The organism is Streptoverticillium olivoreticuli subsp. olivoreticuli (assembly GCF_003391135.1).
In the GTDB taxonomy this organism is placed as follows: Bacteria; Actinomycetota; Actinomycetes; order Streptomycetales; family Streptomycetaceae; genus Streptomyces; species Streptomyces blastmyceticus.
In genome coordinates this window covers 6,847,501-7,308,873 of the sequence record NZ_CP031455.1, presented here as the reverse complement: position 1 = coordinate 7,308,873, position 461,373 = coordinate 6,847,501, and the positions used below count along the sequence as shown (strand labels likewise).

At 72.2% G+C, this 461,373-nt stretch carries 251 protein-coding genes, 1 tRNA gene, 2 rRNA genes, 6 pseudogenes and 1 riboswitch (2 of these 261 cut by a window edge); of the genes and pseudogenes, 99 read left to right on the top strand and 161 right to left on the bottom strand.

Going from position 1 to position 461,373, the window contains the following annotated elements; genetic code table 11:
- The 4 genes from DXZ73_RS31730 to DXZ73_RS31715 form a co-directional block, all read left to right on the top strand.
- On the top strand, positions 1-2,740 hold the 3' portion of the coding sequence (locus tag DXZ73_RS31730; RefSeq protein WP_116214410.1) for a GH92 family glycosyl hydrolase. 1,226 nt of this gene lie to the left of the window's left edge; 2,740 of the gene's 3,966 nt are visible here — the last part of the coding sequence; its start codon lies off the left edge, out of view; its stop codon occupies positions 2,738-2,740.
- An 89-nt stretch (positions 2,741-2,829) separates the two neighbouring features.
- Entirely contained in the window at positions 2,830-3,870 is a 1,041-nt protein-coding gene (locus tag DXZ73_RS31725) for an FG-GAP repeat domain-containing protein (protein ID WP_116214409.1), read from the top strand.
- 60 nt (positions 3,871-3,930) lie between these two features.
- Positions 3,931-4,776, top strand: coding sequence for a helix-turn-helix domain-containing protein (locus DXZ73_RS31720; protein ID WP_116214408.1), 846 nt, complete (start codon positions 3,931-3,933; stop codon positions 4,774-4,776).
- Complete coding sequence (locus DXZ73_RS31715; RefSeq protein WP_116214407.1) at positions 4,760-4,954, top strand: DUF397 domain-containing protein; 195 nt, start codon at positions 4,760-4,762, stop codon at positions 4,952-4,954. Before DXZ73_RS31720 ends, DXZ73_RS31715 begins: the two co-directional genes overlap by 17 nt.
- Before the next feature lie 10 nt (positions 4,955-4,964).
- Here DXZ73_RS31715 and DXZ73_RS31710 read toward each other — a convergent pair whose 3' ends face one another.
- On the bottom strand, positions 4,965-6,494 hold the full coding sequence (locus DXZ73_RS31710; RefSeq protein WP_116214406.1) for a helix-turn-helix domain-containing protein: 1,530 nt from the start codon (positions 6,492-6,494) through the stop codon (positions 4,965-4,967).
- A gap of 325 nt (positions 6,495-6,819) precedes the next feature.
- Here DXZ73_RS31710 and DXZ73_RS38475 point away from each other — a divergent pair, with 325 nt between their 5' ends.
- The 6 genes from DXZ73_RS38475 (at position 6,820) to DXZ73_RS38470 (ending at position 12,384) form a co-directional block, all read left to right on the top strand.
- A complete protein-coding gene (locus DXZ73_RS38475; protein WP_162890398.1) occupies positions 6,820-6,993 on the top strand; it encodes a hypothetical protein in 174 nt (57 codons plus the stop codon).
- Positions 6,994-7,203: 210 nt separating this feature from the next.
- The gene (acnA, locus tag DXZ73_RS31705) at positions 7,204-9,918 is read left to right on the top strand and encodes an aconitate hydratase AcnA (RefSeq protein ID WP_116215995.1); all 2,715 of its coding nucleotides are present in this window, start codon (positions 7,204-7,206) and stop codon (positions 9,916-9,918) included.
- A 198-nt stretch (positions 9,919-10,116) separates the two neighbouring features.
- On the top strand, positions 10,117-10,386 hold the full coding sequence (locus tag DXZ73_RS31700) for a hypothetical protein (RefSeq protein ID WP_116214405.1): 270 nt from the start codon (positions 10,117-10,119) through the stop codon (positions 10,384-10,386).
- Positions 10,387-10,417: 31 nt separating this feature from the next.
- Positions 10,418-10,753, top strand: a complete 336-nt coding sequence (locus tag DXZ73_RS31695) for a hypothetical protein (RefSeq protein ID WP_116214404.1) — start codon at positions 10,418-10,420, stop codon at positions 10,751-10,753.
- 107 nt (positions 10,754-10,860) lie between these two features.
- Complete coding sequence (locus DXZ73_RS31690) at positions 10,861-12,120, top strand: hypothetical protein (RefSeq protein WP_240351580.1); 1,260 nt, start codon at positions 10,861-10,863, stop codon at positions 12,118-12,120.
- Positions 12,121-12,210: 90 nt separating this feature from the next.
- On the top strand, positions 12,211-12,384 hold the full coding sequence (locus DXZ73_RS38470; protein WP_162890397.1) for a ribosome modulation factor: 174 nt from the start codon (positions 12,211-12,213) through the stop codon (positions 12,382-12,384).
- A 17-nt stretch (positions 12,385-12,401) separates the two neighbouring features.
- Here the strand turns inward: DXZ73_RS38470 and DXZ73_RS31685 are convergent, their stop codons facing one another.
- Both DXZ73_RS31685 and DXZ73_RS31680 read right to left on the bottom strand, forming a co-directional pair.
- Positions 12,402-12,824: a RidA family protein gene (locus DXZ73_RS31685; RefSeq protein ID WP_116214402.1), complete on the bottom strand. Its 423-nt coding sequence runs from the start codon at positions 12,822-12,824 to the stop codon at positions 12,402-12,404.
- On the bottom strand, positions 12,821-13,945 hold the full coding sequence (locus DXZ73_RS31680) for an acyl-CoA dehydrogenase family protein (protein WP_116214401.1): 1,125 nt from the start codon (positions 13,943-13,945) through the stop codon (positions 12,821-12,823). The genes DXZ73_RS31685 and DXZ73_RS31680 overlap by 4 nt, the downstream gene beginning before the upstream one ends.
- A gap of 134 nt (positions 13,946-14,079) precedes the next feature.
- Between DXZ73_RS31680 and DXZ73_RS31675 the strand changes: the two genes are divergently transcribed.
- Together DXZ73_RS31675 and DXZ73_RS31670 are read left to right on the top strand one after the other, a co-directional pair.
- Positions 14,080-15,720 (top strand): AMP-binding protein, encoded by a 1,641-nt coding sequence (locus DXZ73_RS31675; protein ID WP_116214400.1) that lies wholly within the window; start codon positions 14,080-14,082, stop codon positions 15,718-15,720.
- On the top strand, positions 15,713-16,552 hold the full coding sequence (locus tag DXZ73_RS31670; protein ID WP_116214399.1) for a PaaX family transcriptional regulator: 840 nt from the start codon (positions 15,713-15,715) through the stop codon (positions 16,550-16,552). Before DXZ73_RS31675 ends, DXZ73_RS31670 begins: the two co-directional genes overlap by 8 nt.
- 21 nt (positions 16,553-16,573) lie before the next feature.
- On the opposite strand, the gene DXZ73_RS31665 is transcribed toward DXZ73_RS31670, so the two are convergent.
- From DXZ73_RS31665 to DXZ73_RS31645, 5 genes are all read right to left on the bottom strand, one after another.
- The gene (locus DXZ73_RS31665) at positions 16,574-18,844 is read right to left on the bottom strand and encodes a bifunctional salicylyl-CoA 5-hydroxylase/oxidoreductase (protein ID WP_116214398.1); all 2,271 of its coding nucleotides are present in this window, start codon (positions 18,842-18,844) and stop codon (positions 16,574-16,576) included.
- 2 nt (positions 18,845-18,846) lie between these two features.
- Complete coding sequence (locus DXZ73_RS31660) at positions 18,847-19,674, bottom strand: enoyl-CoA hydratase family protein (RefSeq protein ID WP_116214397.1); 828 nt, start codon at positions 19,672-19,674, stop codon at positions 18,847-18,849.
- 103 nt (positions 19,675-19,777) lie between these two features.
- On the bottom strand, positions 19,778-20,779 hold the full coding sequence (argF, locus tag DXZ73_RS31655) for an ornithine carbamoyltransferase (RefSeq protein WP_116214396.1): 1,002 nt from the start codon (positions 20,777-20,779) through the stop codon (positions 19,778-19,780).
- Between the two features lie 79 nt (positions 20,780-20,858).
- A complete protein-coding gene (locus tag DXZ73_RS31650; protein ID WP_162890396.1) occupies positions 20,859-22,115 on the bottom strand; it encodes an arginine deiminase in 1,257 nt (418 codons plus the stop codon).
- Between the two features lie 19 nt (positions 22,116-22,134).
- On the bottom strand, positions 22,135-23,562 hold the full coding sequence (locus tag DXZ73_RS31645; RefSeq protein WP_116214395.1) for an MFS transporter: 1,428 nt from the start codon (positions 23,560-23,562) through the stop codon (positions 22,135-22,137).
- A 72-nt stretch (positions 23,563-23,634) separates the two neighbouring features.
- Here DXZ73_RS31645 and DXZ73_RS31640 point away from each other — a divergent pair, with 72 nt between their 5' ends.
- On the top strand, positions 23,635-24,588 hold the full coding sequence (locus DXZ73_RS31640) for a helix-turn-helix domain-containing protein (protein ID WP_116214394.1): 954 nt from the start codon (positions 23,635-23,637) through the stop codon (positions 24,586-24,588).
- Positions 24,589-24,606: 18 nt separating this feature from the next.
- Here DXZ73_RS31640 and DXZ73_RS31635 read toward each other — a convergent pair.
- A pseudogene (locus DXZ73_RS31635) lies at positions 24,607-24,798 on the bottom strand (hypothetical protein); the annotation flags it as partial.
- A 259-nt stretch (positions 24,799-25,057) separates the two neighbouring features.
- Between DXZ73_RS31635 and DXZ73_RS38465 the strand changes: the two are divergent.
- Both DXZ73_RS38465 and DXZ73_RS31630 read left to right on the top strand, forming a co-directional pair.
- Positions 25,058-25,510 carry a hypothetical protein gene (locus DXZ73_RS38465; RefSeq protein WP_162890395.1) on the top strand — a complete coding sequence of 151 codons (453 nt, stop codon included), beginning with the start codon at positions 25,058-25,060 and terminating at the stop codon, positions 25,508-25,510.
- A 118-nt stretch (positions 25,511-25,628) separates the two neighbouring features.
- Positions 25,629-27,203, top strand: a complete 1,575-nt coding sequence (locus DXZ73_RS31630; protein ID WP_240351579.1) for a hypothetical protein — start codon at positions 25,629-25,631, stop codon at positions 27,201-27,203.
- 11 nt (positions 27,204-27,214) lie between these two features.
- On the opposite strand, the pseudogene DXZ73_RS31625 reads toward DXZ73_RS31630, so the two are convergent.
- The 6 genes and pseudogenes from DXZ73_RS31625 to DXZ73_RS31600 all read right to left on the bottom strand — a co-directional run.
- A pseudogene (locus tag DXZ73_RS31625) lies at positions 27,215-27,808 on the bottom strand (polynucleotide kinase-phosphatase); the annotation flags it as partial.
- Between the two features lie 4 nt (positions 27,809-27,812).
- Positions 27,813-28,514 (bottom strand): annotated as a pseudogene (locus tag DXZ73_RS31620) (3' terminal RNA ribose 2'-O-methyltransferase Hen1); the annotation flags it as partial.
- Between the two features lie 77 nt (positions 28,515-28,591).
- A complete protein-coding gene (locus DXZ73_RS31615) occupies positions 28,592-29,272 on the bottom strand; it encodes an NUDIX hydrolase (RefSeq protein WP_116214393.1) in 681 nt (226 codons plus the stop codon).
- Between the two features lie 5 nt (positions 29,273-29,277).
- Positions 29,278-30,792 (bottom strand): hypothetical protein, encoded by a 1,515-nt coding sequence (locus tag DXZ73_RS31610; protein WP_116215993.1) that lies wholly within the window; start codon positions 30,790-30,792, stop codon positions 29,278-29,280.
- A gap of 144 nt (positions 30,793-30,936) precedes the next feature.
- On the bottom strand, positions 30,937-31,899 hold the full coding sequence (gene mmuM, locus DXZ73_RS31605; protein ID WP_116214392.1) for a homocysteine S-methyltransferase: 963 nt from the start codon (positions 31,897-31,899) through the stop codon (positions 30,937-30,939).
- A gap of 35 nt (positions 31,900-31,934) precedes the next feature.
- Positions 31,935-32,858, bottom strand: coding sequence for an LLM class F420-dependent oxidoreductase (locus DXZ73_RS31600; RefSeq protein ID WP_116214391.1), 924 nt, complete (start codon positions 32,856-32,858; stop codon positions 31,935-31,937).
- A gap of 236 nt (positions 32,859-33,094) precedes the next feature.
- Here DXZ73_RS31600 and DXZ73_RS31595 point away from each other — a divergent pair, with 236 nt between their 5' ends.
- Positions 33,095-33,298, top strand: a complete 204-nt coding sequence (locus DXZ73_RS31595; protein ID WP_116214390.1) for a hypothetical protein — start codon at positions 33,095-33,097, stop codon at positions 33,296-33,298.
- A gap of 11 nt (positions 33,299-33,309) precedes the next feature.
- On the opposite strand, the gene DXZ73_RS38460 is transcribed toward DXZ73_RS31595, so the two are convergent.
- The 6 genes from DXZ73_RS38460 to DXZ73_RS31560 form a co-directional block, all read right to left on the bottom strand.
- Positions 33,310-33,768: a DUF6099 family protein gene (locus DXZ73_RS38460; protein WP_162890394.1), complete on the bottom strand. Its 459-nt coding sequence runs from the start codon at positions 33,766-33,768 to the stop codon at positions 33,310-33,312.
- Positions 33,769-33,910: 142 nt separating this feature from the next.
- Positions 33,911-34,312 (bottom strand): nucleotide pyrophosphohydrolase, encoded by a 402-nt coding sequence (locus DXZ73_RS31580; protein ID WP_116215992.1) that lies wholly within the window; start codon positions 34,310-34,312, stop codon positions 33,911-33,913.
- Positions 34,313-34,353: 41 nt separating this feature from the next.
- The gene (locus tag DXZ73_RS31575; protein ID WP_116214387.1) at positions 34,354-35,535 is read right to left on the bottom strand and encodes an AAA family ATPase; all 1,182 of its coding nucleotides are present in this window, start codon (positions 35,533-35,535) and stop codon (positions 34,354-34,356) included.
- Positions 35,536-35,559: 24 nt separating this feature from the next.
- Entirely contained in the window at positions 35,560-35,967 is a 408-nt protein-coding gene (locus DXZ73_RS31570; protein WP_116214386.1) for a cell division protein SepF, read from the bottom strand.
- Positions 35,968-36,219: 252 nt separating this feature from the next.
- The gene (locus tag DXZ73_RS31565; protein WP_116214385.1) at positions 36,220-36,747 is read right to left on the bottom strand and encodes an RNA polymerase sigma factor; all 528 of its coding nucleotides are present in this window, start codon (positions 36,745-36,747) and stop codon (positions 36,220-36,222) included.
- A 62-nt stretch (positions 36,748-36,809) separates the two neighbouring features.
- Entirely contained in the window at positions 36,810-38,090 is a 1,281-nt protein-coding gene (locus DXZ73_RS31560) for a phthiocerol/phthiodiolone dimycocerosyl transferase family protein (protein ID WP_116214384.1), read from the bottom strand.
- Positions 38,091-38,779: 689 nt separating this feature from the next.
- Here DXZ73_RS31560 and DXZ73_RS31555 point away from each other — a divergent pair.
- From DXZ73_RS31555 to ccrA, 4 genes are read left to right on the top strand one after another with little or no spacing between them, the layout of a single operon-like run.
- Complete coding sequence (locus DXZ73_RS31555; protein WP_116214383.1) at positions 38,780-47,554, top strand: non-ribosomal peptide synthetase; 8,775 nt, start codon at positions 38,780-38,782, stop codon at positions 47,552-47,554.
- Positions 47,547-51,341, top strand: coding sequence for a type I polyketide synthase (locus DXZ73_RS31550; RefSeq protein WP_116214382.1), 3,795 nt, complete (start codon positions 47,547-47,549; stop codon positions 51,339-51,341). Before DXZ73_RS31555 ends, DXZ73_RS31550 begins: the two co-directional genes overlap by 8 nt.
- Before the next feature lie 50 nt (positions 51,342-51,391).
- A complete protein-coding gene (locus tag DXZ73_RS31545) occupies positions 51,392-51,640 on the top strand; it encodes an MbtH family protein (protein ID WP_116214381.1) in 249 nt (82 codons plus the stop codon).
- Positions 51,641-51,696: 56 nt separating this feature from the next.
- Positions 51,697-52,860 (top strand): crotonyl-CoA carboxylase/reductase, encoded by a 1,164-nt coding sequence (gene ccrA, locus DXZ73_RS31540; RefSeq protein ID WP_116215991.1) that lies wholly within the window; start codon positions 51,697-51,699, stop codon positions 52,858-52,860.
- 124 nt (positions 52,861-52,984) lie between these two features.
- Here the strand turns inward: ccrA and DXZ73_RS31535 are convergent, their stop codons facing one another.
- From DXZ73_RS31535 to DXZ73_RS31525, 3 genes are read right to left on the bottom strand one after another with little or no spacing between them, the layout of a single operon-like run.
- Positions 52,985-53,740 (bottom strand): enterobactin synthetase, encoded by a 756-nt coding sequence (locus tag DXZ73_RS31535; protein WP_116214380.1) that lies wholly within the window; start codon positions 53,738-53,740, stop codon positions 52,985-52,987.
- Entirely contained in the window at positions 53,733-55,208 is a 1,476-nt protein-coding gene (locus tag DXZ73_RS31530; RefSeq protein ID WP_116214379.1) for a class I adenylate-forming enzyme family protein, read from the bottom strand. Before DXZ73_RS31530 ends, DXZ73_RS31535 begins: the two co-directional genes overlap by 8 nt.
- Complete coding sequence (locus DXZ73_RS31525; RefSeq protein ID WP_116214378.1) at positions 55,208-55,459, bottom strand: acyl carrier protein; 252 nt, start codon at positions 55,457-55,459, stop codon at positions 55,208-55,210. Before DXZ73_RS31525 ends, DXZ73_RS31530 begins: the two co-directional genes overlap by 1 nt.
- Before the next feature lie 161 nt (positions 55,460-55,620).
- Between DXZ73_RS31525 and paaA the strand changes: the two genes are divergently transcribed.
- The 9 genes from paaA (at position 55,621) to kynU (ending at position 63,335) form a co-directional block, all read left to right on the top strand.
- Entirely contained in the window at positions 55,621-56,682 is a 1,062-nt protein-coding gene (gene paaA, locus DXZ73_RS31520; protein WP_116214377.1) for a 1,2-phenylacetyl-CoA epoxidase subunit PaaA, read from the top strand.
- Positions 56,679-56,981 (top strand): 1,2-phenylacetyl-CoA epoxidase subunit PaaB, encoded by a 303-nt coding sequence (gene paaB / locus DXZ73_RS31515; RefSeq protein ID WP_116214376.1) that lies wholly within the window; start codon positions 56,679-56,681, stop codon positions 56,979-56,981. Before paaA ends, paaB begins: the two co-directional genes overlap by 4 nt.
- Positions 56,971-57,747 carry a 1,2-phenylacetyl-CoA epoxidase subunit PaaC gene (paaC, locus tag DXZ73_RS31510; RefSeq protein WP_116214375.1) on the top strand — a complete coding sequence of 259 codons (777 nt, stop codon included), beginning with the start codon at positions 56,971-56,973 and terminating at the stop codon, positions 57,745-57,747. The genes paaB and paaC overlap by 11 nt, the downstream gene beginning before the upstream one ends.
- Positions 57,744-58,241 (top strand): 1,2-phenylacetyl-CoA epoxidase subunit PaaD, encoded by a 498-nt coding sequence (gene paaD, locus DXZ73_RS31505; RefSeq protein WP_116214374.1) that lies wholly within the window; start codon positions 57,744-57,746, stop codon positions 58,239-58,241. The genes paaC and paaD overlap by 4 nt, the downstream gene beginning before the upstream one ends.
- Before the next feature lie 8 nt (positions 58,242-58,249).
- Positions 58,250-59,365, top strand: a complete 1,116-nt coding sequence (locus DXZ73_RS31500; RefSeq protein WP_116215990.1) for a 2Fe-2S iron-sulfur cluster-binding protein — start codon at positions 58,250-58,252, stop codon at positions 59,363-59,365.
- Between the two features lie 84 nt (positions 59,366-59,449).
- Positions 59,450-60,217, top strand: coding sequence for an SDR family oxidoreductase (locus tag DXZ73_RS31495; protein ID WP_116214373.1), 768 nt, complete (start codon positions 59,450-59,452; stop codon positions 60,215-60,217).
- A gap of 173 nt (positions 60,218-60,390) precedes the next feature.
- A complete protein-coding gene (locus DXZ73_RS31490; protein WP_116214372.1) occupies positions 60,391-61,233 on the top strand; it encodes a tryptophan 2,3-dioxygenase in 843 nt (280 codons plus the stop codon).
- Entirely contained in the window at positions 61,226-62,032 is an 807-nt protein-coding gene (locus tag DXZ73_RS31485; RefSeq protein WP_116214371.1) for an alpha/beta hydrolase family protein, read from the top strand. The genes DXZ73_RS31490 and DXZ73_RS31485 overlap by 8 nt, the downstream gene beginning before the upstream one ends.
- A 40-nt stretch (positions 62,033-62,072) precedes the next feature.
- Entirely contained in the window at positions 62,073-63,335 is a 1,263-nt protein-coding gene (gene kynU, locus DXZ73_RS31480) for a kynureninase (protein WP_240351577.1), read from the top strand.
- Here the strand turns inward: kynU and DXZ73_RS31475 are convergent.
- The 3 genes from DXZ73_RS31475 to DXZ73_RS31465 form a co-directional block, all read right to left on the bottom strand.
- Positions 63,280-64,140: a polyphosphate polymerase domain-containing protein gene (locus tag DXZ73_RS31475; RefSeq protein WP_116214370.1), complete on the bottom strand. Its 861-nt coding sequence runs from the start codon at positions 64,138-64,140 to the stop codon at positions 63,280-63,282. The two genes, kynU and DXZ73_RS31475, sit on opposite strands and share 56 nt — an antisense overlap.
- Positions 64,137-64,727 carry a DUF4956 domain-containing protein gene (locus tag DXZ73_RS31470; protein WP_116214369.1) on the bottom strand — a complete coding sequence of 197 codons (591 nt, stop codon included), beginning with the start codon at positions 64,725-64,727 and terminating at the stop codon, positions 64,137-64,139. Before DXZ73_RS31470 ends, DXZ73_RS31475 begins: the two co-directional genes overlap by 4 nt.
- 160 nt (positions 64,728-64,887) lie before the next feature.
- Positions 64,888-65,937 carry a sulfotransferase gene (locus DXZ73_RS31465; RefSeq protein WP_240351576.1) on the bottom strand — a complete coding sequence of 350 codons (1,050 nt, stop codon included), beginning with the start codon at positions 65,935-65,937 and terminating at the stop codon, positions 64,888-64,890.
- A gap of 592 nt (positions 65,938-66,529) precedes the next feature.
- Between DXZ73_RS31465 and DXZ73_RS31460 the strand changes: the two genes are divergently transcribed.
- Entirely contained in the window at positions 66,530-69,373 is a 2,844-nt protein-coding gene (locus DXZ73_RS31460; RefSeq protein WP_162890393.1) for a helix-turn-helix transcriptional regulator, read from the top strand.
- A gap of 101 nt (positions 69,374-69,474) precedes the next feature.
- Positions 69,475-71,136 (top strand): flavin monoamine oxidase family protein, encoded by a 1,662-nt coding sequence (locus DXZ73_RS31455; RefSeq protein ID WP_116214366.1) that lies wholly within the window; start codon positions 69,475-69,477, stop codon positions 71,134-71,136.
- Between the two features lie 63 nt (positions 71,137-71,199).
- Here DXZ73_RS31455 and DXZ73_RS31450 read toward each other — a convergent pair whose 3' ends face one another.
- Together DXZ73_RS31450 and DXZ73_RS31445 are read right to left on the bottom strand one after the other, a co-directional pair.
- Positions 71,200-72,606: a class I adenylate-forming enzyme family protein gene (locus tag DXZ73_RS31450; RefSeq protein ID WP_116214365.1), complete on the bottom strand. Its 1,407-nt coding sequence runs from the start codon at positions 72,604-72,606 to the stop codon at positions 71,200-71,202.
- Positions 72,607-72,668: 62 nt separating this feature from the next.
- A complete protein-coding gene (locus DXZ73_RS31445) occupies positions 72,669-73,310 on the bottom strand; it encodes a thioesterase II family protein (RefSeq protein WP_240351575.1) in 642 nt (213 codons plus the stop codon).
- A gap of 495 nt (positions 73,311-73,805) precedes the next feature.
- On the opposite strand from DXZ73_RS31445, the gene DXZ73_RS31440 reads away from it, so the two are divergent.
- The gene (locus DXZ73_RS31440) at positions 73,806-74,750 is read left to right on the top strand and encodes an ACP S-malonyltransferase (RefSeq protein WP_116214363.1); all 945 of its coding nucleotides are present in this window, start codon (positions 73,806-73,808) and stop codon (positions 74,748-74,750) included.
- 157 nt (positions 74,751-74,907) lie between these two features.
- Here the strand turns inward: DXZ73_RS31440 and DXZ73_RS31435 are convergent, their stop codons facing one another.
- From DXZ73_RS31435 to DXZ73_RS31380, 12 genes are all read right to left on the bottom strand, one after another.
- Positions 74,908-86,406, bottom strand: a complete 11,499-nt coding sequence (locus DXZ73_RS31435) for a type I polyketide synthase (protein WP_116214362.1) — start codon at positions 86,404-86,406, stop codon at positions 74,908-74,910.
- 81 nt (positions 86,407-86,487) lie between these two features.
- Entirely contained in the window at positions 86,488-103,584 is a 17,097-nt protein-coding gene (locus tag DXZ73_RS31430; RefSeq protein ID WP_116214361.1) for a type I polyketide synthase, read from the bottom strand.
- 55 nt (positions 103,585-103,639) lie between these two features.
- Positions 103,640-113,236 carry a type I polyketide synthase gene (locus DXZ73_RS31425; protein ID WP_425315931.1) on the bottom strand — a complete coding sequence of 3,199 codons (9,597 nt, stop codon included), beginning with the start codon at positions 113,234-113,236 and terminating at the stop codon, positions 103,640-103,642.
- Between the two features lie 91 nt (positions 113,237-113,327).
- Entirely contained in the window at positions 113,328-134,723 is a 21,396-nt protein-coding gene (locus tag DXZ73_RS31420) for a type I polyketide synthase (protein WP_116214359.1), read from the bottom strand.
- Positions 134,724-134,780: 57 nt separating this feature from the next.
- Positions 134,781-150,224, bottom strand: a complete 15,444-nt coding sequence (locus DXZ73_RS31415; RefSeq protein WP_425315930.1) for a type I polyketide synthase — start codon at positions 150,222-150,224, stop codon at positions 134,781-134,783.
- Positions 150,225-150,483: 259 nt separating this feature from the next.
- Positions 150,484-155,409: a type I polyketide synthase gene (locus DXZ73_RS31410; RefSeq protein WP_425315929.1), complete on the bottom strand. Its 4,926-nt coding sequence runs from the start codon at positions 155,407-155,409 to the stop codon at positions 150,484-150,486.
- A 158-nt stretch (positions 155,410-155,567) separates the two neighbouring features.
- Complete coding sequence (locus DXZ73_RS31405; RefSeq protein WP_116214356.1) at positions 155,568-180,779, bottom strand: type I polyketide synthase; 25,212 nt, start codon at positions 180,777-180,779, stop codon at positions 155,568-155,570.
- A gap of 25 nt (positions 180,780-180,804) precedes the next feature.
- On the bottom strand, positions 180,805-190,941 hold the full coding sequence (locus DXZ73_RS31400) for a type I polyketide synthase (protein WP_116214355.1): 10,137 nt from the start codon (positions 190,939-190,941) through the stop codon (positions 180,805-180,807).
- A 6-nt stretch (positions 190,942-190,947) separates the two neighbouring features.
- On the bottom strand, positions 190,948-215,310 hold the full coding sequence (locus DXZ73_RS31395; protein WP_240351573.1) for a type I polyketide synthase: 24,363 nt from the start codon (positions 215,308-215,310) through the stop codon (positions 190,948-190,950).
- Positions 215,311-215,599: 289 nt separating this feature from the next.
- Positions 215,600-217,156 carry a PH domain-containing protein gene (locus DXZ73_RS31390; protein ID WP_116214354.1) on the bottom strand — a complete coding sequence of 519 codons (1,557 nt, stop codon included), beginning with the start codon at positions 217,154-217,156 and terminating at the stop codon, positions 215,600-215,602.
- The gene (locus tag DXZ73_RS31385; RefSeq protein WP_116215987.1) at positions 217,153-217,647 is read right to left on the bottom strand and encodes a PH domain-containing protein; all 495 of its coding nucleotides are present in this window, start codon (positions 217,645-217,647) and stop codon (positions 217,153-217,155) included. Before DXZ73_RS31385 ends, DXZ73_RS31390 begins: the two co-directional genes overlap by 4 nt.
- Before the next feature lie 74 nt (positions 217,648-217,721).
- Positions 217,722-218,255 carry a hypothetical protein gene (locus tag DXZ73_RS31380; RefSeq protein ID WP_116214353.1) on the bottom strand — a complete coding sequence of 178 codons (534 nt, stop codon included), beginning with the start codon at positions 218,253-218,255 and terminating at the stop codon, positions 217,722-217,724.
- A gap of 162 nt (positions 218,256-218,417) precedes the next feature.
- On the opposite strand from DXZ73_RS31380, the gene DXZ73_RS31375 reads away from it, so the two are divergent.
- Positions 218,418-219,677 carry a sensor histidine kinase gene (locus DXZ73_RS31375; RefSeq protein WP_116214352.1) on the top strand — a complete coding sequence of 420 codons (1,260 nt, stop codon included), beginning with the start codon at positions 218,418-218,420 and terminating at the stop codon, positions 219,675-219,677.
- Positions 219,670-220,299, top strand: coding sequence for a response regulator transcription factor (locus DXZ73_RS31370; RefSeq protein WP_116214351.1), 630 nt, complete (start codon positions 219,670-219,672; stop codon positions 220,297-220,299). Before DXZ73_RS31375 ends, DXZ73_RS31370 begins: the two co-directional genes overlap by 8 nt.
- Positions 220,300-220,369: 70 nt before the next feature.
- On the opposite strand, the gene DXZ73_RS31365 is transcribed toward DXZ73_RS31370, so the two are convergent.
- The gene (locus DXZ73_RS31365) at positions 220,370-223,264 is read right to left on the bottom strand and encodes a helix-turn-helix transcriptional regulator (protein ID WP_240351572.1); all 2,895 of its coding nucleotides are present in this window, start codon (positions 223,262-223,264) and stop codon (positions 220,370-220,372) included.
- Between the two features lie 87 nt (positions 223,265-223,351).
- The gene (locus DXZ73_RS31360; protein WP_116214349.1) at positions 223,352-224,119 is read right to left on the bottom strand and encodes a thioesterase II family protein; all 768 of its coding nucleotides are present in this window, start codon (positions 224,117-224,119) and stop codon (positions 223,352-223,354) included.
- 266 nt (positions 224,120-224,385) lie between these two features.
- On the opposite strand from DXZ73_RS31360, the gene DXZ73_RS31355 reads away from it, so the two are divergent.
- Positions 224,386-225,171: a carbon-nitrogen hydrolase family protein gene (locus DXZ73_RS31355; RefSeq protein WP_240351571.1), complete on the top strand. Its 786-nt coding sequence runs from the start codon at positions 224,386-224,388 to the stop codon at positions 225,169-225,171.
- Between the two features lie 40 nt (positions 225,172-225,211).
- On the opposite strand, the gene DXZ73_RS31350 is transcribed toward DXZ73_RS31355, so the two are convergent.
- Together DXZ73_RS31350 and DXZ73_RS39700 are read right to left on the bottom strand one after the other, a co-directional pair.
- On the bottom strand, positions 225,212-225,691 hold the full coding sequence (locus DXZ73_RS31350) for an RrF2 family transcriptional regulator (protein WP_116214347.1): 480 nt from the start codon (positions 225,689-225,691) through the stop codon (positions 225,212-225,214).
- Between the two features lie 78 nt (positions 225,692-225,769).
- On the bottom strand, positions 225,770-226,048 hold the full coding sequence (locus tag DXZ73_RS39700; protein WP_240351845.1) for a hypothetical protein: 279 nt from the start codon (positions 226,046-226,048) through the stop codon (positions 225,770-225,772).
- Here DXZ73_RS39700 and DXZ73_RS31345 point away from each other — a divergent pair.
- The 3 genes and pseudogenes from DXZ73_RS31345 to DXZ73_RS31330 form a co-directional block, all read left to right on the top strand.
- Positions 225,935-228,583 (top strand): FAD/NAD(P)-binding protein, encoded by a 2,649-nt coding sequence (locus DXZ73_RS31345; protein WP_240351817.1) that lies wholly within the window; start codon positions 225,935-225,937, stop codon positions 228,581-228,583. The two genes, DXZ73_RS39700 and DXZ73_RS31345, sit on opposite strands and share 114 nt — an antisense overlap.
- 223 nt (positions 228,584-228,806) lie before the next feature.
- A complete protein-coding gene (locus DXZ73_RS31340; protein ID WP_116214345.1) occupies positions 228,807-229,847 on the top strand; it encodes an ABC transporter permease in 1,041 nt (346 codons plus the stop codon).
- A 157-nt stretch (positions 229,848-230,004) separates the two neighbouring features.
- Positions 230,005-230,563: pseudogene (locus DXZ73_RS31330) on the top strand (ISL3 family transposase); the annotation flags it as partial.
- Positions 230,564-230,614: 51 nt separating this feature from the next.
- Here DXZ73_RS31330 and DXZ73_RS31325 read toward each other — a convergent pair.
- From DXZ73_RS31325 to DXZ73_RS31310, 4 genes are read right to left on the bottom strand one after another with little or no spacing between them, the layout of a single operon-like run.
- Positions 230,615-233,473 (bottom strand): pPIWI_RE module domain-containing protein, encoded by a 2,859-nt coding sequence (locus tag DXZ73_RS31325; protein ID WP_116214344.1) that lies wholly within the window; start codon positions 233,471-233,473, stop codon positions 230,615-230,617.
- 48 nt (positions 233,474-233,521) lie between these two features.
- Positions 233,522-236,962, bottom strand: coding sequence for a signal recognition particle (locus DXZ73_RS31320; RefSeq protein WP_116214343.1), 3,441 nt, complete (start codon positions 236,960-236,962; stop codon positions 233,522-233,524).
- The gene (locus tag DXZ73_RS31315) at positions 236,955-238,157 is read right to left on the bottom strand and encodes a hypothetical protein (RefSeq protein WP_162890392.1); all 1,203 of its coding nucleotides are present in this window, start codon (positions 238,155-238,157) and stop codon (positions 236,955-236,957) included. The genes DXZ73_RS31320 and DXZ73_RS31315 overlap by 8 nt, the downstream gene beginning before the upstream one ends.
- Complete coding sequence (locus tag DXZ73_RS31310; RefSeq protein WP_116214342.1) at positions 238,154-239,782, bottom strand: PD-(D/E)XK nuclease family protein; 1,629 nt, start codon at positions 239,780-239,782, stop codon at positions 238,154-238,156. The genes DXZ73_RS31315 and DXZ73_RS31310 overlap by 4 nt, the downstream gene beginning before the upstream one ends.
- A gap of 141 nt (positions 239,783-239,923) precedes the next feature.
- Between DXZ73_RS31310 and DXZ73_RS31305 the strand changes: the two genes are divergently transcribed.
- From DXZ73_RS31305 to DXZ73_RS31290, 4 genes are all read left to right on the top strand, one after another.
- A complete protein-coding gene (locus DXZ73_RS31305) occupies positions 239,924-240,814 on the top strand; it encodes a hypothetical protein (protein WP_116214341.1) in 891 nt (296 codons plus the stop codon).
- Between the two features lie 64 nt (positions 240,815-240,878).
- A complete protein-coding gene (locus DXZ73_RS31300; protein ID WP_116214340.1) occupies positions 240,879-242,003 on the top strand; it encodes a hypothetical protein in 1,125 nt (374 codons plus the stop codon).
- On the top strand, positions 242,000-243,511 hold the full coding sequence (locus DXZ73_RS31295) for a hypothetical protein (RefSeq protein WP_116214339.1): 1,512 nt from the start codon (positions 242,000-242,002) through the stop codon (positions 243,509-243,511). The genes DXZ73_RS31300 and DXZ73_RS31295 overlap by 4 nt, the downstream gene beginning before the upstream one ends.
- On the top strand, positions 243,508-244,863 hold the full coding sequence (locus tag DXZ73_RS31290; protein ID WP_116214338.1) for an AAA family ATPase: 1,356 nt from the start codon (positions 243,508-243,510) through the stop codon (positions 244,861-244,863). Before DXZ73_RS31295 ends, DXZ73_RS31290 begins: the two co-directional genes overlap by 4 nt.
- A gap of 115 nt (positions 244,864-244,978) precedes the next feature.
- On the opposite strand, the gene DXZ73_RS31285 is transcribed toward DXZ73_RS31290, so the two are convergent.
- From DXZ73_RS31285 to DXZ73_RS31275, 3 genes are all read right to left on the bottom strand, one after another.
- A complete protein-coding gene (locus DXZ73_RS31285) occupies positions 244,979-250,924 on the bottom strand; it encodes a hypothetical protein (RefSeq protein ID WP_162890391.1) in 5,946 nt (1,981 codons plus the stop codon).
- 134 nt (positions 250,925-251,058) lie between these two features.
- Positions 251,059-253,359: a hypothetical protein gene (locus DXZ73_RS31280; protein ID WP_116215985.1), complete on the bottom strand. Its 2,301-nt coding sequence runs from the start codon at positions 253,357-253,359 to the stop codon at positions 251,059-251,061.
- Between the two features lie 5 nt (positions 253,360-253,364).
- Positions 253,365-259,328: a DEAD/DEAH box helicase gene (locus DXZ73_RS31275; protein ID WP_162890390.1), complete on the bottom strand. Its 5,964-nt coding sequence runs from the start codon at positions 259,326-259,328 to the stop codon at positions 253,365-253,367.
- 942 nt (positions 259,329-260,270) lie between these two features.
- Here DXZ73_RS31275 and DXZ73_RS31270 point away from each other — a divergent pair.
- Both DXZ73_RS31270 and DXZ73_RS31265 read left to right on the top strand, forming a co-directional pair.
- Complete coding sequence (locus DXZ73_RS31270) at positions 260,271-260,939, top strand: NERD domain-containing protein (RefSeq protein ID WP_116214335.1); 669 nt, start codon at positions 260,271-260,273, stop codon at positions 260,937-260,939.
- A gap of 209 nt (positions 260,940-261,148) precedes the next feature.
- Entirely contained in the window at positions 261,149-263,023 is a 1,875-nt protein-coding gene (locus DXZ73_RS31265) for a DUF2075 domain-containing protein (protein ID WP_162890389.1), read from the top strand.
- A 136-nt stretch (positions 263,024-263,159) separates the two neighbouring features.
- On the opposite strand, the gene DXZ73_RS31260 is transcribed toward DXZ73_RS31265, so the two are convergent.
- Complete coding sequence (locus DXZ73_RS31260) at positions 263,160-266,180, bottom strand: AAA domain-containing protein (protein ID WP_162890388.1); 3,021 nt, start codon at positions 266,178-266,180, stop codon at positions 263,160-263,162.
- A 104-nt stretch (positions 266,181-266,284) separates the two neighbouring features.
- Between DXZ73_RS31260 and DXZ73_RS39695 the strand changes: the two genes are divergently transcribed.
- Positions 266,285-266,506 carry a TIGR02679 domain-containing protein gene (locus DXZ73_RS39695; protein ID WP_240351570.1) on the top strand — a complete coding sequence of 74 codons (222 nt, stop codon included), beginning with the start codon at positions 266,285-266,287 and terminating at the stop codon, positions 266,504-266,506.
- 117 nt (positions 266,507-266,623) lie between these two features.
- On the top strand, positions 266,624-267,058 hold the full coding sequence (locus DXZ73_RS39690; RefSeq protein ID WP_338059162.1) for a DUF2399 domain-containing protein: 435 nt from the start codon (positions 266,624-266,626) through the stop codon (positions 267,056-267,058).
- Here the strand turns inward: DXZ73_RS39690 and DXZ73_RS31250 are convergent.
- Positions 266,950-267,225 (bottom strand): helix-turn-helix domain-containing protein, encoded by a 276-nt coding sequence (locus DXZ73_RS31250; protein ID WP_116214333.1) that lies wholly within the window; start codon positions 267,223-267,225, stop codon positions 266,950-266,952. The two genes, DXZ73_RS39690 and DXZ73_RS31250, sit on opposite strands and share 109 nt — an antisense overlap.
- The gene (locus tag DXZ73_RS38455; protein WP_162890387.1) at positions 267,222-267,998 is read right to left on the bottom strand and encodes a hypothetical protein; all 777 of its coding nucleotides are present in this window, start codon (positions 267,996-267,998) and stop codon (positions 267,222-267,224) included. The genes DXZ73_RS31250 and DXZ73_RS38455 overlap by 4 nt, the downstream gene beginning before the upstream one ends.
- Positions 267,999-268,885: 887 nt before the next feature.
- Here DXZ73_RS38455 and DXZ73_RS31245 point away from each other — a divergent pair.
- Entirely contained in the window at positions 268,886-269,116 is a 231-nt protein-coding gene (locus DXZ73_RS31245) for a hypothetical protein (RefSeq protein WP_240351569.1), read from the top strand.
- 270 nt (positions 269,117-269,386) lie between these two features.
- Here DXZ73_RS31245 and DXZ73_RS31240 read toward each other — a convergent pair whose 3' ends face one another.
- Positions 269,387-269,830: a PIN domain-containing protein gene (locus tag DXZ73_RS31240; RefSeq protein ID WP_116214332.1), complete on the bottom strand. Its 444-nt coding sequence runs from the start codon at positions 269,828-269,830 to the stop codon at positions 269,387-269,389.
- Positions 269,827-270,081, bottom strand: coding sequence for a CopG family transcriptional regulator (locus DXZ73_RS31235; RefSeq protein ID WP_116214331.1), 255 nt, complete (start codon positions 270,079-270,081; stop codon positions 269,827-269,829). The genes DXZ73_RS31240 and DXZ73_RS31235 overlap by 4 nt, the downstream gene beginning before the upstream one ends.
- Before the next feature lie 141 nt (positions 270,082-270,222).
- Between DXZ73_RS31235 and DXZ73_RS31230 the strand changes: the two genes are divergently transcribed.
- The 7 genes from DXZ73_RS31230 to DXZ73_RS31200 all read left to right on the top strand — a co-directional run bounded on the left by DXZ73_RS31230 (position 270,223) and on the right by DXZ73_RS31200 (position 282,665).
- The gene (locus DXZ73_RS31230; protein WP_116214330.1) at positions 270,223-271,494 is read left to right on the top strand and encodes a hypothetical protein; all 1,272 of its coding nucleotides are present in this window, start codon (positions 270,223-270,225) and stop codon (positions 271,492-271,494) included.
- A 120-nt stretch (positions 271,495-271,614) separates the two neighbouring features.
- Positions 271,615-272,808 carry a hypothetical protein gene (locus DXZ73_RS31225; RefSeq protein ID WP_240351568.1) on the top strand — a complete coding sequence of 398 codons (1,194 nt, stop codon included), beginning with the start codon at positions 271,615-271,617 and terminating at the stop codon, positions 272,806-272,808.
- Entirely contained in the window at positions 272,805-273,113 is a 309-nt protein-coding gene (locus DXZ73_RS31220; RefSeq protein WP_116214328.1) for a hypothetical protein, read from the top strand. Before DXZ73_RS31225 ends, DXZ73_RS31220 begins: the two co-directional genes overlap by 4 nt.
- A gap of 641 nt (positions 273,114-273,754) precedes the next feature.
- A complete protein-coding gene (locus tag DXZ73_RS31215; RefSeq protein ID WP_116214327.1) occupies positions 273,755-274,981 on the top strand; it encodes a helix-turn-helix domain-containing protein in 1,227 nt (408 codons plus the stop codon).
- A gap of 57 nt (positions 274,982-275,038) precedes the next feature.
- Positions 275,039-276,292 (top strand): hypothetical protein, encoded by a 1,254-nt coding sequence (locus DXZ73_RS31210; RefSeq protein ID WP_240351566.1) that lies wholly within the window; start codon positions 275,039-275,041, stop codon positions 276,290-276,292.
- Positions 276,289-279,588, top strand: coding sequence for a hypothetical protein (locus DXZ73_RS31205; protein WP_116214326.1), 3,300 nt, complete (start codon positions 276,289-276,291; stop codon positions 279,586-279,588). Before DXZ73_RS31210 ends, DXZ73_RS31205 begins: the two co-directional genes overlap by 4 nt.
- A 170-nt stretch (positions 279,589-279,758) precedes the next feature.
- Complete coding sequence (locus DXZ73_RS31200) at positions 279,759-282,665, top strand: RNaseH domain-containing protein (protein ID WP_240351565.1); 2,907 nt, start codon at positions 279,759-279,761, stop codon at positions 282,663-282,665.
- 263 nt (positions 282,666-282,928) lie between these two features.
- Here the strand turns inward: DXZ73_RS31200 and DXZ73_RS31195 are convergent, their stop codons facing one another.
- Complete coding sequence (locus tag DXZ73_RS31195) at positions 282,929-283,483, bottom strand: IS630 family transposase (protein ID WP_116214324.1); 555 nt, start codon at positions 283,481-283,483, stop codon at positions 282,929-282,931.
- Positions 283,480-284,061: a helix-turn-helix domain-containing protein gene (locus tag DXZ73_RS31190; RefSeq protein WP_116214323.1), complete on the bottom strand. Its 582-nt coding sequence runs from the start codon at positions 284,059-284,061 to the stop codon at positions 283,480-283,482. Before DXZ73_RS31190 ends, DXZ73_RS31195 begins: the two co-directional genes overlap by 4 nt.
- Positions 284,062-284,240: 179 nt before the next feature.
- Here DXZ73_RS31190 and DXZ73_RS31185 point away from each other — a divergent pair, with 179 nt between their 5' ends.
- Both DXZ73_RS31185 and DXZ73_RS39685 read left to right on the top strand, forming a co-directional pair.
- Positions 284,241-284,762, top strand: coding sequence for a hypothetical protein (locus tag DXZ73_RS31185; RefSeq protein ID WP_162890386.1), 522 nt, complete (start codon positions 284,241-284,243; stop codon positions 284,760-284,762).
- 554 nt (positions 284,763-285,316) lie between these two features.
- On the top strand, positions 285,317-286,384 hold the full coding sequence (locus DXZ73_RS39685) for a hypothetical protein (protein ID WP_240351564.1): 1,068 nt from the start codon (positions 285,317-285,319) through the stop codon (positions 286,382-286,384).
- 273 nt (positions 286,385-286,657) lie between these two features.
- On the opposite strand, the gene DXZ73_RS31175 is transcribed toward DXZ73_RS39685, so the two are convergent.
- The 9 genes from DXZ73_RS31175 to pabB all read right to left on the bottom strand — a co-directional run bounded on the left by DXZ73_RS31175 (position 286,658) and on the right by pabB (position 298,008).
- On the bottom strand, positions 286,658-287,986 hold the full coding sequence (locus DXZ73_RS31175) for a class I SAM-dependent RNA methyltransferase (RefSeq protein WP_116214321.1): 1,329 nt from the start codon (positions 287,984-287,986) through the stop codon (positions 286,658-286,660).
- Between the two features lie 85 nt (positions 287,987-288,071).
- A complete protein-coding gene (locus DXZ73_RS31170) occupies positions 288,072-290,135 on the bottom strand; it encodes an APC family permease (RefSeq protein WP_116214320.1) in 2,064 nt (687 codons plus the stop codon).
- Between the two features lie 126 nt (positions 290,136-290,261).
- Positions 290,262-291,362 (bottom strand): cytochrome P450 family protein, encoded by a 1,101-nt coding sequence (locus tag DXZ73_RS31165; protein ID WP_240351563.1) that lies wholly within the window; start codon positions 291,360-291,362, stop codon positions 290,262-290,264.
- Complete coding sequence (locus DXZ73_RS31160) at positions 291,359-292,840, bottom strand: cytochrome P450 (RefSeq protein WP_240351562.1); 1,482 nt, start codon at positions 292,838-292,840, stop codon at positions 291,359-291,361. The genes DXZ73_RS31165 and DXZ73_RS31160 overlap by 4 nt, the downstream gene beginning before the upstream one ends.
- Complete coding sequence (locus tag DXZ73_RS31155) at positions 292,837-293,448, bottom strand: GTP-binding protein (protein WP_116214318.1); 612 nt, start codon at positions 293,446-293,448, stop codon at positions 292,837-292,839. The genes DXZ73_RS31160 and DXZ73_RS31155 overlap by 4 nt, the downstream gene beginning before the upstream one ends.
- On the bottom strand, positions 293,426-293,788 hold the full coding sequence (locus tag DXZ73_RS31150; RefSeq protein WP_116214317.1) for a DUF742 domain-containing protein: 363 nt from the start codon (positions 293,786-293,788) through the stop codon (positions 293,426-293,428). The genes DXZ73_RS31155 and DXZ73_RS31150 overlap by 23 nt, the downstream gene beginning before the upstream one ends.
- Positions 293,785-294,183 (bottom strand): roadblock/LC7 domain-containing protein, encoded by a 399-nt coding sequence (locus tag DXZ73_RS31145; RefSeq protein WP_116215980.1) that lies wholly within the window; start codon positions 294,181-294,183, stop codon positions 293,785-293,787. Before DXZ73_RS31145 ends, DXZ73_RS31150 begins: the two co-directional genes overlap by 4 nt.
- A gap of 29 nt (positions 294,184-294,212) precedes the next feature.
- On the bottom strand, positions 294,213-295,664 hold the full coding sequence (locus DXZ73_RS31140) for an ATP-binding protein (protein ID WP_116214316.1): 1,452 nt from the start codon (positions 295,662-295,664) through the stop codon (positions 294,213-294,215).
- Between the two features lie 244 nt (positions 295,665-295,908).
- Positions 295,909-298,008, bottom strand: coding sequence for an aminodeoxychorismate synthase component I (pabB, locus tag DXZ73_RS31135; protein WP_116215979.1), 2,100 nt, complete (start codon positions 298,006-298,008; stop codon positions 295,909-295,911).
- Between the two features lie 444 nt (positions 298,009-298,452).
- On the opposite strand from pabB, the gene DXZ73_RS31130 reads away from it, so the two are divergent.
- Both DXZ73_RS31130 and DXZ73_RS31125 read left to right on the top strand, forming a co-directional pair.
- Positions 298,453-299,121, top strand: a complete 669-nt coding sequence (locus DXZ73_RS31130; protein WP_116214315.1) for a potassium channel family protein — start codon at positions 298,453-298,455, stop codon at positions 299,119-299,121.
- A complete protein-coding gene (locus tag DXZ73_RS31125; protein WP_116214314.1) occupies positions 299,118-299,789 on the top strand; it encodes a potassium channel family protein in 672 nt (223 codons plus the stop codon). Before DXZ73_RS31130 ends, DXZ73_RS31125 begins: the two co-directional genes overlap by 4 nt.
- 101 nt (positions 299,790-299,890) lie before the next feature.
- Here DXZ73_RS31125 and DXZ73_RS31120 read toward each other — a convergent pair whose 3' ends face one another.
- The 4 genes from DXZ73_RS31120 to DXZ73_RS31105 all read right to left on the bottom strand — a co-directional run bounded on the left by DXZ73_RS31120 (position 299,891) and on the right by DXZ73_RS31105 (position 304,572).
- Positions 299,891-300,682 (bottom strand): DUF3159 domain-containing protein, encoded by a 792-nt coding sequence (locus DXZ73_RS31120; protein ID WP_116214313.1) that lies wholly within the window; start codon positions 300,680-300,682, stop codon positions 299,891-299,893.
- 3 nt (positions 300,683-300,685) lie between these two features.
- Positions 300,686-301,084 carry an OB-fold nucleic acid binding domain-containing protein gene (locus DXZ73_RS31115; RefSeq protein WP_116214312.1) on the bottom strand — a complete coding sequence of 133 codons (399 nt, stop codon included), beginning with the start codon at positions 301,082-301,084 and terminating at the stop codon, positions 300,686-300,688.
- Positions 301,085-301,242: 158 nt separating this feature from the next.
- Complete coding sequence (locus DXZ73_RS31110) at positions 301,243-301,932, bottom strand: response regulator (protein WP_116214311.1); 690 nt, start codon at positions 301,930-301,932, stop codon at positions 301,243-301,245.
- Positions 301,933-302,019: 87 nt separating this feature from the next.
- Complete coding sequence (locus DXZ73_RS31105) at positions 302,020-304,572, bottom strand: sensor histidine kinase (RefSeq protein ID WP_116214310.1); 2,553 nt, start codon at positions 304,570-304,572, stop codon at positions 302,020-302,022.
- A 216-nt stretch (positions 304,573-304,788) separates the two neighbouring features.
- Between DXZ73_RS31105 and DXZ73_RS31100 the strand changes: the two genes are divergently transcribed.
- On the top strand, positions 304,789-305,334 hold the full coding sequence (locus DXZ73_RS31100) for a GNAT family N-acetyltransferase (RefSeq protein WP_425315881.1): 546 nt from the start codon (positions 304,789-304,791) through the stop codon (positions 305,332-305,334).
- A 134-nt stretch (positions 305,335-305,468) separates the two neighbouring features.
- On the opposite strand, the gene DXZ73_RS31095 is transcribed toward DXZ73_RS31100, so the two are convergent.
- The 8 genes from DXZ73_RS31095 to DXZ73_RS31060 all read right to left on the bottom strand — a co-directional run bounded on the left by DXZ73_RS31095 (position 305,469) and on the right by DXZ73_RS31060 (position 314,254).
- Positions 305,469-307,346, bottom strand: coding sequence for an NAD-binding protein (locus tag DXZ73_RS31095; RefSeq protein WP_116214308.1), 1,878 nt, complete (start codon positions 307,344-307,346; stop codon positions 305,469-305,471).
- A 193-nt stretch (positions 307,347-307,539) separates the two neighbouring features.
- Complete coding sequence (gene kdpC, locus DXZ73_RS31090) at positions 307,540-308,187, bottom strand: potassium-transporting ATPase subunit KdpC (protein WP_116214307.1); 648 nt, start codon at positions 308,185-308,187, stop codon at positions 307,540-307,542.
- Positions 308,188-308,192: 5 nt separating this feature from the next.
- Entirely contained in the window at positions 308,193-310,301 is a 2,109-nt protein-coding gene (kdpB, locus tag DXZ73_RS31085) for a potassium-transporting ATPase subunit KdpB (RefSeq protein ID WP_116214306.1), read from the bottom strand.
- Entirely contained in the window at positions 310,298-311,989 is a 1,692-nt protein-coding gene (gene kdpA, locus DXZ73_RS31080; RefSeq protein ID WP_116214305.1) for a potassium-transporting ATPase subunit KdpA, read from the bottom strand. Before kdpA ends, kdpB begins: the two co-directional genes overlap by 4 nt.
- A gap of 7 nt (positions 311,990-311,996) precedes the next feature.
- Positions 311,997-312,086 carry a K(+)-transporting ATPase subunit F gene (gene kdpF, locus DXZ73_RS31075; RefSeq protein ID WP_116214304.1) on the bottom strand — a complete coding sequence of 30 codons (90 nt, stop codon included), beginning with the start codon at positions 312,084-312,086 and terminating at the stop codon, positions 311,997-311,999.
- Positions 312,087-312,388: 302 nt separating this feature from the next.
- The gene (locus tag DXZ73_RS31070) at positions 312,389-313,171 is read right to left on the bottom strand and encodes a DUF3710 domain-containing protein (RefSeq protein WP_116214303.1); all 783 of its coding nucleotides are present in this window, start codon (positions 313,169-313,171) and stop codon (positions 312,389-312,391) included.
- A 1-nt stretch (position 313,172) separates the two neighbouring features.
- Positions 313,173-313,673 (bottom strand): dUTP diphosphatase, encoded by a 501-nt coding sequence (gene dut, locus DXZ73_RS31065; RefSeq protein ID WP_116214302.1) that lies wholly within the window; start codon positions 313,671-313,673, stop codon positions 313,173-313,175.
- Complete coding sequence (locus DXZ73_RS31060; RefSeq protein ID WP_240351561.1) at positions 313,670-314,254, bottom strand: PaaI family thioesterase; 585 nt, start codon at positions 314,252-314,254, stop codon at positions 313,670-313,672. Before DXZ73_RS31060 ends, dut begins: the two co-directional genes overlap by 4 nt.
- A 58-nt stretch (positions 314,255-314,312) precedes the next feature.
- Here DXZ73_RS31060 and DXZ73_RS31055 point away from each other — a divergent pair, with 58 nt between their 5' ends.
- Positions 314,313-314,756, top strand: a complete 444-nt coding sequence (locus DXZ73_RS31055; protein ID WP_116214300.1) for a DUF3093 domain-containing protein — start codon at positions 314,313-314,315, stop codon at positions 314,754-314,756.
- Between the two features lie 12 nt (positions 314,757-314,768).
- Here the strand turns inward: DXZ73_RS31055 and DXZ73_RS31050 are convergent, their stop codons facing one another.
- From DXZ73_RS31050 to DXZ73_RS31035, 4 genes are all read right to left on the bottom strand, one after another.
- The gene (locus tag DXZ73_RS31050) at positions 314,769-315,605 is read right to left on the bottom strand and encodes a hypothetical protein (protein ID WP_116214299.1); all 837 of its coding nucleotides are present in this window, start codon (positions 315,603-315,605) and stop codon (positions 314,769-314,771) included.
- Between the two features lie 13 nt (positions 315,606-315,618).
- Positions 315,619-315,915 (bottom strand): DUF4193 domain-containing protein, encoded by a 297-nt coding sequence (locus tag DXZ73_RS31045; protein WP_116214298.1) that lies wholly within the window; start codon positions 315,913-315,915, stop codon positions 315,619-315,621.
- Positions 315,916-316,313: 398 nt separating this feature from the next.
- Complete coding sequence (locus tag DXZ73_RS31040) at positions 316,314-317,570, bottom strand: sensor histidine kinase (protein ID WP_116214297.1); 1,257 nt, start codon at positions 317,568-317,570, stop codon at positions 316,314-316,316.
- Positions 317,571-317,576: 6 nt separating this feature from the next.
- Positions 317,577-318,230: a response regulator transcription factor gene (locus DXZ73_RS31035; RefSeq protein WP_116215978.1), complete on the bottom strand. Its 654-nt coding sequence runs from the start codon at positions 318,228-318,230 to the stop codon at positions 317,577-317,579.
- 366 nt (positions 318,231-318,596) lie between these two features.
- On the opposite strand from DXZ73_RS31035, the gene DXZ73_RS38450 reads away from it, so the two are divergent.
- Positions 318,597-318,764 (top strand): hypothetical protein, encoded by a 168-nt coding sequence (locus tag DXZ73_RS38450; RefSeq protein WP_162890385.1) that lies wholly within the window; start codon positions 318,597-318,599, stop codon positions 318,762-318,764.
- A gap of 101 nt (positions 318,765-318,865) precedes the next feature.
- Here DXZ73_RS38450 and DXZ73_RS31030 read toward each other — a convergent pair whose 3' ends face one another.
- Both DXZ73_RS31030 and DXZ73_RS31025 read right to left on the bottom strand, forming a co-directional pair.
- Positions 318,866-319,666 (bottom strand): inositol monophosphatase family protein, encoded by an 801-nt coding sequence (locus DXZ73_RS31030; RefSeq protein ID WP_116214296.1) that lies wholly within the window; start codon positions 319,664-319,666, stop codon positions 318,866-318,868.
- 8 nt (positions 319,667-319,674) lie between these two features.
- Positions 319,675-320,814 (bottom strand): ferrochelatase, encoded by a 1,140-nt coding sequence (locus tag DXZ73_RS31025; RefSeq protein WP_116214295.1) that lies wholly within the window; start codon positions 320,812-320,814, stop codon positions 319,675-319,677.
- Positions 320,815-320,968: 154 nt separating this feature from the next.
- Between DXZ73_RS31025 and DXZ73_RS31020 the strand changes: the two genes are divergently transcribed.
- Positions 320,969-322,261 (top strand): MFS transporter, encoded by a 1,293-nt coding sequence (locus tag DXZ73_RS31020; RefSeq protein WP_116214294.1) that lies wholly within the window; start codon positions 320,969-320,971, stop codon positions 322,259-322,261.
- Positions 322,200-323,537: a D-arabinono-1,4-lactone oxidase gene (locus tag DXZ73_RS31015; RefSeq protein WP_116214293.1), complete on the top strand. Its 1,338-nt coding sequence runs from the start codon at positions 322,200-322,202 to the stop codon at positions 323,535-323,537. Before DXZ73_RS31020 ends, DXZ73_RS31015 begins: the two co-directional genes overlap by 62 nt.
- Positions 323,538-323,621: 84 nt before the next feature.
- On the opposite strand, the gene DXZ73_RS31010 is transcribed toward DXZ73_RS31015, so the two are convergent.
- Positions 323,622-324,728 (bottom strand): hypothetical protein, encoded by a 1,107-nt coding sequence (locus tag DXZ73_RS31010; protein WP_116214292.1) that lies wholly within the window; start codon positions 324,726-324,728, stop codon positions 323,622-323,624.
- A 347-nt stretch (positions 324,729-325,075) separates the two neighbouring features.
- Between DXZ73_RS31010 and sepH the strand changes: the two genes are divergently transcribed.
- The gene (sepH, locus tag DXZ73_RS31005) at positions 325,076-326,155 is read left to right on the top strand and encodes a septation protein SepH (RefSeq protein ID WP_116214291.1); all 1,080 of its coding nucleotides are present in this window, start codon (positions 325,076-325,078) and stop codon (positions 326,153-326,155) included.
- Between the two features lie 174 nt (positions 326,156-326,329).
- On the opposite strand, the gene DXZ73_RS31000 is transcribed toward sepH, so the two are convergent.
- Positions 326,330-327,160 carry a sulfurtransferase gene (locus tag DXZ73_RS31000; protein ID WP_116214290.1) on the bottom strand — a complete coding sequence of 277 codons (831 nt, stop codon included), beginning with the start codon at positions 327,158-327,160 and terminating at the stop codon, positions 326,330-326,332.
- Between the two features lie 289 nt (positions 327,161-327,449).
- Here DXZ73_RS31000 and DXZ73_RS30995 point away from each other — a divergent pair, with 289 nt between their 5' ends.
- From DXZ73_RS30995 to DXZ73_RS30985, 3 genes are all read left to right on the top strand, one after another.
- Positions 327,450-328,256 carry a VOC family protein gene (locus tag DXZ73_RS30995; protein WP_116214289.1) on the top strand — a complete coding sequence of 269 codons (807 nt, stop codon included), beginning with the start codon at positions 327,450-327,452 and terminating at the stop codon, positions 328,254-328,256.
- A 277-nt stretch (positions 328,257-328,533) separates the two neighbouring features.
- A complete protein-coding gene (locus DXZ73_RS30990) occupies positions 328,534-329,307 on the top strand; it encodes a DUF4142 domain-containing protein (protein ID WP_240351560.1) in 774 nt (257 codons plus the stop codon).
- Between the two features lie 4 nt (positions 329,308-329,311).
- Positions 329,312-330,712: a DUF1996 domain-containing protein gene (locus DXZ73_RS30985; RefSeq protein ID WP_116214288.1), complete on the top strand. Its 1,401-nt coding sequence runs from the start codon at positions 329,312-329,314 to the stop codon at positions 330,710-330,712.
- Between the two features lie 116 nt (positions 330,713-330,828).
- Here the strand turns inward: DXZ73_RS30985 and DXZ73_RS30980 are convergent, their stop codons facing one another.
- Positions 330,829-331,794 carry a helix-turn-helix domain-containing protein gene (locus DXZ73_RS30980; RefSeq protein ID WP_338059146.1) on the bottom strand — a complete coding sequence of 322 codons (966 nt, stop codon included), beginning with the start codon at positions 331,792-331,794 and terminating at the stop codon, positions 330,829-330,831.
- Positions 331,795-332,287: 493 nt separating this feature from the next.
- Between DXZ73_RS30980 and DXZ73_RS30975 the strand changes: the two genes are divergently transcribed.
- The 3 genes from DXZ73_RS30975 to DXZ73_RS30965 all read left to right on the top strand — a co-directional run bounded on the left by DXZ73_RS30975 (position 332,288) and on the right by DXZ73_RS30965 (position 335,547).
- Positions 332,288-332,977 (top strand): hypothetical protein, encoded by a 690-nt coding sequence (locus tag DXZ73_RS30975; RefSeq protein WP_240351559.1) that lies wholly within the window; start codon positions 332,288-332,290, stop codon positions 332,975-332,977.
- Positions 332,974-334,461, top strand: a complete 1,488-nt coding sequence (locus tag DXZ73_RS30970; RefSeq protein ID WP_116214286.1) for an NADH-ubiquinone oxidoreductase-F iron-sulfur binding region domain-containing protein — start codon at positions 332,974-332,976, stop codon at positions 334,459-334,461. The genes DXZ73_RS30975 and DXZ73_RS30970 overlap by 4 nt, the downstream gene beginning before the upstream one ends.
- 153 nt (positions 334,462-334,614) lie before the next feature.
- Positions 334,615-335,547: an SCO0930 family lipoprotein gene (locus tag DXZ73_RS30965; protein WP_116214285.1), complete on the top strand. Its 933-nt coding sequence runs from the start codon at positions 334,615-334,617 to the stop codon at positions 335,545-335,547.
- Positions 335,548-335,620: 73 nt separating this feature from the next.
- On the opposite strand, the gene DXZ73_RS30960 is transcribed toward DXZ73_RS30965, so the two are convergent.
- The 4 genes from DXZ73_RS30960 to DXZ73_RS30945 all read right to left on the bottom strand — a co-directional run bounded on the left by DXZ73_RS30960 (position 335,621) and on the right by DXZ73_RS30945 (position 341,318).
- Positions 335,621-336,274, bottom strand: coding sequence for a thymidine kinase (locus tag DXZ73_RS30960; protein WP_116214284.1), 654 nt, complete (start codon positions 336,272-336,274; stop codon positions 335,621-335,623).
- A gap of 52 nt (positions 336,275-336,326) precedes the next feature.
- Positions 336,327-337,535, bottom strand: a complete 1,209-nt coding sequence (locus tag DXZ73_RS30955) for an alkaline phosphatase family protein (protein WP_116214283.1) — start codon at positions 337,533-337,535, stop codon at positions 336,327-336,329.
- Positions 337,535-338,122, bottom strand: a complete 588-nt coding sequence (locus tag DXZ73_RS30950; protein WP_116214282.1) for a DUF5998 family protein — start codon at positions 338,120-338,122, stop codon at positions 337,535-337,537. Before DXZ73_RS30950 ends, DXZ73_RS30955 begins: the two co-directional genes overlap by 1 nt.
- A gap of 379 nt (positions 338,123-338,501) precedes the next feature.
- A complete protein-coding gene (locus tag DXZ73_RS30945; RefSeq protein WP_116214281.1) occupies positions 338,502-341,318 on the bottom strand; it encodes a bifunctional GNAT family N-acetyltransferase/acetate--CoA ligase family protein in 2,817 nt (938 codons plus the stop codon).
- Between the two features lie 142 nt (positions 341,319-341,460).
- Here DXZ73_RS30945 and DXZ73_RS30940 point away from each other — a divergent pair, with 142 nt between their 5' ends.
- Positions 341,461-341,742 carry an HPr family phosphocarrier protein gene (locus DXZ73_RS30940; protein ID WP_116214280.1) on the top strand — a complete coding sequence of 94 codons (282 nt, stop codon included), beginning with the start codon at positions 341,461-341,463 and terminating at the stop codon, positions 341,740-341,742.
- Positions 341,743-341,946: 204 nt separating this feature from the next.
- Here DXZ73_RS30940 and DXZ73_RS30935 read toward each other — a convergent pair whose 3' ends face one another.
- From DXZ73_RS30935 to DXZ73_RS30920, 4 genes are all read right to left on the bottom strand, one after another.
- A complete protein-coding gene (locus DXZ73_RS30935) occupies positions 341,947-342,612 on the bottom strand; it encodes a GntR family transcriptional regulator (protein ID WP_425315928.1) in 666 nt (221 codons plus the stop codon).
- Positions 342,613-342,882: 270 nt separating this feature from the next.
- Complete coding sequence (locus DXZ73_RS30930) at positions 342,883-343,686, bottom strand: M23 family metallopeptidase (RefSeq protein WP_116214278.1); 804 nt, start codon at positions 343,684-343,686, stop codon at positions 342,883-342,885.
- Positions 343,687-343,699: 13 nt separating this feature from the next.
- A riboswitch (cyclic di-AMP (ydaO/yuaA leader) is annotated at positions 343,700-343,855 on the bottom strand.
- A gap of 238 nt (positions 343,856-344,093) precedes the next feature.
- A complete protein-coding gene (locus tag DXZ73_RS30925; RefSeq protein ID WP_116215975.1) occupies positions 344,094-345,461 on the bottom strand; it encodes a M16 family metallopeptidase in 1,368 nt (455 codons plus the stop codon).
- Between the two features lie 23 nt (positions 345,462-345,484).
- Entirely contained in the window at positions 345,485-346,834 is a 1,350-nt protein-coding gene (locus DXZ73_RS30920; protein ID WP_116214277.1) for a M16 family metallopeptidase, read from the bottom strand.
- Between the two features lie 237 nt (positions 346,835-347,071).
- On the opposite strand from DXZ73_RS30920, the gene DXZ73_RS30915 reads away from it, so the two are divergent.
- Positions 347,072-349,534 (top strand): DNA gyrase/topoisomerase IV subunit A, encoded by a 2,463-nt coding sequence (locus DXZ73_RS30915; protein WP_116214276.1) that lies wholly within the window; start codon positions 347,072-347,074, stop codon positions 349,532-349,534.
- Between the two features lie 52 nt (positions 349,535-349,586).
- On the opposite strand, the gene DXZ73_RS30910 is transcribed toward DXZ73_RS30915, so the two are convergent.
- Positions 349,587-350,678 carry a CobW family GTP-binding protein gene (locus tag DXZ73_RS30910; protein ID WP_116215974.1) on the bottom strand — a complete coding sequence of 364 codons (1,092 nt, stop codon included), beginning with the start codon at positions 350,676-350,678 and terminating at the stop codon, positions 349,587-349,589.
- A 13-nt stretch (positions 350,679-350,691) separates the two neighbouring features.
- A complete protein-coding gene (locus DXZ73_RS30905; protein ID WP_116214275.1) occupies positions 350,692-351,843 on the bottom strand; it encodes a citrate synthase/methylcitrate synthase in 1,152 nt (383 codons plus the stop codon).
- Between the two features lie 107 nt (positions 351,844-351,950).
- Here DXZ73_RS30905 and DXZ73_RS30900 point away from each other — a divergent pair, with 107 nt between their 5' ends.
- Together DXZ73_RS30900 and DXZ73_RS30895 are read left to right on the top strand one after the other, a co-directional pair.
- The gene (locus DXZ73_RS30900) at positions 351,951-353,204 is read left to right on the top strand and encodes a citrate synthase family protein (protein ID WP_116214274.1); all 1,254 of its coding nucleotides are present in this window, start codon (positions 351,951-351,953) and stop codon (positions 353,202-353,204) included.
- A 104-nt stretch (positions 353,205-353,308) separates the two neighbouring features.
- Positions 353,309-354,223, top strand: coding sequence for a sucrase ferredoxin (locus DXZ73_RS30895; protein ID WP_116214273.1), 915 nt, complete (start codon positions 353,309-353,311; stop codon positions 354,221-354,223).
- On the opposite strand, the gene DXZ73_RS30890 is transcribed toward DXZ73_RS30895, so the two are convergent.
- The 3 genes from DXZ73_RS30890 to DXZ73_RS30880 all read right to left on the bottom strand — a co-directional run bounded on the left by DXZ73_RS30890 (position 354,207) and on the right by DXZ73_RS30880 (position 357,077).
- Positions 354,207-355,265, bottom strand: a complete 1,059-nt coding sequence (locus DXZ73_RS30890) for an ABC transporter substrate-binding protein (RefSeq protein ID WP_116214272.1) — start codon at positions 355,263-355,265, stop codon at positions 354,207-354,209. The genes DXZ73_RS30895 and DXZ73_RS30890 overlap by 17 nt on opposite strands.
- A gap of 71 nt (positions 355,266-355,336) precedes the next feature.
- Positions 355,337-356,179 carry an ABC transporter permease gene (locus DXZ73_RS30885; protein WP_116215973.1) on the bottom strand — a complete coding sequence of 281 codons (843 nt, stop codon included), beginning with the start codon at positions 356,177-356,179 and terminating at the stop codon, positions 355,337-355,339.
- Between the two features lie 31 nt (positions 356,180-356,210).
- On the bottom strand, positions 356,211-357,077 hold the full coding sequence (locus tag DXZ73_RS30880) for an ABC transporter ATP-binding protein (protein WP_116214271.1): 867 nt from the start codon (positions 357,075-357,077) through the stop codon (positions 356,211-356,213).
- Positions 357,078-357,317: 240 nt separating this feature from the next.
- On the opposite strand from DXZ73_RS30880, the gene DXZ73_RS30875 reads away from it, so the two are divergent.
- Positions 357,318-358,922 (top strand): sensor histidine kinase, encoded by a 1,605-nt coding sequence (locus tag DXZ73_RS30875; RefSeq protein WP_116214270.1) that lies wholly within the window; start codon positions 357,318-357,320, stop codon positions 358,920-358,922.
- The gene (locus DXZ73_RS30870; RefSeq protein WP_116214269.1) at positions 358,923-359,600 is read left to right on the top strand and encodes a DUF7342 family protein; all 678 of its coding nucleotides are present in this window, start codon (positions 358,923-358,925) and stop codon (positions 359,598-359,600) included.
- Between the two features lie 35 nt (positions 359,601-359,635).
- On the opposite strand, the gene DXZ73_RS30865 is transcribed toward DXZ73_RS30870, so the two are convergent.
- The 4 genes from DXZ73_RS30865 to DXZ73_RS30850 all read right to left on the bottom strand — a co-directional run bounded on the left by DXZ73_RS30865 (position 359,636) and on the right by DXZ73_RS30850 (position 364,548).
- Positions 359,636-360,361 (bottom strand): response regulator transcription factor, encoded by a 726-nt coding sequence (locus DXZ73_RS30865; RefSeq protein WP_240351815.1) that lies wholly within the window; start codon positions 360,359-360,361, stop codon positions 359,636-359,638.
- A gap of 137 nt (positions 360,362-360,498) precedes the next feature.
- Complete coding sequence (locus DXZ73_RS30860) at positions 360,499-361,662, bottom strand: sensor histidine kinase (RefSeq protein ID WP_240351557.1); 1,164 nt, start codon at positions 361,660-361,662, stop codon at positions 360,499-360,501.
- A 28-nt stretch (positions 361,663-361,690) separates the two neighbouring features.
- On the bottom strand, positions 361,691-362,179 hold the full coding sequence (locus tag DXZ73_RS30855; protein WP_116214268.1) for a DUF1453 domain-containing protein: 489 nt from the start codon (positions 362,177-362,179) through the stop codon (positions 361,691-361,693).
- 248 nt (positions 362,180-362,427) lie between these two features.
- Entirely contained in the window at positions 362,428-364,548 is a 2,121-nt protein-coding gene (locus tag DXZ73_RS30850; protein WP_116214267.1) for a DNA gyrase/topoisomerase IV subunit B, read from the bottom strand.
- 433 nt (positions 364,549-364,981) lie between these two features.
- Between DXZ73_RS30850 and DXZ73_RS30845 the strand changes: the two genes are divergently transcribed.
- Positions 364,982-365,212, top strand: a complete 231-nt coding sequence (locus tag DXZ73_RS30845) for a DUF7455 domain-containing protein (RefSeq protein WP_030260793.1) — start codon at positions 364,982-364,984, stop codon at positions 365,210-365,212.
- Positions 365,213-365,588: 376 nt separating this feature from the next.
- Here DXZ73_RS30845 and DXZ73_RS30840 read toward each other — a convergent pair.
- From DXZ73_RS30840 to DXZ73_RS39680, 7 genes and pseudogenes are all read right to left on the bottom strand, one after another.
- Positions 365,589-366,386, bottom strand: a pseudogene (locus DXZ73_RS30840) (serine protease); the annotation flags it as partial.
- 186 nt (positions 366,387-366,572) lie between these two features.
- Positions 366,573-368,120, bottom strand: coding sequence for an RNA polymerase sigma factor (locus DXZ73_RS30835; protein WP_116215970.1), 1,548 nt, complete (start codon positions 368,118-368,120; stop codon positions 366,573-366,575).
- A gap of 427 nt (positions 368,121-368,547) precedes the next feature.
- Positions 368,548-369,486 (bottom strand): FadR/GntR family transcriptional regulator, encoded by a 939-nt coding sequence (locus DXZ73_RS30830; RefSeq protein WP_116214265.1) that lies wholly within the window; start codon positions 369,484-369,486, stop codon positions 368,548-368,550.
- Between the two features lie 162 nt (positions 369,487-369,648).
- Entirely contained in the window at positions 369,649-371,511 is a 1,863-nt protein-coding gene (locus tag DXZ73_RS30825) for an ATP-binding cassette domain-containing protein (RefSeq protein WP_116214264.1), read from the bottom strand.
- Positions 371,512-371,715: 204 nt separating this feature from the next.
- On the bottom strand, positions 371,716-372,477 hold the full coding sequence (locus DXZ73_RS30820) for an NUDIX hydrolase (RefSeq protein WP_116214263.1): 762 nt from the start codon (positions 372,475-372,477) through the stop codon (positions 371,716-371,718).
- Positions 372,478-372,566: 89 nt separating this feature from the next.
- Positions 372,567-374,606, bottom strand: a complete 2,040-nt coding sequence (locus tag DXZ73_RS30815) for a glycogen debranching N-terminal domain-containing protein (RefSeq protein WP_240351556.1) — start codon at positions 374,604-374,606, stop codon at positions 372,567-372,569.
- Positions 374,607-374,731: 125 nt separating this feature from the next.
- On the bottom strand, positions 374,732-376,117 hold the full coding sequence (locus tag DXZ73_RS39680) for a DUF4192 domain-containing protein (protein ID WP_240351555.1): 1,386 nt from the start codon (positions 376,115-376,117) through the stop codon (positions 374,732-374,734).
- 181 nt (positions 376,118-376,298) lie between these two features.
- Here DXZ73_RS39680 and DXZ73_RS30810 point away from each other — a divergent pair, with 181 nt between their 5' ends.
- Both DXZ73_RS30810 and DXZ73_RS30805 read left to right on the top strand, forming a co-directional pair.
- Positions 376,299-378,464: a RecQ family ATP-dependent DNA helicase gene (locus DXZ73_RS30810; RefSeq protein WP_116214261.1), complete on the top strand. Its 2,166-nt coding sequence runs from the start codon at positions 376,299-376,301 to the stop codon at positions 378,462-378,464.
- A 219-nt stretch (positions 378,465-378,683) separates the two neighbouring features.
- On the top strand, positions 378,684-379,268 hold the full coding sequence (locus tag DXZ73_RS30805; protein WP_240351554.1) for a hypothetical protein: 585 nt from the start codon (positions 378,684-378,686) through the stop codon (positions 379,266-379,268).
- An 84-nt stretch (positions 379,269-379,352) separates the two neighbouring features.
- Here the strand turns inward: DXZ73_RS30805 and DXZ73_RS30800 are convergent, their stop codons facing one another.
- From DXZ73_RS30800 to DXZ73_RS30765, 8 genes and pseudogenes are all read right to left on the bottom strand, one after another.
- Positions 379,353-379,976, bottom strand: a complete 624-nt coding sequence (locus tag DXZ73_RS30800) for a hypothetical protein (protein WP_116214260.1) — start codon at positions 379,974-379,976, stop codon at positions 379,353-379,355.
- A 59-nt stretch (positions 379,977-380,035) separates the two neighbouring features.
- Positions 380,036-380,737 carry a ribonuclease HII gene (locus DXZ73_RS30795; RefSeq protein ID WP_116214259.1) on the bottom strand — a complete coding sequence of 234 codons (702 nt, stop codon included), beginning with the start codon at positions 380,735-380,737 and terminating at the stop codon, positions 380,036-380,038.
- 79 nt (positions 380,738-380,816) lie between these two features.
- The gene (locus tag DXZ73_RS30790) at positions 380,817-381,710 is read right to left on the bottom strand and encodes an ADP-ribosylglycohydrolase family protein (RefSeq protein ID WP_116214258.1); all 894 of its coding nucleotides are present in this window, start codon (positions 381,708-381,710) and stop codon (positions 380,817-380,819) included.
- 11 nt (positions 381,711-381,721) lie between these two features.
- The gene (locus DXZ73_RS30785; RefSeq protein ID WP_116214257.1) at positions 381,722-382,381 is read right to left on the bottom strand and encodes a histidine phosphatase family protein; all 660 of its coding nucleotides are present in this window, start codon (positions 382,379-382,381) and stop codon (positions 381,722-381,724) included.
- Positions 382,382-382,390: 9 nt separating this feature from the next.
- A pseudogene (locus DXZ73_RS40670) lies at positions 382,391-382,563 on the bottom strand (ABC transporter ATP-binding protein); the annotation flags it as partial.
- A 280-nt stretch (positions 382,564-382,843) separates the two neighbouring features.
- Positions 382,844-383,449 (bottom strand): YdbC family protein, encoded by a 606-nt coding sequence (locus DXZ73_RS30775; protein ID WP_116214255.1) that lies wholly within the window; start codon positions 383,447-383,449, stop codon positions 382,844-382,846.
- 34 nt (positions 383,450-383,483) lie between these two features.
- Entirely contained in the window at positions 383,484-384,308 is an 825-nt protein-coding gene (locus tag DXZ73_RS30770) for an arylamine N-acetyltransferase family protein (RefSeq protein ID WP_116214254.1), read from the bottom strand.
- A gap of 47 nt (positions 384,309-384,355) precedes the next feature.
- On the bottom strand, positions 384,356-384,916 hold the full coding sequence (locus DXZ73_RS30765; protein ID WP_116214253.1) for a TetR/AcrR family transcriptional regulator: 561 nt from the start codon (positions 384,914-384,916) through the stop codon (positions 384,356-384,358).
- A 90-nt stretch (positions 384,917-385,006) separates the two neighbouring features.
- Between DXZ73_RS30765 and DXZ73_RS30760 the strand changes: the two genes are divergently transcribed.
- Positions 385,007-385,465: a nuclear transport factor 2 family protein gene (locus tag DXZ73_RS30760; RefSeq protein WP_116214252.1), complete on the top strand. Its 459-nt coding sequence runs from the start codon at positions 385,007-385,009 to the stop codon at positions 385,463-385,465.
- A gap of 111 nt (positions 385,466-385,576) precedes the next feature.
- Complete coding sequence (locus DXZ73_RS30755) at positions 385,577-386,101, top strand: TerD family protein (RefSeq protein WP_116214251.1); 525 nt, start codon at positions 385,577-385,579, stop codon at positions 386,099-386,101.
- A gap of 118 nt (positions 386,102-386,219) precedes the next feature.
- Here the strand turns inward: DXZ73_RS30755 and DXZ73_RS30750 are convergent, their stop codons facing one another.
- Together DXZ73_RS30750 and nrdR are read right to left on the bottom strand one after the other, a co-directional pair.
- A complete protein-coding gene (locus DXZ73_RS30750) occupies positions 386,220-389,090 on the bottom strand; it encodes a vitamin B12-dependent ribonucleotide reductase (protein WP_116214250.1) in 2,871 nt (956 codons plus the stop codon).
- A gap of 114 nt (positions 389,091-389,204) precedes the next feature.
- Positions 389,205-389,717 carry a transcriptional regulator NrdR gene (gene nrdR / locus DXZ73_RS30745; protein ID WP_116214249.1) on the bottom strand — a complete coding sequence of 171 codons (513 nt, stop codon included), beginning with the start codon at positions 389,715-389,717 and terminating at the stop codon, positions 389,205-389,207.
- 584 nt (positions 389,718-390,301) lie between these two features.
- Between nrdR and lexA the strand changes: the two genes are divergently transcribed.
- The gene (gene lexA, locus DXZ73_RS30740; protein ID WP_116214248.1) at positions 390,302-391,087 is read left to right on the top strand and encodes a transcriptional repressor LexA; all 786 of its coding nucleotides are present in this window, start codon (positions 390,302-390,304) and stop codon (positions 391,085-391,087) included.
- Positions 391,088-391,179: 92 nt separating this feature from the next.
- On the opposite strand, the gene DXZ73_RS30735 is transcribed toward lexA, so the two are convergent.
- The 4 genes from DXZ73_RS30735 to DXZ73_RS30720 all read right to left on the bottom strand — a co-directional run bounded on the left by DXZ73_RS30735 (position 391,180) and on the right by DXZ73_RS30720 (position 397,359).
- Positions 391,180-393,174, bottom strand: a complete 1,995-nt coding sequence (locus tag DXZ73_RS30735) for an ATP-dependent DNA helicase (protein WP_116214247.1) — start codon at positions 393,172-393,174, stop codon at positions 391,180-391,182.
- 190 nt (positions 393,175-393,364) lie between these two features.
- Positions 393,365-394,078: a GNAT family N-acetyltransferase gene (locus DXZ73_RS30730; RefSeq protein ID WP_240351553.1), complete on the bottom strand. Its 714-nt coding sequence runs from the start codon at positions 394,076-394,078 to the stop codon at positions 393,365-393,367.
- An 86-nt stretch (positions 394,079-394,164) separates the two neighbouring features.
- Positions 394,165-396,087, bottom strand: a complete 1,923-nt coding sequence (locus DXZ73_RS30725; protein WP_116214245.1) for an IucA/IucC family protein — start codon at positions 396,085-396,087, stop codon at positions 394,165-394,167.
- 27 nt (positions 396,088-396,114) lie between these two features.
- Positions 396,115-397,359, bottom strand: coding sequence for an aminotransferase class III-fold pyridoxal phosphate-dependent enzyme (locus DXZ73_RS30720; RefSeq protein WP_425315880.1), 1,245 nt, complete (start codon positions 397,357-397,359; stop codon positions 396,115-396,117).
- 256 nt (positions 397,360-397,615) lie between these two features.
- On the opposite strand from DXZ73_RS30720, the gene DXZ73_RS30715 reads away from it, so the two are divergent.
- Positions 397,616-398,803: a trypsin-like serine peptidase gene (locus DXZ73_RS30715; protein WP_116214244.1), complete on the top strand. Its 1,188-nt coding sequence runs from the start codon at positions 397,616-397,618 to the stop codon at positions 398,801-398,803.
- A 70-nt stretch (positions 398,804-398,873) separates the two neighbouring features.
- Here the strand turns inward: DXZ73_RS30715 and hflX are convergent, their stop codons facing one another.
- From hflX to miaA, 6 genes are all read right to left on the bottom strand, one after another.
- On the bottom strand, positions 398,874-400,367 hold the full coding sequence (gene hflX / locus DXZ73_RS30710; protein WP_116214243.1) for a GTPase HflX: 1,494 nt from the start codon (positions 400,365-400,367) through the stop codon (positions 398,874-398,876).
- 135 nt (positions 400,368-400,502) lie between these two features.
- A complete protein-coding gene (locus DXZ73_RS30705) occupies positions 400,503-401,981 on the bottom strand; it encodes a M1 family metallopeptidase (RefSeq protein WP_116214242.1) in 1,479 nt (492 codons plus the stop codon).
- A gap of 194 nt (positions 401,982-402,175) precedes the next feature.
- Positions 402,176-404,305 (bottom strand): RelA/SpoT family protein, encoded by a 2,130-nt coding sequence (locus tag DXZ73_RS30700; RefSeq protein WP_116214241.1) that lies wholly within the window; start codon positions 404,303-404,305, stop codon positions 402,176-402,178.
- Between the two features lie 183 nt (positions 404,306-404,488).
- On the bottom strand, positions 404,489-405,370 hold the full coding sequence (gene dapF, locus DXZ73_RS30695) for a diaminopimelate epimerase (protein ID WP_116214240.1): 882 nt from the start codon (positions 405,368-405,370) through the stop codon (positions 404,489-404,491).
- 57 nt (positions 405,371-405,427) lie between these two features.
- A complete protein-coding gene (locus DXZ73_RS30690) occupies positions 405,428-405,883 on the bottom strand; it encodes a hypothetical protein (protein WP_116214239.1) in 456 nt (151 codons plus the stop codon).
- Between the two features lie 108 nt (positions 405,884-405,991).
- Complete coding sequence (miaA, locus tag DXZ73_RS30685; protein ID WP_116214238.1) at positions 405,992-406,930, bottom strand: tRNA (adenosine(37)-N6)-dimethylallyltransferase MiaA; 939 nt, start codon at positions 406,928-406,930, stop codon at positions 405,992-405,994.
- Between the two features lie 195 nt (positions 406,931-407,125).
- Here miaA and DXZ73_RS30680 point away from each other — a divergent pair, with 195 nt between their 5' ends.
- Together DXZ73_RS30680 and DXZ73_RS30675 are read left to right on the top strand one after the other, a co-directional pair.
- On the top strand, positions 407,126-407,368 hold the full coding sequence (locus DXZ73_RS30680; protein WP_116214237.1) for a hypothetical protein: 243 nt from the start codon (positions 407,126-407,128) through the stop codon (positions 407,366-407,368).
- A 31-nt stretch (positions 407,369-407,399) separates the two neighbouring features.
- Complete coding sequence (locus DXZ73_RS30675; RefSeq protein ID WP_116214236.1) at positions 407,400-407,645, top strand: antitoxin; 246 nt, start codon at positions 407,400-407,402, stop codon at positions 407,643-407,645.
- Positions 407,646-407,830: 185 nt separating this feature from the next.
- Here DXZ73_RS30675 and DXZ73_RS30670 read toward each other — a convergent pair whose 3' ends face one another.
- From DXZ73_RS30670 to DXZ73_RS30660, 3 genes are all read right to left on the bottom strand, one after another.
- Complete coding sequence (locus DXZ73_RS30670) at positions 407,831-408,541, bottom strand: class III extradiol dioxygenase subunit B-like domain-containing protein (protein ID WP_116214235.1); 711 nt, start codon at positions 408,539-408,541, stop codon at positions 407,831-407,833.
- A gap of 117 nt (positions 408,542-408,658) precedes the next feature.
- Complete coding sequence (gene miaB / locus DXZ73_RS30665; RefSeq protein ID WP_205519263.1) at positions 408,659-410,185, bottom strand: tRNA (N6-isopentenyl adenosine(37)-C2)-methylthiotransferase MiaB; 1,527 nt, start codon at positions 410,183-410,185, stop codon at positions 408,659-408,661.
- A 42-nt stretch (positions 410,186-410,227) separates the two neighbouring features.
- The gene (locus DXZ73_RS30660; protein WP_116215968.1) at positions 410,228-410,623 is read right to left on the bottom strand and encodes a DUF5997 family protein; all 396 of its coding nucleotides are present in this window, start codon (positions 410,621-410,623) and stop codon (positions 410,228-410,230) included.
- Positions 410,624-410,682: 59 nt separating this feature from the next.
- Between DXZ73_RS30660 and DXZ73_RS30655 the strand changes: the two genes are divergently transcribed.
- A complete protein-coding gene (locus DXZ73_RS30655; RefSeq protein WP_116214233.1) occupies positions 410,683-411,492 on the top strand; it encodes a LysR substrate-binding domain-containing protein in 810 nt (269 codons plus the stop codon).
- A gap of 33 nt (positions 411,493-411,525) precedes the next feature.
- Here the strand turns inward: DXZ73_RS30655 and DXZ73_RS30650 are convergent, their stop codons facing one another.
- The 4 genes from DXZ73_RS30650 to DXZ73_RS30635 are packed head-to-tail and all read right to left on the bottom strand — an operon-like array spanning position 411,526 to position 419,628.
- Positions 411,526-412,764, bottom strand: a complete 1,239-nt coding sequence (locus DXZ73_RS30650) for a TIGR02679 family protein (RefSeq protein ID WP_240351552.1) — start codon at positions 412,762-412,764, stop codon at positions 411,526-411,528.
- Positions 412,761-416,840, bottom strand: a complete 4,080-nt coding sequence (locus DXZ73_RS30645) for a TIGR02680 family protein (protein ID WP_116214232.1) — start codon at positions 416,838-416,840, stop codon at positions 412,761-412,763. Before DXZ73_RS30645 ends, DXZ73_RS30650 begins: the two co-directional genes overlap by 4 nt.
- Positions 416,837-418,081, bottom strand: coding sequence for a TIGR02678 family protein (locus DXZ73_RS30640; protein ID WP_116214231.1), 1,245 nt, complete (start codon positions 418,079-418,081; stop codon positions 416,837-416,839). The genes DXZ73_RS30645 and DXZ73_RS30640 overlap by 4 nt, the downstream gene beginning before the upstream one ends.
- Positions 418,078-419,628, bottom strand: coding sequence for a TIGR02677 family protein (locus tag DXZ73_RS30635; RefSeq protein ID WP_116214230.1), 1,551 nt, complete (start codon positions 419,626-419,628; stop codon positions 418,078-418,080). The genes DXZ73_RS30640 and DXZ73_RS30635 overlap by 4 nt, the downstream gene beginning before the upstream one ends.
- Before the next feature lie 195 nt (positions 419,629-419,823).
- Here DXZ73_RS30635 and DXZ73_RS30630 point away from each other — a divergent pair, with 195 nt between their 5' ends.
- The gene (locus DXZ73_RS30630) at positions 419,824-420,822 is read left to right on the top strand and encodes a TAXI family TRAP transporter solute-binding subunit (protein ID WP_116214229.1); all 999 of its coding nucleotides are present in this window, start codon (positions 419,824-419,826) and stop codon (positions 420,820-420,822) included.
- A gap of 42 nt (positions 420,823-420,864) precedes the next feature.
- Here DXZ73_RS30630 and DXZ73_RS30625 read toward each other — a convergent pair whose 3' ends face one another.
- Both DXZ73_RS30625 and DXZ73_RS30620 read right to left on the bottom strand, forming a co-directional pair.
- Complete coding sequence (locus DXZ73_RS30625) at positions 420,865-422,295, bottom strand: sensor histidine kinase (protein WP_116214228.1); 1,431 nt, start codon at positions 422,293-422,295, stop codon at positions 420,865-420,867.
- Between the two features lie 15 nt (positions 422,296-422,310).
- Positions 422,311-423,018, bottom strand: a complete 708-nt coding sequence (locus DXZ73_RS30620; protein WP_116214227.1) for a response regulator transcription factor — start codon at positions 423,016-423,018, stop codon at positions 422,311-422,313.
- A gap of 269 nt (positions 423,019-423,287) precedes the next feature.
- Between DXZ73_RS30620 and DXZ73_RS30615 the strand changes: the two genes are divergently transcribed.
- From DXZ73_RS30615 to DXZ73_RS30585, 8 genes are all read left to right on the top strand, one after another.
- On the top strand, positions 423,288-424,073 hold the full coding sequence (locus tag DXZ73_RS30615) for an amino acid ABC transporter ATP-binding protein (RefSeq protein WP_116214226.1): 786 nt from the start codon (positions 423,288-423,290) through the stop codon (positions 424,071-424,073).
- 131 nt (positions 424,074-424,204) lie between these two features.
- Complete coding sequence (locus tag DXZ73_RS30610; protein WP_116214225.1) at positions 424,205-425,122, top strand: glutamate ABC transporter substrate-binding protein; 918 nt, start codon at positions 424,205-424,207, stop codon at positions 425,120-425,122.
- Positions 425,123-425,163: 41 nt separating this feature from the next.
- On the top strand, positions 425,164-425,814 hold the full coding sequence (locus DXZ73_RS30605) for an amino acid ABC transporter permease (protein ID WP_116214224.1): 651 nt from the start codon (positions 425,164-425,166) through the stop codon (positions 425,812-425,814).
- Positions 425,811-426,728 (top strand): amino acid ABC transporter permease, encoded by a 918-nt coding sequence (locus DXZ73_RS30600; protein ID WP_116214223.1) that lies wholly within the window; start codon positions 425,811-425,813, stop codon positions 426,726-426,728. Before DXZ73_RS30605 ends, DXZ73_RS30600 begins: the two co-directional genes overlap by 4 nt.
- Positions 426,729-426,970: 242 nt before the next feature.
- On the top strand, positions 426,971-428,725 hold the full coding sequence (locus DXZ73_RS30595) for an FAD-dependent monooxygenase (RefSeq protein WP_116214222.1): 1,755 nt from the start codon (positions 426,971-426,973) through the stop codon (positions 428,723-428,725).
- Between the two features lie 33 nt (positions 428,726-428,758).
- Positions 428,759-428,845 carry a putative leader peptide gene (locus DXZ73_RS40665; RefSeq protein WP_361280649.1) on the top strand — a complete coding sequence of 29 codons (87 nt, stop codon included), beginning with the start codon at positions 428,759-428,761 and terminating at the stop codon, positions 428,843-428,845.
- Between the two features lie 96 nt (positions 428,846-428,941).
- On the top strand, positions 428,942-429,487 hold the full coding sequence (locus DXZ73_RS30590) for a cysteine dioxygenase (RefSeq protein ID WP_116214221.1): 546 nt from the start codon (positions 428,942-428,944) through the stop codon (positions 429,485-429,487).
- Entirely contained in the window at positions 429,484-429,858 is a 375-nt protein-coding gene (locus tag DXZ73_RS30585) for a rhodanese-like domain-containing protein (protein ID WP_116214220.1), read from the top strand. The genes DXZ73_RS30590 and DXZ73_RS30585 overlap by 4 nt, the downstream gene beginning before the upstream one ends.
- A 63-nt stretch (positions 429,859-429,921) precedes the next feature.
- Here the strand turns inward: DXZ73_RS30585 and recX are convergent, their stop codons facing one another.
- The 4 genes from recX to DXZ73_RS30565 all read right to left on the bottom strand — a co-directional run bounded on the left by recX (position 429,922) and on the right by DXZ73_RS30565 (position 433,258).
- The gene (recX, locus tag DXZ73_RS30580; protein WP_205519261.1) at positions 429,922-430,545 is read right to left on the bottom strand and encodes a recombination regulator RecX; all 624 of its coding nucleotides are present in this window, start codon (positions 430,543-430,545) and stop codon (positions 429,922-429,924) included.
- A gap of 4 nt (positions 430,546-430,549) precedes the next feature.
- Positions 430,550-431,668, bottom strand: coding sequence for a recombinase RecA (gene recA / locus DXZ73_RS30575; RefSeq protein WP_116214219.1), 1,119 nt, complete (start codon positions 431,666-431,668; stop codon positions 430,550-430,552).
- 177 nt (positions 431,669-431,845) lie between these two features.
- Positions 431,846-432,961, bottom strand: coding sequence for an AI-2E family transporter (locus DXZ73_RS30570; RefSeq protein ID WP_116214218.1), 1,116 nt, complete (start codon positions 432,959-432,961; stop codon positions 431,846-431,848).
- Positions 432,962-433,063: 102 nt separating this feature from the next.
- Positions 433,064-433,258, bottom strand: a complete 195-nt coding sequence (locus DXZ73_RS30565; protein WP_116214217.1) for a DUF3046 domain-containing protein — start codon at positions 433,256-433,258, stop codon at positions 433,064-433,066.
- 79 nt (positions 433,259-433,337) lie between these two features.
- Between DXZ73_RS30565 and DXZ73_RS30560 the strand changes: the two genes are divergently transcribed.
- From DXZ73_RS30560 to DXZ73_RS30550, 3 genes are all read left to right on the top strand, one after another.
- Positions 433,338-434,258, top strand: coding sequence for a hypothetical protein (locus tag DXZ73_RS30560; RefSeq protein ID WP_116214216.1), 921 nt, complete (start codon positions 433,338-433,340; stop codon positions 434,256-434,258).
- 73 nt (positions 434,259-434,331) lie between these two features.
- A complete protein-coding gene (locus DXZ73_RS30555) occupies positions 434,332-439,080 on the top strand; it encodes an ATP-dependent helicase (RefSeq protein ID WP_116214215.1) in 4,749 nt (1,582 codons plus the stop codon).
- 48 nt (positions 439,081-439,128) lie between these two features.
- Positions 439,129-439,935, top strand: coding sequence for a DNA-formamidopyrimidine glycosylase family protein (locus DXZ73_RS30550; RefSeq protein WP_116214214.1), 807 nt, complete (start codon positions 439,129-439,131; stop codon positions 439,933-439,935).
- A 15-nt stretch (positions 439,936-439,950) separates the two neighbouring features.
- On the opposite strand, the gene DXZ73_RS30545 is transcribed toward DXZ73_RS30550, so the two are convergent.
- The 11 genes from DXZ73_RS30545 to DXZ73_RS30495 form a co-directional block, all read right to left on the bottom strand.
- The gene (locus tag DXZ73_RS30545; protein WP_240351550.1) at positions 439,951-440,259 is read right to left on the bottom strand and encodes a hypothetical protein; all 309 of its coding nucleotides are present in this window, start codon (positions 440,257-440,259) and stop codon (positions 439,951-439,953) included.
- Between the two features lie 110 nt (positions 440,260-440,369).
- Positions 440,370-440,582: a hypothetical protein gene (locus tag DXZ73_RS30540; protein WP_116214213.1), complete on the bottom strand. Its 213-nt coding sequence runs from the start codon at positions 440,580-440,582 to the stop codon at positions 440,370-440,372.
- Between the two features lie 89 nt (positions 440,583-440,671).
- Positions 440,672-441,142, bottom strand: a complete 471-nt coding sequence (locus DXZ73_RS30535) for a Dps family protein (protein ID WP_116214212.1) — start codon at positions 441,140-441,142, stop codon at positions 440,672-440,674.
- A gap of 177 nt (positions 441,143-441,319) precedes the next feature.
- The gene (locus DXZ73_RS30530; protein ID WP_086566431.1) at positions 441,320-441,703 is read right to left on the bottom strand and encodes a helix-turn-helix domain-containing protein; all 384 of its coding nucleotides are present in this window, start codon (positions 441,701-441,703) and stop codon (positions 441,320-441,322) included.
- Between the two features lie 109 nt (positions 441,704-441,812).
- Positions 441,813-442,346, bottom strand: a complete 534-nt coding sequence (locus DXZ73_RS30525) for a CinA family protein (RefSeq protein ID WP_116214211.1) — start codon at positions 442,344-442,346, stop codon at positions 441,813-441,815.
- Entirely contained in the window at positions 442,343-442,990 is a 648-nt protein-coding gene (gene pgsA, locus DXZ73_RS30520; protein WP_116214210.1) for a CDP-diacylglycerol--glycerol-3-phosphate 3-phosphatidyltransferase, read from the bottom strand. Before pgsA ends, DXZ73_RS30525 begins: the two co-directional genes overlap by 4 nt.
- On the bottom strand, positions 442,987-444,504 hold the full coding sequence (gene rimO / locus DXZ73_RS30515) for a 30S ribosomal protein S12 methylthiotransferase RimO (protein WP_116214209.1): 1,518 nt from the start codon (positions 444,502-444,504) through the stop codon (positions 442,987-442,989). The genes pgsA and rimO overlap by 4 nt, the downstream gene beginning before the upstream one ends.
- A gap of 173 nt (positions 444,505-444,677) precedes the next feature.
- Positions 444,678-445,502: a helix-turn-helix domain-containing protein gene (locus DXZ73_RS30510; RefSeq protein WP_116214208.1), complete on the bottom strand. Its 825-nt coding sequence runs from the start codon at positions 445,500-445,502 to the stop codon at positions 444,678-444,680.
- A gap of 266 nt (positions 445,503-445,768) precedes the next feature.
- Positions 445,769-448,537 (bottom strand): DNA translocase FtsK, encoded by a 2,769-nt coding sequence (locus DXZ73_RS30505; RefSeq protein WP_116215964.1) that lies wholly within the window; start codon positions 448,535-448,537, stop codon positions 445,769-445,771.
- 104 nt (positions 448,538-448,641) lie between these two features.
- Entirely contained in the window at positions 448,642-449,325 is a 684-nt protein-coding gene (locus DXZ73_RS30500) for a response regulator (protein WP_116214207.1), read from the bottom strand.
- A 274-nt stretch (positions 449,326-449,599) separates the two neighbouring features.
- Positions 449,600-455,110 (bottom strand): HAMP domain-containing protein, encoded by a 5,511-nt coding sequence (locus tag DXZ73_RS30495; protein ID WP_205519260.1) that lies wholly within the window; start codon positions 455,108-455,110, stop codon positions 449,600-449,602.
- A 254-nt stretch (positions 455,111-455,364) separates the two neighbouring features.
- On the opposite strand from DXZ73_RS30495, the gene DXZ73_RS30485 reads away from it, so the two are divergent.
- Positions 455,365-457,983, top strand: a complete 2,619-nt coding sequence (locus tag DXZ73_RS30485; RefSeq protein ID WP_116215962.1) for a SpoIIE family protein phosphatase — start codon at positions 455,365-455,367, stop codon at positions 457,981-457,983.
- Between the two features lie 53 nt (positions 457,984-458,036).
- On the opposite strand, the gene DXZ73_RS30480 is transcribed toward DXZ73_RS30485, so the two are convergent.
- The 4 genes from DXZ73_RS30480 to DXZ73_RS30465 form a co-directional block, all read right to left on the bottom strand.
- Positions 458,037-458,112, bottom strand: a tRNA-Thr gene (locus DXZ73_RS30480).
- 60 nt (positions 458,113-458,172) lie between these two features.
- Positions 458,173-458,856, bottom strand: coding sequence for a DegT/DnrJ/EryC1/StrS family aminotransferase (locus DXZ73_RS30475; RefSeq protein ID WP_116214205.1), 684 nt, complete (start codon positions 458,854-458,856; stop codon positions 458,173-458,175).
- A 117-nt stretch (positions 458,857-458,973) separates the two neighbouring features.
- A 5S ribosomal RNA gene (gene rrf / locus DXZ73_RS30470) occupies positions 458,974-459,090 on the bottom strand.
- A gap of 73 nt (positions 459,091-459,163) precedes the next feature.
- A 23S ribosomal RNA gene (locus tag DXZ73_RS30465) occupies positions 459,164-461,373 on the bottom strand (it continues 914 nt past the right edge of the window).

Genomic DNA, 461,373 nt, shown 5'->3' with positions numbered 1-461,373 from the left:
GCCCGCGGCGCACCCGGCGGACTACGCCGTCACCACGCGCGGCACGCATTCCAGCTCGACCTTCTCCCGCGGCAACACCTTCCCCGCCACGGCCGTGCCCCATGGTTTCAATTTCTGGACCCCCGTCACCAACGCCGGCTCGACGGACTGGCTCTACCAGTACGCCGCCGCCAACAACGCCGACAACCTCCCGACCATCCAGGCGTTCAGCGCCGGCCATGAGCCGAGCCCCTGGATGGGCGACCGGCAGACCTTCCAGGTCATGCCGTCGGCCGCCACCGGCACCCCGGATGCCGGGCGGACGGCCCGCGCCCTCCCCTTCCACCACTCCCGTGAGATCGCGAAGCCGCACTACTACGGCGTCACCTTCGACAACGGGCTGAAGTCGGAGATCGTCCCCAGCGACCATGCCGCGCTGATGCGTTTCACCTTTCCGGGTGAGAACGCCAGCGTCATCCTTGACAACGTCCGGGATCAGGGGGGCCTGACCCTCGACCCCGACCACGGCGTGATCACCGGCTACTCGGATGTGCGCAGCGGGCTGTCCACCGGCGCCGGGCGGCTCTTCGTCTACGGCGTCTTCGACGCGCCCGTCACCGCCGGCGGCAAGCTGGGCGGCCCTCCGGACCTCCCGGGCAGCGCGATCAGCTCGGCCGACCCGGACGGCGTGCAGCGCACGGGCGGCGAGGGCACCCGGGGCGACGGCGTCACCGGCTATCTGCGCTTCAAGCCCGGCCAGGACCGTACGGTCACGCTGCGCATCGCGACCTCCCTCATCGGTGTCGACCAGGCGAAGGCCAACCTCGACCAGGAGATCCCGGCCGGCACCTCCTTCGCGGACGTACACGACCGCGCCCGCGACGCGTGGGACGCCGTCCTCGGCCGGATCGAGGTCGAGGGCGCGAGCCGGGACCAGCTCACCACGCTCTACTCCAACCTCTACCGCCTCTACCTCTATCCCAACTCGGGCTTCGAGAACACCGGCTCGGCCGCACACCCGCGCAGCCGGTACGCCAGCCCCTTCGCCCCGCCCGCCGGCGAGTCCACCCCGACCCGTACCGGCGCGAAGATCGTCGACGGCGAGGTCTACGTCAACAACGGCTTCTGGGACACCTACCGCACCACCTGGCCCGCCTACGCGCTCCTGACCCCGAAGCGGGCGGGGAAGCTCGTGGACGGCTTCGTCCAGCAGTACAAGGACGGCGGCTGGATCTCCCGCTGGTCCTCCCCCGGCTACGCCGACCTGATGACCGGCACCAGTTCGGACGTCGCCTTCGCCGACGCCTACGCCAAGGGCGTCGACTTCGACGCCGAGGCGGCGTACGCGGCGGCGCTCAAGAACGCCACGGTGGCGCCGCCCAACCCCGGCGTGGGCCGCAAGGGCATGGAGACCTCCACCTTCCTCGGCTACACCAGCACCACGACGCGCGAGGGCATGTCCTGGGCGATGGACGGCTACATCAACGACTTCGGCCTCGGGCGGATGGGCCAGGCCCTCTACGAGAAGACCCACAAGGTCCGCTACCGGGAGGAGTCCCACTACTTCCTGAACCGCGCCCGGAACTACGTCAAGCTCTTCGACCCGGCCGTCGGCTTCTTCCAGGGCAAGGACCCCTCCGGCGCTTGGCGGCTGACGCCCAAGCAGTACGACCCGCGCGTCTGGGGCCACGACTACACCGAGACCAACGGCTGGAACTTCGCTTTCACGGTCCCGCAGGACAGCAGGGGTCTGGCCAACCTCTACGGCGGCCGCGACGGCCTGGCGCGCAAGCTCGACACCTTCTTCCGCACGCCCGAGACCGGATCGCCCGAGTTCGCCGGTTCGTACGGCGGCGTCATCCACGAGATGACCGAGGCCCGGGACGTCCGGATGGGCATGTACGGCCACAGCAACCAGCCCTCGCACCACATCGCCTACATGTACGACGCGGCGGGGCAGCCCTGGCAGACGCAGGAGAAGGTCCGCGAGGTGATGTCCCGCCTCTACCTCGGCAGCGAGATCGGCCAGGGGTACCCGGGCGACGAGGACAACGGCGAGATGTCGGCGTGGTACGTCTTCAGCGCCCTCGGGTTCTATCCGCTGGTGATGGGCAGCGGGGAGTACGCGATCGGGTCCCCGCTGTTCACCCGGGCCACCGTCCACCTGGAGAACGGCCGCGACCTGGTCGTGAAGGCGCCGGGCAACAGCGCCCGGAACGTCTATGTGCAGGGGCTGCGGGTCAACGGCAAGAAGTGGGCCTCCACGGCGCTCCCGCACTCCGTGGTGGCGAACGGCGGGACGCTGGAGTTCACCATGGGCCCCCGGCCCTCCGCGTGGGGCAGCGGCCGGGACGCGGGCCCCACCTCCCTGACCCACGACGACGCGGTGCCGGAGCCGGAGGGCGATCTGACGGCACCGGGCACCTCGCCCCTGACGGACAACACCTCGGCCACGGAGGCGTCCTTCACCGTGGCTCCCCTGGAGGTGCCGTCCGGCTCGCGCGTGACCTCGTACACCCTCACGTCGGCCGACCGCGCCAAGGCTCCGGGCGGCTGGGTCCTCAAGGGCTCGGCGGACGGCGAGAGCTGGACGGAGGTCGACCGGCGCACGGGCGAGTCCTTCGCCTGGGACCGGCAGACCCGGGTCTTCACGGTGCACACTCCGGGCTCCTTCCACCACTACCGCCTGGAGACACTGGCCGGTGAGGGCACACTCGCAGAGATCGAGCTGATCGGTCCGAGATCCACACACAGTGATTGACAGGTAAAGAAAATGTGAAAGATCATGGGGTTCGGCGGCGGTCCCGGATTGGGGCCGCCGCTCTCACCTGAGACTTTCTGGAGACCCACGTGGCTCATCTCCCCGGCCGTACGCGCGGCGTCGCCGCACGCCGCATCGCGACCGCGGCCATAGCCGCCGCCCTGCTCGGCACCACCGCCGGCACGGCCATGGCCGACAGCCCCTCCGCCTCTCCCGCCTCGGGCGCGGCCAAGTCCGCGGCCAAGCTCTCCGCCGACACCTCCGCCGCGCACCGCCTCGCGGCGCTGCGCGGCGAGGCGAAGTCCGGCGACTACCCCAAGTCGGGCGCCCAGGCCCCCAAGGCCATTGCCTCGCGCCTGGCGGCCCCGCGCGGCAAGGTCAAGGCCGACGGCCCGTCCGCCGAGGCCCCGTTCTTCCCGCTGAGCGCCGTCAACTCCGACGACCTCTACTTCTACTGGCCCGACGGCAAGGGCGGCATCACGCCCAAGGAGTACGTCACCAACGGCTGGAGCAAGATCAACGCCGCGGCGCGGGTCGACCACGACCGGGACGGCCTGAGCGAGGCGCTCTACGTCCGCGACAACGCCCAGAACATCATCTACGCCACCGCCGACAGCTCGAAGATCGTGGCGGACGACTGGGGCCAGTACGACCAGTTCATCTCCCCCGGCAACCTGGGCGGCGGGGGCGAGTCCGACATCCTGGTCCGCGACCGCGAGGGTGTCCTGTGGCTCTACCTGGCCTACCCCGACGGCACCCTGACGGGCCGCAAGAAGGTCGGTCCGGGCTGGAACCAGTACACCGAGATCCAGGGCCGCGGCGACCTCACCGGTGACGGCAAGACCGACATCGTCGCCCGCGACAAGGACGGCGTGCTGTGGCTCTACAAGGGCACCGGCGACTACACCAAGCCGTTCGAGACCAAGCAGCGCATCGGCGGCGGCTGGAACCAGTTCAACAAGCTGGTGGCCACCGGTGACGTGGACCAGGACGGCAAGGCCGACCTGATCGCCCGTGACAAGGACGGTGCTCTGTGGCTCTACCGCGGCACGGGCAAGGCGTCCCAGCCGTTCGAGTACAGGGTCAAGATCGGCAACTCCGGCTGGAACCAGTACGGGATGCTGTTCTGACGTAACGTCACTGCACGAGATCGCCATTACGGGCCGGAACTTCCGGACTACCGTGGGTAGGTGACCCAGCCCAGGAATACCGACCCGTACAGCGACCCCCGTACGTTCTACGGGTCCGAGCTGCGACGCCTGCGTGAGGCGGCCGGCTTCACGCAGGAGCAGCTCGGACGTCGCGTCTTCTGCTCCGGTGCGTACATCGGCCAATTCGAAGCGGCCGTCCGAAGGCCGCAGTTGGAAATCTCCGAGCTCCTCGACGATGTGCTTGACAGCGGCGAGCATCTGCAGCGGCTCTGCCGCCTGGCCCGGACGTCGAGAGTTCCGGAATACGCGGCCGACGCGGCGGAACTGGAGCAGCAGGCAAAGACAATCAGCCTCTACGCGCCCATGGTTGTACCGGGTGTGCTGCAGACGGAGGCATACGCACGTGCGCTCATCCGGGGCTCGCAGCGCTTCGCCCCACAACAGGTGGTGGAGGAGTACGTCAGCGACCGCATGGAGCGTGCGAAGCTGCTCGATGGGCCTGATGCTCCGATCCTCTGGGGCATCCTCCATGAGGCCGCCCTTCGCGTGCCCGTCGGTGGCCCCAAGGCCATGGGGGAACAGCTAACCCATGTTGTGCAAACGCTTCAAGCCCATCCCAATGTCCTGCTCCAGGTGATGCCGTTCGCCGCCGGACCGCATCCGTTCCTGGACATGTGCGTCTGGCTGATGGATTTCAGTGACGCGCCTCCTGTTGTCTACACCGAGGGTGCATACACAGGCCAACTCATCGAGGAACCGGCCCTGGTCGCGCGATTCCGATCAGCCTACGATCTGGCCAGGGCCACCGCGCTGTCGCCAGAGGCATCACAGGCCCTGATCGATTCAACGGCCAAGGACTGGATGGCACATGGGCACCACCAATGATTTAGCCGACGCGAACTGGCGCAAGTCGTCCTACAGCAACGGAGATGGCGGCCTGTGCGTCGAAGTCGCCGCCAACCTCCCCGGCACCGTCCCCGTCCGCGACAGCAAGTCCCCCGACGGCCCCGTCCTCTTCTTCCCGCCCACGGCGTGGACGACCTTCATCCACGCCGTCCGGTAACGGGCATGGCTCAAATGTCGCGGAAGATCTCGATCTGCGCGCCGATCGAGTTGAGCCGCTCCGCGAGGTCCTCGTAACCGCGGTTGATCACATAGACGTTGCGCAGCACCGACGTGCCCTCCGCCGCCATCATCGCCAGCAGGACGACCACGGCGGGGCGCAGGGCGGGCGGGCACATCATCTCCGCCGAGCGCCAGCGGGTCGGTCCCTCGACGAGGACGCGGTGGGGGTCGAGGAGCTTGACGTCGGCGCCGAGACGGTTGAGGTCGGTGAGGTAGATGGCGCGGTTGTCGTAGACCCAGTCGTGGATGAGGGTCTGGCCCTGCGCGGCCGCGGCGATGGCCGCGAAGAACGGCACGTTGTCGATGTTGAGGCCGGGGAACGGCATCGGGTGGATCTTGTCGATCGGCGCCCGCAGCTTGGAGGGGCGCACGGTCAGGTCGAGCAGGCGCGTACGGCCGTTGTCCGCCGCGTACTCGGGGCTGCGCTCGTGGTCGAGGCCCATCTCCTCCAGGACGGCGAGCTCGATCTCCATGAACTCCACGGGGACGCGGCGGATCGTCAGCTCGGACTCCGTGACGACGGCGGCGGCCAGCAGGCTCATGGCCTCCACCGGGTCCTCGGAGGGCGCGTAGTCGACGTCCCGGTCGATGGTGGCCACGCCGTGCACGGTGAGGGTGGTCGTGCCGATGCCCTCGACCTTGACGCCCAGCTCCTCCAGGAAGAAGCAGAGGTCCTGGACCATGTAGTTGGAGCTGGCGTTGCGGATGACGGTGACGCCGTCGTGGCGGGCGGCCGCCAGGAGCGCGTTCTCGGTGACGGTGTCGCCGCGCTCGGTCAGCACGATCGCCCGGGTGGGTGCGACCGAACGGTCGACCTGTGCGTGGTAGGTGCCGTCGGTGGCGGTGACCTCCAGGCCGAAGTGCCGCAGGGCCGTCATGTGCGGCTGCACGGTCCGGGTGCCGAGGTCGCAGCCGCCGGCGTACGGGATCTTGAAGTGGTCCATCCGGTGCAGCAGCGGGCCGAGGAACATGATCACGCTGCGGGTGCGGCGGGCGGCCTCGGTGTCCATCGCGGCGAGGTCCAGCTCGGCGGGCGGGACGATCTCCAGGTCGTTGCCGTCGTTGATCCAGCGGGCCCGGACGCCGATGCTGCCGAGGACCTCCAGGATCCGGTAGACCTCCTCGATCCGGGCGACCCGGCGCAGCGTCGTGCGGCCCGCGTTCAGGAGGGTCGCGCACAGCAGCGCCACACAGGCGTTCTTGCTGGTCTTGACGTCGATGGCGCCGGAGAGGCGGCGGCCGCCGACGACCCTCAGATGCATCGGGCCCGCGTATCCGAGGGAGACGATCTCGCTGTCCAGCGCCTCGCCGATCCTGGCGATCATATCAAGGCTGATGTTCTGATTTCCCCGCTCGATGCGATTGACGGCGCTCTGGCTGGTGCCGAGCGCCTCTGCGAGCTGGGACTGCGTCCAGCCGCGGTGCTGCCGCGCGTCACGGATGAGCTTGCCGATGCGGGCGAGGTAGGCGTCTGTCATGAGTCAGACGGTATCTCAGATATGAGATTACTTCCTGCGGGGGCCGGTTCCCGTGCCCGGCCGGCCGTGTTGTGTCGTATTCCTGACGGTCTTTGCTTTCCCCGTGTGACCTGCGGCCAGACGCGGCCGTCACCCCTTTCCCGCCCGTCGGGCGCACCGGGCACCTCCGCGAGCGGGGGCCCGCTGCCGTGCGCCGGGGGCGGCCGGCCCGCGAGGCGCGGGATCGCCCGAAATGCGCACCCGAAGGCCCCCGTGCCACGCTGATCCGGGGCGGAGCCCGCCCCACCTGATCCACCCCGCCGAGGAGAGGCCGAGGAGAGCAGGCATGGCCGACAGGGAACGCGACCCGCGCTACGTGGACGACATGACGGAGGAGACGCTCGGCGCCCAGGAGCAGGAGCGTCAGGAACGTCAGCACCGGCAGGAGCGGCAGCGCGGCAGAGAGGCGGGCGACGAGGGCTCGCGCGCCGACCGGGACGACTCCGACGACAGCCGGTGACGGCCCGCCGGGGCCTTTCGGCACCTGCCGGGACATGACCGCCCCTCGGCGATGTACTAGAGTTATCTCGACATCGAGATATCTGCCGAGAGGCGTACCGCTGTCGCGCCAGTAAGGCATGCCTAACTAAGGCACACCTTATCGGATTGGCGCGAACCCGTGACGGCAGGATTGCCGCAGTACGCGAATTCATGCATGAAGGAGACTGTCGTGTCGGCGAACAGCTTCGACGCCCGCAGCACGCTGCACGTGGGCGACGAGTCGTACGAGATCTTCCGGTTGGACAAGGTCGAGGGCGCCGCGCGCCTTCCCTACAGCCTGAAGGTGCTGCTGGAGAACCTGCTCCGCACGGAGGACGGCGCGAACATCACCGCCGACCACATCCGCGCGATCGGCGGCTGGGACTCCCAGGCCCAGCCCAGCCAGGAGATCCAGTTCACGCCGGCCCGCGTGATCATGCAGGACTTCACCGGCGTGCCCTGTGTCGTGGACCTCGCCACCATGCGTGAGGCCGTCAAGGAGCTCGGCGGCGACCCGGCGAAGATCAACCCGCTGGCCCCGGCCGAGCTGGTCATCGACCACTCCGTCATCGCCGACAAGTTCGGCACGAAGGACGCCTTCGGCCAGAACGTCGAGCTGGAGTACGGCCGCAACAAGGAGCGCTACCAGTTCCTGCGCTGGGGCCAGACCGCCTTCGACGAGTTCAAGGTCGTCCCCCCGGGCACCGGCATCGTCCACCAGGTGAACATCGAGCACCTGGCCCGCACGGTCATGGTCCGAAACGGCCAGGCGTACCCCGACACCCTCGTCGGCACCGACTCGCACACCACGATGGTCAACGGTCTCGGCGTGCTGGGCTGGGGCGTCGGCGGCATCGAGGCCGAGGCCGCGATGCTCGGCCAGCCGGTCTCCATGCTGATCCCGCGCGTCGTCGGCTTCAAGCTGACCGGCGAGCTGCCGGCCGGCACCACCGCCACCGACCTGGTGCTGACCATCACCGAGATGCTGCGCAAGCACGGTGTCGTCGGCAAGTTCGTCGAGTTCTACGGCGAGGGCGTCGCCGCCACCTCGCTGGCCAACCGCGCCACCATCGGCAACATGTCGCCGGAGTTCGGCTCCACCGCCGCGATCTTCCCGATCGACGGCGAGACGCTGAAGTACCTGAAGCTCACCGGCCGCTCCGAGCAGCAGGTCGCGCTGGTCGAGGCGTACGCCAAGGAGCAGGGCCTGTGGCTGGACCCGGCCGCCGAGCCGGACTTCTCCGAGAAGCTCGAGCTGGACCTCTCGACGGTCGTCCCGTCGATCGCCGGCCCGAAGCGCCCGCAGGACCGCATCATCCTGGCCAACGCCGCCCAGCAGTTCGCGCTGGACGTCCGCAACTACGTCGAGGACGACGACGAGGCGGGCAAGGAGTCCTTCCCGGCCTCCGACTCCCCGGCCGCCGCCAACGGTGTCCCGTCCCGCCCGACCACGGTCACGGCCCCCGACGGCACCACCTATGAGATCGACCACGGCGCCGTCACCGTCGCCGCGATCACCTCCTGCACCAACACCTCGAACCCCTACGTCATGGTCGCCGCGGCGCTCGTGGCCAAGAAGGCGGTCGAGAAGGGCCTGACCCGCAAGCCGTGGGTCAAGACCACGCTCGCCCCGGGCTCCAAGGTCGTCACCGACTACTTCGACAAGGCGGGCCTGACCCCCTACCTCGACAAGGTCGGCTTCAACCTCGTCGGCTACGGCTGCACCACCTGCATCGGCAACTCCGGCCCGCTGCCGGAGGAGGTCTCCAAGGCCGTCAACGAGCACGACCTCGCGGTCACGTCCGTCCTCTCGGGCAACCGCAACTTCGAGGGTCGCATCAACCCCGACGTCAAGATGAACTACCTGGCCTCCCCGCCGCTGGTCGTCGCGTACGCCCTCGCGGGTTCCATGAAGGTGGACATCACCAAGGACGCCCTGGGCACCGACACCGACGGCAACCCGGTCTTCCTCAAGGACATCTGGCCCTCCGAGGCCGAGGTCAACGACGTCGTGGCCAACGCCATCGGCGAGGACATGTTCAACAAGTCCTACCAGGACGTCTTCGCGGGCGACGCCCAGTGGCAGGCGCTGCCGATCCCGACCGGCAACACCTTCGAGTGGGACACCGAGTCCACCTACGTCCGCAAGCCCCCGTACTTCGAGGGCATGACGATGGAGACCACCCCGGTCACCGACATCGCCGGTGCCCGCGTCCTGGCCAAGCTGGGCGACTCGGTCACCACCGACCACATCTCCCCGGCCGGTGCCATCAAGGCCGACACCCCGGCCGGCAAGTACCTCACCGAGCACGGTGTCGAGCGTCGTGACTTCAACAGCTACGGCTCCCGCCGCGGCAACCACGAGGTCATGATCCGCGGTACGTTCGCCAACATCCGCCTGCGCAACCAGATCGCGCCGGGCACGGAGGGCGGCTTCACCCGCGACTTCACCAAGGATGGCGCGCCGGTCTCGTTCATCTACGACGCCTCGCGCAACTACATCGAGCAGGGCATCCCGCTGGTCGTCCTGGCCGGCAAGGAGTACGGCTCCGGCTCGTCCCGCGACTGGGCCGCCAAGGGCACCGCGCTGCTCGGCGTCAAGGCCGTCATCGCCGAGTCCTACGAGCGCATCCACCGCTCGAACCTCATCGGCATGGGCGTCCTGCCCCTGCAGTTCCCCGAGGGCGCCACGGCGGAGTCCCTGGGCCTGACCGGCGAGGAGACCTTCACCTTCACCGGTGTGACCGAGCTGAACAACGGCATCACCCCGCGCACGGTCAAGGTCACCACCGACACGGGCGTCGAGTTCGACGCGGTCGTCCGCATCGACACCCCCGGCGAGGCGGACTACTACCGCAACGGCGGCATCATGCAGTACGTGCTGCGCTCGCTGATCCGCAAGTAAGCAGTTCCGTATACACGGTTGAGGGCCGCACCCCGTTTCGCACGGGGTGCGGCCCTCGTCGCGTTCGGCAACCTCGCGAGGCGCCCCAACTCGTAAGGGTGATCGGGGCGTTGGGGAAGTGTCGGGCATTCCACTCCTGGTTAGTCTCCGGCAGGGGTCGATGCCGGGAGACATCGCTCCCCAGGGAGGGAAATATTCATGGGAACCGCCGTCACTTTCGGGGAGCTCGCACGCCTTTCGGGCGAGGAGCTTCCCCCGCGGCTCGTGCTGTCGAGGGTGATGTCGGCGGGATCCGACCAGCCGGTGTATCCGGCCATGGTGAAGTCCGACCACGGAACGACGGTCGCCTACGCCTGCCAGTACCGGCAGCACGCGGGAAATCCTCCGCTCCTCGTCTTCCTGGGACTCGCCTCAAGGGACCCCGGCTATACGGCGACGTGCGTTCCCGCGGCCATCTCCAGTCATTGAGCCATTCAGGCACTTACGGAAGGGGAATGGAATGGACAACCCCATCAGCTTCGAGGAACTCGACAATGTGACGGGCGAAGTGCTGCCCGAGCGGACCGTCATGGGCATCATGGCCACCCCGCTCGGCTTCGGCGACGGCGACGGCGGCTCCGGATCGGGCGCCGGCAGCGCCAGCAGCAGCTCCGCGTCGGCCGGGGGCGGAGTCGTGAACGCCCCCGCCCCGAGCGACCACGGCACCACGATCCTCTCGGCCTGCCAGTCCATCGACCGGCAGGGCACCCCGGGTCTGCTGGGCTCGCTCGGCCTGGGCTCCGAGAACCCCGCCTCCGGCGTGACCTGCACCCCGGCGGCCATCTCCAGCCACTGATCGCACAGCGGTCCGTCGTACGCACGTCACCCGCACGTCGTACGCGCGGGGGAGGGCCGGGCGCGTCCGGCCCTCCCCCGCACTCTGTCCCCCTACGGAGAGCACCCATGTCACTGCCCGCGCTGGTGCCCGGCACGGAACTGGTCGGCGAGTTCGAGGACTCCGGTTACCGCGAGCCGCCCCACCTGGTCTGCCGCCCGGACGGGCAGGTCGTGCGTCTGCCGTCCCTGCTCTACCAAGTCGCCCGCGCGCTCGACGGGCAGCCCTTGGAACGCGTCGCCGAGCGGCTCAGCCGGGAGACGGGGCGGGGTTTCACCGCGGAACACATCGTCTTCCTCATCGACGAGAAGCTCGTCCCGCTCGGCCTGACGACCTACAGCGACGGCTCACCGCCCCCGCCCATGCGGAAGAACGACCCCTTCCTGGCCTTCCGCTTCCGGCTGGCGGTACTGCCGCAGCGCGCCACGTGGTTTCTCTCCGGCCTGTTCGCCTGGCTGTTCCACCCGGTGCCGGTGCTCGGCGCTCTCGGTACGTTCGTCGGCGGCGAGGTATGGCTGTGGATGTCCCAGGACACCGGGGCCGCCCTGCGGGCGGTCCTCTCCTCCCCGGCCGACGTGCTGCTCGTCGTCCTCCTGGCCATCGCCTCCTGCGTGTTCCACGAGATGGGCCACGGCGCGGCATGCCGCTACGGAGGCGCGCGGCCGGGTGCGATGGGCTGCGGCATCTATCTGGTGTGGCCCGCCTTCTACACGGACATCACCGATTCGTACCGGCTGGGGCGCGCCGGGCGGATCCGGGCCGACCTGGGCGGCGTCTACTTCAACGCGCTCTTCGTCCTCGGCCTGCTCGCGCTGTACACAACGAGCGGCAGCCCGCTCCTCCTCGTGGCGATCATCTCCGTCCACCTGGAGATGATCCAGCAGCTCCTGCCCACACTGCGGTTCGACGGCTACTACATCGTCGCGGACCTGGTCGGCATTCCCGACCTCTTCAAATACATCGCGCCCATCCTGAAGCGGCTGGTGCTCCGCCGCCCGCAGGACGACCGGCTGCGGGCGCTCAAGCGATGGCCGCAGATCGTCGTCGCGGTGTGGGTCGTCTTCCTGGTGCCGGTGCTCGTCCTCCAGCTGGGCATGATGATCGTCAATCTGCCCCAGCTGCTCCGGGCGGACTGGCGGACCGTCAACCTGCTGGCGGAGAAGGCCGGTACGGCCGGCTACCCCACCCTCGGGCTGGTCTCGGCATGCCTCCAGATCGTGCTGCTCACGCTTCCCGTCGCCGGGCTCGCGCTGGCACTGGGGCGGCCCGCGCGGTCGCTTCTCCGCCTGGCCGTGCGCCTGGTCGCGAGCCGCCGCCCGGGCGTCTGAGATCATGAGGTCATCAAGGTCGGCCGAAGAACTCCGCGGCATCTGACGCGAACAGCGCGAACGCGGCGGATTTGGAAGGGAGTGACCGGTATGGCGACGCGTGCCGAGTTGGTGGTGGCGCCCAAGGAGGGGCGGCTGGCCTTCGAGCTCGGGGAGGGGACGGGCGACTGTCCGTACAGCCCCGGGGATCCGCTGCGGGCCGCGTGGCTGCGCGGGTTCGCCGCGGCACGCGAGGAGCGCGCGGCGGCGGACGGCGAGGGCTGACCCACCCGGGGCCCGGGCTAGGGCAGGACCGCGATCCCGTCCAGTTCGACCAGCGCCGCCTCGTCCCAGAGCCGGGTCACGCCGATGAGCGCCATGGCCGGGTAGTCCCGGCCCGCGGACCGGCGCCAGATGCGGCCGAGTTCGGCGGCGTGGGCGCGGTAGGCCGCGACGTCGGTGGTGTGGACGGTGACGCGGGCGAGGTCGCGCGGGGTGCCGCCGGCGGCGCGGAGCGCGGTGAGGAGGTTGGCCAGCGCCCGCGCGAACTGCTCCGGCAGCCCGCCCGCCACGATCGCGCCGTCACCGTCGAGCGCGGTCTGCCCCGCGAGGAACACCAGCCGCCCGCCGGTGGCCGTCACCGCGTGGGAGAAGCCGGAAGGGGGCGAGAGCTCCCCCGGGTTGACCCGGCACAGGGCCGGTTCCTCCGCGGGCCGTGCGGTCATCGGTACAGCTCCTTCGCGATGATGGTGCGCTGGACCTCCGTGGCGCCCTCGTAGATGCGGGGGGCGCGGACCTCGCGGTAGAGGTGTTCGAGGAGGTGGCCGCGCTCCAGGGCACGGGCGCCGTGGATCTGGACGGCCGCGTCCACCACGTACTGCGCGGTCTCGGTGGCGAACAGCTTGGCCATCGCCGCACGGGCCGCGATGCCGGGCTCCCCCGCGTCGTGGGCCGCGGCCGCCGCGTACACCAGCAGGGCCGCGGCCTCGGTCCGGGTGGCCATCTCGGCGAGCCGGTGGGAGACGGCCTGGAGGTTCCTCAACGGGCCGCCGAACGCGTGGCGTTCGCCCGCGTGGGCCACGGCGGCGGCGAGCGCGGCCCGCGCCATGCCCACCGCGAACGCGCCGACGCTCGGCCGGAACAGGTCGAGCGTGCCCATGGCGACGCGGAAGCCGCCGCCCACTTCGCCGATGACGTCGTCCGGCTCCACGCGGACACCGTCGAAGGTGAGCGTGCCGACCGGGTGCGGGCTCAGCATGTCGAGCGGACGGCCGCCGAGGCCCGGCCGGCTGCCGGAGACGAGGAAGGCGGTGACGCCGTGGGCCCGGGCGCCGGGGCCGGTGCGGGCGAAGACGGTGTACAGGTCGGCCTCGGGGGCGTTGGAGATCCAGCACTTCTCCCCGGTGAGCCGCCAGCCGCGGCCGTCGGGCTCGGCCCGCAGCTCCAGGGCGGCGGCGTCCGATCCGGCGCCCGGCTCGCTCAGCGCGAACGCGGCGACGGCGCGGCCCGCCACGACCTCCGGCAGCCACCGCGCGCGCTGCGCCCCGGTGCCATACCGGGCGACCGGCACCGCGCCCAGGCCCTGGAGGGCGAGGGCCGTCTCGGCCTCCGTGCACTCACGGGCGAGGGATTCGCGCAACAGGCAGAGGTCCATCGCGCGTACGGGCCGCTCCTGGGGGAAAAGGCGTGCCAGGAGCCCGAGTTCGCCGAGGGCGGCGACGAGCGGACGGTTGACGCGGCCGGGCCCGCCCGCGGCGGCGAGGGGCCGCAGCCGTTCCGCGGCGAGGGACCGGAGCTCGGCGCACCAGGCGCGCTGTTCCGCATCGAGGGCGAACGGAGGGGTCACCGGCCGTTCCCCTTCCCGATCGCTTATCGCGATCTGTTGACTGCCGTCACCAACTCGCTACGCTGACAGCGGATCCGTACGGCTGGCAAGACCCCGTTCACCTCCATTCCCCGGCACGAGGGGGCGCATCCGCGATGGAGCTCGAACCGTCGGCCCATGTCGACACCTTCCCGCGCGACCACCTCCCGCCCGCCGACCAGTGGCCCGTGCTCCGCTTCGACCTGGCGGACCGGCCCCCGCTGCGCTACCCCGCCCGGCTCAACTGCGGTGCGGAGCTGCTGGACGCGACGGTGGCCCGGCTGGGCGCGGACCGGCCCGCCGTACGGGACGGGGCGGGCGGCGTCTGGTCGTACGGAGAGCTGAAGGGGCACGTCGACCGGATCGCGCACACGCTCACCGGCGACCTGGGCGTGGTGCCGGGCAACCGGGTGCTGCTGCGCGGCCCCACCACGCCCTGGCTCGCGGCCTGCTGGCTGGCGGTGATGAAGGCGGGGGCCGTGGCGGTGACCGTCCTGGCCGCGCAGCGCCCGCAGGAGCTGGCGACGATCTGCGAACTGGCCCGGATCCGGCACGCGTTGTGCGACACCCGGTCGGTGGACGACCTGGCGCGGGCGTCCGTGACCTCCTTACGGGTCACACCGTACGGCGGGGAGAGCCCGGGCGACCTTCTGCGGCTGGCCGCGGACAAACCCTCATCGTACGCACCGGTTCCGACCTCCGCCGACGACGTCGCGCTGATCGCGTTCACCTCCGGCACCACCGGACGGCCCAAGGGGTGCGTCCACTTCCACCGGGACGTGCTCGCGGTCGCCGACACGTTCTCCGCGCGGGTGCTGCGGCCGCGCCCCGACGACGTCTTCGCGGGCAGCCCGCCGCTCGGCTTCACCTTCGGGCTCGGCGGTCTGGTGATCTTCCCGCTGCGGGCGGGCGCCTCGGCGCTGCTGTCCGACTGGGGCGGCCCCGAACGGCTGCTGGAGGACATCGAACGGCACCGCGTCACCGTGCTGTTCACCGCGCCGACCGCCTACCGCGCGATGCTCGCCCGGCTCGGCGCGTACGACACCTCGTCCCTGCGCTGGTGCGTCTCCGCGGGCGAGCACCTCCCGGCCGCGCTCTGGCACGCCTGGCAGGAGGCCACCGGGCTGCGGCTCATCAACGGCATCGGCGCCACCGAGATGCTGCACATCTTCATCTCCGCCGCCGACGAGGCCGTCCGCCCCGGCACCACCGGCCTGCCGGTGCCCGGTTACGAGGCGCGCGTCGTCGGCGCGGACGGACTGCCCGTGCCGGACGGCGAACCGGGGCTGCTGGCCGTGCGCGGGCCCACCGGCTGCCGCTACCTCGCCGACGCCCGGCAGCGCTCGTATGTGCGGGACGGCTGGAACCTCACCGGGGACACCTATGTCCGCGAGGGCGACGGCTACTTCCGCTACGTCGCCCGCGCCGACGACATGATCATCTCGGCCGGCCACAACATCGCGGGCCCCGAGGTCGAGGAGGCGCTGCTGCGCCATCCCCAGGTGCTGGAGGCGGCCGTCGTGGGGCGGCCGGACGAGTGGCGGGGCGAGGTCGTCGTCGCCCACGTGGTGCTGCGGCCGGGCGTGCCGCGCACCGCGGAGACCGTCGCGGAGCTGCGGGAGTTCACCAAAAAGGAGATCGCCCCGTACAAGTGCCCTCGCGAGATCGAGTTCCACGACGCCCTCCCCCGCACGCCCACGGGCAAACTCCAGCGCTTCCGGCTCCGCAACGGAGCTTTACAGTTTCCCCGTGACTGACCAGCAACCACTGCATACTCCTCGGTCCCTCATCGTCACTTTCTACGGCGCGTACGGTCGCACCCGCGCCGAACAGCCGGCCGGCCGCACGGTGCCGATCGCGGCACTGATCCGGTTGCTGGCCGCCGTGGGCGTGGACTCGCCCTCGGTACGGTCCGCCGTCTCACGGCTCAAACGCCGCGGGCTGCTCGTCTCGGACCGCGCCCCCGGGGGCGCCGCGGGGTACGGGCTGTCGGACGCGGCCCGGCAGCTGCTGGACGACGGCGACCGGCGCATCTACGGCCGGATGTCGACGCGTTCGGCCGACGGGTGGCTGCTGGCCGTCTTCTCGGTGCCCGAGGAGGAGCGGCACAAGCGCCATCTGCTGCGCTCGCGGCTGGCCCGGCTGGGCTTCGGCGCGGCCGCGCCCGGGGTGTGGATCGCGCCGGCGCACGTGCACGAGGAGACCCGGCACACCCTGGAGCGCCTGGAACTGGCCTCCTACGTCGACCTGTTCCGGGGCAGCCACCTCGGGTTCGAGCCGACGGCGGAGGCGGTGGGCCGGTGGTGGGACCTGGACTCGCTGGCGGACCGGCACCGCGTCTTCCTCGCCGCGCACGAGCCCGTGCTGCACCGGTGGGCGCGGCGGCGGACCGTCCCCGCACAGGACGCCTACCGCGACTACCTCCTCGCGCTGGACTCCTGGCGGCACCTGCCCTACGCGGACCCCGGCCTGCCGGTGGCCCTGCTGCCCGCGGACTGGCCGGGGGTGCGCTCGGCGCGCGTCTTCGCGGGGCTGCACGCGCGGCTGCGCGGCGCGGGGGAACGCTTCGTGGACGCGGCGCTGGCGTGACTCCCCCGCGGGCGCGGCCGGTCAGGCCCCCCGGCCCGTCGGCGGTCTGCGGCTGCCCGCGCGGTACGGCGCGGGCCAGGGCGCGGGCGTGCCCTCGTAGCCCTGCTCCGCGGCCGCGTGCAGCGTCCAGTGCGGGTCGTAGAGGTGGGGGCGCGCGAGGGCGCAGAGGTCGGCGCGGCCCGCGAGGATCAGGGAGTTGACGTCGTCCCAGGAGGAGATGGCGCCCACCGCGATCACCGGGACGCCCGCCTCGTGGCGGATCCGGTCGGCGAAGGGCGTCTGGTAGGAGCGGCCGTACGCGGGCTGTTCATGGGGGACGACCTGGCCGGTGGAGACGTCGAGCGCGTCGGCGCCGTGAGCGGCGAAGGCGCGGGCGACGGCGACGGCGTCCTCGGCCGTGGTGCCGCCGTCCGCCCAGTCGGTGGCGGAGATCCGTACGGTCATGGGCCGGTCGGCGGGCCAGACGGCCCGTACCGCGTCGAAGACCTCCAGGGGATAGCGCAACCGGGCGGCGAGGGTGCCGCCGTAGGCGTCGGTGCGCCGGTTGGTGAGGGGGGAGAGGAAGCCGGAGAGCAGATAGCCGTGCGCGCAGTGGAGTTCGAGGAGGTCGAAGCCCGCGCGGGCGGCCGCGGCGGCGGAGAGCGCGAACTGTTCGCGTATGCCGGTCATTTCGGCGGTGGTCAGGGCGTGCGGGACCTGGTTGACGCCGGGCCGGTAGGGCAGCGCGGAGGGGGCGACGACGGGCCAGTTGCCGTGCGGCAGCGGCTGGTCGATGCCTTCCCACTGGCGCCGGGTGGAGCCCTTGCGGCCGGAGTGGCCGAGCTGGACCCCGATGGCCGTGCCGGGTGCCTGGGTGTGGACGAAGTCGGTGACGCGGCGCCAGGCGGTCTCGTGCTCCGGTGCGTACAGCCCGGCGCAGCCGGGGGTGATGCGCCCCCGGGGGCTGACGCAGACCATCTCGGTCATCACCAGGGCGGCGCCGCCGAGGGCGCGGGCGCCGAGGTGGACGAGGTGGAAGTCGCCGGGGGTGCCGTCGACGGCGGAGTACATGTCCATGGGCGAGACGACGACGCGGTTGCGCAGGGTCAGCCCGCGCAGCCGGAAGGGGGTGAACATCGGCGGGGTGCCGGGCGGTATGCCCGCCTCGTCCTCGACGGAGGCGACGAAGTCCGGGTCGCGCAGCCGGAGGTTGTCGTGGGTGACGCGGCGGCTGCGGGTGAGAAGGTCGAACGCGAATCCGTGGGGCGGCCGGCCGGTGTGGACGGCGAGGTTCTCGAACCATTCGAGGCTGGCGCGGGCGGCGCGCTGGGTGGACTCCACGACCGGACGGCGCTCGGCCTCGTACGCCGTGAGGGCCTCGGTGACCGAGGCGCTGTCCTGGAGGCGGGCCGCGAGGGCGACCGCGTCCTCGACGGCGAGTTTGGTGCCGGAGCCGATGGAGAAGTGGGCGGTGTGGGCGGCGTCGCCGAGGAGCACGGTGTTGCCGTGCGACCAGCGGGCGTTGACGACCGTGCGGAACGCGGTCCAGGCGGAGCGGTTGGCGCGCAGGGTGCGGCCCTTGAGGAGGCCGGCGAAGTACGTGCCGCACCGCTCGACGGAGGCGGCCTCGTCGCAGCGGTCGAGCCCGGCACGCCGCCAGACCTCCTCGCGCATCTCGACGATGACGGTGCTCGCGCCCCCGGCCGGGTGCGGCCCGCCCGCCGAGGGGCCGGCGTAGGGGTAGGCGTGGAGCTGCATCAGCCCGTGCTCGGTCTCGGCGATCTCGAAGCGGAAGGCGTCGAGCGCGAAGTCGGCGGAGAGCCAGATGTAGCGGCACCGGTGCGTGGTGAGGGTGGGGCGGAAGTGGTCCCGGTGAGCGGCGCGGGTGGTGCTGTGCACGCCGTCGGCGGCGATGACGAGGTCGTGGGTGCGGGCCAGTTCGGCGGCGGGCGGCGCCTCGGTGCGAAAGCGGAGGTCGACGCCGAGCCCGCGGCAGCGCGCGTGGAGGATCTCCAGGAGCCGGTGGCGGCCGAGGGCGGCGAAGCCGTGGCCGCCGGAGGTCAGGGTGCGGCCGCGGTGCACGATGTCGATGGCGTCCCAGTGGACGGACTCGCGGCCCAGGGCGGCGTGGACGTCCGGGTCGGCGGTCTCGATGCCGCCGAGGGTCTCGTCGGAGAGGACGACGCCGAAGCCGAAGGTGTCGTCGGGGGCGTTGCGCTCCCAGAGGGTGACCGCGCGGTCGGGGGCGAGACGTTTCAGCAGGGCGGCGGCGCAGAGGCCGCCGGGGCCGCCGCCGATGACCGCGACCCGCATGCTCACCGCCCTTGCCAGACCGGCGGCCGCTTCTCGGTGAACGCGGCGTGGAATTCGGCGTAGTCCGCGCTGTTCATCAGCAGTGCCTGAGTGGCGGCGTCGAGCTCGACGGCCGCCGCGAGGGGCATGTCGAGTTCGGCGGTGAGCAGGGCCTTGGTCTGGGCGTGGGCGAGGGCGGGCCCGGCGGCGAGGCGGCGCGCGAGGGACTGCGCCGCCGCGGCCGCACCGCCCTCCTCCGTCAACTGGCTGACGAGTCCGATGCGCTCGGCCTCGTCGGCGCGTACGGGCTCGCCGAGCATCAGCAGCCGGGTGGCGTGGCCGAGGCCGACGACGCGGGGCAGGAGGTAGGCGGCGCCCATGTCGCCGCCGGAGAGGCCGACCCTGGTGAAGAGGAAGGCGAAGCGTGCGGTGGGGTCGGCGACGCGGAAGTCGGCGGCGAGCGCGAGGACGGCGCCGGCGCCCGCCGCGACGCCGTGCACGGCGGCTATCACGGGGAACGGGCACTCGCGCAGGGCGCGGACGACCTGTCCGGTCATCCGGTTGAAGTCGAGGAGGCGCCCGGTGTCCATGGCCAGGGTGGCCCCGATGATCTCGTCGACGTCACCGCCGGAGCAGAACCCGCGGCCCTCGCCGCCGAGGACGAGGGCCCGTACGCAGCCGTCCCGGGCGAGCTCGGGCAGCAGGTCGCGCAGGTCGGCGTAGGCGCCGAAGGTGAGCGCGTTGAGCTTGCCGGGGCGGGAGAGGGTGACGGTGGCGACACCGGAGTCGACCGTCAGACGCAGGTGCTGCCATTTCTCGGTGCGGGGTGCGGAGCCGGTGAACGGGGCCATGGTGCGCACTCCTTCAGCCTGGGGGCTGGTGCATGCTCCGTGAAGTTATCACCGCACTGTGACTGTCGTCACGGGGTCGCGATAGAGATCCGGGGCTCCGGCATCAGTCGGCCAGCGTCGCCACCAGCACCGCCTTGATCGTGTGCATGCGGTTCTCCGCCTGGTCGAAGACCACCGAGTGCGAGGACTCGAAGACCTCGTCGGTCACCTCCAGCGAGGTCAGGCCGTGGCGTTCGTGGATCTCGCGGGCGACCGTCGTGCCGAGGTCGTGGAAGGCGGGCAGGCAGTGCAGGAACTTCACCGCGGGGTTGCCGGTCGCGTGCAGCACGTCCATGGTGACGGCGTACGGCGCCAGCAGCGCGATCCGCGCGTCCCACACCTCCTTGGGCTCGCCCATCGACACCCATACGTCGGTGGCGACGAAGTCCGCGCCGCGCACGCCCTCGGCGACGTCCGCGGTGAGCGTGATGCGCGCGCCGCTCGCCTCGGCCAGGCGCCGGGCCTCGGCGACGATCTCCGGGGCGGGCCAGAGCTCCTCCGGCGCCACGATGCGGACGTCCATGCCGAGGAGCGCGCCGGTGATCAGGTAGGAGTTGCCCATGTTGTAGCGGGCGTCGCCGAGGTAGGCGTAGGCGACATGCTCCAGCTGCTTGGCCGTGTGCTCGGACATGGTGAGCACGTCGGCGAGCATCTGGGTGGGGTGCCACTCGTCGGTGAGCCCGTTGAAGACCGGCACCCCGGCGTTGGCCGCCAGCTCCTCCACCACTTCCTGGCCGTGGCCGCGGTACTCGATCGCGTCGAACATCCGGCCGAGGACCCGGGCGGTGTCCCGGACGGACTCCTTGTGGCCCATCTGCGAGCCCGCGGGGTCGAGGTAGGTCGTGCGGGCGCCCTGGTCGGCGGCGGCGACCTCGAAGGCGCAGCGGGTGCGGGTGGAGGTCTTCTCGAAGATGAGCGCGATGTTGCGGCCCTGGAGGCGCTGCCGCTCGACGGCCGTCCGCTTCGCCGCCTTGAGCTCGGCGGAGAGCTCGACCAGACTGCGGAACTCCTCGGCGGTGAAGTCCGTTTCCTTGAGGAAGTGGCGGCCCTTGAGGTCTGTCGCCATGGGGATGGGCTCCTAGCTCACGACTGCGGGAAAACGGAAGCATATACGATTAACCGCATTGCTATGCGGAGGGGTGGGCTCAGCTTCGGGGGACCGCGTCCCGTTCGATGGGACAGCTCATGCAGCGCGGCCCGCCCCGGCCGCGGCCGAGCTCGCTGCCCGGGATGGTGATGACCTCGATGCCGTGCTTGCGCAGGTAGGTGTTGGTCGTCACGTTGCGCTCGTAGGCGACCACGACGCCCGGCTCGATCGCCAGCACGTTGCAGCCGTCGTCCCACTGCTCCCGCTCGGCCGCGTGCACGTCCTGCGTCGCGGTCAGCACACGGATCGAGTCGAGGCCGAGCGCGGCGGCGATCGCGCGGTGCATGTGCTCCGGCGGGTGGTCGGTGACCTTCAGCTCGCGCTCGCCCGCCCCCGGTTCGATGGTGTACGAGCGGAGGCCGCCCAGCCCGGCGTACTGCGTGAAGGTGTCGCCGTCCACCATCGTCATCACGGTGTCCAGGTGCATGAACGCGCGCCGCTTCGGCATGTCCAGCGCCACGATCGTGCGGGCCGAGCCGGTGGCGAAGAGCCGGTGGGCGAGCATCTCCACGGCCTGCGGCGTGGTCCGCTCGCTCATCCCGATCAGCACGGCGCCCTCGCCGATGACGAGCACGTCGCCGCCCTCGATCGTGGACGGGTAGGCGGCCTGCCCCTCGGACCAGACGTGGAAGCCGCCCTCCTCCGTTCCCCGGTCGAAGCCCGCCGCGAACAGCGGGTGGTGGCGGTAGACCGCCTCGTAGTGCACGGTCTCGTGCCAACGGGCGGGCCAGCGCATCGCGTTGACGCACACCCCGTCGTAGACCCAGGCGGAGGTGTCCCGGGTGAAGAGGTGGTTGGGCAGCGGGTTGAGCAGGAAGTCGTCCAGGTCCATCGCGTGGAAGCGGACCGAGACCGGCTCCGGGTAGCGCTCCAGGAACTCCCGCTTGGTCATCCCGCCGACCAGCCAGGAGCCCAGCTCGGGCGCCCGCATCCCGTCGAACGCAGCCCGCAGCCGGCCCGTGGCGAGCGGCCCGTACTCCTTCTCGTCGAAGATCCGGTCCAGCACGTGCGAGCGCGCGCCCGGCACCGCCAGGCTCTCCTCCAGCAGGTCCTGGAAGAAGTGCACCGCCACCCCGCGCTCGCGCAGCACGTCGGCGAACCCGTCGTGCTCGGCGCGCGCCCGCCGCACCCAGAGCACGTCGTCGAAGAGGAGCGCGTCCTTGTTGGACGGCGTCAGCCGCTTGAGCTCCAGTCCCGGGCGGTGCAGTATGACGCGGCGCAGCCGCCCGGCCTCGGAGTCGACATGGAATCCCATCCTTCCATCCTGGCCTGGATCACCCGAGATCACGCGGTGCACCACGGCGGAACATCACCGCGGCGAGCAGGGCGAGGGCGGCCGCGACCGCGGCGAAGACCCAGCCGGCCCGCAGCGCCCCCGCTCCCGCGTGCGGCTCCCCGCCGCCCAGGGCGACGAGGACCGCCACGCCGAGGGCGGTGCCGCACTGGCGCGAGAGCATCAGGACGCCCGAGCCGAGGGACATCCGGTGCGCGGGCAGGGCACCGGTCGCGGCGAACATCACCGGCTGATAGAGGCCGGTGCCGATGCCGCAGAGCACCAGGCCGGGCAGGAAGCGCGTGACGTAGTGCGGGTCCTGCGCGGCGGTCAGCAGCCACCACAGCGGGGCGGCCACGAAGCACAGGGCACCGAGGGCGGCGCCGCCGCGCTCCCCCAGCAGCCGCACGATCCTGCCGGAGAGGGCCGAGACGACGAGGACGGTGCAGGGCCAGGGCGCGAGGGCCAGGCCCGCGTGCTGCACCGAGTAGCCCCAGACATCGGTGAACAGCACGGAGGTGGCGAGCAGCAGCGTCTGATAGGCGAGGAAGTAGGTGAAGAGCCCGGCCACCGCCGTGGTGAAGCCCCGGGTCCGGAAGAGGGCGGGGTCGATCACGGCGTCGGGGGTCCGGCGCACATGGACGGCGCACAGCGCGGCCGCGGCGACCCCGGCGGCGAACGCGCCGAGGGTGAGCGGTGAGCCGTAGCCCCACTCGCCCGCCTGCGCCAGCGCCGTCGTCGGACCGCCGATGGCGACGAGCACCAGGGCGGTGCCGAGCAGGTCGGGGCGGTGCCGTGCGCCCGGCTCGGAGCGCGGCAGCAGGCGGACGCCCGCGACCACGGCGGCCACGACGACGGGCACGTTGATCAGGAAGATCCAGCGCCAGCTGGAGGCGGCGAGCAGGCCGCCGATCACCGGCCCCGAGCCTGCCGCGAGCGCGCTGACCGCGGTCCAGACGCCGACCGCGGTGGCGCGCTCACCGGCCGGGAAGGCGGGCAGGGCGAGGGAGAGCGAGGTGGGCACCAGGACGGCGGCGCCGACGCCCTGCACGACCCGGGCCGCGATCAGCCAGCCCAGGCCGGGGGCGAGGCCGCAGGCGGTGGAGGCGAGACCGAAGAGGGACAGGCCGAGGAGGAACGACCGCCGGCGGCCCGTCCCGTCGGCCAACCGGCCGGCCGGGATCAGCAGCGCGGCGAGCGTGATCGTGTAGGCGTTGAGCACCCAGGACAGCGCGCCGGGCGAGGCCGCGCGGAAGTCCTCGCCGATCAGGGGGAAGGCGATGTTGACGGCCACCACGTCGAGCACGGCGAGGAATTGGGCGGTGGACGCCACCGCCAGGATCAGCCAGCGGCGCGGGTCGGGCGAGGGTGTGGGGGCGGGTGCCGCGGACACACCGCTCCCCGGGGAGGTCGTGCGAGGGATCGTCATGTCGATCCAGCATCGGGGCAGCGGCGGACGATCACGAGTGGCAGGACCGACAACACCCGCTACATTACTGCCATGCCCACGATCGCGGTGGCGGTGACCGACGGCCTGCCCTTCTTCGAAGTGGCCATCCCCTGCCACATCTTCGGCACGGACCGGCCCGAGACCCCGGAGGGGTGGTACGACCTGCGCGTCTGCGCCATCGGGACGGACGGCGACGCGTCCGCCCGGTCGTGGTTCCACACCCGGACGCCGTACGGCGCGAAGGAGTTGATCGCCGCCGACACCGTGCTGGTGCCCGCCTCGGCGGACGTGGGCGGCGACCCGCCGCCGGAGCTGGTCAACGCCCTGCGCGCGGCGCACCGGCGGGGCGCGCGACTGGTGTCGCTCTGTTCCGGCGCGTTCACGCTGGCGGCCACCGGGCTGCTCGACGGCCGCACGGCCACCACCCACTGGATGTACGCCCCGCTGCTCGCCGAGCGGTTCCCGGCCGTCCGCGTCGATCCGGCGGTGCTCTACGTCGATCACGGGGACATCGTCACCGGGGCGGGATCGACCGCGAGCATCGATGTCTGCCTGCACCTGGTGCGCGAGGACTACGGCAGCGAGGCGGCCAACACCCTGGCCCGGCAGCTCGTCGCCCCCGCGCACCGGCCCGGCGGCCAGGCCCAGTACATCGACGCCCCGCTGCCGGAGCGCCGGGACGACTCCCTCGCCCCGCTGCTGCACTGGGCGGTGGAGCGGCTCGACCGGCCGCTGACGGTGACCGACCTGGCGCGGCAGGCGCACACCAGCCCGCGCACCTTCGCCCGCCGCTTCCTTGCGGCCACGGGAACGACCCCGATGCGGTGGCTGCAGACGCAGCGGATCGGCCGGGCGCGGGAGTTGCTGGAGAGCGGCGACCATTCCGTCGACCACGTGGCGCGGCTGTGCGGGCTGGGCACGGCCGCGAACCTGCGGCGGCATTTCGCCAAGGCGATGGGGGTGCCGCCGCAGGACTACCGCCGGGCCTTCCGCGCCCGGCGGTAGTCCTGCGGCGGGCCGCCCCTACAGCCGCGGGTCCACCGGCTCCGACTCCAGCGCGAGGACGGCGAAGACCGCCTCGTGGACGCGCCACAGGGGCTCGCCGTCGGCCAGCCGGTCCAGTGCCTCCAGGCCGAGGGCGTACTCGCGCAGCGCCAGGGAGCGCTTGTGGCCGAGGTGGCGCACGCGCAGGCGGGCGAGGTTCTCCGGGCGAGTTGACAGCAGTTCCTTGGTTGATGGGTCATGCTTGGCCATTTCGGGATGACTTGCCGGGATGGATCAAAGGGTGGTTTCGGCGACGCGCGCGGATTCTGGGTGTGTCGACGCGGATACTGCGCAGGTATACGGCCTCCGGGGTGCTGGCGGACCGTAGGTCGCCGGGAGGGAAACGCATCTTCTCCGTGGTGGAGCCGGAAGGCTCTGCGGGCCGAGGTTGGGCAGCTGCCAGACGCTAAGGGCGTAGTGCTGTGCAGGCGTGTTCCGTCGCAGCGGCAGCGGGCCGAGAGGGATCTTGACCGGCGGATGGCCCGGTTGCGAAAAGCCGCAGCCGATGCCGGTGGTGGGCGAGTTCTTCGATGTCGTCTCCGGGCCGTCGGACCAACGTCGAGGGCTGCGCAGGGCGCCAAAGGCTGGAGGTGTCGGGCTGCCGGTCGGGCATGAGGAGCGCCTTGCCTGGTTCGGAACTGGGGTTATACGGGATGTGATGCTGCCGCCCTTCAGTCCCGGGCTGGAAATCGCCGGTACGGATGAAGTCCTGGACGTTTCACGGGAGTCGGAGCTGACGTGGGACATTCTGGCGGTGGTCACCTCGTTCTCCAGTCTGCTGTACGGCAGCGGCCAGCGAAGCCAAGACGTTGACGAAGGCGGTCAAGTCCACTGTCCGCCACCGCGACTTATGGGGCATGTTTGGCCGCAACTTATGGACTGATCCTGTCGATCGGGGAGGAGGCCACCCAGTGCCCCGGAAGAGGCGAGGTAAGCGACTTCGCATACTGGCTGCCCCTTTCACCGTCGCCGCACCGTCCGGTGCCCGCATACGGGACCGTGTGCACACCACCGCCCAGGACGATCAGGTATTGACGCTGGTCGGCCGACACCTCGGACACCATCAGCGTGCTGACCTGGCCCGGCGCATCGAGATCGGTAAGGTGCGCGTCAAGGACAACCAGCGCACCGAGCGCAAACACAGCCTGACGAAGCAGTCGTCCTCGCGTCTGGCCGGGGCGATGACCAGGGCGAGCGAGGACCAGTACCAACTCTCTCTCCGCTGCCTGTACGACGAGGCATCGTCTCTGCGGCGTGCGATCCGCACGATCACCCAGCGCCTGGCCGCGCCGTGCGGAGGCAAGAAGGGCAAGGCGAGCGGCTACCGGGACCAGGGCGAGCGGTTCGGCAAGCAGCGCCGCTTGCAGGTCCTCACAGCACGCCTCGCCCGCGTTGAGCAGCGGATCGCCTCTGGAAAGCCGAGCATCGCAATCGGCGGACGCCGCTTGGCGAAGGCCCGGCACAACCTGGAGAAGGCCCAGCTCACCGAGGCCCAGTGGCGTGAGCAGTGGGATGCCGCCCGGCTGTTCCTCACCGCTGACGGGGAGTCCGGCGCGCCGTTCGGGAACTACACGATCTGCGTCAACCCGAACGACGGCTCGGTCACCATCGTCCTCCCGGAGCCGCTACGGCATCTGGCGAACGCGCCTCGGGGCCGGTACCAGCTGAGCTGCACCGTGCAGTTCTCCCACCGCCGTGACGAATGGCTCGACCGCGTGACCGTCAACAGAGCGGTCCGGTACGACTTCGTGTACGACCCGGTACGTGGACGCTGGTACCTCGATGCGTCCTGGTGCGCCGACAAGGCCGTGCTGCCCACCCCGGAGGAGATCCGAGACTTCGATGAACGCACCATCGGCATCGACCTCAACGCCGACCACCTTGCCGCTTACGTGCTCGACCCGCACGGCAACCCGATCGGCCAACCGCACACCATCCCGCTCGACCTGATCGGCCCCGCATTGCAGCGCGACGGCCGCCTGCGGGACGCGATCAGCCAACTCATCAAGCTTGCCCGGCAACACGGCTGCGCGGGGATCGTGGTGGAGAACCTCAACTTCGACGACGCCCGCTCGACGGGCCGGGAGCGGATGGGACGCGGCGGCCGGGGAAAGAAGTTCCGGAAAACAGTGGCTGGCATCCCGACCGCACGGTTCCGGGAACGGCTGCGCGGCATGGCGTTCCATGCCGGGCTTGTCGTCATCGCGGTCGATCCGGCGTACACCAGCAACTGGGGCGAGCGGTACTGGAAGACCCCACTCCAGCAGATCAGCAAGAAGACCACCGTCACACGCCACCACTCGGCGGCTGTGGCTATTGGCAGGCGTGGCCTGGGACACGGAATCCGGCGTCGGCCAGGTGTGACCGCCAGCGACCAGAGGATCGCTGCGCGGAGAGCTACCGGCCAGACCGCATTCGTCCCCAGGCCACGCGGGACCGCGAGCCCACCCAGGACAGCGAGCACGCCCGTACGAGGCGGTAAGACCCGACTGGACCAAGGTGACCAGCTCGCGCTGTTCCCCGACCCCCGAAGACCGTTCGCGGGGTCACCGGATCACAAATCCGGTTTGCCGTGATCAGGCCAACGTCGGCCAATTACGATAGGAACGGTGTACTCCGGGCCGTAGATGACGCGCAGGTACTACCCCGCCGCAGCACTTCATGCCCGGCTGAACGAGGCGGCCGTCGCCGACCTTGACGTACGCCTGGAGGGGCTTGACGACTATGCCCTCGCCGTCGGCGGCGGTGAGGTACAGCCACCACTGGACGCCCGCGGCGACCAACGCCTCGTCTCCAGTGTCGACGACCAGTCGGCGGATGGGGGACGAGCAAGCAGTTCATGTACTACAGGAAAAAGCGCGCGGACGCCGTTGTGGTGGCCGCTCGTGAACCCCTCCTCCGCGATCAGCCAGTCGATCAGGGCCAGTTGCCCATCGTGCGGGAGCGCGGCCAGACTTCGGACCTCCACGGCGAGGAGCTGGAACGGCGCCAGGCGGATGCCATCCAGGCCGTCGGTGTCCGTCACGCCGTCCGGGCTCGGCGTGTCGCCCGGCCAGCCCCGCGCAGGGTCGCCGACCGGCCAGCAGAAACGGCGGTACGACTTGGCCAAGGCTTCCGCGTCACCGGCCCGCTCGCGCTGCCTGCCGAGCAGAAGCGCCACGTCCACACCGCGCTCGGCGGCGGCTGCGGGCGAGATAGCGGCTGGTGATCAGCCGCTGCTCGGGGTGGTCCGCCAGCCAGCCGGCACCGGACCGCAGCAGCTTCTCCACCTCGTCGGGCGCCACCCAGTAGTGCTTGGAGTCGTCGAGCACGGGGAGGAGGACGTACAGGTGCCGCAGGGCGTCGGAGAGCGTCTGCTCGCCTTCCAGGACGAGCCGTACGTACCGCGAGTCGCCCCACTCCGGGAACCGCTCGTCCAGCGCCACCGGCTCCGCCGTGACCGTCCAGCCCAGGGGCGCGAAGAGGCGTTCCACCAGGGCCGGACCGCCCCGCGCGGGCAGGGCGGGCACCTCGACGCGCAGGGGCCTCGGCCGTCCGGGCAGTTCGGGGCGGGCCTCGCACCGGCCCTTGAGCGCGGTGGAGAAGACGGCGGCGAGCGCGACGGCCAGCAGTGAGGACGCCGCGTACGGGCGGTCGTTGACGTACTGCGCGAGCGCCGAATCGGGCGCGCCGCCGCGCCCCTTGGCCCGGCGCACCAGCGCCACGGGATCGACCTCGAGCAGCAGCGCGGCCGTGCAGCGCTCGGCGGTCGCCTCGGGGTAGAGGACGTGCGCGACGCCGTGCGAGGTCGAGAACCGCTGTGCCTTGTCGGGGTGCTTGTGGAGCAGGAACCCCAGGTCGGTGGCGGGCTCGTCCGCGGTGCCGGTGGTGCTTATCGTCAGGAACACGCGGTCGAGTATCGTCCCATTCGTACGGTGTCCCCTAATTGTTTTCCCCACCGGTATCCGCTTCCCCACCGGGCGGGTCAGACGGTGGCGTCGCCCAACAGCCCCCGCAGCCGCGCGCGGGTCAGTGCCGCGATCGTGAACGCGCACGTGATGGCCCCGTCGGCGATCATCTGCGCCACCTCCGGCCACGGCAGCGTGACCGTCCGCCGGATGCCCTCGGCGGCATCGAGCGCCCCGATCCGCTCGATGCGGGCCGCGTACAACTCGACGTGATCACCGAGGAGTCCGCTGTCCGGATGCACCCGCCCCAGCGGGATCAGCTCCGTGGGCCGCGTGCCGAGCTCCTCGGCGAGCTCGCGCGCGGCGGTCTGCGCGCCACTGGCCCCGGCCAGGCCCATGCCGCGCGGCACCTCCCAGTGCCAGGCGCGGGTGGCGTGCCGGTAGTGCTCCACGAGGACGACGCCGTCGGCGCCCACCAGGGGGAGGATCACGGCCCCGGGCCCGGTCGCGGTGGCCAGCATCCGTACATACAGCCCCAGCGCGCCGCCGGGGAAGCGGACCGCGTCGCGCACGAGGGTGACGAACCGGTCGGCGTAGACGACGCCGACCCGCTCGTCCTCGCCGCAGCCGGTGCTGCGCCGCGCCTCCTCGACGGCGTCCGGGTCGAGGAGGATGTCGATCCCGCCCGGGTCGTTGCCGAACAGCTCGGGGCGGGCGGCGCGCAGACGGTCGTACGCGGACGCGGCTTCTTCTCGCACTGCGATCAGTACTCCGGGATGTCGTCCTGGACGGTGGCGGAGCTGGTGGCCGCACGGGAACCGCTCTGCTCCCGGTATCCGGGCAGCCGACGCACCATGCTGTGGAACTGTTCCCACTCCCGCGCGCTGTCGAACCGGACCGCCGCGATCTCCCGGGCGAACTTCTGCTCGCGCCGCCCCTCCCGCCTGTTGCGCAGCACCAGTTGCACGGAGCCGCCCGCCTTGGCCGACACCGCCCCGACGTCCCCGACGACACCCCAGGTGTCGTCCCCGGTGATCGCGCTGAACACGGCGCCGCCGACGATGACGACCACTTCGATGACGGGGGCCCACTTGCCGGCCTTCGCCCGGCTCGCGCGGCGGCCCGCGGCGACGCGGACGATCTCGGAGTTGAGGCGGACGTACCGTTCGAAGACGCGCCCCACCCGGTCGTGGAAGGCGGCCGGGTCGGCGGTCAGCGCGTCGAACGCCCGCATGTACTCGTGCCAGGGCTCGCTCTGGCGCAGGGTCCAGATGTCCTCCAGGGTCAGGGCGTCGACCGCGGACGGCGTCAGCCGGTCCTGGACGGTGGAGAACGCCTGCCGGCGCAGGAACAGCAGCAGTTGTTCGGGGTCGGTGACCACGCCGCTGGGGGCCGTCCGTACATCCCGCCACTCCTGGAGCGCGACTCTCCGGAGGCCGCCGGACGGTGTCAGCGGGTACATGCCGAGCGCGTCGGCGAGGTTGACGTTGTAGATGAGGTCGAGCAGCTGCTTGACCTCCCCGGCGAACGGCTTGTTCCTGTCGTAGCGCACGTCGGAGACGGGCAGACCGGGCACGGACACGAACTCGTCGTAGAGCACCCTGCGGGAGACGAGCTCGCCGCGGGTGCGCCGGTCGCTGCTGAACCCGACGAGCTCGTGGAGCCGCGCGCCGAACTGCGCGGTCCGCTCCGGCGGGACGCCGACCTGGGCGGCGAGCAGGGGGATGTCCGTCGCGGTCAGTCGCTGCACCTGGCCGGCGAAGGGATTGAAGAGTCCGTTCCTGGTGGCGTCGCGGTTCTCCTGGTCCTCCCAGGACATCCGGACGCAGGTGATGCGCGAGCTCGCCGGCATCCCCTCCACGGTCTCCTGCCAGGCAGTGAACGCCCGCTCGTCGACGGTCAAGTTCGCCGGGCGCTCGGCCGGTTCGTGCTCATTGACGAGATACGGCACCAGCGAGCCGTCCGCCAGCAGCTTCTGGTGGGCGCGCCGGGCGGTGCCACCCTCCACGAGGTCGCAGCTCACGGCCCGGTTGTTGTAGAAGAACACCCGGTTGATCACCACCTGCCGGGTGTTGAGGAGACTGCGGAAGTATTCGGCGCGCGCCTCCTTGCTCCGGATCTCCTCGACGTCCCGGAGCGACGTTCCCTTCTCGATCATTTCCTTGGTCAATTGCGCATTGACCCACTCGTTGTCCAAGGACTGCGCGACCACCGCCCCCGGTGACAGCTCCGTCGGACGCTTCCTGGCTATCGCGTCCTCGGTGTCCTGAGTAGTCATGTTCACCACCCGATCGTCCGGACTCCTGGGTCGAAGGGGACCCAGACCCCCCGTTCCGCACACGGTTTCCCGCGCCTTCCACGCTATCGGTGAACCCGTGGCCCCGGGCTGTGGTTGACGTAACCCGTAGACGCATGAGGCGAGTTACGAGGTGCGATCCGGCGGGGCCGGTTCCGTCGGTGACGGCTCCAGGACGCGGGCCAGCCTCGCGATGTCCGCGGGGCCCACGCGGCAACAGCCGCCGATGAGGCGGGCGCCCGCCGCCCGCCATGCCGCGACCCGGCCGGGGTCGAAGGTGGGGCGGCCCCGCCAGGCCCGCGCCTGCGCATCCCACAGCTCACCGCTGTTCGGATAGACCACGACAGGCTTTCGAGTGACCTCCGCGGCGAGCCGGACGGCCGGGTAGGCGTCATCGGGCTCACAGCAGTTGACGCCGACCGCGATGACCTGGTCGTTGCCGTCGGCCAGCGCGAACGCTTCGCGCAGGGGCTGCCCCGCCCGCGTACGCTCTCCGGCCACGCTGTACGAGAGCCACACGGGCACCCCGCACCCCTCGGCCGCCCGCAGCAGCGCTTCGGCCTCGTCCACGTCCGGCACGGTCTCCAGGGCGAGGACATCCGGCCCGGCCCCGGCCAACACCTCGATACGCGGCCGGTGGAAACGCTCCAACTGCGCCACGCTCAGCCCGTACCGGCCGCGGTACTCGCTGCCGTCGGCGAGCATCGCGCCATAGGGCCCGACGGAGGCGGCGACCCATGGGGGCCCTCCCCCCTCCCCTCCCTCCCCCTCCCCCTCCCCCGCCCTTCTCGCCAGTGCCACGCTGCCGCGCAGCAGTTCCGCCGCCTTCGCCCGGCCGATGCCACGGGCGGCGAATCCCTCGAACGTCGCTTGATAGCTGGCCGTGATGAGCACCCGCGCGCCTGCCCGCACATAGGCCACGTGTGCCCGCTCGATCTGTTCCGGCCCGTCGGCGAGCAGCCGGGCCGACCACAGGGCGTCGGACAGGTCGCAGCCCTGCGCCGCCAGTTGGTTGGACAGGCCTCCGTCCAGGACGAGCGTTCCACTCGCGAGGGCGTCGGCGAGCGGGACAGCGGGGGCAGGCGTCACGGGTCCTCCTCCGTCTCCGGTGACGTGTCGGGGCGTCAGCTCAGCTGGGACTGGACCTGTGAGGAGATCAGTTCCAGGTGGTCGAGGTCGTCGAGGTCCAGGATCTGGAAGTAGATCCGGGACGAGCCGATCGCCGCATACCGGCCGATCTTGTCGACGACCTCGGCGGGCGAACCCGCCAGCCCGTTGGCCTTCAGCTCGGCCACGTCACGGCCGATGACCGCCGCCCGTCGCGCCACCTCGGCGTCGTCCTTGCCCACACAGGCGACCAGGGCGTTGGAGTACACCAGGTCGCCGCCCTTGCGGCCGGCCTCATCGGCGGCCGCGCGGACCCGGCCGAACTGCCGCTCGCTGTCCTCGATGGAGGCGAAGGGGATGTTGAACTCGTCCGCGAACTTCGCGGCGAGCCTGGGGGTCCGCTTGGCACCGTGGCCGCCGATGAGCACCGGCAGCTTGTCCTGGGCGGGCTTGGGCAGGGCCGGGGAGTCGGTGAGCTGATAGTGCGTGCCGTGGAAGCTGAAGGTCTTGCCGACCTCGGTCCCCCACAGTCCCGTGACGATCTCCAGCTGTTCTTCCAGGCGTCCGAATTTCTCCTTGGGGAAGGGGATGCCGTAGGCCCGGTGCTCCTCCTCGAACCAGCCCGCCCCCAGCCCCAGCTCGATCCGCCCACCCGACATCTGGTCGACCTGCGCCACCTGGATGGCGAGGACGCCGGGCAGCCGGAACGTGCCGGCGGTCATCAGGGTGCCGAGGCGGATGCGGCGGGTCTCCCGGGCGAGCCCGGCCAGGGTGATCCAGGCGTCGGTCGGGCCCGGCAGACCGTCGGCGGAGCCCATGGCCAGATAGTGGTCGGACCGGAAGAAGGCGTCGAAGCCGAGGTCCTCGGTGGCCTTGGCGACGGTGAGCAAGGTGTCATAGCCCGCCCCTTGCTGGGGCTCGGTGAAGATACGCAGATCCATGCCCCCATCCTGCACTGCCGCACGTGCGTCAACCGTCCGTACCCTCCTTCGCACCACCCACCCCGGTCGGGTGAAATTCGGTCGTCGGCGCCGGGTGGGAAGTGTCCGCCGGGCCCGGTGGTCGTTGGCTCGGGCGGAGCCGGACCGCCCGGCCCGCGCACCGGTGTCCGCTGCCGGAGGCGACGACCGCAACGCCGCCCGCCCGCACCGGGAGGGCCAGGGCCGAGGAGGCCGCGATGACCCAGGAAGCCGTGCCCGACGGATCGGTGCCCGCACAGTCCGCTCCCCCGCAGCAGGGCGCGCCCAAGGGGCTGCTTCAGCAGATGGAGGAGCTGATGGCCGCGCTGAACGCCGATCTGTCGCAGCTCGACGCCGATTTGCAGTCGCCCGCGCAGTCGCCCGGCGAGCGGCCCTCGTCCGGCGGAGGCGGTACCGGCTGATCGTCGGCGCTTCACGCGGCGCCTCCTTCACGCTCGCGGAGCGCGAGCCGTCTTTGTAACCAGCGCACCCGGTCGCTCGTCTCGTCGGCGGCGTCGATCGCTTCGATGCACTGCCAGTAGAGGGCGTCCTCGTCGGAGGAGCAGGCGACGCCCACCAGGGCTATGCCAACCTCTCCGAGGAGGACGCAGAGCCCGGTCAATGTGCTCCAGTGGTCGCGCACTTCGGTCAGCTGCGCGGCCCTGGTCGGGCCGGTGCGCAGGGTCTGCCGCAGCGCGCCGGAGGCGCGGGCGCCCGCTTCGCTGAGGCCGTCCGCCGCGGCCCGGGCCTCGAAGGGCCCGTGGACGGCGAGGTGGCTGCCGATCGCGCCCGCCAGCGCCTGGCTCTGCCAGGCCTCGGTGACGATGTCCTGAACGGCCCTGGCCTGCGCCAGGGCCGTTCGCGTGGCCCCGATGAGCCGCATTGCGTCCATGTCCGGTCCCCCACTTTTCCGACTGCTGCTTTGCCGTCTGTGCGTCCGCCACTTCGTCACTACCCAGAGTGATGACTAACCGCCGGAAAAGCCAGGGGAATTCAGAAATCTGTGGATACCAGATGCGGTGTGGATAACTCAATCACTCCGGAGAGTGACGGACGGGCGAATCCGGAGTGGATTCTTCCGGTACCGGGAAGCGGTGTTCGTTGCGGTCGATCTTCGCCGCGAGCGCCGCGGCGGCGTCGATCCCCAGGACCTGGCAGAACTGGAGCAGGTACGCCAGGACGTCCGCGACCTCGTCCTCCACCCGCCCCGCCGTGCCGGGGCTGTCCATCACCCGCGCCGACTCCTCCGGCGTCAGCCACTGGAAGATCTCCACCAGTTCGGACGCCTCGACGCTCAGGGCCACGGCGAGGTTCTTGGGCGTGTGGAAGGGCTGCCACCGGCGGGCGGCGGCGAAGTCCGCCAGCCGCCGCTGGAGCGCGTCGAGCTCGCCGCCCGGCCGCGCCGCGCGCGGGGACTCCTCGCGTCGCTCTCGCAGCGGCTCGTCGGTCCGTCCTGGTTCCTGATGATGTTCTCCGGTCACGCGCCCAGGTCTACCATCGACGCCGCCACCGTCTCCTCTTCCGCCCCCTGCGGCTCTTGACCCACGTCGCCCCGCACGGTGCCCACCAGGCGGACGTGCCCGCGCTCGCACATCCTCGCCGCCAGGGCCAGCAGGGCGCGGGCCTGCCGTGGGTCCAGGCAGCGGTCGAAGCCGTCGGCCAGCACGGTGAGGGCCTGCCGGGCGGGCAGCACCTCGGCGACCGGGTCCATGTCCAGCACCCCGGGGCCGGTCAGCAGCACCAGGCTCAGGGCCAGATAGCGCAGTTCGCCGTCGCCCAGCCGCTCCAGCGGCGTGGCCGCGCCCGTGTCCCGGGCCAGCACGCCCCGTACGAAGCCACCGGTCAGACCCTCGACGGACAGGCCCTCCACCGGGCCCCGGCAGCCCGCGCCCGCGGCGGCGACCAGGGCCGCGTGGCGGGTGACGCATTCGTTGCGGGTGCGGCCGAGCACGGCGGCCACGTTGTCGCAGGCGCCCCGCAGGAGGCCGTCGCGCGCGGCCACCGGGGTGCGCATCAGCTCGGGCCGGGGGTCGCAGGCGAAGACGGAGCGCAGGGCGACCACGACCTGTTCCGCGGCGTCGAGGACCAGGCGCTGGCCCGCGGTCTTGCCCGCGACGCGGAGCGGCAGCAGGGCGGTGCCCAGTCTGTCGTCCGGCAGGGGTGCCCGGGTGACCGGCACGGTGCCGGCGGTGTGCCAGGCGGCCTCGACCGTGCGGAGCCCGGGGTCGCGCAGGGCGGTGGACAGCAGGGTCCGGCCGGAGCCGGTCAGCCGTTCGCCGACGACGCGGAGTTCGGGCTCGGCCTGCACGGCCACGTCGAGCCGGACGGTGCCCGCGGGCCCGTCGACGGTGCAGCCGATCCGGAATCCGCGCCGCCCTTGGGCGTCGGGTCTCGCCCGGTGGGGTACGCAGGCGGGGGCGCCGCCGGCGACGGGGGTCAGGGCCTCGTCGAGGCTGTCGCCGCCCGCGAGCCGGGCCAGCGCCTCGTACGCCTGGAGGGCGCTGGACTTGCCGCTGCCGCTCGCGCCGCGGAAGAGGGTCAGCGGGCCGAGGGGGAAGACGGCGTTGCGGTGGGACTTGAAGGCGGAGAGCCGGAGTTCGGTCACCGCGGGGCGCTGGGAGTGGGGGGCGGCGGCCGGTCGGGCACGGTGTGTGTCCATGCCCGGACCGTATGCGGCGGCCGCTCAGCCAAACCGTTTCAGCTGATCACTCTTCCTACGATCGGGGTACCCCGAGGCCACCTCGGTGCCTTCGGGTGCGAGGAGGAAGACATTGGTGTCGACCCGGTGCATGCCGCTGCCCAGGCCGAAGACGACGCCGCTGGAGAAGTCGAGGATCCGCTTCGCGACGTCGGTGTCGGCGCTGGTGAGGTCGAGCAGCACCGGGATGCGGGCCATCAGGTGCTCCGCGACCTCGCGGGCGTCCGCGAAGATCTGGACGCGCAGGACGACGAGCTGACGACGGTTCGGCTCCGGCTCCTCCTCGGGCAGCGCCCGGTGGTTGGGCCAGGACGGCCAGGAATGGTGACCGCGCAAGGGGACGACCTCCGCAAGGCCCTCCCATTGCTCGTCGGTGGCCTCGGACCTGTTCACCGGATCACCCCTCCGGGGAACGTGCTGGCTATGTACATCCCGCAATCCTAGGGACAAGGACTCGGCGTTACTCCGAATGACACGCGTGGGGGCCTCGGTCATGCCGGCACGGGCCCGTGGGTCGCCGCGCCTGCGCGCGTTGCGCAGCCGGGAAGGGGTCGGATGTACATCCCTTCAGAATACCAGCAGGTCAGATGCGGTGACGGTGGATTCGCAACAGTCGCCGCCCGGCCGGGCGCCCCCGACGGCCGGTCAGGCGGCGCGCTGGTGCCAGGCGTCCTGGAAGTTCCGCCGGGCACGGTGCAGCCGCGACCGTACGGTGCCGACCGGCAGGGAGAGGGTCGCCGCCATCTCCTGCTCGTTCATGCCGTAGACGGCGCGGAGGGTGAGGATCTGGCGGTGCTGGTCGGGCAGCCGGTCCATGACGTCGGAGATGTGGACGGTGTCCAGCGGGTCGGCGTCCTGGGCGAGGTCGGGCAGGCCGTCGGCCGAGCCCTGGCTGAGCCGCTTGGAGGTGCGTATCGCCTCCCGCACGGTCACGGCCCGGACCCAGCCGTAGAAGGCCGCGGGTTCGCGCAGGCCCCGGATGCCGCGGTAGATCGCGAGCATCGCCTCCTGCGCGGCGTCGGAGCTGTGCCCCTGGGCGATCGGCAGGCAGAGCCGCCCCACATAGGGGGCGATGTGCAGGAGGAGGTCGTTCATGGCCTGGCGGTCACCGGCCTGCGCGCGGCGCAGCAGGGGTGTGACGGGATGGGCACACGGGTCGTTCAGTGTTCTCACTTCAGGCGCGCTCCTGGACTCAGCCTGATGATGGGGGTGTTGTGCGTGCGGACGGCGTCGCGTCAGCCCGCGACGGCCGCTTCGCCGTGCGCGGCGAAGGCGAGCAGGGCGGTGTGCACGCCGTCGCGGATCTCGCGGATCTGGTCGTGGCCGAAGCACTCGGTGCTGTAGGGCAGTTCGATGGCGAGGCGGCCGTCGAAGGAGACGACGCATCCCATCACGGGCCCTCGGCCCGCCTGGGGGTAGTAGTTGTCGCGGACCGGGATGAGGCGTACGTCGGTGAGTTCCAGGCCGCGCGGGGCGGGCGGGGCGGGGACGCGGCCCATGTTGGTCACGATGACGCTGGTGGCCAGCAGGGCGGGGTTGCGGATCACCTGCGCGAGGATGCGCGTCTCGTGGATGAACTCGCGTCGTTCGATGGCTCCGTGCAGGTTGGCGGTGACCTGGCGGCCGAGCTCCAGCGGGTCGGTGTCGTCGGCCACGTCCACGACGTCCAGGCAGGAGGTGACGGCGGGCACCATGACCTCCCGCCGCAGGGGCGGGGTCACGCGGGAGCGGAGGTCGACGGGTGACATGCAGCCGAGCGCCTTGGCGCCGTCGCCGCCGATTCCGTGGCGGACGGCCTTGAGCAGGGCCGCGCTGACGAGTCCGTGCACGGAGACGCCGGTGGCCTTGGAGTGGCAGAGGAGGGCGGTGGTCTCCTCCGGCCGGAGCAGGACGCGCTGGACGGCGACCTTGTGCTCCCCTTGCGGGCGTCGCGTGCCCGCGGCCGCGTAGGGCAGGGCGGTGATGGGGAGGCGCTGGGTCCGCTCGATCCTGCGGGCGAGGTAGCGCTCGGTCTCCTCGGGGTCGGCGGGGGGCAGCAGGTCGGTGGCGGGTGCCGGCCAGTCGTACGTCCCGGTCGCGGGGGCGGCGGCTTCGCCGTCGGCGAGTGCCGCGTAGGTGCGCCACAGCGCGTCGTAGAGGGCTATCGCGCTGTGGCCGTCGGTGATGGTGTGGTCGACGCTCAGGACGACGGTGTGCTCGCTGTCGCCGCGGAGCAGGGCGGCCCGTACGAGTGGGCCGCCGTCCGGCAGCGGGGTGTTGTGCTCGTCCATGAGGGCGGTGGGGCCGCCGGGCCGCACGACGAGGCGGGGCAGGTCGGCCTCGTCCAGCGGCTGGAGGGCGTACGCGTCGCCCTCCCGGCCGATCCGGGAGCGCAGGGAGGGGTGTTCGGCGATCTTGGCGGCGAAGGCGGCGGCGAGGAGTCTCTCGTCGAGGTCGCCGCGAACGGTGCACGAGAGCACGGCGCGGCTCCGCTGGGCGACGTAGAGCGTCTCCGCCGGGCACAACTTGCGGTGCATACCACTTGCCTTTCATGTTTCAGTCTTCAACGGGCCGGAAACACCGGTCCGACGAGGGGATCCGGCCAGATGCTGGCCGAAAATCGATGCTGCGGTGGGGCTTGCACCCGGATCGCCTCGCCCGCTGAAGCGGAATCGCGGTTTCAGTGAAGCGGGATTCCCGCTGTCTTTCAAGAGGCGTCGTACGGGCCCGCGGCGTGGCTTACCTCTCATGACGGTCCGACAGGGTTTCGCTATTCTTTCCCGGACGGAGCCGCTAGGTTGAGGCATTCATCTGATGCCGCGTCAACCAGCTCTTGATGCCTTCCGTACGCGTTCCGAACACCGGAAGTTCGCTCTTTATGCATGCGCCCACGGCAGACCGGAAGCCCTGGTTCAAGGTGATATCAAAGCGGGTTGACCCCTCGTCGGAAAGTCAAACGGAACTTGGAACGATCTTCCCTTGACTGCCCGAGTTCCCCTCATGCAGGGTTAATGACGGTGGAAGGGCCGCCTCGTCGTGGCGCTCTCAAGGCCTACCCAATGCGCCGCGTCCTGCCGTGTTTTTGCGATTCCTTGAGCGCCCGCACACATACCGTTTCCCGGTCGTGGAGCCGATCGCGAGCGCCCGTCCGACGTCGCCCCGCGCGGTGGTCCCGCGGGGCCTTTCTCCGGCAGAAAATTCCATACACCTACTGAGGGTTGGTGCCATGTCTGTTCACGAGGACGCCGGTCGCCCGCTGTCGGGCGCCCAAGAGGGCATCTGGTTCGCCCAGCGACTCGACCCCGCGAACGCGGCCTACAACACCGGTGAGTACGTGGAGATCCACGGACCGGTCGACGCGGAGCTCTTCGAGGCCGCGCTGCGCCGCACGGTCGCCGAGGCGGAGATCTTCGGCCTGCGGATCACCGAGACCGCCGACGGCCCCCGTGGCACCCTGGCCCCCTCCGACGACTGGCCCCTGCACCTCCTGGACGTCAGCACCGAGCCCGACCCGCGCGCGGCGGCCGAGGCGTGGATCGCGGCGGACCTCGCGAAGGCCGTCGAGCTCACCGAGGGCCCGCTGTTCACCCAGGCCCTCTTCAAGGCGGCACCCGACCGCTGGCTGTGGTTCCTGCGGGCGCACCACATCCTCCTGGACGGATACGGCTTCAAGCTCGTCGCCCGGCGGCTGGCCGAGACCTACAGCGCGCTCGTGGCCGGGGAAGAGGTGTCCGCCGCCCCGTTCGCGCCCGCGGGCGCGCTCCTCGACGACGACGTCTCGTACCGCGCCTCGGAGCGCTTCGCGCGCGACCGCGCCCACTGGACCGGGCGCTTCGCCGACGCCCCCGTGGCCGTCGGGCTCACCGAGGCCACCGCGGCGCCGTCCGCGCCCTTCCTGCGCCGCACCACGCTCCTGTCCGCCGCCGAGGCCGACCGGCTTTCGCAGGCCGCGGCGCGGCTCGGCGGCGCCCGGGGCGACCTGCTCCTCGCCGCCACCGCCGCCTACCTCCACCGGGTCACCGGCAGCCCCGACGTGATCCTGGGGCTGGCCACCTGGAGCCGGCTCGGCTCCACCGCCATGCGGATACCCGGCACGGTGTCGAACATCCTGCCGCTGCGCCTGTCCGTGCGGCCCGGCACCACCGTCTCCGAGCTCGTCCGCGCGGTGGCCGAGGAGCAGCGCGCCGTCCGCAGGCACCAGCAGTACCGCGGTGAGGACCTGCGCCGTGACCTGAAGCTGCTGGGCGGCGGGCGGCGGCTGTACGGGCCGGTCGTCAACCTCATTCCGTTCACCAACGAGCTCGCCTTCGGCACTCACCCGACCACCTCGCACCACCTGACGGGCGGTCCGGTCGAGGATCTGCAGATCAATGTGCGGCCGGGTGCCGACGACACCGGCCTGTGGCTCTCCTTCGACGCCAACCCGGCGCTCTACACCGAGGCCGAACTGGCCGACCACCAGGAGCGGTTCCTGCTCCTGCTGGACCGGCTCGCCGACGCCGGCCCGGAGCTGCCGCTCGCGCGCACGACGCTGCTGCGCGACGGTGAGCACCCGGCGTACGTATCCGCCGGTGCCGCCGCCACGGCCGTGACCGCCCCGGCCGACGCGACCCTGCCGGCGCGGTTCGAGGCCCAGGCGGCCCGTACGCCCGGGGCGACGGCCGTCACCCATGAGGGCACCGCACTGAGTTATGCGGAGCTGAACGCGCGCGCCAACCGGCTGGCCCGGTTCCTCGTCGAGCGGGGTGCCGGTCCGGGCCGGATCGTGGCCCTGGCGCTGCCCCGTTCCGTGGAGCTGACGGTCGGCCTGCTGGCGGTGCTGAAGTCCGGTGCCGCGTATCTGCCGCTGGACCCCGACTATCCGGCCGAGCGCATCCGCGCCGTGGCCGAGGACGCCGCTCCGGCGCTGCTGGTGACGGACGCGCGGGTGGCGGCGGGGCTGCCGGGGACCGGGGCCGTCGCCGTGGTCCTCGGTGACGAGGCCACCGACCGTGAGCTGGCCGCGCGTTCGGCCGCCGACCTCACGGACGCCGACCGGTCGGCGCCGCTCACCCCGGCGGACGCCGCGTACATCATCCACACCTCCGGTTCGACCGGGCGTCCCAAGGGTGTGGTGATCCCGCACTCCAATGTCATCCGGCTGTTCGAGACGTCCGCCGCGCACTTCGCGTTCGGACCGGACGACGTGTGGACGCTGTTCCACAGTTACGCCTTCGACTTCTCCGTCTGGGAGATCTGGGGCCCGTTGCTGCACGGCGGCCGGCTCGTCGTCGTGCCGCACACGACGTCCCGTTCGCCCGGGGAGTTCCTGGAGCTGCTGCGCCGCGAGGGTGTCACCGTCCTCAGCCAGACGCCGTCCGCGTTCCAGCAGTTGATCCAGGCGGACCGGGCGGCCGGCGACGGTGGCGGTCCGCTCGCGCTGCGCTATGTGGTCTTCGGCGGCGAGGTGCTGGAGCCCGCGCACCTGCGCCCGTGGCTGGAGCGGCACGGCGACGAGTCGCCGCGGCTGATCAACATGTACGGGATCACCGAGACGACCGTGCACGTCACGTACCAGCGGGTGACGCGCGCGCTCATCGAGGACGGCCGGGCGCGGAGCGTCATCGGCAGCGCGCTGCCGGACCTGCGGGTGTACGTCCTGGACCACTGCCTCCAGCCGGTGCCGCCGGGCTGGGTGGGTGAGATGTACGTCGCGGGTCCCGGTCTGGCGCGCGGCTATCTCGGCCGTCCCGCGCTGACCGCGGAGCGGTTCGTCGCGGACCCCTTCGGGCAAGCGGGCGAGCGGATGTACCGCACGGGCGACCTGGCCCGCCGGTCCGTGGACGGCACTTTGGAGTACGCGGGGCGCGCCGACCAGCAGGTGAAGATCCGCGGGTTCCGGATCGAGCCCGGGGAGATCGAGGCGGCGCTCGTCGCGCACCCCTCGGTCGCGCTGGCCGCGGTCGTCGCCCGGGAGACGGCCGGCGCGGCCGGCCGGATGCTCGTGGGCTACGCCGTGCCCGCGCCGGGGCACGCCCCGGACCCGGCGCAGCTGCGGGCCCATCTGGCCCGGCTGCTGCCCGAGCACATGGTGCCCGGCGCGTGCGTCGTCCTGGACGCGCTGCCGCTGACCGCCAACGGCAAGCTGGACGCGAAGGCGCTGCCCGCGCCGGACTTCGCGGCTGCGGCCGGTGGCCGCGCCCCGGCGACCGCGGCGCAGGCGCTGGTGTGCCGGCTGTACGAGGAGCTGCTGCACCTGCCGCAGGGCACGGTCGGCGCGGACGCCAACTTCTTCGACCTGGGCGGCCAGTCGCTGCTGGCGACCCGGCTGCTGACGCGGCTGCGCGCGGCGACGGGTGCCGAGGTGCCGATGGCCGCGGTGTTCACCACGCCCACCCCGGCGGGGATCGCCGCGCACGTCCCCGAGGACGCCGCGGCGGCCCCGGCCCGGCCGGGGCTGGTGGCCGCCGAGCGGCCCGCGGTGATCCCGCTGTCCTCGGCGCAGCAGAGCATGTGGTTCCTGAACCAGCTGGACACGTCGGCGGCGACGTACAACATCCCGCTGGTCGTGCGGCTGGAGCAGGAGGTCGACCACGAGGCGCTGCGGGCGGCCCTGGCGGACGTCACCGACCGGCACGAGAGCCTGCGCACGCTGCTGCCGCAGACCGACGGGGCACCGCGTCAGGAGGTGTGCGCGGCGGGAAGCGTGCGGCCGGTGCTCCAGGTCGTCGACTGTCCCGAGGAGGAGGTCGGGGCTCATGTGGCGGGTGCCTTGCGGCACGCGTTCGACCTGACGCGGGACATTCCGCTGTGGGCGGGCCTGTACGGCGCGGGGGCGTCCCGGACGCTGGTGCTCGTGCTGCACCACAGTGCTGCGGACGGCTGGTCGCTGCGGCCGCTGGCGGAGGACCTGTCCGCCGCGTACGCGGCCCGCCTCGGGGGCACGGCGCCGCAGTGGGAGGCGTTGCCGGTCCAGTACGTCGACTACGCGCTGTGGCAGCGTGATCTGCTCGCGGCGGCGCCGGATCCGCAGAGCCCGGTGGGGCGTCAGGCGGCGTTCTGGAAGGAGGCCCTCGCGGGGCTGCCGGAGGAGCTGGCGCTGCCGGTCGACCGGGAGCGTCCGCAGGTGCCCAGCCGGCGCGGCGGCGGTCTGGCGGTCGAGGTGGACGCCGGGCTGCACCGGGATCTGCTGCGGCTCGCCGACGACAGCGGCGCGAGCCTGTTCATGGTGCTCCAGAGCGCCCTGGCGGCGCTGCTGACGCGGTGCGGTGCCGGGACGGACATCGCTGTCGGCACGCCGGTGGCCGGGCGCGTGGACGAGGCACTCAACGATGTGGTGGGGCTGCTCGCCAACACGCTGGTGCTGCGCGCGGACACCTCCGGGGACCCGGAGTTCCGTGAGCTGCTGGCGCGGGTGCGGGCGTTCGACCTGGCCGCGTACGACCATCAGGACCTGCCGTTCGACCGGCTGGTGGACGAGCTGAACCCGGCCCGTACCCCGGCCCGGCACCCGCTGTTCCAGGTGATGCTGGCGCTTCAGAACAACACGGAGGCGGTGCTGCGGCTGGGCGGCAACCGGGCGCCGCTGGAGCCGCGTTCGACGGGGACGGCCAAGTTCGACCTGTTCTTCGACGTGGTGGAGCGGCGTGACGCCGAGGGCGCGCCGGAGGGTCTGGCGTGTCATGTCGAGTACAGCGAGGACCTGTTCGACCGGGACACGGCACAGCGGCTGGGCGGTGCGCTGCGCGCGCTGCTGGCGGCCGTGGCCGCGGACCCGGGGCTGCGGATCGGTGCGCTGCCGTCCGTCGAGGCGCGGCCCGCGCCGGGCGGCGCGGTGGTGGCCGGCGGGCCGTTCGACCCGGCGGCGCTGCTGACGGGCGGCGGGATCCGGGACGCGGTGACGCTGCCGTCGGACGGCGGTCGTCCGGTGGTCCTCGCCGTGCCCACCCGCGCGGGGGCGGCCGAGCAGGCGGCGAAGGAGCTGCTGCGCACGGCCGCGGACCCGGCGCGGGCGCCGCGGGTGGCCGCCGTGTCGGACCTGCCCAGGAACGCGGACGGCACGCTGGACACCGCCGCCCTGAACGGGCTGCCGGTGATCGACGCGGAGGCGGCCGGCGTCTGGGAGCGCGCTCTGGCCGCGCTGCCCGGTGTGCGCTCGGCGGCGGTGGAGCTGGAGGACGTGCCGCAGGAGACCGGCCGGCTGTACGTCGGCAGGGGTTCCGCGCGGCAGGCAGCCGCGTCGGACGCCCCGGCCGCGAACGGGGCCGTGGAGGCCGTGCCCGCGCTCAGCGAGGGCCCGCCGCTGCCCGAACTCGCCGTGCACACCTGGGCGGAGGCGCTGCGGCGGGCCGCCGGGGGCGGGGAGCACGCCGAGGTGGTCCATGTGCGCGCCGACGGCACCGAGGCCCGGCGCAGTTACGCCTCGCTGATCGAGGAGGCGTCACGGGTGCTGGGGGGCCTGCGCGCGCTGGGGCTGCGGCCGGGCGACCAGGTGATCCTGCAGTGCGAGGACACCGAGGACTTCCTGGCCGCCCTGTGGGGCTGCGTCCTCGGTGGTTTCGTGACGGTGCCGCTGACCGTGCCGCCGTCGTACGTGGCCGAGTCCGCGCCGCTGGCGAAGCTGGAGGGCGTGTGGCAGATGCTGCACCGCCCGTGGATCGTGACGTCCGCCTCGGGCGAGGCGGGGCTGCGCGACCTGGCGGAGCGGCGGGACTGGCCGGGGCTGCGGCTGACGACGGTGGACACGCTGCGCGAGGGCCCCTCGGACGCCGACTGGCATCCGGCCCGGCCGGAGGACGTGATCCTGATGCTGCTGACGTCCGGCAGCACGGGTCTGCCGAAGGCGGTGCGGCTCACCCACCGCAATGTACTGACGCGGGCGGCGGCCACGGCGGCGATGAACTCGCTGTCGGAGCGGGACGTGTCGTTCAACTGGATTCCGCTGGACCATGTCACCGGTGTGGTGATGTTCCACCTGCGGGACGTCTATCTGGGTTGCCGTCAGGTCCACGCGCCGACCTCGTGGGTCCTTGAGGACCCGCTGCGCTGGATGGACGTCGCCGACCGGCACCGGGCCAGCGTCATCTGGGCGCCCAACTTCGCGTTCGGCCTCGTGACCGAGCAGGCGCACCGGATGGGTGACCGCCGGTGGGACCTCTCGCCGGTGCGGCTGGTGATGAACGCGGGCGAGGTGGTCGTCGCGGCGACGGCGCGGGGCTTCTTGAAGACCCTCAAGCCGTTCGGGATGCCGCAGGACGTCATGCACCCGTGCTGGGGCATGTCGGAGACCTCGTCGGTGGTGACGGACACCGTGCTGCCCGCCGAGGCGCCGGACGGGGAGGAGCTGTTCGTCAGCTGCGGGCTGCCCTACCCGGGCTTCTCGATGCGGATCGTGGACGACGGGGACCAGGTCGTGGCGGAGGGCACCGTGGGGCGCCTCCAGGTGCGCGGCACGACGGTGACCGGCGGCTACCACGACAACGACAAGGCGAACGCCGAGTCCTTCACCCCGGAGGGCTGGTTCGAGACCGGTGACCTTGCGTTCCTGCGCGCCGGGGAGATGTACATCACCGGCCGCGCCAAGGACGTCATCATCGTCAACGGCGTCAACCACTACAGCCATGAGATAGAGACCTGTGTCGAGGAACTGCCCTACGTCGTGCGGAGCTTCACCGCCGCCGTGGCGGTGCGCAGCGACCCGACGGCGAGCACGGACGAGCTCGCACTGTTCTTCCACCTGGAGCCCGGTCAGGACGTGGCGCGGGCGCTGCGGGCGATCCGCGGCAAGGTGACCCGGGAGATCGGGGTCAGCCCGGCCCATCTGGTGCCGGTCGAGGCGGTGACGATCCCCAAGACGGAGATCGGCAAGATCCAGCGGACGCAGCTGCGGAAGCGGTTCGAGGCGGGCGAGTTCGACCGGCCGGCGCAGGCGTCGGAGATCCTGCTGGGCACCTCGGCGACCGTGCCGGACTGGTTCCTGCGCCCGGTGTGGCAGCGGGCTGGGCATCTGCACCGGCCGTCCGGTGCGGCGGGGCACACGCTGGTGCTCGCGGGGCGGCACGCCGCGGCCGCCGGGGTGGCGGAGGCGGTGGCCGCGGGGCTGCGCGCGGCGGGTTCGCTGTGCACGGTCGTCACCGGGGGCGGGGAGTTCGCCCGGGTGGACGCCGCGCGGTACCGGGTCCGCATCGACTCCGCGGAGGACCACGGGCTGCTGCTCGACGCCCTGGCGGCGGACGGGCGGCCGGTGGACACGGTCGTCCACCTGGGTGTCTTCGGTGCCCCGCCGGGCGAGCCCGGCAGCGTCGAGGAGCTCCTCGACGCGCAGCGGGACGGCGCCGACAGCCTGCTGTGCCTGGCGCAGGCGCTGACGGCCCGGCACACCGGCGACCGGCAGGTCGCCCTGTACCTCGTCGGCGCGGGCGGCCACCGGGTGGTGGACGGCGACGGCGTCCCGTACGCGCACGCCGCGGCCGGCGGTCTGCTCAAGAGCCTGCGCGAGGAGCTGCCCTGGTTGCGGACGGCTCGGCTGGACCTGCCCGCCGGGGACGCGCGGGAGACGGCCGCTCTGCTGCTCGCCGAGATCGCGGTGCCGCCGGCCGATGCCGAGGTGGCCTACCGTGACGGCGACCGCTGGGTGCGCCGGCTGGCTCCGCTGCCCGACCCGCTGCCGCGTGCCGCACGGCCGGTCGCCGAAGGGTTCCAGCTGATCAGCGGTGGGCTCGGCGGGGTGGCGGTGCGCCTCGCGGAGCACCTGCTGAAGACGACGCCCGGCACCCGGCTGCTGCTCCTCGGGCGCACCGGGCTGCCCGACGAGCACACCTGGGACGCGCGGGTCGCCGAGGGCGGTGGCCTCGCCCGCCGCATCGCGGCGTTCCGGAGCCTGCGGGAGCTGGGTGAGGTCCGCTACGAGGCGGCCGACATCACCGATCCGGGCCAGGTGCGCGCGGCGGTGGACAAGGCGTCCGGCGAGTGGTCGGTGCCGCTGGCCGGGGTGCTGCACCTCGCGGGCGACTTCGACCAGCGGGCCGTGACCGATTACGGCACCGCGCAGTGGCGGGCCGCGCTGGCCGCGAAGGTCACCGGCGGCTGGGTCCTGCACCGGCTGGCTCTGGAGCTCGGGGCGACGTCGTTCGATTCGTTCTCCTCGGTCAACGGGTTCTTCGGCGGGTCCATGAGCGGTGCCTACTCCGCGGCGAACGCCTTCCTCGACGCCCTGGCCGCGCATCAGCGGCACGCCGGTCTCGACGCGCACAGCCTGGCCTGGAGCATGTGGGACGAGCTGGGCATGAGCGAGGGCTACGGTCTCAAGGCCCTGACGGAGGCGCGGGGTTACCGCGTGCTGGACGCGGCCGGGGCCCTGCGCTCCTTCGACCTGGTGCGGACGCTCGACGAGCCGCACGTGCTGATCGGCGCCGACCGGGGCGCGCCCTGGGTGCGCGGCCACGTGGTGGCCCCGGCGCGTGGTGTGCACCGGCTCGCGGGCCGGGTGGCGCTGGAGGACAGTGCCGATCTCGGTGCCCTGTACCGGGCCGCGGAGGCCGCGGCGCGTGCCTGCGGCGCGGACGGCGCGTGGGTGCTGCGGGCGGCCGGTGCGTCGGCCGTGTCCGCCGGGGGCCCTGCGGACACGGGCTCCGACGGGGTGCGCCGCCTGGAGGAGTCGCTGGCCGCGATCTGGTGCCGGGTCCTGGGCCGTGACCACGTGGGGGTGGAGGAGAACTTCTTCGACCTCGGTGGCCATTCGCTGCTGCTGGTGCGGGCCCAGACGACGGTCAACCAGGAGCTGGGCTGCGACCTGACGGTCGTGGACCTCTTCGGCCACCCCACCGTCAGGGCGCTGGCGAAGCACCTCGCCCGGGCGGGTGTCGGGGCGACGGCGGCCGGCCCGGCCGAGGACGCACCGGCGGCGGCCGCGCCCGCGACCGGTCTGGACCGGGCCCGTCAGCAGGCGGAGCGGCAGCGGGCCGCGCGGGCCCGCCGTACCACCAAGAACACCAAGAACAAGGGGCCCCGCAACGATGGATGAGACAGCAGAGACCGAGTACGGGGCCGATCCGGCCATCGCGGTCATCGGCATGGCGGGGCGCTTCCCCGGAGCCGACTCGGTCGAGGAGTTCTGGGAGAACCTGGCCGCCGGGCGGGAGTCGGTCCGGCCCGTCGGTGACGAGGAGTTCCTGGCGGCGGGCGGCGACCCGGCGGACCTGGACGACCCGGACCTGGTGCGGATGGCGTCCGTCATCGAGGGCATCGACCGCTTCGACTCCGCGTTCTTCGGCTACAGCCCCGCCGAGGCCGAACTCGTCGACCCCCAGCAGCGGCTGCTGCTGGAGAGCGCCTACCACGCGATGGAGGACGCGGGTTACGCGGGCGGCCACGGCGAGCAGCAGGTCGGGGTGTACGCGGGTGCCGGTGACAGCCGGTACTACCCGGGACACGTCCATCCGCGGTTCGCGGGGCAGAGCGCGTCGGTGGCCCTGGTGCACGCGGCGACGAGCAACTCGCTGGGCGCGCTGGCCACCCGGATCTCCTACGAGCTGGGGCTGACGGGGCCGAGCCTGTCGTTGCAGACGGCGTGTTCCACGGCCCTGGTCGCCATCCACACGGCCTGCCAGGACCTCATCGACTACAAGTGCGACGTGGCGCTGGCGGGGGCCGTGTCGCTCAATCCGTCGGCGATGCTCGGCTACCGGCACGTGCCGGGCGGGCCGTTCTCGCCGGACGGGCGCTGCCGCGCCTTCGCGGCGGACGCCGCGGGCACGTCGTCGGGTGACGGTGTGGGCGCGGTGGTGCTCAAGCGGCTGGAGGACGCGCTGGCCGACGGTGACCGGATCCGGGCCGTCGTCAAGGGTTCGGCGATCAACAACGACGGCCGCCGGAAGGTGGGTTTCACCGCGCCGAGCCCCGAGGGGCAGGCCGAGGCGATCCTGGCCGCGCAGGCGGCGGCCGGGGTCGGCGCGGACTCGATCGGGTTCGTGGAGGCGCACGGCACGGCCACCCGGATCGGCGACCCGATCGAGGTGACCGCGCTGACCCGGGCGTTCCGGGAGAGCACGGACGAGCGGCAGTTCTGCGCGCTGGGGTCGGTGAAGACGAACATCGGTCACCTCGGCGCGGCCGCCGGGATCGCCGGGTTCATCAAGTCCGTGCTGGCCCTGGAGCACCGGCAGATCCCGCCGAGCCTGCACTTCGACGCGCCGAACCCGCTGATCGACTTCGCTTCGGGCCCCTTCCGGGTGCCGACGGAGCTGGAGGACTGGGAGGCCGGCGCACAGCCGCGCCGGGCCGCGGTCAGCGCCTTCGGCGTCGGCGGCACCAACGCCCACGTCATCCTGGAGGAGGCGCCGCCCACGGACTCAGGGACGCCCCGCGAGGACGAGGAGCCGCGCTGGCGGGTGCTGCCGCTGTCGGCCCGTACACCGGCCGCCCTCCAGGGGCAGGCGGGCAATCTCGGGCGGCACCTGGCGGCCCGCCCGGACCTCGCTCTGGCCGAAGTCGCCCACTCGCTGCGGACGTTCCTGCCCGCGATGCCCCACCGGGCCGCGGTGGTCGCCCGGACCACCGCGGACGCGGTACGGGTCCTGGGTCACCCGGTGCCCGTGCGACCGGAGGTGCGGGACGGCAGCGCCCCGGCCGTCGCGTTCCTGCTGCCGGGCGGCGGCACACAGTACGTGGGGATGGGCGCGGAGCTCTACCGCGACCACCCGGTCTACCGGGACGCCGTCGACCGCTGTGCCGCGATCCTGCGGCCCGTCCTGGGCCGCGATCTGCGGACGGCGCTGTACGAGCACGCCGACCCCGGCAGCGTCGACGCGTTCCTGGCACTGGTCGTCACCGAGTACGCCCTCGCCGTGACCCTCATGGAGCAGGGGGTGCGCCCGGACGCGCTGATCGGGCACTCGCTGGGCGAGTACACGGCGGCCACGCTGGCGGGGGTGATGTCCCTGGAGGAGATGCTGCCGCTGGTCGCCGAGCGGATCCGGCTGATCGCCTCGGCGGGCGGTGCCACCGTCGGGGTGGCGCTGGGCGAGGAGGAGCTGCGCGGCTATCTGACCGCCGACCTGTCGCTGGCCGCCGTCAACGGTCCGGCGGCGTGCACGGTCGCCGGGCGGGAGGAGGCGGTGGCGGAGCTGGAACGGCGGCTGCTGGCCGACGAGGTGACGTTCCGCCGGCTGCGGATGCCGGCCGCCGCGCACTCCCATGTGCTCGACCCCGTGCTGGGCGCTTTCGAGGACGCGCTGGCCACGGTCACGCTCCGGCCGCCGCGGATCCCGTTCGTCACCAATGTGACGGGCACGTGGATCACCGACGAGCAGGCGACGAGCCGTGGGCACTGGGTCGACCACACCCGGCGGACCGTGCGGTTCGCCGACGGGATCGCGTCGGTGTGGGAGCGCGGCAACCCGCTGCTCGTGGAGATCGGTCCGGGCGACGTGCTGGCCAAGCTGGCCGCGGCCCGGCTCGGCGACGAGCCGCCGGTGACGGTGGCGACGATGCGGCACGCCAAGGCGGAGCGCCCGGACGGCCAGGTGCTGGCGGAGGCGCTCGGCCTGCTGTGGACGGCCGGTGCCGAGGTGGATCTCACCGCGGCCGGTGACCCGGTGGAGGCGCGGCGTGTGCCGCTGCCGGGCTATGCCTTCGACCGGCGGCGGCACTGGATCGACGCGCCCACGGCCCGGCCCCGTACGCGCACGGAGGACGACGCGGCCCCGGCTCCGGGCGCTGCGCGGGTTTCCGGGCGTGCGCCGCGGCCGCCGCACCTGGCGGCCGAGTACGTCGCCCCCCGCACCCCGCTGGAGCGGACCGTGGCCGGGCACTGGGAGGAGGCCCTGGGCATCGACGGGATCGGCGTCCACGACAACTTCTTCGACCTCGGCGGCGATTCCATGCGGGCCGTGATGCTGGCGGGCCGCATGCGCACCGCCTCCCGGCTGGACATCGCGGCCGCCGCCCTGCTGTCGTCCCCCACCATCGCGGGGGTTCTCGACGGGGTGGGGCGCGCGGGGGCCGGGAAGGACGCGTTCGCCCCGCTGCTGCCGCTGCGCGCCGACGGCGATCAGCGCCCGCTGTTCTGCGTGCACCCCGGCGGCGGCATCGGCTGGCGCTACTCCGGGCTGCTGACGCACCTGGGCGGGCGGCAGCCGGTGTACGGCATCCAGGCGCACGGCCTGGACGGTGCCGGTGCCCCGGCGGCCGACGCGAAGGAGATGGTCGACTCCTATGTCGGGCATCTGCGCGAGGTGCAGCCCGAGGGCCCGTACCGGCTGCTGGGCTGGTCCTACGGCGGCGCCGTGGCCCATGCGATGGCCACCGCGCTCCGGCGGGAGGGCGAGCGGGTGGAGCTGCTGGCGATGATGGACGCCCCGCTGATGCACGTCGAGCCCCTCACCGAGGAGCAGGCGGAGCACCAGGTGGCGGCCCTGCTGCTGCGCGTCGCGGGGCTCCGGCCGCCGGAGGGCGGAACCCTGGACGTCTCCCGGGCGCTCGCCCTGCTCGGCGAGGCCGGCACGGCCGCCGTCTCCCTGGAGGAGGCCACCCTGCTCGCCGGGGTCATGCGCAACAACCTGCGGATCGCGCCCGGTTTCGAGCCGGAGGTCTTCGACGGCGACGTGCTGTTCTTCACGGCCGCCGGTGACCCCGAGGCCCCGGCCGGGGCCTCGGACGCCATGGCGAAGGCCGAGGAGTGGCGCGCGTACGTCAGCGGCACGGTCGAGGACCACCCGGTGGCGTGCGGCCACTACGAGATGACCGAGCCGGAGCCGCTCGCGCGGATCGGCGCGGTCCTCGCGGACGCGCTCCGGCCGTCCGCGGGCTGACGCCCCTCCACGCACCACAGCACCGACGCACAGCGAGGAAAGGTAGAACCGTGCGCAGTCCGTTCGAGGACCCCGGCCAGGGTGAGGAGTCGCACCTGGTGCTCACGAACGCGGCCGGGGAGCACTCCCTGTGGCCCGCTTTCGCCGACGTACCGGAAGGCTGGACGGTCGCCCTGCCGGCGACCGGTCACCGTGCCTGTCTCGACCACCTGGAGCGGGCCGCCGCCTGCTCGCCCTCCACCAGCACGACCGAGCACACCGCCGGTCTCCGTCCCGAACCGTCAGGAGCCCCCCAGTGACCGAGGACCTCTACGAGCTCGGCGACGCGCCCCCGTTGGGGCAGGCGCCCAAGCGGATGTACGCGTCGCTCATCCGGCCCGAGCGTTACGGCATGCCCATCGACGCCTTCCGCACGGAGGTCGTCGACGTGCCGGAGGTCGGGCGCGGCCAGGTGCTCATCAAGGTGATGGCCGCCGGTGTGAACTACAACAACGTCTGGGCCGCGCTCGGTGACCCGGTCGACGTCGTCGCCACCCGTCAGCGGCGCGGTGCGACGGAGGACTTCCACATCGGTGGTTCGGACGCGTCGGGCATCGTGTGGGCCGTCGGCGAGGACGTGCGCCACGTCTCCCTCGGCGACGAGGTGGTGATCCTGGCCAATCAGTGGGACGAGAGCGCCGAGGACATCCGGCTGGGTGCCGACCCCTCCACCTCCTCCTCGCAGAGCGTGTACGGCTACGAGGAGAACTACGGCTCCTTCGCCCAGTTCACGGTCGTGGACGAGTACATGTGCCACCCGAAGCCGAAGCGGCTGTCCTGGGCGGAGGCCGCGTGCTACATGGCGACCGCCGCGACCGCGTACCGCCAGCTGTTCGGCTGGGACCCGCACACCGTGCGGCCCGGTGACCCGGTGCTGATCTGGGGCGGTGCGGGCGGCCTGGGCTGCATGGCCATCCAGCTGGTCCGGCGGGCGGGCGGCATACCCGTCGCGGTCGTCTCCAGCGACGAGCGCGGTGAGTACTGCGTCGAGCTGGGCGCCAAGGGCTATATCAACCGGCGGGACTTCGACCACTGGGGCCGGTTGCCGGACACGTCCGACGACGCGGCCATGGAGGTGTGGCTCAAGGGGGCGCGCGCGTTCGGCCGCCGCTTCTGGGAGGTGCTCGGCGAGCGCAGGGCGCCCCGGATCGTCCTGGAGCACTCCGGTGCGGACACCATCCCCACGTCCATGTACCTGTGCGACAACGCGGGCATGGTCGTCATCTGCGGTGGCACCACGGGCTACAACGGCGATGTGGACCTGCGGTTCCTGTGGATGCGGCAGAAGCGGCTCCAGGGGTCGCACGTCTCCAACGCCCGTGAGGCGCGCGAGGTCACCGAACTCATCGGTCAGGGCCTCATCGACCCCTGCCTGTCGCTGACGCTCGGCTTCGACGAGATCGGCAAGGCGCATCAGTTGATCCACGACAATGAGCACCCTGCGGGCAACATGGCGGTGTTGGTGAACGCGACCGCCTGACCCCTCCGGGGCTCCGCCCCGGACCCGTGCCCGGGTGCGGGGCGGTGGGCGATTGTTCCCCACCCCGCCCCTTCCCGAACTGGGGCTTCGCCCCAGACCCCGAAGCACGCTTCGCGCGCTGTCCTCAAACGCCGGACGGGCTGAAATCAGCCCGTCCGGCGTTTGAGGACAAGCGGCGCAGCCGCTTCAGGGGGGCCGGGGTCTCCCCGGTTTCGGGAAGGGGCGGGGCTGGGGAACAAGCCCACGTGAACGCGGCGCCTGCCACATCGTGGGCCCGTACCTCCACCACCCGCTCCGGGACGTCGCGCGGCCACGCGCGGAAGCCGTCGCGCCCCGGCCGCAGGCCGATGTCCAGCAAACGGGACGGCGCGTCGCCCCCGAGCGCCTTGAACGCCGTCTCCTTCGCGGAGAACGCGAACAGCAACTGCCGCACCGACCCCGCCATCCACACACGCTCGTCCTCCGACAGGACCAAGCGCGCCGCCTCCACGGGCAGTCCGCGCAGTTCCAGGTCGCACCCCAGGGCACGGAAGCGGGAGGCCGGAGCGGCCAGGGCCACGGCCAGGCCGCCGGAGTGGCTGATCGAGCCGACGCAGCCTTCCGGGAAGACCGGGCGACGCCCGTCGTGGAGGATCTCCCCCACCGGAAGGCCGGCGGCGCGCAGCGCGCGCCGTGCGGCGCGGCGTCCGGCGAGGAAGTCCCGCCGCCGGAGCGGCGGCATCGCGGACGCCGACTGTGTCTCCCCCGGCCCGAAGGGCCGCCCCGGGCCGTCGGCGACGCCGAGCGCGACGCCGGAAGCGGCGAGGACCGGCCGCAGGGAGAGCAACGCGCGCTCCACCCCGGACCGGTCCCCGGGCCCCGGCGCCGCCGCGTCACCCACGCAGCAGCTTCTTGACGATCTTTCCGGCCGGGTTCCTGGGGACCTGGTCGATGAATTCGATGCGCCGGGGCCGCTTGTACGGGGCGAGCTGCTCCGCGACGTGGCGCAGCAGCTCGGCGGTGCCGGTGCCCTCGTCGGCGACGACGTAGGCGAGGGGGACCTCGCCGTAGTCGGGGTCCGGTGTGCCGATGACGGCGGCGTCGTGGACGGCCGGGTGAGTGCGCAGGGCTCGTTCGATCTCGGTCGGGTAGACGTTCTGCCCGGCGCGGATGATGAGGTCCTTGCTGCGGTCGACGAGGTGGATCAGGCCGCCGCGGTCGATGTAGCCGAGGTCCCCGGTGCGGATCCAGCCGTCGACGGTGATCTCGGCGGTGGCCTCGTCGTCGTCCCAGTAGCCGCGCATGACGCCGGGGCCGCGGACGACGATCTCGCCGATGGTGCCGGGCGCCGCCTCCTCGCCCTTGTCGTCGAGGGCGCGGGCGGACATGCCGGGGACGACCCGGCCGGCGGGGATCAGGTCGGGCACGGCGTCCGGTGCGGGGTGCTCCTCGGGGCCGAGGGTGACGAACGGGCCGCCGACCTCGGTCATTCCGTAGACCTGGCGGAAGCCGCAGCCGAGACGTGCGGCGGCCTCGGTGTAGATGTCGACGGGCATGGGCGAGGCGCCGTAGAGCACTTCGCGCAGGGTCGACAGGTCGGTGCTCTCCATGGCCTTCGCCTGGAGCAGGAAGCGGAGCATCTGCGGGACGAGCCAGATGTGGGTGGCGCGATGCTTCTCGATCGCGGCGAGCGCGGTCTGCGGCTTGAAGCCCGGCATGAGGACGACGGTGGCGCCCGCGGCCATGTAGGTCAGGGAGACGACCATGCTGCCGTGGTAGAGCGGGCAGCAGTTGACGAGGACCATGTCGTCGGCGGGCCGGGCCACGGCGAGCCAGCCGAGCGCGATGGCCCGGAAGGACGCGTGGTCGACGGTGACGCCCTTGGCCTGGCCGGTGGTGGCCGAGGTGTGCAGGATCGCGACGGGGGTGTCGTCGGGGAGGTCGGGCAGCTCCGGGAGGGCGATGCCGTCGGCGCCCAGGGCGGCGAACTCCTCGCTCTCCATGGCGATCCGCAGCCGGACCGGCAGGTCGGGGTGGCGGTCGAGCAGCGCGGCCTCGCCGATGACGGCGACGGCTCCGGTGCGCTGGGCGATGCCGGTCACCTCGGCGGGGGTCAGGCTGTGGTTGAGGGGGACGAAGAGCGCGCCGAGGCGGGCGAGCGCGAAGTACGTCTCCATGACCTCGACGCGGTCCAGGGAGAGCACCGCGACGCGGTCACCTCGCCGGATGCCGAGACCGGCCAGCCCGCGGGCGAGCCGGCCGGTCCGGTCGTCGAACTCGGCCCAGGTGACGGAGCGGTGCTCGTCCACCAGGGCCGTCCGGTCGGGGAAGCACTGGCGGTTGCGCTCCGCCAGCTGGGTCAGCCACATCACGAGCCGTTCGGCTGCGCGGCGGCCCCGCCGCGGGTGGCGACGAAGCGCTCGTAGTCCGCGATGGTGGTGAGCTGGTCCATGTCCTCGGCGGTGACCTCGGCGCCGGTGCGCTGCTCGATGAGGAGGACCAGGCGCACCAGGTCGCCGGAGTCGATGCCGCTGGCGCTGAGGTCGGCGTCGTCGCTGATGCCGTCGGCGAACTCCGGCGTGCCGGTCAGCTCGACGAGCATCTCCCGTACGGTGCTCATGCGTTTCCCTTTCGTCGCGGTGCCGCCGCTGTTCGGTGAGCGGTGTGCCCGCTGATAGAAGAGTCGGCCTCGCCGCTCCGCTCTCCCTGCCGCTTTCGTGATCTTCGTCACGGCTCCGGGTCGGGCCCGCGGGGATGGAACTCCCCTGTCCCGTACTCCTTATGTCTGGAGGCACCGTCGCCTCCGGCAGTCGAGGACGAAGGAGTGAGCGAGGTGCTCTCAGGGTGACGACCACCGACGCGAGCGGCGAAGAGGGCTTCACCGAGCACTTCGAGGCGCTGCTGGCCGCCGACGAGCGGATCGAGCCTCGGGACTGGATGCCGGACGGCTACCGGCGGATGGTGCTGCGGCAGGTCGCCCAGCACGCGCACTCCGAGATCATCGGCATGCAGCCGGAGGGCGCCTGGCTGACCCGCGCGCCGTCGCTGCACCGCAAGGCGAGCCTGCTGGCCAAGGTGCAGGACGAGGCGGGTCACGGGCTCTATCTGTACTCGGCGGCGGAGACCCTGGGGGTGTCGCGCGCCGAGCTGCTGGACGCCCTGCACGGCGGGACCCAGCGCTATGCGGCGACGTTCAACCACCCGGCGCTGACGTGGGCGGACACCGGGGCGATCGCCTGGCTGACGGACGGTGCGGCCGTGGTCAACCAGGTGCCGTTGTGCCACACGTCGTACGGGCCGTACGCGCGGGCCATGCGGCGGGTGTGCCAGGAGGAGGCGTTCCACGTCCGGCAGGGCTACGACGTGCTGTGGTCGCTGTGCCGGGGGACGCCGGAGCAGCAGGAGATGGCGCAGGACGCGGTGAACCGCTGGTGGCTGCCCGCGGTGGCGCTGATGTTCGGCCCGCCGGACACGACGGCGGGCGGCGCGGACGACCGTACGGCGGCGATGGGTGCCGCGGTCAGCAGGCGTTCGATGGCGTGGGGCATCAAGCGGCACACCAATGACGAGCTGCGGCAGCGGTTCGTCGACAACTGCGTGCCGCAGGCCGAGCGGCTGGGTGTGACCCTGCCGGACCCGGCGATCCGGTGGAACGAGGAGCGCGGGCACTACGACTTCGGCCCGATCGACTGGCGGCTGTTCCGGGAGGCGCTCGCGGACAACTCGCAGTGCGCCCGGCAGCGGCTGGCGCACCGGGTGGCGGCGCACGAGGACGGTGCCTGGGTGCGGGAGGCCGTCGACGCCTACGCGGCGGGCCGGTACGAGGAAGGGCAGAGCGCATGAGTGAGCGGACCGCGCGGGTGCAGACTCCGTGGGAGGTGTTCATCCGGCCGCGCCGCGGCCTGTCCCACCAGCATGTGGGGTCGGTGCACGGTGCCGATGCCGACATGGCGCTGGCCAACGCCCGGGACCTGTACACCCGGCGGGGCGAGTCGGTGTCGATCTGGGTGGTGCGGTCCGACGCGGTGCGTGCGTCCTCGCCGAGCGAGAAGGACCCGCTGTTCAGCAACGCCGCCGACAAGCCGTACCGGTACCCGGAGCACTACGTGGCCCTGAACGAGGGGGGCAGCCATGACGGTTAGCCGTACGGGGGAGCGGACGCGGGACGTCGCCGCGTACGCGCTGCGGCTCGGTGACGACGCGCTGGTCCTCAGCCAGCGGCTGTGCGCGTGGGTGACGAACGCGCCCACCATCGAGGAGGACCTGGCGATCTCGAACATCGCCCTGGACCTGCTCGGGCACGCCCGGACCCTGCTCGCGTACAGCGGTGAGCTGGACGGGACCGGGCGCAGTGACGACGACCTGGCCTACGGCAGGACCGAGCGCCAGTTCCGCAACGCGCTGCTGGTGGAGCTGGACAACGGCGACTTCGCGGTGACCATCGCCCGGCAGCTGGTGTACGCGCAGTACGGGCTGCTGCTGTGCACGGCGCTGGCGGGGGCGGGGGACGCGGGTCTGGCGGGCTTCGGCGCGCGGGCGGCCAAGGAGCTGGAGTACCACCGGATGCACGCCGCGCAGTGGACCGTGCGGCTGGGCCGGGGCACGGCCGAGAGCCACCGCCGGATGCAGGCGGGGCTGGACCGTGTCTGGCCTTACGCGGGTGAGCTGTTCGAGGCCGACGAGCTGGTGGAGCGGCTGGACGCCGACGGCACGGCGGTGGCTCCGGCACGGCTGCGGGCCGACTGGGAGCGGGAGGTGGCCGGTGTCCTGGCGGACGCGGGGCTGACCGTGCCCGCGCCTTCGTGGCATGCGACGGGCGGGCGCTCCGGGCTGCACACGGAGGCGTTCGGCCCGCTGCTGGCCGAGTTCCAGTCGGTGCGCCGGCAGTATCCGGGGGGCAACTGGTGAGCGCCGCGATTCGGTTGGCGGCCGACGAGGTACGGGCGCGGGTGAACACCGTGCCGGACCCGGAGCTCCCCATGATCACCCTGGCCGACCTGGGGGTGATCCGCGCGGTGGAGGCGGCGGGGGACGGCACGCTGGAGGTCGTCATCACGCCGACCTACATGGGCTGCCCCGCGATGCCCGAGATCGAGGCCGGGATCCGCCGGGTGCTGGCGGACTGCGGGCATCCCGACGGGCGCGTGCGGCAGGTGCTCTCGCCCGCGTGGACGACCGACTGGATCAGCGCCGAGGGCCGCCGCAAGCTCTCCGAGAGCGGGATCGTGCCGCCGGGTGCCGCCGGGGCGCCGCTGCCGGTCCGGCTCGGTCTTGGGCTGCCGTGCCCCAACTGCGGCTCCGTGGCGACCCGTCCGCAGAGCGTGTTCGGGGCGACCCGCTGCCAAGCCGTCCTGGTGTGCACCGCGTGCCAGGAGACCTTCGCGCATCTGAAGGCGATGTGACGACCGTCATGACGACATCGGTGACGACCGCGACGACCGCGACGGCGCCGCACGCGGCCGGGTGGTACCGGCTGCGGGTGACGGAGGTGGAGCGGCTGTCCGGCGAGGCGGTGGCGATCCGCCTGGGCGTACCGGACCAGCTGGCCGATGTCTTCGCCCACCGTGCCGGGCAGCACGTGGCCGTCCGGCACCTCCCGGACGGCGACGGCGGGCCGGAGCTGCGCCGCAGCTACTCCGTCTGTCTGCCGCACGGGGAGCGCTCCGGGCTGCGCCTGGTCGTCAAGCGCCTGGGGCCCGGTGGCTTCGCGGAGTACGCCACGACCCGGCTGGCGGTCGGCGACAGTCTCGAAATCGCGCCTCCGACGGGGGGTTTCGGGCTGGTGGACCACCCGGGCGCGCACCATGTGCTGGTCGCGGGCGGCAGCGGCATCACGCCGCTGCTGAGCATGGCGGCGGCCGCGCTGCGGGACGACCCCCGGTGCCGGGTCTCGCTGGTCCACGCGAACCGGACGGCGGCGTCGGTGCTGCTGGCGGACGAGCTCGCCGACCTCAAGGACGCCTACGTCGACCGGTTCTTCGTGCTGCACGTGCTCTCCCAGGAGACCCGGGAGGCGGAGCTGCTCTCCGGCCGGATCGACAGGGTGCGGCTGACCAAGCTGCTGGCCCTGCTCGGCGCCGAACCGGACGACGACGGGTTCTTCTATCTGTGCGGCCCCTGGGGGCTGGTCGAGTCGGTGCGCGAGGCGCTCACCTGCTGGGGGGCCGACCCCGCGCGGGTGCGCTTCGAGCTGTTCTCGGCCGGCGACGGGCCCGCGGAGGCCGCCGGCGGTGACGTCGAGGGGCGGCAGGGGCGGATCACCGCGCGGCTCGCCGGGCGGACCACCGTGGCCACCATGGGCCCGGACGACCGGGTGGTGCTGGACGCCGTGCTCCGGGCCCGGCCGGAGACCCCGTACTCCTGCCGCGACGGGCTGTGCGGCACCTGCCGGGCCAAGGTGGTCTCCGGCTCGGTGCGGATGGACCGGCAGTACGCCCTCGGCGAGGCCGAGCTGGCGGGCGGCTACACCCTCGCCTGCCGGGCCCGGCCGGAGTCGGACGAGGTCGGGCTCGACTTCGACGCCTGAACGGCCGCGCGGGCATCTCCGCACCACCACGCATCGACGACTACACCGACATCGACACTCAGAGACACGTGAGGACAGCGAACCATGGGCAGGCTTTCGGACAGGACCGCACTGGTGACCGGCGGCAGCCGGGGCATCGGCAGGAGCATCTCGCTGCGGCTGGCCCGGGACGGCGCCCTGGTGGCCGTCCACTACGGGCACGACGCGGCGGCCGCCGCGGAGACCGTCGCGCGGATCGAGACGGCGGGCGGCAAGGCGTTCGCGTTCCAGGCCCGGCTGGGTGTGAGCGGGGACGCCGTCGCGCTCTGGGAGGCGTTCGACGCGGGCCTGGCGCGGTACGGCGCCGCGCCCGGCCTGGACATCCTGGTCAACAACGCCGGCATCACCCTCCCCAAGCCGATAGCCGCCGTGAGTGAGGAGGAGTACGACCGGGTCTTCGCCGTCAACGTCAAGGCCCCGTTCTTCGTGATCCAGCAGGGGCTGGGCCGGCTGCGCGACGGCGGCCGGATCATCAACATCTCCTCCGGCGTCACGCGGATCGCCGTCCCGCACATCGCCGCCTATTCGATGACCAAGGGCGCGATCAACACCCTCACCCTCACCCTGGCCCAGGAGCTGGGCGCGCGCGGGATCACGGTGAACGCGGTGGCGCCCGGCTTCGTCGACACGGACATCAATCCGACGCTCAAGGACCCCGAGGTGCGGGCGCGGTACGCGGCCGTCTCCGCCTTCGACCGGGTCGGTGAGCCCTCCGACATCGCCGACGTGGTGGCCTTCGTCGCGAGCGACGACGCCCGCTGGGTCACCGGGCAGTACCTGGACGCGACCGGCGGTGGCCACCTGGGCGTGTGACCCACCGGTCACCGAAGCACGGGCCGGGGCGCGGCGCCGGGACGCGACCGCCGCCGCCTGCCCGGGAGACCCCGCGGCGAGCGGACCGCACCGCCCGCCGCGGCCCGAGCACCTTCCCTCAGCCCTCCGCCCTCCGCCACCGGCCGGCGGGGCCCCTGTTCGAGGAGACCCCCATGACTGACAGCACGCTCACGCCCTCCGCCGAGGACGAGGACTCCCTTCTGGAGTTCGACGGGACGACCCCGTACGAGGACTACGTCCACGCGTCGGTGCTGACCTCTCTCCAGCAGCCGCTCTCCGACGACCCCGGGGAGATGGCCTTCCTGGTCACGACCCAGGTGATGGAGCTGTGGTTCACGCTGATAGTCCACGAGTGGCGCACCGCCCGTGACTCCCTGATGAAGGACGACCTGGAGCGGGCCATGGAGGCCCTGCGCCGGAGCCTCGGCTCGCTCCAGGCGCTCAACGACGCGTGGCGGCCGATCGCGTCGCTGACCCCGGCCCAGTTCAACGGCTTCCGGTCGGCGTTCGGCGAGGCGTCCGGGTTCCAGTCGGCGATGTACCGGCACATGGAGTTCCTGCTGGGCGACAAGTCCCGCTCGATGGTGCAGCCGCACCGCGGTCACCCCCGGGTGCACGCGGAGCTGGAGGACGCCCTGACGCAGCCGTCGCTCTACGACGAGGCGCTGGGCTATCTGCACCGGCGGGGGCTGCCCGTACCGGAGCAGGTGCTGGAACGGGACCGCACCGTGGCCTACCAGGCGGACGCCGGGGTCGAGGAGGCCTGGCGGCAGGTCTACGCGGGCCCGCAGAGCGACCCGCTGGTGGCGCTGGGCGAGGCGCTCACCGACATCGCCGAGCTGGTGCTGCGCTGGCGCAGCGACCATCTGCTGGCCACCCGCCGGGCGATGGGCGCGAAGACGGGCAGTGGCGGCTCCCCGGGCGTGGCGTTCCTGGAGAAGCGCGCCGCCCGTTCCGTTTTCCCCGAGGTTTGGACGGCTCGCAGCTATGTCTAGGACGATTTCCGATTTCGCGGCCGAGGAGGAGCGCCGGGTGCTTGGCCTGCGGCCGGTCCTCGCGCCTTCGCACCACAAGTACGGTGAGCACCCCAACCAGGTGTACGACCTGTGGCCCGCGGAGGATCCGGACGCGCCGCTGGTGATCCTGCTGCACGGTGGCTACTGGCGGTACGACCGGATGCATCTGACGCCGTTCGCCGCGCACTTGGCGAGGAACGGCTTCACGACGGTGCTGCCGGGGTTCCGCCGGATGGGCGGCGCGGGCGGCTATCCGGCCACGTTCGACGACATCGCGCTGCTGGTGGACACGATCCCGGCGGGGCGGCCGTACGTGCTGGCCGGGCACTGCTCGGGCGGTCACCTGGCGCTGTGGGCCGCCGCGCGCGGGCTGCTGCCCGAGGACTCGCCGTGGTTCACCGAGGAGCTGCCGACGGCGGTGCTGGCGCTCGCACCGATCACCGATCTGGCCGCGACGATCCGCGAGGGCCTGAGCAACGACGCGGGCCTCGAACTGATCGGCCCCGCGGAGCGGGTGGAGTCGCTGCTGCCGCTGGTGGACCCGCTGACGATGCTCCGCGGGCCGGGCACGACCGGTGTGCCGACGGTGGTGCTGCACGGCGAGGTGGACGAGGAGCTGCCGCACGAGCAGTTCACCGGCTATGTGGCCGTGCACTCGGACGCGGAGCTCGTGACCCTGCCGGGGACCGGGCACTACACGCTCATCGAGCCGGGTTCGCAGGCGAGCCGGTCGGTGGTCGACACACTGCACCGCATGTCGCGTCCCTGGCGCTCGTAACCGCACCGTCCCACAACTCCCGGAGAACAAGGATCACTTGGTGAGCACCACCTCCCCCGCCCCCGATGCCCTGGCGGCCCGCGCGGCCTCGCTCGACGCCGCCGACCCGCTGGCCGCCGTGCGGGAGCGGTTCCTGCTGCCGGAGGGGGTCGTCTATCTGGACGGCAACTCCCTCGGCGCGCTGCCCGCCGCGGTGCCTCCCGCCATGGCGGACGCCGTGCACCGGCAGTGGGGCACGGACCTGATCCGGTCGTGGAACGACAACTCCTGGTGGGACGCGCCCCTGCGGGTCGGGGACGCGGTCGGGCGGCTGGTGGGCGCGGCGCCGGGGCAGACGCTGGCCGGTGACTCCACGAGCGTCCAGCTGTTCAACGCCCTTTCCGCGGCGGTCCGGTTGCGGCCCGGCCGTCCGCTGCTGCTGACGGACCCGGGGCACTTCCCCACCGACCAGTACATCGCCGACTCGGTGGCCCGCCTGTTCGGCCTGGAGGTACGCCGGGTGCCGCCGGCCGGACTGCCGCGCTTCCTCGCGGAGGAGGGCGAGCGGGTCGCGGTCGCCGGCTATTCGCCGGTGGACTACCGCACGGGCGAGCTGTACGACATGGCCGCGACGACCCGGGCCGTGCAGCGGGCCGGTGGGCTGATGCTGTGGGACCTGTGTCACGCGGCGGGCGCGCTCCCGGTCGGGCTGGACGAGCTGGGCGTCGACCTGGCCGTGGGCTGCGGCTACAAGTACCTGTCCGGCGGCCCGGGCGCCCCGGCGTTCCTCTATGTCGCCGAGCGCCACCAGGCGGCGTTCGACCAGCCGATCACGGGCTGGAACGGGCACGTCGAACCGTTCGGGCTGAGCGGCGACTACGCCCCGGCCGAGGGCGTCGGCCGGGGCCGCATCGGCACCCCGCCGATCCTTTCCATGCTGGCCCTGGAGGCGGCGCTCACGGCCTTCGACGGCGTGTCCATGGAGCAGGTCCGCGCCAAGAGCCTGTCCCTGACGGGCTTCTTCCTGGACTGCGCGGACGCCCTCCTGGACGGCCTCGGCTTCACCGCGGTCACCCCGCGCGCGCCGGAGCGCCGCGGCAGTCAGGTCACCCTGCGCCACCCCGACGCGTACGCGCTGGTGCGGGCCCTCGCCGCCCGTGGCGTCATCGGCGACATGCGCGCTCCGGACATGTTGCGCTTCGGCGTCAACGCGCTCTACATCACCCATGAGGACGTCCTTTCCGCGACACGGAAGTTGGCCGAGGTCATCACGTCCGCAGAGCACCGTGACGAACGGTTCCAGCGCCGGACGACGGTGACCTGACGTCATTTCCCTTGCCGGGACCGAACGCGTGGTGTGCGTTTCGGCGCCAGCGGTTGCCGGGCAGGCCGGGGCGCAACCATGCGAATGAGCTGCAGTATTTGGTGAAGACGGCCGGTCGGATGCCGTACGCGTGCAGCAGTCGGTCGGCTTCGGTGAGGTGTCCTGTCGTCTTGGTTTCGACCAGGACAAGTTCTGTGTCGCAGTGGGCTGTTCGGTGCGTGTGGAGGTCGTTGCAGGTCAGGCCTGCGTCGCAGGTGATGCGTTCGCCGTCGGCGACGAGGGTGGCGCGGAGGTAGTCGGTGCTGAGGGAGGGGTGCAGTGCGGTGGGTGGGTCGATGCCGTAGGCGTGGTGGAGGGTCTGGGTGAGGAAGGTGTGGCAGGGGGTGTCGAGTGGGGTGGTGGTGCCGGTGAGGGGGCGGCGGTGTTTGACGGTGTCGCCGCGGGCGCCTTTGAGTTTGATCTCGAACTGTCGCTCTCCGGTGTCCTGGTAGACGCGTTCGCGGATCTTGAAGCGGAGCCGTCGGCCCTGGCGGTGGTCGTGGAAGGAGCGCAGCCGGGGGGTGTCGTAGTAGACGGAGTGGTAGCGGAAGGCGCGTCTGCCGTCGATGGTCAGTGCCCGGAAGGGGCCGCCGGGCCGGTGCGGGTCGGTCAGCCGTCCGGCCATCCGCAGGAACACCGCAGCGGGGACGAGATAGCTGCGGTCGAAGCGCGCGAGCAGCTCGGCCCGCGCGTTGACCTCGGCGAGCGAGACGGGTTGCGCTGCGTGGGCGGCCTCGGTGACGGCCCGTACGGCCCCCGGGCTCACACCGACTCCCAGACGGGTGCCGCCAGACGCGCGGGCTCGCGGTAGCGGACGTCGACGACCGTCAGGTCACGGACGTAGTCGACCTCCATGACGGTCCAGTGCAGCGGCTCGCCCAGGCGCCGGGCGAGGTCGGCCCGCAGGGCCGCGGGGTCGCTGTGCACGGCGTCGAGCGTGACGACGGAACGCCGTGAACCGGCCAGGAGCCGCGGGCTGTCGGCGGCCCAGACGACGAGGAGCAACACGGCACTCAGCCCCGCCTTCAAGGAGAACGCCAGATGCGGCAGCCCGCAGACGAGACCGAGCACGAGCGTCGTGAAGTAGTACGCGACCTCTTCCTGCTGCACCGCGTCGGACCGGAGCCTGACGATCGACAGCACCCCGAACATCCCGAACCCGAGCGCGGCCCCGCCCTTGCCGCTCACCGCGGCCAAGGCCGCGACGACGGTGAACAACCCGGCGTTCAGGGCGAGATAGGCCGGTACGAGGTCGCGGCGCCGGTGGCGCGGATAGTAGATCGCGAAGGTCAGCAGGCACATGGCGACGAGGTCGAGGACGAGTTGGGCGGCGATGCGCGATGAGGTGTCCATGGGATCCGCTCTCTGTGCGTAACGGAGGGAGCACAGACGATAAGCGCATCGCGATCGAACATGCGTATGCCTGTGGAGAAACGGTCCACCTCCCCGCCGCCGGACTGCCGAACTGCTGCAGGGCCTGCATGCCGCCGTGCGCGGGCCCTGCGGCCGATCGCTACATCCCCTGGCCCGCCAGGGCCTCGGTGCCGGCGGTACAGGACTCGCGCAGCGCGTCGAGCTCCGCAGGAGGCAGCGTGAGCGCGGAGCCGCGGCGGCCGTCGCCGTTCAGCAGGGCGGTCGCGGCGTCCAGCCAGTCCGGGCGGGCCTCGACGCCGATGAACTCCGCCAGCCGGGTCAGCTCCTTCCGCGGCTCCTCCAGGAGCCGCTCGTACGACAGCGCGGTGCGGATGCCGGCCGGGAGTTCCTCCAGCTGCCGCACCCCGTCGACGATCCACTGCGACCACATCGCGCCGAACGCGGCGAGCGGGATGGGCCGGTCCAGGACGAGGGCCGGGTCGTAGTGCTCGGTCAGCAGCGGAGCCAGGTCCGGCGGCAGTTGGGCGGCATGCTCCGGGGTCAGCTCGTACGGGGACTCCAGGCCGCAGCGCTGGGCCATCTCCCACAGCATCGGGAGCATCCGGAAGGCGATGTGGCGGCTCATGGAGAGCGCGCAGTCGGGGCCGTTGCGGAACAGGTGCACGAAGCGCGCCTGCGGGAAGAGGGCACGCAGCTGAGGCACACGGCCGAGGGACAGCCCGGAGCGCTCGACGACGGCGCCCGGCCCGCCGAAGCGCGCGGCCAGGGTGGCGAACAGCGCCTGCCACTGGAGCGGCGCGGGACGCGAAGGCCAGGAGTTGACCTCGGGCTCCAGCTCGTCGAGCAGCCCGTCGGGGTCGTCGGTCAGGTGCGGGAGAACCATCATGCTGATGGCGGGTATGCCGGTGGTCCCGGCGGAGTAGCGCCACTCCGGGTGGCGGTTGTAGAGGAACTCCGACGGCGGGGCACCGTTGCGGATCATGTTGTCGCTGACCCGGTTCGGCCGGGTCAGGAAGCCCCAGAACTCCGGCCCGCTCAGCGACTCTTCGGTAAGCACCGCGGGGTCGGAGACACTGGCGAACAACTCATTGAGGCTGAGCACGTCCGGGTGCAGATTCACCACCGCGGACAGCGCCGTCGACCCGCAGCGCCCGGTGCCGACGACAAAGGTCAACTTATCGGTGTGCACGCTGACTTCCTTCCTTTTGTATGCGAGGCCAAAGGTCCGCGGCGACGGTGCTGCCGCGGCCCATTCGGCATTGACACCACGGTAATAGAAGACGTGAAGCCCCGGGTAAGGTTTGATCAAACTCATGCATGGCGCAGCCAATGACGTGGCCGACATCTCCCGGCCGGAGTGCAACCTTTTCGCTCGCGGCCGATGCGGGAAAGATTTGAGGTCATCAAGGAATAGCCGCCGTCCGGCCCGGGTGACCCGGCACACGTTCCGGCGACCGCCTTCGCCGTTACTTCAGACCTCGGCGTTACGTCAAGATCCCCGGACACTGCTACAGTTGCACTCACTCCTCGGGACAACGGGCCCAATGACACGGAGCGCCCCATGTCCTGCTGGAGGCCGACACTCTGACCCAGAGTGTCCTTACTGTCGCACACAGCTCAAGAATGGGCAGGAGCCGGGGGGCTCCCGCGCGGGGGAATTTTTCTGTACGGGGAGCACCGCATTCTTCGGCCCCGGTTTCCGTGGACGTATGGATTGCGTAAAGCGTGCGAGGTGCTTTCACCACCCCGGAAAGTCCTATCGGGGTAAGGAGTTCATACAGGTGTTGGTGGAGCGCGACGAGGAGATAACCAGGCTCACGCAGCTCTTCGCCGGAGGAGTCGGCGAAAGCGGCGGGGTCGGCGTCATCAGCGGCGTCGTGGCCTCGGGAAAGACCGAGCTGCTCAACAAGGTGTCGGACATCGCCGTCGCGAAGGGCATCCGGCTGCTGAGCGCCGTGGCGAGCTCCTCGGAGCAGGAGTTCCCGTACGCGGTGCTCGAGCAGCTGCTGCGCGGAGTGCCCCCGCGGCTGCTCGGGCCGGAGCTCGACCCGCGGGCCGGGCTCGGAGGGCCGGGGCAGGTGGGGCCCGATGTGCTCCAGGGCTTCCAGCGCGCTCTCGCCGAGCTGACCGCCGCCGGCCCGTTGCTGATCGTCGTCGACGACGCGCAGTACGCCGACCCGCAGTCGCTGCAGTGCCTGGAGTACGCCGTCCGCCACTGCCGCGACACCGCGCTGTCCACGATCGTCACGTGCTGCCCGCGGACCGGCTCCGCCGACTCCACCACCTCTTCCGCGCTGCTCGAGCTGCTCCAGCGGCCGGACACCTGCCAGGTGCGGGTGGGCCCGCTCAGCGTCGCGGGTGTCGCCCGGCTGCTGACCGAGGAGTTGGGCGCGCGCGACGCGCAGCGGCACGCCGCCGCCTTCCACGCCGCCACCGGCGGCAACCCGCTCCTGCTGCGCGGCCTGCTGGAGGACCGCCTCGCCCTGCCCGCTCGCGGGCAGGATGCGGGCGAGCAGCAGGACGCCGCCGACACCCCGGTGGTCGGGGAGTTCTTCCACCAAGCGGTGCTGTCCTGGGTGCACCGCTACGGCGACACGGACCACCTGCGGACCGCCCGTGGCATCGCGCTCCTGGGCGACGCCGACTCCCTCCCCTTGCTGAGCGGTCTGGTCGGGATCGAGGAGGGCGTCGTGGCGCAGTCCGTCGCCGCGCTCGGCGAGGTGGGCCTCCTCCAGGACACCCGGTTCCGGCGTGACGAGGTCCGGGCGATGCTGCTGGACGACCTGCCCCACGAGGAGCTCGGCCTGCTGCGCCGCCGGGCGGCCCGGCTGTTGCACGAGCAGGACGCCGGGCCCACCGAGGTGGCGCGGCAGCTGCTCAGCCACGAGGCGGCGGCGCCGGACGAGGACTGGGTGCCGCGGGTGCTGCGGGACGCGGCCCTGTTGGCGCTCGCCGAGGACCGTGCCGAGTTCGCCGTGCGCTGTCTGCAACTGGCCAGGAGTCACTGCGCCGACGAGCGGGAGTCGCTCATCATCCAGGCGACGCTGGCCGACGCGCTGTGGCGGGTCAAGCCACTGACCCAGGTCCAGCGGCTGCAGCCGCTGGCGGCGCCGGCCCGCGAGGGGCTGCTGCCGCCCCGGCACGCCCTGCGGGTGGCCCTCGGGCTCATGCGGATCGGCTCGCTGGACGACGCGGCCGCCGCCATCGGGCGGGTCAGCAGCACGCTGGCGGAGACCCCGGGCTCCGAGCTCGACGGGGAACTGCGCGCCATCGGCCTCGCGTTGTCCTGCGCCTACCCCGACTCCCCCGAGCTGCGGAGGTTCCAGGAGGCGTGGGGCGCCGCCCGCCGCCCGGACCGGGCCGCCGGGACACCGGACGGCACCACCGCCGAAGGCCCCGGCATCGCCGCGCTCACCGCCCTGCGGGGCGTGCTGAAGGACAGCGCCGACGACGAGGCCGTACAGGACTCCGTACGGGACGCCGAGCAGGTGCTGGGCAGCACTCGGCTGAGTGAGGGGACCGCGTACGCGCTGCGCGCCGCGCTGCGGACGCTGATCTACGCGGACCGTCTCGGCACGGCCGCCACGTGGTGCGACCGGGTGCTGGTGGAGGCGGCGCGCTGCTCCACCCAGGCGTGGTCGGCCGGCTTCAGTGCCATCCGTGGTCAGATCGCGCTGCGCGGCGGCCGGTTGACCGACGCGGTGCGGCACGGGGAGTGCGCCCTGGAGCAGCTGCCGATGCGCGGCTGGGGCGTGGTCGTCGGCATGCCCGTGGCGGTGCTGGTCAACGCGCACACCGCGATGGGCGACCACGACGCGGCCGGCGAGCTGCTGGCCCGCCCGGTGCCGGAGGCACTGTTCCGGACCCGGTTCGGGCTGCACTACCTCTACGCCCGTGGCATGCACCAGCTGGCCACCGGCCGCCACCAGGCCGCCCTCGCCGACCTGCGCGGCTGCGGGGAGAAGATGGCCGCCTGGGACCTGGACTCCCCCTCCGTGCTGCCCTGGCGGCTGGGCATGGCCGAGACCTGGCTGGCGCTCGGCAACCGTGAGGAGGCCGCGCGCCTGGCACAGGAGCAGCTCGACCTGGCGCCCTCCTCGCTGCCCCGCACGCGCGGCTCGGCGCTGCGCGTGCTGGCCGCGACCCGGCCGGTCGCCGAGCAGCCCGCGCTGCTGCAGCAGTCCCTGGACCTGCTGCGGCGCAGCGACAGCTGGTACGGGATGGCGCGGGCGATGGCCCAGTTGGCCCGGGCGCACAAGCAGCTCGGCGACCCGGACAAGAGCTGGCTGATGACCCGCCGGGCCTGGCGACTGGCGGACGGCTGCGGTGCGAAGGAGCTCTCCCGCTCGTTGCAGCGCCCTCCGGGCCGTGCGACGACGGCGGGCGCGGCGGCCGGGCCCGCGGACGGCGAGGCCGCGGCCGCGTTCGCGGCACTCTCCGACGCCGAGCGGCGGGTGGCGGCGCTGGCCGCCTCCGGATACACCAACCGCGAGATCGCGGCCAAGCTGTTCATCACGGTCAGCACCGTGGAACAGCACCTCACCCGCGTCTACCGGAAGATCAATATCAGTCACCGGCAGGATCTCCCGACCAGTCTCGGCTGGGATGTGGCACATACCGCGTGACCCCGCAACGGGGCGTCAACAAGGGTGAATAGGGGTTGTCGCACCAACCACCGCGTGAATAGCGTCGGGTTGCCGTCGGCACGCCCTTGAGAGGTTTCCCTATGACGTCAGCCACTACGGCTCCGACGACAATGCTCGTGCCGGACTTTCCGTTCTCCTACGACAATTGGCTGCGCCATCCCGCCGGTCTCGGTGAACTTCCGTCCGGTACTGCGGGCACCGAAGTCGCCGTGGTCGGCGGCGGCATGGCCGGATTGACCGCCGCATATGAACTCATGCGGCTGGGACTGCGCCCGGTTCTCTACGAGGCCGAGCAATTGGGCGGGCGGATGCGTTCGGTTCCGTTTCCCGGTCACCCGGAATACGTGGCGGAGATGGGCGCCATGCGGTTTCCCGCCTCCGCGCGGTCGCTGTTCCACTACATCGACCTGCTGGGGCTGCGCACCCGCCCCTTTCCCAACCCGTTGGCGCCGTCGACCCCGAGCACGCTGATCGACCTGAACGGTGTCCGGCACCGGGCAGGCACCCCGGCCGAGCTGCCGGCCGTCTACCAGGAGGTCGCCGATGCCTGGGAGAAGGCGCTGCAGGAGCGCGCCGAGCTCTCCACGGTGCGCGACGCCATCCGGCTGCGGGACGTGGTGACGCTGAAAGCGGTGTGGAACAGGCTGGTCCGGGAGTTCGACGACCAGTCCTTCTACGGCTTTCTCGCCACCTCCGGCGCTTTCCAGTCCTTCCGCCATCGGGAGATATTCGGGCAGGTCGGCTTCGGCACCGGGGGCTGGGACACCGACTTCCCCAACTCGGTGCTGGAGATCCTGCGCGTCGTCTTCACCGGGGCGGACGACGACCAGCTCATCATCGAAGGCGGCTCCCAGCAGGTGCCGGGCGGGCTGTGGACGCACCGGCCGCGCGAGCTCGCGCACTGGCCGCGCGGGACCTCGCTGGCCTCGCTGCACGCCCAGGGCCGCGCGCGGCCCGCGGTCACCCGGCTGCGCCGCATCCCGGAGGGCATACGCGTCGAGGACGAGAGCGGTACGGTCCGCGACTTCCCCGCGGTCGTCTTCAGTCCGCATGTGTGGGCGCTGCTCAACCGTGTCGACTGCGATCCCGCGTTGCTGTCCACCGGCCGCTGGACCGCGGTGGAGCGCACCCATTACATGGGGGCGTCCAAGCTGTTCGTGCTCGTCGACCGGCCGTTCTGGCGGGACCGGGCACCGGGCACCGGCGCGGACGTGATGAGCATGACGCTCACCGACCGGATGCCGCGCGGGGTCTACCTCTTCGACCACGGCCCGGACCGGCCGGGCGTGATGTGCCTGTCGTACACCTGGAACGACGACTCGCTGAAGATCGCGACCCTCTCCGCCCGGGAGCGGCTCGAGGTGCTGCTGGCCCGGCTGGCCGAGATCTACCCGGACGTCTGCATCCGCTCGCACATCATCGCCGAGCCGCTGACCGTCACCTGGGAGACCGAGCCGCGCTTCATGGGCGCGTTCAAGTCCAACCTGCCGGGTCAGTATCGTTATCAGCAGCGGCTGTTCACCCAGTTCATACAGGAGGGCATGGACGAGGCGCAGCGCGGTTTCTTCCTGTGCGGCGACGATGTCTCCTGGACCGCGGGCTTCGCGGAGGGCGCGGTGACCACGGCCCTCAACGCGGTGTGGGGCGTGCTGAACCATCTGGGCGGTGCGACGCATCCGGACAACCCGGGGCCCGGTGACCTGTTCCATGAGCTGGCGCCGGTGGAGCTGCCGTACGGCTGAGGCGCCGGGGCGCAAAAAGGGGAGCCTCGACGGTGCGATCCGCCGTCGGCTCCCCTTTGATCGCTACTCCTGGGCGAGCTTCTCCAGTTGCTTCTTGTCCGGCTTGCCGTTCCGGTTGAGCGGGAACGACTCCAGGACGACGACCCGGTTGGGCTGTTCGTAGGCCGGCAGCACCTCGCACAGCCGCTCGCGCCAGTGCTGCGCCTCCCGCATCTGCTCGTCCTCGACGAAGAACACCAGCTGCGTGCCGCGGCGTTCGTCGGGCAGCGGCACGATGCGGGTGGAGATGTGCGAGTCGGCGGCCTTGCGCTCGATGAGCTCCGGGTAGAGCGTGTAGCCCATGCGGTGCACGGCGAACTTCCGGCCCAGGACGTAGAGGTTGTCCTCGGCGTCGAGGTAGCCGAGGTCGCCGGTGGGCTGCCAGCCGGTCGGGAAGGGGGCGATGCCGCCGTCCTCGGCCAGGTGGCCCTCCAGCGCGTCCGGGGTGTCGACCTCGATCTCACCGGCCTCGCCGGCGGCCATCGGCACGCCGTCCTCGTCCACGATCCGCAGCTTGATGCCGTCCATGGCGCGCCCGCAGGAGACCGGGTTGTCCAGAGTGGCGAAGGCGATGTTGCCGAGCTCGGTGGAGCCGTAGCTGTCCAGCAGCGGCAGTTCGAACTCGGCGACGTAGCGGTCGGAGAGCGCGCCGTCCAGCGGCGCCGCGCCGGAGCAGAACATCCGCACCGGCTCCAGGTGGGCGCGGAGCGTGGGCTTGCGAGTGATCAGGTTGAGGATGGAGCGGTAGCTGGAGGGGGTGGCGTCGATGACGGTGGCGCCGGTGCGCCCGGCCATCTGCACGGCGCGGTCGAGCCGCTTGTAGGGGGCGATGACCAGCGAGCACTGCCGTATCCAGGCGATCAGCACCATGGACAGCCCGTACTGATGGGCGAAGGGCAGCAGCGGCAGCAGCACGTCGTCCGCGCGGTGCCCCACCTGGTCCGCGTTGCGCTCCAGGTTCTTCAGGAACTTGCGGCCCGACTTCACCGCGCCCTTGGGCTGGCCGGTGGAGCCGGAGGTCCACATGATCAGGCCGTCGGGCCGGTCGGCCCAGGCGTCGAAGTCCAGCCGCTGCCCGGCGGGGAGCGGACGGCCGGCGGCGGGGGCGATCAGTTCGTAGAGGTTGACGGCGCGGGTGTCGTCGTCGATCGGGGCGTCGTCGTCGACGAACGCCAGCCCGGCGCCGGTGCGCAGCGCGATGCGCCGGGTCTCGTCGGCCTGCTCCTGCTGGTCGACCAGCACGACGGAGGTGCCCACGTGCATCAGGGCGAACAGCACACTGACATAGGCGGCGGAGTTGCCGGCCTTGAGGATGACGCGGTCGCCTTCGGCGACCCCGTGCTCACGGATCACATCGGCGACACGCAGCGCGTCCTGCTCGAAATCTGCGAGGGTCTGCACCGAGTCGACTGCAAAGATCTTCGCGGTCATCGATCGTACTCTTTCTCTTCTTCTGTGCGGAGTACGGGCGGCCGCGGGACCTTGCCGGCCCCCTAGACGCCCTTGTCCTCGGCGCCGATTTCGCATTCGACGTCGAGGGTGGACAGTGAGAGCAGCTGGTCATGGACCAGGTTGACGACTTCTCTTCTGCTCGAATCGAGATAGCCGCGCGATCCGGGGAAGACCTCCAGATCGAACCGCCCGCTCGTACGCCGCCGCCAGGCGCGTACGCCACGCAGCGGGGTCTTGGGGTCCTGTTCGCCGGCGAGGGCGACGATGCGGCAGCCGAGGGCCGGCGGGCCCAGCGACAGGCCCCCGCGCGCGGTCCGGCCGGAGACGAACAGGGTCAGCAGCCGGGTCGCGGTCTCCCGTTCCAGGCGTTCGGCGACGCGGTAGGCGAGGTCGGCGCCGGCGCGGTGGCCGAACAGCGCGACCGGGCGGTCGATCCACTCCCGCAGCGCCTCGAAGATCCGGTCCGCCAGATCCGGGGAATCGGCGAGCTTCTCCTCGTCGTCGGCATCGAGCGGGTACTGGATCGCGAGCACCTCGACGGTGGGCAACAGCAGTTCCGACAGGGAGAGGTAGTACGCGCTGGAGAGCGCGGACTCCGGAAAGCAGATCAGCCGGAAGCTGCTGGGTGTCTCCGGCTGCACTATCCGGATGAGATGGACTTCATCGGACTCGATCTGGCTCAAGGAGTGCAAGCCCCCTGCGCGCGGCGACCCGCGGTGGATCCCACCGCGTCCGGGCGGCGTACGGCACCGGGTCTCGGCGCCACTTCCGCAAGGCGATTGCCGGCGGGGCCGGTTGCCCGACCGGCAATGCCGGTGCCGATGCCATTGGCGTCGGCCGCCCCGGTGGTCGATGTCATGAAATGCCTCGATGCGCTTGCGCCGTGCCCAAGTCCCCTACGGACGCCCCACTGTTATTCGTGGGCTCACGTCGCGAGGCTACGAGTACATCACGCGGGGTCACAACCCCTATCAACCGCTATCCATGATGCGATGCATACCGGCCCCTAACTCCCCCTAACCGCACACCCGGCCCCCTAACGTCGAGGTGTGCCACGGACGCCGGTTGGCGGTACGTGTTAGACATGGCGGGCAGGGTCCACGCTCTCCGTAATCCTCATTAAAACAGGACTGAATTCCGAGCGGACCGCGCAGGACTGAAAGGCTTACACAGACACCATGACGGCATCCGAGCAGCCGACCACCGCCATCGTCTTCCCCGGGATGGGGCCGTCCAGCTTCTCCGAGGTGGGCAAGTTCCTGGTGCTCGACCCCTTCGCCCGCAAGCGGCTGGCGGAGGCCGACGAGGCGCTGGGCTACTCCGTCTTCGACCGCTTCCGCGAGTCCGAGGACAGCTATTCCGAGGCCACCCAGATCGCCTTCCTGGTCAACTCGATGGCCTCGGCCGACCGGGCCGTGGAGGAGCTGGGCATCGCCCCGGACATCTGCGTGGGCCCCAGCTTCGGCCAGAAGGCGGCCACCGCGTTCGTCGGCTCGCTGCCCTTCCCCGAACTGGTCCGGCTCACCGCCGAGATGGCCCGTTACGAGATCGCGTACTTCACCGAGGAATACCAGGACGCGGTCACCCACACCTTCTTCCGCACCCCGCAGGACAAACTCGCGGAGATCCTGGCCGAGTTCGACGAGCGCGGCGAGTGGTACGACTACTCCGGCTATCTCGACGAGGGTTTCTGCATGATCTCCCTGCGCGAGAAGGAGCTGGAGGGCCTCAAACAGCGGGTCAGCCGGATCGGCGGCTACTCGATGTACACCATGGTCCCGGCCGTGCACGCGCCCGCCTTCAAGGAGCTGCGACGCCGTGTGGAGGAGGACGTCCTCCCGAAGTACGAGCTCGCCGACCCGCGGCTGCCCGTCGTCACCGACCAGGACGGCACGGTCGTCCGCACCGCCGACGAGCTGCGCACCATGCTGCTCGACACCTTCGACCGGCCGATCCACTGGCCCAAGGTGGTCGCCACGCTGAAGGAGGCCGGGGTGGCCAAGGTCTGCATCAGCGGCCCCGACAACCTCTTCCACCGGCTCGAATGCACCAAGTCCAACTTCGAGGTGGTCACGGTGGGACCGGGCAAGCGCCCCCGCGACCGCGCCCCGCGCAAGCGCTGAGGCGCGACCGCGCCTCGCCGAAGGGCCGGCCCCCGCACTCCTCGGAGAGTGCGGGGGCCGGCCCTTCGGCGTTGCGCCGCGCCACGGACGAGGCCGCCGGCCCCGTACCGGATTCGGTACGGGGCCGGCGGCCTGTGCGCGGAGGTGTCCCGGGCCGTCAGGCCGACAGCCAGTCGGCCACCGCCCTCGCCGTCGTCCCCGCGTGCTGCTCCATCATCGTGAAGTGGTTGCCGGGCACATCGAGCGCGGTGTGCTCCAGATCCCAGTAGGAGCGCCAGTCGCCGCCCTCGCCGCGGGTCCAGTCGAACAGCCGCTCCTCGGCCCGTACCAGCAGCGTCGGGGTCTTGATCTCGCGCGGGCGCCACTCGCCGAAGAGGCGGAAGTAGGCGCCCATGGCCAGCAGCCGCGCGTCGTCGACCGGCACATGGCTCTCGCTCCGCTCGCCCACGCTCGCGCTCAGACCGGGCTGGATGCCGGTGGCCGCGTCCGTGTCGTGGGAGTAGATGTCGAGGAGGACGACCGCCTGCGGGAAGACGCCCGTGGCCTCCAGCCGCGCCGCGACCTCGTGCGCGAGCATGCCGCCCGAGGAATGGCCCAGCAGGACGAAGGGTGAGCCGTCCGTCCGCCGCAGCACCGCCTCGGCCTGCGCCTCGATCACCGCCTCCGGGGTCGCCGGGAGCTGCTCCCCCGCCACGAAGCCGGGGTTGGCCATCGCCCATACGTCCCGGTGGCCGCGGAAGTCGGCGGCGAACCGGGCGTACTGGTGCGGGCCCGAGATGGGCAGGATGGAGGAGAAGCAGACCAGCGCGGGGGGCGTCGTGTCGTCCCCGGCGCCCGAGAGCCTCACCAGGGCGGGTGCCTTGGCCAGGTCCGCGGTGCCGCTGAAGGACGGGCGGAACCGTGAGACGTCCATCAGCATGCGGGTGAACTCCTCCTGCCTGCCCGTCTCCCCGGCCTCCCGCATCATCGCGCCGAAGACGGCCGTCGGCTGCGCGCCGCCGGCCGGCTCGTCCCGTACGGCGGAACCGGCCACCGCGTCCACCAGCTGCGTCAGCATGTGACCCGCGACGAGCGCGGGCGTGCCGTGGTCGAACAGCAGCGTCGGGGACAGCCGCAGGCCGCTGGCCGCGTTGAGCCGGTTGCGCAGCTCGACGGCGGTGAGCGAGTCGAAGCCCATCTCCAGGAAGCCGCGGCCGACCCCGATGGCGTCGGCGTCCGCGAAGCCGAGGACGACCGCCGCCTGGGTGCGGACCAGTTCCAGGAGTACGGCCTCCCGCTCGGCCTCGGTCGCGAGCCCGGCGAGCCGCTGCGCCAGCGAGGGTCCGGCGAGGTCCACCGGGGCGGCCTCGACGGTGCGCCGCCGGGAGCCGCGCACCAGGCCGCGGAAGACGGCGGGCAGCGCGCCCGCGTCGGCCTGGGCGCGCAGCGGGGCGGTGTCCAGGTGCAGGGGGATCAGGAGCGACTCGCCGGGGACCGTCCAGGCCACGTCGAAGAGCTCCAGGCCGTCCCGCGAGGTCAGCGGGGCCATGCCGGAGCGCGCCATCCGCTGCACGTCCACGTCGGCCATGCCGCCGGTCATCGCCGAGCGCTGCTCCCACAGGCCCCAGGCCAGCGAGAGCCCGGGCAGGCCCGAGGCCCGCCGGTGCTGCGCGAGCGCGTCCAGGAAGACGTTGGCGGCCGCGTAGTTGCCCTGGCCCGGCGCGCCGAGGGTGCCGGCCGCGGACGAGAACAGCACGAACGCGGTCAGGCCGAGGCCCCGCGTCAGCTCGTGCAGATTCCGCGCCGCGTCCACCTTCGGGCGGAAGACGGTGTCGATGCGGGCGGGGGTGAGGGCCGGGACCGGTCCGTCGTCCAGCACACCCGCGGTGTGGACGACCGCCCGCAGCGGGCGCTCCTCCGGCACCTCGGCGAGCAGCCGCGCCAGCGCCTCGCGGTCGGCGGCGTCGCAGGCCGCGACGGTCACCTCGGCGCCCAGCGCGGTGAGTTCGGCGACCAGCTCGGGCACGCCCTCCGCCCGCCCGCCGCGGCGGCTGGTGAGCAGCAGGTGCCGCACCCCCCGCTCGGCGACCAGGTGGCGGGCCAGCAGCCCGCCGAGCACCCCGGTGGCGCCCGTGATCAGGACCGTGCCCTCCGGGTCGAACTCGGGCACCTGCTCCGGCTCCGTGTCCTCCACCCCGGCGAGCCTGGGGGCGAGGAAGCCTCCCGTACGGACGGCCAGTTGCGGCTCGGCCGAGGCCACCGCCGCCGGGAGCGCCCGTACGGACGCCTCGTCGCCGTCCACGTCCAGCAGCAGGAACCGGTCCGGGTTCTCCGTCTGGGCGGAGCGCACCAGACCCCATACCGGGGCGTGGGCCAGGCCGGGCACCTCCGCGTCCGGCCCGGTCGCCACCGATCCCCGGGTGACGAAGGCCAGCCGCGCCCCGGCGAATGCCTCTTCCGCGAGCCACGACTGGATGTCCGCCAGCGCGGCATGCGTGGCCCGCCTGGCGTCCTCGGCCACGTCCCCGGTGGTGCCGGAGCCGTACGGGAGGAGGACGAGCTCCGGCGCGGGCCTGCCGGAGGCCGCCACGGCGGCGAGCTCCACCAGGTCCGCGTACGTCTCGCAGCCGATCCCCGCCGCCGCCAGCGCCGCGCCCAGGCCGAGGGCGTCGGGGCCGACCAGCGCCCAGGTTCCGGCGGGGGTCGCCGCCGGAACGGGAAGCGCGGTCCAGCGCAGCCGGAACAGCGAGTCGTGGTAGGCGACACGGGCCGCGCGCAGCTGCTCGGGCGCGACGCGACGCAGGACCAGGGAGTCCACTGTCGCGACCGGGCCGCCGGCCTCGTCGGCCACCGTCAGGGCGATCGCGTCCGGCCCGGCCGGGGCGATGCGCACCCGCAGCGCCGGAGCGCCCGCAGCGTGCAGGGTGACGCCGCTCCAGGAGAACGGGAGCCGGATGCCGTCTTCCGTACCGAGGAAGTCGCCGAGCGCCACGCCGTGCAGAGCGGCGTCCAGCAGCGCCGGATGCAGCCCGAACAGGGCGGCGTCCGAGCGCTGCTTCTCGGGCAGCCGCAGCTCGGCGAAGACCTCGTCGCCGCGCCGCCAGGCGGCCCGCAGCCCCTGGAACGCCGGGCCGTAGCCGAACCCGCCGGCCGTGAACCGCTCGTACAGATCCGATACGTCGACCGGCACGGCGTCCGCCGGGGGCCAGACCGACAGCTCCTCGGCCGCCGCCCGGCCTGCCGCGAGCACGCCGGAGGCGTTGCGGCTCCACGGCTGGTCCGGCCGGTCCTCGCCCGCCGGCCGCTCCGGCCGGGAGTGGATCTCCAGCGTCCGGCGGCCGTTGCTGTCGGCCTCGCCGACGGTCAGCCGCAGCTGCACCCCGCCCCGCTCGGGCAGGATCAGCGGCTCCTCCAGGGTCAGCTCCTCCAGCAGGTCGCAGCCGACCTGGTCGCCGGAGCGCACCGCCAGCTCGACGAAGGCCGTGCCCGGCACCAGCACGGTGCCCGCGACGGCGTGGTCGGCCAGCCAGGGGTGGGTCTGGAGGGAGAGCCGCCCGGTGAGCAGGACGCCGTCCGAGTCCGGCAGTTCGATCGCCGCGCCCAGCAGCGGGTGCCCGGCGGCGCCGAGTCCCGCGGAGGCGACGTCGCCCACCGAGGCCGGGACCTCGATCCAGAAGCGCTCGTGCTGGAAGGCGTAGGTCGGCAGCTCGACGCGCCGGGCACCGGTCCCGGCGTACACCGCGTCCCAGTCGACGCTCACGCCGCGCGTCCACGCATCGCCCAGCGAGGTGAAGAAGCGGTCAAGGCCGCCCTCGTCACGGCGCAGCGATCCGATGGCGATGGCCTCACGGCCGACGTTCTCGGCGGTCTCCTGCACGCCCATGGCGAGCACAGGGTGCGCGCTGGACTCGATGAAGGCCGCGAAGCCCTCGTCGAGGAGGCGGCGGACAGCGCCTTCGAGTTCGACGGTCTGGCGGAGGTTGGTGAACCAGTACTCCGCGTCCAGCTCCGGACCCTTGACCCATTCACCGGTCACGGTGGACAGGAACGGCACCTCGGCCGCCTTCGGCTGTACGGGGGCCAGCAGCTCCAGGAGTTCGTCGCGGAGCAGCTCGACCTGGGCGGAGTGCGAGGCGTAGTCCACCGGGACCTTACGCGCCCGCACCTCATCCGCCTCACAGGAGGCGATCAGCTCATCGAGCGCCTCGGGCTCACCGGAAACCACGACGGAGGAGGGGCCGTTGACGGCCGCCACCGAAATGCGGGACTCGCCCCACGCGGCGATCCGCTCACGGACATCACTGACCGGCAGCGCCACGGACACCATGCCGCCCTTGCCCGCCAGCACCCGGCCAATCGCCTGACTCCGCAACGCGACCACACGGGCAGCGTCCTGAAGGGAGAGAATCCCCGCCACACACGCGGCCGCGATCTCACCCTGCGAATGACCGACCACAGCCGACGGCTCAACACCCATCGAACGCCACAACTCCGCAAGCGACACCATCACCGCGAACAACACCGGCTGGACGACATCCACCCGCTCCAGCGAAGGGGCGCCTTCCACACCACGCAGGACATCCACCAACGACCAGTCGGCGAACTCCGCCAGCGCGGCGGCGCACTCGGCGATGCGGGCGGCGAACACCGGGGAGGCGTCCAGCAGTCCGACCGCCATGCCCACCCACTGCGAGCCCTGGCCGGGGAAGACGAAGGCGGTCTTGCCCGCCGTGCCGGTCCCCTGGACGAGGTTCGGCAGGGCCTGGCCGGCGGCCAGGGCGGACAGGGCGCGTACGAAGCCGTCCCGGTCCTCCCCCACCAGCAGCGCGCGCTCGTCGTGCACCGCGCGGGTGGTGGCCAGGGAGTAGCCGACGTCCACCGGGCGCAGCTCCGGGTCGGTCTCCAGCGCCGCGAGCAGCTTCTGTGCCGTCGCCCGCAGCGCGGCCTCGGTCCTGCCCGAGAGCACCCAGGGCAGCACGCCCGGCTTCGCCGCCCGTTCCTCGGCGACGGCCGGCTTCTCGGCCGGGGCCTGCTCCAGGATGGTGTGGGCGTTGGTGCCGCTGATGCCGAAGGAGGACACCGCGGCGCGGCGCGGCCGGCCGCTCTCCGGCCAGGCCGTCTCCTCGGTCAGCAGCGAGACCGCGCCGGCCGACCAGTCGACGTGCGGCGAGGGCTCGTCGACGTGGAGGGTCCTGGGCAGCACGCCGTGCTCAAGGGCCTTGACCATCTTGATGATGCCCGCGACACCGGCGGCGGCCTGGGTGTGGCCGAAGTTGGACTTCACCGAACCCAGCCAGAGCGGGGTTTCCTCGGGGCGGTCCTGGCCGTAGGTGGCCAGCAGGGCCTGCGCCTCGATCGGGTCGCCCAGCGTCGTACCGGTGCCGTGCGCCTCGACGACGTCGACATCGGCCGTGGTCAGCCGGGCATTGGCCAGGGCCTGCCGGATGACGCGCTGCTGGGACGGGCCGTTCGGCGCCGTCAGACCGTTGCTCGCGCCGTCCTGGTTGATCGCGCTGCCCCGGACGATGGCGAGGACCGGGTGGCCGTTCCTACGCGCGTCGGAGAGCCGCTCCACGAGCAGCATGCCGACGCCCTCGCCCCAGGCGGTGCCGTCGGCGGCCGCCGCGAAGGGCTTGCAGCGGCCGTCGGTGGCCAGGCCGCGCTGCTTGCTGAAGGCCACGAAGGTGCCGGGGGTGGCCATCACGGTCACACCGCCGGCCAGGGCGAGGGAGCACTCGCCGCTTCGCAGTGCCTGCACGGCCATGTGCAGGGTCACCAGCGAGGACGAGCAGGCCGTGTCGACGGTGACCGCCGGGCCCTCCAGACCGAAGGTGTACGAGACGCGGCCGGAGGCGACGGAGCCGGAGCTGGCGGTGCCCATGTAGCCCTCGAGGCCGTCGGGCGCACGGTGCAGCAGCGTGCCGTAGTCGTTGTACATGACGCCGGTGTAGACGCCGGTCCGGCTGCCGCGCACCGTGGCCGGGTCGATCCCGGCCCGCTCGAACGCCTCCCAGGAGGTCTCCAGCAGCAGTCGCTGCTGGGGGTCCATGGCGAGGGCCTCGCGCGGCGAGATGCCGAAGAACGCCGGGTCGAAGTGGTGGGCGTCGTGCAGGAAGCCGCCGTTGCGGGCGTAGCTCGCGCCGGGCTGGTCGGGGTCGTCGGCGTACAGCCCCTCGATGTCCCAGCCGCGGTCGGCGGGCATGTCGGAGATGGCGTCACGGCCCTCGGTGACCAGCGTCCACAGGTCCTCGGGGGTCCGCACGTCGCCGGGGTAGCGGCAGCTCATCGCGACGATGGCGATGGGCTCGTCGTCGGCCGCCGTGGAGGCGGCGGGTGCGGCGGACGCGGCGGCCCGGCCGCCCTGGGCCTCGCCGCGCAGGAACTCCGCGAGCGCGACGGGCGTCGGGTAGTCGAAGATCAGCGTCGCGGGGAGCCGTACGCCGGTGGCCGCACCGAGCTGGTTGCGCAGCTCGACCGCGGTGAGCGAGTCGAAGCCGACCTCGCTGAACGAGCGTGCCGGGTCGACCGACTCGGGCCCGGAGTGGCCGAGCACGGCCGCTATATGGGTGCGGACCAGCTCCAGCACGACGCGTTCCGCCTCGGCCTCGGCGAGGCCGGCCAGCCGCTGCCCCAGCGTGCCGGAGGCGTTGGCCGCCGCGGCCTGGGCCGCGCGTCGCGGGGGCACCCGGACCAGGCCGCGGAAGAGCGGCGGCAGCATGCCGACGCTCGCCTGGGCGCGCAGCGCGGCCAGGTCCAGTGGCATGGGCACCAGCAGCGCCTCGTCCGTGCGGGCGGACGCGTCGAGGAGCTCCAGGCCGTGCGCGGCGGTGATGGCCACGATGCCACCGCGCCGCAGTCGGCCGGCCTCCGCCTCGTCCAGTCCCCCGCCCATGCCGCCGGACTCGGCCCACAGCCCCCACGCGAGGGAGGAGGCGGCCAGGCCCAGTGCCTTGCGGTGCTGGGCGAGGGCGTCCAGGAAGGCGTTGGCGGCGGCGTAGTTGCCCTGCCCGGCGCCGCCGAAGACACCGGCGGCCGACGAGAAGAGCACGAAGTCGGACAGGTCCAGCTCGCGCGTCAGCTCGTGCAGGTTCCAGGCCGCGTCCACCTTCGGGCGCAGCACGCGTGCGAGGCGCTCCGGGGTGAGCGAGCCGAGGACGCCGTCGTCCAGCACACCTGCGGTGTGCACGACGCCGGTCAGCGGACGCTCCGCCGGTACCGCGGAGATCACGGCGGCCAGCGCGTCCCGGTCGGCCACGTCGCACGCCGCCCACGTCACTCCCGCACCCAACTCGCCGAGTTCATCGGCCAGTTCGGCGGCGCCGGGGGCGTCTCCGCCCCTGCGGCTCACCAGCAGCAGGTGGCGTACGCCGTGCTCGGTCACCAGGTGCCGGGCCACCAGCCCGCCCAGCGAGCCGCTCGCACCGGTGACCAGCACCGTACCGGCCGGGTCCCGGACGGCGTCCGCCGCGCCGACGGCGGCCCGGCCGAGGCGCGGTGCCTTCAGGACGCCCTCGCGTACGGCGATCTCCTGCTCGTCGCAGTGCAGCACGGCGGGCAGGGCGCGCAGCGAGTCGGGGTGGCCGTCGACGTCCACGAGCACGAGGCGCCCCGGGTTCTCCGACTGCGCGGAGCGCGCCAGACCCCGGACCGTGGCGCCGACCAGGTCGGACACCGGCTCGCCCGGGGCGGCCGCCACCGCACCCGATGTCAGCACCACCAGCCGGGAGTCGGCGAACCGCTCGTCGCCCAGCCATTCCTGGAGCAGTGCCAGGAATGCGGCCGTGGCCCGGTGTGCCGCGCCGGCGACGTCCTCGACGTCGGTGGCGATCGACGGGACGAGGACGAACTCCGGGGCCTCGCCGGACGCCGGCGACTTCGCCAGCGCCGCCAGGTTCTCGTACGCGGTGGTCTCGGCGACGGTTCCCAGGCCGAGGACGTCCGTCCCGAGCAGCGCCCATCGGCCCGCCTCGGCCGTACCGGCCGGGACGTCCGTCCAGTCCACCCGGAACAGCGCGTCCTTGACCCCGCCGCCCGTACCACCGGCGGTCAGCTGCTCCGGGGCGACCGAGCGGAGCGCCAGGCGCGCCACCGAGGCCACCGGGGCGCCCGTCACATCGGCGAGCTCCAGCGCCACCGTGCCGTTCCCGGCGGCGGAGAGCCGGACGCGCACGGCGTCCGCGCCGACCGAGTGGACGGACACGCCGCTCCAGGAGAAGGGCAGTTGGCCCTGGCCGGTGCTCTCGACCAGGTCGCCGAGCCCGATGCCGTGCAGCACGGCGTCCAGCAGTGCCGGGTGCACGCCGAAGAGACCGGCGCCCGGCTCGACGCCCTCCGGCAGCGCCACCTCGGCGAAGATCTCTCCGGCCCGCCGCCAGGCGGCCCGCAGCCCCTGGAAGGCCGGGCCGTAGCCGAAGCCGGCTCCGGCCAGGCCCTCGTACAGGCCCGCGACCTCGATCGGCTCGGCGCCCGCGGGCGGCCACGCGCTCAGGTCGAACGCCGCCGGGTGGCCGTCGCCCGCCGCCAGGGTGCCGGTGGCGTGCCGCAGCCACGGCTCGTCGTCGGGGGCGCTGTCGGCGCGGGAGTGGAAGGCCACCGGGCGGCGCCCGGTGGTGTCCTCCGCGCCCACGGCGATCTGCAGGGCCACCCCGCCCTGCTCGGGCAGGATCAGCGGGGCCTCGAGGGTGAGTTCCTCGACCAGGTCGCAGCCGGCCCGCTCGCCGGCCCGGACGGCCAGCTCCACGAAGGCGGTGCCGGGCAGCAGCACCGAGCCCATGACGGCGTGGTCGGCCAGCCACGGGTGGGTCTCCAGCGACAGCCGCCCGGTGAACAGGAAGCCGTCGGCGTCGGCCAGCGACACGGCGGCGCCGAGCAGCGGGTGGTCGGCGCCGCCGAGCCCGGCCGAGCTGATGTCCGCGTAGGCCGTGCCGGCGTCCAGCCAGTAGTGCTCGCGCTGGAAGGCGTAGGTGGGCAGCTCCACGAGCTCCGCGCCCGTGCCGGCGTAGTACGCCTCCCAGTCCACCACCACACCGCCGACGTGCAGGGTGGCGAGGGCGGTGGTCACGGCCTCGGCCTCGGGGCGGTCGGCGCGCAGGGCGGAGACGAAGGACAGCCCGTCGCCGGTGACGCAGTCCTGCGCCATCGCGGTGAGCACACCGTCCGGGCCCAGCTCCACGAAGGTGGTGACGCCCTGCGCCTCCAACGTCCGCACGGCGTCCAGGAAACGGACCGACTCCCGGACGTGCCGCACCCAGAAGTCCGGGCTCGTGATCTCGGCCGAGGGCACGACGGCGCCGGTGAGGCCGGAGACGACGGGGATCTTGGGGGTCTCGTACGTCAGCCGCTCCGCGACCTTGCGGAAGGCGTCCAGCATCGCGTCCATGCGGGGCGAGTGGAAGGCGTGGCTGACGGTGAGGCGCTTGGTCTTGCGGCCCTGCGCCTCGAAAGCGGCGGCGATCGTGAGCGCCGCGTCCTCGTCGCCCGCGATCACCACCGACTGCGGGCCGTTGAGGGCGGCGATGCTCACGCCCTCGGTCAGCAGCGGCAGCACCTCGTCCTCGGACGCCTGGACGGCGATCATGGCGCCGCCGGCCGGGAGCCGCTGCATCAGCCGGCCGCGCGCGGCCACGAGCAGGGCCGCGTCGTCGAGCGAGAGCACGCCAGCGGCGTGCGCGGCGGCCAGTTCGCCGATGGAGTGACCGGAGAGGAAGTCGGCCTTCAGGCCCCAGGACTCCACGAGGCGGAAGAGCGCCACCTCGACCGCGAAGAGGGCGGGCTGGGTGAAACCGGTCCGGTCCAGCTCGTCCTTGTCGGCACCGAACAGCACGTCCTTCAACGGCCGTTCCAGGCGCGGGTCCAGCGCGGCGCAGACCTCGTCCAGCGCCGCCGCGAAGACCGGGTACGTCCCGTACAGCTCACGGCCCATGCCCAGCCGCTGGCTGCCCTGGCCGGTGAACAGGAACGCCGTCTTGCCCCGGCCTCCGGTGCCCTGGACCAGTCCGGCGGCGGGCTCGCCGGCGGCCAGTGCGGCCAGCCGGTCCAGGAACTCCCGGCGGTCCGTGGCGATCACCGCCGCCCGGTTCTCCAGCGCGCTGCGGGTGGTGGCCAGGGAGCGGCCGACGGAGGGCGCGTCCAGCTCGGGGCGGTCGGTGACATGGGCGTGCAGCCGGGCGGCCTGGGCGCGCAGCGCGTCCTCGCCCTTGCCCGACAGCACCCAGGGCAGCAGCGGCAGGACCGTGTTCGCCACGGCCTCCGCGGTCTCCGGGACGTCGTCGCCCTCGTCCGTCACCGCCTCCGCCACCGGGGCCTGCTCGATGATCAGGTGGGCGTTGGTGCCGCTGATGCCGAAGGAGGACACGGCGGCGCGGCGCGGCCGGCCGGTCTCCGGCCACGGCCGGGACTCGGTCAGCAGCGAGACGGCGCCCGCGGCCCAGTCGATGTGCGGGCTGGGCTCGTCGATGTGCAGGGACTTGGGCACCGTGCCGTGCTCGATGGCCTTGACCAGCTTGATGATGCCGGCGACGCCGGCGGCGGCCTGGGTGTGGCCGATGTTGGACTTGACGGAGCCCAGCAGCAGCGGCTGCCCCTCCCCGCGCTCCTGGCCGTAGGTGGCCAGCAGCGCCTGCGCCTCGATCGGGTCGCCCAGCTTCGTACCCGTGCCGTGCGCCTCGACGACGTCGATCTGGTCGGACGTCAGCCGCGCGCTGGCCAGCGCCTGGCGGATGACGCGCTGCTGCGACGGGCCGTTGGGGGCCGTCAGGCCGTTGCTCGCGCCGTCCTGGTTGATCGCCGAGCCGCGGACGACGGCCAGCACCTTGTGGCCGTTCCTGCGGGCGTCCGAGAGCTTCTCCACCAGCAGCATGCCGGCGCCCTCGGACCAGCCGGTGCCGTCGGCGGCCGCCGCGAACGACTTGCAGCGGCCGTCGAAGGACAGTCCCCGCTGCTTGCTGAACTCGGTGAAGGTGCCGGGGGTGGACATCACCGTGACACCGCCGGCCAGTGCCAGGGTGCACTCGCCGTTGCGCAGCGCCTGCATGGCCATGTGCAGGGTCACCAGCGAGGACGAGCAGGCCGTGTCGACGGTGACCGCCGGGCCCTCAAGGCCGAAGGTGTACGCCACGCGGCCGGAGGCGATGGAGCTGGATCCGCCGGTCCCGAGGTAGCCCTCGACACCCGGCGGCACCGCGCGCAGCCGCGAGGCGTAGTCGTGGTACATCACGCCGGCGAAGACACCGGTCCGGCTGCCGCGGACCGTCGTCGCGTCGATCCCGGCCCGCTCGAAGACCTCCCAGGTGGTCTCCAGCAGCAGTCGCTGCTGGGGGTCCATGGCGAGGGCCTCACGCGGGTTGATCCCGAAGAAAGCCGGGTCGAAATAGTTGGCGTCGTGGAGGAATCCGCCCTCCCGGACGTAGCTGGTGCCCGCACCGTCCGGGTCGGCGTCGAAGAGCCGCTCGATGTCCCAGCCGCGGTCGGTGGGGAATTCGGAGATCCCGTCCCCGCCCTCGGACACCAGCCGCCACAGGTCCTCGGGCGACTGGATGCCGCCCGGATAGCGGCAGCTCATGCCGACGATCGCGATCGGCTCCTGGTTCTCCGACTCCACCTCCTGCAGGCGGCGGCGGGTCTCGTGCAGGTCGGCCGTCACCCGCTTCAGGAAGTAACGGAGCTTTTCCTCATTCATTTCGTGCGTTCCCCTTCGAGGAATCCAGAAGGTCGGGGCCGGTCAGGCCGTTCGCGGTCGCCGTATCGGTCACGGTCACAGTCAGGAGATCCCGAATTCCTTGCCGATGAACTCGAAGAGGTCGTCGTCCGTCGCCGATTCGATCTCGTCTGTGGCGTCGGCGCCGTCCTCCGGTGCTCTGTCGTCGCTCCACTTGGCCAGCAGGGCCTGGAGCCGGGCGGTGATCCTGGTCCGGCCCTCGTCGTCCGGGGCGGCCCCGCTGAGGGACGCGTCCAGCCGGTCGAGCTCGGCGAGCAGCGGGGTCACCGCGTTCGCGTCGTCCGGCACGAGCTCGCCGCTCAGGAACCGGACCAGGGCTTCGGGTGTCGGGTAGTCGAAGATCAGCGTGGCCGGGAGCCGTACGCCGGTGGCCGAGCCGAGCCGGTTGCGCAGCTCGACCGCGGTGAGCGAGTCGAAGCCGACCTCGCTGAACGAGCGTGCCGGGTCGACCGCCTCGGGGCCCGGGTAGCCGAGCACGGCCGCCACCTGCGCGCAGACCAGCTCGACCAGCGCCTCCTCCCGCTCCGGCACGGTCAGCGCGGCGAGCCGCTGCAGCAGCGCCTCGGCCCCGGAGGCCGTGGCCGCCGCGGACTCGGCGGCGCGCCGCACCGGCGTCCGGACCAGGCCGCGGAAGAGCGGCGGCAGCATTCCGGCGCCCGCCTGGGCGCGCAGCGCGGCCAGGTCCAGCGGCATCGGTACCAGCGACGCCTCGTCCGTACGGACGGACGCGTCGAAGAGCTCCAGGCCCCGTTCGGCGGTGATGGCCACGACGCCACCGCGCCGGATCCGGGCGATCTCCGTCTCGTCCAGCTCGCCGCCCATGCCGCCCTCGGCCCACAGGCCCCAGGCGAGCGAGGTGGCGGGCAGGCCGTTCTCCCTGCGCCACTGTGCCAGCGCGTCCAGGAAGGAGTTGGCCGCGGCGTAGTTGCCCTGGCCCGCGCCGCCGAAGACACCGGCGGCGGAGGAGAAGAGCACGAACGCCGAGAGGTCGAGACCGCGCGTCAGCTCGTGCAGGTTCCACGCCGCGTCCACCTTCGGACGGAAGACGTGCGCCAGGCGCTCCGGCGTCAGCGAACCGATCACGCCGTCGTCGAGCACACCGGCGGTGTGCACGACGCCGGTCAGCGGGCGGTCGGCCGGCACCGTGGCGAGCACGGCGGCCAGTGCCTCCCGGTCGGCCACATCGCAGGCCGCCCAGGTGACGGTCGCGCCCGACCGGGCCAGTTCGTCGCCGAGTTCGAGCGCGCCCGGGGCGTCCTGACCGCGGCGGCCGACCAGCAGCAGGTGCCGTACGCCGTGTTCGGCCACCAGATGCCTGGCCACCAGGCCGCCCAGCATGCCGGTGGCGCCGGTGACGAGCACCGTGCCGTCGGCGTCCCAGGACGCGGCCCCTGTCTCGGATGCCGCAGGCGCCGTACGCGCCAGGCGCGGCGCCAGGACCGCACCGTCGCGGACGGCCACCTGCGGCTCGCCCGCGGCCAGCGCGGCGGCCACGTTCGTCTGCAACTCGCCGCGCCCGTCGATGTCCACGAGGACGATGCGGTCCGGGTTCTCCTGCTGGGCGGTGCGCACCAGGCCCAGGGCCGCGGCGCTCGACACGTGCGTCATCTGATCGCCGTCGGCGGCGATCACCGAGCGGGAGGTCAGGACGACCAGCCGGGCGGCGGCGAACCGCTCGTCGGCCAGCCAGCCCTGCACCACGTCCAGCACATCGGCGGAGACCCGGTGCACCGAGGTGACGACGTCCGTGCCCTGCTCCGAGGGACGTGCGCCCGGCACGAAGAACACGTACTCCGGCGCCTCGTCGCCCGACTCGATCGCGGCCGCCAGCGCGGCCAGGTCCGGATGGGCGGTGAGCCCGAGCGCGTCGGAGCCCACGGCAGCCCACCGGCCGGCGGGGACCGCTCCGGCCGACGCGGCGTGGACGGGCGCCCACTCCACCCGGAACAGCGCGTCCTTGACCGCGCCGCCCGCGCCGTCGGCGCCGAGCTGCTCCGGCGCCACCGTACGCAGCGCCAGGCCCTCCACCGAGGCCACCGGGGCGCCCGTCACATCGGCGAGCTCCAGGGAGACGGAGCCGTTGCCTGCCGGGGAGATCCGCACCCGCAGCGCGGAGGCGCCCACGGCGTGCAGCGAGACGCCGGTCCAGGAGAACGGCACCCTGCCCTGACCGCCGCCGGACTCGGCGGCGGCCAGCCCGAGGGCGTGCAGCGCGGCGTCGAGCAGGGCGGGGTGCAGCCCGAATGCCTTGGCGTCGGCGCCTGCCTCCTCGGGCAGCCGCACCTCCGCGAAGACCTCGTCGCCGCGCTTCCAGGCGGCCGTGAGGCCCTGGAACACCGGGCCGTAGCCGAAGCCGGAGTCCGCCATGCCCTCGTAGAGACCGTCGGTCGCGACCGGCTCCGCGTCGGCCGGCGGCCAGGCGCTCGGCTCGGACGCGGGCGGGTGTTCGCCGCCCGTCGCCAGCGTGCCGGTGGCGTGCCGCAGCCACGGCTCGTCGGAGGCGGCGCTCTCCGCGCGGGAGTGCAGCGTCAGCGCGCGCCGTCCCGCCTCGTCGGGCGCGGCGAGCGACAACCGGAGCTGTACGCCGCCCTGTTCGGGCAGGATCAGCGGGGCCTCGAGGGTGAGCTCGTCGAGCAGGTCGCAGCCGACGTGTTCGCCCGCGCGGAGCGCCAGCTCCACGAAGGCGGTGCCGGGCAGCAGCACCGCGCCCATGACGGCGTGGTCGGCCAGCCAGCCGTGCGTCGCCAGCGACAGTCGCCCGGTGAAGGCGACGCCGTCCGAGTCGGGCAGCTCCAGGGCCGCGCCGAGCAGCGGGTGGCCGGCCGCGTGCAGGCCGATCGAGGAGGCGTCGCCGCCGGCCGAACCGGCCTGCAGCCAGAAGGGCTGCCGCTGGAAGGCGTAGGTCGGCAGCTCGACCCGCCGGCCCGCGCCCGGGTAGACCACGGCCCAGTCCAGGTCCGAGCCCCGGGCGTGGGAGCCGCCCAGTGCGGCGACGAAGGTCTCGGGCTCGGGGCGGCCGGAGCGCAGGACCGGGAGGAAGGACAGCCCGTCGCCGGTGACGCAGTCCTGCGCCATCGCGGTGAGCACACCGTCCGGGCCCAGCTCCACGAAGGTGGTGACGCCCTGCGCCTCCAACGTCCGCACGCCGTCGAGGAAGCGGACCGCCTCGCGGACGTGGCGGACCCAGAAGCCGGGGTCGGTGATCTCCTCTGCGGAGACCACCGCGCCCGTCAGGTTCGACACGACCGGGATGCGCGGGGCCGCGTACGACAGCGACTTCGCCACCTCGCCGAACGCGTCCAGCATGGCGTCCATGTGCGGCGAGTGGAAGGCGTGGCTGACGGTGAGGCGCTTGGTCTTGCGGCCCTGCGCCTCGAAGGCGGCGGCGATCTCCAGTGCCGCGTCCTCGTCGCCCGCGATCACCACCGACGTCGGCCCGTTGACGGCGGCGATGCCGACCCGCTTGCCGGTCAGCGGCGCCACCTCGTCCTCGGACGCCTGGACGGCGATCATGACGCCGCCCGCCGGGAGTTCCTGCATCAGCCGGCCGCGCGCGGCGACCAGCTTCGCCGCGCCCGTCAGGGACAGCACCCCGGCGGCGTGCGCGGCGGCCAGCTCGCCGATGGAGTGACCGGAGAGGAAGTCGGCCTTCAGACCCCAGGACTCCACGAGGCGGAAGAGCGCCACCTCGACCGCGAAGAGGGCGGGCTGGGTGAAGCCGGTCCGGTCCAGCTCGTCCTTGTCCGTACCGAACAGCACGTCCTTCAACGGCCGTTCCAGGCGCGGGTCCAGCGCGGCGCAGACCTCGTCCAGCGCCGCCGCGAAGACCGGGTACGTCCCGTACAGCTCACGGCCCATGCCCAGCCGCTGGCTGCCCTGGCCGGTGAACAGGAACGCCGTCCTGCTGTCGGCGGCCTGACCGAGCGTCACCGAGGCGGCGGTGCGGCCCTCGGCGAGGGCGTCCAGCCCGGCCAGGAAGCCGTCCCGGTCGCCCGCCACGAGCACCGCGCGGTGCTCGAAGGAGGCCCGGCCGGTGGCCAGCGCGTGCCCGATGTCGGCGACGGGGACCGCGGGTTCGACGGTGTCCAGGTGTGCCCGCAGCCGGGCTCCCTGGGCGCGCAGCGCCTCGGGGGTCCTGGCGGACAGCACCCACGGCAGCGCGGCGGGCTTCGCCGCCGGCTCCTCGGCGGGGGCGGGCGCCTCCACCGGTGCCTGCTCGATGATGGCGTGCGCGTTGGTGCCGCTCATGCCGAAGGAGGACACACCGGCCCGGCGGGCCCGCCCGGTCTCCGGCCACGGCCGGGACTCGGCGAGCAGTTCCACCGCGCCCGCCTCCCAGTCGACGTGCGGCGAGGGCTCGTCGATGTGCAGCGACTTCGGCAGCAGACCGTGCCGCATCGCCAGCACCATCTTGATGATGCCCGCGACACCGGCGGCGGCCTGGGTGTGGCCGAAGTTGGACTTGATGGAGCCCAGCCACAGCGGCTGTCCCTCGGGCCGCTCCTGGCCGTAGGTGGCCAGCAGCGCCTGCGCCTCGATCGGGTCGCCCAGCGTCGTGCCGGTGCCGTGCGCCTCGACCGCGTCGACCTCGGCGGCAGACAGACCGGCGTTTGCCAGAGCCTGCCGGATGACGCGCTGCTGCGACGGGCCGTTGGGCGCCGTCAGGCCGTTGCTCGCACCGTCCTGGTTGACGGCGGTGCCGCGGACGACCGCCAGCACCTGGTGGCCGTTCTTCCGGGCGTCGGAGAGCCGCTCCACGAGCAGCATGCCGACGCCCTCGCCCCAGGCGGTGCCGTCCGCGGCCGCCGCGAACGGCTTGCAGCGGCCGTTGGCGGCGAGCCCGCGCTGGCGGCTGAACTCGGTGAACACGGTCGGCGTGGTGATGATCGTGACACCGCCGGCCAGCGCCAGCGAGCACTCGCCGTTGCGCAGCGCCTGCGCCGCAAGGTGCAGGGCGACCAGCGACGACGAGCACGCCGTGTCGATGGTGACCGCCGGGCCCTCCAGGCCGAAGGCGTAGCTGACCCGGCCGGAGGCGATGGAGCTGGAACCGCCGGTGCCCAGGTAGCCCTCGACGCCCTCGGGGAAGGTCTGCAGCCGTGAGACGTAGTCGTTGTGCATCTGGCCGACGAACACGCCGACCTGCTTGCCGCGCAGCCCCACCGGGTCGATGCCGGCCCGCTCGAACGCCTCCCAGCCGGTCTCCAGCAGCAGCCGCTGCTGCGGGTCCATGGCGAGGGCCTCGCGCGGGTTGATCCCGAAGAACGACGGGTCGAAGTGGTGGGCGTCGTAGACGAAGCCGCCTTCGCGGGCGTACGAGGTGCCGGGCCGGTCCGGGTCCGGGTCGTAGAGCCCCTCGATGTCCCAGCCGCGCTCGGCCGGGAGGTGCGCGATGCCGTCCCGGCCCTCGGCCAGCAGCTCCCACAGGTCCTCGGGCGTACGGACGTCGCCGGGGAAGCGGCAGCTCATGGCGACGATCGCGATCGGGTCGTCGTCCGCGGCGGTCCCGGCGGCGGTCTGTGCCGACAGGGCGACGGCCGCCTCGGAGCCGAGCAGCTCGTCGCGCAGATAGCCGACCAGGGCGGTCGGTGACGGGTAGTCGAAGACCAGGGTGGCCGGAAGCCGCAGGCCGGCGGCCGAGCCGAGCCGGTTGCGGAACTCGACCGCGGTCAGCGAGTCGAAGCCGAGGTCCTTGAACGCCCGGCCCGCCTCGACGGCGTCGGGCGAGTCATGGCCGAGGACGACCGCCACCTGGGTGCGCACCAGCTCCAGCAGGGCCGCGTCGCGCTCCGCCGCGTCCAGCCGGACCAGGCGCTCCACCAGCGAGGTGCCGTCGGAGACGGCGCCCGTACCGGCGGTGCGGCGGGCGGTGCTGCCGCGCACCAGGCCGCGCAGCAGCGCGGGCACCATGTCGACGGGCGCGCCCGCCAGCGGTGCCAGGTCGAGCTGCATGGGCACCAGGAACGCCTCGCCCACCTCGTGGGCGGTGTCGAAGAGCGCCAGGCCCTCGGCGGAGGACAGCCCCAGCACCCCGGAGCGGCTCATCCGGGACTTGTCGGTCTCGTCGAGCTCGCCGGTCATGCCGCTGGTCTCGGCCCACAGGCCCCACGCCAGCGAGGTGGCGGCCAGACCCCGGCCGCGCCGGTGCCGGGCCAGGGCGTCCAGGAAGGAGTTGGCGGCCGCGTAGTTGGCCTGGCCGGCGCCGCCGAAAGTGCCGGCGGAGGAGGAGAACAGTACGAAGTCGGCGAGGTCCAGGTCCTGGCTCAGCTCGTGCAGGTTCCACGCCGCGTCCACCTTCGGGCGCAGCACCTTCGTCAGCCGCTCGGGGGTGAGCGAGCCGAGGACGCCGTCGTCCAGCACACCGGCGGTGTGCACCACGGCGGTCAGCGGATGTGCGGCCGGGACGGCGGCCAGCGTCGCGGCCAGCGCCTCGCGGTCGGCGGCGTCGCAGGCCGCGATGGTCACCTCGGCGCCCAGCGCGCGCAGTTCGGCGGCGAGTTCGGCCGCACCCGCGGCCTGCTCGCCGCGGCGGCTGGTGAGCAGCAGGTGCCGGGCGCCGCGCTCGGTCACCGCGTGCCGGGCGACCAGGCCGCCCAGGGTGCCGGTGCCGCCGGTGATCAGCACCGTGCCGTCCGGGTTCCAGGCGGCGGGCACGGTCAGCACGACCTTGCCGATGTGCCGGGCCTGGCTGAGGTGACGGAACGCGTCGGGAGCCTGCCGTACGTCCCACGAGGTGATCGGCAGCGCCCGCAGCGCGCCGCTCTCGAACAGCTCCAGCAGCTCGCGGAGCATCTCCTGGATGCGGTCCAGGCCCGCCTCGGTCAGGTCGAAGGACTGGTAGGAGACGCCCGCGTACTCGGCGGCGACCTCCTCCGGCACCCGGACGTCGGTCTTGCCCATCTCGACGAACCGGCCGCCGCGCGGCAGCAGCCGCAGCGAGGCGTCCACGAACTCGCGTGCCAGCGAGTCCAGTACGACGTCGACGCCGCGTCCCTCGCTGACCTCGCGGAACTTCTCCTCGAAGGCCAGGTCGCGGGAGGAGGCGATGCGGTCGTCGGCGAGCCCGAGCGAGCGCAGCGTGTCCCACTTGCCGGGGCTGGCGGTGGCGAAGACGTCCACGCCCCAGTGCCGGGCCAGCTGCACCGCGGCCATGCCGACGCCGCCGGCCGCCGCGTGCACCAGCAGCGACTCGCCGCGCTGGAGGCCGGCCAGGTCGCGCAGCGCGTAGTAGGCCGTCATGAAGACGATCGGCACGGACGCGGCCTCGGCGAAGCTCCAGCCGGCCGGCATCGGGGCGATCATCCGGCGGTCGGCGACCACCAGCGGGCCGAACCCGCCGGGCAGCATGCCCATCACCCGGTCGCCGGGGGCCAGGTCCGTCACGCCGGGGCCGGTCTCCAGGACCACGCCGGCGCCTTCACTGCCCATCAGTCCGGCGTCGCCGGGGTACATGCCCAGCGCGTTGAGCACGTCGCGGAAGTTCAGGCCGGCGGCCCGGACCGCGACCCGCACCTGTCCGGCCTCCAGCGGCGCGGCGGCCTCCGGGGCGGGCAGCAGGGTCAGGTTCTCCAGCGTGCCCTTGTCCAGGATGTCCAGGCGCCAGGCCGGCTCGTCGACCGGCGGCACCATGGCGCCCGTCGCGGGGACGCGCGCCAGACGCGGCGCGTGCACGGTGCCGTGGCGCAGCGCGAACTGCGGCTCGCCGGAGGCGAGGGCGGCGGCCAGCGTCCCGTACGAGGCGGTGTCGCCGTCGAGGTCGGCCAGCACCAGCCGGTCCGGGTTCTCCGACTGCGCCGAGCGCACCAGGCCCCATACCGGCGCGTGCGCCAGGTCGTGCACCCCGGTGTCGCCCTGGGTGGCGACCGCGCCCTGGGTGACCAGGACCAGTCGGGAGTCGGCGAAACGCTCGTCCTCCAGCCACTCCTGCACCAGGGCGAGCGCGTCGCGCACGGCGGTGTGGGCGGCCGTCGCCGGATCACCGGTGATCTGCGGGGCGCGGTACGCGAGGACGTACGCGGGGGCCTCGGCCCCCGCCTCGACGGCCGCGCCGAGGGCGGCCAGGTCGGCGTGGACGGCCGCGCCGGACGTGAGCCCGGCCGGCGCGTCGCCGAGTACCGCCCACGGCGTGGTGCCGGCGGCGGCGCTCGTCGGCACGGTGGCCCAGTCGAGCCGGAACAGCGCCTCGTGATACGCGGCGGAGCGTCCGCCGCCGAGCGTGCCGGATCCGACCGGGCGCAGCGCCAGGTGCTCGACGGCGGCGACCGGCGCACCGGTGCCGTCGGCCAGCTCCAGGGTCATCCCGTCGTCGCCGACCGGGCTCAGCCGCACCCGCAGCGCGCCGGCGCCGACCGCGTACAGCGACACCCCGCTCCAGGAGAACGGCAGCCTGCCCTGCTCGTCGCCGTCGGGGCGGGCGAAGGTGGAGTGCAGCGCGGCGTCCAGCAGCGCCGGGTGCAGCCCGAACGCCGCGGCCTCCGCGCGCCGTTCCTCCGCCAGCTCGACCTCGGCGAACACCTCCTCACCGCGCAGCCAGGCGGCCTTGAGCCCCTGGAAGACCGGCCCGTAGGCGAACCCGCCCTGCGCCAGGTGCTCGTAGAGGCCCTCGACCGGGACGGCCTCCGCGCCCGGCGGCGGCCACTCGGCCAGGTCGAAGGAAGGCTGCGGGGCACCCGTGGTCAGCACGCCGCTGGCGTGCCGGATCCACGGCTCCTCCAGGGCGGCGTCCTGCGCCCGCGAGTACAGCTCGACCGTGCGGTGGTTCGCGTCGAGCGCGGCGCCGACCACGATCTGCAGCTGGAGCGCGCCCCGCTCGGGGAGGATCAGCGGCGCCTCGATGGTGAGCTCGTCCAGCCGGTCGCAGCCGACCTGGTCACCGGCCCGGATCGCCAGCTCCACGAAGGCGGTGCCGGGCAGCAGCACCGAGCCCATGACGGCGTGGTCGGCCAGCCACGGGTGGGTCTCCAGCGACAGCCGCCCGGTGAACAGGAAGCCGTCGGAGTCGGCCAGTTCCACGGCCGCGCCGAGCAGCGGGTGGTCGGCGCGGCCCAGGCCCGCCGATTCCACGTCGCCCACCGCGCCGGCGGGCGAGCGCAGCCAGAAGCGGCGGCGCTGGAAGGCGTACGTGGGCAGCGTGATCGGCTCGACGCGTGTGGCGCCGGTGCCGGCGAAGTACGCCTCCCAGTCCACCATCAGGCCACGGGCGTACGCCCGGGCCACGGTGTGCGTCAGCGACTCGGCCTCGGGCCGGCCCTTGCGCAGCGTGGCGAAGAGCACCGCGTCCTCGCCGGTGACGCAGTCCTGCGCCATCGCGGTGAGGATGCCGTCCGGGCCCAGCTCGACGAAGGTGGTGACGCCCTGCGCCTCCAGAGCGCGGATGCCGTCGACGAAACGCACGGCCTCACGAACGTGACGGACCCAGAACTCCGGGTTGGTGATCTCCTCGGCGGAGACCACAGCGCCCGTCAGGTTGGAGACGATCGGAATGCGAGGGGCCTCGTACGAGAGCTCCTCGGCGACGGCACGGAAGGCGTCCAGCATGCCGTCCATGCGCGGCGAGTGGAAAGCGTGCGAGACCGTCAGCCGCTTCGTCTTGCGGCCCTGTGCCTCGAAGTGCTCGGCGATGACGACGGCCGCGTCCTCGTCACCGGCGACGACCACCGACGACGGACCGTTCAGGGCGGCGATGCTCACGCGCTCGGTCAGCAGCGGGAGGACCTCGTCCTCCGATGCCTGCACGGCGATCATCGCGCCGCCGGCCGGAAGCTCCTGCATCAGGCGGCCACGTGCGGCCACCAGCTTGGAGGCATCGGCAAGGGACAGCACGCCGGCCACATGGGCGGCGGCCAGCTCGCCGATCGAGTGACCGGACAGGAAGTCCGGCGTGATGCCCCACGCCTCGACGAGGCGGAACAGCGCCACCTCGACCGCGAACAGCGCGGGCTGGGTGAAGCCCGTCCGGTCCAGCGCCGAAGCGTCGTCCCCGAACAGCACGCTCTTCAGCGGCAGTTCGAGATGCGCGTCCAGCTCCGCGCAGACCGCGTCCAGCGCGCCCGCGAACACCGGGAAGGCGTCGTACAGCTCACGCCCCATGCCCAGCCGCTGGCTCCCCTGGCCCGTGAACAGGAACGCCGTCCTGCCACCGGCCACCGAACCCTCGACCACACTCGCCGCGGACTCACCGCGCGCCAGCGCGTCCAGGCCGGCCATCAAGCTCGCGCGGTCCGCGCCCACGACCACCGCGCGGTGGTCCAGCGCCGCCCGCGTCATGGCCAGCGAGTAGCCGAGGTCGGCCGGGCTGGTCCCCGTGGCGTCGTCCAGGTGGGCGCGGAGCCGCGCGGCCTGGTCGCGCAGCGCGGGGGCGCTCTTCGCCGACAGCATCCAGGGCACCGCACCGGCGGCGCGCGGGGGCGCGGCGGGGGTGGGCTCGGGTACGGCCTCCGGTTCCGGGGCCTGTTCGATGATGGTGTGCGCGTTGGTGCCGGACACGCCGAACGAGGAGATACCCGCACGGCGCGGGCGGCCGGTCTCGGGCCACTCCACCGATTCGGTCAGCAGCGAGACCGCGCCCGCCGCCCAGTCGACGTGCGGGGACGGCTCGTCGACGTGCAGGGTCTGCGGCAGCACGCCGTGGCGCATCGCCATGACCATCTTGATGATGCCCGCGACACCGGCCGCCGCCTGCGTGTGGCCGATGTTGGACTTGATGGAGCCCAGCAGCAGCGGCCGGCCCTCCCCGCGCTCCTGGCCGTAGGTGGCCAGCAGCGCCTGCGCCTCGATCGGGTCACCAAGGGTGGTGCCCGTGCCGTGCGCCTCGACGACGTCCACCTCGGCCGCGGACACGCCCGCGCTGGCCAGCGCCGCGCGGATGACGCGCTGCTGCGACGGGCCGTTGGGGGCCGTCAGGCCGTTGCTGGCGCCGTCCTGGTTGACCGCCGTACCGCGTACGACGGCGAGGACCGGGTGGCCGTTGCGCCGGGCGTCGGAGAGCCGCTCGACGAGCAGCATGCCCACGCCCTCGGACCAGCCGGTGCCGTCGGCCGCGGCCGCGAAGGACTTGCAGCGGCCGCTGGTGGACAGACCGCCCTGGCGGCTGAAGTCCACGAAGGTGTCCGGGGTGGCCATGACGGTCACACCACCGGCGAGCGCCATGGTGCATTCGCCGTTGCGCAGCGCCTGCGCCGCGAGATGCAGAGCGACCAGCGACGACGAGCACGCCGTGTCGATGGTGACCGCCGGGCCCTCCAGGCCGAAGGTGTAGGCGATACGGCCGGAGGCGACGCTGCCCGCCGTGCCGGTGCCGAGGTAGCCCTCGAGGCCCTCGGGCAGCGCGGTCAGCCGGGACAGGTAGTCGTGGTACATCACGCCGGCGAAGACACCGGTCCGGCTGCCGCGCACCGTGGCCGGGTCGATGCCCGCGCGCTCGAAGACCTCCCAGGACGTCTCCAGCAGCAGTCGCTGGTGCGGGTCCATGGCGAGGGCCTCGCGCGGGTTGATCCCGAAGAAGTCGGGGTCGAACTCGCCCGCGTCGTAGAGGAAGCCGCCCTCGATGGTGGCGCTGGTGCCGGCCTCGCTCTGGTTGTCGCTCTGCAGTCCGTCCAGCTGCCAGCCTCGGTCGGTGGGGAAGCCGGAGATGGCGTCCCCGGCGCCCAGGACGAGCTGCCACAGCTCCTCGGGGCTGCCGACGCCGCCCGGGTAGCGGCAGCTCATGCCGACGATGGCGATCGGCTCGTCGTCGGCGACGGCGACGGTGGTCGCCTTGGTGGCGGCGCCGTCCGCGTCGGCGCCGAGGATCTCGGTGCGCAGGAAGCGGGCCAGCAGGGTGGGCGTCGGGTAGTCGAAGACCAGGGTGGCCGGGAGCCGGACGGAGGCCACGGCGCCTATGCGGTTGCGCAGCTCGACGGCGGTGAGCGAGTCGAAGCCCAGCTCCTTGAACGCCCGTGTGGCGTCGACGGCCTCCGGTCCCGCGTAGCCGAGCACCGCGGCGACCTGGGTGCGGACCAGCTCCAGGAGCAGCTTGTCGCGCTCGGGCACGGACAGGCCGAGCAGCCGCTCGGCGAGCCCGCCGACGGGGGCGGCGCCGCCCGCCTCCACGACCCGGCGGCCGGGCAGCCGCACCAGGCCGCGCAGCAGCGCGGGCACCTGGCTCGCGTCGGTGGCCCGGCGCAGCGGCGCCAGGTCCAGGTGCATCGGCACGAGGGCGGGGGCGCCGACGGCCAGCGCGGTGTCCAGCAGGTTCAGGCCGTCCTCGGAGGACAGCGCGGCGACGCCGGCGCGGGTGATGCGCTGGATGTCGGTGTCGTCCAGGTCGCCGGTCATGCCGCTGCGCTCGGCCCACAGGCCCCAGGCCAGGGCGGTGGCGGGCAGGCCCTGGGCGCGGCGGCGCTGGGCGAGGGCGTCCAGGAAGGTGTTGGCGGCGGCGTAGTTGGCCTGGCCGGGGCCGCCGAGGGTACCGGCGGCGGCGGAGAACAGGACGAACGCGGCCAGGTCCAGGCCCTGGGTCAGCTCGTGCAGGTGCAGCGCGGCGTCGACCTTGGCGGGCAGCACCCGGTCGACGCGCTCGGGGGTGAGCGAGCCGAGGATGCCGTCGTCGAGCACACCGGCGGTGTGCACCACGGCGGTCAGCGGGTGCGCGGCCGGGACGGCCGCCAGGACGGCGGCCAGCGCGTCCCGGTCGGCCACGTCGCAGGCGGCGAGGGTGACCTCGGCGCCGGCCGCGCGCAGTTCGGCGGCCAGCTCGTCGGCGCCCCGCGCCGCGGCGCCGCGGCGGCTGAGCAGCAGCAGGTTCCGCACGCCGTGCTCGGCGACCAGGTGCCGGGCGACCAGCCCGCCCAGGGTGCCGGTGGCGCCGGTGACCAGGGCGGTGCCCTCGGGGTCGAGGGCGGGGACGGTGTGCCCGGCGTCGGTGGCGACGCGGGCCAGCCGGGGTACGACCACGGTCCCGGCGCGGACGGCCAGTTGCGGTTCGTCCGAGGCGAGCGCGGTCGGCAGCGCGCGGTAGGACTCGTCCCGGCCGTCCACGTCCAGCAGGACGAAGCGGTCCGGGTTCTCCGACTGCGCGGAGCGCAGCAGGCCCCACAGTGGCGCGTGCGCCAGGTCGGCGACGTCCGCGTCGGCGGCCGTGGCGACGGCGCCACGGGTGGTGATCACCAGGCGCGAGTCGGCGAACCGGTCGTCGGCGAGCCAGTCCTGGGCCAGTTCGAGCGTGCGGTGCAGCGCGGACCGGACGTCGGTGGTGAGCCGCTCGGCGTCGGGCTCGGCGGAGCCGAAGACCGGTACCACGACCGCCTGCGGCACGGGGACGCCGGCCGCGACGGCCTCGGCGAGGGCCGCCAGATCGGAGTACGCGGCGGCGGTGGGCAGGGCGGTGGTGAGCTCGGGGGCGGGGGCGTCCGCCAGCAGTGCCCACTGTCCGGCGGCGACGGTGGTGGCGGCCGGGACGGCCGCCGGGGTCCACTCGACGCGGAACAGGGCGTCGTAGAAGGTGGAGCGGGCGGCGTGCACCTGCTCCGGGGCGACGGGGCGCAGCAGCAGCGCGTCGACGGACGCGACCGGCACCCCGCTCTCGTCGGTCACCAGGACGGCCACGGTGTCCTGGCCCTTGGGCGACAGCCGTACCCGCAGCGCGGCGGCGCCGACCGCGTGCAGGGCGACGCCGCTCCAGGAGAACGGCAGTCGGCCGTGCTCGGTCGGCTCCAGCAGGGAGCCCATGCCGACGCCGTGCAGGGCCGCGTCCAGCAACGCCGGGTGCAGGCCGAACAGGCCGGCCTCCTCGACGGCGCTCTCCGGGAGGCGGACCTCGGCGTAGACGTCGTCGCCGTGCTGCCAGGCGGCCTTGAGGCCCTGGAAGACCGGGCCGTAGGCGAAGCCGTTCCCGGTGAGCCACTCGTAGAGGCCGTCGACGGGGACCTCGGTGGCGCCGGCCGGCGGCCAGGCGGCGAGGTCGGCGGTGGGAGTGGTGGCGCCGGTGGCGAGCACACCGGTGGCGTGCCGGGTCCACTCGCCCTCGCCCCAGCCGGTGCCGTCGGCGGACTCCTCCAGGCGCGAGTGGAGGGTCAGCGAGCGGCGGCCGGAGCCGTCCGGCGCGCCGACGGCCACCTGGAGCTGTACCCCGCCCTGCGCGGGCAGCGCCAGCGGCGCCTCCAGGGTGAGCTCTTCGAGCACGTCGCAGCCCGCGTGGTCGCCCGCGCGGATGGCCAGTTCGACGAAGGCGGTGCCGGGCAGCAGCACCGTGTCCATCACGGTGTGGTCGGCGAGCCAGGGGTGGGTCTGCAGGGAGAGGCGGCCGGTGAACAGGAAGCCCGCGGCGTCGGCCAGCGACACCGCGGCGCCCAGCAGCGGGTGTTCGGCCGAGCCGAGGCCGGCGGCGGTGACGTCACCGGTCCAGGGGCCGGCCGGCTCGGGCCAGTACAGCTCGCGCTGGAAGGCGTAGGTGGGCAGTTCGACGCGGTGGCCGCCGGAGCCGGCGAGGACCGCGGTCCAGTCGACGCGGACGCCGTGCACGTGCGCCTGTGCCAGCGCGCCGGTCAGCGCCCTGGCTTCGGGGCGGTCGGCGCGCAGCAGCGGCACGAAGGCGGCGTCGTCGGTGGTGACGCAGTCCTGGGCCATCGCGGTCAGGACGCCGCCCGGGCCGAGCTCCACATAGGTGGAGACGCCGTACGCCTGGAGCCGGCCGATGCCGTCGGTGAAGCGAACCGCTTCCCGGACGTGCCGCACCCAGTAGTCGGGGGTGCAGATCTCGGCGGCGGAGACGGAGGCGCCGGTCAGGTTGGAGACGATCGGGATGACCGGCGGGTGGTAGGTGACACCCTGGGCGACCTCGCGGAAGGCGTCGAGCATGCCGTCCATGTGCGGGGAGTGGAACGCGTGGCTGACGGTGAGGCGCTTGGTCTTGCGGCCCTGCGCCTCGAAGGCGGCGGCGATCTCCAGCGCCGCGTCCTCGTCACCCGCGACGACCACGGACCGCGGGCCGTTGAGGGCGGCGATGCTCACCCGCTCGGTGAGCAGCGGGAGGACCTCGTCCTCGGACGCCTGTACGGCGATCATGGCGCCGCCGGCGGGGAGTTCCTGCATCAGCCGGCCGCGGGCGGCCACCAGCTTCGCCGCGTCGGCCAGTGTCAGGACTCCGGACACATGGGCGGCCGCCAGCTCGCCGATGGAGTGGCCGACGAGGAAGTCGGGCTTGACGCCCCAGCCGTCCAGCAGCCGGAACAGCGCGACCTCGATGGCGAAGAGCGCGGGCTGGGTGCAGCCGGTCCGGTCCAGCTCGGTGCTGTCGGCGTCGAACATGACGTCGCGCAGCGGCCGTTCCAGGTGCTGGTCGAGCTCGGCGCAGACCGCGTCCAGCGCCTCGGCGAAGGCCGGGACGGCCGCGTACAGCTCACGGCCCATGCCGGCCCGCTGGCTGCCCTGGCCGGTGAAGAGGAACGCCGTCTTGCCCTCGGTGGCCTGGCCCTGGACCAGGTCGGCCGACGTGCCGCCGTCGGCCAGCGCGCGCAGCAGTTCCTCCGCGCCGCCGACCGATGCGGCGATCAGCACGGCACGGTGGTCGAGGGCGGCGCGGGTGGTGGCCAGCGAGTGGCCGAGGTCGGTCAGGGACAGGCCCGGGGTGGCCGCGAGGTGGGCCGCGAGCCGCTCCGCCTGGGCGCGCAGCGCCTGCGGGCTCTGCCCGGAGACCAGCAGGGGTATCGCATCGCCGGGCGCGGCCTGGTCCGCCGGGTCCGAGCTCTCCGGGGTGGCCTCGGGCGCGCGGTCCTCGGCGGGTGCCTGCTCGATGACGGTGTGGGCGTTGGTGCCGCTGACGCCGAAGGAGGAGATGCCGACGCGGCGCGGCTGGCCGGTCCCCGGCCACGGCCGGGCCTCGGTCAGCAGCTCGACCGCGCCCGCCGTCCAGTCCACGTCCCGCGAGGGCGCGTCGACGTGCAGGGTCTGCGGCAGCACGCCGTGCTCGATGGCCTTGACCATCTTGATGATGCCCGCGACACCGGCGGCGGCCTGGGTGTGGCCGAAGTTGGACTTGATCGAGCCCAGCCACAGGGGCCGGCCGTCGGGCCGGTTCTGCCCGTAGGTGGCCAGCAGCGCCTGCGCCTCGATCGGGTCGCCGAGGCTGGTGCCGGTGCCGTGCGCCTCGACGGCGTCGACCTGGGCGGGGGTGAGCCGGGCGTCGGTGAGGGCCTGCCGGATGACGCGCTGCTGCGACGGGCCGTTGGGGGCCGTCAGGCCGTTGCTCGCGCCGTCCTGGTTGATGGCCGAGCCCCGGACGATCGCCAGCACCGGGTGGCCGTTCTTACGGGCGTCGGAGAGCCGCTCCACGAGCAGCATGCCGACGCCCTCGCCCCAGCCGGTGCCGTCGGCGCCGTCGGCGAACGCCTTGCAGCGGCCGTCGGGGGCGAGGCCCCGCTGCCGGCTGAAGTTGATGAACGCCCGGGGGCTGTTCATCACGGTGACACCGCCGGTCAGCGCCAGCGAGCACTCGCCGTTGCGCAGCGCCTGGACGGCCAGGTGCAGCGCCACCAGCGACGAGGAGCACGCCGTGTCGACGGTGAGCGCCGGGCCCTCCAGGCCGAAGGTGTAGGAGATGCGGCCGGAGATGACGCTGGCCGCGTTGCCGGTCAGCAGGTACTGCTCGGCGCCCTGCGGCAGCCGGTGCATCAGCTCGGGGTAGTCCTGGCCGTTGGTGCCGATGAACACCCCGGCCTTGGAGCCGCGCAGCGTGGCCGGGTCGACACCGGCCCGCTCGAACACCTCCCACGCGGTCTCCAGCAGCAGCCGCTGCTGCGGGTCCATCGCGATGGCCTCGCGCGGCGAGATCCCGAAGAACGCCGCGTCGAACTCGCCCGCGCCGTCGAGGAACCCGCCCTTGTCGGTGTAGCTGGTGCCCTGTTGGTCGGGGTCGGCGTCGAAGAGCGAATCGACGTCCCAGCCACGGTCCGTGGGGAAGTCCGCGATGGCGTCGTCGCCCGCGGCCACGAGCTGCCACAGCTCCTCCGGAGAAGTGACGCCCCCGGGGAAGCGGCAGCTCATGCCGACGATCGCGATCGGCTCAGGCTCCTGCGCCTCGACCTCCCGAAGACGCTGCCGCGTCTGGTGCAGATCGGCAGTTACCCGCTTGAGGTAGTCGAGGATCTTGTCCTGATCCGACATTGGAGTCTCACCCATGCTTCTCGTCACAAACCTTGCGCCCGCGGACCTTAGATCCTTAGATTCCGAGTTCTTTCTCGATGAAGTCGAAGACCTCATCCGGCGTTGCCTCTTGCAGCTTTTCCGTCACCGTCCCGCCGGTGTTGTCCGCCTCGCTCCCGCGCGGCTCGTCCCACCTGGCGAGGAGGGCCTGCAGCCGGGCGGCGATACCGGCCCGGGTCTCGCCGTCCTCACCGGCGGGGTCGAGCACGGAAAGCGCGGATTCCAGCTTCTCCAGCTCCGCGATTCCCGGTGCGGCCGCCGCCGCGCCGCCGTCCTGCGTGATCTCGGCGTGCAGGAATTCGGCCAGCACGGCCGGGGTCGGGTAGTCGAAGACCAACGTGGCGGGGAGCTTCAGCCCGGTGGCGACACCGAGCCGGTTGCGGAGTTCGAGCGCGATGAGCGAGTCGAAGCCCAGCTCCTTGAACGCCCGGCCCCCGCCGACCTCGTCGGTCGAGGGGTGCCCCAGCGCGGCGGCCGCGTTGCCGCGCACCAGGTCCAGGACGACCAGGGACTGCTCGGCCCGGGGCATCCCGGCCAGCTGCTGCCGCAGTGCGTCCGCCGGGGCGGCGGCCGGACCGGCGTCGCCGCCGGCCGGGCCGGTGTCCGCCAGCCGCCTGACGTCGGGCAGGTCGGCGATGAACGGGCTGCGCCGCACCGCCGTGTAGCCGTAGGCGAAGCGCTCCCACTGGATGTCGGCGACGGCCACGACCGTGTCGGCGTGGTCCAGGGCCTGCTGCAGCGCCCTGATCGCCGAGTCCGGTGCCATGGCGGGCACGCCGCCCCGGTCCAGCCGGTCGCCGATGGCCCCGCCGGCCGCGAGACCGGTGTCGCCCCAGCGGCCCCAGGCCACGGAGACGGCGGGCAGCCCGTCGGCCCGGCGCTGCTCGGCCAGCGCGTCGAGATACGCGTTGGCCGCCGCGTAGTTGCCCTGTCCGGCGTCGCCGAGCGTGCCCGCGATGCCGGAGAAGAGCACGAACGCGGTCAGCTCCAGGTCCCGGGTGAGCTCGTGCAGATGGCGGGCGGCGTCGGCCTTGGGGCCGAGCACCGTCGCGAACCGGGGCGGCGTCAGCGCGTCCAGTACGCCGTCGTCGAGGACGCCCGCCGCGTGCACCACGGCGGTCAGCGGCTGCTCGGCGGGGATGCCGGCGAGCAGCGACTCCACGGCCTCGCGGTCGGCCACGTCGCAGGCGGCGACGGTGACCCGCGCGCCGAGACCGGTGAGCTCGTCCCGCAGCTCGGCCGCACCCGGCGCGTCCGCGCCACGGCGACTGGTGAGCAGCAGGTGCTCGGCACCGTTACGCGCAAGCCAACGAGCCACATGCGCACCCAGCGCACCCGTACCACCGGTCACCAGCGTCGTACCGGACGGCTGCCAGCTCCGCACCGGCACGGTGTCGGCCAGCGGGGCGCGGGAGAGCCGTCGGGCGAAGACGCCGGCAGCGCGGATCGCGAGCTGGTCCTCGTCCTCGGATCCGGCCAGGATCGCCGTCAGCCGGGCCAGCGCCCGCTCGTCGGCGGTCTCCGGCAGGTCCACCAGACCGCCCCAGCGCTCCGGGTACTCCAGCGCCGCCGTACGGCCCAGGCCCCAGGCCAGCGCCTGCGCCGGGTTGTCCGGCCGGTCGGAGCGGCTGACGGAGACGGCGCCACGGGTCGCGCACCACAGCGGCGCGTCGATCCCGCTGTCGCCCAGCGCCTGGATCAGCGCGGCGGAGCCGGTCAGTCCGGCGTCGACACCGTCCGTGCCCGGGGCGGGCTGCGCGTCGAAGGCCAGCAGCGACAGCACACCGGCCACCGGTGCGGCGCCGTCGAGCTCCTCGCGCACCCGGCGGGTGACGGACTCGCGGTCCAGTTCCCCGGCGCCCAGCGTGAGCTGCCGTACGTCGGCGCCGCGTTCGGCCAGCGCGGCCAGGGCGGAGAGTGCCCAGTCATCGGCGATCGCGGACTCGGGCACGACCAGCAGCCAGCTGCCGGAGAGCCGTGCGGACTGCCCCTCGGGCAGCTGCTTCCAGGTCACGCGGTAGCGCCAGTCGTCCAGGGCGGACAGCTCGCGGGCCTGCTTGCGCCAGGCGGACAGGGCCGGCAGCACGGCGCTCAGTGAGCCCAGCGCCTCGGCGTCCTCGAACTCCAGCGTCCCGGCGAGCGATTCCAGGTCGTCGCGCTCGACGGCCTCCCAGAAGCGGGCGTCCGTCGCGTCCTTCGGGAGCACCTCGGTGCCCGCCTCCGGCTCGGCCGCCTCCGGCCAGTAGTGCTGGTGCTGGAAGGCGTAGGTGGGGAGTTCGACGCGTGCGGCGCCGGTCCCCTCGTAGACCGCGTCCCAGTCGACATTCACACCGTGCGTCCACGCATCGCCCAGCGAGGTGAAGAAGCGGTCCAGACCGCCCTCGTCACGGCGCAGCGAGCCGATGACAGCGGCCTCACGGCCCGCGTCCTCGGCGGTCTCCTGCACACCCATCGTCAGCACGGGGTGGGCACTGGACTCGATGAAGGCTCCGAAGCCCTCGTCGAGCAGACGCCGGACAGCACCTTCGAGTTCGACGGTCTGGCGGAGGTTGGTGAACCAGTACTCCGCGTCCAGCTCCGGGCCCTTGACCCACTCGCCGGTCACGGTGGACAGGAACGGCACCTTCGCCGCCTTCGGCTGCACGGGGGCCAGGAGTTCGCGCAGCTCGTCGCGGAGCAGCTCGACCTGGGCGGAGTGCGAGGCGTAGTCCACCGGGACCTTACGCGCCCGCACCTCATCCGCCTCACACGAAGCGATCAGCTCATCAAGGGCCGTGGGCTCACCGGAGACGACCACGGAGGAGGGGCCGTTGACGGCCGCCACCGAGATACGGGACTCGCCCCATACGGCGATCCGCTCACGCACCTCGGCCACCGGCAGCGCCACGGACACCATGCCGCCCTTGCCCGCCAGCACCCGACCGATCGCCTGACTGCGCAGCGCGACGACGCGCGCCGCGTCCTCCAGCGACAGGATTCCGGCCACACACGCAGCGGCGATCTCACCCTGCGAATGACCGACCACCGCATCCGCACGCACACCGAACGAGCGCCACAGCTCGGCGAGCGACACCATCACGGAGAACAGCACCGGCTGGACCACGTCCACCCGCTCCAGCGACGGGGCACCCTCGACACCGCGCAGGACGTCCACCAACGACCAGTCGGCGAACTCCGCCAGCGCGGCAGCGCACTCCTCAATCCGGGCAGCGAACACTGGCGAAGCATCCAACAGCTCGGTGGCCATGCCTACCCATTGCGACCCCTGTCCTGGGAACAGGAATGCGGCCTTACCCCCGATTCCGGCTCCTTGGACCAGCTGGGGCAGGGCCTGGCCACGGGCCAGGGCGTCCAGTGCACGTACGAAGTCGTCACGGTCGGTGCCCACCAGCACGGCTCGCTCGTCGAGAGCGGAGCGGGTGACGGCGAGCGAGTAACCGATGTCCGCCGGGCGCAGATCGGCGTCGGCCGCCAGGTGTGAGAGCAGCTTCTCCGCCTGCGCGGGCAGCGCGGCCCGGCTCCTGCCGGAGAGCACCCACGGCAGCACGCCAGGCTGCCGCGTCGGCTCCTCGGCCGCCGTCGGCTCCTCCGCCGGGGCCTGCTCGACGATGACGTGCGCGTTGGTGCCGCTGAAGCCGAAGGAGGAGATGCCCGCTCGGCGCGGGGCCTCCGTCGCGGGCCACGGAGTGGCCTCGGTCACCAGGGAGACCGCGCCCGCCGACCAGTCCACGTGCGGGGTGGGCTCGTCGATGTGCAGCGACTCCGGTATGACGCCGTGCCGCATGGCCAGCACCATCTTCATGACACCCGCCACACCGGCGGCCGCCTGGGCGTGGCCGATGTTGGACTTCACCGAGCCCAGCAGCAGCGGCTGGTCGGCCGGGCGGTCCTGGCCGTAGGTGGCCAGCAGCGCCTGCGCCTCGATCGGGTCGCCCAGCGTCGTGCCCGTACCGTGCGCCTCGATCACGTCCACGTCGGCCGCGGACAGCCGGGCGTTGGCGAGCGCCTGCCGGATGACGCGCTGCTGGGACGGGCCGTTGGGCGCGGTCAGACCGTTGCTCGCGCCGTCCTGGTTGATCGCGCTGCCCCGGACGACCGCCAGGACCGGGTGGCCGTTCCTACGGGCGTCGGAGAGCCGCTCGACGAGCAGCATGCCGACGCCCTCGGCGGGGCTGAAGCCGTCGGCGTCCGAGGAGAACGCCTTGCTGCGGCCGTCGGAGGACAGACCGCGCTGCCGGCTGAACTCGATGAAGGTGCCGGGGGTGGCCATCACGGTCACACCGCCCGCCAGGGCGAGGGAGCACTCGCCGGTGCGCAGCGCCTGCACGGCCAGGTGCAGCGCCACCAGGGACGCGGAGCAGGCCGTGTCGACGGTGACCGCCGGGCCCTCAAGACCGAACACGTAACTGACCCGGCCGGAGACCACGCTGGCGGCGCTGCCGGTGGCCAGGTGGCCCTCGTAGCCGTCGGTGGTGTTCCGCATGAGGATGGAGTAGTCGGAGCCGTTGGTGCCGGCGAAGACGCCGGTCTGGCTGCCGCGCAGGGCGGCCGGGTCGATACCGGCCCGCTCGAACGCCTCCCAGGACGTCTCGAGCAGCAGCCGCTGCTGCGGGTCCATGGCCATCGCCTCGCGCGGCGATATGCCGAAGAAGGCGGGGTCGAACTCGGCGGCGCCGGTGAGGAATCCGCCCTCGCGGGTGTAGCTGGTGCCCTGCGCGTCCGGGTCCGGGTTGTAGAGGGACTCCACGTCCCAGCCGCGGTCGGCCGGGAACTCCGACAGCGCGTCACCGCCTGTGGCCAGCAGCTGCCACAGCTCCTCGGGGGTCCGTACGCCACCGGGGAAGCGGCAGCTCATGGCGACGATCGCGATCGGCTCGTCGTCGGCGAGCGCGGCCGCGGTGGGCAGCGGGGCCGCGGCGGCGAGCTGCCCGCCGGCGAGCTCGGCGCGCAGGTGCCTGGCGAGCGCGACGGGGGTCGGGTAGTCGAAGATCAGCGTCGGCGGCAGCTTGAGCCCGCTGGCGGCGCCGAGCCGGTTGCGCAGCTCGACCGCGGTGAGCGAGTCGAAGCCCAGCTCCTTGAAGGCGCGCGTGGCCTCGACGGCTTCGGTGTAGCCCAGCACGGCCGCGACGGCGGTCCGTACGAGCTCCAGCAGCAGCCGCTCCTGCTCGGCCTCGGGCAGCCCGTGGAGCTGCTGGGCGAGGGCGGCGGCGCCGGAGTCCTCCGCCTCGGCGCCCGCCATGTCCCTGATGACGTCGCGTGCCTCGGGCAGGTCGTGCAGCAGCGGCCGGGAGCGACCGGAGGTGAAGGCGAGGACGAAGCGCTTCCACTCCATGTCGGCGAGGGTCAGCACCGACTCGTCCCGGTCCAGGGCGTGCTGGAGCGCGGTGACGGCCAGTTCGGGCGACATCTCGATGACGCCGTGCCGGCGCATCCGGTCGCCGACCCCGCCCTCGGCCATGCCGCCCTCGCCCCACGGGCCCCAGGCCAGCGAGGTGGCGGGCAGCCCGGCGGCGCGGCGCCACTCGGCGAAGGCGTCCAGGAAGGCGTTGCCCGGCGCGTAGTTGCCCTGGCCGGGCGCGCCGAAGGTGGCGGCGAAGGAGGAGAACAGCACGAACGCCGAGAGGTCCAGCTCGCGTGTGAGCTCGTGCAGGTGGAGCGTGGCGTCGACCTTGACCTTGAGCACCCGGTCGACCTGCTCGGGCGTCAGGCTCTCGATCACACCGTCGTCCAGCACCGCGGCGGTGTGCACCACGGCGGTCAGCGGCTGCTCGGCGGGGATTCCGGCGAGCAGCGACTCCACGGCCTCGCGGTCGGCCACGTCGCACGCGGCGACAGTGACCTCGGCACCCAGCGCGGCCAGCTCCTCGCGCAGCTCGGCCGCGCCCGGCGCGTCCGCGCCACGACGGCTGGTGAGCAGCAGGTGCTCGGCACCGTTACGCGCCAGCCAACGAGCCACATGCGCACCCAGCGCACCCGTACCACCGGTCACCAGCGTCGTACCGGACGGCTGCCAGCTCCGCACCGGCACGGTGTCGGCCAGCGGGGTACGGACCAGGCGGCGTACGAACAGACCGGTGGGCCGGATCGCGACCTGGTCCTCGTCCTCGGCACCGGCCAGGACGGTCACCAGCCGGGCCAGCGCCCGGTCGTCGGCGGCCTCCGGGAGGTCGACGAGGCCGCCGTAGCGCTCGCCGTGCTCCAGGGCAGCCACCCGGCCGAGGCCCCAAACGAGCGCCTGCGCGGGCGACTCCAGCCGGTCCGCGCTGCCGACCGACACCGCACCGCGGGTGGCGCTCCACAGCGGGGCGGTGATCTCCGCGTCGCCCAGCGCCTGGACCAGTGCCAGCTGCGCGGCCGCGCCGGCGGGGACGGAGGTGTGGACGGGGTGCGGCCGGTCGGTCAGCGCCAGCAGCGAGAGCACACCGGTGAAGGGGGCCTCCGCCTCGGCGGTCGCCTGCCGGAGCAGCGCGGTGAGGGACTCCCGGCCGTCCGTGCCGGTGTCCATGACGAGCTGCCGTACGTCGGCACCGCGCTCGGCGAGGAGACGGGCCGCGCCGGCGGCCCAGTCGTCGGCCGCGGACTCGGGCACGACCAGCAGCCAGGAGCCGGACAGCCGCGCGGCGCCGCCCTCGGTCAGCGGCTTCCAGGTCACGCGGTAGCGCCAGCCGTCCACGGTGGACTGCTTGCGGCTCTGCTTGCGCCAGTTCGACAGGGCGGGCAGCAACGCGCTGGCCCGCTCGTCGCCGTCGACCGCGAGCTCGGCGGCGAGCGCCTGCCAGTCCTCGCGGTCCACGGCCTCCCAGAAACGGGCCTCGACCGGGTCCACGGCCACGGCGGGGGCACCCGCCTCCAGCCAGTAGTGCTGGTGCTGGAAGGCGTAGGTCGGCAGGTCGACGCGCTCGGCGCCCGTACCCCCGTACACCGCGTCCCAGTCGACAATCACGCCGCGCGTCCAGGCCTCACCCACTGAGGTGAAGAAGCGGTCCAGACCGCCCTCGTCACGGCGCAGCGAGCCGATGACAGCGGCCTCACGGCCCGCGTCCTCAGCCGTCTCCTGCACACCCATCGTCAGCACCGGGTGCGCGCTCGACTCGACGAAGGCTCCGAAGCCCTCGTCGAGCAGACGACGGACAGCGCCCTCCAGCTCAACCGTCTGACGCAGGTTGGTGAACCAGTACTCGGCATCCAGCTCCGGGCCCTCGACCCACTCCCCCGTCACAGTGGACAGGAACGGCACCTCGGCCGCCTTCGGCCGCACCGGGGCCAGGAGTTCGCCCAGCTCCTCGCGGAGCAGCTCGACCTGGGCGGAGTGCGAGGCGTAGTCCACCGGGACCTTACGCGCCCGCACCTCATCCGCCTCACACGAAGCGATCAGCTCATCAAGCGCCTCGGGCTCACCGGAAACCACGACGGAGGAGGGACCGTTGACCGCTGCCACCGAGATACGGGACTCGCCCCACGCGGCGATCCGCTCACGGACAGCACTGACCGGCAGCGCCACGGACACCATGCCGCCCTTGCCCGCCAGCACCCGGCCGATCGCCTGGCTCCGCAACGCGACCACACGGGCAGCGTCCTGGAGGGAGAGAATCCCCGCCACACACGCGGCCGCGATCTCACCCTGCGAATGACCGACAACGGCCGACGGCTGGACACCCAGCGAACGCCACAACTCCGCCAGCGACACCATCACCGCGAACAACACCGGCTGGACGACATCCACCCGCTCCAGCGAAGGCGCACCCTCCACACCACGCAGGACATCCACCAACGACCAGTCGGCGAACTCCGCCAGCGCCGCCGCGCACTCCTCGATCCGAGCCGCGAACACCGGCGAAGCATCCAACAGCCCAGTGGCCATACCGACCCACTGCGAACCCTGCCCCGGGAAGACAAAAGCGACCTGCCCACCGACAGCCGAACCCTGCACCACACCCGGCGCCATGCCGCCCTCCGCGAGGGTGGCGAGGCCGGCCAGCAGCTCGTCGCGGTCCTCGCCCCGCACCACAGCGCGGTGGTCCAGGGCGGCCCGCGCGGTGGCCAGCGTCAGGCCCACGTCCAGCGGGCGCGCCGCCGCGTCGGACTCCAGGTGTGCCAGCAGCCGCTCGGCCTGTGCGCGCAGCGCGGCCCGGCTCTTGCCGGAGACCGGCCACGTCAGCACGTCCAGTGCCTTGGGCTCGGCCGGCGGCTGTGCCTGCCCGGCCGTCGCCTCGTCGGACTCCTCCGGAACGGGGGCCTGTTCGAGGATGGTGTGGGCGTTGGTGCCGCTGAAGCCGAAGGAGGAGACGGCGGCGCGGCGCGGCCGGCCGGTCTCGGGCCACGGGGTGGTCTCGGTCAGCAGCGATACGGCACCGGCCGACCAGTCCACGTGCGGGGTCGGCTCGTCGACGTGCAGGGTCTTGGGCAGCACGCCGTGCTCGATGGCCTTGACCATCTTGATGATGCCGGCGACACCGGCGGCGGCCTGGGTGTGGCCGATGTTGGACTTGATGGAGCCCAGCAGCAGCGGCTGGTCGGCCGGGCGGTCCTGGCCGTACGTCGCGAGCAGCGCCTGCGCCTCGATCGGGTCACCCAGCGTCGTGCCCGTACCGTGCGCCTCCACCGCGTCCACCTCGGCCGTGGTCAGCCGGGCGCCGGTGAGTGCCTGGTGGATGACGCGCTGCTGGGACGGGCCGTTGGGCGCGGTCAGGCCGTTGCTCGCGCCGTCCTGGTTGATCGCGCTGCCGCGCACGACCGCCAGCACCTTGTGGCCGTTCTTGTGCGCGTCGGAGAGCCGCTCGACCAGCAGCATGCCGACGCCCTCGCCCCAGCCGGTGCCGTCGGCAGCGGCCGCGAAGGGCTTGCAGCGGCCGTCGGCGGCGAGGCCGCGCTGGCGGCTGAACTCGGTGAACGTCGACGGGGTGGCCATCACGGTCACGCCGCCCGCCAGGGCGAGGGAGCACTCGCCTGCGCGCAGCGCCTGCACGGCCATGTGCAGGGTCACCAGCGAGGACGAGCAGGCCGTGTCGACGGTGACCGCCGGGCCCTCCAGGCCGAAGACGTAGCTGACGCGGCCGGAGGCGATGGAGCCGGAGCTGCCGGTCCCCAGGAAGCCCTCGACGCCCTCGGGCACGGAGTCGAGGCGCGAGGTGTAGTCGTGGTACATCACACCGGCGAAGACTCCGGTGCGGCTGCCGCGCAGGGCGGTCGGGTCGATGCCGGCCCGCTCGAACGCCTCCCAGGACGTCTCCAGCAGCAGCCGCTGCTGCGGGTCCATGGCGAGGGCCTCGCGCGGCGAGATCCCGAACACCGCAGGGTCGAAACCGCCGGCGTCGTAGAGGAATCCGCCCTCGCTGACGTAACTGGAGCCGGCCTGCTCGGGGTCGGCGTCGTAGAGCGTCTCGATGTCCCAGCCACGGTCGGTCGGGAAGCCGGAGATCGCGTCCTCGCCGCCCGCGACGAGCCGCCACAGGTCCTCGGGGGTCCGTACGCCCCCGGGGTAGCGGCAGCTCATCGCGACGATGGCGATGGGCTCCTGGTGCCGGTCCTCGACCTCGCGGAGCCTGCGGCGTGCCTGGCGCAGGTCGGCGGTCGCCCGCTTGAGGTAGTCGCGGAGCTTGTCCTCGTTGTTCACGGCTGTGCCCTTGTTCCCGGCTGCGTCGTTGTTCACCATTGCCGTCGGCTCCTTGCGGGGGGAGGTATTCATCGGTTCAGTACGCTCCCGTTCAGGAGGAGCCGAGTTCGTCGTCGAGCAGGTCGAAGAGCTCGTCGTCGGTTGCCGATTCGAGGTCGTGGTCACCGGAGTCACCGTCGGTCGTCGTGTCCTGGGCGTCGTTCCACTTGGCCATGAGGGCCTGCAGGCGCATCGTGATCCGCGAGCGGGTGACGCTGTCGTCGGTGGCGTCGGCCAGGGCGGCCTCCAGCCGGTCGAGTTCGCCGAACACGGACGGGCCGCCGTCGCCCTGCGGCAGTGCCGCGCGCAGGTGGTCGGCGAGGGCCCCGGGGGTCGGGTAGTCGAAGATCAGCGTGGCGGGCAGCCGCAGGCCGGTGGCCGCGCCGAGCCGGTTGCGGAGCTCCACGGCGGTGAGCGAGTCGAAGCCCAGCTCCTTGAAGGCCGCACCGGGTTCGATCGCGCCCGCACCGCTGTGGCCCAGCACCGTGGCCACCTGGCCGCAGACCAGGTTGAGCAGGAAGCGGTCCCGCTCGGCCGCGGACATGCCCGCGAGCCGGTCGACCGCGCTCGTGGCCGCCTCCGCCGCGCCACCGGCGGCGGCGCGCCGTACCGGGGTGCGGATCAGTCCGCGCAGCAGCGGTGCCACGCCGGACGCGGACTGGGCGCGCAGCGCCGCGATGTCCAGCGCCGCGGGGATGAGCAGGGCGTGCTCGGCGAGGCAGGCCGCGTCGAACAGGGCCAGGCCCTCCGCGTCGCTGAGCGCCCCCATGCTGCCGCGGTTCATCCGCTGCCGGTCGGCCTCGGCGAGGGTGGCGGCCATGCCGCCCTCGTCCTCCCACAGGCCCCAGGCCAGCGAGACGGCCGGGCGGTGCCGGGCACGCCGGTGCTGGGCGAGGGCGTCCAGGAAGGCGTTGGCGGCCGCGTAGTTGCCCTGGCCCGGGTTGCCGAACACGCCGGCGGCCGAGGAGAACAGCACGAAGTCCGACAGGTCCAGGTCCTGGGTCAGCTCGTGCAGGTTCCACGCCGCGTCCACCTTCGGGCGCAGCACCTTCGCCAGCCGCTCCGGGGTGAGCGACTCGATGATGCCGTCGTCCAGCACACCTGCGGCGTGGATCACCGCGGTGAGCGGGTGCTCGGCCGGGACGGCGGCGAGCAGCGCGGCCAGGGCCTCGCGGTCGGCTGCGTCGCACGCCGCCCAGGTGACCCGGGCGCCGGACTCGGCGAGTTCCGCGGCGAGTTCGGCGGCACCCGGCGCCTCGGCACCCCGGCGGCTGGTCAGCAGCAGGTGCCGTACGCCGCGCTCGGCCACCAGGTGCCGGGCCAGCAGCCCGCCCAGGGTGCCGCTGGCACCGGTGACCAGCACGGTGCCCGCCGCGTCGAAGTCCGGAACGGTCTCCTCCACGAGCGAGGCCACCCGTGCCAGACGCGGGGCGTGCCAGCCGTCGGCGCGCAGCGCGAGCTGCGGCTCGTCCGTCGCCAGCAGGGCGGGCAGCTCCTTGAGCAGGCCGTTCGCGGCGTCGCTGTCGGCCTCCACGTCGACCAGGACGAACCGGCCCGGATGCTCGGCCTGTGCCGAGCGGACCAGGCCCCAGGCGGCGGAGTGCGCCAGGTCCTCGACCGGCTCGGCCTCCGTGCCGTCGTCCGCCACCGCGTCGCGTACGGCCACGGCGCCACGGGTCAGCAGCACCAGCCGGGAGTCGGCGAACCGCTCGTCGGCGATCCACTCCCGTACGAGGGCCAGCACCCGGCCGGTGACGGCGTGCGCCGCGGCCGCGGCATCCCCGGCGGTGCCCAGGTCGGGCAGGCAGGGCAGCAGCACCACGTCCGGCGCCGGGCCGTCCGCGTCCACCGCCGCCGCGAGGGCCGCCGTGTTCTCGTACGTCTCGGCACGCACCCCCGCCGCCTCCAGCGCGGCGGTCGCCTTCAGCTCACCGCCGCCGAGGATCGCGTAGGAAGTCGCCTCCCCGGCAGGCAGCGCGGCCGGCGTGGGCAGGAGGGCCCAGTCGACGCGGAACAGCGAATCGTGGTGCGCGCCGCCGACGGACGTGAACTGGTCGGCGTCGAGCGGCCGCAGCGCGAGCGAGTCGACCGAACCGACCGGCGCGCCCGTCTCGTCGGCGATCGCCAGCGCGACCGCGCCGGACCCGGCCGGGGACACCCGGACCCGGAGCGCCGCCGCACCGACGGCGTGCAGCCGGACACCGTCCCAGGCGAACGGCAACCGGGCCCGCCCCGCGTCCTCTTCCGCGTCGAAGAAGTCACCGAGACCCACCGCGTGCAGCGCGGCGTCCAGCAGGGCCGGGTGCAGCCCGTACGCACGGGCCCCGTCCCGCTGCGCCTCGCCCAGCGCGACCTCGGCGAACACCTCGTCGCCGCGGCGCCAGGCGGCGCGCAGCCCCTGGAAGACGGGCCCGTAACCGAGGCCGAGGGCGGCGAAGGCGGCGTAGAAGTCGTCGATCCCGACCGCTTCGGCGTCGGCCGGCGGCCACTCCTCCGACACGGCCACCGGAGCGGCGTCGGCACCGGCGAGCGCGAGCGCACCGGCCGCGTGCCGGGTCCACGGCTCGTCGACCGCGCCCTCAGGACGGGAGTGGACGTGCAGCGCGCGCCGCCCGGCCGCCCCGTCGGGCTCGCCGACGGTGACCCGCAACTGGACCCCGCCGTCCGCCGGAAGCACCAGCGGTGCCTCCAGCGTCAGCTCCTCCAGCAGATCGCAGCCGACCTCGTCGCCCGCGCGCACGGCCAGTTCCACCAGCGCCGCGCCGGGGAGCAGCACCGTGTCCATGACGGTGTGATCGGCGAGCCAGGGGTGGCTGCGCAGCGAGAGCCGGCCGGTGAAGAGGCGGCCGTCGGAGTCGGGCAGGTCCACCGCCGCGCCCAGCAGCGGGTGGTCGGCCGCCCCCAGCCCGGCCGAGGCCACGTCGCCGACGGCGCCGGCCGGGGCCTCCAGCCAGTAGCGGCGGCGCTGGAACGGGTAGGTGGGCAGGTCGTCGATCCGGCGGGCGCCGGTGTTCGCGTAGAACGCCTTCCAGTCCACCGGTACGCCCCGGACCTGGGCCCGGGCCACGGCGGCGGCGAGCGCCTCCGGCTCGGGGCGTCCGGTGCGCAGGGCGGCGGCGAACGCCGCCCCGTCGGGGTCGGTGGCGCAGTCCTGTGCCATGGCGGTGAGTACTCCGTCGGGGCCGAGCTCGATGAAGGTGGTGACGCCCTGGGCCTCCAGGGCGCGGATGCCGTCGAGGAAGCGGACCGCCTCGCGGACGTGCCGGACCCAGAAGTCCGGGCTGGTGATCTCCTCGGCGGAGACCAGGGCGCCGGTGAGGTTGGAGACGACCGGGATGCGCGGGGACTCGTAGGAGAGGGTCTCCGCCACGGCCCGGAAGGCGTCCAGCATGGCGTCCATGTGCGGCGAGTGGAACGCGTGGCTGACGGTGAGGCGCTTGGTCTTACGACCCTGCGCCTCGAAGCCGGCGGCGATCTCCAGCGCCGCGTCCTCGTCACCCGCGACGACCACGGACCGCGGGCCGTTGAGGGCGGCGATGCTCACCCGCTCGGTCAGCAGCGGGAGCACCTCCTCCTCGGACGCCTGGATCGCCACCATGGCGCCGCCGGCCGGGAGTTCCTGCATCAGGCGACCACGCGCCGCCACCAGCTTCGCGGCGTCCGCCAGCGACAGCACACCGGCGACGTGCGCGGCGGCCAGCTCGCCGATGGAGTGCCCGGAGAGGAAGTCGGGGGTGATCCCCCAGCCCTCCACCAGGCGGTACAGCGCCACCTCGATGGCGAACAGCGCGGGCTGTGTGTACCGGGTCTGGTTCAGCAGCTCGGCGTCGTCGCCGAAGACCACGGTCTTCAGCGGCTGTTCCAGGTGCCGGTCCAACTCGTCGCAGACCGCGTCCAGCGCCTCCGCGAAGGCCGGGTAGGCGGCGTACAGCTCGCGGCCCATGCCGAGCCGCTGGCTGCCCTGGCCCGTGAACAGGAACGCGGTCCTGCCGTCGGCCACGGAACCGTCCACCAGACCCGCGGCCGACTCGCCGCGCGCCAGCGCCTCCAGACCCGTCACCAGGGCCTCGCGGTCCGCACCAACGACGACCGCGCGGTGGTCGAGGGTGGCGCGGGTGGTCGCCAGGGAGTAGCCGAGGTCGGCGGGAGCGACATCCGTACGGTCCACGAGGTGGCCGCGGAGCCGGTCGGCCTGGGCGCGCAGCGCCTCGGCCGTCTTCGCCGACAGCGGCAGCGCCACGACGGGCGGCACCGCAGCGGCGCGCGTCACGGTCTGCTCCTCGGTGACCGGGGCCTGCTCGATGATGGTGTGCGCGTTGGTACCGCTGAAGCCGAAGGACGACACCGCGGCCCGGCGCGGACGGCCGGTCTCCGGCCACTCCACCGCATCGGCCAGCAGCTCGACCTCACCCGCCGACCAGTCGATGTGCGGCGACGGCTCATCCACGTGCAGCGTCTTCGGCAGCACACCGTGACGCATCGCCATGACCATCTTGATGATGCCGCCGACACCGGCGGCGGCCTGGGTGTGACCCACGTTCGACTTGAAGGAACCCAGGTAGAGCGGCTGCTCAGGGGCGTGCTCCTGGCCGTAGGTGGCCAGGAGCGCCTGCGCCTCGATCGGGTCGCCCAGCGTGGTGCCGGTGCCGTGCGCCTCGACCGCGTCGACCTCGGCGGCCGACAGACCGGCGTTGGCGAGCGCCTGCCGGATGACGCGCTGCTGCGACGGACCGTTGGGCGCCGTCAGACCGTTGCTCGCACCGTCCTGGTTGATCGCGCTGCCGCGCACCACGGCGAGGACCGGGTGGCCGTGCCGCTGGGCGTCGGAGAGCCGCTCGACGAGCAGCATGCCCGCACCCTCGGACCAGCCGGTGCCGTCCGCATCGGCGGAGAACGCCTTGCACCGGCCGTCGGCCGCCAAGCCGCGCTGGCGGCTGAACTCCACGAACGCCGCCGGAGTCGCCATCACCGTCACACCACCGGCGAGCGCCAGCTCGCACTCGCCGTTGCGCAGCGCCTGAACAGCCAGGTGCAGGGCGACCAGTGACGACGAGCATGCCGTGTCGATGGTGACCGCCGGGCCCTCCAGCCCGAAGGTGTACGCCAGCCGGCCCGAGATCACACTCGCCGCGTTACCAGTGCCGACAAACCCCTCGACGCCCTCCGGCAGGACCGAGACCGAGGAGGCGTAGTCGTGGTACATGACACCGGCGAAGACACCGGTACGGCTGCCGCGCAGCACACCCGGGTCGATGCCCGCGCGCTCGAACGCCTCCCACGACGTCTCCAGCAGCAACCGCTGCTGCGGGTCCATCGCCAGAGCCTCACGCGGCGAAATCCCGAAGAACGCCGGGTCGAAGTAGCCTGCCTCATCGACGAAGCCGCCTTCGCGGGTGTACGAGGTGCCGGGGTGGTCGGGGTCCGCGTGGTAGAGGGCATTCAGGTCCCAGCCACGGTCGGCGGGGAACTCCGAGATCGCGTCCCGGCCCTCCATCACCAGCCGCCACAGATCCTCCGGCGACTCCACACCACCCGGATAACGGCAACCCAGACCCACGATCGCGATCGGCTCGTCATCAACAGCCGCCACAACCACCGGACCGGCGACATCCGCCACCGCACCCACCAGCTCGGCACGCAAGAACTCGGCCAGCACAACCGGCGTCGGATAGTCGAAGACCAACGTCGCCGGCAAACGCAGCTCCGTCACCCCACCCAGCAGATTCCGCAGCTCCACCGCCGTCAGCGAGTCAAAGCCCAACTCACGGAAGGAGTGGTGCGGTTCCACGGCGTCCGTGGAGCTGTGGCCGAGGACGGCGGCCACCTGGGAGCGGACCAGCTCCAGCAGGACGCCCTGCTGCTCGGCCTCGCCCAGACCGGCCAGCCGCTGGGCCAGCGCGCCGGACGCCGCGGCGCCCTCGGCGGCACGGCGGCCCGGGATGCGGACCAGGGAGCGCAGCAGCGGCGCGACCGCACCGGACGAGGATGCCTGGGCACGCAGTGCGGCCAGGTCGAGCCGCATCGGGATCAGTACGGCGTCGGTTTTGCGCCCGGCCGTGTCGAGGAGCTCCAGGCCCTCGGCGGCCGTCAGCGCGTCCACACCGCCACGGCTCATCCGTGACACATCGGCCTCGGCCAGCTCACCCGCCATGCCGGCCTCGTCCGCCCACAGACCCCACGCGAGGGAAGAGGCAGCCAGGCCGAGCGACTTGCGGTGCTGCGCGAGAGCATCAAGGAAAGCGTTGGCAGCGGCGTAATTGCCCTGCCCGGCATTGCCGAACACACCGGCAGCCGAAGAGAACAGCACGAAGGCGGAGAGGTCCAGCTCACGGGTGAGTTCGTGCAGGTTCCAGGCGGCGTCCACCTTGGGCCGGAAGACGTGTGCCAGCCGCTCGGCGGTGAGCGAGCCGATCGTGCCGTCGTCGAGCACGCCGGCCGTGTGCACCACACCGGTCAGCGGGTGCTCCGCCGGGATCGCCGCGAGGACACCGGCGAGGGCATCCTGGTCGGCGACGTCGCACGCCGCCCACGTCACCTCGGCACCCAGGGCGCCCAGTTCGGCCGCGAGCTCCTCGGCACCGGGAGCGGCCCCGCCGCGGCGGCTCACCAGCAGCAGGTGTCGTACGCCGCGCTCGGTGACGAAGTGCCGGGCCACCAGACCGCCCAGCGTCCCGCTCGCACCCGTGACCAGCACCGTGCCGTCAGCCGCGAACTCCCGCACCGCATCGGCGGCTTCGGGAAGCGCCCGCATCAGGCGCGGGGCGCGCTGTGTGCCGTCGCGCAGGGCGAGCTGCGGCTCGTCGGAGGCCAGCGCCGCCGGGAGGGCACGCAGCGAGTCGTCCGTACCGTCGAGGTCGACGAGGACGAAACGCCCGGGGTTCTCGGACTGGGCGGAGCGCACCAGGCCCCAGACCGCCGCGCCCGGGAGGTCCGTCACCGGCTCGTCGGTGCCGGTGGCGACGGCTCCCCGGGTCAGCAGGACCAGCCGGGAGTCGGCGAACCACTCGTCGGCCAGCCACTCCTGCACCAGGGCGAGCGCCTCGGCGGCGGCCCGGTGCACGGCGGCGGCAGCGCTGTCGGCGTCGGCCGTGCAGGCGAACAGCACCTCGCGCGGTACCGCCGCGCCTGTCTCGGTCAGTGCCGTCAGCGCCGGGTGGACCGGAATCGCCGGGTAGGCGGTGGTCAGCCCGTAGACGTCGGTGCCGAGTACCGCCCAGCGGTCGTCCACGGAAGCGGAAGCGGGGGCGGACACCTCGGCCCAGTCGAGCCGGAAGAGCGAGTCCTGTCGTGCGCCGCGCGCCGCGCCGTCGATCTGGTCGGCGGAGACGGGGCGGAGCACCAGCGAGTCCACCGTCAGTACGGCACGACCCGCGCCGTCGGCGACCGCCAGCGACACACCTTCCGCACCTACGGAGGCGAGCCGGACCCGCAGCACCGAGGCACCCACGGCGTGCAGGGACACACCTGACCAGGCGAAGGGCAGCCGCGCCCCGGCCTCACCGTCGATCAGACCACCGAGGCCCACCGCGTGCAGCGCCGAGTCCAACAACGCCGGATGCAGCCCGAACAGACCCGCATCGGCGCGCGCCTCCTCCGGCAGCTCCAGCTCCGCGAACACCTCATCGCCCAGCCGCCAAGCCGACCTCAGCCCCTGGAACACCGGACCGTAGGCCAGACCGGTCGCCGCAAGGCCGTCGTAGAGCCCCTCGGCCTCGACCCGCTCCGCGCCGGCGGGCGGCCATACGCCCAGGTCGAAGGCGGGCGCGGGCGCACCCTCCGCCAGCAGACCGGAGGCGTGCCGCAGCCACGGCACGTCGGCGGCCGCGTCCTCGTCACGGGAGTACACCGCCAGCGAGCGGCGACCGGAGGCATCCGGCGCACCCACGGACAGCTGGAGCTGGACCCCGCCGTCCTCCGGAAGCAGCAGCGGCGCCTCCAGCGTCAACTCCTCCAACAGGTCACAACCGACCTGGTCACCGGCCCGGATCGCCAGCTCCACAAAAGCCGTACCCGGCAGGAGTACCGAGCCCATGACCGCGTGGTCGGTGAGCCACGGGTGGGTGTCCAGACCGATCCGGCCCGTCAGCAGCAGCTCCTCGCCACCGGCCAGCGGTACCACGGCGCCCACCAGCGGGTGGTCGACCGAGCCGAGACCCAGGCCGGCCGTGCCGCCGACACGGGACGTCGGGACCTCCGGCCAGTAGCACTTCCGCTGGAAGGCGTACGTCGGCAGGTCGACCCGCGCGGCACCGGTACCGGCGAAGTACGCCGCCCAGTCCACCGCGAGACCACGGGCGTACGCCCGGGCCACGGCCGCCACCAACGACTCCGCCTCGGCACGACCGGCCCGCAGCACCGCCGCGAAGGCCGCATCGTCACCGTCGACGCACTCCTGCGCCATGGCGGTGAGGACCCCGTCGGGGCCGAGCTCAACGAAGGTGGTGACGCCCTGCGCTTCCAGGGCGCGGACACCATCGAGGAAGCGGACGGCCTCGCGGACGTGGCGCACCCAGAAGTCCGGGCTGGTGATCTCCTCGGCGGAAACCAAGGCGCCGGTCAGGTTGGAGACGATCGGGATACGCGGGGCCTCGTACGACAGGCCCTCGGCCACCGTGCGGAAGTTCTCCAACATGCCGTCCATGCGCGGCGAGTGGAACGCGTGGCTGACAGTGAGGCGCTTGGTCTTACGACCCTGCTCCTCGAACGTCGCGGCTATCGCGAGCGCCGCGTCCTCATCACCCGCGACCACCACGGAGCGCGGGCCGTTGAGGGCGGCGATACTCACCCGCTCGTCCAGCAGCGGAAGAACCTCGTCCTCCGATGCTTCAACGGCGATCATCGCGCCACCGGCGGGCAGTTCCTGCATCAACCGACCACGCGCGGCCACCAGCTTCGCCGCGTCCGCCAGCGACAACACACCCGCCACATGCGCGGCAGCCAGCTCACCGATCGAATGACCGGAGAGGAAGTCCGCCTTCACACCCCACGACTCGACCAGACGGAACAGCGCCACCTCGATGGCGAACAGCGCGGGCTGGGTGTAACGGGTCTGGTTCAGCAGCTCGGCGTCGTCGCCGAAGACCACGGTCCTCAGCGGCTGTTCCAGGTGCCGGTCCAGCTCGTCACAGACCGCGTCGAACGCCTCCGCGAACACCGGGAACGCGGCGTACAACTCACGCCCCATGCCCAGCCGCTGACTGCCCTGACCCGTGAACAGGAACGCCGTCTTTCCACCGTTCGCGGAGCCCGTCACCAGGCCCGGGGCCGCGTTGCGGCCCTCGGCGAGGGCCTCCAGGGCGGTCAGGAATCCGGCGTGGTCCTGGGCCACCAGCACGGCGCGGTGGTCGAGGGTGGCGCGGGTGGTCGCCAAGGAGTAGCCGAGGTCGGCGGGGGCGACGTCCGTACGGTCCGCGAGGTGGTCGCGGAGCCGGTCGGCCTGGGCGCGCAGCGCATCGGCCGTCTTCGCCGAGAGGGTCCAGGGCAGCACGCCCGCGTCGGCCACCGGAGCGGCCTCGGACCCGGCCGGGACCGACTCGTCCACCGGGGCCTGCTCGATGATGGTGTGCGCGTTGGTGCCGCTGAAGCCGAAGGACGACACCGCGGCCCGGCGCGGACGGCCGGTCTCCGGCCACTCCACCGCGTCGGCCAGCAGCTCGACCTCACCCGCCGACCAGTCGATGTGCGGCGACGGCTCATCGACATGCAGCGTCTTCGGCAGCACACCGTGGCGCATCGCCATGACCATCTTGATGACACCACCGACACCCGCGGCGGCCTGGGTGTGACCCACGTTCGACTTGAAGGAACCCAGCCACAACGGCCGGTCCCCGTCCCGCTCCTGGCCGTACGTGGCCAGCAGCGCCTGCGCCTCGATCGGGTCACCCAGCGTGGTGCCGGTGCCGTGCGCCTCGACCGCGTCGACCTCGGCAGCCGAGATGCCCGCGTTGGCCAATGCCTGCCGGATCACCCGCTGCTGCGACGGACCGTTCGGAGCCGTCAGGCCATTGCTCGCACCGTCCTGGTTGATCGCGCTACCACGCACGATCGCCAGCACCTGGTGACCGTTCTTACGGGCGTCGGAGAGCCGCTCGACGAGCAGCATGCCCGCGCCCTCGGACCAGCCGGTGCCGTCCGCGTCGGCGGAGAACGCCTTGCACCGGCCATCGGCCGCCAAGCCGCGCTGGCGGCTGAACTCCACGAACGCCGCCGGAGTCGCCATCACCGTCACACCACCGGCAAGCGCCAGCTCACACTCACCATTGCGCAACGCCTGAACAGCCAGGTGCAGGGCGACCAGTGACGACGAACACGCCGTGTCGACCGTCACCGCCGGGCCTTCCAGCCCGAAGGTGTACGCCAGCCGACCCGAGATCACACTCGCCGCGTTACCAGTACCGAGGAAGCCTTCGACGCCCTCGGGCACCCGCTCCAGCAGAGAGGCGTAGTCGTGGTACATGACGCCGGCGAAGACACCGGTACGGCTGCCGCGCAGCACACCCGGGTCGATGCCCGCACGCTCGAACGCCTCCCACGACGTCTCCAGCAGCAACCGCTGCTGCGGGTCCATGGCGAGGGCCTCACGCGGCGAAATCCCGAAGAAACCAGGATCGAAGTAACCAGCCTCGGTGACGAAACCGCCCTCACGGGCATAGCTCGTACCCGCGTGGTCGGGGTCCGCGTGGTAGAGGGCATTCAGGTCCCAGCCACGGTCGGCCGGGAACTCCGAGATCGCGTCCCGGCCCTCCATCACCAGCCGCCACAGATCCTCCGGCGACTCCACACCACCCGGATAACGACAACCCAGACCCACGATCGCAATCGGCTCATCATCAACAGCCGCCACAACCACCGGACCGGCGACATCCGCCACCGCACCCACCAGCTCGGCACGCAAGAACTCAGCAAGCACAACCGGCGTCGGGTAATCGAAGACCAACGTCGCCGGCAAACGCAGCTCCGTCACCCCACCCAACAGATTCCGCAGCTCCACCGCCGTCAGCGAATCAAAGCCCAACTCACGGAAGGAACGCTCGGCCTCGACCGACACCGCGCCCGCGTATCCGAGCACGGTGGCGACCTGCGTACGCACCAGCTCCAGCAGCATGCCGCGCTGCTCGGCCTCCCCCAGCCCGATCAGTCGCCGTGCGAGGGCGCCGGACGCCATCGCGCCCTCGGCGGCGCGCCGCGCGGGCACCCGGACGAGTCCGCTGAGCAGAACGGGCAGCGCCCCGTTGGCCGCCTGGGCGCGTAGCGCGGCCAGGTCGAGCCGCATCGGGATCAGCAAGGGCTCGGCGTCGCGACCGGGCGCGTCGAAGAGCTCCAGGCCCTCGGCGGCCGTCAGCGCATCCACACCACCACGGCTCATACGGGACACACCGGCCTCGGCCAGCTCACCCGCCATGCCGGCCTCGTCCGCCCACAGACCCCACGCCAGCGAACTACCAGCCAGACCGGCAGCCCTGCGGTGCTGGGCGAGAGCATCAAGGAAGGCGTTCGCGGCGGCGTAGTTGCCCTGCCCGGCATTGCCGAACACACCGGCCGCCGAAGAGAACAGCACAAAAGCAGAGAGATCCAGGTCCTGGGTCAGCTCGTGCAGGTTCCACGCCGCGTCCACCTTCGGACGCAGCACACCCGCCAGCCGCTCCGCGGTCAGCGAACCGATCGTGCCGTCGTCCAGCACGCCGGCCGTGTGCACCACGCCGGTCAGCGGGTGCTCGGCCGGGATCGTCCCGATGACATCGGCCAACGCCTCGCGGTCGGCCACATCACAGGCCGCCCACGTCACCTCGGCACCCAGAGCGCCGAGTTCGACCGCGAGCTCCTCCGCACCCGGAGCGGCCCCACCACGACGGCTCACCAGCAGCAGATGACGCACACCGCGCTCCGCCACCAGATGCCGGGCCACCAGACCACCCAGCGAACCACTCGCACCCGTCACCAACACCGTGCCGTCGGCCACGAACTCCCGCACCGGCTCGGCGGCGGCGACGGACCGGGCCAGCCGGGGCATGCGCACCGCGCCCGCACGGAGTGCGAGCTGCGACTCACCGGAGGTCAGCGCAGTGGGCAGGACACGGACCGAGTCGTCAAGGTCGTCGATGTCGACGAGGACGAAGCGACCGGGGTTCTCCGACTCGGCGGAGCGCACCAGACCCCGGACCGCCGCACCCGGCAGATCCGTCACCGGCTCGCCCGGACCGGCGGCCACCGCACCCGAAGTGAGCACCACCAGGCGGGAGTCGGCGAAGCGCTCGTCGGCCAGCCACTCCTGCACCAGGGCGAGCATGTCGGCCGTCGCGGTGTGCGTGGCGGCCGCGGCCCCCTCGCCGACAGCGGCGGACGGTGCCACGAAGACGAACTCCGGGGCCTCGCCGGGCTCCACGGCCGCCGTCAGCCCGGCCAGATCCGCGTAGGCCGCGACCTGGTCACCGACCACGCGGCGCAGCAGCTCGGCGGAGCCCAGGGCCGCCCAACGGCTCTGCGGTACGGGGGCGGAGGAGACAGTCGCGAGGACCTCCACCCAGTCCAGCCGGAAGAGCGAGTCCTGGCGTGCGCCACGCGCCGCGCCGCTGATCTCCTCGACCGATGCGGGGCGGAGCACCAGCGAGTCCACCGTCAGTACGGCACGACCCGCGCCGTCGGCGACCGCCAGCGACACACCCTCCGCGCCTACGGAGGCCAGCCGCACCCGCAGCACCGAGGCGCCCACAGCATGCAGCGAGACACCCGACCACGCGAACGGCAGCCGTGCCCCGTCCTCACCGTCGATCAGACCACCGAGGCCCACAGCGTGCAGTGCCGAGTCCAACAACGCCGGATGCAGCCCGAACAGACCAGCATCCGCCGCCTCCTCGGGCAGCTCCAGCTCCGCGAACACCTCATCGCCCAGCCGCCAGGCCGACCTCAGACCCTGGAACACCGGACCGTAGACAAGCCCGACCTCGGCCAGACCCTCGTACAGGCCCTCCACCGAAAGCTGAGCCGCGCCCGCCGGGGGCCACGCCGACAGGTCGTACGACGGCGTCGCCGCGTCCGAGGCCAGGACACCGGAAGCGTGCCTCAGCCACGGCTCGCCCGCCTCGGCCTGCTCGTCGCGGGAGTAGACCGCCAGCGAGCGGCGACCGGAAGCGTCCGGCGCACCCACGGACAGCTGAAGCTGCACCCCGCTGCTCTCCGGAAGCACCAGCGGCGCCTCCAGAGTCAACTCCTCCAACAGGTCACAACCGACCTGGTCACCGGCCCGGATCGCCAGCTCCACGAAAGCCGTACCCGGCAGCAGCACCGAACCCGCCACCGCGTGATCGGCCAGCCATGCGTGCGTGTCCAGACCGATCCGGCCGGTCAGCAGCAGCTCTTCACCACCGGCCAGCTGCACCGCGGCACCCACCAGCGGGTGCTCGACCGTCGCCAGACCGAGGCCGGCCGTGCCACCGGCACGGGACGTCGGGAGCTCCGGCCAGTAGCGCTGGCGCTGGAAGGCGTACGTCGGCAGGTCGACCCGCGCGACACCCGTCCCCGCGAAGAACGCCGCCCAGTCCACCTTCACACCACGGACGTGCGCCCGGGCCACGGCCGCCACCAACGACCCGGCCTCGCCACGGTCCTTGCGCAGCGCGGAGACGAACGCGACGTTCTCACCCTGGGCACACTCCTGCCCCATGGCAGTCAGCACACCGTCAGGGCCGAGCTCGATGAAGGTGGTGACGTTCTGCGCCTCAAGAGCGCGGACGCCATCGAGGAAGCGGACCGCCTCACGGACGTGACGGACCCAGAACTCCGGGCTGGTGATCTCCTCGGCGGAGACCACCGCACCGGTGAGGTTGGAGACGATCGGGATGCGCGGGGACTCGTACGACAGGCCCTCGGCGACGGCGCGGAAGTCGTCCAGCATCGCGTCCATGCGCGGCGAGTGGAACGCGTGCGAGACCGTGAGGCGCTTGGTCTTACGACCCTGCGCCTCAAAGCTTGCAGCGATCGCGAGCGCCGCGTCCTCGTCGCCCGCGATCACAACCGACTGCGGGCCATTGAGGGCGGCAATGCTGACGCCCTCCGTCAGCAGCGGAAGAACCTCGTCCTCCGACGCCTGCACCGCGATCATCGCGCCACCGGCGGGCAGTTCCTGCATCAGACGACCACGAGCCGCCACCAGCTTCGCCGCGTCCGCCAACGACAGCACACCCGCCACATGCGCGGCAGCCAGCTCACCGATCGAATGACCGGAGAGGAAGTCCGCCTTCACACCCCACGACTCGACCAGACGGAACAACGCCACCTCAACCGCGAACAACGCGGGCTGAGTGAAACCTGTCCGATCCAGCGCCGCGGCGTCCTCACCGAACACCACGTCCTTCAACGGACGCTCAAGATGCCCGTCCAGATGCGCGCACACCTCGTCCAGCACGTCCGCGAACACCGGGAAAGAGTCGTACAGTTCACGGCCCATACCCAGCCGCTGACTGCCCTGACCCGTGAACAGGAACGCAGTCTTTCCGCTCGCCACCGAGCCCGTCACCAGGCCCGGGGCCGCGTTGCGGCCCTCGGTGAGGGCTTCGAGACCGGAGAGCAGCCCGGCGCGGTCCTCGGCGAAGACGACGGCGCGGTGGTCGAAGGCGGTCCGGCCGGTGGCGAGGGAGTGCCCGAGGCCGTGGAGGCTGAGCTCGGCGCTGCCGGTGACGTGGGCGAGGAGGCGCTCGGCCTGGGCGCGCAGCGCGTCCGCGCTGCGGCCGGAGAGGGTCCAGGGGATCACGCCGGCGCCGGTGGCCGGGGTCCCGTCGGATGCCGCCGGAGCGGCGTCGACGGGCGTGGCCGGGGCCTGCTCGATGATCGTGTGCGCGTTGGTGCCGCTGATGCCGAACGAAGAGACGCCCGCGCGGCGCGGGCGGCCGGTCTCGGGCCACTCCACCGATTCGGTCAGCAGCGAGACCGCGCCCGCCGTCCAGTCGACGTGCGGGGAGGCCTGGTCCGCGTGCAGGGTCTGCGGCAGCACTCCGTGCTGCATGGCCAGCACCATCTTGATGACGCCGGCGACACCGGCGGCGGCCTGGGTGTGGCCCAGGTTGGACTTGATGGAGCCCAGCCACAACGGCCGGTCCCCGTCCCGCTCCTGGCCGTAAGTGGCCAGCAGCGCCTGCGCCTCGATCGGGTCACCCAGCGTCGTACCCGTACCGTGCGCCTCGACCACGTCGACCTCGGCGGCCGACAGACCCGCGCTGGCCAGAGCCTGCCGGATGACACGCTGCTGCGACGGACCATTCGGCGCTGTCAGACCATTGCTCGCACCGTCCTGGTTGATCGCGCTGCCACGCACGATGGCGAGGACCGGGTGACCGTTCTTCCGCGCGTCGGACAGCCGCTCCACGAGCAGCATGCCCACGCCCTCGCCCCAGCCCGTACCGTCGGCGTCGGCGGAGAAGGCGCGGCAGCGGCCGTCGGCGGACAGGCCGCCCTGGCGGCTGAAGCCCACGAAGGTGCCGGGGGTGGCCATCACGGTCACGCCGCCGGCGAGGGCGAGTTCGCATTCACCGGTGCGCAGCGCCTGGATGGCCCAGTGCAGCGCCACCAGCGACGAGGAGCACGCCGTGTCGATGGTGACGGCGGGGCCTTCCAGGCCGAAGGTGTAGGCCACCCGTCCGGAGGCGATGGAGCCGGTGCTGCCGGAGCCGAGGGCGCCTTCGCCGCCGCCGTCCGGGGCCTGCTCCACCAGTGTGGCGTAGTCGTGGTACATGACACCGGCGAAGACGCCGGTGCGGCTGCCGCGCAGCGTCACCGGGTCGATGCCCGCGCGCTCGAACGCCTCCCAGGACGTCTCCAGCAGCAGCCGCTGCTGCGGGTCGGTGGCAAGCGCTTCGCGCGGCGATATGCCGAAGAAGGTGGGGTCGAAGTCGGCGGCGTCGTGCAGGAAGCCGCCCTCACGGGTGTAGCTGGTGCCCGGGTGCTCCGGGTCGGGGTGGTAGAGGGCGTCCAGTTCCCAGCCGCGGTCGGCCGGGAACCCGGAGATGGCGTCCTGGCCGGTGACGAGGAGCTGCCACAGCTCCTCGGGCGTACGGACGTCACCGGGGTAGCGGCAGCTCATGGCGACGATGGCGATCGGCTCGTCGTCGGCCGCGGCGGTCCGTGTCACGGCGCCCGCCCGGTCGGCGGAGCCGGTCAGCTCGTCGCGCAGGTGGCGGGCGAGCACCTCGGAGGTCGGGTAGTCGAAGACCAGGGTGGCGGGCAGCCGCATGCCGGTGACGGCGTTCATGCGGTTGCGCAGCTCGACGGCGGTCAGCGAGTCGAAGCCCAGGTCGCGGAAGGCGCTCTCGGGGTCCACCGCGTCGCCGGAGCCGTGGCCCAGCACGGCGGCGACCTGGGTGCGGACCAGCTCAAGCAGTACGTCGAAGCGCTCGGTCTCGCCCAGCCCGGCCAGCCGCTGCGCCAGCGCGCCCGAGGGGGCCGCGCCCTGCGCCGTGCGGCGGGTCTGCACCCGCACCAGGCCGCGCAGCAGCGGGGCGACGGCGCCCGAGGAAGCGGCCTGGGCGCGTACGGCCGCGAGGTCCAGCCGCACCGGCACCAGCAGCGCTTCTCCCGAACGGGCGGAGGCGTCGAAGAGCTCCCGTCCTTCGGCCGAGGACAGGGCGGCGACGCCGGCCCTGTTCATCCGGGAGACGTCGGCCTCGTCCAGTTCCCCGGCCATGCCGCCGGCTTCGGCGGCCCACAGGCCCCAGGCGAGCGAGCTCGCGGGCAGGCCGGCGGCGCGGCGGTGCGCCGCCAGCGCGTCCAGGAAGGCGTTGGCGGCCGCGTAGTTGGCCTGACCCGCGCCACCGAACACACCGGCGGCGGAGGAGAACAGTACGAACGCGGACAGGTCGAGATCGCGGGTCAGCTCGTGCAGGTTCCACGCGGCGTCCACCTTGGGGCGCAGCACCGCGTCGAGCCGCTCGCCGGTGAGCGAGCCGATCACACCGTCGTCCAGCACACCGGCCGTGTGCACCACACCGGTCAGCGGGTGCTCGGCCGGGATCGCGCCGATGACATCGGCGAGAGCATCCCGGTCGGCCACATCACACGCCGCCCACGTCACCTCGGCACCCAGAGCGCCGAGTTCGGCCGCGAGCTCCTCCGCACCCGGAGCGGCTCCACCGCGACGGCTCACCAGCAGCAGGTGCCGCACGCCACGCTCGGCCACCAGGTGGCGGGCGAACAGGGCGCCCAGCGTGCCACTCGCGCCGGTGACCAGCACCGTGCCGTCGGCGTCGAAGCGTTCGGCGTCCGCGTCGGCCGTCAGCACCGTCGCGCGGGCCAGGCAGGGTGCGCGCAGTGTGCCTTCGCGCACCGCGAGTTGCGGCTCGCCGGAGCCGAGTGCGGCGGGGAGGGCACGCGTCGCGTCATCGCCGTCGAGGTCGATCAGGACGAAGCGACCGGGGTTCTCCGACTCGGCGGAGCGCACCAGGCCCCAGACGGCGGAGTTCGTCAGGTCGGACGCGGACTCGGACTCGGCCGCGTCGGCGGCCACCGCGCCGGAGGTCAGCACCACCAGCCGGGAGTCCGCGAGGTGCTCGTCGGCCAGGTACGCCTGGACGAGGGCGAGCGCCCGTCGCGTGGCGGCGTGCACCGCCGCGGGGTCGGCTTCGGTGCCGGGTGCGAAGGCGACCAGCACCTCGTCCGGTGCGGGCGTGCCCGCGGCGATCGCCTCGGTCAGCGCGGCCAGGTCGGCGTAGGCGTCGAGGCGCTCACCGGCGGTCGCCGCCAGGTTCAGCGCGTCGGGGCCCAGCAGCGCCCAACGGCCGCCCGCGGGGGCGGTGGCGGACACCTCGGCCCAGTCGAGCCGGAAGAGCGAGTCCTGTCGTGTGCCGCGCGCCGCGCCGTCGATCTGCTCGACCGACACGGGGCGGAGCACCAGCGAGTCCACCGTCAGTACGGCACGACCCGCGCCGTCGGCGACCGCCAGCGACACACCCTCCGCGCCCGCGGAGGCCAGTCGCACGCGCAGCACGGAGGCGCCCACAGCGTGCAGCGAGACACCAGACCACGCGAACGGCAGCCGTGCCCCGCCCTCACCGCTGGTCAGGCCGCCGAGGCCCACCGCGTGCAGTGCCGAGTCCAACAACGCCGGATGCAGCCCGAACAGACCCGCGTCCGCCGCCGCCTCCTCGGGCAGCTCCAGCTCCGCGAACACCTCGTCGCCCAGCCGCCAAGCCGACCTCAGGCCCTGGAACACGGGGCCATATACGAGCCCGGCCTCGGCCAGACCCTCGTACAGGCCCTCAACGGGCAGCGGGACCGCCCCCGTCGGCGGCCATACGGACAGGTCGTGCGAGGGCGCCACAACGGCCATGGCCAGCACGCCCGAAGCGTGTCGCAGCCACGGCTCGTCAGCGGCCGCGTCCTCGTCGCGGGAGTACACCGCCAGCGAGCGGCGGCCGGAAGCGTCCGGCGCACCCACGGACAGCTGAAGCTGCACCCCACTGCTCTCCGGAAGCACCAACGGCGCCTCCAGCGTCAACTCCTCCAACAGGTCACAACCGACCTGGTCACCGGCCCGGATCGCCAGCTCCACGAAAGCCGTACCCGGCAGCAGCACCGAACCCGCCACCGCGTGATCGGCCAGCCACGGATGGGTGTCGAGGGCGAGGCGTCCGGTGTAGAGGAAGCCGTCGGTGTCGGCGAGGGAGACGGCCGCGCCGAGCAGCGGGTGGTCCGCCGCGCCGAGGCCTGCGGAAGCCATGTCGCCGGTGAGGTAGCCGGTGTCCAGCCAGTAGGTCTCGCGCTGGAAGGCGTACAGCGGAAGGTCGACGCGGGCGGTGCCGGTGCCGGCGAAGACCGCGTGCCAGTCCGGGGAGACGCCGTGGACGTGGGCGCCCGCCAGGGCGGTGGCCAGGCTGCGCAGCTCCGGGCGGCCGACGCGCAGCGCCGACACAAGGGTGGCGTCATCGCGGGACAGGCAGTCCTGTGCCATGGCGGTGAGCACACCGTCGGGGCCGAGCTCCACGAAGGTGGTGACGTTCTGGGCCTCCAACGTCCGTACGCCGTCGAGGAAGCGGACCGCCTCGCGGACGTGGCGGACCCAGAACTCCGGGTCGGTGATCTCCTCGGTGGAGACCAGGGCGCCGGTCAGGTTGGAGACGATCGGGATCTGCGGGGCCGCGTAGGTCAGGCCGGCGGCGACGCGCCGGAAGTCGACGAGCATGCCGTCCATGTGCGGCGAGTGGAACGCGTGGCTGACGGTGAGCCGCTTGGTCTTACGACCCTGCTCCTCAAAGACAGCAGCAATCGCGAGCGCCGCGTCCTCGTCACCCGCGACGACCACCGACTGCGGACCGTTGACGGCGGCGATGCTCACCCGCTCGGTCAGCAGCGGAAGAACCTCCTCCTCCGACGCCTGCACCGCGATCATCGCCCCACCGGCAGGGAGTTCCTGCATCAGGCGACCACGCGCGGCAACCAGCTTCGCCGCGTCCGCCAGCGACAACACACCCGCCACATGCGCGGCAGCCAGCTCACCGATCGAATGACCGGACAGGAAGTCGGGCTTCAGCCCCCAGCCTTCGACGAGACGGAACAGCGCCACCTCGACCGCGAACAACGCGGGCTGGGTCCAGCCGGTCCGGTCCAGCAGCTCGGCGTCATCGCCGAACAGCACGTCCTTCAGCGGACGGTCCAGGTGCTGGTCCAGCTCGGCGCAGACCGCGTCCAGCGCCGCCACGAACACCGGGTAGGCGGCGTACAGTTCACGGCCCATGCCGAGCCGCTGGCTGCCCTGGCCGGTGAACAGGAACGCGCACCTGCCGGTGGCGGCCTTCCCGTCGACCAGGCCGGTGGCGGGCTCGTCGCGGGTCAGCGCCTCCAGGGCCCGGACGAGGCCCTCGCGTTCGTCCGCGACGACCGCGGCACGGTGGTCGAAGGCGGCGCGGCCGGTGGCGAGGGAGTGGCCGAGGTCGGTGAGGGACTGCTCGGGGTGCGCGGCCAGGTGGGCCAGCAGGTTGGCGGCCTGGTCGCGCAGCGCGGCCCGGTTCTTGGCCGACAGGGTCCACAGCGGCAGCGCGGCGGCCGGCTCCTCCGGCGCGTCGGCGGGCTCCGGCTCGGGGGCCTGCTCCAGCACCGTGTGGGCGTTGGTGCCGCTGATGCCGAACGAGGAGACGGCGGCGCGGCGCGGCGCGCCGGTCTCGGGCCACGGGCGGGCCTCGGTCAGCAGCTCGACGGCACCGGCCGTCCAGTCGACGTCGGTGGCGGGCTCGTCGACGTGCAGGGTCTTGGGCAGCACGCCGTGGCGCATCGCCATGACCATCTTGATGATGCCGGCGACACCGGCGGCGGCCTGGGTGTGACCGATGTTGGACTTGACGGAGCCGAGCCACAGCGGCTGGTCGGCCTCGCGGTTGCGGCCGTAGGTCGCGAGCAGCGCCTGGGCCTCGATCGGGTCGCCCAGGGTGGTGCCCGTGCCGTGCGCCTCGACGGCGTCGATCTGCGCGGCGGAGAGCCGGGCGCCGGCCAGGGCCTGGCGGATGACGCGCTGCTGGGACGGGCCGTTGGGCGCGGTCAGGCCGCTGCTGGCGCCGTCCTGGTTGACGGCCGAGCCGCGGACCAGGGCCAGCACCGGGTGACCGTTCTTGCGGGCGTCGGAGAGCCGCTCCAGGAGCAGCATGCCGACGCCCTCGCCCCAGCCGGTGCCGTCGGCGGCCGCCGCGAAGGACTTGCAGCGGCCGTCGATGGCCAGGCCGCGCTGGCGGCTGAACTCGGTGAAGGTGCCGGGGGTGGACATGACGGTGACGCCGCCGGCCAGGGCGAGCGTGCACTCGCCGGTGCGCAGCGCCTGCGCCGCCAGGTGCAGCGCCACCAGCGAGGAGGAGCAGGCGGTGTCGATGGTGACGGCCGGGCCCTCCAGGCCGAAGGTGTAGGACACCCGGCCGGAGGCGATGGAGCCGGTGCTGCCGTTGCCGAGGAAGCCCTCGACGTCCTCGGGCGCCGAGTACAGCCGGGAGGCGTAGTCGTGGTACATGAGGCCGGCGAAGACGCCGGTCTTGCTGCCGCGCAGCGCGCCCGGGTCGATTCCGGCGCGCTCGAAGGCCTCCCAGGTGGTCTCAAGCAGCAGCCGCTGCTGGGGGTCCATGGCGAGGGCCTCGCGCGGCGAGATGCCGAAGAACGCCGGGTCGAAGTCGGCGGCGTCGTGCAGGAAGCCGCCCTCGCGGACGTACTCCTCGTGCCCGGTCTCCGGGTCGGGGTCGAAGAGCACGTCCTCGCCCCAGCCGCGGTTGACGGGGTACGGCGAGACCGCGTCGCCACCGCGGGCCACCAGCTCCCACAGCTCCTCGGGGGTGCGCACCCCGCCCGGGTAGCGGCAGCTCATCGCCACGATGGCGATGGGCTCCTGCTCCCGCTCCTCCACCTCGCGCAGCCGCCGACGCGCTTCGCGCAGATCGGTCGTCGCCCGCTTGAGGTAGTCGAGGTACTTCTCCTCGTTCGCCACAGCCATTTCCGCCATCCCCACGTACTTAAGACTTAAGAGTTCCGAAAGCTCACGTGGAGCTGGTCAGTTGAGCCCGAGCTCGTCATCGAGCAGATCGAAGATCTCGTCTGCGGTCGCGGACTGGATTTCGCGGTCCTCGGCGGCGCTGTCCGTTGCACTTTGCGTTTCATTCCACTTCGACAGGAGATCGCGCAGGCGGGCGGCGATTCCGGGGCGTTCGACGTCGTCCGGGCCGATCTTGGAGAGGATCGTCTCGAGCTTGTCGAGTTCTGCGTGTACGGGCGGGAGCGCGGAGTCCGCGCCGTCCACCCCGAGTTCCTCGCGCAGGTATCCGGCGAGTGCGGTGGGCGTCGGGTAGTCGAAGATCAGCGTGACCGGCAGCCGCAGCCCGGCGGCCGCGCCCAGTCGGTTGCGCAGGTCCACGGCGGTGAGCGAGTCGAAGCCCAGGTCGAGGAAGCCCCGTCCGGCGTCGACGCCGTCCGGCCCGGCGTAGCCGAGGACGGCCGCGACGTGCGTCCGTACCAGTTCCATGAGTTCGCGGTCGCGCTCGGCCTCCGACAGCCCGGCCAGCCGCTCGGTGAGCGAGCCGGTGGCGGTGGCTTCGGCGGTGGTGCCGGGCGTCTCCGCGGCGCGCCGCGCGGGGGTGCGGACCAGGCCGCGCAGCAGCGTGGGCAGCATCCCGGCGGCGGCCTGGGCGCGCAGCGCCCTGGTGTCGAGCCCGATCGGGACCAGCACCGGCTCGGCCGACGCGCCGGACAGGTCGAACAGGGCCAGGCCCTCGCCCTGCGACAGCGGCGCGTAGCCGCCGCGCCGCATCCGGGTCACGTCGGACTCGTCCAGGCTGCCCGCCATGCCGCCGGCCGCCTCCCACAGGCCCCAGGCCAGTGAGGTGGCGGGCAGGCCGCGGGCGGCGCGGTGCTGCGCCAGCGCGTCCAGGAAGGTGTTGGCCGCCGCGTAGTTGGCCTGACCCGCGCCACCGAACACGCCGGCGGCGGAGGAGAACAGTACGAACGCGGACAGGTCGAGATCGCGGGTCAGCTCGTGCAGGTTCCACGCGGCGTCCACCTTGGGGCGCAGCACCGCGTCGAGCCGCTCGCCGGTGAGCGAGCCGATCACACCGTCGTCCAGCACACCGGCCGTGTGCACCACACCGGTCAGCGGGTGCTCGGCCGGGATCGCGCCGATGACATCGGCGAGAGCATCCCGGTCGGCCACGTCACACGCCGCCCACGTCACCTCGGCGCCCAGAGCGCCGAGTTCGGCCGCGAGCTCCTCCGCACCCGGAGCGGCTCCACCGCGACGGCTCACCAGCAGCAGGTGCCGCACGCCACGCTCGGCCACCAGGTGGCGGGCGAACAGGGTGCCCAGGGTGCCACTCGCGCCGGTCAGCAGGACCGTGCCGGACGAGTCGAACTCCGGGGCGGAGTCGGTGTCGTGGGCCGGGACACGGGCCAGCCGGAAGGAGTGGGCGGCGCCGGAGCGCAGCGCGAGCTGCGGCTCGTCGGTGGCCAACGCCGCGGGCAGGGCCCGGTGGGAGGCGTCGGTGGCGTCGGTGTCGACCAGGACGAGGCGTCCGGGGTTCTCCGACTGGGCCGAGCGGACCAGGCCCCACACGGCGGCGTGGGCCGGGTCGGTGAGCTCCTCGCCGTCGCGGGCCGCGACCGCGCCGCGGGTGACGAACACCAGGCGCGCGTCGTCGAACCGGGGGTCCGCCACCCAGCCCTGCACCAGCTCCAGGGCGGCACGGGCGGCGGCACGGGCGGCGGCGGGCAGCTGCGGTCCGGTGCCGGCCGCGGCCAGTGGGACGAAGACCACATCCGGGGCGGTGCCGTCGGCGGCCAGTGCCGCCAGGTCGGCGTAGCCGTCCAGGGTCCGGCCGGCGACCGCGAACGGCTCGCCGCCCAGCGCCACCCAGCGCCGGCCGAGGGGGACCTCGCCGGTCTGCTCGGCGGGCAGCGCCAGCGGCGTCCACACGGGCCGGAACAGCGACTCGTGGTGCGCGGTGCGCGAGGCGTCCAGCTGCTCGGCCGAGACCGGGCGCAGTACCAGTTGGTCGATGGACGCCACGGGCGCGCCGGTGGAGTCGGCGAGCTCGAGCGCCACGCCACCGCCGGCCGGCCGCAGCCGGACCCGCAGGCCCGCGGCACCGGCGGCGTGCAGCCGCACCCCGGTCCAGGCGAACGGCAGCCGTGCGCCTTCGCCGGAGCCGTCCAGGCCCAGCGCGTGCAGCGCCGAGTCCAGCAGCGCCGGGTGCATCCCGAACTCGCCCGCCTGGGTCTCGAAGCCCTGCGGCAGCCGGACCTCGGCGTACAGCTCCTCGCCGCTGCGCCAGGCGGCCGTCAGGCCCTGGAACACCGGGCCGTAGCCGAGTCCGGCGGCGGCAGCGCCCGCGTAGAAGTCGGCGGTGTCGACGGCGGTCGCCCCGGCGGGCGGCCACTCGGCCGGGAGGGGCTCGGCGGGGGCCGCAGCGCCGGGGGCCAGGAAGCCGGTCGCGTGCCGGGTCCACAGCTCGTCGGCGTCCGCCTCCTCGCGGCGAGAGTGCAGGCTCAGCGCCCGCCGCCCGGCCTCGTCGGCGGCGGCCAGCTCCAGCCGCAGTTGCACGGCGCCCCGTTCGGGCAGGACCAGCGGCGCCTGGAGGGTCAGCTCCTCGACGCTGTCGCAGCCGGCCTCCTCGCCGGCACGCAGCGCCAGCTCGACGAAGGCCGTGCCCGGCAGCAGCACGGTGTCCATGACGGCGTGGTCGGCCAGCCAGGGGTGGCTGCGCAGCGACAGCCGGCCGGTGAAGACGAAGCCGCCGGTGTCGGGCAGTTCGACCGCCGCACCCAGCAGCGGGTGGTCCGCCGTCCCCAGGCCCGCGGACGCCACGTCCTCGGCGGAGATGCCCACGTCCAGCCAGTAGCGCCGGCGCTGGAAGGCGTAGGTGGGCAGGGTGGTGCGGGACGCGCCGGTGCCGGCGTAGAACGCCGCCCAGTCCATGGCGGCACCCCGCACATGGGCCAGGGCCAGGGCGGTCGCCAGCGTCCGCGCCTCGGGGCGGCCGGTGCGCAGAGCGGGCGCGAAGGCCACGTCGGCGGCGTCGGTCAGGCACTCCTCGGCCATCGCCGAGAGCACGCCGTCCGGGCCGAGTTCGACGAAGGTGGTCACACCGGCCGCGCGCAGGGCGCGGACGCCGTCGTGGAAGCGCACGGCCTCCCGGACGTGGCGGACCCAGAAGTCCGGCAGCCGGATCTCGTCGGCCGCGACCACGGCGCCGGTCAGGTTGGAGACGATCGGGATCTTCGGGGCGTGGAAGGTCAGCCCCTCCGTGAGCTTCCGGAAGTCGGCGAGCATGCCGTCCATGTGCGGCGAGTGGAACGCGTGGCTGACGGTGAGGCGCTTGGTCTTACGACCCTGCGCCTCGAAGGCCGAAGCGATCTCCAGGGCCGCGTCCTCGTCACCAGCGACGACCACCGACTGCGGGCCGTTGACGGCGGCGATGCTCACCCGCTCGGTCAGCAGCGGAAGAACCTCCTCCTCCGACGCCTGCACCGCGATCATCGCGCCACCGGCGGGCAGTTCCTGCATCAGGCGACCACGCGCGGCAACCAGCTTCGCCGCGTCCGCCAGCGACAGCACACCGGCGACGTGGGCAGCGGCCAGCTCACCGATCGAGTGACCGGACAGGAAGTCGGGCCTCAGCCCCCAGCCTTCGACGAGACGGAACAGCGCCACCTCGACCGCGAACAACGCGGGCTGGGTGTACCGGGTCTGGTTCAGCAGCTCGGCGTCATCGCCGAACACCACGTCCTTCAACGGACGCTCAAGGTGCCCGTCCAAGTGCGCGCACACCTCGTCCAGCGCCGCCGCGAACGCCGGGAAGGACTCGTACAGTTCACGGCCCATGCCCAGCCGCTGGCTGCCCTGTCCGGTGAACAGGAACGCCACGTTGCCCTCGGTCGCCACCGCGCGCAGCTCCTGCGCCGGGTCGGCCTCGCCGCGCGCCAGCGCGTCCAGGGCGCGCAGCACCTCGTCGTGGTCGGCGGCGACCAGCGCGGCCCGGTGCTCCAGCGCCGCGCGGGTGGTGGCCAGCGAGTAGCCGAGGTCGGTCAGGCCGGACCACGGGCGGTCGTCGTCCGCGGCCGTCGTCAGCTCGCCGATGTGGGCGCGCAGCCGCTGGGCCTGGGCCCGCAGCCCGTCCTCGCCACGCGCCGACAGCAGCACGGGCACGAAGGGCAGCCCGGTGCCGGCCGCGGGGGTGTGCGGCTCGGCCTCGGTCGCGTCGGTCTCGGGGGCCTGCTCGATGATGGCGTGCGCGTTGGTGCCGCTGATGCCGAAGGAGGAGACGCCGGCCCGGCGCGGGCGCTCGGTGCGCGGCCACTCCCTGGCCTCCGTCAGCAGCTCGACGGCGCCCGCCGTCCAGTCCACGTGCGGCGAGGGCTCGTCGACGTGCAGCGTCTTGGGCAGCAGCTCGTGCCGCATGGCGAGCACCATCTTGATGATGCCGGCGACGCCGGAAGCGGCCTGGGTGTGGCCGAGGTTGGACTTGACCGAGCCGAGCAGCAGCGGACGCTCCGCCGGGCGGTCCTGGCCGTAGGTGGCCAGCAGTGCCTGGGCCTCGATCGGGTCGCCCAGGGTGGTGCCGGTGCCGTGCGCCTCGACGGCGTCCACCTGGTCGCTGGTGAGCCGCGCGTTGGCCAGGGCCTGGCGGATGACCCGCTGCTGCGAGGGGCCGTTGGGTGCGGTCAGGCCGTTGCTCGCACCGTCCTGGTTGACGGCCGAGCCGCGGACGATCGCCAGCACCTCGTGGCCGTTCTTGCGGGCGTCGGAGAGCCGCTCAAGGAGCAGCACACCGGCGCCCTCGCCCCAGCCGGTGCCGTCGGCGGCCGCCGCGAACGACTTGCAGCGACCGTCGGCGGCGAGCCCGCGCTGGCGGCTGAACTCGATGAAGGTGCCAGGGGTGAACATCACGGTGACACCGCCGGCCAGCGCCAGGGAGCACTCGCCGTTGCGCAGCGCCTGCGCCGCGAGGTGCAGGGCGACCAGCGACGAGGAGCAGGCCGTGTCGACCGTGACGGCCGGGCCCTCCAGGCCGAAGGTGTACGCGACGCGGCCGGAGACGACACTGCTGGAGCTGCCGGTGCCGAGGTAGCCCTCGACCTCCTCCGGCGCGGCGTGCAGCCGCGAGCCGTAGTCGTGGTACATCACGCCGGCGAAGACGCCGGTCTGGCTGCCGCGCACCGACAGCGGGTCGATGCCGGCGCGCTCGAACGCCTCCCAGGACGTCTCCAACAGCAACCGCTGCTGCGGGTCCATGGCCAGGGCCTCGCGCGGCGAGATCCCGAAGAACGCCGGGTCGAACTCGGCGGCGTCGTGCAGGAATCCGCCCTCGCGGGCGTAGGAGGTGCCCTGGGTCTCCGGGTTCGGGTCGTAGAGGGCGTCCAGGTCCCAGCCGCGGTTGTCGGGGAAGAGCGAGATTCCGTCGTTGCCGACGGAGATCATCTGCCACAGGTCCTCGGGGGTGCGCACCCCGCCCGGGTAGCGGCAGCTCATGGCGACGATGGCGATCGGCTCGTCGTCGCCGACGGCCGCCGCGACCGGCGCCGGGGCGAGCGCCGCGGTGCCGGTGCCGGCCAGCTCGGTCCGCAGGTGGCGGGCGAGGACGGTCGGGTCCGGATAATCGAAGATCAACGTGGCCGGCAGCCGCAGCCCCGTCACCGCGTTCAACTGATTACGCAATTCGACGGCGGTCAGCGAATCGAAACCGAGCTCCTTGAACGCCCGACCCGAACCGACAGTCTCCGCCCCGGCATAACCGAGAACGGTCGCCACCTGACCACGGACCAGATCCAGCAGCATCCGCTCCTGCTCGACCGGGCTCAGCCCGGCGAGCCGCTGCACAAGACCCGACTCACCCGCACCCGCCGCGCCGGCATCGACCGCGCGCCGCACCGGCACCCGGACCAGCCCGCGCAGCAGCGGCGAGATGGCACCCGAGACGGCCACGGCGCGCAGCGCCGTCACGTCCACGCGCATCGGCACCAACGCCGCTCCGCGCACCCGCAGGGCGGTGTCCAGCAGGGCCAGGCCCTCGGCCACCGGCAGCGGCGGCAGGCCGGCGCGCCGCATCCGGGTGATGTCGGCCTCGTCCAGAGTGCCGCCCATGCCGCCACCGGCCCACAGACCCCAGGCAAGGGCGGTCGCGGGCAGATCCTGCGCCCTGCGGTGCTCGGCGAGAGCGTCCAGGAAGGCATTGGCAGCGGCGTAGTTGCCCTGGCCCGGGCCGCCGAAGACGCCGGAGGACGACGAGAAGAGGACGAACGCCGCCAGGTCCAGCTCGCGGGTCAGCTCGTGCAGGTTCCAGGCCGCGTCAACCTTCGGGCGCATGACGTGGTCGACGCGCTCGGGGGTCAGCGAGCTGATCACACCGTCGTCGAGCACACCGGCGGTGTGCACCACGGCGGTCAGCGGGTGCGCGGCCGGGACGTCCGCCAGGACGGCGGCCAGCGCCTCCCGGTCGGCCACGTCGCACGCCGCCCAGGTGACGGAGGCACCGGACCCGGCCAGTTCGGCCGCCAGGTCCTCGGCGCCGGGGGCCTCGCCGCCGCGGCGGCTGACCAGCAGCAGGTGCCGTACGCCGTGCTCGCCCACCAGGTGCCGGGCCACCAGCCCGCCCAGCGAGCCGCTGGCGCCGGTGACCAGCACCGTGCCGTCGGCGGCCGGACGGAAGTCCCGCTCGATGTCGGCGTCCACGGCCACCCGCATCAGCCGGGGCGTGTACGCCACGCCCGCGCGGAGCGCGAGCTGCGACTCGCCCGCCGCCAGGGCGCCGGGGAGCGTACGGCGGGACTCTTCCCGCCCGTCGAGGTCGACCAGCAGCAGCCGGTCCGGGTTCTCCGACTGCGCCGAGCGCAGCAGGCCCCAGACGGCGGCCCGTGCCACGTCGGGCACCGGCTCGCCGGGTACCGCGGCCACCGCGCCGGAAGTCAGCACGACCAGCCGGGAGTCGGCGAACCGCTGGTCCGCCAGCCACTCCTGCGCCAGGACCAGTGCCTCGGCGGCGGCGTGGTGCGCGGCGGCCGCCGCGTCCGTGCCCCCGGCCGTACCGGGCGAGGCGAGGACGAACTCCGGCGCCCGGACGCCCGCGTCGACCGCCGCGGCGAGCGCGGCCAGGTCGGCGTAGGAGGAGACGTCGGCGCCGACGAGACCGGCGGCACCCAGAGCGGCCCAACGGCCCGCGACGGTCGCCTCGGTGGCGGCGACCTGCGTCCACTCCATGTGGAACAGCGACTCGTGGAAGGTGGTGTGCGCGGTCCGCAGCTGCTCGGCCGAGACCGGGCGCAGGCCGAGCGACTCGACGGCGGCGACCGGGGCACCGGTCGTGTCGGCGAGCTCCAGCCGCACGCTCTCGGCACCCACGGGCGCCAGGTGGACGCGCAGCGCCGAAGCCCCGCTCGCGTACAGCGACACCCCGCTCCAGGCGAACGGCAGTCGACCGGTGTCGTCGCTGACGCCCAGGCCGCCGATGCCGATGGCGTGCAGCGCGGAGTCGAGCAGCGCCGGGTGCAGCCCGAAGCGGCCCGCCTCCTCCTGGGTCTCCTCGGGCAGCCGCACCTCGGCGAAGATCTCGCCGTCGCGCCGCCACGCCTGGCGCAGGCCCTGGAAGTCGGGGCCGTAGGCGAAGCCGATGTCGAGCAGCCCCGCGTAGCGGTCGCCGAGCTCCACCTCGACCGCGTCCGCCGGCGGCCACACGCTCAGCTCGAAGGCCGGTCGCGGCTGATCGTCGGCGGCCGCGAGCACACCGCTGGCGTGCCGGGTCCACGGCTCCTCGGCCGGGAGGTCCTCCAGGCGGGAGTGCAGCGACAGCGGGCGGCGGCCCGACTCGTCGGCCGCGCCGACCCACAGCCGCAGCTGGACCCCGCCCTGCCCGGGCAGGACCAGCGGCGCCTCCAGCGTCAGCTCCTCCAGGTGCGGGCAGCCGACCTGGTCACCGGCCCGTATCGCCAGCTCCACGAAGGCCGTTCCCGGCAGCAGGACCGTGTCCATGATGGTGTGACCGGCCAGCCACGGGTGCGTCGAGAGCGCCAGGCGGCTGGTGAACAGCACACCGTCCGCGTCGGGAAGTTCGGCGCTGGCACCCAGCAGCGGGTGCCCGGCCTCGCCCAGGCCCAGGGCCGTGACGTCGCCGAGGTAGAGCGAGGAGACCTTCGGCCAGTAGCGCTCGCGCTGGAAGGCGTACGTCGGCAGGTCGACCCGCGCGGCACCGGTACCGGCGAAGTACGCCGCCCAGTCCACCGCGAGACCACGGGCGTACGCCCGGGCCACGGCCGCCACCAACGACCCGGCCTCGCCACGGTCCTTGCGCAGCGCGGAGACGAACGCGACGTTCTCGCCCTGGACACACTCCTGCCCCATGGCGGTGAGCACACCGTCAGGGCCGAGCTCCACGAAGGTGGTGACGTTCTGTGCCTCCAAGGCACGGACGCCATCGAGGAAGCGGACCGCCTCGCGGACGTGACGGACCCAGAACTCCGGGCTGGTGATCTCCTCGGCGGAGACCAGCGCACCGGTGAGGTTGGAGACGATCGGGATGCGCGGAGCCTCGTACGACAGGCCCTCGGCCACCGCACGGAAGTCGTCCAGCATGCCGTCCATACGCGGCGAGTGGAACGCGTGCGAGACCGTGAGGCGCTTGGTCTTACGACCCTGCGCCTCAAAGCTTGCAGCGATCGCGAGCGCCGCTTCCTCGTCACCCGCGATCACAACCGACTGCGGGCCATTGAGGGCGGCAATGCTGACGCCCTCCGTCAGCAGCGGAAGAACCTCGTCCTCCGACGCCTGCACCGCGATCATCGCGCCACCGGCGGGCAGTTCCTGCATCAGACGACCACGCGCGGCCACCAGCTTCGCCGCGTCCGCCAACGACAGCACACCCGCCACATGCGCGGCAGCCAGCTCACCGATCGAATGACCGGAGAGGAAGTCCGCCTTCACACCCCACGCCTCGACCAGACGGAACAACGCCACCTCAACCGCGAACAACGCGGGCTGAGTGAAACCTGTCCGATCCAGCGCCGCGGCGTCCTCACCGAACACCACGTCCTTCAACGGACGCTCAAGATGCCCGTCCAGATGCGCGCACACCTCGTCCAGCACGTCCGCGAACACCGGGAAAGAGTCGTACAGTTCACGACCCATACCCAGCCGCTGACTGCCCTGACCCGTGAACAGGAACGCCGTCTTGCCACCGTCCGCGGAGCCCGTCACCAGGCCCGCGGCCGACTCGCCGTGTGCCAGGGCCTCCAGGCCCGCCAGCAGGGCGTCCCGGTCGGCGACGACCAGCGCGGCGCGCTCCTCGAACGCCACGCGCTGCGTGGCCAGGGAGTAGCCGACGTCCGCCAGTGCGGCGTCCGGTGCCTCGGTCAGGTGCGTCCGCAGTCGCTCGGCCTGTGCCCGCAGGCCCTCATCGGTGCGGGCGGACAGGAGCACGGGCAGCACGGTCGGCGCGTGGCCCGGCGCCACGGTCTGGTCCTCGGTGACCGGGGCCTGCTCGATGATCGTGTGGGCGTTGGTGCCGCTGATGCCGAAGGAGGAGACCGCGGCCCTGCGCGGGCGGCCGGTCTCGGGCCACTCGGTGGCCTCGGTGAGCAGCGCGATCTCGCCCGCCGACCAGTCGACGTGCGGGGAGGGCGCGTCGACGTGCAGGGTCTGCGGCAGCGTTCCGTGCTGAAGCGCCAGCACCATCTTGATGATGCCCGCGACGCCCGCCGCGGCCTGCGTGTGGCCGAAGTTGGACTTGATGGAGCCCAGGTACAGCGGCTGCTCAGGGGCGTGCTCCTGGCCGTAGGTGGCCAGCAGCGCCTGCGCCTCGATCGGGTCACCCAGCGTCGTGCCCGTGCCGTGCGCCTCGACCGCGTCGACCTCGGCAGCCGACAGACCGGCGTTGGCCAGAGCCTGCCGGATCACACGCTGCTGGGACGGGCCGTTGGGAGCCGTCAGACCATTGCTCGCACCGTCCTGGTTGATCGCGCTGCCGCGCACGATGGCGAGGACCGGGTGACCGTTGCGCTGGGCGTCGGAGAGCCGCTCGACGAGCAGCATGCCGACGCCCTCGCCCCAGCCCGTACCGTCCGCACCGGCCGCGAACGCCTTGATCCGGCCGTCCGAGGCCAGCCCGCGCTGCCGGCTGAAGTCGATGAAGTTCCCGGGGGTGGACATCACGGTGATGCCGCCGGCCAGGGCGAGTTCGCATTCACCGGCGCGCAGCGCCTGGATCGCCCAGTGCAGCGCCACCAGCGACGAGGAGCATGCCGTGTCGACGGTGACCGCCGGACCCTCCAGGCCCAGGGCGTAGGAGACCCGGCCGGACATCACACTGGCCGCGTTGCCCGTACCCATGAAGCCCTCGGAGCCGCCGGGGGCGGCGAGGATGACGGGCAGGTAGTCCTGGCCGTTGGTGCCCGCGAAGACGCCGACCTGTCGGCCGCGCAGCGTCCCGGGGGCGATGCCCGCCCGCTCGAACGCCTCCCAGGACGTCTCCAGCAGCAACCGCTGCTGCGGGTCCATGGCCAGCGCCTCGCGCGGCGAGATCCCGAAGAACGCCGGGTCGAAGTCGGCGGCGTCGTGCAGGAAGCCGCCCTCGCGGACGTACGTGGTGTTCTCGGCGCCGGACTCCGGGTCGTAGAGCGCGTCGAGGTCCCAGCCGCGGTCGGCGGGGAAGCCGGTGACCGCGTCCTGGCCCGATATGAGCAGCTTCCACAGCTCTTCGGGGGTGGTCACGCCGCCGGGGAAGCGGCAGCTCATCGCGACGATCGCGATCGGGTCGTCGTCAACTGCCGCCGTGGCGACGGCGGGGGCGGCGGCGACCGGGCGGGAGCCGACGAGCTCATCCTGGAGGAACTCCGCCAGGATGACCGGGGTCGGGTAGTCGAAGATGATCGTGGCGGGGAGCCGCAGCCCGGTGAGCGAGCCCAGCAGGTTGCGGATCTCGACCGCGGTCAGCGAGTCGAAGCCGAGGTCGCGGAAGGCCCGGGTGGGCTCGACGGACTCCGGTCCCGAGTGGCCGAGGACGACCGCCACCTGGGTGCGGACGAAGTCCAGGGCGAGCGCCTCGCGCTCCTCCTCGGTCGCGGCGGCGGCCAGCCGCTGCGCGAAGGAGGCGTCGTCGGAGCCGTTCCCGTCGGCCGTCCGTGCCGCTTCCAGGGCCTGCCGTGCCTCGGGGAGGTCGGCGACCAGCGGGTTGGGGCGGATGGCGGTGAGGCCGGGCGCGAACCGGTCCCAGTCGATGTCCACGACCAGGGAGAAGGTCTCGTCCAGGTCGAGGGCGGTGCGCAGCGCGGCGGTGGCGAACTCGGGGGCGAGTGCGGGCAGCCCGGACAGCCGGAGCCGCTCGGCGACCAGCTCGTCGGTGGCCATGCCGCCCTCGGCCCAGGCGCCCCAGGCCAGCGAGACGGCGTGCAGCCCCTCGGCGCGGCGCTGTTCGGCCAGCGCGTCCAGACAGGCGTTGGCGGCGGTGTAGTTGGCCTGGCCCGCGGCGCCGAAGGTGGCGGCCATGGACGAGAACAGCACGAAGGCGGTCAGGTCCAGCTCGCGGGTGAGCTCGTGCAGGTGGAGCGCGGCGGTGGCCTTGGGGCGCAGCACCGCGGCCAGGCGGGCCGGGGTCTGGGCGTCCAGGACTCCGTCGTCGATGATGCCGGCGGCGTGCACGACGGTGGTCAGCGGGTACTGCTCGGGGATCGAGGCCAGCAGTCCGGCCAGCGCGTCCCGGTCGGCGACGTCGCAGGCGGCGATGGTGACCTCGGCGCCCAGCGCGGCGAGTTCCTCGCGCAGCTCGGCAGCGCCCGGCGCGTCCGCGCCACGGCGACTGGTCAGCAACAGGTGCTCCGCGCCCTGGCCCACGAGCCAGCGGGCGACGTGCGCGCCCAGCGCGCCGGTGCCGCCGGTGACCAGTGCGGTGCCGCGGACGGGCCGGGCCTCGTCGGTGGTCCCGGTGTGCGGGGCGCGGGTGAGGCGGCGCACGAAGACGCCCTGCGGGCGGATGGCGAGGTGGTCCTCGTCGCCGAGGCCGGAGAGCGCCTCGGCGAACCGGCCGAGGGTCCGCTCGTCGGCGGCCTCGGGCAGGTCGATCAGGCCGCCCCAGCGCTCGGGGTGTTCGTGGCCGACGGTGCGGCCCAGGCCCCACAGCTGTGCCTGGGCGGCGCTGGTGAGCCGGTCGGAGCGGCCGGTGGAGACCGCGCCCCGGGTGACGGCCCACAGCGGGGCGTCGATCTCCGCGTCGCCCAGCGCCTGGACGAGGGCGACGGTGCCCGCGAGGCCCGCGCCGAGCTCGGGGTGGTCGGCGTGCGGCCGCTCGTCGAGGCCGAGGAGGGAGAGCACGCCGGCGGGCGTGGTGCCCTCGGGCAGGGCGGCGCGCAGCCGCTCGGCGAGGTCGGTGCGGTCGGCGGAGGTGGCGTCCACGGCGAGCTGTGCGACGCGTACGCCGCGCTCGGTGAGCATGCGGACGGACTCGGCCGGCCACAGGGAGTCGGCCGCGCCGGCCGGGGTGACGACGAGCCAGGTGCCGGTCAGCAGCGAGGGCTGGGCCCCGGTCAGCGGCTTCCAGGTGGTGCGGTAGCGCCAGCCGTCGACGGTGGAGCGGTCGTGGTGGCGCCGGCGCCAGGCGGACAGCGCGGGGAGCACGGCGCTCAGCGGCTGGTCGCCGTCGATGCCGAGGGTGTCGACGAGGGCCGCGAGGTCCTCGCTGTGCACGACCTCCCAGAAGCGGGCGTCGGTGGCGCTGAGCGCGCCGGTCCCGCCGTCGGCCGCGTCGCCCATGTCGGCGAAGGGGTCGGACGGCCAGAAGCGCTGGCGCTGGAAGGCGTACGTGGGCAGGTCGACGCGGTCGGCGCCGGTGCCGGCGTAGAAGGTGGACCAGTCCACGGCCACGCCGCGCACGTGCGCCTGCGCGAGGGCCTGGGCGAGGGTGCGGGCCTCGGGGCGGTCGTCGCGCAGGGCGGGGACGAACGCCATGGCGTTCGCCCTGGTGGTGGCCGGGCAGTCCTGGCCCATGGCGGAGAGCACGCCACCGGGGCCGAGTTCGACGAAGGTGGTGACGCCGCGCGTCTCCAGGGCGCGGATCCCGTCGAGGAAGCGCACGGCCTCGCGGACATGGCGCACCCAGAAGTCGGCGGTGGTGATCTCCTCGGCGGAGACCAGGTCACCGGTGAGGTTGGAGACGATCGGGATCTGCGGGGCCTGGTAGGTCAGGCGCTCGGCGACCGCGCGGAAGTCGTCCAGCATCGCGTCCATGTGCGGCGAGTGGAAGGCGTGGCTGACGGTGAGGCGCTTGGTCTTGCGGCCCTGCTCCTCGAAGGCGGCGGCGAGCTGCAGGGCCGCGTCCTCGTCACCAGCGACGACCACCGACATCGGGCCGTTGACGGCGGCGATGCTCACCCGCTCGGTCAGCAGCGGAAGAACCTCGTCCTCCGACGCCTGGACGGCGACCATCGCGCCGCCGGACGGGAGCTGCTGCATGAGCTGGCTGCGGGCGGCCACCAGGGCGGCGGCGTGCGTCAGCGACAGCACTCCGGCGACGTGGGCGGCGGCGAGCTCGCCGATGGAGTGGCCGGCGAGGAAGTCGGGCCTGAGGCCCCAGGACTCGACGAGGCGGAACAGCGCGACCTCGACCGCGAACAGCGCGGGCTGGGTGTAGCCGGTGCGGTTCAGCAGCTCCTTGTCGTCGCCGAACAGCACGTCCTTCAGCGGCTGTTCCAGGAAACGGTCGAGCTGGGCGCAGACGTCGTCCAGTGCCTTGGCGAAGACCGGGTGGGTCTCGTACAGCTCACGGCCCATGCCGAGCCGCTGGCTGCCCTGGCCGGTGAAGAGGAAGGCGAGCTTGCCCTCGGCGGCCAGGCCCTCGGTGAGGGCGGGGTGGTTCTGTCCCTCGGCCAGCGCGGCCAGGCCCGCGAGCAGTTCGTCGTGGTCGGCCGCGACGACGGCGGCGCGCCGGTCGAGAGCGGGGCGGGTGACGGCCTGCGAGTAGCCGATGTCGGCCAGGTCGGCGGTGGACCGACCGGAGGTCAGGTGGGCGTGCAGCTGGGCGGCCTGGGCGCGCAGCGCGCCCTGGTCCTTGCCGGACAGCACGACGGGGGTGAGCGGCGGCCGGACCGGGGCGGGGGCGGCGGTGTCCGCCGGCTCCTCGACCGCCGGGGCCTGCTCGATGATGGTGTGCGCGTTGGTGCCGGACATGCCGAACGAGGAGACGCCGGCGCGGCGCGGCCGGCCGGTCTCGGGCCACTCGCGGGTCTCGGTCAGCAGCTCGATGTCGCCGGACGACCAGTCCACGTGCGGGGTGGGCTCGGTCAGGTGCAGCGTCTTGGGCAGCACGCCGTGCTTGAGCGCCATGACCGTCTTGATGATGCCGCCGACACCGGCGCCCGCCTGGGCGTGGCCGATGTTGGACTTGACCGAGCCGAGCAGCAGCGGCCGGCCCTCGGGCCGGGACTGGCCGTAGGTGGCCAGCAGGGCGTCGGCCTCGATCGGGTCGCCGAGCGCGGTGCCGGTGCCGTGCGCCTCGACGGCGTCGACCTCGTCCGGGGTGAGCCGGGCGTTGGCCAGCGCCTGGAGGATGACGCGCTGCTGGGAGGGGCCGTTGGGCGAGGTGAGGCCGTTGCTGGCGCCGTCCTGGTTGACGGCGGTGCCGCGGACCACCGCGAGGACCGGGTGGCCCTTGCGCTGCGCGTCGGAGAGCCGCTCGACCAGCAGCACGCCGACGCCCTCGCCGAGGCAGAAGCCGTCGGCCTCGGGGGCGAAGGGCTTGGAGCGGCCGTCCAGGGCCAGCCCGCGCATCTTGCTGTAGTCGACGAAGACGCCGGGGGCGCACATCAGGGTCGCGCCGCCGGCCAGCGCCATCGTGCACTCGTTGTTGCGCAGCGCCTGCACCGCCAGGTGCAGCGCCACCAGCGAGGAGGAGCAGGCGGTGTCGACGGTGGCGGCGGGGCCCTCGAGACCGAAGGTGTACGAGAGCCGGCCGGAGGCGACGCTCGCGGCGTTGCCGGTGCCGAAGTAGCCCTCGAAGTTCTCCGTGGAGCTGAGGATCGCGGCGAGGTAGTCGTGGTTGCTGGTGCCGACGAAGACACCGATCTGCTGACCGCGCACCGATGTCGGGTCGATGCCGGCCCGCTCGAACGCCTCCCAGGACGTCTCCAGCAGCATGCGCTGCTGGGGGTCCATGCCGAGCGCCTCGCGGGGGCTGATGCCGAAGACGGAGGGGTCGAAGTCGGCGATGCCGTCGACGAATCCGCCCTCGTGCACATAGCTGGTGCCGGGGTGGTCCGGGTCCGGGTGGTACATCGTCTCGACGTTCCACCCGCGGTCCACGGGGAAGTCGCTTACCGCGTCCACGCCTTCGCTGACGACCCGCCACAGATCCTCGGCGGAGCGCACGCCTCCCGGGTAACGGCAGCCGATCCCCACGATGGCTATGGGATCGTGGTTCTTGGCCTCCGCCGCATGCAGGCGAAGACGAGTCTGATGCAGATCCGCCGTTACCAGCTTGAGGTAGTCCCGCAGCGTCTCTTCATTCGCCATTTAACGCAACCCATTTACGGCAGACGGCATCGGAATTAAGCAATTGGTCCACTTCTCGGCGAGAGGCTATGGCCGGGCTAACCCTCCCTACAACCCCTAACTGCCCCCTATCACCCCCTGGGTGACAGCGGGGCGATAGGGGGCAGCGGGAATGCCGAGCCTTATACGAGAGTGCGGAAAATCCTGTCCGACTTCGAAAGGCGCGTCAATAGCGAAATGTTCATCAGGCCCTTCCGAGCCCCTTGTTGATGAACGCGAAGAGCTCTTCGTCACTGGCCGTCCGGAGCTCCTCGACGACCTCTCCGGCCCCGGGGGCCGGGGCGGCCGCGGCGGGGGCCTGGGCGGCGGAACCGGCGTCCGGGCCCTCGTTCCACTTCCCGAGCAGCGACTGGAGCCGCATGGTGATCCGGGCCCGGGTGATGTTGTCCGGGGCGCTGCCGGCGATCGCCGCTTCCAGCCGGTCGAGCTCCTCCAGCACCGACGCCCCGCCGGCCGCCTCGTCCGGCACCACCTCGGCGCGCAGGTAGGCGGCCACCGCGGCGGGCGTCGGGTGGTCGAAGATCAGGGCCGCCGGCAGCTTGAGCCCGCTGGCGGCACCCAGCCGGTTGCGCAGCTCGACCGCGGTGAGCGAGTCGAAGCCCAGCTCCTTGAAGGCCCGGCCGGCCTCGATCGCCGAGGCGTCGGCGTGCCCGAGCACCACCGCCACCGCGCCGCGGACCAGGTCCAGCAGCACCCGCTCCCGCTCGGTCTCCGGCAGCCCGGCGAGCTGCTGGGCCAGCGCGGGACCGGCGGCGCCGGCCTCGGCGGCCTCGGCCCGCATCTCCTCGACGGCCTGGCGCGCCTCCGGCAGGTCGTGCAGCAGCGGCCGCGGCCGGTCGGCGGTGAAGGCCAGGGTGAACCGCCGCCAGTCCATGTCGATGACGGTCAGCGCCGTCTCGTCCCGGTCCAGCGCGTGCCGCAGCGCGGTGACGGCAGGCTCCGGCGCCATCTCGTTGATGCCGTGACGGCGCATCCGGTCACCGACCGCGCCGTCGACGGTGGCACCGTCGCCCCACGGACCCCAGGAGAGCGTGGTGGCGGGCAGCCCCTCGGCGCGCCGCCGCTCGGCGAATGCCTGCAGATAGGCGTTGCCCGGGGCCTGGTTGCCCTGCCCCGGCGCCCCGAAGACCGCGGAGAAGTGGGAGAAGAGCACGAACGCGGAGAGCTCCAGATCGCGGGTGAGCTCGTGCAGATGGCGCGTGGCGTCGACCTTCAGCCGCAGCACCCGGTCCACCTGATCCAGCGTCAGTGCCTCGATCACCCCGTCCTCGACCACCGCGGCGGTGTGCACCACGGCGGTCAGCGGCCGCTCGGCCGGGACCTCCGCGAGCAGCGCGGCCAGCGCGTCCCGGTCGGCGACGTCGCAGGCGGCGATGGTGACCTCGGCGCCCAGCGCGGCGAGCTCCTCGCGCAGCTCGGCCGCACCCGGCGCTTCCATGCCACGGCGACTGGCGAGCAGCAGGTGCTCGGCGCCGTTGCGGGCCAGCCAGCGGGCCACCTGCGCGCCCAGGGTGCCGGTGCCGCCGGTGACCAGCGTGGTGCCGGTCGGCCGCCAGTCCCGTACGGCCGGGGTGTCGGCCAGCCCGGCCCGCACCAGGCGCGGCCCGAGGACACCGGTGGCGCGGATCGCCACCTGGCCCTCGTCGCCGTCGCCCGCGAGCACTCCGGCCAGCCGGCCCAGCGCCCGCTCGTCCAGGGTCCCGGGCAGGTCGACCAGACCGCCCCAGCGCTCCAGGTGCTCCAGGGCGGCCACCCGGCCGAGGCCCCAGACCAGCGCCTGCTCCGGCGATTCCAGCCGGTCCGAGCGGCCGGTGGAGACGGCGCCGCGGGTGGCGCACCACAGCGGGGCGGCGATCCCCGCGTCGCCCAACGCCTGGACCAGCGCCAGCTGCGCGGCGACGCCGGCGGGGAGGGCGGAGTGCCCCGGGTACGGGCGCTCGTCCAGCGCCAGCAGCGACAGCACGCCGTCGCAGGCCGCGTCGTCCCCGGTGAGCTCGGCGCGCACCAGGGCGGCCACCGCCTCCCGGTCCGTCGCCGTGGCGTCCACCGTGAGCCGCCGTACGTCGGCGCCCCGCTCGCCCAGGGCGGCGGCGACGGCCGCCGCGCGCTCGTCCTCGGTCCCCGGCGCGACCAGCAGCCAACTGCCGGACAGCCGCGCGGTGGTGCCCTCGGGCAGCGGCTTCCAGGTCACGCGGTAGCGCCAGCCGTCCACCGCGGACTGCTCGCGGGCCTGCTTGCGCCAGGCGGAGAGCGCCGGGAGTACGGCGCTGAACGGCTGGGAGCCGTCGACCGCGAGCTCGGCGGCCAGCGTCTGCCAGTCCTCGCGCTCCACGGTCTCCCAGAAACGAGCGTCCACCGGATCGGCCTGCGCCGCCCCGGCCGCCCGCGCGGGCGCCGCCTCCGGCCAGAACCGCTCGGTCCGGAAGGCGTAGGTGGGGAGTTCGACGCGTGCGGCGCCGGTTCCCTCGTAGACCGCGTCCCAGTCGACATTCACACCGCGGGTCCACGCATCGCCCAGCGAGGTGAAGAAGCGGTCCAGACCGCCCTCGTCACGGCGCAGCGAGCCGATGACAGCGGCCTCACGGCCCGCGTCCTCGGCGGTCTCCTGCACACCCATCGTCAGCACCGGGTGCGCGCTCGACTCGACGAAGGCTCCGAAGCCCTCGTCGAGCAGACGGCGGACAGCGCCTTCGAGTTCGACGGTCTGGCGGAGGTTGGTGAACCAGTACTCCGCATCCAGCTCCGGGCCCTTGACCCACTCACCGGTCACCGTCGACAGGAACGGCACCTCGGCCGCCTTCGGCCGCACCGGGGCCAGGAGTTCGCCCAGCTCCTCGCGGAGCAGCTCGACCTGGGCGGAGTGCGAGGCGTAGTCCACCGGGACCTTACGCGCCCGCACCTCATCCGCCTCACACGAAGCAATCAGCTCATCAAGCGCCTCGGGCTCACCGGAAACCACCACCGACGACGGACCGTTGACCGCTGCCACCGAAATGCGGGACTCGCCCCACGCGGCGATCCGCTCACGCACCTCACTGACGGGCAGCGCCACGGACACCATGCCGCCCTTGCCCGCCAGCACCCGGCCAATCGCCTGACTCCGCAATGCGACGACGCGCGCCGCGTCCTCCAGCGACAGGATTCCGGCCACACACGCGGCCGCGATCTCACCCTGCGAGTGACCGACCACCGCGTCCGCACGCACACCGAACGAGCGCCACAGCTCCGCCAGCGACACCATCACGGAGAACAACACCGGCTGGACGACATCCACCCGCTCCAGCGAAGGCGCACCCTCCACACCACGCAGGACATCCACCAACGACCAGTCGCAGAACTCCGCCAGCGCCGCCGCGCACTCCTCGATCCGAGCCGCGAACACCGGGGAGGCGTCCAGCAGTCCGACCGCCATGCCCACCCACTGCGAGCCCTGCCCCGGGAAGACGAAAGCGACCTGCCCACCGACAGCCGAACCCTGCACCACACCCGGCGCCATGCCGCCTTCCGCGAGAGTCGCGAGGCCGGCCAGCAGCTCGTCGCGGTCCTCGCCGACGATCGCCGCACGGCGCTCCAGGGCGGAGCGGGTGACGGCGAGCGAGTAGCCCACGTCCACCGGGCGGGCGCCGGTGTCGGCCCCCAGCCGGTCCAGCAGCTTGGCGGCCTGCGCGCGCAGCGCCGCCTCGCCCTTGGCGGAGAGCACCCACGGCAGCACGCCCGGCTGCCGCGTCGGCTCCTCGGCCGCGGCCGGCTCCTCCGCCGGGGCCTGCTCGACGATGACGTGCGCGTTGGTGCCGCTGAAGCCGAAGGCGGAGATGCCCGCGCGGCGCGGACGTCCGGTCTCCGGCCAGGCCGTGGCCTCCCGCGCGAGCGCCACCGAACCGGCCGCCCAGTCGATGTGCGGGGAGGGCTCGGCGATGTGCAGCGACTCGGGCACCACGCCCTGCCGCATGGCGAGGACCATCTTCATGACGCCCGCGATGCCCGCGGCGCCCTGGGTGTGGCCGATGTTGGACTTGATGGAGCCCAGCAGCAGCGGCTGGTCGGCCGGGCGGTCCTGGCCGTACGTCGCGAGCAGCGCCTGCGCCTCGATCGGGTCGCCGAGGGCGGTGCCGGTGCCGTGCGCCTCGACGACGTCCACATCGGCGGTGGACAGCCGGGCGTTGGCCAGGGCTCGTCGGATGACGCGCTGCTGGGACGGGCCGTTGGGCGCGGTCAGGCCGTTGCTCGCGCCGTCCTGGTTGATGGCGGTGCCGCGGACCACGGCGAGCACCTTGTGGCCGTTCTTGCGGGCGTCGGAGAGCCGCTCCAGGAGGAGCACGCCCACGCCCTCGGCCGGGCCGAAGCCGTCGGCGTCCGCCGAGAACGCCTTGCAGCGGCCGTCCTGGGACAGACCGCGCTGCCGGCTGAACTCGATGAACAGGCCGGGCGTGGACATCACGTGGACGCCGCCGGCCAGCGCCAGCGAGCACTCCCCCAGCCGCAGCGCCTGCACCGCGAGGTGCATCGCCACCAGGGACGCCGAGCAGGCCGTGTCGACGGTGACCGCCGGGCCCTCCAGGCCGAACACGTAACTGACCCGGCCGGAGAGCACACTGGCGGAGTTGCCGGTGCCCAGGTGCCCGCCGAAGTCCTCCTCGGCGTCCAGCGCGACCGACAGGTAGTCGGAGGCGTTGATGCCGGCGAAGACGCCGGTCTGGCTGCCGCGCAGGGCGGCCGGGTCGATCCCGGCGCGCTCGAACGCCTCCCACGAGGTCTCCAGCAGCAGCCGCTGCTGCGGGTCCATGGCCAGCGCCTCGCGCGGCGAGATCCCGAAGAACCCCGAGTCGAACCGGGTGGCGTCGGCGAGGAACCCGCCCTCGCGGGTGTAGGTGGTGTCCGGGGTGTCCGGGTCCGCGTCGAACAGGTTCTGCAGGTCCCAGCCGCGGTCGGCGGGGAATTCCGTCGCCGCGTCGCCGCCGGCGGCCAGCAGCCGCCACAGCTCCTCGGGGGTGCGGATGTCGCCGGGGAACCGGCAGCTCATTGCGACGATGGCGATCGGCTCGCGGGCCTGGTCCTCGATTCCCTGAAGGCGCCGGTACGCCTCGTCGAGGTCTGTGGTGACCTTCTTCAGATATTCGCGGAGCTTTGCTTCATTCGCCATGTGGCGCTTCCTATTCGAATGCGGTGGATCGTCGGGGTGGTCTGTGGGGTGGTGCCGCCGCGCTTCGGGCCGCTGAATTCCCCGTTTTTCGCGGGCCGGGCGTCAAACGCCCGGCCCGCTCGGTCTTCTCAGCTCTTGCCGAACCTCTTGTCGATGAAGTCGAAGAGCTCGTCGTCACTGGCCTCTTCGAGCACGTTCGCCCCGGCGGTGTCATCCGCGGCGTTCCGGATGTCGTTCCACTTCGTCAGCAGGGACTGCAGGCGCACCGCGACTCGGTCGTGGGCGTCCTCGTCCTCGGTCAACGCGGCCAGGTCCTCCGGTGCCTGGGCCGACAGGATGTTCTCCAGCCGCTCCAGCTCCTCCAGGACGGAGTGCCCGGGCTCGGCGGCCTGCGGTGCCACCTCGGCCCGCAGCTGGTGCGCGAGCGCCAGCGGGGTCGGGTAGTCGTAGACCAGCGTCGCCGAGAGCCGCAGTCCGCTGGCCGCGTCGAGGCGGTTGCGGAGCTCCACGGCGGTCAGCGAGTCGAAGCCGAGCTCCTTGAACGCCTGCTCGGCGCCGACCTGTTCCTTGGACGCGTAGCCCAGGACGGCCGCCACCTCACGGCGCACCAGGTCGAGCACGGTGCGCTGCTGCTCGGCCTCGGAGAGGCCGGCGAGGCGTGCTGCCAGCGTCTCGGCCGTGGCCTCGGCGGCCACCGTGGCGCGTCCGGACTCCGCGGCGCGGCGGACGGGGACGCGCACCAGGCCGCGGTAGAGCGGCTGCAGCTCCCCGGCGGCGGCGTTGGCGCGCAGGGCGGCCAGGTCCAGCCGCACCGGCACCAGCACCGGCTCGCCGGCCTCGTGGGCCGCGTCGAACAGGGCCAGGCCCTCCGCCGCGGACAGCGGCAGCACACCGCCGCGCGCCGACCGGCCGAGGTCGGCCGCGCCGAGCGTGCCGGCCATGCCGCGCTCCTCTGCCCACATGCCCCACACCAGGGACACGGCGGCCAGCCCGCGGGCCCGGCGGTGCCGGGCGAGGGCGTCCAGGAAGACGTTGGCCGCCGAGTAGCTGCCCTGGCCGGGGCTGCCGAGGGTGCCGGCCGCCGCCGAGTAGAGCACGAAGGCGGACAGGTCCAGCTCCCGGGTCAGCTCGTGCAGGTTCACCGCCGCGTCGACCTTGGGCGCGAGCACCCGGTCCACCCGCTCCGGCGTCAGCAGGTCGATGACACCGTCGTCGAGCACGCCCGCGGTGTGCACCACGGCCGTCAGCGGGTGCTCCGCCGGGACGCCCGCCAGCAGGGCGGCCAGCGCCTCCCGGTCGGCGGCGTCGCAGGCGGCCACGGTGGCCTCCGCGCCCAACTCGCGCAGTTCCGCGGTGAGCTCCGCCATGCCCTCGGCGGCCGGACCGCGCCGGCTGACGAGCAGCAGGTGGCGGGCGCCGTGCTCGGCGACCAGGTGCCGGGCCAGCAGCCGGCCCAGACCACCGGTGGCCCCGGTGATCAGGACGGTGCCCTCGGGGTCGACGGCGGCCACCGAGGCCGGCGTGCCGGCCTCGGCCCGGTCCTCGACCCGGGCCAGGCGCGGCACGTACACCGTGCCCGCGCGGAGCGCGAGCTCCGGCTCGCCCGCGGCCAGCGCGCCCGGGACGGCCGCGAACGACGCTGCCCCGGACTCCGTCCAGGAGGACGGACCGTCGATGTCCAGCAGCAGGAACTGCTCGGGGTTCTCCGCCTGCGCGGCCCGCAGCAGGCCCCAGACCGGCGCGCTCACCAGGTCCGCGACCTCGGTGTCGCCGGCCGCGGCGACCGCGCCGCGGGTGACGACCACCAGCCGTGCGGCGCCCGGCCGTCCGCCGTTCAGCCACTCCTGAAGCAGGCTCAGGGCGTGGTGGGCGGCGGTGTGGACAGCTCCGGCGAGGTCCTCGCCCGAGCCGTCACCCGACTCGTGCAGCAGCGGCAGCAGCACCGTCTCCGGTGCGGAACCACCCGCCGCGACGGCCGCGTTGAGCGCCGCGAGGTCGTCGTACGCCTCGACGCGCACCCCGGCCGACTCCAGCGCCACACCCAGCTTGAGCTCGTCGCCGCCGATGACGGCGAACCGCTCGGCGGGGGCCGCCGGGGAGACCGGAAGCGCCGTCCAGTCGACGCGGAACAGCGACTCGTGGCGGCCGGCCGTGGCCGCGGACGCACCGGCGATCCGGTCCACGTCCAGCGGCCGGGTGGCCAGCGCGTCGACGGTCGCGACGAGCGAGCCCGCCGCGTCGGCCAGGACCACCGAGACCGCCCCGTCCTGGGCCGGGTCGGCGGCCGGGGCCAGCCGTACGCGCAGCGCGTCCGCGCCGATCGCGCGCACGCTCACCCCGCGCCACGAACCCGCCAGCACGGCACCGTCGGTGTCCGCGGCCAGCAGCGCGAGCGGCTGGAGCGCGGCGTCCAGCAGTGCCGGGTGCAGTGCGAAGCGCGCTGCCTCCGGCTGCCGGTCCTCCGCGACGCGGACCTCGGCGAAGAGCTCCGCACCACGCCGCCAGACGCGCTCCAGGCCCTGGAAGGCCGGGCCGTGCGACAGACCGGTCCGGGCCAGCCGGGCGTAGATCTCGTCGGCCGGCACCGGCTGCGCCTCGGCCGGCGGCCAGGTGGAAAGCCCGGCCGGGCCCGCCACGGCGCCGCCGGTGGCCAGCAGGCCACTGGCGTGCCGGGTCCACGGCTGGTCCGCCCCCTCCGGACGGGAGTGGACGGCCAGCGTGCGGCGGCCGGCGTCGTCGGGCTCGCCGACCGACACCCGCAGCTGCACCCCGCCGTGCTCCGGAAGCACCAGCGGCGCCTCCAGGTTCAGCTCTTCCAGCAGATCGCAGCCCGCGTGGTCGCCGGCGCGGACGGCCAGCTCGACGAAGGCCGAGCCGGGCACCAGCGCCGTGTCACCGACCGCGTGGTCGGCCAGCCAGCCGTGCGAACGCAGCGACAGCCGGCCGGAGAAGAGGAACGCGTCCGAGTCGGGCAGCTCCACCGCCGCACCCAGCAGGGGGTGACCGGCGGCGCCGAGCCCCATCGAGGCGAACTCGTCGAGGCCGAGCAGGGCGTCGGCCCAGTAGTGCCGCTGCTGGAAGGCGTAGGTCGGCAGGGCCACGCGGCGCGCGCCCGTACCGGCGAAGAACGCCTCCCAGTCCGGGGCCGTGCCCCGGACGAACAGCCGCGCCAGCGTGTCCGTCGCCGCCTGCGCCTCCGGCCTGCCCTTGCGCAGCGCCGGTACGAGCTCGGCCCGGCCGGGCTCGGCCAGGCACTCCTGGGCCATGGCGGTGAGCACACCGTCGGGGCCCAGCTCCACGAAGGTGGTGACGTTCTGTGCCTCCAGGGCGCGGACGCCGTCGAGGAAGCGGACCGCCTCGCGGACGTGGCGCACCCAGAAGTCAGCCGTGGTGATCTCCTCGGCGGAGACCACAGCACCCGTCAGGTTGGAGACGATCGGGATACGCGGAGCTTCGTACGACAGCCCCTCGGCCACCGTGCGGAACTCCTCCAACATGCCGTCCATGCGCGGCGAGTGGAACGCGTGGCTGACCGTGAGGCGCTTGGTCTTACGACCCTGCTCCTCGAAGACAGCGGCAATCGCGAGCGCCGCGTCCTCGTCACCTGCGACGACCACCGACATCGGGCCGTTGAGGGCGGCGATGCTCACCCGCTCGGTCAGCATCGGCAGCACCTCCTCCTCGGAGGCCTGCACGGCGATCATGGCGCCACCGGCGGGCAGTTCCTGCATCAGACGACCGCGCGCGGCCACCAGGGTGCAGGCATCCGCCAGCGACAGCACACCGGCGACGTGCGCGGCGGCCAGCTCACCGATCGAGTGACCGGAGAGGAAGTCGGGCCTCAGACCCCAGCCTTCGACGAGGCGGAACAGCGCCACCTCGACCGCGAACAACGCGGGCTGAGTGAAACCGGTCTGGTTCAGCAGCTCGGCGTCGTCACCGAACACCACGTCCTTCAACGGACGCTCAAGATGCCCGTCCAAGTGCGCGCACACCTCGTCCAGCGCGTCCGCGAACACCGGGAAGGACTCGTACAGTTCACGACCCATCCCGATCCGCTGGCTGCCCTGACCGGTGAACAGGAACGCCGTCTTGCCGGCCGCGACCGAACCTTGGACGAGCCCGGGCACCGCCGGCTCCGCCGACTCGCCGCGGGCGAGGGCGGCCAGACCGCGCAGCAGCCCGTCCCGGTCCCCGGCGGCCAGTACGGCCCGGTGGTCCAGGGCACTGCGGGTCGTGGCCAGCGAGTACGCCACGTCCACCGCGTCCACCGCGGGCCGCTCGGCGAGGTGTGCCCGCAGCCGCTCGGCCTGGCCGCGCAGCGCGGCCTCCGACTTGCCCGACAGCACCCACGGCAGCACCGGGAGCTCCGTCACCGGAGAGGTGGCGGCGGTTTCCACCGACAGCTGCTCGGGCGCCTGCTCCAGGACGGTGTGCGCGTTGGTGCCGCTGATGCCGAACGCGGAGACCGCGGCCCGGCGCGGGCGGCCGGTCTCCGGCCACTCCACCGACTCCGTCAGCAGCGCGATCTCGCCCGCCGACCAGTCGACGTGCGGGGTCGGCGCGTCGACGTGCAGCGTCTGCGGCAGCACCCCGTGCTGAAGCGCCAGCACCATCTTCATGATGCCCGCGACACCCGCCGCGGCCTGCGTGTGACCGATGTTGGACTTGATGGAGCCCAGGTAGAGCGGCTCGCCGACCGTGCGGTCCTGACCGTAGGTGGCCAGCAGCGCCTGCGCCTCGATCGGGTCGCCCAGCGTGGTGCCCGTACCGTGCGCCTCGACCGCGTCGACCTCGGCGGCCGAGATGCCCGCACTGGCCAGAGCCTGCCGGATGACACGCTGCTGCGACGGACCGTTCGGAGCCGTCAGACCATTGCTCGCGCCATCCTGGTTGATCGCGCTGCCACGCACGATGGCGAGGACCGGGTGACCGTTGCGCTGCGCGTCGGAGAGCCGCTCCACGAGCAGCATGCCCACGCCCTCACCCCAGCCCGTACCGTCCGCACCGGCCGCGAACGCCTTGATCCGGCCGTCCGAGGCCAGCCCGCGCTGCTTGCTGAACTCGACGAACGAGCCCGGCGTCGACATCACGGTCACACCGCCCGCGAGGGCGAGCGAGCACTCGCCGTTGCGCAGCGCCTGGATCGCCCAGTGCAGCGCCACCAGCGACGAGGAGCACGCGGTGTCGACGGTGACCGCCGGACCCTCCAGGCCCAGGGCGTAGGAGACCCGGCCGGACATCACACTGGCCGCGTTGCCCGTACCCATGAAGCCGTCGCCGCCGTCGGACGAGTTGAGCACCAGTGACATGTAGTCCTGGCCGTTGGTGCCCGCGAAGACACCGACCTGTCGGCCGCGCAGCGTCCCGGGGGCGATGCCCGCCCGCTCGAACGCCTCCCAGGACGTCTCCAGCAGCAACCGCTGCTGCGGGTCCATCGCGACGGCCTCGCGCGGCGAGATCCCGAAGAACGCCGCGTCGAAGGCCCCGGCGTCCGTCAGGAAGCCGCCCTCACGGACGTAGCTGGTGTTCTCGCCGTCGGACTCCGGGTCGTACAGCCCCTCGATGTCCCAGCCGCGGTCGGCGGGGAAGCCGGTGACGGCGTCCCGGCCGGAGGCCAGCAGCTTCCACAGCTCCTCGGGGGTGGTCACGCCGCCGGGGAAGCGGCAGCTCATCGCCACGATCGCGATCGGGTCGTCGGCCACGGCCGCCACGGAGGCGGCGGGGCCGGCGACGGGCTCGCTCTCCTCGCCCAGGACCTCGGTCCTGAGGTGGTCGGCGAGCGCCGCCGACGACGGGTAGTCGTAGACCAGGGTGGGCGGCAGCCGCAGCCCGGTCACGGAGTTGAGCCGGTTGCGCAGCTCGACCGCGGTCAGCGAGTCGAAGCCCAGCTCCTTGAAGGCCCGTCCGGCCTCGACCTCCTCCGTGTCGGCGTGACCGAGCACGTCCGCCACCGCGGAGCGCACCAGGTCGAGCAGCGCCTGCTCGGCCTCGGCGCCGGACAGCCCGGCCAACCGCCGGGCCAGCGAGGATTCGCCCTCGGCCGCCGCGCCCGCACCGGGCGCCTGTGCCGCCTCGGCCTCCAGCGCGGTACGCGCCTCGGGCAGTTCCAGCAGCAGGGCGCTCGGCCGCGAGGCGGTGAAGCCCGGCGCGAGCCGCGCCCAGTCGATGTCCGCGATGGTCACCGCGGTCTCGTCCAGGTCGAGTGCCCGCTGCAGCGCGGCGATCGCCAGCTCCGCCGCCATCGGCGGCACGCCGGCGCGGCGCATGCGCTGCTCCAGGGCCTCGTCGCCGGCCATGCCGCCCTCGGCCCACGGGCCCCAGGCGATCGACGTCGCCGGCAGGCCCTCGGCCCGCCGCCGCTCGGCCAGCGCGTCCAGGAAGGCGTTCGCGGCTGCGTAGTTGCCCTGCCCCGCGGCGCCCATGGAACCGGCCGTCGAGGAGAAGAGCACGAACGCCGACAGGTCCAGATCCCGGGTCAGCTCGTCCAGGTTGGCCGCGGCTTCCGCCTTGGCGCGCAGGACGGTCGCGAAGCGCTCGGGGGTGAGCGCGTCCAGCACACCGTCGTCCAGCACACCGGCCGCGTGGACCACGGCCGTCAGCGGCAGCTCTGCAGGCAGCGAGGCCAGGAGCCCGGCCAGGGCCTCCCTGTCGGCCACGTCGCAAGCCGCGACCGTGACCTGAGCGCCCAGCGCGACGAGTTCATCACGCAGCTCGGCAGCGCCCGGCGCGTCCGGACCGCGACGGCTGGTCAGCACCAGATGCTCGGCACCCTGACCCACCAGCCAACGCGCCACATGACCACCCAGCGCACCGGTGCCACCGGTGACCAGCACCGAGCCACCGCCCGGCACCCAGGTCCGGCCGGCCTTCGCCGGGGCCGCGCCCCGGGTGAGCCGGCGCCCGAAGACACCGGAGGAGCGGACCGCCACCTGGTCCTCGCCACCACGGCCGGAGAGCACCCCGGCGAGTCGCGCCAGCGCCCGGTCGTCCGCCGTCTCCGGCAGGTCGACCAGACCGCCCCAGCGCTCCGGGAGCTCCAGCGCCGCCACCCGGCCCAGGCCCCAGACCCGCGCCTGCACCGGGTCGACCGGCGCGTCGGAGCGGCCCACGGACACCGCGCCACGGGTGGCCACCCACAGCGGGGCGTCCACGGCGGCGTCGCCCAGCGCCTGGGTCAGCGCGAGCGTACGGTTCAGCCCCGCGGCACCCGCGGCGGCCAGCAGCGAGAACACGCCCGCCACCGCACCGTCCCCGGCCTCCGCGCGCAGCCGCTCGGCGACCGACGAGCGGTCGCCCTCGGCGCCCAGCTCGACGACCCGGGCCTCGGCGCCGCGCGCCGCCAGCATCCGTACGACGCCCTCGGCCCACGCCGCACCGGCCTGGTCCGCGGACGTGACGACCAGCCAACGGCCGCTCGGCGCGCCCTCGGCACGGAGGGTCACCGGCTTCCACGTCGCCTGGTAGCGCCAGGCGTCGACGGTCGACAACTCGGTCTGCTGACGCCGCCACGAGGACAGCATCGGCAGGACCGCGCTCAACGAGGAGAGCTCCTCGGTGTCTTCGGAGCGCAGCGTGCCCGCGAGGGCCTCCAGGTCCTCGCGCTCGACGGCCTCCCAGAACCGCGCGTCCACCGCGTCCACGGTCAGCGCGCCGCCCTGGGCCGGCCCCTCGGGGGACTCGACCCAGTAGCGCCGGCGCTCGAAGGCGTACGTCGGCAGCTCGACCCGCGCGGCCTCCGTCCCCGCGAAGAACGCCGTCCAGTCCAGGGCGACACCCCGCACGTGCAGCGCGGCCAGCGCACCGGTCACCGACTCGGCCTCGGCGCGCCCCTTGCGCAGCGCGGAGACGAACGCCGCGCCCTCACCGGTGACGCACTCCTGCGCCATCGCGGTCAGCACACCGTCCGGACCCAGCTCGACGAAGGTGGTGACGTTCTGGGTCTCCAGGGTCCGCACCACGTCCAGGAAGCGGACCGCCTCACGAACGTGACGGACCCAGAACTCCGGGTTCGTGATCTCCTCGGCGGAGACCAGCGCACCCGTCAGACCGGAGACGACCGGGATGCGCGGGGCCTCGTACGTCAGGCCCTCGGCGACGGCGCGGAAGGCGTCCAACATGCCGTCCATGCGCGGCGAGTGGAACGCGTGCGAGACCGTGAGGCGCTTGGTCTTACGGCCCTGCTCCTCGAAACCGGCCGCGATCGCGAGCGCCGCGTCCTCGTCACCCGCGATCACAACCGACTGCGGGCCGTTCAGGGCGGCAATGCTGACACCCTCCGTCAGCAGCGGAAGAACCTCTTCCTCCGACGCCTGGATCGCCACCATGGCGCCACCGGCGGGGAGTTCCTGCATCAGGCGACCACGCGCGGCAACCAGCTTCGCCGCGTCCGCCAGCGACAGCACACCCGCCACATGCGCGGCAGCCAGCTCACCGATCGAGTGGCCGGACAGCACATCGGCCCTGACACCCCACGCCTCGACGAGGCGGAACAGCGCCACCTCGACGGCGAACAGCGCGGGCTGGGTGTACCGCGTCTGGTTCAGCAGCTCGGCGTCCTCACCGAAGACCACGGTCTTCAGCGGACGCTCCAAGTGCCGGTCCAACTCGTCACAGACCGCGTCGAACGCCTCCGCGAAGGCCGGGTAGGCGGCGTACAACTCACGCCCCATACCCAGCCGCTGGCTGCCCTGACCCGTGAACAGGAACGCCGTCCCGCTCTCGGTGGCGGTGCCAGTGATCAGGCCCGCGGCGGTGGTGCCGCGCGCCAGGGCCTCCAGTCCGGCGCGGAGGCCGGCGGGGTCGGCGGCGACGACCGCCGCGCGCCGCTCCAGTGCCGCCCGGCCGGTCGCCAGCGAGTAGGCCACGTCGGTGGCGGCCGGCTCGGTGTGCGCGGCGAGGTGGGCGAGGAGCCGCTCGGCCTGGCCGCGCAGCGCGGCCTCCGACTTGCCCGACAGCACCCACGGCACCGCCGGGAGCTCCACCGCCGGGGCGGCGGGCCGGGCGGGAGCCTGCTCGGGCGCCTGCTCGATGATGGTGTGGGCGTTGGTGCCGCTCACACCGAAGGAGGACACCGCCGCGCGGCGCACCCGGCCGGTCTCCGGCCAGGCCCGCGCCTCGGTCAGCAGCTCGATGTCACCGGTCGCCCAGTCGACGTGCGGGGTGGGCTCGTCGATGTGCAGGGTCTGCGGCAGCACGCCGTGGCGCATCGCCATGACCATCTTGATGATGCCGCCGACACCGGCGGCGGCCTGGGTGTGACCCACGTTCGACTTGAAGGAACCCAGCCACAGCGGCTGTCCCTCCAGCCGCTCCTGACCGTAGGTGGCCAGCAGCGCCTGCGCCTCGATCGGGTCACCCAGCGTCGTGCCCGTGCCGTGCGCCTCGACCGCGTCCACATCGGCGGCCGAGACGCCCGCGTTGGCCAGCGCCGCGCGGATGACGCGCTGCTGCGACGGGCCGTTGGGGGCCGTCAGGCCGTTGCTCGCACCGTCCTGGTTGACCGCCGAGCCCCGCACCACGGCGAGGACCGGGTGGCCGTGCCGCTGTGCGTCCGACAGCCGCTCGACGAGCAGCATGCCCGCACCCTCGGACCAGCCGGTGCCGTCCGCGGCCGCCGCGAAGGACTTGCAGCGGCCGTCGGTCGAAAGACCCTGCTGGCGGCTGAAGTCGATGAACGTGTCCGGGGTGGCCATGACGGTCACACCACCGGCGAGCGCCATGGTGCATTCGCCGTTGCGCAGCGCCTGCGCCGCGAGGTGCAGGGCGACCAGCGACGACGAGCACGCCGTGTCGATGGTGACCGCCGGACCCTCCAGGCCGAAGGTGTACGACACCCGGCCGGAGGCGACGCTGCCCGCGGCACCGGTGCCGAGGTAGCCCTCCAGGTCCTCCGGGACGCCCGTCAGGCGCGTCAGGTAGTCGTGGTACATCACACCGGCGAAGACACCGGTCCGGCTGCCGCGCACCGAGGTCGGGTCGATGCCCGCGCGCTCGAACGCCTCCCAGGACGTCTCCAGCAGCAGCCGCTGCTGCGGGTCCATCGCCATGGCCTCACGCGGGTTGATCCCGAAGAACGCCGGGTCGAACTCGGCGGCGTCGTGCAGGAATCCGCCCTCGATGGTGGAGCTGGTGCCGGACGCACCGGGAGTGCCGCCGTTCAGCGCGTCCAGGTCCCAGCCACGGTCCGCCGGGAAGCCGGAGATCGCGTCCACCGAGCCCAGGACGAGCTGCCACAGCTCCTCGGGGCTGGTGATCCCGCCCGGGAAGCGGCAGCTCATGCCGACGATGGCGATCGGCTCGTCGTCGGCCACGACGACGGTGGTGTCCGGGGCCGTGGTGACGACCTCGTCGCCGACCAGCTCGGTCCGCAGGTGGCGGGCGAGGACGGTCGGGTCCGGATAATCGAAGATCAACGTGGCCGGCAGCCGCAGCCCCGTCACCGCGTTCAACTGATTACGCAACTCCACCGCGGTCAGCGAGTCGAAACCGAGCTCCTTGAACGCCCGGCCCGAACCAACGGTCTCCGCCCCGGCATAACCGAGAACAGTCGCCACCTGACCACGGACCAGATCCAGCAGCATCCGCTCCTGCTCCACCGGGCTCAGCCCGACAAGCCGCTGCACAAGACCCGACTCACCCGCACCCGCCACGCCGGCATCGACCGTGCGCCGCGCCGGCACCCGGACCAGCCCGCGCAGCAGCGCGGAGACGGGACCGTTCGCGGCCTGCGTACGCAGCGCCGGGAGGTCCAGCCGCATCGGGACCAGCGTCGACTCGCCCGTGGTGAGGGCGGCGTCGAAGAGCCGCAGGCCGTCCGCGGCGGACAGCGGGGGCACTCCGGCGCGCCGCATCCGGGTGATGTCGGCCTCGTCCAGGGTGTCACCCATGCCGCCACCGGCCCACAGACCCCAGGCAAGGGCGGTCGCGGCCAGGCCCTGCGCCCTGCGGTGCTCGGCGAGAGCGTCCAGGAAGGCGTTGGCCGCCGCGTAGTTGCCCTGACCCGCACCGCCGAAGACACCGGCGGCCGAGGAGAACACCACGAACGCCGCCAGGTCCAGATCCCGCGTCAGCTCGTGCAGGTTCCAGGCCGCGTCAACCTTCGGGCGGAAGACGTACGCCAACCGCTCCGGGGTCAGCGAGCCGACCGTGCCGTCGTCGAGCACACCGGCGGTGTGCACGACCGCGGTCAGCGGGTGCGCGGCCGGGACGTCCGCCAGGACGGCGGCCAGCGCCTCCCGGTCGGCCACGTCGCACGCCGCCCACATCACCGACGCACCGGCCTCGGTGAGCTCGGCCGCCAGCTCCGCCGCACCGGGCGCCTCGGCACCCCGACGGCTCACCAACAGCAGGTTCCGCACGCTGTGTTCGGCCACCAGGTGCCGGGCGAACAGCCCGCCGAGCGAGCCGCTGGCGCCCGTCACCAGCACCGTGCCGTCCGCGTTCCACGCGGTGGCGTCGATGTCGTCCGCCGAGGCCGCGCGGGCCAGTCGCGGCGCCTTGAGGGCGCCCTCCCGGATCGCGATCTCGGGTTCTCCGGCGGTCAGCGCGGCGGGCAGCGCACCGAGCGAGTCGGCGTGCCCGTCGATGTCCACCAGGAGGAAGCGGTCCGGGTTCTCCGACTGTGCCGAGCGCAGCAGGCCCCGCACGGTCGCGCCCGCCAGGTCGGTCACCGGCGCACCGGCCTCGGTGGCCACGGCCCCCGAGGTCAGCACCACCAGCCGGGAGTCGGCGAAGCGCTCCTCGGCCAGCCACGCGTGCACCAGGGCGAGCGCCTCGGCGCCGGCCCGGTGGGCGACGGCGGCCGCGTCCTCACCGGCCCCGTCCGCGGACGGGGAGACGAAGACGAACTCCGGCGCCGGGGCACCGGCGTCGACCGCCTCGACGAGGTCGGTGTACGTGGCGTACGCCGGAACGTCCGCGCCGACGAGGGCGGCGGAGCCGAGGACCGCCCAGCGGCCGTCGGCGGACGCGGCTGACGCCGCCGCGAGCCCGGTCCACTCCACGCGGAACAGCGACTCGTGGTAGGTCGTCCGGGCGTTGCGCAGCTGCTCGTCCGAGACCGGGCGCAGCGCGAGCGACTCGACCGCGGCGACCGGCGCGCCGGTCGCGTCCGCTATCTCCAGCAGCACGCCGTCGCCACCGGTGGCGGCCATCCGGACGCGCAGGGCGGCGGCGCCGCCGGCGAGCAGCGACACCCCGGCCCAGGCGAACGGCAGCCGGCCCTGGGTCTCGGTGCCGCCCAGGCCACCGAGACCCAGCGCGTGCAGCGCCGAGTCCAGCAGCGCGGGGTGCAGCCCGAAGTCCGCGGCCCGGGCATCCTCGGGCAGCTGCACCTCGGCGAAGATCTCGCCGTCGCGCCGCCACGCCTTGCGCAGGCCCTGGAAGGCGGGGCCGTAGGCGAAGCCCACGTCCCGCAGGTGCTCGTAGCGGTCCTCGACCGCCACCTCGGCCGCGCCCTTCGGCGGCCACACGCCCATCTCGAAGGCCGGCTCCGAGCGGTCCGCGGCGGCGGCCAGCACACCGCTGGCGTGCCGGGTCCACGGCTCCTCGGCCGGGAGGTCCTCCAGGCGGGAGTGGAAGGTCAGGGGGCGGCGGCCCGACTCGTCGGCCGCGCCGACCCACAGCCGCAGCTGGACCCCGCCCCGCTCGGGCAGGACCAGCGGCGCCTCGAGCGTCAGCTCTTCGAGGTGCTCGCAGCCGACCTGGTCGCCGGCGCGAATGGCCAGCTCCACGAAGGCCGTTCCCGGCAGCAGGACCGTGTCCATGATGGTGTGGTCCGCCAGCCAGGGGTGCGTCGACAGCGCCAGGCGGTTGGTGAACAGCATCCCGTCGGCGCCCGGCAGCTCGGCGCTCGCGCCGAGCAGCGGGTGCCCGGCCCGGCCGAGACCCACGGCCGCGACGTCCCCGAGGTAGAGCGAGGAGACCTTCGGCCAGTAGCGCTCGCGCTGGAAGGCGTACGTCGGCAGCTCGACCCGCACGGCACCGGTGCCCGCGTAGTACGCCGCCCAGTCCACCTTCGCACCGCGGACGTGTGCCCGTGCCACGGCGGCGGTGAGCGCCTCGGCCTCGGCACGGCCCTTGCGCAGCACCGGCACGAAGGCCGTGCCATCGCCGGTGACGCACTCCTGGCCCATCGCGGAGAGCACACCGTCGGGGCCGAGCTCGATGAAGGTGGTGACGCCGTGCTCCTCCAGGGCGCGGACGCCGTCGAGGAAGCGGACCGCCTCGCGGACGTGGCGCACCCAGAAGTCCGGGCTGGTGATCTCCTCGACGGAGACCAAGGCGCCGGTCAGGTTCGACACGATCGGGATGCGCGGAGTCTCGTACGACAGCCCCTCGGCCACCGCACGGAACTCCTCCAACATGCCGTCCATACGCGGCGAGTGGAACGCGTGCGAGACCGTGAGGCGCTTGGTCTTACGACCCTGCGCCTCGAAGGCCGCAGCAATCTCCAGAGCCGCGTCCTCATCGCCCGCGATCACAACCGACTGCGGGCCGTTCAGGGCAGCAATGCTGACACCCTCCGTCAGCAGCGGCAGCACCTCGTCCTCCGACGCCTGCACCGCGATCATCGCGCCACCGGCGGGGAGTTCCTGCATCAGACGACCACGAGCCGCCACCAGCTTCGCCGCGTCCGCCAGCGACAGCACACCCGCCACATGCGCGGCAGCCAGCTCACCGATCGAGTGACCGGAGAGGAAGTCCGCCTTCACACCCCACGACTCGACGAGACGGAACAGCGCCACCTCAATCGCGAACAACGCGGGCTGAGTCCAGCCGGTCCGATCCAGCAGCTCGGCGTCCTCGCCGAAGACCACGGTCTTCAGCGGACGCTCCAAGTGCCGGTCCAGCTCGTCACAGACCGCGTCGAACGCCTCCGCGAACACCGGGAACGCGGCGTACAGCTCACGCCCCATACCCAGCCGCTGACTGCCCTGACCCGTGAACAGGAACGCCGTCCTGCCGCTCGCCACCGAGCCCGTCACCAGGCCCGCTGCCGACTCGTCACGCGCGAGGGCCTCCAGGCCCGCCAGCAGGGCGTCCCGGTCGGCGACGACCAGCGCGGCCCGCTCCTCGAGGAGGGCGCGGTGTGCGGCCAGAGAGTAGCCGAGGTCGGCGAGTGCGGTCTCCGGCTCCTCGGTCAGGTGCGTCCGCAGGCGCTCGGCCTGGGCACGCAGGCCCTCACCGGTGCGGGCGGACAGGACCACCGGCAGCACCGGCGGGACCGCGCCCGGCTCGGACGCGCTCTCGACGGCCTCCTCGGCCGGGGCCTGCTCGATGATCGTGTGCGCGTTGGTGCCGCTGAAGCCGAAGGACGAGATGCCCGCGCGGCGCGGACGGTCGGTCTCCGGCCACGCCACCGACTCGGTCAGCAGGGCGATGTCGCCCGCCGCCCAGTCGACGTGCGGGGTGGGCTCGTCGATGTGCAGGGTCTGCGGCAGCACGCCGTGGCGCATCGCGAGCACCATCTTGATCACGCCCGCGACGCCCGCGGCGGCCTGCGTGTGACCGATGTTGGACTTGATGGAGCCCAGATACAGCGGCCGGTCGGCGGGGCGGTCCTGGCCGTACGTGGCGAGCAGCGCCTGCGCCTCGATCGGGTCGCCGAGCCTCGTGCCGGTGCCGTGCGCCTCGACCGCGTCGACCTCGGTGGCCGACAGTCCGGCCGCCGCCAGTGCCTGACGGATGACGCGCTGCTGCGACGGGCCGTTGGGCGCCGTCAGGCCGTTGCTCGCACCGTCCTGGTTGACCGCCGTGCCCCGCACGACGGCGAGGACGGGGTGACCGTTCTTCCGCGCGTCGGAGAGCCGCTCGACGAGCAGCATGCCGACGCCCTCGCCCCAGCCGGTGCCGTCGGCACCGGCCGCGAACGCCTTGATCCGGCCGTCCGTGGCGAGTCCGCGCTGGCGGCTGAAGTCGATGAAGACGCCCGGGGTGGACATCACCGTGACACCGCCGGCCAGGGCCAGCGAGCACTCGCCGTTGCGCAGCGCCTGGATGGCGGAGTGCAGGGCGACCAGCGACGAGGAGCAGGCCGTGTCGATGGTGACGGCCGGGCCCTCCAGGCCGAAGACGTACGCCAGCCGGCCGGAGATCACGCTGGCCGCGTTGCCCGTGCCCATGTGGCCTTCGAGGCCCTCGGAGCCGCCCAGCAGCAGCGACAGGTAGTCCTGCCCGTTGGTGCCGACGAACACGCCGGCGTGGCTGCCGCGCAGCGTCGCCGGGTCGATCCCGGCCCGCTCGAACGCCTCCCAGGAGGTCTCCAGCAGCAGTCGCTGCTGCGGGTCCATGGCGAGGGCCTCGCGCGGCGAGATCCCGAAGAACGTCGGGTCGAAGTCGGCGACGTCGTGCAGGAAGCCGCCCTCACGGGCGTACGAGGTGCCCTCGGCGTCCGGGTCCGGGTTGTAGAGCGCCTCCAGGTCCCAGCCGCGGTCGGTGGGCATGCCCGAGATGACGTCCGTGCCGGAGGAGAGCAGCTGCCACAGCTGCTCGGGGGTGTGTACGCCGCCGGGGAAGCGGCAGCTCATCGCGACGATCGCGATCGGGTCGTCGGCCACGGCCGTCAGCACCGGACCGGTGATCGCGGCCTGCTCGCCGAGGAGTTCGGCGAGGAGGTGGTCGGCGAGGGCGTTCGGCGTCGGGTAGTCGTAGATGAGTGTGGCGGGCAGCCGCAGGCCGGTGACGGCGTTGAGTCCGTTGCGCAGCTCGACGGCGGTCAGCGAGTCGAAGCCGATCTCGCGGAACGCGCGGTCGGCCGCGACGTCCTCGACGTGGGCGTGGCCCAGCACCTCGGCGACGTGGCCGCGGACCAGGTCCAGCAGGAAGGTGCCGCGCTCGGACTCGCCGAGTTCGAGCAGCTGTCGGCCGAGCGAGGAGGCCGGCTCGGCGGCCTTACCCGCCCGGTCGACGGCGGTGGCGGTACGGGATGCCGACTGGCGCGTCTCGGCCAGGTCGGACAGCAGCGGGCTGGGCCGTACGGCGGCGAAGCCGGGGCCGAACCGCTCCCAGTCCACATCGGCGACGGCCAGCACGGCGTCGTCCAGGTCCAGGGCCTGCTGGAGGGCGCTGATCGCGAGAGCGGCGTCCATCGGCGGCAGCCCGGCGCGGCGCATGCGCTGCTCCAGGGCGGCGTCGGCGGCCATTCCGCCCTCGGCCCACGGGCCCCACGCGATCGAGGTCGCGGGCAGGCCCTCGGCGCGCCGGCGCTCGGCCAGCGCGTCCAGGTAGGCGTTGGCGGCACCGTAGTTGGCCTGACCGGCGGCACCGAGCGTGCCGGAGATCGAGGAGAAGAGCACGAACGCGGACAGGTCCAGCTCGCGCGTGAGTTCGTCCAGGTTGGCAGCGGCCCCGGCCTTGGCGCGCAGGACGGTGGCGAAGCGCTCGGGGGTGAGCGCGTCCAGGACGCCGTCGTCCAGCACACCGGCGGCGTGCACCACGGCGGTCAGCGGGAGTTCCTCGGGCAGCGAGGCGATCAGGCCGGCCAGCGCCTCCCGGTCGGCCACGTCGCAGGCCGCGACGGTGACCCGGGCGCCCATCGCGACAAGTTCATCGCGCAGCTCGGCCGCGCCCGGCGCGTCCGGACCGCGGCGGCTGGTCAGCACCAGGTGCTCGGCACCGTTCTCCACCAGCCAGCGGGCGACCTGGGCGCCCAGCGCGCCCGTGCCGCCGGTGACCAGCACCGAACCGCGCGGCCGCCATGCGTCGGCCTCGGCGACCGGCGCGGCGGCGGCCCGTACGAGCCGACGGCCGAGAACTCCGGCGGAGCGGATCGCGATCTGGTCCTCGTCACCGGCGCCGGCCAGCACCGTGACCAGTCGGGTCAGCGCGCGGTCGTCCGCCGTCTCCGGCAGGTCGACCAGGCCGCCCCAGCGCTCCGGGTGCTCCAGGGCCGCGATCCGGCCCAGGCCCCAGACCTGCGCCCGGGCCGGGTCCGCGGGCGCGTCGGTGCGCCCGGTCGACACCGCGCCGCGGGTGGCCACCCACAGCGGGGCGTCCACGGCGGCGTCGCCCAGCGCCTGCGTCAGTGCGGCCGTGGCCGGCAGCCCGCCGTCCTCGGCGAGCGCCAGCAGCGAGAGCACACCGGACACCTCGGCGCCGACGGCCGCCTCGCGGAGCCGCTCGGCGTACCCGGCGCGGCCGTCGGCGGCGCCCAGCTCGACCAGCCGCGCCTCGGCGCCGCGCTCGATGAGCGTACGGATGACGCCGGCGGACCACTCCGCCTCGCCCTCGGGCGCGGCGACCAGCCAGACGCCGGTGGGCCGGGACGCCGTGCTCGGGGACAGCGGCTTCCAGGACACCTGGTAGCGCCAGCCGTCGACGCCGGCCGGGGCCGCGAGGGCCCGCACCGGCGCGTCCGGCCAGTAGCGGCGGCGCTGGAAGGCGTACGTCGGCAGCTCGACCCGCACGGCACCCGTGCCGGCGAAGAACGCCGCCCAGTCCACCGTCACGCCACGGACGTTCGCCCGTGCCACGGCGGCGGTGAGCGCCTCGGCCTCGGCACGGCCCTTGCGCAGCACCGGTATGAAGGCCGCGCCATCGCCGGTGACGCACTCCTGACCCATCGCGGAGAGCACCCCGTCGGGGCCCAGCTCCACGAAGGTGGTGACGTCCTGCGCCTCCAGGGTCCGCACTGCGTCCAGGAAGCGGACCGCCTCACGGACGTGACGGACCCAGAAGTCCGAGCTGGTGATCTCCTCGACGGAGACCAGCGCGCCCGTCAGACCGGAGACGATCCCGATACGCGGGGCCTCGTACGACAGCCCCTCGGCCACCGCGCGGAACTCCTCCAACATGCCGTCCATACGAGGCGAGTGGAACGCATGCGAGACCGTCAGACGCTTCGTCTTACGACCCTGCTCCTCAAAGCTCGCAGCGATCGTGACAGCCGCGTCCTCGTCACCCGCGATCACAACCGACCGCGGGCCATTCAGAGCGGCGATGCTCACCCGCTCGGTCAGCAGCGGAAGAACCTCCTCCTCCGACGCCTCGACTGCGATCATCGCGCCACCGGCGGGGAGTTCCTGCATCAGACGACCACGCGCGGCAACCAGCTTCGCGGCGTCCGCCAGCGACAACACACCCGCCACATGCGCGGCGGCCAGCTCACCGATCGAGTGGCCGGACAGCACATCGGCCCTGACACCCCACGCTTCGACCAGACGGAACAGCGCCACCTCGACCGCGAACAACGCGGGCTGGGTGTAACCGGTCTGGTTCAGCAGCTCGGCGTCCTCACCGAAGACCACCGTCTTCAGCGGACGCTCCAAGTGCCGGTCCAACTCGTCACAGACCGCGTCGAACGCCTCCGCGAACACCGGGAACGCGGCATACAACTCACGCCCCATTCCCAGCCGCTGACTGCCCTGACCCGTGAACAGGAACGCCGTCCCGCCCTCGGTGACGGTGCCCTCGGCGAGGCCGGGGGCGGTGCGCCCGGCGGCCAGCGCCTCCAGGCCGTGCAGCAGCGCGTCGCGGCCGTCGGCGGCGAGCACCGCGCGGTGGTGCAGCCCGGCGCGGCCGGTGGCCAGCGAACGGGCGACGTCGGCCGGTTCGAGCTCCGGGTGGATCGTCAGGTGGGCGTGCAGCCGCTCGGCCTGGGCGCGCAGCGCGTCCGGGCTCTTGGCCGACACGGTGAAGGGCAGCAGCGGGAGCCGCGTGCCGGCGGTCGGCGCCGGGTCGGCCGCCGGGGCCTGCTCGATGATGGTGTGGGCGTTGGTGCCGCTGATGCCGAAGGAGGAGACGGCGGCGCGGCGCGGGCGGCCGGTCTCCGGCCAGTCGATGGTCTCGGTGAGCAGCTCGACCGCCCCGGCCGACCAGTCGACGTGCGGGGTCGGCTCGTCCACGTGCAGCGTCTGCGGCAGCACGCCGCGCTCCATCGCCTGGACCATCTTGATGATCCCGGCGACGCCGGAGGCGGCCTGCGAGTGGCCGATGTTGGACTTGATGGAGCCGAGGTACAGCGGCCGGCCGTCGGGCCGGTTCTGCCCGTAGGTGGCCAGCAGGGCCTGCGCCTCGATCGGGTCGCCCAGCGTCGTGCCTGTGCCGTGCGCCTCGACGACGTCGACCTCGGCGGTGGTGAGCCCGGCGCCGGCCAGCGCCTTGCGGATGACGCGCTGCTGCGCGGGGCCGTTGGGCGCGGTCAGACCGTTGCTGGCGCCGTCCTGGTTGACGGCGGAGCCGCGCACGACGGCGAGGACGGGGTGGCCGTGCTTCCGCGCGTCGGAGAGCCGCTCGACGAGCAGCATGCCGACGCCCTCGCCCCAGCCCGTGCCGTCGGCGGCCGCCGCGAACGCCTTGACGCGGCCGTCGGAGGCCAGCCCGCGCTGGCGGCTGAACTCGGTGAACGTGCCGGGGGTGGTCATGACGGTGACGCCGCCGGCGAGCGCCATGGAGCACTCGCCCTGGCGCAGCGCCTGGATGGCCCAGTGCAGGGCGACCAGGGAGGAGGAGCAGGCGGTGTCGACGGTGACGGCGGGGCCTTCGAGGCCGAGGGCGTAGGAGATGCGCCCGGAGATGACGCTGCCCGCGTTGCCGGTCATCACATGGCCCGCGACCTCGGCGCCGGCCTGCTCCAGGCCCACCTCGTAGGCGCTGTAGGAGGCGCCGACGAAGACGCCGACGCTGCGGCCGCGCACGGCCTCGGGGTCGATGCCCGCGCGCTCGAACGCCTCCCAGGACGTCTCCAGCAGCAACCGCTGCTGCGGGTCCATCGCGAGGGCCTCGCGCGGCGAGATCCCGAAGAAGGCGGCGTCGAACAGGTCGGCCTCGTGCAGGAAGCCGCCCGCCCGGGCGTAGTCGCCCGTCTCGCCCTCGGACGCCCAGTCCAGCGCCTCCCAGCCGCGGTTGACCGGGAAGCCGGTGATGGCGTCCTCGCCTCCGGTGACCAGTCGCCACAGCTCCTCGGGCGAGTCCACGTCGCCGGGGTAGCGGCAGCTCATCGCGACGATGGCGATGGGGTCGTCGTCGGGCGCGGCGGTGGCCGTCGCGTCGGCCTGCTCGGCGTCCTCGTCGACGAGGACGCCCAGGAGCTCGCCGCGCAGGTGGTCGGCGAGGAAGGCGGAGTTGGGGTGGTCGAAGACGATGGTGGTGGGCAGCTTCAGCCCGGTGGCCGCGGAGAGCCGGTTGCGGAGCTCGACCGCGATCAGCGAGTCGAAGCCCAGCTCCTTGAAGGCCCGGCGCGGCTCGACGGCCTCCGGGCCGGCGTGTCCGAGTACCGCGGAGACCTGGGTGCGGACCAGGTCGAGGAGGGTGCGCCGACGCTCGGCCGGGGGCAGCGCGAGCAGCCGTTCGGACAGCGAGGAGCCGGCGGCGGCGGGTCCGGCGGCGGCGGTGCGCCGGCCGGAGCCGCGGATCAGGCCGCGCAGCAGCGCCGGGACCGGGCCGGTGCCGTGCGCGGAGCGCAGCGCCGCCAGGTCCAGCCGGGCCGGGACCAGGACGGCCCGGCCGGTGCGGCGGGCGGCGTCGAAGAGCGCCATGCCCTCGTCGTCGCCGAGGGCGCCCATGCCGCTGCGGGCCAGCCGCAGCAGGTCGGTCTCGGTCAGTCCGCCGGTGATGCCGCCGGACCCGGCCCACAGGCCCCAGACCAGGGAGGTGGCGGGCAGGCCCTGGGCGTGCCGGTGGCCGGCGAGCGCGTCGAGGAAGACGTTGCCCGCGGCGTAGTTGGCCTGGCCGGCGCCGCCCAGGGTGCCGGCGATGGCGGAGAACAGGACGAAGGCGGACAGGTCGAGGTCGCGGGTGAGCTCGTGCAGGTTCCACGCCGCGTCCACCTTGGGGCGCAGCACGCGGTCCAGCTGCCCGGACGTCAGGCCGGGCACGGTGGCGTCGTCCAGGACGCCGGCGGTGTGCACGACGGCGGTGAGCGGGTGGGCGGCCGGGACGGCGGCCAGGGTGGCGGCCAGCGCCTCGCGGTCGGCGGCGTCGCAGCCTGCGATGGTCACCTGGGCGCCCAGCGCGGCGAGTTCGTCGCGGAGCTCGTCGGCGCCGGGGGCCTCGGGGCCGCGGCGGCTGGTGAGCAGCAGGTGGCGGACGCCGTACTCGGTGATCAGGTGGCGGGCGACCAGGCGGCCCAGGCTGCCGGTGCCGCCGGTGATCAGGACGGTGCCCTCGGTGTCCAGGGCGGGTACCGGGGTGTCCGGGCCCTTCAGGTCGGCGGCGGTGGTGCGGGCCAGGCGCGGCACCAGGATCTCGCCGTCGCGCAGCGCCAGTTCGGGTTCCCCGGTGGCCAGCGCGTCGTGCAGGGCGGCCGTGGAGGCGTCGGTGCCGTCGAGGTCGACGAGGACGAAGCGGTCGGGGTTCTCGGTCTCGGCGGAGCGCAGCAGGCCCCACAGGGCGGAGTGCGCCAGGTCGGTGACGTCCTCGTCGGGGCCGGCGGCGATCGCGCCCCGGGTGACGAGGGCCAGCTTGGCGTCGGTGAAGCGGGTGTCGGCCAGCCAGCCCTGCACCAGCTCCAGCGCGCGGAGCGCGGCCCGGTGGGTGGCGGCGGCGAGGTCCTCGCCGTCCTGGGCCGCGGGGAAGGAGGCCAGCACCAGCTCGGGCGCCGTGGTCTCCCCCGCGTCGACGGCCGCCGCGAGGGCGGCGAGGTCCGGGAAGGAGGCGTCGGTGACGCCTGCCGGGCCCAGCCCGAAGGCGTCGGCGCCGAGTGCCGCGCGGCGTCCGGCGGCGCCCGGCTCGGTGGCGACGGCCCGCGGCGCGACCCAGTCCAGCCGGAACAGCGCCTGCTGGTGGGCGGAGGAGCCGGCGGCGACGAGGTCGGCGTCGCTCTCCGGCAGCGGACGGAGGGTCAGCGCGTCGACGGTGGCGACCGGCTGCCCGGTGGCGTCGGCGAGCACCAGCGCAACGGTGTCCTCGCCGGTCGGCGAGATCCGCACGCGCAGCGCGTCGGCGCCGACCGCGTGCAGGGTCACGCCCTGCCAGGCGGAGGTCAGCCGGGCGCCGGAGCGGCCGTGCAGCGCGTGCAGCACCGCGTCGAGCAGCGCCGGGTGGACGGCGAAGGCAGCGGCGGCCGGATCGGCGTCCTCGGCCAGCCGCACCTCGGCGAACAGTTCCTCGCCGCTGCGCCAGGCGGCGGTCAGCCCCTGGAAGAGCGGTCCGTGCCGCAGCCCGGCGGCGGCCAGCTCCGTGTAGAGGTCGTCGGTGTCGATCGCCTCGGCGCCGGCCGGCGGCCAGGTGGTCAGCTCGGCGGGGGCCGCCGAGGGGCGTGTGTCGGCGAGCGCGCCGGTGGCGTGCCGGGTCCACGCCGTGTCGGCGGCGTCGTCGGCACGGGAGGAGACGGAGAACTTGCGGCGCCCGGCGGCGTCCCGCGCCCCGACCTCGACCTGGATGCGCACCCCGCCGCGGGCGGGCAGCACCAGCGGGGTCTCCACGGCGAGTTCGGCGAGGTGTTCGCAGCCGACCTGGTCCCCGGCGCGGATCGCCAGCTCGACGAGGGCGGCGCCCGGCAGCACGGCGGAGCCCAGCACGGCGTGGTCGGCCAGCCACGGGTGGCTGTCGAGCCCGAGCCGCCCGGTGAACAGGAAGCCGTCGCTCATCGCCAGCGGCACCGCGGCGCCCAGCAGCGGGTGGTCCGCCGACTCCAGGCCGACGGCCGTCGCGTCACCGGTGATGGCGCCCGGCTCCAGCCAGAACCGCTGGTGCTGGAACGCGTACGTGGGGAGTTCGGCCCGGCCCGCGCCGGTGCCCGCGTAGAACGCGGCCCAGTCGACCGCGACGCCGCGGACCTGCGCTCGGGCGAGGCCCGTGGTCAGTGCCTCCGCCTCCGGGCGGCCCTTGCGCAGCACCGGCACGAAGTCGGCCTCGGTGCCGGTCACGCACTCCTGGCCCATCGCGGAGAGCACCCCGTCGGGGCCGAGCTCCACGAAGGTGGTGACGCACTGCGCCTCCAGGGTGCGCACCGCGTCCAGGAAGCGGACCGCCTCACGGACGTGACGGACCCAGAAGTCCGGGTTCGTGATCTCCTCGGCGGGAACCACGGCACCCGTCAGGCCGGAGACGACCGGGATGCGCGGGGCCTCGTACGACAGGCCCTCGGCGACCGCACGGAACTCCTCCAACATGCCGTCCATGCGCGGCGAGTGGAAGGCGTGCGAGACCGTGAGGCGCTTGGTCTTACGACCCTGCTCCTCGAAACCGGCCGCGATCTCAAGCGCCGCGTCCTCATCACCCGCGATCACAACCGACTGCGGGCCATTGAGGGCAGCAATGCTGACACCCTCCGTCAGCAGCGGAAGAACCTCTTCCTCCGACGCCTGCACCGCGATCATCGCGCCACCGGCGGGGAGTTCCTGCATGAGGCGACCACGCGCGGCAACCAGCTTCGCCGCGTCCGCCAGCGACAACACACCCGCCACATGCGCGGCAGCCAGCTCGCCGATCGAGTGACCGGAGAGGAAGTCAGCCTTCACACCCCACGACTCGACGAGACGGAACAGTGCCACCTCGACCGCGAACAACGCAGGCTGGGTGAATGCCGTTTGGTCCAGCACCGACGCGTCATCGCCGAACAGCACCGACTTCATGGGCCGTTCGAGATGTGCATCGAGCTCGGCGCAGACCGCGTCCAACGCCTGCGCGAAGGCCGGGTAGGCGGCGTACAGCTCACGCCCCATGCCGAGCCGCTGGCTGCCCTGACCCGTGAACAGGAACGCCGTCTTGCCACCGTCCGCGGAGCCCGTCACCAGGCCCGCGGCCGACTCGCCGCGCGCGAGGGCCTCCAGGCCCGCCAGCAGGGCGTCCCGGTCGGCGACGACCAGCGCGGCCCGCTCCTCGAAGGCCGCGCGCTGCGTGGCCAGGGAGTGGCCGAGGTCCATCAGCCCGGCGGCCGGGGCGGCCGCCAGGTGCGCGCCCAGCCGCTCGGCCTGGGCACGCAGGCCCTCGCCGGTGCGGGCGGACAGGACCACCGGCAGCACCGGCGGGACCGCGCCCGGCTCGGACGCGCTCCCGGCGGCCTCCTCGGCCGGGGCCTGCTCGATGATCGTGTGCACGTTGGTGCCGGACACGCCGAAGGAGGAGACGCCGAAGCGGCGCGGGCGGCCGGTCTCCGGCCAGGGCCGGGCGTCGGTCAGGAGCTCGACGTCGCCCGCCGCCCAGTCGACGTGCGGGGAGGGCTCGTCCACGTGCAGGGTCTGCGGCAGCACTCCGTGCCGCATCGCCATGACCATCTTGATGATGCCGGCGACACCGGCGGCGTTCTGCGTGTGGCCGATGTTGGACTTCAGCGAGCCCAGCCACAACGGCTGTCCCTCGGGCCGCTCCTGGCCGTACGTGGCCAGCAGCGCCTGCGCCTCGATCGGGTCACCCAGCGTCGTACCCGTACCGTGCGCCTCGACCGCGTCCACATCGGCAGCGGACAGGCGGGCGTTCTCCAGCGCCTGACGGATGACACGCTGCTGCGCGGGACCGTTGGGCGCGGTCAGACCGTTGCTCGCACCGTCCTGGTTGACCGCCGAGCCCCGCACGACCGCCAGCACCTGGTGACCATTGCGGCGGGCGTCCGAGAGCCGCTCCACCAGCAGCACACCGACACCCTCGGACCAACCCGTGCCATCGGCCGAGGCGGCGAAGGACTTGCACCGGCCGTCGGCCGACAGACCGCGCTGCCGGCTGAACTCCACGAAGACGTCCGGGGAGGCCAGCACGGTCACACCGGCCGCGAGAGCGAGCGAGCACTCGCCGGTGCGCAGCGCCTGGACCGCCAGGTGCAGCGCCACGGACGAGGAGGAGCACGCGGTGTCGATGGTGGCCGCCGGGCCCTCCAGCCCGAAGGCGTAGGAGAGCCGGCCGGAGGCCACGCTGGAGGCGGTGCCGGTGAGCAGGTGGCCCTCGACGCCGTCCGGCAGGTCGTACTCGCCCGCGCCGTACGCCTGGGCGGAGGCGCCGACGAAGACGCCGGTGCGGGAGCCGCGGACGGCCGCCGGGTCGATGCCCGCGCGCTCGAACGCCTCCCAGGACGTCTCCAGCAGCAACCGCTGCTGCGGGTCCATCGCCAGGGCCTCGCGCGGCGAGATCCCGAAGAAGCCGGGGTCGAACTCGGCGGCCTCGTAGAGGAAGCCGCCGCCGCGGGCGTAGAAGGTGCCCTCGCGGTCCGGGTCGGGGTCGTAGAGGGACTCGATGTCCCAGCCGCGGTCCTCCGGGAATCCGGAGATGGCGTCGCCACCGCGGTCGACCAGCTGCCACAGGTCCTCGGGCGAACGCACGCCGCCGGGGTACCGGCAGCTCATGCCGACGATGGCGATGGGCTCCCGGGACGCCTCGGTCAGCTGCTGGTTCTGCCGGCGCAGCCGGTCGGTCTCCTTGAGCGAGGCCCGCAGTGCTTCAACGATTTTTTCGTTGGGGGTTGTCATCTTGCTACTCCGTGCTTGGGCCGCGTCAGGATTCGGTGCCGTCAAGGCTGTCGAGGTCGAGTGCCATGTCGATGAGGTGCTGGAGGTCCATCTCGTCGATGGACCCGGCCGCGTCATCGGCATGACCGGTGGAGGGTGTCGCCGCCTGGGGGTCGGCCAGCTGGAGCAGCGACTCCAGCAGTCCGGCCTCCCGGATCCTGCTGATCGGGAGGGCCGCCAGGGTCCTGCGCAGTTCGGCGTCCTGGGGGTCGGTGTCCACGACCGCGGGGCCGGCGGCCGGGCCGTGTCCGTCCGGGGCCAGCTCGCGCAGCAGTTGCTCTGCGAGGGCCTGCGGGTTCGGGTAGTCGTAGACGAGGCTGGCGGGCAGTCGCAGCCCGGTCGCCGCGCCCAGCTTGGTGCGCAGCTCGACCGCGGTGAGCGAGTCGAAGCCGAGCTCGCTGAAGGCTCGTCCGACGCCCACGTCGGCGGAGGAGGCGTGGCCGAGGGCGGCCGCCACATGGTCGCGGACCACCTCCAGCACCGCGTCCCGCCGTTCGCTCTCCGTCAGCCGGGCCAGTCGCTCGCGCAGCCCGGACGCCGGTGCTCCCGCCGTGTCCTCGCCGTCGGTGCCGTCCCGCAGGGCGGTACGGACCTGCGGCAGATCGTCGAGCAGCGGGCTCGGACGGGCCGCGGTGAAGGCCGGGGCGAAGCGCTGCCAGTCGACGTCGACCACGGTCGCGGCCGTCTCGTCACGGGACAGCACCCGCAGCAGGGCGGCCATGGCCGGCTCGGGCGACATCGGCGGCAGGCCGCGCCGGCTGAGCTGCTCGGAGGCGTCGCCCTCGGCGGCCATGCCGCCGTCCGCCCACGGGCCCCAGGCCACCGAGGTGGCGGTCAGACCGCGCGCCCGGCGCTGTTCGGCCAGCGCGTCGAGGAAGGCGTTGGCCGCGGAGTACGCACCCTGCCCGCCACTGCCCCACACCCCGGCGATCGACGAGAAGAGGACGAAGGCGTCGAGCGTACGGTCCTCGGTGTCGCCCGGGAACAGGCTGTCCAGGTGGATCGCGCCGGTCGTCTTGGCCGCCACGACCGAGGCGAACTCGGGGAGTTCGGTCCCGGTGCCGGGCACCTGGGAGACGCCCGCCGCGTGCACCACGGCCCGTACCGGGGCACCGTCGGCCGCCAGCTTCTCCACCAGGGAGGCGAGCGCTTCGCGGTCCGCCACATCGCAGGCCTCGACGGTCACCGCGGTGCCGGTGCCGGACAGTTCGGCCACGATCTCGGCCGCACCGGGCGCGTCGGCGCCCCGTCGGCTGAGCAGCACCAGCCGCTCGGCGCCGGTGCCCGCCAGCCGGCGGGCGACGTGCTTGCCCAGCGCGCCGGTGCCGCCGGTCACCAGGACGGTGCCGCGCGGCGTCCACTCCTCGCCGCCGCCGGGCGCCGTCCGCTGCGCCAGGCGCCGCACGAACAGCCCTCCGGCGCGGATCGCGAGCTGGTCCTCGTCGCCGTGCGCTCCGGCCAGCACGCCGGCCAGCCGGGACAGCGCCCGCTCGTCCAGCGTCTCCGGCAGGTCGACCAGGCCGCCCCAGCGCTCGGGCTGCTCCAGGGCGACGGTCCGGCCCAGGCCCCAGACCTGCGCCTGCGCGGGGCTGTCCAGCCGGTCGCTGCCGTCGACGGAGACCGCGCCGCGCGTGGCGCACCACAGCCGCGCCGAGGCGTACTCCGCACGCCCCGCCAGCGCCTCGGCCAGCGCGTTGGTCAGCGCCAGGCCGACCGGCACCGCGGGGTGGGCGGGGTGCGCCCGCTCGTCCAGCGCCAGCAGCGAGAACACTCCGGCCACCGGGCCTTCGGTGCCCGCCGACGCCAGCCGGGCGGCGAGCGCCTCGGGCTCGGTGTCCGCCGCGTCCAGCTCGACGCGTACGATCCGCGCCCCGCGCCGCGTCAGGTCCTCGGTGACCGCGCCGACCCGGGTGTCGTCCACGAGGCTCGCGGGGACGACGACCAGCCAGTTACCGGCCGGGGCCGACGGCCGCTCCTGCGGCTGCGGCTTCCAGACGACGTTGTAGAGCCGGCCGTCCGCCGTGGTCCTCTCCTGCTCCCTGCGCCGCCACGACGACAGGGCGGGCAGCACGGCGCTGAAGGGCTCTTCGCCCTCCACCGCCAGCTCGGCGGTGAGGGTTCCCATGTCCTCGCGCTCGACCGCGTCCCAGAACCGCGCGTCCACCGCGTCCAGCGCGGTGCCCGCGGCGGGCGCCTCCGCGGTGCCGCCTTCCGGCCAGAACCGGCGGGGCTGGAACGCGTACGTCGGCAGGTCCTCGACCCGGCGGGCACCGGTGCCCGCGTAGTACGCGGCCCAGTCCGGAGTCACACCACGCACATGCAGCCGGGCGACAGCCTGAACCAGCATCTCGGATTCCGGACGGCCCTTGCGCAGCCCGGCCACAAACACAGCCTCGACACCGGTGACGCAGTCCTGCGCCATCGCCGTCAACACACCATCCGGACCAAGCTCGACGAAGGTCGTGACACCCTCGGCCTCCAAAGCGCGGATGCCATCAAGGAAGCGCACGGCCTCACGGACATGACGGACCCAGAACTCCGGGCTCGTGATCTCCTCGGCGGAGACCACCGCACCCGTCAGGTTGGAGACGACCGGAATACGAGGCGCCTCGTACGACAGCCCCTCGGCCACCGTGCGGAAGGCGTCCAGCATCCCGTCCATACGCGGCGAGTGGAACGCGTGCGAGACCGTCAGACGCTTGGTCTTACGACCCTGCTCCTCAAAGGCCGAAGCGATCTCAAGCGCCGCGTCCTCGTCACCCGCGATCACGACCGACTGCGGGCCGTTGAGGGCGGCAATGCTGACGCCCTCGGTCAGCAGCGGACGAACCTCTTCCTCCGACGCCTGCACCGCGATCATCGCGCCACCGGAGGGCAGTTCCTGCATCAGACGACCACGAGCGGCCACCAGCTTGGAAGCGTCGGCAAGGGACAGCACACCCGCCACATGCGCGGCGGCCAGCTCGCCGATGGAGTGCCCGGAGAGGAAGTCCGGCGCGATACCCCACGCCTCGACGAGGCGGAACAGCGCCACCTCGACCGCGAACAGCGCAGGCTGAGTGAAGCCCGTCCGGTCCAGCGCCGAAGCGTCGTCCCCGAACAGCACACTCTTCAGCGGCAGTTCGAGATGCGCGTCCAGCTCCGCGCAGACCGCGTCCAACGCGCCAGCGAACACCGGGAAAGCGTCGTACAGCTCACGCCCCATACCCAGCCGCTGGCTCCCCTGACCCGTGAACAGGAACGCCGTCCTGCCACCGGCCACCGAACCCTCGACCAGACCCGCCGCGGACTCGCCACGCGCCAGCGCGTCCAGGCCCCGGCCGAGCTCGTCGGCGTCCTGGCCGAGCAGCACCGCGCGGTGTTCCAGGGCCGAGCGGGTGGTGGCCAGGGCGTGGGCCAGGTCGAGCGGGCGCAGCCCCTCGGTGGTGTCCAGGTACGAGCGCAGCCGCCCGGCCTGGGCGCGGAGGGCGTCCTCGCTCCGGGCGGAGACCGGCCACGCGAGGACGGGCAGGTTCGTCGTCCCCGCGTCCGCGGCCGGGGCCGCGTCGGCCGGAGCCTGCTCGATGAGCGCGTGGGCGTTGGTGCCGCTGAAGCCGAAGGAGGAGACGGCGGCACGGCGCGGGCGGCCCGTCTCCGGCCAGTCGATGGTCTCGGTCAGCAGCTCGATGTCGCCCGCCGCCCAGTCGACGTGCGGGGTGGGCTCGTCGATGTGCAGGGTCTGCGGCAGCACGCCGTGCTCGATGGCCTTGACCATCTTGATGATGCCCGCGACACCGGCGGCGGCCTGCGTGTGGCCGATGTTGGACTTCACCGAGCCGAGGAGCAGCGGCTGTCCCTCGGGCCGGTCCTGGCCGTAGGTGGCGAGCAGGGCCTGCGCCTCGATCGGGTCGCCCAGCGTCGTGCCCGTGCCGTGTGCCTCGACCACGTCCACGTCGGAGGTGGACAGGCCGGCGTTGGCGAGTGCCTGGCGGATGACGCGCTGCTGGGAGGGGCCGTTGGGGGCCGTCAGGCCGTTGCTCGCGCCGTCCTGGTTGATGGCGGTGGCGCTCAGCACGGCGAGGACCGGGTGGCCGTTGCGCCGCGCGTCCGAGAGCCGCTCCACCAGCAGGACGCCGACGCCCTCGGACCAGATGGTGCCGTCCGCGTCGCCGGAGAACGCCTTGATCCGGCCGTCGGCGGCCAGGCCGCGCTGTCGGCTGAACTCCAGGAAGGCGCTGGGGGTGGACATCACCGTGACGCCGCCTGCCAGGGCCAGCGAGCATTCGCCGTTGCGCAGCGCCTGCGCGGCCAGGTGCAGTGCCACCACCGACGACGAGCACGCGGTGTCGACGGTGAGGGCGGGGCCTTCCAGGCCGAAGGTGTAGGAGAGCCGGCCGGAGGCCACGCTCGCCGAGTTGCCGGTGCCCAGGTGTCCTTCGAGCCCCTGCGGCTCGTTCAGCCACAGGGTCAGGTAGTCCTGGTCGTTGGAGCCGATGTACACGGCGGTCTTGCTGCCGCGCAGCGTCACCGGGTCGATGCCGGCCCGCTCGAACGCCTCCCAGGTGGTCTCCAGCAGCAGTCGCTGCTGCGGGTCCATGGCGAGGGCCTCGCGCGGCGAGACGCCGAAGAAGTCCGCGTCGAAGTCGGCGACGTCGTGCAGGAAGCCGCCGTGGCGGACGTAGCTGGTGCCTTCGAGGTCGGGGTCGTCGCTGTAGAGGGTGTCGAGGTCCCAGCCGCGGTCCGCGGGGAAGGGGGTGATGCCGTCGCCTGCGGAGACCAGCAGCTGCCAGAGGTCCTCGGGCGATCGGATGCCGCCGGGGAAGCGGCAGCTCATCGCCACGATGGCGATCGGGTCGTCGTCGGCCGCGGCGGTGGCCACCGCCGGGACGGCGGCCTCGGCCGTGTCGCCGACGATCTCGGTGCGCAGCCAGTCGGCCAGGACGAGCGGGGTCGGGCGGTCGAAGACCAGCGTGGGCGACAGGCGCAGACCGGTCGCCTCGCGCAGCTGGTTGCGCAGCTCGACGGCGGTCAGCGAGTCGAAGCCCAGCTCCTTGAACGCCCGGCCCTCCTCGACCTCCTGCGGGCCCGCGTAGCCGAGCACCGCCGCGACCTGCGTACGGACCAGGTCGAGCAGCAGCCGGCGCTGCTCGGACTCGCCCAGCCCGGCGAGCCGTCGGGCCAGGCCCAGGTCGCCGGCGCCGGTGGCGGCGTGCGCCGCGCGGCGCGGCGGGACCCGGACCAGGCCGCGCAGCAGCGGCGGGATCCCGCCCGCGGCCGCCTGCTTGCGCAGCGCCGCGGTGTCCACGTGCATCGGGGCCGGCGCGGCCTCGGCCGTGGTGAGCGCTGCGTCCAGCAGCGCCAGGCCCTCCGCCGGCGACAGCGGCGGCAGGCCCGCCCGCCGCATGCGGCTGATGTCGATCTCGTCCAGGCCGGCCGCCATGCCGGCGCCGGCCCACGGGCCCCACGCCAGCGAGGTGGCCGGGAGTCCCGCGGTCCTGCGGTGCGTCGCCAGGGCGTCCAGGAACGCGTTGGCGGCGGCGTAGTTGCCCTGTCCCGGGCTGCCGAACAGCCCGGAGGCGGAGGAGAAGAGGACGAACGCGGAGAGGTTCAGCTCCCGCGTCAGCTCGTGCAGGTTCCAGGCCGCGTCGACCTTCGGGCGCAGCACGTGTGCGAGCCGCTCCGGCGTCAGCGAGGCGATCAGGCCGTCGTCCAGTACTCCGGCGGTGTGCACGACGGCGGTCAGCGGGTGGGCGGCCGGGACCGAGCCGATGACCCGGGCCAGTGCGTCGCGGTCGGCCGCATCGCAGGCCGCCCAGGTCGCCTCGGCACCCGACTCGGCCAGTTCGGCGGTCAGTTCGGCGGCCCCGTCGGCCTCGGCGCCCCGGCGGCTGACCAGCAGCAGCCGGCGTACGCCGTGCTCCGTGACCAGGTGCCGGGCCACCAGCCCGCCCAGTGCGCCGCTCGCGCCGGTGACCAGCACCGTGCCGTCCGTGTTCCAGACGGTGGCGGTGTCGTCCGCGACCGGCACCCGGGCCAGCCTCGGCGTCCTGACGACGCCCGAGCGGACGGCCAGTTGCTCCTCGCCCGAGGCCAGCGCGGCCGACAGCGCGGCACGCGCCTGCCAGTCGTCGATGTCCAGCAGGACGAAGCGGTCGGGGTTCTCGGCCTGCGCCGAGCGCACCAGGCCCCGTACGGCGGCCTGGGCGAGGTCGTGCGGCGAGGCCGTCAGGACCAGCCGCGAGTCGGCGAACCGCTCGTCCGCCAGCCATGCCTGGATCAGGGTGAGCGCCTCGGCGGTGGCGCGGTGCGCCGCGGCGGCGGCGTCCTGGTGCTCCTCCGCGTGGGCCGGGACGAAGACGAATTCCGGTACGTCCGCGCCGGATGCGACGGCCTCGGCCAGCGCCGCGAGGTCCGCGTACGCCGGGATGTCCGCGCCCGCCGAGGCCGCGGAGCCCAGGGCCGCCCACCGGCCGTGCTCCCCCGTGCCCGTGTCGGTCACGCCCGCCAGTTCGGTCCACTCCAGCCGGAACAGCGACTCGTGGTGGGTGGCCCGCGCGGTCTGCAGCTGCTCGGCCGTGACCGGGCGCAGCGCCAGTGCCGCCACGGCGGCGACCGGGGCGCCGGTCGCGTCCGCGATCTCCAGCCGTACGCCTTCGGCCCCTTGCAGCTCCAGGCGCACCCGCAGCGCGGCGGCGCCGCTCGCGTACAGCGACACCCCGGTCCAGGCGAAGGGCAGCCGCCCCTGGCCCTGGTCGTCGGTGTCCAGTGCGAGGGCGTGCAGCGCGGCGTCCAGCAGCGCCGGGTGCAGGCCGAACGCGGTGGCCTGGGCCGCGTCGGGCAGGCGCACCTCGGCGAAGAGCTCGGCGCCGCGCCGCCAGGCGGCCGTGAGCCCCTGGAAGGCGGGGCCGTAGGGAAGTCCGCCGGTGGCGAGGGTCGCGTAGAGCTCCTCGACGTCGGCGGGCTCGGCGCCGCTCGGCGGCCATTCGGTCAGTGCGAAGTCCGGTCGCGGGGCGCCGGTGGCGAGGATGCCGGTGGCGTGCCGGGTCCACGGTGTCTCGGCAGGGGCGTCCGCCGCGCGGGAGAGCACGGACAGCGGACGGCGGCCTTCGCCGTCCGGCGCGCCCACCACGAGCTGCAGCCGGACGCCGCCCCGCGCGGGCAGCACCAGCGGTGCTTCGAGGGTCAGTTCGTCCAGGTGGTCGCAGCCGACCTGGTCCCCCGCGCGGATCGCCAGCTCGACGAAGGCGGTGCCGGGCAGCAGCGCCGAGCCCAGGACGATGTGGTCGGCCAGCCACGGGTGGGTGTCCAGGCCCAGCCGTCCGGTGAACAGGAAGCCGTCGCTCTCGGCGAGCGGCACGGCCGCGCCCAGCAGCGGGTGGTCCGCCGACTCCAGCCCCACGGCGGTCACATCGCCGGTCGGCGCGCCGGGCTCCAGCCAGAACCGCTGGTGCTGGAAGGCGTACGTCGGCAGGTCCACGCGGCCCGCGCCGGTGCCCGCGAAGTACGCGGCCCAGTCGACCGCCGTGCCGCGTACGTGTGCGCGGGCCACGGCCGTGGTGAGCGCCTCGGCCTCCGGGCGGTCCTTGCGCAGCACCGGCACGAACGCCGCGCCGTCTCCGGTCACGCATTCCTGTGCCATGGCGGCGAGCACGCCGTCGGGGCCCAGTTCGAGGTATGTGGTGACGCCCTGTGCCTCGAGGGTCCGGACCTTGTCCAGGAACCGTACGGCGTCCCGGACGTGCCGCACCCAGAACTCGGGGCTCGTGATCTCACCGGTGCAGACCACGGGGATCCGCGGGGCGTGGAACGTCAGCTTCTCCACCACGGTGCGGAAGGCGTCGAGCATGCCGTCCATGAGCGGGGAGTGGAACGCGTGGCTGACCGTGAGGCGCTTGGTCCTGCGGCCCCGGGCCTCGAACCCGGCCGCGATCGCGGTGACCGCGTCCTCGTCGCCGGAGACGACCACGGACGTGGGCCCGTTGAGGGCGGCGATGCCGACGCGGTCGCCCAGCAGCGGCAGGATCTCGTCCTCGCTCGCCTCGATCGCGGTCATCGCGCCGCCGGCGGGCAGTTCCTGCATCAGGCGGCCGCGGGCGGCCACGAGCTCGCAGGCGTCCGCCAGGGACAGCACCCCGGCCACGTGTGCCGCGGCGAGCTCGCCGATGGAGTGGCCGGCCAGGGCGTCGGGTCGCACACCCCATGTCTCGAGGAGCCGGAACAGGGCCACTTCGAGCGCGAACAGCGCGGGCTGGGTGAAGCCGGTCCGGTCCAGCGGCTCGGCCTCCGAGCCGAACAGCACGTCCTTCAGCGGCCGTTCGAGGTGCGGGGCGAGGCCGTCGCAGACCGCGTCCAGCGCCTCGGCGAAGGCCGGGTACGCCTCGTACAGCTCGCGGCCCATGCCCAGCCGCTGGCTGCCCTGTCCCGTGAAGAGGAACGCGGTCCTGCCACCGGCCACCGAACCCTCGACCAGGCCCGGCGCGGACTCGCCGCGGGCCAGGGCGTCCAGGGCGGCGCGGAAGCCGTCACGGTCGGCGCCGACGATGACGGCGCGGCGCTCCAGGGCGGCGCGGCCGGTCGCCAGGGAGTGGCCGATGTCGGCCACGGTGGCGGGTGCGCCGTCGAGGTGGGCGGCGAGGCGCCGTGCGTTCTCGCGCAGCGCGGTCCCGCTCTTGGCGGAGAGGGTCCAGGGCAGGAGGGGCGGTACGACGGCGGGGCCGGCCGGGGCGTCCGCGTCCGTCTCTTCCGCCGTCTCCTCGGGCGCCTGTTCCAGGATGGTGTGGGCGTTGGTGCCGCTGACGCCGAACGCCGATATGCCGACGCGGCGCGGCTGGCCGGTCTCGGGCCAGGGCCGGGCCTCGGTCAGCAGGGAGACATCACCGGCCGCCCAGTCGACCTCGGGCGTGGGCTCGTCCACGTGCAGGGTCTGCGGCAGCACGCCGTGGCGCATCGACATGACCATCTTGATGATCCCGGCGACACCGGCGGCAGCCTGGGTGTGGCCGATGTTGGACTTCAGCGAGCCCAGCCACAGCGGCTGGTCCGCGGACTTCTCCCGGCCATACGTCGCCAGCAGCGCCTGCGCCTCGATCGGGTCACCCAGCGTCGTACCCGTGCCGTGCGCCTCGACGACGTCGACCTCGGCAGCGGACAGGCGGGCGTTCTCCAGAGCCTGACGGATGACACGCTGCTGCGCGGGGCCGTTGGGCGCGGTCAGACCGTTGCTCGCACCGTCCTGGTTGACCGCCGAGCCCCGCACGACCGCCAGCACCTGGTGGCCGTTCTTACGGGCGTCGGAGAGCCGCTCGACTAGCAGCACACCGACGCCCTCGGACCAACCGGTGCCATCGGCCGAGGCGGCGAAGGACTTGCACCGGCCGTCGGCCGACAGGCCGCGCTGCCGGCTGAACTCCACGAAGACATCGGGGTTGGGCATCACGGTGACGCCGCCGACCAGCGCCAGCGAGCACTCGCGCGTGCGCAGCGCCTGGGCCGCCCAGTGCAGCGCGACCAGCGAGGAGGAGCAGGCGGTGTCGATGGTGGCGGCCGGGCCCTCAAGGCCGAAGGTGTAGGCGATCCGGCCGGACAGCACGCTGGTGGCGCCGCCGGTCAGCAGCAGGCCCTCCAGCCCTTCCGGCGCGCCCTGGAGGTCGTTTCCGTACCCCATGGCGGCGGCGCCGACGTAGACGCCGGTCTTGCTGCCGCGCAGCGTGGCCGGGTCGATCCCGGCCCGCTCGAAGACCTCCCAGGAGGTCTCCAGCAGCAGCCGCTGCTGCGGGTCCATGGCCAGGGCCTCGCGCGGCGAGATCCCGAAGAAGGCGGGGTCGAACTCGGCGGCGCCGGGGAGGAATCCGCCGCCGCTGTTGTAGAAGGTGCCCTTGCGGTCGGGGTCGGGGTCGGCCAGGGCCTCCAGGTCCCAGCCGCGGTCGGCGGGGAATCCGGAGATGGCGTCGCCACCGCGGTCGACCAGCTGCCACAGGTCTTCGGGGGACTGCACGTCCCCGGGGAAGCGGCAGCTCATCGCGACGATCGCGATCGGCTCCTGCGCCTCCTCCTCCACCTCGGTCAGGCGGCGGCGGGCCCGGCGCAGCTCAGTGGTCATCCACTTCAGGTTGTCGAGAAGCTTCTCTTCGTTCGCGCTAGCCACTGAACGTCAGGACCTTCCGAATTCATTGTTGATGATGTCGAAGATGTCGTCGGCCGAGGCTGTCTCGATCTCGATCCCGCCTTCGTCGTCGGAGCCGTCTCCGGAAGTGGAGCTCTCGACTTCGTGCCACTTCTTCAGCAGCGCTTCGAGCCGCGCCGTGACCTTCGCCCGTTCCGCGTTGTCGGCGGGGACGTTGGTGAGGGTGAATTCCAGCTTGTCGATCTCCGCGAGCGCCGGAAGCCGCGGTGCGGTGTCCTCCCCCAGGATCTCGGCGCGCAGCTGGGCGGCGAGCGCGCCGGGTGTGGGGTAGTCGAACACCAGGGTGGCGGGGAGCCGTTGCCCGGTGGCCGCGTTCAGCCGGTTGCGGAGCTCGACGGCGGTGAGCGAGTCGAAGCCCAGCTCCTTGAACGCCCGGCCCTCCTCGATGCCCGCGATCCCGTCGTGGCCGAGTACGGCCGCGACGTGCGTACGGACCAGGTCGAGCAGGACGCGGTCGGCCTCGGGGCCGCCGAGTCCGGCCAGCCGCCCGGCCAGCGAGTCGGGTGTCTCGCCCGCGGTCTCCTCCCGCTCCCCGGCCGGCTCCGCCAGGGCGTCGCGCACCTCGGGCAGGTCGGCGATGAGCGGGCGCGGCCGGGCGGCGGTGAAGGCCGGGGCGAACCGCTCCCAGTCGACGTCGGCCACGGTCACGGTGGTCTCGTCGCCGTCCAGGGCCTGCTGGAGCGCGGCGATCGCGGAGTGCGGGGCCATCACCGGCAGGCCGCGGCGGCGCAGCTGTTCGGCCGCCTCGTCGTCCGCGACCAGACCGCCGTCCGCCCACGGGCCCCAGGCCACCGAGGTGGCGGTCAGACCGCGCGCCCGGCGCTGTTCGGCCAGCGCGTCGAGGAAGGCGTTGGCCGCGGAGTACGCGCCCTGCCCGCCACTGCCCCACACCCCGGCGATGGAGGAGAACAGCACGAAGGCGTCCAGTTCCGTGTCGCCGAGCAGCGCGTCCAGGTGGACGGCGCCGGTGACCTTGGCGGCCAGCACCTCGGCGATGTCCGCCGGGCCGGTCTCGGCGAGCGGGGCGAACTGCCCGGCGCCCGCCGTGTGCACCACGGCGGTCAGCGGGTAGTCGGCCGGCACGGCGGCCAGCAGCCCGGCCACGGCGTCCCGGTCGGTGACGTCGCAGCCGACGACGGTCACCCGGGCCCCGAGCGCGACGAGCTCGTCGCGCAGCTCGGCGGCGCCGGGGGCGTCCGGGCCGCGGCGGCCCGCGAGCAGCAGGTGCTCGGCGCCGTTGCCCGCCAGCCAGCGGGCGACGTGGGCGCCCAGTGCGCCGGTGCCGCCGGTCACCAGGACCGTGCCGCGCGGCCGCCAGGGCTCGCGCGCCGCCGCTGCCGGCTCGGCGCGGCCGATCCGGCGGGCCAGGATCCCGGCTGTACGGAGGGCCAGTTGGTCCTCGTGCCCGTGCTCTCCGACGGTCCCGCCGAGCGCGGCGGCCAGCCGGTCGGCGGTCCGCTCGTCGAGCACCGCCGGCAGGTCGAGCAGTCCGCCCCAGCGCTCGGGGTGTTCGAGGGCGACGACCCGGCCCAGGCCCCAGATCTGTGCCTGGACGGCGCTGCCGACCCGCTCCGACGGGGCGGTGGAGACCGCGCCGGTGGTGGCGCACCACAGCGGCGCGTCCCAGGCGGTCTCCCCCAGCGCCCGCACCAGGACCGAGGTGAGCAGCAGCCCGGTGGGCGCCGCGGGGTGCTCGGGGTGCGGCCGTTCGGCCAGCGCGAGGAGGGACAGCACTCCGTGCACCGGCTCCCCGGCGGACGCCGCGCGCAGTGCGGCGGCCAGTTCCGCCGGGTCCGGGACCGCGGCGGTCAGCTCCACCGGCCGTACGCGGGCACCGCGTTCGGCCAGCGCGTCCAGGATCGACCGTACGGTCCGGCTCCCGGCGTGCTCGGCGGGCACGGCGACCAGCCAGTTGCCGGTGACGAGCGGGACACCGTCCGGCTCGGCCAGCGGCTTCCAGCCGACGCGGTAGCGCAGGCTGTCGAGCGCGGACTGTTCGCGGCGACGGCGGCGCCAGGCGGACAGCGCGGGCAGCAGCGCGCTCAGCGGCTGCTCGGTGTCGATGTCCACGACATCGGTGAGAGCGGCGAGGTCGTCGCTCTCGACGGCCTCCCAGAACCGGGCGTCGACGGGGTCCACGGCCGCGGCCGTCCCGCCCCGCGCCTGCTGCGCGGAGCCTTCGAGCCAGTAGCGGTTGCGCTGGAAGGCGTACGTCGGCAGTGCGACGCGCTCGGCGCCCGTACCGGCGTGGACGGCCGTCCAGTCCGGGGTCACGCCCCGGACGTGCAGCCGGGCGAGCGCGCCCGTGAGGGTCTCCGGCTCGGGGCGGCCCGCGCGCAGCACCGGCACGAAGGCGGTGTCGCCTTCGGCGGTGACGCAGTCCTGGGCCATGGCGGTGAGGACACCGTCCGGGCCGAGCTCCACGAAGGTGGTCACGCCCTGGGCCTCCAGGGTGCGCATCGCGTCGAGGAAGCGCACGGCCTCGCGGGCGTGGCGCACCCAGTAGTCGGCCTGGCCCAGCTCGTCGGTCACCGGCCGCCCGGTGACGGTGGAGACGACCGGGACGCGCGGCTCGCCGTAGCTCAGGCTCTCGGCGACCTTGCGGAAGTCGGCGAGCATCCCGTCCATGAGCGGGGAGTGGAAGGCGTGGCTGACGGTGAGCCGCTTGGTCTTGCGGCCCCGGCCGCGCAGGACCTCCGCGACCTCAAGCGCCGCGCTCTCGGCCCCGGCGATCACCACGGACTCCGGTCCGTTGACGGCGGCGACGCCCAGCTCGTGTTCACGGCCTGCCAGCAGCGGCAGCACCTCGTCCTCGGTGGCCTGCAACGCGATCATCGCGCCGCCGGCGGGCAGCGCCTGCATCAGCCGGCCGCGCGCCACCACGAGGGTGGCCGCGCCCTCCAGCGACAGCACGCCGGAGACATGGGCGGCGGCCAGCTCGCCGATGGAGTGGCCGGCCAGGTAGTCCGGCCTGATGCCCCATGCCTCGACGAGGCGGTACAGCGCCACCTCGATCGCGAACAGCGCGGGCTGGGTGAAGCCGGTCCGGTCCAGCAGCTCGGCCTCGGTCCCGAACAGCACGTCGTACAGCGGCCGTTCCAGGTGCCGGTCCAGCTCCGCGCTCACCGCGTCCAGCGCTTCGGCGAACACCGGGCTGGACGCGTACAGCTCACGGCCCATGCCGAACCGCTGACTGCCCTGGCCGGTGAACAGGAACGCCGTGCGCCCCTCGGCGGGCGCGCCCTGGACGACCTGTGCCGCCGACTCGCCGCGCGCCAGCGCGTCGAGGCCGGACAGCAGCTGCTCCCGGTCCGCTCCGACGACCACCGCGCGGTGCTCCAGCGCGGTGCGGGTGGTGGCGAGCGAGTACGCCAGGTCGAGCGGGCGCAGCCCCTCGGTGGCGTCCACGTACGAGCGCAGCCGCCCGGCCTGGGCCCGCAGGGCGTCGGCGCCCTTGGCGGACAGCGGCCAGGCCAGCGCCTCCGGCTGCCGCGGCGTCGTGCCGAGGGCGGCCGGGGCGGGCTCGGGGGCCTGCTCCAGCACCGTGTGGGCGTTGGTGCCGCTGAACCCGAAGGAAGAGACGCCGGCGCGGCGCGGGCGGCCGGTCTCCGGCCAGTCCACCGACTCGGTGAGCAGCTCGACCGCGCCCGCCGACCAGTCCACGTGCGGCGAGGGCGCGTCCACGTGCAGGGTCCGCGGCAGCACCCCGTGCTCCATCGCCTTGACCATCTTGATGATGCCCGCGACACCGGCCGCGGCCTGGGTGTGCCCGATGTTGGACTTGATGGCGCCCACCCACAACGGGCGCTCCTCCGGCCGGTCCTGGCCGTAGGTGGCCAGCAGCGCCTGCGCCTCGATGGGGTCGCCCAGGCGGGTGCCGGTGCCGTGCGCCTCGACCGCGTCCACGTCCGCGGCCGAAAGACCCGCGCCGGCCAGCGCCTTGCGGATGACGCGCTGCTGCGCGGGGCCGTTCGGCGCCGTGAGTCCGTTGCTGGCGCCGTCCTGGTTGATGGCGGAGCCGCGCACGACGGCGAGGACGGGGTGGCCGTGCCGCTGGGCGTCGGAGAGCCGCTCGACGAGCAGCATGCCGACGCCCTCGCCCCAGCCCGTGCCGTCGGCGGCCGCCGCGAACGCCTTGCAGCGGCCGTCGGGGGCCAGCCCGCGCTGGCGGCTGAACTCGATGTACGCGCCGGGGCTGGACATCACCGTCACACCGCCGGCCAGCGCGATCGAGCACTCGCCTGCGCGCAGCGCCTGGATCGCCCAGTGCAGGGCGACCAGCGAAGACGAGCACGCGGTGTCGACGGTCACCGCCGGGCCCTCGAGCCCGAAGGTGTAGGCGAGCCGGCCGGAGACGACGCTGGCGGCGTTGCCCGTGCCCAGGTAGCCCTCGACGCCTTCGGGGATGTCGCGCAGCGCCGAGTCGTAGTCCTGCCCGTTGGAGCCGACGAAGACACCGGCGGAGGTGCCGCGCAGGGTGGCCGGGTCGATTCCGGCCCGCTCGAACAGCTCCCAGGACGTCTCCAGCAGCAGCCGCTGCTGCGGGTCCATGGCCAGCGCCTCGCGCGGCGAGATCCCGAAGAACGCGGCGTCGAACTGGCCCGCGTCGTAGAGGAATCCGCCTTCGCGGGCGTAGAAGGTGCCCCGCCGGTCCGGGTCCGGGTCGTAGAGCGCGTCCAGGTCCCAGCCACGGTCGGCCGGGAACTCCCCGATCGCGTCCTGGCCGGACGTCAGCAGCGCCCACAGCTCCTCGGGGGTGCGCACACCGCCCGGGAAGCGGCAGCTCATCGCGACGATCGCGATCGGGTCGTCGTCGACCGGCGCGGCCTGCGGGAGGTCCGGGACGGCGTCGACGGCCTCGGGGCCCACCAGCTCGGCCCGCAGATAGCCGGCCAGCGCGGCGGCGGACGGGTAGTCGAAGATCAGCGTCGCGGGCAGCTGTACGCCGCTGGCGGCACCCAGTCGGTTGCGCAGCTCGACCGCGGTCAGCGAGTCGAAGCCCAGCTCCCGGAAGGCCCGTTCGGCTCCCACAGAACCCGGGTCGTCGTGTCCGAGAACGGCCGCGACGTGCGTACGGACCAGCTCCAGCACCATGCGGTCCTGCTCCGCCGGGGCGAGCCCGGCCAGCCGCTCCGCGAACGAGGAGCCGGCCGCGGCGTCGCCCTGCGCCGTGTGGTCCGCCAGCGCCTCACGGACCTCGGGCAGCTCGGTGAGCAGCGGGCCGGGGCGTGCGGCGGTGAAGCCGGGTGCGAAGCGCTCCCAGTCGATGTCCGCGACCGTGAGCGTGGTCTCGTCCAGGTCCAGCGCCCGCTGCAACGCGGCCATCGCCGGCTCGGACGCCATCGGCGGCATGCCCTCGCGGCGCAGGCGCTGCTCCAGCGCGTCATCCGCGGCCATGCCGGAACCGGCCCAAGGACCCCACGCGACGGACGTCGCAGGAAGACCCTCGGCACGACGCCGCTCGGCCAGAGCGTCCAAATAGGCGTTCGCGGCAGCGTAATTGGCCTGACCGGCGGCACCCAGCGTCCCCGATATCGAGGAGAAGAGGACGAACGCGGACAGGTCCATCCCGCGCGTCAGCTCGTCCAGGTTGGCGGCAGCCTCCATCTTCGCGCGGAGCACGCCCGCGAACCGCTCAGGAGTGAGTGCGTCCAGGACGCCGTCATCCAGCACACCGGCCGCGTGCACCACGGCAGTCAGCGGCAGCTCCGTCGGCAGCCCGGCCAGGAGACCGGACAGCGCGTCCCGGTCGGCGATGTCGCAGGCCGCGACCGTGACCTGAGTGCCCAGCGCGACGAGTTCATCACGCAGTTCCACTGCGCCCGGCGCGTCCAGACCACGACGGCTGGTCAGCACCAGATGCTCGGCGCCTCGCTCCGCCAGCCAACGGGCCACATGCGCACCCAGCGCACCCGTGCCACCCGTCACCAGCACCGAGCCACCGCCCGGCACCCAGCCATCACCAGTCACAACCGGAACGGAAGCCCGCACCAACCGACGCCCGAACACACCCGAACCACGGACAGCGGCCTCATCCTCGGCCCGCCCGGACAACAAACCGACCAGCCGAACCAACGCCCGCTCGTCCACCGACTCCGGCAGATCGACCAGACCACCCCACCGCTCCGGAACCTCCAGAGCAGCGACCCGGCCCAGACCCCACGTCAACGCCTGCGCAGGATCGACAAGACCATCGGAACGACCCACCGACACCGCACCACGCGTACCCAGCCACACCCGCGCATCGACACCGGCATCACCAAGCGCCTGCACCAACGCGGTGTTGCCCAGCAACCCGGCCTCACCGTCCGCCACAGCCAGCAGCGAGAACACACCCGCCACCGGACCATCGCCGACCTCAACACGCAGCCGCTCAGCCACACTCACACGGCCGCCATCGGCGCCGAGCCCAATGACCCGAACCTCAGCACCACACTCGGAGAACACCCGCGCGACAGCATCGGCCCACAGGCCCTCGCCCTCCGGGGCAACAACCAGCCACACACCGGACAACGCACCGGCCGTAGGGACAGCCACCGGCTTCCAGGACACCTGGTAGCGCCAGCCGTCCACGGTGGACTGCTCCGCCTGCTGGTGCCGCCACGAGGACAGCGCCGGAAGCAGCGCCTCCAACGCGCCCTCGTCCGCGCCTTCCACGCCCAGGGTGGCCACGAGCGAGGCGAGATCCTCGCGCTCCACGGCCTCCCAAAAACGGTCCGTGCCGATCGTCGCGGGCGAAGCGGCGGCGGCGGTCCGGATGTCCAGCCAGTAGCGCTGCCGCTGGAAGGCGTACGTCGGCAGCTCCACCCGCTGCGTGCCGGTCCCGGCGAAGAACGCCGCCCAGTCCGGGGCCCCGCCCCGCACGAACAGCCGCGCGAGCGCGCCGACCGCGGCCTCGGCCTCCGGCCGCCCCTTGCGCAGGGCGGCGACGAGCGCCGCGTCCTCGCCGGTGAGGCAGTCCTGTGCCATGGCGGTGAGCACACCGTCGGGGCCGAGCTCCACGAAGGTGGTGACGCCCTTGGCCTCCAGAGCGCGGATGCCGTCGAGGAAGCGCACGGCCTCACGGACGTGACGGACCCAGAAGTCAGCCGTGGCGATCTCCTCGGCGGAGACCACCGCACCCGTCAGGTTGGAGACGATCGGAATGCGCGGAGCCTCATACGTCAGGCCCTCGGCGACGGCGCGGAAGGCGTCCAACATGCCGTCCATACGCGGCGAGTGGAACGCGTGGCTGACGGTGAGGCGCTTGGTCTTGCGGCCCTGCTCCTCGAAACTGGCGGCGATCGCGACAGCCGCGTCCTCGTCACCCGCGATCACAACCGACTGCGGGCCGTTGAGGGCGGCAATGCTGACACCCTCCGTCAGCAGCGGAAGAACCTCATCCTCCGACGCCTGCACCGCGACCATCGCGCCACCGGCCGGAAGCTCCTGCATCAGACGACCACGAGCCGCCACCAGCTCCGCCGCATCGGCCAGAGACAGCACACCCGCCACATGCGCAGCAGCCAGCTCACCGATCGAATGACCGGAGAGGAAGTCCGCCTTCACACCCCACGCCTCGACCAGACGGAACAACGCCACCTCGACCGCGAACAACGCGGGCTGAGTGAAAGCCGTCCGGTCCAGCACCGAAGCGTCGTCCCCGAACAGCACGCTCTTCAGCGGCAGTTCGAGATGCGCATCCAGCTCCGCGCACACCTCGTCCAGCGCATCCGCGAACACCGGGAACGCGTCGTACAGCTCACGCCCCATCCCCAGCCGCTGGCTCCCCTGACCCGTGAACAGGAACGCCACCTTGCCGGCGGCCACCGAGCCGCGCGCCACGCCCGTGGCCGGCTCGTCGGCGGCCAGGGCCGCCAGGCCCCGGAGGAAGCCGTCACGGTCCTGGGCGACGAGCACCGCGCGGTCCTCGAAGGCCGCGCGGCCGGTCGCCAGGGAGCGGCCGATGTCGACCGCGTCGAAGTCCCCGCCGGACAGCAGGTGGTCACGGAGTCGGCGGGCCTGATCGCGCAGGGCGCCCTGGCCGACGGCCGAGAGCGGCCACGGCACGACCGGCAGCGACACCGCGGCCGTGCCTCCGGCCGGCGCTTCGACCGGGGCCTGCTCGATGATCGTGTGCGCGTTGGTGCCGCTGATACCGAAGGACGACACACCCGCACGGCGCGGACGGCCGGTCTCCGGCCAGTCGACGGCCTCGGTCAGCAGCGAGACCGCACCGGCCTCCCAGTCGATCTTCGATGAGGGCTCGTCGACGTGCAGGGTCCGCGGCAGCACACCGTGGCGCATCGACATGACCATCTTGATGATCCCGGCGACACCGGCGGCGGCCTGCGTGTGGCCGATGTTGGACTTGATCGAGCCCAGCCACAGCGGCCGGTCCGCGGACTTCTCCCGGCCGTACGTCGCCAGCAGCGCCTGCGCCTCGATCGGGTCACCCAGCGTCGTACCCGTACCGTGCGCCTCGACCACGTCCACCTCGGCAGCCGACAGACCGGCACTGGCCAGCGCCGTGCGGATCACCCGCTGCTGCGCGGGGCCGTTGGGCGCGGTCAGACCGTTGCTCGCGCCATCCTGGTTGACCGCCGAGCCGCGCACGACCGCCAGCACCGGGTGACCGTTCTTCCGCGCGTCCGACAGCCGCTCCACGAGCAGCATGCCCGCGCCCTCGGACCAGCCGGTGCCGTCCGCCGCGTCCGCGAAGGACTTGCAGCGGCCATCGGTCGACAACCCGCGCTGGCGGCTGAAGTCGATGAAGGTCTCCGGGGTCGCCATCACGGCCACGCCGCCGGCCAGCGCCATCGAGCACTCGCCGTTGCGCAGCGCCTGGATCGCCCAGTGCAGGGCGACCAGCGACGAGGAGCATGCCGTGTCGATGGTGACGGCCGGCCCCTCCAGGCCGAAGGTGTACGCCACCCGGCCGGAGGCGATGCTGCCCGCGTTGCCGGTGCCGATGTATCCCTCGACGCCGTCCGGTATGCCGTCCATGCCGGTGACGTAGTCGTGGTACATGACGCCCGCGAAGACGCCGGTGCGGCTGCCGCGCAGGGTGGCCGGGTCGATGCCCGCGCGCTCGAAGGCCTCCCAGGAGGTCTCCAGCAGCAACCGCTGCTGCGGGTCCATGGCCAGGGCCTCGCGCGGCGAGATCCCGAAAAACGCCGCGTCGAAGTCGGCGACGTCGTGCAGGAAGCCGCCCTCGCGGGTGTAGCTGGTGCCCGTGTGGTCGGGGTCCGGGTGGTAGAGGCCGTCCAGGTCCCAGCCGCGGTCGGCCGGGAAGCCGGAGATGCCGTCGCCGCCGGTGGCGACGAGCCGCCACAGGTCCTCCGGCGACCGCACCCCGCCGGGGAAGCGGCATCCCATGCCGACGATCGCGATCGGGTCGTCGTCGACCGATGCGAGCGCCATGGACGTGACGACCGGCGCTGTGACAGCGGCCGGTGCGGTGTCCAGCAGCTCGTCCCGCAGGTGGCCGGCCAGGGCGGCGGGCGTCGGGTAGTCGAAGACGAGGGTGGCCGGGAGGCGCAGCCCGGTGACGGTCTTGAGGTCGTTGCGCAGCTCGACGGCGGTGAGCGAGTCGAAGCCCAGCTCCTTGAACGCGCGCGTGGCCTCGACGGACTCCGGGCCGGCGTAGCCGAGCACGGCCGCGACCCTACTGCTGACCAACTCCAGCAGGGCGGCGTCCTGTTCGGCTGCCGTCGGCAGCGCGCGCAGCCGCTGGGCCAGCGAGGAGCCGTCGGCGGCCGCGGCCGCGACGGCCGCGCGCCGCACCGGCACCCGCACCAGTCCGCGCAGCAGCGCCGGTACGGTCCCGGTGTCGTTGGCCTCGGCGCGCAGCCCCTCGTGGTCGAGCTTCATCGGGAACAGGACGGTCGTGCCGTCGGCGCGGGCGGCGTCGAAGAGCGCGAGGCCCTCTTCCGCGGCCAGCGGGGCGACGCCACCGCGGGCGATGCGCCGCAGGTCCGTCCGGTCCAGGTTCCCGGCCATGCCGTCGCCGCCCCACAGGCCCCACGCCAGTGCGGTCGCCGGCAGTCCCTCGGCGGCCCGGTGCTGGGCCAGGGCCTCCAGGAAGGCGTTGGCGGCCGCGTAACTGGCCTGTCCCGGAGCGCCGAACGCGGCGGCCGCGCCGGAGAACAGCACGAAGGCGGCCAGGTCCAGGTCGCGGGTCAGTTCATGGAGGTTGAGCGCGGCATCGGCCTTGGGCCGCAGAACGCGCGCGACACGCTCCGGCGTCAGCGAACCGATGATGCCGTCGTCCAGCACACCGGCGGCGTGCACCACGCCGGTCAGCGGGTGCTCCGCCGGAATCGCCGAGATCACGGCAGCCAGCGCGTCCCGGTCGGCCACGTCGCACGCCGCCCAGACCGCCTCGGCGCCCGACTCGGCCAGCTCGGCGGTCAGTTCCGCCGCGCCCGGGGCGTCGCCGCCCCTGCGGCTCACCAGCAGCAGTCGGCTTACGCCGTGCTCGGCGACCAGATGCCGGGCGAAGAGTCCACCCAGCTGGCCGCCGGCGCCGGTGATCAGTACGGTGCCTCCGGGCGTGAACTCCCGGGTCTCGCGGGCGCCTTCGCCGTCGTCCGCGACCGGCACCCGGGCCAGTCGCGGCGCCAGCGCGGCGCCGTCGCGCAGCGCCAGCTCCGGCTCGTCCACGGCGAGCGCGGCGAGCACCTTGCGGAGGGAGGCCGGGCGGCCGTCCACGTCGAGCAGCATCAGCCGGCCGGGGTTCTCCGACTGTGCGGAGCGGAACAGTCCGCGTGCCGCGGCCGACGGCAGGTCGGCGATGCCCGCTCCGGCCTCCGTCTCCACCGCCTCACGCGTCAGCAGCACCAACCGCGACTCGGCGAACCGCTCGTCGGCCAGCCAGGACCGCACCAGGTCGAGCGTGCGCAGGGTGGTGGCGTGCACGGCGGCCGCGGCGTCGGTCCCGGCGGCCTCGCCGCCGCTGACGAGCACGGTGTGCGGTACGGGCGCACCGGCGTCGAGGGCCATGCGCAGCACCGCCAGATCGCTGTACGCGTCCAGCCGGATCCCGGTCCCGAACGCCGTCTGGAGCTCGGCCAGTTCGGCGGCGTCGGCGCCCAGCACGGCCCAGTCGCCCGCCGCGGTGTCCACCGCGGGCACCGGTACGGGCGTCCAGTGGAGCCGGAACAGCGACTCGTGCAGCCCGCTGCGGGCGGCGCGCACCTGCTCGGCGGAGGCCGCGCGGAGCGCCACCGACTCGACGGTGGCGACCGGCGCCCCGGTGCCGTCGGCCACCAGCAGCGCTACGGAGTTCTCCGACTGCTCGGTCAGCCGCACCCGGAGCGCGTCGGCACCGGCGGCCAGCAGCTGTACACCGTTCCATGCGAAGGGCAGCAGCGCGCCCTCGGTCAGCGCGGCCTTCCGGTCCGGGCTGTCCAGCCCGATGACGTGCAGGCAGGCGTCGAGCAGTGCGGGGTGCAGGCCGAACCGGTCCGCCTCCGCGCCTCGTACGCCCGGCATGTCCTCGGCCGTCGGCAGCACGACCTCGGCGAAGAGCTCGGCACCGAGCCGCCAGGCGCCCGTGAGCCCCTGGAACACCGGCCCGTATCCGAGACCGGCCCCGGCCAGCTCCTCGTAGAGACCGTCGACAGGGATCGCGGAAGCGCCCTGCGGCGGCCAAACGGTGAGGTCACCGGGCGCGTTCTCGGCGGCAGCCGCCAGCACACCGGTGGCGTGCCGGGTCCACGGCTCGGTCGGGAGCGCGTCCTGTCGGCGCGAGTGCAGGCTGAACGAGCGGCGACCGGACTCGTCCGGCCCGCCCACGACGAGCTGCATCTGTACCGCGACCCGCTCCGGCAGGACCAGCGGCGCCTCCAGCGTCAGCTCGTCCAGCCGCTCGCAGCCGACCTGGGCACCGGCGTGCAGCGCCAGCTCGACGAAGGCCGTGCCCGGCAGCAGCACGGTGTCCATGACGGCGTGATCGGCCAGCCACGGATGCGTACGAGTGGCCAGCAGCGCGGTGAACAGGAAGCCGTCGGCGTCCGCCAGCGGCACCGCCGCGCCCAGCAGCGGGTGGTCCGTTCCGCCCAGCCCGATCGACTCGGGGTCCCCGGCCGCCGGGGTGGCGGCAGGCCAGTAGCGCTGTCCCTGGAAGGGGTACGTCGGCAGCGCGGCCGGTGCGACCTGGCGGGCGCCGGTGCCCGCGTAGTACGCGGCCCAGTCCGGGGTCACACCACGCACATGCAGCCGGGCGACAGCCTGAACCAGCGCCTCGGATTCCGGACGGCCCTTGCGCAGCCCGGCCACAAAAGCAGCCTCAACGCCGGTGACGCAGTCCTGCGCCATCGCCGTCAACACACCATCCGGACCCAGCTCGACGAAGGTCGTGACACCCTGCGCCTCCAGAGCGCGAATGCCGTCGACGAAACGCACGGCTTCACGGACGTGACGGACCCAGAACTCCGGGCTGGTGATCTCCTCGGCGGAGACCAGTGCACCCGTCAGGTTGGAGACGATCGGGATCTTCGGGGCCTCATACGTCAGGCCCTCGGCGACCGTGCGGAACTCCTCCAACATGCCGTCCATGCGCGGCGAGTGGAACGCGTGGCTGACGGTGAGACGCTTCGTCTTACGACCCTGCGCCTCAAAGCTCGCAGCGATCGTGACAGCCGCGTCCTCATCACCCGCGACCACTACAGAGGCAGGGCCGTTGAGGGCAGCAATGCTGACACCCTCGGTCAGCAGCGGAAGAACCTCGTCCTCCGACGCCTGCACCGCGATCATCGCGCCACCGGGCGGAAGCTCCTGCATCAAACGACCACGAGCCGCCACCAAGGTGCAGGCGTCCTCAAGCGACAGCACACCCGCCACATGCGCGGCAGCCAGCTCACCGATCGAGTGACCGGAGAGGAAGTCCGCCTTCACACCCCACGCCTCGACCAGACGGAACAACGCCACCTCGACCGCGAACAACGCAGGCTGAGTGAAAGCCGTCCGGTCCAGCACCGAGGCATCGTCGCCGAACAGCACCGACTTCAGGGGTAGTTCAAGGTGCGCGTCGAAGTGCGCACAAACAGCATCCAGAGCATCAGCGAACACCGGGAACGCGTCATAGAGCTCACGCCCCATACCCAGCCGCTGACTGCCCTGACCCGTGAACAGGAACGCCACCTTGCCCTCGGCGACCGAACCCTCGACCAGACCCACCGCCGACTCACCACGCGCCAGCGCGTCCAGCGCGGCAAGCAGCTCGTCCCGATCAGCCGCCGTCAGGATCGCGCGGCGCTCCAGCGCGGCGCGGCCAACGGCCAGCGAGTGGGCGAGGTCGAGCAGTTCCGTCTCGGGCCGCACCTCGATGAACGAGCGTACCCGGGCGGCCTGTTCGGCCAGCGCCTCGGCACCCTTGGCCGACAGTGCGAACTGGAGCGGGGCGAGGCTGCCCGGTGCGGTCGGCGCTGCCGTCTCCGAAGCGCCGCCCTCGGCTACGGGTGCCTGCTCGATGATGGTGTGCGCGTTGGTGCCGCTGATACCGAAGGACGACACACCCGCTCGACGCGGACGGCCCCCCTCCGGCCAGTCGACGGCCTCGGTCAGCAGCGAGACCGCGCCGACCGACCAGTCCACGTGCGGCGTCGGCTCGTCGACGTGCAGCGTCCGCGGCAGCACCCCGTGCTCCATCGCCAGCACCATCTTGATGATGCCCGCGACACCGGCCGCCGCCTGCGTGTGACCGATGTTGGACTTGATCGAGCCCAGCCACAGCGGCTGGTCCGCGGACTTCTCCCGGCCATATGTCGCCAGCAGCGCCTGCGCCTCGATCGGGTCACCCAGCGTCGTACCCGTGCCATGCGCCTCGACCGCGTCGACCTCGGTCGCCGACAGACCGGCACTGGCCAGAGCCTGCCGGATAACCCGCTGCTGCGCGGGGCCGTTGGGCGCGGTCAGACCGTTGCTCGCACCGTCCTGGTTCACCGCGGAACCACGCACGATCGCCAGCACCGGGTGGCCGTTGCGCCGGGCGTCGGAGAGCCGCTCGACGAGCAGCATGCCCACGCCCTCGCCCCAGCCCGTACCGTCCGCACCGGCCGCGAACGCCTTGATCCGGCCGTCCGAGGCCAGCCCGCGCTGCCGGCTGAAGTCGATGAAGTTCTCAGGGGTCGACATCACGGTCACACCGCCGGCCAGCGCCAGCGAGCACTCGCCGTTGCGCAGCGCCTGCACCGCCAGGTGCAGGGCGACCAGCGACGACGAGCACGCGGTGTCGACAGTGACCGCCGGGCCTTCGAGGCCGAAGGTGTAGGCGAGCCGGCCGGAGACGACGCTGGCGGCGTTGCCCGTGCCCAGGTGACCCTCAAGCCCCTCGGGCGCCTTCATCAACAGCGACAGATAGTCCTGGCCGTTGGTGCCCGCGAAGACACCGACCTGCTGACCACGCAGCACGGCCGGGTCGATGCCCGCCCGCTCGAACGCCTCCCACGACGTCTCCAGCAGCAACCGCTGCTGCGGATCCATCGCAAGCGCCTCACGCGGCGAGATCCCGAAGAACGCCGCGTCGAACTCGGCCACGTCGTACAGGAAGCCACCCTCACGGGTGTACGTGGTACCCGCGTGATCCGGGTCCGGGTGATACAGCGACTCCAGGTCCCAGCCACGGTCGGCCGGGAACTCCGCGACCGCATCCTGACCCTCCATCAGCAACGACCAAAGCCCCTCGGGCGAACGCACCCCACCCGGGAACCGGCAGCTCATCGCCACAATCGCGATGGGATCGTCGTCGACGGCCACCACAGCCGACGGCACAACCGGGACGGCTCCCGCCGCCGGGTCCAGATCGCCCAGCAGCTCCGTGCGCAGGTGACCGGCGAGCTCGGCCGCGGTCGGGTAATCGTAGACGAGCGTCGACGAAAGCCGCAGGCCCGTCGCCGAGTTCAGACGGTTGCGCAGCTCGACGGCGGTCAGCGAGTCGAAGCCCAGCTCCTTGAACGCACGCCCGGCCTCGACCGCGTCGGCACCGCCGTGCCCGAGCACCTCGGCGACGTGCGTACGCACCAGCTCCAGCAGGGCCTGCTCGCGCTCGACCTCGCTCTGCCCGGCCAGCCGCTCCGCCAGGGTGCCACCGCCGGTGGCGACCGCACGGGAAGTCCCGGCGGCTGTGGGCTCCGTATGGCTGGAGGTCAGCTCGGTGAGCAGCGGGCCGGGGCGTGCGGCGGTGAAGCCGGGTGCGAAGCGCTCCCAGTCGATGTCCGCGACCGTGAGCGTGGTCTCGTCGAGGTCCAGCGCCCGCTGCAACGCGGCCATCGCCAGGTCGGGCGCCATCGGCGGGATGCCCTCGCGGCGCAGGCGCTGCTCCAGCGCGTCATCCGCGGCCATACCGGAACCGGCCCACGGACCCCACGCGACGGACGTCGCAGGCAGGCCCTCGGCACGACGCCGCTCGGCCAGAGCGTCCAAATAGGCGTTCGCGGCAGCATAGTTGCCCTGACCGGCGGCACCCAGTGAACCGGCGATCGAGGAGAAGAGGACGAACGCGGAGAGGTCCATCCCCCGCGTCAGCTCGTCCAGAACGACGGCGGCGTCCACCTTCGCGCGCAGGACGGTCGCGAAGCGCTCAGGAGTCAGCGCGTCCAGCACACCGTCATCCAGCACACCGGCCGCGTGCACCACAGCCGACAGCGGCAGCTCTGCCAGCAGCCCGGCCAGGGCCTCCCTGTCGGCCACATCGCAAGCCGCGACCGTGACCTGAGCACCCAGCGCGACGAGTTCATCACGCAGTTCCACTGCGCCCGGCGCGTCCAGACCACGACGGCTGGTCAGCACCAGATGCCCGGCACCCTGACCCACCAGCCAACGCGCCACATGCGCACCCAGCGCACCCGTACCACCCGTCACCAGCACCGAGCCACCGCCCGGCACCCAGCCATCACCAGTCACAACCGGAACGGAAGCCCGCACCAACCGACGCCCGAACACACCCGAAGCACGGACAGCGGCCTCATCCTCGGCCCGCCCGGACAGCAATCCCGCCAGACGTGTCAGCGCCCGATCATCCACCGACTCCGGCAGATCGACCAGACCACCCCACCGCTCCGGAACCTCCAGAGCCACAACCCGGCCCAGACCCCACGTCAACGCCTGCGCAGGATCGACAAGACCATCGGAACGACCCACCGACACCGCACCACGCGTACCCAGCCACACCCGCGCATCGACACCGGCATCACCAAGCGCCTGCACCAACGCGGTGTTGCCCAGCAACCCGGCCTCACCGCCCGCCACGGCCAGCAGCGAGAACACACCCGCCACCGGACCATCGCCGACCTCAACACGCAACCGCTCAGCCACACCCACACGGTCGACACCGGCACCCAACCCGATGACCCGAACCTCAGCACCACACTCGTTGAACACCCGCGCGACGGCATCGGCCCACAGGCCCTCGCCCTCCGGAGCCACAACCAGCCACACACCGGACAACACACCGGAGAGCCGGTCGGTCATCGGCTTCCACCGGGCCCGGTAGCGCCAGCCGTCCACCATCGCGCGGTCCTGCTGCTGACGCCGCCACGTCGACAGCGCGGGCAGTACGTCGGCCAGTGACAGCTCGGGGTCGATGTCGAGTTCGGCGGCGAGCGCGCTCAGATCACCGCGCTCCACCACATCCCAGAAACGCTCGTCGACAGCCCCGCGCGGCGCGGTCCCGGGCGCCGCTGCAACGGCTTCCTCCGCCAGCCAGAAGCGCTCACGCTGGAACGCGTAGGTGGGCAGTTCGACCTGGCGGGCGCCGGTGCCCGCGTAGTAAGCGGCCCAGTCCGGGGTCACACCACGCACATGCAGCCGGGCAACAGCCTGAACCAGCGCCTCGGATTCCGGACGGCCCTTGCGCAGCCCGGCCACAAACACAGCCTCGACACCGGTGACGCAGTCCTGCGCCATCGCCGTCAACACACCATCGGGGCCCAGCTCGACGAAGGTGGTGACACCCTGCGCTTCCAAAGCGCGGATGCCGTCGAGGAAGCGCACGGCCTCACGAACGTGACGGACCCAGAACTCCGGGCTGGTGATCTCCTCGGCGGAGACCACCGCACCCGTCAGGTTGGAGACGATCGGGATCTTCGGGGCCTCGTACGTCAGGCCCTCGGCGACCGCGCGGAACTCCTCCAACATGCCGTCCATACGCGGCGAGTGGAACGCGTGGCTGACGGTGAGACGCTTCGTCTTACGACCCTGCGCCTCAAAGCTCGCAGCGATCGCGACAGCCGCGTCCTCATCACCCGCAACCACTACAGAGGCAGGGCCGTTGAGGGCAGCAATGCTGACACCCTCGGTCAGCAGCGGAAGAACCTCTTCCTCCGACGCCTGCACCGCGATCATCGCGCCACCGGCCGGAAGCTCCTGCATCAGACGACCACGAGCCGCAACCAGCTCCGCCGCATCGGCCAGAGACAGCACACCCGCCACATGCGCAGCAGCCAGCTCACCGATCGAGTGACCGGACAGAAAGTCCGGCGTGATACCCCACGCCTCGACCAACCGGAACAACGCCACCTCGACCGCGAACAACGCAGGCTGAGTGAAGGCGGTCCGATCCAGCACCGAGGCATCGTCACCGAACAGCACGCTCTTCAGCGGCAGTTCGAGATGCGCGTCGAAGTGCGCACAAACAGCATCCAGAGCATCAGCGAACACCGGGAACGCGTCATAGAGCTCACGCCCCATACCCAGCCGCTGGCTGCCCTGACCCGTGAACAGGAACGCCACCTTGCCCTCGGCGACCGAACCCTCGACCAGACCCGCCGCCGACTCACCACGCGCCAGCGCGTCCAGCGCGGCGACGAGGTCCGCACGATCGGCGGCGACGCCCGCCGCACGGTCCTCCAGCGCGGCACGGCCGGTGGCCAGGGAGAAGGCGAGGTCGGTGGCGGTCAGCTCGGGGTTGACCCGGAGGTGGTCGGCCAGCCGGGCGGCCTGGGACCGCAGAGCGCCGGTGCCCTTGGCGGACAGCGTCCACAGCGGCGCCACGTGCTCCGCTCCGGGGAGCACCTCTGCGGCCGGTTCCTCACCGGGCTCGTCGCCCTGCGGTGCCTGCTCGACGATGGTGTGCGCGTTGGTGCCGCTGAGGCCGAAGGACGACACACCCGCGCGGCGCGGGCGGCCCGTCTCCGGCCACTCCACCGACTCGGTCAGCAGCGAGACCGCGCCCGCCGACCAGTCCACGTGCGGAGTCGGCTCGTCGACGTGCAGGGTCCGCGGCAGCACACCGTGGCGCATCGACATGACCATCTTGATGATCCCGGCGACGCCGGCAGCAGCCTGCGTGTGACCGATGTTCGACTTCACCGAACCCAGCCACAACGGCTGCCCCTCGGCCCGCTCCTGACCGTAGGTGGCCAGCAGCGCCTGCGCCTCGATCGGGTCGCCCAGCGTGGTGCCGGTGCCGTGCGCCTCGACCGCGTCGACCTCGGCGGCCGACAGACCCGCACTGGCCAGCGCCTGCCGGATCACACGCTGCTGCGACGGACCGTTCGGAGCCGTCAGACCATTGCTCGCACCATCCTGGTTGATCGCGCTGCCACGCACGATCGCCAGCACGGGATGACCGTTGCGCCGCGCGTCGGAGAGCCGCTCGACGAGCAGCATGCCGACGCCCTCGCCCCAGCCCGTACCGTCCGCACCGGCCGCGAACGCCTTGATCCGGCCGTCGGAAGCCAGCCCGCGCTGGCGGCTGAAGTCGACGAAGGGTTCGGGAGTCGACATCACCGTCACACCGCCGGCCAGCGCCATCGAGCACTCGCCCTGGCGCAGCGCCTGCACCGCCAGATGCAGCGCCACGAGCGACGACGAGCAGGCCGTGTCGACGGTGACCGCCGGGCCCTCCAGGCCGAAGGTGTACGACACCCGGCCCGAGACCACGCTCGCCGCGTTGCCCGTGCCCAGGTGGCCCTCGAGCCCCTGCGGCACGGTGGAGACGAGCCCGGCGTAGTCCTGGCCGTTGGTGCCCGCGAAGACACCGACCTGCTGACCACGCAGCACGACCGGGTCGATGCCCGCCCGCTCGAACGCCTCCCACGACGTCTCCAGCAGCAACCGCTGCTGCGGATCCATCGCAAGCGCCTCACGCGGCGAAATACCGAAGAACGCCGCGTCGAACTCGGCCACGTCGTAAAGGAAGCCACCCTCACGGGTGTACGTGGTACCCGCGTGATCCGGATCCGGGTGATACAGCGACTCCAGGTCCCAGCCACGGTCGGCCGGGAACTCCGCAACCGCGTCCTGACCCCCCATCAACAACGCCCAAAGCCCCTCGGGCGAACGCACCCCACCCGGGAACCGGCAGCTCATCGCCACAATCGCGACCGGATCGTCGTCGACGGCCACCACAGCGGCGGCCTCGACGCCGTCACCGGCGGCGGCCTGCGCTCCGAGCAGTTCCGCGCGCAGGTGCTCGGCGAGTGTCGCGGAGGTCGGGTAGTCGTAGACGAGCGTCGCGGAAAGCCGCAGCCCGCTCGCCGAGTTGAGGCGGTTGCGCAGCTCGACGGCGGCGAGCGAGTCGAAGCCCAGCTCCTTGAAGGCCCGGGCGGCCTCGATCGCGTCGGCACCGCCGTGCCCGAGCACCTCGGCGACGTGCGTGCGCACCAGGTCCAGCAGCAGCCGGTCCTGCTCCGCCGGGGAGAGCCCGTTCAGTCGCTCGCCCAGCGGGGACGCCACATCGGCGTCGGTGACGACACGGACGGCGCCGGTGGAACCGGCCGGGGTGCCACCGGCTTCGGCCAGGTCCGCGATGAGCGGGCTGGGCCGGACGGCGGTGAGGACGCGGGAGAAGCGGTCCCAGTCGATGTCGGCGACCGTGAGCGTGGTCTCGTCGAGGTCAAGAGCCCGCTGCAGCGCGGCGATCGCCAGCTCGGGCGCCATCGGCGGCATGCCCTCGCGGCGCAGGCGCTGCTCCAGCGCGTCATCCGCGGCCATGCCGGAACCGGCCCAAGGACCCCACGCGACGGACGTCGCGCGAAGCCCCTCGGCACCACGCCGCTCGGCCAGAGCGTCCAAATAGGCGTTCGCGGCGGCGTAGTTGCCCTGTCCCGCGGCGCCCAGCGTCGCGGAGACCGAGGAGAAGAGGACGAACGCGGAGAGGTCCAGCTCGCGCGTCAGCTCGTCCAGGTTGGCGGCAGCCTCCACCTTCGCGCGGAGCACGCCCGCGAACCGCTCAGGAGTCAGCGCGTCCAGCACACCGTCATCCAGCACACCGGCCGCGTGCACCACGGCCGACAGCGGGAACTCGGCGGGCAGCCCCGCCAGAAGACCGGACAGCGCGTCCCGGTCCGCCACATCACACGCGGCAACAGTCACCCGGGCACCGGACGCCGCGAGTTCGTCCCGCAGCTCCACCGCACCCGGGGCATCCAGGCCGCGACGGCTGGTCAGCACCACATGCTCGGCGCCGTTGCCCACCAGCCAACGGGCCACCTGCGCGCCCAGCGCGCCCGTACCACCGGTCACCAGCACGGAGCCGGCACCCGGCCGCCAGCCGTCCCCGGCACCCGCGGGCGCCGAAGCCCGCACCAGCCGACGCCCGAACACCCCGGAGCCACGGACCGCGACCTGGTCCTCGGCACCGGCGCCGGCGCCGGCCAGCACCGACACCAGTCGCGTCAGTGCCCGCTCGTCCACCGACTCCGGCAGATCGACCAGACCACCCCACCGCTCCGGAAGCTCCAGAGCGGCGACCCGGCCCAGGCCCCAGGTCAGCGCCTGCGCGGGATCGACAAGACCATCGGAACGACCCACCGACACCGCACCACGCGTGGCCAGCCACAACGGGGCGTCGACACCGGCATCGCCAAGCGCCTGCGCCAGAACGGCGTTGCCCAGCAGCCCGGCCTCACCGCCCGCAACGGCCAGCAGCGAGAACACACCCGCCACCGGGCCGTCGCCGACCTCGGCACGCAGCCGCTCGGCCACACCCACACGGTCGACACCGGCACCCAGCCCGACGACCTCGGCCTCGGCACCGCGCTCGGAGAGCACTCGTACGACGCCGTCGGCCCACAGGGTCTCCCCCTCGGGAACGACGACCAGCCACCGGCCGCCCGGCGCGCTCTCCGCGCGGAGGGTCAGCGGCTTCCAGAGGGCGCGGTAGCGCCAGCCGTCCACCGTGGCGCGCTCGGTGCGCTGCCGCTTCCAGGAGGACAGCGCGGGCAGCGCGGCGCTCAGCGACAGTTCGGGGTCGACGTCGAGTTCGGCGGCGAGCGCGCTCAGGTCACCGCGCTCCACCACGTCCCAGAAGCGCTCGTCGGCCGGATCCGCCGCCCTGGTCTCCGCGCCGGACCCGGCCGGGGTGGCCATCCAGTACGACTGGCGCTGGAAGGCGTAGGTGGGCAGGTCGACGCGGCGGGCGCCGGTGCCGTCGTACGCCGCGTTCCAGTCGACCTTCTTGCCGCGGACGTACGCGCGGGCCACGGCCAGCGTCAGGGTCTCGGCCTCCGGGCGGGAGGCGCGCAGCGCAGGGGCGTACGCCGCGTCGACGGCGTCCGGCAGGCAGTCCTGGACCATGGCCGTGAGCACGGCGTCGGGGCCCAGCTCCAGGAAGGTGGTCGCGCCGCGCTCGGCGAGGGCGCGCGCGCCGTCGAGGAAGCGCACCGCGTCCCGTACGTGCCTCACCCAGTACTCGGGCGAGCACAGCTCCTCGGCGGTGGCGAGACGGCCGGTGACGTTGGAGACGACGGGGATGCGCGGCGGCGTGTACTCCAGCGCCTGGGCCACGCGCCGGAATTCGGCGAGCATGCCGTCCATGCGCGGCGAGTGGAAGGCGTGGCTGACCGTGAGCTGCTTGGTCTTGCGGCCCTGGTCGCGGAAGGCGGTGACGATCCCGGCCACCGCGTCCTCGTCGCCGGAGACGACCACGGACGTGGGCCCGTTGACGGCGGCGATGCCGACGCGGTCGCCCAGCAGGGGCAGCACCTCGCTCTCGGAGGCCTGTACGGCCACCATCGCGCCGCCGGCGGGGAGTTCCTGCATCAGGCGGCCGCGGGCCGCCACCAGAGCGCAGGCGTCCTCCAGCGACAGCACACCCGCCACATGGGCGGCGGCCAGCTCGCCGATGGAGTGACCGGCGAGCAGGTCGGGGCGCAGTCCCCACGACTCCAGCAGGCGGTGGAGGGCGACCTCGGCGGCGAACAGCGCGGGCTGGGTGTAGTCGGTGCGGTCGAGCAGGGCGGCCTCGGTGGAGCCCGGCTCGGCGAAGAGGACGTCCAGCAGCGGGAGTTCCAGCTGCTCTTCCAGGTACCAGGCGGCGTCGTCCAGGGCCTCGGCGAAGACCGGGTACGCCTCGTACAGCTCGCGGCCCATGCCCAGCCGCTGGCTGCCCTGACCGGTGAACAGGAACGCCAGCTTCCCGGCGGCCGGGGAGCCCTGGACCACGGCCGGGGAGTGGTCGCCGGTCGCGAGGTGGCGCAGCGCGTCCTGGAAGCCGGCGCGGTCGGCGGCGACGAGCACGGCGCGCTGCTCGAAGAGGGCGCGGGTGGTGGCCAGGGAGTGGCCGATGTCGGTGAGGGCGGTCTCCGGGTCGGCCGCCAGCCGCTCGTGCAGCCGCTCGGCCTGCTCGCGCAGCGCGGCCTCGGTCTTGGCCGACAGCGTCCAGGGCAGTACGCCGGGGACGTTCGGCTCCGCGGTGGCCTCTTCGGCCTCCGAGGGGGGCTGTTCGATGATGGCGTGGGCGTTGGTGCCGCTCATGCCGAACGAGGAGATGCCGGCGCGGCGGACCCGCTCCTCGGTCCGCGGCCAGTCGCGGGCCTCGGTCAGCAGCTCGATGTCACCGGCCGACCAGTCGACGTGCGGGGTGGGCGCGTCGACGTGCAGGGTCCGCGGCAGCGTCTCGTGCCGCATGGCCATGACCATCTTGATGATGCCGCCGACGCCGGCCGCGGCCTGCGTGTGGCCGATGTTGGACTTGAGCGAGCCCAGCAGCAGCGGCCGGTCCTCGGGGCGGTCCTGGCCGTAGGTGGCGAGCAGGGCCTGGGCCTCGATCGGGTCGCCCAGGGTGGTGCCGGTGCCGTGCGCCTCGACGACGTCCACCTCGGCCGCGGTCAACCGGGCGTTGGCGAGTGCCTGCCGGATGACGCGCTGCTGGGCCGGGCCGCTGGGGGCGGTCAGCCCGTTGCTGGCGCCGTCCTGGTTGATGGCGGTGGAGCGGACGATCGCGAGGACCTGGTGGCCGTTCTTCCGGGCGTCGGAGAGCCGCTCCACGAGCAGCATGCCGACGCCCTCGCCCCAGGCGGTGCCGTCGGCGGCCGCCGCGAACGGCTTGCAGCGGCCGTCGGGGGCCAGGCCGCGCTGGCGGCTGAAGGCGATGAACGAGCCGGGGTTGGCCATGACGGCGGCGCCGCCGGCCAGGGCCAGCGAGCACTCACCGGTGCGCAGCGCCTGGACGGCCAGGTGCAGCGCCACCAGCGAGGAGGAGCAGGCGGTGTCGACGGTGACGGTGGGGCCTTCGAAGCCGAAGGTGTAGGCGATGCGGCCGGAGGCGACGCTGGCGGCGTTTCCGGTCACCAGGTAGCCCTCGAAGCCCTCTTCGGCCTCGTGCAGCCGCGGGCCGTAGTCCTGCTGTTCGGCGCCGACGAACACGCCGGTGCGGCCGCCGCGGAAGCGGGCGGGGTCGATGCCGGCGCGCTCGAACGCCTCCCAGGACGTCTCAAGCAGCAGCCGCTGCTGCGGGTCCATGGCGAGGGCCTCGCGCGGCGAGATCCCGAAGAACGCCGGGTCGAACTCGGCGGCGTCGTGCAGGAATCCGCCTTCGCGGGTGTAGCTGCTGCCCGCGCGCTCCGGGTCGGGGTCGTAAAGTCCGGCGAGATCCCAGCCGCGACCGGTGGGGAATTCGGATATGACGTCCCTGCCGTCGGCGACGATTTCCCAGAGTTCTTCCGGGGATTGCACATCGCCGGGAAAGCGGCAGCTCATTGCGATGATGGCGATGGGCTCGCCGTCGTCGAAGGCTGCGGTGGCGGCGTCCGGGTCGGCGGCACCGGAGGCGTCGGCGAACCCCAGCTCGGCCAGCACGTGGTGGGCCAGCTGGGCGGGGGTGGGGTGGTCGAACGCGAGGGTCACCGGCAGCCGCAGTCCGGTGGCGGCGGTCAGCCGGCTGTGCAGGTTGACCGCGGCTATCGAGTCGAAGCCCAGGTCCTGGAAGGGGCGGTACGGGTCGAGGGGTTCGGGCGAGGCCTCCCGCTGTGCGGCCGCGACCAGTTCACCGACCCACTCCAGGACCGCCTCGGCACGCCCGGATTCGGGCAGGTCCGCGAGCCTCCGCCGCCACGACGACACCGCGCCGGGACCGTCGTCCCGCATTCCGGTGCTCTCGGGCGTGAAATCCTCGGACTCACTCATCATCGCGTGCCCCATAACCCTGCAGACATAAATCAAGACCGTGCGCCAGCCTTGCACAGGGAGGGTCCCCCAGAAACCCCTTCAAACCCCCTACGGACCCCTAGTTTTCCCTTGGTCCGCATATTCACCGGGCGATCTTCCGGGGCAATGCGTAATTCACCAGGGTGCCTGAGGATGCCGATACGGGCAAGAAAAAATGGGCTATGGGAAAGGATTTGGAGATGGAGGGGCGGCCTTTCGGTCCGCCCCTCCACCTCCCGGGGGATCGCCAGTTGGTCTGAAGGGCCGGTCAGCCGCGCTCGGCGGACCGGGGTGCCCGTTCGAGGAACGGGAGGAGGAGCTGTGGCACCGCTTCCTCCGCGAAGGCGATTCCCTGGGCTTCGGTGACGTCGTGGATCTTGTAGACGCCTTCACCGGCGGCCGTGGTGGCACCGAGGGTGAACAGTCCGGCCCGCCGCTGGAAGGGCGTCCGCGTGATCTTCCAGCCGATGATCCCCTCCCGCTGGAGGGCGACCGTACGGTGCGCGAACGTCCCCGAGCTGGTGAGGAGATAGCGGCCGCGCATACCGTGCCCGAGGGTGCGGTACGCGTTGAACGCGAAGGCCACCAGGATCGGCACCAGGACCAGGCCGGTGATCCAGCCGGCCCGTACGAGACCGGGGCCGAGCCACAGACCGAGGCCGACCGGCACCGCGGCGATCAGCACCGCCCAGATCAGCGCCCGGTTGATACGCCGCCGCAGGGCGGCCCGGGGGTGCCGCGTGAGCCCCGCCCTGATGGTGAACGAGGGGTCCACGCCCAGCACCTCGGCGGCCACTCGGCGGGCCTCCGCGCGGGGCACCGGCGGGGTCAGCATCCGGCGCTTGCGGTTGTCCTCGAGATTGCCGAGGCCGCTGGCGACGGCATTGAGCTTGGCGGCCCCGGCCCAGCGCAGCGGGATCGGCTCGACCAGCTCCACACCGCGCAGCCGCCGCTCCTCCAGGCTGACCGAGCGCGTGACCAGCAGGCCGCGGCGGACCCGGAACATCCCGCCGTCCTCGCGCGTCAGCCGGTAGCCGTACCAGCTCTCGATGAAGGTGGCGGTGGACCCGGCGATCCCGAGGACCACCAGGACCGCCAGGGCCACCAGGATTCCGTACCACAGCGGGAGCGAGCCGAAGCGGTCCTCGAGGTCCTTGACGACCCCCCACTTCAGCGGGTCGACCTTCATCTCGTGCAGCGTGCGGTAGACGCTGGCGGCGGCGATGAGGACACCGCCGACGCCCCACACGCTCAGCGGGCCGTAGCGCAGCCAGGACCAGTCGAGTTCGCCGATCGGACCGTTGTCCTCGACGGCGCCGACGATCCCGCGCCCGGCGTCGCGCCGCTCGATGATCTGCCGGCGCAGCTCGACGGCGTCCGCTTTGCCGATGCCCTCCAGCGCCAGCCGGTGGGCGGAGGAGGAGCTCTGCTCACCGGTGGAGATGCTGAGCGTGGTGAGCCCGAAGAGCCGGTGCAACGGGTTCGCGGTCAGGTCGACGCTGCGGATGCGCTCGATCGGTATCGACCGCCGGCTGCGGAAGAACAGCCCCGAGTGCAGATCGACGAAGCTCTCGGTGACCCGGTAGCGGGTGGTGAACAGCCGCATCAGGCCGATGCCGCTGATGACCAGGAAGGTGACGAACAGCGAGCCGAGGGCGATCAGGATCTGCAGGTTGGTCTTCCCGGCTATCGCCAGGTCGACCAGGAACATCACCACCGGCGCGACCAGGACGGCGAGGTGGACCAGGAGCAGCCGGGAGTCGAGCCGCCCCCACTCGGGGCCCGCGGCCTGCGCCGACCCCTGGGGGGTGGTCTCGCGGCTCACGTCGCGTCCTCGGGAGTGGCCTGGGTGAACCGGGCCAGGTGTGCCACCAGGTCGTCGGCGAGCTGGTGGTCGATGCCCTTGATCTTCACCGCGCCGGAGGCGGAGGCGGTGGTCACGGTGACACCGGAGAGCTTGAACATCTGCTGCAGGGGGCCGCGCAGGGTGTCCACGGTCTGCACCCGGGACAGCGGGACCACGCGCCACTGCTGCCACAGCCAGCCGGAGGCCGCGTAGACCGCCTCGTCGGTGACCTCCCAACGGTGCACCCGGTAGCGCCAGGAGGGCATCACGGCCGCGTAGAGCAGACCGGGCAGCAGCGAGGCCAGCGTCAGCCACATGAAGATCTCGCGGGTGGGCGGGATGGAGGCCCACAGGATTCCGAAGGTGAGCGGGAGCGGCACGGCGAACAGCGCGGACTGCAGCGTCCACCAGCCGACCGCTCGGCTCGACACCCGGTGCCGGGGCGGCCGGAGCCTCACGTCTTCTTCCATGCGTTCCACTGCTGCTTCACCCAAGTTCTTCGGTCACGGCGCGTTCGCCGGCTGGTGGGATGTCTTCGCCTGGATCAGCCGGCCACCTGCGCGGCCTCGGCGGCGCGCACCCGACGCATCTTGGTCAGCAGGACGGCGGTGCGGGTCAGGACCATGGCCAGCGACATGAAGACGAATGCGTTGGAGTAGGTGTCCCGTCCACTGATCTTGTAGTCGATGGAGAAACGGATGAGATCGGCGGTGAACCAGTGCTCGGCCCCGTAGGCGAACAGGACACGCCCGCTGGAGAGCACGACCCACACCAGCGCGTAGCCGATGCCGCCGTAGGTGTAGATGTCACCGGACTCATGACGATAGGCGGGCAACAACGTACCTGCAATGAGGCCGGCGATCACACCCACCCCGATGCCCACGAGCTGGAGCGAGACGTCGTTTCCCTGCGTGGGGAACGAGCGGACGAAGATGGCGATGATGACGGCCACGGCGATCACCGAGCGCACCATGCGTGCGGTGGTGATGCGCTTACGGCCGATGTCGGTGGCCAGGATAATGATCAGAATCGTGCCACTCGCGATGAGTGCGGTGACGAACTGACTCAAGTGGCTCATGTGCGATGTCTCCCGCCCGCGAAGGGCCCTTGGCTGCGGATCGCCACCTCGCCGGCGTCCTGATGTCAACGCTAGGCGCGGGCGGCCGCCGCCGTGACCACTGACCGGTGGGTTCCGACTGTCCACCGTCCGGTGGACACGGTGGACGCACGTGGTAGGACTATGAGCGTGCGCACTCACTTCCTGCGAGGCGTGCCACAGGCTCAGCGCGACGTGCCCCAGGCCGGCGCGTTCTACGGACCCGAGTCCGGGACCCGCTGGTTCGGCTTGTGGGACGGCTTCTTCGCGGTCTCCTATTTCGTCTCGGCAACGCTGCTGTTCATCTCCGGCGCCCATGCCCTCGCCATCGGCGCGCTGACGCTGATGGTGCCCTGGTACGCGGGCTTCGGCCGGCCGCTGATGGTCAGCGGCACGTCCGGCCCGCGGAACCTGGTCTTCGTCGGCGTCCTGTTGCTGCTGTTCGCCGTCACCACCGCGTTCAGCCTCTCCGGCGCCTTCGCGATGTTCGCCGTCGTACCCATGCTGATCATGAGCGTGTCGATGCCGCGGGCCATCGCCATGGTCGTCGCGGCCAATCTGTGGTGCGTGGCGGTGGTGTGGTTCCGCGGCGAGAGCCTGGGGCTGAGCGTCCTGCAGGTGCTGCCCATCGCTCTGCTGAGCATCGCGCTGTCCACGCTGCTCGGGCTGTGGATCCAGCGGGTGCTGCGGCAGAGCGAGGAGCGTGGCAGCCTCATCGAGGACCTGCAGCGCAGCCGCGAGCGGGTGGCCCGGCTCTCCCACGAGGCGGGCATCGCCGCCGAGCGCGAGCGGCTGGCTCGGGAGATCCACGACACCATCGCCCAGGGGCTGACCAGCATCATCAGCCTCGTGCAGACGGTCGAGGCGGAACTGGACGACTCCCCCGCCCTGGCCCGCACCCATCTGTCGCTGGCCGGCCGGGTGGCCAAGGAGTCGCTGGCCGAGGCACGGGACTTCGTCACCGCCCTCACCCCGCCCGCGCTGCGCGGCAGTTCACTGGTGCAGGCCGTGCGCCGGCAGACGGACGGCCTGGTCGCCGAGGCCGGCCTGGACGCGCGCTGCACGGTCCAGGGCACCGAGCGGCCGCTGCCGATGGCCGTGAGCGTCGTCCTGCTGCGCTCGGTCCAGGAGGCCATCGCCAACGTGCGCAAGCACGCCACCCGAGCCCGTACGGTCGAGGTGCTGGTGGCCTACGAGGAGGAGACCGTCCGCGTCGTCGTCCGCGACGACGGCCAGGGCTTCACCCCGGACGACAGCCAGGAAGGGTACGGGCTGCGCGGCATGCAGGCCAGGGCGGCGGAGATCAACGGGTCGGCGACCGTCAGCAGCCTTCCCGGGCAGGGCACCACGATCGAGGTGACCGCCCCGCTGGGCGCGGTCGGCCAGGAGGCAGTCGATGAATGAGACGAAGCCGGTCGCGGTGCTGCTGGCCGACGACCACCCGGTGGTGCGCGAGGGCCTCAGCGCCATGCTGGAGTCCGCCGACGGCATCACCGTCGTCGGCCAGGCCGGCTCCGGCGAGGAGGCCATCGTCCAGGCCACCGCCCTCCGGCCCGACATCGTCCTGCTCGACCTGCGCATGGGCGGCATGGACGGCGTCGCCGCCACCGGCCACATCCTGCGCCGCTGCCCCGGCACCAAGGTCGTCATCGTCACCACCTATGAGGACGACGCCGACATCCTCCGCGCCGTCGAGGCCGGCGCGGCCGGGTATCTCCTCAAGGGCAGTTCCCGGCAGGAGCTCATCGACGCCGTCCACACCGCCGCCCGCGGCGAGACCGTCCTCACCCCGTCCCTCGCCGGCAAGCTCTTCCGCGCCCGGGTCGTGGAGCCCTCGCCGCTCTCCGGCCGCGAATGCGAGGTTCTCGGCCTCGTCAGCCAGGGTCTCACCAACGCCGATATCGGCGCCCGGCTCTTCATCAGTGAGGCCACCGTCAAGACCCACCTCCTCCGCACCTTCAAGAAGCTCGGGGTCTCCGACCGCACGGCAGCGGTCATGACGGCGCTGGACCGGGGCCTGCTGTAACGGGGGTGGGGCGTCGCCCCGGATCCTCCCGCCCGGCGGGAGGATCCGGGCACCGGGTCCCGGCCGCCGGCTAGGAGACCCCGGTCAGGCTGCTGTCGGCGAGCCTCGCGGGAAGGTCGCGCCTCCGCTTGACCTTCAGCTTCCGGTATATCCGGGTCAGATGCTGCTCCACCGTGCTCACGGTGACGACCAGCTTGGACGCGATCTCCCGGTTCGTGTTCCCGTGCGCGGCCAGGAGCGCGACCCGCGCCTCCGCCTCGGTCAGCGCCTCGACCTCGCGCTGCACCGCGTCTCCGTCACCGGCCTGCTCGGCCGCGGCGACGAAGTCGGAGCCGTCGCCGTGACCGGGGATCAGCTGCCGGCACAGCGGCTCCGCCCCGCACGCCTTGGCGACGTGCCACGCCTTGCGCATCAGCACCCGCGCCCGGTTGAAGTCGCCGAGAGCGCGGTAGCCCATGCCCAACTCGCCCAGCGCGCCCGCGAGCTGGAGCCGGTCGCCGCCGTCCTCCAGGATCTCGACGGCCTCCTTGAGCCGGGGCAGCCGGTGCTTGAGATCCTCGCCGCGGGCGAGGATCGGCAGCAGCGCGCCGCGCACCCGCTGGTTGCCGGGGCTGCGCCGCAGCTGCTCCTCGGCGAGGCCATGGGCCCGCTCGGTCTCGTCCAGGGCCAGCCACGCCTCCGCCGCGTCCAGTCGCCACGGCATCAGCTGGGGGGTGTCCACCCGCCAGGCGGACATCAGCTCGCCGCAGGTCATGAAGTCGCCGAGGGCGGCGTGGAAGCGGCCGGTGGCCAGGTGGCAGCGGCCCCTGGCGCGCAGGTAGTGCAGCCCGGGCAGGGTGTGGTAGATCCCGTCGGGGACCGGCTGTTCCAGGAGCGCCATGGCCTCCTCGTAACGGCCCATGCCGGTCTCGGCCTGGATCAGGGTGGCCAGCGGCAGGCCGATGGCCACGCCCCAGCCGGCCGGGGAGATCCGGGATATCGCGGTCCGCGCCTGGTGCGCGGCCACCGGCAGATCGCCCTGGCGCAGCGCGATCTCCGCGCGTACGGCGGACAGCACCGCCTGCCAGGACGGTGCCCGGCGGGTCGCGCACTCGCCGAGCAGCCGTTCGCACCAGGACTGGGCGAGGTCGAGCCGGTCGGCGTAGACGAGCGCCATCAGGGCGAAGGCCAGGGGCTGCAGGGCGCTGTCGGACAGGTGGTACCGCTGCAGGACGCGTTCGGCCTCGGCGACCGCGTGGTGCGCCTGGCCGTCGGTCAGCGCGGTGTTCAGGGTGGCCGCGGACTGCGCGTGCGCCTCGCCCGCCAGGTCACGCGGTCCGGTGGAGACCGCCACGGCGGCGCCGACGGCGGGGATGCGGGACCGCAGCGGCGGGCTGATCATGGTCAGCCAGTGGGCGGTGGCGGCCAGGGCCGCGTCCGGCACGGCGTCACCGCCGGCCGGCCCGTCCAGGCTGCCCGCGAGGCCCAGCACGCCCGGTACCAGCACGCCGGCGCCCGGCAGGCCCAGGGCGCCCGGAGCGGCGGAGGCACCCGCCGCGCCGGACAGCCGGGCGACGATGTCCGCGGCCCGCTCCAGCCGGCCGGACCAGACCAGGTACGAGACGGACAGCGCCAGGTCGCGCGGAGCGATGCGGCCGGCCTCCAGTTCGGCGGCGAGCTGCGGAAGATACGTTTCAGCAACCGCCGGGCCCAGCCGCCAGGCGATGCTGACCAGCCGGATCTGCAGGGCCGCGCGCTCGTGCCCGTCCCGGCAGGCCGCGTGCGCGAGTTCGAGGCAGCGCAGCGCGAACTCCAGGTCCTCCTCGACCAGCGCGTACTCGGCGGCCTCGCGCAGCACCGGCACCGCCCAGTGCTCGGCCTCCCGCTGGGCGGCGACCAGGTGCCGGGCGATCTCGAGTGCGGCGGCGCCGTCGCCGTGCAGCAGCTCGGCGGCCCGCCGGTGCAGCGCGGCGAGGGCGGAGGCGGGGACGGCGCCGAGCACGGCGGCGCGCGCGGCGGGGCTGCGGAAGGCGCCGCCCTCCAGCACCGCGCACTGGTGCAGGTCCTGCACACCCTGCTCGACGGCCCCGGCGGTGAGCCCGAGCAACTCGCCGAGCAGCGCCGGGCAGTCGGCGTCACCGAGAACGGCGACGCCCTGGGCGATGGTCAGCACATCGGGTGTGCCACGGTGCAGACAGCCCAGAAGGGCCTGGGCGTACGCCTCGCCGGGTACCGGCCGCTGCAGGGACTCGCCGTGTTCGCCGCCGGCCCGCCAGTCCTCCAGCAGGGCGCGCAGCAGCAGCGGGCTGCCGCCGGTGAGGCGGTGGCACTCGGGTGCCAGCCGGTCGGCGACGGCGCCGGAGACATGCTCGGTCAGTACGTGGGAGATGCCCGGCTCGGTGAGCATGTGCAGCCGCAGCCGGCCGCAGTTGGGCTGGCGCAGCAGCTCCACGTGGAACGTCAGCTGCTCGTGACGCAGCCGGGTGGACTCGGTGAGCACCACGAGCACCTTGGACTGCCGCACGCGGCGGGCCAGGTGGAGCAGGAACTGCAGGGAGTGCGCGTCACCCCAGTGGACGTCGTCGACCGTGATGACGAGGGGGCGCTCCTCGGCCAGCTGCAGCAGCACGGAGGAGACGCGGGACATCATGCGCAGCCGGGCCGGTGCGTCGCCCTCCTCGGCGCCGTCCGCGCCGTCCAGCAGCGCGATCACCTCGGCGCGGGCCGCGGGCGGCATGGCAGCGTTGTCAAAGACCTTCTTGAGCAGGCCGAAGGACAGCTCGCGCTCCGACCGGGATCCGGTGGTCTCCAGCAGCAGCGCGTCGCGGGCGAGCGCCTGCCCCGCGAACCTGTCGAGCAGATCGGTTTTCCCGCTGGCGACCGCGCCGCTGATGAGCGCCAGCCGCCCCCTGCCCCGTTCCGCGCTGCACAGCATTTCGGCGAGCGCGGCGAGGTGGTTCTCACGTTCGGAAATTTTGACAGGCATGGAAGTCCGTCCCCCGGAAATCCGGCCCGCGACCCGGCAGTCAGCCGGACTGCGAGGATTATGCATTGACGCGGATACGCGGCCCGGTCAGTGCTGCTGTGAGCTTGCCGCGGAGAGCTTCGCGGAGACGATCTCAATGATCTTCTGCGAATGGTTGGCCAAGAAGAAGTGACCACCAGGGAATACGTGGATGTCGAAGTCGCCGGCGGTGTGCGCGCGCCACGCCTCGGCCTCTTCGAGGCTGGTCCTGGGGTCGTCGTCACCGGTGAACACGGTGATCGGGGCGCGCACGGCGGCCCCGGGCTCGGAGCGGTAGGTCTCGATGGCCGTGTAGTCGCTGCGGATCGCGGGCAGCACCATCCGCAGGATCTCCTCGTTGCCGAGGACGCGGGCGTCGGTGCCGCTCAGGAGCTGCATCTCCTTCACGATGCCGTCGTCGTCACGGCGGTGCACGTTCTCCTCGCGGTAACGGGACGGCGCCCGGCGGCCGGAGGCGAACACGGCGACCGGTCCGGTCCCCGCGTCACGCTCCAGGCGCAGCGCCACCTCGTAGGCGAGGACCGCACCCATGCTGTGCCCGAAGAACGCCGTGGGCACATCGAGCCAGGGCTTCAGCTCGGCGGCGATGGCGTCCGCGTAGTCGGGGATGTTCTCGATACCCGGGTCCAGCCGTCTTTCCTGGCGTCCGGGGTACTGCAGACACAGGACGTCGACGGCCGGGGAAAGCGCCTGGGACATCGGGAAATAAAAGGGGGCGGAACCTCCGGCGTGCGGAAGGCAGACCAGTCGGACTCTGCCTTCCGGGGAAGGATGGAACCGGCGCACCCAGGCGCTGTTTTCTCGCTGTTCACCCATGTACCGAAGAGTCTTTCCCTCAAGTTCCGTACGGCAACTGCCATGCGTATGCCGGGATATGCACCAGAACACAAGTGCCCCGGGTCGATTTCATGTCTATCACGGCGGTTGAAGCAGGGGGTACCCCTATGTTTGAGCCACTACCCCTGAAAGTCCGCCCCCGAAAGCGTCACACGGCCGGCGCCGCCCCTTCGCGCTCCGGGCGTACGGGTATCGTTAAAGAACCCATATGTCGACGGCGCCAGGCTTCCGGGAGGACACCCGCAGTGAGGATCGCTTGCCAGCAGGCGGCGTGCGGCACCACCGGCCTGGCCCACTCCCTCGGCCGGCTGCGCCGGGCGGCGCGCCACGCGGCCGAGGCGGGCGCCGAGCTGCTCGTCACTCCCGAGATCTCCATCGGCGGCTATCCGCTGCTCACGGCCAACCTGGCGGAGGCGTCCGGACCGGTCGACGGCCCGCAGTGCGCGGAAGTCTCGGCCATCGCCCGCGAGTTCTCGATCGCCTTGGTGCACGGCTGGCCGGAGACCGACGGCGACCGGCTCCACAACTCCGCCCGGCTGGTCTCCCCGCAGGGCGACACCCTCGCCGTCTACCGCAAGGCCCATCTGTACGGGCGCGGCGAGCGCGCCATGTTCGCCCCCGGCGGGCAGGGGGTGGTGCAGGCGTCGTACAAGGGCCTTACGCTGGGGCTGCTGATCTGCTACGACGTCGAGTTCCCCGAGGCCGTGCGGGCGCACGGGGTGGCCGGCACCGATGTGCTGCTGGTGCCCACCGGTCTGATGCGCCCCTGGGAGTTCGTGGCCCGCACCCTGGTGCCGGCGCGTGCCTTCGAGAGCCAGCTGTACATCGCGTACGCCAACTGGACCGGCAGTCACGGCGGCATCGGATTCTGCGGGCACACCACGGTCGCGGCACCGGACGGCACCGCTTCGGCGCTGACCGAGGAGGGCGAGGGGCTGCTGATCGCCGATGTCGATCCGGTGGTCCTCAGGCGCGCCCGCGCCGCCACCACATATCTGCGCGACAGACGGCCGGAGCTCTACTCCTCGTGACGCGGCTACGGCCGTAACGGTTTCAACGGCCGTAGCGGCCTCAGTCGGCGGCCGTGGGCCGGGGAGGATGACGGACGTCGTCGGCGTATTCCTGGGCCCGCCCGCGCACCAGCGGAGGCAATTCTCCTTGGGCGAGGTCTGAAAGGGTGACGCTTTCCAGCACCTGCCTGAGGCTCACCCGCACGGCTCGCCACACGTCCGGCAAAGCCGCGGCCGCGCCCGGGTAGTTGAGCCCGCTGAGCTGCAGGTCGCGTACGTTCGCGAGGGGTCCGTCGACGGCGCGGATCACATCGGCGAGGGTTATCTCCCCGGCCGGCCGGGCCAGGAAGTAGCCGCCGTCGGGGCCTCTGACGCTGCGCAGCAGCCTGTGCTGGCGAAGCTCCCGCAAAATGGACAGCAGGAAGCGCAGGGGGATGTCCTGCACCTCGGAGAGGTGCTCCGCCTTGGTCGGCACGGCTTCGGTGCGGGCCAGTTCCGCCATGGCTCGTACCGCGTAATCCGCTCTGGCCGAAATGCGCATGGAAAGCAACCTCTCACACCTTCGCGCTCCGGCCGCGCCAACTACCCATATCCACCGGCGAATCCACCGTGAGTTACATCACGCGCGCCGGACGTGCGCATACCCGTCAGGACCCATTCTCATATAGTCCATCGAGTTGGTGGAGAATACATCCGCTGGAGGCAGCAGTTGCTTGAGCAGGCGCACCAGGACCAGCACACAGTCGCGGTGATAGGAGCCGGAGCCGCCGGCGCGCTCGTCGCCATCCATCTGTGCGAGATCGCCCGTCGGCGTCGCACCCGCTTGGAGCTTCTCCTGATCGATCCGGCGGAACGGGTCGGCGCCGGAGCCGCGTTCGCGACCCAGGACGACAGGCACCGGCTGAACGTCACGGCCGACAAAATGAGTTGCTATCCCGATGACGCGTCCCATTTCCTGCGCTGGCTCACGCGCCACGGGGACGCCAAGGCGACCGCCGCCCATTTCGCCGCCCGCGGAGACTACGGGGCCTACCTCTCCGACACCCTTTCCGACGCCTCGGCCCGCGCCCGTACGGTCACGCTGCGGCATGTGCGCAGCCGAGTGACCGACTGCGCCTGGCATGGGAAGCAGGCGGTTCTCCGGCTGGCCGACGGCTCGGTCGTCCGGGCCGACAGCGCCGTCCTCGCCACCGGCCCCCAAGCGGCCTCCGGCTCCTGGGCGCCGGAAGAACTGCGCAACTCGGCCCGCTTCGTTCCGGATGCCTGGGCGCCCGGAGCGCTCGACGGCCCGCTCTCGTCCGGCGGCGACGTACTGCTCGTCGGTACCGGCCTCACAGCTGTCGACGTGGCACTGACCCTCGACCGCAACGACCGCGCCATCCATGCCGTTTCCCGCAGCGGCGCCCTGCCGGCCGCCCACGCCGTCACTCCCCTGCCCCCGGTCGCTCCGCCCGGATCGCTCGACGGCCTTCCGCTGAGCCGGCTCCGCAGGGACGTCTACCGGCATGTGCGGCGTACGCTCCGATGTCACGGCGACTGGCGACCCGCGCTCGACGGACTGCGACCGCTGACCGCACGGCTGTGGAGCGCCCTGCCGGACAGCGAGCGGGCCGAATTCCTCACCCGTGACCGTTCGTTGTGGAACTCCCACCGCCATCGCATGGCCCCGGCGACCGCTGAGGCGATCGCCCGGCTCCGGGAGTCGCAACGGCTGCGCGTATCCGCGGGCCAGGTCGCCACCGTCCGAAGCACGGAGACGGGCGAAGCGACGGACTCCGGCCCCGGAGCGCTCCTGTCCGTGACCTTGGACAACGGCCGCACCCTGCAGGTCGGCTGGGTGGTCGACTGCACCGGACCGGCGGCCCGCCTCGCCGAGTCCACCGATCCGCTGGACCACAGCCTGCTCGCGTCCGGTCTGGCCGCACCCGGCCCGCTCGGCATCGGATACGCGACGGATCCCGACGGCCGGCTCGTCGGCGGCGACACGGTCGCGGGCCCTCCCATGTGGACGCTCGGCGCGCAGCGGCGTGGCGAGCTCTGGGAGAGCACGGCCATCCCCGAGATCCGCGGGCAGGCCGCCGGTATCGCGAAGGCGCTCCTCGACGAGGCCGCCCCGCTGCCTCCGGCCCCGCAGCGCCGCAGGCCCATGGACAATCTGGGCGAGCCGCTCAGCACCGACCCGTCGACGGCGGCCACCTACCGGATCGGCCTGCAGCGCCTGATGAAGGTACGCTCCGGCGCCGACCGCGCCTTCCTCCAAGCCGTCGAGCTGGACCCGGGCTTCGCCCTGGCGCACGCGGCACTCGCCATGCTGGGCCACGAAGGCGGCGCCGAGGTCGACGTGCCACGCGCCCTCGCCGATGCCCAGCGAGCCGTCCGGGAACGCGGCGACGCACGCGAACGCGGCCTGGTCGACGTCATCACACGCCGGATCCAGGGCCCGGCCGGCGACGGGGACGCCGCCCTGCTGCGGCACATCGGCGACCACCCCCGCGACGCCCTGGCCCTGAGCATGGCCGTACCCACCATCGCCTTCTCCGGCGTCACGGACCTGCGGGACGATGCCTACGAACTGGTCGAGCGCACGGCACCTGCCCATGCGGGCCACTGGTTCCACACCTCCCTCCTCGCGTTCATCCAGCAGGAGCTGGGCGCCTTCGACGAGGCGGGCGCGCTCGCCCGCCGGGCCCTGGCCTCCGAGGCCGACTCCGGACACGCCGTGCACGCGCTGGCCCATGTCCACTACGAGTGCGGCGATCACCAGGACGGCCTGCGCTGGCTCGACTCCTGGATCGGCGACCACGGGCAGGGCGCCACGCACGGCGCGCACTTCGCCTGGCACGCCGCACTGCACGAACTGGCCCTGGACGACGCGACCGCCGTGCGCCGCCGCTGGTCCGTCCAGCTCGCGCCGCCCCAGGTGCGCGGCATTCGCGCGCTCGTCGACTCCGTGTCCATGCTGTGGCGCGCCCAGCTGACCGGCCAGTGGACCGGTGCCGTACCGATCGACGAGGTGCTCAGCGAGGTCGCGGCCGAGACCCTGGAACGCCCGGTGACTCCATTCACCGCCCTGCACAGCGTGATAGCCCTCACCGCGGCCCGCGAGGTCTGCGCCCTGCACCGCCTCGGACGCTACGCCGCGCAGCACAGCGACCCCGTCCAACGCGAGGTCATCCACCCCCTGTGCGAGGCGATGGCCGCCGTGGCGGAAGAACGCTGGAACGACGCCGCGCCTGCCCTCCAGGCTCTCCTGCCGGCTCTCCCCCGCGTGGGCGGCAGCGCGGCCCAGCGCGAAGTCATCGAGGAGACTCTGCTGTACGCCCTGGCGTCGGCGGGCCGCTGCACGGAGGCCGACCGCCTGCTGCAGGAACGCTTGGACCGGCGGTCTTCGCCTCTGGATCATCGGCGGTTGGGGCATTTGGCGACGATCTGAGGGGCGGGGCCTGCGCGTCCTCAGGGCCCTTGTATCGCTTTCGGCCGCGCGGCGGCCGGCTTGAGCGACTGCTGCTCGCCACCGGACGGGGTGGTGAGCGGCCGGGGTCACGGCACGAGGGTGTCGAGATCGATGCCGAGGGGGAACGGGACGGAGACCGATCCGGATCGCAACGCACCTCCACAGGCCCGGTGCACACCCTTTGTCCGCTTATGGTGGGCTCATGGGCGAGGACAACCGAAAGAGCGGTGGACGCCGGGCGGCGTTCCTCCCGGCCACGGTGCTCGTGGTCCTCATCGCCGCGGCCGCCGGGCTGTTCGCCGGCTCGTACACATACTGCATGGCCAACCCCACCCCGCACAGCATCCCCACCGCGGTCACGGGTGTGCCGGCGCCCGAGGTCAAGCGCGCCGAGTTCGTCCGGGGCATGGAGGACGCCCTGGGCGCCTCGCTCGAGCTGCGGCACTACGCCACCCTCCGGGACGCCAGGGACGCGGTGGAGGAGCAGCGGGTCTTCGCGATCCTGGAGGACCACCCGGACGGCCGCACCGCCTCGCTGTTCGTGTCCGGGGCGTCCGGCGCCACCGTCGCGCAGCTGCTGACCGAGACGGCTCCGCGGGTCGGGGCGGCCATCGGCACGCCGGTGACGGTCATGGACATCAACCCGCTGCAGAAGGGCGATCCGCGCGGACTCGCGCTGTTCTACGTCTCGCTGGCCGCGTCGGTCGTCGGGTTCATCGGCTCGATCCAGCTGAGTGTCCACGCCGCGGGGCTCGACCCGGCCGAGCGCATCGCCTTCACCCTCGGCTACGCGGCGCTGGGCGGCTTCGCGATCGCCGCGATCGTCGACTGGGGGCTGGGCGCGCTGCGCCTGCCGTTCGCGGAGTCGTGGCTGATCCTGGCGCTGACGATGTTCGCGTCGGGCATGGTCTTCACGATGTTCAACACGCTGATCGGCCGCTGGGCGATGCTGCCGACGTGGAGCCTGCTGGTGCTGCTGGGCAACCCCTCGTCGGGCGGTGCCGTCTCCTGGCCACTGCTCCCGTCGTTCCTGGGCGCGATCGGACGGTGGCTGCCGCCGGGCGCGTCGGTCAACGCCCACCACACGGCGGTCTACTTCCGCGGCCACCAGCACGCCTTCCCCTTCCTGGTGCTGGCGGCGTGGGCGGTGGGCTGCTGCGCGGTCTTCTGGACCTGGCACCACCGCCACCCCGGCGGGCGCGAACGGGAGGTCGGCGAGGGCACCGCCCTCCCCCGAGGGTGACGCCCCCGCCGCCGGTCCAGGTGTCCCTGCCGCGCAGGAGCCCGTCCAGGTCGGGCCCGCCCGCCGTGCGGGCCCGGCGGATCCGGTCGCGCACCTGGTCGTCGTAGACCGGTCGGGACACCGAGCGGAAGACACCCGTCACGGTGTGGGAGCGCTCCGCGCCGGCCTCGTTGACCCCTAGCGCGAGCACCTGCGCAGACGCTGGGCCGAGGACCCCGCCGTCCCTGTCCTGCACCTCTTCGAAGAGATCGGGGCCCTCGGGTTCACGGGCTGCCTGAACCTCCTGTACAAGTACATCAGCCAAGGCCGCGCGGACGCCGACCGCAGCCACATCTCCGCACGCCGACTCGCCCGGATGCTGCTGACCAGGCCCGACAACCTCAAGGCCGAGCATCACGAGCTCCTGGCCAAGCTCACCACCGCCTGCCCCGCGATGACCCAACTTGCCACCTGTATCCGGGACTTCGCTCAGCTCCTGACGCCTCGCGCCGGAAATGCCGACGCGCTCACGCACTGGATCACGAAGGTCCGCGGAGCCGGCCTGCGCCGCGTTCACACTTCCGTACAGCAACGGCCCGACCGAGGGCGTCAACACCAAGACCAAGCGGATCGCACGCCAGATGCACGGACGAGCCGGCTTCACCCTGCTCCGTCACCGCATCCTCCTCGGCCAGCAGCACGCTCCGTCACCACCGAAAGCGAGACAGGGCCGTTGATTGGACAGACCCACACACGCCAGAAAAGAACCCAAATCACCGGTATTGCCCCTAGTCCACGTCCTCGTCAAAGCCGGAGCCGGAATCGAAGTCGAAGGAGAGCTGCCCGGGACGGCTCTCCTTCGAGGCCGTCCCGGCCGACTCTTCCATGGGCTCCACCACCGCCTCCTCGTCGTCGTGCGGAAGCGCGTATTCGTCGGTGAGCCGAGCCAGGTGAAGCGCCAGGGGCAGGCCGAGCACGTCCCGGTAGTCGTCCTTGCAAATCCGCTGCTGGTGGACGAAGGCGGCCCATGCCTCGGCGTCGTCACCCGGCTGAAGACAGGCCACGGTGAGTTCGAGCAGCTCGGGGTTCCAGGCGTTCGCCGTCGGACGGTAGGAGTTCTTGCCGTTGGCGTTGACGTGCGGAGTCAGCTTCGCGTCGTCGTTGGTCAGCTTCGTCTGCGTACTCGCCTTGTCCGCGGTGCTGTAGAAGACACGGCCGGACTCCCCGGGCGCCTTGGGCACCCATAGTCCCATGGCGAAGCCACCGCGTTGCTGCCCAGTCAGATTCTTGTCGAGCTCCTCCCGTTCGGCCCACCACTGGGCCGTCTCCTGCCGCCCGCTGTCCGCGACCCTGACGACCCGGAGGTGCTTTCCGTACAGCCCGATCCTCTGCGTCGGCCCACCATCGAGCCTGATCCGATCCGGTTCCAGACCACCGTTCTTCAGCCAGGGCCACCTCTTGCGGACGTCCTGGGCATGGGCCAGCACAAGGGTCGGCTCGCTGCGCAGTCCGGCCAGCGTGTTCTTGATGAAGGCCGCGGTGACGGCGGACTGCTGCGCCTCGGTCCTCAGGTCCTCGTCCCGCACCCGTCCGGTCAGCGCCTTGAGCAGCTCCGGATAGGGCACCCACTCGCGCATGTCCGCGCTGCGTCCGAGCACGCACTTCGCACCCGGACGCAGCAGTACGGCGACGGGGGTGAACTGAGCCTTGCCCGTGGGCCCGTCGGCCCTGCGCTCCACCAGGTGGAACGCGACCTGGTTGAGGCCCTCGGGGATGAGACCACCGAGTGTGTGCCGGGGAACGAGGCGCATGCCGGTCTGACGCAGCCCGTCCGCCCAGGACGCCTCGGCCCGCATGACCGCTTCTTTCTCGGCCTCTTCCCTGTCCATTTCCGAGTCCAGCGGACGGATGAACTGGGTCACCATTCCGGCGTCCGCACACCCCAGACGGATTGCGTACTTGGGGTCAGCACGCCGTTTGGCCCCCTGGAACACCTCACCCCACTCGAGTTCCACAAAAGCGATCTGCGCTCCGGGCGCCGTCTCCCGCGCCTTCGCCATCGCTTCGGCGACCTGGGAGCGCCGCTCCCGGATGGCCTCGTCATGTTCCCGACCGGCACGGGGCACGCGGTCCGTGCCGAGTGGAGCCCCCAGTGCGCCCAGTGGGCGCGCGTGCAGCCGGACCGTCATGTCCTCGGTCTCCCACACCCATGTGTCCGGACCTTGTTCGCGCCGGTACGCCTCCAGACCGAGCCCGTTCTCGGCGGCAGCGACGATCCGGTCCCGCTGGCCGTCGGACTGGTGGAGCAGCACGCAGACGAGATCTGCACCGTCCAGCGCCGACGCGAGCGCCTCCCGTCGTACCTTCGCGTTGTCCGCCGACACCTGTGCCGACTTGGCGAGGATTCCTGCCAGCTTCTCGGGGGAGGTCTCCTTCGGGACGGAGGGAAGCTTGACGAGCCGACGCTTCGGTGGCCGGGCGTGGCGACTGCGCTCCAGCTTCGGCACCGGGACGAATTCGGGTGCCAGCGCCTGCTCGGCCCACTCGATCAGGCGGCGGCGTTCGCTGGGCATCAGTCTGGTGTTGATGACATGCCTCCCCATTGCTGCCTGGTGGCCGACTGCCAGCCGGATGCCGTCGTGCCCGTCGATCCAGTGGTCCGCCTCCTTCACCAGCCGGTCCACCGAGGGCAGCCCGTCGAGGGCGGTAACAGCCGCGAGCATGCCCTCGGTGCCACCCTGCCGCCAGTCCGTGGTCCCGTCGCGCCACTGCAGCATGGCCACCGAGAAGCGCCGCGGTGCCGGGCCGTCCGGTACGAGGGAGGTGCCGGGCCGCAGGTAGACGGAGACGCCTTTGCGATAGGGCATCCACACCTTCCCGGTGACGAACCGGCGCACACCCGCGCCAAGGTGGACGCGCGGCACCGGCGAGAAGGGGACACTGCGCACGGTCACACGGATCACCGCCGAGTAGTACGCGGTCCTGCCGTCGCCACCCCTGCTCCGGGGTGTGTACGGGATCGGCGGCCACGACATCAGCTCCGCGCCACCGCTTCCGGCGCCGCGCGCGTACCCGACACCCGCTACCTGATGGAACCTCAGCCGCTGGCCTCCGTGCTCGTACGGGCCCTGCCGGGCGATCCGCGTGGCCAGTTCGTCGGGGAGCAGCCGGTACACATGAGGGGCGGGCAGGGCGGTTCCTCCTGGCGACACCTGCTGCTCGATGAGGTCGACCACGCTGGGCCGCCAGCCGAGGGCACCGGTGCCGAGGTCGCGGAAGCAGTCCATCAGCAGCCGGGTGGCCTCCGGGTCGTCCTGCTTCCGCAGCAGGCTCTTGAGCCAGGTGGCCACATAGAGGCTGGTCACGGGGGTGGGATAGGGCTGCGCACAGTACAGCCAGGGCCGGTCCGTGCCGAAGGTGGCCGTGGAGTCGACCGTGACGACGTCCGGAGCGGTGGCGCGCATGAGCTGATTGATCTCCTTGGTGGGTACGCGGCGCCACCTGCTCTCCGGCCGCCCGTGGTGAAGGAGCCGCTGGAGAGGTTCCTCCCAGCTGAGGGGCAGGGAGAGCGTGTGGAGCGGGACGGTGAACTGGCCTTGTTCCGGATCAGGCATGTAGGCCGCGGCCCGCACGTGGTGGTACGACACGGTTCGTTTCTCCTCTGGTGGTGCGGGAAAGGGCGGGGTGTGTGGGCGTCAGCCCATGTCCACGAGTGCGCGGTAGAGGGGCTCGTACAGCTCACGCACGAGTGACCTGTCGATCGACGAGGGCTCGGAGTGCGTCCCGGTACCGGACGCGTCATCGAAATAGGGCGCGAGTACGGCGCGCATGCTCGCCAGCAGACTCGTGTCAGGGGTGTCAGCGGCCTGGAAGCCGGCCTCGCGGGGTGAGAACGCGGCATCGGCGAAGACCACCCGCGCGGGCACGCCTCCACGTACGAGGCGGCCGATGACCTGCCACATCACCACGAGCTGGTCCCAGGTGAAGGCGGTCTTCTCGTCGTCGCGGAGGCTGGACCACGCCAGGCGGCGGGTCAGGCAGCGATTCCAGTGGCGGCGGGCACGGCTCCGGAAGTCGACGGCGGCCTGGTGGGGAGTGGCACCCGCCAGCACGCCTTGGCTGAACACCCCTCCGGCGTCCCGGAGCTGGCGCACCGCCCAGTCGTTGATGGACTGGACGGCAAGTGAGATGTCGTCAGGCCGGGGGTGGGGGCGGGCCAGGAAGTAGACGCTGCCGATGGCGGCCTTGCCCGTCTTCAGCACGATGTTGTGTCCGCGCTCGACCGCGAGGAGCGGTGCGATCAGGATGTCACCGCCCGTCGTGGGGAAGGACTTCACGTCGCCGCGGGTGAGGGTGCGCACCGTGGCGTCCTCGGGCAGCCGGGTCCAGGCGGTGTCGGCATCCGCGTCGTCGGACACCAGTTGGACGACGCGGCCGTTCCACTCGGGGACCTGGTTGAGGTACTCGGCGGCTCGGCGTGCCTCTTCATAACTGCCCACCAGAAGCAGGATGCGGCGCCGGTCCGGGTCGTCGATCTCGGCGAGTTCGGCGTCCAGCATGCTGTCCGAGCCGGGCAGGCTCCGGTCGGGGACGGCGAGCTGGCGCAGCATCTCCAGGAGTGCCTGGGGGCGGTCCTCGGGGTCGCAGCCCGACAGGCGCACGGGCCGGGGACGATCGCCGCCGGGCCAGTAGAGGAACTCCTTGCGGAACTCGGTGCCGAGGATCGCCGCGACTTCCTCCTCCTGAGGGCGCAGCACAGCGCCGACCTCGGCGTGCAGGTGATACCTGCTGGAGGCGCCGGCCCAGCTGGTGGCGGACATGAGCAGGACATGCGGGGCAGGTCTGCCGTCCACGAGGCACAGGTCGCCGAGACGTGTGAGGAGTTCGCGTCCCACCCCGTTGCAGTGGAAGAAGCGCAGCTCGCCGCTGCGATCACCATCGCGTTCCCGGTCGTCGTGACGGAACTGGAAGCCGAGGACGTTGCCCATGGGCGATTCGGGGATGACAGCTTCGTAGTCCTTGGGGGGCCTGCGGGAGAGGACGTTGGAGGCGTTCTCCAGGCTCAGGGCGGCCTCGACGCGCGGCCACAGGGTGGTCATGAAGTCGAGGCGGCTGTGCAGGGCGGCGAGGATCAGGGTGAACTCGAACCGCCGGGCCTGGACGTCGATCCGGTCGAGTACGCCGGAGTCGCGGCCGACGACGCCGGTGAGCGTGTCGCGCAGCCGCTCTCGGGTGCGGGCCCCCTGGGGTGCGTGGAGGAGCTCCAGGGCGAGGTGCACGAAGGCGTTGACGAGCGGGGTCACCTCGTCGTCACTCGTGCTCTCGTGTTCGTGCAGGGGATCGTCCCGGAAGCGCAGCAGTGCCTCGTCCAGCGCCCGTGCCGCCGGGGGCGGCTGCTCGCCCTGGCCGCGGCCGGGGAACCAGCTGTCGATCAGCAGGTTGTGCAGGGTGAAGGCACTGAAGTAGTCGACGCTGATCCATCTCCTGAGCTGGTCGTCCTTCACCAGGAGGGCATAGAGCCGGTCGGTGGCCGCGCTGACGGTGTTGACCGCATTGGTCCAGTCGTCGACATCGCGTGCCGAGAGCTGGAGCCGCCCGTCGCGCGCCATCTGCTGGAACTTGTGGACGGCGACCTCGTCGAACCAGGAATTGGGGTATTTGCCGACCAGAGTGCTTGCCGGGGCGAAAGCCGCGTCGAGCTGCATCTGCACCCGGTCCGCCTCGTCGACGATGATCAGATCGCTGAGGCGGCAGGCGAGTTCCAGGTAACGCAGTTGCTCGTCGTGCTGGTGCTGCGGCACAGAACTGTGCACCAGGCCGGCCGGTGTACCGACCCAGACACGGGCGTCGACGAGGTCCCGGGCGCCTCGGTGGCGCGGACAACGGTTCCACAGCGGACACAGCCGCCTCTGCGGCTTGGGTCCGTCCGCGGCGTGGCCGAGCGGGTACTCCTCGTCGAGCAGCGGATCAGGGTCGCTCTCCTCCCGCTCCGGGACGGTGTACAGCGCGAGGCAGGGCGCTTCCCGGATGCCGAGCGGCCGGCGCGCCTCCATGCCACGCAGGACGTCCACAGGGCAGGCACTGCTCAGGTACGCGAAGCCGGAGTGGTCGTGGCCGAGCATGGTGGCGGCACCGACCACGGCGGTGCGGCGGTGCAGGCGGCTGATGTTGCGCTCGCGCGTGGAATGCCCGAGGATCGGCGCGGCCGGCACGCCGAGCCGGTTGAACTGCTCGACGACAGCGAGGGTTTCGGCAACGTCGCCGACCACGACGGTGACCCGGCGGGGCGACTGGGTGACCACGTGGTAGGTGAGGATGTCGCGGATGGTGGACTTGCCCGCGCCGACCATGCCGACCAGGTGCAGCAGCCGGTCGACCCTGAGCCGCCTCTGCTGGGTGAAGCGGCCGACTCCGTCGTCGCGTACGAGCAGTTCGACACGGCACAGTCGCCGGGACCACCCGTTGCGGGTGCCGCCGGGTACGGCTGCCTCGGCGGCGTCCATCGCTTCGGCGGCCTTTTCGAGTTCCGCCCAGGAGACGTCCACGGGTTCTCCGCGTCCGGCGGGCTCTGCATCGAGGGCGTGGGAACGCGGCGGTGTGCCGAGCAGCAGTTCCTCGGCGAATTCGACGGAGTGGACGCGGTCCTGTGCGCGGAAGGTGTGTTCTCCGGCTTCGGCGAGCGGGAGGCGGCGGGCGGCGAATTCGGGGGCCCGGGTGAGCAGATCCTCGAAGACCCCGAATCTCCGGGCCGCGCGTGCGGGCTCGCGGCGGCGCGGAACGCAGTCCGTGCCCTCGATGTCGTATCCGCGCAGGTGTTGCGGCACGTCCAGGTACGCCGTCAGCGCTTCCGTCCAGGCACGTCCCCGCCTGAGGTCCCACAAATGATGGCGGGCGCGCAGGACACGCAGACGCTGTTCGTCGGTGCGCACATCGCCGAGTGCCTCGCTGTAGGGGTAGCCACCGAGCAGGGGCCACACGTCGATGGCGGCGCGGGTGGGCGTCACGCTCTGCAGCAGATACAGCCCTAACTCGACATCGAGGAGGTCCCCGGGCCGGAAGGCGCCGAGGCTGTCCGGCCATACATCGGTCAGCTCCCGCGGGGAACAGCGGCGGTGCCAGCCACTGCGGTCACGCACGACTGTCTCCTTTCCCGTGGACGGGGTGGGTTCCGGGCCTGGAGGTGACTTCCTCGCCGACGAGTCGTAGGAACGCCCGGTCGTCGAGGAGGGTGATGTGGCCGGCCAGGTCGCCGGGGAGGTGGCGCCGGAACTGCCGACCGAACGCCTCGTTCTCCCGGAAGCGGTAGTGGGGTACGACGAGGAAGGCCCGGTCGTACGGCGGGTCGGCCCGGAAAGGGGTGAGGGTGCGGGCGAGCAGGACGGGGTTCACGCGATCCTTGACGTCCACGGCCCAGAACCTGCGCCCGGGCAGCGGGACACGCAGGTCGTACGCGTCGTAGTTGGGCCACATCTCGGCGACGATGCCGAACCTCGCCCTCAGGGCCGCCTCGATGTCGGTCTCGGCGAGTCCCGGGCCGGTGACGAACATCCGCAGGGGCCGACTGAGCTGATGGAGGCCGCTCTTGTCACCGCGCAGGAGAGTTCCGGCATCGCTGCCGCCGTCACGGCGGCAGCGATCCAGTTCGCACCGGTGCGATCCGTCCCTCAACCGCACCATCAGGCATCGGCAGCGTCCGCACTGCCGGTACGTTCCGTCGTCACCGAGATAGGATGCGGCGACGGGCTCGTAGCACTTCTTGATGACGTGGTGGAGCAGCATCCCGCATTCCATGTCACCGCCGAGCAGCGCGAGTTCGGCGCCGGTGAGGACGGGCCGCGTCGTGAGCAGGGACCGGAACGCGGTGTACGCCCGAGGGTCCCTGGCGGCCCTGCAGGTGGTGAGGGCTTCGAGGATCCGCTGGTTCTCGAAGAGCTCGGCGGCCGGGTCGGCGGCGTTCACTTCCCATTCGAGGCACAGCTGGTGCGGCAGCCGGGACTCGGGGTCCACAAGCGGTCCGGCGACAGAACGTGCTTCGGCGGGCAGGTCGAGCGGCCACTCCGGCAGTGCCCGTTCACAGGCCCATCGGACCATCTCGGGGATGCTGCCGGGAGGTTCCTCTCCGCGGCGGAGGCAGCGCAGGACGAGCCGGTTGTACGCGTTCTGCACCTTGGCCGGATAGACCGGATGGGGCACGGTGCGCTGCCGGGACAAGCAGGCCAGGGCACCGGCGATCTGCCGGAGCAGGGACTCGTCCGAGCCGTCGGCGGCTTCGGGTGCCGCACCGGGGCCACGGGGCCCGGACTGCACGCCCGGCGTGTCGCGTGCGGTCATGCCTCTTCCTCCGTCTCATCACCGGGTACGGCACTCGCGCACCACTGCGACACGGGACACCACCGGCAGTGACGCCCTGGTCTGGCTTCCCAGGTGTGGTCCTTGCGCCAGGGACCTGCGTACCGCCGGAGCACGGACTGCGCCTTCGCCAGGCGCTCGGGGTCCGTGGGGTCGATCACGTGGGGATCGGAGCCGTCGGGCCTGAGGATCTCCACCTCGACCCTGGAGCCGACGGGGTCGCCGCCCAGCGCTCCGTGAGCCAGCAGCACGACGGCCAGGGCGAGCTGGGGGTACGTGTCGAGGAGGTCGCCGGTCCGCCGTGACGATATGCGCGTGGTCTTGAGTTCTCGCCACACCCAGGAACCGTCCTCACGGTAGAGCAGATCAGGTTTGGCGATGACGAGGGCCTGGGCGGCGGTGTCGTGGACCGCGCGGAGCGGCTCGGGCTCGGCCCGCTCGACGAGGCCGGAATCCCGGAAGGGGCAGGCATCCACGTGGTGCAGGAGCATCTTGCGGCCCGTCTCGGCCTCCTCGTCGGGAACCCGCCATCGGCCACGAGTCCAGTTCTCCCCCGCGGCGGGCATGTCGGCCGCCGTACAGGCCGGCCATCCGTCACGCCGGTGCAGTGCCTCGATCCACGCGTGCACGGCCTGGCCGAGCTTCGCCGCGCTGCTGTACTCGTCGGACTTCGGAAGGTGCAAGGAGCGCAGGAATCCCTGAGCGGGGCAGACGGCGTGGTACCGAAGGTCGCTGGCCGAGACCTTGCGCAGCGGCAGCTTGCGGGAGGGCAGGGCCAGGACACCCGGCGTGCGGCGTACCGCGCCGCACCCGGTGAACTGCTTGCAGTCGACGCAGGCGGGGCCGGGGCGTTCGGGGCCACCCTTGACGACGCTCCGCACATGAGTGTCACCAAAAGCGTCGTAGTACGCCCTGACGTCGTCCACGGTGCCCTCGAACTGAACGGTCCGCGAGCCGTCCCCCAGGCCGATCTCGACGATCCGTACGTGCGTGGCCTGCGACGGCGACGTGTGGAGGGCGAACTCCTGGCTCCAGTGACGCGGCCACGAGGCGCTGACGCCGAACGCCGCGGTGTACGCGGCGATCGCGATCTCACCCGGCGTCGACGCACGCGCGTCGGCGTGCCTGAGACGCCAGTACTCGCGCAGCTTGCCGTCCGCCGATTCGTAGCGCCGCCACCACGCGTACAGCTCCCAGCGCCGCCCGTTGTCCTTGCGCACCACCCAGTACGGCTTGACCGGGGTGAGGCCGTGCGCGTCCGGGGCGCCCGCGTAGAGCCGGACGGCGTGCTCGACGTAGGCCAGGTGTCCGGGGTGCAGGGGCCGCGGCCGGTCGAGCAGTGCGCCGAGGGCCCGTTCAAGAGGCTCGCCATCGAACTCGATCAGGTCCAGGACCTCACACACCGGGCCGAGGGTGAAGGTCTCCAGGTGCTCGTGGGGCAGCCTCGACGGCACCCGCACCTTGATCCCCGGGCGTGCCTTGGCCGCGTCGCGGGCCGGACAGCCGAGCGTCTCGTCCGCTCCCGCCCCGGTCCCCGGCCCGATGCGTACGAGGCTCTGGTCCCCCGTCATCCATGGCCGCATGCGCCATGCCATGTCGTCCGACATGTCCCACCCTTCCTGCAGGAATGCAGAGTTCAGCGGCCCGTCCGAGCTCTCGGAGGGCCGTGTGCCGCCGAGCGTAGCGCAGAACATTGGAAATCTTTGGAGGTTCTTGGAATTCAATGGTCCAGAAGGTATGCTGCGCGCATGACCGCATCGCTGGAGGAGCTGGAGGAGCAGCTATCGCAACTACGCGCCCTGCTGCGCGAGGCGCGGCGCGCCCGCGACAACACCGCCGCTTCCCGCATCCGCGGTGAACTGCGGGAGGCGGAGACCGCCTGGGAGCAGGCGCTTGACGCCGAGGAAGCGGCCGGCACCACGTCCGGCGAGGAACGGGCCGCCAGGAACGCCACCCCGCCCGAGCCGGCGCCGTCGACACCTCCCGCCCGGTGGGGGCGGCAGGAAAAACGATCCACACAGGGCGCCGTTCCCATCCGGGAACAGGTCCACCAGGCACTCACGCTGCTCGGCGCACCGGCCTCCCCGAAACTCATCTCGTCCGTGTACGAGGCGTTCTCCGCGGAACCGCTCGTCGCCACCAAGCTCGCCTCACTCCGCCGCGACGAAGAACGGTCCTTCGGTGCGCAGGGATACGCCCGGCCCTACTACATCTGCGCGGCCCTCACCCATGACCGCCTGACGCCCGCACGCGGCCTGCTGGCCGTATCGGTCTGGCCCCTGGAGCGGCGCATCATCGCCCCGCTCAGCCAGCGTGCCGACTTCCTGACCCACGCCATCGGCACCGCCGAACAGATCCAGCGGCTCAGCGCGGCGGGGCACCCTCCGTCGGACACCGCCTGGCAGCTGCTGCACCGTTTCGCGCTCAACATTCCCGGCGCGTACGACAGTGACGACCTCGATCCCGAGCGGGTGATCTCCGCCGCGCATCTCGAGGCGGCGGTACACCAGGAGTCGGACAACGCCCAACGCCGTGCGTCCGCGGAGCGCGCACGCACCCAACTCACCGAAGGGCAACAGCTCTTCGGAGCCGCTCCGCTGCACGACACCCTGCGCGACGCGGGTGGCGCAACCCGCTGAACCGCACACCGGAATCTTTCGGTACCGCCACAGAACTCCGTAGAACTCCGTGTAAGAAGAGAAGATGCCTCCGCAGCACCCCTACGAGCCCCCCGACGACAGGCTCGCCGCGCTGCGCGGTCCGCGCCCTCCTCAGGCATACACCGCGCGCAAGATCACTGCCCTCACCGCCAACCCGGCCTGCTCCCGGCGCGCCGTACTGGACGCCGCCGGCATCGACAAGGCCGTCCTGGCCCAACGCATGGGATACGAACCGCGTTTCGGCCAGTCCCCCTTCGCGATCGCACGCGAGCGGGATTTCGAGACGCTGGTGAAATGGGGCGGCTACGCGGAGCTCATCCGCCTGCTGCGCGAGGAGCTCGGCACCCCCGTCGAGGAGGCCGCGGTCGCCGACCTGAACGAAGTGGGCGGCGACACCTCTCTCGCGCGACGGGCGAACGAGACCCGCCGTCTCCTCGGCCATCTGGCTTCCGGCAGCGACGAGCGCCTGATCCTCGACCGGCCCGTGCTGACCCTGGAGGTCGCCGGACAGACGGCCTGCCTGGAGCCTCACGCCCTGACCCACCGCGTCGGCGGCAAGTTCTACGTGTCCGAGATCCGCTCGTTCCCCGCGATCGACGGACAGGCGAACCCGACAGCCGTCGCACAGACGGCGAAGCAGGCCGCCGTGTCCGTGCTCGCGCTGCACCGCACCTTCGAAGCCCTCGGCCTGGACACCGGGCAGATCGCCCACGAATTCCTGCTCATCTGCCCGAAGGACTTCTCCAACCGGCCCTACGGCCGTCTGGTGGACCTCCGGCAGGAACTCGACGCCCTGCGCTTCCAGCTGACCCGGCTGCGCCGCGCCGACCAGCTGGCACTCGCCCTGCCACCGTCGGCCACCCTCGACACCGACCGCGCCGAGTCCGAACTCGGGGCGTCCGTGGAAGCGCTGGACGCCTCCTACACGCCCGATTGCCTGTCCTTCTGCGAGATGGCGCGCTACTGCCGGGACGAGGCCACGGACTGCGCCTCCCCCGCCCGTCTGGGCGGCATGGTGCGCAACGCCCTCCCCGGCGTCGACTCCACCCGCACCGCCCTCGGTTACCTCGACGGAACGCACGCGCCAGGTCCCACCGAGGAAGCCGCCATCACCCGACTGCGCGCCGCCGAGCGGCTACGCCGACTGCGCCGAGGTGACGTCGCATGAGCACGCTCGCCGCCGTGGCCGGCCTGCGGGCCGCCGAGACCGGGCACGCCGAACGACTGACGACGGTGCGTCATGAGCACATGGACGCCCGCCCCTTCGTCCTGGTGCCGCTGACACTCGCCGGCGAGGCCTGCGCTCCGCTGGCCGCCCTCGCCGGAACGGACCCGGACCATCCCGTTCTCCTGACGGTGCGGCAACCACGTGACCGTGCCGAGCGTTTCCGTTTCGTCGAACGCCTCGCGGCGCTCCTGCTGCCGTACATCGAGACGTGCCGTACGGCGGAGACGGAGACGTACACCGTCGGGCGTGGCAAGGAGAAGGAGGAGCGCGCACGGTTCCTGCGTGCGCCACAGCTCCTCGTGCCGAACGGTGAAGGCATCGCGTACGTCCGGCTGCTCGGCCGGCTGACCAGGCTGCGCGCCGCCGAGGGACCGCATGCCGTGGACCCGTCGGTGCCCGCCCTCGGCAAGTGGCTGACCTGGTTCGCCGACCGGGCGGAGTTCCCGGGTTCCTGCCTGCTGCAGGCAGGAACCCGGCTGCTCGCCGCCAACTGGGCCACCGGGCAAAGCCCTTCCGAGGACTCGCACCTGGCGTCGCTGCTCGCCTGGATCGATCCCCCTCCCGGACGCGACGGCGCCGAGGCCGCGCGGGAGACGGAGGAGGACCCGCTGCGGTGGCCGCCCGCGGGACCGGCGACCGACCCGGTCTTCGACCGCACCCTGGACGAGCTGATATCCCGCTACGACGAGGCGGGGGAAGGCCGCGGACGGGAAGCGGCAGGCCGTCAGATCGACAACGAGCTGTATGCCCAGATGCTGCCCACCTGGCGACTGGTGTGGTGCGGTGTGGACCTACTGCGTGCCTTGCCTCCCGGTGAGCACGTCGCGGAACGATGGGCGTACGACCGGCGCCTTTTCTCCGAGTACGCGGCCTACCTCGACGAGGACGGCCGCCCGCAGGCCCGCCGTGACCACGCCGTCGGTGCGGCCCGGCGTCTCGCGCGCCTGGAGGAGGCGGGGACGCGGTACGACGCCGAGCGGGCGTACGACGACCCGCTGGTGATGGCGGAGTACGAGCTGACGGGTGAGGCCTTCACCGGTGTGGTCGTGGCCCGGGAGGAGGACCGTACCGTCCCGGGCGCGCGCCCCGGGTCCACGCTGTGGCGCCCGACGATCACCGTGCGCGGCGAGATGCCGATACGCCTCGCTGTGGGCAAGGGAGTCAAGTGCCCGGCGCGCCCCGGTCAGCCGGGCGAGATCATCGAGGTCCATCCTGAGGGTGACATCCACGCCGTGGTGATCCAGCTGAACGGCGGCTTCAGCAAACGGAAGCCGCCGGCTCCGCCAGGGACGCTGGCCGAGGTGGGCGAGACCGTCACGTACACCTCTGTCGATCCCAAGAGCATGCCGTCCGTCCTGCCCGCCGAGGAGGGCACCCCATGGACGCACGGCGGCCCGCCGCAGCCGTACGAACCCACGGACGACGACGCGGAGGAGATCTGGGAATGACAGCCACCCCGGCACCCGAAACCGATGCCACGCCCGGCGCCCGCGCCGACAGGGCGGTGGCGGGCATCCTGGCGAGCCTGGATACCTCAACCGGCCGGGGTGTGGTCGTGGACTCCCCTCCCGGCGCCGGAAAGTCCACGCTCGTCAAACGCGCCACCGGCCACCTCACGGCCGCCGGTCATCAGCTCATGATCGTCGCGCAGACCAATGAACAGGTCGACGACCTGGTCGACAACATCGCCCGGGAGTACCCCCACCTGGCCCTCGGCCGCCTGCATGCGAGCGACTTCGCCCTGCCCGAACGCGTGCGACGGCACGCCAATGTGACGGGCAGCAAGGACGTGACCGATCTGCGCGACCTCCCCGTGGTGGTCTCCACGGCGAAGAAGTGGTCGTACGTGAGCATCGACAAGTGCGCCCCTTGGCGCTGGGCCATCGTCGACGAGGCGTATCAGATGCGGTCGGACGCCCTGCTCGCGACGGCCCCGCTGTTCGGTCCGGAGGACTCACGGGTCCTGTTCGTGGGCGACCCCGGCCAGCTGGACCCCTTCGCCACGGTGGACACCGACCGGTGGCACGGCCTGACCTGGGACCCGCTGCGCAACGCCGTCGACGTCACCCTCGCCCACAACACGGATCTGGAACGCCATCAGCTGCCCGTCTCCTGGCGGCTGCCCGAGATGGCGGCGCCACTGGTGGAGAGAGCGTTCTACCCCTTCTATCCCTTCACCTCCGGCACGAAGGCCGCCGACCGCGTCCTGACCTACGGCAGCACGGCACACCGCACGACCCCGCAGGACACCGTTCTGGCCCGCGCCGCGGAGTCCGGCTGGGGCCTGCTGGAGCTGCCCGCCCGCCACACCCTCGACGACGACCCCGAGGTCGCCGAGGCACTCGCGGCCACAACGGCCCGCCTCCTGGAGCGCGGCACCCTGGTCAACGGCGAGCCGCTCGCCGAGTCCCGCATCGCGATCGGCGCGGCACGCACGGTCCAGGCGGACGCAGTCCGGTCCCGGCTGGCCGAACGCGGCCTCACGGCCGTCACCGTGGACACGGCCAACCGTCTCCAGGGCCGCGAGTTCGACGTCACCCTCGTCTGGCACCCGCTGTCCGGCCGCCAGGACGCCTCCGCCTTCCACCTGGAGACCGGCCGCCTGTGCGTCCTGCTCTCCCGCCACCGATTCGCCTGCATCGTGGTGGCCCGCGCCGGCATCACCGACCTGCTCGACCGCCACCCGCGCAGCAGCCCCGTCTATCTGGACGTACCGCCGAAGTTCCCGGACGGGTGGCGGGCGCACCAGGAGGTCATGCAGCACCTGAAAGACGTGGCGGTCCCTTCTCTAGCGACTTGATCACGGCGACACGCCCGTGGTCAGCGCGCCGCGGCGCAGCCGGAAGCGGGAGAGCCGCCACGTTCCCGCGCCGGGCGACGGTGGGGCCGGACGAGGCCCGGCCCCACCCCGGGGATCAGCCCTTGGCGCCGACCGCGCCCAGCGCCGCGTGGAGGACCGGCTCGACGCGGAGACGCGTGCCGTCCCGGTCCAACGTCTGGAGGGCCTCCAGACAGGTGACAGCCCGTCGCGCCTCGTGGTGGGTAAGGCCGGCCATCTCGGCAGCGATCACGGTGTCGGCGTCGTCGTGCCACCCGGTGCCGAGCTCGTTGATGATGCCGGAGTAGGCAGTCTCAAGGGTGCTGTCCTCCAGAAGGCCCACAGCTTCGACGAACTGCCCGGCACCGCTGCCCTGCTCCAGCCACGACGCCAGGTCCCGCAGCGCTCTGTCCTGGTCGCGACGGCGCTCACACAGTTCCAGGACCCTGTCGAGCAGGACCGGCCAGCCCCCGGTGGCCGTCTCCAGGCGGGCCAGCCGCTCGTCCGTCTCGTACAGGCCGTGGCGCTGCGTCCAGCCCTTGAGGCTGCGCAGGTCGTGCCGACGCAGCACCATGACGCTGTCACGGTCGGCGTCGGCGCCCATGAGGAGATCGGCCCACAGGCCGAGCTGTCCCACGCCCGACACCAGGACGACGGACCTGGTGACCTCGGCGGTATCGGGCAGGACACCCTTGGCCAGCTCAAGGGATTCCCGGCAGGATTTCTCACTGCCCTGCGCGAGATCGCTGATGATCAGCCGCCGTTCGCCGACGAGGCGGTCGGCGGAGAGCGCCTTGCGGAAGGTATTGGCGTTACCGATCGGAGGGACCGACCAGCCCGCCACCCGGCCGGTGACCTCCCGCAGGGTCTGCTCCACATCCGCGACGCCGGTCGCCTCCGTACCGAGGACGACGCGGACCTGGTTGACCCGCTCCCCCAGCAGGTAGTCGATCTGGTTGACGGTGAGCGGGGCAGACCTGCCCTCGGAGAGGACCGGACGGCTCTCCAGTACGACAGTCTCCTCCAGTCGGGACTCCCTCTCGGCCCTGAGCAACCGTGCCTCGATCTCCTGAGCGGTGCCGATCATGCGCAGCGCGTTGGGGCCCCTCAGGTGCCAGCCCTGACCGTCGTTGTTCGGTGCCAGGACACCGAGGCCGACCATCTCCTGCAGGTAGGCACGGAAGCCTTCGCTGTCCAGCTGTTCGAAGCCTCGAGGCCACCATCCGGCGCACTCCCCTCGCAGCTCCCGGTCACTGAGCCGGGTCTCCAGGCCGTTGTCCCGGGCGTGCTGGGCGAGGACGTTGGCGATGACGTGGTAGCGGTCGTCAAGGGCGAGGGTGTCCTTGAAGGCCGCGGTGATGTCCGACCGCAGCGAAGCGTCCTGTTCCACCGCGTCCACGTCGGATTCCTCGATCGTGCAAGGTGGCGGGCCGAGCGGGACACGCGCCCGCTTGTCCTGCATGACCTGCACCATCCGGCTGCCGAAGATCTGCAGCAGGAAGGGCTGGTAGGAGCAGAATCCGAGTACACGGTTCACGAGATCGACATCGGCGAACTCGAAGCCGAGGGCACGCATCGGGTGCACGATCAGGTCGGCCGCGAACTGCGGGGCAAGAGGCCCGACGACCGTGGGGGTCTGTGCCAGGTGGCTGAACGGGCCGTTCCTGGCCAGCCGGGTGAAGCGCTGCACGGAGTGCAGACCGGCGAAGACCACCTTCGCCCGGCCACGTGAGTCCTCGCCCAGACCGCGCAGGCGGCGGGTCTCCGTGCACTCGGGCACATCTGCCTCGAAGAAGCGGTCACACTCGTCGAGGAGGATGAGCAGCCGTCTGTCGGGGTCCTGCTCGAGCCACCGGGCGATTCCGTCGGTGACCCTCTGCCACGCCTCCCGCCGAGGGTCACGGCGTCGGGGCTCCTCCAGAACACCTTCTCTGACGAGTTCCCGGTCCAGCGTGGGCCAGATGGCCTCGGCACCGAGGGCGGTTCCCCTGCCGATGCCGATCTTGTCAAGGTTGAGATAGAGCGTGCGGTACGCTCCGGGCCGCTGCTCCTCGAAGCGATCACCCGCGTCGGCGAGCAGGGCCGACTTGCCGAGCCCCCGGCCGCCGTAGAGGATCTGGGTCCCCGCCGGGTCGTGGATGCTCTTGCGCTCGCGGTCCCGACCGTAGAACATCTCCCGGCCGATCTGACCGCGCTTCTCCTTGATGTACGGGTTCACCGCGGAGAACGGCAGCAGTGTCTCGGTCGCGGCGTCCACCCGCCGGTTGCCGCGAGCTGTGAGGTAGGCCAGGGCGGCGTCGTCGACGACCATGATGGGCTTACCCCCCTGGGAGGCGGCGGCCAGTTCGGCGCGGGTCCTGCTGTCCAGCGTCCCGAAGTGGACGACGAGCAGGCTGCTCTCGTCGGGGTCCAGCAGAGCGCGGCTGATGAGCAGCTCCGCGGCGGGGCGCCCCCAGATCAGCAGGGCGCGCAGCTTGCCTCCTCGGTCCTTGATCTGCGACCCGAAGGCCGGTGCCCAGGCACGGCCGGTGACGTGTACGTCGGCCAGTTCGAAGAACCGGTAGTCCTTACCACGCGGCAGGTTGTCCAGGGGGCGGGCCCGCCGTGCCTCGTAACCCAGCAGGGAGAGGGCCGGGGTGAGGCTCTCCCGCGGGTTGATCTTGACCCGATCCTTGGTCGCGGCGAGCCCGCTCCACAGCTCCAGAGCCGCGGCGGCCCGTTCGGCCTCCTCTTCCGAGAGGGCTGCGTAGTTCAGCACCGCGTGGTCACCGTACCGGCCACGGGACCGGACGGTCTCGACCAGCTCCGCGTCCACGCCACCGGGCAGCGCGTCGGGCACCACGGGGAAGAAAGCCTCCAGATGCGAGTCCTCGGACCGGATCTCCGGTACCGGCTCGCCCAGCTCCAGGAAGTAGACGAGCTCGGCCGCGGTGGCCAGACTGTCGGTGTCCAGATTGCGCAGGACTCGCTCGCGGTCCTCCGCGCTGACGTCCTTGAGCGCGTCCAGCCGGGCACGCAGCCGATTCGCAGCCTCCCGCCGGTATCGGGGCAGGAGTTCCTCGACCCGGTCGAGGTTGCGGCGGACCGCAGCCAGCTCGCACCGCACGTCGTTCTCCAGCTCGGCTCTGGCGTCCGCCAGCGACTCCTGGAGGCTGACGTCCTGTTCGACTGTGAGCGCCTCGTCCGCCTGGGACCGTCGGAGCCGGGCTGCCAGTTCCCGCTCCTTCCCGACGAGCTCCGCGCGGCGCTTCTTCTCCCTCGCCGTGAGTTCTGAACGACGCTCCGGGGGGAGCGTCAGCGTGTGGGCTGCGGGGAGCACCGCGAGGTTGGCGAGATCCACGATGGTACGGACCGCGCTGAATTCGTCACGGTCGAGCTGGTGGCCGATCGCTTCGTCCCACGTACGGTCCACGGCCTCGAGCAGGGTGTCCACGGTCGGTTTCTCGTCCGGCGGAGTGTGCCGTGCCTTGTACAGCTCGACATCCAGGACCTGCTGGACGTCCGGCTCGGCTCCTGTCTCGGGCGCCCGGCTGATCGCCTCCAGTTCGCCAAAGATCTCCTCGAACAGTTCCCTGGCCACCAGGGCAGTGGCTTTCGTCATGGCAGCGGAACTGCCCTCCGCAGCGGTGAGGTCGTCCGCGACCCGTTCGCGCAGTTCGAGGAGGGCAAGCCGCAGGGAGGCCACGGACTGGAATGCCCACGCGTTCTTCTCGGAACGTCCCACCAGATCGTGCTTGACGGCGCGCCACTCCCGTACGGCGTCCCGCACCCGCTCCAGGTACTGACGGACATTGTTACGGGCTGCCCCTTGGACACCGTCTTTGCCCGGGGCGCGCAGCGCACCGTCCATCTCGTCAATGGCCGCCTCGATCTGCGGGCGCCGGGTGAGGCTCTCCAGCAGTTGGTCCGCTCGCCGTTCCGCGTCCGGGGCACCACCCACGATCGATGTCAGCACGCTGCCGAGGAGGCCGGTCGGAGCCAGCCACCGCTGCACCATGGCACTGGCCCGTTGGAAGCGCAGCCTTGGACCGGTGAGCAGGGCCTGACAGCCCTCCACAGCCGCGCGGAGTTCGCCCTCCATCTGGGAGACGTCGGCGATGACGGCACGGGTCGGCGCGATGAGCAGTGCACTCTGTTCGGTGCGTTCCGCCACCGCGGTCGCCACCTCGTGCAAGGCACCCGGAAGTTGGGGAGCGAGCGCCCTCAAGTGTGCCCCGGCGACGGGCACACCCGTCACCAGGGCCGCGCGGACCAGGGTGGGCAGCAGGATCAGGGACAGCGCATCCGTGTCGCTCTCCTTGCGAACGTCCCACTCGTGTAACGACTGTTCGATGAGCTGAGCCGCGCTGCCCGTCCTGGAGCGCAGCAGTGTCGAGGCGGCGGCCAGGCGCAGGACGACGGACTCGGTTTCCGGACCGTCAGCGGCGCGCGACAGGTGGGCAGCCAGCCCGAACCGCTTCTCGGCGATGAGACGGGCGAGGGCCGGCTCGATGTCCTTGGCCCGAACGCCGTCGGCGGAGTCTGTCCCGGTGGTGGAGGCCATCGACTTGGCCACATCGGTCACCGCAGTATCCGAGGCCGACCGGAGCGGCTCGGTCTTCGGCTCAGAGGCATCGGCAGCAAGGGAACCGCGCTCGACCGGAGCGGACTCGGCGCCCTTCTGTACTTCCAGCACATGTGCGCTGGTGTCGTCATCCGACGCTGTGGTCCGCTCTTGCCCTTCCTCCCCGGCATCGGGGCGTTCCGGGTGCTCCTCGCTCTTGGCGGGCTCTTCGGCTTCGGGGAAGGCTGTGGCGTCCGTCTCCTCGGCCACCGTGATCTGCTCGTGGAAGACAGCCGCCACAGCATACGAAGTATGTGCTGCGGACAGCTCTCGCTGGATGTCTGTGAACGCCTGGGACGAGTCGCTCTGCTCCCTCATCTCGACAAGGCGTACCAGCAACGTGAGGATGTGCGCGGAGGCAGCGTCCTGTTCGTCCCACTCCTGCTTCGCGAGCAGTCCCCCGGCGCGCTGTCTGGCGTCCGTGATCACCCCGGCCACCGCACTGCCCGGAGCACAGCCGAGGGTCAGCACGGTCGCCATCACACGACGGGTCCGAGCGTCCCTCTCATTTCTTTCCGCGGTCGTACGGAACTCCTCGATCGCGGTGTGGATTTCGGCAAGACGGTCGGTGACACCCGTGACACCGATCACGGAGAGCATGGCCTGCGCACCGGAGAACGCCGGAGCGACGGCGGCGAGCGGTGCCAGGTCGCTGTCGGCGGGCGGGCGGCCGTCCAGCAAGGCGACGCGCAGGCGGTCGGCGGCGGCGAGTGCCTCGCCGACGACGCGCTCGAGTTCCGCCTCGGCCGAGGCGAGGTCACCGAGAGAGATCCGCTCGTTGGCCCGCCCCTGTTCCTCTGCGGGCTCAGCAGATTTCCGCAGTAACGCGCCGCTCGGCTGCCGGGGATCCGAAACGGCCGTTGTCGGAAGCATGTCCTCGGCCGCTGCGCCCTCGTGCAGCGCGGTGCCGAGGCCGAAGCCGGGAGTCGCGTCGATCACCCGCTGCGCGGCCTTGTGCACCGCGTTCCGGGCAGCCTCGTCCGCCTGGATGCCGCACCAGTCGTGGTCCGCGGCCCATACGAGCAGACGGGCGTCGTGTGCCGATGCCTGGAGATGGGAGAACAACGCCAGGCGCAGGAGACGGGTTCCCCATCGGCCGGCGAGCCGGTGGCCCGTGCGGGTGGAGTCGGGCTCCTCGGCCGCTCGGTCGATGTCGGTCATGATGCGGGCTGTCAGGTGCCGCGCGGCATGCCGGCGATTGTGGGCGGGCTCCAGTCGCTGCACCCGCTTGAGTACCTGTTCGCTCAGCACGTGGCCGAAGCGCCGCGGCTCGACCGTACGGAACCCAAGGTTCCGCATGATGATCTGGCGGTCCTTGGGGCCGAGGGAGTTGAGCGCGAGTTCCGTCTCCTCAGTGGTGAGTTCGTCGAGGGCCTGGCCCAGGTTCCAGCCGAGCCCCTCGAGCGCCGAGGCCAGTTCCTCGAGCAGGTCGACCGGCACGTCCGGCGGAGAAAACGGTGGCTTCGCAATCACGGGATAGCTGACGGTCATTCGGTCCCGATCTCTCGTGTCGATGTGTGGTGCGGTGCGCGGAGGGCCGCGTGCGGCGGCGCCCTTCCGGCGGTGGAGTTCGGTCAGCGTCGGCGGGAGTGCGCGGTGACGAAGGTGTAGCCGCAGGGCAGCTCCCAGCCGTCCGCCTTCCCGACGTGGCGGCAGTGCTCGCGGTAGGCGGCACGCTGCTCGTCGGTTGACTCCCGGCCCCTGGGCAGCCGCCGCAGGAAGCCGTGGACGAAGTACTCGGTGCGCTTGTCCTGCGGTGGGGTGGCGGTGCCCTGGCCCGGCCGTGGCACCACCACAGGGTTCGGCGCGTAACCGACCAGGGCGATCGGACACTCTCCGTCACGTGCGGGATGGTGGGGCTCGCCGTCCGCACCGCGGCTGCCCGTAGCCGCGTACAGGTGTCGCTCGGAGACGAGTTCGTCCACGGCCTGTTCCAGTGCGGTGACCTGATGCGAGGCGGGAGTCGTGTCGTAGATACCCCTGGGCAGCGCGGTCCGATCGAGCAAGGCGTGCCCGTCGGGCGTGAGCCTGCCGAAGCGTCGTACGGCACGCAGTACGAGACGCCGGGTGTCCAATCCGGCGGACGAGTCGCCGTCCCTGCTGCTGCCAGGAGCTCCTTCTCGGGTGAGAACCGAGGGGTCGTAGCGGTGCGCGACAAGCTGCCCGTCTATGTCGACGGGGGCCTCCAGTTCGACGGTGTGGAGCCGGAAGACCGTGCCGCCGCGCGGCCACTGGACGTGGATGCGCAGCCCGGGGAAGAAATCGATGGGCCACTGGATCTCCCGGAGCATGCCCGTCCCCTCGGTCAGGTCCAGAGCGACCTCCTGGACCTCTTCGGACGCATCGATCTCGCCGCCGGGATGGGTGAGTTCCAGACGCACGGGGGCCGATTCCCTGCCCAGGTGGGCCAGCCCGTCCCGGACCATCCGGTCCAGGGGTAGCCTGCCGTCCATGATGTGGACCAGGCGCAGGGGGACCTGCCAGCTGACTTCGCTGTCGTTGATCCTCAGGTAGTTCGACGGACCGATGTCCTCGTCGTCGACGAGCGGGGTGTCGACGGGCAAGGCATCGACGTGCTGCTCCTCCTCGAGAGCACGCTGAGCGGCCGCAGCACCGTGAGGCGCAGACGGGTTCGCCGCATCCCGCCAGCCGCGTCCGGCCGGGCTCAGCGGGTCGCTGTCGTCCGACTCTTCCGAGCCCGGATGGTGGGATCGCCAGATGCCGCCGCTCTCGAATTCGTCGTCCAGGGTGATCCGTACATCGGTTTCGGCGCGCAGACCGTTGTCCGTGTCCCCACGGACGAAATCCGTGACCGCGAGGTTGGCACGGCACACCGAGACCGCGTACTCCACGCCGGTCAGCAGCGACTCAGCGCCGTCCACGCCGCGCAGCCAGGGCCCGATCGCCGTGTACACGGTGCGGGGGCCGTTCAGGCCATGACGCCGACGGGCGGCTGGGGCTGCTCCGTGTTCCAGAGAGCCGGCGAGGGTGTGCAGGTCCGATCCTCCCAGTGGCCCGTCGTCGAGCAGGCCAGCCCCAATGCGTCCGCGGGTCAGCGCGTAGTGGCCCCAGCTCCGCAAGGTGTCACCGGTACGCAAGGCATGACCGACCGTGTCCATCAGCCCCGAGAGGGCGTTCCGGAGCCGTTCTTCCCCGCCACCACCGGCCAGGTGCGCAACGGAGATGGGAACGAGAGAGCTCGCGAGTGATTCTCGCCGACGGGTGAGCAGATGGTGTACGAAGGCGGTCGTGTCGTCGAGCTCCGCTTCCCGCAAAGAGGTGTACCGGGCGTCGACGACGACGTGTCCGTCCTCGTTGAGCCATTTCCGGCGGGCCCGGAACCGCTTGAGCTTGGCCTCGCCGAGCTCAAGCGCGGGGCCGAAGGCCGTGAGGTCGGGGACCAGGAGTTCGCGGCGCACGGGGTGCGCTGCCGCTTCGTGCACCCCCGGTCCCTGTACGCCGACAGGTGCCCCGGATATCCAGGCCGGTACGTCGGCGCCCTCCTCGACACAGGAGTGGCGGCCTTCCTTGTAGACGATCTCCGCGTACAGAGGGTCGGAGCCCGTTTCGATCCGGACGAGCGCTCCGACGGAAAGAGCCGGTATCTCGTCCCCCAGCGTCAAGGAAGGGAAGGCGTCGAGGTCGAAGGGGCCGTTCCCATAGCCTTCGCCCCCGAGTTCGTAGCCGAAGTAGGCGGCGTTGAAGGCGACGGCCGTGTGCACGGGACACCGGCGGTCGGCGACGACTGCCTCGAGGTAGCGGCGGAGGCGGCCCATTTCCTCAGGGGGTGTGGCCGCGTGCCCTCCGGTCATGGCGGGCGTGAGCACGGGCTCGTTGCCGTACGGCAGCCAGACGTCCGTTCCAGCCGTGGTCATCGTGGTCACGCCCCGCCCTCCTGCTGCCCTGCCGACCCGGTGCCCGGGTGTCGTGCCGGACGGACCGCGCGCCAGAGGCCTTCCGGTCCCTCGATGGCGGCTCCCCCGGCAGCCAGCCGCATCAGGCTTTCTCCGACTTTGGGATAGGGGAGGTCGGCACGGCCCCCGAAGTGACGGCTGTCCCGGATCGCCTTCGGCAGAGGGATCATCTTTCGGCTCCTCGGGTTGTAGGCGAACTCGTCACCGCGCAGCGCGTGCCAGAGCCGACGCGGGTGCACGCCCTGCGGCTGGAGCTGAAGCAGCCGGTGAACCTGGAGATCGACACGCTGGTCCCGCAGCGCGGTGTCCGTACGGCCGCCATCGCGGGGGCGCGGACTGTAGAAGGCCTCGGCGACGGCAGGGCGCCGTTCCTCCACGGGCCAGCGGCCGGTGTCCCAGCAAGCCGAACAGCGGCAACGAGCTGTGGCACAACAGCCCTCGGGAAGGTCAGGGGCACCGAAGTAGTCGGCGAAGGCCCGTTGGGCACAGACTGTGCTCGAGCCGAAGAAGTCCTTCAGCCTGGCCAGTTCCTCCATGGTGCGACGGCTGCGCCGTGCGAGCAGCGGAAGGTAGCCGTGGGGCAGGGTCCGGATGCGTACGGTCAGGCCGGTGACCAGGCGGCGGCTGGATGCTGCCGAGACGTCCAGGAGCCCGCGGTCGTGCAGGTCGGCAAGAAGTTCCCAGGTCGCCGCGGGGCCATGAGCGACCGAACGGTAGCCGGCGCACCGGGCCGCGAGTTCCCGGTCGAGGAGCCGGACCTCGATGTTCCGCGGAGTCCCCCAGGAAAGAGCGATGTCGATGACGCCCTGTTCGATCCGCGCGATCTCGGCTTCCTCACCCACGTGCTTCTCCGCGGCGGTACCGCTCCGCCCCGGGCCGTACCGCGTCGTCCGCAGGTCACCCGGCTTGACCGCGCAGTAGGGCGGGTGGTCACCGAGATCCTCTACGGCTCCGAGGTCGGCGAGCGCGCTGAAGGCCCGCATGAGGCCGTTCCGGTAGCTCTCCTGCGTGTACCGGTCCTCCAGCTCGGACTCGCTCAGCACCCCGGCCGCGGCGTCGTCGGCCATGAGGATGTCGGCCAGTCTCACCGAGTCGAGCGTTCCCTCGCTCTGTGCGAGGACGAGGGCACCCATGCGTCGCAGCAGCGAGGGCGCCGGCTCCTGACCGGTCATGAAGCGGACCATGCGCAGTCCTCGGCTCGTGGCCAGGGCGAGGCCGCTGTTCACAGGCCCCGTAGCGGCTGTCCCCCGGCCCGCGCTGTCACGCCCGGCCCGCCCCATCTGCTGGTACAACGCGGCCAGGTCGGTGGGCGGTGACACGCACATCACCGTGCGCACGTCAGGCCGGTTGACGCCGAGCCCGAACGCGGAGGTGGCAATGACGACGACCGGCATGAAACCCTCGTCGCCCTCGCGGGGCGCTTCCCGGAACTCCGTCATGACGGCTGCCTTCTCCGCCTCCGTCAGACGGCCGTGGAACCGCAGCACACGCACACCGGCGTCACCGACGTACTCGCGCACATGCGTGTAAAGGGTGTTGGCCTCCTTGACGGTGAGGCAGTAGAGGATGGCGTGACCGTTCAGCGCGTCAATGACGCGCTCCACCAGCCCCGCCACGCCGCCCTGCCCCAGCCGGTCGAGGGAACGCCGGTAGACGGCCAGTTCGGGTCGGATCGGGTTCTCGCGCACCGTCACGAGCCCGCCGACGACGTCGGGGCGTTCCGCTTCCGCGCCCGCTTCGGCCGAGCCGGGCTCGGGAACCTCGGCGTGAAGGGCGAACAGCCCTTCACGCAGGGCTTCGTGGACGGCTCGGTTGGCCGTGGCGGTGACCGCGGTGACCGCCACGCCGTGGTCCCGGCGCAATTCGTCCAGGAACCGGCTGACCCGGCGCATGCTCGGCCGGAAGTCCTCCCACTGCGCCAGCGTGTGTGCCTCGTCGACGGCGATCCGGGTCACCCTGCCCGCCGCCGCGGCCTCCCGTACGGTCTCGCGGAAGCGGCGCTGGCAAAGGCGCTCCGGGCTGACGTAGACCAGCCGGATGCCGTGGTCGGCGCGGCCGAGAAGCTGGTCCGTCACTTCCGTCTTGCCTGCCCTGCTGCTGGACTCCCGCAGCGGGGAGATCAGGGCACGGACCGCTCCGCCGATGGACCGGTTGAGTTCGAGAGCTTGGTCGTGCATGAGAGCGACGAGCGGACTGACGACCACGGTGACGCCGGGAAGCACCAGAGCGGGCAGCTGGAAGGTGAAACTCTTGCCGAAGCCGGTGGGCAGCAGTCCGAGTACGTTGCGGCCCTCGGCCGCGGCGGTGATGACCGCCTGCTGCGCCGGCTTGAGGGCGACGGGTTCGTCGGCGAGCCTCAGCAGGCCGCCGATCTCGGAGCAGCGCTGTCTGACCTCCTCGGCGAGGAGGCCCTGTTCCCGCAGCTTCCGGGTCTCTTCGGGGGTCAGGGCCAGTTCGCGGATGCGCCGGGTGTGCGGCAGGAGTGTGTGCCGTTCGAGGGCTTCGTCGGTGCACAGTTCGGCCGCGCGGGCAGGCTTCAGGAGGCCTTGTCCCGCCATGAACTCCCAGATGCGGCGCCACCCTTCGGTCATGGTGGTGACGTTGCCGCCGCCGGTGTCACCCGTGTCCGGGCCGGGGCGTTCCAGCCCGTCGTCGAGACTGCCGAGAAAGGCGCGCCGGTACGAACGGCGCAGGCTGTTCTGTCCCGCGAGTTTGCGGTCGCTGATGACGATGACGCCGCGATGCCGGTCGGAACGGATGAGCCGGCCGACCGCCTGGCGGAGCTGGAGTGCGGCCAACGGCAGGTAGTAGTGCTCGGTGGCCGCGCCGTCCGGATCGGGATGGCCCGCGCGCTCGGCGCGCTGAGCGACGGCGGTGCGCCGGGCTTCCACGATCGGGGCGGCGAACGGCGCGAAAGGCAGTTTGTTGATCCAGACGAGTCGCAGCCGCTCCGCGTCGGAGATGTCGACTCCTTGCCAGAGCCCTTTGGTGCCGACGAGGAACCCGCCACCGTCCTGCCGGTCGGTGAAGGCGTGATAGGCGCGACCGTTACCGAGAGTGAGGGCCTCGACGACCGGGGTGTCCAAGGCGCGGGAACGCAGTTCCTCCACGAGGTGGAAGCCAATGCCCGCGGCGGTCGAACGGGCGGTGGTGAGAATCAGGCCGCCGCCGTCGATCCCATTGCCGTCGGAGCGTTCCCGTGTCATCTCACCGGCGAATCCGGCCACTTGGTGGGCAACGGTGCGCAGAGCGCCCTCCTCCTGCTCTGCCCAGGACGGAAAGTCGGAGAAACACACCACTTCGGCCTGGTTCCGCAGGTCGAACGGGGAAGGCAGAGCCAAGACCGGCAGGCCCTCCGGCAGGCCCAGCCGTCCCCGGATGAAGTCCCACTCCCCCGCGACACGAAGGGTCGCGGAGACGTAGTGGACACGGTGGAACGACTCCAGGTAGCGCCGCCACTCCGGATCGGCAGGAAGGTCGACGGGGCTGGTGGCAATACGGAAACGATAGGAGCGCAGTTCCGCCTTGGGTTCGGCCAGCTCCTCGAGGTGGACGACGCGTGAGGGCAGAGCGTCGTCCAAGGTGACGGCGGGGTCGAGGAAGGCACCGATGTCGGACGTGACGCGGTCGAGGGCCGTGGTGATGGAGTCGGTGTGCGACGCCAACGCGATCAGGCGCTCTTGGACCAATGGATCGAGGTGGGGGTTGTGCTGGGTGACGTACCTTTCCAACGTGACGCGGCAGTTCACGAGTCCCTTGGCGATGCGGTCCAGCAGCAGGGACAGCCGCCGGGTGTCCCTGGTGCCGGAGGTGCCGGTGTAGGGGCTGGCGAGCGTGGTCGCCCGGCTGCCGATCCGTACGCCCACCCCCTTGGCCTGCGCGTCGAAGGCCTGGGCCGCGAGCCGGGGAAGCCGTTCGTCGTCGAGCAGCCTCTCCAGGTCGGCGATCACGAGGGCGGCCTGGTCGCGTGCCGCGCCCGGGCGAGCTTCCGTGGCCCATGCCTGGTACTCCGACAGAAGCTCTTCCAGGTCCTGGTAGTCGACGGCGACGGTCAGCGCGGACGTGGCGGCGTTCTCCAGCTCGTGCGCTTCATCGATCACGAGGAGTACGTCCGGCCCGGCGGCGCGCAGGTCGTCCAGATGGGAGAGGACGAGCGCGTGGTTGGCGAGGATGAGGCGATGGCTGCCGATGGCCTCCCGGACCGTGTTGGTGTGCATGGTGAGGGGGTTGCCCGTACCGGACCCGTAGTCGCCGTCGCGCTGGGACAGCGACTCCAGCCAGAGGGACAGGCCGGGGCCCATGTAGTCGATGAAGAAGGCGGGCAGGTCGACCGGGTCGACGGATCTCGCCGCCCATGACTGCGGAGGCTCCTTGGCCGCGAGCAGGCGCAGAGTGAGGAAGACGACGAGCTCGTGGAAGCGGAGCCGCTGGGCCGAGCGGGCACGGTTGCGGGCCGCGCCTCGGGAGCGTCGCGGGCGCGTGGCCTCGGCAAGGGCTTTCGTGAGGGCCGCGAGGGAGAGCCTGTTGGACTTGCCCTTGACCAGGTCGGCGACGCCGAGGACGCCGGGCAGGGCCCGCTCCAGGTCCTGGATGTCCTTCGCCATCTGGCTCTGCAGCTGTTTGGTGTAGGTGGCGATGACCGCCGTGCGATCGTCACCGCCGGCGAGCCAGTCGAGCGCGGCGGCGAGCACCGCGTAGCTCTTGCCGGTTCCGGTGGGTGCTTCCAGCAGCCCACTGGCTCCTCGGTCGGTCCAGTCGTGCAGCGTCGCCGTCATAGTCTGCTGGGCGGGCCGAGGTTCGACACGAGGGCCATGCACGACACGGGCGAGGGCAGTCGGATCGACTCGTCCGCCGACGCCTCGGAACTCGTCCGGAACCACGACGGTGGCACAGCCCGGTGACCTGTCGTCAGGTGTCCGGCGCGGTGGGTGCTGCGCGAACTCGGCACCCAGCAGACGGGCGACGTGCCCTTGCTCCCACATGAGCGGTTCCCGTTCGGCGGCACGCGCCCCCTCGGCGAGTTCCCGCAGGAGCCGCCACGCGTCGGAGTCAGGGCAGACATCGGCGACGAGATCCCATAACTCGGCCGCCTTGCCGGCGAACTCGGCGGCGGCCCGCTCCAGGAACCGGACGAGCAGGGCGGCGTCACCGTCCGCGGTGTGGGCGCGCAGGCCCGCGCCGGGCATGCCGAGCTCCCGCACCAGATCCTGGAGCCGGTGGGACGGGGCTGTCGGCCACAGGGCGTGCGCGAGGTACAGGGCGTCGACGGGGCGGACGGCGGCGAGCGGATCGCTCGTACCGGCCTGCTTCGCCGCCTCGCTGATGACAGGGAAGTCCAGCCCCGTGCCGTTGTAGGCGACGACAACGTCGGCGCCCCCGAGGAAGTCGCTCAGCTCCGCCCACGCTTGCCGCGCGGGAATTCCCCGGTCCAGCACGGCGTCCCGGACTCCGCCGTCACGCAGCTCGTCGCCGTCCCCCGGGAACTTGAGGTACCGCTGCCAGCGGGGTGCCGCCGCCACCCACTCCGGATCGGCGCCTAACCTGACGGCTGCCGCTTCGTAGACGTGGCGTTCCATGTAGGGCGCCGTCGCCGTGGTCCGCACGATGCTCTCGATGTCGAGCGCGACGGCCCGCAGGACCGACGTCCTGGACGGCGACGCGTCGACGGACGGCTTCGTGTCGCCCGGCAGAGGTTGTTCGCAAACCGTCGGCGTCGAGGGGGCGGCATGGAGAAGGCGACCGCTCGAAGTGCTCAGCAGCCCTACGTCGACCGCCTCGGTGACCAACTTGGCCAGCCGCTGCTCCGGCAGTCCTCTGAACCGCCTGGTCGCCTCCGCTGCAAGATCCCGCTCGGAGATTCCGGACGGGAAGGCGCGGACAAGGTCCACGATCTTCCGCGCCGCGGCGGAAACCGTCTGTTCCTCGGCCACGAACACCCCTCCCCTACGCGCCCAGGCCGACCGCTCGGCGACCTCAGCCCCCTCCCCTGGAGAACCGAGGCGCATGCCCGCGGCATTCGCATCCCACAGCGCGACGGCCGGTCCCACCGGCCAGCTGACCCCGTCACTGCAAGAACGCCACGTGAGCCGGACGCCACTGACGGTGTCCACCATCATAGACGACAACTTTGGAAAATTTTGGAGCACCGGGGAAGTAGACGGCCGGAACGGGCCCGGCCCACCGGCACGGCGAACCTTCCGTCCTCGTGGTGGATGACTCTCTGGGCCACCGCCGCCGCTTCCACAGGATTGTTCCTGTATCCGCCCCAGCCGTGGACACCGTCGGCCTTGGTGAACTCCACACCGGTGTCGGGACCTTACTCCTGGACTCCGGGACAGGTGGCCAGTTCGCTCCCATAGAACTCGTGGCTACTGAAGACGATGAGGTTCTCGTGGCGGCTGCGGTAGCGCCGACGCAGGGGCAGGCTGTGCTGCCAGTGCCGCTTCGCCGTCGAAGGGCGTACCGCCCAGCTCTGGGCACATGTCCCACCAGCCCGGAACCCGCTAACCCGCTGTCGGCTCCGAGCGCATGGGCGGACAGCGCACGTTCCCGACGGGAGAAGAAGGACCGCAGAGCGTCGGCGCCCACGGCCCCGGATCCCCCACGCTTTTCCCCACTGATCGTCATTCATGGGGGTGCACACCGGAGTTCCACGACCCGCGGCACGGCATGTGGAATCAGGAGTTTCCCCCACCCGATCCCACGGAGCGTCGCCTGTCCCCACCCTTTGCCAATGGACAGGACTAGCCAATGGACAGGACTATACGATCCACATACGACACGGGGAGCGGCTTGCCGGGATTGTCTGGTTCGGGGGCGGATACCAGGCGGTCCTGTCGCTCACCACAGGGATCGAGAAGGGGGGACAGTGCATGCGTGAAGGCCGGTGGACCACGGTCACCGAGTCGGGGTTCGTCCACGAGCGCAGCGGCTTGGACGCCATTCGAGAGCAGTTGCCCGACTCGGACCCGTGGCGGGCGTGGTCGAACTTCACGTTCACCGCGAACAGCGGGCACGTCCGCGAGGTCGACCTCCTCGTCGTCGCCCTCGGCGGCGTCTTCCTGATCGAGCTCAAGAACTGGTACGGCTCGGTCACCAGCGAGAACCGCACCTGGGTGCAGACCACCCGCGAGGGCCACCGCCGCGCGCACGGCAATCCCCTGCACCTGGCCAACAAGAAGGCGAAGGAACTCGCCGGGCTGCTGAGGAACGAGCTCAAGCAGCACGGCAAGCGCGTGTGGGTCGGCGAGGCCGTCTGCTTCACCGACGACGCACTGTGCATCCGCCTTCCGGCCCATGACCTGAACGGCGTCCACACCATCACCGAGCTGGTCGAGATGCTGAAGCGGCCGCCACGCGACGAGCGGCACCGCATCACCGCCGTCGAATCACGCGAGATCAAGAGCGCGCTCGAGCGGGTCTCCGCGGTCCTGCCCCAGCGGCTCGCGGTGGCGACGGTCGCAGCCCGGCTCGCGGATTTCGAGGGTGCGCGTGCGGTGTTGGCGGAGCCGGCACGCTTCCACCTCGTGCCCTCCGCCTGACGCGGTCGAGTAATGCGAGCGGAAGGCGCTCAGAGCGGTCCAGTCATCTGCCGGAATCACGTCCACGCTCTGGAGACATGATCCACACCCTGTCCTAAAATGGCAGGGACCATCTCAGCGGCCCGACGGGCTTCCGCTCCACCCTCCGTGGAACCGAAGGACATGCCCCCACCCGCACGAGTTACTTCGTGCTGCCTGGGGGCATTTTCTTGCTGTTCCGTGAGTCCGCGGCGTCGTTGGCCAACCGCAGCCACCTTGAAGGACGGCTGGCAGAGCTCCTGACCGAGAACTTCCTGCACAAGCACGGCCACCGACCCCAGCTGTCCGAACAGCGCTCCTGGGAGCGGAGCATCCCTGCGCTCACCAACGCGCTGGTCGAAGCCGGGCTCGGCGATGTCGAGATGCTGCTGGAGTACGGGCTGCCGCTGACCAGCAAGCGCGCGGACGTAATACTGGCCGGTGTCCACCCGGCCACCGGTGGGCCGTCGTACGTGGTCGTGGAGCTCAAGCAATGGAGCAGCGCGTATCCGGAGGACGGCGATCCCCTGCGGTGCCGCATCGACGCGTACCCAACCTCCGTCCTGAACCCCATCGAGCAGGTGCGGGGATACTGCGACTACCTGGTGTCGTTCAACGGAGCGCTGGAGCAGGCCCCGGAGTCGGTCGTCGGCGTGGCCTACCTGCACAACGCCACCGAGTTCGGTGTCGCGGGACTGCGTGCCGTGCCGGAGGACGACCGGGGCCGGATGTACACCGGTGAGCAGCGTGGTGCCTTTCTGAAGTACCTGCGCTCGAAGCTGGCCCCGAAACCGGGCGCCGACGCGGCCGACGCACTGTTGCAGGGCAAGGTCCGGCCCTCTAAGCAGCTGATGGCCGTCGCCGCCGAAGAGGTCCGCGACCGGGAGCAGTTCGTCCTGCTGGACGAGCAGCGGCTCGCCTACGAGACGGTGATGTCCGCGGTCCGGGAGGCACGGCGGTCCAACCACAAGCAGGTGGTCGTGGTGACCGGCGGTCCCGGTTCCGGCAAGAGCGTGATCGCCCTGTCCCTCCTGGGCGAGCTCTACCGGCGCGGGGTGCCCGCCCTGCACGCGACCGGTTCGCAGTCGTTCACCAAGACGATGCGCAAGGTCGCGGGTGCCCGTAAGCCCGAGGTCCAGCGGCTCTTCAAGTACTTCAACAGCTTCATGGAGGCCGAGCCCAACGACCTCGACGTGCTCGTCTGCGACGAGGCGCACCGGCTCCGGAAGACGTCCGCCAACCGCTACACCAAGGCCGCGCTGCGCACCGGCCGCCCCCAGGTAGCGGAACTGATCGACGCAGCCCGCGTGCCGGTGTTCCTGCTGGACCAGCACCAGGTGGTGCGTCCTGGCGAGATGGGCACAGTGGAGCAGATCCAGGAGGCCGCGACCGAGCAGGGGCTGGAGTGCACGGTGGTGGAGCTGGACAGCCAGTTCCGGTGCGGTGGCAGCGACGCGTACCTGCGGTGGGTCACTGACCTGCTGGGGCTGGAAGGCGACGGACCCACCGCGTGGGAGCCCGACGGCAAGGTCCGGCTGCTGACGGCGGAAACCCCCCAGGAGATGGAGGACTTCTTGGCTGCCCAGCGCGCCGAGGGATACGGCGCCCGGATGTCTGCGGGCTACTGCTGGAAGTGGACGACGGAGATCACGCCAAGCATGCCGGCGCTGCCTGCTGATGTGGCCATCGGCAGCTGGGCAAAGCCGTGGAACGTGTACGGGGACCGTTCCCTCCTCGGCGCACCGCCCGCACCACTCTGGGCCACCGATCCCGCAGGCTTCGGACAGGTCGGATGCGTCTACACCGCGCAGGGATTCGAGTACGACTGGTCGGGCGTGATCATGGGCCCGGACCTCGTCTGGCGCACCGACCGCTGGGTGGTGGACCGCACAGCGTCCAAGGACCCCTCCTTCACCAAGGCGACCCCGGACAAGGACATCGACCGGCTGATCCGCAACACCTACAAGGTGCTGCTGACCCGGGGCATGATCGGAACGATCATCTACTCGACAGACCCTGAAACCCGCGAGAAGCTCCGCTCGTTGATCCCGTCGGCCGCAAACTAAGGGGAATAGGCGGCGCAGCACAGCCTCCAAGTCGGCTCAAGGAGACGGATTTGGACGGCTTGGCGCCACCCGGACGTGTATCACGCCTTCTTTTCACCACGAATCCGACGCCCGCGCAGGTGTCCGCTCCTCGCGCTCAGGACGGTGACGGCAGCCATCGTGCTGCCTGTTCACGACTGACCCGGTCGGCGTCTACATACCACTGACGCCGCTCCTTGTCCCAGCGAGCGCCCAGAATCCGCTTCGCCTCATCCTTCTCCGCATACGGGACATTCAAGTACAGCCGCCTCCCGCGGGGTGCGTCGGTTGCACGATTCGAAGGCCTGGGGTTCCACGCAGCCCGCTCCTTACGCGCCCGTTCGATCACGCGGCCCACACGCTCACACGCAGAAGGGTCCGTGAGCCGCATCATCAGATCAGTCGGACCCGAATTCGCCAGCAGGTTCAGGGAGCCGTGCCAAAGGACGGCACCGTCGAGGATGAGGACCTTCTCGTGCATTCGCTCGCGGAACTCCACCTGGCAGCCGGCCGCCCGCAGGTCTTCGATCAGTCCCCGGACGCGTTCAGCCGCCGCATCCGTGGTCTGCTCCTCGGGAGGCCGCGTCCGAACGATCACACTGATACCGTCGGCTATCCGCTTGGCCAAGTGTACGGACCAGGTACGCACGGGCCGCGGGTCGAGGAACGGGCAGTAGATCTCGATGCTCCGGTCGGCCCGGTCGATGTCCCAGCTCACAGCCCTGGGTACTTCGTCGGCCGGAAAGAAGGCCGGGCGGGCCAGCTCTTCGTCCGTGAGTGAGGCGAGCTGGGCGGCTTCACGGACGGGGATGAGCTCATCGACGGACATGCATTGAGCGTGTACCTCCAGGTGGTCGAGCATACGTCGCGCTTCGCTGCCGGCAGGCAGATGCTGGCGAAGGTGCTCGACGTCCGCGACGACGATGAGGTGGTCCTGAGCACGGCTGAGGGCGACATTGAGCAGGCGGCACGTGTGCGAGGACAGCCCAGTGCCTTGAAAGAAGTAACCGGGCTTCGCTCCGGCGCCGGCCGTGGTATCGAGGATGACGATGGGCCGCTGGCTGCCCTGGAACCGGTGCACCGTGTCCACGAGCCCCTCGAACTCTTCGCCGAAACGGTAGGCGAGGCTGTTCTTCAACGCCTTGACCTGTGCCCGGTACGGGGCGATCACGGCCAGTCGGTCGGTGGCTCGCTCGCCGGCCGCCGCCTCCCCCCACTTACGGCCGGGCAGCACCCCCTCGTACTGCAGGCCACGGACGAGTTCATGCACGGCTGCTTCATGGACGGTATTGGTGAGATGGTCCCGGCCTGGGATGCGCTGCCGCGAGGTGTCGATGAGGATCAGCGGAGAATCGACGATGGTGTTGAAGGGGATGCGGGAGTCGTCTCCGCGGCCTGTCCGGAGAGGCGCGTCAGGATAGGCGACCGTGTTCACAAGGTCGCAGATGGCGCTGCGCATACGGTATTGGGTGTCCAGTGCCACGAGCCGCGCGTCGCGGATCACCGAACCCCCCGTGGTGACCAGACCGGCCGTATGGAACACGTCCTGGGCGGTCCACTGCCGAGCGTGGTCACGCTCGACGCTGGTCGCCTTGCGGTCGCCTTCGCCCTTCGTCACCGCGGGTAGCTGACGGAAGTCGCCGGCCACCACGACCCGCTTGCCGGCCAGCCCGGCCGCGTACCAGGCTGACGGCAGATCGACCATTCCCGCTTCGTCGATAACGACGACATCGACCTGATCAAGCAGCTTCCGCGACTGCACGGCCTTGGCTACTGTCGCGCCGAGCACTCCGCATTTCGCACGGATGGTCTCCTCGATGCGCCTGCGCTGCTCCTCGAGCCCGCTGATCTCCTGCTGAAGCTGCTCGGCCTGCGTTCCTAGGACCGTCCGTGCGGGCAACTCCGCCAGCTTCGGCAGCTCGGTCGACAGGGATGCCCTGATCCTCGTGATATCGCTGGTAGCCCGGCGCAGGTCACGGTCCGCGGTGGCCAGGTCCGTCGCCGCCTGCTGGGCCAGGGTCCGGGCCTGGGCCAGACCAGCCTGCGCGCTGTCCAGCTGCGCCCGCTTCCGGGCTGCGAACATCCCGCTCGGCACCCCGATCTTCGTCATCACCGCCTCTTGTGCGGATATCCGTGAACGGGCCGTGTTCTGGGCCTCGGTATGGGTAGCCCGCGCTCGCCCGGCCTCGCTATAGGTTTTCTGGGCTGAAGCCAGGTCGGTTCGAAGCCCTTCCACCTTGTCGTGTACGACGATGCCTTCGCGTACGTCCTGGAGAACCGCTCCGAGCCGGATGAGGGAGGCGTCGATGCGGGCAGTCAGCCTCGCAGCGATGCGCTCGGTGTCGACCTGATCGCCGTACTTGTCGCGGAGCGAAGGGACGGTGATCTCACCGGCGCGCTGTACGAGCCCGTCGGCGAAGCCACCCTCTTCTGAAAGCAGTTCACAGATCCGTTCGAGGGCTTGGTCCACAGCCACCTTCGTAGGTGCGAGGAAGAGCACCGAAAGGTCCTGGCGGTAGCTGCCTTCGACGATGTGCGCGACGACGTCGGTCTTACCGGTCCCCGGAGGCCCCCAGAGAAACAGCACCTCACTGGCGAGCGCCTGCTCCACGGCCTGGCGCTGACGGGAATTCAGCTGGAGTGAAGCCCAGTCGGCCACCCAGCGCCCAGCTGTCCCCCCGTTCTGGAGCTTCGGGGCGCCCCGCCCAAGCATCCATCCCGCGCTCTCCTCCCGCACCGGATGCTTCGGCTGCCCCACCGTCTCCAGTCGCTCCGCGAGAGCCCGCCATGAGGCGGCATCGTCTTCCCGGATCTGCACATGGGCCGGTGCCCCACCGAGGTCCGTCACGGTGACAAGCCGCACCTTGCCGTCGGGCATGCGGGACACTTCGGCCGGAGCCCAGTCGCCGGTCGACCGCGACGCACGGACCAAAGCGGGCTTGCCGTCCAGCGCATCCAGCCACTTCCTGCAGTCGAACAGGTATTCATGCCTGTCGTCCGCGGTTGAGATCCTGCGGCCCGCGGACAGGGAGGCCTTCTGCCCTTCCTTTCCGTCGCTGTGCAGTTCAGCAGCAATTTCCAGACGCGCCGCGTCCAGCAGTTCGTTCACCGGATACGGCCGTGCCGCTCCCTCGCTCATTCCCGCCCCCTGTTGTCCAGTAGCCGAGCCACCACCCGCTACGGATGCCGAGTAGTGCGACTTTAGACAGAAGGAACAACAGGACAAAGCTTTCCGGCCAGCGCATGGGCACTCTCAGCACGCCTGAGCGGCTGGATCCGCGCACGGCCTGGACGGCGGGACGTGGCTCGCCCGACTCGTCCAACGAGGCATCGCTCTCGCCTATGGCGCTGAGCTCCGCCGGGCGGCGCGCCCTGTGGCGCCTGGCGGACGTCACACCGGACGAGGTCTCCAGCACCGTGCTCGCCTACGGCCAGAAGGGGATAGCTGACGCAAACGCGCCCTGAGTGAACGGGTGTTGCACCATGCGGAAGCGCACCTCACCCTGCGCGCCCTGCGCCTGCTCTTGCCACCCGGCACCCTGATCCGTATCTGTGAGAACCCCCGCGTAGTGGAAGCCGCCGCTGACACTGCCGTGCTCTCAGCCGCTCGTCTGCACGTCCGGGAGCTCCGCCACGGGGGTAATCAGCCTCCTCGACACCCTCACTGCCACTGACTGCCGCTTCGCCTGTCACAGCGACTTCGACTGGCCCGGCGTCGCATTGGCCAACCGGATCATCCGCCGCTATGACGCCCGTCCCTGGCGGCTGACCGCCGAGGACTACAAACGACTTGCCGCCCGCAGCCAGTCCGAGAGCGTTCCCCGGCTCCCACTCGACCGCCCCCGTTGGTACGGCGCAGTCTTCGGAACCTCGGATCCGGTTCCCTGCAGGAGGTTTCGAACCACGCTTCAGTCAAACCGTCGGGCGAACTCTGCACCCGCATCCACATCGTCCAGGTGGACGGGGCGGCTCTCCACCTCAAGGACGCGCATGAGGGCCGAAGTCGGTACGCGATAACGGTGCCCGGGGCGAACAACGGGGCAGGGGAAGACGCCCCGGCCGATGAGTCGGTAGGCCGTACCGAGACTCATCCCCAGGGCGCGTGCCGCGGTGCGCAGATCGACCGTGACGGGAAGCCGGAAAAGTTCCGGGAAAGTCAGCGTGGGTCCGGAACGCCCGGTCATGAGGGATCGTTCCGACAGGCCGTACGGTTCGTTCGCCCATGGGCGCGCTTGGGCGTGCGGTGCCCGATGGTGCGGGCTTGTGTGCACAGGCGAGTGGCGCTTACGGTCGCGCCGAGCCCCAGGCGATGGGCCACCGCACCGAGGCGTTCACCTTCGCGTTGAACGGTGTCGGCCCCGGTTTCCGTCCAGGAGCCCGGCACTCCGCAGTGCACCACCTTGCCGGAGTCTGCCGACTCGTCGAGCCGGGCTCCGCGGTGCCTGCCGGCTCTCTCCAGATCCTCGACCGGATACTCACGCACGGCAGCCTTCGCCAGCCGCCATCCCCCGCTGCTGGCTGCACGCCACAACAAGTCTCCGAGCCCGGGGAGTTCGGGGTCGGCAGCATGGAGTGCCTCCAAAGCGCCGAGCAGGACTGCGGAACAGATGTCCTGCGTATCGGCACGGGAGTAGCGCGCCAGGCGCCCAACTGTGCGGCGGAGTCCGGGGAGCAACATCCACATCGCCACGAGGCTCCACATCCGGTCGGGGTCACCAGCCCGGTCCTGCTGGCCGAGTTGGACCAATCGTCGCCAGATGGCATCGCGTCGTGCCGGGTCCTCCTCGGGGTCCAGGGCGATCCGGCGAGCTGCCGGTAAGGAGAGTGCCGGGGATCTCGCGAGCTCACCGGGCTCGACAGCATCGATGCAGAGGCAGGCAGCGGGGTAGCGCTCGCTGTACTCCGCTACCTGGATTTCAATGGCGTCGAAGATGCGTGAAGTACTCGGATGAACCATGACTCACCCTCTGTCTCGGGCCCATGGAGGAGAAGTCTCCTGGGGGACAAGAGCAGCGTGGGCACGGGGTTGGTGAGTACGCCAGCCAGCCCACCCGAAAAGGTGGATTCTGGGGGATATGGTAACGGCCGAGCCGGATAATAAGATAACGGGCCGCTGAGGCTGGCGCGGCCGCCGAGCCCGTACAAGATCCTCCGCCCCCAGTGCGCGGCGAGAGCGTGCCGGACGTCAGCGCTCTGAAACTCCCGAAACCGTCGGCTGTGGCTGAGAACATGCCGGTGAGTGCATTGGCTCCAGTCGGAGGCCCGCGTGAGCGCGGCGCGCAGGGCCGGGAGGATTCCCAAGACGAAGGAACTGTACGGAGGCTGGTGCCGCGAGGGCTACGAGATCCGGCTGATGGACATTCCCGCCTGGCGCTTGGCCGTCCTCGAACCCATCCCCGTACCTGCCAGACTCACTCAGCCCCATGCCGTGGTCAGAGCCCTGCAAGGCCAATCCCCACCCATGGGGCTGACCAAGGCCGTGCAAGCGCGGGCTTTGCGGCTTGTTCAGGCGCTCATCACCGCAACTCGGAGTCGAGGCCACAGCAATAGGGCCGGAGCGACTCACGGTGCGCCCCCGGCCGCCCGTCCGCGGATCATCGTCAGCGGCGGTCAACCACACCGTGCCAGTGAGTGGGCAGACACTGCGGACCGCTCCCTCGAGGATCAGCTGGCGGAGATCGTCCAGGAGGTGGATCTGAGAGGGGAAGCCGCCGAACGCAAGCGGCTGGCCGACCTGGAGGCGGCGAAGCAGAAGCGACTGCGCTGGGAAGCCTCGATGCGGCAGGCGCGCGCCGAGTACGCCGAGGCGTATCGCATGAAGCACCTTGAGTCGCAGGAGGAGGCGTGGCGACGCGCGACCCGCTGGCCGAGTACCTCAGTGCCGCCCGCCGGCAAGTGGAGACCTTGCCGGACGGGCAGGCAAAAGATGAAGCCGAAGCCTGGGTCTCATGGGCCGATACGCACGTGGAGCGGCTGAACACGCCACCCCGGCTGCCGAAGGTCCCGGAACCGCGCGCCGAGGACTTGGAGCCCTTCCTCCACGGCTGGAGCCCCTACGGTCCCAACTCCTGCTGAAGAGCAGCGACCCGCCGCTCAGACGTCCTTCCCCACCGGCTTCAAAATCGCCACGCACTCCACATGATGCGTCATCGGGAAGCGGTAGATGGAAAACATGTGGAAAGAAACAGCAGGTCAGGAGCATGCTGCGCGAGCATCGCACTGACCGGCAGTGTGCATTACGTGCGGCGTGGGCGCTACGGACACCTGCGCGACGCTCCCCTACGCAAGGGGGCGTTCCGCTGACCTTCCGTGGGTCATATGCCGACCGCACTGGCGAGGTCCACGTCAGAGCGGGAGGTCGTCAGGGAGGACCCGGAATGCCTTGTAGCGGCCGAGCGGGCGTACCGCGCGGAAGTCCCGGCGGTCGAGGGTGAGGATGGCATCGGTATCGAAGTCCGCGGCCAGCGCAACGTTCACTGCGTCCGCCAGGTCGAGGTCCAGGCCCGAGTAGCGGGCGCGGACGGACTGCGCGACCCCCAGGTGATCCTCCGTGATCTCCGGTACCGAGATACGACCCCGGCGCATCCAGTGTCGAATGTCGTCGACCGCACTGACCGCGGCCTCGCGGCCGAGTTCACGGGTGGCGACATGGTCGATCTCCGCGAGCAACAGCGGCGACATGACGAGCAATCCCGCCACCATGATCGCCTCGTTCGCCGCCTGATGCTCGGGGTGCGTGGAGTCGAGCGCGGCCAGCAGGCCGGATGTGTCGGCCACAACGATGATCACGCAGCGGTCCCTCTCTCCCGCTGAACCGCATCCGCGACCGCGTCACGGACCTCGGCCTTGGAGGGAGTGCGCCCCGAACCCTCGAAGGTCCGGGAGAACAGCGGCTCATCCCAGACCCGGTTGGCCATGGCAGCGAGGTGAATACCCTGCCGGATGATCTCGGCCTCACTGATGCCACGACGCTTGGCCGCTTCCTTGATGATCGCGAGATCTTCCGGATCGGCGTAGACGTTGGTTCGCTTCATCGACATGTACCAAGATTACCCATGTACCAAGCTGATGTATACTGGCACCGGCTGGCGCGCTCTTGGCGCGGCCGGCCCCGACCGTTCACCCCGGCGAGGCTGTCCTCCGCCACCCGGCCCGCATCCTGCTCTGCCATGCTTCCAGGCATGCCGAAGAGTCGTGGCCGCCGCAAGCCGGGCGGTGCCAGGAAGCTCGTACGCCGTTCACCGCGCCCCCTGCGGCTGTCGGACCGTGCCTTGCGGGAGGCCCGAACGCTATGGCTGGGAGACAAGGACATCCTCGCCGTGGAGGCGTGGGCAAGCGGGCTCCTGGGAGAGGCGTGGCTGACCGCAGGTATGACGGAGCGCGAGCCGGAACACATGCTATGTCTTGAGGTGGTGGGACGGGCCTCGACGACACCGTCCCCGCACGGCCTCGCCGCCGTGGGCGCCCTGGAGCGGGTCGGCCCGCCCGGCAGCCGCTCCCTGCTCCACGGGACGGTGGAGATCCTCGCCGACTCCCAGCCGCTGCCCGCCTGGCACGGAGCCGCACCGCACCGCCCGGTGCGAGCCTGGTGCGCGGAGGACGTATGGGACAGCGAGCGGGTGCTGTTCATCGAGTACGACGGTCCGGTCCCACACACGCTGATGGCGCAGATCGGCGAGGCCGGCGGCACGCTGGTCGACAAGCTGGCGCTGCTGGCTCCGGAGGCCGTCACCGCCTGGGAGGAGGCACGGGAGACGGGCGAGGTACCGATGCCGTTGGTCGGACAGAACGTCGACGATGTCCTCGCGGATCTCGCCGCGGCCCTGCGTCTGACGGACATGACCTGGCCCCGCCAGGACGACGAGGACGTCGTCGCCCTGCGGTCGCTGGCCTGGGCGCGCTGCCGGGACCGCCTGCCGGACCGGACCGGGCAGCAGCCGCTGGAGGAGGCTGAACGGGCCCGTTTGCTGAACGTGTTCACAGCTTCCCGCACCGGCGCAGCGAAAGAGGTCGGCACCGTCCGGTCTCTGGGCGAGCTGTTCCTTGACTACGGGGAGAACTACCTGAGTCGCGGGCCACTGTGCTGGAGCCCCGGCCAGGTCGCCGTCTTCCTGGAGGACTGGCTGCCGCGCAAGGCCGTACTCGATCAGGAGCACCGCGCATTCCTGCCCGACACCTTGAAGCAATGGGTGACTCTCGCGCTCACCGAACGCGGCGTCGAGGCGCCGTGGATCGCTCCCGTCGTCTCCGCGGTCGACACCCATGTGCCCGCCTTCCGCGCGGCCTTCGACGACGAGGCGGCATGGGGCCCGGCCAAGCAGATCTCCGCCGCCCTCGCCGCACGGGGCGTCGACCTCACCGACCACGATGCCGTCGACGCCGCCGTGCGCGCCCTCAACGCCGAACGGCTCGCCCGGCAGCTCACGGGCCGACCACGGCCGTCCAGCTCCTGACACATGTCCCAGCCAGGGGCGCACGCACCCCAAGGAACGCCTCCCGGCAGCGACAGAACCCGAAAGAGCAGGCAAGAAGAAGTGGAGCAGTAGGAAGAAGTGGAAGAAGGCGACTCCCCCATGGTTCTCCCTCAAATCGACACGCTGGTGGCACAGAGCGGGGATCTCAAGAGCGAGCTGGTGGCCTTCGCGCAGAGTCCGTACTTCGCGAGGCGGCTGGATGCCCGGCTCGACGAGGCAGCGGACCGGCTCGGCTTCCTCGACGAGGCGACCGTCATCGAGACGATCGACCACTTCGCGCTGCAATACCGATTGGCGAACGGCTCCACGGTGGTCGAGCGGTTCGTGGCCCAGCGCCGGCCGCCGCTGCCGGAGGACGAGCGTGCGATGCTGCTCGGCTGGCGCGACGTGGTCGAGGGGATCTTCGAGGTACAGAGCCTCGACCGCAACGCCGCCACACTGCACAACCTCCTCGACGATCTCGTCTACCGGGTCCACTCCAACATGGGGCGGCGCGCCCTGGGCAAGCTACGTAAGGGGATATTCGTCGCCGCCCGCATCGTGCCCGTCCACCCCGACACCGACGCCTGGCTGGTCAGCGGCAACCTCGCCACCTACCGGCCGAGCGACGGTAAGGAGTTGGCGCAGGCCGCCGTCCAGACTCTCACCGCCAATCCACAACTGCTGCGCCGCAACCCCGAGATGCTGCGCAAGGGCTGGGAGATGCAGGCTGAGGCCCGCGCCGACTTCATCGAGTTGTTCGGCACCGATCTGCTCATCCTGGACCCCGGCGAAACACAGGACCGGCTGCGGGAGTACCACCGCCACCGGCAGGACAAAGCCCTCGCCGAACTCAAGGGCAAGGCCGCCGCGGAGGCGAGGAGCGGCGTCCCCTCCCTCGACGAATTCAGCGCCCTGCCCGAAGAACTTCTCGACGCGGACACCATAGCCGTCATCTGTGACGAGACCGAAGGCATCTGCTACTACGCCGACTTCGGCCGACTCGACGCGCTGTTCGCCGATCCGTCCCTGGCCCGCGACCGAACTTACCTGGCGCAGTTGCGGGAGTACCTGAACGACGGCTCCGTCTCCCCCATGGCCATCCGCCGCCTGATCCAGCGGCATCCCGAGAACGCCGACGCCGTCTTCCGCGCACTCCTACACAAGCCCGCGTTCAGCTGGGAGCGGGACGGGGAGGAGCTGCTGCGCCGCCGCAAGAAGAGCCACTACGACCACGAGCCCCTGCCCAGCGTCACCCCGGTCGGCGCCCGCCTGGCCCAACTCCTGCGCGCACAAAGGCGGCACAGGCGATGAGACTCACCACCGCGGAACTCGACGCCATGGTCGAGGAAGCGACCGTCGACGCGTACGACGAGTACGAACAGTTCGCCGCCTTCCACGTGGCCATCGAGGATCACCTCGCGCTGCCGTTCGACACTACCGTGCTCGGCGTCACGGTGAGTGTCACCGCCATCCAGGAACGGCCCGGCAGCGGCATCATCGCCCTGTGCCGACGCGGCCGGTACCGGCAGGCGGTCGGCGTCCTCGACCTGCCGCTGCCCGAACCCGCACCCACGGGATGGGCCTGGGTGGAGGCGTACCGGCACTGGGCGTCCTGAGCCGCAACACCCGCCCCCCTGTTTCTCCCCACCATCCTGACCTCGAACGTCAAGGACGGCACCGCGATCGCCCCATTACCAGATCAAATCCCCGGAACGGCGGGACCCTCTGCCAGAGGTCTCGAACCGCGTCGCAGGCAAACCTGCCGGCGAACTCCGCACCCGCATCCACATCGTCCAGGCAGACAGGGCTGCTCTCTACCGTCCGCCCTCGCGGCTTGCCGCGGGCAACTGGATCACGTTGAACTCCATCCGTAGAGCTTCCGGTCGGAGATCCCCCTTCTCTGGTCGGGTAGCCGGAGACCATTGCTGATCTGCGACCCCCTTGAAGCGGACGTGCAGCGTTATAGGTAGTCGTCGAACTTCTGCGCCTCGCAAGAGCAGATCATTTCGACCTCGGCCACCACTTTCGGACAGTAGTGGCGGCGCTCCGCGTAAGGCCTCGACACCAGCAATACGACTTCGGCGTGATGCCGATCGCAGCAAGGGCCCCGCGGGACAGAGTGATGATCTGTTCGGGGTGTCAACATTCCGCTCCAGCAGGATCGCGCCATCGGAGGCTCCCAGATCGAGATCATGCTCGCGGTAGTGCACGGGCCTCGCCGGTTGCGGTGAACTGTTCACTGCGTTTTGCTTCTGGCATGGCACAGTCCCTCCGTCCTCAGGCCCTGCAACGTCAGCGACTGTTCAGAGACATGAGCATGGAAGAGCTAGCCGAGGCGGTAGGAGTCACTCCGCGTGCTGTACGCCACTGGGAGGCGGGAACACGGGCTGTTGGTGACCGAGCTTTCGGCCGGCTGCTGGAGGTGTTGCGATGTGGTGCGCAGGATCTGACAGGGCGCGTACCGGGTACCGAGAGCCTGGCCGACTTGCGCCGTGATGCGGGCTTGAGCACGGAGGAGGCCGCCTCAGGTCTACGGCGCAAGCGGGGCGCACGGGGCTTGCATATCAGTGCTGAGAAGATCCGCGATCTGGAACGCGGCAGACGAGTGCGTGGCTGGATGTGGGGATCTCCCGAGACCCTGGGGCGGGTGGCGCGCCTGCTCGCCCAGGTCTATCGAGTCCCCGACCGGGTGGTGATGGATGCCTGGCGCCGCAACCGCCCGGAGGACCCTCTCCCGGTGCTTCCTGTCCGACGTCCCCGTCAGCCGTCCGGGGAGTCGATGGCTGTATGGAGGGCCCTCAACGAGCGGCAACGTACCTATCTGACGTGCATCTTCCATCAGGACCAGGAGGTCGAGGAAGAACAGCGGCAGGCCCGCTTGGTGGGAGCGGAACAACGACCGGCAGCCGAATGGCGGCGCATGACGTTGGCGGTCTCCGCCTCGTCTGATGCAGTCGGGTACACCCGCATTCAGGAGAGACTGCGCGGAGCCGGAGTACACGACCCCGGAACTGGATCGTCGGTGGCCGCCTTGGAGCGGCGTGACCTGATCGTCGTGTACCGGGACCGGGTGTATGTCGAAGGGCTAGGGGATATGCCCCGTACCCGGGTGGAGATGACCCGGCGTGGGCGAGCGGTGGCCCGTGCGGCCCTCGGTGTTCCCCGGGAAGCAGGACCGCCCGCGCCGCTGCTGTCGTTGTGGCTGTGGAAGATCGTGGTCCGTGTCGCGCACGCCGGGGCGCAGGGGGTGGACGGCAGCCTCGCCGGGCGTGGGCCGCATTACCTGGCGGTGGGGCAAAGCCCTGACGGACGGACCCCGAGCCGGGGTTTCATCGTGTTGCGGCACCCCGACGGGGTGACTCATGGACCGTACCGGTGGTTCCTCACCGACTCCGGGCGGCGCCACATCACCGACCACCTCGACGCCTACCGCGGCCTGTATCCCAGCATCGACGCCGAGGGCGTCGACGAGAGCTCTGGCTGAACTCCCTGCGCGGGTTCCCAGGGCCCATTGTCAGTGGCCTGGCGTAGGCTCCGGCGCGTGACGCAAGCTGACGACACAACAGACATTCAGCAGACTCACGCACTGCTGGAAATCGTCAAGGCATTCGCCGTGTGCGAGCACGCGATGGTCGGCGAGGGACTGGACGGGCCGAGACGCCTGGACCGCCTCATGGAGGCTCACGGCATCCTGATGGCGGCATGCGGCCCGGGGCACCTGATCCTGTTCGACGAACTGATGGGCAGGCTCACTGGCGACCGGGCTGGCTCCCTGGAAGGGCTGCTGCCCGACTGGATCGACAGCGATGCTCTTGTCGGCGTGCGGCTTATGGACAGCGAGGGCGTCGCCACCGAGGACGGGTTCGACTTCCGGCACGAAGCCCAGCGCGTCCTGCGGGCCGCGCAGAAGGTTGGCAAGTTCACCGGGCAGGTGACGAAACCGAAGCTGGATGATGAGTACAGCCAGGAAGCAGTCTTCAGCGCGATCAAGGGCTCCTTCTACGAGAGGCACCGCACCACGCTGGTGGAGAACCCGACGGTGCCGGCGGGCAGTCTCGCGGAGCTTAAGCTGCCGTCCCGGGCGAACGACTTCTACAAGCCGATCGCCCAGTACGCGCAGTTCAACGGCTGGTGGTGGCCCTGCCCTGCCTGCAAGTGGCCGATGAAGGTGACAGCGGCCCGCACGGGCTCGCGTACAAGGGGCAGGGTGCGGTGCCTGTACCCCTGGCACGAGGAGACGGGCGCGTCGTACGAGTTCGTCGTGACCGCCCGGAAGAAGTCGGCCCCCGAGCTGAGTCCGACGTTCGAATGCCGGGTTCCGTCCGGTCGGTTCGCGCGCCTGTGGACCGGGGCCGTGCCGCACGTGCCGCAGGCCAAGCCAGCCGCGGAGTACATGGCGCTGGTACGGCCGGTGTGGCGCTACACCGTCATCCCTGGCCTGCCCGAACTCGCTCTGCACCGAGCCGCCGCGGCGGCCCTGGAGGGAACGGCCTGGACATCACATCTGTGGCCCAACGGGGACCAGTGTGACCTGTGGATCACCCGTGAGAGCAGCGAACAGCCTTGGTTTCCTGCTGACTTCAAGGACTACACCTGGCCGAACCACCTGGTCGGCAAGCTCCACATGGACGGCGGCGATAAGGGCGGCGCGGAGTATCTGGTGGTGCCCGACCACCGCCAGGACCAGGTCGCCCAGCTCAATGCGGTGTGCCGCACGTACAGGATGAAGGCGGCGATGACCGCGACGGACTACCTGGAGATGGTCGTCACGCAGATCAAGGAGGGCCGGGCGTGAGCGGGGAGATGACGGGGAAGGAAGCCGGCCTGGCGGGAGCACTCGCTCTGGCCGCGCACTACTTTCCCCGCAAGGACGACGAGGGCCGCATCCTGGCCGGCTTCGAAGAGGCCACGTTTTTCTCCCACCGCAAGCCACACGCATGGTCGGAATGGGCGGGCTTGCCAGTGGCCGAGCAGAACCTGATCCGTCAGGTGATGGCCTTGGTGGCTCCGGAATGGACGGATGCGAAGAAACTCAGGGCCGCGGTCCTCGCTCTGCTCGGCACCCTGGCCCCCGATCCTGACCTCGCGGACAGGTCGGGTGGTTCGCTGCGGCTGCCAGCGGGGGACCCGCACCTGGCCGAAGTGGTGATCCCCAGGGTGGGAGGGGACTTTCTCGGCTACGCGCAGCGCGTCACCGGCCCGTTCTTCACCTTCGGCAAGCGCCCCAAGGCGCAGGCGTTCGCGGGCCCGGGAACCCTCAAGACGAGGACGGCCTACCTGGGCCAGGAACACGGCACGACCAGCAGGGAGATCCATATCCAGGCGACTCCCGGCTTCCTTGAAGCACCCGGCCATGAGGTACTGCCGCAGGTGCACACCCGACCGCAGCGCGACCGGGTCACGCCGACGGTGAAGCAGCTCCTGGATGTCGCCAAGATCCTCAGCGGGCAGAACAAGAGCGTCGCCTACCTGCACAAGGTGCTCAAGCGCTTCTTCAAGGCAATGAAGACCACCGACGGTGAGCTGACCGAACTCGACCTGACAGCCGGAGACCTGCAGGTCCTCAACGCCCCCACGGGAAGCGGCAAAACGGTACTCGTGCGGGTCATGGCGTCCTGGGCAGCGCTCAACGACCGGCGGATCGCCCTCGCCGTCACCGATGTCCGCGCCACCCTGGACATGGCCTGGGACATCAACAACGACCTGGCCTATCTGCACCGGGCCAAACACCTCGCCGAGCCCGCTCACTGCACTCCCCTGATGTCCCCGTCGAGCATGCACCGGCGAGCCATGGACTACGCCGCCCTGGGCACCTCCACCCGGATCAACGAATGGGACCGGCGCGCCAGGACCGACATCGGGCTGCTGTCGGCCGGCTGCGCGCAGCGGGCATTGATGGACCCGCCCACCCTGTATCCGTACGGGGAGGAGAACTGCACCTCGCTGACCTCTGCGGCCACCGGCTCCACCCGGCTCACCTGCTCCTTCGCCCCGGTGTGCGGCAAGTTCCAGCAGTTCTACCGGGCCACCGACGCGGCCGTGATCGTCACCAACCACGCAAACCTCCTTGAAGGCCGCACACGCATCGGAGTCGTCCTGGACGGGCAGGAGTTCCGCGGCAAGGCGCGCGGCACCAGGGGCATGAGCGTGCTGGAGATGACGCTGCGAGCCTGCGATGCGCTGGTGATCGATGAGATCGACGCTTTCCAGACGGCTGCCATCAGCCGCTGTACCTCGGAGATCACTCTGGCTTCTCGGAAACGGACGACCGCGTTGCGGGAAATCGACTCCGATGCCAAGAACCTCCCCGTCGTCCATGAGATGGCCCTCGCAGCGCCGGTCAGCCACGCCCGGCTCATGGCCGAGATGCTGTTGCTGTGGCTCTGCTCCGGCAGCGGGCTCAAGCTGAACCCGGGCAACGAGGCGGACAGCCCTGACGGTGCCGGCCGCGACAACACCGGCTGGCGCCTGGCCCGCTCGAGGGACCGCGAAATCCTTCAGCTCCTGTTCCCCGACCAGAGTGCGGCCGAGGATGTTCCGCCCGAGCTGTTCGCCTTCCTCGACGAGATCATGCCCGCCCGCTGGTACGCGGCCGAACCGGATGAGGAAGCCGAGCTTCCTGAAGGAGCCGACTGGGACGCCCTCCAGACGGCCCTGACGATTCTCACCGCGCAGCGCGGCCAGGACCACCTCACTGACACCCGCGACGCGATGCGCACGCTCCTGCGCGAGCTCGTGCCCGACGCACATCAGCAGGCAGCCGTGGTGAACTTGTTGATCACCCGTACCGTGCTACGGGAACTCGACAGCGCGCTGGACGAGCTGCGTATGCAGGCCCAGACCCTGCGCTATCTCGACCTGGGATCGGTCCGCAAGATCCTCGAAACCATGCGCAGCAGCACGGTTGCCACCCTCTACCCCCTGGCCATGCTGGGCCGCTCCATCCACGGCTACCAGGTCAAGGGCATGGACAAGAAGGAGCAGGAAGCGGAACTCCTGTCACGTTCCTTCGGCGGCGATCCCCACACCTTCGTCAGCGAACTCGGAGGTCTCACAGCCCTGTTGACGGCTGGCGTGCAGCGCCCGGTCATGGGCCTGTCCGCCACCGCCTACCTGCCGCAGGCCGTACAGGAACACATCCACGCCCCGGTCCGCTGGTGGCTTCCCGACACCCGTCCGGAGTCCATCGTCACCCTCGCCACGCCTGTACGGGGCAGCAACGGGGATGCCATGAGGATCGGGGGCCTCCCGCCGGAGCTGAAGCCCAACGCACTGCGCGATCTTGGCCGGGGCCTGTACGAGCAGCAGCTCGCCAAGCGCCTGGCCCGCCTGGAGAAGCGCGAACCGGAACGGGCCCGCGTCATCCTCGCCGTCAATTCCTACGAGCAGGCCGCCTACCTTGCCTCCGGGGTCGCACAGGCCGACGGATTGAACCACCGGGTCTGCCTGCTGGTGAAGAAGCCGGAGAAACAGAACTACGAGGAGCACCTGCCCACCCACGTGGACCGGATGGTGCGCGAAGAGCTCAAGGAGTTCCCCGACCGCGGAGAGATCCTGATCGCTCCCCTTGCCGTCATCGGACGGGGCCTGAACATCGTCGTCGGAACGCGCTCGGCGGTCCGCGACATCTATCTGTGCGTTCGGCCCGTCCTGAGCATCGAGGACACCGACTGGCTGCACGCCAGCGTCAACGCAGCCGGTTTCAACACCCTCCCCACCGACGGCAGCGACGAGCCCCTGGCCGTCCTGCGCGCTGCGAGCGAAGCGTCCTGGAAGCAACTCACCAAGATCCTTCGCTCCCCGGCACGGTTCTCCAACATGGACCACGACCTGCGCAAGGAACTCGTCGCAGGCATGCTCGTCCTGCTCATCCAGCTCGCCGGCCGTGCCCGGCGAGGCGAGACCGACATGACCCTCCACATCGTGGACCACTCCATCCACGACAAGAAGTTCAGCTCCGACCTGGCCACGATCATCGAGCAGATCTACCGCGACTGGACTCCGGAGCAGCGCGACATCATGAATGAGCTCTACGGTCAAGCGCTTCAGGCATTCCTGACCTACGCGGGGCTCGACCGCGAGACACTCTGAACTGCCCATGCCTGTATCCGCCTTGCCGCTGGCGGAGACGGACCCGCACCCTCTCCCGAACGGAGAGACCGAGAGACGAGGTACCCCTGCTCATGGGGCGAAGCAGCACGCAGCGGGATCTCACCGCGCACACCACATCGATCCGGTGCACCCCCGAGCTCCTGGACGGAATGGCTGCCCTGGTCTGGGACTTCGGCGACTACCACGCGCCCATCCGCACGGCCTGGCGGGAATTGGGGAGCACGGCCGCACAGAACGGAAAATGGATCAAGGGTGTCCAGGACCCTGACCCCTTCCTGGTCCCTTATTCCATCGCTGTCACCGTGCTCCAGCAGATCACCGATGGCTACGTCTACCTGGACAAGTACCTGGCCTTCATGGTGACGCTCAACCCTGTGGAGCCCGACATCCTCAGGGCAGTCTTCACCTACCTGGAAGGCATCGTCCGACGGGTTCCTCTGGACGAGATCCCCTTCATGGATCCACCCACCTTGGCCCGACTGGTCGCCGACGTCGCTCCGGAGCGCCGCAGCCTTGCGAAGAACATCCTCCAGGAGGAAGACGGCAAGCCCGCCAGCCCGGATGGTTGGGCCTATGAGGCGGTGAAGTGGCACATCGCCAAGAAGCTGGCCGCAAAGCCCTTCCTCGACGGGGAAGTCGAGCCGGTCCGTGAGGAGTACGAGGCGGCGGACGGCCAGGTGAAACACAGGACCGTCGGCTGGGAGCCCTCTGACAACGTCGCGGCCGTGCAGTACCGGCCCATCAGCAACGGTGACCTGATCGCCTGGGAACAGCCCATCGGCCCGGTCTTCGCCTCCCTCGCCCACCCGGTCGACCTCGCCGAAGCGGTCGAGGCCCGTCCCGAGAACCCCACCCGCGGCCAAGTCCAGTACGCGCTGTCCCGCCTGTCGGTGAAGATGGCCACCTACACAGCCGAGCCGAACCCCGTCCTGAATCTTGACGCCCACATCCGGCGCATCAACAACACGGTGATCCACGCCAGCACCGTCCTCGTGGACCAGGGAACAGACCGGCCGATCATGTCTGTGTCCCTGGACGGGCGCGGTCTGCGGCAGACGAACAAGCACGCGCTGGAAATCCTGGCGAAGATGGACGCCGACCGGTCATCGCTCAACGCCATCGAGGAACGCGTCGCCGATGAGCGCAGCCGCCTGAACGCCAGGGACGAAAACGGCAAGAGGATCGACATCCTGACTCCTCCACCCGGGGCGATCAGGCCGACCATGCCGAAGACGGACTCCTTTGCTGTCGGTACCGGCGCCGGCATCTACCATCTCTCGCTGCTGCGGGAACACATCCAGCGATCCTTCGGCGACGCCGTCTCCCTGCTCGACCTGAAGTCGAAGGGGAATGTCTTCGGCAAGCGATCCCACGAGCCCGCCACCGCCGCCCAGGAGAAGGAGAAGAAACAAAAGAAGCAGGATGGCGAGTACGTCGATCTCATCGGCAAGCCCTCCCCGGAGGGTATCCGCCGTTCCTTCGAGACGGCCGGATACAAGAAGCTCCGCATCCTGTGCCTGTGGTACCGCGACGCGACCTTCACGCGGATGATCCACGGTCTCGCCCATCCCTACGGCCTCGACCCGGACGGCATCGATCCGGACCCCGACGGAAAGAAGTCCTTCCCGCTCGCGGACGGCATCGAAGCTGTCTTCTGCAACGCCGAAGCCCTGTTGGAGCACGGCCCCGGCACGCAGCGCGCCATCGACGCCCAAAAGATCATCGGCACGTTCGCAGAACCCGGTGTTCTCCTCGCCGCCTGGTGCGAAACCGAGATCCCGGTGCGCGGTGAGGAACACGAGGGTATGAAGCCCGCCGAGGTGAAGACCGCCCTCGCGGAGAACGACGCCAAGCACCAAGTCGTACGCGAACTCGCCAAGGCCGCAGTGCCGTCCCAATTCCTCGTCGGCCGCGAGTACGACCCGTTCACCAAGACCTTCACCATCGTCAAGAAGCCCGCGAAAGCCTTCGAAGACCACCGCGTTTACATGGGTCTGCTGGACCTCTACCGTTCATGCGGTGTCGTGGACGACCGCTTCGAGCGGGCCCTCTACCCCGACGACGACTCTTACCCGCTGCCCCGCATGGCGTTCTGCGGCATCCACATCCGCAAGCAGGCCACGGACCGCAAGTACAAGGGCCAGCCCAAAAGGATCATCACCGCCAGCGCGATCATCCCCTCCCCTGAACCCGGCGGCCCGTGGCGCATGATCGGCTGGAGCAACATCCATCCGCAGTGGGAGCACTACGCCCTCGCACAGAGCAACTTCCACGCCGCCAACTACCCTCTTCACGCTCAAAACGGGGACGGCGAGATCCAGCGCTGGGCGCAAGCCGGTGAAGACGTCCGCGCCGCCCTCCAAGACCTCCACGACGAGCTCGACGGCCTGCCCTACGCCTTGATGATCGATGGCCACGCCAGCCGCCGCGTATGGCCCGGCCTCCACAACAACAAGCAGGGTCTCGGAAAGGATCCCGACGACCCTCGCCTCTGGCTCCCCGCAAGCGGACTGCCCCAGTCCTGGAGCCCGGTCAGCATTATCCGCATGAATTGCGCGCAGGCGGAGATGCCCCGCTTGGTCGCCGTCACCGAGAAACAGAAAAACGGCAAGACCGTGACGGTCAAGACCTCCAGCGACCTCTACTACCCGGAAGCCCGCCCCGAAGGCCACCCCTGGTTCCTGTTCAGCGAACCCCGCAACTATGGCAAGAAGCGGCACGGGCAGTGGAAGACCCGTTGGCGTGCCGACCCGGGGAAGGCATCGAAGAATGCCGACGAACGCAAGGAGAACGAACTGAACTCTCCTTGGTACAGCATGACCACGCGGGAGATCACCCCCATGCACACGCGGGACGGCTACGACCGAGAGACTCTCGCCGTTGCCGCGGCTCGTCTCAGCCACCAGGCGCTCTCCTGGTCAGACCGAACCCGGTACCCCGCCCCTCTGCACGCCGCGCTCCAGATGGACCTCGGACATCCTCAGTACCGCCGTTCCGCCCCAAAGGACACAGAAAGCATCGAAATCCTGAAGGAAGCCAGCGGAACCGACCTATAGACACAGGGGCGCCACTCGGTAGCTCCGAGCGGTCCTCCGTGCCAGCCTCATTTTCGGGGCTGGCACGGAGGACGGCAGCGAATGCTCGGCGTTGCGAGTCCGCAAGGGGTCGTGTCCCGCAGAGTGATACAGGGGATCAAGCGCTACGCGTTCCGGTTCGAGGCCTCCGGCGATCTGTCCGGAGACGCAAGCCCATAGAGCGTGCCGGTAAGGCGAGTTGAACACCCGATCGGGCGGAGCCAGCGTCCCTAGTGCTCGATTCCTCAAAGGCGGTACTCAAAACGGCGTCGGAGTGTGCGTGTTGGTGGGGCGGGGCGGCCCCAGATCCAGGGTTTGGCACGGGCGTTGAGCTGGGCGGTTGCGATTCTGGTGGCGTGGTCGATCTCGTCGGGGTCGGCGAAGGACTGCCCTGCCAGGGCCGCTTTGCGGAAGAGGCGCCACCAGCCCTCCTGGAGGTTCAGCCAGCACGCACCGACGGGGATGAAGGCGTGGGAGATCCTCGGGTGGCCCTCCAGCCACTCACGAGTGGCCTTGCTGTTGTGGGAGGAGAGATTGTCGGTGACGATCACGATTTTCCCGGCGGGGTTGGCGTCTTCGACCAGCTGCAGGAACTGCTGGTAGTTGGCGCTGTTGCGGGAGGAGGCGGCCATCGTGATCTCGTTCCCGTCGGCCGGCCGCAGGGCGCCGTAGACCCAGGTTTTCTCCGGCCGGCGGGCGTAGTCGAGTTCGGCCTTGATCCGGTGGCCGTCCGGTGACCAGCCGGGTGCGGGCGGGAACGTGCGCGGGATCACCGGTCCGAGCTCGTCCGCGCAGATCACCGTGGCGTTCTGCGGCGGGTCCGTGTACAGGCCGACGATCCTCGTCCTTTTGGGGAGAACTCCGGGTCACGGCTGGTGATCCAGGACCGGGTGCGGCGCCAGCGCACGCCCTCGGCCAGGAAAATTCTGCGGACCTGGGAGCGCTGGATGCCGATGCCCTGGCGCCGGGCCGCCTCGGTGAGGGTGTCCAGGGTCCACTCGCCCGGGGCTGATTCGTCCTCGGCTGCCAGGTCGCCCCACGGCTCGCGCACCAGTCGGCCCGGCGGATCGCAGCGGACCAGCCCTATGATCCGCGAGCGTTCGGCCTCGGTGATCCGGGACTTGCGGCCGCATCCGGGACGGTCGCCGAGCCCGTCCAGGCCCTGGGCGTTGAACCGGTGCAGCCACTTGCGCACCGTCTTGTGATGACACCCGAGCCGGGACGCGATCACCGGAACGCGGTTTCCTTCCCAGCTCAGCACGATGATCCTGGCCCGCAGGATCCAGTCCGCCGGCGCATGCCGGGCACCGGCCAGCCTGCGGACCTTCCCCTCCTCGACCACATCCGACGCCGGACAGGCCGACAACAGCTTCGGCACAGCAACTCGCCCCCGAGAAGCGCGAACCGGCACCCCCACACCCCTACAACTACCCCGCCAAAGCGGAATCGAGCACTAGTACGCACCCCGGCGGTCACTCATGGGCAGAATCCGTAAGCTGGTTGACCAAGACCGTTCTTCCCCACGGCCGCGTAGGCGCCGCTTCTACGCTGGCCGTCATGCGCGAAGTCGAATACCGGAGCAGCGGCGTTCCGTTGGAGGAGTATGAACTCACCCGCAGGGACCACAGCCGTCAGAAGCAGAGCGAGGAGATCAGCGAGTGGGCTCGGCGTCAAGTCGAGGAGGACGACGCCGAATGCCGGGCAGACCCGGCGAGGGCAGAGCGTCGCCGCCAGGCGTTCGAGAACGTCGCGAAGCTGATGCAGTCTTTCAAGAAGGCCGACCACGAGATCATGCGGTGGCGTGTCCGGCTGTACTGCGGCCACATCATCGAGACGGAGGCGCACTACACGTACACCGACCCCCTCTCCGCCGGGTCATACGGCAGGCGATGTTCGGAGTGCGGGGAAGACCGCCGAACGATCGTGGCCTTCGAACCCATCGGACTGCGTGGCGAGCCACCGGAAGCAACAGAACCCCTGCCTCCGCCGCCGAAGAAGCCGACACGAGCCGAACTCGAACGACGTGTTAAGACGCTGGAGAAGGAGAACGAACGCTTGCGCGCGAAGTTCAGTGACTGAAGGTCCCGACCGAAGCCACTGGGCTGACTCGCCAGCAGGTCACGGAGGCCGAGCTGACGGCAACGGTGAAGATGCCGCCCGCGCGGATATAGGCACGGTCCACGTCACCCCCGCTCGTTCGAGCGAATTGTTTCGAACCACCCGTCGCTGACGAACGGAACTGACAACATGCCGCCGTCGTACTTCAGCCTCGAGTCGAAGGCGGGACATTGGAACGGCAGGTCAATGAGCGGCAACTCTCGGTGCTGCAGTGGGTGGAAGACGGGTGCCCTGCCGGCGTTTGGAAGACCAGCTCCTACAAGACCACCTGTCAGGCACTGCAGAACCGGGGCCTGGTCACGGTCTCCCGGAAGGGCGGGCAGTGGAGCGTCGCCCTGACGAGCGCCGGCCAGCACTATCTGGCGCACGGCACGTACCCTCCCCGCGGGTCTCGCCCACGGAAGGCGCAGGCCGCTGCTCCGCAGCCCCCGTCCGCTCGGACGCAGGAAGCCCCGGCCGCCGGGCGGAAGCCAAGCCCTCCATCACAGCCTCGCGTAACGTTCACGGAGCAGCTGTTGCAGGAGCTCGCGGAGACCGGCGGCCGGATCGTCAAGAGCGGCAGCGGTCCGGACCTGGAGAAGTGGCCGTCCCGCGTCGCCGCGGCACGCAGGTCCGGAAGGATCCCGGAGACGAAGGAGCTGTACGGGGGCTGGTGCCGTGGCGGGTACGAAATCAAACTGGTCGACATCCCCGCCTGGCGCCTCGCCGTCCTCGCACCCGTCCCCGTTCCCTCTCGGCTCACGCGGCCCCACGCCGTGGTCCGGGCCATGCAGAACGAACCCCAGCCGCTGGGCCTGACCAAGCCCGTCCAAGGACGTGCCCTCCGGCTCATCCAGGCGCTGATCACCGCCACCGAGACCGAAGGACACTCCAGTTCGGCAGGACAGACCGGCTCCGCCCCTCCGTCTCATCGCCGCCGCAGAGCAACTCCTCACTTCACCATTACCGCACAGGGCCAGACTGTGGGGTTCCTCGTCCTCCAGGAGCAGGACCGGACCGAGCACGTCGCCACCGAGAAGGAACTCGCCGAGGCCAAGAAGTACTCCTGGATCAGGATCCCCCGCTTCGACTACACCCCGTCCGAACGGCTCCGCTTCGTCCTCAGCGGCGGCCAACCGCACCGGGCGAGCGAATGGGCCGACACCCCCGGCCGCACCCTCGAAGACCAGCTCGCCGAGATCGCCCACGAGGTCACCCTCCGCGGCGAAGCCGCCGAACGCAGACGCCAGGACGAGATCGAAGCGGCACGCCAGAAGCGCATCCGCTGGGAAACCGCCATGGAAGAAGCCCGCATCCAGTACGCGGAGGCATACCGCGGCCAGCACCTCGAAGCGCAGGAAGGAGCGTGGCGTCACGCAGCGGGCTTGGCCGAGTACATCAGCGCGCTCCGCCTCCACGCAGAGGCTCTACCGACCGGACCGGCCAGGGACGAAGCCGAGACATGGATCGCATGGGCAGAGAGCCACGTGCAACACCTGAACCCCTTCAACGGTTCACCGTTGCTGCCCGCAGTCCCTGAGCCCCGCCTCGAGGATCTCAAGCCATTCTTGCGCGGCTGGAGCCCGTACGGCCCCACCTACTGAGCACCCGCACCGCCAGACGTCCGGCCCGCCAAAGCGCGGCGGGAGCGCGCCTGCCACCGCAACCAGCAGCGCTGGAACCCGGCCACCTTCCTTCAAGTTCCCGCAAAGACAGTCCTCGGGAGCACGCCTCCCACCCGGCATGACCTGCGCGATCAGCCAGCTATCGCCCCATCAGAACGAGCGTCAGGAGAGCGTCACGAGCGTCATTTCAGCGTCAGAAATTCGCCCCTAACGCCCATAGCGCACATAATGCACACCGGGTAAAACCGCAGGTCAGACGCAGTTTCCTGTGGGCTTGAGGATCGCGACGCATTCAACGTGATGCGTCATCGGGAAAAGATCGAACGCCCGCAGCGTCACCGGCTTGTAGCCCTCCTCCGCGAAGTACGCGAGGTCGCGCGCCAGGGCCGCCGGGTCGCACGCCACGTACGCGATGCGGCGCGCGCCCAGGGAAGCCAGGTGGCGGACCGTCTGCTTGCCCGCGCCCGCTCGCGGCGGGTCGAGGACGATGATGTCGGCGCGGTCGATGCCCGTGCGCGGGAGGACCTGTTCGACCTTGCCCTGCTCGATGCGGACTCGGTCGAGGTCCTGGAGGTTGTGGCGGGCGTCCTCCACCGCGCGCTTGCTCGACTCGATGCCGAGGACCGCGCCCTTGTCCGTGATGCGCTCGCCGAGGGCTCCGGCGAAGAGGCCGACGCCGCAGTAGAGGTCGAGGGCCATGTCGTTCTTGCGGGGCATCAGGCCCTGCATGACGGCCTTGATCAGCGTGTCGGCGGCCTGCGGGTGGACCTGCCAGAAGCCGCCCTCGCCGACGCGGTACGTACGCTCGTCGGCGCGCTCGCGGACGAAGGGGCGGCCGTGGACGCGGTGGACGGCCTTGTCCTTCTCGCCGACGCGCAGCACGGAGACGGGCTTGTCGAGCTCGACGATGGGGAGGCGGCCGCCGGGCTTGGGGGTGAGGATGACCTGGCGGTCGGCGGAGCCGGAGGCGGCGATGGCCTCGACGGTGGCGATCTGCGGCCACTCGCGCTTCTCGATGCCGAGCTCGGTGACGCCGGGGGCGGCGATCATGCAGTGGTCGATGACCTGGACGTCGTGCGAGCGGTGCTTGCGCAGTCCGGCGTGGCCCTCGGCGTCGATCGCGTACTGCACGCGGGTGCGCCAGGCCGGGACCTCGCCCGCCGGGAGCTTGTCGCCCTCGGCCGGCATCACCGTGCCGTCCCAGCCGGCCTCCTCGGGGGTGAGGCCCGCGAGGCGCTTGAGCTGCTCGGCGATGACCTCGCCCTTGAAGCGCCGCTGGGCGCCCGGCTTGGCGTGCTGCCAGTCGCAGCCGCCGCACTTGCCGGGGCCGGAGAAGGGGCAGGGCGCCTCGACGCGGTCCTTGGACGCCTGAAGGATCTCGACGGCGTCGGCGCGCAGGAAGCGGGAGGTGGACTCGCCCTCGGTGATCCGGGCGACGATGCGCTCGCCGGGCAGCGCGTGGCGGACGAAGAGGACCCGGCCGGAGTCGGTGCGGGCGACGCAGTGGCCGCCGTGGGCGACCGGGCCGACCTCGACCTCGTACTCATGGCCGACCAGCGAGGCGTCGTTCTCGTGCTGCATGGCGGGTCGACTCCAGAGATGGTGAGAGGGTGCTGCGGGACAACAGCCGTTCAGTCTACGTCCCGCAGCACCCTGCTCCTGCCGCCTACTTCTTGGTGGCGGCCTTTTCCTTCTTGTCCTTCTTGGGCGCCGCCGCGACGGGGCCGCGACGGACGGAGCCCGGGGCGTTCCACTCGGCGTGCTTGCGGGCCCGCTTCTTGGCCGCTTCGGAGGAGTCGAGCTGCCAGGGCACGGAGGTGACCATCACCCCGGGGGTGAAGAGCAGCCGGCCCTTGAGGCGCAGGGCGCTCTGGTTGTGCAGCAGGTGCTCGTACCAGTGGCCGACCACGTACTCCGGGATGTAGACGCTGACCGCGTCGCGCGGGCTCTCCTTCCGGAGGCTCTTGACGTAGTCGATGATCGGCCGGGTGATCTCGCGGTAGGGCGAGTCGAGGACCTTCAGCGGGACGTCGAGGGAGCGGCGGTGCCACTCGTCGCGCAGCGCCTTGGTCTCGGCCGGGTCGACGCTGATGCTGAGCGCTTCGAGGGTGTCGGAGCGCATCAGCTTGGCGTAGGCGAGGGCGCGCAGGGTCGGCTTGTGGACCTTGGAGACCAGGACGATGGAGTGCACGCGGGACGGCCGTACGGCCTCGTCGCCCGGCTCCTCGTCGATGGCGATCTCCTCGGCGACCCGGTCGTAGTGCTTCCGGATGGCCGTCATGGTGGCGTAGAAGATCACCATGCCGAGCAGGGCGACCCAGGCGCCGTGGGTGAACTTCGTCAGCAGGACGACGACGAGGACCAGGCCGGTGAGGAAGGCGCCGAAGGCGTTGATGGCCCGGGAGCGCATCATGTGGCGGCGCTTGGCCTGGTCGGTCTCGGTGCGCAGGTGGCGGTTCCAGTGCCGCACCATGCCGGTCTGGCTGAGCGTGAAGGACACGAAGACGCCGACGATGTACAGCTGGATCAGCTTGGTGGAGTCCGCGCCGTAGATGTAGGTGAGGACGGCGGCGGCGCCGGCGAGCAGCACGATGCCGTTGGAGAAGGCGAGCCGGTCGCCGCGGGTGTGCAGCTGGCGCGGCAGGTAGCGGTCCTGGGCGAGGATCGAGCCGAGCAGCGGGAAGCCGTTGTACGCGGTGTTGGCGGCCAGGAAGAGGACGAGGGCGGTGGCGGCGGCGAGCACGATGAAGAGGAACGAGCCGTTGCCGAAGACCGCCTCGGCGACCTGGGAGATCACCGGGTTCTGGGTGTAGCCGGAGCCGACGGGCTTGCCGTTGTTCAGCAGCTCGGTGGCGGGGTGCTCGGCCATCCGGACCTTGGTGGCCATGGCGAGCGCGATGATGCCGCAGAACATGGTGACCGCGAGGCCGCCCATGAGGGCGAGCGTGGAGGCCGCGTTCTTGCTCTTGGGCTTGCGGAACGCGGGGACGCCGTTGCTGATGGCCTCGACGCCGGTGAGGGCGGCGCAGCCGGAGGAGAAGGCGCGCAGCAGCAGGAAGACGAGGGCGAAGCCGGCCAGGCCCTGGTGCTCGGCGCTGATGGTGTAGTCGGCGGTGGGGGCCTTCATGGTGTCGCCCGCGACCAGGCCGCGGTAGGCGCCCCAGGCGATCATGATGAAGACGCCGCCGACGAAGACGTAGGTCGGGATGGCGAAGAGCTTGCCGGACTCCCGCACGCCGCGCAGGTTCATCAGCGTGAGCAGGACGATCACGCCGATGGCGCAGGCCGTCTTGTGTTCGACGACGAAGGGGATGGCGGAGCCGAGGTTCTCGATGCCGGAGGCGATGGAGACCGCGACGGTCAGGACGTAGTCGACGAGCAGGGCGCTGGCGACGGTGAGGCCCGCCTTGGGGCCGAGGTTGACGTTGGCGACCTCGTAGTCACCGCCACCGCTGGGGTAGGCGTGCACGTTCTGGCGGTACGAGGCGACCACCGTGAACATCAGCACCACGACCGCCACGGCGATCCAGGGGCTGAAGTGGTAGGCGGACACACCTGCCACGGACAGGACGAGCAGCACTTCGCCCGGCGCGTACGCCACGGAGGAGAGCGGGTCGGAAGCGAAGACGGGGAGCGCGATGCGTTTGGGGAGAAGGGTCTCGCCCAGCTTGTTGCTGTGCAGCGCCCGGCCGATGAGGATCCGTTTCGGCAGGTCGGTCAATTTGGACACGCAGAGGATCGTAAGGGTTCCGTATTGATCGTGTGTACCCGCCACCCTCCGGGGCGGGAATGTGGCGCACGCCGCATTCCCGCCCCGGAGGCTTGTCGATCACGGTTGGTCCTGATGAACGCCTGGTCAGCCGTGCAGGAGGGCGGGCAGGGTGCGGTGTCCGTTGGAGATGAACGACTCGACGGGCCGCAGCTCGCCGGGGTCGGCCGCGAGCCGCAGGCGGGGAAAGCGTTCGAAGAGGGCGGGCAGGGCGACGGCCGCTTCGAGCTTCGCGAGGGGCGCGCCGAGGCAGTAGTGGACGCCGTGGCCGAAGGCGAGGTGTTCCTTGGTGACGCGGGTGAGGTCGAAGCGGTCGGCGCCGGGGCCGTGGAGGTCCGGGTCGCGGCCGGCGGCGGCGTAGGCGGCGACGATGGCGTCGCCCTTGCGGAGGGTGAGGCCGTCGAGCTCGATGTCGTCGGTGGCGTAGCGCAGCGGCAGGTTGGCGACGGGGGCCTGGCAGCGGAGGGTCTCCTCGATCACGTCGTCCCAGTCGGCCCGGCCGTCGCGCACGAGGGCGAGCTGGTCGGGGTGGGTGAGGAGGGCGTGAATGGCGTTGTCGAGGAGGTTGACGGTGGTCTCGTGCCCGGCGCTGATGACGAGCAACAGGGTGTCGACGAGCTCCTGTTCGCTGAGCCGGGAGCCGTCCTCCTCGCGGGCGGAGATCAGGATGCTGGTCATGTCGTCGCCGGGGGTGGCGCGCTTGGCGGCGACCAGTCCGCCGAGGACCTCGTAGATGCGGGTGTGGGTGGCGGTGACCTCGTCGGGGTCGGCGGAGGTGTGGAAGATGCTGTCGACGCAGGCCCGCAGGCCCTCGCGGGTGTCCTCGTCGGTGACGCCGAAGAGCTCGCAGATCACCTGGATGGGGATGGGGTAGGCGTAGTCCTCGCGGAGGTCGACGGGGGTGCCGTGCGGGCGGGCGGCGAGCTCGTCGAGGAGGCCCGCGGTCAGCTGCTCGACGCGGGGGCGCAGGGCGGCGGTGCGGCGGGCGGTGAAGGCCTTGGAGACGAGGGTGCGCAGCCGTTTGTGGTTGCCGCCGTAGGCGGTGAACATGTTCTGCACGGCGACCCAGGTGAACAGGGGCCACTCCGGCGAGATCTCACCGTTGATCCAGGCCGGCCAGTGCTGCCGCGGGTCCTTGGAGACGCGGGGGTCGGTGAGGAGCTGCTTGAGGAGGGGCTGGGTGGTCACTGCCCACGCCACCACTCCGCCAGGAAGCTCCACGGGCGTCGCGGCTCCCCGGTCCCGGATGCGGGCGGCCTCGCCGTGGATGTCGCGGCCTGTGGGATCGATCCGGAGGGGGGCGAGCTGGCGGTCCATCGACTGTCTCCAGGGGTGTCGGCCGACTGGTGAGGCTGATGCTGGTGAGGGGGCTGATGGTGCGGCTGTGCGTGGGGGCCCGCCGGTGCGGGCGCGGGCCGGGTCGGGTGCACGGGCGGGAAGCGCACGGGCAGGGCGGTCAGGGCGCGGTGGAAGGGGCCGGGCCGCCAGACCAGGCGGTCGACGGGGACGGCCAGTTCGAGGTCGGGGAGGCGGTCGAGGAGCTTCTCGACGGCCACGGCGGCGATCAGCCGGGCGGCGTCCTTGGCGGGGCAGGTGTGCGGGCCCGCGCTCCAGGCGAGGTGGGCGCGGTTGCCCGCGCGCTGGTCGGACAGCAGGGCGGGGTCGGTGTTGGCGGCGGCGAAGCTCACCACGACGGGCTCCCCGGCGCGCAGCGGCACGCCGCCGAGGTCGAGGTCGTGGAGGGGGTAGTGGACGCCGTAGTTGGCCATCGGCGGGTCGAGCCAGAGGACCTCGTCCAGGGCGTCCTCGACGGGCATGCTGCCGCCGGCGAGGTCGCCCGCGAAGCGGTCGTCGGAGAGCAGCAGCCGCAGGGCGTTGGCGATGAGGTTCTGCTGGGGCTCGGTGCCGGCGCCGATGAGGACGACGAGTTGGTGGAGCATCTCCTCGTCGGTGAGCCGGGCGGGGTGGGCCATCAGCCAGGACGTCATGTCCGCGCCGGGCTTGACGTGCTTGAGGCCGACGAGTTCGACGAGGCTCTGGGTGATGAGGGCGTCGGCGCGCTCGTGGTCGACGCCGTCGAAGATCCCGGAGAAGCCCTCGACGAGCCGGTCGCCGATCTCGGGCGGGCAGCCGAAGAGCTGCTGGAAGACGAGGAGGGGCAGCATCTTGGCGTAGGAGCCGAGGAGGTCGGCCTCGCCGAGGGTCGCGAACCGGTCGATGAGGGTGTCGGCGCTGCGCTCGACGTAGCCGCGCAGGGCGTTGGGGTCGATCCGGGAGAGGCTGTCGGTGACGGCGGCCCGCAGGCGGCGGTGGGCATCGCCGTCGGAGAAGAGGCAGTTGGGCCGGTAGGCCATCATCGGGACGACGGGGTTGTCGGGGGCGACGCGCCCGTCGGCGAGGGCGCGCCAGCGGCGGGCGTCCTTGCCGAAGCTGTCGGGGCTGCGCAGGACGTCGAGCGCGGCCCGGTAGTCGGTCACGAGGGTGGCGTGGGCACCGGGCGCCAGCTCGACGGGGGAGGCGGGGCCCTGGGCGCGCAGCCGCCGGTAGACGGCGTGCGGGTCGGCGGCGAAGTCCGGCCCGTGCAGGGGGGTGGGCGCCTGGTGTGCGGGACAGCCCGGCGGGGGGCCGGGCGGTGGCGCGGTGCCCGCGTCGGGGCGGTGGGTCACACGGGCTCCTGGGCGGTGCGGGGCTGTCGGCTGCGGAGGTATTCCACGAGGGAGATCAGGGCGCGGGTGGAGGAGATCCGGTCCCGGGCGTCGCAGGTGATCAGCGGGGTCTCGGGGAGCAGGTCGAGGGCCTCGCGGATCTCCTCCTCGGGGTGGGCGGGCGCGCCGTCGAAGTGGTTGATGGCGACGGCGTACGGCAGGCCGTGTTCCTCCAGCAGTCCCATGACGTCGAAGGACTGCTCCAGGCGCCGGGTGTCGGCGAGGACGAGGGCGCCGAGCGCGCCGTGGGTCATGTCCTGCCAGAGCCGGGTGAAGCGCTGCTGGCCGGGGGCGCCGAAGAGATAGAGGACGAGGCTGTCGCTGAGGGTGACGCGGCCGAAGTCCATGGCGACCGTGGTGGTGGTCTTGCCCTCGATGCCGGCGAGGTCGTCGACGAGGGCGCCGGCCTGGGTCATGGTCTCTTCGGTGCGCAGCGGCCGGATCTCCGACAGGGAGCCGACGAAGGTGGTCTTGCCGACCGCGAAGTGGCCCACGACGAGGAGTTTCGCGGCGGTCCGCACGCTCTGCCGCAGATAGACCGCTCCCTCAGAGGCGAGCGCGGAGTCCATCCAGTACCTCCTGAAGGATCTGGGCCTCGGGGAGTTGTGCCGAGGGGATGGGGGCCCGGGTGATGAGGTGACCGCTGTCCACGAGGTCGCCGAGCAGCACCTTGGTGACGCTGACGGGCAGCGCCAGGTGCCCGGCGATCTCGGCGACCGACAGCGCGCCGCCGAGGCAGAGCTCCATGAGCCGGCGCTTTTCGGGGCTGAGCCCGCCGAGCGGCCGGTCGTACTGGGCGATGACCAGGGTGACCAGGTCGAAGGTGTTGCGGGTGGGGTGGGCGCGGCCGTCGGTGACGACGTACGGCCGTACTAATCCCTGTCCGCGCCTCGGCGCCGGGGGTGTCATGGGGTGCCCGTGCCGTGCCAGCCGGCCTGCCGGGGCGGGCTGGTGAGCTCCTTCCCCAGCCGGTCGACCAGCTTCTGCATGCGGTAGGTGACGGCTTCCATGTCGACGTCCGCGGTGGCGGATACGGCGAGGTAGGCGCCGGGGCCGGCGGCTATCAGGAAGACGTAGCCGTGGGCGAATTCCACGAGCGTCTGCCGCCAGGGGGTGTCCTGCTGGTTCTGGTGGGTGCAGAACTCCGCGGTGGAACGGCTGATCGACTGGAGCCCGGAGAGCGCCGCGGCCTGCCGCTCGGCCTCGTCGCGGTCGATGCCCGCGGAGCGGGCGCGGAGCATGCCGTCGGAGGAGAGGAGGATCGCGTGCCGGGCCTCCGGCATCTTCACGACCTCGTCGAGCATCCAGCCGAGCTCGTTGGTGAGGTGGTCGTTCACGCGTACGGGTTCCCTTCGTCGTCTACGGGTGCCGGGTCGGGGTGACCGGCGGGGCCTGTGCCGGCGGCGCGGCCGGAGCGGGTGCCGCGGGCGAAGGCGCCCATGCGGCGGGCGGTCTCCTCCGCGGTCCGCTCGGGCGGCGCGGCGGCGGGGCCGGGCGCGGGCGGCCCGTCGGGCACGGTGGCGGACGGGGCGGCGGGCCGCTCGGCGGGCAGCGGCGCGGCGGGCTGCCGGCGGCGGCGCTTGGGCAGGCCGCCGGCCGTGGACCCGGTGACGGCTCCGGCGTCCGCCGGGGGCGCGGCAGGCGGCGGGAAGACGTCGGGGGCGGGCTCGGGGTGTTCCCGCGCGGGCGCCCGGTGCTGCGGCGGGCGTACGGCGCCGGTGGGCGTGCGGGCCGGGGCCCCGGGCCGGGCGGGGGGCGCCAGGGGCGTGGTGTCGGGGCCGTCGAGGTCGATCTGGCTGAGCAGGGCGCTCGGCAGGAAGAGGACGGCCCGTACGCCTCCGTAGGGCGAGCGGGTGTCGACGGAGACGCTGAAGCCGTAGCGGGCGGCGAGCACGCCGATGACGGGGAAGCCGAACTGCGGGGGGTCGCCGAGCCGGGAGACGTCCACGGTGCGCTGGCCGGAGAGGAGGGCGGCGGCGCGCTGGACCTCCTGGGCGTTCATGCCGACGCCCGCGTCGTCGATGACCACGCAGGCGCCGTTGTGCACGGGCTGGAGGCCGACCTCGACGGAGGTGTTGGGCTGGGAGTGGCGGGCGGCATTGTCGAGGAGTTCGGCGACGGCGAGGACGACGGGCTCCACGGCCCGGCTGACGACGGCGAGGTCGGCGTGGTTGTGCACCTTGACGCGCCGGTAGTCGCGGATGCGGGAGGTGGCACCGCGGACGACGTCGGTGAGCGGGGAGGCGGCGCGCTGCCTGCCGGGCCAGGACCCGCAGAGCACGGCGATGGCCTGGGCGCGGCGGCCGAACTGGGAGTTGGCGTGGTCGATCTGCAACAGGTCGCGCAGCACGTCGGGGTTGTCGTGCCGCTCCTGCATGTCGGAGATGGCCAGCTGCTGTTCGTGCGCGAGGCCCTGGAGGGCGCGCATGGACGCCTTGAGCGCGGCCTTCGCGGACTGGTCGGCGCGGGCCTGCGCCTTGTCCACGGCCTGGGTGAAGAGGTCCATCACGGACTGGAGGCCCTGGGCGAAGACGGTGCCGCCGAGCCGCTCGTCGAGCAGTCCGGGCAGGGGCACGGGCTGGTGCATGGACGCCGTGACGGCGGGGAGCCGGACGGTGACCAGGTGCCGCACTTCGGTGTCACGCGTCTGGAGGCCGTCCTCCAGCGCCGCGACGCGCCTGCGCACGGCGGCGGTGATCCCCCGCTGGCGCACCAGCAGCACCGCCACGGCGACCAGCACGGCGACCAGGCACCAGCTCACCACGTCCGGTATGTGATGTGACATCAATTCCTCGCGGGCGAAGGGGCATGCGGTCGGCTGTACGGGGTCGGCGTCCTGAACGTCCCGCCCGGAAGCGGAATACGCCGATCATCCTAACCACGCGAACGGCCGTGTGGCCGATCTTCGCCCACGATTTACCGAACAGGCATACGTACCGGCGGATCGCCCCCGGGAGCCGCACGAGAGCGCTCCCGGCGGCCCGGTGAGGGTGCGTCACGGCACGGGCGGCCCGAACGCGCCGGTCCGCTCAGACGGTGACGGCGTCCCACTGCCGGTCGGGGAACTCCGCGCCGGTCAGGGCGATCAGCGGGGCCGCCTTCACGGCCGTCTCCTCGAACTCCTCCTCGGCGTCGGACAGCGCGATGATCGCGCCACCCGCGCCGTAGCGCACCCGCCCCGGGGTGATCACCGCGGTCCGGATGACGACGCTGAGGTCGGCGGCGCCGTTGAGGGAGAGATAGCCGATGGCACCGGAGTAGATGCCGCGCGGCCCGCCCTCCAGCCGGTCGAGGATCCGCATGGTCCGGACCTTGGGCGCCCCGGTCATCGAGCCGGGCGGGAAGCAGGCCCGTACGCAGTCCACGGCCGTGCGGTCCGCGCGCAGCCGGGCCCGGACGGTGCTGACCAGTTGGTGGGCCTTGGCGTAGCTCTCGACGCGGAAGATGTCGTCGGCCTCGACCGAGCCGGTCCGCGCGCAGCGGCCGAGGTCGTTGCGGACCAGGTCCACGATCATCAGGTTCTCCGCGCGGTCCTTCTCACTGGCGCGCAGGTCGGCGAGCAGCTCGGCGTCCTCCTCGGGGGTCGCGCCGCGGGGCCGGGTGCCCTTGATGGGGCGGGACTCGGCGAGGCCGTCCCGGCCGACGCGCAGGAAGCGTTCGGGCGAGGTGCTGAGGACCGACAGCTCGCCGAAGCGCAGCAGCGCGCCGAAGGGGGACGGGCTGGCGCGGCGCAGGAAGCGGTAGCCCTGCCAGGGGTCGGGGGCGCCCTGGGTCTCGGCCATGTTGGTGAGGCAGATCTCGTAGGTCTCCCCCGCCGCGATCTGCTCCTTGCAGTCGTCGATCAGCCGCAGGTAGGCGTCGCGGCCGTGGCGCAGCCGCAGCGCGCCGGTGGTCCCGGCGGGTCGGGCCGGCGCGGGCCGCCGCACGCCGGAGAGCGCCGCGAGCCGCCGGGCCGTGGTGTCCAGCCAGGTGCGGGCGGCACTCTCGTCGCCGTCCTCGGTGAGCGCGAGGAGGTGGGTGGTGCGGGTGTGATGGTCGAGGACGAGTGCCCGGTCGCTGAACACCATGGTGGCGTCGGGCTCCTCGGGCCGGTGGGCCAGCTCGCCGCCGCACTCGGCCTTCAGTCCGTAGCCGAGGTAGCCCACCCAGCCCAGCGCGAAGTCGAAGGGCAGCTCAGGACCGTCGGGCGCCTCGGCGTGGGTGGCCCGCAGGTCCTGGTCGAGCCAGTCGAGGAACTCCCCGGTGACCACCTCGGCGGAGGTCGCGGAGCGCACGGTGACGGTGCTGCTCCAGACGTCGGCGGTGGCGACCCGGGCGAGCGGCCCGGAGGCGTCGCCCATGACGGAGAAGCGGCCGGTGCCGTCGTCGGGGCGGCCGGCGTCGAGCCAGTAGGCGTACGGGTCCTGCCGGAAGAGCCGGTCGAAGGCGGTCTCGTCGTCCCACCGGGTGGGCAGGGCGGCGGCGAGGACCCGCAGCCGACGGCCCCGCGGGCGTACGGGCGGGCCCGCGGGGGCGGGCGGGGCGGCCGGCGGGGCGGCGCGTCTGCCCCGGCCGTGCCCCTCGCTCAGCCGGCGGAAGTTGCGCAGGAGCCGGTGGCCGTGGGCGCTGCCGACCGACTCGGGGTGGAACTGCACGCCCCAGAGCGGCCGTTCGCGGTGGCGGAGCGCCATGACCAGGCCGTCGGCGGTCCAGGCGGTCGCCTCCATGACGGCCGGGAGCCTGCCGACGGTGAGCGAGTGGTAGCGCACGGCCCGCAGGGGCGAGGGCAGCCCCTCGAAGAGCCCGGTCCCCCCGTGCAGCACGGACGAGACGCGCCCGTGGTACGGCTCCGGGGCCCGGTGGACCTCGCCGCCGTGGAGCAGCGCCATGCCCTGGTGCCCGAGGCACACCCCGAGCACGGGCAGGCGGCCCTCCGTCACGATCTCCCGGCAGATGCCGAAGTCGGCCGCGCGGTCGGGGCTGCCGGGGCCGGGCGAGAGCACCACGTTGTCGAAGGCGGCGAGGTGGGACGGCCGCCAGGCGGGGTCGTCGTTGACGACGACCTCGGGCTCCCGGCCGTTGACCTCGGCCAGATAGTGGAACAGGTTGTAGGTGAAGGAGTCGTGGTTGTCGACGAGCAGCGTACGCACGGGCTCCCCCATAACAGAGTGTCAACTTCCGGTGACCGACCGGGTGTTCGTCCATCATCGCCCATCGACGGCGCGATCAGGAAGGCGAGCCGGGACGCGGGGCGCCGCGGCGCCCCGGCCCGGACGCCTCCGCTCCGCCCGCGACCCCGCGCGGCCCGCCCTTCTTGATCGTCCGCGGGGCGTCCCCGCGGACGCCGGGCGCGGGGGTCCGGGGCCCGGTGCCCGGCCGCGCCGTGGGCGTCGGGCTCGGGCGCGCGCCCCAGGGGACAACGGATACGGTGGTCCCGTGCGCCTACGCGGACCAACCTCCTGTGGGCGCATCGCGTCGATACCGCGGAGCGCGCGCTCCGACGGGCCCGTGAGCCGAACGAGAACGACAAGGGAAGATGTGAGCAGGTTGTTGGTGCAGGTCAGCGCGGTAGTCCGGAGCACGGGGTAATCGTCATGCACATTGTGATCATGGGCTGCGGCCGAGTGGGCTCGGCCCTCGCGCAGACCCTTGAGCAGCAGGGTCATACGGTCGCCGTGATCGACCAGGACCCCACTGCCTTCCGGCGTCTGGGCTCCGGCTTCGGCGGGCGGCGGGTGACCGGCGTCGGCTTCGACCAGGACACCCTGCGCGAGGCGGGCATCGAGGAGGCCGGGGCGTTCGCCGCGGTCAGCAGCGGCGACAACTCCAACATCATCGCGGCCCGGGTGGCCCGGGAGATGTTCGGCGTCGAGAATGTCGCGGCCCGCATCTACGACCCGCGCCGCGCCGAGGTCTACCAGCGGCTGGGCATCCCCACCGTGGCCACCGTGCGGTGGACGGCGGACCAGATGCTGCGCCGGCTGCTGCCGTCCGGCTCGGAGCCGCTGTGGCGCGACCCGAGCGGCGGTGTGCAGCTCGCGGAGGTGCCCATCGCGGACTCCTGGGTGGGCCACAAGATCAGCCGGCTCCAGGACGAGACCGGGGTGCGCGTCGCCTTCCTCACCCGGCTGGGTGAAGCGATGCTGCCGTCGTCGCAGACGGTCCTGCAGGAGGGTGACCTGGTGCACGTGATGATGCGCACGGACGAGGTCGAGAAGGTCGAGGCCGCGTGCGCCGAAGGCCCTGAGGAGGCGCACCGATGAGGGTTGCCATTGCCGGTGCGGGTGCCGTCGGGCGTTCCATCGCGGGTGAGCTGCTGGAGAACGGGCACGAGGTGCTGCTCGTCGACAAGGCGCCGACCGCCATCTCGGTGGAGCGCGTGCCGCTCGCGGAGTGGCTGCTGGCCGACGCGTGCGAGATCACCTCGCTCGACGAGGCGGCCCTCCAGCGCTGCAACGTGGTGATCGCCGCGACGGGTGACGACAAGGTCAACCTGGTCGTCTCGCTGCTCGCCAAGACGGAGTACGGGGTGCCGCGGGTCGTGGCCCGGGTGAACAACCCCAAGAACGAGTGGCTCTTCAACGAGTCCTGGGGCGTGGACGTCGCCGTGTCCACCCCGCGCCTGATGTCGGCCCTGGTCGAGGAGGCCGTGAGCGTCGGCGACCTGGTGCGCCTGATGCGCTTCAGCCAGGGCGACGCCAACCTCGTCGAGCTGACCCTGCCGCCGGAGTCCGCCCTGGCGGGCACGCGCGTCGGTGACGTGGACTGGCCGGAGGACACCTCGCTGGTGACGATCATCCGCGGCAACCGCGTGCTGACCCCCAACAAGGAGGACGCGCTGGAGGCGGGCGACGAGCTCCTCTTCGTGGCGGCCCCGGCGCGCGAGGAGCAGCTGGAGGATCTGCTGTCGGTGCGGCGCGAGGACGTGTAACAAAACGCCGGACGGGCTGGATGGTGTGGGGCGACCCGCACCGTCCAGCCCGTCCGGCGTTTTGAGGACCGGGGTCCGGGGCGGAGCCCCGGGAGCGGACCTCAGCGTTGCCGCGAGGGATCCCGGACGAGCTCCTCCGCCGCCTCGTCCAGCGCACCGTCCAGCACGGCGGTGACCCCGGACTTCTCCACAGCGGCAGCGGCCTCGGCCGCTTCCATCTCCGCGAAGACGTCGATCGGCGGCGGAGCCTTCGCCAGGAAGATCCACGTCAGGTAGACGGACAGCAGCATCGGCGGGATGCCGAGTGCCACCTTGACCCAGCCCAGGGACGTCGCGTCGCCCCACCAGTAGAGCGGGAAGAGGATCGCCGACTTGGCGAGCAGGATCAGGCCCCAGGCCCAGCTGGCCTTGGTGTACGCGACCTTGCGGCCGGGGTTGCGGGTGCGCCAGGAGAGGTTCTCCTTGAACACCGGGCCGAGGATCAGGCCGAGCAGCGGATAGCCCACGAGCGAGGTGACGATGTACGCCACGGCGAGCCCGAGGCTGTAGAGCATGCCCGGCAGGTAGAAGTTCTTGGCGTCGCCGGACATCATCGCGAAGACCGCGCCGAAGGCGACCCCGAAGACGCCGCTGAAGGCGTGCTTGAGGGTGTCCTTGCCCACGAGCCGCGCGATGCCCAGCACCACGGACAGGCCGAGCGCCGCGATGGCCGCGATGTGGATGTCCCGCTTGACGGTGTAGACCGCGACGAAGACCAGGCCCGGCACGGTCGTCTCGACCATGCCCCGCACTCCGCCGAACGCCTCGAAGAGGGCCGCCTCGGTGGCCGATCTCGCGTCGGCGCCGCCGGCGCCCTGTCCTTGCTGGTCCGTCGGCTTGTCGAGAGACGTCACCCGTTACTCCTGTCCGAGCGGTCGGAGTTCGTACTTGGGATTGAACAGCACCCGGCGTCCACGGCTCATGGAGATCCGACCGGAGGCGATCAGCTTACGGCCGGGTTCGATGCCGACGATGGAACGGCGTCCGAGCCACACCACATCGAGCGCCGCCGAGCCGTCGAACAGCTCCGCCTCCAGCGCGGGCACCCCGGCACGGGGGCGGAGCGTAACGGTCCGCAGCGTGCCGGTGACCTTGACTATCTGACGGTCGTCGCAGTCGCAGATGCGGGTGCAGCCCACGGCCTCCGCGTCCTGTTGCAGCTCCGCGGAGTGCAGGTCCTCCTGCGAGGTGGACAGCCGGTCGAGCATCCGGCGAAAGCGGCCGGTCGGCTTCTCGGAACGGGGTACGGCACTCATGAATCAAGCGTACCGTCGGCCCATCCGGGCGGGGCCCGTACGTCATACGGGTGACCCACCGCTCCCGGTGTCACACCTCGAAGCGGTATCCCATCCCCGGCTCCGTAATGCCGCTCCTCCGGGGGACAACCCCCGGCCCCCCGGCCGGAGCACCCCCCTCACACCTCGAAGCGGTATCCCATCCCCGGTTCCGTGATGAAGTGCTTCGGGTGGGACGGGTCCAGTTCGAGTTTGCGGCGGAGCTGGGCCATGTAGACCCGGAGGTAGTTGGTCTCGGTGCCGTAGGACGGGCCCCAGACCTCCTGGAGCAGCTGCTTCTGGCTGACGAGACGGCCCGTATTGCGTACCAGGACCTCCAGCAGGTGCCACTCCGTCGGGGTGAGCCGGACGTCCCGGCCCCCGCGGTTGACCTTCTTCGCCGCCAGGTCGACGGTGAAGACCTCGGTCTCGACGATCGCGTCGTCGCCCGCGGCGGACGGCCCCGTCGGCTCCGCGCGCCGGACGGCGGCGCGCAGCCGGGCGAGCAGCTCGTCCATGCCGAAGGGCTTGGTGACGTAGTCGTCGGCGCCCGCGTCGAGCGCCTCGACCTTCTCGTCGGAGGTCTGCCGGGCGGAGAGGACGAGGATCGGCACCCGGGTCCAGCCGCGCAGGCCCTTGATCACCTCGACGCCGTCCATGTCGGGCAGGCCGAGGTCGAGGATGACCACGTCGGGGTGGCGGGCGGCGGCGAGCTGGAGTGCCGTGGCGCCGTCGGGGGCGGCGTCGACCTCGTACTTCCGCGCCTTGAGGTTGATCACGAGAGCGCGGACGATCTGCGGCTCGTCATCCACCACGAGCACCCGGTTCATTCGGAACCACCTCTGCTGTTCGTTCGGGCCCATCCGCTGGGCCCTGGGTCTTGGTCGGTGAGCTGTCTGTGCGGTGTGCAGCGGGGGTCAGGAGGTGGCATGGGCCGGGAGCTCCGGGCGTACGGGCGGGTGGCCCGCGGCGACCCGCAGGGTGAGGACCATGGTCATCCCGCCGCCGGGGGTGTCCTCGGCCGTGAGCGTGCCGCCCATGGCCTCGGCGAAGCCCCGGGCGACGGCGAGGCCGAGGCCGACGCCGGCGCCGCGCGGAGCGTCACCGTAGCGCTGGAAGGGCTCGAAGATGCGGTCCTTGGCACTGTCGGGGACGCCGGGGCCCCGGTCGGCGACGCGGACCTCCACGCGCTCGCCCAGGGCGCTGGCGGCGACGAGGACGGGGATGCCGTCGGGGCTGTACTTCACGGCGTTCTCGACGATGTTGGCGACGCTGCGCTCCAGCAGCCCGGGGTCGACGGCCACCATGGGCAGCGACTCGGGGATGTCGAGGGCGACGCTGCCCTCGGGGACCCCGCCCAGGGCCATCGGGACCACCTCGTCGAGGTCGATCTCACGGATCAGCGGGGTGACGGTGCCGGTCTGGAGCCGGGACATGTCGAGGAGGTTGCCGACGAGGTGGTCGAGCCGGTCCGCGCCGTCCTCGATGCCCGCGAGCAGCTCGGCCTCGTCCTCCTCGGACCAGGAGACGTCGTCGGAGCGCAGGGAGGTCACCGCGGCCTTGATCGCGGCGAGCGGCGTGCGCAGGTCGTGGCTGACGGCCGCCAGCAGGGCCGTACGGATGCGGTTGCCCTCGGCGAGCTCCTGGGCCCGCTCGGCCTGGCCCACGAGCCGCTGCCGGTCCAGGAAGACCGCGGCCTGGGCGGCGAAGGCGGCCAGGACGCGGCGGTCCTCGGCGGGCAGCACCCGGCCGGAGAGGGCGAGGGCCATGTTGTCGCCCACCGGCATGTCCACGTCGGCGTCCTCGGGGCGCAGCAGGGGCTTGCCGGTGCTGGTGACGACGCTGCTCGCGCAGGTCCAGGGGTCGACCTCGCTGGTGCGTTCCAGCAGGGCGACGGACTCCATCGCGAAGGTCTCCCGCACCCGCTCCAGGAGGGCGTCCAGGCTGGTGTCGCCGCGCAGGACGCTGCCGGCGAGGAAGGACAGGACCTCGGACTCGGCGCGCAGCCGGGCGGCCTGGTGGGTGCGGCGGGCGGCGAGGTCGACCACGGAGGCCACGGAGACCGCGACGAACACGAAGATCGTGATGGCGACGATGTTCTTGGGGTCGGTGATCGTCAGCCGGTGCAGCGGTTCGACGAAGTAGTAGTTCAGCAGCAGCGAGCAGAAGGCCGCCGAGGCCAGTGACGGCAGGAGGCCGCCGAGCAGCGCGGCCGCGACCGTCAGGCACAGGAACAGCAGCATGTCGTTGGCCAGACCGAGGTCCGGGTCGATGTGCGTGAGCAGCAGGCTGAGCAGGACGGGGCACAGGACGCCGGCGAACCAGCCGCCCACGATGCGGCCCCGGCCGAGGCGGGCGCCGCGGGCGACGGGCAGGCCGCGGCCCTTGGCGACCTCCTCGTGGGTGACGATGTGGACGTCGAGGTCGGGGCCGGAGTCCCGGGCGACGGTCTGGCCGACGCCGGGGCCGAAGATGTACTGCCAGGTCTTGCGACGGCTGGAGCCGAGCACGACCTGGGTGGCGTTGACGCCGCGGGCGAACTCCAGCAGCGAGGCGGGTACGTCGTCGCCGATCACATGGTGGAAGGTGCCGCCGAGGTCCTCGACCAGGGTGCGCTGGACGGCCAGCTCCTTCGGCGAGGCCGAGGTGAGCCCGTCGCTGCGGGCGATGTAGACGGCGAGGATCTCGCTGCCCGAGCCCTTGGCGGCCATGCGGGAGGCGCGGCGGATCAGGGTGCGGCCCTCGGGGCCGCCGGTGAGGCCGACGACGATGCGCTCGCGGGCCTGCCAGATCGTGGAGACGCTGTGGTCGGTGCGGTACTGCCGGAGGTACTCGTCGACGCGGTCGGCCGTCCACAGCAGCGCCAGCTCGCGCAGCGCGGTCAGGTTGCCGGGCCGGAAGTAGTTGGAGAGGGCGGCGTCGACCTTGTCGGGCTTGTAGATGTTGCCGTGCGCCATGCGGCGGCGCAGGGCCTGCGGCGACATGTCGACGAGCTCGATCTGGTCCGCGCGGCGGACGACCTCGTCGGGGACGGTCTCCTGCTGCCGGACGCCCGTTATGGACTCGACCACGTCGCCCAGCGATTCGAGGTGCTGGATGTTGACGGCCGAGACGACGTCGATGCCCGCCTGGAGGAGCTCCTCGACGTCCTGCCAGCGCTTGGTGTTGCGGGAGCCGGGCACATTGGTGTGGGCGAGCTCGTCGACGAAGGCGACGGCGGGGCGGCGGGCCAGCACCGCGTCGACGTCCATCTCGCTGAAGACGGTCCCCCGGTAGGTGAGCTCGCGGCGGGGCACCTCCTCCAGGCCGTGCAGCAGCACCTCGGTGCGCGGGCGGCCGTGGTGCTCCACGAAGCCGACGGCGGCGTCGGTGCCGCGCTCGACCCGGCGGTGCGCCTCGGAGAGCATCGCGTATGTCTTGCCGACGCCCGGTGCCGCGCCGAGGTAGATCCGAAGCTTGCCGCGTCCCATGGCCCCATTGTCTTTCACGAAACGCGACAGTGTTCGGAGTGGTTGTCCGCCCCGAGGTGCAGCACTGTCGCGCATGTTCGACCTTACGGCCATGGTTCTGGACATTTGCCGCGCGGGGCTGCTGCTCATCAGGTATTGACGCGGTCCTGACGCGTGACCGCGTAACCACGGCCGGGGCCACCGGGGCACGCCCCGGTGTCGTGCGGGGATGACACCATGCCCGGTATGACCGACGTACGCACCGTGCACACCTCGCAGCTGAGCAAGGCGGAACTCGCGGCCGTGAGGGACCTGATGGACCACGCCTTCGAGGGGGGCTTCAACGACGACGACTGGGACCACACCGTCGGCGGCATGCACGCCCTCGCGTACGGGAACGGCGGCCTGATCGGCCACGGCTCCCTCGTGCAGCGCCGTCTGCTGCACGGCGGCCGCGCCCTGCGCACCGGCTATGTGGAGGCGGTGGCGGTCCGCGCGGACCGGCGCCGCCGGGGCGTCGCCTCGGCGGTGATGGGCGCGCTGGAGCACGTCCTGCGGCACGGCGGGTACGAGCTGGGGGCGCTCGGCGCCGCCGACGAGGCCGTGCCGCTGTACGTGGGCCGTGGCTGGCGGCAGTGGCGCGGCCCGTCCGCGGTCCTCGCCCCCACGGGGATCGAGCGCACCGCGGAGGAGGACGGCTGCATCCATGTGCTGCCGCTGGGCGCCGAGCTCGACCTCGACGGGGAGCTGGTGTGCGACTGGCGCCCGGGGGACGTCTGGTGACATACGTACCCCTGCCTCGGGGGAGTTGAGGCAGGGGTACGCGGCAAAGGGGACGGGCGCCGGTCTCGCGGGCGCCGCGGTTGATCTTGATCGTAGCCCGTGAACGCCCCATTTGCCCAGCGGAATCCGTCATTTCACCCCGCGTCGGTGCGCGGCCTGGGCACCGGCCGCGCGCCCAGCAGTTCGGCGAGGCCCTGACGGGTGGCGGCGACCACGACGCGGTCCTCGGGGCGCAGGACGTATCCGGGCGCGGGCCCGCCCGGCGGGTGGGGCGGCCGGGCGGGCGTCTCCGGCCGGTCGCCGGTGCCCTCCGAGGCCAGGGCGAGGGCGCGCCAGGAGCCCGGTTGGAACGCCTCGGCGACCGTGCGGCCCGCCAGCCCCGGGTGGCTCCCCGCCTCCACCGCGGCGATGAGGAGCACCCGCCGCTCCACCGGTACCGCGCCCAGGATCTGACGGCCCATCATCGCCCCGGCGAAGGCCGGGGCGACCAGGTAGGAGACGCTGCGGCTGCGGGTCCGGGCGCGGGGGTGGGAGTCGCGCAGCGTGCGGTAGACGGCCTTGGAGAACCGGTCCTCGTACAGCCTCATCACCACGCCGACGTCCGGCCTGACCGCGCGGGCGTAGAGCACGGCCTCCAGATTGGTGGTGTCACTGCTGGTGAGCGCGAGCAGGGTGCGGCTCTCGCCGATCTTGGCGGCCTCCAGCACCCCTTCCTCCGTGACGTCGCCGATGACGGTCGGCACCCGCAGCGAGCGGGCGAGCGCCACCCCGCGGGCCTGGGGGTCGCGCTCCACGCAGACGACCGGGATGTCCAGCTCGCGAAGGCGGGCCAGCACCCGGGACCCGATCTTGCCGAGCCCGAGCAGCACCACGTGGCCGGAGAGCCCGCGCGGCGGGCGGCGCAGCGCGGAGGCCGAGCGGAAGGTCCCGAGCCCCTCCAGGGCGGCGGCCACCAGCAGCGGGAGCAGCAGCAGTCCGGCGAGGCCGGAGAGGAGCTGGAGGATCTGCCGGCCGAGCGGCTGGCCGATCGCCGGGTCGTTGATGGCGAAGAGGTCGAGGAGGGAGAGGTAGGCGGCGTGCGCGGGGTTCTCGTCGGTGACCAGCCAGGAGGCGACGGCCAGCCCGCAGACGGCGGCCGCCGGCCAGGCCAGGGCCCAGCGCAGCCGGGGCGAGAAGAACGACCCCAGGGGCAGGCTGCGGTCCCTCAGCCGGGGGGTGCGGTGCGGCGGTACGGAGTAGTGGACCCGCTCCAGGACGATGCGGCCGCGGCCGCCCGCCCCCGCCACGGTCTCCGCGTCCGGCAGCATGACGGGGCCTTCGCCGTCGGTGCCGTCGGAGCGCGGCGGGGTGAGGAGCGCGACGGTCCGGTCGCCGGGGCGGGTGCGCTCGCCGGGGCCCAGCGGGGGTCTCTCGACGGCTCTCAGCAGCAGCCCGCCCGCCTCGATGACCTTGGAGTGGCCGGATACGGCCGCCGCGACGAGCGCGGGGGCGGCGGTGTCGGCGTCCGAGAGGACGGTGGTGGTCGCCTCGGCGGCGCCGGGGTCGCCCGGGGCCCCGTTGCCCGTCCGGGCGGCCTGGTCGAGGAGCTCCTCCAGGTGCTGGCCGAGCCGGCGGTTGTACATCCGGATGACCAGCCGCAGCCGGGGGTTGGCGCGGCGGGCGCGCAGGGCGGCGTGGATGTTGGTCTCGTCGTCGTCATAGACGAGGGCGAGGGCGGTGGCCCGGTCCACCCCGGCTTCGGCGAGCGCCTCGTCGTCGGGCTCGGGCGCCTCCACGACATGTACGAGCCCGCCGGGCGGACTCCCCGCGCCGGAGCTGCCGTTGACCCCGGCGGCGCGGCCCACCACGCCGGTCACGCGTCCGAGGAGGGTGGCGGCGCGGCCGGGCACGGCGGCGGGGCGGGGGCGTCCGTCGCGGGCGGGCGGCACGACGAGGGTGACGCGCTCGCCGTAGACGCCGGAGAGTTCGGCGGCGAGCCGGTGGACGAGACCGTCGTCGCCGCAGACCACCATGTGTGGTGCGGACGGGATGACTTGGGGCTGCGGGGTGAGGGATGCCACGCTTCCCAGAGTGCCCTGCCGCGGGTCGAACGTTCAGCTGATCGGGCACGATTCCCTTCGGGCGCGGTTTCCCCGCCCCACGACGACGGCGGACGGCCGGGGCTCCGTGCCCCGGCCGTCCGCCGTCGTCGTCACCGCTGTCGCGTCAGCCCTTGGCGAGCTTCCGGAGCGCGACGTTGAGCTGGAGGACGTTGACGCGCTCCTCGCCCATGAAGCCCAGGATGCGCCCGTCGGTGTGGTCGTCGACCAGTTTGTGGACCTCGTCCTCCGGCAGGTGGTTGGCCTTGGCGACGCGGTCGGCCTGGAGCCGTGCGTACTCCGGGGAGATGTCCGGGTCGAGACCGGAGCCGGAGGCGGTGAGGGCGTCCGTCGGGACCGCCGACGGGGAGACGCCGTTGAAGGCGGCGACGTCGGCGCGGCGCTGCTGGACGCTGTCCAGCAGGACCTTGCTGTCCGCGGCGAGGTTGGAGGCGCCGGACACCAGCAGCTTGTACTGCGTGTTCTCGGTGTTGGGACCGGCCGCCGAGGGCCGGCCCTGGAAGAACTTCGGGTCGGGCAGCGGGTTCCCCGCCTTGTCCTTCTCGTCCAGCGTGTAGGACTGGCCGAGCCGCTCGGAGCCGACGGACTTGCCGCCGACCTTGACCTCGGAGCCGTTGGCCTTGTCGTGGAAGGCCACCTGGGCGATGCCGGTGACGACCAGGGGGTAGATCACCCCGCAGACCAGCGTGAGGACGAGCAGGGCCCGCAGGCCCGCGCCGGCCAGCCGGGCCGTGCTGCGTACGGAGTTGTTCATGGAGGTCACCCGATGCCAGGGATGAGGGAGATGAGCAGGTCGATGATCTTGATGCCGATGAACGGGGCGACGAGGCCGCCCAGTCCGTAGACGGTGAGGTTGCGCCGGAGCATGCTGTCCGCGCTCATCGGCCGGTAACGCACGCCCTTGAGGGCGAGCGGCACCAGGGCCACGATGACCAGCGCGTTGAAGATGACGGCGGAGAGGATCGCGGTCTGCGGGCTGTGCAGGCTCATGATGTTGAGCTTGTCCAGGCCCGGGTAGGCCACCGCGAACATCGCCGGGATGATCGCGAAGTACTTCGCGACGTCGTTGGCGATGGAGAAGGTGGTCAGCGCGCCGCGGGTGATCAGGAGCTGCTTGCCGATCTCGACGATCTCGATGAGCTTGGTGGGGTTGGAGTCCAGGTCCACCATGTTCCCGGCCTCCTTGGCGGCCGAGGTGCCGGTGTTCATGGCCACGCCCACGTCCGCCTGGGCCAGCGCGGGGGCGTCGTTGGTGCCGTCGCCCGTCATCGCGACGAGCTTGCCGCCGGCCTGCTCACGCTTGATGAGCGCCATCTTGTCCTCGGGCGTCGCCTCCGCGAGGAAGTCGTCGACCCCCGCCTCCTCGGCGATCGCCTTCGCCGTCAGCGGGTTGTCACCCGTGATCATGACGGTCTTGATGCCCATCCGGCGCAGCTCGTCGAAGCGCTCGCGCATGCCCTCCTTGACGACGTCCTTGAGGTGGATGACGCCCAGGACGCGGGCGCCCTTCTCGTCCTCGACGGCGACGAGCAGCGGGGTGCCGCCGGCCTGGGAGATGTCGTCGGTGAGCTTGGTCGCGTCCTCGGCGATCCGGCCGCCGCGCTCGGTGACCCAGGTGAGGACCGAGCCGGTCGCGCCCTTGCGGACCTTGCGTCCGTCCACGTCGACGCCGGACATGCGGGTCTGGGCGGTGAAGGGGATCCACTCGGCGCCGACGAGTTCGCCCTCGTGGCGCTCGCGCAGGCCGTACTTCTCCTTCGCGAGGACGACGATCGAGCGGCCCTCGGGCGTCTCGTCCGCGAGGGAGGAGAGCTGGGCGGCGTCCGCCACCTCGGCGGCCATGGTGCCCTTGACCGGGACGAACTCGGCAGCCTGGCGGTTGCCATAGGTGATGGTGCCGGTCTTGTCGAGCAGCAGTGTGGAGATGTCACCGGCCGCCTCGACCGCGCGCCCGGACATGGCCAGCACATTGCGCTGGACGAGCCGGTCCATGCCGGCGATGCCGATCGCGGAGAGCAGCGCGCCGATGGTGGTCGGGATCAGGCAGACCACCAGGGCGGCGAGCACGATCATCGACTGCTCGGCGTGCGCGTAGATCGCGAAGGGCTGGAGCGTGACGACGGCCAGCAGGAAGACGATGGTGAGCGAGGCCAGCAGGATGTTGAGCGCGATCTCGTTCGGCGTCTTCTGCCGGGCGGCGCCCTCGACCAGGTTGATCATCCGGTCGATGAAGGTCTCGCCCGGCTTCGTCATGATCTTGATGACGATGCGGTCGGAGAGGACCTTGGTGCCGCCGGTGACCGCCGAGCGGTCACCGCCGGACTCACGGATGACCGGCGCGGACTCGCCCGTGATCGCGGACTCGTCGACCGACGCGACGCCTTCGACGACATCGCCGTCGCCGGGGATGATGTCCCCGGCCTCACAGACGACGAGGTCGCCCACGCGCAGCTCGGTGCCGGGCACCGACTCCTCCGTGCCGCCGTTCAGACGGCGCGCGACGGTGTCGGTCTTGGCCTTGCGCAGGGTGTCCGCCTGCGCCTTGCCGCGCCCCTCGGCGACGGCCTCGGCGAGGTTGGCGAAGATGACGGTCAGCCACAGCCAGATGGTGATCGCCCAGCCGAACCAGGCACCGGGGTCCTTGAGCGCCAGCCCGGTGGTGACCACCGAGCCGACCTCGACCACGAACATCACCGGGGACTTCACCATCACCCGGGGATCGAGCTTGCGGAACGCGTCCGGCAGCGACTTCACCAGCTGCGCCGGGTCGAAGAGACCGCCGGAGACCCGGCCGGGCTCCTCGGAGCCGTGCGGACGCTCGTCCTTGGGCTCCTCGGGGGCGGTACGGACAGGGGTGGTCGTGCTCATGAGAGTCCCTCCGCCATCGGGCCAAGGGCCAGTGCCGGGAAGTAGGTCAAGCCGGTGATGATGAGGATCGCGCCGACGAGCAGGCCCGCGAAGAGCGGCTTCTCGGTGCGCAGGGTGCCCGCGGTCTCGGGGACGGGCTTCTGCTCGGCCAGCGAGCCGGCCAGTGCCAGCACGAAGACCATCGGCAGGAAGCGGCCGAGGAGCATGGCCAGACCGATCGTGGTGTTGTACCACTGCGTGTTGGCGTTGAGGCCGGCCATCGCGGAGCCGTTGTTGTTGGCACCGGAGGTGAAGGCGTAGAGCACCTCGGAGAAGCCGTGCGCTCCGCTGCCGTCCACCGAGTTGCCCGCGACGTTGAGGATCGAGTGCGGCGGGGTCGCCATCACCATGGACACGGCGGTGAAGCCGAGCACCAGGGTCGGGGTGATGAGGATGTAGCACGCGGCGAGCTTGATCTCGCGGGTGCCGATCTTCTTGCCGAGGTACTCGGGCGTACGGCCGACCATCAGGCCCGCGATGAACACCGCGATGATCGCCATGACGAGCATGCCGTACAGACCGGAGCCGACGCCGCCGGGCGCGATCTCGCCCAGCATCATGCCGAGCAGCGCGATGCCGCCGCCGAAGCCGGTGAACGAGGAGTGGAAGCCGTCCACCGCGCCGGTCGAGGTCAGGGTGGTGGAGGTCGCGAAGATCGAGGTCCCGCCGATGCCGAACCGCTGCTCCTTGCCCTCCAGCGCACCGCCCGCCGCCTGCAGGGCCGCCCCGCCGTGGTGGAACTCGGTCCACATCATCAGCGCGGTGAAGCCCAGCCAGATCACGCCCATGGCCGCGAGGATCGCGTAACCCTGCTTGACGTTGCCGACGAGCTTGCCGAAGGTCCGCGTCAGCGAGAAGGGGATGACGAGGATCAGGAAGATCTCGAAGAGGTTGGTGAAGGCGTTGGGGTTCTCGAACGGGTGGGCGGAGTTGGCGTTGAAGTAGCCGCCGCCGTTGGTGCCGAGCTCCTTGATGGCCTCCTGCGAGGCCACGGCGCCGCCGTTGACCTGCTGGGTGCCGCCGGCGAGCTGCCCGATGTCGTGGATGCCCGCGAAGTTCTGGATCGCGCCGCAGGCGACGAGCACGACCGCGCCGATCACGGAGATCGGGATCAGGATGCGGATCGTGCCGCGCACCAGGTCGGACCAGAAGTTGCCCAGCTCGCCGGTGCGGGCCCGGGCGAAGCCCCGGACGAGCGCGACGGCGACGGCCATGCCGACGGCGGCGGAGACGAAGTTCTGGACGGCGAGGCCGAGCGTCTGGACGGCGTGGCCCATGGCCTGCTCGCCCGAGTACGACTGCCAGTTGGTGTTGGCGACGAACGAGGCGGCGGTGTTGAACGCCTGGTCCGGGCTGATCGCCGTGAAGCCCAGGGAGAGCGAGTGCGGCAGGATGCCCTGGATCCGCTGGAGCAGGTAGAGGAAGAGCAGGCTGGCCGCCGAGAAGGCGAGGATGCCGCGCAGGTAGGCGGGCCAGCGCATCTCGGCGTTGGGGTTGGCGCCGATCGAGCGGTAGATCAGCTTCTCGACGCGCAGGTGCTTCTCGGAGCTGTAGACGCGGGCCATGTAGTCGCCCAGCGGGCGGTAGACCAGCACCAGCGCCGCGACGAGCGCGGTGAGCTGGAGGACTCCGGAAAGGACGGGGCTCATATCTTTGCTAGAACCTCTCCGGGAAAACGAGGGCGAGGATCAGGTAGCCCAGCAGGGCGACGGCCACGACCAGGCCGACGATGTTCTCGACGGTCACAGCTTGGTCACCCCCTTGGCGACGAGAGCCACCAGCGCGAAGACCGCGATCGTGGTGACGACGAAGGCCACGTCGGCCATCGTGTGCTCCTAGAGAGTTCGGATATGAACGGACTCCCAAAGGAAACCTCTGTTGTCGCCTCGCGAGCGCCCCGTTGACGCCTCTCATACGGCCATTAGCGCCCCCTTGACGGTTTCCATACGCATACCGCTCTGACCTGCGAAAACGCCGCTGGGCCGCAACCCCGATTCGGGGTTGCGGCCCAGCGGAACGGCACGATCCAGCCGTTTGACGAGCGTTTTTCAGCGCACCTCGGAGATCTCCGGGCCCCGCTCCAGACGGTCCACGCCACCGGCGAAGCGCGAGCCGCCGTCGTCGTCCGGCTGCTGAAGACCCTCGGCGACCATCTGCGCGTCGTCCGGCAGCTTCAGCACGATCGGGTCGCGGGGCGCCATCGGCGACTCGCCGCGCACGACGACGGTGTCCTGGAAGATCTGCTCGAGCAGCCCGGCGGTCTGCGGCTGCACCGCGCCCTGGCCCGAGATGACACCGCGCAGGAACCAGCGCGGCCCGTCACAGCCCACGAAGCGGACGAGCTGGACGCCCTGGGTGCCGTCCGGCAGCGCGACCGGCACCTGGGCCCGCAGCTCCCAGCCCAGCGGGCCCTGGACCTCGTCCACGACTCCGCCCTGCTGGGTGATGCCGGACGCGATCTCGTCCCGCACCTCGTGCCAGATGCCCTCGCGCTTGGGGGCGGCGAACGCCTGGAGCTGCACGGCGCTGTCGCGCAGCACCACCGTCGCGGCGACGATGGCGTCACCGGCGACCTCGACCCTCAGCTCCATGCCCTCGACCCCGGGCACGAACAGTCCGCCGAGGTCCACCCGGCCCTCCGTGGGGTCGCGGACCTCGGAGAGGTCCCACGGCCCGTCGGGGCGCGGCTCCGGCTCCAGCCGGACCCGGCTCTCGGCCGCGATGTCCTCTGCGGACGCGTTGGAGAGGGAGTCCTCAGCCAACTCCTCGGAGGTCACGTCGTCGACCTGGTCGACGGCGTCCTCCCCGCGCTTGCGGCGACGACCGAACACGTCACTGTCCTTCCCGGTCGCTGACGACCGAAGCGAATCCATTCCCCACGGCAGCGTGGCCACCGGTGGACCCGAAGCCCCCTTCGGCCCGTGCCGAGCCTGGAAGCTCCGCCACCTCATGGAAGCGGACCTTCTCGACCTGCTGGACAACCAATTGGGCGATGCGGTCGAACCTCTCGAACCGCACGGTCTCGCGCGGGTCCAGATTGACCACAATCACCTTGATCTCTCCACGGTACCCGGCATCGATGGTCCCCGGGGCATTCACCATGGAGACCCCGCACCTGGCGGCGAGACCCGAACGCGGGTGCACGAAGGCGGCGTAGCCGTCGGGCAGCGCGATGGACACCCCGGTGGGCAGCACCAGCCGCTCCCCCGGCGCCAGCTCGGCGGCCTCGGTGGTCACGAGGTCGCAGCCGGCGTCGCCGGGGTGACCGTAGGAGGGGACGGGCACCTCCGGGTCGACCCGGCGGATCAGCACGTCCAGGGGCATACGGCTCACGGGTTCACCTCAAAAGCTCGCGCGACCTTCACCTGGTCGGGGTCGGCCAGGGCGGCCTGGATCTCGGCGGCACGGCCGTTCTCGATGAAGTGGTCGACCTTGACCTCGATGAACACCGCTTCCGCCTGGACCGCGACGGGGCCCTCCGGGCCGCCGATCCGGCCGGTGGCCGTGGCGTAGATCTTACGGCCGTGCACCGCGCGGACCTCGGCCGCCAGGTGCAGCACGGTGCCCACCGGCACGGGCCGCACATAGTCCGTCTCCAGCCGCCCGGTCACCGCGATCACCCGCAGCAGCCAGCCCAGCGAGCCCAGCGTCTCGTCCAGCGCCGTGGCCAGCACACCGCCGTGCGCGAGACCGGGGGCGCCCTGGTGCGCCTCCTTGACGCGGAACTCCGCGGTGACGCTCACGCCCTCGCCGGCGCGCACCTCCACGTGCAGACCGTGCGGGACGCCCCCGCCGCAGCCGAAGCAGTATTCATAGTGCGCCCCGATGGTCTCCCCGGGCGCGGGCGCGTCGGGGTGCCGCACCGGCGGCTCGGCCCCGGGCGGCAGCGTCGGCGTTGTCGTTCGTCCACTCACAGGGGCTGACCTTACCCGCGAGAACAGGGCCCGGTCCCGTCCGTGGCAGGCTTGGCCCATGCAGCCTTACGAAGAACGCCTGACCGCACCCCGATCCTGGTGGTTCATCGCGGCGCTCGTCGGGGTCGCCATGGCGCTGATCCTGCTGCCGCTGGGCACGGTCCCGATGCTGGGCGGGCTCGTCGGCGGCGCCGCCCTCGCGTCGGTCGCGGTCAGCTCGTACGGCTCGGTGCGCATCCGGGTCGTCGGCGGCGCGCTCGTCGCCGGCGACGCGAGGATCCCGGTGACGGCGCTGGGTACGGCGGAGGTCCTGGACGCGGAGGAGGCCCGCGCCTGGCGCACGCACAAGGCCGACACCCGCGCCTTCATGCTGCTGCGCGGCTACATCCCGACGGCCCTGCGGATCGAGATCACGGACCCGGCGGACCCCACACCGTACGTCTATCTCTCCACCCGCTCCCCCGAGCGCCTGGCCGCCGCTCTCGCGGCCGTACGGACCTGAGGGCGCCCAGGGCTAGAGGGCGCCGGGCTCCGGCGCTCCGGCGGGCGGCAGGGCGTCCCAGGACACCTGCCGGGCGCGCAGGTCCTTGCGGACCTTCTCGGCGAGCCTCTTGGTGTCACGGCGGTTCATCACCGCGCCCACGGTCGCGCCGATCATGAAGGGCGTGAGGTTGGGCAGATTGCGGAAGGTGCGCTTGAGGACCTGCTGGCGCAGCTCGCGCCGCAGCTGGCCGCCGAGGGCCGCGTTGACGGTCAGCGGTGAGGTGACGTCGATGCCGCGCTCGTCGGCCCACGCCCCGAGATAGGCCACCGCGCGCTGGCGCACGGTGCCGGGGGCCCGCAGGCCGTAGACCTCGTGGAGCTCGGCGATGAGCTTGAACTCCACGGCGGCGACGCCGACGATCTCGGCCGCCAGCTCGGCGGGCATGGCCGGCGGGACCGGCAGCATGGCCGCGGCGCCGACGCCGGCGCCCACGGTGGAGGTGCCGTACGCGGCGCCCGCCACCAGTTTGTCCGCGAGCTCCTCCGGGCCGAGGCCCGGGAACTGCTCGCGCAGGGTCGCGAGGTCGCGCACGGGGATGCGCGGGGCGTTCGCGATGATCCGGTCGGCCATGGCGGTCAGGCCCGCCTTGGCCCCCCGGCCGCCCTTCCTGGCGCCACGGCCGACAACGGCGGCGAGCGAGGCCGCACGGCCCCGCTCGACGTCTGTGCCGGCCCCGGCGGCAGGAGTGGTGTCCACGGCGCCGACGGTCTCGTCGGCACCCTTCTGCCGCGCGGCGTTCCCCTCAGGTCCGGTGGTCAGTTCGGACCGCCGGGAGCGCCGCTTGCGAAACGGGATCGAGCCTGCCATGCAGACCCGCTCCTCACTCGCAGTCGCGGCAGATCGGCTGGCCGTTCTTCTCGCGGGCCAGCTGGCTGCGGTGGTGCACGAGGAAGCAGCTCATGCAGGTGAACTCGTCGGCCTGCCGAGGCAGGACCCGGACGGACAGCTCCTCGTTGGAGAGGTCCGCGCCGGGCAGCTCCAGGCCCTCGGCGGCCTCGAAGTCGTCGACGTCGACCGTTGAAGCGGACTTGTCGTTCCGCCGGGCCTTGAGTTCCTCGATGCTGTCCTCGTTGACGTCATCGTCGGTCTTGCGTGGGGTGTCGTAGTCCGTTGCCATGTCGCTCTCCCCCTCTGGGTGTCTGCGGTGTCTCCAGCGCACGTAACGCGTGAGAGGCCGGACTTGTGCCCGACCCGAGGCGGAGATTTTGCCTCACATCAAGGTCTGTTACTCAATCGACACCCAACCGCACACCTGAAGAGGTGATGGGGATGGATGGCGAACGGGACCGTACACGGTCCGGATGCCGCATGTGGATACGCCATCACGTGTACTTCCCGTGATCAGGACCCCCGGAAACCCCCATTTTCCCGGCGTTCCGTCGATCCCGATGATCACGGAGAGTGGATGGCCAAAAGTTTGCGCATGTGAGCGATCACACACGCCTCCGGCGAGGGGCGGACCATGAAAATTCCGCCCAAAGCGAACCTGCGGCCGCCCCATTCTCGCAGAGATTCTCAGGTGGGAAGTACCACTCTCATGATCAATCCACCCCCGTCACGGGGTTCGGCGGTGATCCTGCCGCCGTGCGCGCGGGCGACGGAGCGGACGATCGACAGGCCGAGGCCCACACCCTTGTCGCTGCCGGTCCGCTCGGTGCGCAGGCGGCGGAACGGCTCGAAGATGTTGTCCACCTCGTACGCCGGGACGATGGGGCCGGTGTTCTCCACCACCAGCACCGCCCGGCCCGGCTGGGCCTCCGTGGTGACCTCGACCCAGCCGTCGGCCGTGTTGTAGCGCACGGCGTTCTGCACGAGATTGAGCGCGATGCGCTCCAGGAGCACGCCGTTGCCCTGGACGACCGCGGGCTGCCGGGTGCCGCGCAGCTCCACGCCCTTGGCCTGGGCCTCCGCACGGGTCTGGTCGATGGCCTGGGAGGCCACCTCGGCGAGATCGACGGGCTTGCGGTCCACGATCTCGTTGTCGCTGCGCGCGAGCAGCAGCAGGCCCTCCACGAGCTGCTCGCTGCGCTCGTTGGTGGCCAGCAGGGTCTTGCCGAGCTGCTGGAGCTCGGGGGACGCGCCGGGGTCGGAGAGGTGGACCTCCAGCAGCGTGCGGTTGATCGCCAGCGGGGTGCGCAGCTCGTGCGAGGCGTTGGCCACGAAGCGCTGCTGCGCGGTGAACGCCCGCTCCAGCCGGTCGAGCATCTCGTCGAAGGTGTCGGAGAGCTCCTTCAACTCGTCCTCCGGGCCACCCAGTTCGATACGGCGCGAGAGGTCCGTGGCGGCGACCCTGCGGGCCGTGCGCGTCATCTTGCCGAGCGGCGAGAGGACCCGGCCCGCCATGGCGTAGCCGAAGGCGAAGGCGATCACGGCGAGGCCGAGGAGGGCGAGCAGGGAGCGCTTGAGGAGGCTGTCGAGGGCGAGGGCACGCAGGTGGCTCGTGCAGTTGCTCAGGACGTTGTTCGCCTCGTCGGCCGTCAGGCCGGGGCGCAGGGCAGGACAGAGGCTGGAGTCGGGCACGGTGACCTGGCTGCCGTTGTTCAGCTTGATCAGCGGCGTGCTGCCGGCGTCCAGCGCGTGGGCGGCCAGCAGATAGATGATCGTGAGCAGCAGGACGCCCGCCATCAGGAACATCCCGCCGTAGAGCAGGGTGAGCCGTATGCGGATGGTCGGACGCAGCCAGGGGAACGGCCGTACGACGGGCTGACGGGGGTCCCAGGTGGGCTTCGGCGGGGTGTGCGGGGCCGCCGGCGGCGCGGGGGTGGCGGGCATCGGGCGTCAGATCCGATAACCGGAGCCGGGCACGGTGACGATCACCGCGGGCTCGCCGAGCTTGCGGCGCAGGGTCATGACCGTGACGCGGACGACGTTGGTGAAGGGGTCGGTGTTCTCGTCCCAGGCCTTCTCCAGCAGCTGCTCGGCCGAGACCACGGCCCCCTCGCTGCGCATGAGCACCTCCAGCACCGCGAACTCCTTGGGTGCCAGCTGCACCTCCCGGCCCTCGCGGAAGACCTCGCGGCGGTTGGGGTCCAGCTTGATGCCGGCCCGCTCCAGGACGGGCGGCAGCGCCACGGTCGTACGGCGCCCGAGGGCGCGGACGCGGGCGGTGAGCTCGCTGAAGGCGAAGGGCTTGGGCAGGTAGTCGTCGGCGCCGATCTCCAGGCCCTCCACGCGGTCGCTGACGTCGCCGGAGGCGGTCAGCATCAGGACGCGGGTGGGCATGCCGAGCTCGACGACCTTGCGGCACACGTCGTCACCGTGGACGAGCGGGAGGTCGCGGTCGAGGACGATGACGTCGTAGTCGTTGACGGCGACGCGCTCCAGCGCGGCCGCTCCGTCGTACACGACGTCGACGGCCATGGCCTCCCGGCGCAATCCGGTGGCGACGGCATCGGCGAGCAGCTGCTCGTCCTCGACGACGAGTACGCGCACGGCGTTGATCCTTCCCTTGGAGCCCTTGGTCGGGGCAGGCATGTGGTTCCCCGGTGGGGTGTATCCATCCTGCCTCCTCCTCCGGTAAACCGGCTGTAAGGGGCATGGGCGGCAGCGGTGGGCGGGCGTGGGGTTCCCGCGTGGTTCCGGTGTGATTCCGGATTGCCCGGCGGCCGCAGGTTTCCCCGCGGACGGCGGTGGGGAAGACGTCTGCACACCCGCGATCACACCCGAGCAGCGGCACGTCACGAGCCGCCGCCGCCCGAAGGGGCAGGGTGCGATCGTTTCTCCCCCGGTCCCGCCGGGGGTGACCCCCAGGCACACCCCCGTGCCGCCGTGAGCCGACCCTGGAGGGGGCGCAGCACTATGGACGCGTTCACCGCTGGCATTCTGCAGCGCATAGAAAGCACCCGGTCCGACCTGGACCAGGCCCGCAGGTCGGGCGACGACTTCCTCGCCGAGGTGGAGCAGGCGGCGCTGGAGGACCTGCACCGCCTCGCGGCGGAGCACGGCGTCGAAGTGAGCGCCGCCTAACGGCAGCCGCACCGGCCGATCCACGCATCGAACGCCCCCGCACCTGCCGGTGCGGGGGCGTTTGCCGTGTTCCGGGCCGGGCGGCACCCGCCGCCACCGGGTCAGTCGTGCCAGGCCCCCAGGGTCTCCAGGCGGTCCTGGAGCGTCCCGAAGAGGCCAGGGGCGGCCGCCAGCGTCAGTTCCGTGGACGCCTGCTCCCCGGGTCGGCCGCCCGTCAGCGCGCCCGCCTCGCGGGCGATCAGGGCCCCCGCCGCGTAGTCCCAGGGGTTGAGCCCCCGCTCGTAGTAGCCGTCCAGCCGACCGCAGGCCACGTCGCACAGGTCGATGGCCGCGGACCCGCCGCGCCGGATGTCGCGGACCTCCGGGAGCAGGGTGCGCAGGACCTCCGCCTGGGCGGCCCGGCGGGAGGTGAGATAGCCGAAGCCGGTGCCGATGAGGGCCTGGGCGAGGGGCGGTGCGGGGCGCACGCCGAGCCGCCGGTCGCCGAGGAAGGCCCCGGAGCCGCGCACCGCGCGGTAGGTCTCGCCCCGCATCGGCGCGGCGACCACGCCGACGACGGCCTCCCCGTCGACCTCGGCGGCGATGGAGACGGCCCAGGAGGGCAGCCCGTAGAGGTAGTTGACCGTGCCGTCGAGCGGGTCGACGATCCACCGCACGCCGCTGGTGCCGGCGCTGCTGGCGCCCTCCTCGCCGAGCACCCCGTCGGCGGGGCGCCGCTCCGCGAGGAAGCCGGTGATCAGCTTCTCGGCGGCGATGTCCATCTCGGTGACGACGTCGATGGGGCTGGTCTTGGTCGCGGCGACGCCCAGGTCGGCCGGGCGGCCGTCCCTGAGCAGGGTGCCGGCCCGGTCCGCGGCTTCGAGGGCCACGGCCAGGAGTTCGTCCTTCGGGGTGTCGCTCACAGTGCTCCTTACGCGTACGGGCCGTCGGCGCCGGCGGCGGCCGGGCGTGGGGCCCGCGCCGGGCAGCAGCCGACGGGACAGAGGTCGTGGGAGGGGCCGAGCGCGCCGAGCGCGCACCTCTGCGGGGCGAGGCCGCGCTCGGTGGCGGCGCGCTCCAGCACCAGCTCGCGGACGGCGGCGGCGAAGCGCGGGTCGGCTCCGACGGTGGCCGCGCGGGCGACCGGCAGGCCGAGCTCGGCGGCCTTGGCGGTGGCCTCGGTGTCGAGGTCGTACTTGACCTCCATGTGGTCCGAGACGAAGCCGATCGGGACCATCACCACCGCCTCGGCACCCTCGCCCTGGACGGCTTCCAGGTGCTCGCAGATGTCCGGTTCGAGCCAGGGGATGTGCGGGGCGCCGCTGCGGGACTGGTAGACGAGCCGCCAGGGGTGCTCGGTGCCGGTCTCCTCGCGGACGGCGTCGGCGATCAGCCGGGCGACGTCGAGGTGCTGGGCGACGTAGGCGCCGCCGTCACCGTGGCCCTCGGCGGGGCCGGAGGTGTCCGCGGCGGCCGTGGGGATGGAGTGTGTGGTGAAGGCGAGGTGCGCGCCGGCCCGGACGTCCTCGGGGAGCGAGGCGAGCGCCGCGAGGGTCGAGTCGACCATGGGCCGGACGAATCCGGGGTGGTTGAAGTAGTGCCGCAGCTTGTCGACGCGCGGCGGCGTGAGCCCCTCGCCCTCCAGGGTGGCCAGCGCGTCGGCGAGGTTCTCGCGGTACTGCCGGCAGCCGGAGTACGAGGCGTAGGCGCTGGTGGCGAGCGTGAGGACGCGGCGGTGCCCGGCGGCGGTCAGCTCGCGCAGGGTGTCGGTCAGATACGGGGCCCAGTTGCGGTTGCCCCAGTGGACCGGCAGGTCGGTGCCGTGCTCGGCGAACTCCTCGCGCAGCGCGGCCAGCAGTTCGCGGTTCTGGTCGTTGATCGGGCTGACGCCGCCGAAGAGGAAGTAGTGCTGCCCGACCTCCTTGAGGCGCTCGCGGGGGATCCCGCGGCCGCGGGTGACGTTCTCCAGGAACGGAACGACATCGTCCGGGCCCTCGGGGCCGCCGAAGGAGAGCAGCAACAGGGCGTCGTACGGGGCTGTTGCTCGCTGGTCTGCTGGCTGATCCGACATGGTCCGATCCTGCCACCCGTCACCGACAGGCAGGAAATGGCAGTGCATCGCACGCATGTACGCACGTAAGCTGTATCGGCCACTTACATCCCTTACCGGCACCCTCACTGTCTGTCACCCTCCCCGGTTCACCCCCGATCCCCTGGCGGCCCCCTTGCCCAGTCCCTACCGCGAAATATTCGCCGCCCCCGGTTCCAAGGGCTTCTCGGCGGCCGGGTTCCTCGGCCGGATGCCGCTGTCGATGATGGGCATAGGCATCGTGACGATGGTGTCCCAATTGACCGGCCGGTACGGGCTGGCGGGCGCCCTCTCCGCGACCCTGGCCATCTCCGCGGCCGTGCTCGGCCCGCAGATATCCCGGCTCGTCGACCGGCACGGGCAGCGCCGGGTGCTGCGCCCGGCGACGCTGGTCTGCGTGGTCGCGGTCGCGGGACTGCTGCTCAGCGCGCAGCAGCGGTGGCCGGACTGGACGCTCTTCGTCTTCGCGGCCGCCGTGGGCTGCGTGCCCAGCGTGGGCTCGATGGTGCGGGCCCGCTGGGCGGCGATCTACCGGGGCCGCCGCGAGCTGCACACCGCGTACGCCTTCGAGTCCGTGGCCGACGAGGTGTGCTTCATCTTCGGCCCGATCCTCTCGATCGGGCTGTCCACGGCGTGGTTCCCCGAGGCGGGCCCGTTGCTGGCCGCCTGCTTCCTGGCCGTCGGCGTCCTCTGGCTGACCGCGCAGCGCGCCACCGAGCCGGTGCCGCACCCCCGCGAGCAGCACCAGCGCGGCTCGGCCATGCGCTCGCCCGGACTCCAGGTGCTGGTGGTGACGTTCGTGGCCATGGGCGCGATCTTCGGGACGGTCGACGTGGTGACCGTCGCCTTCGCCGAGGAGCAGGGCCACAAGGCGGCGGCGAGCCTGGTGCTCTCGGTGTACGCGCTGGGCTCGTGCCTCGCGGGCGTCGTCTTCGGGCTGCTGCGGCTCAAGGGCGATCCCGCCCGCCGCTTCCTGCTGGGCGTCTGTGCGATGGCCGTGAGTATGATCCCCCTCCAACTGGTCGGGAACATGCCGTCCCTGGCCGTGGCGCTCTTCGTCGCGGGCCTGTCCATCGCGCCGACCATGGTGACGACGATGGCCCTCGTCGAACAGCACGTACCGCGCGCGCAGCTGACCGAGGGCATGACCTGGACGAGCACCGGGCTCGCGGTCGGCGTGGCGCTGGGGTCGTCCGCCGCCGGCCTGGTGGTCGACGCGTCCGGGGCGGCGGCGGGGTACGTGGTGTGCGTGGTGGCGGGGGCGCTCTCGGCCGCGGTGGCGTTCCTCGGCTACCGCCGGCTGCGCAGGCCGGCGCCGCAGCGGCCGGGGGGACCCGTGCCGCAGGCAAGGGGAGGGTCCGACGCACATGACGAGAACGACCGGAACCACAAGCAGCGCGAGGACCGGGACAAGGGGCGCGTGGCGTAACTGGGCGGGGAACGTCACCGCCCACCCCGCGCGGACCGTGGCACCGGCGAGCACCGCGGAGCTCGCCGAGGCGGTGGCACGGGCCGCCGCGGAGGGGCTGAAGGTCAAGGCGGCCGGCACCGGCCACTCCTTCACCGCGGCGGCCGCCACGGACGGCCTGCTGATCCGCCCGGAGCGCCTCACCGGGCTGCGGGCGGCCGACCGGGCGGCCGGGACGGTGACCGTGGCCGCCGGGACCACGCTCCGGCAGCTGAACACGGCGCTGTCCGCGCACGGCCTGTCGCTGGCCAACATGGGCGACATCATGGAACAGACCGTCTCGGGCGCGGTCAGCACCGGCACCCACGGCACCGGCCGCGACTCGGCCTCGCTCTCCGCCCAGGTCCGGGGTCTGGAGCTGGTGACGGCGGACGGCTCGGTGCTCACCTGCTCGCCGCGGGAGAACCCGGAGGTCTTCACGGCGGCCCGGCTGGGCCTGGGCGCGCTGGGCGTGATCAGCGCGGTCACCTTCGCGGTGGAGCCGGAGTTCCTCCTGCGGGCGCGCGAGGAGCCGATGCCCTTCGACCGGGTCACCTCGGAGTTCGACACCCTCGTCGCCGAGAACGAACACTTCGAGTTCTACTGGTTCCCGCACACCACCCACTGCACCACCAAGCGCAACAACCGCAGCGCGGGCCCCGCGGCTCCCCCCGGCCGGGCCGCCGCCTGGGTCGAGGACGAGCTGATAGCCAACGGCCTCTTCCAGGCCGTGTGCTCCGTGGGCCGCACCGTGCCCGCCGCGGTCCCCGGCATCGCCCGGATCGCCGGCCGCGCCCTGTCGGCCCGTACGTATACGGATGTCGCGTACAAGGTCTTCACCAGCCCCCGCCGGGTCCGCTTCCTGGAGATGGAGTACGCCCTGCCGCGCGAGGCCGCCGTGGCGGCGCTGCGCGAGCTGCGGGCGGCGGTCGAGCGGTCGCGGCTGCGGATCAGCTTCCCGGTGGAGGTACGGACCGCTCCGGCGGACGACATACCGCTGTCGACGGCGTCCGGGCGGGACACGGCCTATGTGGCCGTGCACATGTACCGGGGCACGCCGCACCACGCGTATTTCTCGGCCGCGGAGCGGATCATGACGGCTCACGGCGGGCGGCCGCACTGGGGGAAGCTGCACGGCCGGGACGCGGCCTATCTGGCCGGGGTCTATCCGCGCTTCGCGGAATTCACATCCTTGCGGGACCGGCTGGATCCGGAGCGTGTGTTCGGCAACGCGTATCTGCGCCGGGTCCTGGGCTGAGGTTCCCCCGGGCAAACGTCGGACGGGCCCGGGAGTTCGCGATCGCGCGCTCCCGGGCCCGTCCGGCGTACGAAGGAGAGCCCCCTACGACAGCGTGCCCTGGGTGACCGTGCCCGTGCCGGCCGCCGCGTTCTGGCCCTGCGGCGGCTTGGGGTCGGTCTGACCGGTCGTGCCCGTCGTGCCCTGGCCGCCCGTGGTCGTGCCGCCCTTGCCGTCGGTGCCGCCCTTGCCGCCGTCGGGCGTCTGCGTGGGGCCGGACGGATTCGGCTTCGGGTCGGGCGTCGAGCCGCCGGAGGTGCCGCCCGTGCCGGGCGAGGTCGACGGGTTCGGCGAGGGCTTGTCCCCGCCGCCGCCCCGCGGGGTCGTGCCCGGGTCCGGCGACGCGCCGCCGTCCCCGCCCTTGCCCGTCTCCTGGCCGCCGTCCCGCGAACGGCCCGGGTCGGGGTTCCGCGGGGGCGTGCGGTCCTGCTTCTTGTCCGACTTCCCGCCGCCGACCAGCTGGCCGACCGTCGTGGAGCCGTTCGAGCCGTCCGCGCTCTTGTCGCTGACCAGCTCGACCGCGGTGACGGTGCCCATGGCGAGCGCGAAGACCGCGCCCGCCGCGAGCAGCGGGCGCTTCCAGCCCCGCAGCCGCGTGCCATGGGTGATGCCTGTCGTGTACTCGTCGCTCGGAGCACCGATCTGTTCATCGGAGTACGCACCGGCGTGCGGATCCGAGTGTGCGCCCGCGTGTGAGTGGAGCTCCGGCGCGTGGCCCGCACCATGCAACAGCTGTGTCGCATCCTCGGTCGGCAGGGGCCGCGTCCCGTCGACGCCCGGCAGCATCCGCGTCGCGTCGACCTGGCCGAGCAGCTGGGTGCGGGCGGCGTCGGGAGCGGCGTCCTGCCCGAGCCGCCCCACGGCGCGCCCGGCGTCCCGCACCGGAACCTGGCGCAGCGGCGGCTTGGCGGCCTGGGCGGTCGCCTCGCGGAGCTGCTCGCCCGTGCGCTTGAAGAAGTGCTGGAAGATCGTGCCACCCGACGTGGCCACGACACTCACCACGCCGGCGCCGAGGACGGTGCCGTACACCCCCAGCTTGCCCGCGAGCAGCGCGGCCACGACCGCCGCGAGGGCGCTCCCGGCGACCTGCGCGAGGCTCAGCTCCAGACGCTTCTTCTTCGGTTTTGCCTCGCTTTCGCCTTTGCCGTCCATCTCCCGCCTCTGTGTAGCCCTTCGATCCCTCTTGCAGCTAGAAGAGACATTCGAGCGTAACGAACAGTTCCGATTCCGGCGATTGTGTGAACCTCGACACCCGTTCGGTGGGTGCCCGCCCGGACGGCCCGGATCAACTCCCTTCTCCCGCGTGAACTTCGATGGCGCGCCGATCCACCCCCCGTGGCCCGAATGGAGTACTGTGGCGAGCCCTGGTCCCGGTGTCCCGTCCGGCCGCCCGGACCCAAACGGGAGGGGCCAGGCGGCTCTCGCCCCGTCAACTCGGCAATGTTGTGGCAGGCTGCACCCGGGCAGGCCACACTCGACTAGCGGAAGCAGCGACGCAGGTGACGTCGGCAGGCACCACCCGGGAGGTCCCCATGCCCGAACTGCGTGTCGTGGCCGTCTCCAACGACGGCACACGGCTGGTGCTCAAGGCTGCGGACAGCACGGAGTACACCCTTCCCATTGACGAACGGTTGCGCGCCGCGGTGCGCAACGACCGTGCTCGCCTGGGCCAGATCGAGATCGAGGTGGAGAGCCATCTCCGCCCGCGCGACATCCAGGCACGTATACGCGCAGGTGCCTCCGCCGAGGAGGTCGCGCAGCTGGCCGGCATCCCCGTCGAGCGGGTCCGCAGGTTCGAGGGCCCGGTGCTCGCCGAGCGCGCCTTCATGGCCGAGCGCGCCCGCAAGACGCCCGTGCGCCGTCCCGGTGAGAACACCGGCCCGCCGCTGGGCGAGGCGGTCGCGGAGCGGCTGGTGCTGCGCGGCGCCGAGAAGGACAGCTCGCAGTGGGACTCCTGGCGCCGCGACGACGGCACCTGGGAGGTGCTGCTCGTCTACCGGTCCGCGGGTGAGCCGCGTGCCGCGAGCTGGACGTTCGACCCGCCGAGGCGGATCGTCCAGGCGATGGACGACGAGGCCCGGGCACTCATCGGCGAGACCGACGACACGCCCGAGCCGAGTTTTCCTTTTGTGCCGCGCATCGCCCGGCTGCCGCGCGACCGACCCCTCGACCGGACGCTGGACCGCCCCACGCCCGCGCCGCCCGCCCCCCCGGGGGAGGCGGACACCGACGCCGCCGCGGAGGACACGGCCAAGGAGCGGGACTCCCTGACGAGCCTGCTCGAGGCCGTGCCCAGCTTCCGGGGCGACATGGTCGTGCCGGAGCCGCCCACGGTGGCACCGGCGGGCGAGGAGACCGACGAGGAGGCGGAGGCCGTCGAGCCCCCGGCCGCGAGCGCGGGCGCGGGTGCCGCGTACGCGGACGTGCTGATGCCGCGTTCCGTGGCCGGTCACCGCGACCGGCTCACCGGGACCACGGACCGTCAGGCGGAGGCGGACGGCGTCCGGCCCGGCCGCCGGGCCGCGGTGCCGAGCTGGGACGAGATCGTCTTCGGCACCCGGCGCAAGAAACAGGAGTGACGGCAGAACGACAAGAGGAGTAACCGTCCGTCAACCCCCGGCAGCCGTCGGGGAAACGATGGCGCACGCCTCGCCCGTTCTCTCCGCAGGCGCCCGCGGCGCCCGTCGCGCACGGCAGCACCGCCCGGCCCGTCGAGGCCGGGCGCTGTCGCGTCCGCCGAACGGCCGTGCCGGTCAGCCCGGCTGAGGACCCGTCGCCACGGGACGGCTTCGGTCGGAGGACCACTCGCTCCACGACCCCACATAGAGGGCCGCGGGGATGCCCGCCACCGCCAGCGCCAGCACCTCGTGCGCGGCGGAGACGCCGGAGCCGCAGTAGACCCCCACCTCGCCGCTCGCCCCGAGCCCGGCGAAGCGCGCGGCGAGCTCCTCGGCGGGCCGGAAACGGCCGTCCTCGGTCACGTTCTCGGTCGTCGGCGCCGAGACCGCGCCCGGGATGTGCCCGGCGACCGCGTCGATCGGCTCGATCTCGCCGCGGTACCGCTCCCCCGCCCGGGCGTCCAGCAGCACACCGCGCCGCGCCAGCGCCGCCGCGCCGTCCGAATCGAGCAGCGGCAGCGCCCCGGGCGCCGGTGCGAAGTCCCCTTCCTCGACCGGTGGTGCTCCGGTGGCGAGGGCCCCGCCCCGCGCGGTCCACGCGGCGAGTCCGCCGTCGAGGACCCGTACGGAGGAATGCCCGGCCCAGCGCAGCATCCACCACGTCCGGGCGGCCGCCCAGCCCGTGCCGCCGTCGTAGGTGACGACCTCGCGGTCGGACCGCACCCCGGCCCGGCGCATCGCCGCCCCGAACGCCTCGACGTCCGGCAGCGGGTGCCTGCCGCGCTCCCCCGCCGGGCCGGCGAGCTCGGCGTCCAGGTCCACATAGGCCGCGCCGGGGATGTGCCCGGCCTCGTACTGCGGGCGGCCGGGCGGGCCGCCCAGCTGATAGCGGACGTCCAGCAGGACCGGTGGCCGCTCGCCGGCCACCACGTTCATGAGTTCGACTGCGGTGATGATGGGCTTCATGGTCCCCATCCTGGCGTAACCGCCGTACGTGGAGGGGCCCTCTGGCGGGACCGCGCACACCTGCTCGATACTGGCGGCGGTCCTGACACCGGACGGCAACGGCGCCGAAACGGAACCGAAACGTCAATTCGGGCATTCTCCTGCGGGAACCCGTGGGTCCCGGCGCGGCCGGGGGGCGCGCCACGGCAGGTGGTGCAAACATCTGGACGTGCCCCGTCCCGTACCACCCGCGCGCCGCAGACCGGCGCGGGACGCGCGGCCACCACGATGGTCCGAGGAGAGAGTGGCGATGACCGAGGTTTGGGGCTCCCACCGGCGGCAGAGCACGCGGGAGGCCAGGCAGACACCGGGCACCCCGTGCTGGACGAGCCTGCTGGCACACGACCTGGAATCGATCAAGGACTTCTACAGCGGCCTGTTCGGCTGGGCCTACTACAACCCCGGGCCCCGCCGGCTCGGCCCGTACGTGCGCGCCACGATCGACGGCCAGGACGTGGCGGGCATCGGCGGGCTGAGGCCCGGACGGCGGCTGCCCACCGCGTGGACCACCTATCTCGCGAGCGACGACGCGGACGGGACCGCGGAGGGGATCCGCTCCGCCTGCGGCACGGTCGGCGTGGGCCCGCTGTCCGCGGAGGACGCGGGGCGGCTGGTGCTCGCCACGGACCCGACGGGGGCGTCGTTCGGGGTCTGGCAGGGACAGCGGCTGGTGGGCCCCCGGTTGGTGGGGGCGCCCGGCACGCCGGTCCGGCACGAGCTGGTGACGGATCGGGCGTCCACGGTCGTCACCTTCTACCAGGCGCTCTTCGGATACGAGACCGAGACCGCGGAGGCGGACGGCTCCGACTACGTCACGCTACGGCTGGACGGGCGGCCGGTGGCCGCGATCCACGGGGTCGGTACGGCGCTGCCGCCCGCGCAAGGCCCGCACTGGATGACGTCGTTCGAGGTGGCGGACACGGATGCCGCCGCGCGCCGGGTGACGGAGCTCGGCGGACAGGTGCTGCGGCCCCCGCATGAGAGCCCGGCCGGGCGGGTGGCCGCGGTCGCGGACCCGGAGGGCGCCGTCTTCACCCTGCTGCGGACGGCCTGTTGACGGGGTCCACCGCGCGCCGCAGCAGCACCTCGTAACCCACCGCCGTCCCGGGCCGGTCGACGTCCCCGACGGCGAGGCTCCGTTCCCGCGCCACCAAATCCCCGTATCCACACGTGACTTGAGGCCGCCAGGAGCGGCTCCCGGGGCACGGTAACAGCCTCCCGATCCCGTGGTCCTCGTTTTGTCAGATGCGGAGAACCCTCCTCCGCCGGGTCGGCCGTGCGACTAGCGTCGCTGGCCATTCGACCGACAGCCGAGGAACGAGGGAGGCGGCGCGATGCGTCCCGTGCGACCGGCCCGCGCCATGAGAGCGGGTTTCACGAGGCCACTGTCCCGGCGGGCCGGGCCCGAAGGCGGGCGGCCGGGGGCGGGGCGGGCGCTCGGCACCTGGCTCGTGGTCGGCGCGCTGGCCGCGACGCTGGTGGCGCTGCTGGTACCGGTGGCCCTGTTCGGCGGAGCCCGGTCGGCGGCGGCCGACGGCCCGGCCTGGATGGACGACGGCGAAGGGACGCGGAGCACCGCGTCCGGACCGCTGACGGCCCTGGACCGGGACTTCGTGCGCAAGGTCCGGCTCGCCGGCCTGTGGGAGAAGCCCGCGGGCCGCCTGGCCCAGGAGCGCGGGACCAGCGACAGCGTACGGACCGCCGGGGAGCATCTCGTCGACGGGCACACCGAGTTGGACCGCCGCTCCCTCGACGCCGCCCGGTCCCTGGACATCACGCTGCCGGGCCGCCCCACGGAACAGCAGCAGGGATGGCTGGACCGGATGGACGCCGCCCGGGGCGCCGAATTCGACCGGGTCTTCGCCCAGTTGGTCCGCGCCGCCCACGGCAAGGTGTTCGGCCTGGTGGCGCTCGTGCGGGACCGGACCGGCAACTCCCTGGTCCGGGAGCTGGCGACGCGCGCCAACACCGTCGTCCTCGACCACATCACCGTCCTGGAAGGCACCGGAGTGACCGGCGTCCCCGGGACGCGGGTCCGGATGCCCGCGCCGTCCCCGGTTCCGGATCGGCAGAGCACGGCTCGGCACAGCAACGAGGAAATGAAGTGATGCCATGACCCCCACGAAACGACAGGGCCACAAGCACCGCATATCCGCGAAGGTACGTGTGCTGCTCGCGGTCGCGGCGCTGCTGCTGGGCGGCGGCGGGACGGCGCTCGTCGCCGCCCATGCCTCGGCCGGAGGGTCCCACCGGCCGGCCGGCACCTCCTCGGCGGACCACGCGGCGGCCCCGGCGACGGCGACGACCATCGCCTGTCCGGATGTGGGCGACCGGCTGCGGGACGTGCCCGACCCGGCGCGGCAGCAGGTCTCCGCGGGCCTCGCGGAACTCGACGCCCAGGTGGCACGGGCGTACGAGCAGGCGTCGGCGCCCGGCGGCGACGGCGGTGCCGTGCTCGGCGAACTGAAGCAGCGGCGCTCCACGACGATCGGCCGGATGGCCGACGCCATCGCGGAGCGGTCGACGCGCCCGTCGGATCTGTCGGAGCTGAGCGGCTGCACGGCCCGGCAGGTCCGTACGGCGGACGCGCCCGGGCGGGCCGACGCCGGCGCCGCCGTCCTGACGCGGGCCATACCCGGCGGTCCGTCCCCTTCCGACTTCGCCGACATCCGTACCGCGCCGGCGAAGCAGAATCCGGCAGTCGGTTCCGGCGGCTCCGCCGGGACGTTCACCTCTTCCTGCGGGCGCAACGAGAACGGCCATTTCAACTCGGACAACGTCATCGTCACGCCCGGTGTCAGCAATGGCGCCCACCACACCCATGACTATGTGGGCAATTTGTCGACGAACGCCTTCTCCTCGAATGCGTCCCTCGCCGCGGCCGGAACCACCTGCACCAATGGCGATCTCTCCACCCACTACTGGCCTGTTCTGCGGCTCCTGGACGGCAAGGCCGCGCCGGACGCCCATGCCCCCGGTGGCGGGCACGACGGCAACATGGGCAAAGTATTGCGGCCCTCGTCGGTGACGATCCAGTTCCGCGGCAGCCCGGTGTCGAAGGTCTCGGCGATGCCGCGCTTCCTGAGGGTGATCACCGGTGACGCGAAGGCGTTCACCAGCGGCCCGGGCAACGCCAACGCCTCGTGGAGCTGCACCGGTTTCGAGAACCGGCAGCTGAAGGACAAGTACCCGATATGCCCGGGCGGTTCGGACGTGGTCCGCACCCTGGCCTTCCAGAGCTGCTGGGACGGCCGCTCCGTCGACAGCGCCAACCACCGTACCCACGTCGCCTTCGCCAAGGCGGACGGCTCGTGCCCGCGCGGCTTCCGGGCCGTGCCACAGCTCGTCCAGCGCATCACGTACGCGGTGCCGGCCGGCACCCCGTTCGCCGTGGACAGCTTCCCCGAGCAGCTGCACAAGCCGGTGACGGACCACGGTGACTTCATCAACGTCATGCCGGACGCGCTGATGGCGAAGGCAGTGTCCTGCGTCAACGGCGGGCGGCGCTGCTGAGCGCCCCGCGTGCCCCCGGCGCCGGGTGCTCCCCAACCGCACCTGCCGCCCGGCGCCGGGAACGCGGCGGCCCCGGACCTTCGAGGTCCGGGGCCGCCGCAGCGTGCCGCGGGGGTTCACAGGCCGTTGACGCGCGCCTGCCTGGCGAGTCCCAGCGGGTGGACGGCGGCGGCGAGGGCGTGGCCCCGGCCCTGGACGCGCCGGCGCAGCCGCCGGGACCGGGCCAGCAGACGCCGGCTGCGCAGCGCCAGTTCCAGCTCGAAGCGCATGCGCGGGTCCCGCAGCGCCGGGCCGAAGAGCTTCTCCATCTGGCGCAGGCGGTAGCGGATCGTCTGCGGGTGGACCTGGAGCGCACGGGCCGCCTCGGGTGCGCCGCCGCTCTCCAGCCAGGCCAGGAGGGTCGCTTCGAGGCGCTCGCTCTGCCGCGGCGTGAGTGCCTCGAGCGGACGCAGCCAGCGGGCGCAGAGGGCTCGGGCGAGGGATTCGTCCTGGAGCAGCAGGAGGTCCGAGAGGTGGTCGTCGACGAAGACGAGCCGTTCCTTCGGGCCGGCGCCGGCCGGGGCCAGGGCGAGCAGCCGCCGCGCCCAGCGCAGTGAGGAGGCGGCGTCGGCCACGGGAGCACAGTGGCCGACGGCGGCCACCCGGCCGCCGAGCACGGCCACCAGCTCGGAGCGCGCCTCGGGGCCCGGGTCCGGGACGATCAGGCAGACGTCCGCGTCGACGGTGCCCAGCAGCCCCTGGCCGAGTGCCGTCGTGAGCTGGAGGGCCAGTTGGGGCGCCTCGTTGGAGGAGGCGGCACCGAGGACGACGGCGCGGGCCCGGTCGGGCAGCGGCCAGCCCGCCTGGCGCGCGAGTTCGGCCAGGACCTCCTTGGGCAGGCCGCGGTCGTCGGCGAGCGCGGCGAACAGCGCCTGCCGTGCCCGGGCGTCCGGCAGGGCGGTGACGGCCCGGCCGGTCGCGGGCCGGGGCTCGGGCACCGCCAGGGACGTACGGATGCCGTCCGCTTTGCCGCCGAGCCCCAGTGCCAGCAACAGCGCCTGCTCGACCGCCGCCCGCGCCGCATCCTTCCCGATTCGCTCCACGATATCCGCGAATACCGGGGTATTGCACAGCAGTTCATCGACCACCTTGGCCGCGACGGCGGGAAGTTCCTTTCTCAGGATGCGAGTCCATTCGCCACGTGGTCGTGACCAGATGCGGTTCAGCATTTCGCACATCGTCTACCTCCGGACATCTGCACCGGACAAGGGGATCGGGACGGGCGTTCGGACCTCTCGCCTGAGTGGGCATCATCAGCAGCCCGCCGCCGCCATGGGGACAGCCAAGCGCGAATTTGTCACAGCGCGATAAAGCTTATGAAGGACTTGCGAAGTCCGAGGATCCTGCTGTTCATTCGACCGCCCGGCGATTTATGCCGATGCGCGGGATTTCCGGATTTCCCAGGAACGCGGGCGTGCCCCGGCCGCCGGGGACGCCCGCCGGAGGCCCCCTATGTCCGCGTCACACACATCCCCGGCGGCACCGCCGCGACCGACGGCACCGCCGGCCTTCCCGCCCCCGGGCCCTCCCCCGCCCGTGTCCCCGCCGCCCGGCCCCCGTCCGGCCTTCGCCCTTCCCCGGCGGCGGACGCGCTCCCGCCCGAGGAGCGGGCCGTCGGCCAGGCCGGCCCTGCCCGCGGCGATCCTGCTGCTGCTCGCCGTCGCCGCCCGGTCCCAAGTGGCCCAGCGGACGCAGGAGTTCCTGGACTTCGGCGCGGGAGTGCTCGCGCTCGTCTCGCTCACCGCCAGTGTGCTGTGGGGGCTGGCCGCCGCCGACCGGATGCTGCTGCGCTCCGCGCACCGGCTGCTCGCCCAGGGCGTCCACCGCGGCCTGGCCGTGGCCGGTCTCGGCTTCCTCGCACTGCACATCTGGGTGAAGGTGGCCGAGGGGCACGTCGGCGCCGCGGCCGCGGCCGTGCCGTTCACCGACCGGGCCCGGCCGTTTCTCGTCGGGCTCGGCACGCTCGCCGGCTATCTCTTCGTGACGGTCGCCGTCACCGGCGCGGTGCGCGGCGCCTTCGCCTCGGGCGGCCGGTCGCGCGCCTGGCGGGCCCTGCACATGAGCGCCTACCCGGCCTGGGGCGCGGCGCTGCTGCACGGGCTGCACTCGGGCCGCCCGGCGAGCGGCTGGGTGACGGCGGCGTACGCGCTGTGCGTGGCGGGCGTGGCGGCCGCGCTGGTGGTGCGGCTGCGCGGGGCCCGCGGCGGTGGCGGAGGGGGCGTGTGACCGGGCCCGTGCCGACGCTGTCGGCCGTCGGCACGCCCCGGCTGCTGACGGGCCTGGACCGGCGGCCGTGGCTGGACCGGGCGGCGCATCTGGCGCTGCACGGCCCGCCGCCGGAGCTGTCCGCCGGTGATCTGGCCGGGCTGGCGGAGGGCGTCGGGCTGCTCGGCCGGGGCGGGGCGGGCTTCCCCTTCGCCCGCAAACTGCGCGCGGTGCTCGGCTCCTTGCGGCACACCGGCGGCGTGCCGGCGGTGGTGGTCAACGGCAGCGAGGGCGAGCCGGGCTGTCTGAAGGACACGGCGCTGCTGCTCCACGTGCCGCATCTGGTGCTCGACGGGGCGCTGTTGGCGGCCGGTGCGCTCGGTGCGCGGCAGGTGGTGGTCGGGGTGACACGGGCGGACGTGGAGCGGTCGGTGCGCCAGGCGGTGGCCGAGCGCGGGGCAGGCGAGCCGGGGGTGCGGGTGGTGCGGCTGCCGGAACGGTTCGTCACCGGCGAGGGCACGGCTCTGGTCCGTGGTGTGGGCGGTGGTCCCGCGCTGCCGTCCGGGCGCGGGGTCCGCTCCAGCGAGAGCGGGCTGGGCGGGGTGCCGACCCTGGTGTCCAACACCGAGACGTACGCGCAGCTGGCCGTCGCGGCGCGACTCGGTGCCGCGGCCTTCCGCGAACTGGGCCTGCCGGAGGAGCCCGGCACCGTCCTGCTGACCGTCGCCGGGGCGCACGTGGTGGAGACGCCGACCGGGCTTCCGCTGTCGTACGCGCTGGAGCTGTGCGGCACCGGGCCGGGCCAGGGGGTGCTGGTCGGTGGGTACCACGGCGCCTGGCTGTCCGGGACGGACGCCCGTACGGCGACGGTCTCGCGCGACTCCCTGGCGGCGGCGGGCGCGGTGCTGGGCGCCGGTGCCCTGCTGCCGCTTCCCGAGTCGACGTGTCCGGTCGGGGAGACGGCGCGGGTGGCGCGGTGGCTGGCGGCGGAGTCGGCGGGGCAGTGCGGTCCGTGCTTCGTGGGGCTGCCCGCGCTCGCCGAGGGCCTCTTCGACGCCGCGCACGGCGGCGGGCACCGGGCCCTGGAGGGCGTACGGGCCCGGATGCGGGCGGTGGAGCGGCGCGGGGCCTGCGGGCATCCGGACGGCACCGCCCGTTTCGTGGCCTCGTCGCTGGCCGTCTTCGCCGAGGACTTCGAGGCGCACGCGCTGGGCTCCGGCTGCGGGCGTCCGGTCCTGGGGGTGCTGCCGCTGCCCGGCGGCGTGCGCGGACCGGCCCCCGTGAGCGCCCGCCCGGCGCTGCCCAAGGAGCGGCTCCTGGTGGACTGGACGCTGTGCCGGGGGCACGGGCTGTGCGCGGATCTGCTGCCCGGTCTGCTGCGGCTGGGCCCGGACAACTATCCGGAGCGGGCCGCCATCGCCGTGCCCGCCCGGATGCGGCCGCGGGCCCTGCGCGCGGTACGGCGCTGCCCCGCCCTGGCGCTGCGTCTCCAATCGGCTGACTGAGGTGATTTCCGACAGTTGCCGACGGCTTCGGGGCGGCTTTTTGGCCACGTGTGACAACTTCCCGGTTCCGCTGAGAGCTCGCGGAGCCGCTCCCGTACTTCCCGGCGTCGGCGGACCGTCCGCCGGCCCCTCCGTGGAAAGGAACACCCGGACATGAACAAGCGGCGACAGGTCTCCCTGGCAGGTACGGCGTTCACCGTCATGGTGCTGGCGACGGCGTGCAACGGCAGTCCCTCGGCGAAGGACCAGGGGTACGACACCCGGCCGGCGGCCAACAGCTCGCAGGCAGGCAAGGGCTACGGGAACGGATCGGGATCCGCCGACGGCTACGGCGAGGGCAACCGTTCGGACGGCATGGGGGCGGCCGACGGCAAACTGGCCGTGCGGCGGACGGCGGACCTCGGCCAGGTCGTCACCGACGACAAGGGCCTCACCCTCTACCGCTTCGACAAGGACACGGCGAAACCGCCGGCCTCCCACTGCGACGGTGACTGCGCGAAGGCCTGGCCACCCGTCCCCGCCGGCAACGCCTCCGCCTCCGCCGGGATCGACGCCTCCGCCCTCGGCGAGGTCGTACGGGCCGACGGCGTCAAGCAACTCACCCTGGGCGGCTGGCCCGTCTACCGCTACGCGAAGGACACGGCACCCGGCGACACCAAGGGCCAGGGCGTCGGCGGCACCTGGAACGCGCTCGCGCCCGACGGGAAGAAGGCGAGCGCCGCCCCGGTGTCCGTCGTCGGCGACACCGCACTCGGCAGGATCCTCGTGGACGGCCAGGGCCGGACGCTGTACCGCTTCAACAAGGACAGCGCGTGGCCGATGAAGTTCGCCTGCAACGACGCGTGCCTGGACACGTGGAAGCCGGCGAAGCCCGTGGACAGGACCAAGGTGCGGGACATCCCCGAGAAGCTCGTCTCCACCGTGACCCGCCCCGACGGCACCCAGCAGCTCGCCATCGACTGCTGGCCCGTGTACTGGTTCACCGGCGACGGCAAGGCCGGGGACGTCAACGGCCAGGGGAAGCAGGGGCTGTGGTTCGCCGTCGACGACAAGGGCAGGAAGAACACCACCACGCGCACGCCCTGAGGCGGCCGCGGCCGCGCGCGGCTCGGGCGACCCGCGCCGGGCGGGCTCTTCCGCGAGCCGGGCCGTAGGCGGCTCAGGTGACGTCGAGCGCGGGCAGGACGTCCGGGGAGAGGGCGCCGGCGTGGGCGGCCGCGCTCGTCATGCGGCGGCGGTGGTGGCGACGGCACAGGACCTCGTAGCCGGTCTCCTCCGCGGGGCGGTTGACGTCGCCGACGACCACCTGGGCGCCCTCGACGACCATCTCGCCACCGACCGTGCGCGCGTTGTGCGTGGCCCGGGCACCGCACCAGCACAGGGCCTCGACCTGCAGGGCCTCTATGCGGTCGGCCAGCTCGATCAGCCGCTGCGAGCCCGGGAACAGCTTCGTGCGGAAGTCCGTCGTGATGCCGAAGGCGAATACGTCCAGGCCCAGGTCGTCCACGACGCGGGCGAGCTGGTCGATCTGCTCGGGCGCCAGGAACTGCGCCTCGTCCACGATCACGTAGTCCGCCTTGCCGCCCTTCGACAGCAGGTCGACCAGGTAGCCGTACATGTCCATGCCCTCGGTGGCCTCGACCGCGTCGGTGACCAGCCCCAGCCGCGAGGACAGCCTCCCCTCCCCGGCCCGGTCGTCACGCGTGAAGATCACACCGCGGAGCCCGCGGGCCGAGCGGTTGTGCTCGATCTGAAGAGCGAGGGTGCTCTTTCCGCAGTCCATGGTTCCGGAGAAGAACACCAGCTCGGGCATGGGGAAGCCAATGCCTTTCGTACGTAGGAGGGGGGAAACGGGGGCGGGCGGGTCAGGAACGCACTTCGAGGAGCGGGACCAGCTGCTCCACCGGCGTCATGGAACCGTGCAGGCCGACCATCGCGGACTCGTTCGGCTCGGTCTCGGTGGCGACGACGGCGATGTCGTCGCGGGCCGCGGCGACCACGTCGCCGATCCGCCCGTGGACCCGGGCGTCCACGCCGTCGCCGGGCCGGCCGAACCAGCCCGCCTCGATGGCCTCGTCACGCCCCGCGACCCACATCTGCTCGCCGAGCACCTCGCGCCAGACGGCCAGCACATCGGCGGCGGCGCCGGGCACGGCGTAGACGTGGCGGGCGCGGGCCTCGCCGCCGAGGAGCGCGACGCCCGCGCGCAGCTCCCAGTCCTCGTCGAAGTCGATGCGCGACTCCGGGTCGAAGGGGATGTCGATCATGCCGTGGTCGGCGGTGACATACAGCGCGGAGCGGGGCGGCAGCTGCTCGGCGAGCCGCTGGGCGAGCCGGTCGACGTACATCAACTGGCCGCGCCACTCGTCGGAATCGACGCCGAAGCGGTGCCCCTTGCCGTCCACGTCGCTGTAGTAGGTGTAGACCAGCGCGCGGTCCTCGGCGGCGAGCCGGTCGGCGGCGAAGTCCATCCGGTCCTCGCCGGAGAGCCGGCCGTGGAAGGTGCCGCCGCTCAGCGCGATCTTCGTCAGCGGGGTGTGCTGGAAGTCGGGGGCGGACACCTGGCAGGTGTGGACCCCGGCCGCGTCGGCGAGCTGGAAGACCGTCGGGTAGGGCTGCCAGACGTGCGGGTCGGTCCAGGGGCGCCAGCGGAGCTGGTTCATCAGCCGGCCGGTGGCCGGGTCGGCGACCGTGTAGCCGGGCAGGCCGTGGGCGCCGGGCGGCAGGCCCGTACCGACGGAGGCGAGGGAGGTCGCGGTGGTGGAGGGGAACCCGGCGGTCATCGGCCGCCCGGTGCCGTTCATCGACGTGCCCAGCAGGGAGTGCAGGAAGGGCGCTTCCGTGGGGTGGGCCTTCAGCAGCTCCCAGCCGAGGCCGTCGATGAGGAAGACGCAGACCCGGTCGGCGGGGGCGAGCTCCAGGCCGGTGCTCATGCCGGGGATGCCCAGACCGGCCGCGACGGACGGCAGCAGGTCGGCGAGCGAGCCGGTGCCGTAGCGCGGGAGGGGCGCGGAGCGGGGGTCGAGCGGGGCGGGGTCGTGCCAGGCCTGGCCCGCGGTGGTCACCTGGGGCATCAGCGGGCGGTCGCCGCGGTCGCCTCGGAGAGCGCCTGGGCGAAGGCGAGGGTCTGCCGGACGGTGTCCGGTCCGTCGCCCGCCTCGCTGACGCGCAGGCTCAGGTCGTCGGCGGTGGACGAGCCCGTGTAGCCGTGGTCGGCGTCGCAGTTGGGGTCGCCGCAGGCCGCGGGCTCCAGGTCGATCCGGGACACCGCGCCCCAGCCGATGGTGAGGACGACCTCGCGGGGCAGGGTGCCCGGGGTGTAGGCCTCGGGGTTGGCGACGACGCGGCTGAGGACGACGGAGGAGATCCGGTCGATCTTCACGGACTCCGTGGACGTCGTGGCGTACGGCGAGGGGGAGGTGCCGTCGGCGGCCTGCTCGTCGGTGTGGCTGACGATGAAGCGGTTCTCCGTCAGGACCAGGACCGTGACGTGCCGGCGGACCTCGTTGGAGTCGAAGGTCGTCTCCTGGTGCACCAGGTACGACATGACCGGCTCCCCGCCCACGGCGGCCTCCACCGCCTCGGCCACGAGGGCCGGGTAATAGCCGCTGCGCTCGATCGCCGCGCGGAGCCCTTGGGTCGTCGTACCGGTCTTCGCCATACGCCCATCCTACGGGGCGCGGCAGGCCCGCCCGGCCTTGCGTCCCCGGTCGCCCCCGGTCGTCTGACGCGGCTGCGCCGCGTGTCCTCAATCTCCCCCAGCTACCGCTGGGAGGTGCCCCCACGGGCTCGATGTGCAGCACGCGATCAGTCTCCGGCGGCAGGTGGCACGGTCAGCCCGCAGGCAAGAACTCAGGAGCACCGAATCCCAGCCCGTCCGGCGATTGAGGACGCGCCCGCTGGGGGCACCTCCCAGCGGTAGCTGGGGGAGCTCCGCCGCAGGCGGAAGCGGACCCGCACCCGAAAAGGCGGCCCGCAGGGCCAGGGGTGGGAGGGGGCCCGAGGCCGGCCCATGCCGAAGAGCCCGGTGGTCTGCCCGGTCAGACCACCGGCAGGCTGCGCGGCCCCAGATCCGTACGCACCGGCGGTGGGGCCAGGCGTATCGACGCGCCCAGGACGTGGACGCCGTGGGGGGCGACGATCACCGGCTCCAGGTCGGCGCCCACGACCTCGGGGTGGTCGTCCACCAGCCGGGAGACGCGCAGCAGCAGCTCCTCCAGGGCCCTGGTGTCCACCGGGGTCGTGCCCCGCCAGCCGAAGAGCAGCGGCGCGGTCCGGATCGAGCGGATCTGCTCCGCGGCGTCGCGGTCGGTGACGGGGACCAGCCGGTGCGCGGTGTCGCCGAGCAGCAGGGAGGGCGCGCCGGCCAGGCCGAAGGAGAGCACGGCGCCCGCCGCGGGGTCGATGGCGGCCCGGACGACGGTGTCGACGCCGCGGGGGGCCATCGACTGGACCACGAACCGGGTCTCCTCGGGCTTGCCGAGCAGCTCGGTCAACTCGGCGTAGGCGCGGATCAGTTCCGCTTCGCCGCCCAGGTCGAGCCGGACGCCACCGAGGTCGGCGCGGTGGCGCAGGTGCGGGGCGGTGGGCTTGAGGGCGACGGGGAAGCCGAGCCGGTGGGCGGCGCGGACGGCGCTTTCGGGGTCGGGGGCGGGCAGGGCGGGCAGCACGGCGATCCCGTACCGGGCGAGCAGCCGCTGGGTGTCGGGGGCGGAGAGGGTGACGGCACGCGGGCCGGTGAGCGGCGCGGGGGTCGCGCCGTGGGCGGCCAGCAGCACGTCGATGTCGGCGGCGGCGCCCGCCTCGTCGATGTCGTCGTACTCCGGCACCCGGCCGGGCTCGGCGGCCTGCCGCCGCCACCGGGCGTACCGCGCGGCCTCGGCGAGCGCCCGCACGGCCCGCTCGGCGGCGGGGTAGGCGGGTATCCGCACGGCGGGAGGCCGGTCGCCGGAGGCGGGAGCGCCCTCTTCGGGCACCGCTCCCGACGCGTCCGAGCCGTCCACGACGGGGGCCGCCAGGGCCTCCGCCAGGCCCGGGATCTCCAGGTGGACGACGGTGACCGGCTTCACGGCCGGGGACGCGGCCACCGCCTCCCGCAGCGCGCCCGCGAGGTCCGCGGCGGAGGCGTCGCCGACCCAGGGGATGGCGGTGACGACGACGGCGTCGCACTCGTCGTCGGCCAGGGCGTCGGCGAGGGCGGCGCGGAAGTCGGCCGGTTCGGCGGCGGTGGTGAGGTCGTACGGGGGCTGGGGGCGCAGGCCGTCCGTGAGGCAGGCGTCGTAGGTGAGCAGGGCGAGGGACTCGGAGTTGCCGAGGATGGCGACGCGCGGCCCGGCGGGCAGTGGCTGGGAGGCGAGGAGGAGGCCGGTGTCGGCCAGCTCGGTGACGGTGTCGACGCGGATGACGCCCGCCTGCCGCAGCAGGTCGGAGACGGTGGCGTCGGGGATCCGGGTCGTGGGCACGGCGTGCCCGGTGGGGGCGGCGCCGCCGTGGCGGGCGCCCTTGACGACGACGACCGGCTTGCGGACCGCGGTGCGCCGGGCGAGCCGGGTGAACTTCCGGGGGTTGCCGATGGACTCCAGGTACATGAGGACGACGTCGGTGTCGGGGTCGTCGTGCCAGTACTGGAGGAAGTCGTTGCCGGAGACGTCGGCGCGGTTGCCCGCGGAGACGAAGGTGGAGATGCCGACGAGCCCGGCGGCCCGCCGGTGCAGCCCGGACAGCAGGGCGATGCCGATGGCCCCGGACTGGCTGAAGAGGCCCAGCCGCCCCGAGCTGGGCAGCTCGGGCGAGAGGGAGGCGTTGAGCCGGACCCCGGCGGCGGTGTTTATCAGGCCGAACGCGTTGGGCCCGATGATGCGCATGCCGTACGAGCGGGCCTGCCGCACCAGCTCGCGCTGCCGGTCGCGGCCGTCGGCGCCGCTCTCCGCATAGCCCGCGGCGAGGACGACCAGGCCCTGCACGCCGTGCTCGCCGCACTCGGCGACGACGGAGGGCACCTGCTCGGCGGGGACGGCGACGACCGCGAGGTCGACGGGCTCGTCGATGTCGAGGACGGAGCGGTGGGCGGGCACCCCTTCGGGCTGGAGCCGTGAAGGGGCCTCGGGGAAGGCCCGGTTGATCGCGTACACCCGCCCCGTGAAGCCGCCCGCCAGCAGATTGCGCAGCACGGTGCGGCCCATGCCGCCGGGCTCGCGGCCGGTGCCGATGACGGCGACGGAGCCGGGGGCGATGAGGCGGTGCACGGAGCGGGCCTCGGCGCGCTGCTCGCGGGCCCGCTGGACGGCGAGGGAGCGGTCGGTGGGCTCCAGGTCGAGCTCCAGGCGGACGACGCCGTCCTCGAAGCTGCGCTTCTGCGTGTAGCCCGCGTCCGTGAACACCTTGATCATCTTGGTGTTGGCGGGCAGCACCTCGGCGGCGAAGCGGCGGATGGAGCGCTCGCGGGCGACGGCGGCCAGGTGCTCCAGCAGGGCGGAGGCCACGCCGCGGCCCTGGTGGGCGTCCTGGACGAGGAAGGCGACCTCCGCCTCGTCGGCCGGGCCGGAGGACGGCAGGCCGCGGGGGCCGATGCGGTCGTAGCGGACGGTGGCGATGAACTCGCCGCCGACGGTGGCGGCGAGCCCCACCCGGTCGACGTAGTCGTGATGGGTGAAGCGGTGCACGTCACGGTCGGAGAGGCGGGGGTAGGGGGCGAAGAAGCGGTAGTACTTCGACTCGTCCGAGACCTGCTCGTAGAAGCTGGTCAGGCGCTGCGCGTCGTCGGGGGTGATGGGACGGATCTGTGCGGTGCCGCCGTCGCGCAGCACGACATCGGCTTCCCAGTGGGTCGGGTACGCGTGCTCGGACGGCGTCTGCATGGGGCCAGCGTAAGGCCGGGCACCGACAATCGGTCCGGCTCGCGCGGGTGGGCCGGACCGGCGAAGGTGGGGGCAGCCGGAGCACCGCGGACCCCGTGAGACACTGGTCTAGACAACCAATAACGACTTGAAGGGCAACACCATGGCTGAGCGCCGCGTCAATGTCGGCTGGGCCGAGGGCCTGCACGCTCGTCCCGCGTCGATCTTCGTCCGTGCGGCGACGGCCGCGGGCGTCCCGATGACGATCGCCAAGGCCGACGGCAACCCCGTCAACGCCGCGTCCATGCTGGCCGTGCTGGGCCTGGGCGCCCAGGGTGGCGAGGAGATCGTGCTGTCCTCGGACGCCGAGGGCGCCGAGGCGGCTCTCGACCGTCTGGCGAAGCTGGTCGCCGAGGGTCTCGAGGAGCTCCCGGAGACCGTCTGATTCGTCAGCGATCCCGCGCGGCGGGGCCGCGGCGGCCGATTGGGGCCACCGCGGCCCCGCTGTCCGTTTTCCGAGGCCTCTTCGTTTTCCGCGCTTCCCCGCGGCCGGTATCGCGCCTCTCCGGGCCGGGTTTCGCGCCGTGCGCGCCCCGCGTGAATTCCATCGGCAACAGGGCGGCAACACACCCCGGATAACGGCCTGTTGTCAGGAACTGGCCGCCGCGGTGCGCACCGTTTGTTTCGGATTCCGCACCCGGGCCTGGCGGGCGGGCCTGCGCAGCCGGTATTCGCCCGGCGCGCGGTCGGCGCGCGTCGCGGCGAGCGCCCGCGCGCGGTCGGCGTCGCCCCGGGCGATCGCGTCGACGAGGGCGCCGTGCGCCTCCCAGGTGCGCACCGGCCGCAGGGGCGGCTCCGCCACGTACACCCAGGCGATCTTGAGTCGCAGCTGGGTGAGCAGCGCGGCGAGGCTGGGGCTGCCGGTGGCCTGGGCGAGCGTCTCGTCGAACCAGTCGTCCAGGGGCCGCAGTTCGCCGGCCCGGCCGGCCCGCGCGCGCTCCAGACCGAGTCTGACCAGGCCACGGAGCACCTTGAGGTGCGCCTCGGTACGGCGCTGCGCGGCGCGCGCGGCGCCCAGCGGCTCCAGCAGGGCGCGGACGTCGAGCAGGTCGGCGGCCTCGTGTTCGGTGGGTTCCGCGACGCAGGCGCCCGCGTGGCGGCGCGTGGTCACGAACCCCTCGGAGGCGAGGGTGCGCAGGGCCTCGCGCACGGGCACGCGGGAGACTCCGTAGCGGCGGGCGAGCAGCTCCTCGATGAGCCTGCTGCCGGGCGGGAACGCGCCGGAGACGATGTCGTCACGGATCGCGGCGCACACGGCCTGCGTGGGAATTCCGCGGCTGTCCGGCACCGGGTTGTCATAGCCGTTCACGTACGGCCCCGCATGGGTGAACCTCCGCATTGACCCCCGCGAAACGCGGCCGATTGACGCCTGTCGGGCGACTCTATTGCAGGCGCCGGGAATTTCCGATGGCGCCGGTGAAGTCATCGGTATTTTTTGGCCAACACGAAGGCCCCGGTCGGTGACCGGGGCCCGGTTGCGGAGGAACTCCGCGATACGGCCGTGAAAGACGGTCCGTACGGTGCGTCAGACGTTGACGCCGTGCGACCGCAGGTACTCGACCGGGTCGATGTCGGAGCCGTACGCGGGGCCGGTGCGGGCCTCGAAGTGCAGGTGCGGGCCGGTGACGTTGCCAGTGGCGCCGGAGAGGCCGATCTGCTGGCCCGGGGTGACCGTCTGGCCGACGCTGACGTCGATGGACGACAGGTGGCCGTACTGCGTGTAGGTGCCGTCGCTGTGCTGGATGACGACGTTGTTGCCGTAGGCGCCGCCCCAGCCCGCCTCGACGATGGTGCCCGCGCCCACGGCGTGCACCGAGGTGCCCGACTCGGCGTGGAAGTCGACGCCGGTGTGGCTGCCGGAGGACCACAGGCCGCTGGAGGCCTTGTAGCCGGTGGAGACGTAGGAGCCGTCGATCGGCGCGACGTAGGCGTTGAGGCGCTTGCGCTCCTGCTCGCGGGCGGCGCGCTCCTGCTCCTTGCGCTCGGCGTCCAGCTTGCGCTGGGCCTCGTCGGCCTTCTGCTTGACCTCGGCGGCCTGCTTCTTGGCGGCGGCCTCGGCCTGCAGGCGGGCGGCGGTCTCGTCCGCGGAGCTGCGCTGGATCTCGGCCTGCTCGCCGACGCGGTCGGCCGTGTCGTCGCCGATGACGATGGCCTGGGTGAGGCCGGTGTCCTCGACGCGCGGGGCGTCGTCGGTGGCGGCGAGTGCCGGAGCGGCGAATCCCGCCATGACACCGGTGGCCGCGAGGGTGGCTATGCCCGCTGCGTTCGCCCCGGCGCGGACGGCGCGGCTCGGACGGCGGTGCTTACCGGTGGGACGAGTGAACGCCATGGGTACGGCTGATCCTTTCCTTCCTTCTCGCCTACCGGGTTAGCTGACGGGTTCGGAGCAGGAAGGTCTCCTACGGATCCCTCCGGAGAGGGGCCCGATTCACCCCAGGGACATGTGGGTCCCCGGCTCCCCTGGCTCGCGCCGTACGGGGACTCGGCGATGACTGTCCGGGGCCGCGGATGCGACTCACATCTGACGGGCAGCCGCCCTGACGCTAGACGCCGTCACTTTCGAACGGCAAACAGAAGCACCAATTTGTGGCGTACGCCACAGTCGAGATGCGCAACCAGTCCACTAAATCGGACATAAGGGAGGCGCGCGGGGCCCGTTGGCCCCGCGCGCCTCCCTGGTGGCCGATGTCACCCGGCGTCAGACCTCTGCCGTCGGGCGCCAGCCGCCCTCGGGCATCAGCCGCTGACGACGGTGACCTCGCCGATCCCGAGCGCCTTGACGGGCTCCTCGATCGCCGCGGCGTCACCGACGAGGACGGTCACGAGCCGGTCGACCGGGAAGGCGTTGACGACGGCGGCCGTCGCCTCCACGGTGCCCGTCTGCGCCATGCGCTCGTACAGCCGCGCCTGGAAGTCGTCCGGGAGGTACTGCTCGACCTGGTCGGCGAGCGTGCCCGCGACGGCGGCCGAGGTCTCGTACTTCAGCGGCGCGACACCGACGAGGTTCTGCACGGCGGCGTCCCGCTCGGCGTCGGTCAGGCCCTCGGCGGCGAGGGTGCGCAGCACCGTCCACAGGTCTTCCAGGGCAGGGCCGGTGGAGGCCGTGTCGACCGAGCCGCTGATGGCGAGCATGGCCGCGCCGGTGCCCTCCGGTGCGGAGCGCAGCACCTGGCCGAAGGACCTCACGCCGTAGGTGTAGCCCTTCTCCTCGCGCAGGACGCGGTCCAGACGGGAGGTCAGGGTGCCGCCGAGGCAGTAGGTGCCGAGCACCTGGGCGGGCCAGACGCGGTCGTGCCGGTCGGCGCCGATCCGGCCGATCAGCAGCTGCGTCTGGACGGCGCCGGGGCGGTCCACGATGACCACGCGGCCGGTGTCGTCCGCGGTGATCGGCGGCACGGGCCGGGGCTCGGCGGCGGAGCCGGTCCAGGCGCCCAGGGAGTCCGCGAGCACCGCTTCGAGGTCGACGCCGGTGAAGTCGCCGACGACCACGGCGGTCGTGGTGGCGGGCCGCACGTGCGCCTCGTAGAAGGCGCGCACGGCGGCGGCGTCGATGCGCTCGACGGTCTCCTCGGTGCCCTGGCGGGGGCGCGACATGCGCGCGTCGGCCGGGAAGAGGTTCTTCGAGAGCGCCATGGCGGCGCGGCGGGAGGGGTTGGCCAGCTCGTGCGGGATCTCGTCCAGGCGGTTGCGCACCAGCCGCTCGATCTCGCCGTCGGGGAACGCGGGGGCGCGCAGGGCGTCCGCGAGCAGGGCGAGGGCCTTGCCGAGCCGGGAGGCCGGCACCTCCAGGGAGACCCTGACGCCGGGGTGGTCGGCGTGGGCGTCGAGGGTGGCGCCGCAGCGCTCCAGCTCGGCGGTGAACTCCTCCGCGGTGTGCTTGTCGGTGCCCTCCGACAGGGCGCGCGCCATGATGGTGGCGACCCCGTCGAGGCCCTCCGGCTCGGCGTCCAGGGGCGCCAGGAGGTTGATCTCGACGGCGACGATCTGCTGGCCTGGACGGTGGCAGCGCAGCACGGTGAGGCCGTTGGGCAGGGTGCCGCGCTCGGGGGCCGGGAAGGCCCAGGGGGTCGCCTCGCCGGCCCGCGGCCGCGGGTGGAAGGTCATGGTGCCGGTGGCCACGGCGTCGCTCACTGGGCCGTCTCCTCGTCGTTCAGGTCGTGCGCGGCGTTCTCGTCGGCGGGGGCGGTGGGCTCGTAGACCAGCACCCCGCGGTTGTCGGGGTGCAGCCTGGCCTTGGCGGCCCGCTGCACCTCCTCCGGGGTGATGTCGAGGGCGCGCTCCACCGCGGTGAGGGCGAGCTGGGGGTCGCCGAACAGCACGGCGAAGCGGCACAGTTCGTCGGCCCGGCCGCTGACCGTGGCGAGCCGGTCCAGCCACTCGCGCTCCAGCTGTGCCTGGGCGCGCTCCATCTCCTCCGGGGTCGGCCCCTCGGCCGCGAAGCGGGCCAGCTCGTCGTCGACGGCGGCCTCGATGTCGGCCACCTCGACGCCGCCGGACGCCTTGACGTCCAGCCAGCCGAGCGAGGGCGCACCGGCGAGCCGCAGCATGCCGAAGCCCACGGCGACGGCGCTGCGGTCGTGGCGGACCAGGCGGTTGTAGAGCCGGGAGGACTCGCCGCTGCCGAGGACGGTCAGCGCGAGGTCGGCGGCGTCGGCGTCACGGGTGCCGTCGTGCGGGAGGCGGTAGGCGGCCATCAGGGCGCGCGCGGGCACCTCCTCGCGCACGACCTCGCGCAGCTCCTCGCCGATGGTGTCGGGCAGGGCGCCGTCGCGCGGCGGCTGCTTGGCGTCGTGCGCGGGGATGGAGCCGAAGTACTTCTCGATCCAGGCGAGGGTCTGCTCCGGGTCGATGTCGCCCACGACGGACAGGACGGCGTTGCCCGGCGCGTAGTACGTGCTGAAGAAGGCACGGGCGTCCTCCAGGGACGCGGCGTCCAGGTCGGCCATGGAGCCGATCGGGGTGTGGTGGTACGGGTGGCCGTCGGGGAAGACCATGGCGGTCAGCTTCTCGAAGGCGGTGCCGTAGGGGACGTTGTCGTACCGCTGGCGGCGCTCGTTCTTGACGACGTCCCGCTGGTTCTCCATGGACTCGTCGTCGAGCGCGGTGAGCAGCGAGCCCATGCGGTCGGCTTCCAGCCACAGGGCCAGCTCCAGCTGGTGGGCCGGCATGGTCTCGAAGTAGTTGGTCCGCTCGAAGCTGGTGGTGCCGTTGAGCGAACCGCCGGCGCCCTGCACCAGCTCGAAATGGCCGTTGCCCTTGACCTGGGCCGAGCCCTGGAACATAAGGTGCTCGAAGAGATGGGCGAGGCCGGTGCGGCCCTTGACCTCGTGGCGCGAGCCGACGTCGTACCAGAGGCAGACGGCGGCGACCGGGGTCAGGTGGTCTTCGGAGAGCACCACCCGCAGGCCATTGGCCAGGCGGTGCTCGGTCGCTGTCAGGCCGCTGGAACCGGCCTGTTGCGTGGCCGTGTGACCCATGGGCATGTACGTCCCTTCGATCGCGTGAAATCCCGCGTGGAGGCTCGCGATGGTTCGCGACGACTCGCGTGATGAACAGTCCTGTTCACTGTATGCAAGCGCGCTGACATCTGGCGAAGTTCCCGGTGCGGTGCGCTCTTACGGACGGGTCGGTTGTCGGCGTTGTCGGTGGGGCGGTCCACAATGGTCGGCGTCAGCATCCCGCCTCGGCAATCGATCGAAGGAGCAGCAGCCGCGATGGCCCGCCGCAGCACGAAGACCCCGCCGCCGGACGACTTCGAGGAGCGCATCCTCGACATCGACGTCGTCGACGAGATGCAGGGCTCCTTCCTCGAGTACGCCTACTCGGTCATCTACTCGCGCGCCCTGCCCGACGCCCGGGACGGTCTCAAGCCCGTCCAGCGCCGCATCCTCTTCCAGATGAACGAGATGGGCCTGCGTCCGGAGCGTTCCTATGTGAAGTGCGCACGCGTCGTCGGCGAGGTGATGGGCAAGCTCCACCCGCACGGTGACGCGTCCATCTACGACGCCCTGGTGCGCATGGCCCAGCCCTTCTCGATGCGCGTGCCGCTGGTCGACGGCCACGGCAACTTCGGTTCGCTGGGCAATGACGACCCGCCCGCGGCGATGCGCTACACCGAGGCGCGGATGGCGGCGACGACGTCGCTGATGACGGAGTCGATCGACGAGGACACCGTCGACTTCGCGCCGAACTACGACGGCAGCGAGCAGGAGCCGGTCGCGCTCCCCGCCGCCTATCCGAACCTCCTGGTCAACGGCGCCTCCGGGATCGCGGTCGGCATGGCGACGAACATGCCGCCGCACAACCTCGGCGAGGTCGTGGCCGCCGCCCGCCACCTGATCAAGCACCCGGGTGCCGACCTCGACACCCTGATGAGGTTCGTCCCCGGCCCGGACCTGCCCACGGGCGGCCGGATCGTGGGGCTGAACGGCGTCCGCGACGCGTACGAGACGGGCCGCGGCACCTTCAAGATCCGTGCCACGGTCGCCGTGGAGAACGTGACGGCCCGCCGCAAGGGCCTCGTCGTCACCGAGCTGCCCTACACCGTCGGCCCGGAGAAGGTGATCTCCAAGATCAAGGACCTGGTCGGCGCCAAGAAGATCCAGGGCATCGCCGACGTCAAGGACCTCACGGACCGCTCCCACGGCCTGCGTCTGGTCATCGAGATCAAGAACGGCTTCAACCCCGAGGCCGTGCTGGAGCAGCTCTACAAGCTGACGCCGATGGAGGAGTCCTTCGGCATCAACAACGTCGCGCTGGTGGACGGGCAGCCCCTGACCCTGGGTCTCAAGGAGCTGCTGGAGGTCTATGTCGACCACCGCTTCGAGGTGGTGCGGCGGCGCAGCGAGTTCCGGCGCACCAAGCGGCGGGACCGGCTGCACCTGGTCGAGGGTCTGCTGGTGGCGCTCCTCGACATCGACGAGGTCATCAGAATCATCAGATCGAGTGAGAACGCGGCGCAGGCCAAGGAGGGCCTGATCGCGCGCTTCTCGCTCTCCGAGATCCAGACGCAGTACATCCTCGACACCCCGCTGCGCCGTCTGACGAAGTTCGACCGGATCGAGCTGGAGTCGGAGCGCGACCGGCTGAACGACGAGATCGCGAAGCTGACCGCGATCCTCGATTCCGACGCGGAGCTGCGCAAGCTGGTGTCCAACGAACTGGCCGACGTGGCGAAGAAGTTCGGCACCGACCGGCGGACGGTCCTGCTGGAGTCGGCGGGCTCCCCGGCGTCGGCCGTGCCCTTGGAGGTCGCGGACGACCCGTGCCGGGTGCTGCTCTCCTCCACCGGGCTGCTGGCCCGTACGGCGGGCGGCGAGCCGTTCCCCGACGACGGTGGCGAGCGGGCCGCCAAGCGCGTCAAGCACGATGTGATCGTCTCGGCGGTCCCGGCGACGGCCCGCGCGGACGTGGGCGCGGTGACCTCCACGGGCCGGCTGCTGCGCCTGGCGGTGATCGACCTGCCGCAGCTGCCGGAGACGGCGGCGGCGCCCAGCCTGTCGGGCGGGGCCCCCGTCTCGGAGTTCCTGACGCTGGAGGACGACGAGCGGGTGGTGTGTCTCACCACCCTGGACGAGTCCTCGCCGGGCCTCGCGATCGGCACGGAGCAGGGCGTCGTCAAACGCGTGGTCCCGGACTATCCGGCGAACAAGGAGGAGCTGGAGGTCATCACCCTCAAGGACGGTGACCGCATCGTCGGCGCGGTCGAGCTCCGTACGGGCGAGGAGGACCTGGTCTTCATCACGGACGACGCGCAGCTGCTGCGCTATCCGGCGGGGCAGGTGCGTCCGCAGGGCCGTCCGGCGGGCGGCATGGCGGGCATCAAGCTGTCGGCGGGGGCGAAGGTGATCTCCTTCACCGCGATCGACCCGGCGGTGGACGCGGCGGTGTTCACGGTGGCCGGTGCGGCCGGCACGCTGCTGGGCGCTTCGGAGACGACGGCGAAGCTGACGCCGTTCGACCAGTATCCGCGCAAGGGCCGGGCGACGGGCGGCGTGCGCTGCCAGCGCTTCCTCAAGGGCGAGGACTGTCTCGTCATGGCGTGGGCGGGCCCGTCCCCCGCCCGCGCGGCCGCGGCCAACGGCACCCCGGCCGACCTCCCGGAGCCCGACCCGCGCCGCGACGGCTCGGGCACGCCGCTGACGAAGCCGGTGGCGGTGGTGGCGGGCCCGGTGTAGTGGCCGGAGCGGTGGAGGGCGCGCCTCGCAGGGGCGCGCCCTCCACCGGACGTCACCCCTGCGCGTACCGCAGGACCCCCCACATCGCGTTCTCGTCAGCGTCCCGCGGCTCGACGCGCCGGCACCCCTCCAGTGCCACCCGCAGGGCGTCTGCGTCGATTCCCGTGCCGATCAGCACCAGTTGCGTGACCCGCTCCTCCGCCCGTCCCCACGGGGCGGCGTAGAAGCGCAGGAAGTCGCCCACCGCGTGCACCGCGTACCGCGTCCGCCGGTGCCCGTCCGCCCCGAAGTGGACGAAGCCCTTGATGCGGTACAGGCCCTCCGGCCTGTTGTCGAGGAAGTCCATCAGCCGCCGCGGGTCCATCGGTTCCGCGGCGGTGAAGGCGACGCTGTCGTACGCGGCGTGCAGATGACGGTGGCCGGGGCTGCCCCCCGCGCAGTCCCCGCCACAGTCGTGCGTCCCGCAGTCGTGGCCGTGCTCGGCCTCCTCCCGCACGAGGTCCTCGAAGGACAGCTGGCGTACCGCGCCCGGGGTCTCCGGCTCCCGCGGCTTGCGGTCGAAGAGGAGCTCGGGGTCGACCCGCCCGTGGACCGCCTCCAGGACGGGCCTGCCGGGCGCGAGCCGGGCGAGCTCGTCGAGAACGGCCCGGCGGTCCTCCTCCCCCACCCGGTCGGCCTTGTTGAGGACGACGAGGTCGGCGATGGCCACGTGGCGGTCGATCTCGGGGTGCCGGTCGCGCGTGCGGGCGAACTCGGCGGCGTCCACGACCTCGACCAGGCCGCCGTAGACGATGCTCTCGTTGTCGCTGGCGAGGATCATGCGGATGAGCTCTTGCGGTTCGGCCAGTCCGCTGGCCTCGATGACGATGACGTCGATCCGGGCGGCCGGCCGGGCGAGCTTGTCGAGGAATCCGTCGAGCTCACTGGTGTCGACGGCGCAGCACAGGCATCCGTTGCCCAGGGAGACCATGGAGTCGACCTGTCCGGCGACGCTCATCGCGTCGATCTCGATGCTGCCGAAGTCGTTGACGACCACGCCGATCCGGCTGCCCCCGCTGTGGCTCAGCAGGTGGTTGAGCAGGGTGGTCTTGCCGGACCCCAGGAAGCCCGCCAGCACGATGACCGGTATCTGTCGTTTCGCCAAGAGGCAGCCTCCGTCACAGGTCGGGCGCAGCGGGGACCGGCTGCGGCGGGGGCGGGCCGACATAGCGGGCCGCCGGGCGGATGATCTTCGAGTCCTCCGCCTGCTCCAGGATATTGGCGCTCCAGCCGATCACGCGGGCCGCGCAGAACGTGGGCGTGAACATCTCCCGCGGCAGCCCGCAGAGCTCCATGACGACCCCGGCGTAGAACTCCACGTTGGTGTGCAGTTCGCGCCCCGGCTTGAGCTCGGCGAGGATCGCCTCGACCCTTCCCTCGACCTCGACCGCGAGGTCGACCAGGGGGCCGCCGAAGTCCTGCGCAATGGAGCGCAGCATCCGTGAGCGCGGGTCCTCGGTGCGGTAGACGGGGTGCCCGAAGCCCATGATGCGGTCGCCGGCCAGGACGCGTTCCCGGATCCAGGGGTCGATGCGGTCCGGGGTGCCGATGGCGTCCAGGGTGTCCAGGGCGCGGCTGGGCGCGCCGCCGTGCAGCGGTCCGGACAGGGCTCCGACGGCGCCACCGAGGCAGGCGACGAGGTCGGCGCCGGTGGAGGCGATGACGCGGGCGGTGAACGTCGAGGCGTTGAAGCCGTGGTCGACGGTGGAGATCAGATACCGCTCGATCGCGCGGGCCCGCCGGGGCTCGGGCTCGCGCCCGTCGAGCATGTAGAGGTAGTTGGCGGCGTACGACAGGTCGTCGCGCGGCTCGACGGGCGCGAGCCCCCGGCCGAGCCGGTGGAGCGCGGTGAGCAGGGTGGGGACGGCGGCGCAGGCGGCGAGGGCGTCGGCCTCCCGCCGGGCGACGCCGGTGTCGTACAGCGGGCGCAGCCCGGCGAAGGCACCGAGCAGCGAGAGGGCGGTGCGCAGCCCGGCGAGCGGGCCGGACGGCGCGCAGGAGCGGGCGATGGCGGGCAGGGCGTCGCGCACGTCCGCGGGGAGCCGGCGCAGGGCGGCGGTCTCGGCGGTGAAGGCGGCGCGCTGTGCCGCGTCGGGGAGGGCGCCCCGGAACATCAGGTGCCAGACGTCCTCGAAGGAGCGGCTCCCGGCGAGCTCCACGGCGGAGAACTGGCGGTAGTGGTAGAAGCCCTCGCGGCCGCGGACGTCGCCCAGGGCGGTGTCGGTGACGACGACGCCCGCGAGTCCGCGCGGTACCTCGGTGATCGGCATTGCGGTGTCTCCTCGATCCCTCGAATCTTGATACGACTGTCCATCCTTGATTCAACAGCTGTCAACATTGATTGAATCAATATGTACGGCCCGCTACGGTGTGACCCATGGCGGATCATGTGACGGACGGCGCGGTGGCGGGCGACGACGACGGGGGGCGGCTGACCACCCGTGAGGTCGCCGAGCGGCTGGGCGTCAAACCCGAGACGGTCTACGCGTATGTGAGCCGCGGCCAGCTCTCCAGCCGCCGCGGCCCCGGCGGCCGGGGCAGCACCTTCGACGCGCGGGAGGTCGACGCGCTCGCCCGGCGCGGCAGGCGGGAGCCGACGTTCGGCGGCGAGACGGCGATCCGTACGGGCATCACGCTCATCGAGAAGGGCCGGTACTTCTACCGCGGCGTCGACGCGACCGCGCTCGCCGAGCGCCACGCGTACGAGGAGGTGGCCGACTGGCTGTGGACCGGTGAGCTGCGGCGTGGCATCCGCTTCACCGCACCCGGGGAGACGCTCGCCGCGGCGAGGCGCGCCGTGGACGCGCTGCCCGCCCACAGCGGGCCGACCGACCGGCTGCGGGTGGCCGCGATCGCGGCGGCGACCGCGGATCCGCTGCGTTTCGACCTGTCCCCGGCGACCGTGCTCGGCACGGCGCGCGGCCTGATCCCGACGCTGGTCGACGCCCTGCCGCCCGCCGGTCCGCAGGCGGGCGCCGACGACCGGCTCGCGCCGCGCCTGTGGTCGCGGCTGACGTCACGCGCCCCGGACGAGGCGTCGCTGCGCGCCCTGGAGGCCGCGCTCGTCCTGCTGATCGACCACGACCTCGCCGCCTCGACGCTCGCGGTGCGGGTCGCGGCGTCCGCGCGCTCCCATCCGTACGCCGTGGTCTCGGCGGGGCTCGGCGCGCTGGAGGGGCCGCTGCACGGCGCGGCGAGCGGCCTGGCCCACCGGATGCTGACGGAGGTGCTGGAGCGCGGCAGCGCCGGCGCGGTGGTGGCGGACCACCTGCGGGACGGCAGGCGCGTACCCGGGCTCGGCCACCGCCTCTACCCCGGGGCGGACCCGAGGGCGACCGCGCTCTTCGCCCGGCTGGAGGCGGTGCCGGGTGCCGGACGCGCTCTGACGGCGGCCCGGGAGGTCGAGGCCACGACGGCCCGCCATGTGTCCCTGCACGCGAACGTGGACCTCGCGCTGGCCGTCCTGTCGGTCTCCTCGGGCATGCCGCCCGAGGCGGGCGAGACGGTCTTCGCGGTCGCGCGCACGGCGGGCTGGATCGCACACGCCCTGGAGGAGTACGCGGAACGCCCGCTGCGCCTCCGCCCGACGGGTCACTACTGCGGACCGAGGCCGCCGCAGCCGCTGCCGTGAGGCGCGTTCAAGGCTTGCAGAGGCACATGGTTCCAGGGGCGGTGACTCCGCCCGGGCCGCCGTTCTGCATACGATCTACAGCAACCCAGGTTAGGCTAACCTTCGTGAGCACGTGTGCGACCGTCTCCCGTCAACTCTCCGAGCCGCTGGCAGGCACCGCCGCCACCGCCCGGACCTGGCTGCTGCTCGAACAGCCCGGCCCCTGGGGCGCCGACGCGCTCGCCACCAGCCACCTCGACCCCGCCGTCGGCCGCGCGCTGAACGAAGCCGCGGCGGGCACCGGCGTACGGATCGCCCTGATCCGGCGCCCCGGCCGCCACGCCGACTGTCGCCGGCCCACCACGCAGCGGGTGTTCGTCGCCCACACCGCGCCGGGCCGCTCCTGGATCCGCACCACAGAATCGGCCGACCCGGCCGCGCTGGCGGCGCTGGACCTCGACGCGCTCGGTGCGGGCGAGCACGGCGGGCTGTGGGAGCCGTACGACGGTGACCCGCTGGTGTTCGTCTGCACCAACGGCAAGCGCGACCGCTGCTGCGCCCTGCTCGGCAGGCCGCTCGCCGCCGAACTGGTCAGCGCGGGCGGCATCGAGACCTGGGAGGTCACCCACATCGGTGGCCACCGCTTCGCGCCGACCCTCTTCGTCCTCCCCTACGGCTACGCGTACGGGCGGGTGACCGCGCACGGCGTCAAGGACGTTCTCGAAGCGGCGCGCGACGGCCGGGTCGTGACCGAGCAGTGCCGTGGCCGCTCGGCGTGGGGACGCCCCGGGCAGGCCGCCGAGCTGGCCGTCCGCGAACTCACCGGCGAGGACGGCGCCGACGCCCTGGACGTGACCGGCACCGAGCCCGTCGACGGCTCGGCCGCGCACTGGTCCGTGACCGTCGCCCACACCGACGGCCGCTCCTGGCGGGTCCTCGTCGAGCAGGGTGCCGCCGAGCCGCCCCGCCCGGAGAGCTGCGGCCGGACGCCCGGCACCCCGGCGCGCATGGACGTCGTGTCCGTCACCCCGCTTTCCTGACGAACTCCGTCGTATAGGTCTTCTCCAGGTCGATGTCGGCGTTCCGTATCGTGGGGTTGAACGCCTTGAGCACGTCGTGCACGGTCTTCGGCCCGTCGGCGGGCATCACACCGTCCCGCGTGAACATGGGCAGGGTGTTCCTGACGGCCTGGACGTAGAGCTCCTTGCCTCCCCTGGCGTAGTCGGCGGGCATCTTGGCGGCGATCTCCTCGGGGCTGTGCGCGGCCATCCACGCGAGGGTCTTCACAAAGGCGCCCGCGAGCTTGTGCACGGTCTCCTTGTGGCCGTTCACCCACGAGGTGTTCATGTAGAGGCTCGACGCGGGGTAGAGCCCGCCGAGCGCGGCCCGGGAGCCCTCGGGCGTCCGCAGGTCGACGAGCACCTTGCCGCTGCCCTGGGCGAGGATCTGCGCCACGGTCGGGTCGGTGGTCATCCCGCCGTCGATGGAGCCCTGCTGGAGCGCGGAGACGAAGGTCTGGCCCGCGCCGACGGCGACCGGGGTGAAGTCACTGACCTTCACGCCGTTCCGCACGGCCAGATACTTCGTCAGGAAGTCGGTGGACGAGCCGAGTCCGGTGACGCCCAGCTTCCTGCCCTTGAAGTCGGCGGGTGACGTGAGGCCGTCCTCCGCCTTCTTGGAGACGATCTCCACCTCGCCCGGGGTCTGCGCCAGTTGGACCACCGACTCCACCTGTTTGCCCTTCGCCTGGAGGTCGAGGGTGTGGTCGTAGAAGCCGACGACGCCCTGGACCTCGCCGGCGACGAGGGCGGTGGTGGCCTGCACTCCGGCCGGTTCGGTGAGGAGCCGGACGTCGAGACCCTGCTCCTGGAAGAAGCCGAGCCGCTGGGTGAGGACCGCCGGCAGGTAGATGACCTTGTCGAGGCCGCCGACCATGATCTTCACGGTGTCCCCCGAGGTCTTGCCGCCGCCGGAGTCCGCACCGTTTCCGGACACCTCGTCGGCGCATCCGGTGAGGGCGGTGGCGAGGGTCACGGCGGCGGCCGCGAGACGGAGGCGGCGGGTGCTGCTGTTCGAACGCATGGCTGCTGTTCCTTACGTGAGGGGTGGGGTGGAGGGCGCCGGGCCCGGCCCGTGCGGGCCGGGCGGCGGCCTCAGCCGCCCGCTCCCGGATCGACCGCCTTCCAGCGGAACAGCCGCCGCTCCGCGAACGTCAGCAGCCCCTCCGCCACCAGCGCGACCACGGCCAGGACGACCATCGCCGCGTACACCCCCGCCGAGTTGAACGTCCCCTGGGAGGCGGAGACGAGCAGCCCGATCCCCTTCGTCGCCCCGATGTACTCCCCGACGATCGCCCCGATCAGCGCGAAGCCGAAGCTCACGTGCAGGCTGGTGAAGATCCAGGAGGTGGCGGACGGCACGACGACCTGGAGGGTCACCCGGCGATTGCTCGCGCCCAGGATGCGGGCGTTGGCGACCAGATTGCGGTCCACTTCCCGCGCCCCCTGGAACGCGTTGAAGAAGACCGGGAAGAACACCAGCACCACGGCCGAGGCGACCTTGGACGCGGGCCCCAGGCCGAACCAGATGACGAAGATGGGCGCGAGGACGATCCTCGGCAGCGCGTTGAGGATCTTGATGTACGGGCCGAGGACATCGGCCAGGAAGCGCACCCGGCCGAGCGCGATGCCGAGGGCCACCCCGCCCGTCACCCCGATGATCCAGCCGAACAGGGCCTCGTAGAGCGTGTACCAGATCTGCTCGCCCAGCGAGCCCTGCGCGGTGCCGTGCGCCGTCCACTGCACGATCTGGTCCCAGATCTTCGACGGCATCGAGAAGTTGAAGGGATCGATGACCTTGTGGCGGGCCATCAGCTCCCAGGCCGCGAGCACCACGGCGAGCAGCAGCACCCGCGCCGCGAGAACCAGCAGCTTCCGGTGCCGGGCGGCCCTGGCCCGGGCTTCCGTACGGCCCGTGGCACGCTTCGGCGCGGCCATCGGCGCGACGGCGGAATCGGCCGGGATCGGCTCATGCGACACGGTCGGCACCCCTCTCCCGGGTGATGCGGACCTCTTCGCCGAGCGACGACCAGATCTCGCGGTAGATCTCGACGAACTCCGCCTCCAGACGGATGGATTCGACCTTCCGGGGCCGGGGCAGCCGGACGGGGAAGACCTCCTTCACGGTGGCCGGGCCGGCCGTCATCACGACCACCTTGTCGGCCAGCGCGATCGCCTCCTCCAGGTCATGGGTGACGAAGACGACGGAGGCGGCCGTTCCGCCGGGCTGCCCGCCGCCCCACAGTTCGAGGAGTTCGTCCGACATCAGTGCGCGGGTCTGCACGTCGAGCGCCGAGAACGGCTCATCCATCAGCAGGATCGAGGGGTCTCCGACAAAGGTCTGGGCGAGCGCCACGCGCTTGCGCTGGCCGCCGGAGAGCTGATGCGGATAGCGGTCGGCGAAGGCCGCGAGCCCCACCCGGCCGAGCCAGTCGAGGGCGCGCTCCCGCGCCTCGGCCTTCGGCACGCCGCGGAAGCGCGGGCCGGCCATCACATTGGACAGGACCGTGCGCCAGGGGAACACCGCGTCCTGCTGGAAGACGAACCCGACCTCCGGCCGGATCCCGGTCACGGGGTCGCCGCCGATGAGCACCTCGCCCTCGGTCGGCTCCTCCAGCCCGCTGACCAGGGTGAGGGTGGTCGACTTCCCGCAGCCCGTGGGTCCCACCACGGCCACGAACTCGCCGCGCCCCACGGTCAGATCGAGGTCGCGCACGGCCGTGTGCTCCGCGCCCGAGGGGGTGCGGAACACCTTGCTCGCGCCGCGCAGCTCGATGGCCGGATTCCGGCCCGGTGGGGTGCCGCTGTGCGTAGTGTCGAGCGTCCCGCTGTTCATCGTGGTGCCTCCTGTGCCCGGCTCGTCCGCCCCGCGGTCCCTCGGGGCGGCAGGTGCTGGACGGTAAGGGCGGCGCGCCCCGCGGAGACAGCCTTGTGAGCGCTGTGCGGGTTGAGGGCACGAACCCTGTTCTGCTCGTTTTGCTCGCGGTAGAACAACGAAAGCGCTACGGAACCGGCCATTGGGCCGCGATCCGGCTACGTTCTGGTGGCACCTCAGGACGAGACGAAAGGGACCCCTATGCGCCCCCGGTGGCCCCGCCGCGTCTTCGCCCAGGTGCTGCTCGTCCAGCTGCTGATCATCACCGGTGTCACCGGGCTCGCCGCCGGGCTCTTCCTCGCGCCCCTCGGCGCCCAGCTGGACGACCAGGCCGAGCGGCGGGCGCTGGCCATCGCGCAGGCCACCGCCGCCCAGCCCGCCATGGCCGACGCGCTGCTGACCGGACGGCCCACCCCCCAGGGGCCCGTGCAGGCCGCCGCCGAACGCATCCGGCTGGCCACGGGCGCGAGCTATGTGGTGATCGTCGACGCCCGGGGCATCCGCTACTCCCACCCCTCGCCCGCGCGGATCGGCGAGCAGGTGAGCAGCGACCCCCGCACGGCCCTGAGCGGAAAGGAGTGGAAGGGCATCGCCCAGGGCACGCTCGGCCGCTCGGCACGCGGCAAGGTGCCGTTGCGCGACGCCGAGGGCGCCGTCGTCGGGGCCGTCTCCGTCGGCATCGCCTACGACAACGTGCACGCGCTGCTGGTGCACGCGGTGCCGGGCATCCTGCTGTACGCCGGTGCCGCACTCGGGGCCGGGGCGCTGGCGGCGCTCGCCGTCTCCCGGCGGCTGCGCAAGCGCACCCGCGGCATCGAACTCACCGAGATCTCCGCCCTGCTGGACGAGCGCGAGGCCATGCTGCACGGCATCCGCGAGGGCGTCGTCGCCCTCGACCGGCGGGGCCGCGTGCGGCTCGTCAACGACGAGGCCCAGCGGCTGCTCGGGCTCGGACCGGACGCCACCGGGCAGCCGCTCGACAGCGTCCTGCCGCCCGGCCGGACCACGGACGTACTGGCGGGGCGGGTGGCGGGCACGGACCTGCTCACCGTCCGGGACGGGCGGGTCCTGGTCGCCAACCGGATGGACACCGCCGACGGGGGCACCGTGGCGACCCTGCGCGACCGCACCGAACTGGAGCAGCTCCGCCGGGAGCTCGACGGCACCCGCGGCCTGACCGACGCGCTGCGCGCCCAGGACCACGAGCACGCCAACCGGCTGCACACCCTGATCGGGCTGCTGGAGCTGGGGCTGTACGAGGAGGCCGCCGAGTTCCTGGCGGAGGTGACGGGCGCGCACCGGGCCACGGCCGAGCAGGTCGCCGAGCGGGTGCACGATCCGCTGGTCGGCGCGCTGTTGGTGGGCAAGAGCGCGGTGGCGGCGGAGCGCGGCGTGGCGCTGCGGGTGAGCCCGCGGACCCGGCTGCCTGACCGGGTGGTCGACCCCCGCGACCTGGTCACCGTCCTCGGCAATCTCGTGGACAACGCGCTGGACGCGGCCGCGGGCCGGACCGGCGGCGAGCCGTTCGTGGAAGTGGAGCTGCGGACGGTGGGAGCCGCCCTGGTCGTGCACGTCGCCGACAACGGGCCCGGGGTGCCCGCCGCCGACCGCGAACGCGTCTTCGCCGACGGCTGGTCCACCAAGGAATCGCCCCCGCACCGCCGCCGCGGGCTCGGACTCTCCCTCGTCAGAAGACTGGCCGAACGCTATGGAGGCTCGGCTCGGGCAAGTGAACGGGACGGTGGCGGCGCGGTGTTCACCGTGGAGTTGCCCGAAGCAGTGCGCTCACTCGAAGGGGTGAAGTAAATGATCGAAGTCCTGGTGGTGGACGACGACTTCCGGGTCGCCGAGATCAACGCCGCGTATGTCGCGCGCGTGCCCGGCTTCCATGTCGGCGCCAAGGCCCACACCGCGGCCCAGGCCATGGCCGTGCTCGAACGGGGCGGCATCGACCTGATGCTCCTGGACCACTTCCTGCCCGACGAGACGGGGCTCTCCCTGGTGCGCCGGATGCGCCAGCGCGGCCACCTCACCGACGTGATCATGGTGACGGCCTCCCGGGACATCGCGACGGTCCAGGCGGCGATGCGCTTCGGCGCCCTGCAGTACCTGGTCAAGCCCTTCACCTTCCCCGGGCTGCGGGTGAAGCTGGAGGCGTACGCGCAGCTGCGCCGGACCCTCGACGACGCGGACGAGGCGGGCCAGGACCAGGTCGACCGCATCTTCGGCACCCTGCGCACCGCGGCCACCAGCGTCCCCATGCCGAAGGGGCACTCCGCGCCGACCGCCGAACTGATCCGCCGGGTGCTCTCGGACGCGGTACGGCCCCTGTCGGCCCACGAGGTCGCCGACCGCGCGGGCCTGAGCCGCTCCACCGCACAGCGCTACCTCAAGCGCCTGGAGGAGTCCGGCAGACTCCGCCTCACCCTCAAGTACGGCGAGACCGGCCGCCCGGAACACCGCTACGCCTGGACGGCCCGCTGAACGGAATACAAGCCCCCCCGGCACCTGATCTTCCGTCAACTCCGCCGTGGACCGGGCGGGATCACGATCCCGTGGCGGAACGCGTACCGCACGGCCTGCGCGCGGTCCCGCACCCCGGTCTTGGCGAAGAGGTTGTTGATGTGCGTCTTGACCGTCGCCGTGCTGACGTGCAGCCGACGGGCGATCTCCGCGTTGGACAGCCCCTCGGCGACCAGGGACAGCACCTCCGCCTCACGCGCCGTCAGCCCGTCCGGCAACTCCCGGCGCGGCGCCACGCCGGGGACGGGCTCGCGGAGGGGAGATCCGGCAGCGGCCGCCCGAGCCGGAGAGCCCTCCGCCTCGGGCCCGGAGAGCCGCTCCAGCAACCGGCGCTGCACATTGGGCGAGAGCCCCGCCTCCCCCGACATCACATGCCGCACCGCCCGCACGATCTCCTCCCCGCCGGCGTCCTTGGTGAGATACCCGCGCGCCCCGGCCCGCAGGGCGGGGAAGAGCGAGTCGTCATCGGCATAGGTGGTCAGGACCACGACCTGCGTCGACGGATACTCGTCCCGGATGCGCCGCGTCGCCTCCACCCCGTCGCAGCGCGGCATCCGAAGGTCCATCAGCACCACGTCGGGAGAGTGCGCGGCCACCAGGCGCACCGCCTCATGGCCGTCGGCCGCCGCCCCCACGACCTCGATCCCCGGCAGCAGCCCGAGCAGCATCACGATGCCCTCGCGCACCACGGTCTGGTCGTCGGCGACCACGACCCGCGCCACCGCGTCGCCACCGCCACCACGTGCCCCCGCACGGCCCGGGCTCCCCGTCTCTTCTCCGCCACCGGCATCCGCCGCGCCCTCGGGCCGGGCCCGGCCCCCCGCGCCGGACGCCTCACCGCCGCCGATCCCGCCACCCCTCACGCCGGCACCCGCAAACGCACCACAAAGCCCTCCTGCTCAGGTCCGGCCGGTCCGGCCTCCAGCGTGCCGCCGAGCAGTTCGGCGCGCTCGCGCATCCCCAGCAGACCGTACCCGGCGCCGGACACCACGAGATCTCCGGCATCCGCGTGCCCGCCCCTGTCACGGACCCACAGCTCCACCTCTCCCTCCAGATAGGTGAATCTCATCTCCACCCTGGCGCCGGGCGCGTGCTTGCGGACATTGGTCAGGGCCTCCTGAGTGACCCTGCGCACCGTCAGCCCGGCCTCGGCCGACAGGCTCCGCGGCTCCCCCGCCACCTCCAGGCATGCCCCCTCGGAGGCGGCCGACTCCCGCAGGAAGTCCTCGATTCGGGACATCTCGCCACGCAGGGCGGAGAGCGCCTGCCGGGTCTCGGCCAGCCCCTCGCGCGCCATGCCCCGGGCCGCCACCACCTGCTCCAGGATCCGCTGCCGGCCCTCCCCCTTCTCGATGAGCAGCCGTGCCGCCTCCAGGTGCACCATCTGCGCGGAGAGGCTGTGGGCGAGCACGTCATGGATCTCCCGGGCGATCCGGGCCCGTTCGGCGAGCGCCGCCGACTCGGCCTCCGCCCGGCGGGCCGCCCGCTCCTGGGCCAGCAGCCGGAACCCCGCCCCCCGCGCCTCCTCGTCCAGCCGCAGCGCGTATCCGACGACGGGCAGCCCCAGCGCCGTCAGGACGACCACCGTCGGGTTGTCCGGGCTCGCCAGGGCGTACGACCCCATGGCGACCGCGGAGACGGCCACTCCGTACAGCATCGGGAGCCGCTCCATGGCGATGATCGCGCAGACGCTCCAGAGCACGGCCGCGGGCGTGTGCACCCCCGCCAGCTGGGAGCCCGTACCCACCCCGTACAGCACCCCCAGCACCCCCAGCGACGGCCACAGCCGCTGGGCGAGCGTCGTGCCGACGTAGATCCGGATCCCGGCGACGCAGACCAGCAGGCCGAGGGCCAGGGCGGCGAACCCCCACCCGTGCAGCACATGGTCCTGCAGCACGCCCCACAGGAGCAGGCCCAGCAGACCGAGCCGCACCACCCAGCTCATGATCTGGCGCCGCAGCGGCACCCCCATCCGGGAGAGCGCCTCGCGGGCGGGCCACTCGGTCCAGTTCTCGATCGGCACTTGGGGTCCTTCCGCCGCGACGTAAGACTCAGCCACCGGCAGGGACACCGTACGCCGGGCGAAAGCCCTGAGCCCGGTGGGCCAGCACGCCGGAACGGGCGAGGAGCATGGCCGCGATGGTCACCATCGCCGCGCCGCCGCCCTGGTGGACCCCGACCAGCGCGCCCAGACCATAGAGCGCGACGCGCAGGGCCACCCCGCCGAGCCATATCGCGAGCGTGACCTTGCCGCCTTGGGCCCAGAGCGCCCCGGACTCGTCGAACCATATTCGGGTGGTCCAGGCCCACGCGGCGCCGGTTGCGAGCCCGGCCAGCACCCCGCCGACCAGCAGGCCCACGGACTCCGCGCGATGCCCGGTGTCGATCAGCCCCGGCTGCCGGACGGCCATGAAGGCGAGCGCCGCGGGCAGGACCCACCAGCGTCCGGCGCCGGCGGCCACCTTGCGCGGCCTCGTCTGCCGGGCGAGCACGATCGCGCAGACCGCGACGATCACTACGAGATCGGAAAAGCCGGACATGGGGACAGCCTCCGTGGAGCGCGGATGGACGCGAACGATTCGACGCATCCGACGCTACGGATCCGGCTCCCGACCGGGATCGGACCACGGGTGGGCTTCGGGGTGGATCCCGGGTGGAGATCACTCTCCACCCGGGGGTGGAGGCCCGCTCCGGCGCACGGACCTCCCGATACGGCGCGTCGCCGCCGGACCACGACGGCACGGCTCGCCTCCGGACGAGCGGGCGGCGATCGCCGGGTGACGGCCCGTCAGGCGTCGATGCGCGAGCGGTCCAGCGTGGCCGCGGAGTTGGTGATGAACTCCTTGCGCGGAGCGACCTCATTGCCCATCAGGAGGTCGAAGGCGCGCTCCGCCGCCTCCAGGTCGGTGATGTTGATCCGCCGCAGCGTGCGGTGGCGCGGGTCCATCGTGGTCTCCGCGAGCTGGTCGGCGTCCATCTCGCCGAGGCCCTTGTAGCGCTGGATGCCGTCCTTGTAGCGGACGTTCTTCCGGTCCAGCTCCAGCAACGTCTGCCGCAGCTCACTGTCGGAGTAGGTGTAGATGTACTTGTCCTGCCCCTTCTTGGGGTGGGTCAGCTCCACCCGGTGCAGCGGAGGCACCGCCGAGAAGACCCGCCCCTCCTCCACCATGGGCCGCATGTAGCGCTGGAAGAGGGTCAGCAGCAGGCAGCGGATGTGCGCGCCGTCCACATCGGCGTCGGCGAGGAAGATTACCTTCCCGTAGCGCGCCGCGTCGATGTCGAAGGTCCGGCCGGACCCCGCCCCTATCACCTGGATGATCGCGCCGCACTCGGCGTTCTTGAGCATGTCGGAGACCGACGACTTCTGAACGTTGAGGATCTTGCCGCGGATCGGGAGCAGCGCCTGGAACTCGGAGTTCCGCGCCAGCTTCGCCGTGCCGAGCGCCGAGTCGCCCTCGACGATGAACAGCTCGCTGCGCTCGACGTCGTCACTGCGGCAGTCGGCGAGCTTGGCCGGCAGCGAGGAGGACTCCAGTGCCGTCTTCCGCCGCTGGGCCTCCTTGTGCTGCCGGGCGGCGATGCGCGTACGGGCCGCCGCGACGATCTTCTCCATGACGGCCCGCGCCTGCTGCTTGGCGTCGCGCTTGGTGGAGGTGAGGAACGCCTTGAGCTCCTTGGCGACCACGTTCGCCACGATCCGGGTCGCGGCCGAGGTGCCCAGGACCTCCTTGGTCTGGCCCTCGAACTGCGGCTCGGCCAGGCGGACGGTCACGACGGCGGTGAGGCCCTCCATGGCGTCGTCCTTGACGACGTCGTCCTCCGCGACCCGCAGGAGCTTCGAGGACCGGAGCACCTCGTTGACCGTCTTGGTGATCGAGCGCTCGAATCCGGTCACATGCGTGCCGCCCTTGGGGGTGGCGATGATGTTGACGAAGGACTTGACCGCCGCGTCGTAGCCCGTGCCCCAGCGGAGGGCGATGTCCACGCCGAGCTCGCGGGTGACCTCGGTCGGGGTCATGTGCCCGCGGTCGTCGAGGACCGGGACGGTCTCCTTGAAGGTGCCCTGGCCGGTCAGCCGCAGCACGTCGCACACGGCCTTGTCCTGCGCGAGGTACTCGCAGAACTCGCTGATGCCGCCGTCGTAGCGGAACGTCTCCTCGGTGCTGTCCGCACCGTCGAGGCCGCGCTCGTCGCGGACGACGATGGTGAGCCCCGGCACGAGGAACGCGGTCTGCCGGGCACGCCCGTACAGCGTCTCCAGGGAGAGCTTCGCGTCCTTGAGGAAGATCTGGCGGTCCGCCCAGTAGCGGACACGGGTGCCGGTGCGGGCCTTGGGGACCTTCTTGCCCTTGAGGAGGCCGTTGGCCGGATCGAACGGTGCGTCCGGGCCGGACTCGGTGAAGATGCCGGGGACGCCGCGCCGGAAGCTGATCGCGTGGGTGCGGCTGTTGCGGTCCACCTCCACGTCCAGTCGCGCGGAGAGCGCGTTGACCACGGAGGCGCCCACGCCGTGCAGACCACCGGAGGCGGCGTACGAACCGCCGCCGAACTTGCCGCCCGCGTGCAGCTTGGTCATCACGACCTCGACACCGGACAGCCCGGTCTTGGGCTCGACGTCCACGGGGATGCCGCGGCCGTTGTCCCGGACCTCCACCGAGCCGTCGTCGTGGAGGATCACCTCGATGAGGTCGCAGAATCCGCCCAGGGCCTCGTCGACGGAATTGTCGATGATCTCCCAGAGGCAGTGCATCAGACCGCGGCTGTCAGTGGAGCCGATATACATACCGGGGCGCTTGCGGACGGCCTCAAGACCCTCGAGGACGAGCAGGTGCCGCGCGGTGTAGTTGGATCCGTCCCGGTCTGCCCCGGTCAGCAACGCAGTGGACGGCACGGACATATCGGCGGTCACGCGGTTCGCTCCTCGCTGAATTTCTTTTTGGCCCCGGTCGGGCGCGGTCATGGCTCGGTCGCCGTTCAGAGGGTACCGAGGCCTGGTAGAGCCTTTGCGCAGCCACCCGTAGGAATGCCCATGCTAGTCCAGAGTCGATCACGCGTTCGATGACTCGATGGAGTGACGTGCACATCACGTTCCATTGGAGGCATGAACCATTTAGGCTCCGGGCACGTCCTCAAGAACAACCCGGCAAGCCGGCCGGGGAGGACCAAAGACCCCCAGCGACGTGAAACCGTAAGCCCACGCAATACGGCTCATTCGCCGCCAACCGTCAAGATCCGGCCCACTCGGAAGGAACTTTCGAGGAAAAGCCACGAGCGGGAACGTTTTCGGCCTGGTTGGATGTTGACCCTGGTACGACAGCTCGTCGAGCTAGAGAAGAGGCGACGTGACTACTGTTCTGACCCCCGCGAGCCCGCTGACGGCCGCTGACCGCTGCGACCGGTGCGGCGCTCAGGCTTACCTGCGCGTCGTTCTCATGAGCGGCGGCGAACTGCTCTTCTGCGCCCACCATGGGCGTAAGTTCGAGCCAGAACTCAAGAAGATCGCCGCGGAGATACAGGACGAGACGGAGCGGCTCACCGCCTCTCCGGCGTCCGCGTCCGACGAGGACCGTTGAGTCCGCAATGGAACGCTGACACATCGCATCCGACGACGAGCGAGGTCCGGCCATCCAGGGCCGGGCAGCCGCGGGCGGCCACCCCCACGGGGGAGGTCGCCCGCTCTCGTGTGCTCGGCCGCACCGCCGCGGCACCCACGGCGGTGGGCGGACATGCCTCCATACGCCCTCACGGCGCTCACCACGGCCTTCTCGGCCGCGCCCTGGGCCCGTGCCGCACACCTCGCGGGACAGCCCGCGACACGAGCTGCTGGGCGATCGGAGGCAGCTGCACCGGAGGGGCGATCCGCTCCGGCTCCGGCGGCGCGGTCCGTACGGGCGGCTCGACCGCCTGGGCGGCGGGTGGCACGGTCTGCTTCGCGCTCTCGGTCACACGTGCCGCCACCAATGGCTTGACCGCCGAGATGCGCGTATAGACCCCTGGGTGGCCCTTCTGGGCGCAACCGCTGCCCCAGGAGACCAGCCCGATCAGCCGCCCCCGCGCGACCAGCGGCCCGCCGCTGTCGCCCTGGCAGGCGTCCTTGCCGCCGTCCGGCAGTCCGCCGCACAGCATCGAACCCTTGCGGTAGACCCCCTCCGCGCTCCCCGGGTAGGCCCGCTCGCACAGGGCGTCGTCCAGCACCAGCAGCCTGGCCGTACGGAGGGTCTCCGAATAGGTGCCGTCGCCGTACACGTCGCCCCATCCGTAGACCATGGCCGGCGTGCCCGTCCGGTAGACCGGATCGCCCGACTGCGCCATCGGGATGGCGCGGCCTCCCGGCACCGGCTCCTTCAGGGTGAGTACGGCGACGTCGCCCGCGTTGGTCCCGGCGTCGTATCCGGGATTGACCCAGGTGTCGCGGAGCTCCAGCTCGGCCCCGCCCACTCCCCGCAGATCGTCCCTGCCGGTGATGATCCGGAGGTCCTTCGCCTCGCTCACATCCATGCCGAGCACTTCATGGCTCAGACAGTGCGCCGCCGTGACGACCGTCCTGGGCCCCACCACGACGCCGCCGCAGAACTGCCCCGACCGGGCGGGCCCGAACCGCTGGCGGCTCGCCAGGGCCACGGCCCAGGGCGCCTCCGAGGCCCGCACCGACTGTCCCCCGACGATCACCCGGTCCGCCGCTGCCGGAGCAGGGGCCGCGAGCAGCAGCGCGATGGCGCCGGCCAGCGGATAGCTCAGGGAACGCATGCGGTCTCCTGACGGTGCGGAGTTCCTTGCACACCCAGGGTCAACCCGCGCGGCGATCACCGCATCCCGAAGCCGGACGGCCGTACTCCGAATTCGCACCGGGCCCCCGGGGAAGCCCGAAGGCCCGGCTCCTCCACAAGAGAGGGCCGGGCCTTCGGGACCTGCTGATTCGGTTGTTTCCGTCCGTCAGTCCAGGTAGTCCCGGAGGACCTGGGAACGGGACGGGTGGCGCAGCTTCGACATCGTCTTCGACTCGATCTGACGGATGCGCTCACGCGTCACCCCGTAGACCTTGCCGATCTCGTCGAGGGTCTTCGGCTGACCGTCGGTGAGACCGAAGCGCATCGAGACGACGCCCGCCTCGCGCTCGCTGAGCGTGTCCAGGACGGAGTGCAGCTGCTCCTGGAGCAGGGTGAAGCTGACGGCGTCCGCGGGCACGACCGCCTCGGAGTCCTCGATGAGGTCACCGAACTCGCTGTCGCCGTCCTCACCCAGGGGGGTGTGGAGGGAGATCGGCTCACGGCCGTACTTCTGGACCTCGATGACCTTCTCAGGGGTCATGTCGAGCTCCTTGGCCAGCTCCTCCGGGGTGGGCTCGCGGCCCAGGTCCTGGAGCATCTGGCGCTGGACACGCGCGAGCTTGTTGATGACCTCGACCATGTGCACCGGGATACGGATGGTGCGGGCCTGGTCGGCCATCGCGCGCGTGATGGCCTGGCGGATCCACCAGGTCGCATACGTCGAGAACTTGTAACCCTTGGTGTAGTCGAACTTCTCGACGGCGCGGATCAGACCGAGGTTGCCCTCCTGGATGAGGTCCAGGAAGAGCATGCCGCGGCCGGTGTAGCGCTTGGCCAGGGAGACCACCAGTCGGAGGTTGGCCTCCAGCAGGTGGTTCTTGGCGCGGCGCCCGTCCTCGGCGATGATCTCCAGCTCGCGCTTGAGCTTGGGAGCGAGCTTGTCGGAGTTCGCCAGCTTGTCCTCGGCAAACAGACCCGCCTCGATGCGCTTGGCGAGCTCGACCTCCTGCTCGGCGTTGAGGAGGGGGACCTTGCCGATCTGCTTGAGGTAGTCCTTGACCGGGTCGGCGGTGGCACCGGCCACCGCGACCTGCTGCGCGGGCGCGTCGTCCTCGTCCTCGTCGGACAGGACGAAGCCCTTGTTCTCGCCGGTCTCGTCCTCGTCCTCGCCGCCCTTGCCCGGGGTGGGGGTCTCGTCGACGAGGTCGTCGTCGAGCAGCTCGTCGGCGTCCTTCTTGGAGGCGGTCTTCTTCGCCGCCGTCTTCTTGGTGGCGGCCTTCTTGGCCACCGTCTTCTTCGCCGCCGTCTTCTTGGTGGCGGCCTTCTTCACGGGCGAGCCCACGGCGTCGTCACCGTCGCCGTACGCGTCCGTGGTGGACGTCGCGGACGCGGTCTGCCGTGCCGTGACCGTCTTGGACGCCACGGCCTTGGTGGCGGTGCGCTTCGCCGGGCTCTTCGCTGCGACGCTCTTGCGGGTGCGCTTGGGCGCCTCGGCGGCACTGACCATCAGCGTCACACCCTCCTCGTCGAGGACCTGGTTGAGGCTGCGCAGAACATTCTTCCACTGGGTTGGCGGAATCTGGTCAGCCTCGAAGGCCCGACGCACGTCGTCGCCGGCGATCTGCCCCTCGGCCTTTCCCTGCTCGATGAGCGCCATCAGAGACTCGGATTCGGCGATCTCCGGCGGGAGCGTACGGGATGTGCTGGCCGACACGAACAACCTCTCGGAACGATGGAAACGGCTTTCGGTCCCGGCCCCCTCTGGACGAGGACCGGTTCCGACGACCGCCGGCAAGGATGAACCGGCGGCGCGGGTGATGAATGCAGAGGGACACAGCGCCTCGAACGAGGCCCGTATTCCTTCCGCGGCTACCACCTCTTTAGTCATCGCACTGCCTCAAAGAGCGTTACGCCCAATCCTCGTGGCCCGAGTCACACCCCATAAGGGATGGAAGGCCACTCAAGTGGACAGAACACCCCGATGCGCCCCCGCCCGAGTTCCGGGGGCGCCATGTGCCGTTCGTCCACAACGGCTCGCGCGTGCGACCGGACGTGCGGCCGTACGCGCGAGCCGTGTCCACGGTCTCGCGCATGCGGCCCGTCCGTGCGACCCGCCGGTGCCGTTCCGCTCTTCCGCGCGGTCAGTGCTCGCGGGGCGCCGGCACCACGCGCTCGACGTCCGGGTGGGCGACGAGCAGTTGACGCATCGCGGCCTCGGCCCCGGCGGCATCCCCCGCGCCCACGGCGTCGACGATCCGGAGGTGATGACCCACACCCGCTTCCGTGGGACGGTCGCAGCCGCCCGAAGGCGCGCCCGAGACGTGCAGGGCGGAGGAGACGATGCCCGCGAGGTGCTCCAGCATGCGGTTGCCCGCGACCTGGAGCAGCAGCGAGTGGAACTCGGCGTCGGCGCGCGAGAAGGTGAGCGAGTCACCCTGCGCCAGCGCGTGGCCCATGATCTCGGCCATGTCGGCGAGGCGCTGCTGGACGTCCTCGCGTCCGTGCCCGGCGGCGAGTCGCGCCGCGAGCGGCTCGATGGTCCAGCGGAGCTCGCAGAGCTCGCGGCGCTGGTCGTCGCGCTGGGGGCCGAAGGCCCGCCACTCGATGATGTCGGGGTCGAGGAGGTTCCAGTCGCTGACGGGACGGACCCGGGTGCCGACGTTGGGGCGGGCGCTGACCAGGCCCTTGGCCTCGAGGACGCGCAGGGACTCGCGGACGACGGTGCGGGAGACCTCGAACCGCTGCCCGATCTCCTCGGGGACGAGCGGGCGGTCGGCTCCCAGATCGCCGGAGACGATCATCTGGCCGAGCTGCTGCACGAGCTGGCCGTGCAGTCCTCGGCCGCGACTGCCGGCCGCGCGGCGGCCGGCTCGGCTCAGCTCCGCCTCACCGTCCCAGGCGGGCGGGGCCCCGCGGTCGACCCCTGGGGTCTCCGCGTAGGGGTAACGGTCAAGCTCGCCCGGGCCGGCGAGGCCGGTGTCGGCGGGGCGAGCCGCGGTCATCATGGTGTGCGCAAGGGTACTCACGCCTCCTTTGTCGGCGACACCTCGAAGTCCCTTGAGGTCTTTGGTGAAAAGCACACGAAAGGGTGATCGCCCATTACCTCACAATTGACGCCCAAATGGACAGAACCGGGCACTCTCCAGGGTGGCGCGAATGCGGAGAGTGACGACTTCGGCGCCTGCCACCGGCTTGGATTCCGGAGCGTGAGCGCGGCGGCGTGAGCACCCGGGCGCGCGCCCTCATCTCGGCCTGCCCCGGAACACGGTGAGGACGTACGCGCCGAGCAGTCCCGCCAGCGACAGCGCGAGCGCCCAGCCGACCGGCTGGGACACCAGCCGCAGGGCCGCCGAGATCCCGGTGTCCATCTCGGACGGCCACTGGACCACGGCGGCCGCGCGCAACCGCTCCGGAAGCCCGATGAGCGACCGGGCCGCGGGCTCGGCCAGCACACTGCCGAGGACCGGCATCACGAGTGTCGGCACCGCCAGCACCGCGACCAGTCCCAGCGCGGTGGAGCGGAACAGCCCGCCGGCCAGAAGACCGGCCCACGCGCAGCCGAGGGTCAGGCAGGCGCAGCCCGCCAGACCGACGGCCCATCCGGTGGGGGCGACGACCGCGTCGTCGCCGTAGAGCAGCCGCACCATGACCACGTCGAGCACCACCGCGACGAGCGCGAGCAGCACGGCGGCGGCGCCGGTGACCGCGAGTTTGGCTCCGAGCAGCCCGAGGCGGCGCGGGACAGTGCCCTGGTCCGGCGCCAGCGCGGGATAGCGGAACTCCTGGCCGAAAGAGAGCGCTCCGATGAGCCCGGCGCCGAAGGCCGCCGGAGGCAGGGGCAGCAAGTCGGGCCAGCCGGTGAACAGGCGTGGCTCCGGGGCGCCGGTACGGGCCAGCAGCACCGCGGCGAGGAGCGAGGCGGCGAGCGTCACGGCCGACACGGTCCAGCCGGTCGGGGCCCCTGTGGCGCGGCGCAGTTCGTACCGCAGCGGCCAGGCCGGGTCGGGAGCGGGGAGGCGCGGCAGCGGGCGGGGCACGGTGACGGGCCGGACGGTCGGGCCGGACGCTTCGGCGCCCTGTTCGCCCGGTGGCTCTCCGGCCGTGTCGACGGGTGGAGCCTCTCGCGCCGCCGCCCCGGCGCCCGCAGGGCCGGCGCGTCGGCCGTCGGCGCGGTGCAGCGGGGACACGGGCCCGGTGTCACCGGTGTCACCGGTGTCACCGGTGTCACCGGTCTCCTCGGTCAGACGGTGGACGAGGATGCCGTGCCGGTACGCGGCCTCCCCGACGGCGGCGCAGCTGCTGCCGTAGACCGAGAGCCTGCCGCCGCCCTCGTGCACGACTTCCATGGGCGGCTCGCCCGGGGGCACGGCCACGGTGTCGGCCTCGGCCTCCAGGAGATGGGCGAGGCGGGGCGCGAGCGGCGAGCGGACCGCGACACGGGGCCGCAGCCGGGTGCGGGCGAAGGCGGCGGCCGTCTGGTCGGCGACGAGGCGCCCCTGGCCGATGGTGACGACCTGGTGGGCGATGCGGGCCGCCTCGGAGGCGTCGCGGGAGGTGACGAGGACGGCACCACCCTGCTCCGCGAAGCCGCGCAGCACTCCGTGGAGCCAGGCGGTCTCGCGGGGCGAGAGCTCGCGCGCCGGCTCGTCGAGGACCAGGGTGTGCGGATCGCCGAGCAGCGCCGCGGCAAGGCCGAGACGGCGGTCCATGCCCCGGGAGAAGGCATCGAGGCGCTGGTCGGCGAGGCCGGTCAGCCCCACGACCTCCAGCACGTCGTCGGCGCGGCGCACGGGCACGCCGGCCGCGGCACTGAGCATCCGCAGGTGGTTCCGGGCGGTGCGGGCGGGATGGCCGGGGACGTCGCCGAGGAGCACCCCGATCTCCCGCATGGGGTGGGCGACGCGGTCAAGGGTACGGCCACGGAAAAGGGCGACACCGCGGCCCGGGTCGAGTCGCAGCATGAGCCGCAGGGCGCTGGTCTTGCCCGCCCCTTCCGCCCCGAGCAGGACGGTCACCCGCCCGGGGCGGGCCTCGAAGGTGATGTCGTCGACGGCGGGAGGCTGGTCGCGGCGGGGGGCGCTCGTCAGTCCGATGGCCTGGATCATGGCTTCTCCCGCAGGGCGTGAGACGGCTCGGCGGCGCGGCTGACGACCGGCCCGGGGCGACCCGGAGCCGGGCGGATCCGAGGGGGATCACACAGCGCGCGAAGTCGCTGGGACGTACGGCAGCACCGTAACCCGATACGCCCGATTTGATCCGCAATGTCGGCGGTCGACCCGGTCGTGTCCCGCCACGGGAGCGCCCCTGCCCTACGCCTCCGGCCGCAGCATGGGCGGGTTGAGCAGCGTGGCCCCGCCGGCCTGGAAGAGCTGCGCCGGGCGACCGCCCTGACGGGTCGTCGTGCCTCCCGTGGGCACCAGGAAGCCAGGGGTGCCCGTCACCTTGCGGTGGAAGTTGCGCGGGTCCAGAGCGACGCCCCACACCGCCTCGTAGACCCGGCGCAGCTCGCCGACGGTGAACTCCTGTGGGCAGAAGGCGGTGGCCAGCGAGGAGTATTCGATCTTGGAACGCGCGCGCTCGACGCCGTCCGCGAGGATGCGGGCGTGATCGAAGGCGAGCGGGGCCGCCTGCTCGCCTTCGCGGCCGTAACCGACCTCCTGGTCGAGCAGATCCTCCACGGGCGCCCAGCGCACGCTGTGCGCGTCGCCGCCGGCCCGCGGGGCGGGCAGGTCGGGGGCCAGCGCGAGGTGCGCCACGCTGACCACCCTCATACGAGGGTCGCGCTTGGGATCGCCATAGGTGGCGAGCTGTTCGAGATGGGCGGCGTTGGGGAGCACGGGCCCCGCCGGGTCGTGGGCGTGCAGCCCCGTCTCCTCGGCCAGCTCCCGGGCGGCGGCGGTCGCCAGGTCTTCGTCGCCCCGGACGAACCCGCCCGGCAGTGCCCAGCGGCCCTGGTACGGAGACTCGCCCCGGCGGACGGCCAGGGCACACAGCGCGTGACGGCGCACGGTGAGCACGACCAGGTCGACGGTGACAGCGAAGGGCGGAAAGGCCGACGGGTCGTAGGGCATGACGCGATCATAGTCGTCTGCTTGACGATAAACAGGGTCTTGTTGGCGGACCGCATGCGCCCCCTCGGACAGCCTCGCGCGCGCCACCTTCACACCCCGAGCTGCAGGCCGTCGGGGGCTTCCTCGACCATGCCGAGCCCCATTCTGCTGATCCGTACGGCGAACGGCTGCTCGGCGATGCGCAACCCGGTGAACCGCACGGCACCGAGCGGCGCCGTGTGCAGCGGCCGGACCGCCACGGACCCGGCCGGGACATCGGGCCGCACCCCGGCGAGCGCGGTCAGCAGCTGGACCGCGCCCGCCGCGGCGACAGCGGCTGGCCGACAGGCCGCCGGGTGCGGCAGCGGCGTGCTGCCGGTGGTGCGCTGCTCCCCCGCGTACATCTCCGGCAGGCGGTGGCCGAACGCCTCGGCCGCGTCGATCACCCCTCGCAGCAGCGCGCCCGCTTCCCTCTCGTAGCCCGCTGCCGCGAGCCCGGAGACGGCCACGGCGGTCTCGTGGACACGCACGGCGCCGCTGCGGTGCCCGAACGGATTGTGTCCGGGCTCCTTCGCCCCCAGGCTGCGCAAGCCCCAGCCGGAGTCGAGGGCGGGGCCGCCGAGGAGCCGCGCCAGTTGTTCGGTCTGCACCTTGTCGAGGAGTCCCGGGGCATGGGCCCCGGCTCCGAGCAGGCCCGTGTCGAGGAGGTGCGCGGCGGCGCTCCCCAGGTGCGGTATCCGCTGTCCCTGAGGGGTGAGGGCGGCGGCCGGGCGGCCACCGCCCGGATCCTCCACCCAGAAGTCCTCGCGGAACCGTCGGCGCAGTCCGGCGGCCCAGCTCCGCCAGCTCTCCGCCCCGGGCCGCCCGCACGTCTCCAGCAGATCCGCGCCCAGGAGGGCGGCCCGGTGCGCGTGCGCCTGCACTTCGCAGCGGTACGGGCCCCGGGGCAGGGGGTCGGCGAGGTATCGGCCCTCACCCACTGCCGTACGCAGCCACTCCAGACACCGCTCGGCGGCGGGCAGCAGTGCTTCCGTCTCCCTGTCGGACAGCCCCCACCGTCTCGCCTCGGCGAGAACGACGGGAAACAGCAGCGTGGCCTCGATGCCCGTGCACCCCGGGGGCAGATGTGCCCCCGCGTGGCGCAGCGCGCCGGGGATGCGTCCGCCGTCCGGCCCGGGGCCGGGGAGTTGGGTGCGCGCCAGGGTGCGCAGCGTGCCCGCCGCCAGCCGGACACCGAGGGGCAGCGTCATTCGGGCCGCCCACAGCCCCTCGGCCGGGGCGAGACCGCAGCGCCAGGGGACACCTGCGGCGAGGTGGATGTCACCGGGGTGTCCGGGGTCGCGCACCAGCAGGGCACGGAGATCGTCCAGGGCGGCGGCGAGCAGGGCCCCGGCCCGTGGGTCGTCCCCGTCCGCCTGCGCGTCGCCCCAGGGAGCCGTACCCGTTCTGCCACGGGGTGCCGGAGCCTCCGGTGCGCGTACTCCGCCGGGCTGTTCGGCGAGCACCCGTAGCTCGATGCTCCGGCTGCTTCCCGGAGCCACTTCGACGTCCCAGCACAGCAGCCCCGCCGAGGCCAGGGCGTCGTCCGGCGGGGGGTCGGCCATGACCGCCGACTGGGCGCCGGGCACCGACCACCGCAGCCCGGAGGCGTGCACGGCGGCCGGGACCTCGGCTCCGGCCAGACCCGCCGCGGCGGCGCCCAGCTCGGCCAGGTCGGTGCCCAAGGACACCTCCACCCGGAGGCTCAAGGGGCGGACCGCGGTGCTGCGCAGGACGATGCGCTCGACGCCCTCCGCCGTGCGCAGCCGCTCGACCGTGACGGCCGGGTCGGGTCCGGAGTCGGCGACGGTGCGCACGGTGCCCACGAAGCGGGCGCGGTCCGCGGTGAGCAGTCGCCCCTGCACGGGCAGGGGCTCGGAACCACCGACCCGTACGGTGCATCGGGCGAGGAGCCGTCTGCCGCCTCGGTAGAACCCGTCGAGGCCCTGGCCGGTCATCTGTCCGTGCTCACCGGAGACGGCGAGGGCGGGCAGCGCGACGCAGATCAGCGCCGCGTGGACGGGCTGTGGGCCGAGCGCGCGGGGCACGCCGTTGCGTGGGGGCGGTGCGGGGCGACGAGTCGGCTGACCATGGGGGACGATGCCTTGCACTTGTCTGCACTCCCCTGCGGGTGTCATGTACCGGGACGACGGACGGCGTTTGCGGCCACCCGGATGAACGGCGCCGGGCCCGCCGAAGTCACGGTGCGGGCCCCGCGCCCGCTTTGCCGTGGGGGTCACTGGGGGCGGTCCTGGCGGCTGTGGGCGCCCTGCTGTCCCCCTGTCCGCCGGGTGCGCGCCCTTCCGGCGGGGCCGTTCGGTCCGCCGGGCCGGGTGTTTCCCATGGGCCTTCCCGCCCTGGACCGGCGCCGCGTCGCTCCCGAGCCGGGCGGCACGTCCGCCCTGGCCTCGGCCGCGGCCCGGCCCCGGGCCTCCTCCTCTCCGGCGGCCTGGCGCAGTGCGCGGTCGGCTTGTTCCGCGCGGAGGCAACGGCGCAGGGGCTCGGGGTCGAGGCCCTCGTTGCAGGCCCGGTGGAGGAGCTGGGCGAAGAGGTATTCGGGGTCGAGGCGGAGAGCCCGTCCCAGGGCGACCCGGGCTTCGAGCTTGTCGCCGACCGACCAGGCGACCCAGCCGGCGAGGGTGACGGGGGCGGCGGCGTGTTCCGCGTACGGGGGCACGCAGCGGCGGGCGAGGGCGCGCCACAGCCGCAGTGCGGCGGGGGCGCCGGGGCCCTCCATCCATTCCGCGGCGCGGTCGCGCGTCACGCGGTCCTGCAACCCGATGACGATCGCCGCCGCTTCTTGAGCGGTGAGGAGGGTGTCGTCGCGCGCGTCGGCTTCCGGTCGACCGGCGAGCGGGGCGGTCTCCTGGAACCTGCTCATGACCGACCGGGCCAGGTCCAGCGTCTCCCGGCGCACGGTCTCGCAGTCGGCGCCGCGGAGGATGCGGGGCACCAGGGCCATCGCCGCGGCGTCGAGCGCTTCTGCCTGCTCCTCCGCACGGGCTCCGGTGAGCGGTGCGTACCGCGCTTCCAGCTGGCTGAGGGAGCCGCGCATCTCCATGCCCGCGTAGGTGGCGGCCGCGGCCATGACCGAGGTGCCGGGGACCGCGAGGGGTGTGCCGTCCGCGGGGCAGCAGCGCGGGTCGGGGCAGCAGTACGACCAGAAGCGGCCGTCGGAGATGCACAGCGCTTCGTACACGGGCATGGCGAACCGGCCGCACGCGTCGCGCAGGGACCGGGCGAGCGGGCGCAGCCGCTCCATCACCTCCCGGGCGGTCTCGTCCGCCGCCGGGTCCTGGCAGAGGAAGAGGACGACGCCGTCGGGGCGGGCTCCGCGCTTGTTGCTTCCGGTGACGAGGGTCTCGGCGAGCTGGTCGCAGATGTCGGGCCATTCCTCGCGGGTGTGGGGAATGCCGAGCCTGAGCCGGCCCCCGAAGCGGCCGCGCTCGCCGTGGAGCGCGACCATGACGACGCTGTCGTCCGGGACGAAGCCCAGCAAGTACGGCAGCGCGTCGGCGAGTTCGGCAGGGCTGCGGAGGGTGACCTCCTGCTCCGCGCGAGGGCCAGCGGGGGCGGAGGCGGACGAGGAGAACGGGTGGGCTGAGTCACTGTGCTTGGTCATGGCCCGAGAGTCCCGTGGATGCGCCACGGCCCACCAGCCCTGTGGATAACTGCCGCATATTGTCCTACGAATCCTGTGGACGGCGGTTGCCGGGCGTTCCGCGATCACGGTGCCGCCCAGGTTTTCCACAGGATCGCGGTCGCGGTCGCGCGATGTCAGTGCCCTCGTGTTGCATGGGGGCATGACCAACGAAGACCTCCGCACCTCGGCCGACACCGTCCTGGCCCGTCTCGTCGGAGACACCACGGGCGCCGCGAGACTGCGCGAGGATCAGTGGCGCGCGATCGAAGCACTGGTCGCCCACCATCGCCGCGCGCTGGTCGTCCAGCGGACCGGCTGGGGCAAGTCGGCCGTGTATTTCGTCGCGACCGCCCTGCTGCGCGAGCGCGGCAGCGGCCCCACGGTGATCGTCTCACCGCTCCTCGCGCTGATGCGCAACCAGGTGGAGGCCGCCGCGCGGGCCGGCATCCACGCGCGCACGATCAACTCCGCCAATACCGAGGAATGGGACACCGTCCAGGAGGAGGTCGCGGCGGGCACGGTGGACGTGCTGCTCGTGTCGCCGGAGCGCCTCAACAATCCCGACTTCCGGGACAACGTGCTGCCGAAGCTCGCCGCCGCCACCGGCCTTCTGGTCGTCGACGAGGCCCACTGCATCTCCGACTGGGGCCACGACTTCCGGCCCGACTACCGCCGGTTGCGCACCATGCTGGCCGATCTGCCGCCCGACGTGCCCGTGCTGGCCACGACCGCGACCGCCAACGCGCGTGTCACCGCCGATGTCGCCGAGCAGCTGGGCACGGGCGAGACCTCGAAGGAGGCGCTCGTCCTGCGGGGGCCGCTGGAGCGGGAGAGCCTGAGCCTCGGCGTCCTGCAACTGCCCGACGCCGCGCACCGGCTGGCCTGGCTCGCCGACCACCTCGGCGAGCTCCCGGGCTCCGGCATCATCTACACCCTCACCGTCGCCGCCGCCGAGGAAGTGACAGCGTTCCTGCGTCACCGCGGCCACGTCGTCGCCTCCTACACCGGCAAGACCGAGAACGCCGACCGCCAGCAGGCGGAAGAGGATCTGCTCGCCAACCGCGTCAAGGCGCTGGTCGCCACCTCCGCGCTCGGCATGGGCTTCGACAAGCCGGATCTGGGATTCGTGGTCCACCTGGGGTCGCCGTCGTCCCCGATCGCCTACTACCAGCAGGTCGGCCGCGCCGGGCGCGGAGTGGAGCACGCGGAAGTGCTGCTGCTCCCGGGCCGCGAGGACGAGGCCATCTGGAAGTACTTCGCGTCCCTCGCCTTCCCCTCCGAGGACCAGGTGCGCCGCACCCTCGATGTGCTGGCCGCGTCCGACCGCCCCGTGTCGCTGCCCGCCCTGGAGCCGCAGGTGGACCTGCGACGCTCCCGCCTGGAGACCATGCTCAAGGTGCTCGACGTGGACGGCGCGGTGCACCGGGTGCGCGGCGGCTGGACGGCGACCGGCCGGCCGTGGGCCTACGACGCCGAGCGCTACGCCTGGGTCGCGCGACAGCGCGAGGCGGAGCAGCAGGCGATGCGGGACTACGCCACCACCGCGGGATGCCGGATGGAATTCCTGCGCCGACAGCTCGACGACGAGGGCGCCGCCCCTTGCGGGCGCTGCGACAACTGCGCGGGCCCCCGGTTCACCGCCGCGGTCTCCGCCACGGCTCTGGACGCGTCGCGGGGCGAACTGGGGCGTCCGGGCGTCGAGCTCGAGCCCCGGCGGATGTGGCCGACGGGCATGCCCGCGGTCGGCGTCGATCTCAAGGGCCGCATCCCCGCGGGGGAGCAGGCCGCGACCGGCCGGGCCCTCGGCAGGCTGTCCGACATCGGCTGGGGCAACCGGCTGCGGCCGCTCCTCGCCCCGAACGCGCCGGACGGTCCCGTGCCGGACGATGTGGCGGACGCCGTGGTGACCGTGCTGGCCGACTGGGCCCGGGGGCCGGGCGGTTGGGCCCCCGGCGCGACCGACGCGACCGCCCGGCCGGTGGGTGTCGTCACGCTCGCCTCCCGCACCCGGCCCAAGCTGATTCAGTCGCTGGGCGAGCGCATCGCCGCCATCGGCCGGATGCCGTTGCTGGGCGCGGTGGAGTACCGCGACACGGAAGCGGACACCCGGCTGCCGCGCACGAACAGCGCCCAGCGACTGCGGGCGCTGGACGGGGCGTTGACCGTCCCGCCGGCTCTCGCGACGGCCCTGGCCTCGGCGGGCGGGCCCGTGCTGCTCGTCGACGATCTTTCGGACACGGGCTGGACGCTGGCCGTGGCCGCGCGGCTGCTGCGCCGGGCGGGGGCGAAGGACGTGCTCCCGCTGGTTCTGGCGGTACAGGGATAGGCGCGCGTGACGGACAGGGCGGCTGGGCAGGGATAGGGGCGCGCAGCACCCGGCGGGGGCAGTGGCGCCAATTGATCGTTGCCGCTTACCGGTACGACCGGGAGAATCGGACGTGCTCCCGCCCCCGCCCATGCGTCCCGACGGACCGCCGTGGCGGTGCGCACCCTTGCCCGACGCCCGCCCGCGCCCACCCATGGGCACGCAGACGAAGGGAGGATCATGGCCTTCGGCTCAGCTCCGCCACCCGCCGACTCCGGTCCCCGGCTGGGCCGCTCGCTGGAGCCCGCCGAGTGGGCCGCGGCGGGAATCCCGTTGCTGCGCAACCCACGCGAACTGATCACCGGTCTGCACGTGCGTCACCTGCCCGCGCCGTCGACGGCGGTCGTCGCCGTCCTCGATCCCGATGAACGGCTCGCCGCGAGCGCGTCCTTCACCCGACGGCCCGCATCGGCCGACGGCTGGGAGCTCCGCAACGCGCTTCTCGCGCAGTTGCGCCAGGTGATCCCGCACGACCTCCGGCGCCGCACCCCGGTCCGCACGGCCGTGCTTCTCTACTGCCGGGAGGGCGGGGCCCATTGGACGGAAGAGGACGGTGCGTGGATGTGGGGCCTGCGCGACGCGTGCACGCTGCACGGTCTGCGCTGCGGCGCGTACATCACCCTGACCACGAGCGGCTGGCGGATACTCGGCGAAGGGCGCAGTGGACGGCGCCCGCGGTCACCCGTGTACCGGGCCGCGCCGCCGACATCCGGAAGCACAGCCTCCGAGATGCGGCGGACGCACCACCGCACAGCGGCCGGCTGACCGGCCACTCCCGAGCGACGGTTCGAGCACGAACCCCGCGGTCACCGTCGCCTCCAGGGCCTGGGTGACCGCTGGGCCCGTGCCTCAGACGCCCACCGGAAGGAGGGAGTTGACCCGCTGGGGGTCACCGCAGACGATCAGCAGCGCACCGGCGCGGTCCAGGGCGGCGGGCAGGGCGCCGTCCACCATGGAATCCGCACCGCCGTTGACCGCGACGACCACGATCGGGCGGCGTCCGGCGCGGGTCGCCTCGGCGCTCGCGTAGAACACGTCGTCACGGGCGTCGTGCTGCGCCCAGTACGACGACTCGCCGAAGGTCAGCTCGTGCACCGCCCAGGGGTGCGGGTCGCCGGTGGTGAGAACCAGGATCTCGCCGGGCTCACGGCCGGTGTCGAGCAGCAGGTCGACGGCCTCGTCCGCGGCGTCCAGCGCACCCTGCGCGGAGGCCGGGATCAGCTGGACCTGCGGACCGGCCGCCGGGGCCGGGACGGGTGCGGCGGGGGCCTTGGCGTCCGTCACCGCGGCACGCGGGGACGGTACCGGGGCCGGGCCGCGGTGGGAGCCGGGGCTGCCGGGCCGCACCGGGACCGGACGGGGGCCGGGGCCAGGGACAGGACGGGGGGTCGGCGCGCCGCGGCCGGGGGCCGGAACTGCGCGGGGACCCGGGACACTCTCGTGAATCTGAGGCTCCTCGGGGATGAGAGGCATGAGTTGATGTTTATCAAACGCCGGTGCGGGACGCGTCGGCGGGTGGCGGCCGGTGCCGCTCAGAAGTCGAAACCGAGTTGGCCACCGGCCTCCAGAGCAAGTGCCTCAGGGGTGCCGCGCACCCGCTTGAGGTGCTGCCACCTGGGCAGCGCGTCGAGATAGGACCAGGACAGCCGGTGGTACGAGGTGGGGCCCAGCGCCTCCAGGGCGGCGCGGTGCACCGGCGAGGGGTATCCGGCGTTGTCGCCGAAGCCGAAGTCGGAGCACTCGGCGCCCAGTTCGGCCATCATGGCGTCGCGCCGGACCTTGGCGATCACGGATGCGGCGGCGACGACCACGCAGGACTGGTCGCCCTTGATGACCGTGCGGACCTTCCAGGGATCCCCGAGGTAGTCGTGCTTCCCGTCGAGGATCACCGCGTCGGGTCGCACGGGCAGGGCGTCCAGGGCGCGGGTGGCGGCCAGTCGCAGCGCCGCCGTCATTCCCAGCTCGTCGATCTCCTGTGGGGAGGAGTGCCCGAGCGCGTGGGCGGTGACCCAGCTCTCCAGCTCGCCCGCGAGCGAGGTACGCCGCTTGGGGGCAAGCAGTTTGGAGTCGGTGAGGCCCTCGGGAGGTCGACGCAGACCGGTGACGGCAGCGCACACGGTGACCGGTCCGGCCCAGGCTCCGCGGCCGACCTCGTCGACTCCGGCGACGACCTTGGCTCCGGTCGTGGCGCGCAAGGAGCGCTCGACGGTGTGGGTAGGCGGTTCGTACGGCATGGCGCCAGCAAGCGTACGCCCCCGGCCCCGGCCCGAGTAGCCCCGCCCCCTCCTCTTTTCGTCTCTTCTTTCTGTCCGGTCAGCTCACAGCGGCAGGCAGCCACGCGGGAAGCGCCTCGGCGGCCTCCAGCCAGCCCGCGGGCGGTGCGCCCCGCCCGCCCGCCGCGACCACTCCCCCGACGATGGCGCAGGTGGTGTCCACGTCGCCGCCCACCTGCGCGGTCGTCCAGAAGGCGGTCTCGTAGGACGCGAGGTTGCGGGCGGCGGCCCACAGCGCGAAGGGCACGGTGTCATGGGCGCTGGTGCGGCGTCCGCAGCCGAGGACCGCGGCGACGGTGTGCGCGTCGCCGTAGTCGAGCATGTCGCGTGCGCGCCTCAGCCCGGCCTGGACGGCGCTGCGCGGTACGAGCGCGATCACTCCGTCCAGGAGCGCCTCGGCGGCGACGGGGCCGGTGGGCGTCGCGGCGATCGCCGCGGCGGCGGCCACCGCCATGGTCCCGGCCACGGCCTCGCGGTGCTGGTGGGTGGTGTACGCGGAGATCTCGGCCTGGTGCGTCGCCTGTTCCGGGTCGTCCGCGTACCAGGCGCCGAGCGGGGCGACCCGCATGGCGGCGCCGTTGCCCCAGGAGCCCTGGCCGTTGAACAGGGCGGCGGCCAGCTCCCGCCAGTCGCCGCCTTCCCTGATCAGGCGCAGCATGCGGTTGACCGCCGGGCCGTAGCCGCGGTCGAGGTCGTGGTGCTCGGCGAAGGAGCGCGCGAGGGCGTCCTGGTCGATGCGGCCGTGCTCGGCGAGGACGGCCAGCACCGAACAGGCCATTTCGGTGTCGTCGGTCCACTGCCAGGGGGCGGGCGGCAGTTCGCGGCGCTTGAGGGACGGATAGTTGGCGGGGACGAAGAACTGGGATCCGAGGGCGTCACCCAGGGCCAGCCCGCGCAGGCTCCCCAGGGCTCGGTGGAATCGGTCAGCGGTCATCGCAGCGAACTCTAACCGGTGAAGCCGTACGGTTCGGGGGTGCACCAGCGCTCGAACGGCCGGTCCAGGTGGTAGCGGCCGTCGGTGCCGAGGACCAGGGCACGGGTCTCCCCGTTGCCCGGGTTCGACAGGCATTCGAATTCGGCGACGGTCCAGTGCAGCCACCGCATGCAGAACAGCCTCATGGTCAGCCCATGGGTGACCAGCAGGACGTTCGGCGGGTGGCCGGGGTCCTCGAAGCTTCGCCACAGGCTCTCCAGGAAGGCCCCGACGCGGTCGTAGACGTCGGCCCCCGACTCGCCCTGGGCGAAGCGGTAGAAGAAGTGGCCGTAGGCGTCCCGATAGGCCTTCTGGCGGCGCACGTCGGCGGGGTCCTGCCAGTTTCCCCAGTCCTGCTCGCGCAGGCGCGGCTCCTCGCGGACCCGCACCCGGCCCGGGTCGAGCCCCAGGGCGTGGAAGGTCTGGTGCGTGCGGCGGTAGGGGGAGACGTAGGCGGACACCTGCTCGTCCCCGAAGAGCTCACGCAGGTGGGTGCCCGCTTCCCGGGCCTGCCCGCGCCCCCTTTCGGTCAGGCTGAGGGCGTGGTCGGGCTCCCGTTCATAGACGGTGTCGTCGACGTTGCCCACCGACTCCCCGTGTCGGATGAGAACGATGCGTCGGGGCCGTGGCATGCCGCCACCCTAGATCGAACGCGGGCCCCTTGCCGCACGTCGTCCCTCGGTCAGCGGGCGGCCGGCCCGCATCTCGCAGCGGCGCCCGACGAAGCGGCTGGTCAGCAGCCTGTCATGCGAGACCACCACCAGGGCCCCGGCCAGTCGACCAACGCCTGCTCCAGCTGTTCGACCAGACCGGGGAGCGAGGTGGTAGCTGATGTCTCCCCGTCGGCGCACCGTGCCGGTGTCCGGTTCGCTCGCCTCGGCCAGGGCCTTCAGCCAGGTGGACTTGCCCGTGCCGTTGGCGCCGTGCGCCAGAGCCCGTACGGCGTCTTCCAGCCAGGTCGGCCCCACGGGACACGGATGGACCCCATCCGACACCGGCACCCTGCGGGGCGATCGGCGCGGCCCTCGCCGGGGTCCACGCCCGGCCCGCGTGACACCGCCGGGTCCACGGCCCGGCAGCTGCCGGAGCGCCGGTCACACCGTCCAGGACGGCTCTATCGCGACGATGTCGCCGCCGATCGCCGCGACATCCGCCTCGGTCTGCGCCCGCAGCGCGAGCCGCTCCAGCCGGTCCACGCGGTATTTCCCGTACTCGGCACCGGAGTTCCACATCGACAGCACCAGGAACTCCTGGCCCGGCGCCTCGCCGAACACGCCGCGCAGCATTCCCGGCGACCCGGCCATGGCCGGGTTCCACACCTTCTCCTGCATCAGCGTGAAGTGCTCGACCCGGTCCTCGCGGACGCGGCAGTGGGCGATCCGCACCACGTCCGCGTCCGCGAACTGCGGCAGGAATCCCACCTTTACGTCACACCGGTGCTCGAACAGCCGCACCTGGATGTTCTTGAACGTGCCGGCCTGCGCGGCCGCCAGCCTGTCGTGGGACCGCGCCATGAACGAGTCGTAGAACGCTCTGCTCTCCCAGAAGCCGAAGAGGTGCGCCACATGGGGGCGGCCCCTGCTCCAGCCCCCGCCCTGCCCCCGGAATCCCGGTTCGCCGAGCAACCCCGCCCATTTCCGCTGCCCCCGCTCGAAACCGCGGCGGTCCACCACGGTGCAGCGAATCCACTTGACCAGCACCGCGCCATCGTACGGTGCCGACAGCGGCGCGTAATCACGTACCGGATGAGTACACCCGCGCGAGCGCGTCTGCATCCGCCTCACCGAGCTCGATACGGAACTCACGCTGCAGCAGTTCCACCAAGTCCTCGGGCTTCACGTCCTGTTGCTCGGTGGCACCCTCGGGGCGCGCCGTCGACAACGACGATCCCACCAGACTCCGGCGTACGCCCGGCTCCGTCTGCTGCACCACCACGCGGGAGACGAAGGGCGAGTGCGGATGGGTGGAGATGTAGTGGTTCATCACGGCGTAGTCGATCGGGAAACGCGGCTCCGGGCCGAAGGCGTACAGGTCGAACCAGCCCTCCGGATGGAGCGAGCGCAGCACGTGCACGTCCTGCGGTTCACACGCGATCCCGAACGTCCAGTCGCCTTGGCGCGCCCGCGCTCCGTCCTGGAAGGCCAGCGGCTCCAGCAGGCCCTCCCCGCCGAACCCGACGTCGCACAGCCAGTGACCGCCGTCGGCCTCGACCTTCAGGGCCATGTGCGTGACGGGACGCAGCTTGTCACTGCCCATGCGGACCCTCGCCCCGACGCCGGTGAAGGCGAATCCGATGCGCTCCAGGACCGCGGCGAACAGCAGGTTCTGTTCGTAGCAGTAGCCGCCCCGGCGCGCGGCCACCATCTTGTCCTGCAACGCCTCCATGTCCAGCAGGATCGGCCGGCCCAGCATGATCTCCAGGTTCTCGAAAGGGAAGGCGGCCACATGCGCACGGTGGATCGCCCGGAGCGTGGCCAGATCCGGCCGCAGCTCCCCCGCCAGTCCGATGCGTGCCGAATAGGCGTCCAGATCGAGCTCGTCGCCGCTCCACAGGGACATGGGCCACCACTCCTCTTCGTATTTCCGGGCCGTGTCGCTCCCCATGATCACCCAGCCGGTGCGAGCAGCACCGCGGCGGCATCCCGCGCCCGGCAGGCCGCGTCGGGCTCACCGGTGATCGCCGCCGTGGTGATCGCCCCGTCGACGAGCACGGCCAGTTGGTCGGCCAGTCGCTCCGGGGCCTCCGCACCGGCGGCGCGGACGAGGCCCAGGAGATAGCCGCGCACCTCGGCCTTGTGGTCGCGCACGGCGTCGACCACGGCCGGTGAGCCCGTCCCCATTTCGCCGAACGCGTTGATGAACGCACAGCCCCTGAAGTCCGGTTCGGTGAACCACTCATACAGCCAGTCGAACACCGCGAGCGGCCGGTCCCGGTCGGCGGGCCGGAGTTCCACATGGTCGGCCAGCGCGCCGCGCCAACGCCGGTCGCGGCGCCGCAGGCAGGCCTCCACCAGGGTGTCCTTGGAGGGGAAGCACTGATAGAGGCGCTTGAGCGAGACGCCGGACGCACTGCGGATCCGGTCCATGCCCACGGCCTGCACCCCGTGCTCGTAGAAGAGCGCCTCGGCGGCGTCGAGCACCTGCTGTTCGACCTCGGTGGTGTTCATGCCACTCCCGACTAGCGAAGAGAACGTTCGTTCTCTAGGCTACGCGACAAGGGAGAACGACCGTTCTCCCTTGTCGGGAAAGGCAATTCCATGACTCAGCGACCTCCGCTTCCGCCGTTCGACGAGGAGACCGCCCGGGCCAAGGTCCAGGCCGCCGAGGACGCCTGGAACTCCCGCGACCCGGACCGGGTCGCCCTGGCCTACACCGAGGACTGCGTCTGGCGGAACCGGGACCGGTTCCTCACCGGCCGCGCGGAAATCCGGGAATTCCTGCGCCTCAAGTGGGAGAAGGAACTGGACTACCGCCTGCGCAAGGATCTGTGGTCCTGGAGCGGAAACCGCATCTCCGTACGCTTCCGGTACGACTGGCGTGATGTCGACGGCAGGCAGTGGGTCAGTTTCGGCAACGAGCAATGGGAGTTCGACGCCGACGGCCTGATGCGCCGCCGCGAGGCGAGCATCAACGACGTCCCCGTCGACGCGTCCGCCTCGGTGGACCGCGTACAGGACCCATTTCTCTCCGTGGCGCCGCGCGAGCGGGCCGGCTGACCCGCGCACGGGAAACTCATCGCATCGGGTACGCCACCGAGGGTGGCACCAGCGGCAACCGGCGTGAAATCCTTGGAAGTTACGGACGTGAAACCGAGGAGGGGGAGCCTGATGAGCAGTCTCAACAAGGGGATCGAAAAAGTCGAAGTGACGCTCAAATGGGACCCGAGCCCGTCCGGCACCCCCGCCACCGACCTCGACCTCATCGCCGCGACGTATCCCGCGGACGCGCCGCACGGCAGGCCCGCGTACCTCGTCCACTTCGACAGCCGGGCCCCCGACGGCACCATCACGCTCAACAGGGACAGCCGGACCGGCCAGGGCCTGGGCACGGACGAGGCGATGACGCTGGAGCTCGACCGGCTGTCGGACGACTACGGCCGGGTGGTGGTGGGCGTGGCCATCCAGCAGAACGCCGGGCGGAAGACCTTCGGCGAGGTGGCGAACACGGGAGTCCGCATCAGCGAAGGCCGGTCCGTGCTGGCTTCCGAGGATCTCACCGCCGTCGCGGCGTCCACGGCCGCGACCGTCGGGGAATTCTTCCGGGACGGCTCGGGGGCGTGGAAATTCCGCAAGGCCGTCCGCGGATTCGACGCCGACCCGGCGGAGTTCGCCGCGTTGATGGGCGACTGCTGACTCAGGGCACCCACCAGGGCACGGAAAAACGGCCAGGCGGAAAGGCATCCCCGAAGGGGGCCTTTCCGCCTGGTCACGTCATGCGGCGCACTCGGTGCGCGTTATGCGGCGCTCGCCGTCAGCTGCAACCGCTGGTGGAGCCGCAGCCCTCGCAGAGGTAGCAGCTGCCCGCGCGGCGCATCTTCGTACCGCAGGAGAAGCAGAGCGGGGCGTCGGCGTTCAGACCGAGCTGCATCTCCACCAGTTCGGTGGAGTTGTGGGCCTGCTTCGGGGCCGGCACGGCCGCCGCGGGCTGGGCCGGGGCCTCCGCCTTGGGGGCAGCGACCTGACGCGGAGCCGACTGGGCGAGGCCCTCGACGTCGACCTCGTCGTCGGTCGGCTCGTACGAACCGGTGTCCAGGTGACGCTGGCGCTCCTCGGCGGAGTGGATGCCCAGGGCCGAGCGGGTCTCGAACGGCAGGAAGTCCAGCGCCAGGCGGCGGAAGATGTAGTCGACGATCGACTGCGCCATCCGGACGTCCGGGTCGTCGGTCATGCCGGCCGGCTCGAAGCGCATGTTGGTGAACTTCGAGACGTACGTCTCCAGCGGCACGCCGTACTGCAGGCCGACGGAGACCGCGATGGAGAAGGCGTCCATCATGCCCGCGAGGGTCGAGCCCTGCTTGGACATCTTGAGGAAGACCTCGCCGAGACCGTCGTCCGGGTAGGAGTTGGCGGTCATGTAGCCCTCGGCGCCACCGACCGTGAAGGAGGTGGTGATGCCCGGACGGCCCTTGGGCAGGCGCTTGCGGACCGGGCGGTACTCGACGACCTTCTCCGCGGCGGGAGCGACCTCGGGCGCCTTGGCCTCCTCCTTCTTCTTGGCGGAGAGCGGCTGGCCGACCTTGCAGTTGTCGCGGTAGATCGCGAGCGCCTTCAGACCGAGCTTCCAGCCCTCGAAGTAGACCTCCTCGACCTCCTCGACGGTGGCCGACTCCGGCAGGTTCACCGTCTTGGAGATGGCACCGGAGAGGAACGGCTGCGCGGCGGCCATCATGCGCACGTGGCCCATGGCGGAGATCGCGCGCTCGCCCATGGCGCAGTCGAAGACCTCGTAGTGCTCGGCCTTCAGGCCCGGGGCGTCGATGACATTGCCGTGCTCGGCGATGTGGGCGACGATCGCCTCGACCTGCTCCGGCTGGTAGCCCAGGCGCTTGAGGGCCTTGGGGACCGTGTTGTTCACGATCTGCATCGAGCCGCCGCCGACGAGCTTCTTGAACTTGACCAGGGCCAGGTCCGGCTCGACGCCCGTGGTGTCGCAGTCCATCATCAGGCCGATGGTGCCGGTGGGGGCCAGCACGGAGGCCTGGGCGTTGCGGAAGCCGTTCTTCTCGCCCAGGCGGACGACGTCCTGCCAGGCCTCGGTCGCCGCGGCCCAGACCGGGGTGTCCAGGTCGTCGGCGCGCGGGGCGACGGCGTTGGCGTCGGAGTGCTGCTTCATGACGCGCTTGTGGGCGTCGGCGTTGCGGGCGTAGCCGTCGTACGGACCGACGACCGCGGCCAGCTCGGCGGAGCGCTTGTAGGAGGTGCCGGTCATCAGCGAGGTGATGGCACCGGCGAGCGCGCGGCCGCCGTCGCTGTCGTACGCGTGGCCGGTCGCCATCAGCAGGGCGCCGAGGTTGGCGTAGCCGATGCCGAGCTGGCGGAAGGCGCGGGTCGTCTCGCCGATCTTCTCGGTCGGGAAGTCGGCGAAGCAGATGGAGATGTCCATCGCCGTGATGACCAGCTCGACGACCTTGGCGAAGCGCTCGGCGTCGAACGACTGGTGACCCTTGTCGTCGTCGCGCAGGAACTTCATCAGGTTCAGCGAGGCGAGGTTGCACGAGGAGTTGTCCAGGTGCATGTACTCGCTGCACGGGTTGGACGCGGTGATCCGGCCCGTCTCCGGCGAGGTGTGCCAGTGGTTGATCGTGTCGTCGTACTGGATACCCGGGTCGGCGCAGGCCCAGGCCGCCTCGGCCATCTTGCGGAAGAGGCCCTTGGCGTCGATCTCCTCGATGACCTCACCGGTCATCCGGCCGCGCAGCCCGAACTTCGAACCGGTCTCGACGGCCTTCATGAACTCGTCGTTGACGCGGACGGAGTTGTTGGCGTTCTGGTACTGGACGGACGTGATGTCGTCGCCGCCCAGGTCCATGTCGAAGCCGGCGTCGCGCAGGGCGCGGACCTTCTCCTCTTCCTTCACCTTGGTCTCGATGAAGGCCTCGACGTCCGGGTGGTCGACGTCGAGGACGACCATCTTGGCCGCGCGGCGGGTGGCGCCACCGGACTTGATCGTTCCTGCGGAGGCGTCGGCGCCGCGCATGAAGGAGACCGGGCCGGAGGCGTTGCCGCCGGAGGAGAGCAGCTCCTTGGAGGAGCGGATGCGGGAGAGGTTCAGGCCGGCGCCCGAGCCGCCCTTGAAGATCATGCCCTCTTCCTTGTACCAGTCGAGGATCGACTCCATGGAGTCGTCGACGGACAGGATGAAGCAGGCGGAGACCTGCTGGGGCTGGGCGGTGCCGACGTTGAACCAGACCGGCGAGTTGAAGCTGAAGACCTGGTGCAGCAGGGCGTAGCTGAGCTCGTGCTCGAAGATCTCGGCGTCCGCGGGGGAGGCGAAGTAGCCGTGCTCCTCGCCCGCCTTGCGGTAGGTCTTCACCACGCGGTCGATGAGCTGCCTCAGGCTCGACTCGCGCTCGGGCGAACCGACCGCGCCACGGAAGTACTTGCTCGTGACAATGTTGACCGCGTTGACCGACCAGAAGTCGGGGAACTCGACGCCACGCTGCTCGAAGTTGATCGAGCCGTCGCGCCAGTTGGTCATGACGACGTCACGACGCTCCCAGACCACCTCGTCGTACGGGTGCACGCCGGGAGTCGTGTGGATGCGTTCGATGCGCAGACCCTTGCCGCCCTTGTTCCCCTTGGAGCGGGAACCTCGTGCCGGGCCGCTCGTCGTCTCTGTCATGCCGCCTCCCTCTACGGGCAAAACGCCCTAATGCGCCCAATTCTTCCGTGGCGCGGATGTCTGTCGTTCACCCGGGCGCGCGGAGCGCGCCGGGCAGGTCTCTGGTTGTCGCCGCTATTCGGCGGCGGTGGCGGGCGCGGGGACCCCGTGGCCCCCGCCGCACTCGCCGGCGGCTACCACGGGCCGCTGTTCGCGGAGCTCCGCGACGGCGGCCTCGAAGTCCTCCAGCGAGTCGAACGCCTGGTACACGGACGCGAACCGCAGATACGCGACGAGGTCGAGATCCCGGAGGGGGCCGAGTATGGCGAGCCCGACGTCATGCGTGGAGAGCTCGGCGCTGCCCGTGGCCCGCACCGCCTCCTCGACACGCTGGCCGAGCTGCGCCAGGGCGTCCTCGGTGACCGGGCGGCCCTGGCACGCCTTGCGCACCCCGGAGATGACCTTGTTGCGGCTGAAGGGTTCGGTGACCCCGCTGCGCTTGATCACCATCAGTGACGCGGTCTCGACGGTCGTGAACCGGCGGGAGCAGTCGGGGCACTGGCGCCGCCTGCGGATCGAACAGCCGTCATCGGTGGTCCGACTGTCGACCACACGGCTGTCGGGGTGCCTGCAGAAGGGGCAGTGCATGGCTCTCCACCCTCCTCACCCTCATAGGACTGTGCACGATCTTCGGCTTCGGCCGACCCTCTTACGAGGGCCTCGCGAAGCAGCCCCCAGCATAGGCGATGGCCGTGGGCCGGAATGACCAGCGACAGCCTTCGACCACAACTTGTGGGGAGCCGTCGCAATCAAACCACTAGATCTGGTGCCGAGTGGCGAACCTCGCCGGAGGCGTGTCGCGCCGTCCGAGCAGGGTCCGAGCCTACGCGAGCAGCCCGCACCGCGGCCCCGTGGGGGCTTCGGGCGTCCGCGGATGACAGACTGGACACCGGCACCGCGACCTCGGCGCGCCGGGCGCGCCCGGCGGCTGCGGACCGCCGCCCCGCCGGGAGATTCCGACCGGTCGACGCCCGGCCCGGCAGGATCTGTGAAGTCCGTAGGACTTCGCACCGAAGGGTACCGTAATAGGTCGAATTGATCTTCAGCCGTACACCCTCTCGCCTGATCACGTCAGGGAATCTTCGATATTTCACTCGAACGTGTGTTTGGCGCAACCTTTCGAAAGCAACTACCGTTGTCCAGCTAGGGAGAACATCTCGAGAGGGGCCGACGTGACCACCACCGCAGACAGCGCCACCATCACCGCCCAGGACCGCTCCCAGAACCGACTCGACCAGGCACACCCGATGAATGACGCAGCCATGAACGCCGAGGGGCAGAAGCCCGCTCGCGCCCTTCCCGGACGACCTCCAGGGATCCGGGCGGACAGCTCGGGCCTCACCGACCGGCAGCGGCGGGTGATCGAGGTCATCCGGGACTCCGTCCAGCGCCGGGGCTATCCGCCCTCCATGCGCGAGATCGGCCAGGCGGTGGGACTCTCGAGCACCTCCTCCGTGGCCCACCAGCTCATGGCCCTGGAGCGCAAGGGCTTCCTCCGCAGGGATCCCCACCGCCCCCGCGCCTATGAGGTGCGCGGCTCCGACCAGCCCAGCTCGCAGCCCACCGACACCACCGGCAAGCCCGCGGCCTCCTATGTGCCCCTGGTCGGCCGGATCGCCGCGGGCGGCCCCATCCTCGCCGAGGAGTCCGTCGAGGACGTCTTCCCGCTGCCGCGCCAATTGGTGGGCGACGGCGAGCTGTTCGTCCTCAAGGTGGTCGGCGACTCCATGGTCGAGGCCGCCATCTGTGACGGCGACTGGGTCACGGTGCGTCGCCAGCCGGTCGCGGAGAACGGCGATATCGTGGCCGCGATGCTCGACGGCGAGGCGACGGTCAAGCGCTTCAAGCGTGAGGACGGCCATGTGTGGCTGCTCCCGCACAACGCCGCCTACCAGCCCATTCCCGGCGACGAGGCCACCATCCTGGGCAAGGTGGTGGCGGTGCTCCGCCGGGTCTGAAGGCGTCGCACGACCGAGCCCCGGAACCACTGCGCCGGTTCCGGGGCTCGCCTTTGCGCTCGCCCCCGGAGCCGGTCCGGGGGCGCCGTGCCCTACCGGTCTTCCGCCTTGGCCGCCGCGTCGATCGCCGCCAGGGAGCGGCGGACCTGGTTGCGGTCCGTCGTGTACCAGAAGTCCGGCATCGAGGCGCGCAGGAAGCTTCCGTAGCGGGCCTTGGCCAGCCTCGGGTCGAGCACCGCGACGACCCCCCGGTCGCCCGAGGCCCGTACGAGACGGCCCGCACCCTGTGCCATCAGCAGTGCCGCGTGCGTGGCCGCGACCGCCATGAAGCCGTTGCCTCCCGCCTCCTCCACGGCCTTCTGCCGGGCGCTCATCAGCGGGTCGTCGGGGCGCGGGAAGGGCACCCGGTCCATCACGACGAGCTGACAGCTCGGCCCGGGCACGTCGACCCCCTGCCACAGGGAGAGCGTGCCGAACAGGCACGTCCGCGCGTCGTCCGCGAAGGCCCTGATGAGCTCGCCCAGCGTGTCCTCGCCCTGCAGCAGGATCGGCGTGTCGAGCCGCCCCCGCAGTGCCTCCGCCGCCGCCTGCGCGGCCCGCATCGAGGAGAACAGCCCGAGCGTACGGCCGCCGGCCGCCTCCACCAGCTCCGCGAGCTCGTCGAGCATGTCCGTGCGGCTGCCCTCCCTGCCGGGCTGGGAGAGGTGCTGCGCCACGTAGAGGATCCCCTGCTTGGGGTAGTCGAAGGGCGAGCCCACGTCGACGCCCTTCCACTGCGGGCTGTCCCCTCCCCCGGTGCCTTCGGGGGCCAGCCCCAGGGAGGCGCCGACCCCGTTGAAGTCCCCGCCGAGCTTGAGCGTGGCCGAGGTGAGGATCACCGAACGCTCGGTGAAGAGCTTCTCCCGCAGCAGGCCGGAGACCGACAGCGGAGCGACACGCAGGGAGGCACCGAAGCGGTCGTTACCGGCGAACCAGACGACGTCGTACTCGGAGCCCTCGACGATCCGCTCCGCCACCGTGTGGATGCTCTCCACCGCGGCCAGCGCCTGCTTGCGGACGGCGTCCTCGTCCTGGACGGACTTGTCGCGGGTGTTGCCGATGGCCGAGATCACCGTGCGGGACGCGTCGCGCAGCGCCGTCAGCGCGTACTGCAGATCCTCCGGAAGGACCTCCAGACGGCCCGGAAGCGCGAGCTCCATCAGACGCTCGAAGGTCTCGGAGGCGGTCTGGAGCGCGTCCGCGGCCTTCTCGTCCACGAGCTTGGCGGCCCGGCGCACGGCGCGGTTGACCTGGCCCGGCGAGAGCTCGCCGGTGGCCACGCCGGTGACCCGGGAGACCAGCTCATGGGCCTCGTCGACGATCAGCACCTCATGACTGGGCAGCACCGGGGCGCCCTCGATCGCGTCGATCGCCAGCAGGGCGTGGTTGGTGACCACGACATCGGCGAGCTTGGCCCGCTCCCGGGCGGCCTCGGCGAAGCACTCGGCGCCGTACGCGCACTTGGAGGCCGACAGGCACTCGCGGGAGGTCACGGAGACCTGGGACCACGCGCGGTCGGAGACACCGGGCGTGAGGTCGTCGCGGTCGCCCGTCTCCGTCTCGTCGGACCAGTCGCGCAGGCGCAGCAGGTCCTTGCCGAGCTTGCTGCTCGGGGCGGCCGCCGTCGGGGCCACGGGCTCGACCGTGTCGAACAGGGCCTGCTCCTCCTCCTGCGGCGCGCCCTCGTGCAGCCGGTGCAGGCACAGGTAGTTCGACCGGCCCTTGAGCATGGCGAACTGCGGGCGGCGGCGCAGCAGCGGCTGGAGGGCGTCGACCGTGCGCGGCAGGTCGCGCTCCACGAGCTGGCGCTGGAGCGCGAGCGTGGCGGTCGCCACGACGACGCGCTCGCCGTGGGCCAGGGCCGGGACCAGATAGCCGAGGGACTTTCCGGTGCCGGTGCCGGCCTGCACCAGCAGGTGGGAATTGTCGTCGACCGCTTCGGCGACGGCTTCGGCCATGGTGACCTGACCGGGCCGCTCGGTGCCGCCGACGGCGGTGACGGCGGCGTGCAGCAGATCGGCGAGGGAGGGCGAGGAGGAGGCAGTCATAGCGCGTCCAGCCTAAAGGGAGGCACTGACAACTCTTGCCCGATCATGGAAATGTGCAGCGGATCGGGTCCGGTGGGGCACGGTCGGACGGCGTCCGTGATATCCGGGATGCCGCCCGTACGTACCCCGGCCCGTACGGGCGCGGCCGGCCGCCGAGTTGGCCCGTGCGGGCAGTCGGAGTAGCGGGAGGTCAGAGGACCCGGCGCAGGGCGCGGTCGCGGATCATCAGGGCCGCGCGCTTGTCCGGCAGGGCGATCTCCGCGGACAGCCGGAAGCCCGCACTGAGGAACGCCGAGACGGAAGGCACATTGCGGAGATCGGGTTCGGCGACGACCCGGCCGCAGGAGGGGCGGCGGTCCAGGACGAGGTCGGCGACGGTGCGCAGCAGGTGGGTGCCGATGCCGCGGCCGCGGTAGGCGACCTTGCCGATGAGGAGGTGGAGTCCGGTGTCGTGCGGCCGTGCCGGGTAGTGGCGGGCGATGGGGTCGAGGTCGGCGCGGTACACCTCCCAGTAGCTCATCGGCACACCGGCGAGCACTCCCAGGCAGGGGACGCTGCGGCCGTCGCCGTCGAGCTGGGCGCGGAGGTGGGCCTCGGCGACGGTCTCGGGCCCGTCGAGCTCCCAGAAGGCCGCGACGGCCGGGTCGTTCATCCAGTGGGTGACGGTCCGCAGGTCGCGTTCGACGCGGACGGGTACGAGCCGGAAGGCGCCCATGGGGGTGTCGACCGGGCCCCAGTCCGCGAGGGAGTCGAGGAGGTCGGCCGCGCCGCGCCGGTGCGCGGTGGCGCCCTCCGCGTGCGGCTCCGGCTGTTCGTGGGCGATGAGCTCGACGAGTTCCTCGGACAACTTCAGGTCAAGGGTGTCGTCGGTGCTGGAACCGGCGCTCGGGTCGGTGGGCGGCACGACGGCACTCTCCTCTCGGCCGGCCCCCGGCCTCGCGGGACGTCCGTCGCCCTCAACCGGATGTGTCCCGTCCGGGCTCCCGCCGGTCATCCGGCCGACGTGACAAGGGGGTTGGCGATGGTGACATAGACGGACTGGGTGTCGACCGGGCCGACGAGCTCGTCGAGGCCGTGCAGTCGGGTCAGCAGGTTGGCCTTGCAGCGGAGCGTGGGCGACGCGAGGAGGTGGCCGGGCAGGGACGAGCCGCCGGTGCCCGGCCCGGAGGCCGCGTCCTTGAGGAAGCGCCGGAAGGCGGCCAGCAGGACCCTCTCGTCCGCCAGCCGCTGCGCGCCGAACGCGCCGATCAGACCGAGGACGTTGTTGATGCCGAGGTAGTACGCGAACCGTTCGTCGGCCACCGCGTCGGAGACGAAGGTGTCGCTCTCCCCGCCGATCCCGGGGAGCCCGCTGTCGAGCGCGTCGCGGTGGGACTCGCGGAAGTAGTAGCCCTGGTTGTCGCGGAAGCGGCCACCGGCGGGCCAGCCGTCGCGGTCCAGGAGGACCAGGGTGTTCTGCTGGTGGGCCTCCAGCGCGATGCCCGCCTCGCCGTCGAGCCACAGCACGGGCCGTACGACCGCTTCCAGGTAGCGCAGGAACCACTCCGCGGAGACGGCCCCCGCGGGCCGTCCGGTGCGGAGCGCGAGCCGGGCCACGAGGTCGGCGACGCGGGAGGACATGCCGGGCTGCCCCGGGTGGCCCGCGGTGCCCGGCCAGGGGCGCGGCGAGAGGAGCCCGGCGAGGCACGCGGCGTCGTCCCCGGGGCCGAAGGGGTTGTGCCGGACGACGGCGTCGAGTCCGGTCAGCGGTGTGCCGTCCGGGGCGTCGACGGCGAGCCAGGCGGGGTCGCGGACGATGTCGAAGCCGAGGCCGCCCGCGCACGCCGCGCGCCACCGCTCGGCGAGTCCGCTGCGCAGCAGCCGGTGCACCTCGACGCCGCGCCGCAGCTCCTTGCGGAGGTTCTCCCGCCGCGAGTTGGTGATGCGCAGGCCCAGGGAGAGCTTCAGCATCGCGGGCGCGCCGGGGCGGTGCAGGGTGCGTACGGACGAGGTGGGGTACCACGGCTCGCCGTGCGCACCGAGGTCGTGGAGCAGCCCGGCTTCGAGGAGGCCGACGGCGGCCGGGCGGCTGCGCAGGTCGTGTGCCTGCCAGGGGTGGACCGGCAGGGCCACGGTGTCCGGTGGCAGGCGCAGCCCGGGGCCGGCGAGCCGGGCGGCGAGCGTGCCGGCGTCGACGGCCCTGCCCCGCTCGGTCCAGGCCGATTCGGAGGCCAGCAGGGAGCGGTGGACGGCCAGCCAGTGCAGTGGGAAGGAGCCGCGCGTCTCGGGTGAGTAGAGGCGGGACTCGGCTTCGGAGAGGCCCTCGCGGCTCTTGGGCGCGGGGTGGAAGGGGTGTCCGAGCAGCAGGGACTGTTCCGCGTAGAGGAAGAGGTCGTCCCCGTCCGGGTCGGCGGGCCGGGCGCGCCGGTCCGCGAGGAATTCCGCCGTACGGCGCGCCGAGTCCGCGACCCGGCCGACGAGTTCGGCGGCGCCACCGGCGGGCGGGCGGTCGGCGGGGGCGGTCCGGTGCTCGGCTTCCCGGCCGAGGAGGGCGGCCAGGGTGACGGCGTCGACGGGCGGGGCGTCGGCCGGGCCGTCCGCCAGCGCGGGCGGGCCGAAGCGGTGCCAGCCGGTGGCGGACCAGTGGCGCAGGGGGACGTGCAGGGCGGTGCCGCTCGCGGTGAGGGGCAGCCGCAGCGCGCCGCCGTCCGGGCGGGCGATGTCGTTCTCGCGGACCCAGCAGCGCAGCAGGTTCTCCACGGCGGCGGCGTCCGCGGCGGCCCTGGGGTCGGGATGCTCCAGCGGGTCGGGAGCGGTCGGCGTGCGCGGGTCGGGGCCCGTGCCCTGGCCCGGCACCGCGGACACCTTGGGCTGGACCGCCGGCTGACGGTCCCGGTGGGCGGCGGGCGCCTCGGTCCCGGTGGATGCGTTCATGCGGTGTGCGGCACGCGTGCCCCGGAGTCAGGCCGGGGACGCGACACCTGCCTCCTTCGGCATGCTCGGGGTGGGTGCGCGGCGGTGGGTCCGGTCGACCGCGGCGAGGGCGTCCGCCAGGCGGTCGAGGACGGCTTCCGTCTGCTCGTCGGTGATCGTGAGGGGAGGCAGGAGGCGTACGACGGAGGAGTGCGGGCCGCCGAGTTCGACGATGAGCCCTCGGCGCAGGCACTCGCGCCGCACGGCGGCGGCCGGGCCGGGCGCGCATTCGATGCCGATCATGAGCCCCAGCCCCCGCACCTCGCCGACGCAACCGTGGGCCGCCGCCCGCAGCCGCCGGAGCATGTGCGCGCCGAGCGCCGCCGCGCGCCCGGCGAGGTGGTTCTCCCGTACGAATCGCAGGGTCGCCGTGCCCGCCGCCATGGCCAGTTGGTTGCCCCGGCAGGCGTCCGCGCGGTCGTCCGGCGGCCATGCGCCGAGGTCGGCGCGGTGGACGACGGCGGCGAGCGGGAGGCTGCCGCCGATCGCGTGGGACAGCACCATCACGTCGGGCACGATCCCGCTGTGCTCGACCGCCCAGAAGGCGCCGGTGCGGCCCACGCCGGTCGCCGCCTCGTCCACGACGAGGGGGATCGCGCGGGCGGCGGTGACGTCGCGCGCCCGCCGCAGCAGACCGTCCGGCGCGGGGAGCACGGCGCCCTCGCCCGCCACGGGTTCGACGACCACGCCGGCCGGTGCGCGCCCTCCGCTCCCCAGGGTGGCGAGGAACGCATCGGACGGGCCGGAGAGGGCGAGAGAGGTCTCGGCGGGTGCCCCGGAAAGGGTGAGCAGCTCCGTGCGGCCCGTCGCGGCCCGCAGGAGCGCGGAGGCGGCCCGCAGCGCGTCGGCGCCCGTCGGACCGCAGAACCGGATCCGCGCCGCGTCGGCCAGCCCGCGGGGCAGCGTGGCGAACAGCTCGCCGGTGAAGGCTTCCCGTACGGGTGTGGCGAGGTCCGGCGCGTGCAGCGGGGCGCCCGAGTCAAGCACGGCGCGGATCGCTTCGAGCACGACCGGGTGATTGTGACCGAGCGCCAGCGAGCCCGCCCCCGAGGCGCAGTCGAGATAGCGCCGCCCGTCGGCGCCCTCGACCGTCAGCCCCCGCGCGCGCACCGGCACGACCGGCAGCGAGCGGGCGTAGGTACGGGCCGCCGTCTCCCGGGCCGACTGCCGCCTGAGGATGCCGTCACGGGTCCCCGACGGTGACGCGGTCGGCGGCAGCTGGGTCAAGGTCACAGCTCTGGGACCTCCTGGTGCTGAACTCCGGTCGGCTCTCCCCCGTACGTACCAACGACGCCGCGAGCGGCGGAACACGGCCGACCGTCAAGAAGCTTGGGGCCGGAACCGGGGACCCGCTCTCGCCCGTCTCCCACCGCACCGGCATAGTGGGGTCCTGCCACCCCACTGGGGCGGTACATGACAAGTTCATAGGCGGGCGCGCACTGCGCGGGCACCGCTGCGCCAAGAGATCGACTCAGGGGGAACCCACTCCATGCCATCCATCCGCCGGCCCGCGCTGGCAGCGGCCGCTCTGACCGCCGCGCTGGCCCTGACAGCCACCGCGTGCGGCCCTTCCGAGGACAAGGCGTCCGGTAGCGACAAGCCCAGCGCCTCGGCCACCCAGACGGGTGACGACGGCCTCCAGCTGCCCAAGAACCTGCCCTCGTCCCTCAAGGACCTGGACAAGTGGAAGAACGGCGCCTGGAAGAACTGGGACAAGGACCAGTGGCTCCGCGAGGCCCGTGACTTCATCAACCCCATCATCAAGGGCCACTGGAAGCCCGACACCATGAAGGACGCCCGCTCCAGCGACAAGACGCTGTCGAGCAAGGGCGCTCCGGGCACCGCTCCGGGCGCTTCCGGCGACCAGGGTGTCACCGACCCCGAGCCGCAGCCGGTCACGGCCAAGTCGGTCGGCCTGCCGTACCACAACAACGCCGCCCCGGTCGGCAAGGTCTTCTTCGACAGCCCCGAGGGCCACATGGTCTGCTCGGCGACGGTCGTCAAGGACCCGGCACACCCGGGCAAGTCCAACATGGTGTGGACCGCGGGCCACTGCGTGCACGCCGGCAAGAGCGGCGGCTGGTACCGCAACATCGCCTTCGTGCCGTCCTACAACGACAAGGGCCTGCCGGGCACACAGGTCAACACGGCGCCGGTGCAGGACGTCGCTCCGTACGGCGTGTGGTGGGCGGACTGGGCGCAGACGTCCTCGCAGTGGATCACGCAGGGTGCCGAGACCGGTGGCGCCGGTGCTCCCTATGACTTCTCCGTGCTGCACGTGAAGCCGGAGGCCACTTCCGGCAAGTCTCTCGAAGAGACCGTCGGCAACGCCCTCACGGTCGACTTCGACGCCCCGCAGGTGAAGTCCATCCAGTCGATGGGCGCTTGGGGCTACCCGGCCGCGCCGCCCTTCGACGGGCAGAAGATGTACGACTGCATCGACAAGCCGAGCCGGCTGACGATCGAGCCGTCGCAGCCGACCATGTACCGCATCGGCTGCACCATGACCGGTGGTTCGTCGGGCGGCGGCTGGTTCGCCCAGCGCGACGGCAAGGTGGTGCTGGTCTCCAACACCTCCATCGGCCCGGCCAACAGCACCTGGCTCGCGGGTCCGCACCTGGGCCCGGAGGCCAAGGGCGTCTATGACGGCATCAGCCGGAAGTTCGCCAACCAGTAAGCGGTGAAAGCCCGAAGGCCCGCCCCCGGACGGGGCGGGCCTTCGGGTTTCGTACGCGCGCGGCAGCCGGTCAGCCGCGGGCCGCCGGGACATAGCGCTGGAGCTCCGCGGCCAGCTCCTCATGGACCCGCGCCTTGAGGAGCGTGCCCTCCGGGGTGTGCTCCTCGGAGATCACCTCGCCGTCGGCGTGCGTCCGTGCGACGAGGGAGCCCTGCGTGTACGGCACGAGCGCCTCGATCTCGACGGCGGGCCGGGGCAGCTCGGTGTCGATCAGCTGGAGCAGCTCCTCGATGCCCTCACCGGTGCGCGCGGAGACGGCCAGGGAGTGCTTCTCGATGCGCAGCAGGCGCTGGAGCACGAGCGGGTCGGCCGCGTCCGCCTTGTTGATCACGACGATCTCCGGCACGTCGACCGCGCCGACCTCGCGGATCACCTCGCGCACGGCGGCCAGCTGCTCCTCCGGCGCCGGGTGCGAGCCGTCCACCACGTGCAGGATCAGGTCGGAGTCCCCGACCTCCTCCATGGTGGAGCGGAACGCCTCGACGAGGTGGTGCGGCAGGTGCCGTACGAAGCCGACGGTGTCGGCCAGGGTGTAGAGCCGCCCGCTGGGCGTCTCGGCCCGGCGCACGGTCGGGTCGAGGGTGGCGAACAGGGCGTTCTCCACCAGCACACCGGCTCCGGTGAGCCGGTTGAGCAGCGAGGACTTGCCCGCGTTGGTGTATCCGGCGATGGCGACCGAGGGCACCTTGTTGCGCCGGCGCTCCTGGCGCTTGATGTCGCGGCCGGTCTTCATCTCCGCGATCTCCCGGCGCATCTTCGCCATCTTCTCGCGGATCCGCCGACGGTCGGTCTCGATCTTGGTCTCACCGGGACCACGCGTCGCCATGCCGCCGCCGGACGAACCGGAGCCACCGCCACCCATCTGCCGGGAGAGCGACTGGCCCCAGCCTCGCAGCCTGGGCAGCATGTACTGCATCTGGGCCAGGGAGACCTGGGCCTTGCCCTCTCGGGACTTGGCGTGCTGGGCGAAGATGTCGAGGATCAGGGCGGTCCGGTCGACCACCTTGACCTTGACGACGTCCTCGAGATGGATGAGCTGGCCGGGGCTGAGCTCACCGTCGCAGACCACGGTGTCGGCGCCGGTCTCCAGGACGATGTCCCGCAGCTCCTGCGCCTTGCCCGAGCCGATGTAGGTGGCCGGGTCCGGCTTGTCGCGGCGCTGGACGACGCCGTCGAGGACCATGGCGCCCGCCGTCTCGGCGAGCGCGGCCAGCTCCGCGAGGGAATTGTCGGCGTCCTGCGCGGTGCCCGACGTCCACACGCCCACCAGCACCACGCGCTCCAGGCGCAGCTGCCGGTACTCGACCTCGGTGACGTCCTCCAGCTCGGTGGAGAGTCCCGCCACACGGCGCAGCGCCGCGCGCTCGGAGCGGTCGTACTGCGCGCCGTCACGCTCCCCGTCGATCTCGTGGCTCCAGGCGACGTCCTCTTCCATCAGGGCGTCGGCCCGAAGGCTCTCCGGGAGGCTCTGCCGGTCCTGGGGAAGGGAAGAAGAGGAGGTCATTTGATCCTTACGTCGTTGGGAAGTGGTGGCCCCCGGTGAGGGGCCACACCGTCGACAACGTGCGGTGGCCCCCGGAGATTCCCGGGGCCGGCCCCCGCGCCGACGTGTCGATGTTCCCACGCCGCCGCCGGGCCGTCACGCGGGTTTCCGGGTGGGCTTCCAGTCGGGGTGGCCGGGCATGGGCGGGGTCGTGGGCCCGTACAGCCAGGCGTGCAGGAACTGCTTCAGGTCCTGGCCCGAGACCCGGGAGGCGAGGGCGACGAAGTCGTCCGTGGTGGCGGTGGAGTCGCGGTGGCGGGCGACCCACTCGCGCTCCAGTCGCTCGAAGGCGGGTGCCCCGATCTTCTCGTGCAGCGCGTAGAGCACCACGGCGCTGCCGTCGTAGACGACGGGCCGGAAGATGCTGATCTTCTTCCCCGGCGCGGGCCCCTTGGGCGCGGCGGGCGGCCCTCCGTCGACGCGCATGGCGTCGGAGAACTCGTACGCCACGCGCATCCGGTCGGCGAACTTCGTGCCGCCCTTCTCCTCCGCGTAGAGCGCCTCGTACCAGGTGGCATGCCCCTCGTTGAGCCAGAGGTCGGACCACATCCGGGGGCTGACACTGTCGCCGAACCACTGGTGGGCGAGCTCATGGACCATGATCGATTCGAGGTACCAGTCGGGGACGTCGGTCCGGGTGAACAGGGCGCGCTCGAAGAGGGACAGCGTCTGCGTCTCCAGCTCGAAGCCGGTCGACGCGTCGGCCATCAGCACCCCGTAGGTCTCGAAGGGGAACGGCCCGACGCGCTTCTCCATCCAGGCGAGCTGGTCGGGTGTCCTCGCCGTCCACTTCTCCAGCTGCTGCTGCTCGGCGGCGGGCACCACGTCGCGGACGGGCAGTCCCCGCGGGCCGCTGCGGCGGGGGACGACGGACCGTCCGATGGAGACCTGGGCGAGCTCGGTGGCCATGGGGTGCAGGGTCCGGTACGTCCAGGTGGTGTTCTCGCCCTGGGTGACCCGGCTCAGGGGCAGGCCGTTGGCGACCACGGTCAGGTCCTTGGGCACGGTGACGTGGAAGGTGAAGCGGGCCTTGGCGGAGGGGTGGTCGCTGCCGGGGAAGATCCGGTGGGCGGCGTCGGCCTGATTGGCCATGACCAGCCCGTCGCTCGTGCGGACCCAGCCCCCGTCGCCCGCGCCGCGCGGGTCGCTGGTGTGGTGCACCTTGACCGTGAAGCCGTGGTGGGCGGGCAGGGCCCTCGCGGGAGTGACGACCAGGTCCTCCTTGACGGGCGTGAACTCGGCGGGCATTCCGTTGACCTCGATCGAGCGGACGGTGCCCTGGGTGAAGTCCAGGTTGAAGTGGTCCAGCCAGGAGGTGGCCTCGGCCCTGATGGTGGTCACGGCGTCGAGCGGGCGGTCGTTTCCGTGGTAGCCGAGGGCGATGTCATAGGCGACCACGTCGAAACCCGGGTTGCCCAGATACGGGAAGAGCCGGTCGCCGACCCCTTCCGGAGTGGCGACGGGCGGGGCGGAGGCGCCCACCAGGAGGGCTGTGGCGGCAGCCGTGGAGAGGGCGGCCCGGCGGCGTACGGGGCGGCGGCGGTTCGGGGAGCGCGTCCCGGGAGAGTGCGGCATGCGTCCACCGCTATCAGCGCGGGAGGCACCGCCGTCGGCGGCACGACGCCGCCCCACCCGTATGAGCGTTTCGGAAGGCTGTACGAGCGTCACACCGGTGGGCCTTTCCGGGTCGGGCGGGCGCATGGTGTTCCGCGCTCCGGAGTCTCGTTCCCCCCGACTCCGGCGTCGCCCGGAGACCGCCTCCCGTACGGCTACAGCTGTGCTCCGGCGAAGGCGCGCCCCGCCCGCTCGACGTCATAGACCCCCGGGACGCGCCGCATGGCCCGGATCAGCTCCGGCAGTTGAGCGGCATCGGCCAGTTGGAGGGTGTAGGTGTGCCGCACGCGCTGCTCGTGCGGCGGTTCCACCGCGGCGGAGATGACCGCGGCCCCTTCCCCCGCGATGGCCTCGGTGAGGTCGGCCAGCAGGTGCGGCCTGCTGAACGACTCGGCGAGGAGCGTGACCCTGTAGTCGAACGCCCCCGCGCTCTCGGGACTGCTCCAGCACACCTCCACCGGCTCGCGCCCCGAGGTGACCATCCGGCCCACCGCGGGACAGTGCGCGCGGTGCACGGTCACCGCGCCGCCCCGCACGGCGAAGCCGGTGACCTCGTCGGGCGGTACGGGCGTACAGCAGCCGGCGAGCCGCACGCTGGTGGCCGCCAGGTCGGTGCCGTCGGCGGTGACCACGACGGGCCACCGGGCCGCCGGGGCGGTGGAGCGCGGCGGCGGGCAGGGCCGGTCGGGCGTCAGGGGCACGGGCGGGGCGACGGGGTCCGGTACCGGATGGGTGGCCAGCCAGCGCTCGATGGCGATGCGCGCCGCCGGCGTACGGGCGTGCTCCACCCAGTCCGGGGAGGGGCCGGAAGCGGTGTCGCGGGACATCAGCAGCTGGAGGGTGTCGCCGTCGCGCAGGACCGTGCTGAGCGTCGCCAGCCGGCCGTTGACCCGGGCCCCGATGCAGCTGTGCGCGCCGTCCCCGTACTGGGCGTACGCCGCGTCGACGCAGCTCGACCCGGCCGGCAGACCGATCGTGCCCCCGTCGGCGCGGAAGACGGTGACCTCACGGTCCTGGGCCAGTTCGTCCCGCAAGGAGGTCCAGAAGGTGTCGGGGTCGGGCGTGGCCCGCTGCCACTCCAGCAGCCGGGAGAGCCAGCCGGGCCGGGTGGGGTCGACGCGCTCGCCGTCCGCCGCGTCGGGCGTCTCGGGGGTCGCGTACGGGTTCCCCAGGGCGACGACACCGGCCTCGGCGACGCGGTGCATCTGGTGCGTGCGGATGAGCACCTGGGCGGCCTCGCCGCTCGGCCCGGCCACGGCGGTGTGCAGCGACTGGTAGAGGTTGAACTTCGGCACCGCGATGAAGTCCTTGAACTCCGAGACGAACGGGGTGAAGCACGTGTGGAGTTCACCGAGGACCGCGTAGCAGTCGGCGTCCTCCGCGACGAGCACCAGGAGCCGTCCCAGGTCCGAGCCCGTCAGCCTGCCGCGCTTGAGCCGCACCCGGTGGACGGAGACGAAGTGCCGGGAGCGGACCAGGACGTCGGCCGCGATGCCCGCCTCGCGCAGCACGGCGCGCACCCGCTCGGCCGTCTCCACCAGCGGATCGGGGCGGTCCGCGTGGGAGAGGACGAGGTCGCGGGTGCGGGCGTACTCCTCGGGGTGGAGGATCGCGAAGACCAGGTCCTCCAGCTCGGTCTTGAGCGCCTGCACGCCCAGCCGCTCCGCGAGCGGGATCAGCACGTCGCGGGTGACCTTGGCGATGCGCGCCTGCTTCTCGGGACGCATCACGCCGAGGGTGCGCATGTTGTGCAGCCGGTCGGCGAGCTTGATGGACATCACGCGGACGTCGTTGCCGGTGGCGACCAGCATCTTGCGGAAGGTCTCGGGCTCGGCCGCGGCGCCGTAGTCGACCTTCTCCAGCTTGGTGACGCCGTCGACCAGGAAGCGGACCTCCTCGCCGAACTGGCACCGCACCTGATCCAGAGTCACCTCGGTGTCCTCGACCGTGTCGTGGAGGAGGGAGGCGGTCAAGGTGGTGGTCTCGGCGCCCAGTTCCGCGAGGATCAGGGTCACGGCGAGCGGGTGGGTGATGTACGGCTCGCCGCTCTTGCGCGTCTGACCGCGGTGGGAGGACTCGGCGAGGAGATAGGCCCGGCGCAGGATGTCGAGGTCCGCGCCGGGGTGGTGGGCCCGGTGGACCTTGGCGACGTGGTCGATGGCGTCCGGCAGGCGGCCGCGCGACCCGGAGCCGCTGAGCGCCGCGCGCCCCAGCCGCCTCAGGTCGAGACGGGCGCGGCCGCGCCTGCGGCCGAGAGCACCTTCATTGGGGGCCTCCGCGCTCATGGGCACCTCCGGCAGCGTCGACCGGTGGCCGGCCCATCGCCTCCAGACCCCGGTGCTTGATGTTACCGAGCCCATCACGCGCCGCTCACCCGCTCTCGCCCAGAGTGAAACGGATCACCCATTCGAGCGAGCCACGCAGCCAGGAGTTCGGCGGTTGCGCGGAGTCGCGGTAGTGCGGGGCGGTCAGCCGAGCGCCGTGCCCAGCCAGGAGGCGTCGAACGTGCCCTCCGCGACGATCACCGCGGGACCGGTCATCTCGACCGACCCGTCCGGGGACTCGCCGATCACCAGACGGCCGCCGGGCACGTCCACGGTGTAGCTGACGGGGACGCCGGTGAGCGCCGGGTCCGCGCCGTCCCGGCGGGCCGTCGCGACCATCACCGCGCAGGCTCCCGTGCCGCAGGAGCGGGTCTCGCCGGAACCGCGCTCGTGCACCCGCATGGCGACGTGGCGCGGGCCGCGGTCGACGACGAACTCGACGTTGGTACCGTCCGGGTACGCGGTGGCGGGCGTGACCAGGGGCGCGGTGTACAGATTCCCCGCGTCGGCGAGGTCGTCGACGAAGAGGACGGCGTGCGGATTGCCCATGTTGACGTTGCGAGCGGGCCAGCCGCGGTCCCCGACCGTGACGGTGACGTCCCCGTCGGGCAGCAGCGCCTTGCCCATCGAGACGGTGACGTCGCCGCCCGCGCTCTCCTTGGCGATGTGCACCCGGCGGACGCCCGCGCGGGTCGCGACCGCGAGGTCACCGGACCCGGTGAGGCCCGCGCGCTGGAGGTAGCGGGCGAAGACGCGGACGCCGTTGCCGCACATCTCGGCGATGGTGCCGTCGCCGTTGCGGTAGTCCATGAACCACTCGGCCTCGTCGGCCATGGCACGCGCCTCAGGGTGGGCGGCGGACCGCACGACCCTCAGGACGCCGTCGGCCCCGAGGCCCGCGCGGCGGTCGCACAGCCGGGCGACGGCGGCCGGTGACAGCTCGATCAGGCCGTCGTGGTCGGGGATGATCACGAAGTCGTTCTCGGTGCCGTGACCCTTGAGGAAGGCGATCTGCGCGGTGCTCACGCCTCGATGGTACGGGGCACCGCCGACAGGGATCCCGGCGAGGCCGGGCGCCCGCGCTCAGCGCAGGCGTGCCACCCGCCAGACGGCAAGGAAGACGACCACCGCGACGACGGCCACGTAAGCGGCCACGTACCGCCAGTCCGGGCGGTTGCCCGAGCCTCGGGGCGGCAGTCCGGGCCAGGTGTAGCCGACGCGGCGGGCCGCCATCACGGCCCAGCCCGCGGCGCAGCAGCTGATGAGCAGTCCGAGCATGGCCACGACCGGCCCGCCGTCCCCGAACTCGAAGGCGAGCGGGAAGGCGAACATCAGCGAGCCGGTGGCGGCCAGCGCGACGATGGGAGCGAGCTGCCAGGCGCGCAGCCTGCGCTGGGGGCGCAGCTCCCGGAACGAGGCGGGCACCGGGACGGTGACACCGGTCACCGAGCCGTCGGTCTCCTCGGGGCCGTCCGGAGTGAGAGCTTCCGGCTCACCCTGCGGCGGCTGCTGTGGTCTGTCACGAGGGCCGGCCTCCATCGCCACGCGCCCTCCCCACTCGGACTTCACCGCTCGATCGACCGCTTGATGATGGCACGCCCACGCAGGCCGGAAGGGCTTGCATAGCGTCCCGATGCCATCACGTGATCAGGCTGTGACCGCCCGTTCGAGCAACATCAGGGCCTGCCCGGGAAGTTCCGCCCTCCGGTCGGCGGCGCCGCTCAGCCAGTGGACGCGGCCGTCCCGGCGGAACCACGAGTCCTGCCGCCGCGCGAACCGCTTCGTGGCCCGTACGGTCTCGGTGCGCGCCTCCTCCTCGGTGCACTCCCCGGCGAGGAAGGCGAGCACCTGCTGATAGCCGAGCGCCCGCGAGGCGGTGCGCCCTTCGCGCAGGCCCTCGCGCTCCAGGGCGCGCACCTCGTCGACGAGACCGGCGTCCCACATGCGGTCGACCCGGACGGTGATCCGCTCGTCCAGCTCCGGGCGCTCGACGTCGACACCGATCTGCAACGCGTCGTACACGGGCTTTTCACCGGGCAGGTTGGCGGTGAACGGCTTGCCGGTGAGTTCGATGACCTCCAGGGCGCGCACGATGCGGCGGCCGTTGCCGGGCAGGATCGCGCGGGCGGCGGCGGGGTCGGCGGCGGCGAGCCGCTCGTGCAGGGCGCCGGGGCCCGCTTCCGCCAGTTCGGCCTCCAGGCGGGCGCGTACGGCCGGATCGGTGCCGGGGAAGTCGAGGGCGTCGATCGTGCCCTTGATGTAGAGACCTGACCCTCCGACGAGCACGGGGGTGCGGCCCTCCGCGAGCAGTCTGTCGATCTCGGCGCGGGCGAGCCGCTGGTACTCGGCGACGCTGGCGGCCTCCGTGACGTCCCAGATGTCGAGCAGGTGGTGCGGTACGCCCTGACGCTCGTCGAGCGTCAGTTTGGCGGTGCCGATGTCCATGCCCCGGTAGAGCTGCATGGAGTCGGCGTTGACCACCTCACCGCCCAGGTGCTGGGCGAGGGCGACGCCGAGATCGGACTTGCCGGCCGCCGTGGGGCCGACGACGGCGATGACCCGCGGGGCGGGACGTGCGTTTTTCACCGGGTTTTTCACCGCATCAGTCTCGCAAACCTTTGGCGCGCCCCTCGAACGAGCGACGTGACGCGACGCTGTCGGTTTCGTTGCCTGTTGCGAGGTTCCGAGAGCCGGTTCACGGGCCGGTGTCCGGAAGCGGCGCAATGGGACGCTCCGGGCGACGCGGGGCTTCGCTCACACCAGTAAGGTAATGGAGTAGATATGGGCGTGTTTTCAAGGTTTCGCCGCAAGAAGGCCGAGGCGTCAACCGAAGAGGCGGCGACAGCCACTCTGACGACGGAATCGGCCGACGAGGCGGCGACCACCGAGACCGCCGAGGCGGCGCCGGAGAAGTCCGGCGAAGCCGAGGCGGAGGCCGCACCGGCCGAGGGAGTCGAGATTCCCAAGCAGCAGTCCGCGGAGAAGGCGGCGGACAGCGAGGCCGGTGAGGGCGCCCGTAAGTAGCTTCCGACCAGGAAAGACGAGGGAAGGCGCCATGGGCCTGTTGGACAATCTCAAGGCCAAGCTCGGTCCCGTGAAGGACAAGGTCGGCGACCTCGCGCAGCAGCACGGGGACAAGATCGAGCAGGGGTTGGAGAAGGCCGCCAAGGTCGTCGACGAGAAGACCAAGGGCAAGTACAGCAGCCAGATCCAGACGGGCACCGGCAAGGCCAAGGACGCCATCGACCGCCTCGCCGAGAAGGACGGCAAGGACGACGGTCCGGGCTCCACGGCCTCCTGAGATCTCGTCGACGACGGGCCGCGGAGCAGGAGCTCCGCGGCCCGTCGTCGTTTCCGCGCTCGCGGAGCGGGCGGCCCTGTGAGCCGCTCTCCCGTCCGTACAGGTGCGGGGGCAACCCGAACCACGGCGGGGCAGTCGTACGCCGTCAGCGCGGCCCTGGGCCCCTCTCCGGGGCGGCGCCCGCGCTAGGACCAGGTCGCGACGAAGTACCCCACACCGTAGGGGGCGTCGTCGTGGAGCAGCTCGCCCTTCAGGCCGGCCCCCTCCCCCGCGCCGGCGAGGACCTGCCAGGGTGCCCGCCCCGCGGCTTTGAGCTCATGGGCCAGCTCCGCGTCGAGCGCGGCCAGCGCGCCGGTGTCGGCGGCGCCCAGCGCCCGCGCGGCCTCGGCGTCGAATCCTTCGGCCCGGTCGTCGAGGTATCCGGGGGCCTTGAGGGTCCGGCAGGCGCTGCCGTCACCCATGACCAGCAGCGCGACCCTGTCGTCCCCCGCGACCAGTCCCCGGCCGGTGTCCAGGCAGCGCCCGGCCTCCAGCGTGTCCCCGACGCCCAGGCCCTCGACGGGCGCGGCGGCCCAGTCCGTACGCCCCAGCAGCCAGCCCGCCACGGCCAGGGACTGCGGCAGTTCCCGGTCTCCGGCGGGGTCGCCGTGTCCGAGCCGTACGTCGACGTCCACGCCGAGACCGCGGAAGGATCCGGTCGCGCCCTGGGGGTGCGTCCCCTGTCCGGCGGAGTCGGCCGGGCCGAGGACCACGAGCCGGTCCGGGCGCGCCGCGGCCAGCACCGCAACGGCGTCGAGGCACGCGGCCCGCAGGCCGTCGAGCTCGGGCGCGGCCCCGGAGGCGACCTCGGGCACCAGCAGGGGCGGACAGGGGCAGACAGCGGCGGCGACGAGCATGTCGGCACCCTAACAAGCGCTGTACGGCGTCAGGGGAAGCCGCACGGTCAGGGCGGTGCGACCGGCACGGTGTCCTCGTCGTACCGCGGGCCGTCCCGGTTCTCCCCCTGTGGCCCGTCAGTCGCAGCCGCAGCCCGCGGCGGCCGGGGCCGGCGTCGGGGCGGGGGCCCCGATCGTCGGGATGCCCAGCATCACGCCGGACGGCTTCTCGGCGGGCGCGGCGTTGCGCTTCTCCCAGGCGTCACCGGCGCGCGTACGGCGGACGGCGAGCGCCGGGCCCTCGGCGAGCAGGTGGTGCGGGGCGGCATAGGTGATCTCGACGGTCACCACGTCGCCGGGCCGGACCGGCTCGTCCGGCTTGGTGAAATGCACCAGGCGGTTGTCGGGGGCACGGCCGGAGAGGCGGCGGGTCGCGTCGTCCTTGCGGCCTTCCCCCTCGGCCACCAGGACCTCCAGCGTCCGGCCGACCTGCTTCTTGTTCTCGTCCCAGGAGATCTCCTCCTGGAGGGCGACCAGGCGCTCGTAGCGCGCCTGCACGACCTCCTTGGGGATCTGCCCGTCCATGTCGGCGGCCGGGGTGCCCGGCCGCTTGGAGTACTGGAACGTGAAGGCGTTCGCGAACCGGGCCTCGCGCACGGTGTGCATGGTCTGCTCGAAGTCCTCCTCGGTCTCGCCGGGGAAGCCCACGATGATGTCGGTGGAGATGGCGGCGTCCGGCATGGCGGCGCGGACCTTGTCGATGATCCCCAGGAAGCGCTCCTGGCGGTACGAGCGGCGCATCGCCTTGAGGACGGTGTCCGAACCGGACTGGAGCGGCATGTGCAGCTGCGGCATCACGTTGGGCGTCTCGGCCATCGCGGCGATGACGTCGTCGGTGAAGTCCCGGGGGTGCGGGGAGGTGAAGCGCACGCGCTCCAGGCCCTCGATCGCGCCGCACGCGCGCAGCAGCTTGGAGAACGCCTCGCGGTCGCCCATGTCGGAGCCGTAGGCGTTGACGTTCTGCCCGAGGAGGGTGATCTCGGTGACGCCCTCGGCGACGAGCGCCTCGACCTCGGCGAGGATGTCGCCGGGGCGGCGGTCCTTCTCCTTGCCGCGCAGCGCCGGGACGATGCAGAAGGTGCAGGTGTTGTTGCACCCGACGGAGATGGAGACCCAGGCCGCGTACGCGCTCTCGCGCCGCGTCGGCAGCGTCGAGGGGAACGCCTCCAGGGACTCGGCGATCTCGACCTGTGCCTCTTCCTGGACGCGGGCGCGCTCCAGCAGCACCGGCAGGGCGCCGATGTTGTGCGTGCCGAAGACGACGTCCACCCAGGGCGCCCGCTTGACGATCGTGTCGCGGTCCTTCTGGGCGAGGCAGCCGCCGACGGCGATCCGCATCCCGGGCCGCTTCGTCTTCATGGGGGCCAGCCGGCCGAGGTTGCCGTAGAGCTTGTTGTCGGCGTTCTCCCGCACCGCGCAGGTGTTGAAGACGACGACGTCGGCGTCGCCCTCGTCGGTGCCCTCGGGCGAGCGGACGTAGCCCGCGTCCTCCAGCAGACCGGAGAGCCGCTCGGAATCGTGGACGTTCATCTGGCACCCGTAGGTGCGCACCTCGTATGTTCCCTTGACGTCCACTGCCTGGCTCCGGTCACCGCTGCTGGTCATTCCTCAAGGGTAAGGGGGCACCGGAGCGGCTCCCGCCAGAGGTCAGGAACGCGGCTGGTCGGCCTGCTCCGCCTTCTTCTCCTTGACGCGGACGGCTTCCTTGCGGACCTCCGCCTGGGTGGCGCGCTCCCGCTGCAGCCACTCGGGGCCTTCCTGCTTCAGGGCGTCGATCTGCTCCGTGGTGAGCGCCTCGGTGACCCCGCCACGGGCGAGACCCGAGATGGAGACGCCGAGCTTCGCCGCGACCACCGGACGCGGGTGCGGGCCGTTGCGCCGCAGCTCCAGCAGCCACTGGGGCGGGTCGGCCTGCAGCGCGTTCAGTTCGGCGCGCGAGACGACGCCCTCCTGGAACTCGGCGGGGGTGGCCTCGAGGTACACACCCAGCTTCTTCGCCGCGGTAGCGGGCTTCATCGTCTGGGTGGTCTGGTGCGACTTCATGGTGTCAAGGGTATCGAGCATGTGCGCTACCTCCGACCACGAGCGGCTAACCTTGCGGAGTGACAGGCTCGGATGTATCCCCTTCGTTCCGGCTCGCCTACGTCCCGGGGGTGACGCCCACGAAGTGGGTGCGGATCTGGAACGAGCGGCTGCCCGAAATCCCGCTGACTCTCGTCGCGGTGCCCGCCGCCGAGGCGTGTGACCTGCTGCGCGGCCGCGGCGCCGACGCGGGCTTCGTACGGCTGCCGGTCGACCGGGACGACCTCAGCGCGATCCCCCTCTACACCGAGACGACCGTGGTCGTCGTCCCCAAGGACCACGTCGTGGCGGCGGTCGAGGAGGTCTCCGCCGAGGAGCTGGCCGACGAGATCGTCCTGCACCCCCTCGACGACACCCTCGGCTGGGAGCGGCTGCCGGGGCGGCCCGCGATCGAGCGGCCCGCCACGACGGCGGACGCCATCGAGCTGGTGGCGGCGGGGGTGGGAGTGCTCGTCGTCCCGCAGTCGCTCGCCCGCCTGCACCACCGCAAGGACCTCACGTACCGGCCGCTCACGGACGCCCCCGAGTCGCGCGTCGCGCTGTCGTGGCCGCAGGACGAGACCACCGACCTGGTGGAGCAGTTCATCGGGATCGTGCGCGGCCGGACCGTCAACAGCACCCGGGGCCGTCCCCCGGCCGCGGCGCAGCCCAAGCGGGGGCGCACCGAGGCGGGCGGCGCGCAGCGCAAGCCCGCGGCGGGCAAGTCGGCCGGCCGGAATCCGCGGAGCGGCTCCGGCGGTGCCAAGGGCGGGGGCGGCGCCAAGGGCGGGAAGAATCCGCGCAGCGGTTCCGGCGCCCCCAAGCGCGGCAAGCCTCGCCGCCGGTCGTGAACCGGGGGCGATGAGCGGACCCACCGCGTGTGATCACGCGAGGTCCGCGAGGAGAAGCTCCAGGGCCACCTCCTCCTCGACGCGGACGCAGAGCTCGGCCAGGGCCGTGGCCAGGTCCGGGTCCCAGGGGGCAGCGGCCGGTGCGCCCGTCAGGGGCGGCAGCGAGGGGGCCGTGGCGGTCATGGCGCGGTAGTCGGCGGCTGTGTACCGCCAGGGGTGCCAGGGCACGCTGCGCAGCAGCCCGCCCGCGATCCGGAGTCCGCCCCAGTCGAAGTCGCCGTGGTAGAGCAGCGTCGCACCGCCCTCGTGGAGGTGGCGCAGGAGAGTGAGGGCGGCGGCGGACGGCTGGCCCTGGAGGCAGACCAGAGGCGGGCAGTCGGCGCCGTGGGCATCGGCGGCGGCCGCCAGGACGGCGGGGTTCTCGCAGATCCGTACCGTCGTCGGCGCCGCTGCCGGCGGTCGGCGCACGAGTTGACGGAGCGTCAGCACTGCGGGCTCCCCCGTCCCTGCCATCCAGTCGAGGGCGGGGGTGCCGCGCACGTTCAGGACGAGGACGGTCGAGGACACGTCGTCGCGCAGCAGTCCCGCCGACGCCCACACGTCGCGCCGCCATGCGGCGCCGCTGCCGTCGGGGAAGCCGGTGAGGGCCCGGATGCCGGACAGGGTGACGGTGGCCAGAGGCGTTCCGTCGTCCAGTGCGTGCGCGCTGCCGAGCTCGCGGGCGGCGAAGGCGGGCACGGACAGGGCGGGTTCGGCCGGGAGCCCGCGGAGCGCTCTCGCGGTGTCGGCCAGCAGGGGGCGGGCGGCGTCGGGGGTCCGGGCCAGGCGGCGCACGAGACCGTCCCTGCGCAGCCGGGCGGTCCAGCCCGCGAGGTGGGGCAGGTCGCGGCCGAGCGCGTCGAGTGGCTCGAACGCCTCGTCCCAGGCGCGGGATTCGTCGTCGCGGGCCCGGCGGATCGGGGTGACGGGTCCTGTCAGGGCGGTGACGGCCACGGCGAGGCCGTCCGGGCTGATGCCGGAGCGGCGCAGGACGGCGTCCACGGCGTCGAGCCGTACGGACAGCGACCGGCCGGCGCGCGGGGCGCGGCCCAGCAGGCGTTCCGCCGCCGCCCGCTGGGCCTCGGTGGGGGCGGCCAGTGACACGGGCCCGGTGAGGGGCTGCTCGCGTTCGAGGCGCCGCCGTATCCGCTCGACCAGCCAGGCGAGGTCGGGGGCGCCGAGCAGGCGGCGCAGGCGTTCGAGGTCGATCGCGCCGGAGGCCGTGGCGTTCACGTCCACAGGGTCTCCTGCTCCTGTGGCTCCGCCGGGGCCTCGGCCTGTTCCCGTGCGGGCGCCGGGTCCTCGCGGCGCAGGCGCGCGCTGCCGTCCCACTCCCAGCGGGTGACCAGGACCGCCGAGACGTCGTCGACCCGCGAGAGCTGCGCGATGGCGATGCCGGGCACCTGCGGGTAGCACGCCCACTCCCGTTCGCTGGTCATCACCACGTCCAGGTCGAAGGCGTGCAGCAGGCCGAGGCACTTGGCGCGCGAGTCGTCGTCGACACCGGCGAAGGCCTCGTCGAGGGTGACCAGGCGCGGCGCGTACGGATTGCCCGCGCTCGCGTAGTGCGAGGACGCGGCGGCGAACAGGGGCACGGAGACGGCGAGGACCCGTTCGCCGCCCGAGGCGGGTCCGGTGGCCGGGACCCAGCGGCCCTGCTGGTGGCGCTCGATGCCGAATTCGTGCCAGGAGCGGTAGTCGAGTGCCGCGGTGAGGTGTTCCAGCCAGCTGCCGACGGCGTCGCCGGTCTCCTGCTGGGCGATCTGTGCCTGCAGGAACTCGCCGACCGCCGTACGGTCCTCCGGGGTCCATGCGTCGGCGGACTGGAGCAGGCGGGCCCGCGCCTGTGCGAGGCCGGCCGGTGCCTTGCGGGAGGCCCGCCACACCAGGCGCAGTTTCATGCCGGTCGAGGTGGGGCGCTCCTCCAGTTCGGTGTTCATCGCCTGCACCCGCCGTTCGGCCCTGCCGATCATTTCCTGGAGCGTGCCCGCCACCTCGGTGATCAGATGGTTCTCGAGGATCTCCCGCTCGTGGGCGGTCAGGATGCGGGTGAGCTCGCCGACTTCTGCGGCGAGTGCCTCGGCGAGTTCGGGTACGGCGCGTTCGCGGCCCTGGTAGACGATGTCGACGATCATGCCGTCCTCGACCATGCGGGCGGACGCGGTGTGCCCGTGCCGGGACAGTGCGTCCTGCAGGGTCTTGAACTCCTCGCTGAGGCGTCGCTGTACGCGCTCCCAGGCGCCGTCGGAGTCGTCCGTCCGGGACAGCTCGGTCTCGATGGAGCGGGCCAGGGCGACGGCGGGGGTGGCCGCCCAACTGCCTTCTCGCGGCGACGGTACGACGAGGTCGGGCAGGGCGACCCCGATCAGACCGGTGGCGGCGAACCGCTGGAGGGACGCGACCGCCTCGGAGCGGGCCTCGACGGCCTCGTCCAGGCTCCGTTCCAACTGCTCGATGCGGCCTTCGGCGCGGCTGGCCCGCCGGTCCGCCTCCGTGCGCCGCTCGCGGGTCCTGCGCTGCTCGGCGCCGCACTCGCGCAGGGCGGCCGCGGTATCGGCCAGGCGCCGTTCCAGTTCGGTGACGGCCGCGCCGACCGTGGAGCGCAGGGTGCGGTGGCGCTCGTCCGCGGCGGCGGCGTCGCGGGCCGCCTCCTCGGCGCGCAGCGTGTGCTCGGCGGTCCGCTGCCCCGCCTGTTCTGCCTCCTCCCGCTCCTCGCCGACCCGGCGGGCCGCCTCGGCGCGCTCCCGCAGGGCGGGCCACAGGTCGGCCAGGACGAGGGCGAGGCCGGCGAGGGCCTGGCGCACGGCGGCGAGCCCGTCCCGGTCGGTGGGCAGGCCCAGGTCGGCGGCGGTCGTGTCGCGTTCGGCCACGGCCCGTTCCGCGGCCCGGACGGCCTCGGTGAGGTCGGCGGACCGCCCGTCGCGCCGGTCGCGGTCACGGCGCACGGTGTCCGCCGCCGCGGCCGCACGGGCGTACGCCTGCCTGAGCGGCGCGTCGTCGGGCACGGCGGCCAGTTCGGCGTCGAGCCCGCGGCGGCGGACCGCGACGGCCTCCGCCTGGGCCGCGACGGCCGCCAGTTCCTCCTGGAGCGCGTGGAGTTCGGTGTTCAAGGCGGCGATGCGGGAGCGCCGTGCTTCTTCACGCGCGCCCTCGCCGACGTATTCGGCGGAGGGCTTGGCCCAGCGGCCGGTGAGCGCGCCGATGCGGAAACGCCCGTCGGGCGCCGCCCACGCGTTGGCGTCCGCGTCCTGGCCCAGCCCGATCGTCGCCAGCAGCCGCGCGACGGTCTCCTCGCCGACGGCCGCGGCCCGGGCGTCACCGTGGTCCACTGCCGGGCGCAGCACGTCGGCCAGCGACCGCCCGGGCACCGGCCAGGTCCGCGGGGCGAGCAGCACGTCGTGCCCGTCGGCGTCCAGGGCCGCGCCGTCGGGGCGCACCCAGGCGTCCAGCAGGCCGGATGCCTCAAGTGCCGCTTCCAGCCCGGCGCGTTCGGCGTCGCCGAGTCCGTCCCGGAAGTCGACCAGCCGCCACAAGGGGGCGCCGGGCAGGCGATCGCGGAGCCCCGGGGTGCGGGTGTAGGGGGCCTTCGGGCCGCGCTGGCCGCCGGCTTCGAGCGCGGCCAGCTCCTGCTGCCCTTCTTGCCGGCGTGTCTCCAGCTCCGCCTTGCGGTGTGCCAGACCGGCCGTGTGGTCGGCCAGTTCCGCCGACGCGGTGCTGTGGGCGCGTGCGGCGTGGGCGCGCGCCGGGCACGGTCCGTCGAGGTGCCGCGTCCACTCCTGGGTCTCGTCGAGGAGGCCGGCCGGATCGGGGAACGTCAGCTCCCGGCAGGCGCCGACGTGTTCGCGTACGGCGTCCAGCAGCGCCTGGCCGGCCGCTGCCGCGGCCTCCTCCTGCCGACTCTGCGCGTCGGCCGCGAGCGCGAGATCGGACTCCGCCTCGTCGAGCCGCCGGGAGGCCGCGCGGCGCTCGCCCTCCGCTCTCCCGGCGTCGTCCGCGAGGCGCTCCACATGGGCGAGGGTGCGCTGCCTGCGGGCCGTGGCCTCCTCGGCCGTGTCCCGGGTCAGCTCCTCGGGCAGGGCGACCCGGGCGGCCGCGGCGGCCTCCCGCACGCGGACGAGGAGGGCGTCGGCACGGTGCTCCGTCGCGCCGAGTCTGTTCTCGGCCGCGCCGAGCCGCTGCAGCGCCCGGGTGTGCAGCCGGGCGGCCTGCTCGCGGTCGGCTTCCGCGCGTTCTTGTGCCTGCGCCGTGCGGGCCGCCTCCCCGGCGGCCTGCTCCAGCTCGCGGGCGCTGCGCATCTCGGGGCCTTCGCGCAGGGCGGCTTCCTGGGCCCGCAGGCGCGTCTCGGTCTCCTCCAGGGCGGCGACGCGCTCCTCGGCCGCCGCCCTGTCCTCCTCCGCGCGGGCCTTGTGCGTCTGCTCCTCGGCGAGGTCCCGCTGGAGGCGTTCGTAGCGGGAGTGCTCGCTGCGCGGGAGCCGGGCGCGACGGCGGGTGGCGATGCGGGCGTAGCGCCGGTAGTGGTCCAGGAAGGCCGAGGCGGCGCGCTCGGCCTCGGCGGCGGCGCGCAGTTCCTCCTTCTCCTCGTCCAGGGAGCGGAAGGACTCCGCCGCGTCGGCGACGACCGCCTGGTCCACGGGCGGCAGTGCCTCGGTCAGGGCCCGGGAGAGGGCGGCCTCGTTGGGGCGCTTGGACAGCTGGGGCTGGCGCAGTTGGACGAGCAGGTCGACGAGGGCGGCGTACCGCTGCTCGCCGAGTCCGAACAGTGCCTCGTCGACGGCCCTGCGGTACGTCCTGGCCTGGTCGTACACCATGCCGCGGCCGGCGACCGCCTCGGCGAGCCGGTCGCGGGACAGCGCGGTACGGGTGGGGTCGAGCAGGCTGAGTTCCCGGCCGACGCGCTGGTCGGTGACGGCGTACCAGTGGCGGGCGATACCGCGCCCGGTGACGGCCTTGAGACCGCAGGCGAGCGTACGGAACTGTTCCTCGCCGCTGGTGTCGTCGCGCCTGCCGAACTCGATCCAGGTGTAGCCGAGCCGTTCGGAGTGCGGGTGTTCGCCGCCGAGGAGGAGGTTCCACTCCATGCGCTTGCCCGGGTCGCCGTCGGGCTCGACGCGGCGCGGGGAGAGGTCGCCGTCCAGCAGGAAGGGCAGCGTCAGGGCGAGGACCTTGGACTTGCCGGTGCCGTTGTTGCCGCGCAGCAGGAGGCGTCCGTCGCGGAAGTGGAACTCCTCCTCGTCGTAGTGGAAGAGGTCGACGAGCCCGATGCGCAGGGGCTGCCAGCGGGAGCGCGTGGGGACGGGTAGGGCGGTCAACTCTGCTGTGCCTTTCGCTGCTGAGGCATGCGCGTGGTGCGCGGGACACCCGGTTCGAGGACGACCGTCTCGCCGACGGCGTACCGGGCGAGGGCCGGGCGCGGCGCGATCTTGTCGTCGCGGCGGGCGATGAGCCGGAGGGCGGAGAGCTTGGCGAGTGCCTGCTCGACGAGTTCGCCCTCCGCGCCCGGTTCCCTGGCGGACTTGGCCCAGAATCCGCCGTGTTCGGCGGCGAGCTCGCGGACCTTCTGCTGGAGGTCGTCGGTGGTGACAGGTCCGTCCGCTGCCGCGAGGTGTTCGGCGAGCAGCAGGGTGATGTGGCCGTGGGTGCCCTGTTCGGGCATGCGGACGTCGGTGAGGTCGTCGTCGGGGTCGACCATGGCGATGCCCTCGGCCCGTACTTCCGCGACGAGCCCGGTCAGCTCGGTGATGCGGGCGGTGAGGAAGCCGCGCTGCCGGGTGAGGTAGGCGAGCTCCGCGTCGGTCAGCTCGTCGTAGTACAGCACCGGGTCGTCGAGCAGCCGGCGGGTCAGTGAGCGGCGCATCGCGCGGAACCTCAGGTCGTCGCTGTCCAGGGCGGTTTCGGCGACCAGTTCGGCCAGGCGCTCGTCGAAGCCGGCGGCGCGGACCGTGGAGGGGCCCCGGCGGGTGGCGAGCAGCCCGGCGAGCACGCGCCGCTCGACGTCGTACAGGACGTCGCCCGCCCCGTTGACGTATGCCTCCTCGTCACCGGCGACCCGCCGCAGGACGCCGAACTTCAGCAGGAGCCGTACGACGGCTGCGAGGTCGAGGCGCTCGTCGCGGCGGTCCAGGGTGAAGTGGATCCCGGCAGCCGTCAGATGGGGGTCGGCGGCGTCCAGGACGACCTGATCGGCGAGGCGGCCGAGCGCGATCTGCGACTCGCCCCGCTCGAGGGCGGCGAGAGCGAGGCACAGCAGGACATAGCGGCGGCGGGTGAAGGGGGCGCCGGCCCGGCTGGCCTCGCGCGCGGGGTGCGTCGGGTCGGTGAGGGTGCCGGGGATCTTCCGCAGCCGGGCGGACTCGGCGTCGGCCTGGAGGGACCAGCCCGTGTTGCGGTCGAACCACTCGCGCAGTTCGGAGGCGTGGCGGCGGACGAGCCGGAAGTCGTCGGCGTGCGGTCCGTGCGCGAGCAGGAGAGGCTCCTTGAGCAGGGCTCGGGCGGCCTTGCGCAGGTCGGCGGAGTGCTGCCCGTCCAGGACCTCGGCGAGGGGGGTGCTCATCGCCTGCTGTCCCCCTCCGTGAGGTCGATGATCTCGACGGTGTGGTCGGGGCCCCGGAACGTACCGCCGGGGGTGGTGATCTCGGCGGTCGAGCCGTCGTCGAGCACCGTGAGCCGGATTTCCATCGAACCGTCGTTGCTGGTGGCGGTGGTGCGGGTCATGCCGGGCCGCCAGGTGGCGAGGGCGTCGCCGAGGAGTTGGAGGAAGAGGCCGAAAGCGAGCGGGTCGAGTTCGCCGAGCGCGGAGAGGCGGGTGATCCCGTCGGTGGTGAGCCGTGCGCGGGCGGCGGCGGTCTCCGCGGCCTGTCTGGCGGCGATCCCGGCGAGGTGGCGGCGCGCCCCGGAGCGGTCCTCGACCTTGTGGGGCTTGCCGCGCCGTTCGTAGCTGCCGGTGCGCCGCAGCTGTGGGCTGATGCGCAGGGGGGCGGCCTCGGCCCACGGGGTGGCGGCGGGCACCGGCCGGGCCGTGCGGGCGGCGAGGGTCTCGGCGTCGACGGTGAGGTGGCGGGTGGGGTGGAGACCGAAGGCGGTGCGCCACAGGCGGTGCCGGGCGTCGTCGTCGGGCGCCTCGGCGAACCAGCGGGCGAGGGTGCGGAAGTCGGCGGAGCGGTCCGAGCGCCCGGCTCTGCGCTCGTTGAGCGCCCGTACGACGGCGAGGAGCTGGGGGATCGCCCCGAGTGCCCGGCCGCGCAGCAGCCGCGCCTGCGACTCGCGCCCGTCCCGGCTGACGAACCAGGCCGCCAGCCCGTCCCAGCGCCCCGTCCACCGCGCGTACGCCTCCCGCTCGGCGTGCGCGGCGTCCTCCGGGGAGGCGTCGGCGGCCTCGCGGGCGGCGGCGGTCCGCAGCAGCGGCTCGATCCGGTCCTCCGACTCCAGGATCAGCTGGGCGATGCGCCCGCCGAGAGTGATCAAGTCCTGGATGAACCGCTCCAGATACTGGATGAGCCGGTCCTTGTAGGCGAGGAAGACCTCCTCGCCTACGTCGTGCAGGTCGATGGTGCGCTGCAGGGAGCCCATGAAGGCACGGGCGTTGTCGGCGAGGGCCGCGAACCGGCTCGTCAGCGCGTCGAGTGCGAGGTACGTCTTGGCCGGGTCGGGTTCTTCCTCGGCTCCCAGGACGAGCAGGGCCCGCAGCTGGGTGACGATGTCGTGCAGTGCGACGGCCTGCAGGGCCCCGCGCCGGCCGAGCGCCTCGTCATAGGCGGAAAGCGCCTCCTCCGCCGCCTCACCCGCCTGGGTGAGCTGGTAGACGAACCGCTTGCGGTAGAAGTCCTCCACGGCGGTGACTCGCGCGGTGTCGGGATCGGCGCGCAGATTGCCCCACTCGACGAGGCTGTCGAGTGCCTTGGCCACGGTGTCGAGTTCGGCGGGGCGCTCACCGGCGGGCAGGGCGGCATGCACGTCCTCGGGGCGCAGGTGCACCGCGAACCGCTCCTTGGCGGCGAGGAACGTCCGCATCGTCCGCCGGTAGAGGGCGGAGTTGGGTGCGGTGAGGTGCGCGAACGTGGCGTATCCGGTGAGGTCCGGAGTCTCGGGCGTCGGGGTCATCGCCCGGTCATTCTGTCCGATGAACCCCCGGCCCCGACAGAAAAAGCAGGGAACATCACAGATCGCGACCGTCTGCGTACGTCTTCGTCAACGCGCCGCCGGGCAGGCCCGGTTCCGCGACCACAGGGCCGATGGCGCGGCGGTCGCCCTTCCGCCCCTCTGCCGAAGCCCGGCCGGGACTGACAGGATCCGCCCATGACTCTCCGGCTCCCGCGTCCCGGCCGCCGCCGCGCCCTGCAGGCAGGCGTGGCGGCCGGCGCCGTGCTCGCCCTGCTGGCGTGGTGGCTGGTCTCGCTGCACGGCTCGCCGTCCCCCAGCGGCCGGATGTCGTTCGCGACCGGGGTGCCGACCGGGGTGTACGCGAAGTACGGCGACCTCCTGAAGGAGGATCTCGGCCGGGACATGCCCTCTCTGGAGGTGCGGCTCCGGCGCAGTCAGGGGTCGCTGGACAACCTCAAGCAGCTCACCTCGGGCGAGGCCGACTTCACCCTGGCCACCGCCGACGCCGTCGCCACCTACCGCGACCGGCGGGAACCCGGCTGGGCGGGGCTGCGCGCCTGCGCGCGGCTCTACGACGACTACATCCAGCTGGTGGTCCCGAAGAGTTCACCGGTGCAGTCGGCGAAGGAGCTCAAGGGGATGCGGGTCGGCGTCGGTACGGACGAGTCGGGCGTACAGCTGATCACCAGAAGGCTGCTGAAGGCCGCCGGGCTCGACTTCGACAAGGACATCGAGCCCGTGCGCGTGGGCATCGACAGGATGCCGGCGCTGCTGGAGCAGGGGCGGATCGACGCGTTCTTCTGGTCGGGCGGCCTGCCCACCAACGCCGTGCAGAGCCTCGGCCTCCGCCTGTCGATCCGGCTCGTCCAGCTGGGCGACCTCATAGAGCCGCTGCACGCGCTCGGCCCGGAGACGCGCTACTACAGGGCGGCCGTCATGCCGGTGGACGCGTATCCGGAACTGCGCGCCGCACAGGCGGTGAAGACGATAGCGGTCGCGAATCTCCTGATCACGATGGACCACGCGGACACCGAGCTCGCGAAGAGCGTCACCCGGTCGGTCATGAACAGCCGCGACCGCATAGGGCAGAAGGTGCACGCGGCGCAGAAAGTGGACCTCCGTACGGCGATTTTCACCGACCCCCTGGACCTGCACGTGGGTGCGCGCCGTTACTACCTGTCGGTCAAGCCGTAGCGGCGCTCCCCCGGGCCGCCGCCCGTTCGCCGGCGCGAATCGTCAACTCCCGTGCGGGGCGGCCGCCTGCTCGGCGGCGCGGTCGCGCGGCACGCGGATCACCGCCCGCAGGCCGTGCGGGGTGTTCGGGGCGTACGAGAGCGTGGCTCCGCCCGCGGCGAGGAGGGCGCGGGAGATGGACAGGCCCAGGCCGGAGCCGTCGACGTTCTGATGGCGGCTGCTGCGCCAGAAGCGGTCGCCGATCCGGGTGAGTTCCTCCTCGGTCAGGCCGGGGCCGCGGTCGGCGACGGTGATGGTCACCGTGTCACCGTCGACCGCGACGCTGACACGCACGTCGGCTCCTCCCGGGGTGAACTTCAGGGCGTTGTCCACCACGGCGTCGAGCGCGCTGGAGAGGGCCACCGGGTCGGCCCAGCCGGTCGTGGCGGACGGCCCGCTGTAGGTGAGGGCGACGCGCTCGCGGTCGGCCACCGGCGACCAGGCGCCCACCCGGTCGGTGACGATCTCGGCGATGTCGGCCAGCTGGAGGTCCGCGGAGGCGTGTTCGGCCAGCGCCAGGTCCAGCAGGTCGTCGAGGACCCGGGCCAGGCGCCGGCCCTCGCCCCGGACGGCGGCGACCTCCCCGTGCCCCTCGGGCAGGTCGAGCGCGAGCAGGTCGATGCGCAGCAGCAGGGCGGAGAGAGGGTTGCGCAGCTGGTGCGAGGCGTCGGCGACGAAGGCGCGCTGCTGCTCCAGGACCTCTTCGACGTGGTCGGCCATCTCGTTGAACGACCTCGCCAGGCGGCGCAGTTCGGGCGGGCCGCTGTCCACCGCGACGCGGGAGTTCATCCGCCCGGTGGCTATGCCGTGGGTGGCGGTGTCGAGGGTCCGTACGGGCCGCAGCACCCAGCCGGTGAGCCGGAAGGCGGCCGCGACGGCGAGCAGCATGGCCCCGGTCTCGCCCGCCCCGAGCAGCAGCCAGGAGTGCAGGATCCGGGACCGCAGCCGGCCGGTGGGCGAGTCGGTGACGACGACCGCGACGACGTCACCGTCCCGGATGACGGGTGAGGCGACGGTCAGCCGACGGCGCTGGAAGGGCCACACCTGCCCGGGGTCGTGGCTGCGCCGCCCCGCCAGGGCCTCCTGGAAGGCCCGCTGCCCCTCGCCCTGGTCGGGTACGGACCAGTCGGCGGGGGCGACGGCCATGACCCGGCGGTCGCGGTAGAAGACACCGACCCGGATGCCGTAGACGTCCTCGTACCGCAGGAGCTCGGAGCGCAGGGTGCCGAGCCGTTCGTCCTGGTCGGCCGCGGGGTCGAAGGGCCGGGCGGTGACGTACTGCGCGAGGGAGGCGAAGCGCGCGGTGTCGTCGATGCGGTCGACCACGAGCCGCTGCTGCTCGGCGGCGGCGATGCTCGCGGCGAGCGGGAAGCCCAGCGCCAGCAGCACTCCGGCCAGCAGGACGATGAGCAGCGGGAGGAGTCGGGTGCGCACGGGTTCGTACGACCGTCACGCGGCCGGGACGACGATTTTGTAGCCGACGCCACGCACCGTCTCGATGAGGGCGGGCATGCCCAGCTTGGAGCGGAGCGAGGCGATGTGCACCTCCAGCGTGCGTCCGGTGCCCTCCCAACTGGTGCGCCACACCTCGCTGATGATCTGTTCGCGCCGGAAGACGACCCCGGGGCGCTGGGCGAGCAGCGCCAGGAGGTCGAATTCCTTGCGGGTGAGCGGGACGGGCGTGCCGCTGACGGACACCTCCCGGTTGGGGAGCTCGACGGTCAGCGCGCCCAGGTGCAGTGCCCGCGGGCCGTCGAGGTCGTGGGCGTCCTCGACGCCGTTGTCGGTGGGCGGGGTGCGCCGGGCGACGGCGTGGATGCGGGCGAGGAGTTCGCCGGTGTCGTAGGGCTTCACCACATAGTCGTCGGCACCGAGGTTGAGGCCGTGGATCTTGGAGCGGGTGTCGGCGCGGGCGGTGACCATGATGACGGGGGTGGCGGTGAGCTTGCGGATCCTGCCGCAGACCTCGAAGCCGTCCTGGTCGGGCAGGCCGAGGTCGAGCAGGACGACGGCGAAGGGGGCGCCCCCGGCGGGCAGCAGCGCCCGGAGGGCCTCCTCGCCGCTGCGGGCGTGGGTGACGTCGAATCCGTGCCGGGCCAGCACCGCGGACAGGGCGGCGGCGACATGGTCGTCGTCCTCCACGAGCAGCAGTCTCAATCCGCGCCCTCCGTCCGGCCGTGGTGTCGCAACACCGCATCCACGCTGATGGACGCCCACCCCGTCAAGGGGGTTGCGGGGGTGTAGGAGCTTCCGTTACCCAGCCGGTACGCCCGCACCACCCGTGTGTGCGCCGCGCGCCCCCTTCACACGGAGTGTCCCTTTGCCGCCGGATCGTTATGCTCAATTTCAGCTCAGATGTAATGACGCTGGTCGTTCCCGCTGATTAGGGTCCTCCCCAACCGAGGAGGATGGAGCGAGGAACGCCGATGAGCGAAGTATCGGTGACCGATGCCGCGGCGGCCGCTGCGGCTCCCCCGGACGCACTGGTCGTCCTGAACAGCGTCAACAAGCACTTCGGCGCCCTGCATGTCCTCCAGGACATCGACCTGACCATCGCGCGCGGCGAAGTCGTCGTCGTCATCGGTCCGTCGGGGTCCGGGAAGTCCACCCTGTGCCGGACGATCAACCGGCTGGAGACCACCGACTCCGGCTCGATCACCATCGACGGCCGGCCGCTGCCCCAGGAGGGCAAGGAGCTGGCGCGGCTGCGCGCCGACGTCGGCATGGTCTTCCAGTCCTTCAACCTCTTCGCCCACAAGACGGTGCTGGAGAATGTGACGCTGGGCCAGGTCAAGGTCCGCAGGACGGACCGCAAGGCGGCCGAGAAGAAGGCGCGCGACCTGCTCGACCGCGTCGGCGTGGGCGCCCAGGCCGACAAGTACCCCGCGCAGCTGTCCGGTGGTCAGCAGCAGCGGGTGGCGATAGCCCGGGCGCTGGCCATGGAGCCGAAGCTGATGCTCTTCGACGAGCCGACGTCGGCGCTCGACCCGGAGATGATCAATGAGGTGCTGGAGGTCATGCAGCAGCTCGCCCGGGACGGTATGACGATGGTCGTCGTCACCCACGAGATGGGCTTCGCCCGCTCGGCCGCCAACCGCGTCGTCTTCATGGCGGACGGCCGCATCGTCGAGGAGGCGCGGCCGGACCAGTTCTTCAGCAATCCGCGGAGCGACCGGGCGAAGGACTTCCTGTCGAAGATCCTCCACCACTGACCCGCGCCCGACGCGGCCCGACGTCCGCTCACCGCGTGCTCCTCGGCAACGGCCGCTGCGCCCTTCCCGCTGTGACCACGTCGGCGCCGCACACCTTTCGACAACGCCCGCAGACGCAAAGGATGTTCACCATGAAGCTCCGCAAAACCGCCGCAGCGGCCGCCGTCGTGGTGCTGGCGCTCACCGCGTCCGCCTGCGGCAAGTCGGGCAGCCCTGACGACAAGAGCGACAAGGCGAGCGACGGGAAGCCGGCACCGGCCGCGCCGACCTACAAGGTGAACACCGCGGCGGACGTCAAGGGTTCGCCCGTCTTCGAGAAGATCAAGGGCAAGAAGATCACCATCGGCACCAAGGCCGACCAGCCCGGCCTCGGCTTCGAGAACCCCAGCACCAAGAAGCGCTCCGGCTTCGACGTGGAGATCGCCCGGATGATCGCGGCCGACCTCGGCTTCGACGAGGACCACATCACCTTCAAGACCATCCCCTCCGAGGCCCGTGAGACCCAGATCGCCACGGGGGGCGTCGACCTGTACGTCGGCACGTACACGATCAACGACGAGCGCAAGAAGCAGGTCGGCTTCGGCGGCCCGTACTACGTCGCCGGCCAGGACCTGCTGGTGAAGGCCGACAGCAGCATCAAGGGCCCGGATGACCTCAAGGGCAAGAAGGTCTGCTCGGCGGCCGGTTCCACGCCGCTCAAGCGGATCAAGGAGGCCAAGTACGGCGTGGCCGAGGCCATGTCGCAGCAGGGCTACCAGCTGTGCGTGCAGCAGCTCGTGGGCGGCTCGGTGGACGCCGTCACCACGGACGACTCGATCCTCAAGGGCTACGCGGCGGAGAACAAGGGCGCCCTGAAGGTCGTCGGCAATCCGTTCTCCAAGGAGCCGTACGGCGTCGGCCTGAAGAAGGACGACAAGGCGCTGCGCGACGCCGTCGACAACGCCATCGAGGCCCATGAGAAGAACGGCGACTGGAAGAAGGCGTACGACGCCACGCTCGGCCTCTCCGGCATCCCGGCCACGACCCCGCCCGCGGTCGACCGCTACTGACCGGCGGCGGATCTCCGCCACGCGAACTCCGGAGAGTTGACGTGAACGTTCTGTCGGACAACTTCGCGATGTTCCGCGAAGGCTTCGTCGGCACCGTGGAACTGACCGTGCTCAGCGCGCTGCTCGCCCTGGTGGTGGGCATCCTGATCGCGGCGTTCCGCGTCTCGCCCGTGCCCGCCCTGCGAATATTCGGCAGCACCTGGGTGACCCTGCTGCTCAACACGCCCCTGGTGCTGCTCTTCCTCGCCGTCACCCTGGGCCTCCCGGCGCTGGGCCTCAAAGGGTGGGACTCCTTCTGGCTCGCCGTCATGGCCCTGGGCAGCTACACCTCGGCCTTCGTCTGCGAGGCCATCAGGTCGGGCATCAACGCCGTTCCGGTGGGCCAGGCGGAGGCCGCCCGGTCCATCGGGATGACCTTCAACCAGACGCTCGGCCAGATCGTGCTGCCACAGGCCACCCGGACGGCCGTGCCACCGCTCGGCAGCCTGATGATCGCGCTCGCCAAGAACACCACGATCGCGTCGAGCTTCAACGTCACCGAGCTGGGATCCGTGCAGAAGACCCTCAACGCCGACTCGGGCTACAACATCTTCGTGATCTTCCTGTGGATCGCGATCTGTTACGTCGTCATCACCTTCGCCATCAGCGGGCTGTTCCGGCTGCTGGAGAACCGGCTGGCGGTGGCCCGATGAGCGCGAGCGTCCTCTTCGACGTACCCGGCCCCAAGGCGCGGGCCCGCAACCGCGTCTACGGCATCCTCTCCAGCGTCGCCGTGCTCGGACTGGTCGCCTTCGTCGTCTACCGGCTGGACGACACCGGGCAGTTCCAGGGCGACCTGTGGAACATCTACGAATACAGCAGCACCCAGCGGCAGATCCTCGACGGCCTGCGGACCACGGTCGAGACCTTCGCGATCGCCGCCGCCCTGTCGGTCGTGCTCGGTGTGGTGCTGACGGCCGCCCGGCTGTCCGATCACAAACCGGTGCGCTGGATCGGCGTCGTGGCCGTCGAGGCGTTCCGCGCCATGCCGCTGCTCATCATGATCTTCCTGCTGTGGGCGGCCGTCTTCACCTCGGACCCGATGTGGGCGCTCGTCATAGGGCTGACGCTCTACAACGGCTCGGTGCAGTCGGAGATCTTCCGCTCCGGGATCAACGCGCTGCCCAAGGGCCAGGGCGAGGCGGCGTACGCGCTGGGCCTGCGCAAGACGCAGGTGATGACGAGCGTCCTCGTCCCCCAGGCCGTCCGTACGATGCTGCCGTCGATCATCAGCCAGCTCGTGGTGACCCTCAAGGACACCTCGCTCGGCTACATCATCGTCTACGAGGAGCTGCTGTTCGTCGGCAAGCGGTTCGCGGAGCAGCGGCCGCCCGTGAACGGCGTCTACGCCTTCATCCCGATGGTGATCGTCTTCGGTTCGATCTACATCCTGCTGTGCATGGCGCTGTCCTCCGTCGCGACCTGGGTCGAACGGCGCACGAAGCGCTCGCGCAAGGGCACCCCGCCGCCGATGGCCGCGCCCGGCGCCGCCGTCATGGCCGGTCCCGGGCTCGGGGCGGCGGGCGCCACCGGCGCGCCCGGCACGGACGGCCCCAAGACCGGCTGAGCACGGCGCGGGTGACGCCCCGTCGGCCGCGGTCGGCGACGGGGCGCGCCCGCACCGGCGCGCCGCGACGAGAGCCCTGATCACTTGACGCAAGCACCCGCAATGGGTTGCATACGTTCTGTGATCGAGCACCGTGTCCCCCCCGCCGGCCCCCGCGCGCACCGAGCGGTGCGCGCGGTCCGTACGCACCGCGGAGCCCACGGCGCGGCCGTCGGCCGCCGCGGCACGCAGGGAGCGGTGCCGTGGACCCGGTGATCGTCGTCGGGGCGGGGCCGGTCGGCCTCACGCTCGCGCTCACCCTGGCCCGCCGCGAGGTCCGCGTCGTCGTCCTCGACGAGACCCCCGCCGACGGCACCGGGGAGGAGGAGCGCCCGGCCCGCACGGCCGTGCTGCGCCCGGACACCGCCGAGATGCTGGAGCGCCTGGGGTGCGCCCTGGAGGGCGGCACCCGGTGGACCGGCTGGCGGACCCTGCGCCGCCGCGCCGTGGCCGCCCAGGTGCCCTTCGCGGAGCCCCGGCGGCCCGCGGGGGCCGACGGTGCCGAGGAGGCCGCGGAGGAGGCCGTCACGGCCCCGCAGGAGGCCCGCGAGGTCTCGCCGTTGCACCTCCCGCAGCACGCGCTGACACGGGAGCTGCGCGCGGCGCTCGCCCGCCGGAGCGGCGTACGGATCGTCCCCGGCGGCCACCTGGACAGCCTGCGGCAGGATTCCGCCGGAATCACCGCGCACACGCGGGGCAGCAACGGCGGCCATTGGCGGGGCAGTTACCTCGTCGGCTGCGACGGCGCCCGGTCGACCGTGCGCAAGCTGCTGGGCGCCCGCTTCCCGGGGCGCACGGCCGTCGAGCGGTACGCCGTCGCCGCGCTGCGCACCGAACTCCCCTGGCCCGGCGAGGCGGTGCTGCACCGGTCACCGCCGCGCGGCGGTGAGGTGACGGCCCGTCCGCTGCCGGACGGCGTGTGGCGGCTCGACTGGCTGCTGCCGCCGGGCGGCGACCTGGTCACTCCCGACGCCCTGCTCACGCTGGTCCGCGACTCCCTGTCGACATGGTGCGGCGAGGTGCCGCCGTACGAACTCCTGGACACCGGTGTGCACGCGGTGCACCACCGGCTCACGCGCCGCATGCGCACGGGGCGGGCCTTCCTCGCCGGCGACGCCGCCCACCTGCTCGGGGCGCTCGGCACCCAAGGGCTGGACGAGGGCCTGCGGGACGCGGAGAACCTGGCGTGGAAGCTCGCTCTCGCCTGGCACCACGGCGCCTCCGAGACCCTGCTCGACAGCTATCAGGCGGAGCGCCGCGGGGCGATCGTGGCCCGGCTGCGCGCCGCCGACCGCGCCCTGACGGCGGTACGGAGCTCGGGCGGGTGGCACACGGCACGGCGCGCGCTGGTCCCGGGCGCCGTGCGCGGACACGACGAGCTGCTCACCGACGGTCACCTGGGGCGCGGGACGCTCGCCGCGCCCCCCGTCTACGACCGCACGCCCCTGGCACCGGCCGGGCCGCCCACGGGCGCCGTCCCGGTGGCCACGGCCCCCGGCGATCCGGTCGAGGACGTTCCGGTCACCGCTCCGGACGGCTCGGTGGTCGGGCTGCGGGAGCGGCTGGGCGGCGATCTGCTGGTGGTCCTGGTCGCGCCCGGCACGGGTGTGTGGGAGCGGCGGCACTGGCTGGGCGCGGGGCTCATGCCGGGGCTCTCGGCCGCCATCGGCGCGCTGCCCATGCGGGCGGAGCTGCTGGTCGCCGAGGCGTATCCGGGGGCGTCCGCGCACACCGTGCTGATGGTGCGCCCGGACGGGCACCTGGTCGCGGCGATGGCGGGGGTGCGGCCCGCGGAGCTGTACGCGTGCGCGGACGCGGTACGGGGCGGGTCGGCGACGCCGCGCGGACAGGCGGCGGGTGCCGAGGGAGCGGAAGGGGGCTCCGACGGGGAGGGCGGCGGCGCGGGGCGCGCGGGTGACCCCGACGGAGCGCCCAGTGAGGCCACGGCCAACCGTTGACCTGCCCGCAACGGCCATGGTTGACTACGGAACGTGACTGACAGCGGCGTGCGTTTCTGGCGGAGGGTCCATCTCGACCTCGTCCGCTATGCGGGCTGCGTCTGTCGTCCGTCCTGCTGATCCGCTTCCCCTTCGCGTGGCCGCGCCGAGTGCCGCCGCGCGCACCTTCGCGATCACTCAGGACGGTCCCCTGTGTTTCTTCCCCTGCCCGTACCTGTGCCCTCAGCCCGGCACCGGTCGGCCGTCACCTCTCCCGCGAACCCGTCCGCGGCGCCCTCCGGGGCCGAACTCCTCGACTTCGCCCGCAGCACGGCCGCCGACACCGCGCTGGTCGCCTCTCTCCCGCTCGATCCCGAGGGCCGCACATGGATGCGGCTGTCGGGCCCGGGCGGCAGCGAGGCGTGGCTGATCGGCTGGCCGCCGGGGTCCGGGACCGGCTGGCACGACCACGGCGGTTCGCACGGCGCCTTCGCGACGGCCGCGGGCCTGCTGACCGAGCAGTCGCTCGCCGCCCAACTGCCCACGGAGGGCTGGAAGGTGCTGGAACTGGCGGACGGCGTCGACCGCGAACAGCAGCTCTCCGAGGGTCAGGGCCGGGCCTTCGGCCCGCACCATGTGCACCAGGTGTCCAACGCGTCGCGGACCGGGCACGCGGTCTCCGTGCACGCCTACCACCCGCCGCTCCCGATGATGCGGCGCTACAGCCGTACGGGACAGGTGCTGCGGCTGGAGCAGGTCGAGTGGCCGCAGGAGTGGGCATGAGGGTCGAGGAACTGCTGGCCGCCGCCCGTGCGGAGCTGAACCGCCTCGGCCCGGCGGAGGCGGCCGCGGTCCAGGCCGGGGGCGGGCTGCTGGTCGACATCCGCTATGCGGCGCTGCGGGAGCGGGACGGGCTCGTCCCCGGGGCGCTCGTCGTGGAGCGCAATGAACTGGAGTGGCGGCTCGACCCGTTGAGCGAACACCGGGCGACGGAGGCCACCGGGCACGACCTGCGCGTGGTCGTGCTCTGCAACGAGGGCTACGCCTCCAGCCTCGCCGCGGCGTCCCTGCGCCTGCTGGGGCTGCGCCACGCCACGGACCTGATCGGAGGCTTCCAGGCCTGGCGGGCGGCGGGACTCCCGGTGCGCCGCTGACGCCGCGGGGCCGGACCGGGGCGGCCGGACCCGGACGCTGCCGGCGCTTAGGGCGCCACCGGCTCAGGCGTCCGGCAGCCAGTGGTCCAGCAGCTCCGCTTCCTCGCCTTCCTCCTCCAGGGCCTGGCGCACCACGCGCAGGGCAAGGCCCTCCGCATAGCCCTTGCGGGCCAGCATCCCGGCGAGGCGGCGCAGCCGCTTCTCCCGGTCCAGGCCGCGGGTGGCCCGCAGCTTGCGCCGGACCAGCTCACGCGCCGTGTGCTCCTCCTGGTCGGAGTCCAGCTGCCCGACCGCTTCGTCGATCACCGCGGAGTCGACCCCCTTGGTGCGCAGCTCGCGCGCCAGGGCCCGGCGGGCGAGCCCCCGGCCGTGGTGCCGGGACTCCACCCACGCGTCGGCGAAGGCCGCGTCGTCGATCAGGCCCACGTCCTCGAAGCGGGCCAGGACCTCTTCCGCCACCTCGGCCGGGATCCCCCGCTTGGCGAGCGCGTCCGCGAGCTGCTTGCGGGTGCGCGGGGATCCGGTGAGCAGGCGCAGACAGATCGCCCGCGCCTGCTCCTCCGGCCGTGGTGGTGTCCCACCCCCGGCCCTCGACGAGGAGGGGGCATCACCACAGGTCCGGTCGTGCGCACCCGTCTCCGGCGGGCCCTCGGCCTCCGGCCGGGGGTATTCCGATCGCCGTGTCACGGGATCAGCTCTTGGCAGCCGTGGCCTTGGCCGCCTTGCCCGTGGACTTCGCCGGGGCCGGGACCGACTTGGCCGGCTCGCCCGCACCCGCCGCGTCCACGCCGGGCTCGCCCGCCGGAGTCTCGGTCTTCGGGCCGACGCCCAGCTTCTCCTTGATCTTCCTCTCGATCTCGTTGGCGAGGTCGGGGTTGTCCTTGAGGAAGTTGCGGGCGTTCTCCTTGCCCTGGCCGAGCTGGTCGCCCTCGTACGTGTACCAGGCGCCGGCCTTGCGGACGAAGCCGTGCTCCACGCCCATGTCGATCAGGCCGCCCTCGCGGCTGATGCCCTGGCCGTAGAGGATGTCGAACTCGGCCTGCTTGAAGGGCGGCGCGACCTTGTTCTTGACGACCTTGACGCGGGTGCGGTTGCCGACGGCCTCCGTGCCGTCCTTGAGGGTCTCGATGCGGCGGATGTCCAGACGCACCGAGGCGTAGAACTTCAGGGCCCGGCCACCGGTCGTCGTCTCCGGCGAGCCGAACATGACGCCGATCTTCTCGCGGAGCTGGTTGATGAAGATCGCGGTGGTCTTGGACTGGTTGAGCGCGCTGGTGATCTTGCGGAGCGCCTGGCTCATCAGTCGCGCCTGGAGGCCGACGTGGGAGTCGCCCATCTCGCCCTCGATCTCCGCACGCGGCACGAGCGCGGCGACGGAGTCGATGACGATCAGGTCGAGGGCGCCGGAGCGGACCAGCATGTCCACAATTTCCAGCGCCTGCTCGCCGGTGTCCGGCTGGGAGAGGATGAGGTTGTCGGTGTCGACGCCCAGCGCCTTCGCGTACTCCGGGTCGAGCGCGTGCTCCGCGTCGACGAAGGCGACGGTGCCGCCCGCCTTCTGGGCGTTGGCCACGGCGTGCAGGGTGAGGGTGGTCTTACCGGAGGACTCCGGTCCGTACACCTCCACGACGCGGCCGCGGGGCAGCCCGCCGACGCCGAGGGCGACGTCGAGTGCGGTCGACCCGGTGGGGATGACCTCGATGGGGTCGTTCGGCCGGTCGCCGAGGCGCATCACGGCGCCCTTGCCGAATTGCCGTTCAATCTGTGCGAGCGCGGCGTCCAGCGCCTTCTCGCGGTCGGTGCCTGCCATGGGTTCCACCCGGTTTGCTTGAGTCGATCGCTTCACGTCAACGACGCTAACGCCTGCCACTGACAATGGGCCCGGGCGTCCCCCCTGGCCTGTGGATAACTCGCCTCCCAGAAGGCCCGGAACACCCATGAGAATGGATGTTCGATTTTGGTGTCAAGCGCACCACGCCGCCCCCGATCACCGCTCGCGCAGCGCCCGCAGGAGCCGGGCCAGGGCCGAGGAACGCGGCCCGTCGTCCGGGCGCCGGCCGTGCACCCGCGGGTCGTCGGCGACGTCGTACCGCTTCACGTAGGCCCCCAGGAAACCCTGGAGCGTGGCGGTCGCCGGGATGGCGATCAGCGCGCCCACCGCGCCGAGCAGCGCGGTGCCCGCGATCACCGAGCCGAAGGCGACGGCCGGGTGGATGTCCACGGTCCTGGCGGTGATGCGGGGCTGGAGCACATAGTTCTCGAATTGCTGATAGACCACCACGAAGCCGAGCACCCAGACCGCGTACCAGGGGTCCACGGTGAAGGCGATCAGCATCGGCAGCGCACCCGCCAGGTAGGTGCCGATGGTGGGGATGAACTGGGAGACGAAGCCCACCCAGATCGCGAGCGCCGGGGCGTAGGGCACGCCCAGGATCTCCAGCAGGACGTAGTGCGCGATGCCGGAGATCAGTGCCATCAGGGCGCGCGAGTAGAGATACCCGCCGGTCTTCGCCACCGCGAGCTCCCAGGCGCGCAGCACTTCCGCCTGCCGGTTCGGCGGCAGGACGGAGCACAGGGCACGGCGCAGCCGGGGCCCGTCGGCCGCGAAGTAGAACGAGAACAGCACCACGGTCAGCAGCTGGAACAGTCCGCCGAGGACGGTGGCGGAGACGTCCAGCACGCCGCCCGCGCTGTTCTTCACGTACTTCTGGAGCCAGTCCGAGTGCAGCACGCTCTGCTGGATCTCGACCCGGGAGAAGTCGGTGCGGAACGTCCGGTTGACCCAGCCGATCACGGAGTCCACATAGGAGGGGAAGTTCGCCACCATGGTCGTGATCTGGTCGGCGAGCATCGAGCCGAGCAGGGCGAAGAAGCCCGCGACGGCCACGGCGATCCCGAGGAGGACCAGGCCCGTCGCGAGCCCGCGCCGCATGCCGCGCGCGGACAGCCGGGCCACGGCCGGCTCGATCGCCAGGGCGAGGAAGAACGCGATCAGGATGTTGATCAGCAGGCCGACGAGCTGGTGGAAGGCCCAGCTCGCCAGCTGGAAACAGGCGAGGAGGGCGAGCGCCACCACCATCGCCCGGGGCAGCCAGCGCGGCATGCGGGCGTCGGCGTCGGGCCGGGGGTGCGGGTCCGCTTCCGGAGCGGTGTCTTCTGCTGCCACGGGGCAAGTGTGGCCTATGGGATGAATCGCCCCGGGTGGTCAGTGCCGGTCGTCGGGGATCTCCAGCGCCCTGCACACCCCGCGCCAGACGTCCTTGGCGTTCCAGCCGGCGTCGAGCGCCTCGTGCACGGTCCTCCCGCCGAGTTCGGACATCACATGATCGCGCGCGAAGGAGTCGGCGTACGCCGCGCCGAAATAATCCGCCATCCGCTGCCAGAAGACCGTCAACCGCATGCGACCAGTATCCCGCCCCTGAGAGTGCTGCCGGGCACGAGCCGCTGACCGGCGGCGCATTCCGTCCTACGGTCGGTGCATGGCCCGATCCGGAGCATCCCCCGTAGTCCGTGCCGAGCAGTTCATGTGGCTGACCGCCCGCGTCCTCGAACAACGCAGATTCGCGTTCCACTTCCTGGACGGCGGACCCGACGCCGTCGAGGCCGCCCTGACGGCCTACCTGGGGGCCGACGGGGGGTACGGCTACGCCCTGGAGCCCGACCTGCGCGGGCCGGTGAGCCAGCCGCTGCACACCGCGCACGCGTTGCACGTGCTCGACGAGATCGGCCGCTGCGGCGACCGGCGGGTCGAGCGCGTCTGCCGCTATCTGACGGCCGTCTCCACCCCGGACGGCGCCCTGCCCGCGCTGCACCCCTCGCTGCGCGGTTATCCGGCAGCCCCGTGGATCCCGGTGGTCGACGACCCTCCGAGCGATCTGCTCGCGACCGGCCCCGTGGTGGGCCTGCTGCACCGCAACGAGGTGTGGCACGCGTGGCTGTTCCGGGCAACCGACTTCTGCTGGGCCGCGGTCGAGGCCCTGGGCAGCGGGGCGCGGACCCACCCGTACGAGGTCGAGGCGGCCGTGGCCTTCCTGGACGGTGCCCCCGACCGGCCGCGCGCCGAGGCGGCCGCGGAGCGGCTGGGCCGTGCGGTGCGGGAGCAGCGGCTGGCCGTCCTGGACCCCTCGCGGACGGCGGACCACCCCGTGCCGGACGGCTACGCCCCGGGCGAGCACCACTTCCCGTACGACTTCGCCCGGGCGCCCGGCTCCCTGGCCCGCCGCTGGTTCACCGACACGGAGCTGGACCGGTCGCTGGACTTCCTCGCCACCGCCCAGGAGGAGGACGGCGGCTGGCCGGTCCGCTGGCGCCAGTGGGCACCGGGCACGGGGCTGGAGTGCCGGCCGATGGTGACCATCTCCTCGCTGCTGACCCTGCGCGCCTACGGGCGGGCGCTCTGACGCCGAGGCGCTCGCACCTGCCCTGAGCTGCGATTCCGCGGCGTTGTCAGTGGTGCGGTGCACGATGGGGTGCATGGCGGACGACAGTGCGGCCGGTCCGGCGGCCGAAGCGGCGGGCGACCCTGCGGGGGCCCTTGCGGGGTTCTCTCACGCGACCCGCGCCTGGTTCACGGGGGCGTTCACGGCGCCCACGGCCGCGCAGAGCGGGGCCTGGCGGGCGATCGGTGAGGGTTCCGACGTGCTGGTGGTCGCCCCGACGGGCTCCGGCAAGACGCTGGCCGCCTTCCTCGCTTCCCTCGACCGGCTGGCGAGCGCACCGCCTCCCGCGGAGGCGAAGAAACGCTGCCGGGTGCTCTATGTCTCCCCGCTCAAGGCCCTCGCCGTGGACGTCGAGCGCAATCTCCGCAGTCCGCTCACCGGCATCCGCCAGGAGTCCGTCCGGCTGGGCGTGCCCGAGCCGGAGATCCGGGTGGGCATCCGGTCCGGCGACACCCCGGCCGCCGAGCGGCGGGCGATGGCCACCAGGCCCCCGGACATCCTGATCACCACTCCCGAGTCGCTGTTCCTGATGCTCACCTCCGCCGCGCGGGACGCCCTCACGGGGGTGGAGACGGTCATCCTGGACGAGGTCCACGCCGTCGCCGGCACCAAGCGCGGCGCGCACCTGGCCCTGTCCCTGGAGCGTCTCGACACCCTCCTCGCGCGTCCCGCCCGCCGCATCGGCCTGTCCGCGACGGTCCGTCCGGTCGACGAGGTGGCCCGCTATCTGTCGCCGCAGCGCAAGGTGGAGATCGTCCAGCCGCCGTCCGGCAAGGAGTTCGACCTTTCGGTGGTCGTCCCGGTGGAGGATCTCGGGGAGCTGGGCGGCTCGCCCGTGCAGGAGGGCGGCGACGGCAAGGAGAAGCCGTCGATCTGGCCCCATGTCGAGGAGCGGATCGCCGACCTCGTCCAGGCCCACCGCTCGACCATCGTCTTCGCCAACTCCCGCCGCCTGGCGGAGCGGTTGTGCAACCGGCTCAACGAGATCGCCTACGAGCGCGCCACGGGCGAGCCCCTGCCCGAGCACCACTCCCCGGCCGAGCTGATGGCCGAGTCCGGCGCCGCCAAGGGCGCGCCCCCGGTGCTCGCCCGTGCGCACCACGGCTCGGTCTCCAAGGAGCAGCGGGCGCTGGTGGAGGAGGACCTCAAGGCGGGCCGTCTGCCGGCCGTCGTCGCCACGTCCAGCCTGGAGCTGGGCATCGACATGGGCGCGGTCGACCTGGTCGTCCAGGTCGAGTCCCCGCCGTCGGTCGCCTCCGGGCTGCAACGGGTCGGCCGGGCCGGGCACCAGGTCGGCGCGGTCTCCACCGGCGTCGTCTTCCCCAAGTACCGGGGCGATCTGGTGCAGGCGGCCGTGGTGACGGAGCGGATGCGCACGGGGGCCATCGAGTCGCTGCGCGTCCCCGCCAACCCGCTGGACGTGCTGGCCCAGCAGATCGTCGCCATGGTGGCCCTGGACACCTGGGACGTGGCGGAGCTGCTGGCCGTGGTGCGGCGGGCGGCGCCCTTCTCCGCCCTGCCCGAGTCCGCCTTCTCGGCGGTGCTCGACATGCTCGCCGGGCGCTATCCGTCCGACGCCTTCGCGGAGTTGCGGCCCCGCCTGGTCTGGGACCGGGTGGCGGGTACGGTCACCGGTCGCCCCGGGGCGCAGCGGCTCGCCGTCACCTCGGGCGGCACCATTCCCGACCGCGGTCTGTTCGGTGTCTTCCTGGCGGGCGCGGACCCCAAGAAGGGCGGCGGCCGCGTCGGCGAGCTCGACGAGGAGATGGTGTACGAGTCGCGGGTGGGCGACGTCTTCACCCTCGGCACCACCTCCTGGCGGATCGAGGACATCACCCGCGACCGGGTCCTGGTGAGCCCCGCGCCGGGCGTCCCCGGGCGGCTGCCGTTCTGGAAGGGCGACCAGCTGGGCCGCCCGCTCGAACTGGGCCGCGCGCTGGGCGCGTTCCTGCGCGAGGTCGGCGGCCTGGCGCCCGAGGCCGCCCGTGAGCGGCTCACCGCGGCGGGCCTCGACACCTGGGCCGCGGAGAACGTCCTGTCCTATCTCGCCGAGCAGCGCGCGGCCTGTGGGCACGTGCCGGACGACCGGACGATCGTCGTGGAGCGGTTCCGTGACGAGCTGGGCGACTGGCGGGTCGTCGTCCACTCCCCGTTCGGCGCCCAGGTCCACGCTCCCTGGGCGCTGGCCCTGGGGGCGCGGCTGACGGAGCGGTACGGCATGGACGCCCAGGTGATGCACGCCGACGACGGCATCGTGCTGCGCCTGCCGGACGCCGAGCTGATGGACCTGGGCCTGCTCGACGCCGATCCGGCCCCGCGCGGCACGGAGTACGACGCCGACCGGTCCCCCGTGGGCGCCGCCGACGTCACCTTCGACAAGGGCGAGGTCGGCCAGGTCGTGACCGATCAGGTGGGCGGCTCCGCGCTGTTCGCCGCCCGGTTCCGCGAGTGCGCCGCCCGCGCCCTGCTGCTGCCCCGCCGCAGCCCGGGCAGGCGCACCCCGCTGTGGCAGCAGCGCCAGCGGGCGTCCCAGCTGCTCCAGGTCGCCGGGGAGTTCGGCTCGTTCCCGATCATTCTCGAAGCCGTCCGCGAGTGCCTCCAGGACGTCTTCGACGTTCCGGGGCTGACGGAGCTGATGGGCGACATCGAGGCCCGGCGCGTCCGGCTGGTGGAGGTGACCACCGCGGAGCCCTCGCCGTTCGCCCGCTCGCTGCTGTTCGGCTACGTGGCGCAGTTCCTCTACGAGGGCGACTCCCCGCTCGCGGAGCGCCGGGCCGCGGCCCTCTCCCTCGACTCACGGCTGCTCGCGGAGCTGCTGGGCCAGGCCGAGCTGCGCGAGCTGCTCGACGCGGACGTGCTCACCGAGCTGGAGCGCGAGCTCCAGTGGCTGACCGAGGACCGCCGGGCCAAGGACGCCGAGGGCGTCGCCGACCTGCTGCGCGTCCTCGGCCCGCTCACGGGGGCCGAGCTGGCCGAGCGGGGCGCCGACCCGCGGTGGCCGGAGGAGCTGGCGGCCGCGCGCCGGGCCATCCGCGTCCGGATCGCCTCCAAGGACCACTGGGCGGCCGTCGAGGACGCCGGCCGGCTGCGGGACGCGCTGGGCACGGCGCTGCCGGTCGGCGTGCCCGAGGCGTTCACGGAGCCGGTGAAGGATCCCCTCGGGGACCTCCTCGCCCGCTTCGCCCGCACGCACGGCCCGTTCACCTCCGCGCAGGCGGCCGCGCGCTTCGGTCTCGGCCCTGCCGTGACCGACGGCGCCCTGCAGCGGCTCGCCGCGAACGGCCGCGTCGTCCAAGGCGAGTTCCACCCCTCCGGCATCGGCCAGGAGTGGTGCGACGCCACGGTCCTGCGGCGGCTGCGGCGCCGCTCGCTGGCCGCGCTCCGGCAGGAGCTGGAGCCGGTGCCGCCCCGGGCGCTGGCCGCCTTCCTGCCGCAGTGGCAGCACGTCGGCACACACAGCCTGCGCGGTATCGACGGACTGGCGCGCGCCGTCGAGCAGTTGCAGGGCGCGCCGGTGCCGGCCTCCGCCCTGGAGAAGCTGGTGCTGCCCGCCCGGGTGGCGGACTTCTCCCCGACGATGCTCGACGAGCTCACCGCCGCCGGTGAGGTCGTGTGGGCCGGTGCGGGCGCCCTGCCGGGCAAGGACGGCTGGGTCTCGCTGCTGCTCGCGGACGCGGCCCCGCTGCTGCTCCCGGCGCCGCATCCGCTGGAGCTCTCCCCGCTGCACCGGGCCGTGCTCGACGCCCTGTCGGGTGGCTACGGCCTGTTCTTCCGTCAGATCGCCGACCGGGTGCGGGCGGTGGATCCGGGCGTCACGGACCCACAGATCGCCGACGCCGTGTGGGATCTGGCCTGGTCCGGCCGGCTCACCAACGACACCCTCGCCCCGCTCCGCGCGCTCCTGGGGTCGGGCAGGACGGCGGGTTCCACCGCGCACCGCGCCAGACGTGCCGTCCCGCGCGGGCGTTACGGCTCCTTCACCGGCCGGGTGGGCCTCGCGACGGCCCCCACGGCATCGCGCGGCGGGCCGCCCACGGTCGCGGGCCGCTGGTCCCTGCTGCCCCCGCACGAGCCGGATCCGACGCACCGGGCCCACGCCCTGGCCCGTACGCTCCTCGACCGGCACGGTGTGGTGACGCGGGGAGCGGTGGCGGCCGAAGGCGTGGAGGGCGGTTTCTCCGCCGCCTATCGCGTGCTGTCCGCCTTCGAGGAGAGCGGGCAGGCCCGGCGCGGCTATGTGGTCGAGGGCCTGGGCGCCGCGCAGTTCGCCATGGAGGGCGCGGTCGACCGGCTGCGGGCCGTGAGCACGGCGCGCGAGCGGGCGGGCGGTGACACCCCCGAGGCCCCGTGGGGCGACGCGGCTCCCGCGCGCGGGAGCGCCCGCCGCCGTGCGGTCGTCCTCGCCGCCGCCGACCCGGCCAACGCGTACGGCGCCGCGCTCCCCTGGCCCGAGCCGCCCACCGGCTCGACCCACAAGCCCGGGCGCAAGGCCGGTTCGCTGGTGGTGCTCGTCGACGGGGCGCTGGCGCTCTATGTGGAGCGCGGCGGCAAGACCTTGCTGATGTGGCCCCAGGAGGAAGGCGCCGCTTCGGCGGGCCCCGACGACGTGGGGCTCGCCGAAGCGGCGGCGGCCCTGGCCGGAGCGGCACGCGCGGGCGCGCTGGGCACGGTCACCGTCGAGCGGGTCAACGGCTCACCGGCGCTCTCCTCCCCCTTGGGGGCGCTGCTGGAGGCCGCGGGCTTCCACGCCACACCCCGCGGTCTGCGATTGCGCGCTCCCTGACCGGGCCGCCGCACGCCCGGTCGGGGAGCGTGACGGCATCATGGCGGCATGCCCGAAGGAGATACGGTCTGGCGCACCGCCCACGCCCTGCACCGCGCCCTCGCGGATCGTCCGCTCACCCGCTGCGACCTGCGCGTGCCCAAGCTCGCCACCGTCGACCTCACCGGCCGCCGCGTCGCCGAGGTCGTCCCGCGCGGCAAGCACCTGCTCACCCGTGTCGAGGGCGGCCTCACCCTCCATTCGCACCTGAAGATGGACGGCGCGTGGCGGGTCTTCGCCCCCGGGGAGCACTGGCACGGCGGCCCGCAGCACCAGATCCGCGCCGTGCTGGCCAACGCCGACCGCACGGCGGTGGGCTACCGGCTCCCCGTCCTGGAACTGCTGCGCACTGCCGACGAGTCCACGGCCGTCGGCCACCTCGGCCCGGATCTCCTGGGCCCCGACTGGGACCCCCAGGAGGCACTGCGCCGACTGCTCGCCGACCCCGGGCGCCCCGTCGGCGAGGCCCTGCTCGACCAGCGCAACCTCGCCGGGATCGGCAATGTCTACAAGTCCGAGCTGTGCTTCGCCCTCAGGATCTCCCCGTGGCTGCCGGTCTCACGCGTCCCCGGGCCGGAGCGGCTGACGACGCTCGCGAAGAGGTTCCTGGAGGCCAACAAGGCCAGGCCCGCGCGCATCACCACCGCCGACCCCCGCCCCGGCCACCAGCTGTGGGTGTACGGGCGGGCCGACCGGCCCTGCCGCCGCTGTGGCACGCTCCTGCGCTCCGCCGGTCAGGGGCAGCCCGGGCAGGAGCGCCCCGCCTACTGGTGTCCGCGCTGCCAGCCGGCCCCGGGCATTGACCCGAACGAGTGAGGGGGCCGGCCTGCGTCAGCGGCCCCGTACTCCCCCGCCGCCGCGCCATATCCGGGCGGCCGTCCGCCGTGTCCACGCCCGGCCCCGGGCCGGGCGGCGGGTCCAGGGCACGCAGTGCACGGGCAGCAGGCTCAGCCCCCAGCCGCCCGCGACGACCAGCCCCTCCACCGGCCCGGACCGCTCCGGCTGTGCGAGCAGCCGGAGCGCGGCGCACCACCACACCCCGCCGAGCACCACCGCGGCCACCCAGCCGGCCGGCCCTCGCGCCCCGCGCCCTCTCCGGGCGCCACGCCGTATCCCGCCCCAGAAGTCATGCCGGACCATGGCTGCCTCCTTCGGGCGACGGTAGACCGGCTTCCAGGGGCCGGGGAGAGCGCACCGGGCGGCGGCAGCGGCGTGCGTCGTTCCCGTACGCGCCCTGGACGGCGGGCCCGTCAGCCGGGCGATGTGCCGCGGAGCCGGTCCAGCTCCCGCTCCAGCTCCGTGATCCGGCGGTCCCGCTGGTGCAGCTCGGCGATCAGCCGCTGCTCACCCTCGTGGACGCCCTCCTGGTACACCAGCCGGACGAAGGCACCGGCCGTCGTCCGGTCGAGCTCCGACACCACGATCAGCTCGTTCGTGAGGCGCGTCACGGGGTGCTCGTCCATGCCCTCAAGGAGAGCGCGACCGCGCGGCGCACGCCACCGGAGTCGCGACGCGCCTTTCCGCGAGCCGGAGGAGGCGGCGCCGGGCCCGCTCAGGCGTTCTCCGCCTGGAACATCCAGTGGTGCTTCTCCAGGTCCCCGGTCAGTCCGATGAGGATGTCCTGGGTGACCGGATCCGGGTCCCCCGTGGCCGTGATGCGCTCCCGCATCCGGGTGATCACGGCGTGCAGGGCGTCGACCAGGGTCTGCACCGCCGCGGTGTCCTTGTTCCAGCCGTCGCCCACCGGGGCGATGCCGCTGGTCTTGGCGACGGTGCCCGCTCGCCCGTCCGGTGCCACGCCCAGTGCCGAGGCGCGCTCGGCGACGGTGTCGGCGTGCAGGCGGGCGCTGGCGACGACCTCGTCCAGCTGGAGGTGGACCGAGCGGAAGCGCGGGCCCACCACGGTCCAGTGGACCTGCTTGGCCACGAGGGAGAGGTCCACCAGGTCGACCAGGGCGCCCTGGAGGGCGTCGCCCACGGTCTTCCGGTCCTGCTCGGTCAGCGGGCTCTTCACCACAGACATCCGCTTCTCCTGTTCGGGCTGGGAAAACTGTCCGCTCTGATCGGTTTGCTACCCGTTTCCCCACCATCGCACAAAGGTCCCGACGGGGCCGGAAACGCGAAGATCCCGGTCAGGCTTCTGACCGGGATCCCCGATGGAAAACAAACGCTGGCGGAACGAACGCCGTCCCGTACTCCCTCAGGCCGCGACCACGTCCACGGCCTCCGCGGGAGCCTTGATCGTCACACGCTCTCCCGGTACGCCCGTCACGGACGTCACGGACACCGAATTGAACATCGGCCGCATCGGCGCGGGTACCGGCTCACTCGCCGCCGCCGACTGCGCCAGCTCGGCGAGCGACAATTCGTCACTCACCTCGCGCATGACCTCGGACATCCGTACGTCCAGAGCGTCGCAGATTGCGGAGAGAAGCTCGGAGGACGCCTCTTTCTGCCCCCGCTCGACCTCGGAGAGGTAACCGAGCGAGACCCGGGCGGAAGAGGAGACCTCGCGCAGAGTGCGGCCCTGGCGCTGGCGCTGCCGACGCAGCACGTCACCCAGCAGGCGACGGAGCAAAATCATCGGTGGCTCCCTCCTTGGACCGCGAATCCGGATCCTTCACGCCCCACCGTACCGCCTCGGGCTCCGGCCGTGCGGGGAGCTATGTCGTGTTCACTCAGGGCTGCAAACATCAATTCCCCCCGTTGTGTTCCGTATCCTTTGCGCCCACGTTTTCTGTCAGTTCGCTCAGCAGCAGTTCCAGCACGGCCCGCACGCTTTCCCCGCGGATCCGCGCCCGGTCACCGGTCAGCGCCAGTTCCCTGACCGCCGAGCGGCCCCCCGGCCCCGCGACGGCGACGAACACCGTACCGACCGGCCGGCCGTCCTGGGGCTCCGGGCCCGCGACCCCGGTCGTGGCCGTGCCCCAGTCGGCATTCAGCAACGCCCGTACGCCGACCGCCATCTGCCGCGCCACCTCCGGGTCGACGGCCCCGCGCCCGGCGAGCAGTTCCCCGTCCACGCCCAGGACGTCGCGCTTGACCTCCGAGGCGTACGCGGTGACCGAGCCGCGCACCGCGCGGGAGGCACCCGGCACCGCGGTCAGACCGGCCGCGACCAGGCCACCGGTGAGCGATTCGGCGGCCGCCACCGTCAGGCCGCGCTCCACCAGGGCGGCCAGGACCGCCGCGGCCGGCGCCGGGGCGTCGTCCGTGGCCGCGCTCATCGCACGGCGTCCCGGCCGGCCCGCTCGCGCTGTGCGGCCAGCCCGGCCCTGCGCAGGACGAGGGCCTGCCGCACGTAGTCGAGGCCGGTGTACACGGTCAACACCACGGCCACCGCCATCACCCAGAAGCGGGCAGTGGCCAACGGCCCGGTCAGCGCGAGGATGTACATCCCCACCGCCACGCCCTGGGCCAGCGTCTTCATCTTGCCGCCGCGGCTGGCCGGGATGACCCCGTGCTTGATGACCCAGAACCGCATCAGCGTGATGCCGACCTCGCGGAAGAGGATCACCCCCGTGACCCACCACGGCAGGAGGCTCAGCGAGGACAGGCAGATCAGCGCCGCGCCCATGATCGCCTTGTCGGCGATCGGGTCGGCGATCTTGCCGAAGTCGGTGACCAGGTTGTACATCCGGGCCAGGTGGCCGTCGAACAGATCCGTGATCATGGCGACCGCGAACGCGGCCCAGGCGAAGGAGCGCCAGGCCGGGTCGGAACCGCCGTTATGGAGCATCAACAACACGAACCCGGGCACGAGCAGCAGCCGCACCATGGTGAGGATATTGGCGATGTTCCACAAACCGGCCGGCCTCATGGCCGATGCCGGGGCATGGCCTCCGGCAGCGGAGGCCGGGACTCCGGTCATCTGGCCGCCTCCTCGGTACACCCATCGTCACCCAGGGGCTCGGCGACGAGATCCACTCCCTCGGTCGCCACCACCTTGGCCACGACCATGCGGCCCGGGGCGAATTCCCGGTCCGTGGCGAGCCGCACCTGGCCGTCGGTCTCGGGCGCCTGGTGGGCGGCCCGGCCGAGCACGCCGTCCTCCTCGTCGATCCGGTCGACGAGTACTTCAATGGTCTCTCCGAGCCGCTCCTCCGCGCGCTGCGCGGTCAGCTCCTCGGCCAGCCGGGAGATGCGCTCCAGCCGCTCCGCCACGACCTCCGGGTCGAGCTTGTCCTCGTAGGTGGCGGCCTCGGTGCCGTCCTCGTCGGAGTAGCCGAAGACGCCGATCGCGTCCAGGCGCGCACCGGTCAGGAAGCGCTCCAGCTCGGCCACGTCCTCCTCGGTCTCCCCGGGGAAGCCGACGATGAAGTTGGAGCGGGCACCCGCCTGCGGGGCCTTGGACCGGATCTGGTCGAGCAGCTCCAGGAAGCGGTCGGTGTCGCCGAAGCGGCGCATCGCGCGCAGCACGCCGGGCGCGGAGTGCTGGAAGGACAGGTCGAAGTACGGCGCGATCTTGTCCGTCGAGGTCAGCACGTCGATCAGGCCCGGCCGCATCTCCGCGGGCTGGAGGTAGCTGACCCGGATGCGCTCCAGACCGTCCACCGCCGCGAGCTCCGGCAGCAGCGTCTCCAGGAGGCGGATGTCGCCGAGATCCTTGCCGTACGAGGTGTTGTTCTCGGAGACCAGCATGACCTCCTTCACGCCCTGCTCCGCGAGCCAGCGCGTCTCGCTCAGCACGTCGGAGGGGCGGCGGGAGATGAACGAGCCGCGGAAGGAGGGGATGGCGCAGAAGGAGCACCGGCGGTCGCAGCCGGAGGCGAGCTTGACCGAGGCGACGGGGCTGGTGCCGAGCCTGCGGCGGAGCGGCGCGCGCGGCCCGGAGGCCGGGGCGACGCCTTCCGGGAGGTCGGCCGGCGGCTCCTGCGCGGGCTCCTGGCCGGTTCCGGTCTGGGCGTGACCGGGCAGCGCCACCGCGGCGGTCTGCCGCTCGGCGGGGCTGATCGGCAGCAGCTTGCGCCGGTCGCGCGGGGTGTGGGAGGCGTGGACGCCACCGGAGAGGATGGTCTGGAGCCGGTCGGAGATGTCGGCGTAGTCGTCGAAGCCGAGCACGCCGTCGGCCTCGGGCAGCGCCTCGGCGAGCTCCTTGCCGTACCGCTCGGCCATGCAGCCGACGGCGACCACGGCCTGGGTCCGGCCGCCACGGCCCTCGGAGGACGCGGTCTTGAGATCGTTTGCTTCGAGGAGGGCGTCGACGGAGTCCTTCTTGGCGGCCTCGACGAAACCACAGGTGTTGACTACGGCCACATCGGCGTCGGCGGCGTCCTCGACGAGGTCCCAGCCATCCGCCGCCAAGCGGCCTGCCAGCTCCTCCGAGTCCACCTCGTTACGGGCGCAGCCAAGTGTGACAAGAGCGACGGTACGGCGTTCGGGCATAGGGCTCAGCCTACTTTGTCCCGGGGCCGCATCCGCTGCCGAGTGGCGACGAGTACCGAGAGGATGGTCACCCGGCGGCGCGCCGCGCCGGGTGCTCCCGGCGCTTGTCCACCCGTCCGATGCCTGGTCGGCGGCGTGCGGACGGCCCTCCGGGGACCGGCTCCGGGCCCGCCTCAGCCCGCGACCGGGTCTCCCCTGGTGTAGCTCAGCCGCTGGACCTTGCCGTCGTCGGTCAGGTTCTTCACCTGCTTGCCGTTCACGAAGAGCTGGACCGCTCCGGCGTTGCCGAGCACGAGATCGATGCGCTTGTTGTCGGTGAAGGTCTTGGAGTCGCCCTGCTTGAGCACGCCCTCTTCCAGCAGCTTGCCGTTGTGGTCCTTGGCGGACATCCAGGTCTGGCCGTTCTGGGCGGTGAGCTTGACGGTGACCATGTTGGCGGGGACGCCGGCGATGGCGCTCTCGGACTGCTCGGGCTTGGGGTCGGCGGGCTTGGCGGGAGGGGCCTTCACGCTCGGGGACGCCGGGGGCTTGGCGGAGGGCGAGTCGGCCGCGACGGAGTCGCCCGAGCTCTTCGCGCCGCCGTTGAAGAGGGTGAATCCCACGAAGCCGACCACGGCGACGATCGCGGCCACCATGGCGGCCGTCCAGTTGGGCCGCCGGGGCTCCGGCCGGATGCGCTCGGCGTCGAACAGCGGCGCCGCGGGTGTCGGTGAGGGGCGCCCGCCGTACTGCGCGGCGTACTGCGTGAGCAGCTCGGCCGGGTCCAGTCCGACGGTGCTCGCCAGCACGCGGATATGTCCTCGGGCGTAGACGTGGCCACCGCAGCGCGAGAAGTCGTCCTGCTCGATGGCCTGGACGATCGGAATGCGCACTCGGGTGGTCGAACTGACCTCTTCGACGGTCAGTCCTGCGCTGGTTCGGGCCTGCTGGAGGGCCTGGCCGATGGAAGGCCGGTCGTCGTCCGCGGGAGTGTCCGCGGGAGAGTTGCCGATGGACACGTGGGCGCCTTTCGAGCGTGTAGCCACCTGCTGGAGGTTCAGTCTAGGGGGGATGCAAAAACATCGGGCAAGCGGAAAGACGGACTTTGTACGCCATCAGATGACTCTCCGACGCCGATGGTGGGACATCGGCCCGCCCCCCTCTCCTCAACTCGGCGCACAGCCGAGAGAAACGGTCGGCCGACTCCTCTTCCGGGGGTTTCCCGGCGTCCGGCCTCCGCAAGGCGGCACCGTCCCCGCCCCTCGGCATCCGGTGGCCGGCCCGGCTAGGAACCGCCGTCCCCACGGATCACCGCGAGCACCGCGTCCAGCTCGTCGGGCTTGACCAGCACGTCGCGGGCCTTCGAACCCTCGCTCGGGCCCACGATGTTGCGCGACTCCATCAGATCCATGAGTCTGCCCGCCTTCGCGAATCCCACACGCAGTTTCCGCTGGAGCATCGAGGTGGAGCCGAACTGCGTGGAGACGACCAGCTCGGCGGCCTGGCAGAGCAGATCCAGGTCGTCGCCGATGTCCTCGTCGATCTCCTTCTTCTTCGCGGTGCCGACCGTGACGTCGTCGCGGAAGACGGGCGCCATCTGGTCCTTGCAGTGCTGGACGACGCCGGCGACCTCCGCCTCCGTCACGAAGGCGCCCTGCATGCGGACGGGCTTGCCCGCCCCCATCGGCAGGAAGAGGCTGTCGCCCTTGCCGATCAGCTTCTCGGCGCCCGGCTGGTCGAGGATGACCCGGCTGTCGGCGAGCGAGGAGGTGGCGAAGGCGAGCCGGGACGGCACGTTCGCCTTGATGAGGCCGGTGACGACGTCGACGGACGGCCGCTGGGTGGCGAGCACGAGGTGGATGCCGGCGGCCCGCGCGAGCTGGGTGATGCGGACGATCGAGTCCTCGACGTCCCGCGGGGCGACCATCATCAGGTCCGCGAGCTCGTCGACGATCACCAGCAGGTACGGATACGGCGACAGGTCGCGGCCGCTGCCCTCCGGGGGCTTGACCTTGCCGTTGCGCACGGCCGCGTTGAAGTCGTCGATGTGCCGGAAGCCGAACGCCGCCAGGTCGTCGTAGCGCAGGTCCATCTCGCGGACCACCCACTGCAGGGCCTCCGCGGCCCGCTTGGGGTTGGTGATGATCGGCGTGATCAGGTGCGGGATGCCCTCGTAGGCCGTCAGCTCGACACGCTTGGGGTCGATGAGGACCATGCGCACGTCGTCGGGGGTCGCCCGGATCATGACCGAGGTGATCAGGCAGTTGATGCAGGACGACTTTCCGGAACCGGTGGCTCCGGCGACCAGCATGTGCGGCATCTTCGTCAGGTTGGCCATCACATAGCCGCCCTCGACGTCCTTGCCCAGGGCGACGAGCATCGGGTGCTCGTCACCGGCGGCGTCCGCCAGCCGCAGCACGTCGCCGAGGTTGACCATCTCGCGGTCGGTGTTGGGGATCTCGATGCCGACCGCGGACTTGCCGGGGATCGGGCTGATGATCCGTACGTCCGGGCTGGCGACGGCGTAGGCGATGTTCTTGGCGAGGGCGGTGATCCGCTCGACCTTGACGGCCGGGCCCAGCTCCACCTCGTAGCGCGTGACCGTCGGGCCGCGGGTGAAGCCGGTGACGGCCGCGTCGACCTTGAACTCCGCGAACACGTTCGTCAGTGCGGCCACTATGGCGTCGTTGGCGGCGCTGCGGGCCTTCCCCGGGCCGCCGCGCTCCAGCAGGTCGAGCGAGGGCAGCGCGTAGGTGATGTCGCCGGACAGCTGGAGCTGCTCGGCGCGGGCGGGCAGCCCCTGCGGGGGCTCGGGCGCGGCCTTGGTGAGGTCGGGGACGCCCGCGGGCCTCCCCGCCTTCGCGGTGCCGCGCGCGCCCGGCACCGCGCCGGACCGCTCGGCTCCGGCCTCCGGCGCGCTCCGCGGCCCGGCCTCCCGCTCGGTCGAGATGCCGCTGCTGAGCCCGGCGACGAGCGGCGACGGCTGCACCCCGTGGAGGACCGCGCCGTCCAGCGAGGCGGCGGCCGCGGCCGCCACGTCGACGGCGTCCAGCGGCCGGTCCGCCGGGGGCTGCACGGCGCGCGGCCGGCGGCGCCTGCCGAGCGCCTCCTCCTCGGCGCTCTCCACGTCCACGGGGGCGGCCGCCGCGCGGCGGGGCCGCCGGGCGGGGGCCTCGCGCCATTCGTCGTCGTACTCCGCGTACTCCGGCTCGGCCTCGTACTCCCCCGGATAGGGCTCGATCACCCCGAGCCGCACCCCCAGCCTGCGCAGCCGCTGGGGGATGGTGTTGACCGGGGTGGCCGTGACCACCAGCAGACCGAAGACGGTCAGCAGGACGAGCAGGGGGACGGCCAGCACCTCGCCGACCGTGACGATCAGGGGCTCGGCGGCGACCCAGCCGATCAGGCCGCCCGCGTTGCGCAGGGCCTCCTCGCCGTCGCCCCGGCCCGGCGAGCCACAGGCCACGTGGACCTGTCCGAGGACGCCGATCACCAGTGCGGACAGCCCGATCACGATCCGCCCGTTGGCCTCGGGCCGTTCCGGGTGGCGGATCAGCCGGATCGCGATGACGCCGAGGAGTATCGGCACGACGAGATCCAGGCGGCCGAAGGCGCCGGTGATGAGCATCTGCACCAGCTCGCCGACCGGGCCCTGGAGGTTGGACCAGGTGCCCGCGGCGACGATCAGGGCGAGGCCGAGGAGCAGCAGCGCCTGGCCGTCCTTGCGGTGCGCCGGGTCGAGGTTCTTGGCGCCCCGGCCGACCCCGCGGAAGAGCGCGCCGACGGCGTGCGCCACACCGAGCCATACGGCCTTGACGAGGCGGTAGATGCCACCGGTGGCGGACGGCGTGGGCTTGGGCGCCGCCTTCTTGGCGACGGCCTTCTTGGCGGGCGCCCTGCGCGGTGCCGCCTTCTTCGCGGGTGCCTTGCCCGCGGGCTTCGGCGCCGCTTTTTTCGCGGGCGCCTTCTTGGCCGCGCCCCCGGGTCGTCCGGCGCGCTGCTTCGAGGTGCCCGCCGTGCTCTGGGAACCCTTGCCGGACGTACGTGAGGCCATGGTGCCGAGGTTACCGTCGTCGGACGTGAGGGACACCTGCGCCCATGCGTTCACCCATTCGTGTCGCGCTTCGGCGGCGCCGAGGGTGACGCGGCGTCAGGGGGTCAGCTGGGCGAGGGAAGCGGGCCGACGCCGCTGCCGGTGCCGGGCTCCAGGGCGTCCAGCGCCCGCCGCAGCCCGGTGAGTTTGCGCTCCAGGTGGGCGGCGGTGGCGACGGCCGCCGCGTCGGCGGACTCGTCGAGCTGCTTGGTGAGCGCCTCGGCCTGCTCCTCCACGGCGGCGAGCCGCGCGGAGAGCTCGGCGAGCAGCCCCGCGGGCTCCTGGGCCGCCGCCGCGCCGGCCCGGCCCTGGCCGCTCTCCAGCTGGAGGCGCAACAGGGCCGCCTGCTCGCGCAGCTGGCAGTTCTTCATATAGAGCTCGACGAACACCGAGACCTTGGCGCGCAGCACCCAGGGGTCGAACGGCTTGGAGATGTAGTCCACGGCGCCCGCCGCGTAACCGCGGAAGGTGTGGTGCGGGCCGTGGTTGATGGCGGTGAGGAAGATGATCGGGATGTCGCGGGTCCGCTCCCGCCGCTTGATGTGCGCGGCGGTCTCGAAACCGTCCATGCCAGGCATCTGGACATCCAGCAGGATCACTGCGAAGTCGTCCGTCAGCAGCGCCTTGAGCGCTTCCTCCCCTGACGATGCCCGCACCAGTGTCTGATCGAGCGCCGAGAGGATCGCCTCCAGCGCCAGCAGATTTTCCGGCCGGTCATCGACCAGGAGGATCTTGGCCTTCTGAACCATGCCCCGTCCTCCTCGTCCCGGCTTGGGGTCTCCCCAGCTCGAAGAGCCGGGGGAAGCACCGGGCGCCGCCCCAGGGGACGACTCCCTTGCGCCGCCCGTCCTTGTGCCGGTCATGGTAGCCGCACCCTGCCGGTCGCCACACCCTGTCACCGCGATGTCACTGTGCACGTAGCGGAAACGTAGTGGGGGACCAGAAGGTTCCCCGAATCCCGTGCTCCCACACGTCTTCGGCCACAGTCTGTCAACAGGTGGTCAGGAACCGTCCGGTTACCCGTCACTCGGTGCGCATCCACTGCTCCATCACCGTCAGCAGATGGTCCGTATCAACCGGCTTGGTGACATAGTCGGAAGCCCCGGCGTCGATGCTCTTCTCCCGGTCGCCCTTCATCGCCTTGGCCGTGAGCGCGATGATGGGCAGGCCCGCGAACTGCGGCATCCTGCGGATCGCGGCCGTCGTGGCATAGCCGTCCATCTCCGGCATCATGATGTCCATCAGGACCACCACGACGTCGTCGTGCTGCTCCAGGACCTCGATCCCCTCGCGGCCGTTCTCCGCGTAGAGCACCGACAGCCCGTACTGCTCCAGGACGCTCGTGAGGGCGAACACATTGCGGATGTCGTCGTCGACGATCAGCACCTTCTCGCCGTGGAAGGCCCCTCCGAAGCCCTTGCCGAACCCGTGGCTCGACGGTTGCTCTGCGTCACCGGCCGGCTCGTTCAGCCAGGAGCCCTCCTCCGGGGCGGACGGCGGCTCGGCCGCCGGGGCGGATGCCCCCGTGCCGACGCCGGACGGACCGGGCAGCGCGGGCCACTGCCCCGCCGCCTGCGCGGCGCGCCGGCGGCGCAGGAAGAGCCCGGCCGCCCCGCGCGCGGGCTCGGCGGCGGACGGGTCGGAGTGGTCGCCCCCGCCCCCCGCGGCGGCCGGCGGCTCCGACACGGCGAGACCATGGACGCCCGGCGCGAGCTGCGGATAGCCCTGGGGCGGCAGCTCACCGGTGTTGAGCGGGAGGTAGAGGGTGAACGTGGAGCCACGGCCCGGCTCGCTCGCCGCGTGGATCTCACCGCCCAGCAGCCGGGCGATCTCCCGGCTGATGGACAGCCCGAGGCCCGTACCGCCGTACTTGCGGCTGGTCGTCCCGTCCGCCTGCTTGAACGCCTCGAAGATCACCCGCATCTTGCTCGCCGCGATGCCGATCCCCGTGTCCGTGACCGAGAACGCGATCACGTCGCCGTCCGCGTCGCGCAGCGAACCCGCCTCCAGCAGCTGCTCCCGGATGCTGTCCGGCACGTCCCCGCCCGCCGGGCGGATGACGAGCTCGACCGCGCCGGTGTCGGTGAACTTCACCGCGTTCGACAGCAGGTTGCGCAGCACCTGGAGCAGCCGCTGCTCGTCCGTGTGCAGCGTCGCCGGGAGCTCCGGCGAGACCCGTACGGAGAAGTCGAGCCCCTTCTCCGCCGTCAGCGGCCGGAAGGTGGCCTCCACGTAGTCCACGAGCTGCACCAGGGCGATACGGGTCGGACTGACGTCCATCTTGCCCGCCTCGACCTTCGACAGGTCCAGGATGTCGTTGATGAGCTGGAGCAGGTCCGAGCCCGCGCCGTGGATGGTCTCCGCGAACTCGACCTGCTTCGGGGAGAGGTTGCCCTCGGCGTTGTCGGCGAGCAACTTGGCGAGGATCAGCAGCGAGTTGAGCGGCGTCCGCAGCTCGTGCGACATGTTGGCCAGGAACTCGGACTTGTAGCGCATCGAGACCGCGAGCTGCTCGGCGCGCTCCTCCAGGACCTGCCGGGCCTCCTCGATCTCGGTGTTCTTCACCTCGATGTCGCGGTTCTGCCGGGCCAGCCGCTCGGACTTCTCCTCCAGCTCGGCGTTGGAGATCTCCAGCGCCTTCTGCCGGTTCTCCAACTCGGCCGACCGCTCGCGCAGTTGCTCCGTCAGCTCCTGCGACTGCTTGAGCAGCACCTCGGTCTTGGTGTTGACACTGATGGTGTTGACGCTCGTGCCGATCATCTCGGCGATCTGGTTGAGGAAGTCCTTCTGGATCTGCGCGAACGGCTGGAAGGACGCCAGCTCGATCACACCGAGCACCTGCCCCTCGAAGAGCACGGGCAGCACGATGACGTGCGCGGGCGGCGCCTCCCCCAGACCGGAGGCGATCTTCAGATAGCCCGGTGGGACGTTCTCCACCAGGATCGTCCGCTTCTCCTGTGCGGCGGTGCCGATGAGCGTCTCGCCCGGCCGGAAGGAGGTGGGCATCGAGCCCATCGAGTAACCGTAGGAGCCGAGCATCCGCAGCTCGTACGCGTCCTCGGCCGCCTGGCCGCCCGTCGGCATCGCCAGGAAGAACGCGCCGTGCTGCGCGGAGACCACCGGCGTCAGCTCGCTCATGATCAGCCCGGCGACGTCCTCCAGATCGCGGCGGCCCTGCATCAGGCCGGAGATCCGGGCGAGGTTGCCCTTGAGCCAGTCCTGCTCCTTGTTGGCGAGCGTGGTCTCGCGGAGGTTGGCGATCATCGTGTTGATGTTGTCCTGGAGCTCCAGGATCTCGCCGGCCGCGTCCACGTCGATCTTGAGGTTGAGATCGCCGCGGGTCACCGCGGTGGCGACCTCGGCGATGGCGCGCACCTGCCGGGTCAGGTTCCCGGCCATCTCGTTCACCGACTCGGTGAGGTCGCGCCAGGTGCCGTCCACGTCGCGCACCCGCGCCTGACCGCCCAGCTGCCCCTCGGTGCCCACCTCGCGGGCCACCCGGGTCACCTGGTCGGCGAAGGACGACAGCTGGTCGACCATCGTGTTGATGGTGGTCTTCAGCTGGAGGATCTCACCGCGCGCGTCGATGTCGATCTTCTTGGTCAGGTCGCCCTGGGCGATGGCGGTGGTCACCATCGCGATGTTGCGGACCTGGCCGGTCAGGTTGGACGCCATCGAGTTCACGGACTCGGTGAGGTCCTTCCACGTGCCGCTGACGCCCAGGACCCGCGCCTGGCCGCCGAGGATCCCGTCGGTGCCGACCTCGCGCGCCACGCGCGTGACCTCGTCGGCGAAGGAGGACAGCGTCGTCACCATGGTGTTGACGGTGTCGGCCAGCTGCGCGACCTCGCCGCGCGCCTCGACCGTCACCTTCTTGGTCAGGTCACCGTTGGCGACCGCGGCCGCGACCTGCGAGATGTTGCGGACCTGGCTGGTGAGGTTGTTCGCCATCAGGTTGACGTTGTCGCTGAGGTCCTTCCAGATGCCGGTGACGTCCCGCACCCGCGCCTGACCGCCCAGCTGACCCTCGGTGCCCACCTCGCGGGCCACCCGCGTGACCTGCTCGGCGAAGTCCGACAGCTGGTCCACCATCGTGTTCACGGTGGTGACCAGTTCGAGGATCTCGCCCTTCGCGTCGACCGTGATCTTCTTCGAGAGGTCGCCCTTGGCCACCGCCGTCGTCACCTCGGCGATGTTGCGCACCTGGGAGGTGAGGTTGTTCGCCATGAAGTTGACGGACTGCGTGAGGTCCTTCCAGGTGCCGGAGACCCCCTGCACCTCGGCCTGACCGCCGAGGATGCCCTCGGTGCCCACCTCCCTCGCCACCCGCGTCACCTGCTCGGCGAACGAGGACAGCTGGTCGACCATGGTGTTGAGGGTGTTCTTCAGCTCCAGGATCTCGCCCCGGGCATCCACGTCGATCTTCTGCGAAAGGTCGCCCCGGGCCACCGCGGTGGCGACACCGGCGATGTTGCGGACCTGGGCGGTCAGGTTCCCCGCCATGCCGTTGACGGAGTCCGTCAGGTCGCGCCACACCCCGGCCACGCCCGGCACCTGCGCCTGGCCGCCGAGCCGCCCGTCCGTACCGACCTCGCGGGCGACCCTGGTCACCTGCTCGGCGAAGGCGGAGAGCTGGTCGACCATCGTGTTGATGGTGTTCTTCAGCTCCAGGATCTCGCCCCGGGCATCCACGTCGATCTTCTGCGAAAGGTCACCGCGCGCGACCGCCGTCGTCACCTGGGCGATCTGCCGGACCTGCGAAGTGAGGTTGCCTGCCATGAAGTTGACGGAGTCGGTGAGCTCCTTCCAGGTGCCGCTGACGCCGTCCACCCGGGCCTGCCCGCCGAGCCGCCCCTCGGTGCCCACGTCGCGGGCCATCCGGGTCACCTGGTCGGCGAACGACGACAGCTGGTCCACCATGGTGTTCACGGTGTTCTTCAGCTGGAGCATCTCGCCGGACACGTCGACGGTGACCTTCTGCGAGAGGTCGCCGTTGGCCACGGCCGTCGTCACCTGCGCGATGTTGCGCACCTGTCCGGTGAGGTTGCGGAAGGCGGTGTTCACCGAATCGGTGAGATCCTTCCACGTGCCCGCCGCACCCGGCACCGCCGCCTGGCCGCCGAGTTCGCCCTCGACGCCGATCTCCCGTGCCACACGCGTCACTTCGGAACCGAAGGCCGAGAGCTGGTCGACCATCGTGTTGACGGTGTTCTTCAACTCCAGCATCTCGCCGGACACATCGACGGTGACCTTCTGCCCGAGGTCGCCGTTGGCCACCGCGGTCGTCACCTGCGCGATGTCCCTCACCTGGGTGGTGACGTTACGGAACGCGGTGTTCACCGAATCGGTGAGATCCTTCCACGTACCCGCCGCACCCGGCACCTGCGCCTGGCCGCTGAGCAGCCCCTCGACGCCGACCTCACTGGCCACCCGGGTGACCTCGTCGGCGAAGGTCCGCAGCGTCTCCGTCATCTGGTTGATCGTCTCGGCCAGCTGCGCGACCTCGCCGCGCGCGCTCACCGTCACCTTCTGCGACAGGTCGCCGTTCGCGACCGCCGTGGTGACCTGGGCGATCCCCCGCACCTGGGCCGTCAGATTGCCGGCCATGAGGTTGACCGAGTCGGTCAGGTCCTTCCAGACCCCCGCGACACCGGGCACCTGCGCCTGACCGCCCAGCTCGCCCTCCGTGCCCACCTCACGCGCGACCCGGGTCACCTCGGAGGCGAACGAAGACAGCTGGTCGACCATCGTGTTGACGGTGTTCTTGAGCTCCAGCATCTCCCCGGCCACATGGACCGTGACCTTCCGGGAGAGGTCGCCCTTCGCGACCGCGGTCGTCACCAGCGCGATGTCGCGCACCTGAGCGGTGAGCCTGGACGCCATGGTGTTGACGGAATCCGTGAGGTCCTTCCACGAACCCGACATCCCGCGCACCCGGGCCTGCCCGCCCAGCTTGCCCTCGGTGCCGACCTCGCTCGCCACCCGCGTCACCTCGTCGGTGAACGCCGACAGCTGGTCCACGAGGCCGTTGACGGTGCGCCCCACCTTCAGGAACTCGCCCCGCAGCGGGTGCGCCGCCCCGTCCGCCCCCTGCGACCGCAGGTCCATCCGCTGCTCCAGGTCGCCCTCGGCCACCGCCGACAGCACCCGGCCCACCTCGGACACCGGCCGCACGAGATCGTCGACCAGGGCGTTGGACGCGTCGATCGCCGCCGCCCACGCCCCCTCGCAGGCCCCGACCTCCAGCCGCTCCGTGAGCTTCCCCTCACGCCCGACCACCCGGCGCACCCGCGCCAGCTCGCCCGTCAGCTGCATATTGCGGTCGGCGACCTCGTTGAAGACCGCCGCGATCTCGGCCATCACGCCGTCGTCGGAGACCGTCAGCCGCTTCCGGAAGTTCCCGTCCCGCATCGCCGAGAGAGCCGACAGCAGCCGGTTCAGGGCCGCCGTGTCCACTTCCGTCGTCCCATTGGCCCGGGACCGTCCGCCCTTCGCGCGCGTGCTCACGCCCCGCGCCGCTGCGCCAGACTCCACCGTGTCCCTCCCGCTGGGTTCGATCATCCTCGTCGGGCTTCCGTTGCAATCTTCCCCAGTGTTTCACCCCGGCCCAACCAGGCCATAACAGTTCGGCAGCATCGCACACGGTCCGCGGGCACTCCCAGGGTGGAATCAGCGCGCACCGGCCTCCGCCCGTGCGGTGAGGGTAAGTAACCTGGCAATCGACCGGGGCAACGGAGGGGCGCTGCGACATGGGTGAGCAGATCGCCGAGACCTACACGAGGAGACCTGTGATCACCGCGCGGGCAGCCGCCACCTTCGAGCCGGTCGGACGCTCGGTCGCCTCCGCCCGTGCCTTCGTCCGGGACACTCTCCAGGGCTGGGGCTTCCCCGACATCATCGACGACGCCGTCGTCCTGACCAGCGAGCTCGTCACCAACGCCGTCGTCCACGCCGGCACCGCCGCAGACGTCCTGTGCATGCGCACGGACACCGGCGTGCGCGTGGAGGTCGCCGACCACTACCCGGACCGCGAGCTGCCGCTCCAGAGCTCCGCCCGCCGGCTCGGCGGCGTCGACCGCGAGGGCGGCCGCGGTCTGCTGCTCTGCGCGGCCCTGGCCACCCGCTGGGGCGTGGAGTACAGCAGCACCCACAAACAGGTGTGGTTCCAGCTCGACCTGCCCGACCGCCCGGCCGGGACGCGCTCCGCGGGCCCCGCGCTCCCCGCGGAGGCCCTGCCCGTCGCCGACGCCCGCGTCCGCGTCGCCGTCGTCCAGATCGACCAGGGCGGCATCATCAGCGCCTGGAACGAGGACGCGCAGGCCATGTTCGGCTTCCCCGCCGACCAGGTCACCGGCAAGCCCCTCACGGACTTCGCCGCCTGGCCGCACACCCCCGGCACCTCGACCGGCATCGCCGAGGCCCTGCGGCTCTCCCGCTGGGAGGGCTCGTACGGCATAAGGGACGCCGACGGCCGCATCACCCCGGTCTACGCCTCCCACCTGCGCGTACGGGACAACGCGGGCGCGCCTTCCACGGTCTGCCTGCTCGTGCGCGAGGAGGAGCGCGCGGTGCTCCAGAGCTTCCAGCGCTCGCCCGCGTCGGACGCCGCGAGCAGCGAGCGCGGCACCGCCACGGACCCCTTCGAGGTCTTCATCGGCTCCCCCGCGCCGGACGATCTCGACGGCCTCCTCCAGCGCACCGTCGAGCGCGCCCGCGACATGCTCGACGGGGACGCGGCCTATCTGCTGCTCGCCACCGACGACGAGACCGAACTGGAGGTCCGCGCCTCCACCGGCCTCCCGTCCGCCCGCCAGCGCTTCGCCCGCGTCCCCGTCGAAGCGGGCACGGGCCGCTATGGCTCGGCCCGGATGCCCGCGGTCCACGAGGACCTCGCCGTCATCCCCGGCGCCGTGCCCCTGCTGGCCGACACCGGCATGCGCTCCGTCGTCACCGTCCCCCTCAAGGTCGAGGGCCGTCTCACCGGCTCGCTCGGCGTCGCCGCCGAGGCCCCCGGACGCTACACCAACGAAGAGGCCCTGCGGCTCCAGTTCGCCGCCGACCGTATCGCCCTCGCCGTCGAACGCGCCCGCCTCAACGAGCTCGAACGTCTGCGCCGCGGTTCGCTCTCCTTCCTCGTGGAGGCCTCCGATCTGCTCGCGGGCACCCTGGACCGGGACCAGACGCTGGCCCTGATGGCTCAGATGACCGTGCCCACGCTCGCCACCTGGTGCGCCGTCTACACCGTCGCCGACCCCGCCTCCGACCCCGAGCTGTCGTACGTCCTGCACGAGGACGAGGACCGCATCGACGGCCTCAAGACCCTGCTCGGCAAGCTCGCGCCCCCGGAGCCCGTCCCCACGCCCGGCGCCCGGGTCTGGACGGCACCCGCCGAGGCCGCGCACTCCGCGGCGCTGCGCAGCTCCCTGCGCAGCCTCGGCCTGTCCGACATCACCCGGACCGCCGGGCCTAGCACGTCACTCGCGACGGCGGCCGCCGTCGGCGGCGAGACGGTCGTGCTGCCGCTCGTGGCCCGCAACCGCGTCATCGGCATGCTCACCCTCGGCAAGCCCACCGACGACCACTTCCGCCAGGAGATCCTGGAGCTCGCGGAGGACCTCTCGCGCCGGGCGGCGCTCGCCCTCGACAACGCCCGCCTCTACAGCGAGCGCACCGCCATCAGCCAGTCCCTCCAGCGCAGCCTGCTGCCGCCGGAGCTACCGCACGTGGCCGGTGTCGAGGTCGACGTCATCTACCGCGCGGCCGGCGAGGGCAACGAGGTCGGCGGCGACTTCTACGACCTCTTCCCGATCCGTGACGGCGCCTACGGCTTCGCGATCGGCGACGTCTGCGGCACGGGCCCGGAGGCCGCCGCGGTCACCGGTCTCGCCCGGCACGCGCTGCGCCTCCTCGCCCGCGAGGGCTACGGCGGCCCCGCGGTCCTGGAGCGACTCAACGCCGCCATCCTCGACGAGGGGGCCCGCAGCCGCTTCCTCACCCTCCTGTACGGCGAGCTGTGGCCGCAGGAGGACGGCGGCGCGATCCTCAAGGTCGTCTGCGCGGGTCACCCACTGCCGCTGCGGCTGCGCCCGGACGGCACGGTGGAGCCCGCGGCGGATCCCCAGCCGCTGCTGGGCGTCATGGAGGACCTGGAGCTGTACGAGCAGACGGTCACCCTCGACCCGGGCGACGTCCTGCTGTGCGTCACGGACGGCGTGACGGAGCGCCGCGAGGGCGCCCGCATGCTGGGCGACGACGGCCTGAGCGACGTCCTGTCGAACTGTACGGGCCTGACGGCGGGCGCGGTCGCCGCACGCATCCTGCGCGCTGTGGAACGGTTCGCCGCCGAACCCGCCTCCGACGACATGGCGATCCTGGCAATGCGCGTTCCCGCGCTGCACGAGGACTGATCGCGCCGGGACAGCAGAAAGGCCCCCGCCGAATGGCGGGGGCCTTTCCTTTATGGAGCCCCAATACGGAATCGAACCGTAGACCTTCTCCTTACCATGGAGACGCTCTGCCGACTGAGCTATTGGGGCCAGCAACGAGATAAAGCATACCCGACGTTCGCACGTCCTTTTGACCACCTGGGCACTCCGTCAGGCGGCCACCCGCAACAGCCCGCCGAGCGCATTGCACGCGGACACCACACGGTGCAGCTCCCGCTGTGTCGTCGACGCGTCCACGGGCAGTGCGAGGCATTCGTCGGCGGCCCGCTCCGTCTCCGCCAGCCACAACTCACGCCTGAACGCCGCGGTCCGGTGCACCGGCGTCTGTACGGGCACCTGGCACCGCACCCGACGGGCCCGCAGCGCCCGGGCGAACGCGTCCCGGTCCGGCCGCCCGTTGCCGGGCACCCGCACCACGTACGAGCCGTAGCTGTGCGGGAGTTCGGGCGCCACGGACGGTGTCAGCACCCCGGTGAGCCGCGCGTTCAGATAGGCGGCGTTCTCCCGGCGCCTCCTGGTGTCCTCGTCCACGGGACGCGGCGGCTCGTACTCGATGACGAGCAGCCCCCGCTCGGCGGCGACGGCCTTCAGCCCCGCCAAGTCCGCGCGGTGGCCGAAGAGGTGAACGGGCATCACGGCGGCGGTACGCAGCGTCAGGGCGGCGGGAACGGAGGCCGGGTCGAGACAGAGGCTGTACGGGTCGATGTCCGCGAACACGGGCACGGCGCCGGCCCGGCGGACCGCCTCGGCGGCCCCTGTGGTGGCGTACGAGGGCACGACGACCTCGTCACCTGCGCCGATCCCCGCTGCCGTGAGCCTCTCCACTGTCCCCATGGAAGGGAGAGTGACGGCGTGACGTTAACGTGGAGTGACGCTCTGCACTTCATCATGAAAACAAAAAAGCTCCGGTATCTGAACCGAGGTCCAGATACCGGAGCTTTTTGAAAATTTGTTCGGCGGCGTCCTACTCTCCCACACGGTCCCCCATGCAGTACCATCGGCGCTGAAAGGCTTAGCTTCCGGGTTCGGAATGTAACCGGGCGTTTCCCTAACGCTATGACCACCGAAACTCTATGAAATTAACCAACCGGATAGCAACACGGTCGTTACTTCAGAACCTACACAGTGGACGCGAGCAACTGAGGACAAGCCCTCGGCCTATTAGTACCAGTCAGCTCCAACCGTTACCGGTCTTCCACACCTGGCCTATCAACCCAGTCGTCTACTGGGAGCCTTAACCCCTCAAAGGGGGTGGGAATACTCATCTCGAAGCAGGCTTCCCGCTTAGATGCTTTCAGCGGTTATCCCTCCCGAACGTAGCCAACCAGCCATGCCCTTGGCAGGACAACTGGCACACCAGAGGTTCGTCCGTCCCGGTCCTCTCGTACTAGGGACAGCCCTTCTCAATATTCCTACGCGCACAGCGGATAGGGACCGAACTGTCTCACGACGTTCTAAACCCAGCTCGCGTACCGCTTTAATGGGCGAACAGCCCAACCCTTGGGACCGACTCCAGCCCCAGGATGCGACGAGCCGACATCGAGGTGCCAAACCATCCCGTCGATATGGACTCTTGGGGAAGATCAGCCTGTTATCCCCGGGGTACCTTTTATCCGTTGAGCGACGGCGCTTCCACAAGCCACCGCCGGATCACTAGTCCCGACTTTCGTCCCTGCTCGACCCGTCGGTCTCACAGTCAAGCTCCCTTGTGCACTTACACTCAACACCTGATTGCCAACCAGGCTGAGGGAACCTTTGGGCGCCTCCGTTACTCTTTAGGAGGCAACCGCCCCAGTTAAACTACCCACCAGACACTGTCCCTGATCCGGATCACGGACCCAGGTTAGACATCCAGCACGACCAGAGTGGTATTTCAACGACGACTCCACGAACACTGGCGTGCCCGCTTCACAGTCTCCCACCTATCCTACACAAGCCGAACCGAACACCAATATCAAGCTATAGTAAAGGTCCCGGGGTCTTTCCGTCCTGCTGCGCGAAACGAGCATCTTTACTCGTAGTGCAATTTCACCGGGCCTATGGTTGAGACAGTCGAGAAGTCGTTACGCCATTCGTGCAGGTCGGAACTTACCCGACAAGGAATTTCGCTACCTTAGGATGGTTATAGTTACCACCGCCGTTTACTGGCGCTTAAGTTCTCAGCTTCGCCCCACCGAAATGGAGCTAACCGGTCCCCTTAACGTTCCAGCACCGGGCAGGCGTCAGTCCGTATACATCGCCTTACGGCTTCGCACGGACCTGTGTTTTTAGTAAACAGTCGCTTCTCGCTGGTCTCTGCGGCCACCCCCAGCTCAGAGTGCAAGACTCATCACCGGAAATGGCCCCCCTTCTCCCGAAGTTACGGGGGCATTTTGCCGAGTTCCTTAACCATAGTTCACCCGAACGCCTCGGTATTCTCTACCTGACCACCTGAGTCGGTTTAGGGTACGGGCCGCCATGAAACTCGCTAGAGGCTTTTCTCGACAGCATAGGATCATCCACTTCACCACAATCGGCTCGGCATCAGGTCTCAGCCTTAATGTGTGACGGATTTGCCTACCACACGGCCTACACCCTTACCCCGGGACTACCACCGCCCGGGCTGGACTACCTTCCTGCGTCACCCCATCGCTTACCTACTACCACCTTGGGTCAGCGGCTCCACCACTCCCCTTCACCCGAAGGATCCAGGACGGCTTCACGGCCTTAGCATTAATGGATTCGATATTGGGCGTTTCAAAGCGGGTACCGGAATATCAACCGGTTGTCCATCGACTACGCCTGTCGGCCTCGCCTTAGGTCCCGACTTACCCTGGGCAGATCAGCTTGACCCAGGAACCCTTAGTCAATCGGCGCACACGTTTCCCACGTGTGTATCGCTACTCATGCCTGCATTCTCACTCGTGAACCGTCCACAACTCGCTTCCGCGGCTGCTTCACCCGGCACACGACGCTCCCCTACCCATCCCAGCGGGCGTTGGCCCTCATGCTGGAATGACACGACTTCGGCGGTACGCTTGAGCCCCGCTACATTGTCGGCGCGGAATCACTTGACCAGTGAGCTATTACGCACTCTTTCAAGGGTGGCTGCTTCTAAGCCAACCTCCTGGTTGTCTCTGCGACTCCACATCCTTTCCCACTTAGCGTACGCTTAGGGGCCTTAGTCGATGCTCTGGGCTGTTTCCCTCTCGACCATGGAGCTTATCCCCCACAGTCTCACTGCCGCGCTCTCACTTACCGGCATTCGGAGTTTGGCTAAGGTCAGTAACCCGGTAGGGCCCATCGCCTATCCAGTGCTCTACCTCCGGCAAGAAACACACGACGCTGCACCTAAATGCATTTCGGGGAGAA

Excerpts from the sequence above, each read along its gene's own strand:
- DXZ73_RS31710 (WP_116214406.1), bottom strand. The coding sequence starts at position 6,494 with ATGACAGACGCCTACCTCGCCCGCATCGGCAAGCTCATCCGTGACGCG.
- DXZ73_RS30475 (WP_116214205.1), bottom strand. The coding sequence starts at position 458,856 with ATGGGGACAGTGGAGAGGCTCACGGCAGCGGGGATCGGCGCAGGTGAC.
- DXZ73_RS31440 (WP_116214363.1), top strand. The coding sequence starts at position 73,806 with ATGACGGCATCCGAGCAGCCGACCACCGCCATCGTCTTCCCCGGGATG.
- DXZ73_RS31700 (WP_116214405.1), top strand. The coding sequence starts at position 10,117 with ATGGGAACCGCCGTCACTTTCGGGGAGCTCGCACGCCTTTCGGGCGAG.
- DXZ73_RS31150 (WP_116214317.1), bottom strand. The coding sequence starts at position 293,788 with ATGACACCCCCGGCGCCGAGGCGCGGACAGGGATTAGTACGGCCGTAC.
- DXZ73_RS31685 (WP_116214402.1), bottom strand. The coding sequence starts at position 12,824 with ATGACCGCACGGCCCGCGGAGGAACCGGCCCTGTGCCGGGTCAACCCG.
- paaC (WP_116214375.1), top strand. The coding sequence starts at position 56,971 with ATGACGGTTAGCCGTACGGGGGAGCGGACGCGGGACGTCGCCGCGTAC.
- DXZ73_RS31490 (WP_116214372.1), top strand. The coding sequence starts at position 60,391 with ATGACTGACAGCACGCTCACGCCCTCCGCCGAGGACGAGGACTCCCTT.
- DXZ73_RS31595 (WP_116214390.1), top strand. The coding sequence starts at position 33,095 with ATGACCCAGGAAGCCGTGCCCGACGGATCGGTGCCCGCACAGTCCGCT.
- DXZ73_RS38455 (WP_162890387.1), bottom strand. The coding sequence starts at position 267,998 with ATGGTTCATCCGAGTACTTCACGCATCTTCGACGCCATTGAAATCCAG.
- rimO (WP_116214209.1), bottom strand. The coding sequence starts at position 444,504 with ATGCCCGAACGCCGTACCGTCGCTCTTGTCACACTTGGCTGCGCCCGT.
- DXZ73_RS31420 (WP_116214359.1), bottom strand. The coding sequence starts at position 134,723 with ATGGCTGTGGCGAACGAGGAGAAGTACCTCGACTACCTCAAGCGGGCG.
- DXZ73_RS38450 (WP_162890385.1), top strand. The coding sequence starts at position 318,597 with ATGGACGCGTTCACCGCTGGCATTCTGCAGCGCATAGAAAGCACCCGG.
- DXZ73_RS30505 (WP_116215964.1), bottom strand. The coding sequence starts at position 448,537 with ATGGCCTCACGTACGTCCGGCAAGGGTTCCCAGAGCACGGCGGGCACC.
- DXZ73_RS30660 (WP_116215968.1), bottom strand. The coding sequence starts at position 410,623 with ATGAAGTCGCACCAGACCACCCAGACGATGAAGCCCGCTACCGCGGCG.
- DXZ73_RS31050 (WP_116214299.1), bottom strand. The coding sequence starts at position 315,605 with ATGGCAGGCTCGATCCCGTTTCGCAAGCGGCGCTCCCGGCGGTCCGAA.
- DXZ73_RS30800 (WP_116214260.1), bottom strand. The coding sequence starts at position 379,976 with ATGCCTCTCATCCCCGAGGAGCCTCAGATTCACGAGAGTGTCCCGGGT.
- DXZ73_RS31000 (WP_116214290.1), bottom strand. The coding sequence starts at position 327,160 with ATGAAGCCCATCATCACCGCAGTCGAACTCATGAACGTGGTGGCCGGC.
- DXZ73_RS30960 (WP_116214284.1), bottom strand. The coding sequence starts at position 336,274 with ATGCCCGAGCTGGTGTTCTTCTCCGGAACCATGGACTGCGGAAAGAGC.
- DXZ73_RS31690 (WP_240351580.1), top strand. The coding sequence starts at position 10,861 with ATGTCACTGCCCGCGCTGGTGCCCGGCACGGAACTGGTCGGCGAGTTC.
- DXZ73_RS30700 (WP_116214241.1), bottom strand. The coding sequence starts at position 404,305 with ATGAGCGCGGAGGCCCCCAATGAAGGTGCTCTCGGCCGCAGGCGCGGC.
- DXZ73_RS31500 (WP_116215990.1), top strand. The coding sequence starts at position 58,250 with ATGACGACATCGGTGACGACCGCGACGACCGCGACGGCGCCGCACGCG.
- kdpA (WP_116214305.1), bottom strand. The coding sequence starts at position 311,989 with ATGAGCCCCGTCCTTTCCGGAGTCCTCCAGCTCACCGCGCTCGTCGCG.
- DXZ73_RS31455 (WP_116214366.1), top strand. The coding sequence starts at position 69,475 with ATGACGTCAGCCACTACGGCTCCGACGACAATGCTCGTGCCGGACTTT.
- DXZ73_RS31645 (WP_116214395.1), bottom strand. The coding sequence starts at position 23,562 with ATGACGATCCCTCGCACGACCTCCCCGGGGAGCGGTGTGTCCGCGGCA.
- DXZ73_RS39695 (WP_240351570.1), top strand. The coding sequence starts at position 266,285 with ATGGGCACTCTCAGCACGCCTGAGCGGCTGGATCCGCGCACGGCCTGG.
- DXZ73_RS31675 (WP_116214400.1), top strand. The coding sequence starts at position 14,080 with ATGGAGCTCGAACCGTCGGCCCATGTCGACACCTTCCCGCGCGACCAC.
- DXZ73_RS30525 (WP_116214211.1), bottom strand. The coding sequence starts at position 442,346 with ATGAGCGCGGCCACGGACGACGCCCCGGCGCCGGCCGCGGCGGTCCTG.
- DXZ73_RS30680 (WP_116214237.1), top strand. The coding sequence starts at position 407,126 with ATGGGCGTGTTTTCAAGGTTTCGCCGCAAGAAGGCCGAGGCGTCAACC.
- DXZ73_RS30545 (WP_240351550.1), bottom strand. The coding sequence starts at position 440,259 with ATGGTCCGGCATGACTTCTGGGGCGGGATACGGCGTGGCGCCCGGAGA.
- DXZ73_RS31130 (WP_116214315.1), top strand. The coding sequence starts at position 298,453 with ATGCACATTGTGATCATGGGCTGCGGCCGAGTGGGCTCGGCCCTCGCG.
- DXZ73_RS30615 (WP_116214226.1), top strand. The coding sequence starts at position 423,288 with ATGAGCGAAGTATCGGTGACCGATGCCGCGGCGGCCGCTGCGGCTCCC.
- DXZ73_RS30715 (WP_116214244.1), top strand. The coding sequence starts at position 397,616 with ATGCCATCCATCCGCCGGCCCGCGCTGGCAGCGGCCGCTCTGACCGCC.
- DXZ73_RS30875 (WP_116214270.1), top strand. The coding sequence starts at position 357,318 with ATGCGCCCCCGGTGGCCCCGCCGCGTCTTCGCCCAGGTGCTGCTCGTC.
- DXZ73_RS30750 (WP_116214250.1), bottom strand. The coding sequence starts at position 389,090 with ATGACAGAGACGACGAGCGGCCCGGCACGAGGTTCCCGCTCCAAGGGG.
- DXZ73_RS30785 (WP_116214257.1), bottom strand. The coding sequence starts at position 382,381 with ATGCCACGGCCCCGACGCATCGTTCTCATCCGACACGGGGAGTCGGTG.
- DXZ73_RS30810 (WP_116214261.1), top strand. The coding sequence starts at position 376,299 with ATGACCAACGAAGACCTCCGCACCTCGGCCGACACCGTCCTGGCCCGT.
- DXZ73_RS31230 (WP_116214330.1), top strand. The coding sequence starts at position 270,223 with ATGCCGAAGAGTCGTGGCCGCCGCAAGCCGGGCGGTGCCAGGAAGCTC.
- DXZ73_RS31095 (WP_116214308.1), bottom strand. The coding sequence starts at position 307,346 with ATGGTGGTCTGCGGCGACGACGGTCTCGTCCACCGGCTCGCCGCCGAA.
- DXZ73_RS30945 (WP_116214281.1), bottom strand. The coding sequence starts at position 341,318 with ATGCAGACGCCGTCCGAGCACGCGTACCCGACCCACTGGGAAGCCGAT.
- DXZ73_RS31365 (WP_240351572.1), bottom strand. The coding sequence starts at position 223,264 with ATGCCTGTCAAAATTTCCGAACGTGAGAACCACCTCGCCGCGCTCGCC.
- DXZ73_RS30825 (WP_116214264.1), bottom strand. The coding sequence starts at position 371,511 with ATGATCCAGGCCATCGGACTGACGAGCGCCCCCCGCCGCGACCAGCCT.
- DXZ73_RS31045 (WP_116214298.1), bottom strand. The coding sequence starts at position 315,915 with ATGGCAACGGACTACGACACCCCACGCAAGACCGACGATGACGTCAAC.
- DXZ73_RS30560 (WP_116214216.1), top strand. The coding sequence starts at position 433,338 with ATGGCCCGATCCGGAGCATCCCCCGTAGTCCGTGCCGAGCAGTTCATG.
- argF (WP_116214396.1), bottom strand. The coding sequence starts at position 20,779 with ATGGCGACAGACCTCAAGGGCCGCCACTTCCTCAAGGAAACGGACTTC.
- DXZ73_RS31200 (WP_240351565.1), top strand. The coding sequence starts at position 279,759 with ATGGCTGCCCTGGTCTGGGACTTCGGCGACTACCACGCGCCCATCCGC.
- DXZ73_RS30670 (WP_116214235.1), bottom strand. The coding sequence starts at position 408,541 with ATGCTCGTCGCCGCCGCTGTCTGCCCCTGTCCGCCCCTGCTGGTGCCC.
- DXZ73_RS30890 (WP_116214272.1), bottom strand. The coding sequence starts at position 355,265 with ATGCGTTCGAACAGCAGCACCCGCCGCCTCCGTCTCGCGGCCGCCGCC.
- DXZ73_RS31300 (WP_116214340.1), top strand. The coding sequence starts at position 240,879 with ATGCCTCCGCAGCACCCCTACGAGCCCCCCGACGACAGGCTCGCCGCG.
- ccrA (WP_116215991.1), top strand. The coding sequence starts at position 51,697 with ATGTACGCGTCGCTCATCCGGCCCGAGCGTTACGGCATGCCCATCGAC.
- DXZ73_RS31385 (WP_116215987.1), bottom strand. The coding sequence starts at position 217,647 with ATGGAAGAAGACGTGAGGCTCCGGCCGCCCCGGCACCGGGTGTCGAGC.
- DXZ73_RS31575 (WP_116214387.1), bottom strand. The coding sequence starts at position 35,535 with ATGGACACACACCGTGCCCGACCGGCCGCCGCCCCCCACTCCCAGCGC.
- DXZ73_RS31715 (WP_116214407.1), top strand. The coding sequence starts at position 4,760 with ATGGGCACCACCAATGATTTAGCCGACGCGAACTGGCGCAAGTCGTCC.
- DXZ73_RS30585 (WP_116214220.1), top strand. The coding sequence starts at position 429,484 with ATGAGGGTCGAGGAACTGCTGGCCGCCGCCCGTGCGGAGCTGAACCGC.
- kdpB (WP_116214306.1), bottom strand. The coding sequence starts at position 310,301 with ATGAGCACGACCACCCCTGTCCGTACCGCCCCCGAGGAGCCCAAGGAC.
- DXZ73_RS31405 (WP_116214356.1), bottom strand. The coding sequence starts at position 180,779 with ATGACAACCCCCAACGAAAAAATCGTTGAAGCACTGCGGGCCTCGCTC.
- DXZ73_RS30690 (WP_116214239.1), bottom strand. The coding sequence starts at position 405,883 with ATGGAGGCCGGCCCTCGTGACAGACCACAGCAGCCGCCGCAGGGTGAG.
- DXZ73_RS30540 (WP_116214213.1), bottom strand. The coding sequence starts at position 440,582 with ATGGACGAGCACCCCGTGACGCGCCTCACGAACGAGCTGATCGTGGTG.
- DXZ73_RS30500 (WP_116214207.1), bottom strand. The coding sequence starts at position 449,325 with ATGGTTCAGAAGGCCAAGATCCTCCTGGTCGATGACCGGCCGGAAAAT.
- DXZ73_RS30735 (WP_116214247.1), bottom strand. The coding sequence starts at position 393,174 with ATGACTGCCTCCTCCTCGCCCTCCCTCGCCGATCTGCTGCACGCCGCC.
- DXZ73_RS30855 (WP_116214268.1), bottom strand. The coding sequence starts at position 362,179 with ATGTCCGGCTTTTCCGATCTCGTAGTGATCGTCGCGGTCTGCGCGATC.
- DXZ73_RS30675 (WP_116214236.1), top strand. The coding sequence starts at position 407,400 with ATGGGCCTGTTGGACAATCTCAAGGCCAAGCTCGGTCCCGTGAAGGAC.
- nrdR (WP_116214249.1), bottom strand. The coding sequence starts at position 389,717 with ATGCACTGCCCCTTCTGCAGGCACCCCGACAGCCGTGTGGTCGACAGT.
- DXZ73_RS30900 (WP_116214274.1), top strand. The coding sequence starts at position 351,951 with ATGGCGGATCATGTGACGGACGGCGCGGTGGCGGGCGACGACGACGGG.
- DXZ73_RS38470 (WP_162890397.1), top strand. The coding sequence starts at position 12,211 with ATGGCGACGCGTGCCGAGTTGGTGGTGGCGCCCAAGGAGGGGCGGCTG.
- DXZ73_RS30930 (WP_116214278.1), bottom strand. The coding sequence starts at position 343,686 with ATGGCGTTCACTCGTCCCACCGGTAAGCACCGCCGTCCGAGCCGCGCC.
- DXZ73_RS31550 (WP_116214382.1), top strand. The coding sequence starts at position 47,547 with ATGGATGAGACAGCAGAGACCGAGTACGGGGCCGATCCGGCCATCGCG.
- DXZ73_RS30600 (WP_116214223.1), top strand. The coding sequence starts at position 425,811 with ATGAGCGCGAGCGTCCTCTTCGACGTACCCGGCCCCAAGGCGCGGGCC.
- DXZ73_RS30915 (WP_116214276.1), top strand. The coding sequence starts at position 347,072 with ATGGCCCGCCGCAGCACGAAGACCCCGCCGCCGGACGACTTCGAGGAG.
- DXZ73_RS30905 (WP_116214275.1), bottom strand. The coding sequence starts at position 351,843 with ATGCCGATCACCGAGGTACCGCGCGGACTCGCGGGCGTCGTCGTCACC.
- DXZ73_RS31695 (WP_116214404.1), top strand. The coding sequence starts at position 10,418 with ATGGACAACCCCATCAGCTTCGAGGAACTCGACAATGTGACGGGCGAA.
- DXZ73_RS30985 (WP_116214288.1), top strand. The coding sequence starts at position 329,312 with ATGACCCCCACGAAACGACAGGGCCACAAGCACCGCATATCCGCGAAG.
- DXZ73_RS30995 (WP_116214289.1), top strand. The coding sequence starts at position 327,450 with ATGACCGAGGTTTGGGGCTCCCACCGGCGGCAGAGCACGCGGGAGGCC.
- DXZ73_RS31380 (WP_116214353.1), bottom strand. The coding sequence starts at position 218,255 with ATGAGCCACTTGAGTCAGTTCGTCACCGCACTCATCGCGAGTGGCACG.
- DXZ73_RS31665 (WP_116214398.1), bottom strand. The coding sequence starts at position 18,844 with ATGCGGGTCGCGGTCATCGGCGGCGGCCCCGGCGGCCTCTGCGCCGCC.
- DXZ73_RS31640 (WP_116214394.1), top strand. The coding sequence starts at position 23,635 with ATGCCCACGATCGCGGTGGCGGTGACCGACGGCCTGCCCTTCTTCGAA.
- DXZ73_RS38475 (WP_162890398.1), top strand. The coding sequence starts at position 6,820 with ATGGCCGACAGGGAACGCGACCCGCGCTACGTGGACGACATGACGGAG.
- DXZ73_RS31260 (WP_162890388.1), bottom strand. The coding sequence starts at position 266,180 with ATGAGCGAGGGAGCGGCACGGCCGTATCCGGTGAACGAACTGCTGGAC.
- DXZ73_RS31175 (WP_116214321.1), bottom strand. The coding sequence starts at position 287,986 with ATGCAGCACGAGAACGACGCCTCGCTGGTCGGCCATGAGTACGAGGTC.
- DXZ73_RS31650 (WP_162890396.1), bottom strand. The coding sequence starts at position 22,115 with ATGGGATTCCATGTCGACTCCGAGGCCGGGCGGCTGCGCCGCGTCATA.
- DXZ73_RS31220 (WP_116214328.1), top strand. The coding sequence starts at position 272,805 with ATGAGACTCACCACCGCGGAACTCGACGCCATGGTCGAGGAAGCGACC.
- DXZ73_RS31495 (WP_116214373.1), top strand. The coding sequence starts at position 59,450 with ATGGGCAGGCTTTCGGACAGGACCGCACTGGTGACCGGCGGCAGCCGG.
- DXZ73_RS30555 (WP_116214215.1), top strand. The coding sequence starts at position 434,332 with ATGGCGGACGACAGTGCGGCCGGTCCGGCGGCCGAAGCGGCGGGCGAC.
- DXZ73_RS30565 (WP_116214217.1), bottom strand. The coding sequence starts at position 433,258 with ATGCGGTTGACGGTCTTCTGGCAGCGGATGGCGGATTATTTCGGCGCG.
- DXZ73_RS30820 (WP_116214263.1), bottom strand. The coding sequence starts at position 372,477 with ATGCCCTACGACCCGTCGGCCTTTCCGCCCTTCGCTGTCACCGTCGAC.
- DXZ73_RS31280 (WP_116215985.1), bottom strand. The coding sequence starts at position 253,359 with ATGACCACGGCTGGAACGGACGTCTGGCTGCCGTACGGCAACGAGCCC.
- DXZ73_RS30570 (WP_116214218.1), bottom strand. The coding sequence starts at position 432,961 with ATGCCGCGCTGGCTGCCCCGGGCGATGGTGGTGGCGCTCGCCCTCCTC.
- DXZ73_RS30550 (WP_116214214.1), top strand. The coding sequence starts at position 439,129 with ATGCCCGAAGGAGATACGGTCTGGCGCACCGCCCACGCCCTGCACCGC.
- DXZ73_RS31340 (WP_116214345.1), top strand. The coding sequence starts at position 228,807 with ATGGGCGAGGACAACCGAAAGAGCGGTGGACGCCGGGCGGCGTTCCTC.
- DXZ73_RS30955 (WP_116214283.1), bottom strand. The coding sequence starts at position 337,535 with ATGCCCCAGGTGACCACCGCGGGCCAGGCCTGGCACGACCCCGCCCCG.
- DXZ73_RS31360 (WP_116214349.1), bottom strand. The coding sequence starts at position 224,119 with ATGGGTGAACAGCGAGAAAACAGCGCCTGGGTGCGCCGGTTCCATCCT.
- DXZ73_RS31610 (WP_116215993.1), bottom strand. The coding sequence starts at position 30,792 with ATGACTACTCAGGACACCGAGGACGCGATAGCCAGGAAGCGTCCGACG.
- DXZ73_RS39680 (WP_240351555.1), bottom strand. The coding sequence starts at position 376,117 with ATGACCAAGCACAGTGACTCAGCCCACCCGTTCTCCTCGTCCGCCTCC.
- DXZ73_RS31105 (WP_116214310.1), bottom strand. The coding sequence starts at position 304,572 with ATGGGACGCGGCAAGCTTCGGATCTACCTCGGCGCGGCACCGGGCGTC.
- DXZ73_RS30530 (WP_086566431.1), bottom strand. The coding sequence starts at position 441,703 with ATGATTTTGCTCCGTCGCCTGCTGGGTGACGTGCTGCGTCGGCAGCGC.
- DXZ73_RS30870 (WP_116214269.1), top strand. The coding sequence starts at position 358,923 with ATGATCGAAGTCCTGGTGGTGGACGACGACTTCCGGGTCGCCGAGATC.
- DXZ73_RS30805 (WP_240351554.1), top strand. The coding sequence starts at position 378,684 with ATGGCCTTCGGCTCAGCTCCGCCACCCGCCGACTCCGGTCCCCGGCTG.
- hflX (WP_116214243.1), bottom strand. The coding sequence starts at position 400,367 with ATGACCTCCTCTTCTTCCCTTCCCCAGGACCGGCAGAGCCTCCCGGAG.
- DXZ73_RS30950 (WP_116214282.1), bottom strand. The coding sequence starts at position 338,122 with ATGGCGAAGACCGGTACGACGACCCAAGGGCTCCGCGCGGCGATCGAG.
- DXZ73_RS30770 (WP_116214254.1), bottom strand. The coding sequence starts at position 384,308 with ATGTCCCTGTGGAGCGGCGACGAGCTCGATCTGGACGCCTATTCGGCA.
- DXZ73_RS30610 (WP_116214225.1), top strand. The coding sequence starts at position 424,205 with ATGAAGCTCCGCAAAACCGCCGCAGCGGCCGCCGTCGTGGTGCTGGCG.
- kdpC (WP_116214307.1), bottom strand. The coding sequence starts at position 308,187 with ATGAACAACTCCGTACGCAGCACGGCCCGGCTGGCCGGCGCGGGCCTG.
- DXZ73_RS31315 (WP_162890392.1), bottom strand. The coding sequence starts at position 238,157 with ATGACCGCACGCGACACGCCGGGCGTGCAGTCCGGGCCCCGTGGCCCC.
- DXZ73_RS31430 (WP_116214361.1), bottom strand. The coding sequence starts at position 103,584 with ATGTCGGATCAGGACAAGATCCTCGACTACCTCAAGCGGGTAACTGCC.
- DXZ73_RS31215 (WP_116214327.1), top strand. The coding sequence starts at position 273,755 with ATGGCACAGTCCCTCCGTCCTCAGGCCCTGCAACGTCAGCGACTGTTC.
- DXZ73_RS31560 (WP_116214384.1), bottom strand. The coding sequence starts at position 38,090 with ATGCACCGCAAGTTGTGCCCGGCGGAGACGCTCTACGTCGCCCAGCGG.
- DXZ73_RS31435 (WP_116214362.1), bottom strand. The coding sequence starts at position 86,406 with ATGAATGAGGAAAAGCTCCGTTACTTCCTGAAGCGGGTGACGGCCGAC.
- miaB (WP_205519263.1), bottom strand. The coding sequence starts at position 410,185 with ATGACCAGCAGCGGTGACCGGAGCCAGGCAGTGGACGTCAAGGGAACA.
- DXZ73_RS31295 (WP_116214339.1), top strand. The coding sequence starts at position 242,000 with ATGAGCACGCTCGCCGCCGTGGCCGGCCTGCGGGCCGCCGAGACCGGG.
- DXZ73_RS31145 (WP_116215980.1), bottom strand. The coding sequence starts at position 294,183 with ATGCTCGACGAGGTCGTGAAGATGCCGGAGGCCCGGCACGCGATCCTC.
- paaB (WP_116214376.1), top strand. The coding sequence starts at position 56,679 with ATGAGTGAGCGGACCGCGCGGGTGCAGACTCCGTGGGAGGTGTTCATC.
- DXZ73_RS31310 (WP_116214342.1), bottom strand. The coding sequence starts at position 239,782 with ATGTCGGACGACATGGCATGGCGCATGCGGCCATGGATGACGGGGGAC.
- recA (WP_116214219.1), bottom strand. The coding sequence starts at position 431,668 with ATGGCAGGCACCGACCGCGAGAAGGCGCTGGACGCCGCGCTCGCACAG.
- DXZ73_RS31375 (WP_116214352.1), top strand. The coding sequence starts at position 218,418 with ATGAGCGTGCGCACTCACTTCCTGCGAGGCGTGCCACAGGCTCAGCGC.
- DXZ73_RS31660 (WP_116214397.1), bottom strand. The coding sequence starts at position 19,674 with ATGGCCCCGTTCACCGGCTCCGCACCCCGCACCGAGAAATGGCAGCAC.
- DXZ73_RS30755 (WP_116214251.1), top strand. The coding sequence starts at position 385,577 with ATGAGCAGTCTCAACAAGGGGATCGAAAAAGTCGAAGTGACGCTCAAA.
- DXZ73_RS30535 (WP_116214212.1), bottom strand. The coding sequence starts at position 441,142 with ATGTCTGTGGTGAAGAGCCCGCTGACCGAGCAGGACCGGAAGACCGTG.
- DXZ73_RS31470 (WP_116214369.1), bottom strand. The coding sequence starts at position 64,727 with ATGGACACCTCATCGCGCATCGCCGCCCAACTCGTCCTCGACCTCGTC.
- DXZ73_RS31270 (WP_116214335.1), top strand. The coding sequence starts at position 260,271 with ATGCGTGAAGGCCGGTGGACCACGGTCACCGAGTCGGGGTTCGTCCAC.
- DXZ73_RS31485 (WP_116214371.1), top strand. The coding sequence starts at position 61,226 with ATGTCTAGGACGATTTCCGATTTCGCGGCCGAGGAGGAGCGCCGGGTG.
- DXZ73_RS30790 (WP_116214258.1), bottom strand. The coding sequence starts at position 381,710 with ATGACCGCTGACCGATTCCACCGAGCCCTGGGGAGCCTGCGCGGGCTG.
- DXZ73_RS31225 (WP_240351568.1), top strand. The coding sequence starts at position 271,615 with ATGGTTCTCCCTCAAATCGACACGCTGGTGGCACAGAGCGGGGATCTC.
- DXZ73_RS31115 (WP_116214312.1), bottom strand. The coding sequence starts at position 301,084 with ATGAGTGCCGTACCCCGTTCCGAGAAGCCGACCGGCCGCTTTCGCCGG.
- DXZ73_RS31110 (WP_116214311.1), bottom strand. The coding sequence starts at position 301,932 with ATGAACCGGGTGCTCGTGGTGGATGACGAGCCGCAGATCGTCCGCGCT.
- DXZ73_RS31290 (WP_116214338.1), top strand. The coding sequence starts at position 243,508 with ATGACAGCCACCCCGGCACCCGAAACCGATGCCACGCCCGGCGCCCGC.
- DXZ73_RS30640 (WP_116214231.1), bottom strand. The coding sequence starts at position 418,081 with ATGAGCACCCCCCTCGCCGAGGTCCTGGACGGGCAGCACTCCGCCGAC.
- DXZ73_RS31100 (WP_425315881.1), top strand. The coding sequence starts at position 304,789 with ATGCCCGGTATGACCGACGTACGCACCGTGCACACCTCGCAGCTGAGC.
- DXZ73_RS30630 (WP_116214229.1), top strand. The coding sequence starts at position 419,824 with ATGACTCTCCGGCTCCCGCGTCCCGGCCGCCGCCGCGCCCTGCAGGCA.
- DXZ73_RS31530 (WP_116214379.1), bottom strand. The coding sequence starts at position 55,208 with ATGTGGCTGACCCAGCTGGCGGAGCGCAACCGCCAGTGCTTCCCCGAC.
- DXZ73_RS30885 (WP_116215973.1), bottom strand. The coding sequence starts at position 356,179 with ATGGCCGCGCCGAAGCGTGCCACGGGCCGTACGGAAGCCCGGGCCAGG.
- DXZ73_RS31010 (WP_116214292.1), bottom strand. The coding sequence starts at position 324,728 with ATGGACGGCAAAGGCGAAAGCGAGGCAAAACCGAAGAAGAAGCGTCTG.
- DXZ73_RS31450 (WP_116214365.1), bottom strand. The coding sequence starts at position 72,606 with ATGACCGCGAAGATCTTTGCAGTCGACTCGGTGCAGACCCTCGCAGAT.
- DXZ73_RS31395 (WP_240351573.1), bottom strand. The coding sequence starts at position 215,310 with ATGAGTGAGTCCGAGGATTTCACGCCCGAGAGCACCGGAATGCGGGAC.
- DXZ73_RS30705 (WP_116214242.1), bottom strand. The coding sequence starts at position 401,981 with ATGCCGCACTCTCCCGGGACGCGCTCCCCGAACCGCCGCCGCCCCGTA.
- DXZ73_RS31040 (WP_116214297.1), bottom strand. The coding sequence starts at position 317,570 with ATGCCCGCCACCCCCGCGCCGCCGGCGGCCCCGCACACCCCGCCGAAG.
- DXZ73_RS31185 (WP_162890386.1), top strand. The coding sequence starts at position 284,241 with ATGCGCGAAGTCGAATACCGGAGCAGCGGCGTTCCGTTGGAGGAGTAT.
- pgsA (WP_116214210.1), bottom strand. The coding sequence starts at position 442,990 with ATGACCGGAGTCCCGGCCTCCGCTGCCGGAGGCCATGCCCCGGCATCG.
- DXZ73_RS30765 (WP_116214253.1), bottom strand. The coding sequence starts at position 384,916 with ATGAACACCACCGAGGTCGAACAGCAGGTGCTCGACGCCGCCGAGGCG.
- DXZ73_RS30725 (WP_116214245.1), bottom strand. The coding sequence starts at position 396,087 with ATGAACGCATCCACCGGGACCGAGGCGCCCGCCGCCCACCGGGACCGT.
- DXZ73_RS31140 (WP_116214316.1), bottom strand. The coding sequence starts at position 295,664 with ATGTCACATCACATACCGGACGTGGTGAGCTGGTGCCTGGTCGCCGTG.
- DXZ73_RS30925 (WP_116215975.1), bottom strand. The coding sequence starts at position 345,461 with ATGACCTTCCACCCGCGGCCGCGGGCCGGCGAGGCGACCCCCTGGGCC.
- DXZ73_RS30965 (WP_116214285.1), top strand. The coding sequence starts at position 334,615 with ATGAACAAGCGGCGACAGGTCTCCCTGGCAGGTACGGCGTTCACCGTC.
- DXZ73_RS30880 (WP_116214271.1), bottom strand. The coding sequence starts at position 357,077 with ATGAACAGCGGGACGCTCGACACTACGCACAGCGGCACCCCACCGGGC.
- DXZ73_RS30990 (WP_240351560.1), top strand. The coding sequence starts at position 328,534 with ATGCGTCCCGTGCGACCGGCCCGCGCCATGAGAGCGGGTTTCACGAGG.
- DXZ73_RS30920 (WP_116214277.1), bottom strand. The coding sequence starts at position 346,834 with ATGGGTCACACGGCCACGCAACAGGCCGGTTCCAGCGGCCTGACAGCG.
- DXZ73_RS31370 (WP_116214351.1), top strand. The coding sequence starts at position 219,670 with ATGAATGAGACGAAGCCGGTCGCGGTGCTGCTGGCCGACGACCACCCG.
- DXZ73_RS30940 (WP_116214280.1), top strand. The coding sequence starts at position 341,461 with ATGGCTGAGCGCCGCGTCAATGTCGGCTGGGCCGAGGGCCTGCACGCT.
- DXZ73_RS31250 (WP_116214333.1), bottom strand. The coding sequence starts at position 267,225 with ATGACCGGGCGTTCCGGACCCACGCTGACTTTCCCGGAACTTTTCCGG.
- DXZ73_RS31600 (WP_116214391.1), bottom strand. The coding sequence starts at position 32,858 with ATGGATCTGCGTATCTTCACCGAGCCCCAGCAAGGGGCGGGCTATGAC.
- DXZ73_RS30760 (WP_116214252.1), top strand. The coding sequence starts at position 385,007 with ATGACTCAGCGACCTCCGCTTCCGCCGTTCGACGAGGAGACCGCCCGG.
- DXZ73_RS31015 (WP_116214293.1), top strand. The coding sequence starts at position 322,200 with ATGACGAGAACGACCGGAACCACAAGCAGCGCGAGGACCGGGACAAGG.
- DXZ73_RS31525 (WP_116214378.1), bottom strand. The coding sequence starts at position 55,459 with ATGAGCACCGTACGGGAGATGCTCGTCGAGCTGACCGGCACGCCGGAG.
- DXZ73_RS31125 (WP_116214314.1), top strand. The coding sequence starts at position 299,118 with ATGAGGGTTGCCATTGCCGGTGCGGGTGCCGTCGGGCGTTCCATCGCG.
- DXZ73_RS31555 (WP_116214383.1), top strand. The coding sequence starts at position 38,780 with ATGTCTGTTCACGAGGACGCCGGTCGCCCGCTGTCGGGCGCCCAAGAG.
- DXZ73_RS30795 (WP_116214259.1), bottom strand. The coding sequence starts at position 380,737 with ATGCCGTACGAACCGCCTACCCACACCGTCGAGCGCTCCTTGCGCGCC.
- DXZ73_RS31055 (WP_116214300.1), top strand. The coding sequence starts at position 314,313 with ATGCAGCCTTACGAAGAACGCCTGACCGCACCCCGATCCTGGTGGTTC.
- paaA (WP_116214377.1), top strand. The coding sequence starts at position 55,621 with ATGTCTGGAGGCACCGTCGCCTCCGGCAGTCGAGGACGAAGGAGTGAG.
- DXZ73_RS38460 (WP_162890394.1), bottom strand. The coding sequence starts at position 33,768 with ATGGACGCAATGCGGCTCATCGGGGCCACGCGAACGGCCCTGGCGCAG.
- DXZ73_RS31235 (WP_116214331.1), bottom strand. The coding sequence starts at position 270,081 with ATGTCGATGAAGCGAACCAACGTCTACGCCGATCCGGAAGATCTCGCG.
- DXZ73_RS31155 (WP_116214318.1), bottom strand. The coding sequence starts at position 293,448 with ATGGACTCCGCGCTCGCCTCTGAGGGAGCGGTCTATCTGCGGCAGAGC.
- DXZ73_RS31305 (WP_116214341.1), top strand. The coding sequence starts at position 239,924 with ATGACCGCATCGCTGGAGGAGCTGGAGGAGCAGCTATCGCAACTACGC.
- DXZ73_RS30635 (WP_116214230.1), bottom strand. The coding sequence starts at position 419,628 with ATGACCCCGACGCCCGAGACTCCGGACCTCACCGGATACGCCACGTTC.
- DXZ73_RS31350 (WP_116214347.1), bottom strand. The coding sequence starts at position 225,691 with ATGCGCATTTCGGCCAGAGCGGATTACGCGGTACGAGCCATGGCGGAA.
- DXZ73_RS31025 (WP_116214295.1), bottom strand. The coding sequence starts at position 320,814 with ATGTCGGATCAGCCAGCAGACCAGCGAGCAACAGCCCCGTACGACGCC.